A 396,026-nucleotide genomic window follows, 5' to 3' on the forward strand; every position below is an offset into this window, starting at 1 on the left:
CTGGAGCGTCAGCCGGGGATTGACTGGGACGTGATACTGGTTCGTGTCACCGACAGCCAGATCTCCGACAACACGCAACTGATGATTCAGATTATTCGCCAGTACGGCCGCACGTGCCGGCGCTATCAGTTTGAGGTGATCACCTCTGAAATCTTAGCCATCCGGGCTGGGTGGGATCAGGGGGAATATATCGTTTATCCGGCGAGGATCGCCGGCACGGAAACCAGCAGCGCGACATTCAGCGCACGCTTACAGGGAGAGTAGTTTTTATGTCACAGACAGCTATCACGCTGGTATTCGAGCGGTGGAAAACGCAGCAGGCTGCGACGGGAGAGCCTGTTCTGCTCGATGAGTTTGTTTTTGCGAATGTGCCGGGGCTTGACCCTGATTTACCGATTGATCGCAGTGAAACGCTGCCGCCCGACTCGCAGATAGTTCACCGACAGGCGGTAAGCCGTAAGGGTGTAGTGAATGAAAATGCGGTCGTGCATTCGGTTGTATTGGGTGCGGATGTGGGCGACTTTTCGTTTAACTGGGTCGGTCTGGTTAACAAAGCCAGCGGTACGCTGGCGATGATTGTACATGCCCCGGTACAGCAGAAGCTGAAAACGAAGGATGGCCAGCAGGGCAACGTCCTGACCCGCTCGTTCCTGATGGAATTCACTGGTGCACAGACTGAAACGGCCATTAACACGCCGGCAGAGACCTGGCAGATTGACTTTACCGCCCGTATGGGGGGGATAGATGAGCGTCAGCGCCTGGAAAATATTGATATTTATGGTGCCGGCGCGTTTTTCGGGGACGGGTATCTGGTTGGTAAAACCGGTAACCAGTATTTTGTCACTCAGGGCGTGGGATATGTTGCTGGCCTGCGTGCGCAGCTCTCAGCGAACCAAAACATCACGGTAACTACCAAACCGGTTAAGGTTTGGCTTGACGTGAGCTGGGCAGGGACTCTTACCAGTGTTTGGGGCGTGCAGAACAAGATCACAGTGGCAACAGCTCTTGCGGATTACGTGAAAGATGGTGTACAGCATTACGTTTTTGCTGTGGCCAGTATCGATGCAGACGGCAATATCACCGATTTGCGTCCGAAAGGCTCGCTGAACGACCAGTCGATAAAAGAGCATGAAAAATCGCGCAATCACCCGGATGCCACGACCACAAAGAAAGGATTTACGCAACTAAGTAACGAAACAGACAGCGACGACGAAAGCAAGGCAGCAACACCAAAAGCAGTCAAGACGTTAAAAGATAGTCTGGGAACGGCTGCCGGAGCAGATGTAACTGATGGTGCACGAGATACCACGGCAGGACGGGTTTTAAAAGTCGGTGATTATGGATTTGGTCTGACGAGGAGTCCGCTTACCACGGGCATTGATTTCAGCACATACAGATTCATTCTGGGCGAACATCTTTTCGTGAGAATGAGTACGTGTACAAATATTCCGGCAGAGTTGAAAGCCGACAGCCATTATTTCGTTTTCGTTCACGGTCTGCGTGATGCCAGCGGCTCGCCGGGACTCACGTTTATTAACTACGCAGACCCCTCAGAGCAATGGACAGCCTACGGGCGTGATTCCGTTAATGGTGGCCTGACCTGGACTCTCCACAGGACATACAACACAGGCTTTAAACCTACTGCAGGTGATGTAGGGGCTGTTCCGTCGAGTGGTGGAAGTGTTGAGTATTTAAATAATGCAAAATACTACGGCACAAAACCTGAATACTGGCAGGGGGGGGGCGGATTCGCAGGGCAATATACCGATGGTACTGCGCCGTTCTTTGCTCCCAGATTTCCTGCCCCTGCTGGTGTTTCGAATTATTTTCCTATTGTGAAGGGTTCAACGGCCATATCCGGACAAGGCTGGGGCTCTGCAGTTAGCTTTGGAATACTGCGAAACGGCGGAAACGATTTTGGATCGGCAGTTATTCATATTATTGGGGATAACGGCGTTGGAACCATATTTGGTTTTAATTCTGACGGAACTTTCAACGCCCCCAATGCGATTATTGCGGGCGGTGGTTTGTACGACACGCCAGGCGTTCGGGCTTACTCATCAAATAATCCGCCGCCTCAGCAGGATTTAAGCCCGTACGCAACTACAGCATGGGTCAACGGGAACTTTGCAACGTCAGCCTGGACTGTCGCTAACTTTATGCAAGCCGGAATAAGGCTGGCTTCACTTGGAACGGCAGATAACGGAAATAATGACGGGAATTATGCATATGCACCTGATGGCGCAGTGGTGACTGCCGTCATGCAAAAGACTAACTATACAGCGGTTCAATACCGTTATGTCCAATATAACATCGGCGGAAACTGGTACACAGCTTGGGTGGCTTAATGACAATACAATCAGGTGTGTTTAAAAAATATGACCCATTAGAGAAATGGGGGAAATATACCCCGGCGAAAGTGGCTAAACTTACGCCGGAGGAACTCGAATTATATTACATTGCCAAATCACCGGGGATGAATATTGTTTTTCTGAAAGATGATAATGGCAATGACTGGTATCAGTGGCTTAAGACGCTTTCACAGGAGACGTTAAAGATTTCATTTAGCCCAGACTCGAAAGAAATTATCCATTTCTCTTATGATGCAAGCGCGATTTTCCCGATTAATCAGATTGTCGTTGAAGTCGCGCCGGAGAATGTACCGGATGAATTTACCGCTGCGGGTGAGAAAGCATTAGGCGGCGCTTTTCTTTTTGATGGTGGGGAGATTATTGCCGCGCCTATTGATTATGAGGCAGAGGCAGAGCGTAAAAAGCTGGAGTTATTAAACCAGGCGAATAACGTGATTGCGACCCTCCAGGATGCCGTTGAGCTGGAGATGGCGACCGAGAAAGAAGCCAAAATCCTGCCGGAATGGAAGAAATACCGCGTGCTGCTGAACCGGGTTGATGTTACCAAACCGGCCTGGCCTGAGGTGCCGGTAAATGTGGCGTGAAGCACGACTGGCATTAACTGATTCCGTCACGGCGCTTAACTGTTCCGTCATTCCTGCACATCCGTGGGTATATGGTCTGGGGCAACAGACCGGGAACGGAGCATATCTCAGCCCGGTGAATGCAGTTTCATATCTGGCACAAAAGTTAGCTGATACGGGCGGCATCGCGGATGTGGTGATTATGATGGTCACCAGTCAGACACATGACGGTTTTATGGCTGGCCTGAATCAACTGGTGGATGTATTCCCGTCCCCGGCGTTTGTGCAGGTCAAACGTCTGGCGCAGTCAGCGGCAGAACTGGCAACTGAACGAATGCAGATACCTGCGAAATATAGCTCCGGCCTGAGTGCTGCAATCCCGCTTTCGGTTCCCACAAACCGCGCGGCTATTGCTGCTGCGGCAGTGAAAAAGGCGCAGGAGGAAGCGGCAGCGGTTATCGATCTCGACGGTCTCAAAAAGCAGCTGGACGAGTTTTCTCAGTTGCGTGATGGTCTGCTGGGAGACATTGCCAGCGGTCTGAGTGAGTTACAGGGGAAAAGCGCCAGGGCGTGGGTATTCACAGCCAGTGGTGATTTGCCGTCAACATTGCTGGAGCTGGTGAAGGGCATCCCACTGCAATCATCTGTATTTACAGCGGCCATGATGCTGGTTGGCGACAACCTCGACGGCATAAAAGGAATGATACATGACCTCGAACCCGACGCTGGCGCTTAACGGAGAAGCGATCCAGCTGAAAAACATGCGCGTAACCATTACGCAGCAGTTTCAGGATAAAGACCAGTCCGGACAGACCAGCTCTACAACCAAATCCGAACAGGGGGCTAAGGGAAAAGAGCTGCGTGTATCCGGTGAGGTTCCCTTTAAAGATAAGGCTATTTTGCGCCGCATCTTTGAGCTGGCCAGCGCCACCGATACCAGCGGAAAGCGCCAGAAATACCGCGTGGCGCATGAGCAGGCGCGTGCGGTTAATTTTCGTGAGGCCACCTTTACCGGCACGCTGGATGCCCCGCAGCAGGACGGGAAAATGTCCTGGCTGGTGACATTTACGCTGACCGAGCATATCAGCGTTCAGGAGAAGAAAGAGGCCAGGGCGAGCAGTAAAACGACGGCGAAAAAGCAGGGAAGCGCGGCCGGAAGTGCCGGCCAGTCTGCTGACGAAGATGATGAGAAAATGACGTGGTTTGAGCGCAAAGTCCTGAAACCCGTCAATGATGCACTGGGGTAAGGATGAAACCGATAAAACGCCTGTACCTGTCAACGGATGAGGTACATCTCGCTGATGCCAGTCTGGTGCTGGAGCTGAACAGCTGCGGCCGGGGATTTATTACGGCCGAAACTGACCAGGACTATACCGGTAAGCTGGTGCGTCTTAATGTGGGTTATACAGACCTGCTTTTACGGTGGTTTACCGGGTATGTGGAACGGTCGCAGCCGGCTGATAACGGCTTTCAGCGGCTTTTTGTTCGTGAGCTGGTCGGGGTGTTTGAACGCATGTGGCCATGTTCACTTCAGCACCCCACGCTGCGCATCGTTGCAGGCTGGCTGGAAGAGAACAGCGGCATTACGGTAATGGTACCTGATGCAGAATACGCCGATAAACCGATCCCCCACTTTACCCACAGCGGCAGCGGGTATCAGCTGCTGAATAATCTGGGTAAAGCCTTTGGCATAACGGATTACATCTGGTACCAGCTACCGGATGGCGGGCTGTATGTGGGAGGCGCGGAAAAGTCACTCTTTGCCGGTAAGCCGGTGGATATCCCGGCCGGGTTCAGCCAGGGGGCTGCTGGCGGTAACACCATGACGTTACCCGTTGTTCAGAGCCTGCGGCCGGGAGTTGAAATGAACGGCGAGCGCGTCACAAAGGTACATCTGACTAACGATACGATGGCCGTTACCTGGACACCGCGTAATCGCGCTACCGGCAAGCCATTGCAAAAATCACCGGTACAGCGACAGGTTGAAAGTCATTACCCTGAGCTGGCGTCCGGGCTACACCTGCCGAAGTTCGCCAGGGTCATCGCGCCGACAGAAGCAGTAAAGAGCGGCAACTTTTCGGATCCGTTCCGTCCGCGCTACGCCGTGGACGTGCAGCTGCTTGACGCAGACGGAAAACCCGACGCGCAAACGCCCGTTTATTCTGCTGTCCCACTACCGGTACCGATGGCCGGTAATGATTCCGGCATGTACCAGTTCCCGCCTGAAGGGACGCTGGTAGAAGTTGCCTTTACTGACGGCCGGCCGGATAAACCATTTATCCGCCAGACCGTGCCGGATGGTACCAGCCTGCCGGATATCAAACCCGGCGAGCAACTCCAGCAGCAGCGGGCGGAAGTCTCCCAGCGTGTTACACAGGCCGGCGACTGGGTGCGGCAGACTGACCAGACGATCAGCGAAACATCGATGGCCAGAACCGTTAAGGCAGACACCGAAAGCCGGGAGCTGGTAAGCAGGGAAACGACCATTAAGGCCACGGATAAGACCAGCGTTATCGGTACATCCACGCTGATGGCCGGAGCCATTCAGCAGGTCAGCACCGGTAAATTTAGCCAGGCGATTCAGGGTAGCCGGCTGGCCACGGTCGGCGGCAGTGATGAAATGGCCGTAGCCGAAAACGTCACCGTTACGATCGGCAAGAGCCTGACGGAGCAGATTGGCCAGATTCGGAAAAGCGTTGCGGCCGTACAGCAGCAGATTATCGCGCCAGTGGTATGGATAGGTTCCGGCAGCATTAACGTGGCGCAGCTGATGCTGGATACGCTTGATGTGGTCAAGCAGCTGGCAGAACTGACGGCCAGCCACACGCACAGCAATACCGGCACGCCGACGAACGCCGGCGACATTCGCAGTACCGGCACGAAAGTGGACACTCTGAACGATAAATACTCCCCCGTAATCGGCAAGTAATACTCATCCCACCCGCTCACCGTAGCGGGTTTTTTGTATCCCTCTCAGACGCTACAGAACGCTCTCAGCGCAGCGCATCATTACACCCAGGAAAACTCACCCCGCACTCAGCGCAGCGGCGTACGCCTGCGTCTGCGAATCCTGACGGCGACGAAATAACGACGGAAGTGACGAAAACGGCGCTACACCGCACCCGCCTGCGGTTTTCGTGTTGAAAATGATTTCAGTTTTTCCGGGGGTACAAAAACCCCCGCCAGACTGTGCCAGCGCTGGGGATTTGACGGCCGATCGCAAACTGAAATGTGTGAAACAGATTTCAAGGATTTCAGTTTTTGGGCGATGGCCGGTAGTGATGTAAAAATGCGAAAGCCAGTACAGGCGCGGGTTCGTCGTGGATTACGTGATTTTTTACGTAACGGTTACTGCGGGATCACGTATTCGGAGAAGTCTCGCAAGCCTTTTACTGGTGCGGTCTGGGGCAGGGCGTCGATTAAGTGCAGAACTGAAATCTGTTTCACAGGATCGTATGAGGCTTCCAGATGCCTCCTGAGGCTTAAATAAGCTAATGAAGTTTGCATCATCTGTTCCTGATGGGTACACTTGATCTCGTTAGTGGATGTGTGACGCGTTCTGGTTGAGGCTCATTACCTTGAACAGAGATTCATCACTTTAAGCACCCAAAGAAAAAAAAGCCTGACCTCACCAGTCGGGCTTTTTTCTTGCCCGTTATTTACTCCAGTCCTTTGATTATGCTTCTGATGCTTCTATAATCGCGGCGTTAGTAGGTGTCGCGTTCTGGCACTGCGCAGGCATGTAACAACGTGTTCAAGTCCTGGCTGGATTACGGGTGGTGCCGCTCCAGAGCTTCAATCAGAGCGCGTCACGCATCCGCTAACAATGCAACACCGTTAACCAGGCAGTGTAAGGGCTTTAACGGTGGTGCCGCGCTCCTGTAGTGGAGCAAACGGATGAAGGGATTTCTTCAAATCGCTGTCATCGCTCTTAAGGCGCTTGTCGCCTTTATTGAGCTGATTCTGGCCTGCTTACCGTAAGTAGTCAGGAAACGTAACTAAGGCCACCGGCTCACCCCCGGTGGCCTTTAACATTTCACAGGCAGGTAACTATTTTGTTGCGAATACCCAGCACTGCACTGGTTCGCCAGTTATTGCACTGTTGACTGCCTGATAACCCTGAAAGGGATAGCGAGAACGGTCGTGTAATTCTTCGCGTAACTGGTTAATGTCAGGGAAGTTTAGCTTTTGCCTTTCGCACAACTCACGGAAAGAAAACGGCTCAATAGCAATCTGGTTGCTGTCCGGGCTGTGATTGAGTTTCGGTCTGCGCGGGTTTTCCAGCATCTCGTACAAATCCCAGAACTCGTACATCGCATCACCATCGATACGTGGATCGCCAATTTTTGCCGTGATGTTCTCTGGAAAGTCAGGTACGGGAGCTTCAACGTTTAGCAGCATGGCCAGTTCCTCCAGCTCCGTATGCAGTAGCTTTTGAAGCGATGGCCGGCGTTGCCTGCAAAGTTGATCCGCAACAGTATGTAAACGTTCGAAAGCCGCCAGACGCTCTTTGATGTTCAGCCTGTGATTTATAGCGATACCTTTCGTCCAGTAGTCATACAGGGCATCATCGCACTCTTGCTGGTACTGCATAACCTTCTCACGGATTTCTGGCTTTACCTTGTTAGCGTTAATGCTCATAAGCCAGCCCGGGAGCTTACGAACGGCCATACAAACCATATTCTGCGGTACTCCATTCAGGGGGATCACCATTTGGGTGATCCCCCCTGCAAAGCGCTGCCTAAGCCGCATATGCTGGCGACTCCAGGCCAAACCCATTCCCTCGACAACATGCTTCATAGCGACATAGGGTTCGCCTTTGTACTCAACGATGTACAGCTTATCCCCATGAAAATTAAACGGAAAAATATCTTTCTGATTCATCGCTAACGTTCCATCCGGTGAATGTGGGTACAAAAACAGCCTCTGACAGCGACTATATCCCCGGCAGACCCGTTATGCCAAACCGTACATAAACACCACGTAGATATAACAAACTCACCCACAAATCAGGGTGATTTTTAGCCAATCCTGACATTTCCAAAATTTGAAGGGGGGTGTCGGAAAACCGTCACAAACGTCACAATATTTAAAATTATCATCTATCTATATGATATATAAATATAAATTATCATATCTATAACCATCACAAAAGCATCACATAAGCATCACAGTGTGACGGTCTTAAATCATCACAACTCTGTTTTATAACTAATTGAATTTATTGGGTGTGATGGTTTGTGTTGCGTTTTGTGATGGTTTTACCGTCACAACATATATTTAATATAATCAGAAGGTTACTTGCTGTTTTGAATGGCTGTGATGGTTGTGACGGTTTTCCGATGGCCGACTTAAATCCGGGGCAGGGTAAAGCCCATTTTATTAACATTCTGTACACCGATGGTTATTGATCGTTATGAGCGATCAATGGCGTGAAACTGATCGTTCTAAGTAATTGGAATTTAAGCGGAGTGGGGCATATGGTGAGCGCATTCCAATTACAGGATGATGATAACCAGATGAAACTGTTTGCACTTAAGTACTGCCAGGACTGCGGTCAGAAGCGTTCATTCATTGAACGTTTATTCTCGTTAGATGATGAGAGATGCGACAAATGCCACTTTCATTTTGTTCAGTCAGTGAGGGAACGGCGAGGATGAAAACAGGTTATATCAGCTACTTTGAAGGCTATAACAGCACTGGCCAGTTAATCTTTAACGGTAACGGAACGATTACTATTGAACACGAGCCAGATGCCTTTTTAGATCCAGAAGAGGTGAGAGCAGGCCATCTGGAACACTTGCTGAAGGTTTCGCAAGAGAAAAATAGTCAGGTAGTAAGAATTACGATAGTTGGCTTGTTTAAGCTGTGATTAAAGACTGCATAAGCCCCAAAGTTTCATCGGGGCTATTTTTTTACTGATCGTCTTGCCGGGACTTAACGACCACAGATGCCAGCTTGTCAATGAGGCGTTCGCACGCATCAACATCCTTCAGGCTGCGCAATTTAACCTTTGCAGTTTGTGGCACATCATCACGAGTGCAAAGGTTTAGCTCAATTTCAACATCCTTTCTGTCCAGCAATCCCATAATAGCTCCTGCTAATTTTTTGGTTTGAGTTGCAACTTCAAAAAACAGATTGAGTTTATCGGAAGAGTTGTTCGAAAAGCAAACAGAGCGCCCGGCATCTAGCCCCTTGTTTTTGAAATATTCCTCAAGGCTTGTCACTAGTTCGGCGGGACATTCAATACGAACCCCACCAATAATTGACTGATGCAGAGGTTTGCCGGTGAGTTCTTGCATATTTATCTCCAATGAAAAAACCCCGATAAACGGGGTTTTAGTATGTGATGTGGTCGATATGTGGACATTGTTTGAAATAATTCCTTTTATTTCAATGGCATGAGTTTAAAAAATAAGCCCGCGTAAGGGAGATTACGCAGGCTAAGGAGGTGGTTCCTGGTACAGCTAGCATTTATGGGTTATGTTTTTCAGCGGGGGGATAATACCCGTATTGAACGAAGCGGTATGTGATCCGATTCTAAGAATTATCCCAGCGCGAAAAAATTTCCCTGATTAACTATTTGCCGTGTGGGTTTCGGGTGCTTTCACCGTTGAAGTTACGCATCAGCAGCGCGAATTTCAGCTCCACCTCTTCCGGCACCGGCAGCCAGACGGTATGACCGTCACCCGGCGCCACGTCAATCGCTTCGCCTTTGCCGTTTTCCAGATGCTCCAGCGTGAAGTTCATGTTGCCCTGCGGGGTCATCAGTTCCAGGCTATCGCCTTTGGTGAACTTGTTTTTCACCGCGACGGCAGCCAGCACGCCTTTACGCTCGCCGGTGAAGTCGCCGACAAACTGCTGACGCTCGGAAACGGAGTAGCCGTGCTCGTAGTTCTGGTAGTCGTCATGGGTATGACGACGCAGGAAACCTTCGGTGTAGCCGCGGTGCGCGAGGCCTTCAAGGGTTTCCAGCAGGCTGGTATCGAAAGGTTTACCGGCGGCGGCATCGTCGATGGCTTTGCGGTACACCTGCGCGGTGCGCGCGCAGTAGTAATAGGATTTGGTGCGGCCTTCGATCTTCAGGGAGTGCACGCCCATCTGGGTCAGACGCTCGACGTGGGCGATGGCGCGCAGATCTTTCGAGTTCATGATGTAGGTGCCGTGCTCGTCTTCAAAGGCGGTCATATACTCGCCCGGACGTTTGGCTTCTTCAATCATAAACACGCTGTCGGTTGGCGCGCCGATGCCCAGCGTCGGCTCGACGTTGGTCACCGGAATAGGTTCATGCTTGTGGACGATGTTGCCGACGTCATCCTCTTTGCCTTCCTGGACGTTATATTCCCAGCGGCAGGCGTTGGTGCAGGTGCCCTGGTTCGGGTCGCGTTTGTTGATATAGCCGGAGAGCAGGCAGCGGCCGGAGTAGGCCATGCACAGCGCGCCGTGAACGAAGATTTCGATTTCCATATCCGGCACCTGGGTGCGGATCTCTTCGATCTCTTCCAGCGAAAGCTCACGGGACAAAATAACGCGGGTCAGCCCCATCTGCTTCCAGAACTTGACCGTCGCCCAGTTGACGGCGTTAGCCTGTACGGAGAGGTGAATATCCATCTCCGGGAAGTTCTCCCGAACCAGCATGATTAAACCCGGGTCCGACATGATCAGCGCGTCCGGGCCCATATCCACAACGGGCTTCAGGTCACGGATGAACGTTTTCAGCTTGGCGTTGTGCGGCGCGATGTTCACGACCACGTAGAATTTCTTGCCCAGGGCATGCGCTTCGTTGATGCCGAGCTGCAGGTTCTCGTGGTTGAATTCGTTGTTACGCACGCGCAGCGAGTAGCGCGGCTGGCCCGCGTAAACGGCGTCGGCACCATAGGCGAAAGCGTAACGCATATTTTGCAGCGTTCCCGCCGGGGAAAGGAGTTCCGGTTTAAACATGTTTGTTCTCGTTCTGATGACAGGTCAGATCCGCGTGCACCAGGTGCAGCGGTAAGGGGAGATCCCCCACTTTAAGGGCGGGCATTGTAGCGCTGCGGGGCAGGGAGGTAAAGCTTTGCCCCTCACCCTAACCCTCTCCTCAGAGGGGAGAGGGGACTTTTACACCTTCGCCCCTCTGGGGAGAGGGCCGGGGTGAGGGGGAAATTTTGTCACGCAATCCTGCACGCATCCGCTTCCCAGCGATACCCCACGCCGTACACCGCGCGGATAAACGACTGCTCGGCGTCCAGCGCCTCCAGCTTGCGGCGCAGGTTTTTGATATGGCTGTCGATGGTGCGGTCGGTCACCACGCGGTAATCGTCATACAGGTGGTTCAGCAGCTGTTCGCGGGAGAAGACTTTTCCCGGCTCGTGGGAGAGGGTTTTCAGCAGGCGGAACTCCGCAGGTGTCAGGTCCAGCAGCTTGCCGCGCCAGCTTGCCTGGAAGCGGCTTTCGTCGACTATCAGCGGGCTTTCGGCGTCGAGCACCTGCAGTTCGCGCTGCGGCCTGCAGCGGCGCAGAATGGTTTTCACGCGGGCGACCACTTCACGCGGGCTGTAGGGTTTGCAAATGTAATCGTCGGCACCAATTTCGAGCCCCAGCAGGCGGTCAATTTCTTCAATTTTGGCGGTGACCATGACGATCGGCACGTCGGAGAAGCGACGAATCTCCCGGCACAGGGTCAGGCCGTCGGTACCGGGGAGCATGAGATCCAGCAGGATCAGGTCCGGCGGGGTCTGGCGAACGTACGGCAGCACCTGGTCGCCGTGGCTTATCAGCGACGGGGCGTAGCTGGCTGCGCGTAAATAGTCGATCAGCAACTGCCCCAGCTTGGGTTCGTCTTCGACAATCAAAATGCGCGGCGTGTTTTCATCAATCGGTAACTCGATCATGCTTCCCTCGATAAATCCCGTTCCAGAGGTAACTCTACTGTAATGCTAACCCCGCCAAAAGGCGAATGGGCGGCGCGAATGGTGCCATTATGCGCCTCGACAATGTTAACGCAAATCGCCAGCCCCAGCCCGGAGCCGCCGCTGGCGCGATTACGTGAGCCTTCGGTACGGTAAAACCGTTCAAACAGTTTTTCCAGCTGCGCGTCCTGCACGCCGGGGGCGGAATCGGCGAAGGTGAGGGCAAAGCGCCCGTTTTCCTGTTTGCCGGAAATATGCAGCCCGCCGCCGCTGTCGGTGTAGCGCAGGCTGTTTTCCAGCAGGTTGTTGAACAGCTGCATCAGCCGGTCTTTGTCGCCAAACACCACCGCGCTGTCCGGCAGGGAGAGGTCGATTTTCAGGTTGCGGCTGGCAAAGCGCTCGCGGAACGCGCCGCTGATTACCTCCAGAATATTAATCACGTCCACCGGCGCTTTCTGGTAGGCCAGCGCGCCTTCGTCAGACATGGAGAGCTGATGAAGATCGTCCACCAGCTTGGTGAGCGTGCCCACTTCCGCCTGAAGAGAGGCCACCGACTCAGGTGTAAACTGGCGCACGCCGTCCTGAATCGCCTCCAGCTCGCCGCGCAGCACCGCCAGCGGGGTGCGCAGCTCGTGGGAAATATCGGCCATAAAGTCGCGGCGCATCTGCTGGTTTTTCTCCAGCGTGCTGGCGAGCTGGTTAAAGTCCTGCGCCAGCTTGCCCAGCTCGTCCTGGCTGCGGGTATCGACGCGGGTGGTGAAATCCCCGGCGGCCAGCTTGTGCGTGCCTTCCACCAGCCGTTTTACCGGCGCGAGCAGACCGCGCGCCAGCGGGAAGGTGGCGAGCGCGGCGAGCAGGGTAGAGAGGGCGACGATTAGCCAGCTGGTCCGGCGCTGCTGGCGGTCAAAGTTGATGTCGGTGTTACGCGTCAGGCGTTCTACCGGCGAGGCGATAACCCAGCCGACGGTCGCGTTATTGACTTTAATCGCCCGGCGGGTGCCGTCCGGCGGTATCGGCGCGCGCGGGCCCACCAGCGTACGCATGTCCTGGTCAATCACCCAGAACTGGGTGCGCCAGCCGTGCGGCGGCATGCCTGGCCCCGGACGATCGTCACCAGTGTCGTGCTCCAGCGAGCGCAGGATCTGGAAAATAAAGCGGTCGTTATTGCGCAGAAAACGCCAGTTGCCATGTTGGGCGTACTGTTCACTCAGCGCATCGCTTAAGCCCTGCAAGCGCTGTTCATTGCCATGCTTGATGTAATCAATAAAGCCGCGCTCGAAGCTGACCCGCACCGCCCAGTGCATGGTGATCAGCAGGACGATACAGGTAGCAAAAATCGCCACAAAGAGCTTGCCGGTAATGCCCGGACGCCAGAATTTCATGATCCACTCCTTTTGCCGCGCCTGATGACGACGTTCTTGCTGGTATCATCCGGCACTCTGGCGAAGATGAAAGCGGGCAGGGCGATAATGATCGCCATGCTGAGCCAGGTATACATAAAGACCTGATGCGCCACCGGCGTGTCGACGCTGAGGTGATGCTGGCCGTACATGCCGAGCAGTAACCCCGCAACGGTCACGCCCACGCTCATGGAGAGCTGCATGATCATCGACAGCAGACTGTTGCCGCTACTCGCCAGTTCGTCCGGCAGATCCTTCAGCGTCAGGGTGTTCATCGACGAGAAGCGCATGGAGTTGATGATCCCCTGACAGAACAGCACCAGCGGCAGAGCGTAGTACCAGCCCATCAACGCCACGGCCATAAACAGCAGACTCACCAGTGCCAGCCCCAGCGTGGCGGCCACCAGCACGTGACGGTAGCCAAAGCGGTTCACCACCTGCACCACGATGCGCTTCATCCCCATGCTGCCGAGCACCATCGGGATCATCATCAGGCCCGCGTGAAACGGCGAAAATCCCATGCCAATTTGCAGAAACACGGGCGTCATAAACGGCAGCATACCGCTGCCGACGCGCCCGGCGAAGCTGCCGAACAGGCCAAGGCGATAGGTAGGGTTTTTAAACAAGTTCAGACTGAACAGCGCTTTATCGTTACCTCTGGCGTGCCACAGGTACCACAGTATGGCGGTAACGCCGAGCGCGATCAGGAGCCCGAGCGTCAGAGGCGAAATGCCCAACCCTTTTTGCCCGTCGAGCGCCAGAGTGAGCGTGGCCATGCCTGCCGCCAGCAGAATAAAGCCAAAGAAATCAAAGCGCCGCGTCTGCATTTTGTAGTTTGGCATCAGCGTCAGGGTGGCGATAGCGCCGATGATGCCAACAGGAAGATTGATTAAGAAGATCCAGTGCCAGGAGGCGTACTCCACCAGCATGCCGCCGAGCGCCGGGCCCAGCAGCGGCCCCACCTGACCGGGCAGGGTGACGAAGGTCATCGCCGCCATGTACTGCTCGCGCGGCACAATCTTCATCACCGTTAGCCGCCCGACGGGTACCATCATCGCCCCGCCAACGCCCTGCAGCACGCGGGCCATCACCAGCTGGTCGAGGGTGTTGGCCTGGGCGCAAAACAGCGAGCCGGTGGTAAACAGCACGATGGCGGTAAAGAAGATATTCCGCACCCCCACTTTATCCGCCAGCCAGCCGCTGGCAGGCAGCATTACGGCCACCGTCAGCACGTAGGAGACAATCACCATATGCATATGTAGCGGACTCTCCCCCAGGCTTTTCGCCATCGAGGGGAGGGCGGTGTTGACGATGGTCGTATCCAGCGACTGCATAAAGAAGCCGAAGGCGACTATCCATAATTGCCAGCGAACGCTGCTGGGAAGCTCAGTCATTTACCCGGTCACCGTGGTTCTGTTTTTACGCGAAAAGCGCAGCCGCAGGCGGTCGAAGAACAGATAGACCACCGGCGTGGTGTACAGCGTCAGTAGCTGGCTCATCACCAGCCCGCCGACAATGGTGATCCCCAGCGGCTGGCGCAGCTCGGAACCGTCACCGCCCGATATCACCAGCGGCAGGGCACCGAACAGTGCCGCCAGGGTGGTCATCATGATCGGGCGGAAGCGCAGCAGGCAGGCCTGGAAAATCGCCTCCTCCGGCGTCAGGTTGCCGTTACGCTGGGCGTCCAGCGCGAAGTCGACCATCATAATGGCATTTTTCTTCACAATGCCGATTAACAGCATAATCCCGATAAGCGCGATCAGGCTGAACGGCGCGCCGAACAGCTCCAGCGCCAGCAGCGCCCCCACGCCCGCCGACGGCAGCGTCGAGAGAATGGTCAGCGGGTGAACGTAGCTCTCGTACAGCACGCCCAGCACAATATAGACCGTGGCAATGGCGGCCAGAATCAAAATCACCTGCGAGTTCATCGTCTCCTGGAACACCTGTGCGGTCCCGGCAAAGCTGCCGCGCACGGTGGACGGCACGCCAAGCTGCGTCATCGCGCGGTTGATCGCGTCGCTGGCCTCGGAAAGTGATGAACCGGCGGGCAGGTTAAAGGAGATGGTCGACGCCGCCGACAGCCCCTGATGGTTCACCGACAGCGGCGCGTTGGCCGGCCGCCAGCTGGCGAAGTAGGAGAGCGGTATCGCCTTGCCGTCGCTGTTAATGACAAACATTTTATCCAGCGCGCTGATGTCCTGGGTGTAGCGCGGGTCCACCTCCATCACCACCTTGTACTGGTTCATCGGCTGATAGATGGTGGAGATCTCGCGCTGGCCGAAGGCGTTGTTCAGCAGGCTGTTGGCGGCTTCAACGTTAATGCCCAGCCTCGACATGGTTTCGCGGTCGTAGGTCAGGGCCATCTCCGCGCCGTTATCCTGCTGATCGGAGTTGACGTCCGCCAGTTGGGGCAGGGCGGCCAGCGCCTTGCGGATCTTTGGCTCCCACTCGCGCAGGGCGGCTAAATCGTCCGAGAGCAACGTGTACTGATAGCTGGCGTTCGCCTGACGCCCGCCGACGCGGATATCCTGAACGGCCATCAAAAACAGGTTTGCACCCGGCTCTTTGGCGAGCTTCACTCTAAGACGATCAATTACCTGCTGGGCGGTTTCGTTGCGCTCGCCGCGCGGTTTCAGGGTAATAAACATCATCCCGCTGTTAACGCGTGACCCGCCGGTAAAGCCGGTCACGTTATCCACGGCGTTGTCTTCCCGGATGATCTTCATAAAGTCCTGCAGCTTGCCGCGCATCGCCTGGAACGAAATGCTCTGGTCCGCCTGAATACCGCCCATCAGCACGCCGGTATCCTGCTCCGGGAAGAAGGTTTTCGGGATGGTGATGTACATCCAGACGTTAAGTCCAATGGTGGCAATCAGCACCAGCCCGACCAGCCGTGTATGGTTCAGCACCCATTTCAGCGATTTGCCGTAGCCTTCCTGCATCGCCATCAGGAAGCGACCAAAGCCTTTGCGGCGCGGCTGCGAGCGCGGCTTGCTGCGCTTGAGCATCCAGCCGCACATCATCGGCGTCAGCGTCAGGGAAATCACCAGCGAAATCCCGATGGCGACCGAGAGCGTGACGGCAAACTCACGCAGCAGCCGGCCCGGCAGCCCGCCCATCAGCAGCAGCGGCAGGAATACCGCCACCAGCGACAGGCTCATGGAGAGCACAGTAAAGCCCACTTCACGCGTGCCCTGCAGCGCGGCCGGAAGCGGCTTCACGCCCGCTTCCAGGTGGCGGGAAATGTTTTCCAGCACCACGATGGCATCATCCACCACAAAGCCCGTGGCAATTGTCAGCGCCATCAGCGACAGATTGTTGAGGCTAAAGCCGCACAGGTACATGGCGGCAAAGGTGCCGATCAGCGACACCGGCACGGCCACCGCCGGGATCAGCGTCGCGCGGCCGGAGCGCAGGAACAGGAACACCACCAGGATCACCAGTGCGACGGAGATAATCAGCGTTTGCTCCACCTCTTCAAGCGAGGCGCGAATGGTCGGGGAGCGATCCTGCGCAATTTGCAGATCGATTGCCGCCGGGATGGTCTCCTGCAACTCCGGGAGGCGGGCGCGAATGCTGTTCACCGTCTCAATGATGTTCGCTTCCGGCAGCTTGCGGATCATCAGCAGAATGGCCGGTTTAGCGTTGGTCATCCCGGCGTTACGCACGTCCTGCACCGAGTCGGTGACGCTGGCAACGTCGCTCAGGCGTACCGCCGCGCCGTTGTTGTAGTGAATAATGAGCGGCTGATATTCCGCGGCGGTTTTTAGCTCGTCGTTAGTGTGGATCTGCCAGCGGTGGCTGCTGTCCTCAATCGCCCCCTGCGGTTTACGCACGTTGGCGTTGCTGATGGCGGAGCGCACGTCGTCCAGCGACACGCCCTGGTTAAAAAGCGCCTGCGGATTCAGGCCCACGCGCACGGCGGGTAGAGAACTACCGCCGACGCTCACGTCACCCACGCCGTTAATTTGTGAGATTGTCTGCGCCAGCTGGGTCGACGCAAAGTCGTAAAGCTGCCCTTGAGAATAGGTGTCCGAGGTCAGCGTCAGGATCATGATCGGCGCATCGGACGGGTTGGCCTTGCGATAGGTCGGACGGCTCGGCATCCCGCTCGGCAGCAGGCTTTGCGCGGCGTTGATGGCCGCCTGCACGTCGCGCGCCGCACCGTTAATATCCCGGTCGAAGCTGAACTCCAGAATGATGCGCGTGCTGCCCAGCGAGCTGCTGGAGGTCATCTCGTTGACCCCCGCAATCCGCCCAAGGGAACGCTCCAGCGGCGTGGCAACCGACGAGGCCATGGTCTCCGGTGACGCTCCTGGCAGCGAGGCGCTGACCATGATCACCGGGAAATCCACCTGCGGCAGCGGGGCGACAGGCAGCAGCCGGAAGCCCAGCACGCCGCAAAGGGTAATGGCGACAGAAAGTAAAATCGTCGCCACCGGACGGTAAATGAAGAGGGCGAAAAACTTCACTTACGCCTCCTCTTCACGTTTCGGGAAACGGCTTTTGGTCCACAGCGCCAGGCGGTCAAACAGCAGATAAATCACCGGCGTGGTAAACAGCGTCAGCACCTGGCTCACCAGCAGACCGCCGACCATACCAATACCCAGCGGGCGGCGCAGCTCCGCGCCGACGCCGGTGCTGAGCATTAACGGCAGCGCGCCCAGCAGGGCGGCCAGCGTGGTCATCAGGATCGGACGAAAACGCAGCAGGCAGGCCTGGAAGATGGCATCGCGCGGCGACATGCCCTGCTCGCGCTCGGCGGCCAGGGCGAAGTCAATCATCATGATGGCGTTTTTCTTCACGATGCCGATAAGCAGGATGATGCCGATAATGGCAATGACGTCCAGCTCGCTGCCCGCCAGCATCAGCGCCAGCAGCGCCCCCACGCCCGCCGTCGGCAGGGTAGAGAGGATGGTGATCGGGTGGATAAAGCTTTCATACAGCACGCCGAGGACGATATACATTGCGACCACCGCGGCCATGATTAGCCAGATGGTATTCCCCAGTGCGGCCTGGAACGCCAGCGTGCTGCCCTGGAACTGGGTCTGAATATCGGACGGGAAGCTGAGTTCTTTTTCAGCAGCCTGAATGGCCTCCACCGCTTCGCCCAGCGAGTAACCGTCCGGCACGTTAAATGAAATGGTGGTGGACGGGAACTGATCCAGATGGTTAATCGACAGCGGGGTATAGCGTTCTTCCACCGTGGCGATGGCACTCAGCGGCACAATACCGCCGTCTTTGCTGGTCAGGCGTACCGAATCCAGTGCGGCCAGGCCGGGCGTGTTTTCCGTGTTGTGCTCCAGCACCACGCGATACTGGTTCGCCTGGGTGTAGATGGTGGAGATCAGACGCTGACCAAAGGCGTTGTACAGAGCATTATCTACGTCCGCCATGGTAATGCCCAGACGGCTGGCGGTATCGCGGTTGACGTTCACGTAGGCCGCCAGGCCTTTGTCCTGCCAGTCGCTGCTGACGTCGGCGAGCTGCGGCAGGGTGTTAAGCTTATTCACCAGCTGCGGCACCCAGGTGCTGAGCGCGTCCAGCGAGGTGGCCTGCAGCGTGAACTGGTACTGCGTGCGGCTGACCTGGGTATCAATGGTCAAATCCTGAATCGGCTGCAGGTAAAGCTCAACGCCCGGCACGCGCGCGACGGCGTTTTGCAGACGCTCAATGACGGCGTTGACGCGATCGTCGCGTTCATCCAGCGGCTTGAGGTTGATCTGCAGACGCGCGCTGTTGAGCGACGGGTTGGTGCCATCCACCCCCACGTAGGAGGTCAGGCTCTCTACCGCCGGATCCTTCATCACGATCTCAGACACCTGCTGCTGGCGCTGGGCCATGTTCGCGAACGAGACCGACTGCGGGGCCTGAAGCGTGCCCTGAATAATGCCGTTGTCCTGAATCGGGAAGAAGCCTTTCGGGATAAAAATCCACAGCATCACGCTGAGCGCCAGGGTACCCAGCGCCACGCCGAGGGTTGCCCATGGATGGTTGAGCACTTTCGCCAGCACGCGACCATAGGCCGCAATAATCCGCTCGAACATGCGCCCGGAGGCGCGGGAGAAGCGGTTTTGCTTGCGCAGGGACTCGTGGCTCAGCATGCGGGCGCACATCATCGGCGTCAGGGTCAGCGACACCACGGCGGAGATCAAAATGGCCACCGCCAGCGTCACGGCAAACTCGCGGAACAGACGCCCGACGATATCGCCCATAAACAGCAGCGGGATCAGCACCGCAATCAGCGAGAAGGTGAGCGAGATAATGGTAAAGCCGATTTCCCCCGCGCCCTTCAGCGCGGCGGCCAGCGGCTTTTCGCCTTTCTCGATATAGCGCGAGATATTCTCAATAACGACGATGGCGTCATCCACCACAAAGCCGGTGGCGATGGTGAGCGCCATCAGCGTCAGGTTGTTAATCGAAAAATCGAGGAACACCATCACCGCAAAGGTGCCGACCAGCGAGAGCGGCACGGCGACGGCGGGAATGATGGTCGCCGGGACGTTACGCAGGAACAGGTAAATGATCATGACCACCAGCGCAATCGCCAGCATCAGCTCGAACTGGGTGTCGGTGACCGACGCGCGAATGTTAGTGGTGCGGTCGGAAAGCACCTTCACGCTGACCGATTTCGGCAGGCTTTCGATCAGCTGCGGCAGCATGGTGCGGATGCTGTCGGCGGTTTCGATGATGTTAGCACCCGGCTGACGCTGAACGTTCATCACGATCGCCTGCTGCTTGTTGGCCCACGCCCCCAGCCAGCTGTTTTCCGCGCCTTGTTCTACGGTGGCGATGTCGCCCAGGCGGATCGGCGCACCGTTCTGGTAGGCCACAATCAGCTGACGGTACTCGTCGGCGGACTGCATCTGATCGTTGGCAGAGAGCGTCACGGCGCGGGTTGGGCCGTCCAGCGAGCCTTTCGCCGAGTTGACGTTCGCGTTGCTGATGGCGCTGCGGATGGTTTCGCTGGTCAGACCCAGCGCGGCAATGGCCTGCGCGTTTAGCTTCACACGGACGGCGGGGCGCTGGCCGCCCGCCAGGGTGACGAGGCCGACGCCGGAGACCTGAGAAATCTTCTGCGCCACGCGGGTTTCAACCATATCTTCCACCTGCGTCATCGGCATGGCGGAGGAGGTGACGGCGAGGGTCATGATCGGCGGATCCGCCGGGTTCACCTTGCTGTAGACCGGTGGGTTAGGCAGGTCCGACGGTAGCAGGTTGGTGGCGGCGTTAATCGCGGCCTGCACCTCCTGCTCGGCGACGTCCAGCGACAGCGTCAGCTGGAACTGCAGCGTCACGACGGACGCCCCGCCGGAACTCTGGGAGGACATCTGTTTTAACCCGGACATCTGACCAAACTGGCGCTCCAGCGGTGCGGTAATGGCGGACGTCACCACGTCCGGGCTGGCGCCAGGGTAGAGCGTCACCACCTGAATGGTGGGGTAATCCACTTCCGGCAGCGCCGAAACGGGCAGGAAGCGGTAGCCGATAATCCCGGCGAGCAGGATCGCCACCATCAACAGCGTGGTGGCGACAGGACGGAGGATAAACAGGCGTGACGGCCCACCTGTAGAGCCTGGCGGCATCACCTGCATCAGGATTTCTCTCCCTGTTTAGCAGGTTCAACCACTTCCACTTTGGCCCCTTCGGTCAGACGGTCGATGCCGTCGGTGACCACGCGGTCGCCCGCGGAAAGACCGGCGGCAATCACCACCGTCTGGCTGTCCTGAATACCGGTTTTCACCAGATGCTTGCTGACCTTATTGTCGCTGTTAAGCACCCAGACGAAACTACCTTCGTTACCCATCTGCAGCGCAGCGGTGGGGATCACCACCGCATTCTCTTCAGTGGCGACCAGCATTCGCGCGTTAACGAACTGGTTCGGGAAGAGGGCGTCGTCCTGGTTGTTAAAGCGCGCCTTCAGCTTGATGGTGCCGGTGGTGGTATCGATCTGGTTGTCCAGGCTGAGCAGCGTACCTTCGCTCAGCTTCTGCTTGTTGGTGCGGTCCCAGGCTTCCACCACCAGGCCTTTGCCGGCTTTTTGCGCCTGCATGACGGTGGCGATATCGCTTTCCGGCAGGGTAAAGACTAAATCAATCGGGTGGGTCTGGGTGATCACCACGATGCCCGTGGTGTCGCCGCTGGAGATCTGGTTACCGATATCAACCTGCTTCAGGCCCACGCGCCCGTCAATCGGCGCGGTGATGCGGCTCCAGTCCAGTTGCAGCTGTGCGCTGGCGACGGCGGCCTCATCGGCTTTGATGGTGCCCTGCGTTTCGCTGACCAGCGACTGCTGGGTGTCCAGCTCCTGACGCGATACCAGGTTCGTTTTCACCAGCTGCTGGTAGCGCGCTAAATCTCGTCGGGCGTTGGCGAGGGTGGCTTTGTCTTTCGCGAGCTGCCCCTGCGCCTGAGCGAGGGCGACTTTAAACTGGCTCGGGTCGATTTCGGCCAGCAGATCGCCCGCTTTGACCTGCTGACCTTCCTGGAAGTGGATCGCGATGAGCTGACCGTCGACGCGGCTGCGCACCGTGGCGGTGTTCGCGGCGGTAATCGTGCCGAGACCGGTCAGATAACGCGGAACGGCTTTACTCACCGCCGTTGCCGCCTGCACTGGTGCCAGCGCGCCGCCACGCATGCCGTGACGGCCACCGCCTGCCGGGCGCTGCGGTGCGTTATTGGCACCGGCGGGGGCTGCGGAATTTACGGATTGGCTGTGCCAGTACCAGGCGGCGGCAACGGCCACCACAATGATGCCAGCGGCGATTGCCCAGCGGGATTTGTTACTGCCTTTCATCGTTATACGTTCTCATCCTGAAACACTTCGGGGAATGATACTAGTTTAGTCAGCTAACACAGCGGAAAAATGGAGGAAATATGGAAGACTGTCAGGAATGGTCTGAGTGTGGTGCTCTTTTTAGCCGGGTGAGGCGAAGCCGCCACCCGGCACAACAACACTAGCTAAACATCACCTGCGCCCAGCGCGCCAGCCCCGCGGTAACGGAGCCAAAGTCATCGCCGCCGGCAATTGGAATGCCCGGCAGCTGTTCCGCCAGCGCTTTTTTGATCAGCGGCGAACGGGCGCTACCGCCGGTCAAATAAATGACGTCCGGCTTCTCTTTGCCGTTCTCCAGCGCCAGCTGGACCTGCTCCAGAATGCGCTGCAGCGGCTGCGCGAGCGCCGTCTCCAGCCCTTCCTGAGAGATCGCCGTAGCCAGATCGTCGCTGATGAAGGGTAACGACACCGCATGCTCTGGACGATCCGAGAGGGCGATTTTGCTCTCTTCCGCCGTGCGCACCACGCGGTAGCTCAGGCGCTGACGCCACACTTTATAGAGCAGGGCGACCTTCTCCGCATCCTGCGCGTCGCGCACCAGGTCGTTGAGAAAGCGCCCGTTCGCGGTGCTGTAAAAATCACTCTGCGCAGGCACATCGTTGATGGCAATCGCGTTCCACCACGGCAGGATCGGCAGGGCGATCCCTTTTTCGGTTTGCCCGCCCATGCCGAGCAGCGGCATCAGGCTCTTGAATGCCAGGGCGATATCAAGATCGTTACCGCCGACGCGGCAGCCGCTGTGCCCAAGCAGGCTGTTTTCGCGGTCGCGACGGCTATGCCACTGCGGGCCCATCAGCAGCAGCGAGCAGTCGGTGGTACCGCCCCCGATGTCGACGACCAGAACCCGTTTCTCTTCCGTCAGCGTGGCTTCAAAATCCAGCCCCGCCGCAACCGGCTCATACTGAAACACCACGTCGCGGAAGCCTGCGCGGAGTGCCGCGCGTTCAAGGATCCCCTGCGCCTGCTGGTTGGCCTCGTCGCCGCCCAGCCCCTGGAAGTTGATCGGACGGCCAATCACCGCCTGGGTGATCGCATCCGGTACCTGCGACTGCGCCTGATTGCGGATATGCAGCATCATCGCGCACACCAGGTCTTCAAACATCGCCACCTGCTGCGGCTTCAGGCCGCTGGCGCCGAGGAAGGATTTTGGCGATTTAACGAAGTAGACCTCTTCCGGGTCTTCGATGTAATGCCCGAGCGAAGAGAGGCCAAACTGTACGCTGGACGGGGTAACGTCGATATCTTCCTCACGGTTAAAGCTGACCGCCCGACGCAGCAGCGCCTGGGTTTCCGCTGCGGTAGCAGGAACCTGATGGTGGCGGAACAGCCACTCGCTCACCGCTTCACGCGTCGGCGCGCAGAGCATTGACGGCAGCAGCGTGCTCTCTTTTTCCATTTTAAGAAGCTGCGGTTGTCCGTTTTGCATGATCGCAACCGAGCAGTTTGCCGTACCGTAGTCAAATCCGATAAACACAATGAATCCCCATGCCGGTGAGAAGGGGCGAGACTTTAACGAAATGTCTGCATGGCGACAACAGGAATATGAAAGCAAGGCGAAACACCGCTTTTCCGTTTATCCTGAGAGGAATAAAAAAGGAGCAATAATGTATACCCTGACCTGGCAACCTCCCTACGACTGGCAATGGATGTTTGGCTTTCTCGGCGCCCGTGCGGTGACGGGCATTGAAACCGTCACGAGCGATTATTACGAGCGCAGCTTTGCCTGCGAGGGCCATCAGGGGATCTTTCGCGTGACGCCGGATATCGCCACCCATACGCTGACTGTGACGCTCAGCCCGGGTTTAGTTCCGGTGGCTCAAACGTGTCTTGAACGCATCGCGCGCCTGTTCGATCTCGCCTGCAACCCGCAGCACGTCGCGGATACGCTGGGCGATCTCGGTGCTGCCCGGCCAGGCTTACGTTTGCCGGGGGCGATAGATGCGTACGAGCAGGGCGTCCGGGCGATCCTCGGACAGCTGGTGAGCGTGGCGATGGCGGCGAAACTGGCATCCCGCGTTGTCGCCCTGTGCGGTGAGCCGGTGAAAGATGCACCGGGTTATGTCTGCTTTCCCTCCCCGCAAGCGCTGGCGGCTGCCGATCCGCTGGCGCTCAAAGCGCTCGGGATGCCGGTAAAACGCGCGGAGTCGCTGATTCTTCTGGCGCAGTCGGTGGTTGACGGCACCTTTCCGCTGACGCCGCCTGAAGACGTTGAGGCGGGCATGAAGGCGTTACAGCAGCGGCCGGGGATCGGACGCTGGACGGCAAACTACCTGGCCCTGCGCGGCTGGCAGGCGAAAGATGTGTTTCTTCCGGATGATTATCTGATTAAGCAACGTTTCGCCGGGATGACCCCCGCGCAAATTCGTCGCTATGCCCAGCGCTGGCAGCCGTGGCGTTCTTACGCGCTGCTGCACATCTGGTATACCGACGGCTGGGCACCGTCAGTTGATGGCGAAATAGCTGGTGTTAAGCAGTAGATCAAGCGGCTGTGGCTCGGCGATGGTGTCACCATAGATAAAATCAATGCCGATGCCGGACAGCGTATCCATCATGATGGGCTGATTACACGGACCCGCGATGGTCTTCATCCCCAGACGCTGGGCGTGGCCCTGAACGATGGTCACCATCATCTCGTCCATCAGATTGCCATATACGTTGCTCACCACTTCTGCATCCAGCATCAGATAATCGGCCATGTTTGGGCTCAGGTGGGTGAAGACGTTCATGTCGCGTCCTGTCTGGCTGAAGATCACGCGGCAGCCCGCCTGACGAAGCTTTTGCAAACCCCGCTGCAGATTCTCATCCGGGTGACACACCACGTCGGCGGGGATAACCAGATGCAGCAGACGGCCCGGCATGGCGCTGTTATCAAGCAGGTCGAGGAGTTCATCCACCAGCGTCACGCTGGCTAAACCGGCCGCAGAAAGCGGCAGCGCCACGCCCATCCCCTTGCTGGCAACCTGGGCCGCATATGTACGGAAAAACTCACCGAAAATGCGTCTGTCGAGGGCATGCAGCAGCTCAGGCTCAGCCAGACCAGCGCGGAAGGCATGCTCCTCCTGCACCTCGCCCTGGCTGGTCCACAGGCGCAGCGAAATCAGCCAGAAGTTACAGCTCTCCGGTATGCGCGGTGAGGCGACGCTGCGGGCTATCATCATCAGATGATTGTCTTTGATCATGTGCCACTGCTCGTCCAGCGACAGCATGCTGCGCGTGCTGCGGTCCCGCTCCTGTTGGGGTTCATAAACCGTCACGATGCCGCGCCCGCTGTTTTTCGAGGCATAACAGGCAATATCCGCCTGCGACATCACTTCTGACGCCTGGTTGTTATTTTCATCAATCAGCGTGATCCCCGCGCTGGCGCCAATCCGGTGCAGGCGGCCTTCCCACATAAAGTGATAGTCATTAATGGTATGGATCAGGCGACCGGTGATATAGCGCGCGCTCTCAATATTGCAGTCCGGCAGCAGCAGCCCGAACTCGTCTCCACCCAGACGCGCCAGCACGTCGCTGGAGCGGAGCAGGGTTAACATCATGGAAGAGAGTTCCCGCAGCAGGGCATCCCCCGCCGCATGGCCTGCGCTATCGTTGACGGCTTTGAAGCGGTCCAGATCGATAAAGACCAGCGCATGACGCTGACGCGTCTCACGCACGGTTTGCAGAAGTCGTTTGAGATGGTTTTCAAAGCTGACGCGGTTTGCCAGGTGGGTCAGGGCATCGTGTGACGCGCTATAGCTCAGCTGGCGCAGCATTTTGCGCGATTCAGTGACATCCTGAATAACAATCACCGAGCCAATACTTTTCCCCTCGAGCGTGCTGAGCGGCGTAATGCTGTAATGGATATCGAACGATCCCCCGGTGCGGCAGTTCAGCACCACGTCCTGGTCGATATCTGAGCGAGACATATCGCCGCTGTGAATGTTTTCCATCAGCGGACCCTGCTCACCAAAGGTGATGTGTAACACCTTCAGGATCGGCTGGCCGATGGCCTCGGTTTGCAGCCAGCCGCTCATCTTCTCGGCGACCGGGTTCATAAAGGTGACGTTCATATCGATATCGGTACAGAGCACCGCTTCACCGATGGAGTCGAGGGTAATATGCAGACGCTCTTTTTCCTGGAACAGCGCCTCGTTAAGCTGTTTCACCTCGGTCATATCCATATTGATGCCGAGCAACCGTTCGACTTCACCCTCTTTATTCAGTACCCGGTTTGCCAGAGATCGAATATGGCGCACGCCTTCTTTCACGCGGATGCGGAATTCCAGCTTAAACGGCAGACGGGAAACCAGTGAATCCCGCAGCACTTTTTCAGCATGCGCGCGATCTTCCGGCAGCATGGCGTCGTGCCAGAGCTGCCAGGTAGGCTTGATGTGCGGCGGGATTTCATACAGCTCGAACATCCGCTTATCCCAGCTGATGATGTCAGGCTCCAGATCCCACTCCCAGATGCCGATGCCGCCCGCTTCGTTGGCCAGCGTAATGCGCTCCATCAGGCGTTTGTTCACCCACTCGGTCTGCTTCAGGTCGTTAATATCTTCAATCTGGGCGATAAAATAGAGCGGTGAGCCATCAGCATGGCGCACAACGGAAACGGCCAGAAGCGCCCAGACGACCTCACCGTTGCGCGTGTAGTAGCGCTTCTCAAGGGTGTAGGTGTTGATGTCGCCGTTAACCAGCTGCTCCAGCTGTTCCAGGTCGGTATGCAGATCTTCCGGCCAGGTGAGCTGCTGGAAGGTGAGAGACTGCAGTTCCGTCTGGCTGTAACCGAGGAAATTGCACAATGCCTTGTTGGCCTGAAGCCACTGCCCCTCAATGCTGACCAGCGCCATACCGATGGCGGAATACTCCATCGCATTGCGAAAACGCTCTTCGCTTTCGGTGATGTGTTTACGTTCGGCGCGGAAGGCATACATCACCATGGTCATCACGTTAGCAGGGAGAAGCAGCATCAGGAACGGCAGCCACGGCGCGTTCAGCATAGGGCCCGCATGTTGGGTGGTCAGCGCGGTCGGGTTCCGGGCAATCATCAGTGACACGACCATGACGGTGACCAGAAATACCATGAAGGCTTCCATTCGCGGCAAGCGCACGGCGCTCCACATCAGCAGAACGATCACGCAGGTAAAGGGCCACGGCAGCCAGGTAATGGAGGCCCAGCTGAGAGCCAGCGTGACGGCCATAGTGACCAGCGTTTCCAGCAGTAGTCTCGGGTCACGGTGGCGCAGCAGATAGTGAGGTTTAAACAGCAGTCCCAGCGGCACCAGAGCCAGCGCGCCGATGGATTCAGAGAGCACCCAGACGATAAAATTACGCAGCGGCTCGGGAGCGGGGACCAGCAAATAGACCAGAATGCCGCCTACCAGCGGCGGCACCAGCGCGCTGCCAATGGCCAGACGCACCCAGTCGTTTAAATTTTGCAGCGGGTTATACCACGGGAGCAGCTTACGCAGTAACACTGCGCCAATGAAGGCCTCAATAACGTTTATTGAGGTAAAGGCAAGGCTTATCTCCTCCCAGGAGAACAGCATCCACGAGGCCAGAATATTGCCGAACGAGCAGGCCAGGGCTATGCCGGGCCACATTTTCCCTGCATGGCGGTAAAACGCCACCATCATAATAGCAGTGGGAAACCAGAGCGGGGCCAGCAGGGTGCCGAAGCGGGTCAGCTCCAGCGAAAATAAGGTAAAGATAAAGGTGACCAGGCCCAGACAGACAAGTCGCAATAAAGGATGTGGGGTAGTAACCAAAACCCGCTGGTATTGTTTATTCATTACCGCTTTATCCAGAGACGCCATGCCGTCAGGAGAGAAGTCCGCACGAGTGAATTTGATAATTTGGTTTATGCTAGTACAAACAATTTACAATTCATATGGCGGCTGCTCATAATTTGACATCATAGACTTATTAAATAGTTACTCGCTAAAAAATCCATGTTTAGCGCTGAAAAAACGGTCATTAAAATTTCACTCAGGGAACAATGCGTCACTTTTCAGGCTGTCTCGCATAACCTGCGCATTCGACTGGTATCACGCCCGCGAAATCCCTATAATTGCCGCGTTTGACGCTCCGGCGTCGTCCTTCCTTCACATCCAGGTTAATCAGGTCGCTAAATTTATGACTGATAAGTCTCATCAGTGCGTCATTATAGGCATCGCCGGCGCATCGGCTTCAGGTAAAAGTCTAATTGCCAGTACGCTTTATCGCGAACTGCGTGAACAGGTAGGTGATGAGCATATCGGCGTCATTCCCGAAGACAGTTATTACAAAGATCAATCCCATCTGTCGATGGAAGAGCGTGTAAAAACCAACTATGACCACCCGAACGCAATGGATCACAGCCTGCTGTTCCAGCATTTAGAAGCGCTTAAGAGCGGTCAGGCAATTGAACTGCCCGTTTATAGTTATGTAGAACACACCCGCACTCAGGAAACGATCCGCATCGAGCCGAAGAAGGTGATTATCCTCGAAGGCATCCTGCTTCTGACCGACGCCCGCCTGCGTGAATCCATGAACTTCTCCATTTTCGTTGATACCCCGCTGGATATCTGCCTGATGCGCCGCATCAAGCGTGACGTTAACGAGCGCGGTCGTTCGATGGACTCGGTCATGGCGCAGTACCAGAAAACGGTCCGCCCGATGTTCCTGCAATTTATCGAACCTTCCAAACAATACGCCGATATCATCGTGCCGCGCGGGGGTAAAAACCGCATTGCTATTGATATCTTAAAAGCGAAAATCAGCCAGTTTTTTGAATAAGCCGCGCGAATTGTGTACCGTTCAGAGATAACCTGGTTTTACCCTGAGCGCTCAACGCTTCAGGGTACGATGCATGAAAGGAGAAAGTGCCATGCGTCTTTGCGATCGTGATATTGAAGCCTGGCTGGATGAAGGCCGCTTGTCTATTACCCCACGTCCTCCCGTGGAGCGTATCAATGGGGTGACCGTTGATGTACGGTTGGGGAATAAATTCCGTACCTTTAGCGGCCATACCGCGCCGTTCATCGACCTCAGCGGGCCGAAGGATGAAGTCAGCGCCGCGCTCGATCGCGTGATGAGTGACGAAATCGTCATTGACGAAGGCGAAGCGTTTTATTTGCATCCGGGTGAACTGGCGCTGGCGGTGACGTATGAATCCGTAACCCTGCCTGCAGACCTCGTCGGCTGGCTTGATGGCCGTTCTTCTCTGGCGCGTCTGGGGCTGATGGTTCACGTGACCGCGCACCGTATCGATCCTGGCTGGTCAGGCCGTATCGTGCTGGAGTTTTTCAATGCCGGTAAACTGCCCCTGGCGCTGCGTCCGGGAATGATGATCGGTGCGTTAAGTTTTGAACCACTTACCGGCCCGGCAGACAGGCCATATAACCGCCGCCAGGACGCAAAATACCGCGACCAGCAGGGTGCGGTTGCCAGCCGTATTGATAAAGACTGATCGTTAGTCCATTGAGGATGCCATGAGAAGAGTTCTGACAACGCTGATGATTTTGCTGGTGGTGCTGGTTGCTGGCCTTTCGGCGTTGGTTCTGCTGGTTAACCCGAATGATTTCCGCGCTTACATGGTGCGGCAGGTCGAGGCTCGCAGTGGTTACCAACTGAAGCTTGACGGGCCGCTGCGCTGGCACGTCTGGCCGCAGCTCAGCATTCTCTCTGGCCGCATGTCGTTAACCGCACCGGGTGCGGCTCAGCCGCTGGTCTCTGCGGACAACATGCGTCTCGATGTGGCGCTGATCCCGCTTATCTCTCATCAGCTGCAGGTTAATCAGGTGATGCTGAAAGGCGCGGTCATTCAGCTTACCCCGCAGACCGAAGCCGTGCGCGACGCGAATGCGCCTGTCGCGCCGCGCGAGAATACCTTACCGGATGAACCGTCCGATACGGGCTGGTCATTTGATATTGGCAAACTAAAAGTTGCTGATAGCGTGCTGGTGTTCCAGCATGAGGATGCAGAGCAGGTCACCGTTCGCAACATCAACCTGCAGATGGAGCAGGATGAACATCATCTTGCGTCGCTGGAATTTAGCGGACGGGTGAACCGCGACCAGCGCGATCTGACCCTCTCCTTGAATGCCAATGTGAATGCCTCGGACTACCCGCACCAGCTCACGGCCGACATCCAGCAGTTGAACTGGCAGCTGACGGGGGCGGATCTCCCTGCCCAGGGGATAACCGGGCAGGGAACGCTGCAGGCCGTCTGGCGCGAAGAACAAAAACAGCTGGCGCTGGATAACCTCAATCTGCAGGCCAACGACAGCAGCCTGAAAGGGCAGGCGAGCGTTACTCTCGAAGAGAAACCGAAGTGGGTTCTGAACCTGCAGTTTGACAAGCTCAACCTGGAAAACCTCCTGCCGCCGCTGCCGACCAGCGCAACGGACAGCGATGCGACCCAGACCGGGCAAAGCCAGTCTACGGTGTCGCGTCCGGTTATCTCGTCCAACCTTGAGCAGCCTGACTATAACGTTTTGCGCGGCTTCACGGCGGATATTGCGCTGAAAGCCAACAGCGTGCGCTGGCGCGGCATTGATTTTACCGACGTGAGCAGCACGCTTTTCAACCATAACGGGTTGCTGGCGATCTCCGAACTGAGCGGCAAAATGGGGGCAGGGCATCTTTCGCTGCCAGGAACGCTGGACGTGCGTAAGGACGTTGCCAGCGCTGAATTCCAGCCGCGTCTCGACAACGTTGAGATTGGCAGCATCCTGAAAGCCTTTAACTATCCGATATCCCTGACGGGGCAGTTGACGCTGGCGGGGGATTTCTCAGGTACCAAAATTGATGCCAACGCCTTCCGCCGGGAGTGGCAGGGCGAGGCGCATGTTGAACTGAAAGATTCGCGTATGGAAGGGCTCAACTTCCAGCAACTGGTGCAGCAGGCGGTGGAGCGCAGCAGCGATGTTAAAGCTCAGGAAAACTACGACAGCGCCACGCGCCTTGACAGTTTCACCACTGACCTGACCCTGGATAACGGGGTACTGACGCTGGCCGGGATGCAGGGAACCTCCTCCATGCTGTCGTTAACCGGAGAAGGCTCGCTGGATCTGGTCAAAGAGACGGCGGACACGCGCTTTAACGTCCGGGTACTTTCCGGCTGGCAGGGCGAAAGCAAGCTGATTGATTTCCTGAAAGAGACGCCCGTTCCGCTTAGCGTATATGGCAAATGGCAGGCGCTGAATTACAGCCTTCAGGTTGATCAGATCCTGCGTAAGCATTTGCAGGATGAGGCGAAACGTCGGCTTAACAGTTGGGCGGATCGTAATAAAGATTCCCAGAACGGGAAGGATATGAAGAAGCTGCTGGATAAGCTTTGAGGTTCGTGATGCCGGGTGGCGGCTACGCCTTACCCGGCCTACGTAGTCAGGCTTTTTTACACCTCAAAATCCAGCTCTTCCTCATCCCGCAGTGGAATGAGCTGCACCTTCTGCACCCGATGGTTTTCAATCTGCAGCGTTTTAAGCAGGTAGTCGCCCACCTGAACCTCTTCTCCCGGCTGCGGGATGCGCTGCAAATACTCCATCAGCAGACCGGCGATGGTATGGTACTCCCGCTTTTCATCCAGCGGCAGCGGCACGTACTGGACCAGGTCTTCCAGCGGCATGTGGCCATTGGCCGTCCATGAACCGTCTGCGTTTTTCTGGATGTCGTGGCGGGCATCAATCTCATCCACTTCGTTAGGCAAATTACCGGCGATGGTTTCCATCACGTCGCTGAGCGTGACCAGCCCTTCCACCGAACCAAACTCATCCACTACGAAGGCAAAGTGGGTGCGCGCATTGCGGAACTGCTCCAGCGCCGAGAGCAGCGGAAGCGCTTCCGGGAAGACCAGCGGCTGCCGCACCAGCGCGCGCAGGTTGAGCGGCTCGCCGTGCAGCTGCTGCTGGAGCAGGTCAATCACGTGCACCACCCCCAGCAGCTCCTCTTCCTCTTCACCGCCGGTGACCACTACGCGGGTGTGCTGGTTTTTATCCAGCAGGGCGCGGATGTGCTCTTCCGGTGCCGTGAGGTCAATATGCTCAATGTCATGCCGCGAGGTCATGATGCTGCTGACCGTGCGCTGGTTCAGGTTGAGCACGCGCTCGATCATCAGCCGCTCCTGCGGGTTGAAGATCTGCCCGTCGCTGTGATCGGCCAGCAGGGCAGAGGATTCGGCGTCCAGCTCGGCATCCTCTTTCCTGCCGCTCAGCAGGCGCATCACGGTGTCGGCCGTGCGCTGGCGCAGCGTCTGATTGGCGGAGAGAAACCGACGGCGGTTAAATATCGCCAGCTGGTTCAGCGCTTCAATCATGACGGAGAAGCCGATGGCAGCGTACAGATAGCCCTTCGGAATGTGGAAGCCGAAACCGTCGGCAACCAGGCTAAAGCCAATCATCAGCAGGAAGCTCAGGCACAGGATCACGATGGTCGGGTGACTGTTCACAAAGCGGGTCAGCGCCTTGCTTGCCATCACCATCAGCGTGATGGCGATAATCACCGCTGCCATCATCACCGCAAGGTGGTCCACCATCCCGACGGCGGTGATGACGGAATCAAGGGAGAAGACCGCATCCAGAACCACAATTTGCGCCACCACCGGCCAGAATTTCGCCCCGCGGCGCTGGGTCGGGTTTTCGCTGTCTTTACCTTCGAGCCGCTCGTTAAGTTCCACCGTGGCTTTGAACAGCAGGAACAACCCGCCGAAGAGCATGATCAGATCGCGGGCGCTGAAGCTGAGTCCGTGAACGGTGAACAGAGGCTGAGTCAGTGTGACCATCCACGAAATAGAGGCCAGCAGCAGTAACCGCATCACCATCGCCAGCAGCAGGCCCGTCACGCGCGCACGGTCGCGCTGGGAAGGGGGCAGTTTTTCAGCGAGGATGGCGATAAAGACCAGATTATCAATCCCGAGCACGAGCTCAATGACCACCAGCGTAACCAGCCCGGCCCAGATTGATGGATCGGCAATCCATTCCATAGTAATAGCAATACCTTCTGTTATATGACGAATGTCACACTTCGATCATGGATAAAACCGGGGGAAAATGCAATGTCGGGCTGAGATTTCTCTTAATAAGGCGCGTAAAAAAGAGTGCATTCTCAAAAGGGTGTAAATAAGCGAAATACGTATATTTAATTACAAAGCGGCCACTTTAGGATATATCGCAGATAATGGTTTTTACTCACCTTTTGTCAATATAAAGAAAATCCTAAAAGGTTAAAACTTTGCTCTTAATATTAATCTTAAAAACCGATATTAGGACGGTTGTCTCCTTGCCTGCTATTAGGTTAGCTGCAACAATTCTCCCAGCATCAAATGTTAAATCTTGTTGTTGCTATTATTGTTTTGGTCTTCGGGATGGTTATTCATTATCCGTTGGGTGTTGCAAACGGCTGATATATTTCCAGAAGACCTTGTTCAAGAGGGTGTCTATCCATAACACATTGTTTAGTCAGTGGATTGGTAACTGAAAGCCAAGGGCGGTAGCGTGCCTGAAAGCGTGTGAATCAGCCTCGATTATTCTGTCAATAGCCAATGGATGAATAAGCTTTTTTTAGGACTGATGCCAGTTATATTTCTATTTGGTTAACTGCATGCTGAAACCCCAATACGTCTCAAGCTTATTTAAATTGCACAGGATAATTACTCTGCCAAAGTGATAAATAATCAATGATGAAATCCAAAATGAAATTGATGCCATTATTGGTGTCTGTGACCTTGATGAGTGGTTGTACGGTCTTTCCCGGCAGCAATATGTCAACAATGGGTAAGGATGTGATCAAGCAACAGGATGCCGATTTTGATCTCGACAAAATGGTGAATGTTTATCCACTTACGCCACGTCTGGTCGAACAATTACGTCCACGTCCGAATGTTGCCCAGCCGAATATGTCTCTGGACCAGGAAATTGCCTCCTACCAGTATCGCGTGGGGCCGGGAGACGTGATTAACGTGACCGTCTGGGACCACCCTGAACTGACTACGCCAGCGGGCCAGTACCGTAGCTCAAGCGATACCGGGAACTGGGTACAGTCAGATGGCACCATGTTCTATCCGTACATTGGTAAAGTCCATGTTGCCGGGAAAACGCTTGCCGAGATCCGTAGTGATATTACCGGCCGCTTAGCGCAGTACATCGCCGACCCGCAGGTGGACGTTAATATCGCCGCATTCCGCTCGCAAAAAGCCTATATCTCCGGCCAGGTGAACAAATCCGGCCAGCAGGCCATTACCAACGTGCCGTTAACCGTTCTGGATGCCATCAACGCTGCAGGCGGCTTAACCGACGGTGCCGACTGGCGCAACGTCGTGTTGACCCACAACGGTAAAGAGCAGCGCATCTCGCTGCAGGCGCTGATGCAAAACGGCGACCTGACCCAGAACCGTCTGCTCTATCCGGGCGATATTCTCTACGTACCGCGCAACGACGATCTGAAAGTCTTCGTGATGGGTGAAGTGAAGAAACAGAGCACCCTCAAAATGGACTTCAGCGGTATGACGCTGACCGAAGCGCTGGGCAATGCTGAAGGTATCGATCTGACCACCTCCAACGCGACCGGTATCTTCGTTATCCGACCGCTGAAGGGTGAAGGCAGTGCGAAAGGCAAGATTGCCAACATCTACCAGCTGGATATGTCCGATGCGACGTCTCTGGTGATGGCGACGGAGTTCCGTCTCCAGCCTTACGATGTGGTGTATGTCACCACCGCGCCGGTTGCCCGCTGGAACCGTCTGATCAACCAGTTGCTGCCAACCATCAGTGGCGTTCGCTACATGACGGATACGGCGCGCGACATTCATACCTGGTAATTCGCGATGTTTAACAAAATTCTGGTGGTATGTGTGGGGAACATTTGCCGTTCCCCCACGGCTGAACGGCTGTTGAAACAGTACCAGCCCGAGTTAACGGTCGAGTCCGCAGGGCTGGGCGCGCTGGTGGGTAAAAGTGCCGATGAGCGCGCAACGAGCGTGGCCCGCGATCATAACCTCTCTCTTGACGGGCATATCGCCCGCCAGGTCACCGGCCGCATGTGCCGGGAGTATGACCTGATTCTGGCCATGGAAAAACGTCATATTCATGCGCTGTGCGATATCGCACCGGAGATGCGCGGCAAGGTGATGCTGTTTGGTCACTGGGACAATGAGCGCGAAATCCCCGATCCGTATCGCAAAAGCCATGAGGCCTTTGAGGCGGTTTACACCTTACTTGACCAGTCTGCCCAACAGTGGGCGCAGGCACTGAAAGCTCAGCAGGGATAACAATGACAGAAAAAACAAGACCTTCTGCCGCCCCGACTTCGGGCAGTGATGAAATTGATATTGGTCGCCTGGTCGGCACAGTTATCGAGGCAAAGTGGTGGGTAGTTGGCATTACCGCCGTGTTCGCCGCGGCGGCCGTCGTGTATACGCTGTTCGCCACGCCTATCTACAGCGCCGACGCGCTGGTGCAGATCGAGCAGAACACCGGTAACTCGCTGGTGCAGGATATCGGCTCCGCGCTGGCGAACAAGCCGCCGGCCTCCGACGCTGAAATTCAGCTGATCCAGTCGCGTCTGGTGCTGGGTAAAACGGTTCACGATCTCGGCCTCGACATCTCCGTTACCAAAAATACGTTCCCGATCTTCGGTGCGGGCTGGGACCGTCTGATGGGGCGCAGCAATGACACCGTAAAGGTTACTGACTTTGTGCTGCCGAAAGGGGCGGGGGATCAAACCTTTACCCTGACTGTTCTTGGTCCGAAACAGTATCAGCTGACCAGCGATGCGGGCTTTAGCGCGCGCGGTGAAGTGGGGCAGATGCTGACCAAAGACGGCGTCAGCATGATGGTCAGCGCGATCCACGCCCAGGAGGGCGGTGAGTTTACCGTGACCAAATTCTCCACGCTGGGGATGATCAATAATCTGCAGAACAACCTGACCGTCACCGAAAACGGTAAGGACACCGGCGTGCTGAGCATGACCTTTACCGGTGAAGATAAGGATCAAATCCGCGACATCCTGAACAGCATCACCCGCAACTACCTTGAGCAGAACGTCGAACGTAAGTCGGCGGAAGCGGCGAAAAGCCTGGCGTTCCTCGCCAAACAGCTCCCGGAAGTGCGCGCTCGTCTGGATGATGCCGAGAACAAGCTGAACGCCTACCGTCAGGATAAAGACTCCGTTGACCTGCCGCTGGAGGCCAAATCGGTCCTCGATTCGATGGTCAACATTGATGCGCAGCTTAACGAGCTGACCTTCAAAGAGGCGGAGATTTCCAAGCTTTATACCAAACGCCACCCGGCCTACCGCACGCTGCTGGAGAAACGCCGCACGCTGGAAGAGGAGAAGGCGAAGCTCAATGACCGCGTGACCGCGATGCCGAAAACGCAGCAGGAGATCGTGCGTCTGACCCGCGACGTGGAGTCCGGACAGCAGGTTTACATGCAACTGCTGAACAAACAGCAGGAGCTGAAAATCACCGAAGCGAGCACCGTGGGTGACGTGCGCATCGTCGACCCGGCGATTACCCAGCCCGGCGTGCTGAAGCCGAAGAAAGCGCTGATTATTCTCGGCAGCATTATTCTCGGCCTGATGCTCTCCATCGTCGGCGTGCTGCTGCGTTCGCTGTTCAACCGCGGCATCGAAAGCCCGCAGGTGCTGGAAGAGAGCGGTATCAACGTCTATGCCAGCATTCCGCTGTCTGAGTGGCAAAAATCACGTGACAGCGTCAAAACCATCAAGGGCGTTAAGCGTTACAAACAGAGCCAGCTGCTGGCCGTGGGTAACCCAACCGACCTGGCGATTGAAGCGATCCGCAGCCTGCGCACCAGCCTGCACTTCGCCATGATGCAGGCCAAAAACAACGTCTTGATGTTAACCGGCGTCAGCCCGTCAATCGGTAAGACCTTTGTCTGCGCCAACCTGGCGGCGGTAGTGAGCCAGACCAACAAGCGCGTGCTGCTGATCGACTGCGATATGCGTAAGGGCTATACCCACGAACTGCTGGGCACCAACAACGTGAACGGCCTGTCGGAAATCCTGCTGGGTAAAGGGGAAATCAGCGAGAGCGCCAAGCCGACCTCGATTCCGAAGTTTGACCTGATCCCGCGTGGTCAGGTGCCGCCGAACCCGTCTGAACTGCTGATGAGCGAGCGCTTCACTCAGCTGATCGAGTGGGCGAGCAAACACTATGACCTGGTGCTGATCGATACGCCGCCGATTCTGGCCGTCACCGATGCTGCCGTGGTTGGCCGCCATGCTGGCACCACGCTGATGGTGGCGCGCTATGCGGTGAACACGCTTAAAGAAGTAGAAACCAGCCTGAGCCGCTTCGAGCAGAACGGAATTGAGGTGAAAGGGGTGATCCTGAACTCCATCTTCCGTCGTGCGACCGGGTACCAGGATTACGGCTATTACGAGTACGAATATAAGTCTGACAGTAAATAACAAAATGCACCCCACACCCCTCACCCTAACCCTCTCCCCAAAAGGGAGAGGGGACTGTTCGGTGCGGCCTTTCACCCTCTCCCCTGTGGGGAGAGGGCCGGGGTGAGGGGTAGGAGGAAAATATGACCACACAACGCCCTTTGATTTCTATCTATATGCCGACATGGAACCGTCAGCAACTGGCGATCCGCGCGATTAAGTCGGTCTTACGTCAGGATTACGATAACTGGGAACTGATCATCGTGGATGACTGTTCTTCCTCGTATGAACAGCTGCAAAAATTTGTCACCGATCTCAATGACCCGCGCGTGATGTACACGCACAACGCCATCAACTCCGGGGCGTGTGCGGTACGTAATCAGGCAATTATGCAGGCCAAAGGGCAGTATCTGACCGGCATCGACGACGATGACGAATGGACGCCGAACCGCCTGTCCGTCTTCCTGTCGCATAAAGAGCAGCTGGTTACGCACGCGTTCCTGTATGCCAATGACTATGTCTGCCAGGGCGAGGTGTATTCGCAGCCTGCCAGCCTGCCGCTGTACCCGAAATCACCGTACTCCCGTCGCCTGTTCTACAAGCGCAACATTATTGGCAATCAGGTCTTTACCTGGGCGTGGCGCTTTAAGGAGTGCCTGTTCGATACCGAACTGAAGGCGGCGCAGGATTACGACATCTTCCTGCGGATGGTGGTGGAGTACGGCGAGCCGTGGAAGGTGGAAGAGGCCACGCAGATCCTGCACATCAACCATGGGGAGATGCAGATCACCTCCTCACCGAAGAAGTTCTCGGGCTACTTCCATTTTTACCGTAAGCACAAAGGCAAGTTTGACCGCGCCAGCCGGAAGTATCAGCTCTTTACCCTGTATCAGATCCGCAACAAGCGCATGAACTGGCGCACTCTGCTGACGTTGCTGTCCGTGCGTAACGGCAAACGTCTGGCTGACGGGCTTCGGGGGAAATAATGTTTCTGGAAGATTGCCGCGCAAACAGCTGGAGCCTGCGCCCGTGCTGCATGGTTCTGGCGTACCGCATCGCGCACTTTTGCTCGGTGTGGCGCAAGAAAAACGTACTGAACAATATCTGGGCGGCACCGGTGCTGGTGCTGTACCGCATCATCACCGAATGCTTTTTTGGTTATGAGATTCAGGCTGCGGCCACCATTGGCCGCCGCTTTACCATTCATCACGGCTATGCGGTGGTCATCAACAAGTTCGTGGTCGCGGGTGATGATTTCACCATCCGCCACGCGGTCACCATTGGCAACCGCGGGCCTGACAGCCTGGCCTGCCCGGTAATAGGCAATAACGTCGAGCTGGGTGCCAACGTGGTGATCATCGGTGACATCACGATCGGTAACAACGTCACGATTGGGGCAGGCAGTGTGGTGCTGGACAGCGTTCCCGATAACGCGCTGGTGGTGGGAGAGAAAGCCCGCGTGAAGGTGATTAAATGAACATTCTGCAATTTAACGTACGCCTCGCAGAAGGCGGAGCGGCAGGCGTAGCGCTGGATCTGCACCAGCGCGCGCTGCAAAAAGGACTTCAGTCTCGTTTTATTTACGGCTACGGCAAAGGCGGCAAGAAAAGCGTCAGCCACGATAACTACCCGCAGGTGCACAAACACACGCCGCGTCTGACCTCAATTGCCAATATTGCGCTGTTCCGCCTGTTTAACCGCGATCTGTTTGGCAACCTGAACAGTCTTTATCGCACCGTGACCCGCACGACCGGCCCGGTTGTGCTGCATTTCCACGTTCTGCATAGCTACTGGCTGAACCTGGAAGAGGTGGTGGCGTTTTGTCAGAAGGTGCAGGCCCACAAGCCCGACACCCGCTTCGTCTGGACGCTGCATGACCACTGGAGCGTGACCGGACGCTGCGCCTTTACCGACGGCTGCGAAGGCTGGAAAGATAACTGCCAGAAATGCCCGACGTTAAGCAACTACCCGCCGGTGAAGGTGGATCGGGCGCATCAGCTGGTGGCCGGAAAGCGTCAGCTGTTCCGCGACATGCTCTCGCTTGGCTGCACGTTTATCTCCCCGAGCCAGCACGTGGCCGATGCTTTCAACAGCCTGTATGGGGCAGGGGGCTGCCAGATTATCAACAACGGTATCGACGTGGCGACGGAAGCCATTCTGGCCGAACTGACGCCAGTGGCGGAAACCGCGGGCAAACCGAAAATCGCCATCGTTGCGCATGACCTGCGCTACGACGGTAAAACCAACCAGCAGCTGGTGCGCGACATGATGGCGCTGGGTGACAAGATTGAGCTTCACACCTTCGGCAAGTTTTCGCCATTCGAAGGGACCAATGTGGTGAACCACGGGTTTGAAACCGACAAGCGCAAGCTGATGAGCGCCCTGAACGGCATGGACGCGCTGGTGTTCAGCTCCCGCGTGGATAACTACCCGCTGATCCTCTGCGAAGCGCTCTCCATCGGCGTGCCGGTGATAGCCACCCACAGCGATGCGGCACGCGAAGTGCTGGAAAAATCCGGCGGGAAAACCTTTGCCGGGCAGGAGGTTCTGCCGCTGGTGCAGCTGCCGAAGGCGCAGATCGCCGAGGCCGTTTTTGGCACTGACCTGGAATCGTTCCGCAACCGCAGCCGCAAGGCCTACAGCGGACAACAGATGCTGGAGGAGTATGTCTCGTTCTATCAGAATCTGTAGTTATCTGCTGCTGCCGCTTATCTACCTGCTGGTCAACGTCAAAATTGCCCAGCTTGGCGAAAGCTTCCCGATAACCATCGTGACCTTCTTGCCCGTTCTGCTTCTGCTGTATGTCGATAAAATCAACCTGAAGAAGCTGATGATTGCCCTGGGGCTCGGCACGGGTCTGACGCTGTTTAACTACATCTTTGGCCAGTCGCTGGATGCGAGTAAATACGTCACCTCAACCATGCTGTTTGTTTATATTGTTATTATTATCGGAATGGTCTGGAGTATTCGTTTTAAAACGATATCTCCGCACAATTATCGGAAAATCCTCAGGTTCTTTTATATTGCCGTTGCGTTAATTGTTATGCTTGCCGCACTGGAGATGGCGCAAATTATTTTGACCGGTGGCAGTAGCCTGATGGAGATAATTTCGAAATATCTCATATACAGCAACAGCTATGTACTGAACTTCATTAAGTTTGGCGGGAAGCGTACCACGGCGCTCTATTTTGAACCGGCGTTTTTCGCTCTGGCGTTAATCTCAATTTGGCTCAGCATCAAACAGTTTGGTATCAAAACGCCTAAGACCGATGCTATGATTCTTGCAGGAATTGTTCTGTCCGGGTCGTTCTCAGGGGTAATGACATTTATCCTGTTTTACCTGCTGGAGTGGGCGTTCCAGTACCTGAACAAAGATGCGATTAAGAAAAAACTGCCGCTGGCGATTATCTCTCTGACGGTATTTTTGGTTGGCGTGATATTTGCTTTCCCGTACATCTCAGAACGTCTGGGAGATTTGGGAACGGAAGGGTCATCGTCCTATTATCGCATCATCGGTCCGCTGGTGATGGTGGGTTATTCCTTAACCCATATTGATGGTGTAGTAAGATTCGGCTCACTTTACGAATATGTTGCATCATTCGGAATCTTTAACGGTGCGGATGTCGGTAAAACCATAGACAATGGTCTGTATCTGTTAATTATTTATTTTTCATGGTTCGCCGTACTGTTGACGCTGTGGTATCTGTTTAAAGTATTCAAAATGATGATTAACGCGTTTGGTGATAACCAGAACTTTCGCGTGCAGCTTTATCTGTTTACACCGGTGTCGCTGTTTTTTACCGGGTCAATATTTAGCCCGGAATATGCTTTCTTGATTGTCTGTCCGTTTATTTTGCGCAAGGCGCTTAATATTACGAACGTATGACGAAATGAGGTGATTTATGTTTCTTAGCGTCATTACTGTCGCTTTTCGTAATTACGAAGGGGTGGTAAAAACCTGGCGCTCGCTGCGCAACCTGGCGCGCGATCCAAGCCTCACCTTTGAGTGGATTGTGGTCGACGGCGGCTCGAACGATGGCACGGCGGAGTTTCTGGAAAAACTCAACGGTGAGTTCAACTTACGCTACATCAGCGAGAAAGATAAAGGCATCTACGATGCGATGAATAAAGGCATTAATATGGCCCAGGGCCGTTATGCCATCTTCCTCAATTCCGGCGATATTTTTCATGACGACGTGGCGCTGTTTGCCCGTCAGCTGGCGCGCCAGAAAGAGGAAGCCATGTATATTGGCGATGCGCTGCTCGATTTTGGCGACGGACATAAAGTGTGCCGCAGCGCGAAGCCAGGCTGGTATATCTACCACAGCCTGCCGGCCAGCCATCAGGCTATTTTCTTCCCGGTAAATGGTCTGAAAAAACAGCCTTACGATTTGCAGTATAAAGTGTCTTCGGATTATGCGCTGGCCGCCAGCCTGTATAAGTCAGGCTACCCGTTCCGTCGAATTAAAGGACTGGTATCTGAATTCTCGATGGGCGGCGTGTCAACGTCGAATAATCTGGAATTGTGTCAGGATGCCAAAAACGTGCAGCGTAAAATATTACGCGTGCCGGGCTTTTGGGCGGAATTATCTTATTTATTACGCCTGCGTACTACAGGTAAAACGAAAACCTTATATAACAAAGCCTGAATATAAGGAAACGCAATGCAGGATCTGAACGGTTTCTCCGTGCCGAAAGGTTTTCGGGGCGGGAATGGTATTAAGGTGCAGTTATGGTGGGCGGTTCAGGCAACATTATTTGCCTGGTCGCCGCAAATACTGTACCGCTGGCGAGCATTTTTATTGCGCCTGTTTGGCGCAAAAATAGGAAAAAACGTAGTCATCCGTCCGTCGGTAAAAATTACCTACCCCTGGAAATTAACGCTTGGGGATTACGCCTGGGTAGGGGATGACGCGGTGTTATATACCCTGGGCGAGATTACGATAGGCGCAAATTCGGTGGTTTCACAGAAATGTTATTTGTGCACCGGCAGCCACGATTTTATGAGTCAGCATTTTGATATTACCGCTTCGTCTATTGTGATCGGCGAAAAATGCTGGCTGGCAACGGATGTTTTTGTTGCACCGGGTGTTTCTGTTGGCGATGGCACGGTAGTCGGTGCCCGCAGCAGCGTTTTTAAATCGCTACCGGCAAATAAAGTTTGCCGTGGCAACCCCGCAGTGGTGATACGCGAACGCGTTGAAACTGATTAAATTCATAAGTAGAGGAATATAAACATGTCTAAAGTCGCTCTCATCACCGGCGTTACCGGGCAGGATGGTTCTTACCTGGCAGAGTTACTGCTGGAAAAAGGGTATGAAGTACACGGTATTAAGCGTCGTGCGTCTTCTTTCAATACCGAACGTGTGGATCACATCTACCAGGATCCGCACGCGGCGAACCCGAAATTCCACCTGCACTACGGCGACCTGACCGATACCTCCAACCTGACTCGTATCCTGCAGGAAGTGCAGCCGGATGAAGTGTACAACCTGGGCGCGATGAGCCACGTAGCGGTCTCCTTCGAGTCCCCTGAATACACCGCTGACGTTGATGCCATGGGTACGCTGCGTCTGCTGGAAGCGATTCGCTTCCTCGGTCTTGAGAAGAAAACCCGCTTCTACCAGGCATCTACCTCCGAGCTGTACGGCCTGGTGCAGGAAATCCCGCAGAAAGAGACCACGCCGTTCTATCCGCGTTCTCCGTATGCGGTAGCGAAACTGTACGCTTACTGGATCACCGTAAACTACCGTGAATCCTACGGCATGTACGCCTGTAACGGCATTCTGTTCAACCACGAATCCCCGCGCCGCGGCGAAACCTTCGTGACCCGCAAAATCACCCGCGCTATCGCCAACATTGCTCAGGGTCTGGAATCTTGCCTGCACCTCGGCAACATGGACTCCCTGCGTGACTGGGGCCATGCCAAAGACTACGTGAAAATGCAGTGGATGATGCTGCAGCAGGAACAGCCAGAAGACTTCGTGATCGCAACCGGCGTGCAGTACTCCGTGCGTCAGTTCGTTGAGATGGCCGCTGCACAGCTGGGCATCAAACTGCGTTTCGAAGGCACCGGCGTGGAAGAGAAGGGGATTGTTGTTTCCGTGACCGGCCACGACGCACCGGGCGTCAAGCCAGGCGACGTAATTGTGCAGGTTGACCCGCGCTACTTCCGTCCTGCTGAAGTGGAAACCCTGCTGGGCGACCCAACCAAAGCGCACGAGAAGCTGGGCTGGAAACCAGAGACCACTCTGCAGGAGATGGTTTCCGAGATGGTGGCCAAAGATCTTGAAGCAGCGAAAAAACACTCCCTGCTCAAGTCTCATGGCTACGAGGTTGCCATCGCGCTGGAGTCCTGAGAATGACAAAACAACGTATTTTTGTCGCCGGTCATCGCGGAATGGTGGGTTCCGCGATTGTTCGCCAGCTGGAACAGCGCGGTGACGTTGAAGTGGTTGTCCGCACGCGCGACGAGCTGAACCTGCTCGACAGCCGTGCGGTACAGGACTTCTTTGCGAGCGAACGCATTGACCAGGTGTATCTGGCGGCGGCGAAGGTGGGCGGCATTGTTGCCAACAACACTTACCCGGCGGATTTCATCTACGAAAACATGATGATTGAGAGCAACATCATTCACGCGGCGCACCTGCACAACGTGAACAAGCTGCTGTTCCTCGGCTCATCCTGTATTTACCCGAAAATGGCGAAGCAGCCGATCGCCGAGAGCGAACTGCTGCAGGGCACGCTGGAAGCAACCAACGAGCCGTACGCGATTGCCAAAATTGCCGGGATCAAGCTGTGTGAGTCCTACAACCGTCAGTACAACCGCGACTATCGCTCGGTGATGCCGACCAACCTGTACGGACCACACGACAACTTCCACCCGAGCAACTCGCACGTGATCCCGGCGCTGCTGCGCCGCTTCCACGAGGCGACCGCCGAGAACGCACCGGACGTGGTGGTGTGGGGCAGCGGCACGCCGATGCGCGAGTTCCTGCACGTGGATGACATGGCTGCGGCCAGCATTCACGTGATGGAGCTGGATCGCGAGGTGTGGCAGGAGAACACCGAGCCGATGCTTTCGCACATCAACGTCGGTACCGGCGTGGACTGCACCATTCGCGAGCTGGCGCAGACCATCGCGCAGGTGGTGGGCTATAAAGGCCGCGTGGTGTTTGACGCCACGAAACCGGACGGCACGCCGCGCAAGCTGCTGGACGTGACCCGTCTGCATCAGCTGGGCTGGTATCACGAGGTCTCACTGGAGCAGGGGCTGGCCAGTACCTACCAGTGGTTCCTGGAAAACCAGCACCGCTTCCGGGGGTAATGATGTTTTTAAGTCAGGAAGATTTTGCCACGGTAGTGCGTTCCACTCCGCTGATCTCAATTGATTTGATCGTGGAGAACGAACGCGGCGAGTTCTTGCTGGGGAAACGAACCAACCGCCCTGCACAGGGCTTCTGGTTCGTGCCCGGCGGGCGCGTGCAGAAGGATGAGACGCTTCATGATGCGTTTGAGCGTCTCACTCTGGCGGAGCTGGGCCTGGAGTTGCCAATGGCAGCAGGTCAGTTTTACGGGGTCTGGCAGCACTTCTATGACGATAACTTTTCGGGCACCGGGTTCACCACGCACTACATCGTGCTGGGGTTCCGCCTGAAAGTGAGTGAGGCAGACCTGCGTCTGCCTGATTCTCAGCATGACGACTACCGCTGGTTAACGCCAGAGGCACTGCTGGCGAGCGACAACGTTCACGACAATAGTCGGGCGTACTTCCTCGCGGAACGTCAGGCCGAGGTGCCGGGCCTATGAAAATTTTGGTGTACGGAATCAACTACTCGCCGGAATTAACCGGTATCGGGAAATACACCGGCGAGATGGTCGAGTGGATGGCGAGCCAGGGACATGACGTGCGGGTCATTACCGCGCCGCCGTACTACCCGGAATGGAAAGTCGGGGAGCGCTACTCAAGCTGGCGCTACCGTCGCGAAGAGGGCGCAGCGACCGTCTGGCGCTGCCCGCTGTATGTGCCTAAGCAGCCCTCGACGCTGAAGCGGCTGATTCATCTCGGCAGCTTTGCCCTGAGCAGTTTTTTCCCGCTGATGGCGCAGCGTCGCTGGAAGCCGGATCGCATTATCGGCGTGGTGCCGACGCTGTTCTGCACGCCGGGCATGCGCCTGCTGGGCAAACTCTCCGGCGCGCGCACCCTGCTGCACATTCAGGATTACGAAGTGGACGCGATGCTCGGCCTGGGGATGGCAGGCAAAGGTAAGGGCGGCAAGGTGGCGAAGCTCGCCAGCGCCTTTGAGCGTAGCGGGCTGCATAACGTGGACTACGTTTCGACGATCTCGCGCTCGATGATGAACAAGGCGCAGGAAAAGGGCGTCCCGGCGGAAAAAGTGATCTTCTTCCCGAACTGGTCCGAAGTGGCGCGTTTTCGCGACGTGACAGAACAGGACGCTCAGGCGCTCCGTGCGCAGCTTGGGTTGCCTGAAGACCAAAAAATCATTCTTTACTCAGGCAACATCGGCGAAAAGCAGGGGCTGGAGAGCGTGATTGAAGCGGCCCAGCAGCTTAGCGAACATCCGTGGACGTTTGTGATTGTCGGGCAGGGCGGTGGGAAAGCGCGGCTGGAGAAAATGGCCAGCGAGCGCGGCCTGACCAACGTGAAATTTTTCCCGCTGCAGTCTTACGAGGCATTGCCTGCGCTGCTGAAGATGGGCGACTGCCATCTGGTCGTGCAAAAGCGCGGCGCGGCGGACGCGGTGCTGCCGTCCAAGCTGACCAACATTCTGGCAGTGGGTGGCAACGCGGTGATTACGGCAGAAGCCGAAACAGAATTAGGCCAGCTGTGCGACAGCTATCCGGGAATTGCCGTGTGCGTGGAGCCGGAATCGGTCCCGGCGCTGGTGACCGGAATTGAACAGGCACTTGCCATGCCAAAAGTAAACACGGTGGCACGTGAATATGCCGAACGCACGCTCGAGAAAGAGAACGTGCTGAGCCAATTTATTGCAGATATACGGGGATAAATCATGAGTCAAACCACTTTGTATCCGGTTGTGATGGCTGGTGGCTCTGGTAGCCGGTTGTGGCCGCTGTCCCGCGTGCTCTATCCAAAACAGTTCCTCTGCCTGAAAGGGGATCTCACCATGCTGCAGACGACGGTCAACCGTCTGCACGGCGTGGAGTGTGAAAGCCCGGTGGTGATTTGTAACGAACAGCACCGCTTTATCGTTGCCGAGCAGCTGCGCCAGCTGAACAAACTCACAGAAAACATCATCCTGGAGCCTGCCGGCCGTAATACCGCGCCTGCGATCGCCCTGGCGGCGCTGGCGGCAAAACGCAGCAGCCCTGACTGTGACCCGCTAATGCTGGTGCTGGCGGCTGACCACGTCATCCAGCAGGAAGACGCCTTCCGCGATGCGGTGCGTGCGGCCATTCCTTATGCGGAAAGCGGCAAGCTGGTGACCTTCGGCATCGTGCCGGATCTGCCGGAAACCGGCTATGGCTACATCCGTCGCGGCAGCGTGACGCCGGGTGAAGGCGACAGCGTGGCGTTTGACGTGGCGCAGTTTGTTGAAAAACCGAACCTGGAAACCGCGCAGGCGTATGTCGCCAGCGGGGAGTATTACTGGAACAGCGGAATGTTCCTGTTCCGCGCCGGACGCTATCTGGAAGAGCTGCGCAAATACCGTCCGGATATTCTGAACGCCTGCGAAAAAGCGATGGCGGTGGTGGACCCGGATCTCGACTTCATCCGCGTGGATGAAGAGGCGTTCCTCGCCTGCCCGGAAGAGTCTATCGACTATGCGGTAATGGAACGCACCGCAGACGCGGTGGTGGTACCGATGGATGCGGGCTGGAGCGATGTGGGCTCCTGGTCCTCCCTGTGGGAGATCAGCGCCCATACCCCGGAGGGTAACGTCCATCACGGTGATGTGATTAGCCACAAAACGGAAAACAGCTACGTCTACGCCGAGTCCGGCCTGGTCACCACCGTCGGGGTGAAAGATCTGGTGGTTGTCCAGACCAAAGACGCCGTGCTGATTGCCGACCGTAACGCCGTGCAGGACGTTAAAAAAGTGGTGGAAAAGATCAAGGCGGACGGCCGTCACGAGCACCATATTCACCGCGAAGTTTACCGCCCGTGGGGGAAATATGACTCCATCGACTCCGGCGAACGCTATCAGGTAAAACGCATTACCGTGAAGCCGGGTGAAGGGTTGTCGGTGCAGATGCACCATCACCGCGCCGAGCACTGGGTGGTGGTGGCGGGCACCGCTAAAGTGACTATCGACGGGGAAGTCAAACTGCTGGGCGAAAACGAGTCTATTTATATTCCGCTGGGTGCCACGCACTGTCTGGAAAACCCGGGGAAAATTCCGCTCGACTTAATTGAGGTGCGCTCCGGCTCGTATCTCGAAGAGGATGACATTATCCGCTTCCAGGACCGCTACGGTCGCGTGTAAACCTTCGCATCCTGCCCGGTGGCGCTGCGCTTACCGGGCCTACGAATGACAAAAATAAATTTGGCCATTAATTGGTCAGGGCCAACTGTTGCCTGAAAAAGGGGTCATCATGGAAAAGTTAACCTGTTTTAAAGCCTACGATATTCGCGGCAAGCTGGGCGAAGAGCTGAATGAAGACATCGCGTGGCGTATTGGCCGCGCGTACGGTGAATATCTGAAGCCAAAAACCATCGTGCTGGGCGGCGACGTGCGTCTGACCAGCGAGTCCCTGAAGCTGGCCCTGGCAAAAGGGCTGCAGGACGCGGGCGTGGACGTGTTGGATATCGGCCTGTCCGGGACCGAAGAGATTTACTTTGCCACCTTCCACCTCGGCGTGGACGGCGGTATCGAAGTGACCGCCAGCCATAACCCGATGGACTACAACGGCATGAAGCTGGTGCGCAAGGGCGCGCGTCCCATCAGCGGTGACACCGGCCTGCGCGACGTGCAGCGCCTCGCGGAAGCCAATGACTTCCCGCCGGTGAACGACGCGAAGCGCGGCACCTACAAGCAAATTAACCTGCAGAAAGAGTACATCGACCACCTGCTGGGCTACATCAATGTGGCGAACCTCAAGCCGCTGAAGCTGGTGATCAACTCCGGTAACGGTGCGGCCGGCCCGGTTGTCGATGCCCTTGAAGCGCGCTTTAAGGCGCTGAACGTGCCGGTCACCTTCGTCAAAGTGCACAACACCCCGGACGGCAACTTCCCGAACGGTATTCCTAACCCGCTGCTGCCGGAGTGCCGCGACGATACCCGCAACGCGGTGATTGAGCACGGTGCCGATATGGGCATCGCCTTTGACGGTGACTTCGACCGCTGCTTCCTGTTCGACGAGAAAGGGCAGTTCATCGAGGGCTACTACATTGTCGGCCTGCTGGCGGAAGCGTTCCTCGAGAAAAACCCGGGCGCGAAGATCATTCATGACCCGCGTCTTTCCTGGAACACGGTTGACGTGGTGTCCGCGGCAGGCGGCACGCCGGTGATGTCCAAAACCGGTCATGCCTTCATCAAAGAGCGCATGCGCGAAGAAGATGCCATCTACGGCGGCGAGATGAGCGCCCACCATTACTTCCGTGATTTTGCCTACTGCGACAGCGGAATGATCCCGTGGCTGCTTGTCACCGAACTGCTGTGCCTGAAGGGGCAGACCCTGGGCGAGCTGGTGCGCGATCGCATGGCGGCGTTCCCGGCGAGCGGGGAGATCAACAGCAAGCTGGCGCAGCCGGCCGAGGCGATTGCCCGCGTGGAGCAGCACTTTGCGATTCACGCGCTGGAAATTGACCGTACCGACGGTATCAGCATGGCGTTCCCGCAGTGGCGCTTCAACCTGCGTTCGTCCAACACCGAGCCGGTGGTACGCCTGAACGTGGAGTCCCGCGCTGACACAGCGCTGATGGAAGCCCGAACAAAGGACATTCTGGCGCTGTTGAATCAGTAAAAAGAAAACCTTATCCCTCACCCTAACCCTCTCCCCAAAGGGGAGAGGGAACTTGAACACCCTCTCCCCTTTGGGGAGAGGGCCGGGGTGAGGGGCGAGGGGTAAGGTTTAGAACTAAAGGAACAACGATGACGAATCTAAAAAAACGCGAACGAGCGAGAACGAATGCATCGTTAATCTCTATGGTGCAGCGTTTTTCTGATATCACCATCATGGTCGGTGGATTGTGGGCGGTGTGTCGGATCAGCGGGCTGCCGTTCTTATACATGCATCTGCTGATGGCACAGATTGCGCTGGTCGTGTTTCAGATGATCGGCGGGATGACCGATTTCTACCGCTCGTGGCGCGGCGTGAAAATGACCACCGAACTGATGCTGCTGCTGCAGAACTGGACCCTGAGCCTGATCTTCAGTGCCGGTCTGGTGGCATTCAGCCATGATTTTGACAACCGCTTCGTGACCTATCTCTGCTGGTATCTGTTAACCAGCGTCGGCATGGTAGTGTGCCGCTCCCTGATCCGCTTCGGCGCGGGCTGGCTGCGTAACCGCGGCTATAACCGTCGCTTTGTCGCCGTGGCGGGTGATTTACCGGTCGGGAGGGTGTTGCTCGACAGCTTCCGCAAAGAGCCGTGGCTGGGGTTTGAAGTGGTGGGGATTTATCACGACGCGAAGCCGGGCGGTGTGCCGTCGGACTGGGCGGGCAATTACGAACAGCTTATTGAAGACGCGAAAGCCGGCAAAATTCACAACGTCTACATCGCCATGCAGATGAAAGACGAATCCCGCATTAAGCAACTGATGCGCGAGCTGGCGGATACCACCTGTTCGGTGATCCTCATCCCGGACGTCTTTACCTTCAACATCCTCCATTCACGCATTGAAGAAGTAAACGGTGTGCCGGTGGTACCGCTGTACGACACGCCGCTGTCGGGCATTAACCGCGTGCTGAAGCGCGTGGAGGATATCGTGCTCTCTTCGCTGATTTTACTGCTTATTTCCCCGGTGCTGTGCTGCATTGCCCTGGCGGTGAAGCTGAGCTCTCCCGGCCCGGTTATCTTCCGCCAGACCCGCTACGGCATGGACGGTAAGCCGATTATGGTGTGGAAATTCCGCTCCATGAAGGTGATGGAGAACGACAAGGTGGTGACCCAGGCAACGCAGAACGATCCGCGTGTCACCCGCGTGGGGAACTTCCTGCGCCGCACTTCGCTTGACGAGCTGCCGCAGTTTATCAACGTCTTTACCGGCGGCATGTCGATTGTTGGCCCGCGTCCGCACGCGGTGGCGCACAACGAGCAGTACCGCTCGCTGATTGAGGGCTACATGCTGCGCCATAAGGTGAAGCCAGGCATTACCGGCTGGGCGCAGATCAACGGCTGGCGCGGTGAAACCGACACGCTGGAAAAAATGGAAAAACGTATCGAATTCGATCTGGAATACATCCGTGAATGGAGTATCTGGTTCGATATCAAGATTGTTTTTCTGACCATCTTCAAAGGTTTCGTGAACAAAGCGGCGTACTAAGATGAGCTTACGTGAAAAAACCATCAGCGGCGCCAAGTGGTCAGCGATGGCGACTATCGTCATCATTGGCCTCGGCCTGGTGCAGATGACGGTGCTGGCGCGCATTATTGATAATCACCAGTTCGGCCTGCTGACCGTCTCGCTGGTGATCATCGCGCTGGCCGACACGCTGTCTGACTTTGGTATCGCCAACTCCATTATCCAGCGTAAAGAGATTAGCCATCTCGAGCTGACCACGCTCTACTGGCTGAACGTGGGGCTGGGGATTGTCGTGTTCGTGCTGGTGTTCCTGCTGAGCGACACCATCGCCAGCGTGCTGCACAACCCGGATCTCGCCCCGCTGATGCGCACGCTGTCGTTTGCCTTTGTGGTGATCCCGCACGGGCAGCAGTTCCGCGCGCTGATGCAAAAAGAGCTGGAGTTCAACAAGATCGGCATGATCGAGACCAGCGCGGTGCTGGCGGGCTTTACCTTCACCGTGGTGAGCGCCCATTTCTGGCCGCTGGCGATGACCGCCATCCTCGGTTACCTGGTGAATTCTGCCGTGCGTACGCTGCTGTTCGGCTACTTTGGCCGCAAGATTTACCGTCCGGGGCTGCATTTCTCTCTCGCATCCGTTTCGTCCAACCTGCGCTTTGGCGCGTGGCTGACGGCGGACAGCATCATCAACTACGTGAACACCAATCTGTCGACGCTGGTGCTGGCTCGCATCCTGGGCGCGAGCGTGGCGGGGGGCTACAACCTGGCCTATAACGTCGCGGTTGTCCCGCCTATGAAGCTGAACCCCATTATCACCCGCGTGCTGTTCCCGGCGTTCGCCAAGATTCAGGACGACACCGAGAAGCTGCGCGTCAACTTCTACAAGCTGCTCTCCGTGGTGGGGATCATCAACTTCCCGGTGCTGCTGGGGCTAATGGTGGTTTCCAGCAACTTCGTGCCGCTGGTGTTTGGCGAGAAGTGGAACGGCATCATCCCGATCCTGCAGCTATTGTGCGTGGTGGGGCTGCTGCGCTCCGTGGGGAATCCGATTGGTTCCCTGCTGATGGCAAAAGCGCGCGTGGACATCAGCTTTAAGTTCAACGTGTTCAAGACCTTCCTGTTTATTCCGGCAATTATCGTTGGTGGGCATATGGCGGGCGCCATTGGCGTCACGCTGGGCTTCCTGCTGGTGCAGGTCGTCAACACCGTTCTGAGCTACTTCATCATGATTAAACCGGTGCTGGGCTCCAGCTACCGTCAGTACATCCTGAGCCTGTGGCTGCCGTTCTATCTCTCCTTACCGACTCTGGCGGTGAGCTACGCTCTGGGCATTATCCTCAGCGGGCATCTGCCACTGGCCGCGCTGCTGGCGGTGCAGGTTGCCGCGGGCGCGCTGGCGTTTGGCGTGATGATTGTGCTGTCGCGCAACGCGCTGGTGGTGGAGATGAAGCGCCAGTTTTGCCGTAACGAAAAAATGAAAACGCTGCTTCGCGCAGGCTAGTTATTTAAGAGGCCATTATGAAATTATTAATTCTTGGCAACCATACCTGCGGCAACCGTGGCGACAGCGCCATCCTGCGCGGTTTACTGGATGCAATTAACACCCTTAAGCCTGAGACTGAAGTGGACGTGATGAGCCGTTATCCGGTCAGCTCATCCTGGTTACTGAACCGCCCGGTGATGGGCGACCCGCTCTACAGCCAGATGAAGCAGCACAACAACGCCGCGGGCGTGATGGGCCGCGTGAAGAAAGTGCTGCGTCGTCGCTACCAGCATCAGGTGCTGCTTTCACGCGTGACCGATACCGGCAAGCTGCGCAACATCGCTATCGCGCAGGGCTTTACCGATTTCGTGCGTCTGCTGTCCGGCTATGATGCGATTATTCAGGTGGGCGGTTCGTTCTTCGTCGATCTCTACGGCGTGCCGCAGTTTGAGCATGCGCTTTGTACTTTCATGGCGAAAAAGCCGCTGTTTATGATTGGCCACAGCGTCGGGCCATTCCAGGATCCGCAGTTTAACCAGCTGGCGAACTATGTCTTCGGCCACTGCGATGCGCTGATCCTGCGTGAATCGGTCAGCCTTGACATGATGAAGCGCAGCGAAATTGATACTTCTAAAGTTGAGCATGGTGTGGACACCGCCTGGCTGGTGGATCACCAGGATGACAGCTTCCAGCCGAGCTACGCGGTGCAGCACTGGCTCGACGTGGCGGCGAAACAGAAAACCGTCGCGATTACCCTGCGTGAACTCGCTCCGTTCGATAAGCGTCTTGGCACCACCCAGGCAGCCTACGAGAAAGCCTTCGCCGACGTGGTGAACCGCGTGCTGGACAGCGGGTACCAGGTGCTGGCGCTCTCGACCTGTACCGGCATCGACAGCTACAACAAAGATGACCGCATGGTGGCGCTGAACCTGCGCAACCTTGTCAACGATCCGTCCCGCTATCACGTGGTAATGGACGAACTGAACGACCTGGAGATGGGCAAGCTGCTCGCAGCCTGCGACCTGACTGTGGGCACGCGCCTGCACTCCGCCATTATCTCCATGAACTTCGGTACGCCGGCCATTGCCATCAACTATGAGCACAAATCCGCCGGGATTATGCAGCAGCTGGGTATGCCTGAAATGGCCGTGGATATCCGTCATCTGCTGGATGGTTCGCTAGGAGCGATGGTGGGCGACACCCTGGGTCAGTTGCCTGCCATCAATGAACGCCTGGCGGTGGCGGTGAAAGCCGAGCGCGAGAAGGGCATCGGGATGGTGAAATCGGTACTGGATCGCGTACGGGAGGGGAAATGAAGGTTGGTTTCTTCTTACTGAAATTTCCGCTGTCGTCTGAGACCTTTGTACTGAACCAAATCACCGCGTTTATCGATATGGGATATGACGTGGAGATTATCGCCCTGCAAAAGGGCGATACCCAAAATACCCATGCGGCGTATACCCAGTATGGGCTGGAGGCGAAAACCCGCTGGCTGCAGGATGAGCCTTCCGGGAAGCTGAGTAAGCTGCGCCACCGGGCCAGCCAGACCTTACGCGGGATCCACCGCGCGTCGACCTGGCGGGCGCTGAATGTTTCCCGCTATGGATCCGAATCTCGCAATCTGATCCTGTCGGCCATCTGCGGACAAACGGCGCAGCCGTATCGTGCCGACGTGTTTATCGCCCACTTTGGCCCGGCGGGCGTCACCGCCGCGAAGCTGCGTGAACTGGGGGTGATTGACGGCAAGATCGCCACCATCTTCCATGGGATCGATATTTCCAGCCGCGAGGTGCTGAACCACTATACGCCGGAATACCAGCAGCTTTTCCGCCGTGGCGACATGATGCTGCCCATCAGCGAGCTGTGGGCCGGACGCCTGAAAAAAATGGGCTGCCCGGGGGAGAAAATTACCGTGTCGCGTATGGGCGTGGATTTAGCCCGCTTTACCCGTCGCCCGGTTAAGGTGCCGGGAAAACCGCTGCAAATCATCTCCGTAGCCCGTCTGACCGAAAAGAAAGGTCTGCATGTGGCCATCGAAGCCTGCCGCCAGCTGAAAGCGCGCGGGGTGGATTTCCACTATCGCATTCTCGGTATTGGGCCATGGGAGCGTCGCCTGCGTACGCTTATCGAGCAGTATCAGCTGGAGGATGTCGTGGAGATGCCAGGTTTCAAGCCGAGCCACGAGGTCAAAGCCATGCTCGATGAAGCGGACGTGTTCCTGCTGCCTTCGGTAACGGGCGCCGATGGCGATATGGAAGGTATACCGGTGGCGCTGATGGAGGCGATGGCCGTGGGGATCCCGGTGGTATCGACGCTGCACAGCGGCATCCCGGAGCTGATCAAATCCGATCACTCCGGCTGGCTGGTACCGGAGAACAACGCGATGGCCCTTGCGGACCGATTAGCTGCCTTCAGCGACATTGACCAGCAGGCGCTGGAGCCCGTGCTTCATAACGCGCGCCAAAAAGTTGAAACCGATTTTAACCAGCAGGTGATTAACCGCCAGTTAGCGAGCCTGCTGCAAACGCTGTAACGCCGAGGTTGTATGCTGAAAAAGATTACCCGACGCACTTTTGTCTCTTCTCTTTCCGTTCTGGCGGCCACGCCGCTGCTGTCGTCCCGCATCGCGCGGGCGGCAAGCGGAAAGACGGTCTCCATTAATCAGTACAATAACAACGACTGGATTGCCGCCTTTAAGAAGGCGTTTAAGGACGGCGATACCGTCGTGGTTCCGGCCGGACTCACCTGTGAAAATATCAATACGGGCATTTTCATTCCTGACGGCAAAACGCTGCTGATCCGCGGGGCGTTAACCGGCAACGGACGCGGGCGTTTTGTGCTGCAGGAAGGCAGCAAAGTGATTGGTGAAGGCGGCGGGCGCACGGAGAACATTACGCTCGACGTTCGCGGCTCTGACTGTGTCATTAAAGGCCTGGCGATGAGCGGGTTTGGCCCCGTAACGCAGATCTACATCGGCGGCAAGAAACCTCGCGTGATGCGCAATCTGCTGATTGATAACATCAGCGTAAGCCAGGCGAATTACGCCATTCTTCGCCAGGGCTTCCATAATCAGGTCGATGGCGCCCGCATCACCAACAGCAAATTCAGCCATCTGCAGGGCGATGCGATCGAGTGGAACGTCGCTATCAACGATCGCAATATCCTGATCTCCGATCATGTCATCGATAACATCAACTGCACCAACGGCAAGATTAACTGGGGTATCGGCATTGGCCTTGCCGGCAGCACCTACGACAACGACTACCCGGAAAAACAGACCGTTAAGAACTTCGTGGTGGCAAATATCACAGGCAGCAACTGCCGCCAGCTGGTGCATGTTGAGAACGGGAAACACTTTGTTATCCGCAATATAAAGGCCCAAAATATTACCCCCGATTTCAGTAAAAAGGCGGGTATAGACAATGCGACGGTCGCTATTTATGGCTGTGATAATTTCATTATTGATAATGTTGACATGGTTAATAGTGCCGGAATGTTAATCGGCTATGGGGTAATAAAAGGCGATTATTTATCCATCCCGCAGAATTTCAAGCTCAACAATATTCAACTGGATAATCGACAGCTTGCGTATAAGCTGCGCGGAATACAAATTTCATCAGGTAATGCGACCTCCTTTGTGGCGATCACCAACGTGGAGATGAAGCGGGCAACGCTTGAGCTGCACAATAAGCCGCAGCATCTGTTCTTACGTAATATCAACGTGATGCAGGAAGCGGCGATTGGCCCCGCGTTGAAGATCAACTTCGACCTGCGTAAAGATGTGCGAGGCAAATTTATGGCGAAAGACGAGACCTTGCTGTCGCTGGCGAACGTCAAAGCGGTAAATGAAAAGGGGCAGAGCTCAGTGGATATTGACCGGGTTGATCAGCAGGTTGTGAATGTGGAAAGGCTGAACTTTGCGCTTCCGCACAGATAATCGACAACTTTCTTTTTTAAGACTATTCCTGGCACAGAAGCGTGATCTATTCAGATTACAACTACAGAAATTTGTGGGGCCAGGGCGTAACATTACCTGAGGATTACGGCAAATCATGCTGGCGAAAACAGGTTTAAGAGCTATAATTCGTCAACCATTTTAAGGTGGAAGAAATAATGATTAATTTGAAAGCAGTCATTCCGGTAGCAGGCCTGGGCATGCATATGCTGCCAGCCACAAAAGCCATTCCTAAAGAGATGCTGCCGATTGTCGACAAACCGATGATTCAATACATTGTCGACGAGATTGTTGCTGCAGGGATCAAAGAAATCGTCCTGGTTACCCATTCATCCAAGAATGCGGTTGAGAACCACTTCGACACCTCTTACGAACTCGAAGCGCTGCTTGAGCAGCGCGTCAAACGCCAGTTGCTGGCGGAAGTACAGTCTATTTGTCCACCAGGCGTGACCATTATGAACGTGCGTCAGGCGCAGCCGCTGGGCCTGGGCCACTCTATTCTGTGTGCCCGTCCGGTTGTGGGTGATAACCCGTTTATCGTTGTGCTTCCTGACATTATTATCGATACCGCTTCTGCCGATCCGCTGCGCTACAACCTGGCGGCAATGGTGGCACGTTTCAATGAAACCGGCCGCAGCCAGGTGCTGGCAAAACGCATGAAGGGCGATCTCTCCGAGTACTCCGTTATTCAGACGAAAGAACCGCTGGAGACGGAAGGGCAGGTGAGCCGCATCGTTGAATTCATCGAAAAACCGGATCAGCCGCAGACGCTGGATTCTGACCTGATGGCAGTAGGTCGCTATGTTCTGAACGCGGATATCTGGGCCGAGCTGGAAAAAACAGAACCAGGCGCCTGGGACCGTATTCAGCTAACCGACGCGATTGCTGAACTGGCGAAAAAACAGTCTGTTGACGCGATGCTGATGACCGGTGACAGCTATGACTGCGGTAAGAAACTGGGGTATATGCAGGCGTTTGTGAACTACGGCCTGCGTAACCTGAAGGAAGGGGCGAAGTTCAGAAGCCGGATTGAGAAGCTGCTGGCTAACGACTGATATTTCTGCCACGGCCTGAACAAACGGCAGTTATCATTTTGGAATGTTAAGACATAACCAAAATGATAACTGCCGTTTTTTTGTTATTAATTTTAATGATTACATAGGGTTATCTGATTCAAATCTCAGCAGCTTTGTAGCGATTTGTGCTTGTTTCTGAGGTCGTTTAGGACGACAATTAACGCCAGTTTTGTCTGTAACCAGACAAGTAGAATCATTCAATCAAACATCACTCAGTGCACTGGTAGCTGTTAAGCCAGGGGCGGTAGCGTGCCTGGCATTTGCAATTGAAAATTGAACGAACAGTCGTGGCCTATATAGTTTCTCGCGATTCTGCACTCTTCGCGGGCAAAAAATATCAGATAGAGCAGATAGGGGATATCAATGAAAGTATTGGTGACGGGCGGAACCGGGTTTCTTGGTACTGCTTTAGTCCGGACGTTGAAATTATCAGGACACGAGGTGATATTAACAACGCGCAAGCAGGAGAACCCAGAACAGGGAATTTACAACCTGGGTAATATCTCAGCCGATACCAACTGGATAAATCTTCTTCAGGGATGCGACACTGTCATTCATACTGCGGGAAGAGCGCATATCCTTAATGATGATGCACAGGATGCCCTGGCAGAATTTCGCCGGGTTAATCACGACGCGACCATGAAATTAGCTACGGATGCCGCGACCAGTGGTGTTAAACATTTTATCTTCGTCAGCTCAATCGGCGTCAATGGTAATGCCACCTCGGGGCACCCTTTTACTGAAGCCTCTGAGCCACGGCCAACTTCTGATTACGCCATTTCCAAGCTAGAAGCTGAACAGAACCTGCTTAAAAATTTTGCAGAGAGTGATATGGCGATCACCATTGTCCGTCCTGCATTGATTTGTGGTGAAAATGCGCCGGGTAATATACAGCGTCTTTTAAAACTGGTGTCTAAGAACCTGCCGTTACCATTTAAAAATGTCAGGAACAAGCGGGCACTCGTGTCACTAGATAATGTCGTCAGTTTCATCAGCGAATGCGTGGTGAATGAAAAATCAAAAAATCAACTCTATTTACTTGCAGATGCGGAACGACCTTCTACAGAAGATATGATTAATGCTTTTGCTTCTGGAATGGGCATTAAAGCGAAACTGGTCTCTTTCCCAACGGGTTTCTTTAGGTTATTGCTTTCTTCTGTTGGTAAACGAGGTATTTACGATCAGCTGTTTGGCGATCTGGAAGTCGATGCCTCTAAATCCCGGGAACATTTAAACTGGACGCCCCCGATAACGCTTTATGAAACGATGAAAAAAACGGCGAAATATTATATCGAAGGTAATAAATAATGATGAATTTTGGGATTGTGATATTCGCTTTTTTAGCCTCCTGCGCACTGACTTGGGGATTGCGGGGGTATGCAATAAAGCATAATGTTATTGACCGCCCAAACCAGCGAAGTTCTCATTCTGTGCCCACCCCGCGAGGTGGTGGAGTAGCGATCGTCCTGACGCTCCTGGTCGCTTTGGTAGGATTTTATTTTAACCATACGCTTACGTTCGACAGTTTCCTGGGTTTATTTATTCCAGGTGTAATTGTCGCCATCATTGGCTTCCTTGATGATCATGGTCATATTGCGGCACGCTGGCGTCTATTGATGCATTTCATGGCAGCAGCAATTGGCATCTATTTCCTGGGTTCCTTCCCTGTAATTACGCTGTTTGGTTACGATCTTTCCTTATCATGGATTGGTATGATTCTCGGCTGTGTGTATCTGGTCTGGATGCTGAACTTATATAATTTTATGGATGGGATTAATGGCTTAGCCAGCGCTGAAGCAATAACATTTGCCGCATGTAGTGCTATATTAATTGTTGTAAACCAGTACACGGACGCGCCTGGAAGTATTTATCCGCTGACGCTTGCCCTTATCGGTGCCGCGGCCGGTTTTATTGTCTGGAATTTCCCGAGAGCAAAAATCTTCATGGGCGATGCCGGGAGTGGTTTCCTGGGGATAACTATCGGACTGATGATTCTCCATATTGCGAAAGCAGATACGCATTTCTTTATTGCAGAATTATGTTTGCTGGGCGTATTTATCGTCGATGCCACGACAACTTTATTGAGGAGGCTCGTAGCAGGTAAAAAGGTCTATGAAGCACATGCCAGCCATGGCTACCAAATTCTTGCAAGAAAATATGGCAGCCACGTTCCGGTGACATCATTGGCGATTGCCGTCAATCTTCTGTGGCTCTTCCCCATCGCCTTTTTTATTGCCTCAGGCAAAATTGATGGTGTTGTGGGGCTACTCATCGCCTGGTTCCCGCTTCTCGTTGTTGCGCTGAAATGTGGTGCAGGTGTTAAAGACAAAGAGAGCAATGTCAATGCATGACTTATTGATTTTGGGAGCGGGTGGTCATGGCCGTACGCTGTACGAGACAGCGAGACTGCTGGGATATGACGATATCGTTTTTCTCGACGATAATACATCCGCCTGCCAGGAAATTAACAAACTGATTGTTGGAAAAATTTCAGAACTACGGTTCCATATCGGTAAGGTAAGTCATGTTGCTATTGGCATCGGAAACAATAAAGTCAGAGAGCAACTCTATCAGCAACTGATCGGCTTAGGTATTCATCCTGTAACGCTCATACATCCCTTTGCATTTGTCAGTCCATCGGCGACAATTGCTGATGGTTCTGTTGTGTTAGCGGGAGCTGTAGTGGGCGCCAACGCAAAATTAGGTTTGGCGACGATTGTGAATAGCCACTCGACAATAGATCACGATTCCATTGTTGGTGATTTCGCTCACTTAGGTGTTGGTGTCCATCTTGCGGGCAGCGCTGTGATTGGGAAATCAGCGTTTCTCCAGGCGGGGACAGTGGGTGGTTATAATACTAAAGTAGACGATTACTCAGTGTGTCCTGCTGGTACTATTTTATAAACTGAATGCAAGCTTTAGTGAGGCGACTAGTTTTTAGTATGCTAAATTATTTAATATCTTTACCACGACCAATAAAACGTATTATCACACTCTCTATAGATGTTGTGCTTCTGTTGTGCGCATTTTGGTTTGCATTTTGGGTGCGCATTGATTCAATGACTCCAGTATATAGTACAGAGCATTGGCTTTTTATTCTTTCAATAATTTTAGTTACTTTGGCAATCTTTGTTAAATTAGGGCTGTATCGGGCCGTAATTCGTTATATTACTGCCAAAATATTACTGGTAGTAACGATGGGGATGATCATATCGTCCATTTTGCTTATTATCGCAGCGTTCTATACCAACGTCTATTTGCCGAGAACGATTCCTTTTATCTATTTCTCATTCGGTCTACTGCTTATTGCCGGATCACGGCTTGGGATGAGAATGTTGGTGAATCGTGGGTTGAATCTGGGCACCCGGGTAGTTATTTATGGTGCAGGTGCATCCGGTCGTCAATTACTGCCTGCGCTGAGCCAGATGGACGAATATTACCCCGTTGCTTTTGTCGATGATAACCGTGCCCTGCAAGGTCAGGTGATTCACGGGGTAAGCGTTTTTGCACCAGAAAAACTGCCCTGGCTGGTTGAGAAATACGAAGCGAAGAAAATTCTGCTGGCCATGCCAAGCGCAAGCCGGGCAAGAAAGAACGAAGTCATTAAAACACTGGAAGGTCTGCCGTGCGAAGTGCTCTCCATCCCGGGAATGGTCGATCTGGTGGAGGGGAAGGCAAGTATTGATTCCTTGCGGAAAGTCGTTATTACAGACCTGCTGGGCCGCGATCCTGTCTCACCCATTCCGGAACTGATATCCCGTAATATTAACGGGAAAACAGTGATGGTTACCGGGGCAGGGGGGTCAATAGGGTCTGAACTATGCCGACAGATACTTAAAAATAAGCCAAACCAGCTTATTCTGTTCGAATTGTCAGAGTTCTCACTCTATTCCATTGATTCCGAACTGCGTAACCTAAATCTTGGTCAGGATTTTAAAGTTAAAATCTATCCAATCCTCGGTAACGTTCAGGATAAAGAGCATCTCGAAAGGTTAATCAGAGCATTCAACGTCGACACAATTTATCATGCTGCGGCGTACAAGCATGTACCGCTTGTCGAGTTCAATGTTCTTGACGGTGTGCGCAATAATATCTTTGGTACATTGAGCTGCGCTCAGGCCGCGGCAAGTGGTGGTGTTGAAAACTTTGTCTTAATTTCGACCGATAAAGCCGTACGGCCCACCAACACAATGGGGGCGACCAAACGCATGGCGGAGCTGGTGCTGCAAGCGTTGGCGAAGGAATCCAATAATACCTGCTTTAGTATGGTTCGTTTCGGCAACGTGTTAGGCTCATCAGGCTCAGTTGTGCCGTTATTTGAAAAACAGATTGCTGCAGGTGGGCCGGTGACGCTGACACACGAAGATATCACGCGTTACTTTATGACCATTCCTGAAGCGGCTCAACTGGTGATCCAGGCGGGAGCCATGGGCACGGGCGGCGATGTTTTTGTTCTGGATATGGGGGAACCCGTCAGGATTATCGATCTTGCACACCGCATGATTACGCTGCAAGGGCTAACCGTTCGTGATGATAAAAACCCTTATGGTGATATTGCGATAAAAACGACGGGTCTGCGTCCAGGTGAGAAACTGTATGAAGAGTTGCTTATCGGCGACAATGTATCCGCTACGCAGCACCCGCGTATCAGAACAGCTAACGAAGTAATGTTGCCATGGAGTGAAATGAGCAACATTCTTCAGGATCTCGACAACGCCTGCCGTGAGTTCGACTACGAACGTGTGCGTGAGATACTCTTGCAGGCACCTGCCGCGTTCAATCCAACGGATGGTATCTGCGATTTACTATGGAATAAAAATGTGAGTTAAAAGCCTATCGTCGTCCTTCTCCTCCTTGTTTACTTATAATGAGTAAACAGGGTGGTAGGCATACCATCTTTTGTTTCAGAAAACTTTAAGAGCGAAATAAACGTGAAAATACTGGTCACGGGTGGAGCTGGTTTTATTGGGTCTGCTGTTGTACGACACATTATTAATCACACGCAGGACACTGTGATTAATGTCGATAAATTGACCTACGCCGGTAATCTCGAATCGCTAGCCACCGTCGCACAGAGCGATCGTTATTATTTTGAACATGCTGATATTTGCGATAACGCTGCTATGGAACGTATTTTGTCTTATCACCAACCTGATGCAGTGATGCATCTGGCGGCTGAAAGCCATGTCGATCGTTCGATAAGTGGTCCTGCAGCCTTTATCGAAACTAATATTATCGGCACTTATGTGCTATTAGAAGCTAGCCGTAAATACTGGTCCGAACTTAGCGCAGAGAAAAAAACCAGATTCCGTTTCCATCATATTTCTACAGATGAAGTGTATGGCGATCTTCCACATCCGGATGAAGTTGTAAAGGGCACTGAACTGCCGCTGTTTACTGAAAAAACCGCATATGCCCCAAGCAGCCCGTATTCTGCTTCAAAAGCCTCAAGTGATCATCTAGTCCGCGCATGGCTGCGAACCTATGGCTTCCCTACCATCGTAACCAATTGTTCAAACAACTACGGCCCGTATCACTTCCCAGAAAAATTAATCCCGTTAGTAATTCTCAATGCACTAGAAGGCAAACCTCTGCCAGTGTATGGCAACGGAGATCAAATACGTGACTGGCTGTATGTAGAAGATCACGCCCGTGCTTTATATATCGTAGTAACGCAAGGTAAAATCGGTGAGACCTATAATATAGGAGGCTATAATGAACAGAGAAACCTTAATGTTGTGCATACGATCTGTGATCTGTTAGATGAAATTGTACCAAAAATAGTTTCCTACCGAGAACAAATAACTTTCATACCAGATCGGCCCGGTCATGATCGTCGTTATGCAATTGATGCTAAAAAGATTAGCAAGGAACTGGGATGGAAACCTCTGGAGACTTTTGAAAGCGGAATTCGTAAAACGGTTGAGTGGTTTCTAGCGAATAGGGAGTGGATAGCAAATGTTAATAACGGAAGTTACCACTCCTGGATAAAGCAAAATTATGAGGGCGGTTAGTAATGAAGGGTATTATTTTAGCGGGGGGTTCAGGTACACGATTATATCCAATTACAATGGGCGTATCGAAACAGTTACTTCCTGTTTATGATAAACCCATGATCTATTACCCGCTTTCAGTATTAATGTTGGCTGGCATTAAAGATATTTTAATTATTACAACACCAGATGATCAGCCAGCTTTTATACGTTTACTCGGTGATGGCCGTCAGTTTGGCATAAACATAGAATATGCAATCCAACCCAGCCCTGATGGTTTAGCTCAAGCATTTATCATCGGTGACAACTTTATTGGTAATGATTCTGTTTGTTTGGTCCTTGGGGATAATATTTTCTTTGGTCAAGGATTTACACCAAAACTTAAAACGGCAGCAAATAGAAATAAAGGTGCTACTGTATTTGGTTATCAGGTTATGAATCCTGAGAGTTTTGGTGTCGTCGAATTTGATAAAAATTACACGGCATTGAATATAGAAGAAAAACCTGTAGCACCCAGATCAAATTGGGCAGTAACAGGTCTTTACTTTTACGATAATGAAGTTGTTGATATTGCTAAACATATAAAGCCATCACCCCGAGGTGAACTCGAAATTACAACTGTAAACCAAGTATACCTAGAAAATAATATGTTGACAGTCGAGTTGTTAGGTCGAGGATTTGCTTGGCTTGATACAGGTACTCATGACAGTTTAATTGAGGCAGGAAGCTTTGTTGAGACGGTTCAAAAACGTCAGGGGATGATGATTGCGTGCCTTGAGGAAATAGCGTGGAGAAATGGCTGGTTAAGCGATCAGGATTTATATTCAAGAGCGGGGCTATTTGCGAAAACTAACTACGGCGCATATTTACTAAAATTAATTAATAGATAACAAAACTTTATTAACATAATGTCGCCTGCATGGTTTGTGTTTATGAGCCTTATATAATATAAGAAACAGATAGGTTAGATGATGAAGAAAATTTTATTTGTAACTGCACGTTTCCCTTGGCCGATTATTACTGGAGATGCTCTGCGTGCTTATAATCAAATAAAAGAGCTTTCGAAAGAAAATTTAGTAGATGTTTTTTCGGTAGAAAAAGCAAACACCACAAGTGGTAATGTCAATAATTTTATAAATTCGTGTGCTTCTGGTAATTTATCAAAGATCGGTAAAATAAAAAACATAATTAAAAATAGGGGGCAAACTGCATTGCAATGTGCGATGTATAATGATAATGCCTCGTGGCAAAAATTAAAAAAAAATTTACTTGCTAATAATTATGACATAATAATTTTCCAACTGGTTAGGTTGGAATTCCTTATCTTTAAAACTATTTCTTTAAGAAAAAAACACAGTATCAAATCATTAATATATTGTGATTTTGTTGATGCTCTTTCATTAAATATGCAGAATAGAGCTGCAACAGAAAACTTTCTCATGAAGAAAATATGTGGCTTCGAAAGTAAAAAGCTGTCCGCAATTGAGAGGGAAATATACGAAGTAATCGATACGGGATTTATAATTTCAGAAAGAGATGCTAAACATATAGGTAAAGAAGGTTTTAAGATTATACCTAATGGCGTAAACATTCCCGGAGTAAAAAAAACCTTAAAAAAAGACGACGGCGTTATAAATTTAGCTTTTTGGGGGAATATGAGTTATTACCCCAATGTTAAAGCTGCAATCTTTTTAACTGATTTGTTTAATAGTCTACCAAAAGAAAAATATAAACTTCATATCATCGGTGCTCAGCCATGTAAACAAGTTTTGGCTTTGAATAAACCAAATGAAGTTATCGTTCATGGTTATGTTGATGATTTGAAGAATCTTCTGGCAAATATGGATATAGCGGTATTCCCTATTTTCGACGGTTCTGGGCTTCAGAATAAAGTATTAGAAGCGTTTGCATTAGGCCTGCCAGTCATAACTACAAATATAGTTCTGGATTCAATGCCAAAACTTAGTGAATACGCTATCGTTGCCAATAGTAAAAATGATTTTATCCGTTCTATCGAGCTTTTTGAGTCTAGAGAAGAGATTGCTAATAAAAATTCTCTTTGTGCGATAGAAGTATTGAAGAAACATTACAACTGGAATCTTATCAACTGTGTGACAGGAATGAAATGAAAAAAGTATTGTTGTTCAATTTCTATAAGGGAATATTGTACAGAGGTATTCCGATCTATTCATCCAACTTAATTACAGCACTTGAAAAGAAAGGATGTATAGTCAATGAGTGGAGTTGTCCAAAATTTGCACAGAAATTCCCTAGGGCAATTATAGACTTACTCTTTGTTCTTTGTGAGCAAGTTATTATTCCTATGATAAGTATTATGGGAAGATATGAAAAAGTTATATATCCTTATAACTCATGTTCTGTAATATCGGCTTTTTCCAAGAAATCCATATTAATAATTCATGATTTCATCCCAAATAAAAGAATTAAGGAAAGGCTAAGTCTTTCTGCGTTATATATTGTACTAACACAGCGATTTCATGCTTTTTTGAAAAGAGATGTAGCATTTGTCTCAGCAACAACAAAAAGAATTGGAATGAATGTTAAATGGTTAAAAGATAGTAATGTTTATCTTTTCCCTAACTCATTCTATCAACTAGAAGCTAAATTATCACAAGATAATATTCAAAAAAGTAATGCTGAATCCTATGCAGTATTAATTTCAGGTAATGGTTCTAATAAAGAATTTAATCACGCAATGCAGTTATGGAAAACATGTGCATACGCTGCTTCGCATAAGCTTAAGGTTATAGGATTAGGCTCTCACAAAGAATGGGCATTGAAAATACTTAGAGAATTAAAGATTGAGAATGTCCAGGTGCTGCCGGTTCTTACAGATGACGAATTATTATCGGAACTAAAGAACGCTTCAATGGTCTGGGCTCATTCGACTCATGAAGGATTCGGAAGACCAGTAATTGAAGGCAGAATATGTGGGAAAAGCGTTTTAGCGTCAAATATTTCTGCATTTAGAGAACATAGAGACGAAAGTGTTTATTTATATGACGATCATTCTTTTTGTGAGAAATATTATTTGGCTAATGTGACTAGTGATTCATCAGGTTATAAGATTAAGTATCATATTATTTTAGAGGAAGAAATTGAAAAATGGCTACTAGCAAATTGATACCTATTATAATGGCTGGCGGTACAGGTAGTCGTTTATGGCCACTATCCCGTGAACTTTATCCCAAACAGTTCATTCCAGTAAAGGGTGATTACACGATGTTGCAATCAACAATCAACCGTTTGGATGGGCTTGATTGTAATAATCCTATAGTAATCTGTAATGAAAAACACCGTTTTATCGTGGCAGAGCAGTTACTACAATTAAACAAGCTCACTAAAAATATTGTCCTTGAACCTGCAGGGCGAAATACTGCTCCAGCCGTCGCACTTGCTGCATTAGCCGCGAAAAAGAATAACGCCGAAAGCAATCCATTATTACTGGTACTTGCTGCCGACCATATTTTTGAGAAGGAAGAAGTTTTCAGAGATGCGATCAGACAAGCGATTCCTTGTGCAGAACAAGGCAAACTTGTAACTTTTGGGATTGTGCCTGATAGAGCTGAAACTGGTTATGGTTATATTCTCCGCGGCGATAGCATAAGTCAGAAAGGATGTAAGGAAGCATATAAAGTCTCAAGGTTTGTAGAAAAACCCGATCTGGATACTGCTAAATCTTATGTAGATAGCGGGGAATATTATTGGAATAGCGGTATGTTTCTTTTCCAGGTTGATAGCTATCTGGCCGAATTGAGAAAGTTCAGGCCTGATATTCTTGAGGCATGCGAAAAAGCAATGAGTGCTATCAATCCTGACCTTGATTTCACCAGAGTTGATGAGAAGTCATTCTTGGCTTGTCCGGATGAGTCGATTGATTATGCTGTGATGGAGAAAACTGAGGACGCCGTTGTAGTGCCAATGGATGCCGGCTGGAGCGATGTTGGATCATGGTCATCATTGTGGGATATTAGCCCACATGACACCGATGGTAATGTCCATCGTGGTGATGTCATTAGTTTCCGAACAAAAAATAGTTACTTACATTCAGAATCAGGTCTCGTTGCCACTGTGGGCGTGAAAGACCTTATCATTGTGCAGACCAAAGATGCAGTTCTCATTGCTGATAGGCATGCCGTACAGGATGTTAAAAAGATAGTGGAGAAAATAAAGGCTGAGGGGCGTTTAGAGCATCATAAACACCGCGAAGTTTTTCGTCCCTGGGGTAAATATGATTCGATTGACGCTGGAGAACGCTACCAGGTTAAGCGTATAAGCGTAAAACCTGGGGAGGGGCTATCAGAACAAATGCATCATCACCGTTCTGAACACTGGGTTATTGTATCTGGGACTGCGAAAGTAACAATTAACGGAGAAGAAAAAATTTTGACAGAAAATCAATCCGTTTATATCCCACTTGGCGTTATTCATTCTCTTGAGAACCCAGGGAAAATCATGCTTGAACTGATTGAAGTGCGTTCTGGTTCCTATTTGGAAGAAGATGACATTATTCGCCTTTCAGATCGTTATGGGCGAATTTAGAAATTGTCATAGCAAATACGTTATATCAAGATTTAAGGTAATAATTGCCAGAGATATATGAGGAAAATAATGGATAAATTGACTTGTTTCAAGGCGTATGACATTCGCGGCCGCTTAGGTGACGAACTTAATAATAATATAGCAAAGCGAATTGGTCGAGCCTATGGTGAATATCTGAAACCTCGGACCGTTGTATTAGGTGGTGATGTGCGCCTTACAAGTGAATCTCTAAAAATGTCACTAGCCGAAGGTTTGCAGGACGCAGGTGTTGACGTACTGGATATTGGAATGTCAGGGACCGAAGAAATCTATTTCTCTACATTCCATCTCGGTGTTGACGGAGGAATTGAAGTTACAGCAAGTCATAATCCCATGGATTACAATGGGATGAAGTTGGTTCGCGAGGGAGCCCGGCCTATCAGCGGTGATACAGGGCTGCGAGATATACAACGTTTAGCTGAAGAAAATAATTTTTCTCATGTAGATATTGCGAAACGTGGAAGTTATGAAAAAATAGATACCAAAAAAGCATATATTGATCATATTCTCAGCTATATCAAACCTGAAAATATTAAACCACTTAAACTTGTTATTAACTCAGGTAACGGAGCCGCAGGCCCTGTTATTGATGAGATTGAAAAACGTTTCAAGGAAATTCAGATTCCAGTTGAATTTGTGAAAATTCACAATTTACCTGATGGAAATTTCCCTAATGGGATTCCAAACCCTCTTCTTCAAGAATGCCGTGCCGATACAAGCGAAGCCGTTATTAATCACAAGGCAGATATGGGCATTGCATTCGATGGCGATTTTGACAGATGTTTCCTCTTCGATAATGAAGGTAATTTTATTGAAGGTTATTACATTGTCGGGTTGCTTGCAGAATCTTTCCTCGAAAAGCAACCAGGCGCGCGGATCATACATGATCCCCGCCTTTCATGGAATACTATAGATGTGGTTCAGCGAGCAAAGGGTATTCCTGTAATGTCCAAAACAGGCCATGCTTTCATCAAAGAACGCATGCGTTTGGAAGATGCTGTCTATGGTGGTGAAATGAGTGCTCATCATTATTTTCGTGACTTTGCCTACTGTGATAGCGGAATGATTCCGTGGCTACTTGTAGCCGAGTTAGTGAGTATTAAAAATAAAACGTTGGCAGAACTAGTCCATGATCGGATGAAATCTTTCCCGGCCAGCGGAGAGATTAATAGCATCGTTAATGATCAAGAAAAAGTGATTTCTGAAATACTTGAATACTATAAAAGTGATGCCTCGGTAGTAGACTATACCGATGGAATCAGTATTGAATTTTCTGACTGGCGTTTTAATCTCCGAAGCTCAAACACTGAGCCTGTTATCCGCTTGAATGTTGAGTCTCGTGGTAATACTGCGTTAATGGAAGCCAAAACAGCAGAGTTATTGAATAAAATTCGAGCATAGCTTGTCTTTTATATGGGTGCACATGTAGTAATTGTGCACCCATTAATATATGGATTAAATATTATTATTTTTAATATCTGATTCCTTAATAATCTTGTATGTTGGGAAGTATACAATTCCTATGAATGAGAAGAGTTTAAAAAATAATTACTTCAAAATAAGTGCGCATTTAGCGTTTATATATTTCCTGCTTACTTCTTCTTTATTATTGATTTTTTTAACGGAATCGGCAAGTGCTACACTTTATGGAACTGTAGAGGATATTTTTGCGGTTTTTTGTGCCATTATATTGTTTGGTGAGATGATTTACTTCTATATGCATAGAGTGAAGTTTATCTCGTTGCAATTAATGTTTGCTTTTGTGTTTTCTTTGATTATAGGTATTCCTTCTTTTTATTTGTATTTCTTTAAAAAAGCTTCTGATGGCTTTGAAATGACTTGTATATGGGGTATGTTAATAAATATCATACTCTATCTTACAGCTATCAAAAATGTTCATAGGCAACAAACAAAAAGTATAAATAATCTATTTAAGATTATATTTTCCATTGTTGGTGTTTGTCAGTTAATTAAAATTGTTTTTTATCTGAAATTTATTTTATCATCAGGCTTAGGGCATTTAGCTATTTATACTGATAGTGAAGAATTACTTTCAAGTATTCCTTTTGCTGTCCGTGCTATTAGTGGCTTTTCTTCTATAATGGCTTTGGCAGTCTTTTATTATAAATCATCGAAAAAATATAAGATGCTAGCATTTATTTTGCTCGCATCTGACCTTGTTATTGGGATAAGAAATAAATTCTTTTTTGCTTTTATATGTATTATTATTCTCTCGTTATATTCAAATAGAAAGAAAATAATAGCAATATTCGCTAGAATATCCAAAGTACACTATTTATTAATTGGCTTCGTCGGTTTTTCAATGATTTCATATCTTCGTGAAGGATATGAAATCAATTTTATTAATTATCTTGGCGTTGTACTTGACTCTCTGTCGTCTACGCTTGCAGGTTTACAAGATTTATACTCTTTGCCCCATGAAAATGGTTGGGCGTTACTAAACCCCCTTACGATATTATCGCAAGTGTTGCCGCTCAGTGGTTTTGGCTTTATAAGCGATGCACAAATTGCTCATGAATATTCAACAATAGTACTTGGCAGCGTGTCTAATGGGATAGCGTTGTCATCTTCTGGTCTTCTTGAAGCAAGTATAATAAGTTTGCATTTCAATTTATTTATTTATCTTGCCTATCTGTTAATTATGATCTCGATAATTCAAAAAGGTTTGAATAGTAATTATGTTATTTTTAACTTTTTTGCCCTGGCTATGATGACTGGTTTCTTCTATTCTGTTCGTGGAGAATTAATTTTGCCATTTGCTTATGTTTTAAAATCGTTTCCAATAATAATAATTGCAAATCTATTGACTCAACAAAAAAGTAGAAATTGAAATGCTAAAAGATATTCTTAGTGATGGTATCTATGCACTCTTTAATAAGGTAAGTTATTTTGGGGCTAAAACACTCGCTATTGTTTTAATTACTCGAGAACTTGGCATAGAATCAGGAGGCGTATTTATATTTTTAATTGGTACGCTAGAAATATTAAGAGTTGTATCTGATTTTGGTGTGGATATATTTGTAATCAAGAAGTACTCTGATGTTGAAAATCCCATTCGATTGTTGAAGAGGGTGTTCTATCAAAAAGTATTCGTCGGGGTAGTAGTATCAATATTGTTTTTTGTAATTTGTTATGCATTAGGATATAACAGAGATATTTATATTCCAATTTCACTGTCATTATTTTTTGCACTTCTCTTTAATTTATCTAATAGCTATTTCCAATCACAAAATTTGAATAAAGCTTTATCTCCTTCCATAGCGTTAGCCCTGTTTTTAACTTTTGTAATTTATGGTGTTCAGTTTATTTTAAGAATGCCTTTTACTGCCTGGAATTATTTGCTTGCAGAGAGTTTATTTGTTTCGGTAGTTACAATTCATTTATTTAGAAAAGTTGGTTGGAAAAAGATTCTTGCTGCAGGGAAGATTTCTCCTAAAGATGTATTCTTGTTGTATCAGCATACTGTCAGTATAGGCCTTAATGCTATGGTGGTAATTATTTACAGTAGACTGGATAATATATATATAAAAAATATAGTTCCTGAGGGTTTAGCTGCGTATGGACAAATTTTTCGTCTGGTTGATCCACTAGTAATGGTGTCATCATTATTTTCTACTGTGGCTTATGCAAAATTTAGTCGTTTGGATTTAAGAAGCCATAGGAACATAAATAAGGTTTATCCGTTTATCTACATGATCCTTGGGTATATAATCTTAAGTTCAGTGTGTTACTTTACTGTTCTATTTTTCTTTGGTCGGTACTTAATATTGGATAATGAAAGTAATAACATAATGATACTCGGGTTTCTATTAATTGCCGGAATCAAGTGTATGAATGGTGCACTAACATCAATCATTCAATCTCAGGGACTATATCGTTTTGGCTTATATATCGCAATAATCTGTATGTGCATAGCTATTCCACTAATGTATATACTAGTTCATCAATATGGTACGATTGGTGCTATTTTTACAATAGCTTCAGTAGAGTTAACAAGCATGATATTATTAGCTGTAAGTATTGGGCTGTTAACTAAGAGAAAAATTTGAATTGCTGAATGTTCACAATACTTTAAGTGAGTATATTTAACAAAACGAAATATAATCCATTGCTATATGCTCTATTCTATTGAATATATGGCTATTTTTTTTGTGGTTCATTCCCCCCTCCTGGCGACCAAATTTTTTATTTCGTAATTTCCAATTTGTGCTTTATTATAAAAATAATATCTCAAATGCTTTCTCTTCTCACAAACATAAGATAGTATTTATAAATTGTGCTTGCTCAATAATAATGTTACCTGACAGGAGTATGTAATGTCCAAGCAACAGATCGGCGTTGTCGGTATGGCAGTGATGGGGCGCAACCTGGCGCTCAACATCGAAAGCCGTGGTTATACCGTCTCCGTTTTCAACCGCTCCCGTGATAAAACCGAAGAAGTCATTGCCGAGAACCCAGGCAAGAAGCTGGTTCCTTTCTATACGGTGAAAGAGTTCGTTGAGTCTCTGGAAACGCCTCGTCGTATCCTGTTAATGGTGAAAGCAGGGGCGGGTACCGATGCAGCTATCGACTCCCTGAAGCCTTACCTCGAAAAAGGCGACATCATCATTGATGGCGGTAACACCTTCTTCCTGGACACCATTCGTCGTAACCGTGAGCTGTCTGCTGAAGGCTTCAACTTCATCGGTACCGGTGTTTCCGGTGGTGAAGAGGGCGCGCTGAAAGGCCCATCCATCATGCCTGGCGGCCAGAAAGATGCATACGAACTGGTTGCGCCAATCCTGACCAAAATCGCAGCCGTGGCTGAAGATGGTGAGCCTTGCGTAACCTATATCGGTGCGGACGGTGCAGGTCACTACGTGAAAATGGTGCACAACGGCATCGAATACGGTGACATGCAGCTGATTGCTGAAGCTTATTCCCTGCTGAAAGGCGGCCTGAATCTCACCAATGAAGAGTTGGCTGAAACCTTTACCGAGTGGAACAAAGGCGAGCTGAACAGCTACCTGATCGACATCACCAAAGATATCTTCACGAAAAAAGATGAAGAGGGTAAATACCTGGTTGATGTGATTCTGGATGAAGCAGCGAACAAAGGTACCGGTAAATGGACCAGCCAGAGCTCTCTGGATCTGGGCGAACCGCTGTCTCTGATCACCGAATCCGTCTTTGCGCGTTACATCTCTTCTCTGAAAGAGCAACGCGTCGCGGCATCTAAAGTGCTGTCTGGTCCACAGGCTAAACCAGCCGGCGACAAAGCTGAGTTCGTTGAGAAAGTGCGTCGTGCACTGTACCTGGGTAAAATCGTTTCTTACGCACAGGGCTTCTCTCAGCTGCGTGCGGCGTCAGACGAGAATAACTGGGATCTTAACTACGGCGAGATCGCGAAAATCTTCCGCGCGGGTTGCATCATTCGTGCACAGTTCCTTCAGAAAATCACCGATGCCTATGCTGAAAACGCCGGTATCGCCAACCTTCTGCTGGCACCGTACTTCAAGAAGATTGCGGACGAGTACCAGCAGGCGCTGCGTGACGTGGTTGCTTACGCAGTACAGAACGGTATTCCGGTTCCAACCTTCTCCGCTGCGGTGGCGTACTACGACAGCTATCGTGCTGCCGTGCTGCCTGCCAACCTGATTCAGGCGCAGCGTGACTACTTCGGTGCGCATACCTACAAGCGTACGGATAAAGAGGGCGTCTTCCATACCGAATGGATGGAATGAGTTAACTCTCTGCAATAACATCAACCCGGAGCTCGTCTCCGGGTTTTTTTATGCAAAAAATGCCGCGCAATATTCGAAGTAGTCTGAATCTCGTCCCGCTCGTAATGATTACTCCTGGTTTGCCTTGACAGTGTTGTTTGCCAGGAGGTACAAAGCCCAACAGTTATGTTTATCGCGATGGTCTGGCGGCCATCAGTACAGTTAACTAAAAGAAGTCATTAGCGAATGAAAATAACAATTTCCGGAACAGGGTATGTCGGTCTTTCTAACGGCATTCTGATTGCTCAGAATCATGAAGTGGTTGCACTGGATATCGTGCAGGCCAAAGTGGATATGCTCAATCAGAAGAAATCGCCGATTGTCGACAAAGAAATCCAGGATTATCTCAGCAATAAAACGCTGAATTTCCGCGCCACGACGGATAAAGAAGATGCATACCGCGATGCGGATTACGTCATTATTGCCACGCCTACTGACTACGATCCAAAAACCAACTATTTCAACACCTCAACCGTAGAAGCGGTTATCAGGGATGTTATCGCCATCAACCCTGATGCGGTAATGGTCATCAAGTCGACGATCCCGGTTGGTTTTACCAAATCCATTAAAGAAAAGTTTGGTATTGATAATATCTTCTTCTCGCCAGAGTTCCTGCGTGAGGGGAGAGCGCTTTACGATAACCTGCATCCTTCCCGTATCGTCATTGGCGAACGTTCTGAACGCGCTGAACGTTTCGCTGCGCTGCTTCAGGAAGGTGCAGTGAAGAAAGATATTCAGGTGCTGTTCACTGATTCAACCGAAGCCGAGGCGATTAAGCTTTTCGCGAATACCTATCTGGCGATGCGAGTGGCTTACTTCAATGAGCTCGACAGCTACGCAGAAAGCCTTGGACTGAATACTCGCCAGATTATTGAAGGGGTCTGTCTCGACCCGCGCATTGGCAACCACTACAACAACCCGTCATTTGGCTACGGTGGCTATTGCCTGCCGAAAGACACAAAGCAGCTGCTGGCAAACTATCAGGCGGTGCCGAATAACCTCATCTCTGCGATTGTTGATGCTAACCGTACGCGTAAAGACTTTATCTCCGATTCGATCCTTGCACGTCAACCGAAGGTGGTTGGTGTGTACCGTCTGATCATGAAGAGCGGTTCCGATAACTTCCGTGCCTCTTCCATTCAGGGGATCATGAAGCGTATTAAGGCGAAAGGCGTAGAGGTTATTATCTATGAACCGGCCATGCAGGAAGACCAGTTCTTCAATTCCCGCGTGATCCGCGATCTGGATGCTTTCAAGAAGGAAGCGGATGTCATCATCTCGAACCGCATGGCGGAAGAACTGGCTGACGTAGCGGACAAAGTCTATACCCGCGATCTGTTTGGTAGCGACTAATTCTCTTGCTTCATAAAAAACCCGGCTGATTTGCCGGGTTTTTTATTTTCAGACCTTGTAAAACTCGCGGTACCAGTCAACGAAGTTCTTCACTCCGTCTTTAACTGTGGTTTGCGGTTTAAAACCGATCACGTCATACAGCGCTTGAGTATCGGCACTGGTTTCCAGTACGTCCCCTGGCTGGAGTGGCAACATATTTTTCTCGGCTTTTTTACCCAGCGCGTCTTCCAGCGCGGTGATGTAGTCCATCAACTCTACTGGCGAGCTGTTACCGATGTTGTAAACCCGGTAAGGTGCTGAACTGGTTGCCGGTGAGCCGGTCTCAACGGTCCAGTTTGCGTCAGGCTGGGGGATAACATCCTGCAGGCGAATAATCGCTTCAGCAATATCATCAATGTAGGTGAAGTCGCGCTTCATCTTGCCGTAGTTATAGACATCGATGCTTTTGCCTTCAATCATCGCCTTAGTAAACTTAAACAGGGCCATGTCCGGGCGTCCCCATGGTCCGTAAACGGTAAAGAAGCGCAGGCCGGTAGTCGGCAAGTTGTACAGGTGCGAATAGGTGTGCGACATCAATTCATTGGCTTTTTTGGTCGCAGCATAGAGTGAAACGGGGTGATCCACTGAATCATCAGTAGAGAACGGCATTTTACGGTTGAGGCCATATACGGAGCTGGACGAGGCATACAGCAGATGCTGAACGTTGTTATGGCGACACCCTTCCAGCACGTTTAAATGGCCAATAAGGTTGGCATCCGCATAGGCATGTGGATTTTCCAGGGAGTAGCGTACGCCTGCCTGTGCAGCCAGATGAATGACGCGATCAAACTTCTCACGGGCGAAAAGCGCAGCCATGCCTTCACGGTCTGCTAACTCCAGCTTGTGAAAGGTGAAACGCTCTGATTGTAGCCGTTCCAGACGCGCCAGCTTCAGACTGACATCGTAATAGTCATTCAGGTTATCAATACCGACAACCTGATGTCCGGCTTCAATGAGGCGTTTACTGACATTCGAACCGATAAAACCTGCTGCACCGGTGACCAGAAATTTCATATTTTCCCTCTTAACCCTATTCTTACAGATGCTATAACGCATCACATGGTGTCTATGATAGCGCGAAGGGGGGTGAGTTACATAACGCATCTTTCCGATATAACTCATCGGATTCTTATAGAAAAATCCCCAGCAATAGATAAACTATGCAAACATAATTATGTTTCCCCTTTTTCATCTGTTAGGGATTGTATGACACAAAACAACAATAGCCAGGTCAGCCGAAGCAATGACCCTGAGCAAATTGATTTACTTGATTTAGTGGTACAGCTGTGGCGTGGAAAGGGGATGATAGCAACGTTTGTTGTTGTTTTTATTGCCCTTGCTGTGGGATATCTCACAGTTGCTAAGGAAAAGTGGACCTCAAGTGCGATCATTGCCCAACCTGATGCAGCGCAGATAGCGACCTACTCAAACGCATTGAACATCCTCTACGGCAGTGCAGCTCCCTCAATGCTGGATATTCAAACGCGCGCGATTGACCGTTTTAACGCCTCTTTCTCAGCGTTATCTCAGGCGCTGGACAACCAGGATGAGCCTGAAAAACTGACCATTGAGCCTGCTGTTAAAGGACAGCCGCTGCCGTTAAGCGTCTCCTATACCAGTACATCAGCTGAAGCGGCGCAAAAGCAGCTGGCGCAGTACATCCAGCAGGTTGATGAACAGACGGCAAAAGAACTTGCCCTTGACCTCAAGGATAATATCAAGGAACAGATTAAAACCCTGAACGATTCTCTGGTAAGCCAGGAGAAGGTCGCTCAGGAGCAGAAAGATCTGCGTATTAAACAGATTGCTGAAGCATTGAAGAATGCTGAAGCGGCAAAAATATCTTCGCCACAGATTCAGCAAACCCAGGATGTAACCCAGGAGACGATGTTCCTGCTGGGAAGTGAGGGGCTGAAATCGATGATAGACAATGAAGCGTCGCGCCCGCTGATCTTCTCTACCGCATATTATCAGACCAAACGAAACCTGCTGGACATCCAGAATCTGAACGTAAACCCGGACACTATCCACGTTTACCGTTACGTTATGAAGCCGGATCTGCCCGTTCGTCGCGATAGTCCTAAGAAAGCGGTTATTCTTGTTCTTGCCGTGCTGCTGGGCGGAATGATTGGCTGTGGTGTGGTTCTGGGGCGTAATGCATTGCGCAACTACAAACCAAAAGCTTGATTTCAGATTAAAAAAACCGGGGATTATCCCCGGTTTTTTTATTTGTGACGTTTGCGAAGATTTTCAATCACCGCCGTCAAATCCAGCTCCTGATCCTGCAGCAACACCAGCAGGTGATACATCAAATCAGATGCTTCATTCGTCAGTTCTTCCCGGTCATGCACGGTGGCGGCCAGCGCTGTTTCAACGCCTTCCTCACCCACTTTTTGTGCAATACGCTTCGTTCCGCTGGCGTACAGCTTCGCCGTATAAGAACTCTCAGGATCCGCCGATTTACGCTCTGCCAGCAGTTGTTCCAGCTGATACAGGAACAACCACTGGTGGCTCGTCTCGCCGAAGCAGCTGCTGGTGCCCTTATGGCAGGTAGGGCCGATTGGGTTTGCCAGTACCAATAGGGTATCGTTATCACAATCTGGCGTAATGCTGACCACGTTCAGGAAGTGACCCGAGGTTTCCCCTTTGGTCCACAGGCGCTGTTTTGTGCGTGAGAAAAACGTCACTTTGCCGCTGTCGATCGTTTTCGCCAGCGCATCCTGGTTCATATAACCCAGCATCAGCACTTCGCCTGAGACGGCATGCTGGACAACCACCGGCAGTAATCCGTCGGTTTTTTCCCAGTCCAGCTGCGCCTGTTGTTGCTCTGTTAACATACCCTGATCTCCACGCCCTGGTCAGCCAGGTACGTTTTTAACTCACCAATATTGATAATCTGTTTGTGGAACACGGAGGCTGCCAGCGCGCCGTCCACGTTCGCATCGCGGAAGGCTTCCAGGAAGTGCTCCTTGGTGCCCGCACCGCCGGAGGCAATCAGCGGAACGTGGCAGACCGCACGGACTTTTTTCAGCTGTTCGAGATCGTAACCGTTACGCACGCCGTCCTGGTTCATCATATTCAGCACTATCTCGCCTGCGCCGCGCTTCTGCACTTCCTGCACCCAGTCGAGCGTTTCCCACTGCGTCACGCGCGTGCGGCTCTCATCGCCGGTGTACTGGTTGACGTGGTACTTGCCCGTGGCGGCGTCGAACCAGGTATCAATGCCTACCACAATACACTGCACGCCAAAGCGATCGGCCAGGCGGGTGATGAGTTCCGGCTCGGCCAGGGCAGGGGAGTTGATAGAAATCTTGTCCGCGCCAAAGGAGAGAATTTTGGCGGCGTCTTCAGCAGACTTAATCCCGCCCGCCACGCAGAATGGAATATCAATCACTTCCGCCACGCGCGCGACCCAGCTTTTATCGACGACGCGCCCATCGCTGGAGGCGGTGATGTCGTAAAAGACCAGCTCGTCGGCGCCTTCATCGGCATAGCGTTTTGCCAGCGGAACGATGTCGCCAATGATCTCGTGGTTGCGGAACTGCACGCCTTTCACAACCTGACCATCGCGCACGTCAAGACAAGGAATTATCCGTTTTGCCAGCATTGAATCGCCTCCGTCACTGTAAATTTTCCCTCCAGCAGGGCACGGCCCACGATCACGCCCTGCACACCGGTACCGCGCAGTGCGGCCACGTCGTCTATATCACCAATGCCGCCCGAAGACTGGAACGCAACCTTCGGATAACGCGCGCAGACCTCTTCATATAACGAGACGTTGGAGCCCGCCAGCGTACCGTCGCGCGAGATATCCGTGCACAGCACGTGCTTCAGGCCAACGGGCAGATAGATATCGACCAGCGCTTCCAGCGTCACGCCGGAATTGTCCTGCCAGCCGCTGACGGCAACCTGTTTGTTACCCTGCTCGTCAATGCGAACGTCCAGCGCCAGCACCAGTGCATCCGCGCCAAAGCGGCGGAACCAGCCTTTCACCGTGTCAGGATCTTTCACGGCGGTTGACCCTACAACCACGCGCGCCACGCCCGCGTCAAGCAGAGCTGCCACGTCGTCTTCGGTACGCACGCCGCCGCCGACCTGGACGGGCACATCAACACCCGCAACCAGTTTTTTCAGCAACGGGATCTGGCGTTTCGCCGGATCTTTCGCACCGGTCAGATCGACCAGGTGCAGCACTTCAGCTCCCTGGGCGGCATAATCCTGCAGGCGCGGCAGCGGATCGTTTCCGTAGTCGCGCTGCTGGCCATAATCGCCCTGATGAAGACGGACAACCGTGCCGTCGATTAAATCTAAAGCGGGAATAATCATCACATCTCCAGGAAATTTTTCAGCAGCTGCGCGCCTGCGGCGCCAGAGCGCTCCGGGTGAAACTGTACGCCAAAGAAATTGTCTTTTTGTACGGCCGCAGTAAATGCCTCGCCGTAGGTGCACTGGGCGATCGTATTGACGTTCACCGGCATGGCGTAGCTGTGCACGAAGTAAAAGTACGCGCCGTCTTCGATGCCGCGAAACAGCCGGTCGCCCGCTTTGGCGTACACGCGGTTCCAGCCCATATGCGGCAGAGGCAGACCGTGGTCGGTCATTTTCGGTACGTCTTCGTCAATAATACCCAGCAGGTCAACGCCGTTGCTCTCTTCGCTGCGGCGGCCCAGGATCTGCATGCCAAGGCAAATGCCTAGCACCGGCTGGGTACAGGCTTTGATCAGATCGACCAGCTCGCGTTCGCGAATCTGATCCATCGCCGCCTGCGCCGTACCAACGCCCGGCAGGAAAAGCTTGTCGGCGCGCAGCACCACGTCCGGGTCACGGCTCACCACGGGCTCATAGCCGTGGCGCGCAATGGCCGATTTCACGGAGTTCAGGTTGGCGCATCCGGTATCCAGAATCACCACGTTCATCACAGCACTCCTTTCGACGAGGGAAGAGCGTCACCTTCCACGCGGATCGCCTGGCGCAGGGTGCGGCCAAAGGCTTTAAACAGGCTCTCCACGCGATGGTGATCGTTTTTGCCTTTGGTTTTCAGGTGCAGCGTCAGGCCCATGGTGTAGGACAATGAACGGAAGAAGTGCTCCACCATTTCGGTGCTGAGATCGCCCACGCGCTGGTAGGTGAAGTCGGCTTTATATTCCAGGTGCGGACGACCGGAGATGTCCATGGCACAGCGCGCCAGACACTCGTCCATCGGCAGAACGAAGCCGAAACGGTTGATGCCGCGCTTGTCGCCGAGCGCCAGCTTCAGGGCTTCACCGAGCGCGAGGCCGGTATCTTCCACGGTGTGGTGATCGTCAATATAAAGGTCGCCCTTCACCGCTATTTCCATGCGGAAACCGCCGTGGGTGGCAATCTGGTCCAGCATATGGTCAAAGAAACCGACGCCGGTGTGGATCTTACTGCCGCCTTCACGATCCAGCCAGACCTTCACATCAATCTGCGTCTCTTTGGTGTTGCGCTCAACGTGGGAATAGCGATCGCGTTTTGTCAGCTGCTCGCCAATCTTTGCCCAGTTAAGGTCGTTACGATCGTAGCGTAGCCCCGCGATGCCCATGTTTTCCGCCAGCGTAATATCGGTGATGCGATCGCCGATGACGTAGCTGTTGGTTTTATCCAGCGCATCTTCAGCCAGGTAATGCTCTACCAGCTTCACCTTTGGCTTACGGCAATCACACTCATCGGCCGGCATGTGCGGGCAAATCAGTACTTCATCGAATACCACGCCCTGAGAGGTCAGCACCTGCATCATCAGGTTATGCGGGCCGTCAAAGTCCGCCTGCGGGAAGCTGTCGGTACCCAGACCGTCCTGATTGGTGATCATCACCAGCTTATAGCCCGCTTTCTGAAGCTTAAGCAGCACCGGGATCACGTCCGGTTCAAAAGCCAGCTTGTCGAAACGATCGACCTGGAAATCGGCTGGTGGCTCCGAAATAAGGGTGCCGTCACGATCGATAAAAAGGATCTTCTGGGTCATACTTTCTCCGCTTTCAGGGCGTCAATCACGCGCTGGCTCTCTGCGCGGGTGCCTACGGTAATGCGCAGGCATCCACTCAGAGAAGGTTGTTTATTCTGGTCTCGTAAGATAATGCCCTGATCCCACAAAGATTTAAATACGGCACTGGAGGCGGTGAAGCGCACCAGGATGTAGTTGGTTTCTGAGTCGAACACCTGCTCGACGCAAGGGATATCTTTCAGGGCGGTCACCAGATACTGACGTTCCTCCAGGATCTGCGCCACGCGATCGCGCATCGCGTTGATACCCTGAGGCGTCAGCGCCTGTGCAGCGATATCGGCAACCGGCGTTGAGAGCGGGTACGGGGCGATCACTTTCAGCAGCAGGTCGATAACCTCTTTATTCGCCAGGGTGAATCCGCAGCGCAGACCCGCGAGAGCAAAGGCTTTTGACAGCGTACGCAGTACCACCAGGTGCGGGTACTCTTCCAGCCAGCCTGCCAGCGTCGCCTGCGGGCAGAACTCAATGTAGGCTTCGTCGGCTACCACCAGCGCTTTGCCGCGCGTCATCTCCAGCAGAGTGCGGATATCCTGCGGATTGATAATCTGTCCGGTTGGGTTGTTCGGGCTACAGACAAACACGACTTTTACGCCGTCGAGATTGTCGGCGATGCCCTGCAAATCCAGCTGCCAGTTGTCCAGCGCCTGCACGTTGCGGCATGCCACACCGAAGGTTTCCGCGCTGACGCTGTACATTCCGTACGTAGGCTGGCAGTACATCACCGCGTCTTTCCCCGGCTCGCAGAAGGCGCGGATCAGCAGTTCAATACCCTCATCCGCGCCGCGACTGACCAGCACCTGCTCTGGCTTCACACCCGCATACTGCGCGTAGTTTTCAATGACCGCTTTCGGCTGACATTCCGGATAGCGGTTTAGCGTTTGCTGCGACAGCTCAAACTGCACTGCGGTCGGGAATTCGTTGGCGTTCAGCCAGACGTCGCCGTTACCGCCCAGACGACGCGCAGACTGGTAAGGCGTCAGGCGGCGGACATTTTCACGGGCTAATTCTTCAATGTTCATGCTTGCTCCTTCAGGGCGGCAACGCGCAGCGTCACGGCGTTTTTGTGGGCGGTCAGACGCTCGGCGGCGGCCAGGGTTTCAATAGTAGAAGCCAGTGAAGCAAACCCCTCGCGGGACAGCTCCTGCACGGTCATGCGTTTCTGGAAATCCGCCAGGCCGAGGCTGGAACAGGTAGAGGTGTAGCCATACGTCGGCAGGACGTGGTTGGTGCCGGAGGCGTAATCCCCCGCGGACTCCGGTGACCAGTCGCCGAGGAACACCGAGCCCGCGCTGGTGATGCTGTCGACCAGATCGCGCGCGTTACGGGTCTGAATGATCAGGTGCTCCGGGCCGTACTGGTTAGAGATGGCGATGCACTGATCCAGGTCGCGCGCCACAATCAGGCGGCTGGCCGCTAACGCCTGACGTGCCGTGTCGGCGCGGGGCAGGTCGGCAAGCTGGCGTTCAACGGCTTCGCCCACGCGTTTCGCCATATCGGCATCCGGCGTCAGCAGGATGACCTGCGAGTCCGGGCCGTGTTCCGCCTGTGAAAGCAGGTCGGAGGCCACGAAGTCCGGCATTGCGCCGCTGTCGGCAATGACCAGCACTTCAGACGGACCGGCGGGCATATCGATGGCGGCACCGTCCAGACGCTGGCTGACCTGGCGCTTCGCTTCGGTGACATACGCATTGCCCGGCCCAAAGATTTTGTCGACCTTAGGAATGGATTGCGTGCCGAACGCCAGGGCTGAAATCGCCTGCGCACCACCCACTTTATAGACCGCCTGCACGCCGCACAGCTTCGCTGCATAAAGGATCTCGTCGGCAATCGGAGGCGGTGAGCAAAGCACCACTTTCTGACACCCGGCAATACGCGCCGGGGTCGCCAGCATCAATACGGTGGAGAAGAGCGGGGCAGAGCCGCCGGGAATATAGAGGCCGACGGATGCAACCGGGCGCGTCACCTGCTGGCAGCGCACGCCCGGCAGGGTTTCAACATCCACGGCCTGCAGCTGTTGCGCGGTGTGGAAAGTATCAATATTTTTTACCGCGACGGCCATCGCCTGCTTGATGTCATCACCCAGACGATTGCTGGCATCACTGATTTCCTGCTCGGTAACTTTCAGTGCGCCGACTTCGGTCTTATCAAATTTTGCACTGTATTCACGCAGGGCGTCATCGCCACGGGCTTTGACGTTGTCCAGGATCTCGGCCACGGTGCGTGAGATAGTCTCAGAGGCGGAAATCGCCGGGCGCATCAGCAGCTCGCGCTGCTGTACGTCGCTACAGTTATTCCAGTCGATGATTGTGTTAAAGCTCATGGCCATTACTCCATCATCTTCTCAATTGGTAGCACCAGGATAGAGCTTGCGCCCAGCGCCTTCAGTTTTTCCATGGTTTCCCAGAACAGGGTTTCGCTGCTGACCATGTGCATCGCCACGCGCTGCTGGTCGCCCGCCAGCGGCAGAATAGTAGGGCGCTCAGCACCCGGCAGCAGGGCAATCACTTCATCCAGACGCTCGGTTGGGGCGTGCATCATGATGTATTTGGATTCACGCGCCTGAATCACGCCCTGAATACGGGTCAGCAGTTTGTCGATGAGCTGCTGCCTGGCGTCGGCCATCTCGCCATCGCGCTGAATCAGGCACGCTTTAGAGCGGTAGATCACTTCCACTTCGCGCAGACCGTTGGCTTCCAGCGTCGCGCCGGTAGAGACGAGGTCACAGATGGCGTCCGCCAGACCCGCACGCGGCGCCACTTCAACAGAGCCGTTCAGCAGGCAGGATTTAAACTGCACGCCTTTCTGGTCCAGGTAACGCTTTAACAGGTGAGGGTAGGAGGTGGCGATACGTTTGCCGTTCAGCGCGGCCGGGCCGTCCCACGCTTCATCAACCGGCGTCGCCAGTGACAGGCGGCAGCCGCCAAAGTCCAGACGACGCAGGGTGAAGTAACGCGGGTCTTCGCCCTGAGCGCGGCGGGTCAGCAGCTCTTCTTCCAGCACATTTTCACCGATAATGCCGAGGTCAACGACGCCATCCATCACCAGGCCCGGGATATCGTCATCACGCACGCGCAGAATGTCGATCGGCATGTTTTCAGCCAGAGCAATCAGGCGCTGGGTGTGCAGGTTGATTTTGATCCCGCAGCGGGCCAGCAGTTCGCGTGAATCGTCACTTAAACGGCCTGATTTTTGAATAGCTATGCGTAAACGTGAGTTATCTAACATTCTTTATTCCTCGTTAACCTGTTTTAACCTGTCTGAATTTGGTCCAAAAAAAAGCCCCCGGAAGAAGATCTTCCGGGGGCTTTTTCATGCGTTCATGCACCACTGGAAGATCCAAACGTCTTCCAGCACACATCGCCTGAAAGACTAGTCAGGATGATGGTGATGATGGTGGTGTTTGAATTGAACGCGTGTCATATAAATTCTCGATGAATGCTTATTCATTTGATGTCTTTTAACCTAAACCAGTTGTACGACATATTGCAAGGGCTTTTTTTGATCATTAATTCATTTCATATTGATGCTATGAATTGTGTGTTCTGCCGGGCTGGCGTAGCCTTATGAATGACGAGTGAGAGTCAGGAGAATTCACATGAAAAAGGTCGCGATTGTCGGTTTAGGATGGCTGGGAATGCCGCTGGCGATGTCATTAGCCGCGAAGGGCTGGCAGGTGACCGGGAGCAAAACCACGGCGGATGGGGTAGAAGCGGCGCGCATGTGCGGTATTGATGGCGTTGAACTGCGTCTTGAACCGGAGCTGGTGTGTGATGCTGACGATCTGGACACGCTGATGAACGTGGATGCGTTGGTGATTACGCTACCCGCGCGGCGCAGCGGGCCGGGCGAGTCATTTTATCTGCAGGCGATGCAGGAGATTGTCGACAGCGCGCTGGCGCACCACGTGCCGCGCATTATTTTTACCAGCTCGACGTCAGTCTATGGCGATGCTGAGGGCGTAGTGAAAGAGAGTTCCGAGCGGCATCCCGTGACGGCGAGCGGTCAGGTTCTGAAAGAGCTGGAAGACTGGCTGCACAACCTTCCCGGCACGCAGGTGGATATCGTCCGTCTGGCGGGGCTGGTCGGCCCCGGACGCCATCCGGGACGCTTTTTTGCCGGAAAAACCGCGCCAGACGGTCAGCATGGCGTGAATCTTGTGCATCTTGAAGATGTGATTGGCGCGATTGGGCTACTCTTGCAGGCTCCAAAAGGCGGACACATCTATAATATATGTGCACCGTCTCATCCGGCGCGAAGCACGTTTTACCCGCTCATGGCACGCCAGCTTGGGTTAACTCCGCCAGTTTTTGGTGAAGCAAAGGACGAAAGCAAAGGCAAAATTGTTGATGGCAATCGCATTTGCCATGAGCTGGGGTTTGAGTATCTGTATCCCGATCCGCTGGTGATGCCCATGGAATAAGTCCCGCAGCGGAGACGATCGCACACCAGAAGGGGGCGAACATGAAACCGCTGCTGGATGTTCTTATTATTCTGGATGCACTGGAAAAAGAGGGGAGCTTTGCGGCTGCCTCGGCAAAGCTCTACAAAACCCCTTCGGCACTCAGCTATACCGTTCAGAAACTGGAAAGCGATCTTAATATTCAGATCCTCGATCGCACCGGGCATCGCGCGCGTTTTACCCGCACCGGGCAGATGCTGCTGGAAAAAGGGCGCGACGTTCTGCATACCGTTCGCGAGCTGGAAAAGCAGGCCGTCAAGCTCCATCAGGGGTGGGAGAATGAGCTGGTGATCGGTGTGGATGATACCTTTCCGTTTTCTCTTCTGACGCCCCTTATTGAAGCGTTTTATCAGCATCACAGCGTCACCCGGCTTATCTTCATCAACGGCGTGCTGGGCGGCTCCTGGGATGCGTTAACCCAGGGCAGGGCGGACATTTTTGTCGGTGCCCTGCATGAGCCTCCCCAGTTGAGTGAGTTTGGCTTCGCCCGCCTGGGCGTGCTGGAGCAGGTATTTGCCGTAGCGCCCCATCACCCGCTGGCTTTGGTGCCAGAGCCCCTTAACCGCCGCGTCATTAAGGGGTACCGCGCGATTGTGGTGGGGGACAGTTCACGCCCCGAATGTTCGGTTTCCTCGCAGCTGCTGGATGAGCAGGAAGCCATCACCGTTTTCGACTTCAAAACCAAGCTGGAACTGCAAATTAGCGGTCTGGGCTGCGGCTATTTGCCGCGGTATCTGGCGCAGCGCTTTATTGATAGCGGTGCGCTTGTTGAAAAACAGGTACTTGCTCAAAGCAGTAACGAATCGGTATGGGTGGGCTGGAATGAACAAACCGCCGGGCTTGCCAGCGCCTGGTGGCGGGACGAAATTTTAGCAAATAGTGCTATCGCCGCCGTTTACTCTCAGGGCAGCGTCGAGAAATCAGCCAGTTAGCAAAAAGAAAATTGCCCGGTGCGTTGCAAAGTATTGCCTTTTGTATCCGATGTGGGGCAAAATGCCGCCGCTGCAACCAAATGAATAATCGACGATATAAAAGGCGTCGGTTATTTTTTTTTGCATGTACGAAACGAAACTAAAAACCAAGAGGCCGGGCTTCGTACCGGATAGATATTTACTAAAATCCGACAGTTGTTGTCGCTGAGGAAGAAAGAAATGGGGCAATTTTTCGCTTACGTGGCGGTTATCACCGTAAAGGAGAATAACTATGTCGCATAATGCAACTCCAAACACCTCTCGCGTGGAATTACGTAAAACGCTTACGTTGATTCCGGTTGTTATGATGGGCCTTGCCTATATGCAACCGATGACGCTGTTCGATACATTTGGTATCGTATCGGGCCTCACTGACGGTCACGTTGCGACGGCGTACGCCTTTGCACTGGTCGCTATCCTCTTTACTGCGCTGAGCTACGGCAAGCTGGTTCGCCGTTTCCCGTCCGCAGGCTCTGCGTACACCTATGCCCAGAAATCCATCAGCCCGGCGGTTGGCTTTATGGTGGGCTGGTCATCGCTGCTGGACTATCTGTTCATGCCGATGATCAACATTCTGCTGGCAAAAATTTACTTTGAAGCGCTGGTGCCTTCCGTGCCGTCGTGGATCTTCGTTGTCGCGCTGGTGGCCTTTATGACCATCTCTAACCTGCGCAGCATCAAGACCGTGGCTAACTTCAACACCCTGATTGTGATCCTGCAGATGGGTATTGTTGCGGTTATCGTCGGCCTGATCATCTACGGCGTTTCTCACGGCGAAGGCGCAGGCACGCTGACCAGCACCCGTCCATTCTGGTCTGAAGGCGCACATGTTGTGCCGATGATCACCGGTGCGACCATCCTGTGCTTCTCGTTCCTGGGCTTCGACGGTATCTCTTCTCTGTCTGAAGAGACCAAAGACGCTGAGCGCGTGATCCCGCGAGCGATTTTCCTGACAGCGCTGATTGGCGGCCTGATCTTTATCTGTGCCTCCTACTTCCTGCAGTTGTACTTCCCGGATATCTCTCGCTTTAAAGATCCGGATGCGTCACAGCCTGAAATCATGCTGTACGTAGCAGGTAAAACCTTCCAGTGGGGCGTGCTGATCTTCTCCAGCGTGACCGTACTGGCGTCCGGCATGGCGGCACACGCGGGTGTTTCCCGTCTGATGTACGTTATGGGTCGTGACGGCGTGTTCCCAACTCGTTTCTTCGGCTACGTGCATCCGAAATGGCGTACTCCGGCGTGGAACGTGCTGCTGGTTGGTGCGATTGCTCTGCTGGCGATTAAATTTGACCTGGTGACGGCGACCGCGCTGATTAACTTCGGTGCGCTGGTGGCGTTTACCTTCGTTAACCTCTCCGTGATCTCGCAGTTCTGGATCCGTGAGAAGCGCAACAAGACGCTGAAAGACCACTTCAACTACCTGGTACTGCCAGTGTGTGGTGCCCTGACGGTAGGCGCGCTGTGGATTAATCTGGAAGAGAGCTCAATGGTTCTGGGTCTGATCTGGGGCGGTATTGGTCTGGTTTATCTGGCCTGCGTTACGAAGAGCTTCCGTAACCCGGTTCCTCAGTACGAAGACGCCGCGTAAGCGCAGCGCCAACGGGCGAAAAAAAACCGGAGTCCATCGCCTCCGGTTTTTTTACATCTGAATTTCACACTATCTCTTGTGCGTACTGGAACAGTGCTTTCAGCAACGTCTGCTTCTCTGCGTTCCCTTCGTACTGGCCATAAAGCATTTCCAGCTCCTGGGCATAACTATTAAGGAACTCCTGGGTAAAGACATTGCGACGATGCTGTAGCCAGCGTTCCTGTTCCGTTTCATCCAGCGTGCCGGGGTAGTTACGCGCCCGGTAGTTAAACATCAGCTTTTCGATGCGTTTATCAGCGAAGGTGATATCCAGCGCGGGCAGGTTACGCGGCTCGGTTTGCAGGACGATATTCATGGCCGCACGATCGGCATCGCTGAAGAAGCCGTTATACAGCTGCGCGTCTACATTTTCCGACGGAACAAACGGCTCTGCTTCGGCAAAGATGGCGACCACTTTCTCGCGCACCTGCGGATTTTCACGCAGAACCTTCAGATTATCCAGGCAGTGCTGGCGGTTAATACCCAGCCTGTCGGCATCTTCCGGGCGCAGCGTGTTGGCCTGCGCCAGCACCGGACATTTATTGATATGCACCAGTTTGACCGGCACCGCCGGCAGATCCCCGAGTTCATTTTTCGGGGTGTAAAGCCGTTCGCGCAGGGTATCGCTGTCAAGCTCCAGCAGTGGCGAAATGTCGCCCGCCAGGTCCACAATGATAACCGCATTGCGGTTATCCGGATGCCACGCCAGCGGCGCAACCCAGCTGGTATTACCGCGCCAGGCACCAAACATGCCGGAGATATGCACCAGCGGCTTCATCTGCGGGACGTCAATAAGGGTCATGAGCTTCTGCTTGCTGCGGTGGCTCAGCAGATATTCAAACAGCCGGGGCTGTGCGGTTTTCACCAGCTTCGCCATGGCAATGGTGGCATAAACGTCCGCCATCGCGTCATGGGCGTTGCTGTGCTCGATGCCGTTGGCGCGCGTCAGGTGTTCCAGCCGGAAGCTGGTCAGCCCTTCCTCATTCTCCGGCCAGTTGATCCCTTCCGGGCGCAGGGCATAACAGGCGCGCATGATGTCGAGTAAATCCCAGCGCGAGTTGCGGTTCTGCCAGCTCCAGGCGTACGGATCGTAGAAGTTGCGATAGAAGATATTGCGCGTCACTTCATCGTCAAAACGGATGTTGTTGTAACCGACCACACAGGTGTTGGGAACGGTAAACAGATCGTGAATGCGTCGGGCGAACTCTGCTTCGTTGACCCCTTTTTCCCGCGCTTCCTGTGGCGTAATCCCGGTGACCATGACCGCGCCAGGCTGCGGCAGGTAGTCATCCGCGGGCTTGCAGTAAAAGACCTCGGGCTCGCCAATGATATTGAATTCGTCGTCAGTGCGGATGGCGGCAAACTGCGCCGGTCGGTCCAGCGCCGGGTGCGTGCCAAAGGTTTCATAGTCGTGGAATAAAAAAGTCGGGCGTGCGGCAGAGTCAGACACCAGTAATACCATCCTGTTAAAAAAATGACGTCACTATGGTAAACGATCGTGCGGTTCAGACCGAATAAAAAGCGCCGCCGTGGTGCAAATTTGCGCGTCAGCTTCAGAGAAAAATCTGCGCTCTGTCACATTTTTTTTCAATTAAGCCAGGTAACGACATCAGAACTCCCGTAAAAAGGTCATCGATTTTTAATGACCTGAGGATATACCGTTGAAACGCCGTCTGTTTATTGCTGTTTCTTTACTCGCTTCGAGTGTCTCATCTGCTTTTGCGGCCGAACCACTGGATTTTTCGCCGCAGCCTCCGGCCATTCAGGCGGGCTCATGGGTGCTGATGGATTACACGACTGGTCAGATCTTAACGGCGGGCAACGAACATCAGCAACGCAATCCGGCGAGCCTGACTAAGCTGATGACGGGCTATGTGGTCGATCGGGCCATTGATAGCCACCGCATTACGCCGGACGACATTGTCACCGTAGGACGTGATGCCTGGGCAAAGGGGAATCCGGTTTTTGACGGATCGTCGCTGATGTTTCTGAAAGAGGGCGATCGCGTCTCCGTGCGAGACCTGAGCCGCGGGCTGATTGTCGATTCCGGCAACGACGCCTGCGTGGCGCTGGCCGATCACGTGGCGGGTGGACAGCCGCAGTTTGTGAAGATGATGAACGACTACGTGCAAAAGCTGAACCTGCGCGACACCCACTTTGAAACCGTTCATGGGCTGGATGCGCCGGGCCAGCACAGCTCAGCTTACGATCTGGCCGTGCTCTCCCGCGCCATCATCCACGGTGAGCCCGAGTTTTATCATATGTACAGCGAGAAGAGCCTGACCTGGAACGGGATCACCCAGCAGAACCGTAACGGTCTGCTGTGGGATAAGACCATGAACGTTGACGGGCTGAAAACGGGGCACACCTCGGGTGCGGGCTTTAACCTGATTGCTTCCGCGGTGGACGGCCAGCGTCGTTTGATCGCGGTGGTGATGGGGGCCGACAGTCCGAAAGGGCGCGAGGACCAGGCACGCAAGCTTCTGCACTGGGGACAGCAAAATTTTGATACGGTGCAGATCCTGCATAACGGTAAAAAAGTGGGGACAGAGCGTATCTGGTACGGTGATAAAGAACAGATAAGCCTGGGCACCGATCAGGACTTCTGGCTGGCCTTGCCGAAAGCGGAAGTGCCGAACATCAAAGCCAAATACGTGCTGGATAAAAAAGAGCTGGAAGCGCCGATTGCCGCCCATCAGCGGGTCGGGGAGATCCAGCTCTACGATCGCGACAAAGTTGTGGCGCACTGGCCGCTGGTCACTCTGGAAGCCGTTGATAAGGGCGGCGTATTCTCACGCCTGAGCGATTATCTTCACCACACGCTGTAACCCGCTGATGAGCAGACTGGCAGGGTTGCGAGTCTGCTCACATAATAAACACTCCTCGTTTGCCGATAATAGAAATCCTGCTTTATAGTGTATAAATATACAGTAATAATCGGAGGCAGCATGGACTACAGCATCGAGCAGCAACAGAAGCGTAAAATTGCGGGTTTTCATCTTGTTGGGCCGTGGGAAAAAACGGTCAAGCAGGGCTTTGAACAGCTGGTCATGTGGGTGGACGGGCGTCACATTGAGCCGCTGGAGTGGGTGGCGGTCTACTACGATAACCCCGATGAGGTCCCGGCAGAAAAACTGCGCTGCGATACGGCCGTTACGGTACCGGATGATTTCGTCATCCCGGAAAATAGCGAAGGGGTGATGATGACGGAAATCGCGGCCGGTGATTATGCCGTGGCAACGGCGCGCGTGGAAAACTACGACTTTGCGACCCCGTGGTATCAGTTCTTTAATTCCCTGCTGCAGGACAATAAATACCAGATGGCGCTCAAGCCCTGCTTTGAGCGCTATCTCAATGATGGCAACGCCGACGGCTACTGGGATATTGAAATGTTCATCGCAGTAGAGCACAAAACGGTTTAAGCCTGTTTAATGAAGGGTTTTTCAGCCGGGAGCGATCCGCCCGGCTGAAAACACAGTACAATTGTGGTTTGCCGTGTAGCTGGAGAGCGGGTGTGCGTCCCGACAAATCATTAACCCCTTTTGAAATTCGCTTATACAAACATTACCGCGTGGTGCACGGGTGCCGCATTGCGCTGGCATTTGTGCTGACGTTTGTACTGGTCCGGCTGCTGGATGTGCCTGAAGGGACATGGCCGCTGATCACGCTGGTAGTGGTGATGGGGCCTATCTCATTTTGGGGGAACGTTGTCCCGCGTGCCTTCGAGCGTATTGGCGGTACCGTTCTCGGCTCCGCCCTGGGGCTTATCGCTCTGAAGCTGGAGCTGATCTCTTTTCCGGTGATGCTGGCATGGTGCGGTGCCGCCATGTTCCTGTGCGGCTGGCTGGCGCTGGGCAAACGGCCCTATCAGGCGCTGCTGATTGGTATCACTCTCGCGGTCGTGGTCGGCGCGCCCGCCGGGGATATGACCACGGCGCTGTGGCGAAGCGGGGATGTTATTCTGGGATCGCTGCTCGCCATGTTGTTTACCGGCATCTGGCCGCAGCGGGCTTTTTTGCACTGGCGTATCCAGATGGCCAACTATGTCACAGCCTTTAACCGCGTCTATCAGGCCGGTTTTTCCCCTAATCTTGTTGAACGTCCGCGGCTGGAAAAGCATCTGCAAACCATACTCAACGACGTGGTCAAAATGCGCGGCCTGATCACACCTGCCAGCAAAGAGACTCATATTCAGAAAGCGATTTTCGAAGCTATCCAGACGGTCAGCCGCAATCTGGTGTGCATACTTGAACTGCAAATCAACGCGCACTGGGCCTCGCGTCCCAGCCACCTGTTGATGCTAAACGCGCAGACCCTCAAAGAGACGCAGATGATGACGCAACAAACTCTGCTGACCATCGCCCATGCACTCTATGAAGGCAACCCGCAGCCCGTTCTGGCGAACAGCGAGCGTCTGAATGAAATCGTGGCAGAGCTGAAACAGCTGATCAACGAGCGGCAGGGCGATAACGTGGCGGAAACGCCCATCCATGGTTATGTCTGGCTGAGCCTGGAACTGGCGCGCCAGCTTGAGCTGCTATCGCACCTGATTTGCCGGGCGCTGCGCAAATAAAACGCGGAAGTGACGCCTGCTGCTTCGATTCAGCAGCAATTGGGGTTATGATAGCTTTAAACGATATAGCCATTGTCATTCGCAGCCGCTGTCAGTAAGGTTATTGTTACAACGGTTGCTTTAACGAATCCGAATCTCACATTATCAGGGGTGTAAAAATGGAAACTACCAAGCCTTCGTTCCAGGATGTTCTGGAATTCGTCCGCCTGTTCCGCCGCAAAAACAAACTGCAGCGTGAAATCCAGGACGTTGAGAAGAAGATCCGTGACAACCAGAAGCGTGTTCTGCTGCTCGACAACCTGAGCGACTACATCAAGCCAGGCATGAGCGTTGAAGCTATTCAGGGCATCATTGCCAGCATGAAGAGCGACTATGAAGACCGCGTTGATGACTACATCATCAAAAATGCGGAGCTGTCCAAAGAGCGTCGCGACATCTCTAAGAAGCTGAAAGTGATGGGCGAAATCAAAAACGCCGAAGCAAAAAGCGAGTAATCGCAGCGAATTGTGAAAAAGGCTCTCTGGTGACAGAGAGCTTTTTTATTTGACGATCAACGGTCAGTTGGTTTTGTCGGTCAGGCGCAGCCGCCACCCGACACTTTTACCCGACGCAGAAAAGCAAAAAGCCTGCTTTAAAAGCAGGCTTTTTAAATTTGGCTCCTCTGACTGGACTCGAACCAGTGACATACGGATTAACAGTCCGCCGTTCTACCGACTGAACTACAGAGGAATCGTTGTGGAGGCTTATCTTAGCGGCGAAAAAAGTTTTGTCAAACCTGATCTTAGGGAAAATCGACTGATTGCCGATTCTGTCGTCAGTTTGTTGTAATTCCACACATCTTTTCAGGCAAAATACTTTGCAGGATTAGCATTTCTCCCCCATCATTTGAAATGAAGTTTCAACTTTTCTCGCTAAGGTCCATTTTGAACGTTACTGCCCCTCTGCGCCAGGCGATCATGCGCACGCCATGGTACGCAAAACGTAAAAGCTATCGTGTTCTGTTCTGGCGTGAAATCACCCCTCTTGCCGTGCCTATCTTCCTGGAGAATACCTGCGTTCTGCTGATGGGAGTGCTGAGCACGTTCCTGGTGAGCTGGCTGGGGAAAGAGGCAATGGCAGGGGTCGGGCTGGCGGACAGCTTCAACATGGTGGTGATGTCGTTCTTTGCTGCCATAGACCTCGGGACGACAGTTGTGGTGGCCTTTAGCCTCGGCAAGCTCGATCCCAAACGCGCGCGCGAGGCTGCACGCCAGTCGCTGATGATCATGACCCTCTTTTCGATCGTGCTGGCGGCGGTTATCCACTATTTGGGTAAAGAGATTATCGACTTTGTCGCCGGGGAAGCCACTAACGAGGTCAAAGACCTGGCGCTGACCTACCTCGAAATGACGGTCTTAAGCTATCCGGCGGCGGCCATCGCGCTGATTGGCAGCGGCGCGCTGCGTGGGGCGGGCAACACCAAAATACCGCTGCTGATTAACGGCGGGATGAATATCCTGAATATCATCATCAGTAGCGTGCTGATCTACGGCGCATTCTCGTGGGACGGGCTGGGATTCGTCGGGGCAGGGCTGGGGTTAACCATTTCACGCTATATCGGGGCGGCGGCCATCATCGGGGTGCTGATGACGGGCATTACGCCCTCGCTGCGTCTTACGCTCAAGAGCTATTTCCGGCCCTTTAACTTCGCCATTATCTGGGAAGTGATGGGCATCGGTATTCCTGCAAGCATTGAATCTGTGCTGTTTAACGGCGGCAAGCTGCTGACGCAGATGTTTGTTGCCGGGATGGGGACCGACGTCATCGCCGGTAACTTTATTGCCTTCTCCATCGCCTCGCTGATTAACCTGCCGGGTAACGCCCTGGGGTCGGCCTCGACCATCATCACCGGTAAACGGCTCGGGAAAGGGCAGATAGGTCAGGCGGAGCGGCAGCTGCGCCACGTGTTCTGGTTGTCGACGATAGGACTGACGCTGCTCGCCTGGGGCACCGCGCCGTTTGCCGGGCTGATGGCCGCGTTCTATACCCACGAAGAGGATGTAAAAGAGGTGGTGAAGATCCTCATCTGGCTCAATGCTGCCTTTATGCCCATCTGGGCGGCATCCTGGGTACTGCCCGCCGGGCTGAAAGGGGCGCGCGATGCCCGTTTCGCCATGTGGGTGTCCATGCTCGGCATGTGGGGGTGTCGCGTTGTGGCAGGCTATACGCTTGGCGTGGTGCTCGGCTGGGGCGTAGTTGGCGTCTGGCTGGGGATGTTCCTGGACTGGGCCGTGCGCGGGGCGCTGTTCTACTGGCGCATGGTTAGCGGGCGCTGGCTGTGGAAATATCCGCGGCAAAATGCCTGACAATTGCGCGAAGTGGAGAATAAATCGGCAAACGATCGGAAATATGCAATCTGCCTTTGACATCCCGGAGGAGCATCGATAATATGCGCCCCGTTCACACGATTCCTCTGTAGTTCAGTCGGTAGAACGGCGGACTGTTAATCCGTATGTCACTGGTTCGAGTCCAGTCAGAGGAGCCAAATTTGAAAAGCCTGCTTTTAAAGCAGGCTTTTTGCTTTTCTGCGCAAGGTAAACGAAAAACGGCAACCTGGTTGCCGTTTTTCGTGTTTGCTCCCTCTCCCGTGGGAGAGGGATGGAGTGAGGGCACCAGACCGCACGAAATTACACGCGAATCGGTGCCGTCGCCGCCTCCAGCCATGCGCGCGCCTCGCTATTCACCCGCGGTGACAGCGCCTCACGCACCTGCTGGTGATACTCATCCAGCCACTGCTTTTCCTGCTCGCTCAACAGATGCAATTCCACCTGGCTCAAATCAATCGGGATCAGCGTCAGTGAGGCAAACCTGCAGAACCCCGGTCGGCTCTCCACAATTTCCACCTGGTTTTCAATACGTATGCCGTGGCTATCGCCAAGATAGTAGCCCGGCTCGATAGTCATGATATTTCCTGCCGCCAGCGGCCACGGGTTAACCTTTTTAGCGATGCGATGCGGGTTTTCATGGATCAGCAGCTGGTGCCCCACGCCGTGCCCGGTACCGTGATCGTAATCCAGCCCCATTTCCCACAGCGGACGTCGCGCAAACGCATCCAGCTGATGCCCCTGCGTACCGGAAGGGAACTGCAAGGTAATCAGTGACAGAAAACCTCTCAGCACGGCGGTGTAGTGCAAACGCTGCTGCGGGGGTACATTGCCCCACGCCAGCGTGCGCGTAGCATCGGTAGTGCCGTTGTGATACTGGCCGCCGGAATCATTCAGGTAAAAACTACCGTGGCAAAGGGGCTTGTTGCTGGCCTCGCTTGAATGGTAATGACACATCGCCGCATTGCTCGACGCGGCGGAAATGGTCGCGAAACTCTGCTCAATAAATCCGGGCTGCTGCTGGCGGAACGCGAGCTGCTGCGCCTGCACTTCCAGCTCCGTCAGGGGTTGCCCGGTCGCCGCACGTCGCGGCACTTCCTGGCTCAGCCAGGCCAGAAAGTTGACCCACGCGGCGCCGTCCTGATGATGGCACTCGCGATACCCTGCCAGCTCGAGCGGGTTTTTGGTGGCCTTCATCAGGGTGATGGGATCGGTTCGCCAGACAATTTCTCCGCGCGGTTCAATGGCGAAGCGCAGGGCGACCGGCGCGGAATCAGCATCAACCATTACCCGCTTACCTTCAGCAAGGTGCTGGCAGCGTTCGATAAAGGCGTCCTGCGGCGCAACAGTAAAGGCGTTTAGAACAGCGTCAGGGAGTTCGGCGAGCTTATTGTCGTTAACAAACCACTCAACGCGCCCGTCACGGTCAAGCAGGGCAAAGGAGAGCGGCACCGGGCTGTAAGGAATATCGGAGCCACGCACGTTGAGCAGCCATGCAATGTTATCCGGCAGCGTAACGGCCAGGTAATCAGCATTGTTTGCGGCCAGCACGGCGGCAACCCGCTGACGCTTGTCCTCGCTGCTTTCACCGCTTATTTCAACCGGCATTTCACGGATACGCCCCGCCGGTGCGGCAGGGCGGTCTGTCCATAATGTATCAAACGGTGAGGCATTCAGCGGCACCAGCTCGCACGGCGTGGCGGACAGTTGTTCGAACTCGGCATTCGTCATCAGCAGCGCCTCAAAGCCGATGCGCGTTCCTGCCTCTGCGTTTACCGCCAGCCATTCGGCCAGCGGTTCATTGTGCAGATGGTGAATTGCAATCTCGTCCATATTGACCTGAACGCGGGCCTGCACCTGATAGCGCCCGTCGACGAACAGCAACGCTTTATCCTTCAGTACCAGCGCGACGCCAGCAGAGCCGTCAAAACCCGTCAGCCAGGCCAGCTTTTCGTCGTACGGCGCGCAGTATTCGCTCTGCCAGGCATCCGCGCGCGGGACGATCATCCCGTCGAGGTGATGGGCTTCTATCCACTGACGCAGGGCGGATAACGGTGATGTTGCGTGCATGGTTTTTCCTTACTGTTATTAGCGGAACGGCGGCTCGTTGAAGGTGCGCAGCTTGCGCGAATGCAGCCTGTCACCCTCAGCCCGCAGCAAATCAATGGCGCGAATGCCGATCTGAAGATGCTCAGATATGGCCCCTTCATAGAAGCGGTTGGCCTGGCCGGGCAGCTTAATTTCACCGTGCAGCGGTTTATCGGAGACGCACAGCAGCGTGCCGTAAGGGACGCGGAAGCGATATCCCTGCGCGGCGATGGTGGCGCTCTCCATGTCAATCGCCACCGCACGGCTCAGGTTGAAGCGCAGCGCGGAGGCGGAGTAACGCAGCTCCCAGTTGCGATCGTCGGTTGTGACGACCGTACCCGTACGCAGGCGCTGCTTCACCTCTTCACCCGGCATGCCGCTGACCTCCTTGGTGGCGTCGTAGAGCGCGCGCTGTACTTCGGCGATGCTCGGGATCGGGATGTCCGGCGGCAGTACCGCATCCAGCACGTGGTCGTCGCGCAGATAGGCGTGCGCCAGCACGTAGTCGCCAATCAGCTGGCTTTCACGCAGGCCGCCGCAGTGGCCAATCATCAGCCATACGTCCGGGCGCAGCACCGCCAGATGGTCGCAGATGGTCTTGGCATTTGACGGGCCCACGCCGATGTTGATCAGCGTGATCCCCTGACCGTCGGCGGTGATCAGGTGCCAGGCGGGCATCTGGTGTTTTTTCCACGCCAGGTCGGAGATAGCCTGCTCGGGCGCTTCGGTCTCTGCGGTGATCCAGATCCCGCCCGCGCAGGAGAGGGCGATGTACGGACTGTCTGGATCGAGGATCTGGCTACAGCCCCAGCGGACAAACTCATCCACGTAGCGGGTATAGTTGGTAAACAACACAAACGGCTGGAAATGCTCGGCGGGCGTACCGGTGTAGTGGCGCAGACGCGCCAGGGAAAAATCCACCCGGCGGGCATCAAAGTGCGACAGAGGCGAAAATTCTGCCGGGTGATAAATCCCGTCAGCCGTCTCATCGCCAATCTGTGAAAGCTCGGTCGTCGGGAAGTGGCGGGTTAGCCCCGCGCTCATGGAGCGGTCCAGGGTTAACGCCGAACCGTCAATCACGTACGGATACGGGATCTCATGCTGCGAAGGCTCCACGGCAATGTGCGCGCCGTAATCCTGATACAGCAGCGTAAGCTGCTCTTCAAGATAGGGGCGGAACAGTGCAGGGCGGGTGACGGTGGTGCTGTAGCAGCCGGAGTGGGTAAAGCGGGCATAGGCGCGGGTTTTCGGCGTTGTGCTTGCGCTGCCGTCCCAGGTCACGGAAAGCGATGGATAAACAAAAAGGCCCGCGTTTCTGGCCTTTTGATCGGGGAGTTTCCCTGTTTCGATGTATTCGCTAATGGCGCTGCGCAGCGCGTTGACGGACTGTTCATACAGCGCGTCGAGTTTTTCCAGCGCCTGAGCCGGGGTCAGGCTGGAGCCCTTATTATTCATCTCTGTCTCCTTGTTCCACAGGTGTGCGACTCTACCCGATAGTATGTCACACGCCTGTGAAACAAAAGGGAGATCAGGCGTGGCTCGTCTCTTTCATCAGCAGCGCCGTTGCCGCCGACAGCAGACAACCCGCCAGCAGATAAATCGCCACGCTGTGCCAGTTTCCGCCGGAGAAGGTGACCAGCGCGGCGGCGATAAACGGCGTAAACCCACCGCCGACCACGCTTGCCACCTGGTAGCCCACGCCCGCGCCGCTGTAGCGATAGCTTGCGCCAAACAGTTCGGTAAACATCGGCTGCTGCACGCAGACCACCATATCGTGGGCGATATTGGCGAGCATGATGGCGAAAAAGACGATCCAGAAGACCGACTGTGCCTCCAGCGCCATAAAGAACGGCCAGGCGCTGAGGGTGCCAATCAGCGCCCCGGTGATATAGACCCGGCGACGACCAAACCGGTCCGCCAGCCAGGCGAAGCAGGGGATAGTCAGGCAGCTGATTCCGCCCACCACCAGACCGATATTCAGGAACAGTTCGCGCGGCAGACCGAGGTTCTGCGTCGAGTAGTTCAGGGCAAACGCGGTAACGATATACATCGTCAGCAGTTCGCACAGGCGCAGGGCGATAATTTTCAGAAAAGCGCCAGGATGCCGGACGAGCGCTTCCATTACCGGAAGACGTTTTTTGACGGTCGGTTTTTCCTGCTGCTGTTCGAACTCTGCTGACTCCTCCATTCCGTTGCGGATCCACAGCGCGGCAATGACCAGCACAATGCTAAAGATGAACGGAATGCGCCAGCCCCAGCTCAGGAACTGCTCGTCGGTGGTGAGCTGGCTGATTAACGATACCAGCCCGGTGGAAAGGAGCAGGCCCACGCCGTACCCGACCTGCACGCCGCTGCTGTAAAACGCTTTCCTGTTTTTCGGTGCGCTCTCGACGGATAACAGCGCCGCGCCGCCCCATTCGCCGCCCACGGCGAAGCCCTGGATGGCGCGCAGCGTCACCAGCAATACCGGCGCCCACCAGCCAATGGTGGAAAACGAAGGGAGTATGCCAATCAGCGCGGTGGCGATCCCCATCATCCAGACGGTGAGCATCAGCATGCGCTTGCGGCCAAGTCGGTCACCGAAGTGGCCGAAGACCACCCCGCCCAGTGGGCGAAACAGGAAGCCGACGCCGAAGGTGGCAAACGCGGCAAGCGTGCCCATCGCGGGACTGATCTGGGGAAAGAATTCGCGGTTAAACACCAGCGCGGCGGTAATGCCGTAAAGCAGAAAATCGTACCAGTCGACGACGGCACCCGCGAAGCTGCCGAGGGCGGCGCGGCGGGCACGGTTGAGCGAAGGTGTCTCCTCGTTGGGATGTGTGGAGGTGAGAGTGGAGTCCATAGTTGTCCTGTCTGCACGTATTTTTTAATTATTGGTATAAGAAAATGTTACTCACATAGCTGCCGTCATATAAACGGAATCTATGAGACTACCGCGACAGGGGGCCTGTGCAAACTGATTTTATTTCCTGATGGGGCCGGGCAGGGCTGGCTGCCCTCAACGCGTCTGGCAAAACCGTAAAACGTTCGTTTACTAATGTGCAACAGACCGTTTAGTTTATTATTGTTCTCATTGTGAGGCGCTTTCGATAAATTCGTATTACCCCAATTTCTGGTTTATACGAATATGAATAAAACGCTATCTATGCCCCTCGTGGTATTAATTGCATGCCTGTCCGTGGGCGGATTAATATCCACCGATATCTTTTTGCCTGCGCTGAGTGAAATGCAATTATTTTATAAGGTCACGGAGGCGCAAATACAGGATGCTATCGCCCTGTTTTTATTTGGTGTTGCGTTTTCACAGCTGGTGTATGGGCCGTTAAGCGACAGTCTGGGGAGAAAGAAAACGCTTATTGCGGGGCTATTAATCTGGCTGGTTTCGACGGTCGGGGTTATTTACTCTACCCATATTAATGAGTTGCTTATTTTACGCTTATTACAGGGCATCGGCTCCTGCGCCGGTATCACCGTCAGCCGGGCGATTATTAATGACATGTTGGATAAGAAGTCTTCGGCCCAGCTTTATCTTGTCATATTTCCCTTTGTCGGGATGTCACCGGCTATTGCGCCCATGATCGGCGGCGTGTTAACCCAACATTTCGGCTGGAAATCCTGTTTTATCTTTTTAACCTTGTTTATTGTCATGACGCTGGGACTGTGTCTCACCGCGCTGCGCGAAACGTTACCGCCTGAAAAAAGGCAAAAGCTGAGCGTGATGGCGGCCATGGTTAATACCCTTGTGGTGTTAAGAAACAGGCAGTTTTTGTTTTATGCCGCCATTCCCTGTTTTGCTTACGCGGCCTATTTTTCCTATATCGTCGAGTCGCCCTTTTTGCTGGGCAAGCTCGGGCTTTCACCGCTGTATATCGGTTACACCTATATTTTGCTCTCCGTAAGCTACGTGGCGGGGAATCTTATCGCTAAAAAAAGATCTCGCCAGGTGGGTATTGAAGAGACCATTCGCCTTGGGTATCGCATTTTTGTCATCGGCGGCATCGTCTTTGCGCTTCAGATGTACTTAAGCCCGGCGCCTTTGTTCACGAGCATTATCTCTATCGGCATTCTGACCTTTGGCAATGGCTTCCTGCTGCCGTTGGGCACGGCGTCTGCCATCGCGGCGCACCCGCAGGCGTCAGGAACCGCTTCGGGAGTGATGGGAGCATTACAGCTTGGCAGCGCAGCGCTCGCAACTTTCCTGATTGGAAAACTCTCAGCTCATGCGCCCGTCATGACCGCGCTGATTATTGCCTGCGTCTGCGTTGTAGGTTTCCTGGTATATGTTTTTGGTCAATATGGTTTTATGGAATTTGTCTCCAGTAAAGAGAGTAATATCAATGATTAATAATATCGATGTCACATTAAGGGACGGCGGGTATCAAAACAATTTCAGCTTCCCCGTAGACTACGCAATTAAGCATGTGCGCGCACTGGTGGGCAGTGGCGTTGAATGGGTAGAAATAGGTTACCGAAACGGCTCGTTTAAACCCATTGCGGATATTGGTTTAACCGGAATGTCTCCTGATAATTATATTCAGGCGATTCATGATGCCGTTCCCGAAGCGAAATTAGTGGTCATTGCCCATCCTCATAATATTACCCGGCAGGATATTATTAGCCTGCGAAAAAGCGGCGTTGCGCTGCTGCGGATCTGTATCAAAACCGATAATCCCCAACCCGCGCTGGAAATGTGTGAGGTGGCGAAAGAAAACGGCCTGCGCGTGAGTATGAACTTTACGCGAGCCAGCCAAATTAACGCGAAGACGCTTGTTGACGTGGCCTTGCAGTGTGAGAAAGCCGGGGCCGATATTATTTGCATTGCGGACTCTAACGGCAGCTTGCGCCCTGAGCAGACGGCGCGTCTGGTCAACCTGCTTAAATGCACCACGCCGCTTGAGGTGGGATTCCACGCGCACGATAACCTGGGGCTGGCGATGGCCAACTCCATTGAAGCCGTAAAGGCCGGCGCGACCTTTATTGATAGCTCCCTGACCGGCATGGGAAAAGGGGCGGGAAATCTGGCGATGGAAACCTGGCTGTCGCTGTGTAATTTCAACGAAGGCAAAGAGCGTTATCACACGGAGTGGATATTTAATCAGGTACATCAGCTGGTCTCGAAGGAATTCTACAACGCCTCTTACCGCAGCGTCGTGGATATGATCCTTGGGGTGAAAAATCTCAGCGTCGAAAACCGGAAAATGGTTGAAGAGACGCTGACGACAGAAAGCCAGAGAACCTTCAGCGCGACGGATAACGTGATCACGGGAACGGCAGCATGAAATTACAGGATGCGGTGATACTGGCGCCGGTAATGCCTGCCTGGGACGGCGGGGCATTTTGCGCTCCGCTGGTGACCTTGCTTGAAGAGAAGGGATTTTCCGTCACGATCGTTGATACGTTGAGCCTGATTACGCACGACGACCCACAGAGCGCAATTGACGCGGTTTGCCAGAAGCTAAATGCCCAGGTCAAACGCCCCTGGCTGCTGGTGGGGTTTGCGATGGCGGGCACGCTGGTGCAGCTGCTGGCGCACCGTTTACGCGGCGTAGCGGGCGTCATGAGCGTGAGTGCCCCCGGTTTTGCCGATGAGAAATTAACGCAGCGACTGGTTCGTCTTATCGCACTGCTGGAAAAAGGCGAACTCGATTCGGCCATGGAGAATCTGCATCACTATGTCCTGCCGGAAGGTCAGCCTGCGCCGCAGGAGACATTTTCCCTTCCAGAAGCAGAGAAAATGGAGGCGATAAAGCGAATGCTCACCGGCTTCTCGCTGCTGTTAAAAATGGACGCCCGCGCGGATATTGCCGCTTATGACGGCAACTATCTGGCGATTGTGGGTGAAAAATCCCAGCTGGCCTCATGGGAAAACCAGACCCACAGCCCCCGAACCCAGCACTATTACAAACGTATTCCCGGCGCAGGGATGCGCCCGTGGAATGACAATCCCGCTGCGGTGAATGCGCTGCTCAACGAATGGATCGATACCTTATGAAAAAAAATGTTCTGGTTTTACCGGGAGACGGTATTGGTCAGGAAGTCTGCGACGCCGCGTTGCCCGTCATCGATGCGCTGGATCTCCCCATCAACCTGACCTTTGGGGAAATAGGCTGGTCCTGCTGGGAACGCGAGGGCAATCCTGTGCCGGCCCGTACCTGGGAACAGATTGCGGAGGCGGACGCGGTGCTGCTGGGGGCCATCACCAGCAAGGGGAAAGTGCAGGCTCAGCAGGCGTTGCCCGTCGCACTCCGGGAGAAAGGCATTGAATACGTTTCACCGGTGATCCAGCTCCGTCAGCGGCTTGGGCTCTTTGCCAACATCCGCCCGGTGAAATATGTGACGGGCGATCGACGTCCTTTCCGCTGCTGTGTGATCCGGGAAAACACCGAGGGGCTGTACGCCGGAATGGATTTTAAAGGTGTCGGTGCGAACGTTGCCAGCTGGCTTAAACACCCGAACCTCGAAAAATATGGCCCGGAAGAGGCGGCATGGTCAGTGCGTTTGCAAACGCGCTACGGACTGGAGCGCCTGTTTCAGACGGCCTTTGACTATGCCCGCCAGCACCACTTTTCACGCGTCACGTTTGCCGATAAACCCAACGTCATGCGCGAAAGCGGTCATTTTGCGGCAACAATTTTTCATGAAGTGGCCGCGCGCTTTCCAGACATTCGGGCGGATATTCACAACGTGGATGCGATCGCCCTCTGGCTGGTGCGTAAGCCTCACGAGTTTGGCGTGATTGTCGCAGAAAATATGTTTGGCGATATCTTGTCGGATCTGGCCGCCGGTGTGATGGGCGGGCTTGGCCTGGCCCCCAGCGCCAACATTGGCAGCGAGGTGGCCTATTTTGAACCCGTCCACGGCAGCGCGCCGGGGATGGCCGGGCAGGGAAAAGCCAATCCGTGTGCGATGTTCTACACGATTGCGCTCATGCTGGCGTACCTGGGCTTTGAGGCGCAGGCGGAAAAACTGCAGCAGACTGTCGATCGCGTTGTTCGTGACGGGAAGGTGGCCACCTACGATTTAGGCGGCCAGGCGACAACGGAGGAGATGGCAAAGGCGATTATCGACGCCCTGGTTCAGCCAGCCATCGCTAAAACGGCCAGCGTGATCGCGATTGGTGACGAGCTCCTGTCCGGGCAATGCCTTAATACGAACCAGCAGGCTATCAGCCAATGCCTTGAAAAGGCACATTATCAGGTCAGATTTCAGGTGACCTGTGCAGACAACATCCCGCAGATAAGCTCGGTGGTGACGGGGCGTATCGGGCAGGACGATCTCATTGTGGTGTGCGGCGGTCTTGGTCCAACCTCTGACGATAAAACCCGTGAGGCGATTGCTCTGATTCTGAATAAACCGCTGGTAGACGACGAAGAAACGTGGAAAACCATTGAGCGCCGTCTCGTGACGTTCGGAGTGAAGAACGATCCTTCAAACCGTCTTCAGGCACGCTTCCCCGAAGGCGCTTCCATTCTGGATAACGCTTCCGGTACCGCTCCTGGGTTCAGCGCATGCGTGGCGGGCAGCCAGCTGGTGGTTCTGCCGGGGCCGCCCTCCCAGGCGCTGCCGATGCTGGAAGAGACGCTGGCAAACAGCGTTGAAGCCGGGCCTGAAAGGAAAAAGCACAGCTGGACCCTGCTCGGCATCAGCGAGAGCGAGGTCGGTTCTATCGTCAGCGCGCTGGTCACCTCCACGGACTGGGACAGCCATTTCTTATGGAAAAGCCCTTACGTCATTGTTCAGATTGAGACGCCTGAACATCGGCCCCTGCCGCTTTCGGTGAGGCAAAGTCTGGACCGGGCGTTGTGTCCTTATCTTGTGAGTAAACGGAATAAAACGGCGGGAGAAATACTGCGGGGCGCATGCAGTATCCGCTGGCATACGTCGGATGCAGACCTCCCGGCGTATTTGCCCGCCGCAGCCCTCTCCCGAAAGGGAGAGCCGACGGTCAGGATGGATGTGACGGTCAGCCCTTCGCTTTCTGAGCTACTGAACAGCGAAGCTCATCTGGGGAAAATGACCCTCTCGGTTCGTCATCAGAATGGTCAGTCACATCAGATGACGTTTCCGATGAACAGAATACTGCTCGCGCAAACCCTGCCGGAATATGCCGCCTGGTGCGCCTTAAAAACCCTGACAACACAACATGGATAATTCGACAATGACGACTCACCCGACGCTTCAGTCGCGCCTGCTGGCGCTGGATACGGCAGCCATTTCGGATGCGCTGGACAGTTTATACATTGCGGGAGGCCTTGCGGGCATAAAGCTGCAGACCGGGGGCAGGAAGCTGGCAGGGCCTGCCTGGACCGTCAAATATGAAGCCTGCGTGGCGGAGAAAAATCAGTTTATGAATGCCGGAAACTATATCGATCAGGTTCCGGCAGGCGCAGTCATCGTTGTGGACAATGGCGGCCGTACGGACTGCACCAGCTGGGGCAATATTCTGACCACCAAAGCCGTGCTTAAAGGTATCGCCGGGTCCGTCATCTACGGCTCAGCCAGGGACATTGCAGACATTCGTCAGATGAATTACCCGCTGTACGCCAGCAATATCTATATGGTCTCCGGGAAGAACCGTGCGCGGGTCACCGCGGTACAGTGTGCGCTGCAAATTGAAGGGGTCACGATTTGCCCCGGCGACTGGATTTTCGGCGATGAGAATGGCGTCCTGGTGATCCCCGCTGAGCAGCTGGAGGAGGTGATACGTCGGGCAGAAAACGTTGAGAAGACGGAGCGTGAAATCATCAACGCTGTTCGTGAAGGCACCTCGCTCGACGTCGCCCGACAAACGCTGGGCTACCACGTTCCCTGGGAAGCAAAAGCATGACAAGCCCGTTTTTTGACTACTGGGCGTCCCGCTTGCGCTTTCTGGACGTGCACTATCACGCGCGCCCGGACAGCTATCAGCGGCGTTATTCTGCCATGGAGGCCGGAGAGCGTTACGCACAGCTTCAGGGGGGCGTGGTGCTTAAGAACCACCTGGGGAGTGTTAGCGCGCTGGCATCGGCAATGCAGGAGAGGGGACTGCCCGTCTTTGGCTCGGTCGTGCTGAATGCGGCCGCCGGGGGAATAAACCTGAACGTTGTCCGCCAGGCGCTGAGTCAGTACCAGTTTGACGGCGCGCCCAGGCTGCTCGTGCACTTGCCGACCGTGGTTCCAACGGCGCATAAAAGCGGGTTATCCCGGACGTTCAGTAACGAGTACGCCCGGCATTTCGCCGGGCAGCCGCTCTCGATTGCTGACGATGAGGGGGAATTACGTTCTGGCGTAAAAACGCTCATTCATTTTGCCCGGCATCATGACGTTGTGCTCTCCTCAGGACATGCCACGAAAGATCAAACGCTGCGTCTGATTGAGGCCGTTGAGCGCGTGGGCGGCTGCAGGCTGATGCTGAACCAGCCTGCGAATCCGATGACGGGATTTACCGCCCGGGAACTGCGCGCGCTCGGCGAACACGAGTGGCTCTTCGTTGAGCAGTGTGCCCTGACGGTCTATTTAGGCTATCAGCCCCTCGACGATCTCTATGAGGTGCTGACGGGAGTGCATAACCTGGTTTACAGCTCGGATCTGGGCCAGCCAGGCCAGCCCGACATCGACGAGTGGCTGGAGGACAGCCACCGCTGGTTCAGAGAGGCCGGACTGGATGCAGCGCGCATTGATGAGATCGCGCGTCTGAACCCGCTCAGGATGCTGGCGCCGGGGCCGTTGCCAGGTTAAGCGTGCGGAGGAAATCAATAAATGCCTGTTCCTTCGGTGAGGGGTGAGGATTGATATGCACCACATACATGGGAAGAGGGGCAGGCATAAAGGCGTCAAGGGCGGTGATGATGTCTCCTGATTCCATTCCCGCTCTTACGGTGAATTCCGGCAGGTAACAGATCCCCAGCCCATGATGCACCATATTGCACAGGTCGAGGCTGTTACTCACTCTGGAAACGTAATGAGGGCGGATCTCAACCAGTTCATCGTCGATGACAAACTTCCAGCTGCGTCGATGGTTATCGAAATGCAGGAGGCAGGTATGCTGGCGCAGCTCATCAGGATGTTGCGGAATGCCGTGCTGCTGCGCGTAGCTTCGCGAAAGACAGGTATATTTTCGCCAGTAGCCAATCAGGGTGTAATAAAGGTTACTGTCGGGGAGCGGCCCGCACTGAAGCGCCAGATCGAAGCCGTGGCTGAACAGTTCCATGCAGTGATTGCCGGTCACGATATCCAGCTTCAGATTTGGATAGCGTTCCAGGAAGGCGCTTAGGTGCGGAATAATGTGCTGGTTGCTGATTGAATGGGGTATACCCACCTTGAGATTACCGCCAATTTCGTTACTGAGGCTTTTGACATCCCTGAGGCAGGACTCATATTCATCAATAATGAGCAGGCAGCGCTGGTAAAATTGCTCACCGGCCGTCGTCAGAGAAATGCGACGCGAATTGCGTTTAATCAGTTGCGCATTCACCTCGCTTTCCAGCTTTTCAATTCTGCGGCTGATCATGGCCGGGGAGAGTTTCATGGCCATCGCGGCGGCGCGGAACCCCTGACACTCTACAACCATTCTGAAGGCTTTCATATTTTCCAGCATTGTGTCCTCCTGACCCGGTCTGGTATCGCTATTCTCGCATTATTTCATCAGCATATTGTGCTGGTTTTTATTGCAAACCATTATCGCAGCGTGACTATTCTGACAAATTTCGCAGCGGGCAGTTATAGTTAGCCTGTGACCATTCGGTTTATCGCAGGGAAACTATGATTCGCTTATTCTCGCTCGCGCTAATGCTTGCTGCCGTAACGCCCGGTGCGCTGGCCGTTACGTATCCACTTCCGCCTGAAGGCAGTCGTCTTGTCGGTGCCCCTGTTACGGTTGTGGTCCCTGAGGGAAATACCCGGCCACTGGAGTATTATGCCGCGCAGCACGGGCAGGGGCTGAGCAATCTGCTGGAAGCGAACCCGGGCGTGGATCCTTTTCTGCCAAAAGCCGGAACGATCTTAACCATCCCCCAACAGCTGATTTTGCCCGACACCGTCCGCGAGGGGATTGTCGTGAACGTGGCGGAAATGCGTCTCTACTATTATCCGCCGGGCAGCAATACCGTGGAAGTGTTGCCTATCGGCATCGGTCAAGCCGGTCGCGAAACCCCGCGTAACTGGGTGACGGCCGTTGAGCGCAAGCAGGAGGGGCCAACCTGGTCCCCGACGCCGAATACGCGGCGTGCCTATGCGGCAGAAGGGAAAACGCTTCCGGCATTCGTGCCCGCCGGGCCGGATAACCCGATGGGGTTGTATGCGATTTATATCGGCAGGCTGTATGCCATTCACGGCACAAACTCCAATTTCGGCATCGGGCTGCGGGTGAGCCAGGGCTGTATTCGTCTGCGTAACAACGACATCAAATATCTTTTCGATAACGTTCCCGTCGGCACCCGCGTGCAGCTTATCGATCGCCCCGTTAAAGTTACTACCGAGCCGGACGGTAGCCGCTGGGTGGAGGTTCACGAGCCGCTGTCGCGTAACCGCGCGGAGTTTGAATCGTCGAATAAGGTACCGCTGCCCGTATCGGGCGCGCAGCTGACGCAGCTGATAAACGAAGGCGCGGGGGCTGAACTGGAACGTCGGTCGGGGATGCCGGTTAAGATTGGTATGTGAGGGCACCAGCCCTCTCCCGTGGGAGAGGGAGCAAACACGAAAAACGGCAACCTGGTTGCCCTTTTGCGTTTACCTTGCGCAGAAAAGCAAAAAGCCTGCTTTAAAAGCAGGCTTTTCAAATTTGGCTCCTCTGACTGGACTCGAACCAGTGACATACGGATTAACAGTCCGCCGTTCTACCGACTGAACTACAGAGGAATCGTGTGAACGGGGCGCATATTATCGACCTGCGTTCGCCTTGTCAAAGGGTGGATCACCCCCTTTTGATCGTTTGCTGACAAAATCGGCAAAGTGATGTTTTTGACAGCGGAAATGCACCGTTATGGTGCGGATATACCTCTAATGGGGCAGATCGTAATCTGCTGTTTCAGTAATAAAACCACCCCTGTGATTAGGTTTCCTTATTTTCAGGCGCTTAGCGAACAAATCAGACCACCCGGTAAAAGTGGCATCCATATTGCAAAACCTGTTCAACAACGACAGCCGGTTCCGGCAAAGCATTTCGAACAGGGGGCAAAATGAACTTAAGACGACTGAAATACTTCGTAAAAATCGTCGATATCGGCAGCCTGACTCAAGCGGCAGAAGTGCTGCATATCGCGCAGCCCGCACTGAGCCAGCAGGTGGCTACTCTGGAAGGCGAGATGGATCAGCAATTACTGATCCGCACCAAACGCGGCGTTACGCCAACGGAAGCGGGTAAAATCCTCTATACCCATGCCCGCACTATTCTGCGCCAGTGCGAGCAGGCGCAGCTGGCGGTGAACAATGTGGGCCAGACCCTGAGCGGCCATGTTTCCATCGGCCTTGCGCCGGGAACGGCTGCGTCCTCTATCACCATGCCGCTGCTGCAGGCCGTGCGCGCCGAGCTGCCTGAAGTGCTGGTGTATCTGCACGAAAACAGCGGTTCTGTACTGAACGACAAACTGCTTAACGGCCAGCTGGACATGGCGGTCCTGTACGATCGCTCCCCGGTCGCCGGGATCACCAGCCAGCCGCTGCTGAAAGAAGATCTCTACCTTGTGGGCACCCGCGACTGTCCGGGCCAGAGCGTAGACCTCACCGCCGTGGCAGAGATGAACCTCTTCCTGCCGCGCGACTACAGCGCCGTGCGCGTGCGCGTGGATGAAGCATTCTCCCTGCGCCGCCTGACGGCCAAAATCATCGGTGAAATTGACTCGATCTCCACCCTGACCGCGGCCATCGCCAGCGGAATGGGTGTGACGGTTCTGCCGGAGTCCGCAGCGCGTTCGCTGTGCAGCGCGGCGAACGGCTGGATGGCGCGCATCACCACGCCTTCCATGAGCCTGCCGCTGTCGCTGAACATGTCCGCACGCGGCTCGCTGACGCCGCAGGCGCAGGCGGTAAAAGAGATTTTGATGTCGCTGGTCAGCAAGCCATCGCTTGAGAACCGTGAACTGCAGCTCGTGAGTTGATATTCCATAAAAGCATAAGATGCTGGTTTTTATTATTTGTTCTGCAGCACCGCTGACTCTAACAATAGCGTTATGTCAGATGCGCCGGAGTGAATCGTGAATTTCCAGCAACTTAAAATTATCCGTGAGGCGGCCAGGCGGGACTACAACCTGACCGAGGTCGCCAATATGCTTTATACCTCTCAGTCCGGGGTCAGCCGCCATATCCGCGAGCTGGAAGAGGAACTGGGCATCGAAATTTTTATCCGTCGCGGCAAGCGCCTGCTTGGCATGACGGAGCCCGGTAAAGCGTTGCTCACCATCGCTGAGCGGATCCTCAACGAGGCCAGCAACGTGCGTCGTCTGGCGGATCTCTTCACCAATGACGCCTCGGGCGTGCTCACCATCGCCACTACCCACACTCAGGCGCGCTACAGCCTGCCCCCGGTGATCAAGGCCTTCCGCGAAATTTTCCCCGACGTCCGTCTGGAGCTTATCCAGGGCACGCCTCAGGAAATCGAAGTGCTGCTGCAAAACGGCGGGGCAGATATCGGCATCGCCAGCGAGCGTCTGAGCAACGATCCGCTGCTGGTGGCCTTCCCGTGGTTCCGCTGGTACCACAGTTTATTACTCCCGGTCGATCATCCGCTGAATCAGGTCTCTCCCCTGACGCTGGAAGACATTGCGAAATGGCCGCTGATCACTTACCGCCAGGGCATTACCGGACGCTCGCGCATTGATGAAGCCTTCAACCGCAAAGGGCTCACGCCGGACGTGGTGCTGAGCGCGCAGGACTCCGATGTGATCAAAACTTACGTCGAGCTGGGTCTGGGTATAGGCCTGGTGGCGGAACAGTCCAGCGGGGAAAGCGAAGACGGGAACCTCGTGCGTCTTGATACCCGTCACCTGTTTGACGCCAATACCGTCTGGCTTGGGCTGAAGCGTGGACAGCTGCAGCGCAACTATGTCTGGCGCTTTATCGAGCTATGCAATGCCGGGCTGTCTGTGGACGAGATTAAACGTCAGGTAATGGAGCCGGAAGAAGTAGCGATTGATTACCAGATCTAGCTGCTGGCTTGCCCGTTAGCGCTGCGCTGGCCGGGCTTGTCGCTCAGTTGAAAGGATAGTTTTTAGAGAGGGAATAGCACGATGGGAAGAACCCTTGAGCAGCTTATAAAGAATGATGGACAACGTCGCTTGTTTATCCGCCCGATCTGGCACCTGTAAAGTGTCTTTGTGTTCACCGGACAGATTTCGCCCCATTACAAAGGTACAAACATGACAACACGCGAAGCCGTTTTCCCCTTCGGACGGCAGGCGCTCTATGATCGTAATCGGTACTCACCTGCCACCAAATCTAACGGCTTCCTACGGGTCTTGATATGACAGAGGAAAATTAATGAAAGCAGCGGTTTATGACGTGGAAGGCGCTCCCGACGTCCTGCAATACATTGATGTCCCGGATCCGGTCGCAGGGCCTGATGACGTCCTGATTTCTGTCGAGGCAATCTCGATTGAAGGGGGAGATCTGATCAACCGGCGCTCAACGCCGCCGCCTCTTCCTTCGTGGATCGTCGGCTACGCGGCCGCGGGCACAGTGGTTGCCGCCGGTTCGAAAGTCCGTAGCCGAAAGGTTGGGGACAAAGTGACTGCGTTTAGCATGCAGGGATCGCATGCGGAACGTTGGGCGGTGCCCGCGGAACGCACCTGGCTTATTCCGGATGGAGTGGATGCAACAGATGCTGCGGTGGTACCGATCTCTTTTGGAACCGCGCATCATTGCCTATTCACACGAGGCATGCTTCGGCACGGAGAAACCGTCCTGATTCAGGCAGCAGCAGGTGGCGTGGGGCTCGCGGCCGTTCAGCTTGCCTCACAAGCTGGCGCGACGGTTATCGCTGTGGCAAGCGGAACGCAGCGAAGAAGTCGGTTGCTTGAATTGGGTGCCGATTATGTCGTGGATCGTGTAGAGGACAACATCGTTGACAGTGTCCGAGAGTACACCCGTGGCGCCGGTGTTGACCTCGTCATCGATCCGGTAGGGACGACGTTGCCTGTTTCGCTTTCTGCACTCGCTCCGCAAGGACGTCTCGTCTTCGTCGGTAATGCGGGCGGTGGCAGTCTGACTGTCGACTTGTGGCCGCCAATGCAGTCTAACCAGACACTCATGGGGGTATTCATGGGGCCACTTTTTGAAAGGCCCGGCGTTCGGACAAGCGTGGACGACATGTTGCAGGCTGTGGCAGAAGGGCGCATCAGGGTTGTCATTGACCGCATCTTCCCCCTGGCTAACGCCGCTGCGGCCCATGAATACGCTGAGACAGCGAAACCGCTTGGCCGCATCGTTATGAAGCCGTGAGAGAGGGGGACCTCAACCTGGCCCCCACACAGCGCCGATCCGGAAGCCGCCTCGCATTTCGTCTATCCGATCCGCCATAATCCTTTGAACCGCAAAAACAGTTTTCTATTATCTACCTTCTTAGTGACGCACTTCGTTCCCACCTGCACTGCCCTCCGATGGATAACGGCTTTCTGCACACTTCATTACGAAAAGGAAATCACCATGAATCTGATGAATAATTGCGCACCTCCCGTCCTGAATGTTATATTAAAATATAATATTCGGAGGTGCGCTATGTATAAAACTCGCCTGAAAAAGGTTGGCGGATCCATCATGCTGGCGGTTCCTCCCGCCGTGCTGAAAACGCTGGAGCTGTCGACGGACAGCGAAGTCGGCATGACCATTAATAATGGCTGCCTGATTATTGAACCCCAGAAACGGCCACATTATTCGCTTGAGGAGCTGCTGGCGCAGTGCGATCCGCACGCTGAAGTGAGCGAAGGGGAACGGGAATGGATTGATGCGCCTGCGGTAGGCAAGGAGATCCTGTAAATGGACAGAGGGGAAATCTGGCTTGTTTCACTGGATCCGATTGCTGGCCACGAGCAAAGTGGAAAACGTCCTGTACTCATTGTATCGAAGGCATCGTTTAACAAGCTGACCCGGCTACCGGTAGTGGTTCCCGTCACCAGCGGCGGAAACTTTGCTCGCACTGCAGGTTTCACTGTTTCACTGGAAGGGGCGGGGACAAAAACAACGGGCGTTATTCGCTGCGACCAGCCCAGAACCATTGATATGGTTGCCCGGAACGGCATGCGGCTGGAACACATACCTGACGCCGTTGTAAATGAGGTGCTTGCCAGGCTGGATGCGATTCTGAATTAACATCAGAGACGCAGAAAAACAAAAAGCCTGCTTTTGAAGCAGGCTTTTTAAATTTGGCTCCTCTGACTGGACTCGAACCAGTGACATACGGATTAACAGTCCGCCGTTCTACCGACTGAACTACAGAGGAATCGTGTGAACGAGGCGCATAGTAGCGACCTCGGTACGCCTTGTCAAAGGGTGAAACCGCGCTTTTTGTTCGTTTGCCGACAATTTCAGCAAATCGCTGATTTTATAGCAAATTCGCATTGAAATTACACAGCAAAATGCGCCGCCCGCAGGCGGCGCGCAGCATCAGAACAGCACGGAGTAGTTCAGACCAAACGTACGTCCACGGCCTTTATACGTATAAAGACCCGGTGCACCGTAGGTTGGGCTATACAGTCCCGGCGCGCGCTGGCCCCAGGCGGTGGTGTAGTCTTTGTCCAGCAGGTTCTCCACGCTGAAGCTGACTTTCCCCACCGGCAGAGCGTAGCTGCCCAGGAAGTCGACGGTGTTATAACCATCGATCTTCTTGCCATCAGAGTCGGACACGTCAAAGGTCTGCGTGCTCTGCACGCGCAGGGTCCAGTCGCCCGGCGCCCAGTTTACCCATGCGCTGGCTTTTGACGGGCTGGCGCTGTCGACCGTCAGCTTTTCCCACTTCCCGTTTTCGCGGGTTTCAGACTTGATGGCGTTAAAGTTCGCGCCGGTGCTCCAGTCGCTGTCGGTGAAGAAATAGTCCACCTGGCCTTCAATCCCGTAGATACGACGCTTGTCGTCTTCCAGGTTGATGGTCATATCCGTCTTGTTAATGGTGATGGTTTTATCCGAGAGCGAGTAATACGCCGCGACCTGCGTGCGCAGGTTGTCACCGGTGTAGCGCCAGCCCAGCTCGTAAGCATTGACTTTAATGCCGTCCAGCGTTGAGTCGTTGACGTTCACGCTGTTCAGCAGGCGATAGTGGCCGTTGCTGAGCTGGTAGGTGCCGGAGCCGTAGTACTTCGCCAGATCAGGGATTTCAAAGCCCTGGGAGAAGTTAAACCACAGCTGCTGCTGTTCGGTCAGACGACCGAGGATCCCGGCGTTAAACAGGAAGTTGTTGTAATCGGTTTTCCCGCCCGGCACCGCGTCGGCGGAAGTGGCTTTCCCGGTGGCGATGGCCTGCTGCTGGGCGTAACCGACAAAATCATCCACCTTGTTTTCGGTGTACTGATAACGCACGCCGCCGCTCAGGGTGATGGCGTCAATGTCGTAGCTCGCCTGCAGGAACGGGGCGAGGTTGGTGATGCTGTAGCCCGGGTAACGACCCACGTTGTAGGCGTTGTCCAGCTCCATACCGCCGCTTGCCGCTGCCTTGCTCAGGTCGAAGAACTGCTGGTTAGCATCGAAGGTTTCGTGGTCGGCATCGACACCCCAGGTCAGCGTCAAATCGTCCACCGGCTTGCTGTTCAGCGTCAGTTTGCCGCCGTAGAAATCGGTTTTCTGCTGTGACGCGCCGATGCTGCTCACCACGCCTTTGGTCAGCGTCGGGAACGGGTAGTAGGTCAGGCTCTCGTCACGGTAGTAAATCTGCGCGACCAGATCCTGGCCCCAGAAATCGGTATTGGAGTACTGCAGGTTAATCAGATGGCGCTCGGTGCCCGGTATGCGGTCAGAGTCGAGATTATCTTTATTGTACGCGGTGGCATCGCCCGTTACCGCCGAGAAGTTCTTCCCGAGATACAACCCATGCTTGCCGTCGGACTCGCTCTTGTAGTACTGCGTAGTCAGCTGCAGCTGCTGGTGATCGTCAATGTTGAGGGTGCCTGTTCCCATCACATCAATACGGTCGGAATACTGTAAGCCTGTCTGGGTGTTATCAATGATCACCTCGTCGCCGTTGCCGTCATACCAGCCGCCGTAGCGCTGATACGACACTGACAGACGGCCGGAGGCATTGTCGTTGCCGCCGCTGACCGCTGCCGACACGTTCTCATCATGATCGTTATGGCTGTTAAAGCCGCTTTTTGCCCCGGTCTGGAACTCAACTTCGGTCTCCGGCTGGCCTTTTTTGGTGACGATGTTCACCAGGCCGCCGGTGCTGCCGCCGCCGTAGAGCGAGGTGGCGCCGGAGATCACTTCGATGCGGTCAATGTTGAACGGATCGATCGAGTCGAGCTGGCGGCTGTCGCTGCGGGACGAGTTAAGACGCACGCCGTCCACCATCACCATCATGGAGCGGCCGCGCAGGTTCATGCCGTAGTTGGTACGCCCCTGGCTGCTGACGTCCATGCCCGGGATCAGCTGCGCCAGCACGTCTTTAATCTCTTTTCCGCCCTGAACCTGCTGCTCGATCTCAGAGCGCTCAATGACCCAGGTGGTCTGCGCCATCTCGGCCACGCTGCGATGCGCACGGCTGGCGGAGACCACGATATTTTCTTCCTTTTGTTCTTCCGCCCACGCAGAGGTAGAAAGCATTGCAAGCAAGCAAGGATTTAAAACCCAAAGATGAGAACGTTTCATTGTTATGTTGATCCTGATTGTGTGTGTCAGTACTCAGTGGTTTTTGCTAATGATTTAAAAACCTGGCTGCTCTCCGGGCTGGTGGTGCTCCGCCAGTGGATAACGCCAGGGGTGGTGGCCAGTTCAAACGGCTCGTCGGCATGTGCGCGATTCAGAATTCGCGCCGCGCGCCAGGCCATCAGGCTGAGCTGGGGTTCGGCAATGCCGAGACGGTGCATCCCGGCATTCACGGCGAACAGGCGGTTGCTCTGCGGGCCGTCCCATTCGAGGGTGAAATCGTTGTTGATGCAGAAGGCTTCGTCCGCATCCAGATGCAGGCGGTGAGACAGCGGCGCGAGGAACGCGGGCTGCACGGCGCGGTAGCCGGTAGCGAAAATCACCACGTCGCTCTCCAGCTGTTCGCGCCCGCCGTCCAGGTGATGCTGAATGCTCAGGCGCTGCCCAGTTTCCTGGCGCGTCAGCGCCGTCACCGAGCGGGAGGGCATCAGGTGCGCCCAGGGTTTTTCACGCAGCACTTCAAAGCGGTGGTACATGGCGCGGTAAATCGCCAGCAGGGACTCGGTGGTGATACCGTCGGAGGTCATCTTCTGCTCGTGCAGCATCTGACGACGTGCTTCTTCGCCAAGCGTGGAGAAGCTGTCCACGTACTCCGGCGTGAAATACTCGTTCGCAAATGCGGCTTCATCCAGCGCGTTGTAGTTGTTGCGACGCGATACCCAGTTCAGGCTCAGCGGCTGGCCCCATTCGCCACGGAAGATATTTAAAAACAGATCGGCACCGCTCTGGCCACCGCCGACTACGGTGACGCGCTTGCCCGCGAGATCCGGCGTGCGCAGCATCATCTCGCTGGCGTGGAAGCAGGTATCGTCCTGCACGGTGACGCAGTCAGGCAGATTGATCTGCTTGCCAATCCCCACGCAGACATGGCGCGCCAGGAAGCGATCGCGCTGGGTCACCACCTCAAACAGGCCGCTTTTTTCATCAAAGCTCACCTGCTGCACCTGCTGGCTGAAGGCGAGGTTGGTGAGGTTGTCCGCCGCCCAGCACAGGTAGTCCGCAAACTCTTCGCGGGAAACCGTGCGCTGCTCGGTGGTCAGGAAGCGGTAGAACTTTTTGCGCTGCACCAGGTAGTTCAGAAAGCTGTGGCGGTTGGTCGGCTCCACGGCGCTGACCAGATCCTTCAGGAAGCTGGTCTGCATGTGGCAGTCCGGCACCATCATGCCCGGATGCCACGAGAAGTGCGGTTTACGCTCAAGGAACAGCGAGCTAAAGTCGTCCAGCCCTTCCGCCAGAGCGGCGATGCTGAGGTTAAACGGGCCAATACCAATGCCGATGAAATCATAGGTTTTCATTGCGCGGACTCCCGGGAGGCCAGAAAAAGTGGGTTATCAAGATCGGTAACGTAGTTCGGCAACATGCGGCTGCCGCCGTCGTGTTCGGAGAAGGTCAGTTTGACCGGGTTGAGGATCACGCGAATAATCTGCGGCTTAAACAGATCGAATTTGGCAAAGCGCTCCGCAAGCTCAGGGTGCGCGGCCATATAACCCCGTAAAACCTGCGCCAGAATCTGGTAGAAGCGCGTTTCGCTCACGCCGCTTTGCAGGGTCAGGCGCGAAACAAAGCGCAGCACCGTCACAAAGTTGCCGGTCTGCAGGTCGTGAATGATGTAATCCGCGCTCAGGCGCGCCGTCACCGCTTTTACCTGCTCCGGCAGGCTTTGCGCCTGCGGGAAATCCTCATCCACCAGGCGCATATCGCCCTGGAAATCCTTCAGCAGAATGCGCTGCGGGACATAATCCTTCATCACCAGCGTGACGTTCTGGCCGTGGGCGATAAGCGCCACGCCATAGCGGCAGAGCAGGTGGTAGAACGGGATCACCGTTGCCTCGAACAGCTTTTCCAGCCACGCTTCGGCGGTTAACCCCGAGCGTTTGATCCACGCGTCGATCAGCGGACGCCCTGCGTTATCGGTTTCCATCAGCGCCGCCATCAGCACCGCCTGCTCGTCGTCCTGCAGGTAACAGGACGGGTTCTCGCGCCAGATCACCCCCAGCATCTCCTGATAGCGGTAGGGCGCTTTCGGCAATGCGGCATACCCCGGATGCGACAGATACCCGGCGGCGGGTTCGCCCAATACCTGCGCGCCGGAGCGGACCAGCGTGGCATCAGCGGCGAACTGCTGCTGCAGCCAGCGCGAGGCCAGAGGACCGGCGGCGATATACTTGCCCGGAATACCGCGATAGCAGGAGGTGTTGTAGATGGTCAGCGGCAGCTTGATGTCATACGGCGCGCGACGGCTGGCGTTGGTGAGCGTGCGCAGGGACTGCTGCGCCAGATACTCGTCGCCAAACTCGCCCAGCTCAACCATCTCACCGCGCGCCAGCTGCGCCAGGAAATGAATGGCGATCTTCTGCTGCCACTGCCACGGGTGCAGCGGCACCGGCAGCCAGCTGTCGTTCAGATCCAGCGCCTGCCAGCGGGCGTTAAACCGGGCGCGCTCGGCATCGTCCATGGTGCTGGACAGCAGAGTGTGAATGTCACAATCGGCGTCGCTGCTCCAGACCAGATGCTCGCGCTGAACGGCGACCCAGTGCAGACGAAAACGTCCGCGATACTCCGGCGCGTACTGGCGCAGCGCGTCCAGCCCCCAGCCGCGGCGTCCTTTGTTGAAAATAAACTTCGGGTGACCGCGCATCAGACACTGTAGTTCGTCCGGGTCGAGGTGGATCAGCGCGTCTGCGTCCAGCCCTTCACGCGCCTGCAGCAGCTGCATGTCTCCGCGAAGCGTGGCGTAGAGATCTTCCATGTGCTCTGCCGTTTGCGCGTCGCTCATCTCCAGCACGGTTGCCAGCTGCAGCAGCGCGCGTTCCGCTTCCACGGCGGCGCCGCTGGCGGTGGTCAGCGTGTCCGGGTCGATATGCAGCCAGCCCCAGATCCCGCGCGTGGCGCGAAACTGCCAGGATTCGTTCCCCATGGTGATGCGCCAGGTATCTGACGACAGCGGCTCAGCGCGCAGGGTGCGTTCGTATTCCAGCTCGGCGAGGATCTTCGCCACCATCTCGCGGTTCACTTTCTGCCAGAGCGCGTTCACAGTTCCACCTCGCTGAAGAAGCGGTGACGCTCGCTCATGATGAGGCGCGAGCGCTTGTGCGGGAAGTCGAACTCTTTCATCGTGTTAAAACCAGCAGACGACAGATGGCGGAACAGGCGCTGGTTGTCGAAGCGCGGCTCGGCGACAATGCGCGTGGTGCGCGGCTCGTCGAGATACAGATAATGGCTCAGGCCGCGCAGCCAGCTGCGGATGTACTGCGCGCCGCGCCAGTTCTCTTCACCCACCAGCATGTGCAGCCCACGGTCAAACGGCTGCCAGCGGTAGTGACGGCCAATGCGGTCTTCTGCCGCCCAGTAGAGTTCAAAATAGCCGAACGGCTGGTCGTCGAAGCAGCCGATAACCGGGTAGCAGTAGGTCGAGTCAAGCTGGCGACGCAGGTAGTTCTCCTGCTCAGCCTGCGGGCCCGCCATCTCCCAGAAGGCGTTCACGCGCGGGTTATTCATCCATTGAGTGAGACGCTCGCCGTCCAGCGCCACGTCGGCCACGCGGAAGCTCAGCGTGCGCTTAATTTGCGGATCGTAACGGCGATACACCTCGCCCTGCGGGCGGCGAGGGCGCAGCGGGAAATACAGCTGACGGCTTTCATCAAACTGCATCCCGCCGCTGGCCTGAGGCCGTTCGCCTTTCAGCCACAGCGGCAGCTGCCAGAAGGTTTCACGCGGCAGATAATCCCCGTGGGCCTGGCGAAACAGCGCCTGCGCCTGGGGTTCATCCTGCCAGGCCGCCCACGGCAGGGTAATGCCGGTCAGCGCGGGAGCGGCAATAAACAGCTGATCGAGGGCGTCCATCAGCCAGCCGTCCGGGATCCCGGTCAGGCGCTCAAGGACCGCGCTGCCGTCAAGACCCAGCGTCAGCGGCAGGTTGTGCTCCGTGGCCGTGCAGCGAAAGCCGTAGCCGGAATGGACGATATTCGCGTTCGCCATCACGCCTTCTCCTTGTAAAACGGGTTGTTAAAGTCGAAATAGATCACCGCCGGGTCGACGATGGTGTTTTCGTTGCGATCGTGCAGGTAGCAGAAGAAGTTGCCTTTGCAGTTCCACGTCGGGCTGTCGAGCACGTAGTCGAGGCAGCGGGTCTGCTTCGCCGTCGTGCGCAGTTCGGCCAGCGCGTCACGCACGCGCGCCATCAGGCTCTCTTCGCTGTCGAAACCGGCGGCGGCGAGGGCGGCGGTCACGGCAAGGGTGGAGTTCAGCAGCAGGTAATAAGGGAAGTAGCGCAGCAGCTGGCTTTCACCGAAGCGGTTTTCCACTTCGGTTTCGCCCGCCTCTTTCAGCCACGCGTCGGCCCCTTCGGTCCAGGCGCTGCCCTGGCAGTCGCGGTAGATCAGCCCGACGGGGAAATCCTGCTGCATTTCAACAAGGATATTCTGCTGGTGCGCCAGCAGGACCAGACCGTAGTCCGCCTCGGCGCTGAACAGCGGAAGCAACACGCGGTCGCAGTAGGCGTCCAGCCAGCAGCGGGCGGCCTGGGCGAGGGGTAAATCCAGACGCTGGCTCAGACGACGCACCGCTGCGGCCAGCAGGCTGTCGCCGCCGTCCGGCGCGGCCTGGGTCAGGCTCACCAGCACGTTGGTTTGCGTTTCAGGGGTATCGAACAGCAGGTTAACGCGCAGGGCCATCAGGCTCTCTTCCTGAACGACGCCGCTTTCATCACGCAGTCCCGCCCAGCCGTCTTCCTGCATCACGCGCATGGTCGGGTAGCGCGCCTGTAAATCTTGCCAGCGTTCCGTTTTCGCCAGCCGCGCCAGGCGCATACCGCGCTTAACTTCTTTCACCGACAGCGTGCGCACGGAGTTGGTCAGGCGCACGCTGAGGGAGAACTTAATCATGTCGTTGTTGGTTTCGCTGTACAGCGAGCGAGACGAGCTGGTGGGCAGCCACTGTGCACCCGCTTCGCCCAGATCCTGTAATGAACCGTTTGCCGCCAGACGCTGGCACCAGTCCTGCTCCAGCAGATAGTCGGCCTGCCAGGGATGCATCGGCAGCAGCCAGCGGGTGTCGGTGAAGTGGCCGAGCAGCTCCGGTGCGCTCTGTGCGGCGAAGCGCAGCAGACGCTCGCGCAGGGAGACGTTCAGGCTGTCACCGGCAACCAGCGTGCTCTCAACGGCAAACCAGCGCAGCGGGAAGCGGGAGGCGAAATCCGGCAGATAGCGACGCGCCTCGGTTTCGTTGAACGGCTCGTGGGATTTTGGTGCAGGGTGAAACGCGTGGCCGACCAGCAGCGCCTGTTCCGCGTCGGCAAACGTCAGCGGCTTATCGCGCAGCGTGGCCCAGTTGTGGCGCAGATCGATTGCCTGCCAGGTGTGCGCGTGGCTTTCGAGCGCGCGCTGTTTAAACCGCGCCAGCGTATCGGCATCCAGTGAGCCTTTCACTGACGGTTTTTCAAGTATTAAATCAATAAGTTGAGTGAAAGTGACGGCGTCACCGTTGTCGCTATCGCTCTGAATAAGCGTTGCCGGGAAACGGTACTGATGGTGCTGGGTTGGGGAGAAATAGCGTACCGGAACCCGAAGGGCCTGGGAGGAAGAGAGTGGAATATGAATGTGCGCTAACTCATCCGCTGCGGCTGCAGGGAGATAGCGCCAGTCCTTCGTTTCGCGTAACAGGGCGTTTAAAAAACACTGGGCTGCAACGTCTGTACCGACAGAGCGGGGCAGAGCACGCATAGATGTACCTCATTCCATGACTGATAATAATTCTCGTTATGATATTCATTCTGTTTACAGTGGCAACTATTTTTGCAATATTTGTTTTCATTAACTTCATAATTTCCACACATTTATTGACACTATGTTCACATTCTCATGCGCGCTTATTCTGAAACATTGACGGAAAACATTACCCCTAAAGCAAACTGGCCCCTGGCGCTCTGCGCGGGTTTATTGGGCGTCGGGCAAAATGGCCTGCTGGTGATGCTTCCGCAGCTGGTGACCCTGACCGGGCTGTCACTCTCGGTCTGGGCCGGGCTGCTGATGTTCGGCTCCATGCTTTTTTTGCCCGCGTCACCCTGGTGGGGACGCCAGAGCGAGCGACTAGGATGTAAGGTCGTGATGGTGGCCTCGCTCAGCGGCTATCTCGCCAGCTTTGGCGTCATGGCGCTGGTGGTCTGGGCAATGGCCGCCGGGATGCTGGCGAGTTCCTTGGGGCTGGCGGGGCTGATCTTCTCGCGGCTGCTGTATGGTCTGACGGTATCGGGCATGGTGCCTGCCGCGCAGACGTGGGCCATTCAGCGCGCGGGGCTGGAGAAACGCATGGCGGCGCTGGCAACAATCAGTTCCGGCCTCAGCTGTGGCCGTCTGCTGGGCCCGCCGCTGGCGGCGCTGATGCTCAGCGTTAATCCTGTGGCACCGCTCTGGCTGATGGCGATTGCGCCTTTTATTGCTCTGCTGCTGGTGCTGCGTGAAGTAGCGGACCCACCTCTGCCGCCGGTGGCGCATCAGTCCACCCGTTTACAGGTCTCGATGCTGCCGTTTCTGCTGCTGGCGCTGCTGCTGGCGGCGCTGGTGAGCCTGATGCAGCTTGGCCTGTCACCGCACCTCAGCCCCCTGCTGGAGGGCAACGCCCGGGATATCAGCCACCATGTGGCGCTGTTGCTGAGCCTGGCCGCGCTGGCAACGCTCGCGGCGCAGTTTCTCGTCGTCCGTCCGCAGCATTTCAGCCCGCTGACGTTGCTTTGCATCGCGGCGGTACTGATGGTGACAGGGCTTGGCTTAATGTGTGTTGCCGAACTGGCGCTGTTCTACGTGGGGATTGCTATCACTTCACTCGGCGCGGCAATGGCAACGCCGGGCTATCAGCTGCTGCTGAACGATCGCCTGACGACGGGGAAAGGGGCGGGGGCTATCGCGACCAGCCACACGCTGGGCTACGGCGTCAGCGCACTGCTGGTGCCCGCTGTGACGCGTTTTTTTGGCGAGCAGTATTTAACGATGGCCGCCTGGGGAATGGCAGTACTATTTTTAGCGCTAAGCGTCGGGGTACGGTTTATTGCGCGTACCCCTGCTGAAAAGCATTAATGCACGTGGCGGGATGCAGGGCCACCGACGCCCTCATTTTGCCGCAGGCGCTGGAGTGGATCCTGCTGATAAAACTGGCAGAAACGCTGCCACAGCGCAGGGAAGCGGGGGGCGAAAAGCTCGGGTGCGCTGAAGAAGTACTCTGACAGCACCGCAAAGCACTCGGCAGGGTCGGTTGCCGCATAGGCATCAATGCTGGCGGCGCTTTCGCCCACCAGATCGATCTCATCCTGGATATTATCCATTGCCGCATGCAGGTCATGCTCCCATCCTGCCACTTCACGAAGCGGGATCAGCGGCACGCCGCTGGCGCGATCGCCGTTGCGGGTATCAAGCTTATGCGCCACCTCGTGAATAATCAGGTTAAAGCCTGAGGCGTCGAACGAATCCTGGATGTCGAGCCAGTTGAGGATAATCGGCCCCTGCTGCCAGCTTTGCCCGGACTGCACCACCCGCTGGTTGTGCACCAGACCAATATCGTCCTCCCACTCGTCATCGACAATGAACGGCGCGGGGTAGATCAACACTTCGTGGAAACCGTCCAGCCATTCAATGCCGAGCTCCAGCACCGGCAGGCAGAAAAGCAGGGCGATGCGGGCGTTTTTCAGCGGATCCAGTTCGAACCCCTGCAGCGGCACCAGGCGTTTTTGCTGCAAAAAACGATCCGCCAGCTGAACCAGTTTTGATTGCTCATCCGGCTTAAGATTCGCCAGAACAGGGATCGCCAGCGCGTCATCCCACGGCAGCGCCATATCCCGGCCAGTCTCATTCGTTTTCCAGGGCCACTTAATCATCGCTTTGCTCGCAAACTCGTCACTTGAACAAAAATGGGAAGGTGATGTGCTGTTAACATGCCAAAGAACCCGGCATAAAGGCAACAATAAAACGGAACAGGGGGAATGTTTCCCGCAGGTACAAAACCCCTCTCCCGGTCGCTATTCAAACACTTATTCCGTTTTCTTTCAGTGACAAAACTCCCATAGGCACGATCGCGTGACGTGCAGCCTCGCTCTTTTGGCATTATCAGAGAAAAATATTTCAGAAAATGCTCTATCCGCCGAAGTAACTCTAATGCAGTTGAGTGAAATACGTGGAGAATCAAAAGATGAATAAGCAAACATTTCTTGCAGCAGTGGTCACCCTGAGTATTCCTTTTTCAGCCCTGGCGGAGGAGGCATTAACGGGATGTGCGGCGAAACGGCAAAACATCGAGCAGCAAATTCGCCAGGCCGAAACGCACGAAAACAGTTATCGCGTTGAGGGCCTAAAAAAAGCTTACGCAGAAGTTGTCGCAACCTGTACGGATGCTTCACTCAGAAAAGAGCGTGAGGCTGACGTGCGTAAAAAACAGCAAAAGGTGAGCGAGCGGGAACAGGAGCTACAGCAAGCAAACGCGTCCGGGCGTACGGATAAGATTGCCAAAAAACGCGCTAAGCTTGAAGAGGCCCGAGCCGAGCTGCTCGCAGCGGAAGCTGAATTAACGAAATAAACGGCTATCCGCTGGTAACATTATCAGTAATAAGGCTGCAGGCTAGCCTTATTACTGGCGTTTAATTCGAACAAGGTAGTCAATCAACACGGTTTTTTCCCATTCGGAGATCTGCTTGCCGTCAAGCTGCTGGCGCAGCACTTCGGTTTGCTCGTTGCTAAAGCCGCCCCCTGCCAGCAGCTGCTGACTAATAAGGTCGAGAATGCGGTGGTCAAGCTTGAGGATTTTTTCTCTTACCGTCTGCAAGGATTCTGGCTGCCAGTGACTCTCAGGTTGTATGCGCCAGCGATCCAGGTAACGATATTGAATCGCCTTGCTGACCATCATCTGAGTATGAATAAAACCTTCAATGCTGAGCGGATCTAACCTGGCCTCGTCGGCAAAATGCTGGGTTTGCTTGAGCACTTTTTCTTCCCGGGGCAGATCTTCCACCGGCAGGCCGTTCGCCAGTTTGTATCCCGCCACATCTTTCATCACCTCAAAGCGCTGGTTGATGGCATCGGCGAGATCGGGAATGCTGGTCGCGGTGACGGAGGCAGCCAGTGAAGAGCCGCACATGAAAAATGAGGTGAACACAATAGCGAGATAACGCATGACTCTTCTCCTTAATGAATGAGTATTCTGTGCAACAGATGTTGCATTCTTTACGTTTTATATCTGCATTCCATCAATGTGTTGTCGGGAAAAAGTAAATCGTCATTCCTTACCCCGATAACTCACCGTAATCTGATTACTCAGCACGGTCAGCGGCGTCTCGAAACGTCCCCCCGCGACGGAATAATATTCGAAACGAAACGGTCCGCCAGCGGGCATGCCGCGAGGCAGCGACCGTTCACCAGCAACACCGGGAAGCGTTATGCAACGTGCGGTGCTGCACAGGCGAATGCGAAACCCGACGGGGGTCAGGCCGTCCGTCTGAATCGTCCAGTTTACGTGCGTGGCTACCGCGCCTGCGGGCAGGGGAGAGGCGCTTTGCACCGGTTTGCTTTTCAGCACCTGCTGACCGCGGGTCAGCGTGCCGCCAAAGCTCTGACTGCTCCAGGAACCGTCCGCTGCGACAGCCAGCGGCGAAACCAGAAGCAGTGCAAGCGCTGCTCTCCTCATCCTTTGCCCCCAATCAGATACGTCATCCGCACGTTGCGCTGGGTATTGATCTCCTGGCTGGAGAGCACCGCCAGCTGCGGGAAGATGCGGCGCAGGTAGCGCGACAGCATCAGGCGCAGGGCCGGGTTCACCAGCAGCACCGGCGGCGCGCCCAGGCCTTCCTGGTGCTGCAGCGCCTGTTCGGTCTGCTTCATCAGGTTTTCAGCGATTCCCGGCTCAATCGCGCTGCCGCTCTGGGTCGCCTGCACCAGCAGCTGCTCCAGGGAAAGATCCAGACCAATCAGCTGAATGTCATCCTCGCCCGGGAACCACTGTTGAGTGATGGCTCGGGAGAGACGTGCCCGCACGCGGGTGGTCAGCTCGTCGGCATCGCTCTGGGCGGTGGCAAACTCCGCCAGCGTGTCGATGATGGTGCGCATATCGCGGATCGGCACGCGCTCGGCAAGCAGGTTCTGCAGCACCTTGTGCAGGGTGGTCAGGCTGATGACCGCCGGGATCAAATCTTCCACCAGCTTCGGTGAGTGTTTGGTGATCTGATCGAGCAGCTGCTGCGCCTCCTGGCGGCCAAACAGCTCTTCGGTGTGGGTGCTCATCAGATGGTTAAGGTGCGTTGCCACGACTGAACTCGGATCGACCACCGTGTAGCCCAGCGTCTGCGCCAGCTCGCGATGGACTTCGTCAATCCACAGGGCAGGCAGACCAAAGGTTGGCTCGGTGCACGGTGTGCCAGGGACTTCCCCCTCAGCACAGCCGGGGTTGATCGCCATCCAGCGGTCCGGCTGAACGTCGCCAGAACCAATCGTGACCCCTTTCAGCAGGATGCGATAGTGCGTCGGGGCCAGATCCAGATTGTCACGAATGTGCACAGCAGGGGGAAGGAAGCCCATCTGCTGGGCGAACTTCTTGCGAATGCCGCGCACGCGGGTCAGCAGCTGACCCTGCTGCTCGTGATCCACCATCGGGATAAGGCGATAGCCCACTTCCAGACCCAGAGTATCTTCCATGTGTACGTCGGACCAGGTGGCCTCATGCACCTGCGCAACCTCGGCTTCCGCCGCTTCGGCATCGGCCTGCGCACCACTGCTTTTTGTCACTTCACCTTCGCGGCCGCGCAGCCACCAGGCGACGCCCAGCAGCGCGGCGGTAAACAGCAGAAAGACAAAGTTCGGCATTCCGGGGATCAGCCCCAGCAGGCCAATCACGCCCGCCGCCAGCACAATCACGCGCGGGGAGGTGAACAGCTGGCCCACCATCTGCTCGCCCACATCCTGATCGTTGGCAACGCGGGTCACGACCACACCGGCGGCGGTGGAGATCACCAGCCCCGGGATCTGCGCCACCAGACCATCACCGATGGTCAGCAGGGTATAGGTCTCCCCGGCCACGCCCACGGACATGTCGTGCTGCATCACGCCGATCACCAGGCCACCGATAATATTGATGGCCATAATCAGCAGCCCGGCGATGGCATCGCCGCGCACAAATTTACTCGCACCGTCCATCGAGCCGTAGAAATCCGCTTCCTGCGTCACCTCTTTACGGCGGCGCTTGGCCTCTTCTTCGCCGATCAGTCCGGCATTCAGATCCGCGTCTATCGCCATCTGCTTGCCCGGCATGCCGTCGAGGGAGAAACGCGCGCCCACTTCCGCAATACGTCCCGCACCCTTGGTGATAACCATAAAGTTAATGATGATCAGGATGACGAACACAATAATACCGATGGCGAAGTTCCCGCCCACCAGGAAGTGGCCGAAGGCTTCAACGACCTGACCGGCCGCTTCGGAGCCGGTATGACCGTTCATCAGGATCACCCGCGTTGAGGCCACGTTCAGCGCCAGACGCAGCAGGGTGGAGAACAGCAGCACCGTCGGGAACGCCGAAAACTCCAGCGTGTTCTGGGTAAACATGGCGACCAGCAGGATCATGATCGACAGCACGATGTTGAAGGTAAACAGCAGATCCAGCACAAAGGTCGGCAGCGGCAGGATCATCATCGCCAGGATGGTCATGATCAGCACCGGTCCGGCCAGCACCTGCCACTGGGTTTCCTTCATGTTGGGTAATCGTAATTTGGTGGCGATATTGGCCATCACTCTCTACTCTCTTGTGCAAAATCCATCCCCGCCGGAACGGGAAGATCTTTAGGTGTCAGCGGACGCAGGCCGTAGCCTTTACGCCAGCGCTTAAGGCCATAAACCCAGGCCAGCACTTCCGCCACCGCGCTGTACAGCTCGGCGGGAACCGGTGTGCCGGGGTCACAATGGCGATACAGGGCGCGCGCCAGCGGCGGTGCCTCAAGCATGGGGACCCGGTTCTCTTCGGCCAGTTCGCGGATACGCAGGGCAATTAAGCCGCTGCCGCTGGCAACGACCATCGGCGCGCCCATGGCGCCTTCCTGATACTTCAGGGCGACCGAATAGTGGGTCGGGTTATTCACCACCACGTCGGCGGTGGGGACGTCGCTCATCATTCGCTGCTGCGCCATCTGACGCTGCAGCTGGCGAACGCGGCTTTTAATCAGCGGGTCGCCTTCCTGATTTTTGAATTCGTCTTTAATTTCCTTCAGACTCATGCGCAGCTTTTTGAAGTTGCTCCAGAGCTGGTAAACCACGTCGAACGCCACCATCGGGATCAGCGATAAAATAATGGCCAGCATGCAGCCCAGCAGCAGGGCGCTGATATCACTAAGCGCCATGCCGAGCGGTTCAAACATCAGGCTGATAAACTTCGCTTTGTTGAACCACAGGAACAGCCCGCCGCCGACCGCTGCCAGCGTGACCTTCAGAATGCTTTTCACCATCTCCGACACCATCTGCCCGGAAAACAGGCGCTTAATGCCGCTCAGCGGATTGAGCTTCTTCAGGTTAAATTTCAGCGCTTTGGCGCTCATGTTCAGGCCGCCAATGAGCGACGGCGTGGCGACGGCGGTAAGAAATAGCCCGCCGACGAACGGCAGCAGCGCCAGGAAGGCGATCCCCAACAGCGATGCCGCGTGGTGCAGCATCTGCTGCGGGTCGCTGACTAACAGCCGGTCAAACGTCAAACCGTTGTGCAGCAGGTGCTGCAGCTGTTTTGCCAGCCAGCCCCCCGCAACCATGATTAACCCCCAGCCAGCCAGCAGCATCAGAAGGCTCGTCAGCTCGCGCGAACGCGGAACCTGCCCCTCCTCACGCGCTTTTTGCTTTCGGTGGGGTGTGGGGTCTTCTGTTTTTTCACTGTCGTTTTGTTCTGACATACCCTTCGCCCGGCGGGATTAGAAGCCGAGAGACTCCAGCAGATCGTCCACCTGCTCCTGAGAGGCGACGATCCCTTCGGCGCGGGCATCGATTTGCGGACCATTCTTCAGATGCGCGTCACCCGTTTCGGCAATCACATCGCGCTCGCTCATGTTTTCCACCAGTACGCTGATAAGCTCCTTCTCGACGGTCTCGATAACGTGCATCAGGCTTTGCAGCACCTGCCCGGTGAGATCCTGGAAATCCTGCGCCATCATGATTTCGGTCAGCTGGCGGTTGGTTTGCTGGGTCACATCCGGCACCTGATGAAGAAAGGTGCGAGTGGCTTTGACCAGCTCGCGGGCGTCGTCCAGCGGCTGCGGATTTTCAAACCAGGCATCCCAGCGCGTGCTCAGCGCGGTAGCGTTTTCGCTCAGCCCTTCCTGCAGAGGACGCGCCACTTCCACGCTGGTCAGCGCGCGGTCGGCCGCCTGCGAGGTCTTGCCGACCACGTAGTTCAGGCGATCGCGGGTGTTTGGAAAGGCGTCTGCCACCTCCATGATGGCCTGTTCAAGACCAAGGTTGGCCATGCTGTCGCGCAGCAGACGGGTCAGTTGCCCGATGCGAACGAAAATCTCTGTGGCGTTATCCGCCTGCATGTTTAACGGGGTGTTCATAGGGGTTACCCGAGTTTTTCAAAGATTTTGCCGAGCTTTTCTTCCAGCGTGGCAGCGGTGAACGGCTTAACGATGTAACCATTGGCGCCCGCCTGAGCAGCGGCGATGATGTTCTCTTTCTTCGCTTCAGCGGTCACCATCAGCACCGGCAGTTTTGCCAGGGTGGCATCGCAGCGGATGGTTTTCAGTAGCTCCAGCCCGTCGACGTTGGGCATATTCCAGTCGCTGACGACGAAATCGAAGCCGCCGGCACGCAGTTTGTTAAGCGCGTCCTGACCGTCTTCGGCCTCGTCAATGTGCTTGTAGCCCAGATCCTGCAGCAGGTTTCGTACGATGCGTCGCATGGTGGCGAAATCGTCCACCACCAGAAAACGCAAATTTTTATCCGACATGGGGGGTATCTCCTGAACGTCGTGAGTCGGTCTTAGAAAGATTATGTTTATGAAAACTATCCAGTAAGCACTGGCTGATGTCGTCGAGATCGACGACCTTCTTCGCCGCGCCCAGCGCAATGGCTTCGCGCGGCATACCGAATACCACGCAGGTGGCTTCACTCTGCGCGAGGGTAAACGCCCCGGTCTGACGCAGGTGCAGCAGGCCGCGCGCGCCGTCCGCGCCCATGCCGGTCAGCAGGGCGGCGCTGGCGTGTTTGCTGGCCTGACGCGCCACGGAGTCAAACAGCACGTCCACCGAAGGCCGATGGCGATTCACCGGTGGGGCATCGCTAAGCCTGACCCGGTAGCCGTTCTCCTGGCCGACGATCTCCATGTGGCTGTCACCCGGCGCTATCAGGGCGCATCCCGGTTGTACCGGCTCGCCATCCCGCGCTTCACGCACGGCAATCTGACACAGCGAGTCAAGACGCTGGGCGAAAGAGTGGGTAAAACCAGCAGGCATGTGCTGAGCGATGACAATCCCCGGCGTGCTGACCGGTAATGGCATCAAAACCCGACGCAGCGCCTCCGTGCCGCCCGTTGAAGAGCCAATGGCGATGATGCTCTGCTGACGCACGGGAATACCGGCGAGGATCGGTCGGGCGGCGGGGCTGTGCTGCGCCAGTCTGGCGCGAGCGGCGACGCGGATCTTCTCCACTACCTGCTGGCTCCAGCTGTCGATATTCTCTGCCCCGCGGTGTTCCGGCTTGGGCAAAAAATCCACCGCGCCGTGCTCCAGCGCGGCCATCGTGGCTTTTGAACCACGGGTGGTCAGGGAGGAGATCATGATGACCGGCATCGGGCGCAGGCGCATCAGGCGGGAGAGAAACTCCAGCCCGTCCATCCGCGGCATGTCGATATCCAGGGTCAGCACGTCCGGGTTGAGCTGTTTAATCAGCTCGCGGGCAATAAACGCGTCCGGCGCCGTGCCGACCATTTCCATATCAGGCTGCTGATTGACTACCGCACTGAGCATGTTACGCATCAGGGCCGAATCATCGACCGCCAGCACACGAATTGCCTTCACCGTGTGGCCTCCGTCAGTTCATACACCGACTGTCCGCGCAGGCGCAGCGGAATATGGGCGTGGTTAAAATGTTCCGAATGACCCACAAACAGCAGGCCGCCCGGCTTAAGCAGGCGCGCAAAGCGCTGCAGCAGGCGCTGCTGCGTCGGCGCGTCGAAATAAATCATCACGTTACGGCAGAAAATGGCGTCGAATGGCCCCGGCACGGACCACTTCTCATCCAGCAAATTAAGCTGCTGATAGTGAATGGCGGACAGCAGCTCCCGTCTGGCTTTCACCCACTCGCTGTTATCGCCCGTACCGCGCAGAAAGAAGTGACGCTTTTGCGCCAGCGTCAGCGCGTCCAGATCGCTCAGCCGGTAAACGCCTGCTTCCGCTTTAGCCAGCACCTCGGTGTCGATATCCGACGCCCAGATGCGCGGCCCGGCCAGCGAAGCGCCCAGCTGCTCGTGCAGCGTCATGGCGATAGAGCAGGGCTCTTCACCCGTTGAGGCGGCGGTACACCAGACGCGGTAGCCCGACGCGCGCTGGCGCGCATGTTCCGCGAGGATCGGGAAGTGATACGCCTCTCGGAAAAAGGAGGTCAGGTTGGTCGTCAGCGCGTTGATAAAGTTCTGCCATTCCGGGTGCTCGGCATGCGACTCAAGCAGGCCGATATACTCGCTGAACGTGGCAAGACCCAGCGTGCGCACGCGACGGGAAAGACGATTAAAAATCATCTCCCGCTTTTGCGCGTTGACGACAATTCCGGCGCGCTTATAGATTAATTTCCCGACACGCTGTAATTCGCCGTCAGTCAGAGAAAGCGTATTCAGGGATAAGCGTGCAGAAGTGCTGATAATTTCACTCATAGAATAGGGGCAAACCTTAAACCGGTGTATTCATTATTTCCTGATACGCGCCGATCATTTTATTTCGCGCCTGCATACCAAAGCTGAATGAAATAGAAGACTTCTGCATCGCCAGCATTACGTCATTCAGAGCAATATCGTGACTTCCGGACATCCACTGCTGTGTTTTGCTCTTCGCCTCGACCTGGGTTTTATTTATTTCGTTAATGCTGTTAAATAAAACGTCAGAAAAAGAGGGCGTGTCGCCGCGGGATGTCTGGAGGCGATTCGACGAACCGCTGACCTGCTGCGCCTGAGTCTGTATTTGATCGAGTACGCCACGCATTAATGTCGCTGACATGTTCAATTCCTGGTAAATGGGATAAAAACCGCTGTTTGTTGCATATCTTTTAAACGTCGACAGCTTAACACGCGAATAAAAAGCTCAGAAAATCCAATAAGCCGTCAGAACTTTGAGCTTATTTATCCTTAAAAAAAACGCCTTTCAGACGATAATGCCCGCCTGAAAAATTCTTATATTTTTGAAATCGTCGACATCACTCTCGCGAATTTCGTGAGCTGACGCGCATCGCGGATGCGTGCTATTTCATACAGGAATACGGCATGAGTGCCACACTAAATGAGTTAACCAACAACCCGGCAGAGCGAATTAAATCAATACTGTCCTCACTTCGCAGCAGTCCAAAGCTTTTGCTGGTGATTTGCGGCGCTGCGGCGCTTTCCGTCATCATTGCGTTAATGTTCTGGGCAAAAGAGCCGGACTATCGGGTGCTGTTCAGCAATATCAGTGATGAAGAGGGCGGCGCGATTGTTGCGCAGCTGTCGCAGCTCAACGTTCCTTACCGTATCGACACGCCGGGCGGCGTTATTATGGTACCGGCTTCGCAGGTGCACGAGGTGCGCATGAAGCTGGCCCAACAGGGGCTACCGAAAGGCGGTTCGGTGGGCTTTGAGCTGCTCGACCAGGAGAAATTTGGCGTCAGCCAGTTTACCGAGCAGGTGAACTATCAGCGTGCCCTGGAGGGCGAGCTGGCACGTACCATCGAAAATCTCGGGCCGATCCAGAGCGCGCGCGTGCATCTGGCTACGCCGAAACCCTCAATGTTCGTCCGCGAGCAGAAAAAACCAACCGCGTCCGTCACCGTAAACCTGCTGCAGGGGCGTACCCTTGATGACAGCCAGGTGGTGGCTATCACCCATCTTATTTCCAGCGCGGTAACCGGGCTGGCAGCCGAGAGCGTGACCATTGTCGATCAGCGCGGCAACCTGCTGACCCAGAGCGGCCTGCGCGGCCTGCAGACGGCGCACCTGAAATATACCAACGAAATTGAAACCGACTACCAGCAGCGCATTCAACGCATTCTAGCCCCGCTGGTGGGGGATGAAAACATCCGCGCCCAGGTGACGGCGCAGATTGATTTCACCGAGCAGGAGCAGACCCTGGAGCAGTATCAGCCGAACAGCGATCCTGAAAAAATGGCGATCCGCAGCCGTCAGGCGAGCCTCTCAGAGCAGGGCAATCGCCGTGGCGCGGGCGGCGTGCCGGGAGCATTGAGCAATACGCCACCCGCACCGGCCACCGCACCGCTGACCCAGCCGCTCAACACGCCGGCGGATGACAAAAAAGAGAAAACCACCGGCAACGGGGCGAATCGCGAACCCGCACAGCCGTACAACAACCGCAGTGACGAGACCACCAACTTTGAGGTGGATCGCACCCTGACCCATACCAAATCCAGTACCGGACGTATCCAGAAGCTGTCGGTGGCGGTGGTGATTAACCACCTGCCGCAGGGCGAAGAGGGGAAGCCGGGGCCGATTAGCGAGGCTGAACTGACCCGCATTAACGCGCTGGTCAAAGAGGCCATCGGCTATAACGCCGCGCGCGGTGACAGCGTCAATATCCTCAATTCCGCCTTTAACGGCGTGGTGGAAGAGCCGGTTCCGCCGTTCTGGGAGCAGGATCGTTTCTACGCCCTGCTGATGGCGATCGCCCGCTACCTGGTGATTGCAATTATTGCCTGGGTCATGTGGCGCAAGCTGGTGCAGCCGGCCTGGATCCGCCACCAGGAGACCACTATCCGTCGTCTGGAGATGGAAAAAGAGGCGCGGGAAGAAGAGCTTGCCGCCCGGAAACGTGCTGCGGAGAAAAACAACCGCGACCGTGCCCAGCAGCGGGTGGATACGGAACTCAATGGTCAACAGCTGCGTGAGCTGGCAGAGCAGGAGCCGCGGGTTATCGCCCTCGTGATCCGCCAGTGGATGAGTAAGGAGCCTAAATAATGAATGCCTCAGAAAAAAGCGCCATCGTCATGCTGACGCTGGGAGATGTCCTGGCGGCGGAGGTGTTCAAACACCTCAACGCCCACGAGGTGAAGCAGATCAGCGCCTCGATGGTCAACATGGCAGGCTTTACTCACGATCAGATGGCGATGGTGCTGGAAGAGTTTAAGAAAGATTCCAGCGAATACGCGGCGCTCAGTCTCAACACCAACGACTATCTGCGCAGCGTGCTGGTCAAGGCGCTGGGCGAGGAGCGCGCCTCGTCGCTGCTGGAAGACCTGCTGGATACTCATCAGGGTACCAACGGCATTGAGACGCTCAACTTTATGGATCCACAGGCGGTGTTCGATCTTATCCGCGAAGAGCATCCGCAGATCATCGCCACCATTCTGGTACACCTCAAGCGTAACCAGGCGGCGGACGTGCTCGGTAAATTCGACGACCGCGAACGTAACGACATCATGCTGCGTATCGCCACCTTTGGCGGTGTACAGCCTGCCGCGCTGCAGGAGCTGACGGAAGTGCTGAACAACCTGCTGCATGGTCAGAACCTCAAGCGCAGCAAGATGGGCGGCGTCCGCCCGGCGGCGGAGATCCTCAACCTGATGAAGTCTCACCAGGAAGAGGCGGCCATCGAGGCGGTGCGCGAGTTCGACGGCGAGCTGGCGCAGAAAATTATCGACGAGATGTTCCTGTTCGAAAATCTGGTGGAAGTGGAAGACAGAAGCATCCAGCGTCTGCTGCAGGAGATCGAGAGCGAGACGCTGATCGTCGCGCTGAAGGGTGCCGACGAGCCGCTGCGCATGAAGTTCTTCCGCAACATGTCGCGCCGTCAGGCCGAGCTGATGACCGACGATCTGGCCTCCCGTGGGCCGGTGCGTCTGTCGCAGGTCGAAGCCGAACAGAAGACCATCCTCAACGTGGTGCGTCGCCTGGCCGAATCTGGCGAGATCCTGATTGGAGGCAGCGACGATGCCTACGTTTGATGAACATAACGCTACCGGATGGCGCACCTGGCAGCCGGAAAACCTGTTGGGAGAACCGCTGGAAACTCCGCTGCCGACGATGGACAACAGCCAGTCTGAGGCACAGCTGAAAGCCGAACTGGCCCGCCTGCGCAAGCAGGCGGAGCAGCAGGGGTTTGCCCAGGGGCAGCAGCAGGGGCAGGAAGAGGGCCGCAAGCAGGGCTATGAGGCGGGGCTGAAAGAGGGCCGCGACGCGGGTTTTGCCCAGGGGGTTGAACAGGCGCGCGTTGAGCAGCAGGCGCTGCTGCGCGAGGCTGAACTGTGGGTCAGCAACTTTAAGCTGGCGCTGGAAAACCTCGAAGGGCTGATCCCCGCCCGTCTGGTGCAGCTGTCGCTGACGGCGGTACAGCAGCTCTACGGCACCTCCCGCGTGGCGGATAACCATGCCCTGGTAACCCGGATCCGCAGCCTGATGCAGCAGGACGCGCTGCTGCACGGCACCGTCCAGCTGCACGTCAGCCCGGACGCCTTTGCGGACGTGCAGGCGGCGCTGGGGGAAATCCTCACTGCGATGGGCTGGGAACTGCACCGTGATGCCAGCCTGGCTGCCGGTGGCTGCCGGGTGGTCTCCCCGGACGTGGAGGTGGACGCCAGCATGGAAACCCGCTGGCAGGCGCTGTGCCAGCTGGCGCGCGAGGAGCTCTCGCAATGAGCCAGCAGCTAAAGCAGTGGCTATCGGCCCTTGATCGGGTGGAGGAAAAACTCGCTCAGGTACCCGAGTTTCGCCAGTACGGCAAACTGACGCGCGCCACTGGCCTCGTGATGGAGGCCGTGGGGCTGAAGCTGCCGATCGGCGCGCTGTGCATCGTTGAACGCCAGACCGGGCACGGGATTATTCCTGTAGAAAGCGAGGTGGTGGGCTTCAACGGCCAGACGCTGTTTCTGATGCCGCTGGAGCATGTCGATGGCATTCTGCCGGGGGCGCGCATTTACGCCCTGCAAACCGACAGCCACGCCGGTAAACAGCTGCCCGTGGGCCCGCATTTGCTGGGCCGCGTGCTGGATGCGCAGGGCCGACCGCTGGATGGCCGTCCCGCACCGGGAAAACCGGCGGCGGGGCTTTTTACGCCGACGCTTAACCCGCTGCACCGCGACCCGATCAAAACCGTTCTCGACGTCGGCGTGCGCGCCATTAACGGCCTGCTGACGGTGGGGCGCGGCCAGCGTATGGGCCTGTTCGCCGGTTCCGGCGTCGGGAAAAGCGTGCTGCTCGGCATGATGGCGCGCTTCACCACCGCGGACGTCATCGTGGTGGGGCTGATCGGCGAGCGTGGCCGCGAGGTAAAAGATTTTATCGAGAATATCCTCGGCGAGCAGGGGCTGGCGCGGGCGGTGGTGGTTGCCGCCCCGGCTGACGTGTCGCCGATTTTACGCATGCAGGGGGCGGTCTACGCCACCCGCATCGCCGAAGACTTTCGCGAGCGCGGCCTCAACGTGCTGCTGATCATGGACTCCCTGACGCGTTACGCCATGGCGCAGCGTGAAGTGGCTCTGGCGATTGGTGAACCGCCCGCGACCAAAGGCTATCCGCCGTCGGTCTTTGCCCGCCTGCCTGCGCTGGTGGAGCGGACCGGTAACGGCGTGAAAGGGGGCGGCTCGATCACCGCCTTTTATACGGTACTGACGGAGGGAGACGATCAGCAGGATCCGATTGCCGACTCCGCGCGGGCGATCCTCGACGGCCACATCGTCCTGTCGCGTCGTCTTGCCGAAGCGGGGCACTATCCGGCGATTGATATTGAAGCCTCGATCAGCCGCGCCATGACCGAGCTTATCCCGCACGCCCAGTACCGCAAGGTGCAGCGTTTCAAACAGCTGCTTTCCGCTTATCAGCGTAACCGCGATCTGGTCAGCGTGGGCGCATACGTCAAAGGAAGCGACGCCATGCTGGATCAGGCTATCGACAAATACCCTGCGCTGGAGACCTTCCTCCATCAGGCGATACACGAGCGCAGCGGCTATGACGACGCTATTCGCGCCCTGTCCGGGCTCTTTCCGGACATTAAGGACTAATCCGGAGGCGCGATGAAAAATAACCCCATGACCCGACTGCGCGATATGGCGCAGGAGACGTTAACGCAGACCACCCGCGCGCTGGGCGGCGCGCAGCAGCAGCTTCAGCAGGCGCTGACCCAGCGCGAACAGCTGCAGCACTACGAACAGGAGTACCAGCAGTCCCTGCGTCAGGGAATGATGGGCGGCGGTATGTCAGTGGCGGATCTGGTGAATCACCAGTCGTTTATTTTGTCGCTGAAGCAGGTAGTGAAGCAGCAGGAAGGCCACGTCAGCGCCTGCGAGCAGGCGGTCGACAAAGTGAAACAGAACTGGGTGCAGAACAAGCAGCGCCTGAACGCGTTTGAAACGCTAATTGAACGCCGGGCGACGGCGCAGGCGTTGGTTGAGAGCCGACATGAACAAAAGCTGATGGATGAATTTGCTCAGCGTGCCGGACAAAAGAGAGAAAGGCTATGAACATTGATATTGCCGCCCTGCTACTGGGCGGCGGAGCGCAGGGCAAACCGAAAGCCGGGTTGTTGTCTGAAGAGGAATTCGGCCCGGCGCTGGAGGGAAAGCTGGCGCAGCTGTTTACCGGTCTGGATCCGCAGGCGCTGGTCGCATTACCCGAGACAACGTTGCCGACCGGCATGCTGCCGGGGCAATTCGCGGAGAGAATTGACGAGAGTGAGGGTGAGGATAACGACACGCTGCTGATGACCCCGCCGGGGCTGGCGGAGGCGCTCACGGGCGTTGCTATCACCGAAGGCGAAGGGGAAGAGAGCCCGCAGTGGCAGCTCCAGCAGCTGGTCACCCGCAGCGTAACGGGTGCGGAGACGGCGACTGGCAAGCCCGCCGTGCGCGAAAAGCCGCTGGCGCAGGACGGTAAAGTAACGTCACCGCTGAGCGCGACGGAGAAAACGCCGCCGGTAGCAACATCCTCTGTGCTGGCGCAGCCAGTGCCAGCAACGGGTGAACCCGTCGCCGCGCCGGAGATGTCCGTAACCACAACGGCAGGCGCCGTGGCGCTGCCCGCCGCCGTGCGCACCAGCGTCGCACACGCGCCGCAGCAGGTGGTAACCGTCAATCACCCGCCGGAAACGCCGGAGTGGAAGCAGTCGGTCAGCCAGCATATTGCTATCTTTAGCCGCAACGGGCTGCACAGCGCGGAGATCCGCCTGCATCCGGAAGAGCTGGGATCCCTGCAAATCTCCCTGCGCATGCAGCAGGATCAGGCGCAGATCCATATCGTCAGCGAGCATGCCCACATTCGTCATGCTATGGAACAGGCCATGCCGCAGCTGCGCGCCGCGATGGCGGAATCGGGTATTCAGCTCGGCCAGGCGAACGTCAGCGCCGACGGGCAGCCGTTTGCCGCCGGTGAGCAGGGCGAAAACGCATCAGGCCAGGAACAGGCCGAACAGGAGGGGGAAACGCGAAAGATGGAGGAAGAGAGTGTGCCGACATTATTAACCACCACGCCGGGAAATATATACGGAATTAATACCTTTGCCTGAAGTCCTGAATTAGCTTCAGGAATGAAATTTTATCGCCTGATTATCAGGATGATTAAATGGACTACAATGTCCGCCATATTGACACGAGGGTAGTACGCTGCCTTCTCTTATTTATCAGGTGTACGTTCAATGAGTAATAAAAATAAAAAGGTCGCCAGCGGCGGAGGGGCTCGCTCGCTTCTGATGACGTTCATGTTTTTGACTGCCGTTGCGGCGTGCGGATTTTCCGGCTACCTGTTCTGGGAAATGAAATTCGCGAAGCCGGCTGAGGAGGTCGTGGAAGGGGAAGCGAAAAAAGCATCTGAGCCTGCGCAAGTCGAGCCGCTTTACGCCTCGATGAATACCTTCACCGTCAGCCTGAAGCCGACGGCGAATGAATCGGATCGCGTATTGTATCTGGGCTTGTCTATTCGGGTGGCTGAGCAGAAATCGCTTGCCGTTCTGGAAAAATATTTACCGGAATATCGCAGCCGCTTATTTATGTTGCTCACCCATCAGACCTATGAAGAATTAGCCACCGATGAGGGGAAACGCCGTCTGATAACCAATATTCAGAACGAGCTGGATAAACCGCTGGCGTTTAACCAGTCCATTCGCGTCACCGACGTCCTTATTAACGAATTTATTCTGCGGTAATTATTATGGCTGACAGCTTTTTATCACAGGATGAGATCGACCGCTTGCTTAACGCTGACGCTGAGAGCAGCAGCGATCTGCATAACAGCCGACCCGATGCCGGGATAAAACCCTACGATCCGAACACGCAGCGCAGGGTGATCCGCGAACGTCTGCATTCGCTGGAAATTATTAACGAACGTTTTGCCCGTCAGTTCCGTATGGGGCTGTTTAACCTTCTGCGCCGTAGCCCGGATATAACGGCGGGGAATATTAAGATCCAGCCGTATCACGAGTTTGCGCGTAACCTGCCGGTGCCGACAAACCTGAACCTGCTGCACCTTAATCCGCTGCGCGGTACCTCGCTGATGGCCTTTTCGCCGGGGCTGGTGTTTATGGCCGTGGACAACCTGTTCGGCGGCGATGGTCGTTTCCCGACCAAGGCCGACGGTCGCGAATTTACGCCCACCGAGCAGCGCGTGATCCACCGCATGCTGTCGATGGCGCGCGAGGCGTACGAATTTGCCTGGAGCTCAATCTACAAAATCAAAACGGAGTACATCCGTTCGGAAATTCAGGTGAAGTTCACCAACATCACCTCATCGCCTAACGATGTGGTGGTCACCACGCCGTTTTCGGTGGAGATCGGTTCGCACCGCGGGGAGTTCAATATCTGTATTCCCTTCAGCACCATCGAACCGCTGCGCGAGCTGCTGAGTAACCCGCCGATGGACAACTCCCGGCAGGAAGATACCCAGTGGCGCGGCCTGCTGGCCAGCCAGATGCGGGAAACGGAGCTGGAGCTGACGGCTCGCTTTGCGGATATCGGCACCCGTCTCTCCCGCGTGATGCAGATGAAAAAAGGCGACATTATCGCGCTGGATAAACAGGAATTTATCGAGGCCAGCGTGGGTGGCGTGCCTGTCTTCACGGCCCGCTACGGCGCCGTTAACAATCAATATGCCCTGAAGGTCGAGCAGATGGTTCAGCCTTCATTACTATCATTAAACAAGGAGTAATTTCCCCATGAGCGATATGAACACCTCATCGGGTTCTGACGATCAGTCCATTGATAATCTCTGGGGTGATGCAATGAGCGAACAGCACGCGGCGGGAATTACCGACACTATGGCTGCACCGCAATTTTCTGACGAGATGAACCTGATCCTTGATATCCCGGTAAAAATGACCGTGGAGCTGGGGCGCACCAAGATGACCATCAAAGAGCTGCTGCGCCTGAGCCAGGGCTCGGTGGTGTCGCTGGACGGTCTGGCGGGGGAACCGCTGGATATCCTGATTAACGGTTATCTGATTGCGCAGGGTGAAGTGGTGGTGGTCTCCGATAAGTTCGGTATCCGCATTACGGACATCATTACGCCGTCTGAACGTATGCATCGCCTGAGCCGCTAATGAACGCCACTGACTCCCTCCCGGCCACCGGCTCGGTGCTGATGACGGTTACCGGCGCGCTGGCCCTGATTATCCTGCTGATGGTGGTGATGGCGTGGGCCGCCCGCCGCAGCGGGCTGGCGCGTCGGCTGAACGATGCCCACGGCAACATGACGCTGGTGGCGACCCAGTCGCTGGGCCCGCGCGAGCGCCTGGTGCTGGTTGACGTGGGCGAGCAGCGGCTGGTGCTGGGGGTGACTGCCTCGCAAATTACCTGTCTCGCGACGCAGGCGCGTCCGGCGGATGCCCCGCAGACCACCGCGCCTGTGGCGGCGTTCCCGCTGATGCTGGAAAAGCTGCGCCAGAAGTATCGTCCGGGAGGTGAGCAGTGAAACGTCGTCTGCTGCTGGCGCTCGTCCTGATGTTGCCCGCCGCCGGTGCGCTGGCGGCCAACGGTGATATCACCCTCGGTAAACCGGCGGGGGAAGAGGGCTGGACGCTGCCGGTGCAAACCCTGCTCCTGCTGAGCGGTTTTACCTTTATCCCTGCCGTACTGCTGATGATGACCGGCTTTACCCGCATCATTATCGTGCTGGGGCTGATGCGTAACGCCCTCGGCACGCCCACTGCGCCGCCAAACCAGGTGCTGGTGGGGCTGTCGCTGTTTTTGACCTTCTTTGTGATGTCTCCGGTGTTCAGCCAGATCTACGAAAAAGCGTGGCAGCCGCTGCAGGAGAACAAGATCACCATGGAGGTGGCACTGGCGGAAGGGGTGAAACCGTTGCGCGCGTTTATGCTCGATCAGACCCGCGAAAGCGATCTGGCCATGTTTGCCCGTATCGCCAAAACCCCGGCTATCGCCTCGCCGGAAGAGGTGCCGCTCAGCATTCTGGTGCCGGCGTTTATCACCAGCGAGCTGAAAACCGCCTTCCAGATTGGCTTTACCATCTTTATTCCGTTCCTGATTATCGATCTGGTGGTCGCCAGCATTCTGATGGCGCTGGGGATGATGATGGTGCCGCCCACCACCATTGCGCTGCCGTTCAAGCTGATGCTGTTTGTGCTGGTCGACGGCTGGCAGCTGCTGGTGGGATCGCTGGCCCAGAGCTTTTACAGTTAGGAGACGACCATGACCCCGGAAAGCGTAATGGTGATAGGCATGCAGGCGATCAAAGTGGGACTGATGGTGTCGGCCCCGCTGCTGGTGGCTGCTCTGGTCACCGGTCTGATCATCAGTATTTTGCAGGCCGCCACCCAGGTCAATGAAATGACCATGACCTTCATCCCGAAGATCCTGATCATCGTTGGCGTGGCGGTCGCGCTCGGCCCGTGGATGATGAAAATCTTTATTGAATACACCCGCGCAGTCTTTGCCAGCATTCCATTTGTGATCGGCTGATGGCCTTCGGACTTCCTCTCGACCAGCTCTACGGGCTGGTCAGCCACTATTTTTTTATTATGGTCCGCATCGGGGCGCTGCTGCACGTCGCGCCGGTATTCGGTGAGAAGGCCATTAACGCCCGCTTACGCGCCTGCCTGGCGCTGCTGACGGCTATCCTGATCGGCGGCACGCTGCCTGACGCGCAGATAAGTCTCTACTCCTGGGAGGGGGTATGGGTGCTGGCGAAACAGGTGATTATCGGCGCGGCAATGGGGCTGACGCTGCAGCTGCTGTTTTCCGCCGTGCGCATGTCCGGTGAAATCATCGGGATGCAGATGGGACTCTCATTCGCCACCTTCTTCGACCCCGGCGCCGGTAACAGCCCTGTGATCTCGCGTTTTCTCAACCTGCTGGTGACGCTGCTGTTCCTGGCGTTCAACGGCCATCTCTGGCTGCTGGCGCTGCTGGCGGAAACCTTCCAGACACTGCCGGTTGACGCAACGCCGCTGCACGCGGGCGGGTTTATGTATCTGGTCACCCATGCGGGGATGATCTTCAGTCAGGGGCTGATGCTGGGTCTGCCGGTCATTGCGCTGCTGCTGTGCATCAACTTTATCCTCGGGCTGTTAAACCGCCTGACGCCGCAGCTCTCCATCTTCGTGATTGGTTTCCCGCTGACGCTCACCTTCGGCATGCTGGCGCTGTTCCTGATTGCCGAAACGCTGGCACCGTTCTTTGAGCGCCTGATGTCCCTCGGGTTTGAAACCCTTGCCGGGCTGATTCAGGCGCTGGTCTGATTATTAATTCATGCAGGCAATACGGGCGACGGTCTCCGTGCCGGAGGCGAGCACTTTGTCGTCCAACAGATAGACGGTGCTGGTCGCCACTTCACCCGGTTTGATTTGCGGAAAGATATAGTCGGTCACGTCTTCATCCGAGCTCTGGCCGCCGAGCTTGCGGTGCTGGCTGGTAACGGTCAGATGGAGCCGCTTGCCCGACACGTCAACGTCGTAACGCACTTCGCGATTAACGGCTTTGGGAAGCCCGTCGCGTTTGCCATCTTTGAAATGGCTAATGCTGCCGATGTAGGTGGTATGCCCGTTAAACAGGCCGTCACGATACGAGCGGTAAATGCCGCGCGCCAGCGTCGCGTTGTTGTCGTCCTCGATAATGTAATACGAGGTCGGGGCAATACAGACCGCCTTGTAGGGTGAGGTGTATAGCCCGTACAGCATCATGGCGCCGGTCCCGATCGCCACGCCGCCTAAAAACAGCAGCGTAATCGGCGATTTAATAATGGCGAAAATAGAACGATTCGCAGTCATTCCCTGAATCCTTAAAGGGTTGTTGGCAGGCAATAAGCCCCTGGAATTTACTCATCTTTTCCGAGCCCGTCGTGACATACAGCACGGCTGCGGGCTTCTCGTCAGTACGGCGCGCCAGCACATGGCGGGTGTAGGTTTGCAGCGTGGACTCAATCAGGGCGGTCTGTGACTGCTTGTCCTGCTGAACCATCACTTCAGTGCCGGGCGGCACGCCGGGGCCATTCCAGCGCACAAAGTGCACCGGCTGCGGGCTAAAGTCGACAATGCCGCGCAGGAGGAGCGCAATCACCAGACCCACGAGCAGGCCGCTGAATGTGGCGCAGCTCTTTTGCATTAGCGTGCTGCGGGCACGGGGCGGGGGGGACATAACAGTTGGCGGGGCCTCTGGCACATCGGCCTGCACGGGGGGCTCCGGCTGCCCAATGGCTTCCGTCTGCGTCACAGGCGGCTGTTCGCTCGCGGTTTCCCGGACGATCAGGCGATAGCCGCTGCGCGTCACGGCGATGAGCGTGATGGCGTCCTGCAGGTTTAGCTGGGCGAACGCGCGGCGTAGCTTGGTGATCATCACCCGCACGCTGTTGTCGGTGACTTCCACTCCGGCGCTGCGCCAGCCGATCTCCATTAACTGTTCCTGGGACAATACCTCTCCCTGCGCTTCCACCAGTGCGGCCAGGCACAGACATGCGCTTTGGGGAAGCGTGACGGTTTCTTGCGTATCCGTACGGGCAAGCGTACGAGTCTGCATATCCAGCGTCACTGACGATCCAATCGCGATAATGTTTAGCATAGTTATTTGATTCTTCTGGTGTATTGGGTATCGCTTCTGGCTAATGTAATTAATAGTAATGAAAGCACGTTATTGCTAGCCGGGAGCCAGAGCGACATGCTTTTTATGTCTTACGTCGTCTTTTTGCAACCATTATGTCAAAACAGCCTTAACGCTTTTAAGGTTATTAATCGCGGTATTTTAACCACATCAAAAATGGTGTTTTTGGTGATTTAACTTTAATCATATTAAAACCAATTGCTTACAAATTCAGCGTGGTGTGCGAGAGTTTTACAGCGTTGATAATGAGACGCTGTTATTACTTTGGATTAATGATTTTTAATCTTTGTCACGTTATTAATTGTGCCGGAAATGAGGGCGCTGCGGTTGCGAACGAGGTCCGCGAATTTATACTGCGTAAAAGTCAGGTGATTGAATTTATTAAACAGTATTCATTTTCTTTACAAGGATGATCGATGTTCTCTCTCAAGCGTTTAATGCATACGTCCGATATGCCGGCGATGTTTCCCGTATTTATCTGCCGCCTGGTATTGGGCGTATTTTTCTTTACCGCCGGGTTTAATAAGTTATTTGTTCCCGAGAACCAGCTGCTGATGGTTGATACGATGCACGATGCGGGGATCCCTTTTCCGGTCATCATGGCTGTAGTCGTCGCGTTCCTGGAGTGCAGCATGGGGCTGCTGCTGACGCTGGGGCTGCTCAGCCGCGTCAGCGCGCTGGTTCTGATGATCATCAGCAGCGTGGCGCTGGTCACTATCGGCATTTACACCATTCCGCGCGGGCTGAATTTGATTTCCTGGCTGAGCTGGCTGTTTTATCTGCCCGAGACGCTCTATATCGTGCTCTGCCTGTTCCCGTTGACCTGGGGTGGCACGCTTTGCAGCCTTGACGGATGGCTGGTTAAACGCTGGCAGAAGGTGCGCAAAATTGTTTTTGTTGAGGGTTAACAGAAGTGCGCGGTTATCAACGCTTTGAAGAGCATATTTCCTGACCCCTGCATAATAAAATAGCCCTGTAGAGGCAGCGTTGTGCTGCCGTTAAAAGAACAGGCGCTGATGTCATGGTTTTTATTGTCATACTGGTCGTTATTTTCATTACCCTGGTGATTCTGGTGCAGGCGGGCGTCATGCCGTGGTTTATTCGCACGGAGGGGCAGCGCCTGCGCACGCAGGTGGATGCCCTGGCGACCCAGCTGCGTGAGCAGCTTGACCGCGTTGAAGCGCAGCAGCGCTCAATGACCGAAAGCGTAGTCACCCTCAAAAGCTTTGCGCTGGACAAAAGCGCCCCTGGCGATACGGATATTGCCGACGAGACGGGCAGCAGCCGTCAGTTCCTCAATTCGCTGGTCAAAGAGACGGGCGAACGGCTTGGCGGTCGCGCCTGGATCGTGGACGACACCGGACGCATCATCGGCGATGCCGCCGGTGCGCCGACGGTGCAATCCCTCAACGATACCGATCTGCCGATGGCGGTACCGCTGCGCGCGCTGCTGGCCCAGTCGGGTGGGGGGCTGCGCCACACCCAGTTTCGCAGCGCCAGCGGCGAGCATACGCTGGTGGTGATGCCCATTCCGGACAGGCCGTGGCTGCTCGCCCTTGACGTTCCCACCCGAAGAATGGGTGAACGTCCGGGTATTCTTCTGCACAAGCCGTGGCCGCTGGCGGCCTTGCTGCTGGTCTCCACGTTGACCCTGCTGCGCAGCCTGAACCTGCACCTTTCCCGCCTCAACGAAGAGCTCCCGTCGCAGTTGAAAACCGAGCAGGGGGCGCACTTGCCGCCGCTGATGAAGGAGATCGGCGAGCAGGTGATCGCCATCGCCCAGGCAGCCAACACGGTTGCTGAGGAAAACGAACGACTCCTGCGCGTACCTGAAGCGAACGCCAATATGCTGGCGGTGCTGAGTGAAAGCGCCACGAGCGTGATTCGGGCGCTGAACACCCTGCACGACGCCGCGCTGAACATTGCCGACAGCAGCGGCGCACTGGTGCAACTGGCCAGCCGCGCCTACAGCTATTCGCTGCATAACGAAGAGGGCGTTTTCGCCGTGGAGTCGCGCAACCTGGCGAGCCGCTGCGCGCGTTCGTCGAAAGAGCTTCGGGCGCTGGTTGACGATGCGATGATGCAGGCGCAGAACGGCGCAGCGTCGGTGGCGCAGAATAACAGCGTGCTGATTGAAGAAGTCTATACGGTGGCAAACACCTTAATTCACCGCAACAGCGGATAAACAACGAGAATTTCCTGTTATGTTTTCTTCCCTTCAAAGCAGGGCCATTGTGCTGGTCTCGGCTTTCTTTATCTTACTGACCCTCATTACCCTTTGGGTGGTTATGCATTTTATTGCGCCCGCGCTGTTGAAAGACGAGTACCGGCGCGTGCACTACCAAATTAACGAACACACTGCCGCCGTGACGCAGCTCATGTCACGCGTTGAGGCGCAACAGCGTGGGCTGACGGAGACCGTGGCGCAGCTCGACAGCGCGCAAATAGACCGTCTGCTTCCCGCCCTGGTTAACCAGAACGGTGACAGCACCCTGTTTGGCGGCGGCGTGTGGCCGCTGCCGGGGAAGCGCGAGCCGGGAGTGGAGAAACACAGCACCTTTTATGCCCGAGACAAGCAGAACCAGCTGCAGCTGAACACCACGTGGAATCAGCCTGATGCGCCCGCGTACTGGCAACAACCGTGGTTTAAGGCCGGGATGCGTGCGGCAAAGGGGCAGTGCGCGTGGGCCGACGCCTATATGGACGCCGCCAGCCCGCAGCCGCGAACCAACTGTGCGATGCCTCTCTGGCGTGACGGTCAGCTGTGGGGCGTGGCAACGCTGGACGTGACGCTGGGCTTCTTTAATCAGCTGGCGCGCAAGATTGCAGAGCCCCTGCAGGGCGGCGTGCTGATTGTCGAGGCCAACGGCAAAATTATTGGCTACAGCCGTGCCACCGACACCACGCCGAAGCTGACAAATATTAATGACCTGCCCGGACATGAGATCGCTATTCTGCAGGAGATGCTGGCGCAGTCCAGCGGCGGCTACAGCGAGCGGACCTACGACGCCGACGATGGCGAACACACCATTTTTGTCTCTCCCATTGCCGGCAGCCCGTGGTTTGTGGCAACCGACACCCGGAGCCATCTGCTGAGCCAACACTCCCGCACCCTCCTGCAGCGCCTGGGGATGGTACAGATCCCACTGCTGCTGTTGCTGGGCGTGGTATTGATTCTGACCGTGCGTTTCATGATGCGTAACCTCCAGACCGTGAGCGATCGTCTGGCCGCATTATCTGCTGGCGGGGCCGACCTGACCCTCCGTCTGCCGGAGAGCCGCACCCGGGAGCTGAACGCCATTGCCAATAATGTGAATACCTTTATGCACTATCTGCAGGGGTTGTTACAGCAGGTGGGGACGAGCACGCGCGCGATTGCGGCGGCCTCTCATCAGATTGCAGACGGCAACCTGGCGCTCTCGTCACGCACGGAAGAGCAGTCCGCCTCCCTGACGCAGACGGCGGCGTCGATGGAACAGATTGCCGGTATCGTGGGCAATAACGCGGACAACGCGGAACATGCCGACCGGCTGGCGACGCAGGCGGCCACGGTCGCGCAGCAGGGTGCCACGCTGATGAATGCCGCGGTGGAGAAGATGAATCATATCGAAGCGTCATCTCTACGCGTAACCGACATCGTCGGGGTGATCGACGGCATTGCGTATCAGACCAATATCCTGGCGCTGAATGCGGCGGTTGAAGCGGCACGCGCGGGCGAGCAGGGGCGCGGCTTCGCCGTGGTGGCATCCGAGGTGCGAAGCCTGGCCCTGCGCTCTGCCAGCTCGGCGAAGGAGATCCGCCAGCTGATTAACGACGCGGTCACGGGCGTGCAGGACGGCAGCCGTCTGGTGCAGCAGGCCGGGGAAACCATGAACACGCTGGTGGGCTCGGTTAATGAGGTTTCAGCCCTGATGGAGCAGGTCAAAACCGCCAGCCGTGAGCAGAGCGTCGGTATTGAGCAAGTTAACGTGGCGGTCTGTCAGCTTGAAGGCGCCACCCAGCAGAACGCCACGTTGGTGGCGGACGTGTCGACGACGGCGAGGGCGATGGAGGAGCAGGCCGCGGAGCTGGAAAGCGTGGTGAAGCGGTTTAAGGTGTGATGCGGTGCGCCCTGCCAGTATTGCCCGGCCGCGCTGCGCTTGCACGGGCCTACGATGACGGGGCGACAGGATTGATGCCCGATCAAATGGAGGTAGGGTAAGCGCAGCGTCACCCGACGAAAATCATCGATGTTTTACACTCTCAGCCCTCCCTGGTGGAGGGCTTTTTGTTACCTGCTACCTTAGTCAGGTAACGTTAAGGAAGAAGAAAGCTATGAATTGTAAAGCAATATATGGCCTGTGCACGGCCCTTGCGCTGGTCGGCTGTACCGAGCGTGTTACGGGAACCCCCACGGCTGGCGAGCCGGATCTCTACGCTCTGAACATGCAATGCAGCGATAAGAGCGGCGAAAATCGTCTTGTCAGAATGTATTCAAAAACCGAAACGGTGATGTTTGACGGCACAACGTACCACTTTGTTGAACCCACGGGGCCAAAGCACAATCCTTCGCAGATGGCCTTCAGCAGTGGAGAGGGAACCCTTGAGTTCGACATGGGCAAACAGGGGTATATCGCACTGGTGCAGAAGAAGGGCGGGAAGTCGCAGGCTTTTAAATGCCAGACCGTGAAATAAAAAAAGCCCTCCGCCAGGGAGGGCAACCGCGCGTGAGGCACGCGCGTAACGACAATGTAAGGTGGTTTTACAGATTAACGCAGCAGGGACAGCACGTTCTGCGGAACCTGGTTAGCCTGGGCCAGTACGGACACACCTGCCTGCTGCAGGATGTTTGCACGGCTCATGGCGGACACTTCCACGGAGAAGTCGGCGTCCTGAATACGGGAGCGCGCTTCGGTGGTGTTGATGATGTTGGTGTTCAGGTTCGCAATGATGGAGCTGAAGCGGTTCTGAACGGCACCCAGGTCGGCACGGAAGTCAGCAACCTGAGTAAGGGCTCCGTCAAGACGTTCCAGCAAGTCTTCAGACGCGATGCGGCTGGATTCACTGGCGATGAATTCTGCTTCAGCATAGCGGGCATCTGCATCTGAACCTGCAACCACGGCACCTGTATTATCCATTGTGAATGACTTAACATCGCCGTCTTTATTAATTGCGTAGAATTTTTCAGTACCCGTTGCGCTGTCTTTGACTGAGAACATGCGCATTTTAGAATCTGCAACGTCTCCACCGAATAACGTGTTCGAGATACCATCCAGCATAGCTGCATCAAGCACAACGTCATCAGTACCTACCTTGAAGGTATCTCCTGCTTTCAGACGCTTGGTATCGCTCAGAGTTGACGGGCCATTCAGCAGCATGTCAGTATCAGCATCGCTAAGTTTTTTTCCTACAGCTGCCGGCGTACCTAGGATTTTTGTTGCTGGCGGAGGACCTGCGACGAATTCGAATTCGACTTTGACTTCCTGTACAGCACCACTTGTACCTTCCGCGAAGAAACGCAGAGAACCGTCTTTTTCCTCGTAAGTATGGAGTTTAGCACCCGTCGTAGTACCAATATCGTCCGCAGCATCAGCAATAGTTTTAATGTCTGCTGTAGTTAATTTGTATTTTGGTGCCGCAGGGTCAGTTATACCGAGCTTGCTTGCGTCAAATTCATCAGCATCTTTGGCTTCTGCACCTTTACCTTCAAACTGGCTGGCCAGAGTGCCCGCACCATTAACAGTAATACCAATCCCTGCGAAGTCATCCAGGAACTCATCCAGCCCCAGCGTTTCCATGTCCAGCTTGTTCAGTTTGATATCGATGGTATCGGCGTCTTTATCACCAATCTGGATGGTGATGCTGTCTTTAGAGCCGTCGAACACTTTTACACCGTTGAAGTTGGTGACTTCAGCCACACGGCCAATTTCTTCCAGACGTGTACCGATTTCTTTTTTGATGGAGTCCAGATCGCTTGAGGAGTTGGTACCGTTTTTCGCCTGTACGGTCAGCTCACGGATACGCTGCATGTTTTCGGTCACTTCTTCCAGCGCGCCTTCGGTGGTCTGTGCCAGGGAGATACCGTCGTTGGCGTTACGTGCAGCCTGGGTCATCCCGCGAATAGAAGAGGTGAAGCGGTTAGAAATCGCCAGACCTGCTGCATCGTCTTTTGCGCTGTTAATACGCATACCGGAAGAGAGACGCTGAATAGCGGTACCCAGTTGACTCTGGGATTTGTTCAGATTGTTCTGAGCCATCAGACTCAGTGCGTTGGTATTAATGACCTGTGCCATTGTTATATCCTTCTAAGTAATAACGACTGTAAGTAATATGCGTTCGTTGATGCGCATACTTACTTCATCGGGAGGAAATAACATTGGCTAAATTATTTTTTTGATTTTTTTATCATTCACTGAATTGCGTGCAGTTATGAATGCATTTAAACAAATAGCCCATAGCAATCGGCTAATAAGCGCATAAAAATGATTTGCGCATGCCGCAACGTTGTTGCCGTATATATGAAAAATTAAACTTCCTTCTCTATTACCCGATAGAAAGAGTGTCTGGCTAACTTATTTCAACAGGAACAATGATTATGGCTGCAACTAACTTTTTAGGCGTCGGCTCCGGGCTGCCGTTTGACCAGTGGCTGGCGGACGAGCGCAAAGGCATTACCCAAAAACTAAACCCGTATTTGCAAAAGCAGAGCAACTATAAAGGACAGATTTCTGCCTGGGGCTCTATTTCCAGCTCGCTCAGCACGCTAAAAGATAATCTCGGCAAGCTGGAGGAAGAAGGGTTTAACGGTGTCAGCGTCAGCGACAACAAAACCTTTAAGGCGACGGCAGGGAATGGGGCAATTCCCAACAGCTATTCCATCGCTGTTAAACAACTGGCGAAAGCGCATCAGCTGGCGGTAGAGAATACTTCTCGCGATGGGCTGATTGGTACCAGTGATGCAAAAGTGAAAATCACCCTGCAAGAGGGCGAAAAACCACTGGAGTTGAACTTAAAGAGTGACGAAACCTCGCTCGATCAGATTGCCAAAAAGATCAATGAGCAGAAAGGCGATGTTGTTGCGGAAGTGATAACCATTGAGGACGGTAAGCACAAGCTGGTGCTGACGTCTAAAAAAACCGGTGACGCCGGTAAAATGGCCATCACAGTGGAAGGCAACAGTGAGTTAAAGACGAAGCTCGAAAGTGCGTCTGAAGAAATGGCACCCCAAAATGCGGAAATTGTTCTCAACGGTAACCTTGTTACCCGCAGCTCAAACACCATTAACGATCTGATCACCGGTGTGACGCTTGAATTGCGTGAAGTCTCGGAATTGAAAGATCCTACACTCGATCCAGACGAGCCGGACAGCTACAAAACCGAATCCCTCACCATCACCGAAGACACCTCAAACGTCAAAAAGCTGATTGAAGAGTTCGTCAAAAACTACAACAGCTACCTCAGCACCGTCGCCAGCGCCACCAAATACACGGCACCGGATCGAGACAGCAACACGGGCGACCTTGCCCAGCCGGATCCGTCCAACGGCGCGCTGTTCAGCGACGGCTCGCTGCGCCGCCTCACCAGCCAGCTCAAATCCACCGTTACCGGCAGCTACTCTGACGTCAACGACGTGATTCAGTCGCTGGGCAGCATCGGCATTACCGTGACGTTTGATGGCAAAATCGGCGATGAACGCACTGGCACACTCGGCACGCTTACGATCGATAACAAAAAGCTCGACGCCGCTCTGAAGGACAACCCGAAAGCGGTGGAGGCACTTTTCCTCGGTAAAGGGGGCAAAGAGGGGATTAAGGATCGCATGGAAGGGATCTTCAATACCTATCTTGGCGATAAAGACGCGGTCACGAAGGAAGACGGCGTGATCGAAACCGCGCTGGAATCCCTGCGTGAACAGGAAAAGCGCATCGGCAAGCAGATCACCGCCGTCGAAAGACGTATTGAAGAGACCATGCTGCGCCGGGAAAAAGAGTACCAGCGTCTCGATAAGGCGATGAGCGATATGAATAACATGAGTACCCGTCTGCAACAGTCGCTGGCGGGGCTGGTTTAACCCATAACACCGGGCAGTTCGCTGCCCGGCAGGATTTAATGATGTATACCAAAACGGGCAACAGTGCCTACACCGCGGTCTCTCTGGACAGCCAGATCAACGGCGCGACGCCGCACGAGCTGATCGTCCTGCTGTATGACGGGGCGATTAACGCCATGAAGCGGGCCGAGATCTACTTTCAGTCCGGGAATATCGCCCGTCGCGGCGAGATGATTTCCCGCGCCATTAACATTATCGACAACGGCCTGCGCGCCGGGCTGGATCATGAGAAGGGCGGGAAAATCGCCGAAGAGCTGGAGAGTTTATACGAATATATCTCCCGCACGCTGCTGGAGGCGAACCTGAATAAAACGGGTGAGAACTTACCGCACCTTATTTCGCTGATGACAGAGATGTCGGAAACCTGGCAGCTTATCAGCCCACAGCAAAAGCAGGTGAAACATGGATAACGACGTGATGATGCTCATTGAGGAGCTGCTGGCGAGCAATGCCAAACTGCGCCAGCAGGCCGAAGAGGGGGAGTGGGACGCGTTTCTTGACGAATCTGTGGCCTATTCCATGGGCATGAGAACCCTGAGTGAGATCGACCTGCCCCAGCTGGCACAGCGCAATAAATCACAGGTGAGCGCCCGTCTGGCCCATCTGCTGGAGAACGATGCGCTGATAACCCAGGCTATTCAGGCGCGTTTGTCTGAGATTAGCCGTGAATTGTCCACCCTTCGCAAATCCAGCTCCAGCGCAAAAGCCTACACGGCCGTTTAATTCATTTTCCCCCCTCACCCTGGCCCTCTCCCCAAAGGGGCGAGGGTAAAAAGCAGACCTGTGCCAAAATTAAAGACCGCACCGAACAGTCCCCTCGCCCCTCCGGGGAGAGGGTTAGGGTGAGGGGGCATTTTTTCACAAAAAAAAGCCCGCCAGAGGCGGGCAAAAGAGGACAACGCAGACAGGAACGATCAGATACTGATGTTGTACTTGCGGCCAGAGGGCAGCTGGCTTGACTCACCCGCCGGGCCGTACAGCGAATTTGTATGGCCCACGTGGTCGATGGCTTTCTGAATGTGCTGATTTTTCTTCATATGGCTTTGCAGCAGCGATTCCACCTGCTGGTTCAGCGCTTTCGAGTGGCGCACTTTTTCGCTGACCTGCTGCCAGCTGGCATACAGCTTGCCGAGCCCAGGGTAGGGGGCTTCTGTTGCGCACTGCTGCTCCTGCTGACGGCGCATATCGTCGTAATACTGGATAGTCGACAGCAGCTGACTTTTGTTATCCGCCAGCACCTGCAGCGAAACCGGGTTGATCTGCACGCGATTGAGCTGATTCACCTCTTCAATCATGATCGCCTCCAGTTCATCCAGAGACGTTTTCATCTGTGTGAGTATTGGGTAAAGCTTATCCATAACAATCCTGCTAACGATTAAAACTGAAACATGTCCTGCACCATCGCCTGAGCGATTTTCTCAGGCTCAATGTGCAGGGTACCTGTCGCGATAGCGGCACGGAGCTCGGCAACGCGAGCGTGATCCACGTCGCGGCTGTCATCGGTCTGGATCTTTTTCGTCAGGGCGCTCAGGGTGACGTCGGTTTTATCGCTCTTTTCCGGGCGTTTTTCTGCAACGCCGTTTTCCTGTGCCTGATTACGGTGACGTACCTCGTGCGTCGGGGCGATTTTCGCAATCGGAGCGGTGGTCTGGTTACTGTTAATGCTCATGGTTGTCCTCGCAGGGATTCGTTTTATGTGACCTATGTTTCTTTCATCGGTGGTTCACAGAAAACCTAAAATTTATTGTTGCGAAATAATCAGAACCTGGCCGTCGGCAGCCACTTTTCCGCTCACGGTGCGCCCGCCTGCCGTTTTGACCTTCAGCATGTCATCAATGGCGGCGTTGTTCAGCGCCTTTCCCTGACTGCGGATACGAAAGCCCTCGCCGGTAGTGACCAGGTCTACCGTCTGCCCGGCGCGCAGCCGCCACTGCTGACGGAGTTGGTTTTCTAACAGCGGTTTCCCGGCGTCTACCGCACGGGTCAGGCGCTGGCCGATAATCGCGTCCGCATTGAAGATTAAGCCGCCGGGCTGGTTGTCCAGCATCCCGGTCACCGGTTCGATGTCGCTGCGCTGCACTATCGCACCGCCGGGCAGGCTCTGGCTGGCCACCCACCAGGTGCCCTGGGCGCTGATACGCACCGGCAGGAAATGGCGGCGCGCGCCGCACTGCGCGAGCACCGTGCGTTTACCGGTGAGACGGCTGTCGCGTCCCACCAGGCTCAGCTCCGGGTTATCACACACCGAGGCAAGCTGGGACGGGGTGGCAAGCAGAGTAGCGGTACGTACGATGTCGTTGCCGTCTTCTGGTTGCTTAATCAACGCATCAAGCTTAAGCATCAAACGCTGCTTTGCCGTAGGGGTTGACGGTACGCTGGCGGCAGCCGTGGCCGAACAGAGTAATACGGCAACCGCCGCGCGGAATAACGGAAACTTCATCGTATTGCCTTAATGGAAAGAATGGATATGGCGAAATTATATACGCAGTGGCAGGGGTTTTATTGTCTTAAATAATGACACTTATGACAGCATTTAAATCCATCGTTTTTTTAACGAAATATTCTCGCTTTCTATTTCCCTAAATAGGCTTATTTGTGACGGGTCTTTGCAGTGTGATATTTCACCTGCGCTGACTACACTATCGCAGTTTAAAATTATGCAAGGCAGGAGCCTCACGTCATGAATAAACTCGATGACGCCTTTCGCTTTCAACAGCAAGCGTTAGGTTTACTTTCGCGCCGTCAGGATATTCTGGCTTCGAATATTGCGAATGCCGACACGCCTGGCTACCAGGCGCGAGATATCGATTTTCATCAGCAGTTAAAAAGTGCGATGGAAAATAATGCTCTGGCGAAATCTCCCGTATCCCTTTCATTAACGTCAAACCGACATATTGAAGGAAAAGCGATGCCGCTGGACGACAGTCAGCTGCTGTATCGCATACCGGATCAACCGAGTGCCGACGGCAATACCGTGGATATGGATCGTGAGCGCGTCAATTTTGCGGATAACGCCGTGAAATATCAGTCAGGACTGACGTTCCTGGGCGCGGATATTAAGAAAATGATGACTGTGCTCAGTCAGGGGTAATTAGCGATGTCGCTTTTTAGCGTATTTGATATTTCAGGGTCGGCGATGGCCGCCCAGTCCCGACGCCTTAACGTCAGCGCCAGCAATATGGCCAACGCCGACAGCGTGGCGGGGCCGGACGGCCAGCCGTATCGCGCCCGGCAGGTCGTCTTTCGCGTCGACAATACGGTCGGCCAGGAGATCGGTGGTGTGCAGGTGAGTGAGGTGGTGGAGAGCAGCGCGCCGGATCGTCTGGTCTATGAGCCGGGCAACCCGCTGGCCGACGAACAGGGCTACGTGCGGATGCCCAACGTCAACGTCATGAACGAGATGGTGAACACCATTTCGGCCTCTCGCAGCTACCAGGCCAACGTGGAGGTGATGAACTCCGCCAAAAGCCTGATGCTGAAAACATTAACCCTTGGTCAGTAAGGACGCGTATGGCGGTCTCTTCGATTAATAACAACAACGGCTCCGGCAGTAACGGCACGGGCAGCAGTGCAGCCGATCTGTCGAACCAGTTTATGACCCTGCTGGTGGCGCAGATGAAAAACCAGGACCCCACCAACCCGATGGACAACAACCAGCTTACCTCCCAGCTGGCGCAGTTCAACATGGCGGCCGGGGTCGAGAAACTGAATGAGTCCGTGGCGGGCGTGCAGGCGATGATGATTCAGCTCGGCAGCATGAGCGCCTCCTCCTGGGTAGGGCGCAGCGTGCTCATTGAGGGCGAGGCGAAGGTCTCATTTGGTGAACCGGGTATGGGCATCATGCAGGAAGGGGTGGAGATCCCAGGCAATTCGGATGATTTCCACTTCGCGATGACGGGCGATGCCGAGACGGTGACGGTCACGCTGGAAGACAGCGAAGGGAATGCCTATACCGCAGAGCTGAAGAACGTTAAGCAGGGGATGAATACCTTTAATCTTGACGATCTCAAAGAGTTCAAACCGGCTGCGCCGCCGCGCGACAGGGAATACACCATCAGCTTTGCAGCCTCGAATCCGGAAGGCGATAAGCCGGACGTGATTGGCCTGGTTCAGGAGCAGGTACAGGGCGTCACGATGGATCCGAGCGGGCCGATCCTGCATCTCTCGGAACACGATCCAATCCCGATGAGCAAAGTGTTCGTTATTCAAAAATAATCTTACTTCTGGAAATTAATTATGGGTTTTTCACAAGGTCTTAGCGGCCTCAGCGCCGCGGCAAAAGCACTGGATGTGGTGGGTAACAATATCGCCAACTCCCAGACCGTGGGCTTTAAAGCAGGCTCCGTCTCCTTCGCCGACATTTTTGCCGGTTCAACGGGGATGGGGGTACAGGTGGCGGGCGTTGACCAGAATTTTGGTGACGGCGGCTTAATGAACGGCAGTTCTGCTCTGGATATAGGCATCTCTGGACGCGGTTTCTTCCGCATGGTCGATGAAGCGGGCAGTGTCTTCTATGGCCGTAACGGCCAGTTCGAGCAGGACCAGAACGGGTTTATCGTCAACAAAACCAACGGCCTGTTTTTAACCGGCTATCAGGCGACGGACGGGGTGATTAACCCCGGTGCTCAGGTAGGGCCGATCCGCATCCCGAAAGACGATATGCCGCCAGCGGCATCGACGAAAGGGTCAGTGACCGGCAACCTGAAGTCAGATGATAAAATCATTCCGGCGACACCGGTCTTTGATCCTGACAACGCTGATACCTACAACTACGTCAGTGAAGTGACCGCCACTGACAGTCTGGGTAATACGCATGCCATCAAGATTTACTACGTGCATACCGCGGAAGGGAAGTGGAAAGCGCATGCGGAAGACTCCACCTCACCGGATGGCTTTGAGGAACTTGAACTCAATTTTGATACATCCGGTAATCTGACCGGCCCTGCGGAAATGGATATCAAAGGCAAGGGCTATAACGGCTCTGCGCCGCTGGCGCTGAAGCTGGATCTTTCAAAGTTGACCCAAAACGCCAGCGATACCCAGGTGATGCTGGGTGAAATCGACGGTCAGGCGCCGGGTAAATTCAACAACTACCAGGTCAGCGATACTGGCGAAGTGATCGCCATCTACAGCAACGGCAAACGTCAGACCGTGGCGCAGGTGGTGCTGGCGGATTTCGCCAATGCCGGCGGTCTTGAAGCCCAGGGCAACAACCTGTGGGCGGAAACCGCGCAGTCCGGTCAGCCGTTCCTCGGCACCTCCGGCACCGGCAGCTTCGGCGATATCAGCGGCGGGATGCTGGAGTCCTCCAACGTTAACCTCGGTGATGAGATGGTTAACATGATCGTCTACCAGCGTAACTACCAGTCCAACTCGCAAACCATTAAAACCCAGTCTGAAGTTCTGCAGACGCTGGTTAACCTGCGTTAAGGCTGAATGATGGATCGCGCTATTTATACCGCCATGAGTGCCGCCAACGCGGCGCTCAACCGCCAGGCGGTCACCTCAAACAATCTGGCGAACAGCTCCACGGCTGGTTTCCGCGCCCAGCTGGCGGCGTTTCGTTCGGTTCCCATCGAAGGGGAAAGCCTGCGTACCCGCGCCCTGGTGGCGGAGTCGACCCCGTTTCATGACACCACCATGGGCCCCATCACCCACACCGGCCGCAGCCTGGACGTGGCGCTGCCGCAGAACGGCTGGCTGGCGGTGGCGATGGACGACGGCAGCGAAGGCTATACCCGCAACGGCGCCATTGAGGTGGATCAGGACGGGGCGCTCAGCGTCAACGGCCGTCCGCTGATGGGCGACGGCGGGCCGCTGATGGGCGACGGCGGGCCGCTGGAAGTGCCGCCGCAGTCTCACGTCACCATCGGTAGCGACGGCACCGTGTCGGCGCTCGGCATGGGCGATGACCCGACGGCGCTGGTGCCCGTTGGCCGCCTGAAGCTGGTTAACGCAGAGATGAACGGCATGGTTCACGGCGACGACGGGCTATTCCGCACGGCAGGCGGCGAGATGCTGGCACAGGACGAAACCCTGCGCCTGACGCCGGAAGCCATCGAGGGCAGCAACGTCAGCCCGGTGCAGGCTATGACGGCGATGATCGCCAACTCCCGCGGCTTCGACATGAACATGAAGGTGATCCGCACCGCCGACGAGAACGCCCAGAAGGCTAACCAGCTATTAAGCGTGAGCTAAATTCGCGCAAGGAGTCACAACATGATTCGTTCTTTATGGATCGCAAAAACCGGGCTGGAAGCACAGCAGCTCAATATGGACGTCATCTCCAACAACCTGGCGAACGTCAACACCAACGGCTTTAAGCGTCAGCGCGCCGTGTTCCAGGATCTGCTGTATCAGAACATGCGCCAGCCTGGCGCACAGTCGACGGAGCAGAACACCCTGCCAAGCGGGTTGCAGCTCGGTACCGGCGTGCGTCCGGTTTCCACGCAGCGTGTCCACACGCAGGGCGGCATGAATCAGACCGGCGATGAGTATGACGTCGCCATCGAAGGGGAAGGCTTCTTCCAGGTGCAGATGCCGGACGGCAGCACGGCCTACACCCGTGACGGCCACTTTGGTAAAAGCCCGGACGGGCAGCTGGTGAATGCCGAAGGCTATCCTATTCAGCCGGGTATCGTGATCCCTCAGGATGCGCAGAAGCTGACGATTGGCAGCGACGGTATCGTTAGCGTGAAGATCCCGGGCCAGGCGGAAGAGCAGCAGATTGGTCAGCTGACGCTGACCACCTTCGTCAATAACGCCGGGCTCGAAAGCGTGGGCGGCAATCTTTACAAAGAGACGCAGTCCTCCGGGGCACCGAACGAGCTGAATCCGGGCATGGAGAGCGCCGGTACGCTCAAGCAGAGCTACGTGGAAATTTCCAACGTTAACGTGGCGGAAGAGCTGGTGACCATGATTCAGGTGCAGCGCGCCTACGAAATCAACAGTAAAGCGGTCTCGGCATCCGATCAGATGCTGCAGCGCCTTTCCCAGCTGTAATCCTCTCTGGCCGCTCGCGCGGCCAGACTTTTTATCGACACTGAAATGAAAATATTGTCTATGCACATTCCGGCGGCCGCGCTGCTGGCAAGCATGCTGCTGCTTGGCGGCTGCGCGCACATTATGCAAAAGCCCCTTGTTGAAGGTCCGACAACGGCAACACCATTACCGATGGCACCGGCAGCGACCGGCGGCTCACTGTTTCAGGCAGGGCAGGGGATGAACTACGGCTATCAGCCGATGTTCGAAGACCGTCGCCCGCGTAACGTGGGCGATACGCTGACGATCCTGCTGCAGGAGAACGTGAGCGCCAGCAAAAGTTCCTCCGCCAGTGCCAACCGTAATGGATCGGCCGGGATGGGGCTGATTGCGATGCCAACCAAACTCAACAGCTGGCTCGGCGACGGTAAGGCTGATTTTGAAGCCGAAGGGAAAAGTGATTTTACCGGAAAAGGCGGCGCGGCGGCGCGCAACACCTTCACCGGCACCATCACCGTGACTGTCAAAGAGCTGCTGCCGAACGGCAACCTCGGCGTGGTGGGCGAGAAGCAGATCGCCATCAACCAGGGCACCGAATTTATCCGCTTCTCCGGGGTGGTGAACCCGCGCACCATCAGCGGCAGCAATACCGTACCGTCCACCCAGGTGGCGGATGCCCGCATTGAGTACGTCGGTAACGGCTACATCAACGAAGCGCAGAACATGGGCTGGCTGCAGCGCCTGTTCCTGAACCTTTCTCCTTTCTGATATGACCATGAAAAAAGAATCTATCCTGTTTTTTCTCAGCATCCTGCTCTACGGCATGATGCTGGCGGTACCGAAAGCGGTACACGCGGAACGCATTCGCGATCTGGCAACCGTGCAGGGCGTGCGTTCGAACTCCCTGATGGGCTACGGCCTGATTGTTGGCCTTGACGGTACCGGCGACCAGACCATGCAGGCCCCGTTCACCGGCCAGAGCCTGAATAACATGCTCTCGCAGCTGGGGATCACCGTTCCGGCGGGCACTAACATGCAGCTGAAAAACATCGCGGCGGTGATGGTGACCGCTGAGCTGCCCGCGTTTGCCCGTCCTGGCGACAAGCTGGATATCGTCGTTTCCTCGGTGGGTAACGCCAAAAGCCTGCGTGGAGGTACGCTGCTGATGACCCCGCTGAAAGGGGCCGACAACCAGATCTATGCCATCGCCCAGGGCAATATCCTGATCTCCGGCGCAGGCGCGCAGGCGGGGGGCAGCCGCGTGCAGGTGAATCAGCTTAACGGCGGGCGGATCAGCGGCGGGGCGACCGTCGAGCGGGAAGTGCCTAACGATTTCGCCACCCAGAGCATCGTGCGGCTGCAGCTTAACGAGACCGATTTCTCGCTGGCGCAACAGATCAGCGACGCCATTAACCAGCGCTACAGCGGCGGCGGTGTGGCGATGCCAGAAGATGCCCGCACCGTGCGCCTGTTCGCGCCGCCGGACGGCCCGTCACGCGTGCGTTTTCTCGCCAACATTCAGGACATCCCGGTGAAGGTCAACGTGCAGGACGCGAAGGTGATCGTGAACTCCCGCACCGGCTCGGTGGTGATGAACCGCCACGTCTCGCTGGATTCCTGCGCCGTGGCCCACGGCTCGCTGACGGTGGAAGTGATGCAGAACAACGTCATCAGCCAGCCGGATACGCCTTTCGCGGGTGGCGAAACGGTAGTGGTGCCGCAAACCGATATTTCTGTTCGCGACAGCGGCGGCTCGCTGCAGCACGTGCGCAGCAGCACCGATCTCAACGCGGTGATCCGCGCCCTGAACGGTCTGGGCGCCACGCCGAACGAGCTGATGTCGGTTCTGCAGGCGATGAAAAACGCCGGCTGTCTGCGGGCGAAGCTGGAGGTGAACTGATGAACGCCTTCGATAAATTCGACCAGCCCGCGTTTGATGTCCGCTCGCTGGACACGCTGAAGCGGGAGGCCGGGCGGCAAACGCCCGGCGCGCTGAAGGCGGCGGCGAAGCAGATGGAGGGGATTTTCGTGCAGATGATGATGAAGAGCATGCGTGATGCCACCTTTAAGGATGATTTGCTGAGCAGCCAGTCGTCAGAGATGTACACCGCCATGCACGATCAGCAGATCGCGCAAAACATTGCCGGGAGTGGTCAGCTCGGCTTTGCCGATCTTATCGTCCGCCAGCTGGGCGGGGAGAGCGATGGGCCAGTGGTGAGCACGCCGGGGCGTGATTTTCTGCGGCCGGGGCTTTCCGCCGCACCGGCAACCGGCCCGCTGCGTCTGCCCGCTCCCGTTTCGTTCGGGAAACCCGCCGAAGGGGCGCATCCGTTTATTGCGCGCCTGCTGCGCCCGGCTCAGGAGGCTGCGCAGCAGAGCGGGCTTCATCCGCACCTGATCCTCGCCCAGGCGGCGCTGGAGTCCGGCTGGGGGAAACGTGAAATCCCCGCCGCTGACGGCAGCCCGAGCCATAACCTGTTTGGCATTAAGGCGACGGGTGACTGGCGCGGCAAAACCACCGAAATCACCACCACCGAATACGTCAACGGCGTGAAGCAGAAGGTTAAAGCCGCGTTCCGCGTCTACGACTCCTACGAGCACGCCCTTTCTGACTACGCGAAGCTGTTGACCAAAAATCCGCGCTATCGCGGCGTGGTGCAGTCAGATTCAGCAGAGCAGGGGGCAAAGGCGCTGCAGGCGGGCGGCTACGCGACCGACCCGGCCTACGCCAAAAAGCTCATCACCATTATTCAGAAGGTGAAAGGCGATATTCAGCAGGGTGTGAATGCATACAAACACGATCTCGACAAAATTTTTTAGAAAATTTTGCCATCACCGATGAAATAAGCAGAGACATGAACTTTCTGGCCCGGTTGCAAACAGCGGGCCTGCAAACAGGGAATAACCAGAACGTATGAATAACTTATTTAACTTAGCGCGAGGTGGGTTAAGCGTCGCGCAGGCCGCGTTAAAAGTGACCGGCGACAACATGACGAACTCAATGTCCGCCAGCTACAGCCGTCGCAATATTATTATTGGCGAGCTTGGCGGGATGTCGACGCCAAACGGTTTCTACGGCTACGGCGCACAGGTGAACGGCATTGAACGTGCCTATGACGCCTTTGCCAATAATCAGCTTCGCGGTGCGATTTCTCACTATTCAGCTCTGAACGGGCGAATGGAACAGCTGGCGGACATCGACAACATGCTGGCGGATGAGTCCGATAACGTCTCGGTCTCGCTTAACGACATGTTTAAAGCGATGGCGACGCTGAGCAGCGACCCGGAGTCAAGCGCGGCGCGTTCTGCGGTTTTTAACTCGCTGAAAACGTTGTCGGATCGCTTTAATGCCAGCGGCAAACGCCTGAGCGGGCTGGAAAAAAGCACCAACACGCAGATTGAGCAGAGTGCGAAGGACATCAATAGCTACACCAAACAGCTGGCCGAAATCAATAAACAGCTGGAACGCGCGCAGGGGCAGGGGACGCCGCCTGCCGATCTGCTCGACCGTCGTGATGCCCTGCTGGAGGCGCTGAGCGAGCAGATGGGGATTGAGGTCTCCGAAAACCCACAGAGCGGCCGTGTCGACGTGACCCTCGCCGATGGCCGTCCTCTTGTCTCCGGCGATAAAGCCTACGAGCTGAAAACCTCACCGTCCGCGACCGACCCGAATAAAACCATTGTTTCGTACGTTGATGCCAACGGCAACGCGACGCCGCTGGACGAAGAACGCATCACCAAAGGCCGTCTGGCAGGGCTGTTCAAGTTCCGTAATGACGATCTGGCGCTGGCGCGCAAAGAGCTGGATGAGATCGCCTTTATGATGGCGAGCCGGATGAACGAGCAGAACGCTGCCGGCCTCGACGCAAATGGTGATGCTGGTAAGCCTCTCTTTTCGCTGCCGGAGATTAAAGCCAGAGCTAACCCGAACAATGGTGGTGCTGGTCTGGGCCCGATTACGATTGTGGAACCGGACTATAAGCAGGTCAAAAACGAAGATTACACCGTGCGTTTTGAGGCGGGTAATTGGGTCGTGCAGGGGGCCGACGGTCGTGAGGTGGCGAGGGTTGCTGACGGTGCAGCAGACATCACCTTTGACGGCATCAATATCAAATTGCCTGCAGCCGGGACCGGGACCAATGGCGACAGTTTTACGCTTAACCCTATGGCCGGCGCAGCCGAAGGCATGAGCCGCAACATCACCAGCGCGCAGGAGTTTGCTGCCTCTGGCAACCCTTCCGAGGGTGCAAGCGACAACAAAAACCTCGAAGAGATGCTGAAGATCCAGACCGAGAAGCTGATTGGTGATAGCACGTTGACCGAAGCCTACGCCAGCCTGGTGGGCACCATTGGCGATCATGCGCGCGGGGTGAAATCGAATCTGGTCAGTGCGGAATCCGACATGCGCACCAAGTTTGATACCAAACAGGCGCTCTCCGGGGTAAACACGGACGAAGAGATCATCAACATGGATATGTTTATGCAGTATTACAACGCGAACGCGCAAATCCTTAAGACTGCGACCGCAATGTTTGATTCGCTGCTGGCGATTCGCTAAAGGAAAAGATTATGCGATTAAGTACGCTTTATATGTATAAACAGAGCGCGGAAACCATGACGGCGCGCATGAGCCAGAGTAACGACGTCTATTTGCGCATGTCAGCGGGCAAAACGCTGCTGAAGGCGTCGGACGATCCTGCCGCCGCCACCGACGCGGTGAAGTATCAGGACGCGCTGGCAAAGCTGGAACTTTACAGTAACGTGCGCTCCCGCGCGCGCGGTACGCTGGAGCATGAGGATAATATTCTGGCCGGGGTAGGGAATTTATTAACCACCACCCTGAAAGAGAAGCTCGTGGCGGCAGGCTCGGACGCCTACAACGATGACGATCGTGCGGCGTTGGGCAAAGAGATTGAAGGTATTCGTAAGAATATGCTGGATCTGGCGAATAACCGCGACGGTAACGGTCGCTATATTTTCGGTGGCTTTGCAACGGATGCACCGCCTTTTGATCCGAACGGTGATTATGTCGGCAGCGTTGAAACGCGCAAGCAGACCGTTGCGGATGGCGCGGAGATGCAGATGGGCCATATAGGGGACGAAGTCTTTGGTGACATTTTTGAGAAGCTTCAGAAGGCGGTGGATGAGTTAACTCGCGATCCTATTGATGAAACTGCGATGAAAGCGGCAGTGAGCGCCGCCAGCCAGGCCGTAGAAGCGAGTATCGACCGTCTGGGTAAAGCGCAGGCCGAGCTAGGGACGAATCTGCAGCAGCTGGACGCGCTGGATATGTCCGGTGACGTGATGATCAATGACATGATCGTTAAGGTACAGAACGCGATAGGTGCAGATACCGGCGTGCTGGTCTCACTGGTGGCGGAATCCCAGATGTCAGAGCTGGCGCTGAACGCCTCAATGTACGTCTATAAAAATATGCAAAAGATGAATCTGTTTAACCGCTAATTCGCCGACCCCCTTTTACTACTTCACAGGCACCTCTCGTGCATGGCGCAGGTCATGCACGGCAGGTGAAAATTTATGTTAACAAAACTGAAAATCTATAGCGCAATCAGCCTAATTATCGGCCTGTTTGCGGTGATTCTGTTCGGCGTGACGGCGTATTCTGTTTATGACGCCGTCTCCAATAACAACAATTTTAAACGTATCGTCGTGGCGTCTGAAAATAACGATCAGATGCGCGATGCGGCCTATAACATCAGCGCCGTGATGGCCAATACCAACGGCCTGATGCTGCAGGCGGCGCTGGGTAATCCGGTCTCTGAGAATGTGGCCAAACACACGCAGAACGTGGTGAAAATTGCGCGTCGTAATATGGATGCCTTTATGGCGTCGCCGTTTAATACCCCGGAAGAGAGCCGCCTGGCCGCCGAGGTGAATACGGCGTTCAACGAGGTGTATAAGGTTGCCGAAGTTAAACTGGGCTATCTGCAAAACCCGGCGGGGTATACCGGTTCGCTGGAACACGATATGCAGTTGCGTACCGCGCTGCGTAATAAGGTGGAACAGTACAGCGATGCCAGCGCTCGTTTGAGCCAGAGCTATATTGAGGACTCCGAGCGCGGCTACCAGATCATGCTGGGCGTCGGGATTGTGGTGATGATTCTGGCTGTCGGTCTGCTGTTCGCCATCCGTTTCTGGCTGCGCCACACCCTGGTGCGTCGTATGGAGACCACGGTGGAGATGCTGCGTCGCGTCGCGGCCGGCGATCTGAGTCAGCCCATTGATAGCGGCAGCCAGAATGAAATCGGCCATATGCTCACCGAGCTTGAGTCCATGCGTACCTCCCTGACCAGCACGATTCTGGGGATCCGCGACAGCGTACAGCGCATTCATACCAACGCCCAGGAGATTGCCCACGGCAATAACGATCTCTCTTCCCGTACCGAAGAGCAGGCGGCGGCGCTGCAGGAGACGGCGGCCAGCATGGAGCAGATCAAAACCACCGTGCGCCAGAACGCCGACAACGCCCACGCGGCGCGGGAACTGGCAGAAAGCGCCAGCCACAATGCGCATAACGGCGGCGAGGTGATGCAGAGCCTGGAGCAGATTATGGCGCAAATCACCACCAGTTCGCGTCAGATTGCCGACATCAACGGCGTAATCGACAGCATTGCCAACCAGACCAACATCCTGGCCCTCAACGCGGCGGTGGAAGCGGCGCGCGCCGGTGAGCAAGGGCGTGGCTTCGCGGTCGTGGCGGAAGAAGTACGCAACCTGGCAAAACGCAGCGCCGATGCGGCGAAAGAGATCAACCAGCTGATCAACACCAGCGTGAACAATATTGATATTGGTTCGCGTCAGGTGGGCCAGGCCAGCACCGTGATGCAGGAGATCGTGACGTCCGTGTCGCAGGTGACGCAGATCATGGGCGAAATCACGTCGGCTTCGGACGAGCAGAGCGCGGGCATTAACCAGATTTCGCAGGCGGTTAATGAGATGGATCTGGTGACCCAGCAGAATGCGGCCATGGTGGAAGAAGCTGCGATGGCGGCCGGCGATCTGGAGGCCCAGTCCGATGCGCTTGAGCGTCTGGTGGCGCAGTTCAGGCTGAACCAGGAGAGCACCGTGACGAACGTGGCCGTGGAACACAATAAGCCACGACGCCAAAAAGAACCAGACCTCGCCCAGTGGGAAACCTTTTAATCTTATTAATTGCCGTCATTAATAGCGCTGTTTTATAAAATAGCCTGTTAATAAAAACGAAGTAACAGAATGCGCATTTTTATAAAGGCTTATCGCACTATTTGAATGCGCCATTTCACCGGATAATTCTCACAGAGAATGTCAGGTGGAATGTAATCGTGGATGGTATTTATACGGCCGAAGGGCTGGAAGATAAATCGGTCGTCTGGTCGAAATATCATTATATTGTGCGGCAGGAAGCATTGCGTTTACATAAGCGGCTTCCTGCCAGCGTTGAGCTGGACGATTTAATTCAGGCGGGGTCGATCGGATTTTTAAGCGCCATCGAAAGTTTTGACCCGAAAAAAGGGGTGACGCTTACAGCGTGGATCACCCAGCGGGTGAAATGGGCATTATTAGATGAACTGAGAGAAAGCGACTGGGTTCCGAGACGGGTACGGACCCATACGCGTGAAATCGTCGCCATTATTCAGCAGATCGAGCAGGAAAAGGGCGGAGAAGCCACGGAAGCTGAAATTGCAGAGCGCATGGGCGTTTCATTGCCGGAATTTCAGCAAATGCTGGCGGATAATAATGCCAGTCAGATGTATTCGGTTGACGAGCTGCAGGAGAATTATGCCGACAGCTGGGAAACGAGCGGCGATGAGCATGAGCAGCTTAATCCGCTCATTGATACCATCAAGGAAAATTTGATGGAACGGATCGCTGAGCATATTCAGTACATTCCTGAAAGAGAGCAGCAGCTGCTGCAGCTTTATTATCTTCAGGATTTGAACATGAAAGAAATTGGGCTGATTCTGGGGATTACCGAAACCCGCGTGAGCCAGCTTCACAGCCTGGCAGTTAAAAGGTTAAGAAGTCGTATGGAATCAGCATAGGCATAATTACAGGTTGTTAACATTTATAATGTTAATTCGACGGTTAACGCAGGTTTAATCATTAAAATCAAGCTTTAATAAGGTTTAACAATGCTTTATTGGCTTTTAAAATCAGTGGGTTAACAGTAATTTGTTGATTTAGAGAAATTTCCGTCGCTTGTTCGGAAAATACTTAATGTTTATGATTTTGCCAGTTTTGAGATGCAGCCTCCTTTGGCATTGACATGATTGTTATTCATTTACCGAGGAAGATTGACTTACCCTGGTGAATATCAATGCCAAAAGACTCTCTGCATCAGTTCGGAAACGTTATCTAACTAAACTGACATGCCAGTTGATGGCTGAATAACATTGGGAGTTTTCGCCTGTGTCTAATTTCGACGAGTACCTGCAAAATATTCATGATATTAACCTGTCCTATCTTCTGCTGGCCCAGCAGCTGATCCGCCAGGATAAATTTGCGGCGGGTTTTCGCCTTGGATTGTCTGAAGGAACAATTGATAATCTTAAAGAGCTTTCGCTTCCGCAGTTAATGAAGCTGGCGGCGACCAATCAGCTTATTTGTCGTTTGCGCGTTGATGATGAAGTGGTAATTGAAAATCTGACAAAAGATTCACGTATTGAAGCACTGCAGCAAATACACACCGGCATTATTTTGTCGACCAATCTTCTGAACGCCTTAAGCGAAGAAGATGCTGTTACGGCAGAGGGGGCTTAATTATGTGCGGTGAAAAAAGTCTGCTGCAGGAAATTGATGAGGTTAACATTGCCATGGGCTTAATTTCCCTTGGCGCAAGAATGCAGGTACTGGAAACGGAAACGTCGCTAAGCCGCCGTCGTCTGCTTCGTTTATATAAAGAGTTACGCGGTTGCCCACCGCCTAAAGGAATGCTGCCGTTTTCTGAAGACTGGTTTATGTCGTGGGAGCAAAATATTCACTCTTCCATGTTCTACAACATTTACCTGTATTTGAAAAAGACGGAGCAGGGGCGCTCGATAGAAATGCTGATGAAGACCTATCGTCTTTATCTGGAGCAGTGCAGTACCTGTGCTGATGAGAAGCCGGTACTGGGGCTGACGCGTGCCTGGACATTATTACGGTTTATCGACTGCGGCATTATTTCGCGTAAAGCCTGCAACGTGTGTGGTGGAGGTTTTGTCGTCACCACCGAATTTATTAAAAACCCATTTACCTGCAGCTTGTGCAGTCCGCCGTCGCGCGCGCTTAAAAAATCCCAGGTGAGCAATTCCGGGCTTCTGGGCTCGTTCGCCGCGCCGGAAATCATGACGGCGTAACCCTGACGGGCGGCTGTGCGCAAGATGGCGTTTACCTGATGCCGGGGCAACCGGCATCGGTCATAAAGTAAAAGGAGAGAGTGTGTTAGTTATTGTTGGCTATCTTGTTGTCATCCTGACCGTTTTTGGTGGTTTTATTCTGTCCGGCGGTAATCTGATGGCGCTGTTTCAGCCGCTGGAGCTGCTGATTATCGGCGGTGCAGGCGTTGGGGCGTTCATTGTGGGCAACAACGTGAAATCCCTGAAGGCCACCGGGAAAGCGCTGGTTAAAGTCTTCGTGGGCAAGCGCTATAACAAAGCGGTCTATATGGACCTGATGGCGCTGATGTTTCTGCTGCTGTCGCAGAGCCGGGTGCACGGGCTGATGTCGCTGGAAAAGGACATCGAAGACCCGCAGAACAGCGATATTTTTAGCGCCTATCCCCGCCTGATGAACGACCCGATGCTCGCCAACTTTATCCTCGACTACTTCCGCCTGATGATCGGCGGCAGCATGAACGCTCATGAAATCGAAGCCCTGATGGACGAAGAGATCGAAACCTGCGAAGAAGAGCTGGAAGTGCCGGCCCACAGCCTGAATACCGTGGGCGATGCGTTTCCGGCTTTCGGCATTGTGGCGGCGGTGATGGGGGTGGTGAACGCCCTGGGCTCGGCGGATCGTCCGGCGGCGGAGCTGGGCATGCTGATTGGCCACGCGCTGGTGGGCACCTTCCTCGGCATTCTTATCGCCTATGGCTTCGTGCTGCCGCTGGCAACGCTGCTGCGTCAGAAGAGTTCCGATCAGGTCAAAATTTTGCAGTGCATCAAGGTGACGCTGCTCTCCAGCCTGAACGGTTATGCCCCGCAGATTGCGGTGGAGTTTGGTCGTAAAACCATCTTTACCAGCGAACGTCCGTCGTTTGAAGAGCTGGAAGAGCACGTGCGCGAGGTCAAATCTAACGCCACGCTGAAAACCAAAACCTCGGACAGCGCCGCATGAAGAACGTCACGCCTGTCATCATTTCACGTAAGCGAAAAAAGAAGAAACATGCCCATCACGGCGGGACATGGAAGATTGCCTATGCCGATTTTATGACCGCGATGATGGCGTTCTTCCTGGTGATGTGGCTGCTGTCGCAGTCCACGGACATGGAGAGAGAGCTGATTGCGGACTACTTCCGCATGCCGCTTAAGCCCTCAATGGCGAACGGTGATAAAACCAGCCTCAGCGACAGCGTCATCCCCGGCGGTGGGGATGACATCCTCAAGCGGCAGGGCGAAGTATTCAAAGGGCAAATCAGCGCGCTTGATAAGCACAAGCGCTTCGACAGCCTGAAGCAGGCGAAAGAGAAGCTGCAGAAGATGATCGAAACCGATCCGCGGCTGAACAACTTTAAATCCAATATCCTGCTGAACCTCACCAACGACGGCCTGCTGATCCAGATCACCGACTCGCAGGACCGCCCGATGTTCCGCGTCGGCAGCGAACTGCCGGAATCCTATATGAACGGCATTCTGCAGGCGCTGGTGCCCCTGCTTCAGGAACTGCCCAACGCGCTGAGCCTGACGGGGCATACCGACTCGCTGCCGTATGCCGGGGGCGACGGCGGCTACAGCAACTGGGAGCTCTCCGCCGGACGCGCCAACGCCGCGCGCCGGGTGCTGGTCCGTAGCGGGCTGAGCGATGAGCGCTTTTTACGCGTGATTGGCACCGCCAGCCGGATGCCGCTGGAAAATACGTCGCCCGAGAGCGCGGTCAACCGCCGCATCAGCATACTGGTGCTCAGCCGCGCGAAAGAGCAGGAGATCCGTCTGGAGGATACCCAGGCTCAGCGTGCAGACAGCGTGCTGAACGATATCAATCTGCAAAACGTGCAGGGTTATACCGATGGACATGAATGATTTTTCGCAGATCTTTTTTACCGAAGCGGAAGAGCTGCTGGCCGAAATGGAGCAGCTTCTGCTGCAGCTTGACGTCGCGGCGCCGGACCAGGAGCAGCTGAACGCCATTTTTCGTGCAGCGCACTCGCTGAAAGGCGGCGCGGCCACCTTTGGCTTTAGTGCGCTACAGGAGACAACTCACCTGCTGGAGAATCTCCTCGATCAGGCGCGGGCAGGGGAGAGGACGCTCAGTCGGTCAATCATTAACCTTTTTCTGGAATGTAAGGATATTATGCAAGCTCAGCTGGAAGCCTATCAGTCTTCGCAGGAGCCTGATGAAGCCCGTTATCGTTATATCTGTGAAGCTCTGCGGGAAATAGCGCTTGAGGGGCAACAGCCTGCGGCGACCCCTGAACCTGCACCGCCGCCCGTCAGCCTGGCTAAGGAGGAAACCACGCTGGTGGTGACCCTGCGTAACGTCGGAGAGGGCGAGCAGACGATGCTGCGCGACGAGCTGACCAATATGGGCGAGATTACCGGCGTTGAGACGACGCCGGACAGCATGACGGTCACGCTGGTGACCACCGCCTCGGGGGACGATATTACCGCGGTGCTCTGCTTCGTGCTCGACAGCAAGCAGATTGAGGTGAAGCCCGCACAGCCTGCGCCAGAGCCAGAACAAAAGCCGGTGGCCGCGCCTGAGACCGTCGCCAAAAAAGCGCCGCCAGCCTCGCGGGCAACCAGTCAGGAGTCCGGTAGCATTCGCGTCGCGGTGAGCAAAGTTGACCAGATCATCAACCAGGTCGGCGAGCTGATTATCACCCAGGCCATGCTGTCCCAGCTGTCGAAAACCCTCGATCCCGCCAGCTACGATCTGCTGTCCGGCTGCGTGGCGCAGATGGAGCGCAACACCCGCGAACTGCAGGAATCGGTCATGTCCATTCGCATGATGCCGATGGATTACGTCTTCAGCCGCTTCCCGCGGCTGGTGCACGACCTGGGCACCCGTCTCAATAAAGCGGTCGAGCTGACCCTCAAAGGCGGGTCCGCCGAGCTGGATAAGAGCCTGATCGAGCGCATTATCGACCCGCTGACTCACCTGGTACGTAACAGTCTCGACCACGGTATTGAAGAGAAAGAGGCGCGCGTCGCCAAAGGGAAGCCGGTGACGGGGAACCTGACGCTCTCCGCTGAACACCACGGCGGCAATATCGTGATTGAAGTTAGCGACGATGGGGCGGGCCTTAACCGGGAAAAAATCCTCGCCAAGGCCCGTTCGCAGGGGATGGCCATCAGCGACACCATGAGCGACGAGGACGTGTGGATGCTGATCTTTGCCGCTGGTTTCTCCACCGCCGAGAGCGTGACGGATGTCTCCGGGCGCGGCGTGGGCATGGACGTGGTCCGACGCAACATTCTGGCGATGGGCGGCCACGTGGACGTGCTCTCGACGCCGGGCGTCGGAACGACTATCCGCATTATCCTGCCGCTGACGCTGGCGATCCTTGACGGCATGCTGGTGAAGGTGGGAGACGAGATTTACGTCCTGCCGCTGGGCGCGGTGATGGAATCGCTGCGGCCAACCGACGAGATGCTGTGCCGCTTCGTGGGCGAGGAGCGGCTGCTGCAGGTGCGTGGAGAGTATCTGCCGCTGGTGCTGCTGCGCCAGCGCCTCTCGGTGGCGGGCGAAGCGCCTGCCGATGACGGCATTGTGGTTATCGTGCAAAGCGCGGGCTGCCGCTATGCGCTGTGGGTCGATCAGCTTATCGGTCAGCAGCAGGTGGTGGTCAAGAATCTTGAACATAACTACCGCAAAGTTCCTGGCGTCTCTGCAGCAACCATCCTTGGCGATGGCAGCGTGGCGCTGATCCTTGATGTGGTTGAGCTGTCGACGCTCAACGTTCCACAACCCCGGAGGGAGGGGGTAAAAGCATGACTGTAGCAATCGCCAGTAAACCCACCGCCGCTGACGCGACCGCGCAGGAGTACCTGGTATTCCGCCTGGGCGACGAAGAGTACGGCATTGATATTCTCAAAGTGCAGGAGATCCGCGGCTGCGATCGCCTGACGCGCATTCCGAACGCGCCAAACTTTATTACCGGCGTGACCAACCTGCGCGGCGTGATTGTGCCGATTGTGGACCTGCGCGTGCGCTTTGAGCAGCCCGACCCGTCGCAGGATGACAAAACGGTGGTCATTGTGCTCAATCTCAGTGACCGCGTGGTGGGCATTGTGGTTGACGGCGTGGCGGACGTGCTGTCGATTGACATGGATAACATCAAGCCGACCCCGGACGTGGCCTCGGTACTTTCTGGCCGTTACCTGCTGGGACTGGGGGTACTCGACAGCCGAATGATTATCCTGGTGAATATTGAGAAGCTGCTGAGCCGCGAGGAGATGGCGCAGGTGGAGTCGGCGGCCGAGTCATATATTGAAGAGCACTGTGGCGTATAGCGATTTCCGGAACCACATCAGCGGCGAAGGTTGCCGCTGATTCATAAGTCGCTATTATGAATATTCCAGTTTCCGGAAAGCGCTAAGGATTGCCAGAACGTATGCCCGTCAATTTCGACCTCAACGATCTTTATGCCTTCAGAGCCCTGGTGGAATACGGGAATTTCCGCATCGCGGCGGAATCTATCTGCATTTCTCAGTCTGCCTTAAGCCGCCGCATCGAAAAGCTGGAGGCGGCGGTGGGGGCAAAACTGTTCGACAGAACCACCCGCCGCGTGACGCTGACGCTCTTCGGGCACACCTTTGCCGAGCGCTGCGGGCAGCTTCTGGAAAACGTGGAATCGATGCTGGCCGATATCGACAGGGTGAGCGAGGAACGTACCGGCCTGATCACCGTCGCTACCGTGCCTTCGGCTGCCTGTCATTTTATGCCTGAGGTCATCCGCCAGTTTCAGAGCCGCTATCCGCGCGTGCGCATTAAGCTTATCGACAGCAGCGCGGGAAATGTCATTGAGGCAGTGGCCAGCGGTCAGGCGGATTTTGGGATCTGCTTCGCAAGAAGCCTGCAGCCGGATATCACGTTCATTCCGCTGGTGGAGGATGTGTACGTCGCCGCATGCCGTCGCGATCATCCGCTGGCGGGGCGTAAGAGTCTGACCTGGGAGGCGTTTTATCAGCAGGATTACATCAGCCTGGATATTACCTCGGGTAACCGCAACCTGCTCGACCAGATGCTCGGCCACATTAAGCCAGCGCGCCCGGGGATCTGCGAAACGCGCCACGTCACCACGATGCTGGGGATGGTAGAAGCGGGGATTGGCATTGCTGCCGTCCCCGCGATGTCAATGCCGCACGCTGAACATTCGATTCTGACCCATATCCCGCTGATCGAGCCCGAAGTGAAACGCACTGTCGGGCTGATTCGGCGCAGCGGGCGCATTCAGTCATGGATTGCCGCCGAGCTGGAAACGCTGATTACTGCGCGCTATCGCGCGGCGTAGGGACGGGGATCATCCCGGTGGCGGTGATGGTTTGCTGTGCGCTGGCTGACGCGAGGTAATCCAGCAGCGCTTTCGCCTCAGACGGGTGGTCCGCATGGGCCGTCACCGCACCGGCAAAACGGGTAATATACTGCAGATTATCCGGCAGTTTGCCGACAAAGGTTACGCCCGGAACGGGCAGCAGCTCGCTCACCTGCTGGAACCCGATGTCGTATTTCCCTTTTGCCACCTCCGACGCGACCGGGATCCGCTCCACCTTGTGCGCTTTGCCCGCCATCTGCTCTTCAATACCCAGTTTTTTGAACAGCTGGGTTTGCACATACCGCCCGCTGGCGCTGTCCGAGTAGGCGATGGAATGTGCCTTGAGCAAGGTCTGGCGCAGGGTGGCATCCGTGGCGATATCCGGTACTGGCGATCCTGCTTTGACCACCACGCCGACGGGTGAATCCGCCAGTTCAACGCGCGATCCGTCCTGGACCATCTGGTCCTTCGCCAGATGCGCCAGCGCATCCCCGACCATAATCACCACGTCCGCTTTTTCGCCGCGCGCCAGGCGGTTGGGGATCGCCTGCGGTGTTTTCCCCATCGACGGACCCGGGATTAACACGATGCGATCGCCGCTTTTGGTTTCATACTCCGGTGCGAGCTTTTCGAGGGCGGCTTTGAAACCACCCGAGATCATCACCGTCACCTCCTGGGCCAGCGCCGCAGCGCTGGTCGCCAGCAATACCAGCCCGGTCAGTCCGGAACGCATAACGTTGTGCATATTATCCTCTCTGAATTAACGGGCGGTTTGCAGACGCAGCGCGCTGCGACGGTAGAGATAGAGCGTTGCCAGCATGGCGCAGACCGCTGCGAAGCTCATCCAGTACCCCGGCGAGGCTTTATCTCCGGTGTACTCAATCAGGGCCGTCGAAATGACCGGCGTAAAGCCACCGAAGACAGCGGTAGCGAGGCTGTAGGCCAGCGAGAAACCGGCCACACGCACTTCAACGGGCATGATCTCCGTCAGGGCCGGGATCATTGCTCCGTTGTACAGGCCATAAAGGAAAGAGAGCCACAGCAGCACGCTCAGCATCATGGAGAAGCTGGGCGCATTTGCCAGCAGCGTCAGGGCCGGGTAGCTGGTCGCCAGCGCCAGCAGGGTCATGGCAATCAGCACCGGCTTGCGCCCGAAGCGATCCGACAGGGCGCCGCCCACCGGCAGCCAGATGAAGTTAGAAATCGCCACCAGCAGCGTGACCAGCAGGCTGTCAGAGGCGCTCAGCATCAGCACTTTTTTGCCGAAGGTCGGCGCATAGACGGTGATCAGATAGAACGCGGTGGTGGTCATCGCCACCATCAGCATGCCCGCAACCACAACCGGCCAGTTCGCCAGCAGGGTGGTAAATACCTGACGCATCGCCAGCGTGTGGCGGCGCGCGCGGAACTCTTCGGTCTCTTCAAGCTTGCGGCGCAGGAAAAAGATAAACGGCACGATTAAACAGCCAAACAGGAACGGTATGCGCCAGCCCCATTCGCGGATGGCGCTCTCTTCCATCAGCGCGTTCAGGGCAAAGCCCATCGCCGCGGCGACCATAATGGCAACCTGCTGGCTGCCGGACTGCCAGCTGGTATAAAAACCTTTGCGGCCCGGCGTGGCGATTTCAGCCAGATAGACCGATACCCCGCCAAGCTCCGCCCCGGCGGAAAAGCCCTGCAGCAAGCGTCCCACCAGCACCAGCAGCGGCGCCCAGAGGCCGATGCTCTCATAGGAGGGGATCAGCACGATCAGGAAAGTTCCCGCCGCCATAATTGACAGGGTGACGATCAGCCCTTTGCGGCGGCCAACCTTGTCGATATACGCCCCGAGAACAATCGCGCCGACTGGGCGCATCAGGAAACCTGCGCCGAAGACGGCGAAGGTCATCATCAGCGAGGCAAATTCACTGCTCGCCGGGAAGAAGGTATGCGCAATGTAGGTGGCATAAAACCCGAACAGGAAGAAGTCGAATTGCTCAAGGAAGTTGCCAGAGGTGACGCGAAGTATCGCGCCCGCTCTTGCGCGAACGGTTGCAGGTGAGGGTGAGGAAATCATCGTAGTCTCCAGTTTATTATTGACGTGTTGTCCGTCTGTTTCTGAAAACTGGATCAGAGAGGGGCATTTTATAAGCGCAATAAACACATCGTTTGATGCGTTTTACGCATCAATCTGGAAGGGCGCGGTGAGAGTTATATTATTAACAATGGGTTAACATTGTTTTGATGGTTTATTCACCTGCCGGCGCGGGCGCAGGGTGTTTTCTGTTTTGTGAACAGACGCAGCCAGTGAAAAAGCCCGGCAGCATTGCGCCTGCCGGGCGGGTGATACTCAGCGCTGCGAACAACCCGCGCACTGTTTGTTCTGGATCTGCTGGAAGAAATCATTGCCCTTGTCATCCACCAGGATAAACGCCGGGAAATTCTCCACTTCGATTTTCCAGATGGCTTCCATACCCAGCTCCGGATACGCCACGCACTCCAGGCTCTTAATGCTGTTTTGCGCCAGTACCGCCGCCGGGCCGCCAATGCTGCCGAGGTAGAAGCCGCCGTGTTTATGGCAGGCGTCGGTGACCTGCTGGCTGCGGTTGCCTTTTGCCAGCATGATCATGCTCGCGCCGTGGGATTGCAGCAGGTCGACATACGAGTCCATGCGTCCTGCGGTGGTCGGGCCGAGCGAACCGGACGCATAGCCTTCCGGCGTTTTGGCCGGACCCGCGTAGTAAATCGGATGATCTTTGACGTACTGCGGCAGTTCTTCCCCGTTATCCAGCAGCTCTTTCAGCTTCGCGTGGGCGATATCGCGCGCCACGATGATGGTGCCGTTCAGCGACAGGCGGGTGGAGACCGGGTGCGCGGAAAGCTGCGCCAGGATCTCGTTCATCGGCTTGTTCAGGTTAATGCTCACCACATCGCCTTCACCCTGCTGGCGCAGTGATTCAGGAATATACTGGCCCGGGTTGTGCTCCAGCTTCTCAATCCAGATCCCGTCGCGGTTGATTTTCGCCTTGATGTTGCGGTCTGCGGAGCAGGAGACGCCCATGCCGATCGGACAGGACGCGCCGTGGCGCGGCAGGCGGATCACGCGGATATCGTGGGCGAAGTATTTACCGCCGAACTGCGCGCCGAGGCCGAGGTTCTGCGCTTCCTGGAGCAGTTCCTGTTCGAGCTTAACGTCGCGGAACGCCTGGCCGTGCTCGTTGCCTTCGGTTGGCAGCGCGTCGTAGTAGCGGGTGGAAGCGAGCTTGACGGTTTTCAGCGTGGCTTCCGCTGAGGTTCCGCCAATCACAAACGCAATGTGGTACGGCGGGCAGGCCGCGGTACCCAGGGTGCGCATCTTTTCAACCAGATAATTTTTCAGCTTCGCCGGAGCGATCAGCGCTTTGGTTTCCTGATAGAGATAGGTTTTGTTGGCAGAGCCGCCGCCTTTCGCCATGCACAGGAATTTATACTCGTCACCGTCGACGCTGTAGAGGTCAATCTGCGCAGGCAGGTTGGTGCCGGTATTCACCTCTTTATACATATCCAGCGCCGCATTCTGCGAGTAGCGCAGGTTGTCTTCAATATAGGTGTTATACACGCCCTGGCTCAGGGCCGCTTCGTCTCCGCCGCCGGTCCAGACCCGCTGGCCTTTTTTACCCATGATGATCGCGGTGCCGGTATCCTGACAGGTTGGCAGCACGCCTTTTGCGGCAATTTCAGAGTTGCGCAGGAACTGCAGGGCAACGTACTTATCGTTCTCGCTGGCTTCCGGGTCGTTAAGAATGGCGGCGACCTGCTTCTGGTGGGAAGGGCGCAGCATAAACGCGGCATCGTGGAAGGCCTGCTGCGCCAGCAGAGTCAGGGCTTCCGGCTCCACTTTCAGCACTTCCTGACCGTCGAATTCGGCAACGGAAACGTGCTCTTTGGTCAGCAGATAATATTCGGTGTCATCGTGCGAAAGAGGGAAGGGGTTCTGGTAGAAAAACGGTTTGTTTGACATAGCTTGCTCCACAAAAATTTAACCGCCGGAGGAAATGTCCGGCGGTCAGGAATCAGAACATCATGGACATCCACGGATAGCCAATCAGCAGCAGGGCCGCCAGGAAGATGGCACCGAAGATGGTGCCGAGGCGCCAGTAGTCTTTGGTTGGCAGGTAGCCGCTACCGTAGTAAATCGGGCTTGGGCCAGTTCCGTACGGGGTGATGATCCCCATCACGCCCAGCGAGGTCACCATCAGCAGGACGAACACTTCCATATTCATGCCCGGAATGGTGGAGGCGATGGTCAGCATTGCAGGCAGCAGCGCCGTGGTGTGCGCGGTGGTGCTGGCGAACAGGTAGTGCAGCAGGTAGAACGCCAGCAGCAGCACGATGGTCGCCACGCCCGGGGAGATGCCGCTCATTAGCAGACCGCCTTCTTTACCCAGCCAGCTGATAAAGCCAGTAGAAGAGAGGCCATCCGCCAGCGCCACCAGGGTGGCGAACCAGACGAAGGTGTTCCATGCAGCTTTGTTACCGGTGATATCGTTCCACTCCAGCACGCCGGTCCACAGCATCAGGCCGACAATGAGCAGGGCCGCCATCGCAGGCTCAATCCACGCGGCGGCGAAGATCCACATCAGCAGCGCACAGCACACGAACACCAGCAGCAGGATTTCATTGCGCGACAGTTTGCCCAGTTTTTCCAGTTCACGTGTTGCCCACAGCGGTACTTCATTGTTCACTTTCACTTCTGGCGGGTAGAACCAGTAGGCCAGCAGCGGCATGGTCAGGATCAGCAGGATACCCAGCGGCAGGAAGGCGAGGAACCAGGTGCCCCAGGAGATATCAATCCCGACCGTGCTTTTCACCAGCGCCAGCGCCAGCAGGTTAGGTGCCAGAGCGGAAAGGAACATCGAGCTGGTGATACAGGCCGCAGTGATGGCCACCCACATCAGATACGAACCGATTTTGCGCGCGCTTGGGTCGTTGGGTTTTGAGCCGTACAGCGGCGGCAGGTTAGCGATGATCGGGTAGATGGTCCCGCCGCTGCGCGCGGTGTTGGACGGGGTGAACGGCGCCAGCAGCAGGTCTGCAAACGTAATGGCGTAACCGAGTGTCAGGCTGCGACGGCCAAGATATTTCACCAGAATCAGCGCCAGGCGGCGGCCGAAGCGGGTTTTATCGTAGCCTGCGGCGAACATGAAGGCACCGAAAATCAGCCAGACGGTGGAGTTACCAAACCCGCTCACCGCCCATTTAAAGGAGGCGCCCGCCAGCTTGAATTTCGGGTCGGCCAGCTGATCGGGGCTGAACAGCACCCACTGGCTACACAGGGCAATGGCGACGACGCCGGTCAGGCCAATCACCGCGCCCGGCAGCGGTTCGAAGATCAACCCGACGATCACGCCGACGAAGATGGCAAAGTAATGCCATGCGTAAGGCGGCAAACCTTCAGGAACGGGAACAAACAGCAGCAGGACGGCGACGATGACGGGCAATGCCATCATCAGCAGTCGTTTTGCGTTTCCATTTGATGCCTGGTTCGCCACCGGGGGCGTTACAGCAGTTTTTGTATTCATAGTTTCATGTCTTAAGTTGTCAAAAATTCGGTCGCACTGAAAAGCCAAAATTGCTTTCTTAAGTTTTTTTGCTTTTTTTAGTTATTAAAGATGCGTTTTTGTATTTTCAGTAATAGCGATTTAACGCTTTTTTGTTTGCGCTAAATTAAAAAATGATGATGTTTTTATATTGCGCTTTTGAATGCCGCAACTATTGATCGTGATCAAAAAAACAGAATTGCAGCGTTATTTTTATGCTTTTATTAATAACCACTCTGGCGTATGTGGTTATTATCTCTTTTTCGGGTTTATTTTATCATTTTTGCAACAAAGTAAATTTTACGCTGTGTTTATCTTCCTGATTTTTATAATTATTTATGTTTTCTGGTGAAGTGGTTTTACCATTTTTTATTTAACAGGTTTTAAAATATTGTGAATGTCAGAATTACATTCGCTAACACCAATGTATTATTCGTGTTATCGCAGGGATTAAATAGTTTTTTAACTAACGTAATAACTTTAGAAAGTAAAAAAATCATTATATTAATATCATGACATCGGCAAAAAACGACGAAATAAAAAATCAATCCGATAACGAATTCTCAGTTTTTAAAAGTTTGGAGTTTCTATTATGAGCACTAACGAACGCATTCTTAGCCCCTTCACATTACCGAATGGCACCGAACTGAAAAACCGTTTGTTAATGGCCCCGATGACAACCTGTACCGGCTACTATGACGGCACCGTTACCAGCGAGCTCGTGGAATACTATCGGGCACGTTCCGGCAGCATTGGTACCATCATCGTAGAGTGCTGCTTTGTCGACGATCTCGGTCTCGCCTTCCCGGGCGCAATCGGAATTGACAACGACGAGAAAATTGCCGGGCTGGCGAAAATCGCGGAGGCCATTAAATCTAAAGGCTCTAAAGCCCTGCTGCAGATCTACCACGGCGGCCGCATGGTCGACCCTAAACTGATCGGTGGCCGCACGCCGGTTGGCCCAAGCGCCATTGCCGCGCCGCGTGACGGTGCTGCGACGCCGGTCGCCCTGACCACGGAAGAAGTGGAAGGCATGGTTGGCAAGTTTGGCGAAGCCGTGCGCCGCGCGATCCAGGCCGGTTTCGACGGCGTGGAAATCCACGGGGCAAACACCTATCTGATTCAGCAGTTCTATTCCCCAAATTCAAACCAGCGCGACGACGAGTGGGGCGGCAGCCGCGATAATCGCGCGAAGTTCCCGCTGGCAGTGCTGGACATTACCCATAAAATGGTGCGCCAGTACGCCGATGATGCCTTCATCATTGGCTATCGCTTCTCCCCTGAAGAGATGGAAGTCCCCGGCATTCGCTTTGACGACACCATGTACCTGCTGGAGAAACTGGCGGCGCGCGGCGTGGACTATCTGCACTTCTCCGTGGGCGCCACCCTGCGTCCGTCCATTGTCGACACCCAGGACCCGACGCCGCTTATCGAAAAATATTGCGCGATGCGTTCTGAAACGCTGGCACAGGTTCCGGTGATGGGCGTGGGTGGCGTGGTGAATGCTTCAGACGTGAATGAAGCGCTGGAACGCGGTTACGACCTGATTGCCGTTGGCCGCGCCACCATTGCCTACCCGGACTGGACCGACCGCATCGCGGCTGGCGAAAGTCTGGAGCTGTTTATGGACAGCACCAAACGCGAAGAACTGAGCATCCCTGAGCCGCTGTGGCGCTTCTCGCTGGTGGAAGCGATGATCCGCGACATGAGCATGGGCGAATCCAAATTCAAACCCGGCACCTTCATTGAGAAAGTGCAGGACGACGTGAACGAACTGGTGATTAACGTCAGCCTCGAAACCGACCGCATTGCCGACATCGAGCTGGCCTCCGGCCCGAGTGAAGACGTCGAGTTTGTCACCAGCTTCGAAGAGATCCGTACCCGCATTCTGGATGCCAACACCCCGCATGTGGATGCCATCACCGGCGCAACCAGCCAGAGTGAAGCGGTGAAGAAAGCGGTCTCGAAAGCGATGCTGAAATCCAGCAAGGCGCTGGCGGCGGAAGAGGGCGCTGACCCGAACGAAACCCGCAGCGTGGACGTGGTGGTGGTCGGCAGCGGCGGTGCCGGTCTGGCGGCGGCGATTCAGGCCCACGACGAAGGCGCGAGCGTGCTGATTGTTGAGAAAATGCCAACCATCGGCGGGAACACCATTAAAGCCTCCGCCGGGATGAACGCGGCAGAAACCCGCTTCCAGCGCGTGAAGGGCATTCATGACAGCAAAGAGCTGTTCTACCAGGAAAGCCTGAAAGGCGGCGGCAACAAGAACAACCCGGAACTGCTGCGCCGCTTCGTTGAGAACGCACCGCAGGCCATTGAGTGGCTGGCAACGCGCGGCATTATGCTGAACGACATCACCACCACCGGCGGGATGAGCATTGACCGTACGCACCGTCCAAAAGACGGTTCTGCGGTGGGCGGCTATCTGATCAGCGGCCTGGTGCGTAACGTCAACAAACGCAACATTGAGGTGATGCTGGATACGTCCGTCAGCGACATCATCTTCGAAAACGGCGAAGTGACCGGCGTGCGTCTGACTACCGAAGAGAACGAAACCGTTACTGTGGTAACCAAAAGCGTGATTGTGGCAACCGGCGGCTTCAGCGCCAACAGTCAGATGGTGGTGAAATACCGCCCGGATCTGGCAGGGTTCGTCACCACCAACCACAAAGGGGCGACTGGGGGCGGTATCGCGCTGCTGGAGCGCATCGGGGCTGGCACTGTCGATATGGGTGAAATTCAGATCCACCCAACCGTTGAGCAGAAAACCTCGTACCTGATTTCCGAATCCATCCGCGGCGGCGGGGCGATTCTGGTCAATCAGCAGGGCAACCGCTTCTACAACGAAATGTCGACCCGCGACAAAGTCTCGGCGCAAATCATCGCGCTGCCGGAGAAATACGCGTACATCGTCTTTGACGAGCATGTCCGTGCCAAAAACAAAGCCGCAGATGAGTACATCGCGAAAGGCTTCGTGACCAGCGCGAGTTCGCCAAAAGCGCTGGCGGAAGCGCTGGGAATGGATCATCACCAGTTCCTGGCAACGCTGGAACGCTACAACGGCTTTGTGGAAAAACAGCACGACGATGATTTTGGCCGCACCACCGCGCTGCGTGCGCCAATCAACGAAGGGCCGTTCTACGCCATTCAGATTGCACCGGGCGTACACCACACCATGGGCGGCGTGACCATCAACACCGAAACCTGCGTGCTGGACAGCAACCACAACGTGCTGCCGGGGGCGTTTGCGGCGGGTGAAGTGGTCGGCGGGATCCACGGCGGTAACCGTATCGGCGGTAACGCGGTGGCAGACATCATTATTTTTGGTACCCTTGCAGGACATCAGGCGGCTATGCGTTCGAAAACACGGTAAGGCTCCTGTTTCCCCGGCGGCGCGGTGCCTGCCGGGGCTACATACGAGGACTCATGCTATGCCTGATAGCCATCGCGTTTACAGCTACTCCGCCGTTCTGATGGGCTCGCCCATTCTTCTGAAACTCTTCTCCCACGATGAAGCCCTCGCGTCCCGGGTGTTTCGCCTGATTAAACAGTACGAAGACCTGCTTACCGTTAACCGGGCGCATTCTCAGGTGATGGACATCAACCATGCGGCCGGTCAGCATCCGGTTGCCGTCAGTCGTCCGGTGTTTGAACTGATCCGCTGCGCGAAAGCGGCAAGCCTGCTTAAAGACAGCGCCTTTAACCTGGCGATCGGCCCGCTGGTGAAGCGCTGGAAAATTGGCTTTCGCGGAGACAGCGTTCCGCCTGCCGATGAAATCGCGTCGCTGCTGGCGATTACCCGTCCTGAAGATGTCCTCCTTGATGAGGCCAGCAGCAGCGTGTTTCTGACCAGAGCGGGGATGGAGATCGATCTGGGGGCCATCGCCAAAGGCTATATCGCCGACAGGGTGCGGGATTACCTGCGTAAAGAGGGCGCTGAGCTGGGGCTGATCAACCTCGGTGGAAACATCCAGACGTTAGGTTCGCCGGAAGGCGGCTGGAGCGTGGGGCTGAAAAAACCGTTCGCCGGTGACGCGCTGATCGGGGCGATGACGGTGGAGAACCTCTCCGTGGTGACCTCGGGCATCTACGAGCGTTACTTTGAGCAGAACGGCAGGCGTTATCACCATATTCTCGATCCGCGTACCGGGTATCCGCTGGACAACGAGCTGGAGAGCGTTACCATCATTTCAAAGGATTCCATCGACGGCGACATCTGGACCACGCTGATGTACGGCATGGGCGTGGAAAAGGGCAGCGCCGCGCTGCGGTCTCGTCCGGATATTGAAGCTATCTTTGTGACTAAAACAAAAGAAGTGGTGATCTCCTCGATGCACCACTTCCGTTTTACCCTTCTGGACAACGCCTATCGCGTTACTGGCAGTACTGTTTGAGCAATCCGATCTGTTCCGGCTGCAGGCGGTAGCGATACACCGGACGCCCGGTGGCACCGTAGTGAATGCTGGTGAACAGAATATTGATTTGCGCGAGCCAGATCAGGTATTTACGGCAGGAGACGCGGGAGATATTGACGGCGTTTGCCAGGTCATCGGTAGAAAACTCCGTCTCCGGGTGGGCGTCGATCCACTGGCAAATTGTGCGCAGCGTTTGCGGCGTTAACCCCTTCGGCAATTTTTTGCTGTCCGCCAGCTCCGGCGCGCCGCCGTGGATCAGCCGGTCGACGTCCGCCTGCTCGTAATACTGGTGCGAGCCCATCAGGCTGTGCTTTGCCTTCCAGCCGTTCAGCGCCTCTTCAAAGCGCGGGAACTGGAACGGCTTTATCAGATAATCCACCACGCCATAGTGGATGGAGGTCTGGATCGTGGCGGCATCGGCGGCCGAGGAGATCATAATCACATCAATCGGGCGGCCTGACGCGCGAATATCGGGCAGCAGATCCAGCCCGTTATCCTGCTGCATATAGACGTCCAGCAGCACCAGATCGACAGGCTGGCCGGGGTTATTAATGATGGCCCTGGCCTGGTTGAGCGTGGAGGCGACGCCGCAGCAGCTGAAGCCTTCAACACGGTTGACGTACAGACGGTTGAGGTCGGCCACCATGGCGTCATCATCGACAATTAATACATTTATCACGCGATATTCCTCTCGCTATCCCAGGGGATATGAACAAAAAATTGGGTAAATACGCCAGGCTCAGACTCGACGGTGATATCGCCGCCCAGGTTCTGGATTTGCTGGCGAGCAAGGAACAGCCCAACGCCACGGTTTTCACCTTTTGTTGAGAATCCCTTAGTAAAAATAGCCTCCAGCTGAGTGGGATCAATGCCGGGGCCGTCATCGCTGACCTCGCAACTGAGCCAGCCGTTCTGATAATGTAGCAGCAGGCCGATCTCGCCTTCCTGCTGTCCTTCCATCGCGTCGAGCGCGTTTTCAATTAAGTTACCCAGCGCGGTGATCAGCACCGCAACCTGCTCTTCACTGGCGGTATCCGGTATCTGGCACTCGTCGGCCAGCGTCAGATTGACGCCCACCTCTTTCGCCCGGTTGATTTTGCCCAGCAGGAACCCGGCGATGACCGGTGATTTTACCTTGCTCTGTATCGTGCCAATGTCCGTCTGGTAATTATGCGCCGTCTGGATAATGTACTCCTCCAGCTTGTCGTAGCGCTTCATGTGCAGCAGGCCGAGGATGACGTGCAGTTTGTTCATGAACTCGTGCGTGTGGCTGCGCAGGGCATCGACGTAGCTGACCATGCCGTCAATACGCTGCATCAGCTGGCTGATTTCCGTTTTATCGCGGAAGGTGACTATCGCGCCGATGACCCGCTCCTGGCTTTTGACGGGCACCATGTTGCACAGCAGCAGTCGGCCGTTACAGCTGATCTCCTGATCCTGGCGCGCTATGCCCGTCTTTGAGATTTCCCGCAGGCTGGCCAGCAGGGGCGCGCTGGCGTTTTCCGTCTGTTTGCCGGAAGGCAGGAGTAAAATTTCTCTGGCGGTATGGTTAATCATCGTCACGCGGCCGTGAATATCTACGGCCAGCACCCCTTCACGAAGCGACTGCAGCATCGCCTGGCGCTGCTCGAACAGGGCGGAAATTTCATAAGGTTCAAGGCCGAAAAGGATGCGTTTCAGTACCCGCACCAGCCCCCAAATCGCCATCGAACTCATAAAAATACTGAATAAAATAGTCCAGACGGCGTTAAGCCGTCCGCGGGCTATCTGGTCTTCCACCTTTTTGAGGGAGATACCGACGACGACGACCCCGATCTGATCGTGCTGGCTGTCATAGACGGGCGTGAAAACCCGAAGCGCTTCGGCGAGGGCGCCGCGGTTAACCGAGACATTCTCTTTGCCTTCCAGCGCGGGCTCCAGATCGTTGCCAATAAAATGCAGGCCGATGAGCGCTTCGTTCGGGTGGGAATAACGAATGCCCCGCATGTCGGTCACCACGGTGAGCAGCAGATCGTTACGCTGGGTGACGGCTTTGGCGGTGGGCTGAATGATGTCTGCCTGCGGGGACTGCATCAGGCCCCGCTGGATTTCCGGGCTATCGGCCAGCGTGCGGGCGATGCCCAGCGCGGTATCTTTTACGTCATCGCGGGTCGCGCGGGTGATTTGCACGGAGTAGAGCGCAAAGACCACCAGCAGCACAGAGGCGATAATTGCGCATACCATCAACGTGACCAGCGTATTCAGTTTCATGGGGCGCTTGCGCGTCTGTGGGAAAGGCTGCAAATCGCTCATCAACACTCCGCGATGATTAAGAAAGGGGTAATTATCGCTGATGACGGGCTTTTCTTAAAGCCATGTAAAAGCGTGGATTTGGTCTTCTTTTCGTGACCCCACTCGCAGGTCATCCATATAAAACACTTTATAGTGTGTGGGTACTCATAATAAGGAGGCTGTTTATGAGCATTACGCATACCGGTTCGGTCAAGGAAAGACGGCACGCCAGCACGATGAACATTGATAGATTGTCCACGCTGGACATGCTGAAGGTTATTCACCAGGAAGATGCCCGCATTTCTGATGCCATCACCCCCTGTCTAACAACGATCGCCCGCGTGGTGGATAACGCCGCCGCGACGCTTAACCGCGGCGGTCGTCTGGTGATTGTCGGCGCGGGCCCGTCAGGCTGCATCGCGCAGCAGGCTGCTGATGACTACGCGCCGGGTAAAAGCGCGGTGATTGCCGTGACGGCAGGAGAGGGAGAAGGGCGTTACGAGCGCGGGGTCGCGGACCTGCAGGCCATTAAATTTGGTGAACAGGATATGATGCTGGCCATGACCGTCAGCGGAAAAACGCCGTGGGTCTGGGGAGCGATGCGGCATGCCTGGTCGCTGGGGGCGCCGGTGGCCGTCATTACCAGTGATGCGCAAAGTGAAGCGGCACAGCTGGCCAGCATGGTGATTGCCCCGGAACTGGGGGCTGATGTGGTTGCTGGTTATAGCAATACCAAAGCGGGGATTGCGCAGAAGATGATCCTCACGACGATCACCACCGGGCTGGCCGTTCGCACCGGACGCGTTTACAGCAACCTGCGCGTGGATCTTGAGGCAAGCAATACTAAATGGGCCGAACGGCAAATCGCCATCGTGATGGAGGCGGGGGGATGCACCCGGGCGCAGGCGAAAGCCGCGCTGGAGAGCTGTAACCATAACTGTAAAACGGCGGTATTGATGGTGCTGACGGGCCTGGATGCGTGGAAAGCCCATGAGCTGCTGGCGCAAAATAACGGGTTTATTCGCGTGGCGCTGCAGGAAGCGCCGTAAACTCGGCCTTTAAATGAAAAAAGCCCGCGAATGCGGGCTTTAGTATTTATGGCGATTAGAACTGGTAGGTCATACCTACGCCAACGATGTCATCGGTTGCAATACCGTTGTCATTGTAGAAGGCGTCATCTTCGTCCAGCAGGTTGATTTTATAATCAACGTAGGTGGAGAAGTTCTTGTTGAAGCTGTAGGTCATGCCCAGGTCGATGTAGTTAACCAGATCCTGGTCTACATAGTCATAGCCATTGCGTTGGTGATAATCGTTACCGCCCAAATCAATGCCTTTGGAATAGACCCACGCCAGGGATGGACGCAGACCGAAGTCAAACTGGTATTGCGCTACGGCTTCAAAGTTCTGCGTTTTGTTGGCGATGCCGTCGCTGCCGTACGGCGTCATGTTGCGGGTTTCCGCGTACATCATCGCCAGGTAGACGCCTTGAGCATCATATTTTGCGCCAACGGTCCATGCGTCTGCACGGTCACCGCCTGCGTATTTGCTGAAGCGGTTATAGTTGCCCGCGCCATAAGCAACCTGATCGTTGGTACGGTCAGAGGAAGAATACGCCGCACCCAGCGTCAGGCCGAAGTCGAAGTCATAGGTGGTAGACATACCGAAGCCGTCGCCGTTCTGGAAACGCACGTCGTCATGACCGTTTTTGGTGCCTTCCTGATCTTCATTAGCGTTTGCACCTTCGTTAGCGCCCTGATACTGCAGCGCAAAGTTCAGGCCATCAACCAGACCAAAGAAATCATTATTACGATAGGTCGCAACACCGTTGGTACGGCCAACCATATAGTTGTCAGTCCAGGTGTAGGAATCGCCACCAAATACCGGCAGCATATCGGTCCAGGCTTCAACGTCGTACACGACGCCGTAATTACGGCCATAATCGAATGAACCGTATTCACCATATTTCAGGCCAGCGTATGCCAGACGGTTAAAGGATTTATCACCGGCGCCTTCGGTATCGTTAGCGTAGGTTTTATATTCCCACTGACCATAACCGGTCAGGTCGTTAGCGATCTGCGTTTCGCCTTTGAAACCAATCTGGACATAGGTTTCATCGCCGTCGTCGCCAGGGTTGTCAGAGAAGGTATGACGCGCGTCTACTTTGCCGTACAGGTCAACTTTGTTGCCGTTTTTGTTGTACATTTCAGCCGCATGCGCAGCGCCAGCCATTAATAAAGCGGGTACAAGAATTGCCAGAACTTTTCTTTTCATTATATATTCCCTTTAAAGATAATTAATATGAATATATGTAATCACCCTCCGTAATTACGTGTCTGATACTATTCTACGGAATGTTATTTTGGTTCCAAAATAAATGTAATTAAATTGGTAAAAATATTGCTAAATATTTCTATCAATCTCTTTATTTTTCTGGTGAATTAATTATTTGAAACTATTGCGGGTAATTATTGTTAAGTATTTCGAATTTCTATTAATGAATTTATTTAATATGGCTATGTTATAATTTTTCCCCCATTTTCGTTACAGGAAAATATGATGGATATCACACAGTGGCAACAGCGCTTTGAATCCTGGCTAAAAGAACATCACGCGACCGACGACACCGCGCACGATGTGTCACATTTCCGCCGCGTCTGGATGACGGCGCAGAAAATGATGGTTCATCATCAGGTCGATCCGCTAACGGTCCTCACCGCCTGCTACTTTCATGACATCGTCAGCCTGCCGAAAAACCATCCTGAACGCGGACAGTCATCCCGTCTGGCGGCGCGCAGGACGCGCGACATTCTGCACCGCGATTTCCCCGACTTCCCGTCAGAAAGCTATGCCGCCGTGGAACATGCTATTGAGGCGCACAGCTTTAGCGCCGGAATTACGCCGCAGAGCATGGAAGCCAAAATAGTGCAGGATGCAGACCGCCTGGAAGCGCTGGGCGCGATTGGCCTGGCGCGCGTTTTTGCCGTCTCAGGTGCGCTGGGAGTGCCGCTGTTTGACGCGGAAGATCCGTTTGCCGATGCGCGCCCGCTTGACGACAGGGCGTTCGCTCTCGACCATTTTCAGACTAAGCTGCTGCGCTTGCCTGATACAATGCAAACGGACGTCGGGCGAGAGCTCGCGCAGCACAACGCCGATTTTCTGATTCAGTTTATGGCGAAACTCAGTGCCGAATTACAGGGGGACTGCATCGGGCTGGATAGCCAGATTCAACACCGCTTCCGTCGCAGTTTGCATAAGTGAACTGTGGTAATCTGTTTCCAGTCTTTATAGCCCGGTTAAAAGAATGCAGGAAAATCGATCAGTGACAGAGCCCGCGCCTGAGCAGGCTGAGAAGTCAACGGCAACGGTGCAGGCATTGCTGCGCCAGCTGCTGGATATTTATGATGCTAAGACGCTGGCAAACCAGCTGGCGGCGCAGGGTGAGAGCCACTGGAGCCCGGCGATCCTTAAGCGACTGCTGACCAGCGAGCGGGCAGGGCGCCGCCTGAGCGAAGGCGAGTTTCGCTATCTGCAAAACCTGCTTCCGCGTCCGTCTGCCGCGCACCCGGACTATGCCTTCCGCTTTATCGATCTGTTTGCCGGTATCGGGGGTATCCGCCACGGTTTTGAAGCCATCGGCGGCCAGTGCGTGTTCACCAGCGAGTGGAACAAGCATGCGGTACGTACCTATAAAGCAAACTGGTACTGCGATCCGCACGCGCATCATTTCAACGCCGATATCCGCGACGTTACCCTGAGCCATAAAAGTGGCGTCACGGATGAACAGGCCGCAGAACACATACGCCAGACGATTCCGGCGCATGACGTGCTGCTGGCAGGCTTCCCGTGCCAGCCTTTCTCGCTGGCCGGCGTCTCCAAAAAGAATGCCCTTGGACGCGCCCACGGTTTCGCCTGCGATACGCAGGGAACGCTGTTTTTTGACGTTGCCCGTATCATTGACGCCCGCCGTCCGGCGATTTTTGTGCTGGAAAACGTCAAAAATTTAAAGAGCCACGACGGTGGAAAAACCTTCCGTATTATCATGCAAACGCTGGACGAGTTGGGCTATGACGTAGCCGATTCAGAGGCCATGGGGGCGGATGACCCCAAAATCATCGACGGGAAACATTTCCTGCCTCAGCATCGCGAGCGTATTGTGCTGGTTGGTTTCCGCCGCGATCTCAATCTGAAGGGGGATTTCACCCTGCGGGATATTCCCTCCTTATACCCCGAGCGCCGTCCCACGATTGCCGACCTGCTGGAGCCGGTGGTCGACGCGAAATTTATCCTTACCCCGATCCTGTGGAAATACCTCTACCGCTACGCCAAAAAGCATCAGGCGAAAGGCAACGGCTTCGGGTTTGGTATGGTGAACCCAAACGATCCGCACAGCGTGGCCCGTACATTGTCCGCTCGCTACTATAAGGACGGGGCAGAGATCCTGATCGACAGAGGCTGGGATAAAGCGCTGGGCGAGAAGGATTTTGACGACCCGCAAAACCAGCGTCACCGTCCGCGACGCCTGACGCCACGCGAGTGCGCCCGCCTGATGGGCTTTGAAACGCCGCAGGGCTATCGCTTCCGCATTCCGGTTTCAGACACCCAGGCCTATCGTCAGTTTGGTAACTCGGTGGTGGTGCCCGCATTTGCGGCGGTGGCAAAACTGCTGGCTCCGCGCATCAAACAGGCGGTGGCGTTACGCCAGAGTGAGGCCGTCAATGACGGACGTTCACGATAAGGCCACGCGCAGCAAAAACATGCGTGCCATCGGCACGCGTGATACCGCCATTGAAAAGCGTCTTGCCGGGCTTCTGACGCAGGCAGGCTTTGACTTTCGCGTGCAGGATCCCGCGCTTGCGGGCCGCCCGGATTTCGTCATCGACGCGTATCAGTGCATTATCTTCACCCACGGCTGTTTCTGGCATCATCACGACTGCTACCTGTTTAAAGTCCCGGCGACGCGCACCGATTTCTGGCTGGAGAAGATTGGCAAGAACGTTGAACGTGACAGCCGGGATCTCGCCGCGCTTGTCGCGCAGGGCTGGCGAGTGCTGATCGTCTGGGAGTGCGCCCTGAGAGGCAGATTAAAACTGAACGACGCCGATCTGAGCGAACGGCTGGAAGAGTGGATCTGCGGCGGCGGTGAAACCGCGCAGATCGACACCCGTGGAATTCACCCGCTTACGGTTTCTCCACCTCGCAAGGCGTAACAACAGGCTTTGCCGGCAGCAAATATTTGCCTAAGGTCACCAGTACGACGGCAAAAACAATCACGCCTAATGCCAGCCATTCAACAGAAGAGAGCGTTTCCCCGCCGAGCCCGGTGCCGAGCAGCACGGCCACGACCGGGTTAACGTAGGCATAGCTGGTGGCAACCGCCGGAGAGACGTTGCGGATCAGGAACATGTAGGCGTTAATGGCGATGATAGATCCAAACAGCGCCAGGTAGCCTACCGCCAGGAAGCCCGACAACGGCGGCAGGGTAGTCAGCTTTTCTCCCGTCAGGGCGGAGGCCAGCAGCAACACTATTCCCGCGGCAAGCATCTCTATTGCCCCCGCCATCATGCCGGTCGGCAGTTCGATGCGTGAACCGTATACGGAGCCAAACGCCCAGCTCATCGAGCCAATCAGGATGATGACTGCGCCCCACGGATTCCCGCTCAGGTTACCGCCGCTGTTGAGCAGGATAATGCCGGCAAGGCCAATGCCAATTCCCAGCCACTCCAGCTTGCGGGTACGGATGCCGAAAAGACGGCTGAAGCAGAGGGTGAACAGCGGCACGGTGGCAACAACCACGGCAGCGATCCCCGATGGCACGTTCTGGTGCTCAGCAATGGTCACAAAGCCATTCCCCACCGCCAGCAGCAGCAGGCCGATCAGGGCGGCATTCAGCATCGGGCGAAGGGGAGGAAGCTTATGTCCGCGCAGCAGCAGGAAGGCCAGCAGTAACACGCCCGCCGAGAGGAAACGAATGCCCGCCATCAGCAGCGGCGGCCAGCTTTCCACGCCGATGCGAATGACAAAGTAGGTTGAACCCCAGATGATATACAGCGAAAAAAGTGCCCCAATAAGCGGTAGCAATTGCCGGAAACGCATAATCCCTCACGACGAAATAAAAAGGTCGCTGATAGTAAACGCGAAAACTATCGCGCTGGCGAGCCCTTTAGTTGTGTCGGTGATGTGAAATTTTTGTTGACGCGAGGTGCCTGTTTCCGCGTTTGCGCTTTTGCTCCATACTATTCACTTAATTACCAAAAAAAGAAGGATCACGATTTTGGCAGGAAGTAGCTTATTAACATTGCTGGATGATATTGCCACCTTACTGGACGATATTTCCGTGATGGGGAAACTGGCGGCGAAGAAAACCGCAGGCGTGCTGGGGGACGATCTCTCGCTTAACGCGCAGCAGGTGAGTGGGGTCAGGGCTAACCGTGAACTGCCCGTGGTATGGGGTGTGGCGAAAGGCTCGTTCCTGAATAAGGTGATCCTGGTGCCGCTGGCGCTGCTGATCAGCGCATTTATTCCCTGGGCCATCACGCCGCTGCTGATGATTGGCGGAGCATTTTTATGCTTCGAAGGCGTTGAGAAGGTGCTGCACTCTTTGAGTTCGCGCAAGCAGAAGGACACGCCGGAGATGCGCCAGCAGCGCCTTGAAGCGCTTGCCGCGCAGGATCCGAAAGTTTTCGAGCGCGATAAAATCAAAGGCGCCATTCGCACCGACTTTATTTTGTCGGCTGAAATTGTCGCCATTACGCTGGGCATTGTCTCCGATGCGCCGCTTCTGAATCAGGTGCTGATCCTCTCCGGGATCGCCATTCTGGTCACGGTGGGCGTTTACGGCCTGGTCGGGCTGATCGTGAAGCTGGATGATATCGGCTACTGGCTGGAGGAGAAATCCAGCGCGGTGGCTAAAGGCATCGGCAAAGGCTTACTGACGCTGGCACCGTGGCTGATGAAGAGCTTGTCCGTGGTGGGTACCCTGGCGATGTTCCTCGTGGGCGGCGGCATTGTGGTCCACGGCATTGCTCCGCTGCATCATGCCATCGAACATTTCGCCTCGGCGCAGGGGAGCGTGGTGGCAGCTATTCTGCCCACGCTGCTTAATCTGGTGTTGGGCTTTATCGTTGGCGCTATCGTGGTGGCGGCGGTGAAACTGATCGAAAAAATGCGCGGCACAGCGCACTAATGTTACCCGTCGCAGGGTGCAAAAAGACCATTCCTCGTCTAAATTGAAACAGTTTCACCCTGATACAGGAGGCAGGTATGGTCTTTTTGGTCAGTGATGAAGTTAAGCCTAAGAAGGGCGGCCCGCGGATGATTGTCACCGGGTATTCCAGCGGAATGGTGGAATGTCGGTGGCATGACGGTTATAGCATTAAGCGGGAAGCCTTTCGTGAAGATGAGCTTCAGCCGGGAGACGGCCAGCGCAAGCACGATCAGGCTTAATCACATAACGCCCGGCTTTGCCGGGCGTTTTTACCTGAAGTACCGGGTGTAAGGCAGTAATCAGGGAGTGTGTGTGCAGCGCGATACCTTTGTTGTAAGACGATCTTTTCTGCAATGGCTGCATAAGCGTAGCAATCCGGGTTTGATTGTTAACCTCTGTTTTATCGTTGTTCTGGTATTTTCCACCCTCCTGACCTGGCGTGAGGTGGTAGTCCTCGAAGATGCGTATATCTCCAGCCAGCGTAACCATCTGGAAACCGTGGCCAGCTCGCTGGACAGGCAGCTGCAGTACAGCGTGGATAAGATGCTGTTATTTCTCCAGAGCATGCGCGATGCGCTACAGACGCCGCTGGCGTTTGATGTTATGCACGATGCGGTGTCGCACTTTAACGCGGTCCGCATGCGCCCCACCTGGCAGCTTTTCGTTGATAAAAAACGAACCCTTCCCATTAACGGTGTGTCGGATGCGTTTGTCGAAAAAACCTCGCTTCTGAACCGGGACCCTGAGCACATCAGCAATGAAATTTCGGCTGCGCTTGAGGTGGGCTATCTGCTCAGGCTGGCGACATCGAGCAGGCATAGCGAATCGCGGGTTATCTACGTTTCACGCGCCGGGTTTTATCTTTCAACGGACGCGCAGACAGAGGCGAATGATATTATTCCCCGCTATTATCACCTGGTCACGCAGTCCTGGTTTACCCAGCAGTCAGAACGTAACAATCGCGCCCGCGCGGTGCGCTGGTTTATCTCCACGCCGTCATCCTGGACCGGTGACGAGCGAATGATCACCGCCAGCGTTCCTATCTATTTCAATCGCTACTGGTATGGCGTAGTGGCGATGGATTTTTCGTTGAATACGATGCAACGCCTGCTGGCAGAGGCGACGGATGACCGGACGGAGGGCGAGTATCAGCTGTACGACTCCCGGCTCAATATGATTGCCACCTCTGAAAAGACAGATAACCAGGTGAACCATTTCGATGAACGCGAAATCGCGCAGATTGCGCAGGCGATCGAGAACGATACCGGCGGCGGCATCCGCCTCGGCAGCCGGTTTATCAGCTGGCAGCGGCTCGACCATTTTGATGGTCTGGTTTTGCGGGTCCATACTCTGCAGGAAGGGGTACAGGGCGACTTCGGCAGCATCAGTATCGTACTGGCGTTGCTGTGGGCGCTCTTTACCGCGATGCTGCTGATATCGTGGCTGGTGATCCGCCGGATGGTCAGCAACATGTACACGCTGCAGCACTCGCTCCAGTGGCAGGCCTGGCACGACCCGCTAACCCGCCTGAATAATCGCGGCGCGCTGTTTGAACGCGCGAAAATTCTGGCGGAGAAGTGCCATCAGCAGTCGCTGCCGTTCTCGGTCATTCAGTTGGACCTCGATCATTTTAAAAGCGTCAATGACCAGTACGGCCATCAGGCCGGTGATAAGGTGCTTTCCCACACGGCAGGGCTGATTGCCAGCGCGTTACGTAAAAACGACGTGGCCGGGCGCGTGGGGGGCGAAGAGTTTTGCGTCATCCTGCCGGGAATCGGTCTTGAGGAGGCAAGAGTGATTGCGGACCGTATTCGATGCCGAATAAACAGTAAGGAAATACTGGTGAAAAAGAGCACGACCCTGCGCATCAGCGCGTCACTCGGCGTCAGCAGCGCGCAGGAAAAAGAAAACTACGATTTTGAACAGCAGCAGTCGGTTGCGGACGCCCGGTTGTACAAAGCGAAGCAGGGCGGGCGTAACCGGGTTGTCTGGAACGATCAGGACAAAAAGTGATCCAGACCCTCCTGCCAGCCGACCGGTCCGGGGCGTTGGGTGTGATAGACCCGTTCGGGGTTATCGTCCCGTAACGTGATGCCCTGGCGGTTTAGCCCCTTAATCACCACCGCGAAGTCCACGCTGTCCAGCAGCGGCGCATCGTTCGGGCCATCGCCGAGTCCCAGGGTGGTCGGTTCGATATTTTCGTGCTCCCGGTATTGTTCCTTCAGCCAGTTAACCGCCACGTCCTTGCCACAGTAAGCATCGAGAATGTGCCAGAAGCGGGCACCCTGCAGGCATTTCAGACCGCTTTGCGCCAGCGCCTCCTCAAACCGGGCCATTGCTTCATCGGTATCGCGCCAGATGAGCGTGACGGAGGCCTCATGCTTTCGTGCAAGCGCCGCACGGTAGCGCGTCAGTCCCGTCCATTCGCTGATGACGCGTTCGTCCACGTCGTCAAAGGTAGTAAATTTGAAGCCCTCCTGCTGGCGGAGGCGCTCGATAAGCGGACGAATCTGCTCGTGCGTCATGCCTCTGATATGGCGTTTTTCCCTCTCCCAGCGCACGTCAGGCTGGATAACCGCGCCATTCTCAGCGATAAACGGCAACCCTTCCAGACCCAGATCCTGCTGAATATCCAGCATCTCCGCCGCGCTCTTGCTGCTGCAAAGAATAACCGGCACCTGGTTATCCTGCAGTTTGTCCAGCCACGGCATTGCTGGCTGCCAGTCATAGGTATGAATATCCAGCAACGAACCGTCCAGATCGGAAAAAATCAGCAGGGAACCCTGGAGTGAAAGCATAATGACTCCCGAAACGTATGTACGCCAGACTAAGATTATTCCTAAAAAATCACCGCAGGTAAAACCGCGTTTCAGAGACCCGATCCAGTCAAACCCGCATTCAGCGTGTGTTAATACTCATAACCAAAATGATTATGTTAAAAATATTATATTCGCCATGAGAATATATGCTTGTCATACAAAAACGTTGAGGATAGTGTTGTTTGTACATCAGATTTCCTGGTGTAACGAATTTTCAAGTGCTTCTTGCATAAGCAAGTTTTGATCCCGGCCATCCCCATGACCGGGATTTTTTTCGTGCTAACGATTTGCTTCAGACACGCTAAAGTCATGAATATCGAGCTCGAAGGCCTCCGCCAGTTCGCGATAGGTGTGATAGTCCCTTCCGTTGACAATGACGTGGTCTGAATTATCGTCCGAACGACGGACTTCTGACTCACTGATCTCATTGATAGCGGCCAGCAGGGCATCGACATCCACCTCGACCTCGCGTTTGATGGTGTCGCTGTACTCTTTATCGGTCTTCATTACGGGGTTCCTCATTCAACCGTGTCCAACGGTAAGTATAGACTGTGTATAAAAACGCCATTCACGCCGGGCGGCGATGTGTGTTTTTGCGTTTTGTTCTACACTGGCTCAAAACCAGAGGAGGAATGTATGAAGGTCAACGATCGGGTAACCGTTAAAACGGACGGCGGGCCGCGCCGCCCGGGTGTGGTACTGGCAATTGAAGAGTTTAGCGAAGGCACAATGTACCTGGTATCACTGGAAGACTACCCGCTCGGCATCTGGTTTTTTAACGAACTGGGGCATCCGGACGGTATTTTCGTCGAGAAAGCGGAATAGCACGGCGTCGGGTGGCGTTGCGCATGCCCGACTACGCAGCGAGAAGCAAAAATCTCTGGCCGGGCCAGAGATCAAAGGTAGGGTGCAGAGGGGTTTAAGCCACTAACGCATGTTGACGAAAATCCCGTTCGTCACATTATCGGTCAGACGTACCACGTGATAGATCACTTGCTTATTATGCGTTTTAATTTTCCTTTTAATATTTCCTTTGTGTGACGAAACGGTTTTCGCTTTAATATTCATCTGGTCAGAGATCTGAATAGTGCCTTGTCCCGCCATCCACATTCGCAGCATACTTGATTCAGTCCTGCTTAATGAAAGGGTGGGTAAGTTAACCGCTCCTACATTTTTAACTTCTTTATTCAAATAATCACCCAGGATGTCATCCAGTGACTCAGGTTTAATCGACTTAGAACTGATCAATAAATTTTTACGGACCAACAAATACTCATCGAAATGGATATTTGCGATCGCCATAAAAACAATAAACAGGGTTTTTGGATGCTGATTAATGATTTGCTTAATGTGCTGACTGTTGGCTGGATCGTGAATGAAACAGTCCTCATTAATAAACACCACGCCTGGTTTTAGTTCGTCACAAGCGGCTGCGAGTTCTTCAACGGTGTGTGCATCGTTGATGTCTCTCTTTCTTACCCCTCTGCTTGCCAGGTACCCGGTTAACCCTAGCCGGGTGTAGCTGCATAAATCCATAATGATCGTTGACATGGCATACCCTCACTCAATGCGTAACGATAATTCACCATCTGCCTGAGAGCTCAAAACAGCCATACGGGATGGAAAAAAATAATAAACCTGTGAGCATGACAAAGACTTTCAGGCGGACTCACTATCCCGTAAAGTTACGTATAATTTGCCAGGAATCTTCTTAAAGTAAAGTAAATATTAAGTATTGTGAGGTGGTTAGAAACATTTAAACCGCGTCAGATATATCCTGGAAGATGTTTTTCATGTTTTATTTTAGGAATATCCTCAGAAAGACAATATCAACCGTGAGGGCTATTATTTACGGGGTAACTCGCTGACAATATCCGCTAACAGATTGAATATCTCGCCGAATAAATGTTCACAGAAGGGGGCGATAAGGGGCATCAGTAATGACATTAATAAAATTCCGACCGTCAATGTCAGCGGAAAACCAATCACAAACACGGAGAGCTGCGGCGCCATTCTGTTCAGTAAACCTAATGCCAGGTTGACGGTGAGCAGCAGCGTGATGATCGGCAGAGCCAGCATCAGGCCGTTCAGGAAGATCAGCCCCGCCGCGCGGGTCAGCGCGAGGAAGGCATTGCTGTTGACCGGGTTCTCACCAATCGGCAGCGTATGGAAAGTGTCCACCAGCATGGAGATGAGCCACAGATGACCGTTAAGCGACAGAAACAGCAGCATGGCGAGCAGATCGATGATGCGCGCCAGCACCGGCATGTTGAGATGGCTGCCGGGATCGACAAACGTGGCGAACGATAGCCCCATCTGCAGGCCAATCAGCTCCCCGGCCGTACGCACGGCAGCGAAGGCGAGCTGCATGGTAAAGCCCACGGCAACGCCGATCAGCACCTGCTGCAATGCCACCCACACCGCAGTCGCCGAGAAGATCGGAATATCCACGGGAGGCAGGGAAGGAGCGACGATAATGGTGATGATAATGCCCAGCCCCACTTTGACACGCTTGGGGATCGATTTCTCGCTGAGAATGGGTGCGGTAGAGATCAGCGCCAGAATGCGCAGCATCGGCCAGAAATAGACGCCGAGCCACTGAACCCACTGGTCGCTGGTGAAGTGCAGCATCGTCAGGTCAGCCGATGATGTACGGCAGATTGGTAAACAGGTTGCGCATATAGTCCAGCAACAGGTTCAGCATCCACGGCCCGGCCACGATAATCGCCACGAAAACGGCGATGATTTTCGGGATAAACGACAACGTCATTTCGTTAATCTGCGTGGCGGCCTGCAAAATACTGATAATCAGGCCGGTGACCAGCGCAACAAGCAGGAGTGGAGCGGCAACGGCAATCGCGATTTTCATCGCTTCCGTGCCCATCATCATGACCGATTCGGGTGTCATTGCCGTTCCTTAACTGTAGAAACTCTGCGCCAAAGAACTGACCAGCAGCTGCCAGCCATCGACCAGCACAAAGAGCATGATCTTAAAGGGCAGGGCAATGGTGGCGGGCGGCACCATCATCATCCCGAGCGCCATCAGCACGCTGGCGATCACCAGGTCGATAATCAGGAACGGAATAAAGATGGTAAAGCCAATCTGAAACGCGGTTTTCAGCTCGCTGGTGACATAGGCGGGCAGCAGAATGCGCATCGGCACCGCTTCCGGCCCCTGCAGCTCGCCGGTATTGGACAGGCGGGCGAACAGCGCTAAATCCGCTTCGCGCGTCTGGCGCAGCATAAATTCCCGCAGCGGCTGAGCGCCTTTTTCCAGCGCCTCCTGCATGGAGATTTTATCTTCGCTGAACGGCTGGTAGGCGTCGGTATAAATCTTATCTATGACCGGCGACATGATGAAAAAGGTCAAAAACAGCGCCAGGCCCAGAAGAACCTGATTTGGCGGTGCGGACGGTGTGCCGAGCGCGTTTCGCAGCAGACCAAAAACAATGATGATGCGGGTGAAGCTGGTCATCATCAGCAGAATGGCCGGGATAAAGGTCAGCGAGGTGATAAAGACCAGCGTCTGAACCGGGAGCGACCAGCTTTGACCGCCGCCTGCGAGAGGGGTGGAGATCAGTCCGGGCAGCTGTGCATAAACCGCAGGAGCAAACAGGCCAACGCCCGCAAGCGTCAGGGATAACAAACGGCGCATCAGGATCTCCCGGAACGCTTAAGCAAACTCTTCATGACGGACTGAAAATCCGCAGGGGCTTGTGCGCGCTCGTCCACCGTGACGGGGGCGGGCGGCAGTTTATGTAATACGTTGATAGTTGAGGCGGTCACGCCCAGAACCAGACGTGCATCTTCTACATCGACGATGACCACGCGTTCGCGTGGCCCCAGCGTGGTGCTGGCGCTGACCTTCAGGCCGCGGGTGCTGGCGGTTTTACCCGCCACACCGAAACGCTTTGCCAGCCAGGCGGCGATAAGAATAAAGGCAATAATACCGAGCAACGCCCCGCTCACCTGGAGCAGCGGGGAGCCGGGAACGGCAGACGGTTGTGATATTGTTGCCTGGGTTTTCATGCTTAACGGCTCAGTCGACGCATGCGTTCAGACGGGGTAATGATGTCGGTGATACGCACGCCATATTTATCGGCAACCACCACCACTTCACCCTGAGCAATCAGATAACCGTTGATCAGAATATCAAGCGGCTCACCGGCCAGGCCGTCAAGGGCCACAACAGAACCCTGCGTCAGGCGCAGCAGCTCTTTAATGGTCATCCGGGTGCGTCCCAGTTCAACGGTCAGCTTAACCGGGATGTCCATAATCAGGTCGATGTCCTGCAGCGTGCCGCTGACGTCGCCGCCGCCTAACTGCTGGAATACCGCGTCCGCCGCGCTTTTCGTCGGAGTCGTTTTTTGCTCGTTTAACGCGTCAGCCCACAGATCGTCCAGTGCTCCGCTGTTTTCATCGGACGGATTGTTCATGTCACTCATTTGGGCTGTTCCTCATTCAGCGAATTCAAAATCGGGTTGATCAAGTGCTCAACGCGTAACGCATACTGACCGTTAATCGTGCCGTACTGGCTTGTAAGTACCGGGACACCATCCACGTGGGCAATAATGCGGTCGGGTTTGTCTATCGGCAAAACGTCGCCGGGTTGTAATTTCAGGATCTGGGATAACCGCATCGAGATGTCGGCAAAGTTTGCCACCAGCTCCAGCTGCGAGTGCTGCACCTGGCGCACCAGGTTTTCACGCCAGTTCTGATCTTCGTTGCGTGAGTTCTCCAGCGGCGGGTTAACCAGCAGCTCGCGCAGCGGTTCAATCATGCTGAACGGCAGGCAGATGTTGAACTCACCGGTCAGGTTACCGATCTCCACGTGGAACGGCGTGTTGACGACGATATCGTTCGGGGAGGTGGTGATATTGGTAAATTTCACCTGCATCTCAGAACGGACGTACTCCACTTCCAGCGGGTTAATCGCTTTCCACGCGTCGCTGTAGGATTCCAGCGCCAGCTTAAGCATACGGTTAATGACGCGCTGCTCGGTGTGGGTAAATTCGCGACCTTCCACTTTGGTCGGGAAACGCCCGTCGCCGCCGAACAGGTTATCCACCGCAATGAACACCAGGCTCGGCGAGAACACCACCAGACCGGTGCCGCGCAGCGGCTTCAGATGAATCAGGTTAAGGTTGGTTGGCACCGGCAGGTTGCGGGCAAACTCATGATACGGCTGAATGCGGATCGCTCCGACCGTGATATCCGGGCTACGACGCAGCAGGTTAAACAGTCCCATACGGAACTGACGTGCAAAACGTTCGTTGATGATCTCCAGCGCCTGCAGACGTTCACGTACCACGCGACGCTGGGTATTGGGATCGTAAGGACGAATATTATCGTCGCTGGTGAGACCCGGTTGCGGATCGTCATTCTTATCGCTGTCGCCATTAAGCAGCGCGTCGATTTCTGCCTGAGAAAGAATACTGTCGCCCATGTCGTTACCGCAGAATGAAGGCTGTATACAGAACGTCAGTGACTTCCTGCTTAGGTTGACCGTTTACCAGCGGAGTTGCCAGCGTCTGTTTGATGGCCTCGACCAGCTTTTGCTTGCCCACGTCGGTAGCCAGCGCCGAAGCGTCCTGACGAGAGAACAGCAGCAGAAGACGGCTGCGCACTTCCGGAAGATAATCGTTCAGGCGCGCGCGGGTCGCTTCGTCCTTCAGGCGCAGCGTAATACCGACATACAGCACACGATCCGCATCACCGAGGTTAACGGTGAAGGTGTCGAGAGGGAAAAAGACCGGCGCCGGCGGTGGGGCAGGTTCGGCTTTGGCCGCAGCGGTTGAAGGTTCCTGCTGCATACGCCAGTAACTATAGCCCGCGGTAGCGCAGGCGGCGAGCGTGATCAACACCAGCAGCGGGATCCAGATGGAACGCTTACTTTTTTTGGTGATAGCGGAGTCTGTCATCTGATACGAGCTTCCTGTTTCGGTACAGCTTAATAAGGTGATTATCCCGTGTCCTGCCGTCGTCAAAGCGTGGAAAAGACGGGGATAATCACGCTACCTCTGGCGTTTAGGCGAAGATGTCTACGGCACTGTTACCGCGCGCCGCGGATTGCAGGGCGGCAGGGGTTGGCAGGAGTTCATCGCTCTCTTCATTAAAACCGCCGTGCTGGCCCGGGCGTGAAGCATGATGCTGCTGGGATGACGACTGCTGCTGTCCGGCAAAGCTCTCGCTGCTGACGCTGCTCTGAGAAAGCTGAATGCCGTTCTCCGCCAGCGAGGTCCGCAGGACGGGCAGTGCCGCTTCCAGCGCCGCACGCACGTGGCTGTGCGCAGAGACCATCTGCAGCTGAGCCTGGTTATCATCCAGCTTGAGCGAGATTTGCACCTGGCCCAGATCTTCCGGGTGCAGGCGCAGCTCCGCCGTCTGCTGGCCCTGCTTAGTGAACAGGGTGATGTGCTGGCTCAGGGACTGCTGCCATTCGTGAGTACCCAGAGGCTGGCTTAACACCGGCGCGGTGGCAACGGTGGCGGCAGGCTGGCTGGTCGCATGGCTGGACATAATCGGCGCCAGGGTAGCCGTTGGGGATGCTGAGGAGGACGAACTGGCGAGCTCCTGCTTCTCTGCGGCTGCGGCCACGACCGGTGTGGCAGGCGCGTTGGCGGCGAGATCCTTCGCCTGGCTCTGACAGGATGCAGAAAGCTGCGCCTTATCATGGCTTCCCGCAGGCGCGTTCAGGGACGGTTGCCCTGCGCCATTTTGCGTAAGCGTTGCTGGACTCAGCGCCGGGGTGGCAGATACGCCATCGCTGCCCGCCGCACGAGATGCAGTAGTTTGCTGGTGCGGCAGCATCGCCATCAGCGCACTTAACCCTGCCAGCTCTTCTTCACTCAGCTCGGCTTTACCGTCATCTTTACCGTTGGCCGCATTGAGCGTTTTCAGCGCGTCACCCTTAGACAGCGGCACCAGCCCGGTAACCAGCGAATCAATCGACGTGACGGGCGACGTTTCATCGCCATTCAGCGCAGCCTGGCGCGAGAGCAGGTCGGCAATTTTGGCCTGCAGGGTGGTATCCCCTTTGGCGTCCTGAGCCACCTTTGACAGCTTGCTGCCGGCGGCTTTCAGGTCCGCCAGGGTGAGTGGCGCATCGTTGCCCTTGCCCGTTGCGTCCGTCAGGGCGCCCGCCAGCAGGGAGAGAAAGTCTTGCGCACCCTCGGTGCCTTTCCCTGATGGCATCCTGCCTGACAGATCGCTGTCGCTCATCAGCAGTTGTTGCAGTGTGATCATTCCGGTTTCCTCATTGATGCGCGCTGGGCAAACTCATCCATTTTCTTCTGATCCAGGCGGTTTTCCGCCAGGGTCGAGGCTGCAATCTGCCGGTCCTGTAAGGTTTGCCAGGCCTGCAGCCGCTGTTTTTTCTCGCGCCAGAAATTCAGCGCGGTATCGACTTTCTGGGTCCACTGGTTTAGCTGCTGGCGGTGCTGCTCTATCGCCTTCTCCAGCGTCTGGATAAACTGCTGATAGTTAATCCAGCGCTGGCTGCCAATGCCCTGTGTCATATCGGTATTGAGGTTGGTGCGATATTCATGCTGATAGTCGATTAACATCTTCAACTGCTCTTCAGCCTGCTGGCACCCGCGTCGCATTGCGCCAAGCTGCAATGCGGCATCATCAACTTCTTTTTCAGCCAGATCTTTCAGCGTTGATAACGCGCTGTTTTGCGCCATGACCTTCGCCCTCCACCTGTGTTACACCTGCGGGAAAATCAGCTCCAGTGCCTGGATTGAATCTTCCCAGTCGGCACGCTCAAAAATGCCCTGTTGTAAAAATGCCTCCAGCTGCGGCCAGAGGCTAATCGCCTTGTCGAGCATCGGGTCGCTGCCTTTGGCGTACGCCCCTACGCTGACCAGATCGCGGTTGCGCTGGAAGCTGGAAAGCAGTTGTTTGAAGTTACGCACGCGGGCGTAGTGCTGCTCGGTAATTAATGCCGTCATCGCACGGCTGATGGACGCTTCAATATCAATCGCCGGGTAGTGTCCGGCTTCAGCCAGACGACGCGACAGCACAATATGGCCGTCAAGTATCGCGCGCGCGGAGTCGGCAATCGGGTCCTGCTGATCGTCGCCTTCCGTCAGCACCGTATAGAACGCCGTAATAGAGCCACCGCCGCTGATGCCGTTCCCCGCACGCTCTACCAGCGCCGGAAGTTTGGCGAAGACCGAAGGCGGATAGCCTTTGGTCGCCGGTGGCTCACCGATGGCCAGCGCGATTTCACGCTGCGCCATCGCGTAGCGGGTCAGGGAGTCCATGATCAGCAGCACGTGCTTGCCGCGGTCACGAAAATCTTCGGCGATACGGGTGGCGTAGGCGGCACCCTGCATACGCAGCAGCGGCGACACGTCCGCCGGGGCGGCGATAACCACCGAACGGGCGCGGCCTTCCGCACCCAGAATATTTTCGATAAAGTCTTTTACTTCTCGACCACGCTCGCCGATCAGGCCCACAACGATCACGTCGGCCTGGGTATAGCGCGCCATCATGCCCAGCAGGACGGATTTCCCGACGCCGGAACCGGCGAACAGGCCCATACGCTGCCCGCGTCCTACGGTGAGCAGGGCGTTAATCGGACGCACGCCGGTATCCAGCACATGTTCAATAGGGGTACGCTGCAGAGGGTTGAACGGCTGGGTAATCAGCGCGCCGGTTTCGGTGGTGTCCGGTGCGGGCAGACCATCCAGCGGTTTCCCGCTGCCGTCCAGTACTCGGCCGAGCAGGGCAGGGCCAAGCGGCAGCTGTTTCCCGCTTTGCAGCCCGTCGCCGCTGATGTTTTTCGCGTAGACGCGCGCGCCGGGCAGAATGCCTTCCACCTCTTCAAGCGGCATCAGGAACAGGCGCTGGCCGTTAAACCCGACCACTTCGCTTTCGACTTCACGCGTTTCCTGACCATCCTGACGCTCAATGACGCAGGTCGCACCCAGCGGGAGCTGCAGGCCGGTCGCCTCCAGGACCAGACCGGTGGCGCGCGTCAGTCGCCCATAACGACGAACAGATGGCAGTTGCGCCATCTTCGTCTCAAAGTTGTCGAGCGTGGTGAGCCAGCGGGTGAGGCGTGCGGTCATCAGACGACTCCCGGTGCCGCCAGGCGGCACAGTTCCTGCCAGCGGGTGGCGACGCTGGCATCCAGGTCGCCTTCATCGGCAGAGACTTTGCATCCGCCGTGGTGCAAGGACGGGTCGCCGCGCAGACGCCAGCCGTGCAGGCTAAGCGTTGCGCCGAGGCTCTCTTCCACGCGCTGCAGATCGTCCGGGTGGACGCGCAGCTGCGGTTTGCCGCTGAACAGCGGCTCCTGCTGAAGTAGCCCCTGAATTTGTTTGATCAGCGCGGTGTTATCCACCACCGGCGTCTGGCCGATAACCTGACGCGCGGCTTCCAGCGCCATCTGCATCAGACGAGAGGCAATCACGCTGTCCAGCGCGTCCAGCGTGTGCTGGAACTCGCTGACGAGCTGCTGCATGCGGGCATGGATCGGAGCCTGCTGCTGGCGCGCCTGATCGATGCCGTGCTCTAACCCCTTCGCCAGACCTTCCTGGTACCCCAGATCGTGACCCTTCTGGCGACCTTCATTCAGGCCGGCATTGTAGCCCTGCTCGTGCGCCTGCATTTGCAGCTGCGCCAGCATCTGCGCTTGCTGCTCCTCTTCGCTCAGCTCGGGCTGCTCGACGTCCGCGTCGGGCTCTGCGGGCGAGACCACCGCGGGCGTGAATTCGGCAAGGGGAGGGGCCAGATCGTCCGGCGTCCAGCGCTTCCACGACAGCTCATTAGACATAGGTGTCGTCTCCGCTGCCAATTACCATCTCGCCGGTTTCGGCCAGGCGACGAACAATAAGCAGGATCGCTTTCTGTTCGTTTTCCACCTGAGACAGACGCACCGGGCCACGGTTGGCAAGGTCGTCGCGCAGGATATCTGCCGCACGCTGAGACATGTTGCGCAGGAACTTCTCGCGCAGCGGCTGCTCGGCACCTTTGAGGGCGATAAGCAGTGACTCGGAGTCCACTTCCTGGAGCAGGCGCTGGATGCTGCGATCGTCCACTTCGACCAGGTTTTCGAACAGGAACATCTCGTCGATAATTTTCTGTGCCAGCTCGCCGTCGAATTCGCGAACCGCCGTAATGACCGCCTCTTCCTGCTGCGTTTTCATCAGGTTGATGATTTCCGCCGCCGTTCTCACGCCGCCCATTTTGCTGCGCTTGAGGTTCTGGCCGTCGAGCAGGTTGTTCAGCACTTCGGTCAGCTCCGCCAGCGCGGCCGGCTGGACGCCGCCGAAGGTCGCGATACGCAGCATCACGTCGTGACGCAGACGCTCTTCGAACAGGGCCAGAATATCCGCCGCCTGGCCGCGTTTGAGGTGAACCAGGATAGTGGCGATAATTTGCGGGTGCTCGTCGCGAATAAGGTCGGCGGCACTCTGCGGCTCCATAAAGTTGAGCGTTTCGATCCCGCTGGCGGTATCGCGCGTTTCCAGAATATCTTCCAGCAGGCTGGCCGCACGCTCTTCGCCCAGCGCCTTAACCAGCACGGAGCGCAGGTAGTCGTTGGCATTGACGTTGAGCGCCGCAAACTGTTCGGCTTCCTGCTCAAATTCCGACAGCACATCGGTCAGCTGCTTGTTGGAGATCTGACGCACGTTGGCCATGGCCGCACTGAGAATTTGTACTTCGCGCTGGGAGAGGTGCTTAAACACCTCTGCCGCGCGGTCTTCGCCAATGGTCATCAGCAGGATGACGCTTTTATCGGTGCCCGTAAGCGTATTACTCATGTTCGTTACCCATCCACTGGCGGATGACCAGCGCCACGACGCGCGGATCGTTATCTGACATTTCGCGAATGCGCTGGCTCATCACCTCGGCACCCATGCGCTGGTTCGCGCGGCGCTGCTGCATCTGTTCATCTTTACTGAGGCGAACTTCAACCGCTTCTTCCACTTCCTGACGCGTATTGATCTGTTCGCGAGCCGCTTTTTCGGCTTCAGCACGACGCTGGAGCTGCGGACGAACGCCCTTACGCCACAGCAGCCACGCGACAATCAGCACCAGCAGCCAGCGTCCGGCGGACATCAGCTGATCGATAAACGCCTGCTGTTGCCAGAACGGCAGTTCACCGCCGGTCTCTTCAACCGAGTTGAACGGTGAGTTCACTACGTTGAGGGTATCGCCGCGCTTCTCGGAGTAGCCCATCGCTTCGCGGGTCAGGTTCTCAATCTGCTTCATCTGCTCGGCGGTCAACGGCAATGGTTTGCCATCCGGCAGGGTTTTGTAGTTCACCACTACCGCCACTGAGAGACGCTGAATATCACCCACGTTCAGCTTAGTGTGGCGAATGGTCCGGTCCACTTCGTAGTTCGTGGTTTCGTTACGGCTGCTGGTGCGCGGACCGGCGTTATTGGTCGTTGAAGTGGTCTGCTGATTATTTTGCTGACCGTTCTGCTGATTGGCCGGTGGCGTAGAAATCGGCGCCGCGTTAGCCGGAGCAGGTTGGTTAGAGAGCGCGCCCGGCACGCCGCCAGGGTATGCCCCGCCCACCTGCTCGCTGGAGTTGATCTGACGTGAACGCATCACCGCCTGAGCCGCATCGCCGTTCGGGCTGTATTGCTCTTCGGTTTGTTCTTTATTAGAGAAGTCAATCTGCGCGGTGACCTGCGCGTGCACGTTGCTGTTCCCCACCACCGGGCCGAGGATCGCCTCGATGCGGCGCTGGAGACGGTTTTCAACATCGGCGGCGTATTTCAGCTGCGCGTCGTTCAGGTCACGACCGGCGGTATTGGACTGGGTCAGCAGGTGTCCGCTTTGGTCCACCAGCGTGACGTTACCCGGCGGCAGGCCGGCGACGGCGCTGGAGACGAGATGCGTCACCGCGCTGATTTGCCCTTCGTCCAGCGCGCGGCCCGGTTCAAGGTTTACGGTAACGGAAGCCGAAGGAGATTTCTGTTCACGAACAAATAAAGAAGGTTTAGGCATCGCAAGGTGCACACGGGCACTCTTCACCGGGCCTAACGTTTCAATGGTGCGGGCCAGCTCACCTTCCAGCGCACGCTGGTAGTTAACCTGCTCGCTGAACTGGCTGATACCGAATTTTTCCTGGTCCAGCAGTTCAAAACCGACCGCGCCGCCCTTCGGCAGACCCTGCTGTGCCAGACGCAGACGCAGCTCGTGCACCTTATCTGCCGGTACCTCAAGCGCACCACCGTTATCGGCAAAGCGATAGGGGATGTTCATCTGGGTCAGTTGGGTGACGATGGCGCCGCCATCCTGATCGGAAAGGTTGCTGTAGAGCGTGCGGTAATCAGGGCTTTTCGCCCATAAAACCATCGCTACAAGGATCGCAATTGCGGCAGCGCCTGCCACGATCAACGGGATTTTAGGATTCGCGCGAAGGCGGTTCATCCACTCGAGTGATTTATTCTGTGGCGCTGTCGATGCTGTAGCACTCATTGCGCACCTCTTAAATCCTGGTGGTTTACGTTATTCGTGTAGAGAAACAAAACTGACTCCCGGGTCGGCAAACACGACAAAAGTTCCATATTGATGGCCCTGCCATTATTTGACGATTCCGGATTTTCTATGCGTCAAATAACCTGGTTTTTTAACGCTATTTACCGCCATTATCTTATTGACAAGCTGTTAGTCTTGACCGCGTAAAAAACCATCCAGGGGAGAGTCATGGCTATACAGGGCATTGAAGGGGTAATCAGTCAGTTGCAGGCAACGGCGATGACGGCCCGTAATCAGAATGTGGCAGACCAGCAGCCGAGCATCAGCTTTGCAGGGCAACTGCATGCCGCTCTTGACCGTATCAGTGATACCCAGACCGCTGCCCGCACGCAGGCGGAGAAGTTCACCCTCGGCGAGCCGGGCGTGGCGCTGAATGATGTGATGACCGATTTGCAAAAAGCCTCGGTTTCCTTGCAGATGGGGATCCAGGTGCGTAACAAGCTGGTGTCGGCGTATCAGGAAGTGATGGGGATGCAGGTTTAAGTAATCTAATTTTATTAAATTTACAGATAATTATTGATTTCATTCATGTTATGGGGCATGGGCGGGGCAAAGTTCATTACATTTCATTTTGGAAAGGCGTTTCCTACGGTCAATTTCGCCTTCAAGAACTGTTCTCCCTCAGGCATATCACCAGTTTTGTCGCCTCTTCATGATGCAAACATATGTTTCAACTGGACTGGCCTGATAAGATGTATCTCCTTTATTTTACAGGGATAGAAAAGTGAAAAGTTTGTTTGTGTTTTTTTCTGCAATTTTACTGGCAGGTTGTTCTGCTAAATACAGCACAAATAATATTCAGGAGCGTACAGAGCCCCTGTTGAAAGATGCCTCAGTTGCGATCTCTCAGCCAACTGACGGTGTATATGAAACACACACTTATTCGGGTTCTGGCAAAGCAACGGCAGACGCTGTAAAAGCGGCCTTTTTGCGACATTCAGATAATGTAACTGTTTTAACTGATTGTGATGATCTCGCCTGTCTGAAAAGCCGCCATACAATTAGTCGCGGATATTATGTGGTCCCACAAATACTGCACTGGGAAGATCGTGCAACTGAGTGGTCCGGCATTCCAGACAAGATTGAAGTGAAAATCACTATTTATAATGCTGAATCCAATAATCGTGTTGCATCAACAATTATCAACGGCAAAAGCAAGTGGGCTACCTTTGGTGGCGATCACCCACAGGATTTGTTGCCAGAACCTGTAAATGCATTTATCTCGAGTCTGTATTAATCCTCCATCAATCTTTCATACAAAACCCCGTATAAATGGGGTTTGGCAGGCTTTAGTAAAGCCCCCGTCGATCTTCGCTGGCAGCCACAGCGCTTTAATGCCACAATATTTTTTTCTTCGAATGCAGGAAAGATGATGAAAAAAATAGCAATTGCTGGCGCGCTGCTGGCACTGACCGGGTGCGTTCAGGTCGATAATTATAACGACGTGATTAAGCATCCCGTCCCGGCACACCTGGCGGGATACTGGCAGTCAAAAGGGCCGCAGAGCAGCCTGGTGAGTCCCGAAGCGATTGCCACGCTGGTGGTGACGGAAGAGGGCGATACGCTGGACTGCCGCCAGTGGCAGCGCGTGATTGCCGTGCCGGGTAAGATCATGCTGCGTTCAGACAGTTATTACAACGTCACGCGTAAGCTGGATATCTACCCGCTGGATCGCGACGGCTCAACGCTGGAGTATGACGGGATGGAGCTGCAAAAGGTCGACCGCCCAACGGTTGAGTGTGCCGATTACCTGAGCAAGAATCCGCTGGAGAGTAAGCTGCCCTAAGGGTAAACGCAAAGCGGCAACCTCGTTGCCGTTTTTGGTGTTTTTCATCCTCTCCCTTTGGGCTGAGGAATCCCCAGTAATTTCTCTACTCGAAGCGATGAACGTTGCTTCAGGAAAATGAATGGCTTGCAGCGACGCCCTGGTCCGGCTGTAAATCGCTGAGGCGTTTCCTGCAGGCCGGGGCGAGGCGCATGGATGCGCCGAGAGGGCGGGCTTTACAGGGATGTTACCTCTGCCCGTCCCCGATAAGCCGAAAGGAATAAGCCGAGGGTACCGCGAAGCGGCGATTTACCGCCGGGAGCCCGGGTCGCCAGGGTGGCGGCGACTGAGCCATCCTGGCACGTTCACTGGTCCTGTCGTAACAGAGTAGCAAGGAACGTAAAGTGAACGGAATGACCACTACCGCCGTATGTGCCCCTCACCCTAACCCTCTCCCCAAAGGGGCGAGGGGATTGTTCACGGCACGCATCAATTTGTGGGGATTCCTCAGCCCTTTGGGAGAGGGGCGGGGTGAGGGGACCAGGCCGCACCTTTTCCATTACTACAACGCATCTTCAATCACCCACACGCTGACGCTCCCCCCATTACAGGTAAACGTTCCTTCGCCATCCGCCGCTGTGGTGACTGTTTCTTCGCGATTGCCGAGAAAATCACGCCACGTTTTGTTGCCGTAGTTTTCCCCCAGGCAAATCACTTTCTCGCCGTCGTCGCCGTTCGACATGACCACCACGCAGCCAGGATCGTCCTCTGTGCCGCTGCGGCTGAAGGCGATGCAGTTTGGGTGGTCAAAAAACAGCGTCTGTACGCCGTGGGCAAAACGCTGGCGGGCGAGGATCAGCTCGTGAAGCTGCTCAATCACCGGCATATCAATGTGGTAGGTTTCGCCGTCTCCCCCCGTATCGTCATAGCTGGCACCGAAGAGATCCGGATAGAAGACGCTCGGCACACCGTTTTCCCGCAGCAGGATCAGCGCGTAGGCCAGCGGCTTAAACCAGGCTTCGACCGGGGCCTCCAGCGCCTGCAAAGGTTGGGTGTCGTGGTTAGCGACAAGGGTGACTGCATGGAACGGGTCGGCCTCCACCAGCGTACCGGTGAAGATTTGACTCATGTCGTAATCCCGCCCCTGACGCGATGCTTCGTGGAATTTCATCTGCAGGGGGGCATCAAACAGCATGGTTTTGCCCTCGACCTGGTCAATATAGGCCTGCAGTTTGTCCACCTCGTGAGACCAGTATTCCGCCACGATAAATAACGGCTGCTCGGCGACCTCCTGTACGTGCTCTATCCACTCTTTGTAAAACCAGGCGGGAATATGCTTGACGGCGTCCAGACGAAAACCGTCGCAGCGCGTCTGTTCCATGACCCAGCGGGCCCAGTATTTGATCTCCTCGGTGACGGCATGGTTGCGAAAGTCGATGTTTTCGCCCATCAGGTAATCGAAGTTACCCATCTCATCATCGACCTGGTCGTTCCAGCCTTCGCCGGTGTAGTCGTTGACGATTTTAAAGATCCCGTCTTCATCGGGGGTTTCAATATGATCGATACCGCTGAAGCATTTGTAATCCCAGATAAACTGCGAATATTGTCCGGCGCGGGCAGGGAAGGTGTAACGTGTCCACGCTTCACACTCGACGATCTCATCAGCGATTTGCGTGCGGTCCTGTTCATTCACGCGCTGAACGCGGACAGGCTCTTTCTCATCGGCGCCCATTTTGTGGTTGACCACCACGTCCAGCAGTACGGCAATGTCGTTGCTTTTGAGGGCGTCGATGGCCTCCAGCAGCTGCGCTTTATCGCCATATTTCGTGGCGACGCTGCCCTTCTGGTCAAACTCGCCGAGATCGAACAGATCGTAAGAGTCATAACCAACCGAATACCCGCCGGAAGCCCCTTTATACGCGGGCGGCAGCCAGATCATGTTGATGCCGATTTCATTCAGATTGGGGGCTAACGCCGTGACTTCTCGCCACAATTCACCGCCAGCGGGGTAATACCAGTGAAAGCATTGTAACAGGGTGGGGTTTTTCATCGTCCGTGCTCCAGAAGCCATTTGGCAGACTTCTGGAGTATGGATGAAGAAATCATAATTGTGTGTCGCGGGTAACACTTTCTGGATAAAGAATATTCCCTGACAGCTTTCCATAGGTAGAGGTAATGGATTGCTGTTTGCCGGTTTGATCGATGAGATTACGCAGTTCGTCCATCCGCACTTTCAGCAGCGCCTTTAACGTATTCTCATTGTCGAGGATCATTTCCAGCAGCGCACGCGCTTGATCAACCTGAGCCGGAGGGCATGACATGATGGGTGTTTGCGAAATCCTTTCCACCAGTTGAACGTAATGCATTTCCTGCTCGATAAGCGCATCCCATTGACCAGAATGTGCGAGATTTAGCATAGCAATGCTCTGAGCATGTAACGCCTGCCAGTGGCAAAGCGCTGCGCTGGGATTATTCATCAAAATTATCCTGAAATAGAGGACGCATTGGGGCCGATTTGCTTCCACGCATCCGCAATGTTGTTTAATAAACCCTCGACTTCAACAATTGCGTCTACGTCATTACTGACGTTCGCCAGTAATAAACGTCGAACCATATATTCGTACAAGGAGGCAAGATTACCGGACAACTCGCTCTCAACCTCCATGTTCAGTCCTGCTTTTAAACCGTTGTCGATGATGTTAATGGCTTTCGATAACGCTTCGCCTTTTTCGCGAATTTGTCCGGCTTCCATGAACAAACGCGCGCGGACAAGGGCGCTATGCGCCCCGTCGAACAACATGACAATCAGCTGGTGTGGACTGGCATTCATGACTGCGCTTTCTACTCCTATTTGCTGATAGGATTGAACACCAGAGGTCTTATACATTTCCACTCCTCAATGCGACGACTATTTTTGTGAGAACTGTTGGGTCAGGTAGTTGGCCGTATTGGTCATTTTGGTGACTAATACGTCCAGACTGGTGAACTGAGCTTTGTAACGCGCCATGGTGGCATCAATAGAGGCTTCCATAGAATCGTAACGTTCGCCCAGGGTTTTCAGCGTTTTGTTGATACCGTCTTTCGCATTCTGGATCACGCCCGCGCTGCCGGTACTGGTGCTGAGCATGGTCGTCAGCGTGTTGTTCATCTGGGTCGCCAGACCGGTTTTCTTTCCGTCACCGATAAAGTACTGCTGTACTGCGGTCGGGTTGTCGGTCAGCGCTTTTTTCAGCTTATCGGTATCCACTTTGAGGTTACCGACCGTACCGTCTGCGCCTTTGACCGGATCCTGGGTAATCCCCAGCTGAGCCATGATCTGAACGGAGCCGGCCTGCACTTCGGTCAGCAGACCGCGCAGCTGAGACTGGATCCCGCGCACGTTTGCATCACCAACCAGTGCGCCGTTGCTGGTGGACTGACCGCCAGCGCCTGCGTCGACCGCGACATATTTGGTCAGGCTGTTAATCGTGGACTGCAGTGAGTTATACGCGGTTACCCAGTCCGTTACGGCTTTCTGGTTCGCATCCGTGGCGCGCGTCACTTCCAGCATTTCATCCGCTTTACTTTCTGCCTTCACGGTGAAGGTCATCCCCGGCAGCGCATCGGAGATGGTGTTCGATTGGCGCTCAATCTTGATGTCGTTCACGACGACAATGGCATTCTGCGCAGCGGTGTTCACCGTCAGCGCGCCGGTTTTGGCGGTTGAATCGTAGCCGATGGCGCTTTGCAGCTTGTCGTCACCGGTGACGCTGATGGTCATCTCGCCATCCATACCGGTGGTTTTCGAGGAGAGCATCAGGCGGTAATCGCCGTCTTTTGCCTTAATTACGCTGGCGGTAACGTTGCCGTTCGCTTTGTTAATCGCACTGGCGATCCCGGCAAGCGACGTATCGCCATCGGCCAGATTCACCTCTAAAGGCGTTTTTGTCCCCGGCTGGGTAATCGTAATTTTACGCGTCGTGCCGGTCGTATCGCCCAGCAGCTCGGTGTTGGTGGTATAGGAGCCCGTCGTGAGCGCCTGTGCTTTTGCCACCTGGTTGACGTTAACCACATAAGAGCCGACGGATGCGTCTGCGGTCGTGGTTGCCGTAAAGGCCGTATTGGTGCTGCTTACGGCGGTTGAGTTCCATGTGGTCGCTTTACCCAGCGCAGCGGTCGCAGTCTGCAGCGAGGTCATGGCACTCTGCAGCTTGCCGTACGCGCTTAACTGTGCGTTATACGTTGATTGCTGGGAAGTAATCGTCTTCAGCTTGGTTCTTTCGGCTGCGTCCAACTGATTATATAAATCCCCGAGTCCTGCAGAACCTATCCCGAGGTTACTGATAGTAGCCATGCATATTTTCCTTAAATACGAAAGTAGTTCAGGACTCTTATCGGCCTCTAATAGCAAAAGTTTACGATCGTGAGAAAAAAATAATCCAAAGAATAGGCATGTCCTGGCGTGGTAAATGAAACGATTGCACTTTGGGATAATTTTTAGTGCGTCAATAACACAGGTAAGTGTGTGCCTTTTTTGTCGTATTCCGCGTAATAAAAAGGCGCAAATAATAACCTTATGATAAACCTTAATTGATTTTTTAAAAATAAAATCATTGATAATCATCGAGTTATAATTTTTTCGAAATTGATTCTAAAGTCTTTTCGGGACCCGTCGATAACCTTGTTGACGGTGAGAGACGCTGTGAGTGTTAGGCACCGGACCTAAAACCCAATTTTTGAAGGAAAGAAAATTATGGCAGTTATCAATACTAACCTGTTGTCCCTGACTACTCAGAACAACCTGAACAAATCTCAGTCTTCTCTGGGCACTGCTATTGAGCGTCTGTCTTCAGGTCTGCGTATCAACAGCGCGAAAGACGATGCCGCTGGCCAGGCGATTGCAAACCGCATGACCTCCCAGATCAAAGGTATGACTCAGGCAGCACGTAACGCCAACGACGGTATCTCCATGGCGCAGACTGCTGAAGGTTCCCTGAACGAAATCAACAACAACCTGCAGCGCGTTCGTGAACTGGCTGTTCAGGCAAGCAACGGCACCAACAGCACTTCTGACCTGGCCTCTCTGCAGGATGAAGTTACCGCTCGTCTGGCTGAAATCGACCGTGTTGCGGGCAAAACTGACTTCAACGGCATTAAACTGCTGACTGGCACTGCGGGCGCAGCTGGTGATGGTAAAGTTGCGATTCAGGTTGGTGTTAACGATGGCGACACTATTACTCTGGATCTGAGCGGTGCTAAAGCTGACTCCACTACTCTGGGCGTGAATGGTCTTGACCTGAAAGCAATCAAAGCAACCGATCTGGACACCATTGACAAAGCTATCGCTAAAGTTGATACCGCTCGTTCCGGTCTGGGTGCTGTGCAGAACCGCTTCACTTCTGCAATCAACAACCTGAACAACACCTCTAACAACCTGTCTGCTGCTCAGTCCCGTATCCAGGACGCTGACTACGCAACTGAAGTTTCCAACATGTCCCGCGCGCAGATCCTGCAGCAGGCTGGTACTTCTGTTCTGTCTCAGGCAAACCAGGTTCCACAGACTGTTCTGTCTCTGCTGCGTTAATTTTACGCATCAAACCCCGCTTCGGCGGGGTTTTTTTGTCTCTGAATTTTGAGGACCCGTCCGTGAAACAGATCGTTATTACCCAGCCTAAACTGGTCGCAGATTTTTCCTGTGTCGGTGGGGAATGCCGTGAACATTGTTGTCAGGGCTGGACCATCGCGTTCGATAAATCTTCCGTTAACCGTTATCTCAACAGTAAAAACGCGGCTATTCGCCAGACGGCGAAGACGGGAATTAAAATTACCAAAAAACAGTACGGCCACTGGGGTGAGGTGATTTTCCATACGGAAAGTAAAAACTGCCCGTTTATGGATACCGATAAGCTCTGCTCAATTCATGGCGCGATGGGCGCTCAGGCCTTAAGCCCGACCTGTTCGTCGTTTCCCCGGACAAACCGGGTTTATAAAACCGAAATCGAAAAATCCCTCAACCTCTCGTGTCCGGAAGTCACCCGACTGCTGTTGAACGATCGGGAGTCGATGGCGATGATGGAATCCATCAGCGTTCAGCAGGACGTTAATAATGCGCCAGCGATGGATTTGAAGGCTAAGGTCATCAATCTCTTCTGCCAGAACCTGTTCAGCGTTGAAAACGTCAGCGTTGAAGAACAAGTATATGCCGTGGTGAAATTCCTGATGGTGGCTGAAAAGCTTGAAAACCTGGAAGAGAATATCGGCACGCTAGAAACGGTTTATTTTTCGCTGGTGAACGAGCTGGTGAGCGGTAAAGTCAAGGCTGAATTGAGTGGCTTCAACCAGAACTATAGCCTTAAATTCGGATTAATTTCGCTTATTCAAAGCTTCTTTACGAAGAAAAAGGCCAGCCGCGGTGGGGCAGTCTTAAACCGTTATTTCTCCCAGCTGTACCAGCAGTTCGAAGCTGTCGGTGACAGCGTTCCGGCAGAAAAGGTGATGGAAAACATCGAGTCCGTCTGGCGCGATGTGGCGGGCAGTTACCTGGCGGAAAACGATCATCTGTTTAAGAACTTTTTTAAATACAAGCTCTGGCAGCAGGCCTTCCCGCAAAACAACGGCCGCAGCATGTTGAATAATCTTTATTTAATCGTTGCTGAGTTCTATTTCCTTAAATCGCTGCTTGCCGGTCAGGCCATCGTTGCGGGGAAAATTGAACAAGACAATATTATTGATGTTATTTACAGTTTCCACTCCCTGAGCCAGCATAATCAGGAAGCCGGAAAGCTCTTTCATCAACATATAGATAGCGTCAAATTGGGCGACGATCTTTCATTGTTACAACTGTTAATTTAGCCAGAAAAGTTGCCCCGGCTGTGGGCAACCTCAGAATAACCTCACTTTATCCCCCTTTTTCATCCAATTGAACGCCCTGCAGAATCGGATAATCATGCCGATAACTCAACTAACGCAGGGCTGTTTATCGTGAATTCACTCTATACCGCTGAAGGTGTAATGGATAAACACTCGCTGTGGCAGCGTTATGTCCCGCTGGTGCGTCACGAAGCATTGCGCCTCCAGGTGCGCTTGCCGGCGAGCGTGGAACTTGACGATCTGCTACAGGCGGGCGGTATCGGGTTATTGAATGCAGTTGACCGATACGACGCTCTGCAAGGAACGGCATTTACGACTTACGCAGTTCAGCGTATTCGTGGTGCGATGCTGGACGAGCTGCGCAGCCGGGACTGGGTGCCGCGCAGTGTTCGCCGCAACGCGCGCGAAGTGGCGCATGCGATGGGGCAGCTGGAACAGGAACTGGGACGCAACGCAACGGAAACTGAAGTGGCGGAACGTCTTGGCATTGCTGTTGAAGAGTATCGTCAGATGTTGCTCGATACCAATAATAGCCAACTCTTCTCTTATGACGAGTGGCGCGAAGAGCATGGCGATAGCATCGAGCTGGTGACGGATGAACACCAGCAGGAAAACCCGTTACACCATTTAATGGAAGGGAATTTACGCCAGCGCGTAATGGAAGCGATTGAGGCTCTGCCTGAACGCGAACAGCTGGTGTTGACCCTTTATTACCAGGAAGAGCTCAACCTCAAAGAGATTGGCGCTGTTCTGGAGGTGGGGGAGTCGCGGGTGAGCCAGCTGCACAGCCAGGCCATTAAACGCTTACGAACAAAGCTGGGTAAGTTATAGGTGATTCATTCACCCGAAAAATGCCGCACAACGTATTGACAACCAGGAGTTATCATGACGGTGCAGCAATCTAAAAGACGGCCTTTAAGCCGCTACCTGAAAGACTTTAAACACAGCCAGACGCATTGCGCCCACTGTAACAAATTACTCGATCGTATCACGCTGGTTCGCCGCGGCGAGATCGTGAATAAAATCGCGATCTCTCGTCTCGACACGTTGATGGATGAAGCCGCGTGGCTCGAAGAGCAAAAAGAGTGGGTGGCGCTTTGCCGTTTCTGTGGCGATCTCCACTGCAAAGAGCAAAGCGACTTCTTCGACATCATCGGCTTCAAGCAATTCCTGTTTGAACAAACGGAGATGAGCCACGGTACCGTTCGCGAATATGTCGTTCGCCTGCGCCGCCTTGGGCAGCATCTGACCGTTAACAATATCTCTCGCGATCTGCTGAAAACCGGTTATCTGGATGAGAATCTGGAACCGTGGCTGCCTGCTACCAGCACCAACAACTACCGCATTGCGCTGCGCAAGTATGCGCAATATAAGGTGCAAATGCCGGGTGTCGTGAAGCAGAAAGCGCTCGCCGGAACAACTTCTGATATATATTAAAAAAGAATAAGATGTAGCGCAGTCGCCTTTGACGTTGCAGGTGATTTCTCTACACTACGTAAAAATTCCACTATATCGGGGTATTTATGAAATTAGCACTTCTGGGTCGTCAGGCGCTGATGGGAGTTATGGCCGTCGCGCTGGTTGCGGGCATGAGCGTGAAAACGTTCGCTGCGGAAAACCTGCTGAATAAAGTAAAAGAGCGCGGTACGCTGCTGGTCGGGCTGGAAGGAACCTATCCTCCGTTCAGCTTCCAGGGTGATGACGGCAAGCTAACCGGTTTTGAAGTGGAATTTGCCGAAGAACTGGCGAAACACCTCGGCGTCAAAGCGTCCCTGAAGCCGACCAAATGGGACGGTATGCTGGCGTCGCTGGATTCAAAACGTATTGACGTGGTGATTAACCAGGTGACCATTTCTGACGAGCGTAAGAAGAAGTATGACTTCTCCACGCCGTACACCGTGTCCGGTATCCAGGCGCTGGTGAAGAAAGGTAACGAAGGCTCCATCAAATCCGCTGCCGATCTGAAAGGTAAAAAAGTCGGTGTCGGTCTGGGAACCAACTACGAAGAGTGGCTGCGTCAGAACGTTCAGGGCGTGGATATCCGCACCTACGATGATGACCCGACGAAATATCAGGATCTGCGCGTGGGCCGTATCGACGCCATCCTGGTTGACCGCCTGGCTGCACTGGATCTGGTGAAGAAGACCAACAATACCCTGGCGGTTGCGGGTGATGCGTTCTCTCGTCAGGAATCCGGCGTGGCCGTTCGTAAAGGTAACGAGGATCTGGTGAAAGCCATTGATGGTGCCATTGCCGATATGCAAAAAGACGGAAGCCTGAAGGCGCTGTCCGAGAAGTGGTTCGGGGCTGACGTCACCAAATAAGTCTTTGACGTGAAAAAAAGGCGCTTTTAAAAGCGCCTTTTTTATTTCTTACGCGTCTGCGTGCATAATGAAAAATATCACATTTTGTCTGAGTTACCGGAGAACCCATGCCACTACAGAATTTAACGCGCTTTCCCCGTCTGGAGTTTATCGGCGCGCCGACGCCTCTGGAGTATCTGCCGCGATTTTCTGATTATTTAGGACGCGATATTTTTATTAAGCGCGATGACGTGACGCCGATGGCGATGGGGGGCAATAAGCTGCGCAAGCTGGAGTTTCTGGCGGCTGACGCGCTGCGCGAAGGCGCGGATACGCTTATTACTGCCGGGGCAATTCAGTCCAACCACGTTCGTCAGACGGCGGCCGTGGCGGCAAAGCTCGGTCTTCACTGCGTGGCCCTGCTGGAAAACCCGATTGGTACGAAGGCAGAAAATTATCTGACCAACGGTAACCGTCTGCTGCTGGATCTGTTCAATGTGCAGGTTGAAATGGTCGATGCGTTGACTGACCCAACCGCGCAGCTTGACGATCTGGCCACGCGCCTGGAAGCGCAGGGCTTTCGCCCTTACGTTATTCCCGTCGGCGGCTCGAATGCGCTGGGTGCGCTGGGCTATGTGGAAAGTGCGCTGGAAATCGCCCAGCAGTGCGAAGGGGCGGTGAGCCTCTCGTCTGTGGTGGTTGCCTCCGGAAGCGCGGGTACCCATGCCGGGCTGGCGGTAGGGCTTGAGCAGCTGCTCCCGGAGGTCGAGTTGATTGGCGTGACGGTGTCTCGCAGCGTCGCGGATCAGAAACCGAAAGTGGTCACGTTGCAGCAGGCGGTCGCAGAACAGCTGGAGCTGAAGGCAAAGGCCGATATTCTGCTCTGGGATGACTATTTTGCACCGGGCTACGGCACGCCTAACGAAGAGGGGATGGAAGCGGTTAAGCTGCTGGCGCGCCTCGAGGGTATACTGCTTGATCCGGTCTATACGGGCAAAGCGATGGCCGGGCTGATCGATGGTATTGCGCAGAAACGCTTTAAGGATGAAGGGCCGATTTTATTTGTGCACACCGGCGGGGCGCCCGCGCTGTTTGCTTATCATCCTCATGTCTAAAAATCAGGTCGAAAAATAATAATGCAAGAAAGTATTCAACTGGTTATTGATTCGCTGCCGTTCCTGCTGAAAGGTGCGGTGTTTACATTACAGCTCAGTATTGGCGGGATGTTCTTCGGTCTTGTGCTGGGCTTTGTGCTGGCCCTGATGCGTATGTCACCCATCTTGCCGGTACGCTGGCTGGCGCGCTTCTATATCTCCGTGTTTCGCGGCACGCCGCTTATCGCCCAGCTTTTTATGATCTACTACGGTTTACCGCAGTTCGGTATCGAGCTCGATCCCATCCCTGCAGCGATGATTGGCCTGTCGCTTAATACGGCGGCTTACACTTCCGAAACCCTGCGAGCGGCAATCTCGTCAATCGATAAAGGGCAGTGGGAAGCGGCGGCCAGCATCGGGATGACGCCGTGGCAGACGCTGCGTCGCGCCATTCTGCCGCAGGCGGCACGCGTGGCGCTTCCACCGCTGAGCAACAGCTTCATCAGTCTGGTGAAAGATACCTCTCTGGCGGCGACCATTCAGGTGCCGGAGCTGTTCCGTCAGGCTCAGCTTATTACCTCCCGCACCCTGGAAGTTTTCACTATGTATCTGGCCGCCTCGCTGATCTACTGGGTGATGGCGACGGTGTTGTCTGCTCTGCAAAACTATTTTGAAAACCAGCTTAACCGCCAGGAGCGTGATCCAAAATGAGTGCTATCGACGTCAAAAACCTGGTGAAAAAATTCCATGGTCAAACGGTGCTCCACGGGATCGATCTTGAAGTCGAGCAGGGCGAAGTGGTGGCGATTATCGGGCCGAGCGGATCGGGAAAAACCACGCTGCTGCGCAGTATTAACCTGCTTGAGCAGCCGGAAGGGGGCACCATTCGGGTTGGGGAAATCACCATCGATACCGGTAAACCCATCAGTCAGCAGAAAGGATTGATTCGCCGCCTGCGTCAGCATGTTGGCTTTGTGTTTCAGAGCTTCAATCTTTTCCCGCACCGCACGGTACTGGAAAATATTATTGAAGGGCCGGTCATCGTGAAAGGTGAGCCGAAAGAGGAGGCGACGGCACGTGCCCGTGAACTGCTCGCCAAGGTTGGGCTGGCAGGGAAAGAGACCAGCTACCCGCGCCGTCTGTCGGGCGGGCAGCAGCAGCGCGTGGCCATCGCACGCGCGCTGGCGATGCGCCCTGACGTGATCCTGTTTGATGAACCGACCTCTGCGCTCGATCCCGAACTGGTGGGTGAAGTGCTGAATACCATCCGCCAGCTGGCGCAGGAAAAACGTACCATGGTTATCGTTACCCATGAGATGAGCTTTGCGCGCGACGTGGCGGACAGAGCCATCTTTATGGATCAGGGGCGGATTGTGGAGCAGGGACCGGCGAAAAGTCTGTTTGCCAATCCTCAGCAGCCGCGAACCCGTCAGTTCCTTGAAAAATTCCTTATGCAGTAGCATTTTTGCCCTCATTTGCTCCAGAAAGTTCTTCTGGAGCAAATTATTCTCGTTCTACGCCCGTAAGCGTGTTTTTTTATTCCACCCGGCTCGTTTAACCCTTAATCAATAGCGCAGTTAATTGTGCTATTGCCGATATTTTGTAGTTAGAAATAAGTTTTATGTGTTAGGTTATATTCACCATAATAATGATTATCTTTTCAGAGGCTTCTTTTAGTAAGTATGAAGGATTCAGACTTTTTCACCTGGCGACGGGATTGCTCCCTCCGGTTTCAGGAATTGACCTGTGCCGACGAGGTATATCAGGAACTTCAGCGACAAACTCAGGCGCTGGAATTCGATTATTACGCACTCTGTGTGCGCCATCCTGTGCCATTTACGCGACCTAAAATTTCTGTGCATACCACTTATCCGCAACAGTGGCAGGCGCAATATCAATCAGAGAACTATTTCGCCATCGATCCCGTGTTAAAGCCGGAGAATTTCATTCAGGGTCATTTGCCCTGGACGGACGCATTATTCGCCGATGCGCAGGATTTATGGAGCAGCGCACAGGACCACGGTTTACGCACGGGAATAACACAATGCCTGATGCTGCCTAATCATGCGCTTGGTTTCCTGTCGGTTTCCCGTACTAGCGCACAGGAAGGACCGTTTTCCAGTGAAGAAATAGAACTGAGGCTGCAAATGCTGGTGCAAATGGCATTACTCTCTCTGTTGCGTTTTGAAGATGAGATGGTCATGCCGCCAGAAATGAAATTCAGCAAACGTGAGCGTGAAATTCTGAAATGGACCGCAGAAGGGAAGACGTCGGCGGAAATAGCCATCATTCTCTCTATTTCAGAGAATACGGTTAACTTCCATCAGAAGAATATGCAGAAGAAATTTAATGCGCCGAACAAGACGCAGATTGCCTGTTACGCAGCGGCAACGGGGATGATCTGATTAGACAATACGTTCTGCGTGACAGACGAACGAACGGCTGAATGCACTGCATCCAGCCGTTTTTTTTACTGGCGGTAGGCTTGTTTGATTTGCTTGACGGTATTCGCAAATACGGCCGATTCCGCCTGGTCTTCCATCTGCGCGATTTGTTTTTCCATTTTAATGATCACACGACCAGCGTCAGCCTGGCCCATCGCCTGCAGCATCAGCGTTAGCAGCGCTTTCAGGCAGTTTACTTCCTGTGCCAGTTCCTGGTTATTCTCCGCAGTGGCAAAATCAGGTGTGCTCATTTATTTTCCTCATTATTAAACGGCGCTACAGCGCGACGACGAAAGTCAAGGCGGCGGAGTATACCACAAGCTGCAGCAAAAAATGCAGTGGTTGTTTTTCGTACTTTTCCACCGCTGTTTATTTGCGTAAACACAGCCTGTCGCTAAACTGTGGCGAGCCATGACTATTAATTGTTTAAGCCCGGTTCGCTTGCCGTTAATTATTGTTACAAAAATTTGAGAACTGTTTTTTAGCGCGGATTGCCTGAAAGCTTTTTGTAACTTTTTGAATACAGATACTTAAAAATAGCCGCAAAAGCCCTGCTTGTACGGGCCCGCTTTCCACGGACTGTACAGGCTAATTTCCAAAAACGAGAGCGAAATCGAATAGCCGGTTTTTTAACGTTTTAATCTTGTGAGGAAAACCGTTAATATAAACCAAATTATCACTCAGTAGCGTTATCCCTATTCTGGAGACATTTCCTTTGATCAACGTCCTTCTTGTTGATGACCACGAACTGGTGCGCGCAGGGATACGACGCATTCTTGAAGATATTAAAGGTATTAAAGTTGCCGGTGAGGCGTGCTGTGGGGAAGATGCCGTAAAATGGTGCCGCACGAACTCGGCCGATGTGGTGTTAATGGATATGAACATGCCCGGCATCGGTGGCCTTGAGGCAACACGCAAAATCGCGCGTACCTTTGTTGATACGAAAGTCATCATGCTGACCGTACACACGGAAAACCCGCTGCCCGCGAAGGTGATGCAGGCGGGCGCAGCCGGTTACCTGAGCAAAGGCGCCGCACCGCAGGAGGTCGTCAACGCTATCCGTTCCGTGTTTGCCGGACAGCGTTATATCGCCTCTGACATTGCCCAGCAGATGGCGCTGAGCCAGATCGAACCCGAGAAAACGGAATCGCCGTTTGCCAGTTTGTCTGAGCGTGAATTGCAGATTATGCTGATGATCACCAAGGGTCAGAAAGTGAATGAGATTTCCGAACAGTTGAATCTCAGCCCAAAAACGGTGAACAGCTATCGTTATCGCATGTTCAGTAAACTGAACATTCATGGTGATGTAGAACTGACTCATCTGGCCATCCGACATGGTTTGTGTAACGCGGAGACGTTGTTAAGTCAGTGAGTGATGTATTCGATTCAAAAGCATTTCTGAAAACCGTAACCAGCCAGCCAGGCGTCTATCGGATGTATGACGCTGGCGGTACGGTTATCTATGTGGGGAAGGCAAAAGATCTTAAAAAACGCCTTTCCAGCTATTTTCGCAGCAACCTTGCCTCCCGTAAGACCGAAGCGCTGGTCTCACTCATTCAGAATATTGATGTCACCGTCACGCATACCGAGACAGAAGCGCTGCTGCTTGAGCACAACTATATAAAGCTCTATCAGCCACGCTACAACGTGCTGCTGCGGGACGACAAATCCTATCCGTTTATCTTTCTGAGTGGCGACACGCATCCGCGCCTGGCGATGCATCGTGGTGCTAAACATGCGAAGGGTGAATATTTCGGCCCCTTCCCGAACGGCTATGCCGTGCGGGAGACGCTGGCGCTGCTGCAAAAAATCTTCCCGATTCGCCAGTGTGAAAACAGCGTCTACCGCAACCGCTCGCGCCCGTGTTTACAGTACCAGATTGGGCGCTGCCTGGGGCCTTGCGTCGCGGGGCTGGTCAGTGAAGACGAGTATGCGCAGCAGGTGGAGTATGTACGCCTGTTTTTAGCTGGTAAAGACGATCAGGTCTTAACCCAGCTGATTGCGCGCATGGAAAAAGCCAGCGCCGCACTCGAGTTCGAAGAGGCCGCGCGGATCCGCGACCAAATCCAGGCGGTGCGCAGAGTCACTGAGAAACAGTTTGTCTCCAATACTGGTGACGATCTCGACGTTATCGGTGTGGCCTTCGACGCCGGAATGGCCTGCGTGCATGTGCTGTTTATTCGCCAGGGCAAAGTGCTCGGCAGCCGCAGCTATTTCCCGAAAGTGCCTGGCGGTACCGAGCTGGGTGAAGTAGTGGAAACGTTTGTCGGCCAGTTTTATCTGCAGGGAAGCCAGATGCGCACGCTGCCCTCTGAGATCCTGCTCGATTTTAGCCTCGACGACAAAACGCTGCTGGCCGATTCGCTTTCCGAACTGGCAGGACGTCGGGTTAATGTTCAAACTAAACCGCGCGGCGACCGTGCACGCTATCTGAAGCTGGCGCGGACCAACGCGGCGACGGCGCTCACCACGAAACTGTCCCAGCAATCGACGGTCAGCCAGCGTTTAACCGCGCTGGCGACGCTCCTGAAGTTGCCGGAAGTCAAACGTATGGAATGTTTCGATATCAGCCATACGATGGGGGAACAGACGGTGGCGTCCTGCGTGGTGTTTGACGCCAACGGCCCGCTGCGCGCCGAGTATCGCCGCTATAACATCACCGGCATCACGCCGGGTGATGACTATGCTGCCATGAATCAGGTGCTGCGCCGTCGCTACGGTAAAGCGATTGAAGAGAGCAAGATCCCGGACGTCATTCTTATCGACGGCGGGAAAGGGCAGCTAGGTCAGGCGAAAGCGGTATTCGAGTCGCTCGACGTTGAGTGGGACAAAAACCATCCGCTGCTGTTAGGCGTGGCAAAAGGGGCCGATCGTAAGGCCGGTCTGGAAACGCTGTTTTTTGAGCCGGAAGGTGAGGGCTTCAGCCTGCCGCCGGACTCCCCGGCGCTGCACGTCATCCAGCATATTCGCGATGAGTCGCATGACCATGCCATCAGCGGCCACCGCAAAAAACGGGCGAAGGTCAAAAACACGAGCACGCTTGAGACTATTGAGGGCGTTGGGCCAAAACGCCGCCAGATGCTGCTGAAGTATATGGGCGGATTGCAAGGATTACTCAACGCCAGCATGGAGGAAATTGCAAAAGTGCCGGGTATTTCGCAAGGGCTGGCAGAAAAGATCTACTACTCGTTGAAACATTGAGGGCTCTGTAGCAACATAGAGCTAAATTTTACTGACAACAAATAGTTACCGTCACTATGCAATATAATATCCCTACGTTGCTCACTCTCTTTCGTGTTGTGCTCATTCCGTTCTTTGTGCTGGCGTTTTACCTGCCGGTCGTCTGGGCACCGTTTGCCTGCGCATTGATCTTCCTTATTGCCGCGGTAACGGACTGGTTTGATGGTTACCTGGCGCGCCGCTGGAACCAAAGTACCCGTTTCGGTGCGTTTCTCGATCCGGTGGCGGATAAAGTGATGGTGGCGATCGCGATGGTGCTGGTGGCTGAGCACTATCATACCTGGTGGGTAACGCTGCCAGCGGCAACCATGATCGGCCGCGAGATCATCATCTCTGCGCTGCGCGAGTGGATGGCGGAGCTGGGGAAACGCAGCAGCGTGGCGGTGTCCTGGATCGGTAAAGTGAAAACAACTGCACAGATGGCCTCGCTGGTCTGGATGCTCTGGCGCCCGAACGCCTGGGTCGAGTGGGCAGGGATTGGTCTCCTGTGGGTGGCGGCAGTGCTGACGTTGTGGTCAATGCTGCAATATTTGAACGCTGCGCGCGGGGATTTGCTTGATCAGTGATCGTTTCGCCGTAATTTTCAGCAAACGATCCAGACAAGCAAAAAATAACGTTGACTCATCACGTCATATCAGTAGAATGCAACGCATCGAACGGCGGCACAGCAAGCCGGACGATAATGAAATCAAGTGGTTAGCAGTTAACTTGATGACATGCGGGAATAGCTCAGTTGGTAGAGCACGACCTTGCCAAGGTCGGGGTCGCGAGTTCGAGTCTCGTTTCCCGCTCCAGATTAAAGACATGCGCAATAGCGGGTGTCAGTTTGAAAAGTTTTACGGCGCGTTAGCAAAGCGGTTATGTAGCGGATTGCAAATCCGTCTAGTCCGGTTCGACTCCGGAACGCGCCTCCACTTTCTTCCCGAGCCCGGATGGTGGAATCGGTAGACACAAGGGATTTAAAATCCCTCGGCGTTCGCGCTGTGTGGGTTCAAGTCCCACTCCGGGTACCATGGGAAAAATAGAATAAAATCAATGATAAGCAGTGTCGTATAAACCACCGAAAGGTGGTTTTTTATTGTCTTTTTTTCGCCATTCGCCATTGTTTCACCATTCAGCTTCGCCATAATAAGAGGGCATTACTGCCCCCCAACCACCGGCACAACAGAAATTTTTCGGTTATATCTCGCCGTTTGAGATGCGTTTTTATGACCAGAAATTTCCTGCTTCTCATGAAGAGTTCCTTCAAGATCAGATATCCCTTTGGCTTTTAGATCATGGAATGTGAAGTTGAATTCGAGCTCAGGAAACTTTTCCGCAGCAACCTTTTTTGCCTTCATCCACTGAGCATTGAAAGCATCACGCGTATAGCGAGATCCTGATTGCTGGTGGATTACATAAAGGCTAACCATCCCGATATTTAATGGAAGTGCATCTGCCAGGTTAATCGCTTTTGACAGTCGTTCTGTCCAGGCCTTTATCTGACTAACTGCTGTTTTACTCTGCTGAATTAGAATTCCTTCATCAAGGATCTGACTTTTCTTAAGGTCAAGAATGTCACCCTGGCGTGCGCAGCATAAATAAGCTAACTCCATAGCGATTTTAACTGGCACCGGAGAAACGCTTAATAGTGCATCATATTCTTTGTCCGTGACGTATCTGGTGCGCGCCTGCTCCTTAAATTGCTTTACACCCTGGCAAGGATTCATCTTCACTTTTCCGCGCTCATATGCCCACCTGAAAACCCTCGACATAAACGCCTTCTCCCGGTTCGCTTGAACCCTGCTTTTTATTCCTCTTTTGTCCATATACTTCCTGATATGCTCAGGCTTGATGTTGTCTGGCTTCATCTTCCCAAAAACAACATTTACCTTTGCGCCATATTTTCTGTAGTCCTTTCTGGTTTCGGTGGCCAGTTCATGGAAGTCACCAGAGTTAAAAAACTCTTCGCAAAGTGCGTGGAAGTTGGAACCTACCTTGATATCGTTAATGAAGTTTTCATAGGCTGCCCAGACCTGAGACTTAGTAAGATCGTGATTGCACAATCTCACCGTTCTGCCGTCTGGCGTTCTGAATTCATAGGCTGACTTGCCCCGACGAACGCGGGGCGGCATCCAATTATCTTCTGGATTTTTGCGGATTCTGGGCATTACATGTCCTTAAAGTTTGGTTCTTCTTCCTCTGGATTGTTCACTACCAACTTCAGGCCAGCAGGGTTCGTTACATGATCCCATGTAGTTCCTGGTCTGCCGTCTTTTCGTGGCACGAAAAATACACCGCTCTCTTTCAGCGCGCGGCACTGAAGGGAAGGGCGACGATAACCAGTAAGCTGATAGAGGTCATCAGGGGTAAGAAAACGTTGGCTTTGTCCGCTCATCGTATAGCTCTCCACTTAACCGGCTGCACCCGGCTATCTCTTATAGAAAATGCAAGATGAGCAACCACCACGGAGCCCATCATTGCAGGTACGACATCTTTTGGTTTCGGTGTAATAGAGCTGATTGACCATTTCCTTTGGCATCAGAACCGGCATCGGCACGCGGATAACCAGCTTTTTGAGCCTGTCGATTTCCCCGGCCAGTTCGAGAATGCGGCGATTACCGTATTCCGCCTCTTCGCGCCACCAGTCCACATCCGCTTTAAGGCGGCGCAAGCGCCGCTGTTTGAGTTTGCTGGTCATGGTTGTGCCCAGTTATCTTCGATCGCTACGCCCAGGCGATGAAGCCAGTCAGCAAGTTTTAGCATTGACTCACGGTCACTCAGCCCACCAGGGAAGTCTTTAAGAACCACTACTGGTTTAAATTTTCCAAACATGTCTCGCTCAATCGTTATTTCCTGCTCCAGCACCGTTCGCTGCACAACACTGTTATGACGCACAAGGTATACAGACTTCGAATTACGCTCTTTCCGGTCGTAGGTGTAGGAAGTAAGAATGACCTGATGCCGTTCAGTTTCTGAGCCTCGCCATGGAAGAAAGTGAGTTTTCATAACCCCTCCTGCTGCGGTGCTGCTTCGAGCATTGCATCTTCGAACGCACTCACCGAAATTGATAGCGCGCCCCCCTGAATGTTCACTGCTTTGCCGATTGCGTTGAAAAGTGTGTGGTAGCCGAAATGCCCTTTGGACCATCCAAACTGCACCGGAGCACCCGCACGGAGCATTGCGGCGTGATGCGCTTCCCACCCTGCCCGGAAGCACTCACGCTGAGTCATAACACCTCCTTCGTAGTCAGGCATGATGCCGCTCATTTTGGAAGGTTCGGCACCCTGAAGCATGGTGGCGAGGCAGGCTCTTTCCTCCTCCTCAAGCTCAGCAACGATTTGGTTATCAATATCACGAAGCATTGATCGCTGCTCCTCAGTCAGAGATACCGGCGCTGGCTGTAGCGCATACTGCCAGCGAAGTTCATGGTTTGAATCAAACAGACGGCCATCGGACATTTGGATTGCTATACCGGAATCCCGCGTATCTACTGCTGAACCGTAACCGACAAACCTACCCACCTCATCCCAGACAATGAGTTTTGCCCCAGGTAACGGACGAGAAACAGGATATTTTGTTGCTCCACATATCGGCTCTACAGGCTCCGCTTTGCTCGATGCCAGCGCGATACGCAGAGCAGCCAGAGTGTTGCTTTCGTCTTCGTCCAGGCCGAACGGGATTTCATCGCGGGTGGCTTCCATGTCGGCAATTTTCTGCTGCAGCCATTCTTTGGTAATAGTGCTCATGGGTTATCCTCTTAGCGCCACAGTGCGCACTTCCGGGTCATAGGAAGATGCGAACTCATCGGTAATATCGGCGACATGACCAACAAAATCGTTATATTCGCCCTCTGCTTGGTCATGGCCCTGCCAGACCACGACAGCCTCGGGAGGCATTTTTCTGAGCTTGCTGATTAACTGCCTCACTGTCAGTGACATGCTCACTCTCCTTTACCGGCTGCGGCCAGCACCAACTTAGACGCATCAATATTCCACTGCGCGTCACCACAACACAGAATCCCGTTTGATGCTTCGTGGCCAAACGCCTCTGTATGCTCGATAAAACCGTGCGCGCACTGGAGATGGTGTGATAACTCAGCAATCCGCCTCTCTGCTGCCTCGGCGCGGGCTTCCTGTTCATGCTCCTCCTTCCATCCAGCATTGGAGTGTACCGCTGTTGCTTTCAGATCGTCGATCTGCTTGTCTTTGGCTTCCAGCTCATCCAGCAGCTCCAGTACGGTGGCGGGATTGGCTGCGGCGATAAATCCTGCGCATTTGGCTGGAACATCACCGTCCGAACAATTAACGACTGTCGAACCTTTATCGTCCGTTATGTATGCTTTCGAATGTTGCGTCGCGCGCATGTATTGCCACTTCACGCCACCTGCGCGAACCGCCGCTTCACGTAATGCGCGTTTGTCGATGTTGCTCATTGTGCGGCCTCCAGTAATTTCTGAACATGTGCCTTGTGTTCTTCGCTTTGCGGTACGCCAGTGAAGTTAACCGCCATGAAATACGCGAGGCGGTCTTTGTACGTGACCTCATCAAGCACTATTGCCGGAAGCGGGCGACGTCCAAAAGCAAGTTGCTCCGCGCGAGTCATATCTCGCCAGTAAAGCGGTCCATCAGCCAGGATGATTGGGATCTCATTGGTGATGAATTTTTTCAGGGTGGTGAGCCGCTGCTTTCCGTCAACAACTTCAATGTAAGGCAGTTCGCGCGAGCACCAATCAGGCGCCTTTGCCAGCGCTACAGAACCGATGGGAAAACCAGAAATCACCACGTTTAAAAATGCCTGCTGTTCTTCGCGTCCCCAGACATAATCGCGCTGATAATCGGCCTCAAAATCCAGTTCACCGCCAGTAATCCAGCGGATGTACATATCAACTGGATACTCACCGGTACGAGCGTCAAATACCTGAGCGTTGCGGATTCTGTTGCTCATGACTGCACTCCTTTGCGAAGCTGGGCTGCGAACTCCGGAGCTTTATGGCATTTGATTCTTTCAATGGCATGCGTGTATCCATCTTGATAGCATTCCTCGCCACGCTCTAAATATGGGCTTCCAAGGCTGGCAGCAAACATCTCCACACCCTGCGCCCGCACTTCAGCCAGGAAAACGTCAGTCGCCGGGGTAATCATCGCTACCACTGCTTCGTCGATGTAACAATCATCAATACCGCAAAAATTCGCTTCTTCGCGGTTAACGTTAAGGTGCCGAATAATCTCTTTTGCAGCCTTAAGCCCCGCATTCTCCGCAGCCAGAGCAGCGCATCTGGCTTCAGACTTGGCCAGCTTATTACGAAGGCCAACAGCACAGTCATGTGCGCCGCTGTGACCTCTCAGGAAAGAAAATCCACAGTCGCAATAAAAGACATTATTTTTTTCGGTAATCACGATGTTTCTCCATGACGCTGAGCTGCGATAGCTTTGTGCTCGTCGATGATTCCTACAACTTCCGCATGGACCAATCCTTCGAGAGAGATAACACCTGTGTCGCTTATACCCGCCAGGCTGATCAGCTCTACAAGACGACGCGCTTTCTTCACGCTAATTTCCGGCGCTATAACGCTGCGGGTAACTTTCTTCTTACCCTTTGCGGCAGCGGAAGCTTTATCCTTCTGAAGAACCTCACCGGCCTTTTCGCCGAACTCTTTTACGCGGTTAACGGCCACATCTACGGACACGGTCCCGGACTTAACTTCTTTCTGAACGTCGTGGTTAGCAGTGCTAAGAAGCAGAAGCTTTTCGACAGTAGGAACAGACTTGTTGACCAGTTTTGCGATCTCGCTGGTGGTCTGGTTGAATGCGTTATGCAGCTCCTGAATAACCGCAGCCTGTTCCATGTCGGAGAGTGGCAGCTGGTTGTTACTGGTCATGATGCGAGCCAGGCGCTGCACATCGTTACCGTTGAACGGCATGATGTGAATGCGGTCCACTGGCTTACCAGCTTCAGCGCAGCGTGCATAGCAGCGGCGACGGCGATGACCTTCAACAACCCAAACTCCACCTTCATCACGGGCGATAACTTCCAGCGGTGGAACTGATCCGCCGTTCATCAGGTAGTTGAACAGGTCATCATCAGCCTGGCGGGTGCGTTCATCGTCTTCACGTTTGTTGAAACCTTCACGAACATGGATATCGGAAAGGGCGATAAACATCCCGGTATCGGTGCGCTTAATTACACCGGACTTGGTCATTTGCTTGAATGAGTTAGCCATCAGAGAGCAACCTCGTTCTTCATGGAAATCACCACAGGAGGCAGTTCGCGCAGTTCACGCTGAGCTTCCAGAAGATGCATATTGGTTCTGGTCTTAGTGTGGCGCTCAACAATGCGGTCGCACTCTTTGGCCCAACTCGCTACATCCTGGCGAAGGGTGGCATTCTGCTCGGCCAGCTCCTTCCGCTGCGCCATCGCTTCACAAAGCGCGACGCTGGTAACATCAAGGCGTGTAGCCAGTTCGTTAATCATCCAGCCGTAAGCTGCAGGAAGGAGAGGGGCGGCCTTACGAGCTGCGTCAATAAGCTGCTCTCTTGTCATGCGTGGTTGTAACTCGGTGACGTTCTGTGTGTTCGTCATGGATAGTTTCTCCGTGTTATAAGCGCTCTGCACAGCGCTGATTTTTGGTTGCACGAATCCCTCGCCGTTTGGCGACAAAAAATAAAGGGGTTTCGTTTTAGTAAGCACCCAACCAGGGCACTTAGTGAAACGGGCGGCTGCCACCGCAAGTTAGCTTCTCCACAATTGGGAGCGCGTTCTCCTGAGGTTGATTTAACGACTGAGGCCTCTCAAGGAACCGGCTGAACGCGCTTTCAGTTGTGAAAAGGGGCGGTCGACATTAAGGACATTCACAACTGCCGACCGCCAAGACTACACACAGCATCTGGTACAGCTACTACGGTTTACCACGGTCCTAACGTGATTCTTTTGTGGTGGCTGGTGCTGAACTCCAGCTCAGTGGCGCGGTGTTTCAATATCGTAACCGCCCGTTCCATCCGCGTTCGATCAGTCCGTATGCTCGCTTAGAACGTTTCGCCTGCTTATCTTTTCTCAACCGTTTTACGGTCAGCCCCGCCATTCACCACAACTGAAAAAGAGCGGTCCACCTTCACCATGCTTTGCCTGCCACCATTGGGATTGGTTACTACAGCAGTCGAAGGGTACAGTTTTTCACGCCCGCGCTCTTTCAGTTGCATCCTCGTCTCTTCCGAGGTGTCACACCTGATCGCCACGCTGGTGAAACGTCTCTGGCTGTCGTACACAACTGGCTTGCACATTCCGGCTACCCGCTGGATCTGGAAAAAGTAATGCAAGGAATCCCCGGACCGCTGCGGCACATGTGCCATATACCGTACTGCTAACCTACCGATGGTCTTAAACATCATCACCCCGGCGCATACTGAGTATCACCAATAGTAATTAAATGGTCAACACCTGTAGTGATAAAAATATCACGGTTAGTGTTAACTTTATGATTAGTAAGGTGAAAAAAGATGCAAAAAAAAGGAGCCGATTGGCTCCTTATTCGAAGATAGTTTCAGGCCATTGGGCCTTAACGACTTTGCCTATTATTCTGCAATTCTCATTACATTCAATGGCCTGATAGCGAGGGCTGGGGTTAAGAGGTTCGAGCCATGGCTTCCCGTCTTCACGAACAAATTTTTTAAAGGTAACTTCTGAATCGTTGAATATTCCAGCAACACAGAAATCACCAGGCTCAACATCCTGTTCTGGATCTATGAGTATGAGCATTCCCTCAGGAAAGCTTGGCTTAACTCCGGGAGGTGCAGTCATTGAATGACCTGATACCTCAAGCCAAAATGCAGAATCACTGGCTTTGACAGTGGTTGAAACCCATTCCTTCGCGTCGCGTTCTGTATAGGAACTAACGGGGCAAAATGATCCCGCCTGCACTTCGGTTAATAAGGGGTATTCATACACAGAGGATTGATTTCTTCCGTTCGCAATCGCCTCAAACATTGCTGATATCTCAGCTGCAAGGGATGGACTGAAATCATCGACTTTTACCCCGAGTATTTTAGCGAACTGTGCAGCATGAGTAGCATTGATAGCGTTTGTACCATTCAGTAACTGCGCTACACCACTTTGTCCCATCCCCATTTGTTCAGCCAAAGTCTCCTGTGAGAGCCCCAGCGCTTTTTTTTTGGACTCAAAAATAGCCTTAAGCCTGTTGGCGTCGGCAAGTTGTTCGGCGGTCAATGGTTTCTTTTTCATTCTCATAATTTATCACCGCACGGCATAATCACCAATCACCGCTAGTGTTGACATATTTATCACTAACAGTGATACTCCTTATGTGCAAACCACGAGGAAAACCAATGAAGATTATTCCGCTATCTGAATATGTTTTGGAAAACGGTCAGGCAAAAACAGCTGAGGCACTTGGGGTATACCAAAGCGCAATCAGCAAAGCTCTCAAGCGTAATCGCCGGGTAAATATCCTGGTTAACGAAGACGGGAAGATTGAAGCCGAGGAAGTACGACCATTCCCTAACAAAAACAAACCTGCTGATCCTGACGTTGCAGTAACACCGTAACCCAGCAACCAGCATTACGTAACTACCAAAGGAAAAACAACATGGTAGAGCCAAGCCTGAAAGAAGTAGTGAAAGCGATGTGCAAAGCGTACCCCGGTGGCCGTGAAGCTATGGCCGGAGCACTTGGCATGTCAGTAACGCAGTTCAACAACAACCTGTACGAGAAGAATGGCTGCCGCTTCTTCGAAGTGAACGAGCTGGAAGCGATGGAAGACATTTCAAACACGTCTCTCCTGGCTGATTACTTCGCGCAACGTCGCGGAGCTCTGCTGGTGGACGTTCCTCAGCTGGAAGACCTTGACCGCGTAGATCTCTTTACCCGCGCCATGAGAACTGCAGCAGCACGTGGACAGGTTGATCAGATTATCCAGAAGGCCCTGGAAGACGGAGTTATAGAGCCGCATGAAGCTGAAGAGATTAACGAACATCACCGCCGTCATCTGGCTGCGCGTGAAGAAGAAATCCGCGCGATTGTCGCGCTGTTTAGCCGTAAGAAAAGCCAAAAGAAGTGACGCCCGCGAGTGTGCAGCTCCGGGCGTCGTGGCGTGTCGTATTCAGTGGAGAAACTAACGCATGAACAGTTTAAACCGATTGAGACCAGCGAAGCAATTCAGATGCCTTCCACTGGTGGGAAAAGATTCCCCGTTCGGCTATGTGGAGAGATTAAACGACCAGCCTGGTGAGAACAACTACCAGCCTGAGAACGCGATGGTAGAGGCTTTTGCTCAGATGAACGAGAAGGGGCGTGAGGAATGGCTGAAGTTGACAGGCGATTCAGAGACCACAGAGGCATCCCTGTCCATGTCATCAGGTGGGAGCCCGAGACTCGACGCGTTATATACCTTCGCGAAGGGTACGATCATGAGTGCTTCAGCCCTCTTGAGCAATTCCAGCGTAAATTTACAGAGTTAAAGGACGACCATGAGCAGAATCTTTGACATCGTCCAGTCAATGTCAGGCCAGAAGAACGTCATTGTTCTTCCCAGGCCGTACCTGCTGTTCTTTAAAGAAGACCAGCAGGCTCATGCGCTGGCAGCAGTTCTTAACAACCTCGTTTTCTGGTCAGCTTTTGGGGGAGAAGACGGCTGGTTCTATAAAACTCACAAGGAGCTTGGAGCTGAGGCGGGCGAATTAACTGAAGACCAGACAGAGCGGCTGGTTAAAAAGCTAGTAAACAAGTATCTGCCTGGCGTGATCGAGACCTGTTCTCGAAAGGTCAATGGCACGCCAACCAAACATTATCGCATAGACGGCGATGCTCTAATCTCATTAATCTTTCCAGAAAATAACGATTCCGCAAAAGTACGGAATGGAAAACGTGAAGATGCGGAATCAAAACCGCGAAGCTGCGTTTCTCAATCCGCGAATAATAGGAATCTTGGGAGCCGCGAAAGTGCGGAATCCTATCTCTATACAGACTTTAATGCAGAGTTAAACAAGCAGACTAAAAAACCTATTTGTCCGGTTGCGCCGCAACCAGACGGTGATGTGTTGATCACCGATCAGGCTAAACAGGTTTTAACCCATCTTAACCAGGTGACCAGTTCGCGTTATCAGGTTTCAACAACATCGCTGCAAAACATTCGTGCCCGAATCGGGGAAGGTTACACCGTTGAAGAGTTATCGCTGGTGGTGGACTACTGCAACGCCAAGTGGAGCGAAGATCTGACGATGGCAGCCTACCTCCGCCCACAGACGCTTTTCCAGCCTACCAAGTTCCCTGGCTACCTGAAGTCCGCGAACAGCTGGGCCAAAGCTGGGCGTCCTCCTCGTGTCAACGGAGAGTGGGCCCGAGAAGATGGCGTTTTCCGTTCCAGCTTCCAGAACACTGACTACAGCAAAATTCCCAACGGTTTCAGAGGAGCGAACTCATGAGCTTTCTCAAAACAATTCAATTATTCGTGGCCACTAACCCTGGACTGACGAACAAAGAGATCGCTGCAGCACTCCCGCAGTATGCCTTGCACAGTGTTCAGCGTGCTGTATGCCGCCTTGTCATGCTTAATCGTGCTGAGCGCAAAGGCGTACGTCCTCATTTCCGTTACTACGCAAAAGCTCCGGTTGGTCCGATTGGACCGATCATCCCACGTATGCCGGTTGAGAAAGCAGAAGTAAATCTTGAGCCAAAGCAGGAAGCCGCACCAAACCCGGCTGTCATTGCAATGATGGAAAAGGCTAAAGAGTTATCTGACAAGGGGCTTTATCTGCGTGCTGCTACCGTTCTGATGGAAGCATTCAATCGATCAAAGAACGAAACTATGCGAGCCAAAATTCTCAAAGAACGTAAGCGCTGCCTGAGTATGGCGCCGAGGGTTAAAGCCACCGGCGATGGCTGGTGTCTGGCTGGCCGAGCGAGGAACGTCTGATGAAATACTCACTGATTTACGCTGACCCTGCCTGGGAATATGGCAACACCGCCAGCAACGGCGCGGCTACTAATCACTACGGCACGATGAAGCTTATCGACATGAAGCGTCTTCCTGTATGGGACCTTGCTGCAGATGATGCTGTTCTCGCGATGTGGTTCACCGGGACGCACACCCGTGAAGCCATTGAGCTGGCTGAAGCCTGGGGCTTTAAGGTTCGCACGATGAAGGGCTTTACCTGGGTGAAGTTCAACCCGCTGGCGGAGCAGCACATCAACAAAGCGCTTCAGGCTGGTGGAGTAGAGGATTTTTACGACTTCCTCGACCTGCTTAACGAGCAGACCCGCATGAACGGCGGCAACTACACCCGAGCCAATACGGAAGACCTGCTGATAGCCACCAGGGGGAATGGACTGGAGCGCCAGTGCGCCAGCATCAAGCAGGTTATCTACAGTCCACTCGGTAAGCACAGCCAGAAGCCAGCCGAGGCGCGTTTTCGTCTGGAGAAGCTTTACGGTGACGTTCCTCGCATCGAACTCTTCAGCCGCTGCGGTGCGCCAGGCTGGGACCACTGGGGAAATCAATCTAAATCACCAGCAGTGCAACTCTTGCCTGGTTATGTAAACACAATTTCTAAAGTGGAGGCCGCGTGAATGAGTTGGCTCTTTTCGCAGGCGCTGGTGGAGGAATACTCGGCGGCCACCTGCTCGGATGGAACACAGTATGCGCAGTTGAACGTGATGCCTACGCCGCACAAGTTCTCGCGCAACGACAAAATGATGGAATTCTCCGACCTTTTCCGATTTGGTCTGACGTGTGCAGTTTTGACGGAAAGCCATGGCGAGGAATTGTTGACGTCGTTTCTGGAGGATTTCCGTGCCAGGACATCAGTGCAGCAGGTCGAGGTGCTGGAATTGGCGGTGAAAAATCAGGGCTATGGTTCGAAATGGCAAGAATCATTGATGAAGTCAGACCATCCTTCGTGCTCGTGGAAAATTCTCCCAGGATTAGAAAGAAAGGACTTAACCACGTCATCAGTAACCTTGCCGAAATGGGGTATGACAGCGAATGGTTCTGTTTATCAGCATCATCTGTCGGAGCTCCGCACAAAAGAGATCGAGCATGGATTATTGCCTACACCAGTAGCGGACGACACTGGGCACAGAAAGAACAGGTATGCGCAAGGTGGAAGACCACTTTCATATGTGATTGGTGGAAAGCTGAACCCGGAATTTGTCGAGTGGATGATGGGTTGGCCAATCGGGTGGACCGAATTAAAGCCCTTGGCAATGGGCAGGTTCCACGAGTGGCTGCAGCAGCATTCTCCAGGCTTACAGAAAGTTGAGGTGGCAGCATGAAGAAGCTATCTGTCGAGGAAAATAATGCTGTTCGTGACGTTGCCCGTCAATGCTCCGATGCCATTAAGAAAGCCCTGAAGAAAAAGCCTAAGCCAAGCTGGAACGTCGTTGTTCCTCCGATCCTGAAGGAGTACCACGAGAAGGTGAAACCGATGGGCGTAAGTCTGGTGATGTTCAACAGCGTAATCGGACGCCTGAACGGGCGCTATGGAGTCGAGTCATGATGGAATTAACGCCGCGTCAGAGTGAAGTGTATGAAGCTATCAAGGTTCACATCGAGAAGGTTGGCTTCCCACCAACTTTAATAGAGCTTGCTGAACTGATTGGTTGCTCATCGCAGAACGCTGCTGCTGAGCATGTGAAGGCGCTAAAGAAAAAAGGTTACATCTCTATCGCTCCTGGCGCTGCCAGGGGCATTACAGTCGTCAAAACAGAATTGGATGCTGATCCGGTAGCGATCATTATAGGCCTGTTATCCGGTGGAGACATGGCCAGAGATAACGCGGTGAAATGGCTGAAAAAACAGGGAGTGACTTTATGAAACTGGTGCTCCCGTTTCCGCCGAGCGTAAACACCTACTGGCGAGCTCCAAACAAGGGGCCGTTAAAAGGCCGCCATCTTATCAGTGAGAAAGGCAGGGCATATCAGAGTGCGGCCTGCGCAGCGATTATTGAGCAGCTGCGTTGCCTTCCTAAACCATCATCGTCACCAGCTGCGGTGGAGATCCTTCTCTTTCCGCCAGATGCACGCCGCCGCGATATCGACAACTACAACAAAGCTCTGTTCGACGCGCTTACTCACGCTGGAATCTGGGAGGATGATAGTCAGGTTCAGCGAATGCTGGTGGAGTGGGGCCCGAAAGTACCCGGTGGACGAGTAGAGATATCGATCAAGAAACATGAACCTCTGGCTGGTGCAGCCGCCTGATAAGTGGAGAAGAGCATGAATCAGATGAATATCACCGTTATGTGTCCGACTCACCACGCCGCCGCGATGGGGCAGCAAATAACGATGTCGAGCCGTGAGATTGCCAAGCTAGTCGACTCACGCCACAGCAACGTCTGTGTGACCATCGAGCGCCTCATGAATTCTGGCGTAATTGGGGGGTATGCTGCAATGCAGTACACCCACCCTCAGAACCAGCAGGTTTACCATTACTACGAAGTTAACAAGCGAGATAGTTACATAATCGTCGCACAGCTTTGCCCGGAGTTTACTGCCCGTCTGGTTGACCGGTGGCAGGAACTGGAGAGCGGGGCCGGGATGTTGGTACCGCAAACACTACCTGAAGCACTTCGCCTCGCTGCCGACCTTGCCGAACAGAAGCAACGGCTGAGTGAAGAACTGGCCATAGCAGCGCCTAAGGCTGAATTTGTTGATCGTTATGTCAAAGCCACTGGCTCAATGACGTTCCGGCAGGTTGCCAAGCTCCTTAACGCCAAAGAACCCGAGTTCGCGATGTTCCTCATTGAGAACGGAATCATGTACCGCCTGAACCGCGTGCTTACTCCGAAGAGTAAACACATAGAAGCAGGTCGCTTTGAAGTTAAGACCGGGACCACCAATCAGACCAACTACGCATTCAACCAGTCTCGCTTCACCGCAAAGGGTGTTCGCTGGATTGGCGGCCTGTGGGCTGAACATATTGCTAAGGGGCAAATTGCGTGAGAGCCATACTGACACCTGAAGTTGCCCCAATGTCCGGGGTGGTACTGTTCCGCCCAGGTAACGAATTGCTGTGGCTGTTTCGTCGTGGCCGTGTTGTGATTGAAACGCCTTCCGAAGCAATTCAGCACCTGCCATCAGGTCTTATCCCGGAAGCGCACCAGCCACTGACAGATGATGTCAGCATGCAGACGATTTTCCAGAACGAGCGGGTTATTCAGCGCGCTGGTGGACTTAGTAGCCTTGATGCCTGGTTGGAACGTAAATTCGAATGTCAGTGGCCCCATAATGACTGGCATTCAAAGGACTTTACGGTGATGCGCCACGCTCCCGGAAGCATTCGCCTTTGCTGGGGCTGTGATAACCAGTTGCGTGAACAAACTACTGAAAGACTGGCAGGAATTGCCATGCAGAACCTGGTAAAATGGCTACTCGGAAGGGTGAATATTATGCTGGGCTTTGGCGCAGACCACACCCTGACGCTTCCGGAGTTCTGCTGGTGGATGGTACGTAACGATCTGGCTGACCTTATTCCTGAATCAGTGGCTAACCAGGCACTCAGGATTAAGCCTGAATCTCACAGCTCAGTGATGCGGGAAAGCGACATTGTGCCGTCATTACCGGCAACTGAAATCCTCCAGGAGAAAGTTAAGAAGATTGTCTCGGTGAAGGTAGACCCTGAATCACCGGAATCTTTCATGCTGAGGCCAAAGCGCCGCCGCTGGGAGAACGATAAGTACACCCGCTGGGTTAAGTCGCAGCAGTGCAGTTGCTGCAATAACCCGGCAGACGACCCCCACCACCTGATAGGCCACGGGCAGGGTGGAATGGGAACAAAGGCGCATGACCTGTTTGTGATACCGCTGTGCAGAGCGCATCACGACGAGTTACACGCTGATCACGTGGCATTTGAAGCGAAATACGGCGACCAGTTAACGCTGTTATTTCGGTTTTTAGATCGTGCGCTGGCAATCGGCGCACTGGCGTAAGTGGAGACGCTCATGGACCTCGATAACGTTGTTAAATTCTTTGCCCCAAAAGGAATGCATATTTCCGACAGTGTTCGCGCCACTGCCAGCGAGCAACTAACGGTAACTGATGTCATGGCTGCTCTAGGAATGACTCAGGCAGACGCGGGAATTGGCCTTGCTATGTATCTTGGTAAAGCCGGAGTCAGCAAGCAGGACAGAGAAGCTTCAATAAACTGGCTCGCTGAATATGCCAAGCAATCCGCGCCTTTTGCTGTACGCCGTCTCGCAGGAAAGAAATTCCCCCTCTGTATGCTCATCATGGCCAAGTTCGCCTATAACGACTATGCATCGTCAGCTGCTGATTTATCCGATTGTCCAAAATGCAACGGTAAAGGTCTCCTTGAAAAAGTCGGTACGGTCACTAAAAGCCATTACACAATGAGAATTCCACAGTGGGCAAAAGACCTCGGGCAGTCACCATCATCTTTCGAAAAGAAGCGGGAGGTGAAGAACGTTGAGCAATCACTTTGCACAAAATGCAACGGTGCCGGGAATATAAGTAAGCGCTGCCAGTGTGGAGGAACAGGTAAGACACTGGACCGTAAAGCAACTGAGCTGCAAGGCGTACCTGTTTATAAGGTATGCAAGCGCTGCGAAGGGCGCGGTTACAGCAGGCCAAAGTCATCTATTGCTTACCGGGGAATATTCTCTGAGCTGCCAAGTCTTCCTGATCGCACCTGGCGCTACAGCTGGAAGCCATTCTACGAAATGCTTGTTTCTCGCTGCTTTCAGGAAGAGAGCTATTCAAACACCCAACTGAAAAAAGTTACAAGAAACGATAATTTGACGGATATCGCGTAATTTAACGTCACGATGCTTGCAATGTTGCCGTTTTTGATGTAACTTGACACTAACGATGGGCTTTGTATGTCCACGGTTAGAAAGAAAATATAAAAAACCTCGCTACGGCGGGGTTTTGTTGTTTCTAAGGGCTGCCAAATGGCGGCCTTTTTTGTTTCCCCTCGTTCTGAGAGGACTCACGGCAATAAGAGGGGGCTAAATGTCCGCAGAACCGATATCTGCTACGGCAACTGCTGGTGTTGCAGCCGGTACGACCGGAATCACCTTTGCCACGATGTTTCCAGAAGCTACTCCCGCCGTAATGCTTTGCTCACTTGCTGGGGCCGCTCTTTACGTGCTGAGCAGTGAAGACCACAAGCTCTGGAAGCAGATACTGTTCGCACTCATCTCATTCATCGGTGGGGTCTACTGCGCCGGAACAGCATCTGAAATCATCGCTGCGCTTATCAATGCGGCATTAAGTCACCTTTCTCCGCCAGTTGCCGTGAAAGTATCTCCAGCCATTGGTGCGCTGGCGGCCTCAACGGTTTCTGTCACTGTCCTGCTTCGCGTTCTCAAGCGCTCGAAGACAGGAGACTTACCCGGATTGAAGGGGGAAGAATGACGTGGCAAACACTTATCCTGAACATTAACGCTGTGGCATGCATCCTTATCACCATACGTCTGATGTTCTTCAGGAAGCGGAGCTTACGCCGCCGCCGCCTGATGGAATTTCTCGCGTATGGGCTGATCCTCGCACCAGCGTTTACCGCTTTCCGCATATGGCATGGTGATTACGCGCAGGTCGACTACGGAGAGCTGGTCGTCAATCTTGTTGTCTGCATTGCCGTATGGCGTGCAAGGGGCAACATCGCAAGAATCGCAGGGGAAAGCACAACGTGAACCAATCACAATTTCAAAAGGCGGCTGGGCTAAGCGCCGAGTTAGCTGCGCGCTGGTTTCAGCCAGTGAAAGAGGCGATGAAAGAGTTCGGCATCACCAAACCGGTAGACCAGGCGATGTTCATCGCTCAGGCAGGGCATGAATCAGCAGGATTCACTTTGCTGGTGGAGAGCTTCAACTATCGGATTGCAGCACTGGCTAACTTCATTCGTGCAGGACGCCTCACAGCAGACCAGGCAAACATGCTTGGCCGCCGTCCTGAAGAACGCACTTTACCGATTGAGCGCCAACGCGCCATTGCTAACCTGGTATACAGCAAGCGCATGGGTAACAACGCTCCCGGAGACGGCTGGTTATACCGTGGGCGTGGACTTATCCAGATTACCGGACTCAACAACTACCGTGACTGCGGTAACGGCCTGAAGGTTGATCTTGTTAAGCAGCCTGAGCTATTGGCCGAAGATGTTTATGCAGCCAGAAGCGCGGCGTGGTTTTTCGACACTAAGGGGTGCCTGAAGTATTCCGGCGACCTGATGCAGGTGACGAAGATTATCAACGGCGGAACGAACGGACTTGAAGATCGCCGCGCTCGCTTCGGTCAGGCCAAAACGGTGCTTGTATGAAAAAGTGGCTACGCATCTTACTCCCACGATGGGAGACCGACACGGTTGTGCTGAAGGAAAAGGATGGTGTTCTCCACATCGTCTGCAGTTATGAAGACATCGAACCTGGAGAGATGTTTGACGGAATGTGTGAACTCCAGACATTCACCTGGCTCAACTGGTCTTTTCCATTTAGCGAAGCTTTAAACGTGCGCTATTTTGAACCGAAGGTGGAAGCATGAGCATTGTTGAAATCATCATCGGTGTTATTGGTGCAATCTGTGTGGCCGCTGCAAGCGGATTCGGATTGGGCCATATTCGAGGCACAAGCAAAGCGGAAGCGAAAGCCGACCAGCAGCGCACCGAAGAAAAGGCCGCAGCCACTGAAGCAGTAGCAGAACGCCGGGTAGAAGCAACGAAAGAGGCCAGCAATGTACAGCAGACTGTTAACCGCATGCCTGATGACGATGTTGATCGCGAGCTGCGTGACACGTGGAAGCGTCCCGGTGGTGGTTGATACCGCCTGTGACTGGGTAAAGCCAATCTACCTGACCGATCATGACATTGACGTTATGGACCGCCAGACGAAGAAAGACATACTGGCGCATAACAAAGCGTGGCAGGAGAACTGCCAGAAGGAGAAGCTCGAAATCAAGTAGCAAAGCGGTTAGACCGCAGTCGAAAGGCCATGCAGCAGTCATGATGCTGCGCCGAGTCTCCGCGTAGAGAGCCAGAAGCAGGTCCGAACTGCGACATACCGCTGGTGAGGGTTAATCGAGGAAAAGGGTATGCCGGTAAAGCAGCGCGATCGCCAGACGCGTACCGGTTATGAGCGGCGATGAGCGACAGAACCTCAAGGGCATGAGCGTGGCCACTCCGGGAAGTGGCAGTCGTTAAAAAGCTCACCTGCTGGCGAGCTAGATAATACTATACAGGTAGCAGGCCAATCAGATGTTTTACCGAAGGCCAAATAGCCAAAGTATTTGCACCTAATGAAACTAGCATCTCCATGTATTCCAAAGGAGACTTAGATTGGGTTCGAACCATGCTATCAAGTAGTTTAATAATTTCATTATGATTTTTATCACCAACTTTTTCGATTATCTCATTGCTGTATTCATAAACTAAATTCATGATTTCACGATGAGCATTTAATACTTGATCAGAAAAGTGTCTATTTTCGTTGGCTATTATTCCTCTGGAATCGGTGATTTCAAACCCAACATCTGAACCATACGACTTGTTTCCGATAAAAGTGCAATTTTCACAGTTGCTTACACGATACGAAACAGTTTTTTTGGAATCCATAACCCCCCCTTTGCGTTTAATGTCAATTTTACCAGTGTGCATTATACGGGGTTTGCAATGAGAACCTGACTGCTAATTTTTAAAGTTAAGGATATATCTCTTAAAGATTGTGTTTTTCATGCGCATCGCACGCGCACATCAAAGAAAGTCTTTCAGCTGTGAGCCTGGGCAAACCGTTAACTTTCGGCGGCTTTGCCGTGCGACAGGCTCACGTCTAAAAGGAAAATCAAATGCAGGTCACTATTGATGGTGTCCCGTATGCCCCCGCATGCTCAATTTCATCGCGGGTCGGCATTGCAATAACGACACACCAGCGCGCTGAAGTTCTGAAGCGAGCGCTCGAACAACACATGAAGCATCTTCCCGCCGGTGCGCTGGTGGTAGTTGTCGATGATGGTACAAAACCTTCCGCGTTAGTGCCCGAGGGCGTGCAGCTGCTTCGCCATGAAACATCACTCGGCATTGTTGCTTCGAAGAACGCCAGCCTGGCAGCCCTGATGGATGCCGGGTGTGAGCATCTTTTTCTTTGGGATGATGACGCCTGGCCTATTGCTTATAACTGGCATCTTCCCTACATCGAATCATCCGAGCCACACCTGGCTTACCAATTCCTCGATCTTGCTGGCCAGAATAAGCTCAATGACCTTTCGGTGCTTTACCGTGACGATCAGCATGTGGCGTATACCGGGCAGCGTGGCGTGATGCTTTATTACCGCCGCAGTGTCATCGAGAAGGTGGGCGGATTCGATCCGGTTTATGGTCGCGGCATGTACGAGCACAGCGACCTCGCCTTGCGCATCCATAACGCTGGACTGACTACGTGGGCTTACGCTGATGTCGTCGGTTCAGAAAAGCTGATTCATTCTCTTGATGAGCATGAGGCCGTAGAGCGCTCGGTACCGAAACCTGACCGGCAGGCGCTGGTGGAGCGTAACGTTAAAATCCACAACGAACGGCGTGATGCCGGGTTTACTGGTTACGTGGAGTACCGGCGGCAGCGCGACGTGGTTATCACTACGTTACTGACTAGCCAGCCTGACCCGCAGCGCGGCACCAGGCTTAAGCCAGAGCAGGCGCTCATTGGGAAATGGGTCGCATCTGTCAAAGGCGGCGAAGCGGTCATTCTCGCTGACGAGTTTGAATATTCTCCACCGGGCCAGCTGACGGTGCGTGTGCCTGCGGTCGATATGAATGTGTATTTCCGCCGCTGGCTGCATATCTGGCAATATCTGCGTGATAACCCCCAGTACCGCTTTGTCTGGTGTACGGATGGTACTGATGTCGAAATGCTCCGCGAACCATGGTCAGAAATGGAGCCCGGAAAAATTTACGTTGGCTCTGAGCCAAAGACGTATGCAGACACCTGGGCGAAACAGAATCATCCGGAGCGAATCTATCAGGAGTTCATTGAAGAGCACCGCAACGATGTGATGCTTAATGCTGGACTCCTTGGTGGTACCCGCGCTGATGTAATGGCGTTCGCTCACGGCATCATCCGTCTTTACTACAGGATTGAGAGTTATCGTTTCTGGAAGAAAGAACAGGCTGGCGCCGCAGTGGGTGACATGCTGGCGTTCGGAATTGTCGCGCAGTCATTCGCTGACAGGTTGGTCACCGGCCCTCTGGTACATACCGTTTTCAAAACTGATGGTATAGGTAAGGAGGTCGCATGGTGGAAGCACAAGTGAAATTCGTTGTTGTTGGTCACCACTCCCGGTCAGAACATGCACAACGTCTTGCTGCGCTGCTGGATGCTCATCTGCTTATTGATGACGGTAACCACGGAGCTAACTGGAATCATCGCCGTGCGCTTGAATGGGCAGCCAGTCAACTATGCCGGGTAGTGGTGCTGGAAGACGACGCGTTGCCGGTACCCGGATTCACCGAAAAGGTAACCGACTGGTTAGTGCGCTGCCCAGATGACCTACTGAGTTTTTACCTCGGAACTGGTCGGCCTCCTCAGTACCAGATGCAAATAGCGGAACGGCTAATCATTGCTGATAAAGCTCGATATGAATTCATTTCGTTTCCTCGCCTAATTCATGGTGTGTGCTACAGCATACCGCCTCATCGCATCAGCCGTGTGCTATCTCGATGGGACAGCAGCAAGCCTGCCGATTATGCCGTTGGTGATGCCTGGGGCGGTTCAGTGGTTTATCCATGTTTTTCGCTGGTGGACCATGCAGACTTTGAATCAGTCGAACGTCACCCTGACTCAGCGCCACGAACAGAGCGACGCAGAGCATGGAGGCTGGCGTGAATAAAGAACCGCGTATCTACGGCAGCAAATGGGACAGAGAGCGTCTTGTTTTCCTTCGTGCCCATCCACTCTGTGTGATGTGTCAGGAACAGGGAAGAGTGGCAGCAGCAACGGTAGTTGACCACATCACCCCTCACAAACTGAAAGAGGCGCTCCGTTCTGGTGATGCGGCTGCCATAAGCAAATCCCAGAAGCTCTTCTGGAGCCGTAGTAACTGGCAGGGACTGTGCAAGCAGCACCATGATTCAACTAAGCAGAGGATGGAGAAGAGAGGCTCTATCATCGGTTGCGACGAGAGCGGCATCCCCCTCGACCCGACGTCGCACTGGTTCAAACGATAGCGTTTCTCATCTGTGAAGGGCAGGGGAGGGGTGGGTCAAAAGTTCATGACCTTGCCCCTGAATGACCGCCGCCCATCCTTTTTGTGCACAACCGCGAAATGAAAAGTTTTTTTCCGGGAGGTTCCGATGGCAGGACGACGCCCGAAACCGACCCACCTGAAAGTGGTAACCGGCAACCCGGGCAAACGCAAACTCAACGACAAAGAGCCCACTCCGGCGCGAGAAATCCCAAGCCCACCTGAGCACCTCACTGACTGGGGGAAAGTGGCATGGGGAAAACTGACCGTGCTGCTCGACGGTATGGGTATTTTGACCATTGCCGATACGCTGGCGCTCGAACGTCTCTGTGATATTTACGCCGACATTCTGCAACTGCGCCTTACTATCGCCGACGAGGGGCGAACGTACACTGTGCAGACAGAAGGCGGATTTTTGATTAAAGCAAATCCGGCGGTTGCCATGCTTGCCGACGCTGATCGTCGATTCAAAAGCTACCTGGTTGAATTCGGTCTCACTCCGGCCGCCAGAACGAAGGTGAAAGTTGATGGTGGAGAAAAAGAAGAAGACCCGCTCAACCAGTTCTTCGGTTGACCCGGCGACTCAGTATGCATTGGATGTCTCCGAAGGAAAAGTTGTTGCAGGTCCTGACATTCGGAACGCATGTAACCGACATCTGCGCGACCTGAAAGATGGAAAAAATCGTGGCCTTGTCTGGGATATTGACTCAGTCAACCGGGCGATTAATTTCTTTGCCCAGGTACTGAAGCTAAATGGCGGTGAGCATGAAGGCGTACCGTTTAATCTTCTTCCTTGGCAATGTTTCATTGTTGGTTCAATTTTCGGATGGAAAAGGGCAAATGGAACCCGCCGTTTTCGTACCGTATATGTTGAGTCTGGTAAGGGCTCTGGTAAATCCCCGCTTGCTGCTGGCGTTGGCCTTTACTGTATGACGGCCGATAAGGAGCCACGAGCGGAGGTTTATGCCGCTGCGACCAAAAAAGACCAGGCTATGATCCTGTTTCGTGATGCGGTTGCGATGGTGGATCAGTCTCCTGCGTTACTGTCCAGAATCCAGAAATCAGGTGGTGCTGGTAAAGAGTGGAATCTGGCATTTTTGCAGAACGGTTCTTTCTTCCGCCCTATCAGTTCAGATGATGGACAATCCGGCCCTCGCCCGCATTGTGCACTGATTGATGAAATTCATGAACATAAAGACAACCGTGCTGTAGAAATGATGCGTGCCGGGACGAAAGGGCGTCGGCAGGCTCTGATTTTCATGATCACCAACAGCGGACATGACAAAACCAGTGTCTGTTATGACTATCACCAATATGGGCAGAAAGTCGCGTCGGGGCAAAGTGAGAATGATGCGTTCTTTGCCTTTATCTGTTCACTTGATGAAGGCGATGATCCATTTAAAGATGAATCATGCTGGGGGAAAGCTAATCCTTCTATGGGTCATACCTTTCAGCCAGACTATTTGCGCGAGCAGGTAGAAGATGCCCGAGGTATGCCTGCGAAAGAAAGCCTGGTTCGCCGACTGAACTTCTGTCAATGGGTGGATGCAGAGAACCCCTGGATCAGCGGCGATATCTGGATGGCCTGTGAAAAGGACATCAGTATTGAGCAGTTGCAGGGTAAAACCTGCTATGGCGGGCTGGATTTATCTGGCAAGCGGGACCTTACATCACTTTCTCTTTATTTTCCTGACATCAGCGTACTGCTGACAGAATTCTGGACCCCGAAAGATACTTTATATGATCGCGCTCGCGTTGACCGTGTTCCTTATGATGTCTGGGAGCGTGATGGTCATATCCATGCTCCTCCCGGTACAGCCATTGACTACGGCTTTGTCGCTAAGCGCATGGCTGAACTCGCTGCGATGTTTGATATACGAAAAGTCGCTTTCGACCGCTATCACATTGACTACCTGACTCCTGAACTGGATGACGAAGGTGTCACGGTTCCTCTCGTACCGCACGGGCAGGGGTTTGGTAAATCGGCTGAATCAGGTTTGTGGATGCCGCATTCCATTGAGCTGTTCGAGCAAATGATTATGGAGAAGCAGATCAGCATTGCTCTTAATCCCTGCCTGCGCTGGTGCGCGGCGAACGCCGTTATTGAAGAGGATAAAAACGGTAATCGGGTATTCAGCAAGCGCAGAAGTAATGGCCGTATTGATGGCGTTGTTTCTGGCGCCATGGCGGTTGGCGCAGCTGAAGGGGATGAAGAGGATGAAGAGGATATTGAGGGCTTTTTTGACGAACCGATCATAGTGGGTATCTGATGGCTAAGAACAAGCAACCCGGGCGCGTAAAAAGCGCCCTGTTAAATTGGCTGGGCGTGCCAATCAGTCTTACGACAGGTGAATTCTGGCGCGAATGGTATGGCACCAGCAGCAGTGGCAAGGTGGTAACCGCTGATAAAGCGATAAAGCTCTCTGCTGTCTGGGCGTGTGTCAGGCTGTTAAGCGAGTCGATTTCAACACTACCATTGAAAATTTACGTGCGACAGCCTGATGGCTCGCGAAAGGCAGCGACAGACCATCCTGCTTATTCGGTGCTGTGCCGTCGTCCTAATTCCGAAATGACGCCATCCCGCTTTATGTTGATGGTTGTTGCCAGTATTTGTCTGCGCGGGAACGCCTTCATAGAGAAGAAGTTCATCGCAAACCGCCTGATATCATTGGTGCCCTTGCTGCCACAAAATATGGTGGTGAAGCGACTCCCCAGTGGTGCACTGCAGTACAAGTACACCGAAGACGGAACGGAACGCATTATTCCCGTCAAAAATATGATGCACATCCGCGGATTTGGTCTTGACGGTGTATGCGGCATGATGCCGACGATGGCAGGTGTTGATGTATTTGGTGCGGCTATGTCGGTGGATGAAGCGGCGGCGAAAATATTTGAGAATGGACTCCAGAGCACCGGATTTTTGTCCTCTGAGAATGCGCTAACGAAAGAACAGCGTGACCGTCTGCGTCAGAACCTTCAGTCATTTATCGGCTCAAAAAATGCCGGAAAACTGATGGTGCTGGAAAACAAACTGACGTACCAGAATGTCACTATGAATCCAGAGGCAGCGCAGCTGCTTGAAAGTCGATCTTTCAGCATTGAAGAGATTTGCCGCTGGTTCAGGGTGCCGCCTTATATGGTTGGACATACAACAAAGCAAAGTAGTTGGGCATCCAGCCTGGAAGGAATGAACCTCCTTTTCCTGACCCACACACTTCGACCGCTGCTGGTGAATATTGAGCAGGAAATTGGCCGGTGCTTACTCGACAGCGATGATGACGTGTTCGCGGAATTCTCCGTTGAAGGACTGCTGCGCGCCGACAGTGCGGGTCGTGCTGCTTACTATACCAGCGCGCTTCAGAATGGCTGGATGTCCCGTAATGATGTTCGCCGTCTGGAGAACATGCCGCCGATTGAAGGGGGCGATATTTACACAGTTCAGCTCAACCTGACGCAACTGAAAAATCTCGAAAGCAGCAACCCTGCTGTTCAGGCACTGGCCCTGCGAGAGCTGCATAACCACGTATTCCCCGATATTTCCTTTGAACAATCTCCGCTGAAACAGGCCGCTTAGGAGCACTTTCCTGATGAGCAAAAAACAACTTCCGGTAGCACCGGCGGGTCGCCCCTGCGCGCGCGTTACCTGTGAAACATTACCGTCCGCACTGGACCGCTGGGACGGCGGGATCAAAGCGGCTGCCACCGACGATAACAGCATTTCTGTTTTTGATGTTATCGGGCAGGACTACTGGGGCGAAGGGGTAACAGCTAAACGTATTGCCGGTGCGCTTCGGGCGATGAACGGTGTCGACGTCACGGTGAATATCAACTCACCGGGCGGCGACATGTTCGAAGGTCTGGCTATTTATAACCTGCTCCGCGAATACGAAGGCCGTGTAACGGTGAAGGTGCTGGGCATTGCCGCCAGCGCCGCCTCGATAATTGCGATGGCCGGGGATGATATTCAGATTGGCCGCGGTGCCTTCCTGATGATCCACAACTGCTGGGTATACGCGATGGGAAACCGCCATGATTTTGCAGAACTGGCGCAGTCACTGGAACCCTTCGATACCGCTATGGCTGACATCTACGCGGCGCGCTCCGGCCTTGATATGGCCGCTGTGCAGAAGCTGATGGACGCGGAAAGCTATATCGGTGGCAGTGATGCTGTGGCGAAGGGACTGGCAGACAGCTTGCTTTCTGCAGATGCGGTCAGCGACGGCGACGAATCGCCTGCAGCCGCGCTTCGCAAACTTGATGCATTGCTGGCCAAGACCAACACCCCGCGCTCTGAGCGCAGAAAACTCATTAAAGCCTTATCCGGTGGCATGCCTGGCGCTGTCACCACCAACGACGGTACGCCGGGCGCTGCCGAAGACATCAAACCTGAAACCATCAATTCACTTGAAAACGCCCTGGCGGCGCTAGTCAAATAAGGACCCTTTATGTCTGAAGTAAACGATATTCTGAAAAAAGTCACTGCCAGCATTGAAGAGGCAACCGGCAAGTTCAACGCGAAAGCAGAAGACGCACTCAAAGAGGCGCAGAAGTCAGGCAGGCTGTCAGAAGAAACAAAGGCTGCCGTTGATAAAATGGCTTCTGAGTTCAACGCACTGCGTGAGGCAGAAAAAACGCTGAAGGCAGCTATGGGCGAACTGGAGCAACATGTTGCCCAGATGCCGCTGGCAAACGCGAAGCATGTTGTGGAGTCAATCGGCCAGCAGGTGATCTCTGCTGAAGCGCTGAAAACCTTTGCCTTCGGGGTGGAAGGTGGCAAACGTATCAGTATCCCGGTTAAGGCGGCACTGACTTCTGCTGATGTGCCTGATGGCGTTATCGAACCCCAGCGAATTCCGGGCATCGATACGGCACCGAAGCAGCGCCTGTTCATCCGCGATCTGATTGCGCCTGGTCGCACTTCCTCCCCTGCTATTTTCTGGGTGCAACAGACTGGCTTTACCAACAACGCGAAAGTGGTTCCTGAAAATACACAGAAACCATACAGCGAAATTGAGTTTACGCCGAAAATCACTGGCGTAAGCACCATCGCTCACCTGTTCAAAGCCTCAAAGCAGATCCTGGATGACTTCGCACAGCTGCAGTCGACCGTTGATGCAGAAATGCGCTACGGACTGAAGTACGCGGAAGAGCAGGAAATTCTCTTCGGTGATGGTACCGGCGTGCATCTGCACGGCATTGTTCCTCAGGCGTCAGCATTTAACCCGGCGTTTACTGTAGAACAGCAGAGCGGTATTGACGATCTGCGTCTGGCAATGCTGCAGGCGCAACTGGCGCGCTTCCCGGCATCCGGCCACGTTCTTCACTTCATTGACTGGGCGCGGATCGAACTGACCAAAGACAGCCTGGGCCGATACATTCTGGCTAACCCTGCGGCGCTGACTGGACCGACGCTTTGGGGCCTGCCGGTTGTAGCCACGGAAGCGGCGGCCTTCCAGGGTAAATTCCTGACTGGTGCTTTCAACGCTGGGGCGCAAATCTTCGACCGCGAAGATGCGAATGTGGTTATCTCCACGGAGAACGCCGACGACTTCGAGAAAAACATGATCACCATCCGTTGCGAAGAACGACTGGCGCTGGCTGTGAAACGCCCTGAGGCGTTCGTATACGGTTCATTCAGCACCGGCGCGGGTAGCTGATAACTATTGCGGCCTTCGGGCCGCTTTTTTCGGGGCAAACAAATGCTTGATCAAAATGTGGTGAAACAGCACTGCCGCATTGATACCGATTTTACCGGCGATGATGCTCTGCTGAAGATATACACGGGAGCGGCGGCGCGATACGTCCAGACATGGACAAGGCGAACGCTGTATGAGAATGAAAGCAGCCCTGGCTATTCAGACGACCCGGACCCGATTCTACTGAATGATGATGTTAAAGCGGCCATGTTACTGCTGATAGGTCACTGGTATGCAAACCGGGAATCTGTGGCCATCGGGCAAACCGTTGCAGAGGTCCCGCTTGCAGTTGAATCCCTGCTTCAGCCATACCGAATTTACGGGGTATAGGAGGATTTTATGCAGGCCGGAAGACTGAGAGACAGGGTGGTAATTCAGAACATCACAACATCGCGTGATCCTTCAGGTCAGCCTGTTGAAGCGTGGCACGACGGCGCAGAAACCTGGGCAGAAGTAAAAGGTATCAGTGGGCGAGAGCTGGTAGCCGCTGGTGCTGAAACCGCAGTCGCCACCATCAGGGTATGGACACGATTTCGTAGCGATATCACTGCAGCCTCCAGACTCAGGGTTGAAACCGGACCGTTCAAAGGCGCTATTTTGAATATCATTGGCCCACCGATTCCAGATTCTCGCGGTGTTCAGCTCGAAATTTTATGCAAGCAGGGGGCCGAAAAATGATTGAAACGAGCCTCGATTTTTCCGGGTTGAATGACATAGCAAAAGACCTGGAGGCGCTTAGCCGCGCGGAAAATAACAAAGTTCTTCGTGATGCCACGCGCGCCGGCGCCGAAGTGCTTAAGGAAGAAGTGATCGCCCGTGCACCGGTGCGCACCGGGAAACTGAAAAAAAACGTGGTGGTGGTGACCCAAAAAAGCCGCCGCCGCGGGGAAATATCTTCCGGTATTCACATCCGTGGCCGCAACATGCGAACCGGCAATAGCGACAACACCATGAAAGCCAGCGACCCGCGTAATGCCTTTTACTGGCGTTTCGTTGAAATGGGAACCGTTAACATGCCGCCGCACCCTTTCATTCGTCCCGCGTTTGATGTTCGCCAGGAGCAGGCGACAGAGGTTGCAATCAGGCGAATGAACCAGGCCATCGACGAGGCATTAAGCAAATGACGGAAAACGATCTCTATCCTCTGCTGGAGTCGCTGGCCGGAGGGCAGGTTTATCCCTACGTTGCGCCGCTCGGCAGTGACGGAAAGCCTTCAGTCTCTCCGCCATGGGTAATTTTCTCGATTATTACCGACGTGGCCGCAGACGTTCTTTGCGGTCAGGCTGAATCTGCCGTTTCTGTGCAGGTTGATGTCTATTCCAGCACCATCGCTGAAGCGCGCACGATCAGGAATATGGCGCTCGATGCACTGCAGGTGCTGAAGCCGGAAAGCATTGTGAAAACGCCGGGCTATGAGCCTGATCTGCGCTATCACCGGGCAACGCTCGAATTTCAGGTAACCGTTTAACTTTACCCACCATAACAGACCGCTCCGGCGGTCTTTTTTTTAACTGGAGAAACCATGACCAGTAAGTATGAAGTCACAAAGGGGATGACCTTTGCCGTCTCCGACGCACCCGTAACCGCCGAAGATTTTAACGCCTCAGGTTTCCCGGGGGCTGGTGTTACCTGGCTGGAAGCAGCCTGTGCAACAAAGGAGATCACCTTCACCGGCGGACAGAAAGGGGATATCGACGTAACCACGCTGTGCTCAACTGAACAGGAGCAAACCAACGGCCTCGCCGCGCCTGCTGAAATGAGCATTACCCGTAACTGGGTTGGCGATGAAGCAGCGCAGGAGGCACTGCAGACCGCTTACGAAAATGACGAACTGCGCGCGCTGCGCGTGGTATTCCCGTCTGGCAACGGTTTCTACGTGCTGGTGGAGGTACGCCAGAGCTCATGGTCTGCTGCAACCTCTTCCGTTGTTGGCGCTACCTATTCTCTGCGTGTACGCGGCAAACCTAAACGCATCTACGCGTCTGGTTCCTGAGCGGCTTCGGCCGCTTTTTTTATCCCTCCGATCATGTAACAAGAGAAAAATGAAATGCCGCAAAAAACATCACAGAATTCATTACGCAACGTGGCGCTTACAGCATCGAAAGCCTACCGCACCAAAGAAGGTATCACGGTCCCTGAATGGGATGGCGCAAAGGTAACGCTGCGTGAACCCTCTGGCGATGCCTGGGTGAAATTCCGGGAGATCGTTAATCCCCAGCTCGCCGAGGGCGAAGAGGCACCGACGCTGACGGAGGCGGAAAAGTTTCTGCGTAACAAAGAGGCTGATGTGGTTCTGTTTATTGACGTTCTGCTGGATGAAAACGGCGAGCGAGTATTCAGTGATGAGGATCAGGAGCAGGTATCTAAAATTTATGGTCCTGTGCACTCCCGCCTGCTGGCTCAGGCCCTCAACCTCGGAATGAGCCAGAAAGAAGCGGGAAAGCCGTAAAGCAGCCGCTGACCTTTTTCCTGATGTCATTGGCGCTCCGGTTGGGGCGCACTCTCCACGAACTGCGCCAGACCATGACCGCCAGCGAGCTCAAAATGTGGATCGAGTTCGACCGCATCAGTCCGATTGGTGACTGGCGCGCCGATGCTCAGGCGGCGCAGATCTCCGTTGCAATGCTGAACTCTCAGGGCGGGAAATTCACCATTCCTGACGTGATGCTTAAATGGGGAGAACAGGAAGAAGAAAGGGAGATCAGCGAGCTGGAGGAATGGATGTCTGGATTGTAAGGTTGGTTACTGATCTCTATATCCACCAATGTTAGAATGTTACGACATGATTAAGGGGAGGATATGGATGTGAAACAATTTTTAATCCCGGGCAGCCCAACAGATTATTACGTCGTTCTCAAAAATGAAAACGGCGTAACTGAGCATAGCGCTCTTAGAGGTAAAATAAGGCAATTAGTTGATGTTTACTATGAGTGTATTAACGATGTAATTCAATCTGGCGGAAATCCACATATAGCTTCATTAGATTATTTAGATGTTATGAAAGAATTTTTATCTAATGAGCCTGCTGAAGCGCAAGCAGCAATCCTAGAGGTATATTCTCAAGAAGTAAATGCTGCAGCTTCAACAGTGATGGATAAAACCATTGAATTAAATGAAGACGCTGATAAAAGGAATAGTGGAGCGGTTGTTGTTGGGCAATTTATCGGAGTAATATTATTGCTGATAATAGTCGCAGCTTTCTTTTTGCGCTGATTAAAATTCAATGTAAGAACCCCGCCTAAGCGGGGTTTTTTTATGGGTGAAATATGGCAACGCTGCGCGAGCTAATCATCAAAATTTCTGCGAATTCTTCTTCTTTCCAGTCTGAGATCGCCAGAGCGTCCCGCATGGGAACCGATTACTACCGCACTATGGAACAGGGCGGGAAAAAAGCTGCAGCGGCCACGCGTGAAACTCAGCGTTCTTTGGCTGACCTGAATTCTCAGCTTGCAACCGTGCGATCTTCTGCTGCCGGATTAGCTGGAGCGTGGGCAGGTGCATTTGCCACGCATCAGTTGATCGCATTTGCCGACACGTGGAACCAGTTGAATGGACGTCTTCGCCTTGCGTCCTCTTCCAGCGAAGATTACGTGGAATCACAGCGTGTGCTGATGGAGATCAGCCAGCGTACCGGAACATCCCTTGAGGCAAACAGCAACCTATACAGCAGAATTGCGCAGTCCCTGCGTGATGCCGGTTACGCTTCTGCTGATGTAGCAAAAGTGACGGAAACCGTTGCAACCTCGCTGAAGCTGTCTGGCGCCAGTACGGAGGAGGCGAGTTCTGTTATCACACAGCTGAGTCAGGCGCTGGGCTCCGGCGTTCTGCGAGGAGAAGAATTCAACTCCATTATGGAGAACGGCGGCCGCCTGGCGAAACTGCTGGCTGATGGGCTGGGTACCACTGTAGGTGGCCTGCGTAATATGGCCAACAACGGCGAGCTGACGACTGACAAAATTGTCCCACTGCTGACGAACGTTGAGATCCTGCGCAAAGAGTTCGATACTCTCCCGGCTTCCGTCAGCGGATCTGCACAGAAAGTGCAAAACGCCTTCCTCGCTTGGGTAGGCGGGGCGAACGATGCCGTCGGCGCTTCATCAACGCTTTCCGGCGTGCTGGATGGTCTGGCGAATAACATCGATGATGTGGCTAACACTGCAGGCATTCTGGTTGGTGTTGGGCTGGCCCGTTATTTTGGGAATATGGTTGGCAGTGTAGGCCAGTCAACCCGGGCAGTGCTCGCTAATACGGCCGCTGAAGTCGCACTGGCGCAGGCGCAGGTTAGGGGGGCACAGGTTAGCGTTGCTGCTGGCCGCCAGGCTGTTTACCGGGCTCAACAGGCGCGCGCAGCGGCGACGAGTATTGAGGCTCAGATTGTCGCTGAGCGTAATCTTGTTGCAGCTCAGGCATCACTGAATACGGCGCTTGCTGGCAGGGCCTCTGCGGTTAACAATCTCACCAATACAGCCTCGGTGATGTCCAGGCTGGGTAGTGGCGTACTTGGCATCCTCGGAGGATGGCCGGGTGTGATAATTGGCGCCGGTGCGGCGATGTACGGTTTGTATCAGCATACCCAGCAGGTGCACAAAGAGGCGGTCGGATTTGCCAATAATCTGGATGAAATAAACGGTAAGCTGCAGCAGATGTCGGTGCTGGGGCTACGCTCTACGGCAGCCGATGCCCGTACATCATTACAGGCACAAAAGCAGGACCTGGCCGATCTTGACTCACAAATTGCGAAGGTTAAGGAAAGCCAGGCAGGACTGGCATTAATTCAGGAAAAATATAATAAATCCCCACGCTTAACCTACCTGAATACCTTCATGGATCAGGCTGATATAACCGAAAAAAATATTTCTTTAACTGATCGGTTGTCTCAACTTGAGTTTGAAAGAGAGAAGGTCGCCGCAAGAATAGCGGCCACTCAAAAGCTCGTAAATGAGGCTAGCGATCTCGCCACTCAGAGGGCTATACAGCAGGCTGGTGCAATTTCCATTTTAAATGGTGCATACAGACTCCTGAATCAAACAATGGCAGTGATCCCAACGGTTGAGCCTAAGTTTGTCAGCCCCGTCGTGCCTGTTTCTAATGCTACGCCACAACAGCAAACGGCCCTTGAACGAGCACGCCGCGATAACGAGCTGGCCAGCCTCAGCGGCTTAGAAAAACTCCATCAGCAGCACGTCTATGAAGCAGAAGATCTGAAGCTGACGGGGGCGCTTTACACCCAGTACATCTACAACAAGGATCAGGCAGCCAAAAAGGACGCGGCAGCAGCAGAGGCCAAAAAGACCTCCACGGCTGCTTCGAATGCGCAGAGTAAAGCCGAGCGCGAAGCGGCCAGCACCGCCGAACAGTATTCGCGGAAAATGGCCGATCTGAGCGTGGCTATCGACGTGCAGCGCGTGCGGGCAACGGAAGGAGAAAAAGCCTCCGATCTTTATGCGGCTTCCCACCAGGCAGGCACTAAATGGACGGATGAGCAGCGCAGGGCTATTCAGGCATCGTCTACAGAACTGGCTAAGTGGACTCAAAAAGCTGATGAGAACGTGCGCAAGCAGCGCGAACAGGCTGATGCCCTGAAGGATTTAACTGAAGCGGCCCGAAAGTTCAGGGATGAGGCTACGCTGACAACTGAAACCAGAGGAATGAGCGATCGCCAGCGCAGCCGGTTCGATGAAACGCAGCAGATTGACCGTGTTTTTGCCAAAACTGACGGCGGTACCGAAGCAATCGCACAGCGTGCGGCGGCTCTCGATGCGCTGGACAAAAAATATAAAGCAATCGCTGCTTCTGAGGCTGACTGGACTGCAGGCGCCGAGAAGGGATTTAAAAACTGGTTTGATACCGCTTCTGATTATTCCTCGCAGACAGCAGACCTTGTGAACAACTCAATGACAGGTCTTATCGGAAATATTTCCGATGCTTTATCAGGCAATAAAGTTGACTGGGAGGATTGGTCGAAATCGGTACTGGCTTCTATGCAAAAAATTATCCTCAACGCAATGTTGGTCAATTCGTTGAAGTCTGCAGGAGGCGGGGGACTGTTCGGTTCTCTTGGTGGTCTTTTTGGTGGGGGTGATGCAACCTCTGCAGGAAGTACACCATCAGGCGCATATTCCGGCGCGGCCAGCGGACTAAAATTTGCCAAAGGCGGCGTCTTTGATTCCCCAAATCTTAGCCATTTCAGCAATTCGATCATTTCCAGCCCGACGATGTTCAAATTTGCCAAAGGCGATGGATTGATGGGGGAAGCTGGCCCCGAGGCTGTGATGCCACTAACCAGGACACCGAATGGCACTCTTGGCGTCAGGATGGTCGGCACTACAACTGCTGGTGGTGGAGGTGGAGAAATCCATATCACCCAGCATATCAATGTTTCTGGTAACGGTGACGCCGCGCTTAATCGTGCCATGCAGGAGGCTGCGCGTCAGGGCGCTGCCGATGGCGCTAAAAAAGCGCGTCAGGACATGCTGAGTGATTTTCAGACCAACGGTCAGGCCAGGAGGATGCTTGGCGTTTAACTAAGGAGTGACTATGGCTGTGCTTGAATGGCCTGAAGATGTATGTCCGGCGTCGCTGACGTGGCGGCCGGAAAGTAACACTAAAACATTTCGCTCTCCCTTTAACGGTGCCTCACAAACCGTTCGTTTCCCCGGCACCCGCTGGATCTGCTCCCTGGCGTTTAACAACCTCACCGATGATAAATCCCGGCGTATCGATGCGCTGGTGGCCGATCTCGATGGTGAATACGGCAGGGTAAAAATTCGCGACTGGGGGCGCGAGGGGAGAACGCCAGCCGGAAACCCGGTAGTTTCTGACGCGAACCAGACCGGTACGCAGCTCGGCAGTAAGGGCTGGACACCCGGAACGCTGGTACTGCGCACCGGTGATTATTTTACCGTTAATGACGAGCTGAAGATGGTCACCGCCGATGTGACCAGCACTGCTGCAGGAACTGCCGTTATTCCCTTTGCGCCTATGCTGCGTGCCTCTCCCCCTGCCAACGGAAAAATCGAAGTCGCTAAGCCATACGGCATTTTCAAGCTGAAGGATAACCAGCAGGGGGCAGGTAACCGCGTGCCGGGCGTTTTTACCAGCTATACGCTGGAGTTTGAGGAGGCTTTCTGATGCTGTATTCACCGTTTTCTGATTCGATGGTGGACTGGCTATCCCGCGACAGGGTTACCGCCGTGCTGGCGGCGAATGTCCAGTTTGAGTCCGGTACTGCCTACGTGCATTCCGGTACCGGCACGCTGGTACTGGGCGGTTATGTCTATTACGGCATGGGTACGATGGGCGCCATCGACGATGTGGGCGAAACCAATACGACAAGCCCGACGCAGCTCAGGATGACGCTGTCCGGTCTGGATATGTCGCTGTTTGCTAAAACCCTCAATGAGCGATGCGTGGGAAGGCCAGCGGAGCTGTATCTGGTGGCGATGGATGATAACGGCGTCGTTCAGGTTGCGGATTTGATTTTTAAGGGGAAGGTTTCCGGCACCGGGGCAACGGCGGGTGAAACGAATGCCCTGCAGTACACCGTCAGTAATATTTTTGAGGACTGGCAGCGACCGTTCCCGGACCGTTATACCGACGAGTCACATCAGGCCACCCAGCCAGGCGACCGCATATTTCGTTACGTCGCGCAGATGGCAGAACGTTCAATTTACTGGGGCAGCAAAAAAGATGCGCCAGGGTTTACCTATTCGTGAGGAAGCATGAAGCATCCAGACTGGCATAACAGATTAATCGCCGTGATAAGGGCCGCTGAAAAGCGGCCTTTTTTATGGGGCGAACATGACTGCTGCCTGTTTGCGGCAGATTGTGCGGAAGCGATGACCGGGGATAATTTCGCCGACGGCTGGCGCGGGACCTACGACAGCGAAACAGGCGCAAAAAAGGCGCTGCTGCGCGGCGGCGGCTCACTCGAAAAGGTGCTGGCTAAATACCTCGATGAAGTGCCGGTAAAAATGGCTCAGCGCGGAGATATCGCAGTAGTGGAAAACGCGGGTACCCGATGCGCCGGGGTAATTTACGGTGGTGCAGTGTGGGTGCCGGGAGAAACGGGGCTGGTTTGCCTTCGGATTAAGCCCCTTAGTGCGTGGAGGGTTCGCTGATGCCTGCTGCAATTCCTATCATCGCGACGGTAGCCGCCGGCGCCGCGGCAGCCAATGGAGCCTATGCTATCGCAATGGCAATCACCATTGCCGCTCAGGTCGCCACACAGATGATGACGAAGAAGCCATCGCTGGGGTCTTATCGTGATACTGCAGAACGGAAGCAGGTGCTGCGCGCGGCTGCCAGCCCTAAAACGGTTGTCTACGGCAGGACGGTGTCTGCCGGCACTCTGTTTTTCGCAGAAGAACAGTCTGGCGATCAGACTGATGGCGAATGGGTTCACCTTGCCATTACCCTGGCGGGGCACCCCATTTCAGGCACGGGCACCATTTACCTGGGCGATGATGATATCGGCTCGTATGGCGAGAGCGCCACGTATGAAGTGCATATTGACCGCCAGACAGCAGATCCGTTTATGCTGGAAAATTGTCCGTCGTGGAAAGATGACATGATCGGCAAGGGGATTTCCTGGCTGCGTGTATCTCTGAAATACAACGCAGAGAAATTCCCGTCCGGCATCCCGAACGTGAAAGTCGAGAAGACGGGACGGAAAGTATACGACCCGCGCACCGGCCGCACGGAGTACAGCAACAATTTGGCGTTGTGTGTGCTGGACTATTACAGGAGTTACCTGAAAGTCGCTGATGCTGATATTAACTGGGATCAGTTTCAGGAGGCGGCCAACATCTGCGACGAGCTGGTGACTAACGGCGACGGCACGACGGAAAAGCGTTACACGCTGAACGGGGAATTTGACCTCAGCGAAAATAAAGCGAGCATTCTTGAGGCTATGCTGACAGCGGGCGCAGCAGAGCCAACCTACATCGCCGGTAAACATGGCATCCTCGTTGGCGCGTATTATGGCCCCGCAACCGAAGTTATTACCGAGAGTCAGCTGGCCGGTGATATCGAGATCATGCCTGAGGTGTCACAGTCAGAGCGAGTGAACACCATCAGCGGTACGTTTGTCGATCCTAAACAGACCTACTCTGAAGCCGATTTTCCCTCAGTATCTGTCAGCGAGTGGGTAACCGAAGACGGCGTGGAGATATCGCAGGATCTTAAGCTGCGTTTCGTTACGTCTGAATTTCAGGCTCAGCGCCTGGCGGACATCAAGCTCAAGCGGACCCGCATTTCCCGCACAATGAATCTCACGTTGAACCTCAGTGGGTACCGGTACCGCCCCGGTATGTACGTAAAAGTTAATTTCCCCTCGCTTGGGATCGTTAACGTTGAGATGCGCGTGACCGACTGGAAATTTGGCGTGCAGAACGGCGTGCAGATTACGCTGAAGCAGGAAACCGCTGACGTGTGGGGGGATGCCATCGGTAAGCCCATCGAACGCCCCGATTTTACCAATCTCCCGCCTGGTGGGGTGGCTCAGCCTCAGAATCTGAAGTACACGGTGGAGGAGATCGGTCAGGTCGTCCAGGGCGTTCTTTCCTGGCAGAACATCGGGCAGTTTGTCTATAACCAGGTTGTCATTCGCAGGAATGGTCAGCCGGTGCTCACAGCTCAGGTTCCCGGCTCATTCACGCGATTAACTGGCCTGTTGCAGGACACCTACACTGCGCACGTCACTGCTGTTAATCAGATGGGGGCAGCTTCGCCAGAGGCATATCTTGAATTCAGCATTGAGGCACCGCCACCGCCGACTGGAGTCACTGTTGAGCAGGCATTTTTTGCCGTGATGCTTATTCCCCGCCTGGCAGCCGTCACGAATGTTTCTACCCAGTTCGATTTCTGGACGTCCGGCGAGCAGCCGCTTGCCAACACAGATACGGCGACCGTGGAGGCCGGAGCCACGCGCGCGGGTATTGGCTCGACGTGGACAAGCCACAACCTGAAAAATGGACATACCTATTACTGGTACATCAGGACTATCAATGCATTCGGTACATCAGCTTTCATCCAGGTGGCTGCGCTGTGCCAGACGGAAACCGGGGAGCTGATCGACATTATTGATGATGCCGTGCGTGACTCTGATGCTTTCAAAAATGTTTCTGAAGGCGTGGACACCAACCTCGAAGCAGCCATGCAGAATGCCCTGGCTAATCACGGAACGGTTGAACACCAGTATCAGCAGTACGGGGAGGTGCGCGCCGATATTCTGGTAGTAAAAACGACTATCGCTGAAGTGGATAAAGGGCTTGCTGACCTGTCAACCTACGTGCAGGCGTCTATCGGTGATATTAATAACGATATGAATTCGCTGACTTCAGCTGTTAATCAGAAAATGACGGCTGAAGTAAACAGTGACGGAACGGCGAAAGCCTCTTACACCCTGAATCTGGGGATTATCCGTAATGGCGTGAAGTACAACACCGGTTTCGGAATGTCGATTGAGCCATCCGGCGGTACCTATAAATCTACTGTGGTCTTTGCTGCAGATCAGTTTGGTATTTATTCCGGAAGTGACCCTGGAAATTACCAGGCTGCGTTTTTTGTCTATAACGGCCAGGTGTTCATCCGTGATGCCTTTATCCAGGACGGCAGCATTACTAACGCGAAGATAGGTAATTACATCCGTTCATCAAACTATGTGGCTGGTCCTGGTGGTGACGGGTGGAATATTGACAAATCAGGGAACTGTGAGCTGCACGGCGCGCTGTATGCCTCCAGCGGTAATTTTGCGTTTACCGGAAACGGTAATGGCGTCACCATTGACGGGAAGGGCGTGAAAATTGACCTTGGCGGCGGGAACCTGATTGTTCTTGGAGAGTGGTAACTATGCCAAAAGGATTACGAATTACCTATGATGATGGCGGACCTGCAATGGAGATTACTGCCGGTCTGCGTTGCCCTTCATTTTGCCAGAACGTCAGCGAAGCATGGGATGTTAACCAGTACACGATTAATCAGCGCGTGGATGGCAGCCAGATTGTCGTTATCCCACGCAATACGGTTTACAAACTTAACAGGGGTACAAACCTCATTCCCACCATCGGAATGCTGGATGGATTTACCGTATCAGGTAACACCATCACCATGAATACCTGGTGGAGTGATAACTGGAATCAGAAAAAGACCTTTGATGCCTCGATCTGGCAAATTCTTCCGGCTTCGTCTGGCAGAGGGCTGCTCATTAAGGACAGCACTGATTTCCTCTCAATCACTGATGCCACGATGTCGGGCTACTGCGTCTGGCGGGGCACAGTAACTTTCACCGGAAGCTGGGCGACGCCGACGACAAATATCTCACGTGATCGCTACATGGTATTCGCCAAATGGAGTGCCGATAACGTCACCATCGAGTTTGACGGCTTAAACATTCTTGCGACGATAGATCATGCTGGCCTCGATCAGGCCGCGACCGTCACCATGCAGATCGCGATTTTTGCCAGTGGCGTAAGCCCGACACCGGGAAGGGGACTGAATATCATTAAAGGTGGTGTTTGTGTGTTCTCTACCACCCGCAGGCCATTCGTCTACCGAAACCAGACCTACGCGCCATCATGGTCAAATACTGATATAGGTGAGGGCATGATACTGCTCGGGCGATATGGCTATAACAGCGAGGTCTACACAGGCTGGGACTATCTGAAATGGGCGGGTCTTATCCGTAACGGAAATCTGGTGCGTGCCGGGAGGGGAAGAAATGCTGCTTCATGGACATCGCAGTACAGCGTAGTGGGGCGAAGACTGACAAGCCTCACCATCCCCGTCATTGATGCAATTTACTGAAAACCCGCTTCGGCGGGTTTTTTATTATCTGAATTCAGGAGTCTTTTATGTCGGCAGGTACCATCACCCTGACAAACGGTTCCGCTATTGTAGGCGGTTCCGGAACCTCATTCGCAACCGAACTCGATGCAGGTGACTTTATTGTCTCTACTGTGGGCGGTGTGCCGTACACGTTGCCAGTGAAAACGGTAGACAGTAATACCCAACTTACTCTGGTCAGCAACTTTACCGGCCCCACACAATCAGGGGCTGCCTGGTCGGCAATTCCACGCGTAGCGCTCAACATGGTGACGGCCGCGCTGGTGGCGCAAAGTGCTGAAGCACTGCGCGGACTGAATTATGACAAGCAGAACTGGCAAAGCATATTCAGCGGGACTGGCAACGTTACAGTTAAGCTTCCGGACGGTAGTGAGTGGAACGGACCAGCATGGAATAGTTTTATCACTGAGTTGAACAAAAAAGCCGACAAGAGCAGTTTAGGAACTGCCGCAACAAAAAACACAGGAACAGCGAGCGACGAAGTCATGCAGCCCGGCATGTTTGGGCTTGGTCGTCCGGATGGAGCATTAATATTCAACACAACGAGCCAGGATGATCTTCTTGTTGGATTGACAGGGTATGGGCTTACGGTTCTTCGAAATAATGCACAAATACCAGAGCCATGGAATATATGGAACTATTCACCGACAATATTTGCCCGTACAGGTGATACGTATAGCCTTTTTTCAATGCCTTTTCAGTCATCTGGAAAAGTACGTATTTTTGGTGGCGCTGCAGGATCAGGCTGGACTCACAGCAGGATATTATACGATGATAAAAATACTGTTGTAGATAGCAATGGTTTCATAAAGCAGGCATCCCCTGTTGTTAAAATTTTCAGTGATGGTAAATACGAAACTAACGACGAATCCGAAGGTGTCACCGTCACTCGTCTGGATGTCGGACAATATCTTATTGAAGGCTGCAAAGCACTCAACTCAGACGCCGCATGGGGAGGTATAGACGGAGGTTTTGAGATTCCTTCAGACCGAAATAAGCAACCGTTGATCTGGCTGGATTATGAGGTTAAGGGCGACGGAGCCGTGCTGGTAAAAACCTATCACAGGACTCATCCTTTAGCACCTGCTTTTGCCAGAAATGAACGTGATGGGATTATTGACGGGGAGCCTATTGATATCCCTTCGCATCAGTTCGTCAGCGTTCGTGTGGAAATGCCAGCGAGCAGCATCTGGAATCAGAAACAGAGCCAACAAGAAGAATCTGTAAAGCAGGAACAAGGTTCATAAGAAAACCGCCGCCCATCGTATGCAAGAATGGGCGGCGGCTGATTGCTCAGTGTTCATGCCCGAGCAAGCGTCGGGAATATTACCCGACCAATATTTACAGGCCAACCTGTCGAACGGTCGGGAACTCAGAAACCAGCCACATATCGGACTCTTCAAACATTTCCTCCAGCATGCGGTTCAATTTTTCCCGATCGCTTTTGCTGGCATCGCTATTCAGGCCGTTTGCCTGCATCGGCTTCACGTTCACTTCGGCATCAGGGAAAATCCTGTGCACTCGCTTCGTCAGCTCGGCCAGAATGATCTCTCTGGCCCCTTCGAGTCCCGCAACATTACGCTTGTCATATACCAGTTCAACAAACATCACTATCCCTCTCGCCTAACTTGATCTGTAATTACAAAAATACTACTGTATATGCATACAGTCAATAATCCAGTGAGGGCGCTCTTATGCCTCGTAAACCTGATATCCATGCAGCTTTTTTGGCAGCAATTCAACAGAATCCGAAGGGCTATCTGTGCCTCAATACAGATACATTTATCAGTGAATTACGTGCTAGAAACTGGCATTTCACCCAAGCTGATGCCAATGCATGGATTGAAAGATATCAGCCAGACTTCGCTGATAAGACGACGGACGGCAGTGATAACCGTTACTGGATCTTGCGTAATATGGGGAGGATTTTCTGATGGGCTTTCCTTCACCGGCTATGGATTATCAGGAACAGCGGTTAACCATAGATCTGCTATGCGGAATTGACGGGAACTGCAGGGTGATAGAAACGTCATGCGGCTGGGCTGTCATTAACGTTGCCATGAGACCAGAGCAGGGAGATACGCTACTGGTAAGAACTGATGGAAGGAACGAGTTTGCGAAGCTTTATGGTGCGGCATTAATCACTGAGGATGGTGAAGCTATAGAGGGGGATGCTCTGGATGAGGTGGAAGTATATGGCGTGTTAACCCATAGTCTGAATCGTGTTGGGAATGATGATTGCCCGGCGATTTAATACGGTGTTTAAACATCATTTCACAATTGAGATTTAACGCCAATAAAAAACCATCCATAAGAGGCTGGTTTTCAATGTGATTTTGGTCGGCACAAGAGGATTTGAACCTCCGACCACCGACACCCCATGTCGGTGAGCGGCATGAAAAAGTTTCGCCATTGTGCCTTTTCGATACCCGTAAGTCGTTGATCCATCTAATGTAAAAATTATGAATTATTGGCGAAAAATAAACGTATGTTCATGATAATTATAGATAACACGCGTGATTTAAAATCCCTCGGCGTTCGCGCTGTGTGGGTTCAAGTCCCACTCCGGGTACCATGGGAAACAAAGAATAATCAAAGCAATAAGCAGTGTCGTGAAACCACCGAAAGGTGGTTTTTTTGTGCGCTCTAGCTTAGCGCGAAGTGATCGTATCTCATCATCACGATCGTGCTGTGCCCGGGAATTTGCTGCCATACCAGAACGTTAAGCCTAACTCTCTAATATCAAGCCCGGAAAGCAGGGCGATTTTCAGCTAACCTGCAACCAATTTTAAACAAACATTTCACTCGCCAGACACAGGTTGCCGCCGCTGATAAACTGGTTGGTATCCACCCTGGAGAGCGGAAGGTTATTGTCATGCAATATGAAGAACAGCAGCTTATCAACGGCCTTTTCGAGCGTCTTAAACAGGCCGGACAACAAAACAGCCAACGGGATGCAGATGCAGAGCGTCATATCGCTGAATTTGTCAGACAGCAGCCTGCGGCCCCCTACTATATGGCGCAGTCGATTTTGATTCAGGAAGCGGCGCTGAAACGCCTGCAGGCCCGGGTTCAGGAGCTTGAAAGCGAATTAGCCGCGCAAAAAAGCAAACCCTCGACGGGCGGCAGTTTCCTCGGCGGCCTGTTTGGTGGCGGGAATAGTAACCCGCAGCCTGACAACAGCTGGAATGCCCAGCCGCAACAGCCGTCGGCGCAGGATTACTCTCGGGCGCCAGCGCCGGCTACTCGCGGCGGCGGTTTTATGGCTGGCGCGCTCCAGACAGCCGCTGGTGTGGCCGGTGGCATCGCGCTTGCTGAGATGCTTACCAGCATGTTCCATCAGTCGCGGCCGGAAGAGATCGTGAACATCATCGAAGAACCGACAATGCCCGTCGGTGGTGAACCGTTTGTCGGTAATCAATACGGCGATGTTAATAACGTCTCTGACACCCGTTTCTTCAACCAGAACGATCCGTTCGGCAGTAATAACGACGTCTGGCAGAACGACGATGTAGATGACGACTACAGCAATGACGACGATAGTTTTATTTAACGACGTTATCGTGAAACTACCGAAATGAAGTGAACCCCGAAAGTTGGGTATCCAACGATTAGGGGTTTTGCGTTTCTGAATCAAAAAATACCTTGAGGCTAAGCCTGAAGGCTCATAAATCACATTCTTTTTACTATTTTTCTTACTAACAAACCTGTAAGAATTGCCGGAAGCAATCCAAACAAAGAGGCGATATCGACTAACGTATCCTCCAGTTCTTCTATCCCGTATGTGCCGAAATGATCCATCACGGCATAAGCCCATTCGGCAGGTATCAAAATAAAAAGCCAGCGCGTGTATAGAAGAAAACTGATAAGACCGATTGCAAGGCTGAAGGTGATTTCTATAAAAGTCCTCATGTTACTGTTATTGTCCCGTAAGCTTTAAAGCTCGTGCAAGGTACTGGCATCATAGTTGTTTTCATAATAGCTTCGTACAAGTAATCAAAGTCACTCAGATGAAGAAGGGTTATACAGCCTTCGCTTAACCCTCTTGGTCCTATCGGATGGAGGCGGAAATGGCCACGCCGGACACCTTCAACAAATACTTGATCATCTATCTGCCAGTCATCTTTGTATAAGGCAAACCATTTTGAGCGATCGGTGCCATAAATATTTTTCAGGGCAAAATCACTAAGTCCTCCGAGCCTGCCTCCGCTCTGTCGGTTCACGATGAAGTAACGTCCAGGCGGGATCGGCCCGATTTCTGGTTTGCTTGCCATAGTCGGATTGTTTCTGCCATAGAGTTGGCCTGAGAATGCCGGAAAGTTTCCTACCCCCGGAACGGTAAGAATAGATGACGGTAAGCCATTCAATGCATAGCGCGCAATAATCATGCTGTAACCCGAATATTCCAGCCGTCAGTAAACTGGATATTCCCGTCACAGTGCTTCCATGTGATTCTCTCATAACGCAGTTCTATCGCCTCAAGGTGATTGTGTTTTTCCATTGAGGGATTTTTTACGTTATGCATTACAGGCGTGATCCCTACGATTTTCACATTTTCTAAAAGCATATTGAAATACTCAACTTCCTGCCCTGCATCGTTGATACGGTACCATTTGATTTCAGCTGACTTTAGGGTCTGGCCAGTTGCTACAGCCCGGTAAAGGTAAGGAGAGGATGAATCGAACTCTTTTTCGATTGTTAGTGGGGAGTGGACGCGGGTACCGGTTAGTTTCCCCGTATTGCCATCGGTTGGAATGTGTAAACCATGGCCAAACGATAAAACCTCAATGCTACCTTCACGGTGCTGAACATCTACAGAACCTGTAATATTCGCACCTCCGTCATCTTTGAGCCATAAATATGCGGGTATAGCCATTCTGAACGCTCCCTTTCAGTGAGTTTGACGTTATTGTCAGAGACTAATAAATCAACAAATTCAGGCCCTTTCAAGGCATTGCGTGCTATACTTTTCGTGAATATCTCATTGTTATTTATATGAAAATATTTCTAATGGTTCCTTAGGTATCAAATCACACCCCACCCAAATACGCCTTCCTCACCTCCTGATTTCCCAGCAGCTCCTCACCGCTGCCGCTCAACCGGATCTGCCCGTTAACCATCACATACCCGCGGTCGGAAAGCTTCAGCGCGTGGTGCGCGTTCTGCTCTACCAGAAAGATGGTCATGCCGTTGCGGGCCAGCTCGCGCAGCGTCTGGAAGATCTGCTTCACCACAATCGGCGCTAAGCCCAGGCTCGGTTCATCCAGCAACAGCAGCTTCGGACGGCTCATCAGCGCCCGGGCGATTGCCAGCATCTGCTGTTCCCCGCCGGACATGGTCATTGCGCGCTGCTTGCGTCGCTCCTTGAGGCGAGGGAACAGGTCGAACATGGTTTGCATATCTTCAGCCGCAAACTGGTTGCCGATCGGGATGGTCCCCATCAGCAGGTTCTCTTCAACGGTCATATCCGGGAAGATCCGTCTGCCTTCCGGCGCCTGCGCAATGCCGCCGGAGGCGACGTAGTGGGTGGATTTGTGGCTGATATCTTCACCACCGAAAAGGATCTGCCCGCTGCGGATGCGCGGTTGTCCAAAGATAGACATCAGCAGCGTCGATTTGCCCGCGCCGTTTGCGCCAATCAGCGCCACGGTTTCACCTTTATTAACCTCAAGGGAGACCTGCTTCAGCGCCTGGATGACGCCGTAGAACACATCCACCTCGCGAAAGGCCAGCAGCGGTTCGTTCATAGGGGCACCTCGCTTTCGTCCGTGCCCAGGTAGGCGGCAATCACCTTTTCATCATGCTGGATCTGTGCGGGCGTTCCCCTGGCAATGACGTCCCCGTGGTCGAGCACGATAATGTCGTCCGAAATCTCCATCACCATCCCCATATCGTGCTCAATCAGTAATACCGTTATGTCATGGCGATCCCGCAGAAAGCGAATAATGCTGCTCAGCTTATGCGTTTCAACCGGGTTAAGCCCGGCGGCGGGTTCATCCAGGCAGATCATCTCTGGCCCGGTACACATTGCGCGCGCGATCTCCAGACGCCGCTGCTGGCCATACGACATCTCTCCCGCCAGACGATTTGCGCACTCCACAAGGTCCACCACCTCCAGCCAGTAGAAGGCTCTGTCCAGGGCGTCGCTTTCCGCCCGCCGATATGCCGGCGTGTTTAAGATCCCGGCGAGCAGATTGCGGTTAACGCGCATATGCTGCGCAACCAGCAGGTTTTCCACGACAGACATCTCGCGAAAAAGGCGGATGTTCTGGAAGGTGCGCGCCAGCCCGGCGCGGTTGACCAGATGCGTTCCGCCAAACATTTTGTAGAACAGACGTTGCCCGAACCGGGCAGGGTTAATCCAGTCACCCGGCTGAAATTTTTGCCCAAGCACCTGAATGACGTTGGTGGTCTTATTGCGGGTAGCAAATAAAATGCTGCCGCCCGAGGCCTTATAGAAGCCGGTCAGGCAGTTGAATACCGTAGTTTTTCCCGCCCCGTTTGGCCCGATAAGGGCGGTAATGGAGCCGCGCTGCACGTCCAGGTTGACGTCGTTTAGCGCCTTAATCCCGCCGAAGTGCATCATCAGATGTTCAACGCGCAATATCGTTTCGTTCATGGCGCCACGCCCTTACGCACGGCAAACCCGCTGCGGTTAATGCGGATCAAACCGCGCGGACGCCAGATCATCATCACCACCATCAGCATGCCAAACAGCAGGACGCGGTACTCCGCAAAACTGCGCAGCAGCTCCGGCGTTACCGTAAGCACGAAGGCGGCCAGCACCACGCCAAGGGTAGAGCCCATGCCGCCCAGCACCACGATGGCGAGGATCAGCGCGGATTCAAAGAAGGTAAAGGAGGTAGGATTCACAAACCCCTGATAGGTTGCGAAGAACACCCCGGCAATCCCCGCGGTGGATGCGCCCAGCGTAAAGGCGGAGAGCTTCACCAGGACGTGATTCAACCCCATCGAGCGGCAGGCAATTTCGTCTTCTCGCAGGGCTTCCCACGCCCGGCCAATCGGCATCCGCGTCAGGCGGTGTTTGACGTAAAGTACCAGCATCACCACCAGGAACAGCACCGTGTAGATAAAAATAAACTTCATGTTCGGGTTGTAGGTCAGGTGGAAAAACTCGTGAAAAGGCACGCCGCCTTCTTTCGCGCGTCGTCCAAATTCCAGGCCGAAAAAGGTGGGTGGAGGGGCTGACACGCCGTTTGGCCCCCCCGTGAAGGTCAGCCAGTTGTTCAGGATCAGGCGAATGATCTCCCCGAATCCGAGGGTGACGATCGCCAGATAGTCGCCGTGCATGCGCAGTACCGGGAAACCGAGCAGGGCACCGGCGGCGGCGGCCATGATTGCCGCCAGCGGCAGCATGCTCCAGAAGCCTAACCCCAGATACTGATACCCCAGCGCCAGACCGTACGCGCCAATCGCGTAGAAGGCGACGTACCCCAGGTCCAGCAGGCCGGCCAGCCCCACGACGATGTTCAGCCCCAGACCGAGAAGCACGTAGATCAGCCCGAGAATGGCGACGGTCAGTACATACTTGGTGGCGACAAACGGGAAGCAAACCGCAAGCGCAATCACCAGAGGAATAATCCAGCGCATGCGGCTTTTGTAGTCCGGTGGCCTAACATAGACGCCCGCGTTATCGGTTTCGAAGCGCGCCTGGAAACGAGCGCCCGCGGCGGTACCCAAAAAAGCGCTCAAGAGAAAACGCCCCAGCATTACAATGCCGACCATCCAGGCCAGCCGTTGTCCGGCAAAGTTAAAGCTGTACCCGTCCAGCACCACGCCAGCAATCGGACCGAAGATAATCAGCGCAATCAGCCCGGAAAAAATCGCGTCCAGAACGCAGCGCTTAAGCGAAAAACCGTGCGATGTCATCATTCTCTTCCTCACACTTTGGCCACAACCGGGCGCCCGAGCAGACCCTGGGGTCGGAAAATCAGTATCATGACCAACAGGCCGAACGAGAAGACGTCTTTATAGTCCGAGTTCACCATGCCCGAGAACTGTGCTTCCGCGACGCCAAGAATAAGGCCACCGAGCATGGCGCCGGGGAGGGAACCGATGCCGCCTAGCACTGCCGCAGTAAAGGCTTTAATGCCGATCACAAACCCGACGTAGAAATCAAAGGTGCCGTAATTCATGGTGATGAGCACGCCGGCCAGGCCGGCCATCGCCGCGCCGATGACAAAGACCAGCGAAATAATCCGGTCGGTGTTGATGCCCAGAATCGAGGCCATTTTGCGATCCTGCTGGACCGCGCGGCACATCCGCCCCAGCCGGGTATGGTTGATTATCCACGTAAGCACCAGCATGCCGGCAAACGAGGCGAGCAGAATAAACACTTTGGTGTAGGTTATCTGAACAAAGCCTTCACCCAGATGCAGGCGAATCACGCCGTCCAGCATGGTCGGCACCCCTTGCTGGCGCGGACCCTGGCTCAGCTGGGCGTAGTTTTGCAGGATAAGCGACATCCCGATGGCGGAGATAAGCGGCGCCAGGCGCGTGGAGTTGCGCAGCGGCCTGTAGGCGATACGCTCGATAGTCCAGCCGTACACGCCAGTTACCGCGATGGTGAACACCAGCGTACCCAGAATCAGCAGGGGGAAGGACTCAAGCCCGAAGAAAGAGAGAAGCGCCAGACCAATGGCGCAGAGATAGGCGGAAATCATATACACTTCGCCGTGGGCGAAATTGATCATCCCGATAATGCCGTACACCATGGTGTAGCCGATGGCGATCAGGCCATAGACGGAGCCCAGCGTTAAGCCATTAATTAACTGTTGCAGGAAGAATGTACTCATCTTAGCGCGCTCGTTTTATAGGCTGCGCGAGCCGCGCAGCCTGATGTTTATTACGCGCCGACGGGCAAGCCCGCCGACGTTGAGCGTGACTCCGTCCCGTTACTGCACTTCCTTATATTTTCCTTTGTCGTCCCATTGGTAAACCACGTAGTCCGAGACTTTCAGGTCACCCTTGCTGTCCCAGGCTTTTTTGCCCATCACCGTGTCGACGGAATTGGCTTTCAGCCACTCGCTGGCTTTAGCGGAGTCCTTGCCGCCGGTGGCCTTGAAGGCAGCGGCAATGGCCTGCACGGACGCATAGGAGTAAAGGGTGTAACCTTCCGGCTCAAATTTACCGGCGCGGAATTTCTCGATAACCGCTTTACCGTCCGGGATCAGGCGCGGATCTTTACCGAAGGTCATGTAAATGCCGTTGGTGTATTGCGGACCGCCCGCCGCCGTCACCATCTCTTCATTGACAATGCAATCGCCGGAGAAGAATTTCGCCTGTACACCCTGTTCACGCATCTGGCGAACCAGCGGACCGGCTTCCGGGTGACAGCCGCCGAAGAACACCACGTCCGGTTTTTGTGCGCCGATCTTGGTGACCAGCGCGTTAAAGTCTTTTTCACCGCGGGATAAGCCTTCATACATCACATCCTTGACCCCGCGTTTCGCCAGCGCCGCTTTGGTGGCGTCTGCCAGCCCTTGTCCATAGGTGTCTTTATCGTGAATGATCGCCACGCGCCTGGCTTTCAGCTTGTCGATGATGAAGTCGCTGGCGACCTGACCCTGCTGGTCGTCGCGGCCGCACATGCGGAACATGTCGCTCATGCCGCGCTCGGTGATCAGCGGGTTAGTTGAGCCGGGGGTAATCGCGATGATGCCCGCATCGCTGTAAACCTCGGAGGCGGGCATCGTGGAGGAGGAGCAGAAATGGCCGACCACGGCGTTGACTTTATCCTGGTCGACTAAGCGGTTGGCGACGGCCACTGCCTGCTTAGGCTCGCAGGCGTCATCCCCCTGAACCAGTTTGATCTTCTCACCGTTAATACCGCCTGCAGCGTTAATATCTTCGGCGGCCTGCGTTGCGCCATGCCAGTACTGATCGCCGTAAGTGGCATTGGGGCCCGTGAACGGTCCGGCGACACCAATCACGATATCTGCCCGGGCCGAAAATGCAGTCACCAGACAACTGGCCAGCACAAGAGAAACAGGCGTTTTGATAAATTTCAGCGACATTATTATGTTCCTTAGCAAAGAGGTTTTTGCACCCCGGCGTAAACCGGAACGCCCAGGGCGCAGCCAATCCAAAACACGAGCAAGAACAAAATGCACTAAACAAACGGCATCCTGCGTGATACGGCGAGGTTTCCATGCGCAGCGTCGCGCGAAGAACAGCAAGCAAAAATGTTGCCAGAATGGTTAACCCCTTGACGGGGTTATGACATGTTTGAGTATAGAGCGCCGCGTTATCACGCCCGGCGGCAGGAGAAGAAATTACAGCGGAGATCACACATCGTTAACAATAAAGCCCATAAGTTGTGCAAGGGTCACGATTTGCACACTTTTGCAGCAATAAAGACCTAAACTTCAGCCAGGGCAGACGTGCGATATGTGTTAGGATCGTTTCCTTTTTTATCAGGAGTGTCAGCGATGACGGAAGGTCCATTAAATGAAAGCGAAATGGCGTGGCTGGAAGAGACGTTAATGTCTTACGGTCATGACGATGCGTCCGTGATTGACGTGTCCGAACTGGACGGCATGCTTACCGCAGTGCTTTCCGGCCCTGTTGTCGTTGAGCCAGATGCCTGGCTGGTGGCGGTGTGGGGCGGGGAGAAGTACATTCCGCGCTGGAAAAACGATCGCGAGATGAACCGTTTTATCGATCTCTGCTTTAAGCATATGAACGACATTGCCGAGCGCCTGAGCGAATACCCCGATCAGTTTGAGCCGATGTTCGGCTATAACGACGTTGACGGTGAGAGTTACACCGTGGTGGAAGAGTGGTGCTATGGCTACATACGCGGCGTGGCGCTGACGGACTGGTCGGCCCTGCCGGAAACCCTGAAGGCCGATCTTGACGTGATTGCCCTGCACGGAACGGAAGAGAACAGCGAGAAGCTGGATGAACTGTCCGAAGAGGAGTATATCGCCAGCATTGAGAGCATCCAGCCTGCGGCCCTGCGTTTATATAACTACTGGGTGGAGAATCCGCAGCAGCCGGAAGCGAAGAAGCCTGTCGTTAACGGCACGAAGGTGGGGCGTAACGATCCGTGTCCTTGCGGCAGCGGGAAGAAGTTCAAGAGCTGCTGCCTGCACTGATAAAAAAGGGGCTGATGATAGCCCCTTTTTTATTTAACCCACTTCCGGCAGCATCCCGGCTGCAATCAATACCTGCACCAGAATAATCACCACCCCACAGCCAAACACAACGCACAGCAGCGGTTTTCCACCTGCCACGCGGTATCCTAGCTGAGGATGCTGCTGACGGCTTTTCCACGCCAGCAGGGAAGGGAGCAGCAGGGCCAGGATGGAGAGCGCCACTCCCGCGTAGCCCAGCGCCATCACAAACCCGCGTGGGTAAAACAGCGCAAAGGCCAGTGGCGGCAGGAAGGTAATGGCCCCGGTCTGTAACCGTCCGGCGGCGGTATTGCGACGCTGGAACAGATCGGCCAGGTAATCAAACAGGCCGAGCGCCACGCCCAGGAACGAGGTCGCGAGCGCCAGGTCTGCAAACAGGTGAACCGCCAGCTCCACGTGCGGCGAGGTGACCACTTCGCGCAGAGACATCAGGAAACCGTTCAGGCCAGCGTGCTGCGCCATCAGCCCGACGAAGGTTGAAGAGTCAATGCTGCCCAGCGTCACCAGCTGCCAGAAAATATAGGCGATCAGCGGAATAGCGCTGCCGATAACAAACACACGACGCAGCTTGCGAATATCGCCGTTCATATAGCTGACGATGCTCGGCACGCTGCCGTGAAAACCAAACGAGGTGAAAATGACCGGGATGGCGGAAAGCGCCAGACCTTGTTCCAGCGGCAGCGTCAGCAGGTTCACCTTGTGCACGTGCGGCGCCAGCAGCGCCAGCATGACAACAAGAAACAGAATTTTGGCGCTGAACAGAAAGCGGTTAAAGAGATCGACCAGCGATGTTCCCACGCAGACCACGCCGCCGCCGATGAGCGCAAAGAAGATAGCCCCCGTCGCAGGGGTAATATCAGAGCCGAACCAGTCATTAACGCTGGAGGCGATCAATTCCCCGGCGCCGCTGATGTAGGCGGCGGTCAGGGCATACATCAGGAACATCATGCTAAAGCCGGTGATCCACTGGCCGTAGCGTCCCAGGTAGCGCGCCGCAAGCGAACCCAGACCGGTATCGGCGGGCACATGCTGGTACACCTCAAGCAGCAGCAGTGCGGTATAGCACATTAATGCCCAGAGCGTGCCAAGCAGCAGCAAGGTCATCCCAAATCCCACGCCTGCGGCAGCCAGAGGCATTGCCAGCATTCCTGCGCCAATCGTCGTTCCGGCGACGATAAAAATACTTCCCAGGGTTCTGTTTTTCACGCTTTCCTCTACAACGATGGTGAACCGCGACAAATTCTGCGGCGCAGAGTAAGGCAAAAGCGATTATTCGTCAAACCACCGTTACAAGCAGCGTAATGAAAGGTTTACGCATTGCGCTGCCGCCAATCCGAAGTAGGGCGACGGCCAGGCGTGGCGTAAACAAGACGTACGGGGAATAAAAGGCGTGTTTTGATGCGGGGGAAAGGTAAATAAATGCGGCGCCGGAAACCGGCACCGCAATGATATTAATTCTGCGTATCGAGAGTCGACAGTTCTTTATCAATAAAGTAAAGACCTTCACCGGATTTACCCACCAGCGATAATTTATCCAGCACGGATTTAAACAATTTCTCTTCTTCGTGTTGTTCCGCGACGTACCACTGCAGGAAATTAAAGGTTGGATAATCCTGGCCGATCATGGCCGCATGAACCAGTTCATTAATTTTCTGGGTGATCAATTGTTCGTGCTCATAGGTGGCGCGGAACAGTTCATCAAGAGAATTGTACTCGGCGAAAGGAGATGCCACGTTCTCGATGCGCGGCAGGCTGCCTGTATCGGTCAGATAATCGAACAGGCGCTGCATGTGGGTCATCTCTTCCTGAGCGTGACGACGCAGAAATGCGGCCGCACCTTCAAAGCTATGGTAGCTGCACCAGGCGCTCATCTGCTGGTAGAGAAGGGATGAATAGAGCTCAAGGTTCATTTGCGCATTGAGCTTGTCGATCATTTCAGTTTTCAGCATGGTGACGCTCCGGTTTATTATTTCTGGTTCACAATGAGCGACACTATAATTTGTTATTTAATTATTTGCAAAACGTAAAATTAAATATTTATCAGTTCAAAATACGAATGGGAATAAAACGCATTGGCGATTTTTTATTTCTATTAATGCGAATTGTTTTTGTTCTTAATTAAATAAAGTGCCAGCAATCGCTGGCAGCTTTGATTAATACCAGGGATTATTTGCCTTAGGGTTAACGGCATACCCCATGCACTTATACTGGATAGTTACGCTCTCGTTCAGGCACAAAGAGCCGCTTGTCAGGGTACAGGTTTTGACCGGCTGCCCGTAGGCAGAGGCGGTGGCATAGCCCATGTTTTGACAGGCTTTTACCGCGGTACCGTTATTAACATATTCGTCGGACCAGGCGTTTTGCAGCACTGCCTGGCCATAGTCGAGGCGGACAATGCCGTTCGGCGCGTCGAGGCTGCTGATTTCCGCCTGGCGGTTAACGCTGCATCCCGCGAGCAGCAGGACTGTACCGGCTACGATGGCTGTTTTCATGGTTCGCTCTGGGTAGATGGAAATACGTTATCGTACCCGCAGATGCCCGCTGCAATGCCAGGAATAGCCGGACAATCTACCCTCACTCTTTGCAACGGACGGCGTGAATCCTTCTCGCCATAAAATTGTGAGCGCGCATTCGATTTTTAAAACCATATTTCATTTACTTTGAAAGTCTGTTTGTTTGATGCCAGGATGAACGGGAACAGGTATCCATAGCGGGAGCGACCGCAGCGCATTCTGGAGAGACAAGATGAAAATTGCACTGATGATGGAAAACAGCCAGGCGGCTAAAAACCCAGTGATATTAAAAGAGCTGAAAACGGTAGCCGATGAAAAAGGCTTCCCGGTTTATAACGTCGGGATGAGCGACGAAAACGATCATCACCTTACCTACATCCATCTGGGGATTATGGCGAGTATTCTGCTGAATGCGAAAGCGGTAGATTTCGTGGTCACCGGATGCGGCACCGGCCAGGGCGCGATGATGTCGTTGAATATTCACCCCGGCGTCATTTGCGGCTACTGCATCGATCCCGCCGACGCGTTTCTCTTCGCGCAGATCAACAACGGCAATGCGCTTTCGCTGCCTTTTGCCAAAGGTTTTGGCTGGGGAGCGGAGTTGAACGTGCGCTTTATCTTTGAAAAGGCCTTCACTGGCCGGAAGGGTGAAGGCTACCCGCCAGAGCGTAAAGAGCCCCAGGTGCGTAACGCGGGGATTCTGAACCAGGTTAAAGCGGCCGTGGTGAAAGAAAACTATCTGGACACGCTGCGCGCCATCGATCCTGAGCTGGTAAAGACCGCTGTTTCCGGCCAACGTTTCCAGCAGTGCTTCTTTGAAAATTGCCAGGATAAGGCGATCGAGGATTTTGTTCGCGGTATGGTGGGTTAATGCGTATTGCGCAGATTAAATTGTGATGCGCGTCACAAAAATATTGATTTTTGTGACGATGGTCATATTATAGGCACATTGACGATAAAGTTGTATAACAAGTTGATGGAGCATCACAATGAAACTGCGCAAAATCCTGAAAAGCATGTGGGCCAATTACTGCCGCACCTTCAAAGACGTGCCGCCGGGCGCCATGTTCTGATAAAAAACCTGCTTCGGCAGGTTTTTTTGTCTCTGCAGGCGAGGAAGGGAAGATGTCAGAGGCCGCGTTTTGATACTATGGCGGCCTTTGAATAAGGAGAAAGCCCCATGTCACAAAACCTGAGCGCCGATCAGGAGCTGGTCTCTGATGTTGTCGCCTGCCAGCTGGTTATTAAGCAAATTCTGGATGTCCTGGACGTTATTGCACCGGTTGAAGTGCGCGAGAAGATGTCTACCCAGCTGAAAAACATCGATTTTGCCAGCCACCCCGCGGCCGCCGACCCGGTTACGCTTCGCGCGATCCAGAAAGCCATCGCGCTGATTGAACTGCGCTTCACGCCGCAGGGCGAATCGCATTAAAAAATGGCGAACGGGCGACACATGCTGTCGCCCGTTGATAACGTTAAAAGAAGGTCTGGACCAGCAGATAGCTCGCCGCGCAGGCGCAGCTCACGCCAATTAACCCCGGCAAAATAAAGCTGTGGTTAATGATGAATTTGCCGATGCGGGTCGTTCCTGAACGGTCAAAGCCGATGCAGGCTAAATCACTCGGGTAGGTCGGCAGAACAAAATAGCCGTAGGATGCCGGGAAGAAGGCAATCAGCATTTTCGGATCGATACCCAGCATCAGGCCCATCGGCGCCACGGCTGTCAGGGCCGCCGCCTGGCTGTTCACCAGCTTCGACACCAGGAAAAGCACAATGGCATACGTCCACGGATGGCTTTTCACAACGCCTTCCAGCGCCAGCTTTAACTCGTCGAGATGCGCCTGGAAAAAGGTATCGCTCATCCACGCCACCCCGAACACCGAGAAGATCGCCACCATACCTGCCTTGAATACCGCGCCGTTAGAAATGGCAGCGGCATTGACCTTACAGGCCATCAGCATTACGGCACCGGCAATGAGCATCATCATCTGAATGACGAGGTTCATCGACAACGCCGTCATTTTGCCTTTTAGCTCGAAGGCAGGACGCAGTTCCGGAAACGCCCCGAGCAGGACCACCACCGCAATTCCGGCAAAGAAAATCCATGTCGACCAGTAGGCCTGCTTCGGAAAACGCTGGTTCATCAACGTCTCCGTGCCGCCATAGATAAACTCGCGCTGTTTAGGATCTTTCAGTTTTTCCTGGAATTCCTTGTCGTCAGCCAAATCTTTCCCGCGGCGTAAACTCCACAGAGCCGCAATCGCCACCCCGAAAAGTGAAGCGGGAACCGACACGGCGAGGATTTCCAGGATCCCCCACGCGTGCCCTAACCCATGTTGCGCGGCCAGGATGGAGACCAGCGACACGACGGCGACGGAAACCGGCGATGCGGTGATCGCCATCTGCGATGCCACCGAGGCCACCGCCATTGGGCGTTCCGGTCGGATCCCTTTTTTGAGAGCGATATCCGCAATGATGGGAAACATGGTGTAGACCACGTGCCCCGTACCGCAGAGAAAGGTCAGCATCCAGGTAGTAAAAGGGGCAAGTAGCGTGATGTGCTGCGGGTGTTTGCGCAGCAGGCGTTCAGCAAACTGCATCATGACGTTGAGGCCACCCGCAGTCTGCAGGGTGGCGGCACAACCAATCACCGCGAGAATGGTCAACATGACGTCAACCGGTGGCTTGCCGGGCTGTAGCCCGAAGACAAAACACAGAATAAAAAGGCCAATACCGCTGATTAACCCAAGCCCCATGCCGCCGAAACGTGTACCCGTCAGCAGGCAGAGGAGAATGACAACAAACTCAATGGTGATCATGCTGCTCCCTCGTCAATGATTATGTAATTAAACAAATCATTACATGTTGTAAGGTTAATCATTGGGAGCGAGATCTGATTTGTTAAATTTCAGCAAAAGCAGAGGGTTGGGGAGATAAGAAGGAACCTGCCCCCCTGAACCAGGGCAAGGGCAGGTTAAAACACTTAGTGGTGCTGCACCGTCACAAGGTCGAGCAGGTGGCGGTCGGCTTGCTCCGGGCGTAAACCGGCCTGGCGCGCATTGTGGATCTCATCCGCCAGCGTTTTCAGCAGCATGCCGTCCTGCTGCTGTTCTTTGTCCATATCGCGTAAAAATTTGAGGGTGGTGATGTCATGCTGCGCTTTGGCTTCATCGGCCAGCTTGTTGAGCGTCGTGCAGCGCTGTTCATGTTCTTTTAGCGTTTTCTGGAACAGTTCTTCCAGAGAAGAGTAATTTTCATTAATCCCATCAAGGGCTTTGACAACCGGGTTCGCCCCCGCAGCTTTGAGGAAGTTAAAGACGCGCATCATATGGGTGACGTTGCTTTGCGCCTGCGAACGAAAGAACGTAGCAGAGCCCGTAAGGCTTTTTTCGGAACACCAGGCACTTAAGTGAAGGTGCAGATTCGAGGCGTAGAACTCAAGGTTCATCTGCGCGTTAAGTTTTTGCATCATCGTTTGGGTAGCCATACTCATATCCTTATAGACTGTGGGACGTAATGTCCGCTGCTTAACCTGACAGCCAGGCAAATGCGAAGAAATACATAAATGCAGATTCTTCAGTTACGGAGTCGATCGAAAATTCACTTCCTGTGTTCGATATAAATAAGCATACCTTGGTCTTAAGGCTAAGAAAACTCTTAATTGGGCTGTGTTTACCATACATTACAAAGTTTAATATAGTACAAAAATACAAATAGATTGCCATGAATTGAAACTTAATTAACTGGTTGAAAATAAATAATTATTTTACTTCGTTGGCTGTTATTTTACTTTCGTGAATATTAAGCCGGAATAATGCTCTGTGAAAAAGCTAAATACAGATTATTCATTTCAAATATATGATGCGTTATTAAATTTGCGCTAAATCAATTTTACGGAATAGCGTATATTCTTCATCATATTGGTTTTTTGACGAACCGCACGATGCCCCTGAACCTGTGAGCCCCAACCTGACCGGCCGACAGCATCAGGGATTTCTTAGCTAATCTTATGGATAATTCTGCTCATCCCTCTTTCATTTGTCTGACAATTCCTGCCATTTTTATGTCATTTTTCGCTGAATTTATGTACGCAATTACTGTAATTCTGCGGTGTGATGGGGCTCTCTTATGGATGATTAATTTCCCGCTAAAACTATCACCAGCAATAACGCTTATGACGAGGTGAGCGCTAATACCTTGTTTTAAGTCCGATTAAATAAGAAGCACGCAAATCTTCCCTACAGAAAAGAATGCTAAAGCTGGAGTTTACCATGCACAAATTTACTAAAGCGCTGGCGGCCATCGGACTGGCTGCCGTTATGTCACAATCCGCTATCGCTGAGAATTTAAAACTCGGTTTTTTGGTAAAACAGCCGGAAGAACCCTGGTTCCAGACTGAGTGGAAATTCGCTGATAAAGCCGGAAAAGATTTAGGTTTTGAGGTGATTAAAATCGCCGTGCCGGACGGTGAAAAAACCCTGAACGCCATCGACAGCCTGGCGGCCAGCGGCGCGAAAGGTTTCGTTATCTGTACTCCGGACCCGAAACTGGGATCGGCCATTGCGGCGAAAGCCCGCGGTTACGACATGAAGGTTATTGCGGTTGACGATCAGTTCGTCAACGCCAAAGGCAAACCGATGGACAGCGTCCCGCTGGTGATGATGGCGGCGACCAAAATCGGTGAACGCCAGGGCCAGGAACTTTATAAAGAGATGCAGAAACGTGGCTGGGATGTCAAAGAGACCGCCGTTATGGCCATCACGGCTGACGAACTGGACACCGCACGTCGTCGTACAACCGGTTCAATGGACGCGCTGAAAGCGGCTGGCTTCCCGGAAAAACAGATCTACAAAGTCCCAACCAAATCTAACGACATCCCCGGTGCCTTTGACGCCGCGAACTCCATGCTGGTCCAGCACCCGGAAGTGAAACACTGGCTGGTGGTCGGCATGAACGACAACACCGTGCTGGGCGGCGTGCGCGCGACGGAAGGCCAGGGCTTCAAGGCACCTGACGTTATCGGTATCGGCATCAACGGCGTGGATGCGGTGAGCGAACTGTCCAAAGCGCAGGCTACCGGTTTCTACGGCTCTCTGCTGCCAAGCCCGGACGTTCACGGCTACAAATCCAGCGAAATGCTCTACAACTGGGTAACCAAAGGGGCTGAACCGCCGAAATTTACTGAAGTCACCGACGTGGTGCTGATCACCCGCGACAACTTCAAAGAGGAACTGGCGAAAAAAGGACTGGGCGGTAAGTAATACGCTGTGATTGTGCCCCTCACACATCGTGAGGGGCCAGACGTACACACTACAGGAATCACGGAGTCGTTATGCAACAGTCTAATCCGTATCTCTCTTTTCGCGGCATCGGTAAAACGTTTCCCGGTGTTAACGCACTGACCGATATCAGCTTCGACTGCTATGCCGGCCAGGTTCATGCCCTGATGGGGGAAAACGGTGCCGGAAAATCCACGCTGTTGAAAATCCTCAGCGGCAACTATACGCCGACGACCGGCACGCTGGCGCTGCGCGGCGAAGAGGTGGCTTTTGCCGATACCACGGCGGCGCTCAATGCCGGGGTGGCGATTATCTATCAGGAGTTACATCTCATCCCTGAGATGACCGTGGCGGAAAATATCTACTTAGGCCAGCTTCCGCATAAAGGCGGCGTGGTGAATCGTTCGCTACTTAATTATGAAGCGGGGCTGCAGCTTAAGCATCTTGGTCTGGACGTTGATCCACAGACGCCGCTGAAATACCTCTCCATCGGCCAGTGGCAGATGGTTGAAATTGCCAAGGTGCTGGCGCGTAACGCCAGGGTAATTGCCTTCGATGAACCGACCAGTTCGCTCTCCGCGCGTGAAATCGAAAACCTGTTCCGCGTGATCCGCGAGCTGCGGCAGGAAGGCCGCACCATTTTGTATGTCTCGCACCGCATGGAGGAGATATTTGCTCTGAGCGATGCCATTACCGTCTTTAAAGATGGGCGCTATGTGCGCACCTTCACCGATATGCAGCAGGTTAGCCATGACCAGCTTGTTCAGGCGATGGTCGGGCGCGACCTGGGCGATATTTATCACTGGAAACCGCGCGAGTACGGTCCTGAGCGCCTGCGTCTGGACAACGTCAAAGCGCCGGGCGTGCGAACGCCGGTTTCGCTATCCGTACGTAGCGGTGAGATCGTCGGGCTGTTTGGCCTGGTGGGGGCGGGGCGCAGCGAGCTGATGAAAGGGCTGTTCGGCGGTACACGCATTACCGCAGGGCAGGTCTCCATTGACGGCGAGCAGGTCGATATCCAGAAACCCGCCCACGCGATCAAGGCCGGGATGATGCTCTGCCCGGAAGACCGCAAAGCGGAGGGGATCATTCCGGTGCATTCGGTGCGCGACAATATCAACATTTCCGCCCGCCGTAAGTTTATTCGCGCGGGTTGCCTGATAAACGACGGCTGGGAGTCGAGCAACGCCGACCATCATATTCGCTCGCTGAATATCAAAACGCCGGGACCGGAACAGCTAATTATGAATCTTTCCGGCGGTAACCAGCAGAAGGCCATTTTAGGCCGCTGGCTGTCGGAGGATATGAAGGTCATTTTGCTGGACGAGCCGACGCGCGGTATCGATGTGGGCGCAAAACATGAGATCTACAACGTGATCTATGAACTGGCAAAACGCGGCGTGGCGGTGCTTTTCGCCTCCAGCGATCTGCCTGAGGTGCTTGGCGTGGCCGACCGCATTGTGGTGATGCGGGAAGGCGAAATCGCCGGTGAATTACTTCATGAACAGGCGAATGAACAACAGGCGTTGAACCTCGCCATGCCTAAAGTCAGCCAGGCTGTCGCCTGAGTAAGGAGTTAATGATGTCCTCTGTTACTACATCCGGAGCGCCGAAGTCGGCTTTTAGTTTTGGACGTATCTGGGATCAGTACGGCATGCTGGTGGTCTTTGCCGCACTCTTCATCGCCTGTGCGATCTTCGTCCCCAATTTTGCCACCTTCATTAATATGAAAGGGCTGGGGCTGGCGATTTCCATGTCCGGCATGGTGGCCTGCGGCATGCTCTTCTGTCTGGCCTCCGGTGATTTCGACCTGTCGGTGGCCTCGGTTATCGCCTGCGCGGGCGTCACCACGGCGGTGGTGATCAACATGACGGAAAGCCTGTGGATTGGCGTTTTTGCCGGTCTGTTGCTCGGCGTCATCAGCGGTCTGGTGAACGGTTTTGTTATCGCGCGCCTGAAGATTAATGCCCTGATTACCACGCTGGCAACGATGCAGATAGTGCGTGGTCTGGCCTATATCATCTCCGACGGTAAAGCGGTGGGGATTGAAGACGAGCGCTTCTTTACGCTGGGTTATGCCAACTGGCTGGGCCTGCCTGCGCCTATCTGGCTCACCGTGGCCTGCCTGATCCTGTTCGGCTTCCTGCTTAACCGGACCACTTTTGGCCGTAACACGCTGGCGATCGGCGGTAATGAAGAAGCGGCCCGTCTGGCAGGGGTGCCGGTCGTACGCACCAAGATTATTATCTTTGTGCTCTCCGGGCTGGTTTCTGCCGCGGCGGGGATTATTCTGGCGTCGCGTATGACCAGCGGCCAGCCAATGACCTCCATCGGTTATGAGCTGATCGTCATCTCGGCGTGCGTTTTAGGGGGCGTTTCCCTCAAAGGCGGCATCGGAAAAATCTCATATGTGGTGGCCGGTATCCTGATTTTAGGGACGGTGGAGAACGCCATGAACCTGTTGAATATTTCGCCGTTCTCTCAGTACGTCGTGCGTGGTCTGATCCTGCTCGCAGCCGTGATTTTCGACCGTTACAAGCAAAAAGCGAAGCGTACCGTGTAACCCCAGCGCTGACTTTTTATTGCTCAACTAATAACCATAGTTGACCCCTGAACCGCCTCGCCAGTTTTGCTGGCGGGGCGGTTGTCAAATGGCGAGGCCCATCACACTGTCTATACTTACATGGCTATGAAAGAGGTAAAGGCGTTTACCTCTCGTAAACCGTAAGGAGGATTAGGGTGGCTGACTTGTTAACCGCACCGCCTGTACTGCCCGGAAAATATGCTTTCTTTTTTGACCTCGACGGGACGCTCGCCGGGATCCAGCCGCATCCTGACGACGTGGTCGTACCGGATATGGTGCTAGAGAATTTGCAGCAGCTCTCCAGACTAAACGAGGGCGCATTGGCATTGATTTCAGGGCGCTCAATGGCCGAGCTGGATGTGCTCGCCAGTCCTTACCACTTTCCGCTGGCCGGTGTACACGGAGCGGAGCGCCGCGATATCCATGATCAACTGCATGTTGTATCCCTCCCCGATACTTTAATTCAGGCGTTACACGCTGAACTCTCCTCGGCGCTGGCATCGCTTCCGGGCACGGAACTGGAAGCGAAAGGCATGGCGTTCGCCTTGCACTATCGGCAGGCTCCGCATCACGAAGCGGCAATCTTCGCGATTGCCCGCAGCGTGGCCGTTGCACACCCGCAGCTCGCGCTGCAGCCGGGGAAGTGCGTCGTCGAGATAAAACCTGAGGGTATTAATAAAGGTGCCGCTATTGCGGCGTTTATGGCGGAACCGCCGTTTAAGGGACGTACACCGGTATTTTTTGGCGATGACCTGACCGACGAGGCCGGGTTTCGCGTGGTAAATCAGGCCGGAGGGATCGCCGTCAAGGTGGGGCCTGGTGACACTGTCGCTGAATGGCGTCTGGCGAATGTCGCCAGCGTCTGGCAGTGGATTTCTGATATCGCTAACCAGCAACAACAACAAATAGCGCAAAACAAAGGGGGAAACCATTATGGGTCGCTTAGTCGTCGTCTCTAACCGAATCGCACCGCCTGATGATAAAAAAGCCAGTGCAGGTGGCCTGGCGGTAGGGGTGTTAGGTGCCTTAAAAGCTGCTGGCGGGCTGTGGTTTGGCTGGAGTGGTGAAATCAATGAAGAAGAGAAACCGCTTAAAAAGGTTACGCGCGGGAACATTACGTGGGCATCCTTTGCGCTAAAGGAGAAAGACTATGACGAGTATTACTCGCAGTTCTCCAACGCAGTGCTGTGGCCTGCGTTTCACTATCGCCTTGACCTGGTGAAATTCCAGCGGGAATCCTTCGAGGGCTACTCGCGGGTGAATGCGCTGCTGGCGGATAAACTGCTGCCTTTAATTGAGGAAGACGATATTTTATGGATCCACGATTATCATCTGCTTCCCTTCGCCAGAGAGCTGCGTAGAAGAGGTGTCAACAACCGGATTGGCTTCTTCCTGCACATTCCGTTCCCGACGCCGGAAATTTTCACCGCGCTGCCGCCGCATGAAGAACTGCTGGAGGCGCTGTGTGATTACGACCTGTTGGGCTTCCAGACCGAAAATGACCGCCTCGCGTTCCTTGACGCCGTGTCAGGTAAAGCGCGCCTGGTAACCAGGGGCGGCAAAACCCATACGGCGTGGGGGAAAACCTTCCATACCGAGGTCTACCCGATTGGTATTGAACCCGACGAAATTGCGGAGCAGGCCTCCGGTCCGCTGCCGCCGAAGCTGGCCCAGCTTAAGAATGAACTCAAGCACGTGAAAAATATCTTCTCGGTAGAGCGTCTGGATTATTCCAAAGGGCTGCCGGAACGCTTCCTGGCGTATGAAACACTGCTGGATAAATACCCTCAGCACCACGGTAAAATCCGCTATACCCAGATCGCGCCAACGTCACGCGGGGAGGTGCAGGCGTACCAGGATATTCGTCATCAGCTTGAGACAGAAGCGGGGCGCATCAACGGGCGCTACGGTCAGCTTGGGTGGACGCCGCTCTTTTACCTGAATCAGCATTTTGACCGTAAAATCCTGATGAAGGTCTTCCGCTATGCGGATGTGGGGCTGGTTACGCCGCTGCGTGACGGGATGAACCTGGTTGCAAAAGAGTATGTGGCGGCGCAGGACCCGGCGGATCCGGGGGTGCTGGTGCTTTCTCAGTTTGCCGGGGCCGCGAACGAACTGACCTCAGCGCTTCTCGTTAACCCTTACGATCGGGATGATGTGGCAAATGCCCTCAACCGCGCCCTGACCATGCCGCTGACGGAGCGTATTTCTCGCCATGCCGAAATGATGGAGACGATCCGCAAAAACGATATTAATCACTGGCAGGCGCAGTTTATTCAGGATCTCCGTGATATAACCCCGCAAAGTCATGAAGGCGATCTGCAAAAAAAGATCGCGACGTTCCCTAAACTCGCCTGATTTTCCTCTGGGGGGTTAGCTCCCCCCAAGAGGCACCAGCAGCACATCCACCTGGCTCGAGGCGATAATAGATTTTGCCGCGCAGGTAGCCCGCGATATAAAGCTGTGGTTATGGTTTCCGCAAATCACTAAATCAATATTCTGTTTGCGACACATATCAAGAATATGCGCATTGAGTTCCCCCGTCGCTATAACGGTTTCATGAATGGGGTACTCTGCTTTTTCGACAAGCTCTCGCAGAAACTGCTGCGTTTCTTCCTGCAAAACCTCACGAATATCTTCCAGCATCGGGGCCGCCAGCTGATTGTACATCTCGGGCTCGGCCGCGAGGGTAATGAGGCTGATACGCGCGTTATGCGGCCGGGCGATGGATACGGCTCGGGCGACAAGCTGGTGGCTTTCGGGGGAAACAGCAACTGAAACAAGAAGATGGGAGTAACTCATGGCGCACTCCTTAGATGTCTGACAGACAGCGTTTCATCACCATTACCGCGAATTTCCCTGTTTCGCAAGACTTGAATACGACATTAGTGTGAAGCTTATCATAATTATTCATTAATTATTCTTATAAGAAGAATAACGGATAAATGCGCCTAAATGAAAAAAATTAACAACTTAACCTAAGTCACACAAATCTACGCTTTCGCCCTTAAACCATTCTAACGCGTTATAAACGCATTTCGAATGGTCACGGAGTGAAACAATTTTTTTGTCGAAAATGCATAACTCTATGTTTTGTCGAGGTAATCAAAATGTGTCCGTGACGCATGCGCGATGTAAACGATCGCGGAGACCGCACGTACTGATAAAAGCACGTTGCGTGCCACTTTTACTCACGCTTCTGCATGAGTATTCGTCGATTAAGAATACAAAACAGTGCTGATTGCTCAAAATGTGAGCAAATTAGAAGTCATACTGATGGATTTATGGGTAACATTCACTTAAATTGTGTGACGTAGATCACATTTTTTTTAAATTTGAGGGTGGCTGCATTGTATGTGTCAAATCTGACGAGTAGAGTTTGCGTCGAATTAGGAAAAATCTTAGTTATTTGTAAGAAATGATAAAACATGTAAGAGATGTAACCACGTTTCATCTCCGTCACGTTTTGATGAATACAAACCTAGATTCAACTATGCATTTAGCCTTTTCTTTTTTATACCGGGTGATTTCCCGGCGACATCACGGGGTGCGGTCTTTCCGCATAAAAATAATAGTTGGTTATTCGGGATGGGAACAATGCATACATCCGAGTTGCTAAAACATATCTATGACATCAATTTGTCGTATTTACTGCTCGCGCAGCGTTTAATTAGTCAGGACAAGGCGTCCGCGATGTTTCGTCTGGGTATTAACGAAGAAATGGCAACCATGCTGGGTGGGTTAACCCTCCCGCAGATGGTAAAACTGGCGGAAACAAATCAACTGGTGTGCCAGTTCCGTTTTGATAATCCGCAGACGATAACGCGTCTGACGCAGGAATCCCGTGTTGACGATCTGCAGCAGATCCATACCGGTATTCTGCTCTCCACTCGTTTGCTTCACGAAATCAGCCAGCCTGATGACGCAGCCCGTAAGAAAAGGGCCTAGCAATGAGCGAGAAAAGCATTGTTCAGGAAGCGCGTGACATACAGTTGGCCATGGAGCTGATTACGCTGGGTGCTCGTTTACAAATGCTGGAAAGCGAGACTCAGCTGAGTCGTGGTCGTCTTATCAAACTGTACAAAGAGTTACGTGGTAGTCCCCCACCGAAAGGCATGCTGCCGTTCTCGACGGACTGGTTTATGACATGGGAGCAGAATATTCATGCCTCCATGTTCTGTAATGCCTGGCAGTATCTCCTCAAAACCGGTTTATGTAGCGGCGTTGACGCCGTGATTAAAGCCTACAAACTTTACCTTGAACAATGTCCACAGCAGGAAGAGGGGCCACTGCTGGCGCTGACTCGCGCATGGACGCTGGTGCGTTTTGTCGAAAGCGGAATGCTTGAACTATCGCGCTGCAACTGCTGCGACGGCAATTTTATTACCCATGCTCATCAGCCTGCAGGCAGCTTCGCCTGTAGTTTATGTCAGCCTCCATCCCGCGCAGTAAAAAGACGTAAACTTTCCCGGGATGCTGCCGATATTATTCCACAACTGCTGGATGAACAGATCGAACAAGCTGTTTAACCCGAACGTGTGGGCAAGATTCCAGCAGCGGTAAGCAATTACCGCTGCTTTTTTTTACCCCGCAAACGGTAAACGCTGCGAACTGAACGTCCTTGCCATAGTCACTAGCGGAAGGATGATGTCGTGCTTATCTTATTAGGTTACCTGGTAGTTCTCGGTACAGTTTTCGGCGGTTACATGATGACCGGCGGGCACCTTGGAGCACTCTATCAACCGGCTGAACTTATTATCATCGGCGGCGCAGGGGTAGGGGCTTTTATCGTTGGTAATAACGGTAAATCGATCAAGGGCACGTTGAAGGCAATTCCATTGCTGTTCCGTCGCTCGAAATACACCAAAAGCATGTATATGGATCTGCTGGCGCTGCTCTATCGCCTGATGGCGAAGTCGCGTCAGCAGGGGATGTTCTCGCTTGAACGGGATATCGAAAACCCGAAAGAGAGCGAAATTTTTGCCAGCTATCCACGTATTCTGGCGGACGCCATGATGCTGGATTTCATCGTCGATTACCTGCGTCTCATCATCAGCGGCAATATGAATACCTTCGAAATCGAAGCGCTGATGGACGAAGAGATCGAAACCCACGAAAGCGAATCTGAAGTGCCGGCTAACAGCCTGGCGCTGGTGGGCGACTCGCTTCCCGCGTTCGGTATCGTGGCGGCGGTTATGGGCGTAGTACACGCCCTGGCCTCGGCGGACCGCCCGGCGGCTGAACTCGGCGCGCTGATTGCCCATGCGATGGTGGGTACTTTCCTCGGTATTTTGCTGGCTTACGGTTTTATCTCTCCGCTGGCAAGCGTCCTGCGCCAGAAGAGCGCGGAAACCACCAAAATGATGCAGTGCGTGAAGATCACGCTGCTTTCAAACCTCAATGGTTATGCACCGCCGATCGCGGTTGAATTTGGCCGTAAAACGCTTTACTCCAGCGAGCGTCCGTCGTTTATCGAGCTTGAAGAACACGTGCGCGCGGTGAAAAACCCAAACCAACAGACGACAACTGAGGACGCATGAAAAACCAGTCCCATCCGATCGTCATCGTCAAAAAACGCAAGCACAAGGGCGGCGGACACGGTGCCCACGGCTCCTGGAAAATCGCGTACGCCGATTTTATGACCGCAATGATGGCGTTCTTCCTGGTGATGTGGCTGATCTCCATCTCCAGCCCGAAAGAGCTTATCCAGATTGCCGAATATTTCCGTACCCCGCTGGCGACGGCGGTGACCGGTGGGCCGCGTATCTCTAACAGCGAAAGCCCGATTCCTGGCGGCGGCGATGATTACACCCAACAGAAGGGTGAGGTGAAAAAAGAGCCGAACATCGACGAGCTGAAACGCAAGATGGAGCAGGCGCGGCTGAAAAAACTGCGTGGCGATCTCGATCAGCTGATTGAAGCCGACCCCAAGCTGCGCGCGCTGCGTCCGCACCTGAAAATCGATCTGGTTCAGGAAGGGCTGCGTATTCAGATTATTGACAGCCAGAACCGCCCGATGTTTAAGACCGGGAGTGCGGAAGTTGAACCGTACATGCGCGATATTTTACGCGCCATTGCCCCGGTGCTGAACGGCATTCCTAACCGAATCAGCCTGTCGGGCCACACGGATGATTTCCCGTACGCCAGTGGAGAGAAGGGATACAGCAACTGGGAGCTTTCTGCCGATCGTGCCAACGCCTCGCGTCGCGAGCTGGTGGCAGGTGGGCTTGATGATGGCAAGGTACTGCGCGTGGTCGGCATGGCAGCAACCATGCGCGTCTCCGACCGCGGGCCGGATGACGCCATCAACCGTCGTATCAGTCTTTTAGTGCTGAACCAGCAGGCGGAGCAGGCCATCCTGCACGAAAACGCCGAAAGTCAGAATGAGTCACTGGACGATTTAAAACAGCCTGGGGCCGTCCCTGCGGCTGCCGTTCCAACATCGCCACCAGCCAATCCGAGGTGATAGCGTGAGCATGGATATTAGCGATTTTTACCAGACATTCTTTGATGAAGCCGACGAACTGTTGGCCGATATGGAGCAACATTTGCTCGATCTGGTGCCCGAAGCACCGGATTCCGAGCAGCTCAATGCCATCTTCCGTGCGGCGCACTCCATTAAAGGCGGAGCCGGAACGTTTGGATTTACCATTCTGCAGGAAACAACCCACTTAATGGAAAACCTGCTTGATGAAGCACGACGCGGTGAGATGCAGCTCAATACCGACATTATCAACCTGTTTTTGGAAACCAAAGATATTATGCAGGAACAGCTCGACGCCTATAAAAGTTCGGCAGAGCCTGATGCCGCCAGCTTTGAATACATCTGCAATGCGCTGCGCCAGCTCGCCCTGGAAGCGAAAGGTGAAGTCGCTGCAGCCGTTGTCCCTGCGGCGAAGCTGAGCGTTGTCGATGCATCCGCTGCCGAAGAGGCCGCGCCAGCCGCTGCACAAGCGGGCAAACTGCGCGTTGTGCTGTCACGCCTGAAAGAGAACGAAGTTAACCTGCTGGAAGAAGAGCTGGGTAACCTGGCGAAATTAACTAACGTGGTGAAAGGCAAGGACAGTCTCGCCGCGACCCTGGATGACGGAATCGATCAGGACGATATCGTGGCGGTGCTGTGCTTTGTAATTGAAGCTGACCAGATTGCCTTCGAAACCGAAACCGCCCCGGCAGAAGCGCCTGCTGCGCAAGAAGAGGTGGCCGTCGTCGCGCAGGCTGCGGCACCGGCTGTTGCGCCTGCTGCTCCGGCGCTGAAGGCAGTGCCAAAAGAGGCCGCGGCACCAGGCCGCGCTGAAAAACCGGCCGCGCGCTCCAGCGAGTCCACCAGCATTCGCGTTGCCGTTGAGAAGGTCGACCAGCTGATTAACCTGGTGGGCGAACTGGTGATCACCCAGTCCATGCTGGCGCAACGTTCAAACGAACTGGACCCGGTCACCCATGGCGATCTGATTACCAGCATGGGACAGCTGCAGCGTAACGCCCGCGATCTGCAGGAATCGGTGATGTCGATCCGTATGATGCCGATGGAATATGTCTTCAGCCGTTTCCCGCGCCTGGTGCGCGACCTCGCCAGCAAGCTGAATAAGCAGATTGAACTGACCCTGATGGGCAGTTCAACGGAGCTGGATAAGAGCCTGATCGAGCGCATCATCGATCCGTTAACGCACCTGGTGCGTAACAGCCTCGACCACGGTATTGAACTGCCGGAAAACCGCATTGCCGCCGGGAAATCTCCGGTCGGGAACCTGATCCTCTCTGCAGAACATCAGGGCGGGAACATCTGCATTGAAGTGACCGATGACGGCGCAGGTCTGAACCGCGAACGCATCCTGGCGAAGGCCATTTCGCAGGGGATGGCGGTAAATGAAAACATGACCGACGAAGAAGTGGGCATGCTGATCTTCGCGCCGGGCTTCTCGACCGCCGAGCAGGTGACGGACGTTTCCGGGCGCGGCGTCGGCATGGACGTGGTGAAACGTAACATCCAGGAGATGGGCGGCCACGTTGAGATCCAGTCTAAACAGGGTTCCGGCACCACTATTCGCATCCTGCTGCCGCTGACGCTGGCGATCCTCGACGGCATGTCAGTCAAAGTCGCGGACGAAGTCTTTATTCTGCCGCTGAACGCGGTGATGGAATCCCTCCAGCCGCGTGAAGAAGATCTGCATCCGCTGGCGGGCGGTGAGCGCGTGCTTGAAGTGCGCGGCGAATACCTGCCGCTGGTCGAACTGTGGAAAGTGTTTGAAGTGGACGGGGCGAAGACCGAGGCCACGCAGGGTATTGTGGTGATCCTGCAAAGTGCGGGCCGTCGCTACGCGCTGCTGGTCGATCAGTTGATTGGTCAGCACCAGGTGGTGGTGAAGAACCTCGAAAGTAACTACCGCAAGGTGCCGGGTATTTCCGCTGCCACCATTCTCGGGGATGGCAGCGTGGCGCTGATCGTCGATGTGTCGGCGCTTCAGGGATTAAATCGTGAACAACGTGTGGCGTACACAGCCGCCTGATTAAGTAGAAGGTAATAACATGACCGGTATGAGTAATGTAACGAAACTGGCGGGCGAGCCATCAGGGCAGGAGTTCCTGGTATTCACTTTGGGCGATGAGGAGTACGGCATCGATATCCTGAAAGTGCAGGAAATTCGTGGTTACGACCAGGTTACCCGCATCGCTAACACGCCTGCGTTTATTAAAGGCGTCACCAACCTGCGTGGCGTTATTGTGCCAATCGTGGATTTGCGCGTGAAGTTCAGCCAGGGTGACGTTGACTACAACGACAACACCGTGGTGATCGTCCTGAATCTGGGGCAGCGCGTGGTGGGTATCGTGGTGGATGGCGTATCTGACGTGCTCTCTCTGACCTCCGATCAGATTCGTCCTGCGCCGGAGTTTGCGGTCACGCTGTCGACCGAATACCTGACCGGTCTGGGCGCGCTCGGCGAGCGTATGCTGATTCTGGTGAACATCGAGAAGCTGCTGAACAGCGATGAGATGGCGCTGCTGGATATCGCCGCGAGTCATGTAGCGTAGGTAAATGCAAAACGGCGACCAGGGGTTGCCGTTTATTGTGTTTGCTCCCCCTCCCACGGGGCTGAGGGATCCCCGATAAGCCGGAAGGAATAAGCCGAGGGCACCGCGAAGCGGCGATTTACCGCCGGGAGCCTGGGTTGCCAGGGTGGTGGCGACTGAGCCACCCTGGCATGTTCACCGGTCATGTCGTTACAGAGTAGCAAGGAACATAAAGTGAACGGAATGACCACCAGAGCTGTATGTTCTCCTCACCCTAACCCTCTCCCCAAAGGGGCGATGGGACTGTTCCATGCAGACATTATTTTGTGGGGATCCCTCAGCCCTAAGGGAGAGGGACGGGGTGAGGGCATCAGGCCTCACCCTTTTTTGTACCCTTACGCTTCCTGCTCTACCAGCTCAGCTTCCGCTTCCCGCGCGCCTTCATTCTGCGAGAGCATCGCCGTCGCAATCCCGTTCCCCAGCACGTTAATCGCGGAACGGCCCATATCCAGGAAATGGTCAATTCCCATCAGCAGCAGAATGCCTGCCACCGGAATGTTAAAGCTCGGGATCGTCGCGGCCAGCACCACCAGGGATGAACGCGGTACGCCCGCAATCCCTTTTGAAGCCAGCATCAGGGTCAGCATCAGCACCGTCACTTCAGAGAAACTCAGGTGAATGTTGTACGCCTGAGCGATAAACATTGAGGCGAACGAGCAGTACACCATCGACCCCACCAGGTTGAAGGAGTAGCCAATCGGCAGGACGAAAGAGGCGATATTGCGCGAGCAGCCAAAGCGCTCCAGCTGTTCCAGCGTTTTAGGATAGGCCGCTTCAGAACTGCTGGTGGTGAACGCGACCGGCACTGGATCTTTCAGCATGCTGACCAGGCGAAACACCTCTTTTTTCAACACCATGTAGCCTACGGCCAGCAGCACCATGCAGGTGAGCAGGATGGCAACATAATAGCCGCCTATAAAGGAGGCGTAGTTCAGCAGAATACCCAGGCCCTGCGTGGCAATGACGGAGGAGATCGCCGCGAAGATGGCCAGCGGCGCAACGTACATCACGTAACCCGTTACCTTCAGCATGATATGGGAAACCACATCCAGCGCGGCAACCAGCGGCGCGTTGAATTTCTGCCCCAGCGATGCGCCGCCGATGCCAAAGAACATTGAGAACACCACAATCTGCAGGATCTCATTGTTCGACATCGCCCCTGCGATGCTGGTTGGAATGGTGTGAGACAGGAACGCTTTCAGCGTCATCCCGCCCACGGCCAGACCGGTATCCACTGCCTCGGTTGGAATAGACAGGTTCAGACCGCTGCCGGGATGCTCCAGCGTGACGATAAACAGGCCGACCAGAATAGAAAGCACGGATGAACTGATAAACCACACCATCGCTTTGCCGCCCACACGACCAATGGTGGAGGTTTCACCCAGCTTCATAATGCCTACGGTCAGCGTGCTGAAGACCAGCGGCGCAATGACCATTTTGATCAGACGGAGGAAAATATCGGTCAGAAGGGTAATATTATCCGACCAGGATTTGATGGCATCCGCAGATGCGTACTCGTGAATTGCCGCCCCTGAAAGAATACCCGCCAGCATGAATATCACGATGAAGAGTGTGAGTTTGTTTGCACTTGCCACGAAAAAAGACCCTCTATGCGCTTCAGATGGAGTCCGCGCCGATACATATAAATTTTTTATTACTGCGCGGGAAAATATTCGGCACATAAATTGACGCAAAGCGTAGGGGGATACAACTCCTTTTTAATTTTTATTAGTTTTGTTGTGATTAGCGTGACGATATATTGTGACGCTTATCACACTTCAGCGGATATATCCTCAGTTTACGTAACGGATTTTTTCTTTCTTCCTCTTTAACCTTATGTTTTTTAATAAAAATACCTGTCAATAAGACATTGGTTTGTCTCAGCGCGCCCCGGGTGGTCGAAGCGATATCCGTAAACTAAATTCTCAGTAACCCCCTCAGAGGAACGTTAAGCGGGGCTAACATCTTGAGCGGAAAAAATAAAATGTCGCAAGGGAACGGAGACGTCTTCTGGAGGGTGGTAAATGAAAAGAAAACTTCTTTTGATCTGCGCAGGCGCGTTGCTGACTGCGACAACAGCCCATCAGGCGCTGGCGGTCACCAGCAACGGCACTATTGGTGCAACGCTGACGCTGACAAACGGCTGCCTGATTAACGGATCGCCCGCGCAAAGCGGCATTAACTTCGGTACGCTCGATTTCGGTACCCATCCGGCTACCTTTTCCACTCTTACGACGCAACTGAGCGGTGCCAGCGGCGGAAACACCTTCACCATTCAATGTACGACCGCCAGCTATACGGTGGCGATTACCGGGAATACCCACTCCACCGCGCCCGGATCCGTGGTCGGCTCGCCCGGTACGCCAGAGCGCTATCTGGTGAATACGGCCAACGCGGCGCAGGGCGTGGCATACAGCCTGTACAGCGACAGCGGGTTTAATACCGTGATTGCCAATAACGCTGCGCTGCCGATAGCCTCCACGGCGGGCGGGGTGGACAGCTACACCCTGTACGGACGCATTACCGGCGGTGGTAATAGCGTGACGGTGGTTCCGGGTACCTACACCGACACGATTAACGTCAGCGTGACCTACTAGACCAGCACTGCCATGAGGGCATCTTTTATATCTCTGCGCAACTGCGCAGAGGGATCCGTGCAGCCTTTTATCGCGCTGGTGCTCGGGCTGCTGATGGTATCCCCGGCAGAAGCGGTGACCTCGCAGTCGTTTAAGGTCAGCGCGACCATCGTACCGGGCTGCGCGGTCGCCACCGGCAGCGGGGGGCTTCTCGGTACGCTGGATTTTGGCACCCATAACGGTGTGGAAAGCGCGCCGGTGAGCACCAGCTTTGTACCAAACGGGGCCTTGTCGATCGCCTGCACGCCAGGCGTGGCGCTGAGCATGAGTATTAATGGCGGTCAGAATTATTCATCCGTTCGCCGAATGAAACGCGCGAACGGGACGGAAATGGTCCCCTACCGGCTCTACAGCAGCAGTTCGCTGGCGGCGAACAGCGAAATTGGTGTCAACCAGGCGATACCGGTGACCTATACCAACAGCAATAACATCGCGCTGCCGCTTTTTGGCGTGGCGCTACTGACCGGATTTAGCCCGGCAGGAACGTATTCCGATCAGCTCACCGTGACCTTGTCATGGTAATAAAGGGAGAGAGGCGATGAAGCCATTTATCAGGCGTCTGTGTCTGGCGGGTGTTCTGGCAGGCATTGCAGCGTCCGGACAGGCGCAGGCGGCAGCCACCATTCTGCTCTGGCCCATCGATCCATGGCTTGCCGCCGACGCCAGAGCCACGGAGCTATGGATCCAGAACCAGGGAAACAGCGCGACGACCATGCAGGTGCGCATTGTACGCTGGAAGCAGGAAGGCGGTTACGAACGCTATAGCGCGCAGCAGGATGTGGTCGCCAGCCCGCCGATTGTCACCATCCAGAAGGGCAATAAGCAGCTGATTCGCCTGATTAAACAGGGCGCAGTGCCAGCAGGCGTCGAGCAAGCCTACCGCATCATCGTGGACGAAATTCCCCAGCCTGACGCGAAGGCGGAACCGTCCATTGGCCTCAAGTTACAGATGCGTTACTCCATCCCGCTGTTTGTCTACGGACAGGGGATCCCGGCAATAAAAGAAGGGGCGCATCATGCGCTGGTGGAGACCCAAAACCTGAGCTGGCGGGTGACGAAATCGGAGGGACAGCCTGCACTTGAAGTCCGGAATCGGGGGGATGTCCATGTCAAACTGAGCCAGGTGTCACTGGAGCAGGGGGGACAGAAACGCACCGTCGCGGAAGGGTTACTGGGTTACGTCCTTCCGGGCAGCACCCGCAGCTGGCCGATACCCGCTGGCGTACGTCAGCCAGACAGGATGAGTGCGCAGATTAATGCCAGGGACGAACAATGGCAGTCGCCCCCCGTCAACTGAAGCCGGCAATAATGATACTGCTTTGCGTCAGCGCCACGACCTGGGCCGATCCCGGTGACGACAGTTTGCCGCCGCCTCCGCAGGCACAGGCGCTAAACGATGAGGCGGTGTTTCAGCTTGCCCTTGTGCTTAACCACTACGACACCGGCCTGGTGGTGCCCGTGACGCAGCGTCAGGGCGCTTTCTTTATCTCCAGCGCCGATTTGCTGCGCGCAGGACTCCCCCCGGAGCATGTGCCCGCCGGAGAGGTGGATCTCAGTACGCTTAATCAGGTTCGGGTGGAGTACGACAGCGCGGCGCAGCGCCTGCTGCTGACCGTTCCGCGCGACTGGGTCACCGCCCGCGTAACCCCTTTTGGCGCGCAAGCGGCGCAGTCCAAACCGCACTACGGCCGCGGGGCGCTGCTGAATTATGATTTCTATACCAACCACACGGAACATATCGGCGGTCAGGCGTCGCTCTGGCACGAGTTCCGCTACTTCAATGAGAGCGGCTCGTTCTCCTCCACCGGCTATGCCCGAAAAAATTTCACCGCCAATGACGGGCAACAGGAAGGCTATGTCCGCTATGACACCACGCTGTTGATCACCAATGAAGATGACGCGACCACCTGGAGCGCCGGGGATGTGATCAGCGATGCCCTGAGCTGGAGCTCCAGCGTGCGGATGGGCGGCATTAGCTACGGACGCGATTTCTCCCTGCGCCCGGACCTGGTGACATGGCCGCTGCCGGAGTTCTCGGGAGAGGCGGCAGTGCCCACCTCGGTGGATCTCTTCATCAACGGCTATCGCTCCGGCTCAACGCAGCTCCAGCCGGGCCCCTTCACCCTGACCAATTTGCCCTATATCAACGGGGCGGGGGATGCGGTACTGGTCACCACCGATGCGCTGGGGCGTCAGGTGAGTACCACGCTGCCGTTTTACGTCACCAGCGATTTGCTTAAACAAGGGCTGAGCGACGGCGCCGTGACGCTTGGCAGCCTGCGGCGGAATTACGGCATCAGAAATTTTGACTATGGTCCTGCGGCAGGCAGCGGTTCGTATCGCTACGGGCTAACCGACTGGCTGACGCTGGAGGGCCACGCCGAAGGAGCAGAAGAACTGGCGCAGGGCGGGGCGGGGACGGTGATAAAACTCGGGCGGTTTGGTGTGGTGAATACCTCTTACTCACAAAGCCGCATGCGCGGGGACGACGGCGGGCAAATTAACTGGGGTTATCAGTACAGCACCAGCGAATTTAGCCTCGCCACCCAGCATACCCGTCGCGATCGTGGCTTCGGCAACCTGGCGCTCTACGATCAGCCGACGGTGTATGACGAAAATAACCGGCCCATCGCCAGCTTTAGCCGCAATACGGACCAGTATTCTCTGACCTTCAATCTGGGGCAGTACGGCAATATCGGCGCGGCCTGGATTGGCGTGGAGAGTTTTGACAGCCAAAAAACGGAGCTGCTCAATCTCTCCTGGAGCCGTAATCTGTGGGGGGCGAGCAGCATTTACCTGGCCGGCAGCCGGGACCAGCAGCGTGGGGACTGGACGGTCGCGCTGTCGCTGCAGGTTCCGTTGGGGGTACGGGACAGCGTTGCCGTCACCGTTGAAAACACCCCGGATGCAGGCAGCACGCAGCGCATTAACTACAACCACTCTATGCCTTCTGACGGCGGGTTTAGCTGGAACATGGCCTGGGCCAACCAGTCGCGCTCGCGTGATTATCAACAGGGAACCCTGGGCTGGCGCAACAACAACATCGAACTGCAGGGCGGCGGCTATGGTGAAAGAGAGTCCATGACCTGGTGGGGCGAAGCGATGGGCGCCGTTGTGCTGATGGACGGCGAGCTGTTTGCGGCGAACAAAATCAACGATGCGTTTGTCGTGATCAGTACCGACGGGCACCCGGACGTGCCTGTCAGCTACGAGAACCAGCCCGTCGGCAAAACGAATAACAACGGCTACCTGCTGGTCAGCGGGGTGTCGGCCTATTATCCGGCGAGCTACCGGATCGACACGCTGAATCTGCCGGCGGATACCCGGCTGAAAGAGACGGAGCGGCGGATCGCCATTCGGCGTCACAGCGGCTATCTGGTGGACTTCCCGATGGAGCAGGAACGGGTGGCGAGCGTCATCCTGCACGATTCGCAGGGCCAGGCGATCCCGGTGGGAAGCCAGGTCCGACGCGCGTCGCGCAGCAACGCGGTGGTGGGGTACGACGGCATCGCCTGGCTGGAAAACCTCAGCGACGTGAACCCGCTTGAGGTGGTTACCCCAGGCGGGAAGCGCTGCACGGCGACCCTGACGGTGGGGGCAAATCCGGAACACAAGCTGCAAACCTACGGCCCGCTGGTTTGTCGGGAGGAACCATGACGCGCCTGCTGCTGTTGATGTTGCTGCTGTTCTCCGGCGGCGGCTGGGCGGCGTGCACCGTCAGTACGGTCGATGCGTCGTTTGGCAGCGTCACCTCGTTCGCGCTGAGCGGAAACGGGGAGGTGGAAACTACCGGTACGCTGGTGGTGGCGTGTGATGCCGTGCTCAACGTCCTGACCAGCGACTCAGTGACGCTGAACTACACCTCGGCATCGGTTTCGGGCAACAGCCGCGCCACCATGAAGCGTACGGATAACGCGGCCATCACGGACGTGATCCCCACCCGGCTGTGCGGATTATCCGGGTGCGCGAGCAGCAGCGAGGTGCAGATAAGCAAAGCGTATACCTGGAGCGGGAACACACTGCTGGGATTGCTCGGGTCAAAGCGGTACAACATACCGCTCTATTTTCGCACCGTCGCCGGGCAAAACGTCACCGCCGGGCCTTACCAGGTGCAGCTGACCTTCAGCATCAACTACAACGTCTGCGCCGTCGGTCTTGGAAGCCTGTGTACATCTCCCCAGTCGGGCACTGCAACGACCAGCATTCTGCTTAACATGAACGTCACCAATGACTGCAGCGCCATGACCACGCCGGACGTGAACTTTACCAGCGCGCCGCTGGTGCAAAGTTTCCCCACTGTTTCCCAGGCCATTGCCGTCACCTGCACCAAAGGCAGCACCTATACCATCGGCATTAATAACGGTGCCAATGCTCTCAATAATGTCCGCCGGATGGTAAGCGGCAGTAACACCCTGAGTTATGACATCTATAAAGAAGCCACAACCAACCGCTGGGGCGGCAGCGGCACCGAGCGCTGGACCAGCGCGACGTCCTCGCAGGTCAGCTCTGACGGTTTACTGCGTACCTACAACTACACCGCTAAAGTCCTGACCAGTCAGGCCACGCCGCCCGCCGGTACGTACACCGATACGCTGATCGTTGACGTCGCGTTTTAACCCCGCGCTTTTCCCTTTCGCAAATGTAAAGTTCCTGTGGCCTGTGCCGATAACACCGTTAATAAATATATGAGAAGGTGTTGTATGTTGAACCGTATCCGCGTTGTCACAATGCTCATGATGGTGCTGGTCATTTTCGCACTACTTCAGCTTATCTCCGGCGGGCTTTTTTTCTCGTCGTTAAAACAGAATCAGGACAGCTTTGCGGCCTCGAACGATCTCCGCCTGCAGCAGAGTGAGCTCACATCGACGTGGGATCTGATGCTGCAAACGCGTATCAACCTGAGCCGTTCCTCCGCGCGCATGATGATGGATCCGAACAATCAGCAGAGCAGCGCGAAAACCGATCTGCTGAAAAACGCGCGCGGCACCCTGGCCGACGCGGCAAAACACTACGACGCCTTTAAAAAAATCACCCCGCAGCCCGTGATGGCGCAGGTGAGCCAGAACATTGACGAAAAATACAACGCCTACTATGCCGGGCTGACGGAGCTGATCCAGTTCCTGGAGAGCGGCAACATGGACGCCTACTTCGCACAGCCGACGCAGGGGATGCAAAACGCACTCGGCGCGGCGCTGGGGGAGTACGCGAAGGCCAGCGGCGATCTGTACCACTCGGCCTTTACGGAAAGCCAGAATGACTACCGCTTTGCGAAATGGCAGATGGCCGTGATGGCGCTGGCGCTGGTCATTGTGCTGGTGGCGGTCTGGTATGGCATTCGCCATATCCTTCTCAACCCGCTTGGCCGCGTGATTGCGCATATCCGCGAGATTGCCGCTGGCGATCTGACCAAAACGCTGACCGTGTCCGGGCGCAACGAGATCACCGAACTGGCGAACAGCGTTGACCACATGCAGCGGTCGTTAATCGAGACCGTCGCCAACGTGCGTAACGGATCCGAGGCAATCTATACCGGCACCAGCGAAATTGCGATGGGGAATAACGACCTCTCTTCCCGTACGGAACAGCAGGCGTCTGCGCTGGAAGAGACCGCAGCCAGCATGGAAGAACTGACGGCCACCGTGAAGCAGAACGCCGATAACGCCCGTCAGGCGTCTCAGCTGGCGGAAAGCGCCTCCGAGACGGCGCAGCGCGGCGGTCGCGTGGTGGATGGCGTGGTGAAGACCATGCACGAAATCGCCGACAGCTCGAAGAAAATCGCCGACATCATCAGCGTCATCGACGGTATTGCCTTCCAGACCAACATCCTGGCGCTGAACGCCGCCGTTGAGGCCGCTCGTGCCGGTGAGCAGGGCCGCGGGTTTGCGGTGGTGGCCGGGGAAGTGCGTAACCTCGCCAGCCGCAGCGCCAATGCGGCGAAAGAGATCAAAGCCCTGATTGAAGATTCCGTCTCCCGCGTGGATACCGGCTCCGTGCTGGTAGAAAGCGCAGGGGAGACCATGAATGACATCGTGAATGCCGTTACCCGCGTGACGGACATCATGGGTGAAATCGCCTCTGCGTCTGATGAGCAGAGTCGTGGTATCGACCAGGTTGCTCTGGCGGTATCGGAAATGGACCGCGTGACACAACAAAACGCTGCGCTGGTGCAGGAGTCCGCTGCGGCGGCCGCTGCGCTGGAAGACCAGGCGAGCCGTCTGAAGATGGCCGTCTCGACGTTTCGTCTCGCTTCACTCGCTGGAAACACGGTCACCCCGCAGGCGACGTATCGCGCGCCAGCCGCTGAATCGGCTGCAAACCGTACCCGCACCGCGACGACCGGACAAGATGAAAACTGGGAAACATTTTGACTGACAATTAAACCGCGGCTGCTTGCCGCTTGATGGGAGCGTGGATGTTAAATCGTATTCGTATCTCGACCACACTGTTTTTGATTCTGATCCTTTGCGGTGTGTTGCAGGTTGGCAGTAACGGGTTGTCTTTTTGGGCGTTTCGCGATGGCTATCAGAATTTGCAGGACGTTGAGGCGAGTAATCAGCAGCGCTCCGCACTGGCACAAACGCGTGCCGTGCTGTTGCAGGCAAGCACTGCGCTGAACAAGGCGGGAACCTTAACCGCGCTGAGTTATCCGCCGGATGACATTAAAGCGCTGATGGCAACCGCCCGCGCGAGCCTGAAACAGGCTGACGCGCAGTTTAAGGCCTTCACGGCGCAGGCCGCTGACAGCGAGAAAGAGAAAGCGCTGAAAGCCGCCATGAAGACGAACTTTGAGCAGTGGTACGGCGATCTGGACCACCAGGCGACCTGGCTTGAGAACAACCAGCTTTCGGACTTTATGACCGCACCGGTTCAGGCGTCTCAGGCGGCGTTTGATGGCAGCTTTGACGCGTGGCAGCAGGACATTAATCAGTCGGTTCTGCGCGCCGGTGAAGCGAGCCGCACCAGCTATCACATGTCGGGCGTTATCTTTGCCGTCGTCGTGATTCTGGCGGGGTTACTGACCGGCGGGGCGCTGCTCTGGGCGCGCAGAATGATTGTGCAGCCGCTGGCGATTATCAGCAGCCACTTCGACAGTATTGCGAAGGGTGACCTGGCGCGTCCGGTGGCGGTGTTTGGCAGAAACGAAATTTCAGCGATCTTTGCCAGCCTGAAGGCCATGCAGGGATCGCTGCGGGAAACGGTGAGCGACGTGCGTCAGGGCAGTTACGCCATGCACACCGGGATCTCCGAGATTGCGGCAGGGAATAACGATCTTTCGTCACGCACCGAGCAACAGGCAGCCTCGCTGGCGCAGACGGCGGCCAGCATGGAACAGCTGACCGCGACGGTAAGCCAGAACGCCGATAACGCGCGCCAGGCGTCTGACCTGTCAAAACAGGCGGCGATGACGGCGAAGAAGGGCGGCGACCAGGCGTCCCACGTTGCCAGCACCATGCAGGAGATCGCCGCCAGCTCGCAGAAGATTGGTGACATCATCAGCGTGATTGACGGTATTGCGTTCCAGACCAACATTCTGGCGCTGAATGCCGCCGTTGAAGCGGCGCGTGCCGGTGAGCAAGGGCGCGGATTTGCGGTGGTGGCGGGGGAAGTGCGTAACCTGGCGAGCCGCAGCGCCAACGCGGCGAAAGAGATTAAGGTGCTGATTGAAGAGTCGGTCTCACGCGTTCAGCAGGGCTCAATGCTGGTGGACACGGCGGCGAAAACCATGCACGAGATTGTCACCTCCGTTACGCGGGTGAACGACATCATGGGCGAAATTGCCTCGGCGTCGGACGAACAGCGTCGCGGCATTGAGCAGGTTGCCCAGGCCGTCAGCCAGATGGATCAGGTGACGCAACAGAACGCCTCGTTAGTTGAGGAAGCGGCAGCGGCAACCGATCAGCTGGCCAGCCAGGCAGATCGTCTGACCGGACTGGTCGCGGTATTTAATGTGAAAGAGCACGTTGAAGCAGTAACAGAAGTCGGGCGGTCGCAGGCCGTGCCAGTTGTATCCTGAATGTAATTAAGAAGGCGCTATGACATCACCAATGCCCCCTGGGCAAACGTCATTATTGTTGCAGATGACACAGCGCCTCGCGCTGTCCGACGCGCATTTTCGTCGGATATGTCAGTTAATCTACCAGCGTGCGGGGATCGTGCTTGCGGATCATAAGCGGGACATGGTCTACAACCGACTGGTGCGGCGCTTGCGTACGCTGGGGCTGGATGATTTTGGCCGCTATCTGAGCATGCTCGAAGCGAACCAGAACAGTGCGGAGTGGCAGGCTTTTATTAACTCGTTAACCACCAACCTGACGGCGTTTTTCCGTGAAGCTCACCACTTTCCGGTCCTGGCCGAGCACGCGCGCCGGCGCACCGGGGAGTATCGCGTCTGGAGTGCGGCCGCTTCGACGGGTGAAGAGCCGTACTCACTGGCGATCACCCTTGCCGACACGCTGGGGATGGCGCCGGGACGCTGGAAAGTCTACGCCAGCGATATTGATACCGAGGTGCTGGAGAAGGCGCGTAACGGCGTTTATCGCCAGGACGAGCTGAAAACACTGTCGCCGCAGCAGCTGCAGCGTTATTTCATGCGCGGGACAGGCCCGCATGAAGGCCTGGTACGCGTACGCCAGGAGCTGGCGAACTGCGTCGAATTCGCGCCCGTAAACCTGCTGGATAAGCAGTACAACGTGCCGGGGCCGTTCGACGCCATTTTTTGCCGTAACGTCATGATCTATTTTGATAAAACGACGCAACAGGACATTCTGCGTCGGTTTGTTCCGTTGCTCAAGCCTGACGGTTTACTGTTTGCCGGGCACTCGGAAAACTTCAGCAACCTCGCGCGTGAGTTTAGCCTGCGTGGGCAAACGGTATATGCGCTGAGTAAGGAAAAAGCATGAGTAAAATCAGGGTATTGTCTGTCGATGATTCAGCGCTGATGCGTCAGATCATGACTGAAATCATCAATAGCCACAGCGACATGGAGATGGTGGCCACTGCGCCAGATCCGCTGGTAGCGCGGGATTTAATTAAAAAATATAACCCCGACGTGCTAACGCTGGATGTCGAAATGCCGCGCATGGATGGCATTGATTTCCTTGAGAAATTGATGCGACTGCGTCCCATGCCGGTGGTGATGGTCTCCTCCCTGACCGGGAAAGGTTCGGAAATCACCCTGCGCGCGCTGGAGCTGGGGGCGGTGGATTTTGTCACCAAACCGCAGCTTGGTATTCGCGAGGGGATGCTGGCGTACAGCGAGATGATCGCTGAGAAAATCCGTACCGCATCGCGCGCAAAGCTCGCGGCCCACAAGCCGATGGCCGCGCCGGCAACCCTGAAGGCCGGACCGTTACTCAGCTCGGAAAAACTGCTGGTCATTGGGGCGTCAACCGGAGGAACAGAGGCAATTCGTCATGTACTCCAGCCATTGCCGCTTTCAAGTCCGGGTATTCTGATCACTCAGCATATGCCGCCTGGCTTTACCCGTTCCTTCGCCGAACGCCTGAACAAGCTGTGCCAGATCAGCGTGAAAGAGGCGGAAGACGGCGAGCGTGTGCTCCCGGGTCATGCGTATATCGCGCCGGGGGACAAGCATATGGAACTGGCGCGCAGCGGCGCTAACTATCAAATCAAAATTCATGACGGACCGCCGGTTAACCGGCACCGTCCGTCGGTGGATGTGCTGTTTCATTCGGTGGCGAAACATGCGGGGCGCAACGCTGTTGGGGTGATCCTGACGGGGATGGGCAACGACGGTGCCGCCGGAATGCTTGCAATGCACCAGGCTGGCGCCTGGACGATTGCGCAGAATGAAGCAAGTTGTGTGGTGTTCGGCATGCCGCGCGAGGCCATCAATATGGGTGGCGTGAGCGAAGTGGTCGATCTTAGCCAGGTAAGCCAGCAGATGCTGGCGAAAATCAGTGCCGGACAGGCAATACGTATTTGACTCAGGAGTATTATTTTATGGCGGATAAAGAGCTTAAGTTTTTGGTTGTGGATGACTTTTCCACCATGCGTCGCATTGTGCGCAACCTGCTGAAAGAGCTGGGCTTCAACAACGTTGAAGAGGCAGAAGATGGCGTTGATGCGCTGAACAAACTGCAGGCAGGCGGGTTTGGTTTCGTGATCTCCGACTGGAACATGCCAAACATGGACGGTCTGGAACTGCTGAAAACCATTCGTGCAGACGCGGGTATGGCCTCGATGCCGGTGCTCATGGTCACGGCAGAAGCGAAAAAAGAGAACATCATTGCTGCTGCACAGGCAGGCGCAAGCGGCTATGTGGTGAAGCCATTCACCGCAGCAACCCTGGAAGAGAAGCTCGGCAAGATCTTCGAGAAACTCGGCATGTGAGGTGATGGAAATGTTGCAACCTGCTATGAAACCCGTTGAAGAACACTCGCCGAGCGATATCATCGTCCGCATCGGCAGCCTGACGCGCATGCTGCGTGACAGCCTGCGCGAGCTGGGACTGGATCAGGCCATTGCCGAAGCGGCGGAAGCTATTCCAGACGCACGCGATCGTCTGGACTACGTGGTGCAGATGACCGCGCAAGCGGCGGAACGTGCGCTGAACAGCGTTGAAGCGTCACAGCCGCACCAGGATGCGATGGAAAAGGGTGCGAAAGCGCTGAGCAAACGCTGGGATGAGTGGTTTGAGAACCCTATCGAGCTGGCGGATGCCCGCGAGCTGGTGACGGACACCCGTCAGTACCTGGGTGATGTGCCGGGCCACACCAGCTTCACCAACGCCCAGTTGCTGGACATCATGATGGCGCAGGATTTCCAGGACCTGACCGGTCAGGTGATTAAGCGCATGATGGATGTTATCCAGGAGATTGAGCGCCAGCTGCTGATGGTTCTGCTGGAGAACATCCCGGAACCGGCTGCCCGTCCAAAACGCGAGAACGAAAGCCTGCTCAATGGTCCACAGCTCGACGCCAGCAAAGCGGGCGTGGTGGCAAGCCAGGACCAGGTGGACGATCTGCTGGACAGCCTCGGTTTCTGATAACTGTGATTACCCTCAGGTTGTGGTGTCAACCTGAGGGTGTTTCGGTTAGCGCAGATCCATTTTCACGGTCACGTTACCTTCAAAGCGGCCCGGTGAGGGGCTGGCGTCTGTTGTGCTTACCGGCACGGCCTTAATTTTGACAACCCCATTTCCCTGCTCGTCCATGATGACAGGAAATTCGTAGGACCCATCCAGCGCGACATTCTGGCTATTATCATCGTACACCCGAATACCCAGATCGTTTCTTTCGAGTAGCTTAGCGATGTAAGGTGTGCTGCTATCCACCACACCCTGGTCGGCAGACAGTGTGAGCTTTATCCGATCGTTGTTGCCCACCGCGTTATCGTCGCAGTGATAGGCAATATCAACGTCTTTAATAGTATATCCCTGCGGAGGTTGCCCTTTGCTGGTGAATTGCTTGCTGACAATGCTGCCAAACTCTACCTCAATGGTGCTGCCCGCATTAATTGTGCAGCTTAGCGGTGCGGAGAGGGTACCGCCGAACCAGATATCTGACACCTGCTCTGCCTCAACCGCGTCGCAGCTTCCACCGGTGCCAATATAGAGGCAGGCAAAGTTCTGCGCGATAAGCGTCTGCGGGATAATTTCTTCGCCAAGGATCGGTTTTTTGACGTGCAGCATGACTGCAACAACGTTCCAGCGGAATTTACGCTTTATTGTTGCAGCGCCTGAAGGCTGAGTCTCACTGCTGCAGACGGTACTCTCGCCTTCTGTTTTCGATAAATTCGATTCCAGAACGAAGGACATATTCCCCCTTGAGGTAGGGTACTCATTGATGGGTATGGCAGTTAAAGAGGTACCGTCTGGTGAATTGATCGCGTCAGCATAGCCGGTGATATCCGCATCTATTTTATCGGTAAGACGGCCATAACCATTCGTACCCGGGTTGAGTGGGCTGCCAGCGTAGCTTTTTTCGTAGATCATACTCGATGAAAACACATTACCTGGACATGTACAGCTTGCATCCATCTCGGAACCCGCGCCTACCAGATGGCCGGGGACATCGTAATCCTGATTTGCAATATTCTCGGTCGATGTGAATTCATGATCGTATGAGATCGTGTACGTTTGTGGTGCGCCGAAACAATTTTTGAGTACCGTGACGGCCAGACATGAATCCGTGAACACCAGGCTCATAGCCGTTGCCAGTGAAGCCGTCGTGGCGAGTTTCTTTATATTATTTAGCATGTGATGATTCCTGCTGACATAGCACGCTAAGCGAGCGAATTCCGTTAGGCGTTTCAGTGTGTCCATCGGTCTGTGGCGAAATACTGGAGACACACTGTTGGTCCTGGCCGTTGCCCCATTTCACCGTAAGCTGCGTTGCCTCGCCGACACCCGTAAGGTATACGGTACCGGTATCGTCAGCGATGCCGCTCATAGGGGGGAGTGTGCTGGTGACTATGGCGCCAAAAGGTACGCGCTGGCCGTCTGGACGCATCAGTGTGACCAGCATCCTGTAGCCGACGTGTGCATCGAAGTTTGCTACGACAGCCGCGTTACGTGAAGGGATCACGGTGGCAGCCGTATCGCTGCTGTCCACGTTTTCAGGCAGGCTGGCCGTGTCGATACGAATGTAGTTTTCCTGATAAGGCGTCAGGGACGGAATAACGGCATTCCCCAGCCAGTCGGTCTGGATACCGCGCTGGTTCTGGAAACGAACACCGGCGGCGTCGTTGGCATTAACAATGGCAAACTGGCTACCCAGCGGTTGCGCCAGCGTCACGCCGTGCGGGTGCGCAACAATCCCCCCGCTGATGCCGTAGTTAAGCTGCTCAGAACTGTCAGAAGAGGCGTAATATCCCGCGTTCAGGTTGGCGTATCGTGAACGGTAGGTGCCATATACACTGCTGGTGTCTTCTCCATCGTGATTTGAATGGCTCTGCTGCAGTGAATAGTTCAGCCTCTCGTCATCCAGCAATGTCCCGTTGACGCCGATATTTTGTCGTGTATAGCCATTTTTAGTATTGCTGATGTTATAGCTGCTCCAGGCGCGGGGTAGCCACCGCGAGAGCGGTATGCTAAAGCCGAAGGAGACCATACGGTCGGAATCCTCGCCGTTGGTTTTACTGTAGGTGTAAGCCATGTGATAGCTCACTCCAGCGAGAACGGTGTTAAGACCTAACGATACGCTGCGCTCTTTTTTGGACGTTCCCCAGTAATCCTGTTGATAACCGTTCAGATACACGCTTACGGCGGAAATGTTCTGGCTGATGCTGGCCTGGATACGGTTGCGCTTGTTGTAGTTAAACATCAAATCGTCTTCGTGACCGTCAAGCTTCTGGTTAGCGTCGGCAAAACTGTAATATCCGCGGCTGGAGTAGCGATAGCTGCCAAGGGTGAAGTTGGTATCGGTAGAGTCAATTTTACCGGAGTAGAGCACACGCCATGACTGACCGGTATGCTCGCTACCGTCGTCAAGTTGCGCATCTGCCACGGTGACGTCTGCAGACAGCGCGCCCAACGGCCCGAGCGCTACGCCTACACCCGTGTTGGCAGCGTTATAGTCTTTCGAAAGCGTCAGCCCGCCAAACCAGGTAAGCAGGTTATTTAAGCCGTAGATCATACTTCCCTGAACAAAGTCGGGTTCCTTTTGATCGGTGCCACTGTCTGAACGATAACGTCCTGCCGTAAGTTCATACTTCAGGTGGTCCGGGCGCTGCATGACGGCGATGCTGGAGTAGGGCTGGGTAAAGTGATGCTCGGTTCCATCGGCCTCTTTCACCGTCACTTCCAGATCGCCGCTGTTGGTGGTGGAGTAGAGGTCGTTGATCTCAAACGCGCCGGGTGCGACGTTCTGTTGATAGATGAGGTAGCCGTTCTGGCGTACGGAGACCTCGGCATTTGAGCTGGCGATACCGCGAATCACCGGCGCATAGCCGCGCTGGCTATAGGGGAGCATCTCTTCGTCCGTCGCCAGGTTTACCCCCCGGTACTGCAGGCTATCGAACACTTCGCCGCGGGTACTGCTCTCACCTGCTGTGAACTGAGCCTTTAAAATATCAACGTCATGCTGAATGAACGTGTTAATGGTATCCCAATGGCGATCGTCATCCGATTTGCTCCACGTGGAGTAGTTGCGCACGCGCCATCCGCCAAGATTCGCCCCGGTTCGCAAATTCAGATACTGGTTTGTGCTGCTGTTGTCGTTGCTGTCTTTATTTTGTGATCCTGAAAAGGAATAGTCGCTGAACAAAACTGGCACCCCGTCGTCCCAACGCGAAGGATCGACATAATCGCGGCCATTACCTTTTAACGCTGCCTGAGGAATACTCAGCTTCAGCGTCATCGTCGAGAAATCAAGCTGTGCAGATGCCAGCGGAATATAGCTGCCCAGTGTGTTTGGCAGCGCCTCGTCGGCCGAAAGCTTAACCAGTTCTGGATAGCGATCGATATTAATCCCCCACGCACGCAGCATATTGGGGGTCAGCTGTGGCACCAGAGGTCCTTCAGGTGAACTGACGTAGGTGATATTTGCGTCGGTAAGCCTGCGTTCGTTCATCATCACACTTGAGGGATAGGTACCGGGCAGCTGGGCATTCGATTTCGAAAAGAGTGAGAGATCGATATCCTGTTGCGTCAACATATCCCCTTCCAGAGAGGAGGGGGAAAAGCGGTACTCCCGGGCATTCGTGGAGCAGCTCATAATGATCATAATGCTGCCCAGGTAGCGGGAGAGTGGGCTTAGCCGAAAGAACCGCTGACCGGACAAAGAATTACGTCCTGTAATCATTGTGATTGTTTAATCCTGCACCAGGTTGGAAGTGTATTTTTGGGAAGCGTTGCCGTAATCGGTGATGCAACGCCAGCTGACATTCGTTCCTTGTGTGTTGTCAGAGATCGGGATGGTGACGCTGGATTTCGGTCCCACCATGTCGGCTTTTTCTACCTTTATCGCACCCAGCGATAGAGAATCAAAAATGCTGTAAAATGCGCCGTCGTTGATGACGGTAAGCTGCTGACCATGGCGAACGAAGCGCAGGTTCTTGCATGATTCGGATGGCGAACCGCTAAGCCCGACAGGGCGCCAGAAGAGTTTCAGGCGCGTTTTATAAATCAGGCGCAGAACATTTTTACCCGCATCATCTGCAGGGGTGGCGGGTACGGTACGCACGTTAAGGTAGAACAATGTTTCTTTATCATCAGGCAGCGGGCTACCGCTCCAGGTTATTCGCAGACTTTGCTCTTTTTGCGGATCGAGACGAAAGAGTGGTGGCGTCACGATAAACGGGCCGCGTGTTTTTCCATCCCCGGTATCCGTCCAGGACTGAATTAACCATGGCAGCTCTTTTTCACTATTTTGTAAGGGCAGGGCAATTTCCTTTTTCGCGGCATCGTAAATTATGCGAGTACGGCCGATTTGTACACCCGTGGCGTGACAGAAAGTGCTTGCAATAACGGGAAGGCATAATAAGAGTTTTATTGATGTGCGCATGGGAACCCCTAAATAAAGCAGGTTGAATGAACGATAATAGTCCGAATTCGGACTATTATCTGAACATGACGCCTTAAATGTCATGGCGTAAAAACATATGTGTGCTGAATGGTAAACGGTGGTTTATTAGCGATATAAAATATTCACCGTCATATCAGCATCCGCTGGACCGGCGGTTACCTTAGCATCAAATGATTTATAGCGGGCGTTAAAATCCGCCTGGATGGTATCAGTCGATTTGGTGGGCAGTTCAATGTAGACCTGCTCTTCAGCACCATCCATGGTGATCAATTGAGTATCCTTACCTACCGGGCTGACAGCAACGCCAATACCTGTCGCGGCGGTTTCGCCTGAGGAGGTGATCTTGCTTACATCAAGCAATGTATTCGTCTTGGTCAAGGTGGTTGGACCGTTAAAGGTCAGTTGAACTGCTGGCAATCCGTCGCTTTTTAATGGACAGTTGGCCAAAATAATAGAAAATGGAGTCAGCGTTGTTTCTTTTCCGACTGTTGTAAAAAGTGATACCGGATAGGTGCCAAGCGGAATTGTACTGTCTGTGCCGCTGTCCCCTTGGATCGTGCAGCTAGGTTCAATAATTTCCCCCGTGAAGTGGATCGTCCCTGCATTCATTTCGGCAGCGAAGCTGCCCATTGAAATGGCAGCCAGCGTCACGCCCGCAAAAATGTTTTTTTTGAAATCCATCTACAAAAACTCCTTAAATTGAAAACAAATTGGCATGCAACTTGATATATTTCTCGATTAACGCCGTGCAGGAGTATAGCGGGAAATTTTCATTAGGTAAGCGATGGGCAAGAATAATATTGTATATTGTAAATTATTAATAATGACATTTGAATTAATTGAATTTAATGTTTGATATGCTGCGATTATCTAATTTACATATTTTTATCATTTATGAAACCAAGCGAGCGAAAAAATAAGCATATTTTGATGATGTTTTTACCAAAAACTCTGGGGGTGAATATGTACTTAAATTTTGCTAAATGCATTTTTAATAATTTTTCATCTCTGAAACTGACTGTCAAATCCCATCTGAGTATTATTTATACCCTTTTCTCAGCGCTCATCTGTGCTGGCTGTTCTCAAAGTGTGTAAAAAGACCCGCTTATAGGGTCTTATCTGCCCATTGACGACTTGCCAACATGGCATGATACCCCAGACGTAATGGGCTGAGCATGCACTGTGGCAGAAGAGAACGACGACAAAACGGAAGCCCCCACACCCCACCGACTTGAAAAAGCGCGTGAGGAAGGGCAGATCCCCCGATCCCGAGAACTGACCTCCCTGCTGATCCTTATCGTAGGCGTGTGCATTATCTGGTGGGGTGGGGAGTCGCTCGCCCGTAAACTGGCGGGAATGTTGTCCACCGGCTTACGTTTTGACCACAGCATGGTCAACGACCCTAATCTTATCCTCAGCCAGATTATTCAGCTGATAAAAGGGGCAATGGTTGCGCTGTTGCCCCTGATCACTGGCGTGGTGCTGGTGGCGCTCGTCTCTCCGGTGATGCTGGGCGGCCTGGTTTTTAGCGGGAAATCGCTGCAACCCAAATTTTCGAAACTGAACCCGCTGCCTGGCATTGCAAAAATGTTCTCTGCGCAAACCGGAGCCGAGTTGCTCAAGGCCATTCTCAAATCGGTGCTGATGGGCAGTTCCGCAGGTTTTTTCCTCTGGTACCACTGGCCGGAAATGATGCGCCTTATCAGCGAGTCGCCCCTTACCGCGATGAGCAATGCGCTGAACCTGGTCGGGCTCTGCGCGCTGCTGGTGGTGCTCAGTATTATCCCGATGGTGGGTTTTGATGTGATCTTCCAGCTCTATTCCCACTTCAAGAAACTGCGGATGTCGCGTCAGGATATCCGTGATGAATATAAACAGATGGAAGGCGACCCGCACGTGAAGGGGCGCATCCGGCAGATGCAACGTGCCGCCGCCCGTCGCCGCATGATGGAAGATGTGCCGAAGGCCGACGTCATCGTTACCAACCCGACACACTATTCCGTGGCGCTACGCTACGACGAAAACAAAATGAGTGCGCCGAAAGTAGTGGCGAAAGGGGCGGGGCTGATTGCGCTGCGCATCCGGGAAATTGGCACCGAAAACCGCGTGCCGATCCTGGAAGCCCCGCCGCTGGCGCGAGCCCTGTACCGCCATGCGGATATCGGACAACAGATCCCGGGACAGCTCTACGCCGCGGTAGCGGAAGTGCTGGCCTGGGTATGGCAATTGAAGCGCTGGCGTCTGGCTGGCGGTCAACGGCCTGTGAAACCTGAAAACCTTCCGGTGCCTGCCGCGCTGGATTTTATGAACGAGAAGGACACTGATGGCTAATCTGGTGGCAATGTTGCGCCTCCCCGGCAACCTGAAATCGACCCAATGGCAGATCCTTGCCGGGCCGATTCTCATCCTGTTAATTCTGTCGATGATGGTACTGCCGCTTCCGGCGTTCATCCTCGATCTGCTTTTCACCTTCAATATTGCGCTGTCCATTATGGTGCTGCTGGTGGCGATGTTCACCCAGCGCACCCTGGAGTTCGCCGCGTTCCCGACCATTCTGCTGTTTACCACCTTGCTGCGCCTGGCGCTAAACGTGGCCTCCACGCGTATCATCCTGATGGAAGGCCACACCGGTGCGGCAGCGGCGGGTAAGGTGGTCGAGGCCTTCGGCCACTTCCTGGTGGGCGGGAATTTCGCTATCGGTATCGTGGTGTTCGTTATCCTCGTTATCATCAACTTTATGGTTATCACCAAAGGTGCGGGACGTATCGCGGAAGTGGGCGCGCGTTTTGTGCTGGACGGGATGCCGGGCAAGCAGATGGCGATCGACGCCGACCTGAACGCCGGGCTTATTGCCGAAGATGAGGCGAAAAAGCGCCGTGCGGAAGTGACCCAGGAAGCGGACTTCTACGGCTCCATGGACGGTGCGAGTAAGTTTGTGCGCGGTGATGCCATCGCGGGCATTCTGATCATGGTGATTAACGTGGTCGGCGGCCTGCTGGTAGGTGTGCTGCAGCACGGTATGGACATGGGCCGCGCGGCGGAAAGCTATACGCTGCTGACCATTGGTGACGGTCTGGTCGCGCAGATCCCGGCGCTGGTGATCTCCACGGCGGCGGGTGTGATTGTGACCCGCGTGAGTACCGATCAGGACGTTGGCGAGCAGATGGTTGGCCAGCTCTTCAGTAACCCGCGCGTGATGCTGCTGGCTGCTGCGGTTCTGGGCCTGCTCGGCCTGGTGCCGGGGATGCCAAACCTTGTGTTCCTGCTGTTCACGGCAGGGCTGCTGGGCCTGGCCTGGTGGATGCGTGGCCGTGAGACCAAACCAGCAGCGGATCCGGTTCCGGTGAAAATGCCGGAGAACAACCAGGCCGTAGAGGCGACGTGGAACGACGTTCAGCTGGAAGATTCCCTGGGAATGGAAGTGGGGTATCGCCTGATCCCGATGGTGGATTTCCAGCAGGATGGCGAGCTGCTAGGCCGTATCCGCAGTATCCGTAAAAAATTCGCCCAGGACATGGGCTTCCTGCCGCCGGTGGTTCACATCCGCGACAATATGGATCTGCCGCCCGCGCGCTACCGCATTCTGATGAAGGGTGTTGAAATTGGCAGCGGCGATGCTTACCCGGGCCGCTGGCTGGCGATTAACCCTGGCACCGCAGCAGGCACGCTGCCGGGCGAGCAAACCGTCGATCCGGCCTTTGGTCTGGCGGCAATCTGGATTGAAAGCGCGCTGAAAGAGCAGGCGCAAATTCAGGGGTATACGGTTGTCGAAGCCAGTACCGTGGTGGCGACCCACCTTAATCACCTGATTGGGCAATTCTCGGCAGAGCTGTTTGGCCGTCAGGAAGCGCAGCAGCTTCTCGACCGCGTGACGCAGGAGATGCCGAAGCTGACGGAAGACCTGGTGCCCGGCGTGCTGACGTTAACCACGCTGCACAAAGTGCTGCAAAACCTGCTCGAGGAAAAAGTGCCGATCCGTGATATGCGCACCATTCTGGAAACCCTTGCCGAGCACGCGCCGCTGCAAAGCGATCCGCACGAGCTCACGGCGGTGGTCCGCGTGGCGCTGGGGCGGGCAATTACCCAGCAGTGGTTCCCGGGCACTGGCGAAGTACAGGTTATTGGCCTCGATACGCCGCTTGAACGCCTGCTGCTGCAGGCGCTGCAGGGCGGCGGTGGCCTTGAGCCAGGCCTGGCGGATCGTCTGCTGGAGCAAACTCAGGAGGCGCTGGCGCGTCAGGAGATGCTGGGCGCGCCGCCGGTGCTGCTGGTTAACCACGCGCTGCGTCCACTGCTGTCGCGCTTCCTGCGCCGCAGCCTGAACCAGCTGGTTGTGCTGTCGAATCTGGAGCTGTCGGATAACCGTCATATCCGCATGACCGCGACGATTGGAGGAAAATAATGGGTAAATGGCTATGGATTCTGCTCTTCCCGCTGGCGGCTCAGGCTGCCGGGGAAGGGAGCTGGCAGGCCAGCAGCATGGGCGTGACCCTCAGCAACCGTGGTGTCGCCATGTCTTCTAATCCGCTGTCGCCTTCTGAAGGGGTTTCCGGTCAGATGGGTCTCGTGGTGTGGAATTACAAGCTGATTGGCCCAACGCCAGCCGGACTGCGGGTGCGCCTCTGCTCACAGAGCCGCTGCACGGAAATCGACGGTGAAAATGGTACAACGCAGGCGTTCAACGGTGTTCCTGCCATTGAGCCTTTGCGTTTTATCTGGGAAGTGCCGGGCGGAGGACGTTTGATCCCGGCGCTGAAGGTGCAGAGTAATTCTGTCATCGTCAACTACCGCTAGCTGCCTGCCTTTTTCACCAGCCATCAGTCAATTCTGATGGCTGTCTCGCAAAATTGACCTCGCCTTTTGATGCAAAAGAAACGCTGTTTTATAAATTAGTGACACGCGTGACGCGCCTCTTTGCATTTTTGCCATTCACCCTCCTCGTGATGGCAGAAACAGAAAGGTATCAGGACGTCGTTGCATTTACTGTAGCCGTGTAAAAACTCCCCGATGAGTCTTACTTGCAGGGAGTCTCCCAAATTTGATTAGGGTTGACGGCAATGAAAACACGTAAAATTGGACTCGCAAATTATCTTGCTTACGGGGCAGGCGATTTTCTCGGGGCGGGTACTACCGCCCTGACGGCGGCCTGGCTTTTGTATTTTTATACCACCTTCTGTGGACTCACACCGATTGAAGCAACCTTCATCTTTGCCGCTGCGAGGGTGCTGGATGCTGTTGTCAGCCCGTTAATGGGCTTTTTGACGGATAACTTCGGTACGACCTGGCCTGGGAAGCGCTTTGGTCGCCGTAAGTTCTTTATCCTGCTGGGTATTCCCTGCGTGTTCAGCTACTCGTTGATGTGGGTGGGGGACATGAATTTCTGGTACTACCTGCTGACCTATCTGGTGTTTGATATTGTCTACACCATGATTCTGGTGCCGTACGAAACGCTGGTACCGGAAATGACCGACGACTTCAAACAGAAAACCAAGTTCTCCGGGGCGCGTATCTCTATGGCGCAGATGTCCGCCATTCTGGCCTCCTTCCTGCCGGGGATCCTGCTGACCCATTTCGGGAAAGACAATGCGGTTTCCTTCTTCTACGCAAGCCTGGTTTTCTCCGTGCTCTGCGCGCTGATGCTGACCTTCGTTTGGTTCTTTACCTGGGAGCGCCCGCGTGAGGAGTGGTCTGAAGCGGCGCTGCGTGCCGAAGAGGAGAAGAAGAAGCTGACGCTGGGGCAGAGCCTGAACCGTCTGTTCGTGGAGTTAAGCTCGACGCTGCGTATCAAGATTTTCCGCCAGCATCTGGGTATGTACCTCGGTGGGTACATCGCGCAGGACGTCTTTAACGCGGTGTTCACCTACTACGTGGTGTTCGTACTGATGCAGGAAGCCTCTATGGCGTCCAACCTGCTGGGCACGATGGCCATCTTCCAGTTCCTGGCCGTAATCGGGATGATCCCGCTGTGCATTCGCTTCGGGCCTGCGCCGTCTTACCGCATGGTGGTGGTGCTGTTTGGTCTGGCATCCATTTCTTACGCCGTGCTCTACTACGCGGGTCTGAGCGACGTTTACTCTCTGCTGTTGCTGATCTCTGCGGTGGCGGGCCTCGGTCGCGGCGGTATCAACTACGTACCGTGGAATACCTATACCTACATTGCAGATGTGGATGAAGTGATCACCGGCCAGCGCCGGGAAGGGATCTTCGCGGGCATCATGACCCTGACCCGTAAGGCGTCACAGGCCGGTGCGGTGATGCTGGTGGGCATCGTGATGCAAATGTCCGGCTTTGTCAGCGGTCAGAAAGTGCAGCCTGCGGAAGTGAGCCATACCATTTTGATGATCCTGAGCGTGGGCACCATCCTGGTGCTGTTCTGCGGTTTTCTCGTTTCCCTGCGCTTCAGGCTTAATTTGCAGACCCACAGCACGCTGCGCGAGGAGACCGCGAAAATGCGTGCGTGTGGACATGCGATGCCTGAATCTGCGACGCCACACGCCCGCGCCACCGTCGAGATGCTGGCCGGTATGCCTTATGAGTCACTGTGGGGCAATAACAACATCGGTTATCTGAATCGCAATAAGCCTGCTGCACCTTCGCTTAAAGATCGCGCGGTACTGAATTCGACATACAACAGAGGTTAAGATCATGAAAGTTTGGCCTGTCAAACATAGCCCGTTATTACGTCAACCAGAGCGTTTTATCGCCCGGGACGAGCTGAAATCGCTGATTCAAAAAGTGACGCACAACCTGGTCAATATCCACGACAAAACGGGTGAATTTTTGCTGCGGCTGGACGACGGGCGCGTGATCGACACCAAAGGCTGGGCCGGATGGGAGTGGACGCACGGCGTCGGTTTGTATGGCATCTGGCAGTACTACTGCCAGACAGGCGACGAAGGGATGCGCAACATTATCGACAGCTGGTTTGCCGACCGCTTTGCGGAAGGCGCGACTACTAAAAACGTGAATACCATGTCGCCGTTTTTGACGCTGGCTTATCGCTACGAAGAGACCAAAAATCAGGCCTGGCTACCGTGGCTTGAGAACTGGGCGGAATGGGCGATGAATGCGATGCCGCGTACGAACCACGGTGGTATGCAGCACATCACACTGGCGGAAGAGAATCATCAGCAGATGTGGGACGACACGCTGATGATGACGGTGCTGCCGCTGGCGAAAATCGGCAAGCTGCTTAACAAACCGGAGTACGTTGAAGAGGCGGTGTATCAGTTCCTGCTGCACGTGCAGAACCTGATGGACCGGGAGACCGGGCTGTGGTTCCACGGCTGGAATTACGACGGCAACCATAACTTTGCCCGTGCCCGCTGGGCGCGCGGCAACAGCTGGATCACCATCGTGATCCCCGACTTCCTCGAAATGGTGGATCTGCCTGAAAATAACGCCGTGCGCCGTTATCTGGTGCAGGTGCTGAATACGCAGGTTGCAGCGCTGGCACAATGTCAGGACGAAAGCGGTTTGTGGCATACATTGCTGGACGATCCGAGCTCGTACCTGGAGGCATCCGCCACGGCCGGGTTTGCCTACGGGATCCTGAAAGCGGTGCGTAAGCGCTATGTTGAGCCTGAATATGCGGACGTTGCTGAAAAAGCGATTCGCGGTATCGTCAAAAATATTTCACCGGAAGGCGAGCTGTTGCAAACGTCGTTCGGTACGGGCATGGGCAGCGATCTTGAGTTTTATCGCCAGATCCCGCTGACCTCAATGCCGTACGGACAGGCGATGGCGATTCTCTGTTTAACGGAATATTTGCGGAAATACTTTTGATAAGAAAAAACCCGGCGCCTGCCGGGTTTTTTGTATTACATGCGTTCTACGGTTTCGATACCCAGGGTATCCAGACCCAGCTTCAGGGTCTTCGCCGTCAGCTGAGCCAGCTTCAGGCGGCTGTTACGCACCGATTCGTTTTCCGCAGACAGAATAGGGCAGTGCTCGTAGAAGCCGGAGAACAGACCCGCCAGATCGTACAGATAAGCACACATTACATGCGGCGTACCGTCACGCGCGACAACCGTCAGCGTCTCTTCGAACTGCAGCAGACGCGCCGCCAGCTGCGCTTCGCGATCTTCGGTGATGGTCACCGCGGCATTCGCCAGCACGCTTTCATCAATGTTCGCTTTACGGAATACCGAGAGCACGCGGGTATAGGCGTACTGCATGTATGGTGCGGTGTTGCCTTCGAACGCCAGCATGTTGTCCCAGTCGAAGATATAGTCGGTGGTACGGTTCTTGGAAAGATCCGCGTATTTCACCGCGCCGATACCCACGGCGTTGGCCAGTTTTTCCAGCTCGTCTGCTGGCATATCCGGATTCTTCTCGGCCACCAGGCGACGGGCGCGCTCCAGCGCTTCGTCCAGCAGATCGGAAAGCTTCACGGTACCCCCCGCGCGGGTTTTGAACGGCTTGCCGTCTTTACCCAGCATCATGCCGAACATGTGGTGTTCCAGCGGCACGCAATCCGGTACATAACCCGCTTTACGCACGATAGTCCACGCCTGCATCAGGTGCTGATGCTGACGGGAGTCGATGTAGTACAGCACGCGGTCGGCGTGCAGAGTTTCGTAACGGTATTTCGCACACGCGATGTCCGTGGTGGTGTACAGATAGCCGCCATCCTTTTTCTGGATAATCACGCCCATCGGTTCGCCTTCCTTGTTTTTGTACTCATCAAGGAACACCACCGTTGCGCCTTCGCTCTCCACCGCCAGGTTTTTGGCTTTCAGGTCCGCCACAATGCCTGGCAGCATCGGGTTATACAGGCTTTCACCCATCACGTCGTCGCGGGTCAGGGTCACGTTCAGACGGTTATAGGTAAGCTGGTTCTGGGACATGGTGATGTCAACCAGCTTGCGCCACATCTCGAGGAAGTATTGATCGCCGCCCTGCAGCTTCACTACGTAGCTGCGTGCGCGCTCGGCAAAGGCCTCGTCTTCGTCGTAGTGTTTTTTGGCTTCGCGGTAGAACCCTTCCAGGTCCGCCAGCGCCATCTCGCCCGCGTTTTCCTGCTGCTGTTTTTCCAGGTAAGCAATCAGCATGCCGAACTGGGTGCCCCAGTCGCCTACGTGGTTCGCGCGGATCACCTTGTGACCGAGGAATTCGAGCGTGCGCACTGCGGCATCACCGATGATGGTGGAGCGCAGGTGGCCAACGTGCATCTCTTTCGCCACGTTCGGGGCAGAGTAGTCGATCACCACGGTCTGCGCTTCCGGCTGGGAAACACCCAGGCGGTCTGACTTCAGTGCCGCGTCAACGTGGCTTGCCAGGAACGCAGGTTCGAGGAAGATATTGATAAAGCCCGGACCAGCGATTTCGGTTTTGCTGGCAATGCCGGTGAGATCCAGATGCGTCAGTACCTGCTCAGCGAGCTGTCGCGGCGGCATGCCCAGTTTTTTAGCCACTGCCATCACGCCATTAGCCTGATAGTCGCCAAACTGTACTTTTGCTGACTGACGAACCTGTGGTTCGCAATCCGCAGGCGCGCCTGCGGCAATCAGTGCCTGACTGACTTTTTCGGAGAGAAGAGCCTGAATATTCACCTGGATACCTTACTTTTTTGATGCGGGCTCACAGCCACCCGCGCCAGTTATAGAATTTAGGGCGGGAGTATACTGCAAATGCCCTCTGGCGTCAGCATCGCGGGGCCTGAAGATTGCTCAGAATCCAGGCTAAGAAAGCGTGCATAATCATGCAGTCATAAAAAGCGGGATTCTACGGTTGGTCAAAACAGGGCAACAGAGTAAATTAGCGGCTTTGCGACATGAAAAGAGAGTGACTTATGGCGAACTGGCAATCCATTGACGAACTGCATGATATTTCCGCAGATGTACCGCGCTTCACCCAGGCGTTCACAGAACTTGCCACCCGTCTTGGTCTGGATATCGCGCCGCTTGAGGCCGATCACATCTCTTTGCGTTGTCACCAGAATGCGACGGCTGAGCGCTGGCGTCGCGGGTTTGAGCAGTGCGGCGAGTTGCTCTCCGAGAACATCATCAATGGACGCCCCATTTGCCTGTTCAAACTGTATGAACCGGTGAGCGTGGCGCACTGGCAGTTCACCGTGGTTGAACTGCCGTGGCCGGGCGAGAAACGCTATCCGCACGAAGGCTGGGAGCATATCGAAATCGTTCTGCCGGGTGAGCCGGAGACGTTGAACGCGCGCGCGCTGGCCCTGCTTTCTGACGAAGGTTTAAGCAAGCCAGGAATTTTTGTGAAGACGAGTTCACCCAAAGGCGAGCGCGAGCGGTTACCCAACCCGACGCTGGCCGTCACTGACGGACAGGTCACGGTGAAATTTCATCCGTGGACCATTGAACAGATCGTTGCCAGCGAAGCCTGAGAGTTGTGACTCGTCGCTGAGACCCGAACCGAGAGGCGTGCCATGATGGCGCGTTAAGCTGATTTTAAGGAGAAGCAGATGGCGCTGCTGGAGATTTGTTGTTACAGCGTGGAGTGTGCCGTAACGGCACAACAGAAGGGAGCTGACCGCATTGAGCTGTGCGCCGCACCGAAAGAAGGGGGGTTAACGCCTTCATACGGCGTGTTGAGGTTGGCCCGCCAGGTGGTCACCATTCCGGTACATCCCATCATTCGTCCTCGCGGCGGCGATTTTTGTTACACGGCGGGCGAGTTCAGTGCCATGCTTGAAGATATCGCCCTGGTTCGCGACCTGGGGTTCCCCGGGCTGGTGACCGGCCTGCTTGATGAAGACGGTCATGTCGATCTGCCGCGCATGCGTCAGGTAATGGACGCCGCAAAAGGGATGGCCGTTACGTTTCACCGCGCGTTTGATATGTGCAAAGATCCTCTGCAAACGTTTGATACCCTTGCCGAACTTGGCGTGGCGCGCGTGTTAACGTCGGGACAGCAGTCTTCGGCCGAAAAAGGTCTGCAATTAATTACGGAACTAAAAGCACATTCCGGTGTTCCAATAATAATGGCGGGTGCGGGAGTCCGTGCCAGCAATCTGGAACGGTTTTTAAACGCCGGGGTGGAAGAGCTTCACAGCTCAGCGGGTCAATGGATACCTTCACCCATGCGTTATCGCAATACAGGGCTGTCAATGTCGACGGATGCCGAAGCGGATGAGTATTCACGCTACGGTGTAGAGGGAGAGTCGGTTGCGGAAATGAAGTCGCTGATTGAGCGTCATCACGTGTAGCAACGTACCGATTTTTACCGCGCATCATGTCGCCCAATATGATGCTTGCTTGTACCAGGCCCCTGCAAATTACACAGGGGCCTTTTTTTCTCCTTCATATTTCAAGCCGCAGCCGCGTTGGCCGCCTCGCTCACCCCGGTCACTTACTGATGTAAGCTCCCGGGGATTCGCTGCGTTGCCGCCTTGCTGCAACTTGAACTATTTCGGAGAAAACGTGCTACGAGTAGGCCGGGTAAGGCGCAGCCGCCACCCGGCTAAAAGGCTACGGCTTGGTTGCAATCAACACCGCACGCATCGGGGCCGGATAGCCTTCGATGGTTTTGCTGTGGTCGGCCGGATCGAGGAACTGCTCCAGCGATTCGGTGATCATCCAGTCGGTGCGGCGCTGCTCTTCGACAGACGTCACGCAGACATCGGCAATGCGCACATCCACAAATCCGCACTTCTCCAGCCAGTTTTTCAGCGCCAGAGCTGACGGGATGAAGTAAACGTTGCGCATCTGCGCGTAGCGATCGCCCGGTACCAGCACGGCATGTTCATCACCTTCAATCACCAGCGTTTCCAGCACCAGCTCGCCGCCGCTGACCAGCTGATCTTTCAACTGCCAGAGATGCTCCAGCGGGGAACGACGGTGATACAGCACCCCCATGGAGAAGACGGTATCAAACGCTTTCAGGGCAGGGAGCTGCTCAATGCCCAGCGGCAGCAGGTGCGCGCGTTGGTCGTTGCCGAGCAGTTTACGCACCGCCTCAAACTGGCACAGGAACAGCTGCATCGGGTCGATACCGACAGCCAGATGCGCGCCCGCGCCAATCATACGCCACATGTGGTAACCGCTCCCGCAGCCCACATCGAGGATGGTGCGCCCCGTCAGGTCTGAAAGGTGCGGCAGAACGCGATCCCACTTCCAGTCCGAGCGCCATTCGGTGTTGATGTTCACGCCGTAGAGCGAGAACGGCCCTTTGCGCCAGGGCATTAAATTACGCATCAGCGTTTCGATACGGTTGATCTGCCCGGCGGGGAGCGGCTCTTCGCTTTCCGCAGTTACGCTGTGCAGAAGATCCAGGCGATGCGGGGTCAGTTCCGGCAGATACTCCACGGCATTTGACCACTGCTTTAACAGGCCGTGCTGCTGATCGCGCTGCCAGGCGGCAATCTGCGCCGGCAGGGTTTCCAGCCAATGGGAGAGGTGATTTTTGGCAATCAGCTGATAGAAGTTGCTGAATTCAATCATGCCGCATCTCCCGCTTTCAGCGCCACCAGTGAACCAAAGTTAAAACACTGGAACCACAGTTCACTGTGCTCAAACCCGGCTTTCTGCAGGCGGGCTTTGTGGGTTTCTACGGAGTCCGTCAGCATCACGTTTTCGAGCATGCTGCGCTTCTGGCTGATCTCCAGCTCGCTGTAGCCGTTCGCCCGTTTGAAATCGTGGTGCATATTGAACAGCAGCTCGCCTACTTTGGCATCTTCGAAGCTGAATTTCTCCGAAAGCACCAGCGCGCCACCGGGATTCAGCCCTTTATAAATTTTGTCCAGCAGCAACTGGCGGTCTTCAGGCACCAGGAACTGAAGGGTGAAATTCAGCACCACCATCGAGGCGTTTTTGATCTCGATCTCGCGGATATCACCTTCCACCACGTCCACCGGTACGGGCGCTTTATACGCATCAATATGGCGACGGCAGCGTTCAACCATGGCCGGGGAGTTATCGACGGCAATGATCCGGCAGCCTTCGTGGTGAATGTTACGACGAACCGACAGCGTTGCCGCGCCGAGCGAGCAGCCCAGGTCATAGACCTGCGTGCCGGGTTGAACGAAGCGCTCAGCCAGCATGCCGATCATGGAGATAATATTGGAATAACCGGGAACAGAGCGCTGGATCATATCCGGGAAGACTTCGGCTACCCGTTCATCAAAGGTCCAGTCGCCCAGGCTGGCGATAGGCGCGGAAAAAAGCGTGTCGCGATCTGACATAACGTAAAAATCCGGGAAAAATAAAGTGGCGTATTGTGCGCTAATGGAGGGAGAAAACCAACTCCCACGGCATATACCACAGGTTAGCCAGCACCATCAGCAAAAGCGCACACCAGGTCGCGCTCATGCCGGAACGACGCCAGCGGAATAAGCGGTGGTGAAAGCCGTAATAGTGCATTAACCGGCCGGCAATCAGCAGTAGCCCGCAAATATGCACCATCCAGGTTTCCGCGCCATTCATCTCCATAAACAGCAGCAGGATCAGGGCCACGGGAATATATTCAACCGCATTACCGTGAATGCGGATAGCGCTTTGCAGTTCGGAGAAACCGCCGTCGCCATAAGAGACGCGGTACTGCATTCTCAGGCGCACAACATCAAATGAAAATTTAATCAGCAGTAATGCACCTAACACCGCATACAGCGCGCTGACCATACTAACTCCCTGTTTTTGGCAGATGGCACTTCACTATGATAGGGGGTGATTTCAGAAAAGAGAAGATTGTTGTGGGATGGACGGCGCGGGGCCAACCGACGGAACCGCCTGCTGCAAGGCTTGCCAGAGAGTATCAACCAGTTCAGGCGCCTGAGCGATATCCGGCGTATGTAAAAAGAGGTAAGGCGTGGTGGTGTGTTCCCATTTCGCTAATGTTTGCAGCCAGACGGCGAACATCTCTTCATTTTGCAGCATATTATCGCTGCCGATAAACCGGACCATGGGGTTCTGCGCGGTCACGATGGCGTGGACCGGCACTTTTGGTTTTTTACGCTGCGCATCAACAATGGCTTCGTTATGGGGTACCGCGCTGTGCACCGGACGGCTGTCGAGGATCACACGGTTAACGGAACGATCGAGCAGGCCGCGGTTGAGTGCTTTTTCGGCTTCGCCTTTCGCGAAAAAGTCCTGGTGTCGGACTTCCACGCCGTAGGTGAATTCGCGGGGCAGGGCATCGAGGAACTGCCACAGCGCGGGCATATCGCGCGGGCCAAACGTGGCGGGAAGCTGGATCCAGTACTGACCAATGCGGTTTGCCAGCGGCGACATGCGCGTAAAAAACTCTTCGGTTAGATCCCCGCAGTTGCGCAGCGCGGCCTGGTGGGAAATGGTCGCCGGAAACTTAAAGCAGAAACGGAAATCGTCCGTTGTTTGCTCCCGCCAGCGTTCGACTATCTCGGCTTTGGGCAGCGCATACAGCGTGGTGTTACCCTCGACGCAATTAAAGTGTCGGGCATACTCTTCAAGGCTGGTAATGCCCAGGCGCACCCATTTCGGGTGCGACCACTGGGGCAGGCCCACGTACATCATAGCGCGCTTAAAATCTCATCCGTGCTGCGCACGCGTCCGATGCGCGGGAAGATGTGGGTCATGCTGCCCTGATGCTGCTCCGCGGAAGCCGCACTGCAGGCATCTTCGGCAATTACCAGGTTAAAGCCCAGCTCCCAGGCGTTACGGGCGGTAGATTCCACGCCGATGTTGGTGGAAATGCCGCACAGAATAATGGTGTCGATGCCGCGGCGGCGAAGCTGCAGCTCAAGGTCGGTCCCGTAGAACGCACCCCACTGGCGTTTGGTTACTTCGATGTCGCCGTCACGCTTACCGAGCGATACCGGATACGTCCACCAGTTTTCCGGCAGAGCATGCGCGGGTGCCTGGGCGTCAACGGGCTGTTTTAACGCTTCGGCGAAATCGGCGGACCAGCCGACGCGCACCATGACAACAGGGGCACCGCTGGCACGGCATTTTTCCGCCAGGCGAGCGGCGCGGCTGACGACGTCATCTGCTGCGTGTGGGCCACCGGCGAAGGGCAGGATCCCTTCCTGTAAATCAATCACCACAAGCGCGGTTTTGCGGGCATCAAGTGTTAACATCGTCACTCCAGGTAAATTAATCACTTCCGTAACACCTTACGACGTGATGGCCTGTTATCGGTCGGATAATTTTGTTAATTTTTGTGAGAATGCGCAATAAGAGTGCAGCAAACGACCGTCTGGCCGTGGTTCGCTCTTATCGTCCGGCGGAAATTCCAGTATAATAGCCGCCTTTTTTCATCCAGTTGTGACATACAGAAAGCTGCGACATAGTAGCCTGCATACCAGGCGACATTTAGCCTGCGGCTAATTAAGGGATATCTCATGCGTACAGAATATTGCGGGCAGCTGCGTCAGTCCCACGTCGGACAGCAGGTCACCCTGTGTGGTTGGGTCAACCGTCGTCGTGATCTTGGTAGCCTTATCTTCATCGATATGCGCGACCGTGAAGGTATCGTTCAGGTTTTCTTTGACCCGGATCGCGCAGATGCGCTGAAGCTGGCCTCTGAACTGCGTAATGAGTTCTGCATTCAGGTCACCGGCACCGTGCGTGCGCGTGACGAGAAAAACGTTAACGCAGACATGGCGACGGGCGCTATCGAAGTGCTGGCCTCCGATCTGGTGATCATCAACCGTGCTGAAGCGCTGCCGCTGGACTCCAACCACGTCAACACTGAAGAAGCACGTCTGAAATACCGCTACCTGGATCTGCGTCGCCCGGAAATGGCTCAGCGCCTGAAAACCCGTGCGAAAATCACCAGCCTGGTGCGTCGCTTTATGGATGACCACGGTTTCCTCGACATCGAAACCCCGATGCTGACCAAAGCCACGCCGGAAGGCGCGCGCGATTACCTGGTCCCATCCCGCGTTCATAAAGGCAAATTCTACGCGCTGCCGCAGTCTCCACAGCTGTTCAAACAGCTGCTGATGATGTCGGGCTTCGACCGCTACTATCAGATTGTAAAATGCTTCCGCGACGAAGATCTGCGTGCTGACCGTCAGCCAGAATTTACCCAGATCGATGTGGAAACCTCCTTCATGACCGCCGAACAGGTGCGTGAAGTGATGGAAGCGCTGGTGCGCGGCCTGTGGAACGACATTAAAGGCGTTGAGCTGGGAGACTTCCCAATCATGACCTTCGCCGAAGCCGAGCGCCGTTACGGCTCTGACAAACCGGACCTGCGTAACCCGATGGAACTGGTGGACGTAGCAGACCTGGTGAAAGCCGTTGAGTTTGCAGTATTCGCCGGCCCGGCTAACGATCCGAAAGGTCGTGTCGCGGCGCTGCGTGTTCCGGGCGGTGCTGCCCTGAGCCGTAAGCAGATTGACGACTACGGCAACTTTATTAAGATCTACGGCGCGAAAGGTCTGGCCTATATTAAAGTGACCGAGCGTGCGAAAGGTCTGGAAGGGATCACCAGCCCGGTGGCGAAATTCCTGAATGCTGACATCGTGGAAGCGATCCTTGAGCGCACCGGCGCGCAGGACGGCGACATGATCTTCTTCGGCGCAGACAACAAGAAAGTCGTTGCGGATGCAATGGGCGCGCTGCGTCTGAAGCTCGGCAAAGACCTGAACCTGACCGACGAAAACAAATGGGCACCGCTGTGGGTTATCGACTTCCCAATGTTTGAAGACGACGGTGAAGGCGGCCTGACGGCGATGCACCACCCGTTCACCTCGCCAAAAGACATGACGGCGGCAGAGCTGAAAGCAGCACCGGAAGAGGCTGTGGCAAACGCCTACGATATGGTTATCAACGGCTACGAAGTGGGCGGCGGTTCCGTGCGTATTCACAGCGGTGAAATGCAGCAGACCGTGTTCGGCATCCTGGGCATTAACGAGCAGGAGCAGCGTGAGAAGTTTGGCTTCCTGCTGGACGCGCTGAAATACGGTACGCCGCCGCACGCGGGTCTGGCCTTCGGTCTTGACCGTCTGACCATGCTGCTGACCGGTACCGATAATATTCGTGATGTGATTGCCTTCCCGAAAACCACTGCCGCAGCGTGTCTGATGACCGAAGCGCCAAGCTTTGCCAACCCGGCCTCTCTGGCCGAGCTGGGCATTGAAGTGGTGAAGAAGGAAGAGAAAAACTGATATGGCATATAAGCTTCCCGTTTCGGTTCTGGTGGTCATTTATGCAGAAGACACGAAGCGGGTGCTGATGTTGCAGCGGCGCGACGATCCTGATTTCTGGCAGTCGGTTACCGGCAGCCTGGAAGAGGGGGAGACCGCGCCGCAGGCCGCCGCGCGTGAAGTAAAGGAAGAGGTCACCATTGACGTTGCCCGCGAGCAACTGACCCTGAAGGACTGTCAGCGCACGGTGGAGTTCGAAATTTTTAGCCATTTACGTCATCGCTATGCGCCGGGTATTGAGCGCAATACGGAATACTGGTTCTGTCTTGCGCTCCCTCACGAACGGGAGATCGTGTTCACTGAACACCTGACCTACCGCTGGGTGAACGCGGCGGATGCCGCCGCGCTGACCAAGTCGTGGAGCAACCGGCAGGCGATTGAAGAATTTGTAATTAACGCGGCCTGAGAAGGCGCGATTTTTGGAGAACTTTTTATGGCAGGTCATAGTAAGTGGGCCAACACCAAACACCGCAAAGCGGCACAGGATGCCAAGCGCGGTAAAATCTTTACCAAAATCATTCGCGAGCTGGTGACAGCGGCGCGTCTGGGCGGCGGCGACCCGGCTTCTAACCCGCGTCTGCGCGCGGCGGTGGATAAAGCCCTGTCTAACAACATGACGCGTGACACCCTGAACCGTGCAATCGCACGTGGCGTGGGCGGTGACGAAGACGCGAACATGGAAACCATCATTTATGAAGGTTACGGCCCAGGCGGTACAGCGGTAATGGTTGAGTGTCTGTCTGACAACCGTAACCGTACCGTTGCAGAAGTGCGCCACGCGTTCACCAAAACCGGTGGCAACCTGGGCACTGACGGTTCCGTAGCTTACCTGTTCAGCAAAAAAGGCGTCATCTCTTTCGAGAAAGGCGACGAAGATGCGATCATGGAAGCGGCGCTGGAAGCGGGTGCGGAAGACGTGGTGACCTACGATGATGGCGCTATCGACGTTTACACCGCGTGGGAAGAGATGGGTGCCGTGCGTGATGCGCTGGAAGCGGCGGGCCTGAAAGCGGACAACGCTGAAGTCTCCATGATCCCGTCCACCAAAGCGGATATGGATGCAGAAACCGCACCGAAACTGCTGCGTCTGATCGACATGCTCGAAGACTGCGACGACGTGCAGGAAGTGTACCACAACGGTGAAATCTCTGATGAGGTTGCAGCGACTCTCTGATGAGAGCCTGTAAACCGTTTACGGGAGACGCGTGATGTCGATTATCCTCGGGATTGACCCCGGCTCACGCGTCACCGGCTATGGCGTTATCCGTCAGGTTGGACGCCAGCTAACTTACCTCGGTAGTGGATGCATTCGCACCAAAGTTGACGATCTGCCGTCGCGCCTGAAGCTGATTTATGCGGGCGTGTCGGAAATCATCACCCAGTTTCAGCCGGACTATTTCGCCATCGAGCAGGTCTTTATGGCGAAAAACGCCGATTCAGCGCTAAAGCTCGGTCAGGCGCGCGGCGTTGCCATCGTCGCTGCCGTGAACCAGGATTTGCCAGTATTCGAATACGCGGCACGTCAGGTCAAGCAGACGGTGGTAGGCATTGGTAGCGCGGAGAAAAGCCAGGTGCAGCACATGGTGCGTACCTTGCTGAAGCTTCCCGCGAACCCGCAGGCCGACGCCGCCGATGCGCTGGCGATTGCGATTACCCACTGTCACGTCAGCCAGAACGCGATGCAAATGAGCGAGTCGCGGCTCAATCTGGCGCGAGGCAGGTTACGATAATGAGAAATCAGGCTGGATAAACATCCAGCCTTTTTTTATTATGTCGGCAGTTAATTTCTTCCAGAACGCAGGAGCGTCACGTGATAGGCAGACTCAGAGGCATCATCATTGAAAAACAACCCCCGTTAGTGCTGCTGGAAGTGGGTGGCGTGGGCTATGAAGTCCATATGCCAATGACCTGCTTCTACGAGCTGCCGGACGCGGGCAAAGAGGCGATTGTCTTTACTCAGTTTGTGGTGCGTGAAGATGCTCAGCTGCTGTACGGCTTCAACAACAAGCAGGAACGCACCCTGTTCCGCGAGTTGATTAAAACCAACGGCGTGGGGCCGAAGCTGGCGCTGGCGATTTTGTCCGGCATGTCCGCTCCGCAGTTTGTAAATGCCGTTGAGCGCGAAGATCCTGCGGCGCTGATTAAGCTTCCGGGCATCGGCAAGAAAACCGCTGAACGTCTGATCGTCGAAATGAAAGACCGCTTTAAAGGTCTGCATGGCGATCTGTTCACGCCGGCTGCCGATTTGGTTCTGACCTCGCCAGGCACCCCGGCGACCGATGATGACGCCGAGCAGGAAGCGGTTGCCGCGCTGGTGGCGCTGGGCTATAAACCTCAGGAGGCCAGCCGTATGGTGAGCAAAATTGCCAAACCGGACGCCAGCAGTGAAACCCTGATTCGTGAAGCGCTGCGCGCTGCATTGTGAGGTAAAGGATGATTGAAGCAGACCGCCTGGTATCGGCAGGCACCCTTCAGGCAGAGGACGTGGTGGATCGTGCTATCCGCCCAAAACTGCTTGATGAGTATATCGGCCAGCCGCAGGTTCGTTCCCAGATGGAGATTTTCATCCAGGCGGCAAAGCTGCGCGGCGATGCGCTCGATCACCTGCTGATTTTTGGCCCGCCGGGGTTAGGTAAAACCACGCTGGCGAATATCGTCGCCAATGAAATGGGCGTCAACCTGCGTACCACCTCCGGTCCGGTACTGGAGAAAGCGGGCGATCTGGCGGCGATGCTGACCAACCTTGAACCGCACGACGTGCTGTTTATCGATGAGATCCACCGCCTGTCACCGGTGGTGGAGGAAGTGCTCTATCCGGCGATGGAAGATTACCAGCTGGATATCATGATTGGTGAAGGCCCGGCCGCGCGCTCCATCAAAATCGATCTGCCGCCGTTTACCCTGATTGGCGCTACCACCCGCGCCGGGTCGTTGACCTCTCCGCTGCGCGACCGTTTCGGCATCGTACAGCGCCTTGAGTTTTACCAGGTGGCGGACCTCCAGCATATTGTTGGCCGTAGCGCCCGCTATATGGGGCTGGAGATGAGCGAAGAGGGCGCGTTTGAAGTGGCGAAGCGTTCCCGCGGTACGCCGCGTATCGCAAACCGCCTGCTGCGCCGCGTGCGTGACTTTGCCGAAGTGAAGCACGATGGTTCGATTTCCGCCGAGATCGCCGCGCAGGCGCTGGATATGCTGAACGTCGATGCCGAAGGCTTTGACTACATGGACCGTAAGCTGCTGCTGGCGGTGCTGGATAAGTTCTTTGGCGGACCGGTCGGGCTGGATAACCTGGCGGCGGCTATTGGCGAAGAGCGTGAGACTATCGAGGACGTGCTGGAACCGTATCTGATCCAGCAGGGCTTCCTGCAGCGCACCCCGCGTGGACGTATGGCAACGGTGCGGGCGTGGAACCATTTCGGCATTACGCCACCGGCAATGCCGTAATGCATTGTTCCCTCTCCCTGTGGGAGAGGGCCAGGGTGAGGGTATCAGCGCCCTCGATGTTAATTTGCGGTCTTCTTCATCATACTGAAAATAAACAGCACCGCCGCGCTCAATACCACGGACGGCCCCGCAGGCGTGTCATAAAACGCCGAGAAGGTTAACCCGCCCGTTACGGCAATCATCCCGATAATCACGGCCACGCCGGCCATCTGCTCCGGCGTGCGGGCAAACCGACGCGCCGTGGCGGCAGGGATGATCAGCAGCGATGTAATAATCAGCGCGCCGACAAACTTCATTGCGACACCAATCGTTAACGCCGTCACCAGCATCAGCAGCAGCTTGACGCGCTGCAGCTTCACGCCGTCGACGAAGGCTAAATCCGGGCTGACGGTCATTGCCAGTAAATTCCGCCACTGCCACAGCAGAATACCCAGTACCACCACCACGCCAATGGCGATAGCGATGAGATCGTCAGGCGTCACGGCCAGCAGATCGCCAAACAGGTAGGCCATCAGGTCCACGCGGATATTTGACATCAGGCTAACAACGACCAGACCCAGCGACAGGGCGCTGTGCGCCATGATGCCAAGCAGCGTATCAATCGCGAGGTGAGGGCGCTTCTCCAGCCAGACCAGACCGGCCGCCAGCAGCAGCGTGACCACAATCACCGCATAAAAGGGATTTACGTCCAGCAGCAGACCGAAGGCCACGCCCAGAAGAGAAGCGTGCGCGAGGGTATCGCCAAAGTAGGACATTCTGCGCCACACCACAAACGAGCCGAGTGGGCCCGCGGCGCAGGCAAGCATAACCCCGGCCAGCCAGCCGGGCAGTAAAAGTTCAATCATGAGTGTCCATTTCCCCGACGCAGAACGATTCGTCCCTGCAAATCATGGCGGTGATTATGATGATGGCGATAGATACCCAGCTGTTCAGCACCACGAGGGCCAAACATGGAGATAAATTCCGGGTGCATTGAGACCACTTCAGGCGTACCGGAACAGCAAATGTGATGGTTAAGACACAGCACTTCGTCAGTTTTCGCCATCACCAGATGCAGGTCATGGGAGACCATCAGCACGGCGCAGTTCAGTTCGCGGCGCAGTTGGTCGATCAAATCATAAAGCGCGACCTGACCATTGACGTCAACGCCCTGGGTGGGCTCATCCAGCACCAGCAACTGCGGGCTGCTCAGCAGCGCACGGGCCAGCAAAACGCGCTGCGTCTCACCGCCGGACAGCTTCTGCAACGGCGCGTCGATAAGATGACCCGCCTGCACGCGTTTCAGTGCCGGGAGAATATCGGCTTTTCGCGTGCCGGGACGCAGGCGCAGAAAGCGGCTCACCGTGAGCGGCAGGGTGGCGTCCAGATGTAATTTTTGCGGCACATAGCCGATCCGCAATTTTTCCTCGCGCGTAATCACACCTTCGTCCGGTGTTACCAGACCCAGCACCACGCGTACCAGAGTGGATTTACCTGCCCCATTGGGGCCGAGCAGCGTTAAAATTTTACCGGGCTTCAAATCCAGCGACACGTCAGAGAGGACGCGGCGCTGGCCAAAGGAGACCGAAATATTGTCAAGAGAAACCAGAGTCGTCATGTCAATTTAAGCTTGAAGAAGTCAACGAATGTTATAATATCACATTCCACGCATTCACTACGATGATCAGTCGCATTATGTTACATAAAAATACGCTTCTTTTCGCAGCATTATCCACCGCCCTTTGGGGAACAACCGCACAAGATGTTAACGCTGCCGTTGTCGCTTCGCTTAAACCGCTTGGATTCATCGCGTCGGCGATTGCCGACGGGGTAACACAAACTCAGGTTCTGCTCCCGGATGGGGCTTCAGAGCATGACTATTCCCTGCGCCCGTCTGATGTAAAACGCTTACAAAACGCAGACTTAGTTGTCTGGATTGGTCCAGAGATGGAAGCGTTCATGCAGAAATCCGCCAAACAGATTGCCGGTGAAAAACAGGTCGCGATTGCCGGGCTTCCCGGCGTGAAACCGCTGCTGATGAAAGGGGCGGATGATGACGGTGACGAACATGACCATCACGCAGCAGAGGATGAAAAAGGTGATGGGGATCACCATCACGGGGAGTACAACATGCATCTCTGGCTATCCCCAGAGATAGCGCGGCTTTCAGCGGTTGCAATCCATGACAAATTAGTGGAACTTATGCCGCAAAGTCGAGCCAAGCTAGACGCCAACCTGAAGGATTTTGAGGCACAATTAGCCGCAACCGATAAGCAGGTAGGTAATGAGCTCGCACCGTTGAAAGGAAAAGGGTATTTCGTTTTTCATGACGCCTATGGCTATTACGAAAAACACTACGGCATGACCCCGCTGGGTCACTTCACCGTCAACCCTGAAATTCAACCTGGTGCGCAGCGTTTACATGAAATCAGAACACAGTTGGTTGAGCAGAAAGCGACATGCGTTTTTGCTGAGCCACAGTTCAGGCCAGCGGTCGTAGAAGCCGTGGCCAGGGGAACATCCGTGCGCATGGGAACCCTTGACCCGCTAGGTACGAATATCCAGTTGAGCAAAGCGAGCTATTCGCAGTTCCTCAGCCAACTGGCGAACCAGTATGCGAGCTGCCTGAAAGGAGATTAACGAGGAAGTGAATACGTGCAACAGATAGCCCGCTCTGTCGCCCTGGCATTTAACAATCTGCCTCGACCCCACCGCGTTATGCTGGGGTCGCTTACAGTTCTCACCTTAGCGGTCGCCGTCTGGCGGCCCTATGTTTACCACCCGAGTTCTGCCCCTATCATTAAAACCATTGAGCTTGAAAAGAGCGAGATCCGTTCTTTGCTGCCTGAAGCCAGTGAGCCAATCGACCAGGCAGCCCAGGAAGATGAAGCTATCCCGCAGGATGAGCTGGACGATAAAACCGAGAACGAAGCAGGGATCCACGAATACGTTGTCTCTACCGGTGACACGCTGAGCAGCGTGCTGAACCAGTACGGTATCGACATGGGTAATATCAGCCAGCTGGCGGCGGCGGATAAAGACCTGCGTAACCTGAAAATAGGGCAGCAGCTCTCCTGGACATTAACGGCGGATGGCGATCTCCAGCGTTTGACCTGGGAAATGTCCCGTCGCGAAACCCGCACCTACGACCGCACTGCAAACGGTTTCAAAATGACCAGTGAAATGCAGAAGGGGGACTGGGTTAACAGCGTGTTGAAAGGCACCGTGGGTGGAAGCTTTGTTTCCAGCGCCCGTGATGCGGGCCTGACCAGCGGTGAAATCAGCGCGGTAATCAAAGCCATGCAGTGGCAGATGGACTTCCGTAAGCTGAAGAAAGGCGACGAGTTTTCCGTGCTGATGTCCCGTGAAATGCTGGACGGCAAGCGCGAGCAGAGCCAACTGCTGGGCGTGCGTCTGCGCTCCGAGGGCAAAGACTACTATGCCATTCGCGCTGAAGACGGCAAGTTCTATGACCGCAGTGGTACAGGCCTTGCGAAAGGCTTCCTGCGTTTCCCGACGGCTAAACAGTTCCGTGTGTCCTCTAACTTCAACCCGCGTCGTCTGAACCCGGTTACCGGGCGCGTAGCTCCCCACCGTGGTGTAGACTTCGCGATGCCGCAGGGCACGCCGGTGCTGTCGGTTGGCGACGGCGAAGTGGTGATGGCAAAACGCAGCGGCGCAGCGGGTTATTACGTTGCTATCCGTCACGGCCGCACCTACACCACGCGCTATATGCACCTGCGTAAGCTGCTGGTCAAACCGGGGCAGAAAGTGAAACGTGGCGACCGTATCGCGCTCTCCGGTAATACCGGACGCTCTACTGGCCCGCACCTGCACTATGAAGTGTGGATCAACCAGCAAGCCGTGAACCCGCTGACGGCGAAACTGCCTCGCACCGAAGGTCTGACAGGTAAAGATCGTTCTGATTACCTGGCGCAGGCGAAAGAGGTGATACCGCAGCTGAGCTTAAACTAAGCCTTCTGTTTTGTGAAAAAAGCCGGTGTCAGTATGCGCCGGCTTTTTCTTTTGTGCGTGGACGGCTGCCTCGCTACACTATTGAATAAATTTTTGCGTCACCAGACCCTGGAACCAGCATGGAAACAAAAAAAAATAATATTGAATACATTCCCGAGTTTGAAAAATCCTTCCGACATCCGCGCAACTGGGGCGCCTGGCTGGGCGTTTATACCTTCGCAGGGGTCGCCATGCTGCCTGCCGCCCTGCGCGATCCTGTACTGGGTAAAATAGGCCGTCTGGCCGGGCGGTTAGGTAAAAGCGCGCGTCGTCGTGCGCAGATCAACCTCTATTATTGTTTTCCTGAAAAAAGCGATGCCGAACGCGAGGCGATCATCGATGCGATGTATACCACTGCCCCGCAGGCGATGGCGATGATGGCGGAGCTGGCGCTGAAAGGGCCGGAAAAAATCATCGACCGCGTTGACTGGAAAGGGCTGGACATCATCGACGAAATGCGTCGAAATGACGAGAAGGTTATTTTCCTCGTGCCACACGGCTGGGGCGTAGATATCCCGGCGATGCTGATGGCTTCCCAGGGGCAGAAAATGGCGGCGATGTTCCATAACCAGGGCAACAAAATCTACGATTTTGTCTGGAATACGGTACGTCGTCGTTTTGGCGGACGTTTGCATGCGCGTAATGATGGTATAAAGCCGTTTATCCAGTCCGTACGTCAGGGGTACTGGGGCTACTATCTGCCGGACCAGGACCATGGCCCCGAACACAGCGAGTTTGTTGACTTCTTTGCGACCTATAAAGCCACGCTCCCGGCAATTGGTCGCCTGATGAAAGTCTGTCGTGCCCGCGTGATCCCACTCTTCCCGGTTTATGACGGTAAAACGCATCGCCTGAGTATTGAAGTGCGTCCGCCGATGGATGATCTGCTCACCGCGGACGACCACACCATCGCGCGTCGCATGAATGAAGAGGTGGAACTGCTGGTGGGGCCGCATACTGAACAGTACACGTGGATCCTGAAGCTGCTGAAAACACGTAAGCCGGGTGAAACAGAGCCCTATAAACGCAAAGAACTTTATCCGAGGAAATAAAAAAACACCCCCCACCCTGTCCCTCTCCCCATAGGGGAGAGGGGATCGCACATTTACCGTTATTATTCGACCGTGAGTACGCGGGTGGTGTTGGTTGAGCCGATGGTGCTCATCACATCGCCCTGGGTCACGATGACGATATCACCGGACACCAGATAGCCTTTGTCGCGCAGCAGGTTTACGGCATCGTGCGCCGCAGCTACGCCGTCATTGGTGCTGTCGAAGTGAACCGGCGTCACGCCGCGGTACAGCGCCGTCAGGTTCAGCGTGCGCTCGTGACGGGACATCGCGAAGATTGGCAGGCCAGAACTGATACGGGAAGTCATCAGCGCGGTACGGCCGGATTCGGTCATGGTAATGATCGCCGTAACGCCTTTCAGGTGGTTGGCAGCATACATGGCGGACATCGCAATGGCTTCTTCCACGTTGTCGAACTGCACGTCCAGACGGTGTTTAGAAACGTTAATGCTTGGGATCTTTTCAGCGCCCAGGCAGACGCGCGCCATCGCGGCCACGGTTTCTGCCGGATACTGTCCTGCCGCGGTTTCCGCAGAGAGCATCACCGCATCGGTACCGTCCAGCACGGCGTTAGCCACGTCCATCACTTCCGCACGGGTTGGCATTGGGTTGGTGATCATGGATTCCATCATCTGGGTGGCGGTGATCACCGCGCGGTTCAGCTGACGCGCGCGACGGATCAGCGCCTTCTGAATACCCACCAGCTCCGGGTCGCCAATTTCGACGCCCAGATCGCCACGGGCAACCATCACCACGTCAGACGCGAGGATCACATCGTCCATCGCATCCTGATCGCACACGGCTTCCGCACGTTCAACTTTCGCGACGATTTTGGCATCGCAGCCTGCGTCACGTGCCAGACGGCGCGCATAGTTCAGATCTTCGCCGCAGCGCGGGAAGGAGACGGCAAGGTAGTCAACGCCGATCAGCGCAGCCGTTACGATGTCCGCTTTGTCTTTATCGGTCAGCGCTTCCGCAGAGAGGCCGCCGCCCAGTTTGTTAATGCCTTTATTGTTGGAGAGCGGGCCGCCGACGGTGACTTCGGTGAACACTTTCATCCCCTGAACTTCCAGCACCTTCAGCTGTACGCGACCGTCATCGAGCAGCAGGATGTCGCCAGGCACCACGTCAGCCGGCAGGCCTTTATAGTCGATCCCGACTTTCTCTTTATCGCCTTCACCTTTGCCCAGGTTGGCATCCAGCAGGAATTTGTCGCCGATATTGAGGAAAACTTTCCCCTCTTTGAAGGTCGATACGCGAATTTTAGGACCCTGCAGGTCACCAAGGATGGCAACGTGGCGGCCTAGCTTTGCTGCGATCTCACGCACTTTATCGGCACGTAATTTATGGTCTTCTGGCGTACCGTGTGAGAAGTTCATACGCACCACGTTGGCGCCAGCGGCGATAATCTTTTCGAGGTTATTATCGCGATCGGTGGCCGGGCCTAAGGTGGTGACGATCTTGGTTCTGCGAAGCCTTCTGGACATGTAATACTCCGTTGACTGAAACAACTTTGGTGTTGCGTGAACATTGAATCGGCCTTCATCTGCTGCAAGGCAGCAAAGAGGGGGCCGAATGCCGGAAATCGTTACATCTAATTATGGGTTACGTCTTCGTTATCTACTTTCAGGGAACATCGCTCTTTATAAGCAATTCTTTATCAAAACGCGATTCCTTCAGCGCTTCCTTGACTCGCTTCAAGTTATCTCTGAATTTTGCGCCCCGGCGAAGGGTAAAGCCGGTTGCCAGCACGTCGATTACCGTAAGCTGTGCCAGACGGGAAACCATCGGCATATACATGTCGGTATCCTCAGGCACGTCCAGGGTGATAGCGAGAGTCGCTTCCCGCGCCAGGGGCGTGCCCGCCGTGGTGAGGGCGATTACCATGGCATCGTTTTCACGGGCCAACTGCGCCAGCTCAACCTGGCTTTTGGTGCGGCCAGTGTGCGAAATCAGTACCACGACATCATCTTCACTGCAATTCATACAGCTCATGCGTTGCAGCACAATGTCATCGGAATAAATAACCGGCACGTTAAAGCGGAAAAATTTGTTCATGGCGTCGTGCGCTACGGCGGCTGACGAGCCAAGACCGAAGAATGCAATGCGTTTGGCCTGGGTGAGCAAATCCACCGCGCGATTCACGGAACTCATATCCAGAGACTGGCGAACGTGGTCAAGCGTGGCCATGGCTGACTCAAATATTTTTGCCGTATAGGCATCTACGCTGTCGTCTTCATCCACATTGCGATTAACATAAGGGGTGCCGTTTGCCAGACTTTGTGCCAGATGCAGTTTAAAATCAGGAAAGCCGCGCGTTTCCAGGCTGCGGCAGAAGCGGTTGACCGTCGGTTCACTGACGCCCGCTTCCTGAGCCAGAGCGGCGATGCTTGAATGAATCGCCTGAGCGGGAGAGGCCAGAATGACTTCAGCCACTTTTCGCTCGGATTTGCTAAGGTGTTCCAGTTGATACTGGATTTTTTCAAGCATGTTCATTGTTAGCAGGGCGCTCATGGGGTGGAAACGATTTCATTTATAGATGAAATCTTGATTCGATTTAGCCGATATTACCCCTGTGGCTTCCATAAAGGGTAACAGTCGACAAGATAATGTTGTTGTTTTTTTTCATTACTTGATCGATGTCGGGTTTTGCTATGACCCTGTTGCGCAAATTATCGACGGCTGTTGCGTCATCAGGCCGCCGTAATCAGCTAAAGCGCGAAAATTCGCCGTATCGCACGAGACGATAAGCGCTAATGGTTTCGGGAATGACGTAAAAGCAGTACAGTGCATTGTAATAAAATTACAACGATACCTGGCAGAAGTACCAGGTGATCCAACTGAGGAGAATGACATGGCGGTAACGCAAACAGCCCAGGCATGTGACCTGGTCATTTTCGGCGCGAAAGGCGATCTTGCACGCCGGAAATTGCTGCCTTCCCTGTATCAACTGGAGAAAGCGGGCCAAATTCATCCGGATACCCGTATCCTGGGTGTTGGGCGCGCCGACTGGGATAAGGACGCTTATACCAAAGTCGTCCGCGAGGCGCTCGAAACTTTCATGAAGGAAAAAATTGATGAAAGTTTGTGGGATACCCTGAGCGGACGTCTCGATTTCTGCAACCTGGACGTCAATGACGTCAGCGCGTTTGCCCGTCTGGGTGCCATGCTGGATCAGAAAAATCGTGTCACCATCAACTATTTCGCCATGCCGCCAAGCACCTTTGGCGCTATCTGCAAAGGTTTGGGCGAAGCCAAACTGAACGCCAAGCCGGCGCGCGTGGTGATGGAGAAGCCGCTGGGTACGTCGCTGGCAACCTCGCGTGAAATCAACGACCAGGTGGGCGAGTTCTTTGAAGAGTGCCAAGTTTACCGTATCGACCACTATCTGGGTAAAGAGACGGTACTGAACCTGCTGGCGCTGCGTTTCGCTAACTCCCTGTTTGTGAATAACTGGGACAACCGTACTATCGACCACGTGGAAATTACCGTGGCGGAAGAGGTGGGGATTGAAGGTCGCTGGGGTTACTTTGACCAGGCCGGTCAGATGCGCGACATGATCCAGAACCACCTGCTGCAAATTCTGTGCATGATTGCCATGTCTCCACCGTCTGACCTGACGGCTGACAGCATCCGCGACGCCAAAGTTAAAGTGCTGAAGTCGCTGCGCCGCATTGACCGCTCCAACGTGCGCGAGAAGACCGTTCGCGGTCAGTACACCGCCGGGTTTGCACAAGGCAAAAAAGTGCCGGGCTACCTGGAAGAAGAGGGTGCAAACAAGTCCAGCAACACCGAGACCTTTGTGGCGATCCGCGTGGATATCGACGACTGGCGCTGGGCCGGCGTGCCGTTCTACCTGCGTACCGGTAAACGTCTGCCGACAAAATGTTCCGAAGTGGTTGTCTACTTCAAAAACCCGGAACTGAACCTGTTCAAAGAGTCCTGGCAGGAGCTGCCGCAGAACAAACTGACCATTCGTCTGCAGCCGGACGAAGGGGTCGATATCCAGATCCTGAACAAAGTGCCGGGCCTGGATCACAAGCATAACCTGCAGACCACCAAGCTGGATCTGAGCTACTCCGAAACATTCAACCAGACGCACCTGGCCGATGCCTACGAGCGTCTGCTGCTGGAAACCATGCGCGGTATCCAGGCGCTGTTCGTGCGTCGCGATGAAGTGGAAGAGGCGTGGAAATGGGTCGACTCCATCACCGAAGCCTGGGCTGCCGATCAGGATGCGCCAAAACCGTATCAGGCGGGTACCTGGGGGCCGGTCGCATCGGTGGCAATGATCACCCGCGATGGACGCTCCTGGAACGAGTTTGAGTAGGATAATCCGCTAGCCCAAAAGTGTTATTTTACCGGTAACATGATCTAACACAGTTTGTGGCACAATTTTTATACTTTTAAGCTCCGTGTGGATTCACCCGCGGAGCTTTTTTTATTACACTGCCGGAAGTGATTTTGCCCCTGAGCTCCGGACAGCAAGCGTTTCAGCGTTGTTAACAATCGCCAGCGACTTTGTAAACTCCCGAGCCCGGACAGATAAATTAAAGGAGCTTTTATGAATCCTGTATTGTTACGCGTAACACAACGCATTATCGAGCGCTCGAAAGAGACCCGTTCGGCCTACCTCGCCCGCATCGAACAGGCGAAGAGCATCACCGTCCACCGTTCTCAGCTGGCCTGCGGTAACCTGGCCCACGGCTTCGCCGCCTGCCAGCCTGATGATAAAGCCTCGCTGAAAAGCATGTTGCGTAACAATATCGCTATCATTACCTCCTATAACGATATGCTTTCCGCTCACCAGCCGTATGAGGTTTATCCCAACATCATTCGTAAAGCGCTGCACAGCGTGAATGCCGTGGGGCAGGTGGCGGGCGGCGTCCCGGCCATGTGCGACGGCGTGACGCAGGGGCAGGACGGTATGGAGCTGTCCTTGCTGAGCCGTGAAGTGATTGCAATGTCTGCTGCGGTGGGTCTCTCACACAACATGTTTGATGGCGCGCTGTATCTCGGCGTATGCGACAAGATCGTCCCGGGCCTGGTGATGGCCGCGCTGTCGTTTGGTCACCTGCCTGCGATCTTCGTGCCGTCCGGCCCGATGGCCAGCGGCCTGCCGAACAAAGAAAAAGTGCGTATCCGCCAGCTGTATGCGGAAGGCAAAGCCGATCGTCAGGCGCTGCTGGAGGCGGAAGCCGCGTCCTACCATGCGCCGGGGACCTGTACGTTCTACGGTACGGCCAACACCAACCAGATGGTGGTGGAGTTTATGGGGATGCAGCTTCCGGGCTCATCCTTCATCCAGCCGGATGCGCCGCTGCGCCAGGCGCTGACCGAAGCTGCGGCTCGTCAGGTGACGCGTCTGACCGGAAACGGCAACGAATGGATGCCGATGGGCAAAATGGTCGATGAAAAAGTCATCGTCAACGGTATCGTTGCGCTGCTGGCGACCGGCGGTTCAACCAATCACACCATGCACCTTGTGGCGATGGCGCGTGCGGCGGGCATTCAGATCAACTGGGATGATTTCTCCGATATCTCCTCCGTGGTGCCGCTGATGGCGCGCCTGTACCCGAACGGCCCGGCTGACATTAACCACTTCCAGGCCGCGGGCGGCGTTCCGGTGCTGATGCGCGAGCTGCTGAAAGGCGGTCTGCTGCATGAAGATGTCAACACCGTGGCGGGCTTTGGCCTGCAGCGCTACACCCAGGAGCCATGGCTGAACAACGGCGAACTGGACTGGCGCGACGGGGCAAGCGCGTCTCTTGATCCGCAGGTGATTGCCACTATCGACAAACCGTTCTCCCATCACGGCGGTACCAAAGTGCTGAGCGGTAATCTTGGCCGCGCGGTGATGAAAACCTCTGCCGTGCCGGAAGAGAACCAGGTTATCGAGGCCCCGGCGGTAGTGTTTGAAAGCCAGCACGACGTGTTGCCTGCCTTTGACGCCGGTCTGCTGGATAAAGACTGCGTAGTAGTGGTCCGTCATCAGGGGCCAAAAGCGAACGGCATGCCAGAATTACATAAACTTATGCCACCACTTGGTGTATTATTGGACCGCCGTTTCAAAATTGCGTTAGTGACCGATGGCCGCCTGTCAGGCGCATCCGGAAAAGTGCCTTCCGCCATCCACGTGACGCCTGAAGCCTACGACGGCGGCCTGCTGGCGAAAGTGCGCGACGGTGACATGATCCGCGTGAACGGCCAGACAGGTGAGTTAACCCTGCTGGTGGACGACGCCGAACTGGCGGCACGTCAGCCTCATATTCCTGACCTGAGCGCATCGCGCGTGGGGACCGGACGCGAAATGTTCAGCGCGCTGCGTGAGAAACTCTCCGGTGCGGAGCAGGGCGCAACCTGTATTACGTTTTAAGACGACTTGATTTTAACGATCTGGCGAGAGAAAACTCTGATGAAAAACTGGAAAACAAGTGCAGAAGCAATCCTGACCACTGGCCCTGTCGTGCCGGTTATCGTGGTAAACAAGCTGGAGCACGCGGTGCCAATGGCGAAAGCGCTGGTTGCGGGTGGCGTTCGCGTTCTGGAAGTGACCCTGCGTACCGCCTGCGCGATGGATGCTATCCGCGCCATCGCTAAAGAAGTGCCGGACGCCATCATCGGTGCGGGTACCGTTCTCAATGCGCAGCAGCTGGCAGATGTGACCGAAGCGGGCGCGCAGTTCGCCATCAGCCCCGGCCTGACCGAGCCGCTGCTGAAAGCCGCGACCGAAGGCACTATTCCTCTCATCCCGGGTATCAGCACCGTTTCTGAGCTGATGCTGGGCATGGACTACGGCCTGAAAGAGTTCAAATTCTTCCCGGCAGAAGCGAACGGCGGCACCAAAGCGCTGCAGGCAATTGCGGGTCCCTTCTCACAGGTACGCTTCTGCCCAACGGGCGGTATCTCCCCGGCTAACTACCGTGACTACCTGGCACTGAAAAGCGTGCTGTGCATCGGTGGTTCATGGCTGGTTCCGGCGGATGCGCTGGAAGCGGGCGACTGGGATCGCATCACGAAACTGGCTCGTGAAGCAGTTGAAGGCGCGAAGCAGTAAGTCATTCTCAGCATGAAAAACGGGCCTTTAGGCCCGTTTTTTTTATCCTGCTACCTTAACGTTCGCAGCCGCCGCTTTTGCTCTTGCTACGGCTTCGTCAACGCTATCGCCGGTGGCTAACGCCACGCCCAGACGACGGGTGCCGTCGATTTCCGGCTTGCCGAACAGACGGACCTGCAGGCCAGCGCCAACCGCGCCTTCGACGTTATCAAACGTTACATTCTGGCTGGTCAGCTGCGGCAGGATCACCGCAGACGCCGCCGGGCCGTACTGGCGGATGCCGCCAACCGGCAGCCCAAGGAAAGCACGCACGTGCAGGGCGAACTCGGAGAGATCCTGCGAAATCAGCGTGACCATCCCGGTATCGTGCGGGCGCGGGGAGACTTCGCTGAAAATCACCTCGTCACCGCAGACGAACAGCTCCACGCCGAACAGGCCGTAACCACCCAGGGCCAGAACGGTTTTACGGGCGATCTCCCGGGCACGCTCCAGCGCCAGAGGGCTCATCTGCTGCGGCTGCCAGGATTCCCGATAATCGCCATCCTCCTGACGGTGACCAATCGGGTCGCAGAAATGGACGCCGTCCACGGCGCTGACGGTGAGCAGAGTGATTTCGAAATCAAACTTCACCACGCCTTCGACAATGACGCGACCGGCACCGGCACGGCCACCCTGTTGTGCATAATCCCACGCGCTGTCCAGCGTGCTGTTGTCGCGGATAAAACTTTGCCCTTTGCCGGAAGAGCTCATCACCGGCTTAATGATGCACGGGTAGCCAATCTCTTCAACGGCCTGCAGGAATGCGGCTTTATCGCCCGCAAAACGGTAGCCTGAGGTGGGCAGTCCCAGCTCTTCTGCCGCCAGGCGGCGAATGCCTTCACGGTTCATGGTCAGCTTTGCCGCTTTGGCGCAGGGCACCACGCGCTGGCCTTCCTGCTCAAGGGCGATCAGCGTATCGGTTGCGATAGCTTCAATTTCCGGCACGACAAAATCCGGTTTCTCCTGCGTAATGAGCGTGCGCAGAGCATCACCGTCCAGCATGTTAATCACATAAGAACGATGGGCGACGTGCATGGCGGGCGCGTCGGCGTAGCGGTCTACGGCAATCACTTCCACACCTAAACGCTGGCACTCAATGGCGACTTCTTTACCCAGCTCGCCCGATCCCAACAGCATCACGCGCGTCGCCGCAGGGCGCAGCGCGGTTCCTAAACGAGTCATAACATTCCCCCTGAAAAAGATGCGTGCAGTATAAACGAAAACGTTTGCGTGTGTCTTGCGCAGGGCAAATGGGCAAATAAGAAATTTGCGCTTCTTTAGGCTTGATGGACATTTCCTGACGCCTGCTCGCTTACGCTGGGGATCATGTTAACCGTTAAGTGAGGGAAACCATGTCAGGCTGGTTAAATCAACTGCAATCCATGTTAGGGCAGAAAACGTCAGGTTCCGGCGACCAGGGGCTCAGCAAGCTGCTGGTACCGGGGGCGCTCGGTGGGCTGGCAGGGTTGCTGGTTGCCAATAAATCCTCACGCAAGCTGCTGGCGAAGTACGGTACCGGCGCGTTGCTGGCCGGGGGCGGCGCTATCGCCGGCACCGTGCTGTGGAACAAATATAAGGACAGAGTGCGGGCGGCGCACCGCGATGACCCCCACTTTGGAGAGCAGACTTCGCCGCTGGACTTGCGCACTGAGCGGCTCATCCTGGCGCTGGTGTTTGCCGCGAAAAGCGACGGACACATTGATGATAATGAAAGAGCGGCTATCGAACAGCAGCTACGCGAGGCGGGTGTTGAAGAGCAGGGCAGAACACTGGTGGCGCAGGCCATTGAGCAGCCGCTCGATCCGCAGCGTCTGGCGCTGAGCGTGAAAAATGAGGAAGAGGCGCTGGAACTTTATTTCCTCAGCTGTGCCGCCATAGATATCGATCACTTTATGGAGCGCAGCTATCTTAACGCCCTCGGTGACGCGCTGAAGATCCCTCAGGATGTGCGCGAGGGAATAGAAAAAGATATCCGGGAGCAAAAACAGGCGCTACAGGGCTAACTCGCGTCCCCGTGGTCATGTTTCGCTTGCATCATGCGTGGGTTTTGCCAACCTTATAGGGTGTAAAACTCAAAAGAATGATGACATGCCACCGAAAGCCCGACGTACTCCTTATGCGATCACCACGCATGGCGATACGCGTATAGACAATTATTACTGGCTGCGGGACGATTCGCGTTCCCGGCCAGAGGTGCTCGACTATCTGCACGAGGAAAACGACTATGGCCGCAGGGTCATGGCCAGCCAGCAGGCGCTTCAGGACCAGCTGCTCAATGAAATGGTGCAGCGTATTCCACAGCGCGACATCTCCGCGCCCTGGACCAAAAACGGCTATCGCTATCGCCATATTTACGAGCCCGGCAATGAGTATCCGATCTATCAACGACAGTCGGTATTAAGCGCCGAGTGGGATGAATGGGATATTCTGCTGGATGCTAACCAGCGTGCTGCCCACAGCGAGTTTTATACCCTGGGCGGCATGTCCATCTCTCCGGACAACATTATTATGGCGCTGGCGGAGGATTATCTCTCCCGTCGCCAGTACGGCCTGCGTTTTCGCAATCTGGAAACCGGCAACTGGTATCCGGAAATGCTGGAAAATGTCTCTCCGGATTTCGTCTGGGCGAACGATTCCGAGACGGTCTACTACGTTAAAAAACACGCCTCGACGCTGCTGCCTTATCAGGTGTGGCGTCATACCGTAGGCACCGACTCTGCCGATGACGAGCTGGTTTATGAAGAGAAGGACGAAACGTTTTATGTTAGCCTGCATAAAACCTCCTCACGCCACTATGTGATTATTTTCCTGGCCAGCGCCACCACCTCTGAAGTCTTGCTGCTGGATGCCGAACTGCCTGATGCTCAGCCGCTCTGCTTCCTGCCGCGTCGCAAAGATCACGAGTACAGTCTGGATCACTTCCAGCACAGCTTTTATCTGCGCTCGAATCGCGAGGGCAAAAACTTCGGCCTCTACAAAACCAAAGTGCGCGATGAGCGCAAGTGGGAGGTGCTCATTCCCGCGCGGGATCAGGTAATGCTGGAAGGGTTTACACTGTTTACCGACTGGCTGGTCGTGGAGGAGCGCCAGCGGGGGCTGACCAGTATCCGGCAGATCAACCGTAAAACGCGCGAGGTGATAGGGATAGCGTTCGACGATCCGGCCTACGTTACGTGGATCGGTTTCAATCCTGAACCTGAATCGTCCCGACTGCGCTACGGTTACTCTTCGATGACCACGCCGGATACGCTCTTCGAGCTGGATATGGACACCGGACAACGCCAGGTGCTTAAGCAAACCGAAGTGAAGGGCTTTGATTCCGACAATTATCGCAGCGAACACCTGTGGGTCACCGCGCGCGATGGCGTGGAGGTGCCGGTTTCGCTCGTTTATCACAAGGCGCATTTCCAGAAGGGTAAAAATCCGATCCTGGTCTACGGCTACGGCTCCTATGGCTCCAGTATGGATGCCGACTTCAGCAGCAGCAGATTAAGCCTGCTTGACCGCGGTTTTGTTTTCGCCATTGCCCATATTCGCGGCGGCGGCGAGCTGGGGCAGCACTGGTATGAAGACGGTAAATTCCTGAAAAAGAAAAATACCTTCAACGATTATCTCGACGTCTGCGATGCGCTGATTGAACAAGGCTATGGCGATCCGCAACTCTGCTTTGGCATGGGCGGCAGCGCAGGCGGAATGCTGATGGGTGCCGTCATCAATCAGCGGCCGGATCGCTTTAAGGGTATTGTTGCGCAGGTTCCGTTTGTCGATGTCGTTACCACGATGCTCGATGAGTCTATTCCGCTGACGACCGGGGAGTTTGAAGAGTGGGGCAACCCGCAGGACGAAACCTATTATCGCTACATGAAAGAGTACAGCCCGTATGACAACGTGGAAGCGAAAGCGTACCCGCACATGCTGGTCACCACCGGATTGCACGATTCACAGGTGCAATACTGGGAACCGGCAAAGTGGGTGGCAAAGCTGCGGGAACTGAAGACCGATGATAACCTGTTGCTGCTCTGTACCGATATGGACTCCGGACACGGGGGGAAATCGGGGCGATTTAAATCCTACGAAGGGGTGGCGCTGGAGTATGCCTTTTTGATCGGCCTGGCGCAGGGCACATTGCCAGGCCGTACTGAGCGCTAAGCTTCGCCCAGATAATGTTTCAGGGTTAAGCGCAGCTCCGGGCTCATCTTGTCGAGGTTGTTGTACAGCCAGCGCAGATAGCCCGGATCTTTATCCGCAATATCCGATACCGCTCTCCCACGGTATTTGCCGAAGGTGAACGTCGTCAGCAGCGCAGGGCGGCCGGTGATTGTTGCCATATCATCTGGCGTCCAGCCGGAGGTGTTCATAATGTCTATGAGCAGCGCGGCGGTAATATAGCAGTCATACAGGGCGCGGTGATGGTGCAGGCCTTCCGGCGTTCTGACGCTGAGCTTGCGGGATTTATACAGCGCCATATTGCTGTATTTGATCCCCGGCCAGAGGCGGCGCGCCAGCTTCATGGTGCAAATCCACTCCCCAGGCATTTCAGGAAGTACCCGACGGTCAAAGCTGGCGTTGTGGGCGACGTACCATGGGCTGCCATAGTAGTGCGGGATGACGTCTTCAATCCAGGGTTTATCCGCCACCATTGATTCTGTGATGCGATGGATAGCCATGGCCTGTGGGCTAATCGGGCGATCGGGACGCACCAGATGGCTCATCGGGTTGACGATTTTACCATCAACCACGTCGACCGAGGCCACTTCCACAATTCCGCCCTGAAGATCGCAAGTTTCGGTATCAATGACGCGCAGCATTAAAATCTCCTGAGCTTAAAACGCTTAGCCTAAAGGAATGATATCGCCTTGCCAACCCTGTCTGTTGCGCGTGCCCGTTAACAGAAGCTCACCTTTATCCGCCCGAACGATCAGCTGGCCCTTTTCGTCCCATAATGCGCTGCCCGCGCTGGCATTCGCCATTAACACCGCGATGGCATACCTGTGCGCAAAGCGCTGCAGGGTGTTGATGGACTGCCGCCAGCGATAATCCTTCACCGACTGACTGCTGGTGAACAGCGTAGCCTGAGGATCAAGATTCGGGGAATCGCTGTGCGCATCCACGATCGTGAGCTGTTTCTCCCCTGGCACCAGGCTGGCGCCGCTCCCCTGAGGGTAGCGCAAAATGCAGTGACGAGAGGGGGTAAACAGCGCAAGGCCTTTCTGGCGTTGGCCGCTTCGTTCAACGGGCAGGCCTGCAATAAGGGTAATGCGGTAAAAATGCGCGGCCTTTAGCAATGGCAGGAGCAGAGCGTCATCGGGCGGAGGCGGCAATGCCGTCGCGCCCGGGCCGATTAATGAGAGTTCAGGAAAGACCAGTAAATCGCACGCCTGCTGTGCCGCTTCGGCAATGAAGTGGAGATGGTGCGCAACATGGTCTTCAACGCTGGGGTGTTGCCCGCCGTACTGGGCTGCCGCAATATTCCAATGTGACATCGTGACTTCCTTATACACTGAGTCGCAGGATTAAGAATACACCTAATTAAATCAGGGTTTTCTTATCCTGCCAGATTCCACGTAAGGAAGTGTAACGGCTCGTTAAGCTTATTTAACTTTTGGCTCGTACGGCAAGCGGGAGAGGTTGACCGAGGCGAGACGGTGGGCGATTAACCTTTCGCGAAACCAGTCGCGCAGATGGGCGGGTTGTTCACGCTCCACAACTTCAGCCACGATGGGCATGTTGTAGCGCTCTTTGAAAGCGACGCCAGCGGCAGCGAGATCGACATTCACTTTATCCATCTCGTCCTGAGGAAGGGCGGCCAGATTGATCTTCATTACCTTCTCCTTATTATGCGGCGGCAACGTTACCGCGATTGCGCGACGATGACAAGCGGAGGCGGGATGATCCTCGACTCGTTTATTATACAGCGTTATTCTTTAGCATACAGACATAACAAAAAGGAATGATTGCGATGGGTTTATCCGCTTCCCGCGCGGTATGCGCACTGGTTTTTCTGGCCTCAACGGTAATCTCACCCTCCGTGCTGGCGCATGCGCATCTTAAACAGCAGAGCCCGGCAGCAGACAGTCAGGTGGCGGCTCCGCAGGTGCTGACGCTGAATTTCTCCGAAGGCATTGAACCTGGATTCAGCGGGGTCGTGGTGACGGACGCACATAAGCAGGTCATCAAAACGGGTACCGCTTCGCGCGATGAAAAGAACAAGGCGCAGCTGACCGTTCCGCTGGAACAGACGCTGGTGCCCGGCACCTACCGGGTGGACTGGCATGTGGTTTCCGTGGATGGCCACAAAACCAGGGGCAGCTATCACTTTAGCGTGAAATAGCATGCTGGCACTGTTATATGTGGGGTTGCGCTTCATCCATTTTGCGGCGCTGATGCTCATTTTTGGCAATGCCCTTTACAGCGTCTGGTTTGCGCCCTCCGGGCTGCACCGCCTGATGGCACGCCGTTTTCAGTCACAGCAGAGAGCGGCGTCCTGCATCAGCCTGGCAGCTGCGCTTCTGATGTTTATGCTTCAGGGCGGGTTAATGGGCAACGGCTGGGGCGATGTGGTTAACCCGCAGGTCTGGCAAAGCGTGCTGGGGACGCGGTTTGGCGGCGTCTGGCTGTGGCAAATGATCCTCGCCGTTATCACCGTTGCCGCCGCGTGGCTCGCGCCGCAGAAAGGCTCGAGGCTGCTGCTGCTCGCCATGGGCCAGCTTATCCTGCTGGCTGGGGTAGGGCACGCGGCGATGAGCGACGGTCCGATGGGGGCGATGCAGCGTCTCAATCATGCTGTTCACCTGCTGTGCGCCGCGACCTGGGTTGGCGGATTGCTGCCGCTGCTGTTCTGCATGCGCCTTGCGAAAGGGCGCTGGCAGAACGCCGCTATTTACACCATGATGCGTTTCTCACGCGTGGGCCATTACGCCGTCGCCGGCGTGCTGCTCACCGGCGTTGTTAATGCACTCATGATACTGGGCGTCAGGATCCCCTGGCAGGCTGGCTACGTGCAGTTTTTATTGTTCAAATGTGCGCTGGTGGCGTTGATGGTGGCAATTGCGCTGGCAAATCGGTATTTTCTGGTGCCACGGTTTCGTTCGGATTCCGGTCGGGCGCAACGGTTTTTTATCAGGATGACACAGGCAGAAGTGGTGCTGGGCGCGCTGGTTCTGGCAACGGTTAGTCTGTTCGCTACCTGGGAACCCTTCTGACAAGGTTAACTATCAAATGAAAAAAACAGTACTTTCTCTCTTATTGCTGACCTGCGCGGGAAGCGCTCTGGCGGCTCCGCAGGTGATCACCGTCAGTCGTTTTGAGGTGGGCAAAGACAAATGGGCGTTCAATCGTGAAGAGGTGATGCTTACCTGCCGTCCGGGCCATGCGCTGTATGCAATCAACCCGAGCACGCTGGTGCAGTACCCGCTAAACGACACCGCTGAGCAGCAGGTCGCCAGCGGCAAGAGCAGCGGTCAGCCAGTCAGCGTGATTCAGATTGATGATCCGGCCAAACCGGGGCAGAAGATGAGCCTGGCACCGTTTATCGAGCGCGCTGACAAGCTCTGCTAACGTTCAGGTTTCCAATAAAAAACCGCAGATGCTCGCGAAAGCACTGCGGTTTTTTACTTTTAATGATGCTCTGACGCTTTTTTTCAGGCCACTTTTGCTGTGGACTGGAAAACCTGGCGTCGTCATCTATTCTTAAAAGGCAAGGCGACTTAGCCTGCATTAATGCCAACTTTTAGCGCACGGCTCTCTCCCAAGAGCCATTTCCCTGGACCGAATACAGGAATCGTATTCGGTCTCTTTTTATCTGTATAAAAGTGAATAACTTAACTCCGTTATTTTATTTATACAGCGGATGTATCCTGTGCGACTTCATAAAACATAACACAACACAGCATGCGGAAGTCCAGCCCTTTTTGCCTGTTTTGTTAAATTTTTGTGAGTAGTCAGCAAAAGTCAGGGCTGTTTTTGAAAGCGGGATTTGACGGACGCCTCAATTTCATCAAGCAGTTCAAAGCGACGACGGTATTCAGCGCGTTTTTTACTGGCTATCTCGTCGAGGGATTTGCGCTCCATCTGCAGCGGCAGCTGCCAGCAGAAGGCGGAAAGTTTTTTTCCACCCAAAGAATCCCAGAATTCGTCATAGCTGGCGTGGAAATGACGGCCTTTGCTGAGGCGATAGCGCAGCGCGCGGAAAACGTGTCCCTCATCGCTGACGGCAAAAATGGCCCTGACAGAGGACCGGGCGGCCAGCTGGAAAACGACTTCCATCAACACGCGCTTGGGGAATAAACCGTGGCAGGCACGGGTCGCCTGTTTAATGGCGTCCCGTGTTACGCAGCGACGAGGTCCCTGCAGTCCGCCAATGACCAGCACCTGCTGACCGTGGCTGCGGGCAACGCTGAAGGTCAGGCTGGCCAGCAGCGTCTCCTCATTGTCGCGCAGCCAGAGCGTACTCTCACCTTCACGCTCGGCTTTGCCTGCAGAGGAGGCATTGACCGTGTAGGTTGCACCGTCTTTTGCATGGAACTGAACAATGGAGCGTTCCTGCGCGCTGGTCAACGCCTGGGCAAGACCGCTCTCCTTCAGGCTGTCAATCCAGTAGTAATGGTTAACGATAGCGTCAGCGCGGTCGTTAGCCGTCAGACCGCGCATCAGGTATTGCCGGTGGGTTTTGCTGGGCAACGTAATTTGCGAGGCAAGCAGTTTGTCGAAATCGTCGCGACCAGAAAGGGCTTCCAGCATGCGATGGGTGGAAGACCAGAATAGCAGGGAACGTAAAAGGAACTTCAGTCGGTAATCGCGTTTGCGCCAGATTGGCCCCGGGACGCGTTTGCCGTTCACCAGCTCGGAAATAATATTCGTGCGATGCGGATAGAAAACATCGTTATGTAGCTGTGTATTAGACACGTGAAGACCTCTCGTTTTTATTTCCCCTTATTCTAAGGAGCCAGTAAAAAGGGATTAATAGCGCGCGGATCTTTATTTCTCTTTGGTTTACCGTTTGTTTTACTTTGTAAGGGCTGCGCCGGTCTTCTTGTGTTTTTGACGAGGGCTATACTGTTACAGGGAGGGCTTATGTATCAGCGAATAGAAGGTAGAGAGTGGCGTCACGTCTGGGTTGTCAGCGACATACACGGCTGTTACCAGAGGCTCATGGAGGAACTCAAATGCCGTCATTTTAATCCCTATGAGGATTTACTTATTTCCGTTGGCGATCTAATCGATCGCGGTCCGGACAGCGTGAAATCGTTGCAGCTCATCAATGAGAAATGGTTTCGTGCCGTGCGGGGTAACCATGAACAAATGGCGATCGACAGTCTGGATAATAATGATTTTGCCCTCTGGACGATGAATGGTGGAATGTGGTTTTCGCGTCTTGAGCACAAGGAGCAGCAGCAGGCGCGCGTGTTACTTAACGCCTGTCGCACGTTACCGCATATTATTGAAATTACCTGCGCGAACGGGCTGAACGTTATTGCTCACGCTGATTATCCGGCGGAAGAATACCGCTGGGAAAAGCCAGTCAGCGCCCGGCGGGTGCTATGGGATCGCGACCGTCTGATGGGGTTTATGGTGGGCAAAGGGCAGGGAATTCGCGGGGCGGATCACTTCTGGTTCGGCCATACGCCCGTCGACAGACGGTATGATTTTTCTAACCTGCACTATATTGATACCGGTGCGGTTTTTGACGGGTACTTTACGCTGGCACAACTGCAGTAATAAATAACCCGCCTTCGGGCGGGTTCTCTTTAGGTCAGGCAAGGCGCAAGACCCAGGAATCGGTTTTACTATCGTAATGCTCACGGTAAAGAACAGAGTGTTCGCCATCAAGTATTGCCGGGACGCTGGTGTCCGCATCCCATGCATCGAGCTGCATGCACAAATCCGGGTCGGATTTGCAGGGGATACTTAACGTTCGATCGCCTTGTGCTTCGCCGCGCAGTTCTGCGTCGTCGATCTCAAAAGCGCCAATACGCACGCTGGTTTTCGTCATAGTGCTCTCCGGGTCGGTTGTCAAAATCTGGTATGACCAGTATGGGCATCCATTTTTGATCGTAGACAAGGAGAGCGAAATCGCCAGTAAAAAAATGCGGTTTTTTCAGGCGGTGCGATCGTTACCGGTAAACAGACGGCCATCGCGGACCAGCTCGCGTGGATAGCTGTTTTTGAGCCTTGAACCTACCTTTTTGGCCAGCCCCAGTGGGTATCCCTGATAGGTCACCACCACTTCATCTGCGGAAGGCGAGCTGTCAGGATAAACATCGCGGCCACGGTACCACTCTTCGGCTTCCTGGTGCGTCAGGGCGAACGTATTCTTATGCCCGGCAAGCGCGATGACCGCCTCGTGCTGCCAGCGATAACCCTTATTATGCACCTCCGCCAGGCGGATCCCGATGCGGGAAAAACGCACTTTGCCAATCAGCGGCTCAATATTCGCCGGGAAAAGCCAAATCTCTTTGTCACGCGTCCAGGGGCGCAGGCTCTCATCCCACTCCAGCCCAACCTTGCTGGCTGCGGCTTCAAGTTGCGCGGCATCGCGGCCTTTAAGCGGTGCAAACGGGAAATGACCTACCTTGAATTTAGGGGCGGGCAGGGGAACCACTGCCTGCGTTTTACGCAGACGCGCCACGAAGAACCCTTCGCAGTCGTAAATTTGCGGGAAAACATGGAGGAAACCTTCCGGCGTGACCGCCTCCTGTGCCGAGGAAAACAGATCGTTGAGCGGCAGGAACTCGACGGCATCCGGGTATTGCGCTTTCAGCCACAGGCAGACGTCTTCGTTTTCATCCCGGTTTAAGGTGCACGTTGAATACACCAGCGTACCGCCGGGGCGCAGGGCGTGGAACGCGCTGTCGATCAGCTCGCGCTGCGTGGCGGCGATCTCATGATTACTCTCCACGGACCAGTTCTTTAACGCATCGGGATCTTTACGCACCACCCCTTCACCGGAGCACGGGGCGTCCAGCAGGATGGCATCAAACATTTCCGGCAGAGCGGCGCCAAAGACGCGACCGTCGAAGTGCGTCAGGGCGACATTGTGAATACCGCAGCGGCTGATATTGGCATGCAATACCTTCACGCGGCTGGCGGAAAACTCGTTGGCGAGGATCGCTCCGCGGTTGCCCATGCGCGCGGCAATCTGCGTGGTTTTCGAGCCGGGCGCGGCGGCGACATCCATCACGCGTTCAGGCGCGTTGCCGTCGGCGAACAGGGCGGCAACCGGCAGCATTGAGCTCGCTTCCTGAATATAAAACAGACCGCTCAGATGTTCCGCAGTACTTCCCAGCGGTACGGCGTCTTCGTCATCGCGCTCGATCCAGAATCCCTCTTCGCACCACGGAACCGGCGTCAGCTGCCAGCCGTAGGGAGAGACCAGGGCCAGAAAATCATCGACGCTGATTTTCAGCGTGTTGACGCGGATACTCCGGCGTAACGGTCGCTGGCAGGCGGCGATAAAATCGTCTAACGACAGGTGAGAAGGAAGCGCCTCGCGCATCTGCGCCAGGAATTGTTCAGGAAGAAATACGGAGTTTTGAGCCACGGGCACACCACAGGGAAAAGTTCAGGTGCGCAGTGTAACATAAAGGCTCCGGCGCGTTGACACCGGAGCCTGTCAGATTAACGCGGCAGGGCAGTGCCCCATTCGCGCCACTCTTTCGGTTCACTTTCAAGCAGCAGGAAGTGTTTACCCGGCTGCGCTTTCGGTGCCAGCGGCGTTCCCGGTGGGGTGGCAAACGCAATACCGCCACGGATGAACTGGTTGAAGGTACCGGTTTTCACCACGCCACCCGTCAGGCCGAAGTCCAGCGAATAGCCGGATGCCAGCCAGAACACCGAGTTATTACGCACCAGGTGCTGATAACGCTCGCTGATGCGTAGCGCCACCATTACGCGGTCGGAAAGCGTGCCAAGCGTGAGACCCGTTACCGTACCCACCTCAATGCCGCGGAACAGCACCGGCGTACCGATGCCAAGCGAGCCTGCTTCCGGCACTTCCACCACAATGCTTAAGCCCCCAAGGTAGCGCGAGTCGGTGATGGTGGCTTCCTGCAGTTCGAAATCACGGCGGGCATTGCCCTGGCCGGGCTCGACGTTGATATACGGCTGCAGAATGGTGTCGAGATGCTCAACGCCTGCGGCCGAAATCTGCGGCGTCACCACCGAGAAACGGGAACCCGAGCGGGCGAAGGTCTGCACATATTCCGGGTAGAGCACCGCAGTGGCCTGCACCTCGTTACGCGAGGTGATCAGCGTCAGCTTCTGGATCTGCCCGATATCAATGCCCAGATAGCGAATCGGCATGCCTTCCGCCAGCTTGCCGGCATCAAACGCATGCAGGGTAATCTGCCCACCCACGGCACGCGCGGCGGTTTCAGACGGGAAGAGAATTCGCTTGTCGCCTTTGCGCAGGTTCGCGCCCGCACCGCTGAGGTTATCGAAGCTAATCGCGCCGCGCAGCGCGCGAGATAGCGGGGAGGCCTGAACCGTCAACCCGTTGCCATTCAGCTGAACCTTCGCGCCGCCTTCAGCCCAGAAGACGCTGTTTGGCGTCAGCAGCTTGCGGTACTCGGGCTTGATATGCAGTTCGATATCAAATGCGTCGGCACGCGGGCGAACGGTGATCACCTCCCCAACCTCAAACTTGCGGTAGAGCACTACGGAGCCCGCCTGTACGTCCGGCAGCGTCTCGGCGCTCAGCGTCAGCGTGGTGGTAGGCAGATCGCTCAGGCTGTTTTCAATGGCTTTGTCCAGGTTTGCGTACAGCGGGTAGCTGTCGCGTACGGGGCCCTTATCACCCGGCAAAATGCGGATGCCGCCGTTGACCCATTCGCTGGCGCTGGCACCGAGGAACTCTACGCCGTCCAGGCCAACCTTCACATCGACACGGCTGTTCACCACGAACTTACTGTCACCATGGACGAGATTGCTATATTGCGGATCGATAGCAACCGAGAAGCTCACGCCATTTTCGGAGAGCGTGCGCTCCAGCACCTGGCCTACCTGCACGCCATGGAGAATCAACGGCTGGCCGGCCTCAATGCCATAACTTTCAGGCGCTTTGAGCGTAACCGTCACAACGCCCGGTTTTTGCAGCAGCGCTTTGTCTGCTGGGGCAATCACGAAGCTATTGCTGGGCTGGCCTTCACCTGGGATCAGCTCGAAAGTATTTCCGGTCAGCAGCGTGCTGAGGCTGGCATCGTTCAGAGAGAGCTTGGGGCTGCGCATCTCAATGCGCGTTTTCTCGCGCAGGAGATCGACAACGCTTGGATCAACCGTCATTTCGCCGGTGACCGAGCCGCCCGGGTTGAGCGTCATTTTGGTGAGCTGGCCGACCTGTAACCCCTGGTACATCAGCGGCGTTGACCCCGCTTTCAGCCCTTTGGCATCAGGCAGAACAAGTTTAACGATCACGCCACGTTGGCTGTGCGCCAGATCGGGATATAAACCGAACGTGTCATCGGCCGTGGCAGGGCTCGAATTTTCCGGGGAGTCAAAGGCAATGGCACCGTTTACCAGCGCGGCCAGACTCTCCAGCTTCACCTTCGCGCCGCTCAGGCTGAGGTCGGCATCCACGCCGGAGACATTCCAGAAGCGGCTGCCTTTTTTCACCAGATTGGTGAACCGACGTTCGATCAGCACGTCGATGGTCACGCCCTGTTTGTTCGGGTTGATCGCGTAATCATACACGCGGCCAACGGGAATTTTACGGAAGTAGACCAGCGAGCCGCTGTTCAGCGAGCCTAAATCCGGTGCCTGCAGGTGGATCATCAGATCCCCGTTATTCAGGCGGTATTTCGGCTGCGTATCCAGCGCGACGAAGTGATCCTGCGGTTCACCTTTGCCCGGCATCATACCGATGTAGTTACCGCCAACCAGTGCATCCAGCCCGGACACGCCGGCCAGAGAGGCTTTCGGCGTCACCAGCCAGAACTGTGTTTCGCTGCGCAGGGCATCCTGCATGTCAGATTTTATGCTGACACGCACCTGAATCTTGTTCAGTCCTTTTCCAAGGGAGATGTCCTGAACCGTACCTACCTCGACCCCCTGGAAGCGAACGGGCGTTCGCCCGGCGACAATGCCGTCGGCGGTCTGGAAGTCAATGGTGACGGTACTTCCGCGATCTTCATAGCTCGTCCAGATAAGCCAGCCTGCAATCATCAGGGCGATGACAGGCAGCAACCAGAATGGCGAAATGCGGCGTTTTGTTTTAATTCTCGCTTCAGTCGGCGAAGCGGGGGTTTCCTGACTCATGTGCATCCCAAAGTAAGCGGCTATCCAGCCATTCCACAGCAAGAATAGTCAATATCACCGCAGAGCCGAAATAAAAAGCTGCGGGTCCCATAGTAAAAGCAAGTAGCTGGTCGCGATTAATCAGCGACATCATCAGCGAAATCACAAACAGATCCAGCATTGACCAGCGGCCAATCCAGGTGACGAATCGCAGAAGCAGAATACGGGTCCGTAAACCTTGTTCACACTTAAAGTGGATGCTGACCAGCAGGGTAAACATCACCACCACTTTGGTAAAGGGAACCAGGATACTGGCGATAAAGACGATGGCCGCCACCCCAACGTTGCTGTGTGCAAGGGAGATTATCCCGGAGAGAATAGTATCCTCCTGGCGGCCACCGTTCACGTAAATGATGGAGATCGGTAAGGTGTTGGCCGGAATCAGAAACACCAATGAGGCAATCAGCGCCGCCCAGCATTTTTGCAGGCTGTTGTTACGTCGTAGTCTCAACGGTATGTGACAGCGCGGACAGCGACCGCGCGCGTCCGGCAGGCCGGTGTAGTGGCATCCCAGACAGACGCGGAGATTCTCATCCGGGCGGGTAGCCGGGCGCTGAGGATAAAAACGCTCCCAGAGCTGCTCCACGTTGAGATGGATCAGGGTCAGGATGCTGAGTAGCACCAGACAGATGAAGGCAAAAAGCCCCACGCCGGGCTGGAGAAACGCATAGTCCTGCACTTTTATTGACGCCACGCCAACGCCCACCAGATAAATATCCAGCATGACCCACTCTTTGAGTTTATCCAGCATCAGCAGAACCGGGCGCAGGTTCATCCCCAGAATGTTACCAAACCACAGGTAGGCGATTGCCGCAACCAGCACCAGGGGCGCGCCAACGACGCAGAACAGCACCATGGCGGCGGTGAGGGGATCGCCCTGGCGCGTCATCTGCCAGATCCCCTGCAGCACGTTGGCATCAATGCGCACGCCCAGCAGGTAAAGTTTCAGCAGCGGTTCGCTCCAGGCGAAGGGCATCAGCAGCAGCATGGTAACAGCCATGGCGGCAAGGCGGGTTAACGACCAGTCGCGGCCATCGCGAATTTTAGCGTCGCAGCGGGGACAAAAGGCGCTTTGGTGCGATTTCATCTTCGGCAACATAAAAAGCGTATCGCACTGGGGGCAACGCTGATAATGTGCACGAGGCAAAGCTTCGCTTACCGCGTGGACCGTTATCTTTTTTGCCGGCGTAATTTTGGTTGTTTTTAAGGCCATTAGCTGCGCACAAATAAGTATTGTTGAACGTTATATTAACTCATGAACGGATTCATCTTGAGCATGAGCGCATTTATTGCTTATTTTAATAGGCTATGCGGTAAATTTGTAAGACAACTAAGTGATTGAATAATGAACAAAACAGAATTCTACGCGGACCTGAACCGCGATTTTAAGGCATTGATGGCGGGTGAAACCAGCTTCTTAGCCACTCTGGCAAATACTAGCGCATTGCTGTTTGAACGTCTCTCTGATGTGAACTGGGCTGGCTTCTACCTCCTGGAAGGTGAAACGCTGGTGCTGGGGCCTTTTCAGGGCAAACTGGCCTGCGTGCGTATTCCGGTAGGGCGCGGCGTGTGCGGTACTGCGGTGGCGGAGAATCAGGTTCAGCGCGTGGAAGATGTGCATGCATTTGACGGGCATATCGCCTGTGATGCCGCCAGCAATTCTGAAATCGTACTGCCGCTGGTGGTAAAAAATCAGATTATTGGCGTTCTGGATATCGACAGTACAGTCTTCAGCCGCTTTACAACCGAGGACGAACAGGGGCTGCGCGAGCTGGTGGCAAACCTTGAAAACGTCCTCGCAGCAACCGATTATCAAAAATTCTTTGCGAGCGTCGCAGGATAATCAACGGATAACGTAGCATTTACTGATAGCGTCATTATAATGACGCCTGTTCATGCCTGCGCTTGTTGGCAACGTCCGTTGTAATCAGGAAATTTCATGGAAAATCAACCTAAGTTGAATAGCAGTAAAGAAGTTATCGCATTTCTGGCCGAGCGTTTCCCGCATTGCTTCAGTGCGGAAGGTGAAGCTCGTCCCCTGAAAGTCGGTATTTTTCAGGATCTGGTGGCGCGTGTTGAAGGGGAAATGAACCTCAGCAAAACTCAGCTGCGTTCCGCCTTACGTCTTTATACTTCGAGCTGGCGTTACCTGTACGGTATCAAACCGGGCGCGACCCGCGTAGATCTCGACGGCAACCCTTGCGGTGAGCTGGACGAGCAGCACGTTGAGCACGCGCGCAAGCAGCTGGAAGAAGCCAAAGCACGCGTTCAGGCACAACGTGCCGAACAGCAGGCGAAAAAACGCGAAGCCGCCGCGGCAAACGGCCAGGAAGAAGCGCCGCGTCGCGAACGTAAACCACGTCCTGCGCCGCGTCGTCACGACAACAACGATCGCAAACCGCGTGCAGACAAACCAGCAGCTAAAGCCCCGCGCGCGCCTCGTGAAGAGCCGCGTCATACTCCGGTTTCTGACATCAACGCCCTGAGCGTGGGTCAGGCGCTGAAGGTAAAAGCGGGTAATAATGCTATGGACGCCACGGTACTGGAAATCACCAAAGATGGCGTTCGTGTACAGCTGACTTCTGGTATGTCAATGATTGTACGCGCAGAACACTTGTTGTTCTGAAACGGAGGCCAAGCCTGGCATGAACACTTTTTTTAAGCTCACCGCGCTGGCGGGTCTGTTTGCCATAACAGGTCACGCTTTCGCAGTGGACGATATCACGCGTGTTGATCAAATTCCGGTACTCAAGGAAGAGACGCAGCACGCGACGGTGAGCGAGCGCGTGACCTCACGTTTTACCCGCTCGCACTATCGTCAGTTCGATCTCGATCAGGCCTTTTCGGCCAAAATCTTTGACCGCTATCTGAACTTGCTGGATTACAGCCATAACGTTTTGCTCGCCAGCGATGTCGAGCAGTTCGCTAAGCGCAAATCCGAGGTGGGTGATGAGCTGCGGTCAGGCAAGCTGGATCTGTTCTACGATCTTTATAACCTGTCGCAAAAACGTCGCTTTGAACGCTATCAGTACGCGCTGAAAGTGCTGGAACGTCCGATGGACTTCACCGGCAACGATACCTTTAACCTCGATCGCAGCAAAGCGCCCTGGCCGAAAGATGAAGCCGAGCTGAACACGCTGTGGGACGGAAAGGTTAAATACGACGAGCTTAGCCTCAAGCTGACCGGCAAAGATGAAAAAGAGATCCGCGACACGCTGACGCGTCGCTATAAATTTGCCATTCGTCGTCTGGCGCAGACCAACAGTGAAGATGTCTTCTCGCTGGCGATGACTGCCTTTGCGCACGAAATCGATCCGCACACTAACTACCTCTCTCCTCGCAACACCGAACAGTTCAATACCGAAATGAGCCTGTCCCTGGAAGGTATCGGCGCGGTGCTGCAGATGGACGACGATTACACGGTGATTAACTCCATGGTCGCGGGCGGCCCGGCATCCAAAAGCAAAGCGATTAGCGTAGGCGACCGCATTGTGGGGGTAGGACAAACCGGCCAGAACATGGTGGATGTCATTGGCTGGCGTCTGGACGATGTGGTTGCGCTGATCAAAGGGCCAAAAGGCAGCAAAGTTCGTCTCGAAATTCTGCCTGCCGGTAAAGGCACCAAAACCCGTATCGTTACCCTGACCCGTGAGCGTATCCGTCTGGAAGACCGCGCGGTGAAAATGTCGGTGAAAACCGTGGGTAAAGAGAAGGTGGGGGTTCTGGATATCCCTGGCTTCTACGTGGGCCTGACTGACGATGTGAAAGTTCAGCTGCAGAAACTTGAGAAGCAGAACGTGAGCAGCGTCATCATCGACCTGCGTACTAACGGCGGCGGTGCGCTGACGGAAGCAGTGTCGCTCTCTGGCCTGTTTATCCCGTCTGGTCCGGTGGTTCAGGTTCGTGATAACAACGGTAAAGTTCGTGAAGATGCTGACAACGACGGTGTGGTCTATTACAAAGGTCCGCTGGTGGTTCTGGTCGACCGCTTCAGTGCATCCGCATCTGAAATCTTTGCCGCTGCAATGCAGGACTACGGCCGTGCGCTGATCGTGGGGGAACCCACCTTCGGTAAAGGTACCGTTCAGCAGTATCGCTCGCTGAACCGTATTTACGATCAGATGCTGCGTCCGGAATGGCCTGCGCTGGGCTCCGTTCAGTACACCATTCAGAAGTTCTACCGTGTTAACGGCGGCAGTACGCAGCGTAAGGGCGTAACGCCGGATATCATGATGCCGACAGGCACGGAAGAGACCGAAACCGGCGAGAAGTTTGAAGATAACGCATTGCCGTGGGACAGCATCAATGCCGCGACCTACGTGAAAGCGGGTGATATGACGCAATTTGGCCCTGAACTGCTGAAAGCGCATAATGACCGCATCGCGAAAGATCCGGAATTCCAGTACATCATGAAGGATATTGCTCGTTTCAATGCCCTGAAAGATAAGCGGAATATCGTTTCTCTTAATTACGCTCAGCGTGAAAAAGAGAACAACGAAGATGATGCAACGCGTCTGGCGCGTATCAACGATCGCTTCAAGCGTGAAGGTAAGCCTCTGCTCAAGAAACTGGACGATCTGCCAAAAGATTACCAGGAGCCGGATCCGTACCTGGACGAGACGGTTCATATCGCGCTCGACCTGGCGAATCTGGAAAAAGACAAGCCTGCCGTACAGCCCGCTCCGGCAAAATAATCTCCCAACAGGCACAAGAAATTGTGCCTGTTTCTTTTTGTTCTTCATCCTTCCGTCAGGCTGATTTCCAATTGTGTAAAGTTGTGTCTTTCTGGTGACTTACGGCTACCGGATGCTTGAAAATAGCCGCAATACCCATACGATGTGGGTAATCGCATAGTGCGTTTTGTTAAACTGAGGTTAAAAGAAAATTATGATGCGAATCGCGCTCTTCCTGCTCACCAACCTGGCGGTAATGGTGGTTTTCGGGCTGGTGCTAAGCCTGACGGGAATTCAGTCGAGCAGCGTTCAGGGTCTGTTGATTATGGCGCTGCTGTTTGGTTTTGGTGGCTCATTCATTTCCCTGCTGATGTCAAAGTGGATGGCCCTGAAATCAGTCGGTGGTGAAGTGATCGAACAGCCACGTAACGATATGGAACAGTGGCTGATGAATACGGTGGCTCAGCAATCCCGTCAGGCCGGGATCGCCATGCCGCAGGTTGCCATTTACCATGCCCCGGATATTAACGCATTTGCTACGGGTGCCCGTCGCGATGCGTCACTGGTTGCCGTCAGCACCGGGTTGTTACAGAACATGAGCCGTGACGAAGCCGAAGCGGTCATCGCGCACGAAATTAGCCATATCGCCAACGGTGACATGGTGACCATGACCCTGATTCAGGGCGTAGTGAACACCTTCGTTATCTTTATCTCCCGTATTCTGGCGCAGATTGCGGCAGGCTTTATGGGCGGTAACCGTGACGAAGGTGAAGAGAGCAACGGTAACCCGCTGATCTACTTCGCTGTATCGATGGTGCTGGAACTGGTATTCGGTATTCTGGCAAGCATCATCACTATGTGGTTCTCCCGTCACCGCGAATTCCACGCGGATGCCGGTTCAGCGAAACTGGTGGGCCGTGAGAAGATGATTGCTGCCCTGCAGCGTCTGAAAACCAGCTACGAGCCGCAGGAAGCGAACAGCATGATGGCCTTCTGCATCAACGGCAAATCAAAGTCGCTGAGCGAGCTCTTTATGTCACACCCGCCGCTGGATAAGCGTATTGAAGCGCTGCGCAGCGGGGAATACCTGAAGTAACGCGAAGCGCAGAAATAAGCCGGGCAGGAGAAGACTCCGCCCGGCTTTTTTTATGCCTGAATGCCGGGTTGGGTCACGCGCAGCCCGCTGACCACGGCTGCAAGGGTGGCAAGCGCACCTGCGGTGAGAAGCGCAACATGGTTACCGTTTTGCCCGGCAAGGTTAAACATCAGGGCAACCAGCGCCGCACCGGTGCTTTGGCCCAGCAGACGCGCGGTCCCCAGCATGCCGCTGGCCCCGCCACTGCGGTTATGTGGTGCAGAGGTAATAATAGTGTGGTTGTTGGGCGACTGAAACAGACCAAACCCGGCTCCGCACAGGATCATGCGCCAGATGATGTCCAGATCGGTTGGTGAAGACGGAAGCAGAGCCAGCGCGAAAAGGCCTGTTGCCATCACCGCCAGCCCCACCGCGCCCAACAAACCGGCATGAACGCGTTCAATCAAATAACCTGCCAGCGGAGCCATCACCATCGTCGCCAGCGGCCAAGGGGTTAACAGCAGCCCTGTCTCCACTTCGGAACGTCCTATCACGCTTTGCAGGAAGAAGGGCAGAGAAACCAGGGCCAGCATCTGGGCGCAGAATGAGCAGACAGACGTGCAGATGGAGAGCGAAAAGAGGGGAATCCGCAGCAGATCGACCGGCAGTAAGGGCACCGGCAGGGCAAGCTGGCGGCGAACAAAGAAGAAGCCGATCACCAGCAGGGCGACAAGCTCCACGGCGGTAAGCATCAGGGATTGGCCCTGCGCAAAACCGCTGAGGGCGGTAATCAGCAGGCCAAAGGTGAGCGCATTCATCACTGCGCTTGCCACGTCAAAACGCGGCATCGTGCTTTTCGGTCCGTTAGCGGGGAGAAACCGCAGGGCAAAGAAGATGGCCACGATACCCAGCGGCACGTTTATGGCGAACAGCCACTGCCACGAGGCGACAGAAAGTATGGCCGCCGCAATCGTTGGCCCGGCGGCCGAAGAGACGGCGACAATAAACGAGTTTATCCCCATGCCGCGCCCCAGATGGCGGTGCGGGTAGATTAAGCGGATTAACGCCGTGTTGACGCTCATAAGCGCCGCGCCGCCAAAACCTTGCGCGATGCGCGCCAGCGTCAGCGTATGCAAAGAGTCCGAAAGGGCGCACAGCAGAGATGTAAGGGTAAACACGACCAGACCGCACTGATAGACCCGACGGTAGCCAAACATATCGCCCAGGAAAGAGAAGGAGAGCAGGGAAACCACAATCGCAATCTGATAGGCGTTAACAATCCATATCGAGCTGGCGGGTGAAGCATGCAGGTCGCTGGCGATGGTGGGAAGGGCAACGTTTGCAATGGCGCCATCAAGGACGGCCATGGAGATACCAATAATAATTGTGGCAATTGCGCCATACCGCTGGGGTAAAGGCAGGCCATCGGAAAGGTTTTTTTCCATCGGGGATAAATAGCTCGAAGTGAAATTATTCTCAGGGTAACTATTTTAGCACCGTTAACGCCGTTTTATGTCGCAGATTTGTAACGAAGTAAACGCGGATTGATTGCAGGTAACATGACGGGAATTTATAATAAAAACCGGTTCTGATTTTTATAAAACACTCTCTATGAGGTGGTAAATGGCAATTGCGGATTTGGATAAACAGCCAGATTCTGTTTCTTCCGTGCTGAAGGTGTTTGGCATATTACAGGCGCTCGGAGAAGAGCGTGAAATTGGTATCACAGAGTTGTCGCAGCGCGTGATGATGTCGAAAAGCACCGTTTATCGCTTTTTGCAAACCATGAAGTCGCTGGGCTATGTTGCGCAGGAAGGCGAATCTGAAAAATATTCTCTGACGCTAAAACTGTTCGAACTGGGTGCCAGGGCATTGCAAAACGTTGACCTGATCCGTAGCGCGGATATCCAGATGCGTGAGATCTCCCGCCTGACCAAAGAGACCATCCACCTGGGCGCACTGGATGAGGACAGCATTGTTTACATCCATAAAATTGACTCCATGTATAACCTGCGCATGTATTCGCGCATCGGTCGTCGCAACCCGCTTTACAGCACGGCTATTGGTAAGGTTCTGCTGGCGTGGCGCGATCGTGAAGAGGTGAAACAGATCCTCGATGGCGTGGAGTATAAACGCAGCACGGAACGTACTATTACTGACACCAATGAGCTGTTAACGGTGCTCGACAAGGTACGTGAACAAGGGTACGGCGAAGATAACGAAGAGCAGGAAGAAGGGCTGCGCTGCATCGGCGTTCCGGTGTTTGACCGCTTTGGCGTGGTGATCGCGGGTTTGAGCATCTCTTTCCCAACCCTGCGTTTCTCGGAAGAGCGCCTGCACGAATATGTGGCTATCCTGCATACTGCCGCGCGTAAGATTTCTGAGCAGATGGGTTATCACGACTATCCGTTTTAATCCCGGAAGCATAAAAAAAACGCCGCATTCGTTGCGGCGTTTTTTGTCGACGTTATCCCTGTAGATTAACCATTATCAATCACCACGGAGGTCTTACGCAGTACCGGGCAGTTGGTCAACCCTATGATCCCGCTATCCGAATGGAGATACTGCGCCGTGCTGACGCCTTGTGCGGTTAAATACTTACACTGAATGCCTAACCCGGCGGCGTTTTCAGTGCTTCCCACAAGCACGCCGTAGCCCGTTAACAGCAGCCCAATCCAGAGAATTGCCAGTACAATAATTGTTCGAATAATTACGCGCATCATGACCTCTTTATCATTGTTATCATAACGCTAGCGTAAACGGTTCACGTAATGAAACAAGTGCAGGATTCTGAAAAGGGCGCGATGGCGGTACAGTTAGTCCTTGTTTAAGATAACCGTGATAATCTGATTGCATCGGGTATGTAGACGGAGTGTGGAGTGAAAAAAATACGCTGGGTGATTCTGATTATCGTGCTGATAGCGTGTGTGGTGTTATGGACGCAGACTATCAACGTGATGTGCGATCAGGATGTACAGTTTTTTAGCGGCGTTTGCGCAATCAATAAGTTTATTCCGTGGTAACACGCATTTTTTCTTCAGATGATTTCCTTCCTTCGCGCCAGTGGTAAAATAGACGTTTTTATTGAGGTGGTGAAATGGGTGAGTTACTGAATTCAGGTCTGCTAAATGTGGCATCCCTGATGATCTCTTTGGTTGTTCTGCTGGTGGGCCTGGTCATTTGGTTTTTCGTAAACCGTGCCAGTTCACGTACGAACGAGCAGATCGAACTGCTGGAAGCGCTGCTTGAGCAGCAAAAGCGGCAGAATGCGCTGCTGCGTCGTCTGTGCGAAGCGAACGAGCCGGAAGAGAAAGAAGCGCCAAAAGAGGCTGTCGCGGAGGATAACAACGATCAAGACGATTTTATCCGCCTGGTGGCTGAGCGCTAATCGTATTGTCACTGGAGGGGAGGTGGTTGTGATCTTTCCCGGCACGCCTCTCCCTGTTCCGTCATACCTCCAGGGTTTTTGTCATCTCCAGATGATGCCCCCCAGCCGCCTTCTCAAACGCATCTGGATAAGATGTACCATGACGCACAGAATACTGTAGCAGCAGTTAATAATAGTTTCAGTATACTGAAAACAGGCGAATATTTATCCGTATAAACGAAGCGAGTAATTGTTGCATATATTTTGTATGTAAACGCGCAAGGGCTTGTTTTATTTTTATCGAAACGTTTTGCTTGCCTTATTTTGATGCAGAGTCATAAAAATTTCATTATTTTAGTGCATAACGCTGTTTATTCAGCGCTGCATTTTAATACATTCGGGCGATGCTAATAACGCTGAATTCGTTCTGAAACAATACAGTTCCGTTACAATGATTTAAGCATAAGTTTTCACAATTTGTTCTAACTCAATCAATACTGAAAATTTCTTTTCCCGCCTGCTGGACGCATTGTAATGATTGAGCTATGTTAAAAAAGTCTTAGATTACAGCGCTTGCGCGAGCAGCGTTGAGTCTGTGTAAGGGAGTAAAGCCGTCTGTATGCTGCGCGCATAATTGTGCAAATCCTTACAGACAGTGTTCGAATTTGTGCGGCGGATCGAGACATGTTTAAAAATGGCTTGCCATATTAAACATAGTGTGTGATAACACGTTTTGGGTCAAACGAGGTACAGTTCTGTTTATGTGTGGCATTTTCAGTAAAGAAGTCCTGAGTAAACACGTTGTCGTTGAATACCGCTTCTCTGCCGAACCTTATATTAGTGCCTCATGCAGTAATGTCTCAGTTTTATCTCAGTTAATGCCTGCGGGCTAAGAAAACACTCTAAGGAATTTTGCAAAATGGCAAAGATTAAAGGTCAAGTTAAGTGGTTCAACGAGTCTAAAGGTTTTGGTTTCATTACTCCTGCTGATGGCAGCAAAGACGTGTTCGTACACTTCTCTGCAATCCAGGGTAACGGCTTCAAAACTCTGGCTGAAGGCCAGAACGTTGAGTTCGAAATTCAGGACGGCCAGAAAGGCCCAGCTGCAGTTAACGTAACTGCTATCTGATCGAACCGCTGCTGACTGAAGCGCATAGCACTTCACACTCAGACATAAAGCCTCGCACAATGCGGGGCTTTTTTATTCCCTATCTTTCTAAATATTACTATCTCCGGTCTTGTTAGCAACTTGTTGCAAAGCTGCGAGGTTAGTAGCACAGTTTCGCCTCCCTCAGCGCATCTTTTCCCGTTAAATCAGGGCGTTGTTTAACTGTCCTGGGGTTCAGGTGAAGAAGAAATTGATAATGACCGCGGGTAATTTCACGCCGGCGCGTTTTGCACTGCTCTGTTTCGCTATTTTCTGCAGTCTGGCCTTTTTACTGGGTCGTGTTGCCTGGCTACAAATCATCAAACCCGACAATCTGGTGAAGCAGGAGGATATGCGCTCCCTCCGCCAGCTGGCGATTGATGCGCCACGCGGGATGATTATGGATCGTGAAGGCCGGCCGCTGGCGGTCAGCGTGCCCGTCCGGGCCGTATGGGCCGATCCAAAAACGGTGCTGGCAAAAGGAGGTGTTGGGTTTGATGAACGCTGGCAGGCGCTGGCGAGCGCGCTGCATCTCTCGTTGAGCACCCTTTCATCACGGATTAACGCTAACCCCCAGGGCCGCTTCATCTACCTGGCGCGTCAGGTCGATCCTGCGCAGGCAAAGTGGATTGATAAGCTCAATTTACCCGGTATTAATCTGCGCGATGAATCCCGCCGTTTTTACCCGGCTGGCCACGTGGCGGCGAACCTGATTGGCTTCACCAATATTGACGGGCAGGGTATTGAAGGGGTGGAGAAAAGCTTCAATACTCAGCTGACGGGCAAAGCGGGTGTCCGACAGGTCAGGGAGGATCGCTACGGACGCGTGGTTGAAAACCTGACTGAAGTGGCGCCTACGCCCGCGCATAACATTCAGTTGAGTATTGACGAGCGTCTGCAAACCATTACCGAGGACGCGCTCGATAATGCCGTGGCCTGGAACAAGGCCGAGTCAGGGGCATCGGTGCTCATTAATATCCCCACCGGGGAAATTCTCGCCATGGCGAGTTACCCCGATTTCAATCCTAATAACCGGGAAGGCGCGACGATAAATGATTTCCGCAACCGGGCGATCAGCGATACGTTCGAGCCCGGTTCGACCGTCAAACCGTTGGTGCTGATGACGGCTCTGCAGCAGGGGCTGGTACAGCCGGACAGCGTGATTGATACCCATCCGTATACCCTTGACGGGCATCGTATCCGCGACGTGGGTTATTACCCTGAACTGACCATGACCGGGATCCTGCAAAAATCGAGCGACACCGGTGTCTCCCGGCTCTCGCTGGCGATGCCTGTCCAGCATCTGATTGATACCTATCGAAACTTCGGGTTTGGCACAAATACGGGGCTGGGCTTGACGGGCGAGAGCGCAGGGTTGTTGCCACAGCGTAAATACTGGAGTCAGCTTGACCGCGCAACCTTTGCTTTTGGCTACGGCCTGATGGTCACACCGCTCCAGCTGGCCCACGTTTACGCGACGATTGGCGGCTTCGGGCTTGAGCGTCCCCTCTCGATCACCCGCATCGATCCGCCCGTTATCGGGCACCGCGTTATGCCGGAGGAGATCGCGCATGAAGTGGAGCACATGATGGAGAGCGTCGCGCTTCCCGGTGGAGGCGGCGTTAAGGCTGCCGTGCGCGACTATCGCGTGGCGGTGAAGACCGGGACGGCGAAGAAAATTGATGATAGCGGCAAATATGTCGATAAATACGTCGCCTACACTGCGGGCGTTGCACCTGCCAGCGATCCGCGTTTCGCGCTGGTGGTGGTGATCAACGATCCTCAAAACGGGGCCTACTATGGTGGGGCTGTTTCAGCGCCGGTCTTCAGCGAAATCATGGGCAACGTGCTGCGCCTGGAGAATATTAAACCCGATGGCCTGCCGGCCGGTTCTGACCACCTTATCGTCATGCGGTGATCGAGTCGTTTTATAGCGGGGCGAATAGCGGTACACTTCGCCCTTTGGTTTATGTCCCGGAGTTGCCATGTCCTTCAGTTGTCCCCTTTGCCACGCGCCCCTGACGCGCTCAGATAAAAGTTATGCCTGTCCACAGGGACATCAGTTTGATATGGCGAAAGAAGGGTACGTGAATCTTCTTCCGGTGCAGCACAAGCGCTCCCGCGATCCGGGCGACAGCGCAGAGATGATGCAGGCGCGTCGTGCGTTTCTTGATGCCGGGCACTATCTGCCGCTGCGGGAGACGGTTGCGCAGATACTTGATGAGAGGGTATCTGACCCGGCGTCCGCAATGCTTGATATTGGCTGTGGGGAAGGGTACTACACCGCGCGGTTTGCGGAGGTGATGCGCCAGAAGGGGGCCGGGACTTTTGGCCTCGACGTGTCAAAAGTGGCGATTCGCGCGGCGGCCAAACGTTACGCTGACGTGACGTTCTGCGTGGCTTCCAGCCACCGGCTGCCGTTTGAGAATGCCAGCATGGACGCCGTTATCCGCATCTATGCGCCGTGTAAAGCAGAAGAGCTGGCACGCGTGGTGAAGCCCGGAGGCTGGGTGATAACCGTCACGCCGGGCCCGCGTCACCTGATGGAGCTGAAAGGGCTCATTTACGATGAGGTGCGTCTGCATGCCCCACACTCTGAACAGCTGACGGGCTTTACTCTGAAGCAGGAGCATTCAGTGGCGTATGAAATGAATCTGAACGGGGAAGAAGCCGTAGCCCTGCTGCAGATGACGCCGTTCGCGTGGCGAGCAAAGCCGGAAGTATGGGAATCGTTAGCGGGGCGGGAGACGTTTGGCTGCCAGACCGATTTCAGTATCCACGTCTGGCAGCGCGACGCTTAAGGCGCGAAATGTGCCCAGAGGATCTGGGCGCCGATGCCGATCAGCACGATACCGCCTAAGATCTCGGCGCGTTTTCCCAACAGCGGGCCGATAAACCGCCCGACCATCATTCCCAGCGTAGACATAATCAGCGTTGCACAGCCAATGGCCAGCGCGGTGGCGATAATGTTCACCTGCAGAAACGCCAGACCTACCCCGACGGCCATCGCGTCCAGACTGGTGGCAATGGCCGTGGTGACCAGCAGCCAGAAACCGTGGCGATGCAGCGGCTCTTCATCTTCATCGCTGTTACCGCGAAAACCTTCAATGACCATTCGGCCACCGAGAAACACCAGCAGGACGAACGCAATCCAGTGATTCCACTCGAGTACGAACTGGCTGGCAAGCATGCCCAGGCCCCAGCCGATAAGCGGCGTCAGCGTTTCGATGGCACCAAAGATCAGACCGGTGCGCACTGCTTCTGAGAATTTAGGTTTGTGGAGCGTGGCACCTTTGCCAATGGAGGCCGCAAAAGCGTCCATGGACATGCCAAAAGCGAGAAGGATCGTAGCGGAGATATTCATAACAGCGTCCAGACCGGGGATATCCATATGACACATCACTGCCCCCAGTAAACAGCAGTTGATGTATCTATGGTCTCGCCTGATCCCTCTGGCACAGTAAATGTGCTGAAAGCGATCCGTACGCGCCACGTTTTTCAACGAGTATGTTGACACGTACATTTCCTGCGTGCAGGAAATCGGCTACTCCCCAACGACGGGCGCAACCTTAACATATTTTGAGAATATAAAACAACATCGAAAAAGGCTTAATTTAGCTGATTTCCTGATAACGATTTTCATTTAGATTTATGCGTGAAAATAACGTTAATTAATATAAGTTGATAAGAAAGAGAGATATAGCAAGGGCTATATTGCGTGCAATGAAATATCGCAATATATAGCCATTGCTATAATTATAACTTATTGAGTTTTAAGGAGTAGATTGTAGATTTTTTCGAGGTCATCAATATTCTTGACCCGAATGAGCAGTCGGCGCTGTTCTAATTGCATCACTAACACGCCATCTTCGGATAAATTCATCTCTTTAATGCGGTTATATTCTATCCAGACATTGGCGAAGAAGAATCCATGTTTTTTAAAAATGAGTTTTGGCGAGCGGATCCAGAACAGGTAAATCGCCATTAATGCCAGCGCACATAATAACCATGTGGTTAATATTGCACCGTGGCTGGTCACGTTATTGTAAATCAGGATGACCACCAGACCGGCGAAGATAAACGCATCAATGCGTCCACGGCGTAAGAGGGGGAGGGTCAGCAGCGTCTCGCCGTGGCGGCGAGGCATAATGAACTCGTCATAGATAGCGTAAGCCAGCAGGGCAACAATAAACAGCACCAGTACGATGTCCGTAACAGTCATTCATCCTCCAGATAAAAAAACCGGGAGCAACGCCCCCGGTCGATAACGCAATGTCTTACAGGCCCAGCAGACCGACAGCGTAGCCCGCGATACCGATGACGAAGAAGCCAACGATGATCCAAAGCGGGTTCACTTTCTTACGCAGCAGCCACATACAGGCGAAGGTCAACAGCAGCGGGACCAGGCCCGGCATCAGCTGGTCCAGAATCGTCTGCACGGTGGTGACGCGCGTCTGACCATCCTGCCCGGTGATGGTTGAAACCACCAGCGGGATGTTCACGTGTGTCCACTTGTTAACCAGTGCCCCCATTACAAACAGGCCGAGAATTGACGCCCCCTCGGTCAGTTTCTGCAGGAAGCCGCCGCCCATATCCTTAACGATATCCACGCCTTTACGGTAGCCGTAGGCTACGCCGTAGTAACGGGTCAGCAGACGCACCGCGTTGAACAGGATGAAGAACAGCAGGGGACCGAGCAGGCTGCCGCTCATCGCAATACCTGCGCCCAGTGCCGCGAAGACCGGACGAACCGTACCCCAGAAGATCGGGTCGCCCACGCCTGCCAGCGGACCCATCAGACCGACTTTGATACCGTTGATAGCACCATCGTCAATCTCCGCACCGTTCGCACGCTGCTCTTCCATCGCCAGCGTGACGCCCAGAACCGGCGCCGCGACGTAAGGATGGGTGTTGAAGAACTCCAGGTGACGCTTAATCGCCTGACGGCGTGCTTCATTGTTCTCCGGATACAGACGTTTTATCGCCGGCACCATAGAGAAGCAGAAGCCCAGCGCCTGCATACGTTCGAAGTTCCATGAACCCTGAAACAGGTTAGAACGGATGAACACGCCACGAATATCACCCGGAGTGAGTTTTTTCTCGGTGGTAGTTTTTGTCATATCAACCATTTCGCTCACCTGTTAGTCCAGTTCGTTATCGAGATCGTTGTTACCAGCAGCCTGCGCTGGGGCACCCGCAACGCGGTTGTATTTCGGGCTGAGCTGGATATAAAGAATCGCCATTACCGCACCAATCACGCCCAGAGCAACCAGGTTGAAGTTGGTGAAGGCTGCAGTGACGAAGCCGAGATAGAAGAACGGCATCAGGTAGCCCGCGCGCATCATGTTGATGACCATTGCGTAACCCACGACGACGATCATACCGCCCGCGATGTTCAGACCGCTGGTGACTACCTCAGGGATCGCGTTCAGCATGCCCTGAACTTCGCTGGTACCGACAGAAATCGCCACGATTACCGCCGGGATCGCGATACGCATCGCCTGCAGGAACAGGGACGACACGTGGATCCAGGAGAGCGCCGTGAGGTTGCCGTTTTCGGCCGCCTTATCCGCCGCGTGCTGGAAGGCCACGGTGATGGTACGCACGATAATGGTCAACACCTGGCCTGCTGCGGCCAGTGGAATGGCCAGCGCGATACCTGCGCCAATACTCTGGTGACCGGCAATAACCAGAACGGTCGAAATGATTGAGGCCAGTGCGGCATCTGGCGCAACGGCTGCACCGATGTTCATCCAGCCCAGGGCGATCATCTCAAGGGTACCCCCGATGATGATACCGGTTTTCATATCACCCAGAACGGCACCAATCAACGTACAGGCCACCAGAGGGCGGTGGAACTGAAATTCATCAAGTACGGATTCCATACCCGCAATACACGCGACGATGAACACCAGCACAATCTGAAGAGTGGTAATCTCCATTGTACTTCTCCTATGACATAAGCTTTATGTGAAAAACTGGCGCGGGCTTATTTCCCAACTTTACCGATCAAATCCATCATTTTCAGTTTCTGGTCTGTGGAAACCTTACGGGCTTCCAGTTCAATACCGCGGGCATTCAGCTTGTTGAATGCTTCGATATCTTTCGCATCGACTGAAATCGCGTTGTTGACCTGCGTTTTGCCCTGACGGAAAGCCATCCCACCGATGTTAACCGAGGTGATTTTCACGCCGCCTTCAACAATACGCTCGACGTCTGTTGGGTTAGTAAACAGGAGCATCACGCGCTCACCCGCATATTTCGGGTTGTTATAAACGCGGATCATCTTGGCGACATCCACAACGTGCGCGGTTACGCCTGGCGGTGCAACCTGAGTCAGAAGGGTTTTACGGACAGTGTCGGCGGCCACTTCGTCACTGACCACGATGATACGTTGTACGTTGGTCTCTTTGGTCCAGCGCGTCGCAACCTGTCCGTGGATCAGACGGTCATCGATACGCGCCAGGCCGATTACCATGTAATCGTTCGGCCCCATTGGTTTCGCCGGTGCCGCCGCTTTTGGCGCTGCCGCAACAGGCGCTGGCTTCTCAACCGGCTGCGCTTTCAGTGCTTTCACACCTTCGCGACCGGTTTCAACAGCCAGTGCTACCAGCTCATCGAAGCTCGGGTTATCGTCGCGCGCCATAAAGGTTTCCACCAGCATAGGGATATTGACCCCGGCGACGACTTCATAATGCTCTTTATCGACGACAATACGGCTGGCAGCATTGAACGGACTGCCGCCCCATGTATCAACGAGAAACAGCACGCCTTTGCTGGTATCCAGCTTCGCGAGTTGAGCGTTGTACTTCTCAATCAGCGTTTCGGCGTTTTCACCGGGAACGAAATCGATCCAGCCGACGTTTTCCTGCTCGCCCAACAGCATCTCTGCCGTTTTGAGTAGCTGCTCAGCAGCCCAACCATGTGTGCCTATGACAATAGCAATGGTCACTTGCTACCTCCTTTTATTATCATTAATACGCCTGCCGGGCAGACGTACTGAGAATCGTATTGGCGAACCGAATCGATTCAGATAAGGGTTAGAGTTCAAAAAAATAAGACTTCCGCGAATTATTTTAGACAGTGAAAAAATAATTTATGTGATGAAGATCCGTAATTTAGCTTTCCCGATCGAGAAAATTCTCAACACAAATTTAGTCTTATTGCGTTTTTGCAAAAGAACGTAAATCTTTGCGTAAAAGCTATTGTCTCTGATATGTTTAGCCTCCGTTTACTTGTTCAGGAGTATAGGGCTACAGCCCACTATATGGACCGTCACCGACGTCAGTCATCTAACAGGCCATTCTGCGCCTTTTTCACCGGCGAACCACGCCACGTATCGACTCTTTATGCCTCTTATTTGCCCACGTTGAGTGGGGCACCGTTTTGTCATTCCTTTAGCAGGAGCTTGTCATGGAATTCTTAATGGACCCGTCAATCTGGGTGGGATTGCTCACGCTGGTGGTATTGGAGATCGTTCTCGGCATTGATAACCTGGTGTTTATCGCCATCCTTGCCGATAAGCTGCCGCCAAAACAGCGTGATAAAGCGCGTCTGATTGGTCTGTCGCTGGCGTTGATCATGCGACTGGGCTTGCTGTCTGTGATCTCATGGATGGTCACGCTGACCAAACCGCTCTTCTCCGTCATGGACTACACCTTCTCCGGCCGTGATTTGATCATGCTGATCGGGGGAATATTCCTGCTGTTCAAAGCGACAACAGAGCTGCATGAACGGCTGGAGAACCGGCAGCATGATGATGGTCACGGTAAGGGCTACGCCAGCTTCTGGGTCGTGGTATTGCAAATTGTGGTGCTGGATGCCGTCTTCTCGCTGGATGCGGTGATTACCGCGGTCGGTATGGTGAACCACCTGCCGGTGATGATGGCGGCTGTCGTCATTGCGATGGCGGTGATGCTGTTGGCCTCAAAACCGCTGACGCGCTTCGTCAACCAACATCCGACGGTGGTCGTGCTCTGTCTGAGCTTCCTGCTGATGATTGGTCTGAGCCTGGTGGCGGAAGGCTTCGGCTTCCATATTCCGAAAGGTTACCTGTACGCCGCGATTGGCTTCTCGATCGTTATCGAGCTGTTTAACCAGATTGCGCGCCGTAACTTCATTAAGCAGCAGTCAAATCTGCCGCTGCGCGCCCGTACGGCGGATGCCATTCTGCGTCTGATGGGTGGACGCCGCCAGGTGAACGTCCAGTCAGATACTGAAAACCGTAACCCGGTGCCGGTCCCGGAAGGGGCGTTTGTGGAAGAAGAGCGCTACATGATTAACGGTGTGCTCTCCCTGGCCTCCCGTTCGCTGCGTGGGATCATGACGCCGCGCGGGGAAATCAGCTGGGTCGATGCGAATCTGAGCGTTGACGAAATTCGTCAACAGCTGCTTTCTTCACCGCACAGTCTGTTCCCGGTATGCCGTGGCGAACTGGATGAGATCATCGGCGTGGTTCGGGCGAAAGAGATGCTGGTGGCCCTGGAAGAGGGCGTTAATGTCGAGGCTATCGCCGCCACGTCACCGGCGATTGTGGTGCCGGAAACGTTAGATCCGATCAACCTGCTGGGCGTCTTGCGCCGCGCGCGCGGGAGCTTTGTTATCGTTACCAACGAGTTTGGGGTGGTACAGGGGCTGGTGACGCCGCTGGACGTGCTGGAAGCGATTGCCGGTGAATTCCCGGATGAGGACGAAACGCCTGAGATTGTGGCCGACGGCGAAGGCTGGCTGGTTAAAGGTGCGACCGACCTGCACGCGCTCTCACATACGCTGGGACTGGAAAACGTAATTAACGACGAAGAAGATATCGCGACCGTAGCGGGTCTGGTTATCGCCGTTAACGGTCAGATCCCGCGCGTGGGGGATGTGATCGATCTCCCGCCGCTGCACATCACCATCGTTGAAGCTAACGATTACCGCGTTGATCTGGTCCGCATTGTTAAAGAACAGTCTGTCCACGACGAAGATGAATAAGTCTGCTTAACGCAGCGGCATTAAGGGCACGATGTGCCCGTTATGACGTGCTGGCGGGGGAGTACTCTCCGCCAGCCATTGTGGAAAATCCCTCAGCGGCATCGGTCGCGCATAGAAAAATCCCTGCAGAACCGGCACGCCGTGACGGCGTAAATATCGTGCCTGCTCCTCCGTCTCGACCCCTTCCGCCACCAGTTCGATATTCAGCCGCTGACCCAAAGCTATAATGATATCCGTCACCGTTGAGTTCACGGCGTCGGTGCCAATTGCGGTGGTAAATGACCGATCGATTTTTAGTACGTCCGGATGGAGCTTTTCAAGCCAGGAGAGCGAGCTGTTCCCGGTGCCAAAATCGTCAATGGCGAGCTTCACCCCTTTGCGATGCAGTTCGCGCACGATGCGATAGTCCACATCCAGCAGCGCGTCCCGCTCCGTTAATTCAATCACCAGCTGCTGACGCGGGTTTGCGCTAAACCAGTAGCGGTTGAGATCCTGTAATAAGACCGCGCGCCGGAAATGGCTGGCGGCGATATTAATGCCGATGTGAAAACCGGCGCTGGAGGGAAAATAGCCTATCTGGCGTACCGTTTCGGAGATGACATACCGGGTAAGGGGAACAATCAGGTTATGTTCTTCGGCCAGAGGGATAAACACGTCCGGAGAGATCCATCCCTGGCGCGGGTTATTCCAGCGCAGCAGAATTTCGACCCCGATGCACGCCTGAGTACGGGCATTCACCAGCGGCTGACAGAAAAGCTCAAATTCCCGTGCCGCAATGCCCATATCGATTTCCCAGGTGAAGCTCATGCGGTTCGCGGTGGCCAGCCAGGCGAGATAGCCCAGCAGCAGGCTCAGCATCAGCCCCAGCGGCAGCTGCGTCGGCAGACTCTTTAAGGCGACGTCGCCGGGACCTGGCCCGCTGACCGTGATGGAGAAGGGATGGCGGGTTGATGACTGCCGGACGAGCGAGCCATCTTCAGCAAAAGTCAGGCTGTCGGTGACGCGTTGACCGTAGCGCAGAAAGCGATCGCCCACGGACAGCGCCACGTCATGAATAAGCGGACGCTCGGGCTCCAGTATCATTCTGGTAATCAAATCAATATTAACGATCTCGATCACGCCATCTGCACCGCTCGGGGAGGCAGGGTTCCACTGGACCAGAATTGGGCTCCCCTTCACCAGCCACCGATCGGTCGATAAAATCAGCTTCGGCGTGCTGGCGGGTAATTCCTGAAGGAGATCATGAACACGAACATTACGGCTGCCAAAAATACTGGAACAATACAGGACACCGTCTTTAACCAGGGCAACAGAGCGTACCGTCTGCAAAACGGCGGCCTGCTTTCGCAGGGTCAGATGCGCCTGAGAACAGGGCTGTCCAACCAGTTGCTGCAACGCGTTGCGGTTTTTTTCTAAAGAGAGCAGCAGGTTATCGAGAGAGCGAACGGCATGGCTGGTGAAGTCGAGAACCCGCTGCTGGTTGACATTGCGCTGCGAAACAAAGCGAGCGCCTAACGTCAGGATGAGCGTGAGGAGCGCAACCGTCACGCAGACGATAACGCGTTTTCGGCGATATTTTTTAATGATCGCTTGTGCAGTTTGCATGAACGGTCGCCTGCTAAGCCACCAGCCCCAAAAGCCGGACGCAACAGTGAAAGTGTAGTGGGGAAAGCAGAAGGAGACGAGAAAGAAGAGGGAAATTCGCCCATCCGTTGCAGATGGGCGAAAGAGAGTATTAGTCGCACTGCACCTTAATGGCCAGACCGCCGCGCGAGGTTTCACGGTACTTCGCGTTCATGTCTTTGCCGGTCTCATACATGGTTTCGATAACCTTATCCAGCGACACGCGAGGTTCGCTGGTACGGCGCATCGCCATGCGCGAGGCGTTGATCGCTTTGACGGAGGCAATCGCGTTACGCTCAATGCACGGCACCTGAACCTGACCGGCAACCGGGTCACAGGTCAGACCGAGGTTATGCTCCATACCGATTTCCGCCGCCACGCAGACCTGCTCAGGGCTTGCGCCCAGCAGTTCCGCCAGGCCGGCCGCCGCCATGGAGCAGGCCACGCCCACTTCACCCTGGCAGCCCACTTCAGCACCGGAGATGGACGCGTTCATCTTGTACAGCGCACCGATGGCACCTGCCGCGAGGAAATAACGGATATAGATGTCCGGCGTCACAGGCTCAATAAAGTGATCGTAGTAGGCCAGCACCGCCGGAACGATGCCGCAGGCGCCGTTAGTTGGTGCCGTCACAACGCGACCACCCGCAGCGTTCTCTTCGTTAACCGCGAGGGCAAACATGTTGACCCAGTCAACCACGTTCATCGGGTCGTTGGAGAACTTGTCGGTGGTCACCAGCATACGGCGCAGGGCAGAGGCACGACGCGGTACGCGGAGCGGACCAGGCAGAACGCCTTCGGTGTTCATCCCGCGGTCAATACAGGCGCGCATGGTTTGCCACACGTTAGCAAAATAGTCTTCGATCTCTTTCTTGCTGTGCAGCGCCAGTTCGTTCTGCATCACCATGCCGGACAGCGACAGACCGGTCTCTTTGCAGTAGCCCAGCATCTCGGTAGCCGATTTGAACGGATAGGGCACATTGACGTCGCCCGCGCTCTCTTTACCAAAATGCTCTTCATCAACGATGAAGCCACCGCCGATGGAGTAGTAGGTTTTGCTGTAGATCTCTTTTTCACCGCTCCAGGCGTGAATGGTCATGCCGTTTTCATGCAGCGGCAGGTTGTCGCTGCGAAAACGCATCCCGTCATCCTGCGGGAAATCTACTTCCTGCTGGCCGTTAGCCAGCAGCAGGCGTCCGCGCGTTTCCACGTCGCGGATAAATGCCGGAATGGCATCAATATCCACAGTGTCCGGCATGTTGCCTGCCAGACCCATAATAATGGCGATATCGGTGTGGTGGCCTTTACCCGTTAATGACAGCGAGCCGTAGACGTCCACGGCAATGCGGGTAACGCTTTCCAGTAATCCTTTTTCGACCAGATCATCGACGAACTGTTTACCGGCCTTCATCGGCCCTACAGTGTGGGAAGAAGATGGACCAATCCCCACTTTGAACATGTCGAATATACTAATCACTTTCACACTCCTGACAGGGTTACCGGGGTTCCAGTAACGATGTTATAACTGCGCATAGTGTAAGAGGGAACACCGACCTCGGCTTAACTATTCACATGAATTAAACTAATGGTTAACGATGGGTTTTGCTAATAGCGCGACGCGGATCGCAAACCTGCAAAAAAGGACGGAATGTAAAGTATAGTCAAGGTTTCAGGCCGATTTGCAGCGCCAGTTCACGAATGATGCCCGCCGTCATGCCCCAGACAAAATAATGCTGATACCAGGAGAGCCAGACGCGATGATCGTGCCCCCGGCGATGGATATCCAGCGGATGATAGCGGCTTAGCCGGAGCGCCTCTTCGAGCGGCATCTCAAACACCGCTGAGACTTCATCGACGCTGGCGTGATACTGAAGATCGGGCGGAATAATACCGACCACGGGCGTGACCTGAAAACCGGTTACGCTGTCGACGGGCGGCAGCACGCCGATGACTTCCACCGCATCAGGCGGGATCGCCACCTCTTCCTGTGCTTCCCGCAGCGCGGCGGCAATCAGCGACGCATCGGTGCTGTCCACCGCGCCCCCGGGAAAGGCAACCTGACCGGCGTGTTTGCGCATATGCGGCGAGCGCTGAGTAAGCAGCAGGCCCGGCTGATCCCGGCGCACTACCGGGATCAGCACCGCCGCCTGACGCTGATTCAGCGTGGCGCGGTTGACCTGCGGCCGTAGCAGCTGAAAGCGCGACAGAAAATCATCCAGCGTCAGGTTCTCTTTCTCCACCGTTAGTTCTCCAGTTGTTTCAGGATGCGGTTCACCTTATCAAAGGTTTCCTGATATTCCGCCTCGACCTGGCTGTCCGCCACAATGCCGCCGCCCGCGGAGCAGTACAGGTTTCCATTGCAGGCCGTCAGCGTGCGAATGGTGATGCTGGTATCCATGGTGCCGCACAGGCTGATATAGCCGATGCTGCCGCACCAGGCGTTGCGGCGGTGCGGTTCCAGCTCGTCGATGATTTCCATAGCGCGAATTTTTGGCGCGCCGGTGATGGAGCCGCCCGGAAACGCGGCGCGCAGCAGATCGCAGGCGGTGCGTGAGGCGGGCAAACGTGCGGTGATGGTGCTGACAAGGTGGTGCACTGCCGGGAACGGTTCGACGACGAACAGTTCCGGCACGCGCACGCTGCCGGGTTCGGCGACGCGGCCAATATCGTTACGCATCAGGTCGACGATCATCAGATTTTCGGCGCGATCTTTCGGTGAGGCGGCGAGTTTCTCCGCCTGCTGGCGATCGGCGTCCGGCTCGGCAAGGCGCGGCAGCGTGCCTTTAATCGGGCGGGTCTGAATCGTACCTTCCGCCAGATGGATAAAACGCTCCGGCGACAGGCTGAGGACAGCCCCGTGGTCCAGACGTACGAATGCGCTGAACGGTGCCTTATTGCTGGCATTAAGGCGGGTAAACGCCTGCCACTCGTCCCCCTGATAAGCTGCCTGGAAACGCTGGGCAAGGTTAACCTGATAGCAGTCGCCGCTTTGCAGATACGCCTGAACGCGCGCGAATTTTTCGGCGTATTCCATCGCACGCATATTCGAGCGCCAGCCGGAGGTGAGGGTAAACGTCTCAGTTGGGGCAGGCTGTTGCGCCTCAAGCCAGGCCAGACGTGCCTGCACGTCATCATGGCTCAGCAGGGAGACCGTTTTTTTCTGGTGGTCCACAATCAATGCCCAGTCATACAGACCCACCGCCATATCCGGCAGGGAAATATCTGCCTGCGCATGCTCAGGAAGCGTCTCGAACCGGCGACCCAAATCGTAGCCAAACAGGCCCAGCGCGCCGCCCTGGAAAGGCAGGTCCGGGTTAGGGGTTGCGGATAAGCTCAGCGCGTTGATTTCCTGCTGCAGTTGCATCAGCGGATCGTCCGTTAACGCCAGGTCATCGGTTGTCAGCGTTTTAACCGGATCGGCCACCAGAATATCAAAGCGGCTGTAGGGGTGATCCGCATGGCCGGAATGCAGCAGCATCGCAAAGGGAAGATGGCTCAGGCGGGCAAACCAGAACTCAGCGGCGTCAGCGCGCCAGGGTAAGGTAATAACAGTGGGGAAGCGCATGTTCATGTATGGCATACTACCGGGCAGCGTGAAATAATTAGCGCGAATAATTTAGCAGGAGTTGACGATGTTTGCAGGTTTACCTTCTCTCAGCCATGACCAACAGCAGAAAGCCGTTGAACGTATCCAGGAGCTGATGTCCCAGGGGATGAGCAGCGGACAGGCGATTTCTCAGGTGGCGGAGGAATTGCGCGCCACCCATACCGGCGAGCGGATCGTGGCGCGTTTTGAGGATGAAGATGAAGAGTAACGGGCTTACACTGCCGCGATAATCTTGATCTCGACCTTATATTCCGGTTTCATCAGCGTGGCCTGTACGGTGCAGCGTACAGGCGCGTGACCCGCCACCACCCACGCATCCCAGGCTTTGTTCATCGCCGCGAAATCATCTTTGTTTGCCAGAAAAATGGTCGCATCCAGGATGCGGGATTTATCGCTGCCCTGTTTTTCCAGCACGTCATCAATTTGCGCCAGGGTATTCGCCGTCTGTTCGAACGCATCCGCATCCAGATTTGACGGTACACCGGTGTAGTACAGCGTCTGGTTATGGATCACCACATCAGACCAGCGGGCTTCGGCATCAATGCGCACAATTGTCATAAACGTATCCTCGTTATATTTCGTCGTCAGGCGGCAAGACTGCCATATTGTTCCGCCGTCGTCACTATTTGGGGTGGCACAGGAGAGGATGGGCTGACATAATCCCTGTGCAAAAATACAGTGAGAGAACACCGTGGCAGACGATTTTTCCCCTGAAGGTCAGTTAGCACAGGCTATTCCCGGTTTTAAACCGCGCGAACCCCAACGTCAGATGGCGCATGCTGTCGCGCACGCTATCGACAAGGCGCAACCGCTGGTGGTGGAGGCCGGAACCGGAACGGGGAAAACCTACGCTTACCTTGCGCCCGCGCTGAGGGCGAAAAAGAAGGTTATTATCTCCACGGGGTCAAAGGCGCTTCAGGACCAGCTCTACAGCCGGGACTTGCCGACGGTGGCGAAAGCGTTGAAATACAAAGGACGCCTGGCGTTGCTGAAAGGGCGTTCTAACTACCTTTGCCTGGAGCGACTCGAACAGCAGGCGCTGGCGGGCGGCGACCTGCCGGTACAAACCCTGAGCGACGTCATCATTCTTCGCGCCTGGGCCAACCAGACGGAAGAGGGGGACATCAGCACCTGCGCGAGCGTGCCGGAAGACTCCCCGGCCTGGCCGCTGGTGACCAGCACCAATGACAACTGCCTCGGCAGCGACTGTCCGTTGTATAAAGATTGTTTTGTGGTGAAAGCGCGTAAAACCGCGATGGACGCAGACGTGGTGGTGGTGAACCACCATCTGTTCCTCGCGGACATGGTGGTTAAGGACAGCGGTTTTGGCGAGTTGATCCCCGAAGCGGAGGTGATGATCTTCGATGAAGCCCATCAGCTTCCGGATATCGCCAGCCAGTATTTCGGCCAGTCGCTCTCCAGCCGTCAGCTTCAGGATCTGGCGAAAGATTTCACTATTGCCTACCGTACTGAACTCAAAGATACCCAACAGCTGCAGAAATGCGCTGACCGGCTGGCGCAAAGCGCGCAGGATTTCCGCTTACAGCTCGGCGAGCCGGGCTATCGCGGCAACCTGCGTGAACTGCTGGCGGACAAAAATATCCAGCGCGCGCTGCTGCTGCTCGACGATGCGCTTGAGCTCTGTTACGACGTGGCGAAGCTGTCCCTCGGACGTTCCGCTCTGCTGGATGCCGCCTTCGAGCGCGCCACGCTCTATCGCGGGCGTCTGAAACGGCTAAAAGAGATCAATCAGCCGGGGTACAGCTACTGGTATGAATGTACCTCGCGCCACTTCACTCTGGCGCTCACGCCGCTGACGGTGGCCGATAAATTCAAAGAAGTCATGGCGCAGAAGCCCGGGAGCTGGATTTTCACCTCGGCAACCCTGTCGGTGAATGACAATCTGCATCACTTTACCGAGCGCCTCGGCATTGAGCAGGCGGAATCACTGCTCCTGCCGAGCCCGTTTGATTACGAAAAGCAGGCGCTGCTCTGCGTGCCGCGTAATCTACCGCTGCCAAATCAGCCGGGCGCGGCACGGCATCTCGCCGCGATGTTAAAGCCGATGATTGAGGCCAACAACGGCCGCTGCTTTATGCTTTGCACCTCACACGCCATGATGCGCGATCTGGCCGAGCAGTTCCGCGCCACCATGACCCTGCCGGTGCTGCTGCAGGGTGAAACCAGCAAAGGGCAGTTGCTCCAGCAGTTTGTCAGCGCCGGTAATGCCCTGCTGGTGGCGACCAGCAGCTTCTGGGAAGGGGTTGACGTGCGCGGCGATACGCTCTCGCTGGTCATCATCGACAAGCTGCCGTTTACCTCCCCGGACGACCCGCTGCTCAAGGCGCGGATGGAGGACTGCCGTCTGCGCGGAGGCGATCCGTTTGACGAGGTTCAACTGCCGGACGCGGTGATTACGCTTAAGCAAGGGGTAGGGCGCCTGATCCGTGACGTCACCGATCGCGGCGTGCTGGTGATCTGCGATAACCGGCTGGTCATGCGCCCTTACGGTGCGACCTTCCTGGCCAGCCTGCCGCCTGCGCCTCGCACGCGGGACATTAAACGCGCGGTGCGTTTCCTGGCGAACCCAACGGCGGAGTAATTTGCCCCGGAGTGTGCTAAGATGCGCGCCATTTTGTGACTGACCCTTGCGAGAGCGCGACGACTGATGCGAATTCTGGCTATTGATACCGCGACAGAGGCTTGCTCTGTTGCTTTGTTAAACGACGGTGCTGTTTCTGCTCATTTCGAAGAGTGCCCACGGGAACACACCCAGCGTATTCTGCCCCTGGTGAAAGCCATTTTAGCTCAGGGCAACACCTCCTTGACCGACCTCGACGCGCTGGCCTTTGGCCGCGGCCCCGGGAGCTTTACGGGCGTACGTATCGGGATTGGCATTGCGCAGGGGCTGGCGCTGGGCGCTGACCTGCCGATGATTGGCGTCTCGACGCTTGCCACGATGGCCCAGGGAGCCTGGCGTATGACCGGTGCCACCCGCGTGCTGGCCGCCATTGATGCCCGCATGGGGGAAGTGTACTGGGCGGAATATACCCGTGACGAAAACGGCGTCTGGCACGGTGAAGAGACGGAAGCGGTGCTTAAGCCTGAAGCCGTTACTGAACGCCTGAAGCAGCTGTCCGGCGAGTGGGCGACGGTCGGCACGGGCTGGGCGGCGTGGCCAGAGATGGCGAGCGGCACCGGCGTGACGCTGGTGGACGGCAACATGCTCCTGCCTGCGGCGGAAGATATGCTCCCGATTGCCCGCCAGCTGCTTGCAGCAGGAAAAACCGTTGCCGTAGAACAGGCGGAGCCGGTTTATTTGCGAAACACCGTCGCGTGGAAGAAACTTCCGGGCCGCGAGTGAATCTCAGTAACAGGAACTGAGAAAAAGGAGTCGCATCATGGCGGTTCAGACTAAAGTAGTACGCCTTTTTATGGCAGGCGCGGTGGCCATAGCACTGAGCGGTTGCGTAACCGTACCTGATGCGATTAAGGGCAGCAGCCCGACGCCACAGCAGGATCTGGTTCGGGTAATGAATGCGCCTGAGCTTTACGTCGGCCAGGAAGCGCGCTTCGGTGGGAAAGTGATCGAAGTGCAAAACCAGCAGGGGAAAACCCGTCTGGAAATCGCCACCGTTCCGCTCGACAGCGGTGCGCGGCCCGTACTCGGTGAAGCCTCTCGCGGGCGTATCTATGCCGACGTGAATGGCTTCCTCGACCCGGTGGATTTTCGCGGGCAGTTGGTCACCGTCGTCGGGCCGATTACCGGTTCGGTGCAGGGCAAAATCGGCAACACGCCGTACAAATTTATGACCATGCAGGTGAACGGCTATAAGCGCTGGCGTATCGCCCAGCAGGTCGTTATGCCGCCTCAGCCAATCGACCCGTGGATGTGGGGTCCGCATCCTTACCGTTATGGTTACCCGGGATGGGGCTGGTATAACCCGGGTCCTGCACAGGTTCAAACGATTGTAACTGAGTAACTTACTGTTATTAATAGGAAAGAGACAGCGGCTTAGCCGCTGTCTCTGTTTTTTTACGGATAATACGAAAAAAAAGAGTGACGCGCTTCGCAACCTTAAATGTGAACAATTAATAAACTGGTACGCTGAGTTAATATAATGTTAACAAACTGTTTATTATCGGGGTTGTGATGACGACGAACACTCATTTCAGAGGTGATGCATTGAAAAAGGTTTGGCTTAACCGTTATCCCGCAGATGTGCCTGCGGAGATCAATCCTGACCGTTATCAATCCCTGGTGGAATTATTTGAACACTCGGTACGGCGTTACGCTGACCAGCCCGCGTTTGTGAACATGGGCGAGGTGATGACGTTCCGTAAGCTTGAGGAGCGTAGCCGGGCATTTGCCGCTTATCTTCAGGAAGGGCTGGGGCTGCAAAAAGGGGACCGCGTTGCGCTGATGATGCCGAACCTGCTGCAATACCCGGTGGCGCTGTTCGGCATCCTGCGTGCCGGAATGATTGTTGTTAACGTCAACCCACTGTATACGCCGCGCGAGCTGGAGCACCAGTTGAACGACAGCGGCGCGGTGGCAATTGTCATTGTTTCCAACTTTGCCCACACGCTGGAAAAAGTGGTAGAGAAGACCCAGGTGAAACACGTCATCCTGACGCGGATGGGCGATCAGCTTTCCACCGCCAAAGGGACGCTGGTTAACTTTGTCGTTAAATACGTCAAACGTCTGGTACCTAAATACCATCTTCCGGATGCCATCTCCTTCCGCAGCGCGCTGCACGCGGGCTATCGCATGCAGTACGTCAAGCCGGAAGTGGTCTCAGAAGACCTGGCCTTCCTGCAATACACGGGCGGCACCACCGGCGTGGCGAAAGGGGCGATGCTGACCCACCGCAACATGCTGGCGAACCTCGAACAGGTAAATGCGACCTACGGGCCGCTGCTGCATCCGGGTAAAGAGCTGGTGATCACTGCGCTGCCGCTGTATCACATTTTCGCGCTGACCATGAACTGCCTGCTGTTTATCGAGCTGGGTGGTCAAAACGTACTGATCACAAACCCGCGAGATATTCCGGGGCTGGTGAAAGAGCTGGCAAAATACCCGTTCACCGCCATGACCGGGGTGAATACTCTGTTTAACGCCCTGCTCAACAACAAAGAGTTCCAGCAACTGGATTTCTCCACGCTGCACCTGTCCGCGGGCGGCGGTATGCCGGTCCAGCAGGCGGTGGCCGAGCGCTGGGTGAAGCTTACCGGGCAATATCTGCTGGAAGGCTATGGCCTGACGGAATGTGCCCCACTGGTCAGCGTCAACCCGCATGACATCGACTACCACAGCGGTAGCATTGGTCTGCCGGTCCCGTCGACGGAAGCAAAACTGGTGGATGATGAGGATAACGAAGTGCCTCATGGCGAGCCGGGCGAGCTGTGCGTCAGAGGGCCGCAGGTGATGCTGGGTTACTGGCAGCGGCCTGATGCGACCGATGAAATCATCAAAGACGGCTGGCTGCATACCGGCGATATTGCGACGATGGATGACGAAGGCTTCCTGCGCATCGTCGATCGCAAAAAAGATATGATCCTGGTGTCCGGCTTCAACGTCTATCCGAACGAAATCGAAGACGTGGTGATGCAGCACAGCGGCGTACTCGAAGTCGCGGCGGTGGGGGTTCCTTCCGGCAGCAGCGGTGAAGCGGTGAAGATATTTGTGGTCAAGAAAGATCCTTCTCTCACCGAGGAAGCGCTGATAACGTTTTGTCGCCGTCAGCTGACGGGCTATAAAGTGCCGAAGCTGGTGGAATTCCGCGATGAGCTGCCGAAATCCAACGTCGGGAAGATATTACGACGAGAATTACGTGACGAAGCCCGTGCCAAAGTAGACAATAAGGCCTGAGCTACACGTTAATCGCCCAGACGCCGGTTAAGCCGGCGTTTTTTATGGGCGCAAACAAAAGAGAATCCGATTTGAATTACCAGATGATCACCACCAACGACGAGCTGGCTTCGCTGTGCGAAGTGACGCGCGACTTTCCCGCCATTGCCCTGGATACCGAGTTTGTCCGTACCCGGACGTACTATCCGCAGCTGGGTTTGATACAGATGTACGACGGTAAGCACGTCTCGCTGATCGACCCGCTCGGCATTACCGACTGGACGCCGATGCGTGACCTGCTGCTCGATACTGCGGTAACGAAATACCTGCACGCGGGCAGTGAAGATCTGGAAGTCTTTCTGAATACCTTTGGCATTATGCCTCAGCCGCTGATTGATACGCAGATCCTCGCGGCATTCAGCGGCCGTCCGCTGTCGTGGGGCTTTGCCGCCATGGTGGAGGAGTATACGGGTCTGACGCTGGACAAAAGCGAATCCCGTACCGACTGGCTGGCGCGCCCGCTTACCGAGCGTCAGCTGGAATACGCGGCGGCAGACGTGTTTTACCTGCTGCCGATTGCCGGACAGCTGATGAAAGAGGCGGAAGCCTCCGGCTGGCTGTCTGCCGCGCTGGACGAGTGTCGCATGACGCAGCAGCGTCGTCAGGAAGTGGTCGACCCGAAAGACGCCTGGCGTGATATCACCAACGCCTGGCAGCTGCGTACCCGTCAGCTGGCCTGCCTGCAACTGCTGGCGGACTGGCGCCTGCGCAAAGCGCGTGAGCGCGATCTGGCCGTTAACTTTGTGGTGCGTGAAGAGCATCTCTGGGCGGTCGCGCGCTATATGCCGGGTAGCCTGGGCGAACTGGACAGCATCGGGCTTTCCGGCAGCGAGATCCGTTTCCACGGTAAAACCCTGCTGGCGCTGGTCGCTAAAGCGCAGGCGCTGCCGGAGGATGCGCTGCCTGAGCCGCTGCTGAACCTGATGGATATGCCGGGCTATCGCAAAGCGTTTAAGGATATCAAAGCGCTGGTGCAGGATGTCGCCACGGAAAGCAAGCTGAGCGCTGAGCTGCTGGCGTCACGCAGGCAGATTAACCAGCTGCTGAACTGGCACTGGAAGCTGAAACCGCAGAATGGCGTGCCGGAACTGATGGCGGGCTGGCGCGGGGTATTGATGGCCGATCGCCTGAATACGCTGCTGGAAGGTTATCCGCGATAAAAAATATGCCGGGCGATATACCCGGCATATTCCCCCGGCGGCGCTGCGCTTACCGGGGCTACGACACCACGAATCTACGGACGCGACTCTTCCGCTTCCGGGAGCGTTACGTTCAGCTCCAGAATCGAAATATCCCCGTCCTTTTGCTCCAGCTGTACGGTGACCATCTCCGGGTCAATCTGCACGTACTTACAGATCACTTCCAGAATGTCCTTGCGCAGCTGCGGCAGGTAGTGAGGCTCGGCGTCGCTACGACGACGCTCCGCAACGATGATTTGCAGGCGTTCTTTTGCGATGTTGGCGGTGCTTTTTTTCCGCGAGAGAAAAAAGTCCAGTAATGCCATAACTTATCCTCCGAACAGGCGTTTGAGGAAACCTTTCTTCTCTTCTTCAATGAAGCGGAAAGGACGTTCTTCTCCCAGCAGACGGTCAACGGTATCGGCGTAAGCTTTACCTGCATCTGCCGTTGTATCAAGGATCACGGGCTCGCCCTGGTTAGAGGCGCGTAACACGGACTGATCTTCCGGGATAACGCCAACCAGTTTAATGCGCAGGATCTCCAGCACGTCTTCCATGCTCAGCATGTCACCTTTGTTTACGCGACCCGGGTTATAGCGGGTCAGCAGCAGGTGCTCTTTGATCGGATCCTGACCATTTTCCGCACGGCGGGATTTCGAGGCCAGAATACCGAGAATACGGTCGGAGTCACGCACGGACGAGACTTCCGGGTTGGTGGTGATGATCGCTTCATCAGCAAAGTAGAGCGCCATCAGGGCACCGGTTTCGATGCCTGCAGGGGAGTCACAGACGATGAAGTCGAACTCCATTTTTTTCAGCTCGTCGAGCACCTTTTCCACGCCTTCACGGGTCAGGGCGTCTTTATCACGCGTCTGCGAAGCCGGAAGAATGAAGAGGTTCTCGGTGCGCTTGTCTTTAATCAGCGCCTGGTTCAGCGTGGCATCGCCCTGAATGACGTTCACAAAGTCATATACGACGCGACGCTCACATCCCATGATGAGGTCGAGGTTACGCAGACCGATATCGAAGTCGATAACGACGGTTTTCTTTCCCTTCTGGGCCAAACCAGTAGCGATGGCCGCGCTGGAGGTGGTCTTGCCAACGCCTCCTTTACCCGAAGTAACAACAATAATGCGTGCCATAGAAATTCCTTGTTAAAAAGGGATCAATTCAACGGTTGAACGGTCAACGCGTCGTCTGCCAGAAGCAGGCGAGCCGCTTTGCCATAAAATTCAGCTGGGATCTTGTCGCTCAGCCAATATTCACCTGCGATGGACACCAGCTCCGCCGTCAGGTGAGTACAAAATATTTGCGCGTCCCGATCGCCACTTGCGCCCGCAAGCGCACGTCCACGCATCATACCGTAAACGTGAATATTGCCATCTGCAATAAGCTCTGCGCCAGCGCTGACGTGGCTTGTAACAATCAGATCACAGTTTGGTGCATAAATGCGCTGACCGGAACGAACCGGCACATCAATCATTCGCGTTTTTGTGATAGCGGTAACGTTTTGCGCCGCAGGAGGGGGCGTTGGCACGGCCGCGGGTGTTACACGTGGGGCTTTTTCTTTGCCTTCATTAAGCAGCGGCAGCCCCGCACGGTCGATTTCTGCTTTTAGCCCGGTATCTTTGCAGCCGCTGATGCCGACAATACGCAGCCCGGTGGAAGAGACCGCCTGCTGGAGAAGTTTCCAGTTAACCGGCGCCTCGAGACCGCTGACGTTGATGACAACAGGGGCGTGTTTCAAAAAGGCGGGAGCCTGGGCGATTTTGTCTTCTAACGCCTGACGAATAACCTCGGGTTTTGCATCATGCAAATGTACCACTGATAAGGTGAAGCTACTGCCTTTAAGCTCGATGGGCGTGTTTGACATCCTGGCCTTACTCAATTTGCTATTAACCGCAACCATTCGCTGCGATATTCCGAAGAGTATCAGGCATGTTATAGTCAGGAGTATATTGAGGCAAGCAACCACCCATTAATTCAGAGTAAAAACATGTTTTGTGTGATCTACAGAAGTACAAGCCGTGACCAGACCTATCTTTATGTCGAAAAGAAAGACGATTTTTCACGCGTGCCGGAAGAATTAATGAAAAACTTTGGCCGACCACAGCTGGCAATGCTGCTGCCGCTGGATGGCCGTAAGAAACTGGTGAACGCCGATCTGGAAAAAGTGAAAACGGCGTTAGCCGAGCAGGGCTATTATTTACAGCTTCCACCGCCGCCTGAGAATTTATTAAAACAGCATCTTGAGGCGACCGGGAAAAAATAGTCTCAGCTGTTTTCGGGCGTAACACATCAACCGATTAGGGGTCGAGCATGTATCAACATCATAACTGGCAAGGTGCATTACTGGATTATCCCGTCAGCAAAGTGGTCTGCGTGGGCAGCAACTATGCGAAGCATATTCAGGAGATGGGCAGCGCAACGCCAGAAGAGCCGGTCCTGTTTATTAAACCCGAGACGGCGCTATGCGACATTCGCCAGCCGCTGGCGCTGCCGCAGGGGCTGGGATCGGTGCATCACGAAGTAGAGCTTGCCGTGCTGATTGGCGCCACGCTGCGCCAGGCTTCCGAAGAGCATGTCGAGAAAGCGATTGCCGGCTACGGCGTGGCGCTGGATCTGACCCTGCGTGACGTGCAGGGCAAAATGAAGAAAGCGGGACAGCCGTGGGAAAAAGCCAAAGGCTTTGATAACGCGTGTCCGATTTCTGGCTTCGTTCCGGTAAGTGAATTTACTAACGATCCGCAGAACACGCCGCTCAGTCTGAAGGTTAACGGCGAGATCCGCCAGCAGGGGACTACCGCTGATATGATACACAAGATCGTCCCGCTGATCGCCTACATGAGCCGTTTCTTCACCCTGAAACCGGGCGATGTGATCCTCACCGGCACGCCGGAAGGTGTGGGCCCGCTCGCCAGCGGCGATGAACTGGAGGTCGGTTTTAACGGCCTGTCGCTAAAAACCCGCGTGCTGTAACCGCATCTTGCCGCCTGAAGAGGGCGGCAAAACTTGCAACAACGTGCCAGACTCGTTATAAGGTGCGCTTTCTTTTGACGTGTGGACATCCTGATGAACGACATCCCTTTCTGGCAAAGCAAAACTCTCGACGACATGACCGACGCGGAATGGGAATCCTTGTGCGATGGCTGCGGCCAGTGCTGCCTGCACAAGCTGATGGATGAAGAGACGGACGAAATCTATTTCACCAACGTCGCCTGCAAGCAGCTGAACATCAAAACCTGCCAGTGCCGCAACTATGAGCGCCGGTTTGAATATGAACCGGACTGCATCAAATTAACCCGTGAAAACCTGCCGACCTTTGAATGGCTGCCGCACACCTGCGCGTATCGTCTTCTGGCGGAAGGGAAAGATCTGCCGAAGTGGCATCCGCTGCTGACGGGCTCAAAGGCGGCGATGCACGGCGAGCGTATCTCGGTGCGCCACATTGCGGTGAAAGAGTCCGAGGTGCGGGACTGGGAAGACCACATTATGAATCACCCGAATCGGTGACAATAA

The 396,026-nt window shown here is 54.8% G+C and carries 398 protein-coding genes, 7 tRNA genes, 3 pseudogenes and 1 other annotated feature (1 of these 409 only partly in view); of the genes and pseudogenes, 258 read left to right on the top strand and 150 right to left on the bottom strand.

Going from position 1 to position 396,026, the window contains the following annotated elements:
- The 6 genes in view from ACWKXT_RS09495 to ACWKXT_RS09520 are tightly spaced (at most 5 nt apart) and all read left to right on the top strand, a layout consistent with a single transcriptional unit that may run on beyond the window.
- A protein-coding gene (locus ACWKXT_RS09495; protein WP_454532296.1) for a hypothetical protein crosses the window boundary here: on the top strand, positions 1-264 show its end. The gene continues 333 nt to the left of window position 1, outside the view; only the last 264 of its 597 coding nucleotides appear in the window; its start codon lies beyond the left edge, outside the window; its stop codon occupies positions 262-264.
- A 5-nt stretch (positions 265-269) separates the two neighbouring features.
- Positions 270-2,348, top strand: a complete 2,079-nt coding sequence (locus tag ACWKXT_RS09500; protein ID WP_454532297.1) for a phage tail-collar fiber domain-containing protein — start codon at positions 270-272, stop codon at positions 2,346-2,348.
- Positions 2,336-2,956, top strand: coding sequence for a tail fiber assembly protein (locus tag ACWKXT_RS09505; protein WP_454532298.1), 621 nt, complete (start codon positions 2,336-2,338; stop codon positions 2,954-2,956). Before ACWKXT_RS09500 ends, ACWKXT_RS09505 begins: the two co-directional genes overlap by 13 nt.
- A complete protein-coding gene (locus tag ACWKXT_RS09510) occupies positions 2,946-3,671 on the top strand; it encodes a hypothetical protein (protein WP_454532299.1) in 726 nt (241 codons plus the stop codon). The genes ACWKXT_RS09505 and ACWKXT_RS09510 overlap by 11 nt, the downstream gene beginning before the upstream one ends.
- Entirely contained in the window at positions 3,643-4,182 is a 540-nt protein-coding gene (locus ACWKXT_RS09515; RefSeq protein ID WP_454532300.1) for a baseplate complex protein, read from the top strand. Before ACWKXT_RS09510 ends, ACWKXT_RS09515 begins: the two co-directional genes overlap by 29 nt.
- 2 nt (positions 4,183-4,184) lie before the next feature.
- On the top strand, positions 4,185-5,864 hold the full coding sequence (locus tag ACWKXT_RS09520; protein WP_454532301.1) for a hypothetical protein: 1,680 nt from the start codon (positions 4,185-4,187) through the stop codon (positions 5,862-5,864).
- A gap of 419 nt (positions 5,865-6,283) precedes the next feature.
- On the opposite strand, the gene ACWKXT_RS09525 is transcribed toward ACWKXT_RS09520, so the two are convergent.
- Both ACWKXT_RS09525 and ACWKXT_RS09530 read right to left on the bottom strand, forming a co-directional pair.
- Positions 6,284-6,442 carry a hypothetical protein gene (locus ACWKXT_RS09525; protein ID WP_454532302.1) on the bottom strand — a complete coding sequence of 53 codons (159 nt, stop codon included), beginning with the start codon at positions 6,440-6,442 and terminating at the stop codon, positions 6,284-6,286.
- Positions 6,443-6,985: 543 nt separating this feature from the next.
- A complete protein-coding gene (locus tag ACWKXT_RS09530) occupies positions 6,986-7,819 on the bottom strand; it encodes a phage antirepressor N-terminal domain-containing protein (RefSeq protein WP_454532303.1) in 834 nt (277 codons plus the stop codon).
- Between the two features lie 772 nt (positions 7,820-8,591).
- Between ACWKXT_RS09530 and ACWKXT_RS09535 the strand changes: the two genes are divergently transcribed.
- Positions 8,592-8,807 (top strand): hypothetical protein, encoded by a 216-nt coding sequence (locus ACWKXT_RS09535; protein ID WP_454532304.1) that lies wholly within the window; start codon positions 8,592-8,594, stop codon positions 8,805-8,807.
- Positions 8,808-8,850: 43 nt separating this feature from the next.
- On the opposite strand, the gene ACWKXT_RS09540 is transcribed toward ACWKXT_RS09535, so the two are convergent.
- The 9 genes from ACWKXT_RS09540 to yegD form a co-directional block, all read right to left on the bottom strand.
- Entirely contained in the window at positions 8,851-9,237 is a 387-nt protein-coding gene (locus tag ACWKXT_RS09540; protein ID WP_454532305.1) for a hypothetical protein, read from the bottom strand.
- A 277-nt stretch (positions 9,238-9,514) separates the two neighbouring features.
- Entirely contained in the window at positions 9,515-10,876 is a 1,362-nt protein-coding gene (gene trhP / locus ACWKXT_RS09545) for a prephenate-dependent tRNA uridine(34) hydroxylase TrhP (RefSeq protein ID WP_454532306.1), read from the bottom strand.
- 209 nt (positions 10,877-11,085) lie between these two features.
- Positions 11,086-11,808, bottom strand: coding sequence for an envelope stress response regulator BaeR (gene baeR / locus ACWKXT_RS09550; protein WP_454528546.1), 723 nt, complete (start codon positions 11,806-11,808; stop codon positions 11,086-11,088).
- Positions 11,805-13,208 (bottom strand): envelope stress sensor histidine kinase BaeS, encoded by a 1,404-nt coding sequence (gene baeS, locus ACWKXT_RS09555; RefSeq protein WP_454528547.1) that lies wholly within the window; start codon positions 13,206-13,208, stop codon positions 11,805-11,807. Before baeS ends, baeR begins: the two co-directional genes overlap by 4 nt.
- Positions 13,205-14,620 carry a multidrug transporter subunit MdtD gene (mdtD, locus tag ACWKXT_RS09560; protein WP_454532307.1) on the bottom strand — a complete coding sequence of 472 codons (1,416 nt, stop codon included), beginning with the start codon at positions 14,618-14,620 and terminating at the stop codon, positions 13,205-13,207. Before mdtD ends, baeS begins: the two co-directional genes overlap by 4 nt.
- Positions 14,621-17,698 carry a multidrug efflux RND transporter permease subunit MdtC gene (gene mdtC / locus ACWKXT_RS09565; protein ID WP_454532308.1) on the bottom strand — a complete coding sequence of 1,026 codons (3,078 nt, stop codon included), beginning with the start codon at positions 17,696-17,698 and terminating at the stop codon, positions 14,621-14,623.
- Positions 17,699-20,821, bottom strand: coding sequence for an MdtB/MuxB family multidrug efflux RND transporter permease subunit (locus tag ACWKXT_RS09570; RefSeq protein WP_454532309.1), 3,123 nt, complete (start codon positions 20,819-20,821; stop codon positions 17,699-17,701).
- The gene (locus ACWKXT_RS09575; protein ID WP_454532310.1) at positions 20,821-22,023 is read right to left on the bottom strand and encodes an MdtA/MuxA family multidrug efflux RND transporter periplasmic adaptor subunit; all 1,203 of its coding nucleotides are present in this window, start codon (positions 22,021-22,023) and stop codon (positions 20,821-20,823) included. The genes ACWKXT_RS09570 and ACWKXT_RS09575 overlap by 1 nt, the downstream gene beginning before the upstream one ends.
- A gap of 160 nt (positions 22,024-22,183) precedes the next feature.
- Entirely contained in the window at positions 22,184-23,536 is a 1,353-nt protein-coding gene (gene yegD, locus ACWKXT_RS09580; protein ID WP_454528552.1) for a molecular chaperone, read from the bottom strand.
- A gap of 130 nt (positions 23,537-23,666) precedes the next feature.
- Here yegD and alkA point away from each other — a divergent pair, with 130 nt between their 5' ends.
- Positions 23,667-24,539: a DNA-3-methyladenine glycosylase 2 gene (gene alkA, locus ACWKXT_RS09585; RefSeq protein WP_454532311.1), complete on the top strand. Its 873-nt coding sequence runs from the start codon at positions 23,667-23,669 to the stop codon at positions 24,537-24,539.
- On the opposite strand, the gene ACWKXT_RS09590 is transcribed toward alkA, so the two are convergent.
- Entirely contained in the window at positions 24,504-27,833 is a 3,330-nt protein-coding gene (locus ACWKXT_RS09590; RefSeq protein WP_454532312.1) for a diguanylate cyclase, read from the bottom strand. The two genes, alkA and ACWKXT_RS09590, sit on opposite strands and share 36 nt — an antisense overlap.
- Positions 27,834-28,176: 343 nt before the next feature.
- On the opposite strand from ACWKXT_RS09590, the gene udk reads away from it, so the two are divergent.
- The 3 genes from udk to asmA all read left to right on the top strand — a co-directional run bounded on the left by udk (position 28,177) and on the right by asmA (position 31,364).
- Entirely contained in the window at positions 28,177-28,818 is a 642-nt protein-coding gene (gene udk / locus ACWKXT_RS09595; RefSeq protein WP_008500855.1) for a uridine kinase, read from the top strand.
- Positions 28,819-28,909: 91 nt separating this feature from the next.
- Positions 28,910-29,491, top strand: coding sequence for a dCTP deaminase (gene dcd, locus ACWKXT_RS09600; RefSeq protein ID WP_020883257.1), 582 nt, complete (start codon positions 28,910-28,912; stop codon positions 29,489-29,491).
- A 22-nt stretch (positions 29,492-29,513) separates the two neighbouring features.
- Positions 29,514-31,364, top strand: coding sequence for an outer membrane assembly protein AsmA (gene asmA, locus ACWKXT_RS09605; RefSeq protein WP_454532313.1), 1,851 nt, complete (start codon positions 29,514-29,516; stop codon positions 31,362-31,364).
- 56 nt (positions 31,365-31,420) lie between these two features.
- Here asmA and ACWKXT_RS09610 read toward each other — a convergent pair whose 3' ends face one another.
- Positions 31,421-33,004 carry a TerC family protein gene (locus ACWKXT_RS09610; protein ID WP_454528556.1) on the bottom strand — a complete coding sequence of 528 codons (1,584 nt, stop codon included), beginning with the start codon at positions 33,002-33,004 and terminating at the stop codon, positions 31,421-31,423.
- Between the two features lie 693 nt (positions 33,005-33,697).
- On the opposite strand from ACWKXT_RS09610, the gene ACWKXT_RS09615 reads away from it, so the two are divergent.
- The 35 genes from ACWKXT_RS09615 to ugd all read left to right on the top strand — a co-directional run bounded on the left by ACWKXT_RS09615 (position 33,698) and on the right by ugd (position 75,127).
- Positions 33,698-34,837 carry a polysaccharide export protein gene (locus ACWKXT_RS09615; RefSeq protein WP_014170829.1) on the top strand — a complete coding sequence of 380 codons (1,140 nt, stop codon included), beginning with the start codon at positions 33,698-33,700 and terminating at the stop codon, positions 34,835-34,837.
- 6 nt (positions 34,838-34,843) lie between these two features.
- The gene (wzb, locus tag ACWKXT_RS09620) at positions 34,844-35,287 is read left to right on the top strand and encodes a low molecular weight protein-tyrosine-phosphatase Wzb (RefSeq protein ID WP_061097666.1); all 444 of its coding nucleotides are present in this window, start codon (positions 34,844-34,846) and stop codon (positions 35,285-35,287) included.
- A gap of 2 nt (positions 35,288-35,289) precedes the next feature.
- Positions 35,290-37,452 (top strand): tyrosine-protein kinase Wzc, encoded by a 2,163-nt coding sequence (gene wzc / locus ACWKXT_RS09625; RefSeq protein WP_454528557.1) that lies wholly within the window; start codon positions 35,290-35,292, stop codon positions 37,450-37,452.
- Between the two features lie 122 nt (positions 37,453-37,574).
- Positions 37,575-38,417 (top strand): colanic acid biosynthesis glycosyltransferase WcaA, encoded by an 843-nt coding sequence (gene wcaA, locus ACWKXT_RS09630; RefSeq protein ID WP_454528558.1) that lies wholly within the window; start codon positions 37,575-37,577, stop codon positions 38,415-38,417.
- Positions 38,417-38,908, top strand: coding sequence for a colanic acid biosynthesis acetyltransferase WcaB (wcaB, locus tag ACWKXT_RS09635; RefSeq protein ID WP_454532314.1), 492 nt, complete (start codon positions 38,417-38,419; stop codon positions 38,906-38,908). The genes wcaA and wcaB overlap by 1 nt, the downstream gene beginning before the upstream one ends.
- Positions 38,905-40,122, top strand: coding sequence for a colanic acid biosynthesis glycosyltransferase WcaC (gene wcaC, locus ACWKXT_RS09640; protein WP_454532315.1), 1,218 nt, complete (start codon positions 38,905-38,907; stop codon positions 40,120-40,122). The genes wcaB and wcaC overlap by 4 nt, the downstream gene beginning before the upstream one ends.
- Positions 40,097-41,317 carry a colanic acid polymerase WcaD gene (gene wcaD, locus ACWKXT_RS09645; protein ID WP_014884505.1) on the top strand — a complete coding sequence of 407 codons (1,221 nt, stop codon included), beginning with the start codon at positions 40,097-40,099 and terminating at the stop codon, positions 41,315-41,317. Before wcaC ends, wcaD begins: the two co-directional genes overlap by 26 nt.
- Before the next feature lie 16 nt (positions 41,318-41,333).
- The gene (wcaE, locus tag ACWKXT_RS09650) at positions 41,334-42,080 is read left to right on the top strand and encodes a colanic acid biosynthesis glycosyltransferase WcaE (protein ID WP_454528560.1); all 747 of its coding nucleotides are present in this window, start codon (positions 41,334-41,336) and stop codon (positions 42,078-42,080) included.
- A gap of 15 nt (positions 42,081-42,095) precedes the next feature.
- Positions 42,096-42,644 (top strand): colanic acid biosynthesis acetyltransferase WcaF, encoded by a 549-nt coding sequence (gene wcaF, locus ACWKXT_RS09655; protein ID WP_454532316.1) that lies wholly within the window; start codon positions 42,096-42,098, stop codon positions 42,642-42,644.
- A 24-nt stretch (positions 42,645-42,668) separates the two neighbouring features.
- On the top strand, positions 42,669-43,790 hold the full coding sequence (gene gmd / locus ACWKXT_RS09660) for a GDP-mannose 4,6-dehydratase (RefSeq protein ID WP_003863514.1): 1,122 nt from the start codon (positions 42,669-42,671) through the stop codon (positions 43,788-43,790).
- A 2-nt stretch (positions 43,791-43,792) separates the two neighbouring features.
- Entirely contained in the window at positions 43,793-44,758 is a 966-nt protein-coding gene (gene fcl / locus ACWKXT_RS09665) for a GDP-L-fucose synthase (RefSeq protein WP_094934040.1), read from the top strand.
- Positions 44,759-44,760: 2 nt separating this feature from the next.
- Positions 44,761-45,240: a GDP-mannose mannosyl hydrolase gene (locus ACWKXT_RS09670; protein ID WP_454528601.1), complete on the top strand. Its 480-nt coding sequence runs from the start codon at positions 44,761-44,763 to the stop codon at positions 45,238-45,240.
- Complete coding sequence (gene wcaI / locus ACWKXT_RS09675; RefSeq protein ID WP_454532317.1) at positions 45,237-46,460, top strand: colanic acid biosynthesis fucosyltransferase WcaI; 1,224 nt, start codon at positions 45,237-45,239, stop codon at positions 46,458-46,460. Before ACWKXT_RS09670 ends, wcaI begins: the two co-directional genes overlap by 4 nt.
- A 3-nt stretch (positions 46,461-46,463) precedes the next feature.
- Positions 46,464-47,900, top strand: coding sequence for a mannose-1-phosphate guanyltransferase (gene cpsB / locus ACWKXT_RS09680; RefSeq protein WP_454528563.1), 1,437 nt, complete (start codon positions 46,464-46,466; stop codon positions 47,898-47,900).
- Positions 47,901-48,009: 109 nt separating this feature from the next.
- Entirely contained in the window at positions 48,010-49,380 is a 1,371-nt protein-coding gene (cpsG, locus tag ACWKXT_RS09685) for a colanic acid biosynthesis phosphomannomutase CpsG (protein ID WP_454528564.1), read from the top strand.
- 128 nt (positions 49,381-49,508) lie between these two features.
- Entirely contained in the window at positions 49,509-50,903 is a 1,395-nt protein-coding gene (wcaJ, locus tag ACWKXT_RS09690; RefSeq protein ID WP_454532318.1) for an undecaprenyl-phosphate glucose phosphotransferase, read from the top strand.
- A 1-nt stretch (position 50,904) separates the two neighbouring features.
- Positions 50,905-52,383 (top strand): colanic acid undecaprenyl disphosphate flippase WzxC, encoded by a 1,479-nt coding sequence (wzxC, locus tag ACWKXT_RS09695; protein WP_454532319.1) that lies wholly within the window; start codon positions 50,905-50,907, stop codon positions 52,381-52,383.
- A gap of 17 nt (positions 52,384-52,400) precedes the next feature.
- Positions 52,401-53,681: a colanic acid biosynthesis pyruvyl transferase WcaK gene (wcaK, locus tag ACWKXT_RS09700; RefSeq protein ID WP_454528567.1), complete on the top strand. Its 1,281-nt coding sequence runs from the start codon at positions 52,401-52,403 to the stop codon at positions 53,679-53,681.
- A complete protein-coding gene (gene wcaL, locus ACWKXT_RS09705; protein WP_454528568.1) occupies positions 53,678-54,898 on the top strand; it encodes a colanic acid biosynthesis glycosyltransferase WcaL in 1,221 nt (406 codons plus the stop codon). The genes wcaK and wcaL overlap by 4 nt, the downstream gene beginning before the upstream one ends.
- A gap of 12 nt (positions 54,899-54,910) precedes the next feature.
- Positions 54,911-56,302: a colanic acid biosynthesis protein WcaM gene (wcaM, locus tag ACWKXT_RS09710; protein ID WP_454532320.1), complete on the top strand. Its 1,392-nt coding sequence runs from the start codon at positions 54,911-54,913 to the stop codon at positions 56,300-56,302.
- Between the two features lie 176 nt (positions 56,303-56,478).
- Positions 56,479-57,375, top strand: a complete 897-nt coding sequence (gene galF, locus ACWKXT_RS09715; RefSeq protein ID WP_454528570.1) for a GalU regulator GalF — start codon at positions 56,479-56,481, stop codon at positions 57,373-57,375.
- Between the two features lie 384 nt (positions 57,376-57,759).
- Entirely contained in the window at positions 57,760-58,704 is a 945-nt protein-coding gene (locus tag ACWKXT_RS09720) for an NAD-dependent epimerase/dehydratase family protein (RefSeq protein ID WP_454532321.1), read from the top strand.
- On the top strand, positions 58,704-59,747 hold the full coding sequence (locus ACWKXT_RS09725; RefSeq protein ID WP_454532322.1) for an MraY family glycosyltransferase: 1,044 nt from the start codon (positions 58,704-58,706) through the stop codon (positions 59,745-59,747). The genes ACWKXT_RS09720 and ACWKXT_RS09725 overlap by 1 nt, the downstream gene beginning before the upstream one ends.
- Positions 59,734-60,300: a PglD-related sugar-binding protein gene (locus ACWKXT_RS09730; RefSeq protein ID WP_454542696.1), complete on the top strand. Its 567-nt coding sequence runs from the start codon at positions 59,734-59,736 to the stop codon at positions 60,298-60,300. Before ACWKXT_RS09725 ends, ACWKXT_RS09730 begins: the two co-directional genes overlap by 14 nt.
- A gap of 155 nt (positions 60,301-60,455) precedes the next feature.
- Positions 60,456-62,225 (top strand): polysaccharide biosynthesis protein, encoded by a 1,770-nt coding sequence (locus tag ACWKXT_RS09735; RefSeq protein WP_454532324.1) that lies wholly within the window; start codon positions 60,456-60,458, stop codon positions 62,223-62,225.
- A 102-nt stretch (positions 62,226-62,327) separates the two neighbouring features.
- Positions 62,328-63,410 carry a dTDP-glucose 4,6-dehydratase gene (gene rfbB, locus ACWKXT_RS09740; protein ID WP_454532325.1) on the top strand — a complete coding sequence of 361 codons (1,083 nt, stop codon included), beginning with the start codon at positions 62,328-62,330 and terminating at the stop codon, positions 63,408-63,410.
- A gap of 2 nt (positions 63,411-63,412) precedes the next feature.
- The gene (gene rfbA, locus ACWKXT_RS09745) at positions 63,413-64,279 is read left to right on the top strand and encodes a glucose-1-phosphate thymidylyltransferase RfbA (protein WP_454532326.1); all 867 of its coding nucleotides are present in this window, start codon (positions 63,413-63,415) and stop codon (positions 64,277-64,279) included.
- 78 nt (positions 64,280-64,357) lie between these two features.
- Positions 64,358-65,518, top strand: a complete 1,161-nt coding sequence (locus ACWKXT_RS09750) for a glycosyltransferase (RefSeq protein ID WP_454532327.1) — start codon at positions 64,358-64,360, stop codon at positions 65,516-65,518.
- Positions 65,515-66,534 (top strand): glycosyltransferase, encoded by a 1,020-nt coding sequence (locus tag ACWKXT_RS09755; protein ID WP_454532328.1) that lies wholly within the window; start codon positions 65,515-65,517, stop codon positions 66,532-66,534. Before ACWKXT_RS09750 ends, ACWKXT_RS09755 begins: the two co-directional genes overlap by 4 nt.
- Positions 66,516-67,952, top strand: coding sequence for a mannose-1-phosphate guanyltransferase (cpsB, locus tag ACWKXT_RS09760; RefSeq protein ID WP_454532329.1), 1,437 nt, complete (start codon positions 66,516-66,518; stop codon positions 67,950-67,952). Before ACWKXT_RS09755 ends, cpsB (ACWKXT_RS09760) begins: the two co-directional genes overlap by 19 nt.
- A 69-nt stretch (positions 67,953-68,021) precedes the next feature.
- The gene (gene cpsG / locus ACWKXT_RS09765) at positions 68,022-69,392 is read left to right on the top strand and encodes a phosphomannomutase CpsG (protein ID WP_023306561.1); all 1,371 of its coding nucleotides are present in this window, start codon (positions 68,022-68,024) and stop codon (positions 69,390-69,392) included.
- 121 nt (positions 69,393-69,513) lie between these two features.
- Complete coding sequence (locus ACWKXT_RS09770) at positions 69,514-70,842, top strand: oligosaccharide repeat unit polymerase (protein ID WP_454532330.1); 1,329 nt, start codon at positions 69,514-69,516, stop codon at positions 70,840-70,842.
- Position 70,843: 1 nt separating this feature from the next.
- Positions 70,844-72,061, top strand: coding sequence for a lipopolysaccharide biosynthesis protein (locus ACWKXT_RS09775; RefSeq protein WP_454532331.1), 1,218 nt, complete (start codon positions 70,844-70,846; stop codon positions 72,059-72,061).
- A gap of 267 nt (positions 72,062-72,328) precedes the next feature.
- Positions 72,329-73,735, top strand: coding sequence for an NADP-dependent phosphogluconate dehydrogenase (gene gndA, locus ACWKXT_RS09780; RefSeq protein ID WP_454532332.1), 1,407 nt, complete (start codon positions 72,329-72,331; stop codon positions 73,733-73,735).
- A gap of 225 nt (positions 73,736-73,960) precedes the next feature.
- Positions 73,961-75,127: a UDP-glucose 6-dehydrogenase gene (ugd, locus tag ACWKXT_RS09785; RefSeq protein ID WP_080329650.1), complete on the top strand. Its 1,167-nt coding sequence runs from the start codon at positions 73,961-73,963 to the stop codon at positions 75,125-75,127.
- A gap of 48 nt (positions 75,128-75,175) precedes the next feature.
- Here the strand turns inward: ugd and ACWKXT_RS09790 are convergent, their stop codons facing one another.
- The gene (locus ACWKXT_RS09790) at positions 75,176-76,180 is read right to left on the bottom strand and encodes an NAD-dependent epimerase (RefSeq protein WP_454532333.1); all 1,005 of its coding nucleotides are present in this window, start codon (positions 76,178-76,180) and stop codon (positions 75,176-75,178) included.
- 192 nt (positions 76,181-76,372) lie between these two features.
- Here ACWKXT_RS09790 and wzzB point away from each other — a divergent pair, with 192 nt between their 5' ends.
- A complete protein-coding gene (wzzB, locus tag ACWKXT_RS09795) occupies positions 76,373-77,353 on the top strand; it encodes an LPS O-antigen chain length determinant protein WzzB (RefSeq protein ID WP_454532487.1) in 981 nt (326 codons plus the stop codon).
- Between the two features lie 38 nt (positions 77,354-77,391).
- Here wzzB and hisIE read toward each other — a convergent pair whose 3' ends face one another.
- From hisIE to hisL, 9 genes are all read right to left on the bottom strand, one after another.
- Positions 77,392-78,003, bottom strand: coding sequence for a bifunctional phosphoribosyl-AMP cyclohydrolase/phosphoribosyl-ATP diphosphatase HisIE (gene hisIE, locus ACWKXT_RS09800; protein ID WP_454528587.1), 612 nt, complete (start codon positions 78,001-78,003; stop codon positions 77,392-77,394).
- Positions 77,997-78,773 (bottom strand): imidazole glycerol phosphate synthase subunit HisF, encoded by a 777-nt coding sequence (gene hisF, locus ACWKXT_RS09805; RefSeq protein ID WP_454532334.1) that lies wholly within the window; start codon positions 78,771-78,773, stop codon positions 77,997-77,999. The genes hisIE and hisF overlap by 7 nt, the downstream gene beginning before the upstream one ends.
- Complete coding sequence (gene hisA / locus ACWKXT_RS09810; protein ID WP_454532335.1) at positions 78,755-79,492, bottom strand: 1-(5-phosphoribosyl)-5-[(5-phosphoribosylamino)methylideneamino]imidazole-4-carboxamide isomerase; 738 nt, start codon at positions 79,490-79,492, stop codon at positions 78,755-78,757. Before hisA ends, hisF begins: the two co-directional genes overlap by 19 nt.
- Positions 79,492-80,082, bottom strand: coding sequence for an imidazole glycerol phosphate synthase subunit HisH (hisH, locus tag ACWKXT_RS09815; protein ID WP_032646447.1), 591 nt, complete (start codon positions 80,080-80,082; stop codon positions 79,492-79,494). Before hisH ends, hisA begins: the two co-directional genes overlap by 1 nt.
- The gene (gene hisB / locus ACWKXT_RS09820; RefSeq protein WP_454532336.1) at positions 80,082-81,149 is read right to left on the bottom strand and encodes a bifunctional histidinol-phosphatase/imidazoleglycerol-phosphate dehydratase HisB; all 1,068 of its coding nucleotides are present in this window, start codon (positions 81,147-81,149) and stop codon (positions 80,082-80,084) included. The genes hisH and hisB overlap by 1 nt, the downstream gene beginning before the upstream one ends.
- Positions 81,146-82,207, bottom strand: coding sequence for a histidinol-phosphate transaminase (gene hisC / locus ACWKXT_RS09825; RefSeq protein ID WP_454528589.1), 1,062 nt, complete (start codon positions 82,205-82,207; stop codon positions 81,146-81,148). Before hisC ends, hisB begins: the two co-directional genes overlap by 4 nt.
- Complete coding sequence (hisD, locus tag ACWKXT_RS09830; protein ID WP_454532337.1) at positions 82,204-83,508, bottom strand: histidinol dehydrogenase; 1,305 nt, start codon at positions 83,506-83,508, stop codon at positions 82,204-82,206. Before hisD ends, hisC begins: the two co-directional genes overlap by 4 nt.
- A gap of 5 nt (positions 83,509-83,513) precedes the next feature.
- The gene (gene hisG, locus ACWKXT_RS09835) at positions 83,514-84,413 is read right to left on the bottom strand and encodes an ATP phosphoribosyltransferase (RefSeq protein WP_454528591.1); all 900 of its coding nucleotides are present in this window, start codon (positions 84,411-84,413) and stop codon (positions 83,514-83,516) included.
- A gap of 45 nt (positions 84,414-84,458) precedes the next feature.
- Positions 84,459-84,582 (bottom strand) — a sequence feature (His leader region).
- On the bottom strand, positions 84,558-84,608 hold the full coding sequence (hisL, locus tag ACWKXT_RS09840; RefSeq protein WP_001364200.1) for a his operon leader peptide: 51 nt from the start codon (positions 84,606-84,608) through the stop codon (positions 84,558-84,560). Its footprint overlaps the feature before it by 25 nt.
- Before the next feature lie 175 nt (positions 84,609-84,783).
- On the opposite strand from hisL, the gene ACWKXT_RS09845 reads away from it, so the two are divergent.
- From ACWKXT_RS09845 to ACWKXT_RS09860, 4 genes are all read left to right on the top strand, one after another.
- The gene (locus tag ACWKXT_RS09845; RefSeq protein ID WP_454528592.1) at positions 84,784-85,608 is read left to right on the top strand and encodes an SDR family oxidoreductase; all 825 of its coding nucleotides are present in this window, start codon (positions 84,784-84,786) and stop codon (positions 85,606-85,608) included.
- A gap of 41 nt (positions 85,609-85,649) precedes the next feature.
- A complete protein-coding gene (locus ACWKXT_RS09850; RefSeq protein ID WP_454528593.1) occupies positions 85,650-86,579 on the top strand; it encodes a LysR substrate-binding domain-containing protein in 930 nt (309 codons plus the stop codon).
- Between the two features lie 219 nt (positions 86,580-86,798).
- Positions 86,799-86,861, top strand: a complete 63-nt coding sequence (yoeI, locus tag ACWKXT_RS09855; RefSeq protein WP_099458931.1) for a membrane protein YoeI — start codon at positions 86,799-86,801, stop codon at positions 86,859-86,861.
- The gene (locus ACWKXT_RS09860) at positions 86,851-88,209 is read left to right on the top strand and encodes an APC family permease (protein ID WP_454528594.1); all 1,359 of its coding nucleotides are present in this window, start codon (positions 86,851-86,853) and stop codon (positions 88,207-88,209) included. Before yoeI ends, ACWKXT_RS09860 begins: the two co-directional genes overlap by 11 nt.
- A gap of 64 nt (positions 88,210-88,273) precedes the next feature.
- Here the strand turns inward: ACWKXT_RS09860 and sbcB are convergent, their stop codons facing one another.
- A complete protein-coding gene (gene sbcB / locus ACWKXT_RS09865; protein ID WP_454532338.1) occupies positions 88,274-89,710 on the bottom strand; it encodes an exodeoxyribonuclease I in 1,437 nt (478 codons plus the stop codon).
- Positions 89,711-89,909: 199 nt separating this feature from the next.
- Here sbcB and dacD point away from each other — a divergent pair, with 199 nt between their 5' ends.
- From dacD to ACWKXT_RS09885, 4 genes are all read left to right on the top strand, one after another.
- Entirely contained in the window at positions 89,910-91,076 is a 1,167-nt protein-coding gene (gene dacD, locus ACWKXT_RS09870) for a serine-type D-Ala-D-Ala carboxypeptidase DacD (RefSeq protein ID WP_454528596.1), read from the top strand.
- Positions 91,077-91,196: 120 nt separating this feature from the next.
- Positions 91,197-91,670 (top strand): DNA gyrase inhibitor SbmC, encoded by a 474-nt coding sequence (gene sbmC, locus ACWKXT_RS09875; protein ID WP_454532339.1) that lies wholly within the window; start codon positions 91,197-91,199, stop codon positions 91,668-91,670.
- 92 nt (positions 91,671-91,762) lie between these two features.
- Positions 91,763-92,821, top strand: coding sequence for an FUSC family protein (locus ACWKXT_RS09880; RefSeq protein WP_454528597.1), 1,059 nt, complete (start codon positions 91,763-91,765; stop codon positions 92,819-92,821).
- A gap of 158 nt (positions 92,822-92,979) precedes the next feature.
- Positions 92,980-93,315, top strand: a complete 336-nt coding sequence (locus tag ACWKXT_RS09885; protein ID WP_010432067.1) for a DUF496 family protein — start codon at positions 92,980-92,982, stop codon at positions 93,313-93,315.
- Positions 93,316-93,474: 159 nt separating this feature from the next.
- Here ACWKXT_RS09885 and ACWKXT_RS09890 read toward each other — a convergent pair.
- Positions 93,475-93,550 (bottom strand) — tRNA-Asn (locus ACWKXT_RS09890).
- A 161-nt stretch (positions 93,551-93,711) separates the two neighbouring features.
- Here ACWKXT_RS09890 and emmdR point away from each other — a divergent pair.
- On the top strand, positions 93,712-95,166 hold the full coding sequence (gene emmdR, locus ACWKXT_RS09895) for a multidrug efflux MATE transporter EmmdR (RefSeq protein ID WP_454532340.1): 1,455 nt from the start codon (positions 93,712-93,714) through the stop codon (positions 95,164-95,166).
- Between the two features lie 103 nt (positions 95,167-95,269).
- Positions 95,270-95,345: transfer RNA gene (locus ACWKXT_RS09900), tRNA-Asn, on the top strand.
- 142 nt (positions 95,346-95,487) lie between these two features.
- On the opposite strand, the gene ACWKXT_RS09905 is transcribed toward ACWKXT_RS09900, so the two are convergent.
- The 3 genes from ACWKXT_RS09905 to shiA form a co-directional block, all read right to left on the bottom strand.
- Entirely contained in the window at positions 95,488-97,254 is a 1,767-nt protein-coding gene (locus ACWKXT_RS09905; RefSeq protein WP_454532341.1) for an aminopeptidase P family protein, read from the bottom strand.
- 18 nt (positions 97,255-97,272) lie between these two features.
- Positions 97,273-98,727, bottom strand: a complete 1,455-nt coding sequence (locus ACWKXT_RS09910; protein ID WP_080329634.1) for an AMP nucleosidase — start codon at positions 98,725-98,727, stop codon at positions 97,273-97,275.
- 73 nt (positions 98,728-98,800) lie between these two features.
- Positions 98,801-100,114 (bottom strand): shikimate transporter, encoded by a 1,314-nt coding sequence (shiA, locus tag ACWKXT_RS09915; protein WP_454532342.1) that lies wholly within the window; start codon positions 100,112-100,114, stop codon positions 98,801-98,803.
- Positions 100,115-100,417: 303 nt separating this feature from the next.
- Here shiA and ACWKXT_RS09920 point away from each other — a divergent pair, with 303 nt between their 5' ends.
- The 6 genes from ACWKXT_RS09920 to ACWKXT_RS09945 are packed head-to-tail and all read left to right on the top strand — an operon-like array spanning position 100,418 to position 106,989.
- Positions 100,418-101,617, top strand: coding sequence for a multidrug effflux MFS transporter (locus ACWKXT_RS09920; RefSeq protein WP_454532488.1), 1,200 nt, complete (start codon positions 100,418-100,420; stop codon positions 101,615-101,617).
- Positions 101,610-102,551: a 3-hydroxy-3-methylglutaryl-CoA lyase gene (locus ACWKXT_RS09925; protein ID WP_454527908.1), complete on the top strand. Its 942-nt coding sequence runs from the start codon at positions 101,610-101,612 to the stop codon at positions 102,549-102,551. The genes ACWKXT_RS09920 and ACWKXT_RS09925 overlap by 8 nt, the downstream gene beginning before the upstream one ends.
- A complete protein-coding gene (locus tag ACWKXT_RS09930) occupies positions 102,548-103,264 on the top strand; it encodes a hypothetical protein (RefSeq protein WP_454532343.1) in 717 nt (238 codons plus the stop codon). Before ACWKXT_RS09925 ends, ACWKXT_RS09930 begins: the two co-directional genes overlap by 4 nt.
- On the top strand, positions 103,261-105,423 hold the full coding sequence (locus ACWKXT_RS09935) for an isocitrate/isopropylmalate family dehydrogenase (protein WP_454532344.1): 2,163 nt from the start codon (positions 103,261-103,263) through the stop codon (positions 105,421-105,423). The genes ACWKXT_RS09930 and ACWKXT_RS09935 overlap by 4 nt, the downstream gene beginning before the upstream one ends.
- The gene (locus ACWKXT_RS09940; RefSeq protein WP_454532345.1) at positions 105,416-106,099 is read left to right on the top strand and encodes an RraA family protein; all 684 of its coding nucleotides are present in this window, start codon (positions 105,416-105,418) and stop codon (positions 106,097-106,099) included. Before ACWKXT_RS09935 ends, ACWKXT_RS09940 begins: the two co-directional genes overlap by 8 nt.
- On the top strand, positions 106,096-106,989 hold the full coding sequence (locus tag ACWKXT_RS09945) for a DUF6282 family protein (protein WP_454527904.1): 894 nt from the start codon (positions 106,096-106,098) through the stop codon (positions 106,987-106,989). The genes ACWKXT_RS09940 and ACWKXT_RS09945 overlap by 4 nt, the downstream gene beginning before the upstream one ends.
- Here the strand turns inward: ACWKXT_RS09945 and ACWKXT_RS09950 are convergent.
- Positions 106,955-107,848, bottom strand: a complete 894-nt coding sequence (locus ACWKXT_RS09950) for a LysR family transcriptional regulator (RefSeq protein WP_454527903.1) — start codon at positions 107,846-107,848, stop codon at positions 106,955-106,957. The two genes, ACWKXT_RS09945 and ACWKXT_RS09950, sit on opposite strands and share 35 nt — an antisense overlap.
- 164 nt (positions 107,849-108,012) lie before the next feature.
- Here ACWKXT_RS09950 and ldtA point away from each other — a divergent pair, with 164 nt between their 5' ends.
- Positions 108,013-108,909, top strand: coding sequence for a L,D-transpeptidase (gene ldtA / locus ACWKXT_RS09955; protein WP_454527902.1), 897 nt, complete (start codon positions 108,013-108,015; stop codon positions 108,907-108,909).
- 122 nt (positions 108,910-109,031) lie between these two features.
- Here the strand turns inward: ldtA and ACWKXT_RS09960 are convergent.
- Positions 109,032-109,107, bottom strand: a tRNA-Asn gene (locus ACWKXT_RS09960).
- Positions 109,108-109,427: 320 nt separating this feature from the next.
- On the opposite strand from ACWKXT_RS09960, the gene nac reads away from it, so the two are divergent.
- The 6 genes and pseudogenes from nac to ACWKXT_RS09990 all read left to right on the top strand — a co-directional run bounded on the left by nac (position 109,428) and on the right by ACWKXT_RS09990 (position 113,550).
- Positions 109,428-110,345 (top strand): nitrogen assimilation transcriptional regulator NAC, encoded by a 918-nt coding sequence (gene nac, locus ACWKXT_RS09965; RefSeq protein ID WP_454527901.1) that lies wholly within the window; start codon positions 109,428-109,430, stop codon positions 110,343-110,345.
- A 96-nt stretch (positions 110,346-110,441) separates the two neighbouring features.
- A complete protein-coding gene (cbl, locus tag ACWKXT_RS09970; RefSeq protein WP_454532346.1) occupies positions 110,442-111,392 on the top strand; it encodes an HTH-type transcriptional regulator Cbl in 951 nt (316 codons plus the stop codon).
- 210 nt (positions 111,393-111,602) lie between these two features.
- Positions 111,603-111,701: pseudogene (locus ACWKXT_RS09975) on the top strand (RidA family protein); the annotation flags it as partial.
- A 22-nt stretch (positions 111,702-111,723) separates the two neighbouring features.
- Complete coding sequence (locus tag ACWKXT_RS09980) at positions 111,724-112,683, top strand: quinone oxidoreductase family protein (RefSeq protein ID WP_454532347.1); 960 nt, start codon at positions 111,724-111,726, stop codon at positions 112,681-112,683.
- A 276-nt stretch (positions 112,684-112,959) separates the two neighbouring features.
- Positions 112,960-113,217, top strand: a complete 258-nt coding sequence (locus ACWKXT_RS09985; protein ID WP_454527898.1) for an AbrB/MazE/SpoVT family DNA-binding domain-containing protein — start codon at positions 112,960-112,962, stop codon at positions 113,215-113,217.
- Positions 113,218-113,550: a type II toxin-antitoxin system PemK/MazF family toxin gene (locus tag ACWKXT_RS09990; RefSeq protein ID WP_454527897.1), complete on the top strand. Its 333-nt coding sequence runs from the start codon at positions 113,218-113,220 to the stop codon at positions 113,548-113,550.
- A gap of 54 nt (positions 113,551-113,604) precedes the next feature.
- On the opposite strand, the gene ACWKXT_RS09995 is transcribed toward ACWKXT_RS09990, so the two are convergent.
- From ACWKXT_RS09995 to ACWKXT_RS10020, 6 genes are all read right to left on the bottom strand, one after another.
- Positions 113,605-113,680: transfer RNA gene (locus ACWKXT_RS09995), tRNA-Asn, on the bottom strand.
- A gap of 164 nt (positions 113,681-113,844) precedes the next feature.
- Entirely contained in the window at positions 113,845-116,034 is a 2,190-nt protein-coding gene (locus ACWKXT_RS10000) for a TonB-dependent siderophore receptor (RefSeq protein ID WP_454527896.1), read from the bottom strand.
- 26 nt (positions 116,035-116,060) lie between these two features.
- Positions 116,061-117,386 (bottom strand): lysine N(6)-hydroxylase/L-ornithine N(5)-oxygenase family protein, encoded by a 1,326-nt coding sequence (locus tag ACWKXT_RS10005; RefSeq protein ID WP_454532348.1) that lies wholly within the window; start codon positions 117,384-117,386, stop codon positions 116,061-116,063.
- On the bottom strand, positions 117,383-119,125 hold the full coding sequence (gene iucC / locus ACWKXT_RS10010; protein ID WP_454532349.1) for an aerobactin synthase IucC: 1,743 nt from the start codon (positions 119,123-119,125) through the stop codon (positions 117,383-117,385). The genes ACWKXT_RS10005 and iucC overlap by 4 nt, the downstream gene beginning before the upstream one ends.
- Positions 119,122-120,069 carry a GNAT family N-acetyltransferase gene (locus tag ACWKXT_RS10015; protein WP_454532350.1) on the bottom strand — a complete coding sequence of 316 codons (948 nt, stop codon included), beginning with the start codon at positions 120,067-120,069 and terminating at the stop codon, positions 119,122-119,124. The genes iucC and ACWKXT_RS10015 overlap by 4 nt, the downstream gene beginning before the upstream one ends.
- Positions 120,069-121,811, bottom strand: a complete 1,743-nt coding sequence (locus ACWKXT_RS10020; protein ID WP_454532351.1) for an IucA/IucC family protein — start codon at positions 121,809-121,811, stop codon at positions 120,069-120,071. Before ACWKXT_RS10020 ends, ACWKXT_RS10015 begins: the two co-directional genes overlap by 1 nt.
- A gap of 138 nt (positions 121,812-121,949) precedes the next feature.
- Here ACWKXT_RS10020 and ACWKXT_RS10025 point away from each other — a divergent pair, with 138 nt between their 5' ends.
- Entirely contained in the window at positions 121,950-123,161 is a 1,212-nt protein-coding gene (locus ACWKXT_RS10025; RefSeq protein ID WP_454532352.1) for an MFS transporter, read from the top strand.
- On the opposite strand, the gene mtfA is transcribed toward ACWKXT_RS10025, so the two are convergent.
- Positions 123,158-123,955 carry a DgsA anti-repressor MtfA gene (gene mtfA, locus ACWKXT_RS10030; protein WP_454532353.1) on the bottom strand — a complete coding sequence of 266 codons (798 nt, stop codon included), beginning with the start codon at positions 123,953-123,955 and terminating at the stop codon, positions 123,158-123,160. The genes ACWKXT_RS10025 and mtfA overlap by 4 nt on opposite strands.
- A gap of 287 nt (positions 123,956-124,242) precedes the next feature.
- Between mtfA and ACWKXT_RS10035 the strand changes: the two genes are divergently transcribed.
- Positions 124,243-124,650, top strand: a complete 408-nt coding sequence (locus ACWKXT_RS10035) for a DUF1090 domain-containing protein (protein WP_454532354.1) — start codon at positions 124,243-124,245, stop codon at positions 124,648-124,650.
- A gap of 51 nt (positions 124,651-124,701) precedes the next feature.
- On the opposite strand, the gene ACWKXT_RS10040 is transcribed toward ACWKXT_RS10035, so the two are convergent.
- The 9 genes from ACWKXT_RS10040 to fliE (ACWKXT_RS10080) form a co-directional block, all read right to left on the bottom strand.
- Complete coding sequence (locus ACWKXT_RS10040; RefSeq protein ID WP_454527888.1) at positions 124,702-125,244, bottom strand: chorismate mutase; 543 nt, start codon at positions 125,242-125,244, stop codon at positions 124,702-124,704.
- A gap of 102 nt (positions 125,245-125,346) precedes the next feature.
- Positions 125,347-125,754 carry a flagellar protein FlhE gene (locus ACWKXT_RS10045; RefSeq protein ID WP_454532355.1) on the bottom strand — a complete coding sequence of 136 codons (408 nt, stop codon included), beginning with the start codon at positions 125,752-125,754 and terminating at the stop codon, positions 125,347-125,349.
- The gene (gene flhA, locus ACWKXT_RS10050; protein WP_454527886.1) at positions 125,751-127,844 is read right to left on the bottom strand and encodes a flagellar biosynthesis protein FlhA; all 2,094 of its coding nucleotides are present in this window, start codon (positions 127,842-127,844) and stop codon (positions 125,751-125,753) included. The genes ACWKXT_RS10045 and flhA (ACWKXT_RS10050) overlap by 4 nt, the downstream gene beginning before the upstream one ends.
- Positions 127,844-128,989 (bottom strand): flagellar biosynthesis protein FlhB, encoded by a 1,146-nt coding sequence (gene flhB, locus ACWKXT_RS10055; protein WP_454527885.1) that lies wholly within the window; start codon positions 128,987-128,989, stop codon positions 127,844-127,846. The genes flhA (ACWKXT_RS10050) and flhB (ACWKXT_RS10055) overlap by 1 nt, the downstream gene beginning before the upstream one ends.
- Before the next feature lie 18 nt (positions 128,990-129,007).
- The gene (cheZ, locus tag ACWKXT_RS10060) at positions 129,008-129,646 is read right to left on the bottom strand and encodes a protein phosphatase CheZ (protein ID WP_454527884.1); all 639 of its coding nucleotides are present in this window, start codon (positions 129,644-129,646) and stop codon (positions 129,008-129,010) included.
- 5 nt (positions 129,647-129,651) lie between these two features.
- Positions 129,652-130,038 carry a chemotaxis response regulator CheY gene (gene cheY / locus ACWKXT_RS10065; RefSeq protein WP_080329603.1) on the bottom strand — a complete coding sequence of 129 codons (387 nt, stop codon included), beginning with the start codon at positions 130,036-130,038 and terminating at the stop codon, positions 129,652-129,654.
- Entirely contained in the window at positions 130,028-131,107 is a 1,080-nt protein-coding gene (locus ACWKXT_RS10070; RefSeq protein WP_454532356.1) for a protein-glutamate methylesterase/protein-glutamine glutaminase, read from the bottom strand. Before ACWKXT_RS10070 ends, cheY (ACWKXT_RS10065) begins: the two co-directional genes overlap by 11 nt.
- Complete coding sequence (locus tag ACWKXT_RS10075; RefSeq protein ID WP_454527882.1) at positions 131,104-131,958, bottom strand: CheR family methyltransferase; 855 nt, start codon at positions 131,956-131,958, stop codon at positions 131,104-131,106. Before ACWKXT_RS10075 ends, ACWKXT_RS10070 begins: the two co-directional genes overlap by 4 nt.
- 16 nt (positions 131,959-131,974) lie before the next feature.
- Positions 131,975-132,298, bottom strand: a complete 324-nt coding sequence (fliE, locus tag ACWKXT_RS10080; protein WP_454527881.1) for a flagellar hook-basal body complex protein FliE — start codon at positions 132,296-132,298, stop codon at positions 131,975-131,977.
- A gap of 263 nt (positions 132,299-132,561) precedes the next feature.
- On the opposite strand from fliE (ACWKXT_RS10080), the gene fliF (ACWKXT_RS10085) reads away from it, so the two are divergent.
- The 13 genes from fliF (ACWKXT_RS10085) (at position 132,562) to fliR (ACWKXT_RS10145) (ending at position 142,960) form a co-directional block, all read left to right on the top strand.
- Positions 132,562-134,241: a flagellar basal-body MS-ring/collar protein FliF gene (fliF, locus tag ACWKXT_RS10085; protein WP_454532357.1), complete on the top strand. Its 1,680-nt coding sequence runs from the start codon at positions 132,562-132,564 to the stop codon at positions 134,239-134,241.
- Positions 134,241-135,227, top strand: coding sequence for a flagellar motor switch protein FliG (gene fliG / locus ACWKXT_RS10090; protein WP_252002116.1), 987 nt, complete (start codon positions 134,241-134,243; stop codon positions 135,225-135,227). Before fliF (ACWKXT_RS10085) ends, fliG (ACWKXT_RS10090) begins: the two co-directional genes overlap by 1 nt.
- The gene (locus tag ACWKXT_RS10095) at positions 135,214-135,918 is read left to right on the top strand and encodes a flagellar assembly protein FliH (RefSeq protein ID WP_454532358.1); all 705 of its coding nucleotides are present in this window, start codon (positions 135,214-135,216) and stop codon (positions 135,916-135,918) included. The genes fliG (ACWKXT_RS10090) and ACWKXT_RS10095 overlap by 14 nt, the downstream gene beginning before the upstream one ends.
- Positions 135,915-137,279: a flagellar protein export ATPase FliI gene (fliI, locus tag ACWKXT_RS10100; RefSeq protein ID WP_454527878.1), complete on the top strand. Its 1,365-nt coding sequence runs from the start codon at positions 135,915-135,917 to the stop codon at positions 137,277-137,279. Before ACWKXT_RS10095 ends, fliI (ACWKXT_RS10100) begins: the two co-directional genes overlap by 4 nt.
- Positions 137,280-137,306: 27 nt before the next feature.
- Positions 137,307-137,738 (top strand): flagellar export protein FliJ, encoded by a 432-nt coding sequence (gene fliJ / locus ACWKXT_RS10105; protein WP_454527924.1) that lies wholly within the window; start codon positions 137,307-137,309, stop codon positions 137,736-137,738.
- On the top strand, positions 137,735-138,778 hold the full coding sequence (locus ACWKXT_RS10110; RefSeq protein ID WP_454532359.1) for a flagellar hook-length control protein FliK: 1,044 nt from the start codon (positions 137,735-137,737) through the stop codon (positions 138,776-138,778). The genes fliJ (ACWKXT_RS10105) and ACWKXT_RS10110 overlap by 4 nt, the downstream gene beginning before the upstream one ends.
- 129 nt (positions 138,779-138,907) lie before the next feature.
- A complete protein-coding gene (locus ACWKXT_RS10115; protein ID WP_454527876.1) occupies positions 138,908-139,414 on the top strand; it encodes a flagellar basal body-associated FliL family protein in 507 nt (168 codons plus the stop codon).
- Between the two features lie 5 nt (positions 139,415-139,419).
- Complete coding sequence (gene fliM / locus ACWKXT_RS10120) at positions 139,420-140,412, top strand: flagellar motor switch protein FliM (RefSeq protein ID WP_454527875.1); 993 nt, start codon at positions 139,420-139,422, stop codon at positions 140,410-140,412.
- Between the two features lie 7 nt (positions 140,413-140,419).
- Entirely contained in the window at positions 140,420-140,803 is a 384-nt protein-coding gene (gene fliN, locus ACWKXT_RS10125) for a flagellar motor switch protein FliN (RefSeq protein ID WP_041909256.1), read from the top strand.
- Complete coding sequence (gene fliO, locus ACWKXT_RS10130; protein ID WP_454527874.1) at positions 140,803-141,174, top strand: flagellar biosynthetic protein FliO; 372 nt, start codon at positions 140,803-140,805, stop codon at positions 141,172-141,174. The genes fliN (ACWKXT_RS10125) and fliO (ACWKXT_RS10130) overlap by 1 nt, the downstream gene beginning before the upstream one ends.
- Positions 141,175-141,203: 29 nt before the next feature.
- Positions 141,204-141,902: a flagellar type III secretion system pore protein FliP gene (gene fliP / locus ACWKXT_RS10135; RefSeq protein ID WP_454527923.1), complete on the top strand. Its 699-nt coding sequence runs from the start codon at positions 141,204-141,206 to the stop codon at positions 141,900-141,902.
- A gap of 9 nt (positions 141,903-141,911) precedes the next feature.
- On the top strand, positions 141,912-142,181 hold the full coding sequence (gene fliQ, locus ACWKXT_RS10140; RefSeq protein ID WP_041909262.1) for a flagellar biosynthesis protein FliQ: 270 nt from the start codon (positions 141,912-141,914) through the stop codon (positions 142,179-142,181).
- Positions 142,181-142,960: a flagellar biosynthetic protein FliR gene (gene fliR / locus ACWKXT_RS10145; protein ID WP_454527873.1), complete on the top strand. Its 780-nt coding sequence runs from the start codon at positions 142,181-142,183 to the stop codon at positions 142,958-142,960. The genes fliQ (ACWKXT_RS10140) and fliR (ACWKXT_RS10145) overlap by 1 nt, the downstream gene beginning before the upstream one ends.
- Before the next feature lie 3 nt (positions 142,961-142,963).
- Here the strand turns inward: fliR (ACWKXT_RS10145) and ACWKXT_RS10150 are convergent, their stop codons facing one another.
- Together ACWKXT_RS10150 and ACWKXT_RS10155 are read right to left on the bottom strand one after the other, a co-directional pair.
- A complete protein-coding gene (locus ACWKXT_RS10150) occupies positions 142,964-143,488 on the bottom strand; it encodes a hypothetical protein (protein WP_454527872.1) in 525 nt (174 codons plus the stop codon).
- Positions 143,454-144,275, bottom strand: coding sequence for a winged helix-turn-helix domain-containing protein (locus tag ACWKXT_RS10155; protein WP_454527871.1), 822 nt, complete (start codon positions 144,273-144,275; stop codon positions 143,454-143,456). Before ACWKXT_RS10155 ends, ACWKXT_RS10150 begins: the two co-directional genes overlap by 35 nt.
- A gap of 455 nt (positions 144,276-144,730) precedes the next feature.
- Between ACWKXT_RS10155 and ACWKXT_RS10160 the strand changes: the two genes are divergently transcribed.
- The 4 genes from ACWKXT_RS10160 to ACWKXT_RS10175 all read left to right on the top strand — a co-directional run bounded on the left by ACWKXT_RS10160 (position 144,731) and on the right by ACWKXT_RS10175 (position 148,988).
- The gene (locus ACWKXT_RS10160) at positions 144,731-145,222 is read left to right on the top strand and encodes a DoxX family protein (RefSeq protein ID WP_454527870.1); all 492 of its coding nucleotides are present in this window, start codon (positions 144,731-144,733) and stop codon (positions 145,220-145,222) included.
- Between the two features lie 113 nt (positions 145,223-145,335).
- Complete coding sequence (locus ACWKXT_RS10165; protein WP_454532360.1) at positions 145,336-146,499, top strand: methyl-accepting chemotaxis protein; 1,164 nt, start codon at positions 145,336-145,338, stop codon at positions 146,497-146,499.
- 19 nt (positions 146,500-146,518) lie between these two features.
- Entirely contained in the window at positions 146,519-148,414 is a 1,896-nt protein-coding gene (locus ACWKXT_RS10170) for a methyl-accepting chemotaxis protein (RefSeq protein WP_454532361.1), read from the top strand.
- A 214-nt stretch (positions 148,415-148,628) separates the two neighbouring features.
- Positions 148,629-148,988, top strand: a complete 360-nt coding sequence (locus tag ACWKXT_RS10175; protein ID WP_454532362.1) for a hypothetical protein — start codon at positions 148,629-148,631, stop codon at positions 148,986-148,988.
- Between the two features lie 74 nt (positions 148,989-149,062).
- Here ACWKXT_RS10175 and ACWKXT_RS10180 read toward each other — a convergent pair whose 3' ends face one another.
- Positions 149,063-150,586 carry a flagellin N-terminal helical domain-containing protein gene (locus tag ACWKXT_RS10180; RefSeq protein ID WP_454532363.1) on the bottom strand — a complete coding sequence of 508 codons (1,524 nt, stop codon included), beginning with the start codon at positions 150,584-150,586 and terminating at the stop codon, positions 149,063-149,065.
- 302 nt (positions 150,587-150,888) lie between these two features.
- Here ACWKXT_RS10180 and fliD (ACWKXT_RS10185) point away from each other — a divergent pair, with 302 nt between their 5' ends.
- Genes fliD (ACWKXT_RS10185) through ACWKXT_RS10195 form a run of 3 tightly spaced genes read left to right on the top strand, consistent with a single transcriptional unit; the run spans position 150,889 to position 153,126 of the window.
- Complete coding sequence (gene fliD, locus ACWKXT_RS10185; protein WP_454532364.1) at positions 150,889-152,364, top strand: flagellar filament capping protein FliD; 1,476 nt, start codon at positions 150,889-150,891, stop codon at positions 152,362-152,364.
- A 41-nt stretch (positions 152,365-152,405) separates the two neighbouring features.
- Positions 152,406-152,813: a flagellar export chaperone FliS gene (gene fliS, locus ACWKXT_RS10190; RefSeq protein ID WP_454532489.1), complete on the top strand. Its 408-nt coding sequence runs from the start codon at positions 152,406-152,408 to the stop codon at positions 152,811-152,813.
- A complete protein-coding gene (locus ACWKXT_RS10195; RefSeq protein WP_454532365.1) occupies positions 152,806-153,126 on the top strand; it encodes a flagellar protein FliT in 321 nt (106 codons plus the stop codon). Before fliS (ACWKXT_RS10190) ends, ACWKXT_RS10195 begins: the two co-directional genes overlap by 8 nt.
- A gap of 191 nt (positions 153,127-153,317) precedes the next feature.
- Here the strand turns inward: ACWKXT_RS10195 and ACWKXT_RS10200 are convergent, their stop codons facing one another.
- From ACWKXT_RS10200 to flgA, 3 genes are all read right to left on the bottom strand, one after another.
- Positions 153,318-153,761: a flagella synthesis protein FlgN gene (locus tag ACWKXT_RS10200; RefSeq protein ID WP_454527862.1), complete on the bottom strand. Its 444-nt coding sequence runs from the start codon at positions 153,759-153,761 to the stop codon at positions 153,318-153,320.
- 17 nt (positions 153,762-153,778) lie between these two features.
- Positions 153,779-154,072, bottom strand: coding sequence for a flagellar biosynthesis anti-sigma factor FlgM (gene flgM, locus ACWKXT_RS10205; RefSeq protein WP_454532366.1), 294 nt, complete (start codon positions 154,070-154,072; stop codon positions 153,779-153,781).
- Positions 154,073-154,144: 72 nt separating this feature from the next.
- Positions 154,145-154,843, bottom strand: coding sequence for a flagellar basal body P-ring formation chaperone FlgA (gene flgA, locus ACWKXT_RS10210; protein ID WP_454527860.1), 699 nt, complete (start codon positions 154,841-154,843; stop codon positions 154,145-154,147).
- A 240-nt stretch (positions 154,844-155,083) separates the two neighbouring features.
- Here flgA and flgB point away from each other — a divergent pair, with 240 nt between their 5' ends.
- The 20 genes from flgB to ACWKXT_RS10310 all read left to right on the top strand — a co-directional run bounded on the left by flgB (position 155,084) and on the right by ACWKXT_RS10310 (position 174,037).
- Positions 155,084-155,494, top strand: coding sequence for a flagellar basal body rod protein FlgB (flgB, locus tag ACWKXT_RS10215; RefSeq protein ID WP_454532367.1), 411 nt, complete (start codon positions 155,084-155,086; stop codon positions 155,492-155,494).
- A 6-nt stretch (positions 155,495-155,500) separates the two neighbouring features.
- Positions 155,501-155,905, top strand: a complete 405-nt coding sequence (flgC, locus tag ACWKXT_RS10220; RefSeq protein ID WP_454527858.1) for a flagellar basal body rod protein FlgC — start codon at positions 155,501-155,503, stop codon at positions 155,903-155,905.
- A gap of 8 nt (positions 155,906-155,913) precedes the next feature.
- Positions 155,914-156,618, top strand: a complete 705-nt coding sequence (locus ACWKXT_RS10225) for a flagellar hook assembly protein FlgD (protein WP_454532368.1) — start codon at positions 155,914-155,916, stop codon at positions 156,616-156,618.
- A gap of 21 nt (positions 156,619-156,639) precedes the next feature.
- On the top strand, positions 156,640-157,833 hold the full coding sequence (gene flgE, locus ACWKXT_RS10230; RefSeq protein ID WP_454532369.1) for a flagellar hook protein FlgE: 1,194 nt from the start codon (positions 156,640-156,642) through the stop codon (positions 157,831-157,833).
- A 9-nt stretch (positions 157,834-157,842) separates the two neighbouring features.
- Positions 157,843-158,601: a flagellar basal body rod protein FlgF gene (locus ACWKXT_RS10235; protein WP_454532370.1), complete on the top strand. Its 759-nt coding sequence runs from the start codon at positions 157,843-157,845 to the stop codon at positions 158,599-158,601.
- Between the two features lie 21 nt (positions 158,602-158,622).
- Positions 158,623-159,405 carry a flagellar basal-body rod protein FlgG gene (gene flgG, locus ACWKXT_RS10240; RefSeq protein ID WP_454532371.1) on the top strand — a complete coding sequence of 261 codons (783 nt, stop codon included), beginning with the start codon at positions 158,623-158,625 and terminating at the stop codon, positions 159,403-159,405.
- Positions 159,406-159,465: 60 nt separating this feature from the next.
- The gene (locus tag ACWKXT_RS10245) at positions 159,466-160,152 is read left to right on the top strand and encodes a flagellar basal body L-ring protein FlgH (protein ID WP_454532490.1); all 687 of its coding nucleotides are present in this window, start codon (positions 159,466-159,468) and stop codon (positions 160,150-160,152) included.
- Position 160,153: 1 nt separating this feature from the next.
- Positions 160,154-161,284 (top strand): flagellar basal body P-ring protein FlgI, encoded by a 1,131-nt coding sequence (locus ACWKXT_RS10250; protein ID WP_454532372.1) that lies wholly within the window; start codon positions 160,154-160,156, stop codon positions 161,282-161,284.
- Positions 161,284-162,204, top strand: a complete 921-nt coding sequence (gene flgJ, locus ACWKXT_RS10255) for a flagellar assembly peptidoglycan hydrolase FlgJ (RefSeq protein ID WP_454532373.1) — start codon at positions 161,284-161,286, stop codon at positions 162,202-162,204. Before ACWKXT_RS10250 ends, flgJ begins: the two co-directional genes overlap by 1 nt.
- 94 nt (positions 162,205-162,298) lie before the next feature.
- Positions 162,299-163,942, top strand: coding sequence for a flagellar hook-associated protein FlgK (gene flgK, locus ACWKXT_RS10260; RefSeq protein WP_454532374.1), 1,644 nt, complete (start codon positions 162,299-162,301; stop codon positions 163,940-163,942).
- Between the two features lie 11 nt (positions 163,943-163,953).
- Positions 163,954-164,847 (top strand): flagellar hook-associated protein FlgL, encoded by an 894-nt coding sequence (gene flgL / locus ACWKXT_RS10265; RefSeq protein WP_454532375.1) that lies wholly within the window; start codon positions 163,954-163,956, stop codon positions 164,845-164,847.
- A 75-nt stretch (positions 164,848-164,922) separates the two neighbouring features.
- Positions 164,923-166,548, top strand: coding sequence for a methyl-accepting chemotaxis protein (locus ACWKXT_RS10270; protein WP_454532376.1), 1,626 nt, complete (start codon positions 164,923-164,925; stop codon positions 166,546-166,548).
- Positions 166,549-166,706: 158 nt separating this feature from the next.
- Positions 166,707-167,426, top strand: coding sequence for an RNA polymerase sigma factor FliA (fliA, locus tag ACWKXT_RS10275; protein ID WP_454532377.1), 720 nt, complete (start codon positions 166,707-166,709; stop codon positions 167,424-167,426).
- 367 nt (positions 167,427-167,793) lie between these two features.
- Complete coding sequence (gene flhD / locus ACWKXT_RS10280; RefSeq protein WP_454532378.1) at positions 167,794-168,144, top strand: flagellar transcriptional regulator FlhD; 351 nt, start codon at positions 167,794-167,796, stop codon at positions 168,142-168,144.
- Positions 168,145-168,146: 2 nt separating this feature from the next.
- Positions 168,147-168,722, top strand: coding sequence for a flagellar transcriptional regulator FlhC (flhC, locus tag ACWKXT_RS10285; protein WP_454527846.1), 576 nt, complete (start codon positions 168,147-168,149; stop codon positions 168,720-168,722).
- Between the two features lie 82 nt (positions 168,723-168,804).
- The gene (gene motA, locus ACWKXT_RS10290; protein ID WP_454527845.1) at positions 168,805-169,701 is read left to right on the top strand and encodes a flagellar motor stator protein MotA; all 897 of its coding nucleotides are present in this window, start codon (positions 168,805-168,807) and stop codon (positions 169,699-169,701) included.
- On the top strand, positions 169,698-170,603 hold the full coding sequence (gene motB / locus ACWKXT_RS10295; protein WP_454532379.1) for a flagellar motor protein MotB: 906 nt from the start codon (positions 169,698-169,700) through the stop codon (positions 170,601-170,603). The genes motA (ACWKXT_RS10290) and motB (ACWKXT_RS10295) overlap by 4 nt, the downstream gene beginning before the upstream one ends.
- Positions 170,590-172,518 carry a chemotaxis protein CheA gene (gene cheA, locus ACWKXT_RS10300; protein WP_454527843.1) on the top strand — a complete coding sequence of 643 codons (1,929 nt, stop codon included), beginning with the start codon at positions 170,590-170,592 and terminating at the stop codon, positions 172,516-172,518. Before motB (ACWKXT_RS10295) ends, cheA (ACWKXT_RS10300) begins: the two co-directional genes overlap by 14 nt.
- On the top strand, positions 172,515-173,036 hold the full coding sequence (locus ACWKXT_RS10305; RefSeq protein WP_454532380.1) for a chemotaxis protein CheW: 522 nt from the start codon (positions 172,515-172,517) through the stop codon (positions 173,034-173,036). The genes cheA (ACWKXT_RS10300) and ACWKXT_RS10305 overlap by 4 nt, the downstream gene beginning before the upstream one ends.
- A gap of 101 nt (positions 173,037-173,137) precedes the next feature.
- Positions 173,138-174,037, top strand: a complete 900-nt coding sequence (locus ACWKXT_RS10310) for a LysR family transcriptional regulator (RefSeq protein WP_454527841.1) — start codon at positions 173,138-173,140, stop codon at positions 174,035-174,037.
- Here the strand turns inward: ACWKXT_RS10310 and ACWKXT_RS10315 are convergent.
- From ACWKXT_RS10315 to ACWKXT_RS10330, 4 genes are all read right to left on the bottom strand, one after another.
- Entirely contained in the window at positions 174,012-174,803 is a 792-nt protein-coding gene (locus tag ACWKXT_RS10315) for a substrate-binding domain-containing protein (RefSeq protein ID WP_454532381.1), read from the bottom strand. The two genes, ACWKXT_RS10310 and ACWKXT_RS10315, sit on opposite strands and share 26 nt — an antisense overlap.
- A gap of 15 nt (positions 174,804-174,818) precedes the next feature.
- Positions 174,819-176,114 carry a tricarballylate/proton symporter TcuC gene (gene tcuC / locus ACWKXT_RS10320; RefSeq protein WP_454527839.1) on the bottom strand — a complete coding sequence of 432 codons (1,296 nt, stop codon included), beginning with the start codon at positions 176,112-176,114 and terminating at the stop codon, positions 174,819-174,821.
- 273 nt (positions 176,115-176,387) lie between these two features.
- On the bottom strand, positions 176,388-178,037 hold the full coding sequence (fumA, locus tag ACWKXT_RS10325; RefSeq protein ID WP_454532382.1) for a class I fumarate hydratase FumA: 1,650 nt from the start codon (positions 178,035-178,037) through the stop codon (positions 176,388-176,390).
- A gap of 52 nt (positions 178,038-178,089) precedes the next feature.
- On the bottom strand, positions 178,090-179,598 hold the full coding sequence (locus ACWKXT_RS10330) for an anion permease (RefSeq protein ID WP_023312327.1): 1,509 nt from the start codon (positions 179,596-179,598) through the stop codon (positions 178,090-178,092).
- Positions 179,599-180,208: 610 nt separating this feature from the next.
- Here ACWKXT_RS10330 and ACWKXT_RS10335 point away from each other — a divergent pair.
- Both ACWKXT_RS10335 and ACWKXT_RS10340 read left to right on the top strand, forming a co-directional pair.
- The gene (locus ACWKXT_RS10335; protein WP_454532383.1) at positions 180,209-182,989 is read left to right on the top strand and encodes a flavocytochrome c; all 2,781 of its coding nucleotides are present in this window, start codon (positions 180,209-180,211) and stop codon (positions 182,987-182,989) included.
- Positions 182,990-183,047: 58 nt separating this feature from the next.
- Positions 183,048-184,010: an FAD:protein FMN transferase gene (locus tag ACWKXT_RS10340; protein ID WP_454532384.1), complete on the top strand. Its 963-nt coding sequence runs from the start codon at positions 183,048-183,050 to the stop codon at positions 184,008-184,010.
- Here ACWKXT_RS10340 and dcuR read toward each other — a convergent pair.
- Both dcuR and ACWKXT_RS10350 read right to left on the bottom strand, forming a co-directional pair.
- Positions 183,991-184,710 carry a two-component system response regulator DcuR gene (dcuR, locus tag ACWKXT_RS10345; RefSeq protein ID WP_454527835.1) on the bottom strand — a complete coding sequence of 240 codons (720 nt, stop codon included), beginning with the start codon at positions 184,708-184,710 and terminating at the stop codon, positions 183,991-183,993. The two genes, ACWKXT_RS10340 and dcuR, sit on opposite strands and share 20 nt — an antisense overlap.
- Positions 184,707-186,323: a sensor histidine kinase gene (locus ACWKXT_RS10350; protein ID WP_454532385.1), complete on the bottom strand. Its 1,617-nt coding sequence runs from the start codon at positions 186,321-186,323 to the stop codon at positions 184,707-184,709. Before ACWKXT_RS10350 ends, dcuR begins: the two co-directional genes overlap by 4 nt.
- A 164-nt stretch (positions 186,324-186,487) precedes the next feature.
- Between ACWKXT_RS10350 and ACWKXT_RS10355 the strand changes: the two genes are divergently transcribed.
- Positions 186,488-187,351, top strand: coding sequence for an N-acetylmuramic acid 6-phosphate etherase (locus tag ACWKXT_RS10355; protein ID WP_454532386.1), 864 nt, complete (start codon positions 186,488-186,490; stop codon positions 187,349-187,351).
- A 55-nt stretch (positions 187,352-187,406) separates the two neighbouring features.
- Here the strand turns inward: ACWKXT_RS10355 and ompC are convergent, their stop codons facing one another.
- The gene (ompC, locus tag ACWKXT_RS10360; RefSeq protein ID WP_454532387.1) at positions 187,407-188,573 is read right to left on the bottom strand and encodes a porin OmpC; all 1,167 of its coding nucleotides are present in this window, start codon (positions 188,571-188,573) and stop codon (positions 187,407-187,409) included.
- 285 nt (positions 188,574-188,858) lie between these two features.
- Between ompC and ACWKXT_RS10365 the strand changes: the two genes are divergently transcribed.
- From ACWKXT_RS10365 to ACWKXT_RS10375, 3 genes are all read left to right on the top strand, one after another.
- Positions 188,859-189,560, top strand: coding sequence for a phosphohydrolase (locus tag ACWKXT_RS10365; RefSeq protein WP_454532491.1), 702 nt, complete (start codon positions 188,859-188,861; stop codon positions 189,558-189,560).
- A gap of 61 nt (positions 189,561-189,621) precedes the next feature.
- Positions 189,622-191,037 carry a DNA cytosine methyltransferase gene (locus tag ACWKXT_RS10370; RefSeq protein WP_454527831.1) on the top strand — a complete coding sequence of 472 codons (1,416 nt, stop codon included), beginning with the start codon at positions 189,622-189,624 and terminating at the stop codon, positions 191,035-191,037.
- Positions 191,018-191,509: a very short patch repair endonuclease gene (locus ACWKXT_RS10375; RefSeq protein WP_454527830.1), complete on the top strand. Its 492-nt coding sequence runs from the start codon at positions 191,018-191,020 to the stop codon at positions 191,507-191,509. The genes ACWKXT_RS10370 and ACWKXT_RS10375 overlap by 20 nt, the downstream gene beginning before the upstream one ends.
- On the opposite strand, the gene yedA is transcribed toward ACWKXT_RS10375, so the two are convergent.
- Positions 191,481-192,395, bottom strand: coding sequence for a drug/metabolite exporter YedA (gene yedA / locus ACWKXT_RS10380; RefSeq protein ID WP_454527829.1), 915 nt, complete (start codon positions 192,393-192,395; stop codon positions 191,481-191,483). The genes ACWKXT_RS10375 and yedA overlap by 29 nt on opposite strands.
- Before the next feature lie 175 nt (positions 192,396-192,570).
- Between yedA and ACWKXT_RS10385 the strand changes: the two genes are divergently transcribed.
- The 3 genes from ACWKXT_RS10385 to dgcQ all read left to right on the top strand — a co-directional run bounded on the left by ACWKXT_RS10385 (position 192,571) and on the right by dgcQ (position 195,519).
- Positions 192,571-193,485 carry a DUF808 domain-containing protein gene (locus ACWKXT_RS10385; RefSeq protein ID WP_454527920.1) on the top strand — a complete coding sequence of 305 codons (915 nt, stop codon included), beginning with the start codon at positions 192,571-192,573 and terminating at the stop codon, positions 193,483-193,485.
- A gap of 77 nt (positions 193,486-193,562) precedes the next feature.
- Positions 193,563-193,745: a YodC family protein gene (locus tag ACWKXT_RS10390; RefSeq protein WP_061097751.1), complete on the top strand. Its 183-nt coding sequence runs from the start codon at positions 193,563-193,565 to the stop codon at positions 193,743-193,745.
- A gap of 73 nt (positions 193,746-193,818) precedes the next feature.
- Entirely contained in the window at positions 193,819-195,519 is a 1,701-nt protein-coding gene (gene dgcQ, locus ACWKXT_RS10395) for a cellulose biosynthesis regulator diguanylate cyclase DgcQ (protein ID WP_454527828.1), read from the top strand.
- Here the strand turns inward: dgcQ and ACWKXT_RS10400 are convergent.
- Complete coding sequence (locus ACWKXT_RS10400) at positions 195,504-196,304, bottom strand: mannosyl-3-phosphoglycerate phosphatase-related protein (RefSeq protein ID WP_454527827.1); 801 nt, start codon at positions 196,302-196,304, stop codon at positions 195,504-195,506. The genes dgcQ and ACWKXT_RS10400 overlap by 16 nt on opposite strands.
- 300 nt (positions 196,305-196,604) lie before the next feature.
- Positions 196,605-196,832, bottom strand: a complete 228-nt coding sequence (yodD, locus tag ACWKXT_RS10405) for a YodD family peroxide/acid resistance protein (RefSeq protein WP_080329534.1) — start codon at positions 196,830-196,832, stop codon at positions 196,605-196,607.
- 129 nt (positions 196,833-196,961) lie between these two features.
- Between yodD and dsrB the strand changes: the two genes are divergently transcribed.
- Entirely contained in the window at positions 196,962-197,150 is a 189-nt protein-coding gene (gene dsrB, locus ACWKXT_RS10410) for a protein DsrB (protein ID WP_013097741.1), read from the top strand.
- Positions 197,151-197,252: 102 nt separating this feature from the next.
- Here the strand turns inward: dsrB and rcsA are convergent, their stop codons facing one another.
- The 14 genes and pseudogenes from rcsA to fliF (ACWKXT_RS10480) form a co-directional block, all read right to left on the bottom strand.
- Complete coding sequence (gene rcsA, locus ACWKXT_RS10415) at positions 197,253-197,876, bottom strand: transcriptional regulator RcsA (protein WP_013097740.1); 624 nt, start codon at positions 197,874-197,876, stop codon at positions 197,253-197,255.
- A 278-nt stretch (positions 197,877-198,154) separates the two neighbouring features.
- Positions 198,155-198,956: pseudogene (gene fliR / locus ACWKXT_RS10420) on the bottom strand (flagellar biosynthetic protein FliR).
- Between the two features lie 7 nt (positions 198,957-198,963).
- The gene (fliQ, locus tag ACWKXT_RS10425) at positions 198,964-199,233 is read right to left on the bottom strand and encodes a flagellar biosynthesis protein FliQ (protein WP_008500315.1); all 270 of its coding nucleotides are present in this window, start codon (positions 199,231-199,233) and stop codon (positions 198,964-198,966) included.
- A 9-nt stretch (positions 199,234-199,242) separates the two neighbouring features.
- The gene (fliP, locus tag ACWKXT_RS10430; RefSeq protein ID WP_139936775.1) at positions 199,243-199,980 is read right to left on the bottom strand and encodes a flagellar type III secretion system pore protein FliP; all 738 of its coding nucleotides are present in this window, start codon (positions 199,978-199,980) and stop codon (positions 199,243-199,245) included.
- Entirely contained in the window at positions 199,980-200,354 is a 375-nt protein-coding gene (fliO, locus tag ACWKXT_RS10435) for a flagellar biosynthetic protein FliO (protein WP_217478873.1), read from the bottom strand. Before fliO (ACWKXT_RS10435) ends, fliP (ACWKXT_RS10430) begins: the two co-directional genes overlap by 1 nt.
- A 2-nt stretch (positions 200,355-200,356) precedes the next feature.
- Entirely contained in the window at positions 200,357-200,770 is a 414-nt protein-coding gene (gene fliN, locus ACWKXT_RS10440) for a flagellar motor switch protein FliN (protein WP_003859592.1), read from the bottom strand.
- Positions 200,767-201,771, bottom strand: coding sequence for a flagellar motor switch protein FliM (gene fliM / locus ACWKXT_RS10445; protein WP_256043555.1), 1,005 nt, complete (start codon positions 201,769-201,771; stop codon positions 200,767-200,769). Before fliM (ACWKXT_RS10445) ends, fliN (ACWKXT_RS10440) begins: the two co-directional genes overlap by 4 nt.
- 4 nt (positions 201,772-201,775) lie before the next feature.
- Positions 201,776-202,246, bottom strand: coding sequence for a flagellar basal body-associated protein FliL (fliL, locus tag ACWKXT_RS10450; protein ID WP_454527826.1), 471 nt, complete (start codon positions 202,244-202,246; stop codon positions 201,776-201,778).
- 106 nt (positions 202,247-202,352) lie between these two features.
- Positions 202,353-203,570, bottom strand: coding sequence for a flagellar hook length control protein FliK (fliK, locus tag ACWKXT_RS10455; protein WP_454532388.1), 1,218 nt, complete (start codon positions 203,568-203,570; stop codon positions 202,353-202,355).
- The gene (fliJ, locus tag ACWKXT_RS10460) at positions 203,567-204,010 is read right to left on the bottom strand and encodes a flagellar export protein FliJ (protein ID WP_006811155.1); all 444 of its coding nucleotides are present in this window, start codon (positions 204,008-204,010) and stop codon (positions 203,567-203,569) included. The genes fliK and fliJ (ACWKXT_RS10460) overlap by 4 nt, the downstream gene beginning before the upstream one ends.
- A gap of 21 nt (positions 204,011-204,031) precedes the next feature.
- Positions 204,032-205,402 (bottom strand): flagellar protein export ATPase FliI, encoded by a 1,371-nt coding sequence (gene fliI / locus ACWKXT_RS10465; protein WP_454527824.1) that lies wholly within the window; start codon positions 205,400-205,402, stop codon positions 204,032-204,034.
- Entirely contained in the window at positions 205,402-206,109 is a 708-nt protein-coding gene (gene fliH, locus ACWKXT_RS10470; protein ID WP_045260350.1) for a flagellar assembly protein FliH, read from the bottom strand. The genes fliI (ACWKXT_RS10465) and fliH overlap by 1 nt, the downstream gene beginning before the upstream one ends.
- Positions 206,102-207,100, bottom strand: coding sequence for a flagellar motor switch protein FliG (gene fliG / locus ACWKXT_RS10475; protein WP_080329526.1), 999 nt, complete (start codon positions 207,098-207,100; stop codon positions 206,102-206,104). The genes fliH and fliG (ACWKXT_RS10475) overlap by 8 nt, the downstream gene beginning before the upstream one ends.
- A complete protein-coding gene (gene fliF, locus ACWKXT_RS10480) occupies positions 207,093-208,772 on the bottom strand; it encodes a flagellar basal-body MS-ring/collar protein FliF (protein WP_454527822.1) in 1,680 nt (559 codons plus the stop codon). The genes fliG (ACWKXT_RS10475) and fliF (ACWKXT_RS10480) overlap by 8 nt, the downstream gene beginning before the upstream one ends.
- Before the next feature lie 228 nt (positions 208,773-209,000).
- On the opposite strand from fliF (ACWKXT_RS10480), the gene fliE (ACWKXT_RS10485) reads away from it, so the two are divergent.
- The 3 genes from fliE (ACWKXT_RS10485) to yedD all read left to right on the top strand — a co-directional run bounded on the left by fliE (ACWKXT_RS10485) (position 209,001) and on the right by yedD (position 210,618).
- On the top strand, positions 209,001-209,315 hold the full coding sequence (fliE, locus tag ACWKXT_RS10485) for a flagellar hook-basal body complex protein FliE (RefSeq protein ID WP_008500329.1): 315 nt from the start codon (positions 209,001-209,003) through the stop codon (positions 209,313-209,315).
- 241 nt (positions 209,316-209,556) lie between these two features.
- A complete protein-coding gene (locus ACWKXT_RS10490) occupies positions 209,557-210,069 on the top strand; it encodes a DUF4823 domain-containing protein (RefSeq protein WP_454532389.1) in 513 nt (170 codons plus the stop codon).
- Between the two features lie 135 nt (positions 210,070-210,204).
- Complete coding sequence (gene yedD / locus ACWKXT_RS10495; RefSeq protein WP_454527820.1) at positions 210,205-210,618, top strand: lipoprotein YedD; 414 nt, start codon at positions 210,205-210,207, stop codon at positions 210,616-210,618.
- Positions 210,619-211,159: 541 nt separating this feature from the next.
- Here yedD and amyA read toward each other — a convergent pair.
- From amyA to fliD (ACWKXT_RS10515), 4 genes are read right to left on the bottom strand one after another with little or no spacing between them, the layout of a single operon-like run.
- Positions 211,160-212,647, bottom strand: coding sequence for an alpha-amylase (gene amyA / locus ACWKXT_RS10500; protein WP_454532390.1), 1,488 nt, complete (start codon positions 212,645-212,647; stop codon positions 211,160-211,162).
- 52 nt (positions 212,648-212,699) lie between these two features.
- Complete coding sequence (fliT, locus tag ACWKXT_RS10505; RefSeq protein WP_454532391.1) at positions 212,700-213,074, bottom strand: flagella biosynthesis regulatory protein FliT; 375 nt, start codon at positions 213,072-213,074, stop codon at positions 212,700-212,702.
- Between the two features lie 5 nt (positions 213,075-213,079).
- A complete protein-coding gene (gene fliS, locus ACWKXT_RS10510) occupies positions 213,080-213,484 on the bottom strand; it encodes a flagellar export chaperone FliS (protein WP_023312296.1) in 405 nt (134 codons plus the stop codon).
- A gap of 21 nt (positions 213,485-213,505) precedes the next feature.
- Entirely contained in the window at positions 213,506-214,930 is a 1,425-nt protein-coding gene (gene fliD, locus ACWKXT_RS10515; RefSeq protein WP_454527818.1) for a flagellar filament capping protein FliD, read from the bottom strand.
- A gap of 399 nt (positions 214,931-215,329) precedes the next feature.
- On the opposite strand from fliD (ACWKXT_RS10515), the gene ACWKXT_RS10520 reads away from it, so the two are divergent.
- From ACWKXT_RS10520 to sdiA, 9 genes are all read left to right on the top strand, one after another.
- A complete protein-coding gene (locus ACWKXT_RS10520; protein WP_126818452.1) occupies positions 215,330-216,160 on the top strand; it encodes a flagellin N-terminal helical domain-containing protein in 831 nt (276 codons plus the stop codon).
- Between the two features lie 62 nt (positions 216,161-216,222).
- Positions 216,223-217,428: a flagellin lysine-N-methylase gene (gene fliB / locus ACWKXT_RS10525; protein ID WP_454527817.1), complete on the top strand. Its 1,206-nt coding sequence runs from the start codon at positions 216,223-216,225 to the stop codon at positions 217,426-217,428.
- A gap of 129 nt (positions 217,429-217,557) precedes the next feature.
- On the top strand, positions 217,558-218,277 hold the full coding sequence (locus ACWKXT_RS10530) for an RNA polymerase sigma factor FliA (RefSeq protein ID WP_014170714.1): 720 nt from the start codon (positions 217,558-217,560) through the stop codon (positions 218,275-218,277).
- A gap of 54 nt (positions 218,278-218,331) precedes the next feature.
- Positions 218,332-218,883 carry a flagella biosynthesis regulatory protein FliZ gene (fliZ, locus tag ACWKXT_RS10535; protein WP_042714100.1) on the top strand — a complete coding sequence of 184 codons (552 nt, stop codon included), beginning with the start codon at positions 218,332-218,334 and terminating at the stop codon, positions 218,881-218,883.
- An 86-nt stretch (positions 218,884-218,969) separates the two neighbouring features.
- Positions 218,970-219,770, top strand: coding sequence for a cystine ABC transporter substrate-binding protein (gene tcyJ / locus ACWKXT_RS10540; protein WP_454527816.1), 801 nt, complete (start codon positions 218,970-218,972; stop codon positions 219,768-219,770).
- A 107-nt stretch (positions 219,771-219,877) separates the two neighbouring features.
- A complete protein-coding gene (gene dcyD / locus ACWKXT_RS10545) occupies positions 219,878-220,864 on the top strand; it encodes a D-cysteine desulfhydrase (RefSeq protein ID WP_454532392.1) in 987 nt (328 codons plus the stop codon).
- A 21-nt stretch (positions 220,865-220,885) separates the two neighbouring features.
- Positions 220,886-221,554, top strand: coding sequence for a cystine ABC transporter permease (gene tcyL / locus ACWKXT_RS10550; RefSeq protein WP_028013677.1), 669 nt, complete (start codon positions 220,886-220,888; stop codon positions 221,552-221,554).
- Complete coding sequence (tcyN, locus tag ACWKXT_RS10555) at positions 221,551-222,303, top strand: L-cystine ABC transporter ATP-binding protein TcyN (protein ID WP_454527814.1); 753 nt, start codon at positions 221,551-221,553, stop codon at positions 222,301-222,303. The genes tcyL and tcyN overlap by 4 nt, the downstream gene beginning before the upstream one ends.
- Before the next feature lie 222 nt (positions 222,304-222,525).
- Positions 222,526-223,248, top strand: a complete 723-nt coding sequence (gene sdiA / locus ACWKXT_RS10560) for a transcriptional regulator SdiA (RefSeq protein ID WP_080329514.1) — start codon at positions 222,526-222,528, stop codon at positions 223,246-223,248.
- Between the two features lie 65 nt (positions 223,249-223,313).
- Here the strand turns inward: sdiA and ACWKXT_RS10565 are convergent, their stop codons facing one another.
- Together ACWKXT_RS10565 and ACWKXT_RS10570 are read right to left on the bottom strand one after the other, a co-directional pair.
- Positions 223,314-223,538: a DUF2594 family protein gene (locus ACWKXT_RS10565; protein WP_080329513.1), complete on the bottom strand. Its 225-nt coding sequence runs from the start codon at positions 223,536-223,538 to the stop codon at positions 223,314-223,316.
- A gap of 25 nt (positions 223,539-223,563) precedes the next feature.
- On the bottom strand, positions 223,564-223,650 hold the full coding sequence (locus ACWKXT_RS10570) for a hypothetical protein (protein WP_454527919.1): 87 nt from the start codon (positions 223,648-223,650) through the stop codon (positions 223,564-223,566).
- Between the two features lie 352 nt (positions 223,651-224,002).
- Between ACWKXT_RS10570 and uvrY the strand changes: the two genes are divergently transcribed.
- From uvrY to ACWKXT_RS10600, 6 genes are all read left to right on the top strand, one after another.
- On the top strand, positions 224,003-224,659 hold the full coding sequence (gene uvrY / locus ACWKXT_RS10575; protein WP_013096026.1) for a UvrY/SirA/GacA family response regulator transcription factor: 657 nt from the start codon (positions 224,003-224,005) through the stop codon (positions 224,657-224,659).
- Positions 224,656-226,488 carry an excinuclease ABC subunit UvrC gene (uvrC, locus tag ACWKXT_RS10580; RefSeq protein ID WP_041909391.1) on the top strand — a complete coding sequence of 611 codons (1,833 nt, stop codon included), beginning with the start codon at positions 224,656-224,658 and terminating at the stop codon, positions 226,486-226,488. Before uvrY ends, uvrC begins: the two co-directional genes overlap by 4 nt.
- Positions 226,489-226,544: 56 nt before the next feature.
- Complete coding sequence (gene pgsA, locus ACWKXT_RS10585) at positions 226,545-227,093, top strand: CDP-diacylglycerol--glycerol-3-phosphate 3-phosphatidyltransferase (RefSeq protein WP_041909393.1); 549 nt, start codon at positions 226,545-226,547, stop codon at positions 227,091-227,093.
- 152 nt (positions 227,094-227,245) lie between these two features.
- Positions 227,246-227,321 (top strand) — tRNA-Gly (locus tag ACWKXT_RS10590).
- Between the two features lie 46 nt (positions 227,322-227,367).
- Positions 227,368-227,441: transfer RNA gene (locus tag ACWKXT_RS10595), tRNA-Cys, on the top strand.
- Positions 227,442-227,453: 12 nt separating this feature from the next.
- Positions 227,454-227,540, top strand: a tRNA-Leu gene (locus ACWKXT_RS10600).
- A gap of 126 nt (positions 227,541-227,666) precedes the next feature.
- Here the strand turns inward: ACWKXT_RS10600 and ACWKXT_RS10605 are convergent.
- The 13 genes from ACWKXT_RS10605 to ACWKXT_RS10665 all read right to left on the bottom strand — a co-directional run bounded on the left by ACWKXT_RS10605 (position 227,667) and on the right by ACWKXT_RS10665 (position 234,750).
- Complete coding sequence (locus tag ACWKXT_RS10605) at positions 227,667-228,677, bottom strand: tyrosine-type recombinase/integrase (protein WP_454532393.1); 1,011 nt, start codon at positions 228,675-228,677, stop codon at positions 227,667-227,669.
- Entirely contained in the window at positions 228,677-228,904 is a 228-nt protein-coding gene (locus ACWKXT_RS10610) for a DUF4224 domain-containing protein (protein ID WP_016063584.1), read from the bottom strand. Before ACWKXT_RS10610 ends, ACWKXT_RS10605 begins: the two co-directional genes overlap by 1 nt.
- Before the next feature lie 33 nt (positions 228,905-228,937).
- On the bottom strand, positions 228,938-229,207 hold the full coding sequence (locus ACWKXT_RS10615; protein ID WP_454532394.1) for a hypothetical protein: 270 nt from the start codon (positions 229,205-229,207) through the stop codon (positions 228,938-228,940).
- On the bottom strand, positions 229,204-229,515 hold the full coding sequence (locus tag ACWKXT_RS10620) for a hypothetical protein (RefSeq protein WP_454532395.1): 312 nt from the start codon (positions 229,513-229,515) through the stop codon (positions 229,204-229,206). Before ACWKXT_RS10620 ends, ACWKXT_RS10615 begins: the two co-directional genes overlap by 4 nt.
- Positions 229,512-230,255 (bottom strand): hypothetical protein, encoded by a 744-nt coding sequence (locus ACWKXT_RS10625; protein WP_454532396.1) that lies wholly within the window; start codon positions 230,253-230,255, stop codon positions 229,512-229,514. Before ACWKXT_RS10625 ends, ACWKXT_RS10620 begins: the two co-directional genes overlap by 4 nt.
- Before the next feature lie 3 nt (positions 230,256-230,258).
- Positions 230,259-230,447 (bottom strand): hypothetical protein, encoded by a 189-nt coding sequence (locus ACWKXT_RS10630; RefSeq protein WP_454532397.1) that lies wholly within the window; start codon positions 230,445-230,447, stop codon positions 230,259-230,261.
- Positions 230,448-230,449: 2 nt separating this feature from the next.
- The gene (locus ACWKXT_RS10635; protein WP_454532398.1) at positions 230,450-230,941 is read right to left on the bottom strand and encodes an ead/Ea22-like family protein; all 492 of its coding nucleotides are present in this window, start codon (positions 230,939-230,941) and stop codon (positions 230,450-230,452) included.
- Positions 230,938-231,453: a DUF262 domain-containing protein gene (locus tag ACWKXT_RS10640; RefSeq protein ID WP_454532399.1), complete on the bottom strand. Its 516-nt coding sequence runs from the start codon at positions 231,451-231,453 to the stop codon at positions 230,938-230,940. Before ACWKXT_RS10640 ends, ACWKXT_RS10635 begins: the two co-directional genes overlap by 4 nt.
- Positions 231,450-231,905, bottom strand: coding sequence for a hypothetical protein (locus ACWKXT_RS10645; protein ID WP_454532400.1), 456 nt, complete (start codon positions 231,903-231,905; stop codon positions 231,450-231,452). Before ACWKXT_RS10645 ends, ACWKXT_RS10640 begins: the two co-directional genes overlap by 4 nt.
- Complete coding sequence (locus ACWKXT_RS10650) at positions 231,902-232,729, bottom strand: chromosome partitioning protein ParB (RefSeq protein WP_454532401.1); 828 nt, start codon at positions 232,727-232,729, stop codon at positions 231,902-231,904. The genes ACWKXT_RS10645 and ACWKXT_RS10650 overlap by 4 nt, the downstream gene beginning before the upstream one ends.
- Positions 232,729-233,088: a hypothetical protein gene (locus tag ACWKXT_RS10655; RefSeq protein ID WP_454532402.1), complete on the bottom strand. Its 360-nt coding sequence runs from the start codon at positions 233,086-233,088 to the stop codon at positions 232,729-232,731. Before ACWKXT_RS10655 ends, ACWKXT_RS10650 begins: the two co-directional genes overlap by 1 nt.
- Before the next feature lie 461 nt (positions 233,089-233,549).
- Positions 233,550-233,891, bottom strand: coding sequence for a hypothetical protein (locus tag ACWKXT_RS10660; RefSeq protein ID WP_454532403.1), 342 nt, complete (start codon positions 233,889-233,891; stop codon positions 233,550-233,552).
- A 139-nt stretch (positions 233,892-234,030) separates the two neighbouring features.
- On the bottom strand, positions 234,031-234,750 hold the full coding sequence (locus tag ACWKXT_RS10665; RefSeq protein WP_032622319.1) for a LexA family protein: 720 nt from the start codon (positions 234,748-234,750) through the stop codon (positions 234,031-234,033).
- A 98-nt stretch (positions 234,751-234,848) separates the two neighbouring features.
- Here ACWKXT_RS10665 and ACWKXT_RS10670 point away from each other — a divergent pair, with 98 nt between their 5' ends.
- From ACWKXT_RS10670 to ACWKXT_RS10760, 19 genes are all read left to right on the top strand, one after another.
- A complete protein-coding gene (locus ACWKXT_RS10670) occupies positions 234,849-235,067 on the top strand; it encodes a Cro/CI family transcriptional regulator (RefSeq protein ID WP_023305900.1) in 219 nt (72 codons plus the stop codon).
- A gap of 41 nt (positions 235,068-235,108) precedes the next feature.
- Positions 235,109-235,579, top strand: a complete 471-nt coding sequence (locus ACWKXT_RS10675) for a YmfL family putative regulatory protein (protein ID WP_023337115.1) — start codon at positions 235,109-235,111, stop codon at positions 235,577-235,579.
- Between the two features lie 240 nt (positions 235,580-235,819).
- Positions 235,820-236,005, top strand: a complete 186-nt coding sequence (locus tag ACWKXT_RS10680) for a DUF4222 domain-containing protein (protein ID WP_454532404.1) — start codon at positions 235,820-235,822, stop codon at positions 236,003-236,005.
- Positions 235,989-236,942, top strand: a complete 954-nt coding sequence (locus ACWKXT_RS10685; protein ID WP_454532405.1) for a conserved phage C-terminal domain-containing protein — start codon at positions 235,989-235,991, stop codon at positions 236,940-236,942. The genes ACWKXT_RS10680 and ACWKXT_RS10685 overlap by 17 nt, the downstream gene beginning before the upstream one ends.
- Positions 236,939-237,433 carry a hypothetical protein gene (locus ACWKXT_RS10690; RefSeq protein WP_454532406.1) on the top strand — a complete coding sequence of 165 codons (495 nt, stop codon included), beginning with the start codon at positions 236,939-236,941 and terminating at the stop codon, positions 237,431-237,433. Before ACWKXT_RS10685 ends, ACWKXT_RS10690 begins: the two co-directional genes overlap by 4 nt.
- Entirely contained in the window at positions 237,433-238,086 is a 654-nt protein-coding gene (locus tag ACWKXT_RS10695) for an MT-A70 family methyltransferase (protein WP_454532407.1), read from the top strand. The genes ACWKXT_RS10690 and ACWKXT_RS10695 overlap by 1 nt, the downstream gene beginning before the upstream one ends.
- Positions 238,083-238,778, top strand: a complete 696-nt coding sequence (locus ACWKXT_RS10700) for a DNA cytosine methyltransferase (RefSeq protein WP_454532408.1) — start codon at positions 238,083-238,085, stop codon at positions 238,776-238,778. The genes ACWKXT_RS10695 and ACWKXT_RS10700 overlap by 4 nt, the downstream gene beginning before the upstream one ends.
- A 9-nt stretch (positions 238,779-238,787) precedes the next feature.
- On the top strand, positions 238,788-239,015 hold the full coding sequence (locus tag ACWKXT_RS10705) for a hypothetical protein (RefSeq protein WP_058672037.1): 228 nt from the start codon (positions 238,788-238,790) through the stop codon (positions 239,013-239,015).
- Positions 239,012-239,332 carry a LexA family protein gene (locus tag ACWKXT_RS10710; protein ID WP_454532409.1) on the top strand — a complete coding sequence of 107 codons (321 nt, stop codon included), beginning with the start codon at positions 239,012-239,014 and terminating at the stop codon, positions 239,330-239,332. Before ACWKXT_RS10705 ends, ACWKXT_RS10710 begins: the two co-directional genes overlap by 4 nt.
- On the top strand, positions 239,329-239,718 hold the full coding sequence (locus ACWKXT_RS10715; protein ID WP_023293909.1) for a RusA family crossover junction endodeoxyribonuclease: 390 nt from the start codon (positions 239,329-239,331) through the stop codon (positions 239,716-239,718). Before ACWKXT_RS10710 ends, ACWKXT_RS10715 begins: the two co-directional genes overlap by 4 nt.
- Before the next feature lie 24 nt (positions 239,719-239,742).
- Positions 239,743-240,459, top strand: coding sequence for a phage antirepressor KilAC domain-containing protein (locus ACWKXT_RS10720; protein WP_454532492.1), 717 nt, complete (start codon positions 239,743-239,745; stop codon positions 240,457-240,459).
- Complete coding sequence (locus ACWKXT_RS10725) at positions 240,456-241,445, top strand: DUF968 domain-containing protein (RefSeq protein ID WP_454532410.1); 990 nt, start codon at positions 240,456-240,458, stop codon at positions 241,443-241,445. The genes ACWKXT_RS10720 and ACWKXT_RS10725 overlap by 4 nt, the downstream gene beginning before the upstream one ends.
- A gap of 12 nt (positions 241,446-241,457) precedes the next feature.
- Positions 241,458-242,288, top strand: a complete 831-nt coding sequence (locus tag ACWKXT_RS10730; RefSeq protein WP_454532411.1) for an antitermination protein Q — start codon at positions 241,458-241,460, stop codon at positions 242,286-242,288.
- A gap of 199 nt (positions 242,289-242,487) precedes the next feature.
- Positions 242,488-242,892 (top strand): putative holin, encoded by a 405-nt coding sequence (locus tag ACWKXT_RS10735; protein WP_006809173.1) that lies wholly within the window; start codon positions 242,488-242,490, stop codon positions 242,890-242,892.
- On the top strand, positions 242,889-243,170 hold the full coding sequence (locus ACWKXT_RS10740) for a phage holin family protein (RefSeq protein ID WP_332971799.1): 282 nt from the start codon (positions 242,889-242,891) through the stop codon (positions 243,168-243,170). The genes ACWKXT_RS10735 and ACWKXT_RS10740 overlap by 4 nt, the downstream gene beginning before the upstream one ends.
- Positions 243,167-243,793, top strand: coding sequence for a glycoside hydrolase family 19 protein (locus ACWKXT_RS10745; protein ID WP_454532412.1), 627 nt, complete (start codon positions 243,167-243,169; stop codon positions 243,791-243,793). Before ACWKXT_RS10740 ends, ACWKXT_RS10745 begins: the two co-directional genes overlap by 4 nt.
- Entirely contained in the window at positions 243,790-244,014 is a 225-nt protein-coding gene (locus tag ACWKXT_RS10750; RefSeq protein WP_454532413.1) for a hypothetical protein, read from the top strand. The genes ACWKXT_RS10745 and ACWKXT_RS10750 overlap by 4 nt, the downstream gene beginning before the upstream one ends.
- Positions 244,011-244,289: a hypothetical protein gene (locus ACWKXT_RS10755; RefSeq protein ID WP_221703646.1), complete on the top strand. Its 279-nt coding sequence runs from the start codon at positions 244,011-244,013 to the stop codon at positions 244,287-244,289. The genes ACWKXT_RS10750 and ACWKXT_RS10755 overlap by 4 nt, the downstream gene beginning before the upstream one ends.
- Positions 244,279-244,431 carry a hypothetical protein gene (locus ACWKXT_RS10760; protein ID WP_454532414.1) on the top strand — a complete coding sequence of 51 codons (153 nt, stop codon included), beginning with the start codon at positions 244,279-244,281 and terminating at the stop codon, positions 244,429-244,431. Before ACWKXT_RS10755 ends, ACWKXT_RS10760 begins: the two co-directional genes overlap by 11 nt.
- Before the next feature lie 268 nt (positions 244,432-244,699).
- On the opposite strand, the gene ACWKXT_RS10765 is transcribed toward ACWKXT_RS10760, so the two are convergent.
- On the bottom strand, positions 244,700-245,080 hold the full coding sequence (locus ACWKXT_RS10765; RefSeq protein WP_454532415.1) for a hypothetical protein: 381 nt from the start codon (positions 245,078-245,080) through the stop codon (positions 244,700-244,702).
- 230 nt (positions 245,081-245,310) lie between these two features.
- On the opposite strand from ACWKXT_RS10765, the gene ACWKXT_RS10770 reads away from it, so the two are divergent.
- The 23 genes from ACWKXT_RS10770 (at position 245,311) to ACWKXT_RS10880 (ending at position 266,485) form a co-directional block, all read left to right on the top strand.
- Positions 245,311-246,768, top strand: a complete 1,458-nt coding sequence (locus ACWKXT_RS10770; RefSeq protein ID WP_454532416.1) for a glycosyltransferase family 2 protein — start codon at positions 245,311-245,313, stop codon at positions 246,766-246,768.
- Positions 246,750-247,340 (top strand): hypothetical protein, encoded by a 591-nt coding sequence (locus ACWKXT_RS10775; protein WP_454532417.1) that lies wholly within the window; start codon positions 246,750-246,752, stop codon positions 247,338-247,340. The genes ACWKXT_RS10770 and ACWKXT_RS10775 overlap by 19 nt, the downstream gene beginning before the upstream one ends.
- Complete coding sequence (locus tag ACWKXT_RS10780) at positions 247,337-247,681, top strand: HNH endonuclease signature motif containing protein (protein ID WP_454532418.1); 345 nt, start codon at positions 247,337-247,339, stop codon at positions 247,679-247,681. Before ACWKXT_RS10775 ends, ACWKXT_RS10780 begins: the two co-directional genes overlap by 4 nt.
- Before the next feature lie 126 nt (positions 247,682-247,807).
- Complete coding sequence (locus tag ACWKXT_RS10785) at positions 247,808-248,272, top strand: phage terminase small subunit P27 family (protein ID WP_047174718.1); 465 nt, start codon at positions 247,808-247,810, stop codon at positions 248,270-248,272.
- Positions 248,226-249,968 carry a terminase large subunit gene (locus ACWKXT_RS10790; RefSeq protein WP_454532419.1) on the top strand — a complete coding sequence of 581 codons (1,743 nt, stop codon included), beginning with the start codon at positions 248,226-248,228 and terminating at the stop codon, positions 249,966-249,968. The genes ACWKXT_RS10785 and ACWKXT_RS10790 overlap by 47 nt, the downstream gene beginning before the upstream one ends.
- Positions 249,968-251,272 carry a phage portal protein gene (locus ACWKXT_RS10795; RefSeq protein ID WP_454532420.1) on the top strand — a complete coding sequence of 435 codons (1,305 nt, stop codon included), beginning with the start codon at positions 249,968-249,970 and terminating at the stop codon, positions 251,270-251,272. Before ACWKXT_RS10790 ends, ACWKXT_RS10795 begins: the two co-directional genes overlap by 1 nt.
- 13 nt (positions 251,273-251,285) lie before the next feature.
- Positions 251,286-252,134, top strand: coding sequence for a head maturation protease, ClpP-related (locus tag ACWKXT_RS10800; RefSeq protein WP_454532421.1), 849 nt, complete (start codon positions 251,286-251,288; stop codon positions 252,132-252,134).
- A 9-nt stretch (positions 252,135-252,143) separates the two neighbouring features.
- Positions 252,144-253,355 carry a phage major capsid protein gene (locus ACWKXT_RS10805; protein ID WP_454532422.1) on the top strand — a complete coding sequence of 404 codons (1,212 nt, stop codon included), beginning with the start codon at positions 252,144-252,146 and terminating at the stop codon, positions 253,353-253,355.
- A 42-nt stretch (positions 253,356-253,397) separates the two neighbouring features.
- Positions 253,398-253,724: a head-tail connector protein gene (locus tag ACWKXT_RS10810; protein ID WP_083020802.1), complete on the top strand. Its 327-nt coding sequence runs from the start codon at positions 253,398-253,400 to the stop codon at positions 253,722-253,724.
- Positions 253,725-253,733: 9 nt separating this feature from the next.
- Complete coding sequence (locus ACWKXT_RS10815; protein ID WP_063930617.1) at positions 253,734-254,072, top strand: phage head closure protein; 339 nt, start codon at positions 253,734-253,736, stop codon at positions 254,070-254,072.
- Positions 254,069-254,518, top strand: a complete 450-nt coding sequence (locus ACWKXT_RS10820) for an HK97-gp10 family putative phage morphogenesis protein (RefSeq protein ID WP_061382654.1) — start codon at positions 254,069-254,071, stop codon at positions 254,516-254,518. The genes ACWKXT_RS10815 and ACWKXT_RS10820 overlap by 4 nt, the downstream gene beginning before the upstream one ends.
- On the top strand, positions 254,515-254,862 hold the full coding sequence (gene gp17 / locus ACWKXT_RS10825) for a tail completion protein gp17 (RefSeq protein WP_454532423.1): 348 nt from the start codon (positions 254,515-254,517) through the stop codon (positions 254,860-254,862). Before ACWKXT_RS10820 ends, gp17 begins: the two co-directional genes overlap by 4 nt.
- A 54-nt stretch (positions 254,863-254,916) precedes the next feature.
- Complete coding sequence (locus tag ACWKXT_RS10830) at positions 254,917-255,387, top strand: phage tail tube protein (protein WP_000202242.1); 471 nt, start codon at positions 254,917-254,919, stop codon at positions 255,385-255,387.
- Between the two features lie 54 nt (positions 255,388-255,441).
- Complete coding sequence (locus ACWKXT_RS10835; RefSeq protein ID WP_454532424.1) at positions 255,442-255,843, top strand: phage tail assembly chaperone; 402 nt, start codon at positions 255,442-255,444, stop codon at positions 255,841-255,843.
- Between the two features lie 23 nt (positions 255,844-255,866).
- Positions 255,867-256,130: a phage tail assembly protein T gene (locus ACWKXT_RS10840; protein WP_454532425.1), complete on the top strand. Its 264-nt coding sequence runs from the start codon at positions 255,867-255,869 to the stop codon at positions 256,128-256,130.
- Between the two features lie 63 nt (positions 256,131-256,193).
- Positions 256,194-256,607, top strand: a complete 414-nt coding sequence (locus ACWKXT_RS10845; protein ID WP_454532426.1) for a hypothetical protein — start codon at positions 256,194-256,196, stop codon at positions 256,605-256,607.
- Between the two features lie 53 nt (positions 256,608-256,660).
- Positions 256,661-259,918: a phage tail tape measure protein gene (locus ACWKXT_RS10850; protein ID WP_454532427.1), complete on the top strand. Its 3,258-nt coding sequence runs from the start codon at positions 256,661-256,663 to the stop codon at positions 259,916-259,918.
- A gap of 13 nt (positions 259,919-259,931) precedes the next feature.
- Positions 259,932-260,525 (top strand): hypothetical protein, encoded by a 594-nt coding sequence (locus ACWKXT_RS10855; protein ID WP_454532428.1) that lies wholly within the window; start codon positions 259,932-259,934, stop codon positions 260,523-260,525.
- Entirely contained in the window at positions 260,525-261,109 is a 585-nt protein-coding gene (locus ACWKXT_RS10860; RefSeq protein ID WP_063144001.1) for a hypothetical protein, read from the top strand. Before ACWKXT_RS10855 ends, ACWKXT_RS10860 begins: the two co-directional genes overlap by 1 nt.
- A gap of 6 nt (positions 261,110-261,115) precedes the next feature.
- A complete protein-coding gene (locus ACWKXT_RS10865; protein WP_063144000.1) occupies positions 261,116-261,514 on the top strand; it encodes a DUF6950 family protein in 399 nt (132 codons plus the stop codon).
- Positions 261,514-264,243: a phage tail tip fiber protein gene (locus ACWKXT_RS10870; protein WP_454532429.1), complete on the top strand. Its 2,730-nt coding sequence runs from the start codon at positions 261,514-261,516 to the stop codon at positions 264,241-264,243. The genes ACWKXT_RS10865 and ACWKXT_RS10870 overlap by 1 nt, the downstream gene beginning before the upstream one ends.
- 2 nt (positions 264,244-264,245) lie before the next feature.
- Positions 264,246-265,199 carry a DUF6453 family protein gene (locus ACWKXT_RS10875; RefSeq protein WP_454532430.1) on the top strand — a complete coding sequence of 318 codons (954 nt, stop codon included), beginning with the start codon at positions 264,246-264,248 and terminating at the stop codon, positions 265,197-265,199.
- A 47-nt stretch (positions 265,200-265,246) separates the two neighbouring features.
- A complete protein-coding gene (locus ACWKXT_RS10880) occupies positions 265,247-266,485 on the top strand; it encodes a phage tail fiber protein (protein ID WP_454532431.1) in 1,239 nt (412 codons plus the stop codon).
- A 94-nt stretch (positions 266,486-266,579) separates the two neighbouring features.
- On the opposite strand, the gene ACWKXT_RS10885 is transcribed toward ACWKXT_RS10880, so the two are convergent.
- Positions 266,580-266,846 (bottom strand): DinI family protein, encoded by a 267-nt coding sequence (locus tag ACWKXT_RS10885; RefSeq protein WP_454532432.1) that lies wholly within the window; start codon positions 266,844-266,846, stop codon positions 266,580-266,582.
- An 86-nt stretch (positions 266,847-266,932) separates the two neighbouring features.
- Between ACWKXT_RS10885 and ACWKXT_RS10890 the strand changes: the two genes are divergently transcribed.
- The 3 genes from ACWKXT_RS10890 (at position 266,933) to ACWKXT_RS10900 (ending at position 268,791) form a co-directional block, all read left to right on the top strand.
- Positions 266,933-267,172, top strand: a complete 240-nt coding sequence (locus ACWKXT_RS10890; RefSeq protein ID WP_454532433.1) for a hypothetical protein — start codon at positions 266,933-266,935, stop codon at positions 267,170-267,172.
- Positions 267,172-267,492, top strand: a complete 321-nt coding sequence (locus ACWKXT_RS10895; protein ID WP_454532434.1) for a hypothetical protein — start codon at positions 267,172-267,174, stop codon at positions 267,490-267,492. The genes ACWKXT_RS10890 and ACWKXT_RS10895 overlap by 1 nt, the downstream gene beginning before the upstream one ends.
- A gap of 621 nt (positions 267,493-268,113) precedes the next feature.
- Positions 268,114-268,791, top strand: coding sequence for a DUF2076 domain-containing protein (locus tag ACWKXT_RS10900; protein ID WP_454532435.1), 678 nt, complete (start codon positions 268,114-268,116; stop codon positions 268,789-268,791).
- A 119-nt stretch (positions 268,792-268,910) separates the two neighbouring features.
- On the opposite strand, the gene ACWKXT_RS10905 is transcribed toward ACWKXT_RS10900, so the two are convergent.
- The 8 genes from ACWKXT_RS10905 to ACWKXT_RS10940 form a co-directional block, all read right to left on the bottom strand.
- Positions 268,911-269,150: a hypothetical protein gene (locus ACWKXT_RS10905; protein ID WP_232928100.1), complete on the bottom strand. Its 240-nt coding sequence runs from the start codon at positions 269,148-269,150 to the stop codon at positions 268,911-268,913.
- Complete coding sequence (locus tag ACWKXT_RS10910; RefSeq protein ID WP_047367833.1) at positions 269,147-269,626, bottom strand: DUF2778 domain-containing protein; 480 nt, start codon at positions 269,624-269,626, stop codon at positions 269,147-269,149. Before ACWKXT_RS10910 ends, ACWKXT_RS10905 begins: the two co-directional genes overlap by 4 nt.
- Positions 269,623-270,114: an Hcp family type VI secretion system effector gene (locus tag ACWKXT_RS10915; RefSeq protein WP_008500392.1), complete on the bottom strand. Its 492-nt coding sequence runs from the start codon at positions 270,112-270,114 to the stop codon at positions 269,623-269,625. The genes ACWKXT_RS10910 and ACWKXT_RS10915 overlap by 4 nt, the downstream gene beginning before the upstream one ends.
- 154 nt (positions 270,115-270,268) lie before the next feature.
- Complete coding sequence (locus ACWKXT_RS10920; RefSeq protein ID WP_454532436.1) at positions 270,269-270,985, bottom strand: ABC transporter ATP-binding protein; 717 nt, start codon at positions 270,983-270,985, stop codon at positions 270,269-270,271.
- A complete protein-coding gene (locus ACWKXT_RS10925; protein WP_454532437.1) occupies positions 270,982-271,857 on the bottom strand; it encodes an ABC transporter ATP-binding protein in 876 nt (291 codons plus the stop codon). The genes ACWKXT_RS10920 and ACWKXT_RS10925 overlap by 4 nt, the downstream gene beginning before the upstream one ends.
- Complete coding sequence (livM, locus tag ACWKXT_RS10930; RefSeq protein ID WP_136343662.1) at positions 271,854-273,128, bottom strand: high-affinity branched-chain amino acid ABC transporter permease LivM; 1,275 nt, start codon at positions 273,126-273,128, stop codon at positions 271,854-271,856. The genes ACWKXT_RS10925 and livM overlap by 4 nt, the downstream gene beginning before the upstream one ends.
- A gap of 11 nt (positions 273,129-273,139) precedes the next feature.
- The gene (locus tag ACWKXT_RS10935) at positions 273,140-274,054 is read right to left on the bottom strand and encodes an ABC transporter permease subunit (protein WP_454532438.1); all 915 of its coding nucleotides are present in this window, start codon (positions 274,052-274,054) and stop codon (positions 273,140-273,142) included.
- A 99-nt stretch (positions 274,055-274,153) separates the two neighbouring features.
- On the bottom strand, positions 274,154-275,275 hold the full coding sequence (locus ACWKXT_RS10940; RefSeq protein WP_454532439.1) for a branched-chain amino acid ABC transporter substrate-binding protein: 1,122 nt from the start codon (positions 275,273-275,275) through the stop codon (positions 274,154-274,156).
- 414 nt (positions 275,276-275,689) lie between these two features.
- On the opposite strand from ACWKXT_RS10940, the gene ACWKXT_RS10945 reads away from it, so the two are divergent.
- A complete protein-coding gene (locus ACWKXT_RS10945; protein ID WP_454532440.1) occupies positions 275,690-276,358 on the top strand; it encodes a YecA/YgfB family protein in 669 nt (222 codons plus the stop codon).
- A gap of 33 nt (positions 276,359-276,391) precedes the next feature.
- On the opposite strand, the gene tyrP is transcribed toward ACWKXT_RS10945, so the two are convergent.
- The 3 genes from tyrP to yecR form a co-directional block, all read right to left on the bottom strand.
- A complete protein-coding gene (tyrP, locus tag ACWKXT_RS10950; protein ID WP_454532441.1) occupies positions 276,392-277,603 on the bottom strand; it encodes a tyrosine transporter TyrP in 1,212 nt (403 codons plus the stop codon).
- 245 nt (positions 277,604-277,848) lie between these two features.
- Positions 277,849-278,346, bottom strand: coding sequence for a non-heme ferritin (gene ftnA, locus ACWKXT_RS10955; protein ID WP_028013664.1), 498 nt, complete (start codon positions 278,344-278,346; stop codon positions 277,849-277,851).
- A gap of 204 nt (positions 278,347-278,550) precedes the next feature.
- Positions 278,551-278,889, bottom strand: coding sequence for a YecR family lipoprotein (gene yecR / locus ACWKXT_RS10960; protein WP_080329502.1), 339 nt, complete (start codon positions 278,887-278,889; stop codon positions 278,551-278,553).
- 253 nt (positions 278,890-279,142) lie between these two features.
- On the opposite strand from yecR, the gene ACWKXT_RS10965 reads away from it, so the two are divergent.
- The 3 genes from ACWKXT_RS10965 (at position 279,143) to ACWKXT_RS10975 (ending at position 280,342) form a co-directional block, all read left to right on the top strand.
- Positions 279,143-279,781: an RpiB/LacA/LacB family sugar-phosphate isomerase gene (locus tag ACWKXT_RS10965; RefSeq protein WP_080329501.1), complete on the top strand. Its 639-nt coding sequence runs from the start codon at positions 279,143-279,145 to the stop codon at positions 279,779-279,781.
- Positions 279,782-279,899: 118 nt separating this feature from the next.
- A complete protein-coding gene (gene azuC, locus ACWKXT_RS10970; RefSeq protein ID WP_014884364.1) occupies positions 279,900-279,983 on the top strand; it encodes a stress response protein AzuC in 84 nt (27 codons plus the stop codon).
- Between the two features lie 107 nt (positions 279,984-280,090).
- Positions 280,091-280,342 carry a DUF2766 family protein gene (locus ACWKXT_RS10975; protein ID WP_008500405.1) on the top strand — a complete coding sequence of 84 codons (252 nt, stop codon included), beginning with the start codon at positions 280,091-280,093 and terminating at the stop codon, positions 280,340-280,342.
- 43 nt (positions 280,343-280,385) lie between these two features.
- On the opposite strand, the gene ACWKXT_RS10980 is transcribed toward ACWKXT_RS10975, so the two are convergent.
- Both ACWKXT_RS10980 and ACWKXT_RS10985 read right to left on the bottom strand, forming a co-directional pair.
- Positions 280,386-281,729, bottom strand: coding sequence for an anaerobic C4-dicarboxylate transporter (locus ACWKXT_RS10980; protein WP_454532442.1), 1,344 nt, complete (start codon positions 281,727-281,729; stop codon positions 280,386-280,388).
- A gap of 164 nt (positions 281,730-281,893) precedes the next feature.
- Positions 281,894-282,397 carry a non-heme ferritin-like protein gene (locus tag ACWKXT_RS10985; protein ID WP_080329499.1) on the bottom strand — a complete coding sequence of 168 codons (504 nt, stop codon included), beginning with the start codon at positions 282,395-282,397 and terminating at the stop codon, positions 281,894-281,896.
- A gap of 784 nt (positions 282,398-283,181) precedes the next feature.
- Here ACWKXT_RS10985 and araF point away from each other — a divergent pair.
- The 5 genes from araF to otsA all read left to right on the top strand — a co-directional run bounded on the left by araF (position 283,182) and on the right by otsA (position 289,131).
- Positions 283,182-284,171, top strand: a complete 990-nt coding sequence (gene araF / locus ACWKXT_RS10990; RefSeq protein ID WP_008500409.1) for an arabinose ABC transporter substrate-binding protein AraF — start codon at positions 283,182-283,184, stop codon at positions 284,169-284,171.
- A gap of 71 nt (positions 284,172-284,242) precedes the next feature.
- The gene (araG, locus tag ACWKXT_RS10995; RefSeq protein WP_454532443.1) at positions 284,243-285,757 is read left to right on the top strand and encodes an L-arabinose ABC transporter ATP-binding protein AraG; all 1,515 of its coding nucleotides are present in this window, start codon (positions 284,243-284,245) and stop codon (positions 285,755-285,757) included.
- A 14-nt stretch (positions 285,758-285,771) separates the two neighbouring features.
- A complete protein-coding gene (gene araH / locus ACWKXT_RS11000) occupies positions 285,772-286,752 on the top strand; it encodes an arabinose ABC transporter permease AraH (protein ID WP_032644894.1) in 981 nt (326 codons plus the stop codon).
- Between the two features lie 176 nt (positions 286,753-286,928).
- Positions 286,929-287,732 (top strand): trehalose-phosphatase, encoded by an 804-nt coding sequence (gene otsB / locus ACWKXT_RS11005; protein WP_454532444.1) that lies wholly within the window; start codon positions 286,929-286,931, stop codon positions 287,730-287,732.
- A complete protein-coding gene (otsA, locus tag ACWKXT_RS11010) occupies positions 287,707-289,131 on the top strand; it encodes an alpha,alpha-trehalose-phosphate synthase (RefSeq protein ID WP_454532445.1) in 1,425 nt (474 codons plus the stop codon). The genes otsB and otsA overlap by 26 nt, the downstream gene beginning before the upstream one ends.
- Positions 289,132-289,146: 15 nt before the next feature.
- Here otsA and uspC read toward each other — a convergent pair whose 3' ends face one another.
- Positions 289,147-289,575 (bottom strand): universal stress protein UspC, encoded by a 429-nt coding sequence (uspC, locus tag ACWKXT_RS11015; RefSeq protein WP_080329494.1) that lies wholly within the window; start codon positions 289,573-289,575, stop codon positions 289,147-289,149.
- Between the two features lie 795 nt (positions 289,576-290,370).
- Between uspC and flhD (ACWKXT_RS11020) the strand changes: the two genes are divergently transcribed.
- The 6 genes from flhD (ACWKXT_RS11020) (at position 290,371) to cheW (ending at position 295,803) form a co-directional block, all read left to right on the top strand.
- Positions 290,371-290,721: a flagellar transcriptional regulator FlhD gene (gene flhD / locus ACWKXT_RS11020; RefSeq protein WP_208861682.1), complete on the top strand. Its 351-nt coding sequence runs from the start codon at positions 290,371-290,373 to the stop codon at positions 290,719-290,721.
- 2 nt (positions 290,722-290,723) lie between these two features.
- Positions 290,724-291,302: a flagellar transcriptional regulator FlhC gene (gene flhC / locus ACWKXT_RS11025; RefSeq protein ID WP_013096051.1), complete on the top strand. Its 579-nt coding sequence runs from the start codon at positions 290,724-290,726 to the stop codon at positions 291,300-291,302.
- 123 nt (positions 291,303-291,425) lie between these two features.
- Complete coding sequence (motA, locus tag ACWKXT_RS11030; RefSeq protein ID WP_008500417.1) at positions 291,426-292,313, top strand: flagellar motor stator protein MotA; 888 nt, start codon at positions 291,426-291,428, stop codon at positions 292,311-292,313.
- Positions 292,310-293,239 carry a flagellar motor protein MotB gene (gene motB, locus ACWKXT_RS11035; RefSeq protein WP_217478859.1) on the top strand — a complete coding sequence of 310 codons (930 nt, stop codon included), beginning with the start codon at positions 292,310-292,312 and terminating at the stop codon, positions 293,237-293,239. Before motA (ACWKXT_RS11030) ends, motB (ACWKXT_RS11035) begins: the two co-directional genes overlap by 4 nt.
- A 4-nt stretch (positions 293,240-293,243) precedes the next feature.
- Positions 293,244-295,280 carry a chemotaxis protein CheA gene (gene cheA, locus ACWKXT_RS11040; protein ID WP_454527800.1) on the top strand — a complete coding sequence of 679 codons (2,037 nt, stop codon included), beginning with the start codon at positions 293,244-293,246 and terminating at the stop codon, positions 295,278-295,280.
- 19 nt (positions 295,281-295,299) lie between these two features.
- Entirely contained in the window at positions 295,300-295,803 is a 504-nt protein-coding gene (gene cheW / locus ACWKXT_RS11045; protein ID WP_008500420.1) for a chemotaxis protein CheW, read from the top strand.
- Between the two features lie 374 nt (positions 295,804-296,177).
- Here cheW and ACWKXT_RS11050 read toward each other — a convergent pair whose 3' ends face one another.
- Positions 296,178-297,437 (bottom strand): dicarboxylate/amino acid:cation symporter, encoded by a 1,260-nt coding sequence (locus tag ACWKXT_RS11050; RefSeq protein ID WP_454532446.1) that lies wholly within the window; start codon positions 297,435-297,437, stop codon positions 296,178-296,180.
- Positions 297,438-297,866: 429 nt separating this feature from the next.
- On the opposite strand from ACWKXT_RS11050, the gene ACWKXT_RS11055 reads away from it, so the two are divergent.
- From ACWKXT_RS11055 to cheZ (ACWKXT_RS11105), 11 genes are all read left to right on the top strand, one after another.
- Entirely contained in the window at positions 297,867-298,439 is a 573-nt protein-coding gene (locus ACWKXT_RS11055; RefSeq protein ID WP_454527798.1) for a Csu type fimbrial protein, read from the top strand.
- Positions 298,440-298,451: 12 nt separating this feature from the next.
- Positions 298,452-299,000 (top strand): Csu type fimbrial protein, encoded by a 549-nt coding sequence (locus ACWKXT_RS11060; RefSeq protein ID WP_454527797.1) that lies wholly within the window; start codon positions 298,452-298,454, stop codon positions 298,998-299,000.
- A gap of 16 nt (positions 299,001-299,016) precedes the next feature.
- The gene (locus tag ACWKXT_RS11065) at positions 299,017-299,775 is read left to right on the top strand and encodes a fimbrial biogenesis chaperone (protein WP_454532447.1); all 759 of its coding nucleotides are present in this window, start codon (positions 299,017-299,019) and stop codon (positions 299,773-299,775) included.
- Positions 299,751-302,135, top strand: a complete 2,385-nt coding sequence (locus tag ACWKXT_RS11070; RefSeq protein ID WP_454532448.1) for a fimbria/pilus outer membrane usher protein — start codon at positions 299,751-299,753, stop codon at positions 302,133-302,135. The genes ACWKXT_RS11065 and ACWKXT_RS11070 overlap by 25 nt, the downstream gene beginning before the upstream one ends.
- A complete protein-coding gene (locus ACWKXT_RS11075) occupies positions 302,132-303,094 on the top strand; it encodes a Csu type fimbrial protein (protein WP_454532449.1) in 963 nt (320 codons plus the stop codon). The genes ACWKXT_RS11070 and ACWKXT_RS11075 overlap by 4 nt, the downstream gene beginning before the upstream one ends.
- Before the next feature lie 84 nt (positions 303,095-303,178).
- Positions 303,179-304,846: a methyl-accepting chemotaxis protein II gene (gene tar, locus ACWKXT_RS11080; RefSeq protein WP_454532450.1), complete on the top strand. Its 1,668-nt coding sequence runs from the start codon at positions 303,179-303,181 to the stop codon at positions 304,844-304,846.
- Between the two features lie 44 nt (positions 304,847-304,890).
- Positions 304,891-306,492, top strand: a complete 1,602-nt coding sequence (gene tap / locus ACWKXT_RS11085) for a methyl-accepting chemotaxis protein IV (protein WP_454532451.1) — start codon at positions 304,891-304,893, stop codon at positions 306,490-306,492.
- Positions 306,493-306,511: 19 nt separating this feature from the next.
- Positions 306,512-307,378 (top strand): protein-glutamate O-methyltransferase CheR, encoded by an 867-nt coding sequence (gene cheR / locus ACWKXT_RS11090; RefSeq protein WP_014884342.1) that lies wholly within the window; start codon positions 306,512-306,514, stop codon positions 307,376-307,378.
- Positions 307,375-308,424, top strand: coding sequence for a protein-glutamate methylesterase/protein-glutamine glutaminase (locus ACWKXT_RS11095; RefSeq protein WP_014884341.1), 1,050 nt, complete (start codon positions 307,375-307,377; stop codon positions 308,422-308,424). Before cheR ends, ACWKXT_RS11095 begins: the two co-directional genes overlap by 4 nt.
- A gap of 17 nt (positions 308,425-308,441) precedes the next feature.
- Positions 308,442-308,831 carry a chemotaxis response regulator CheY gene (gene cheY / locus ACWKXT_RS11100; RefSeq protein WP_008500431.1) on the top strand — a complete coding sequence of 130 codons (390 nt, stop codon included), beginning with the start codon at positions 308,442-308,444 and terminating at the stop codon, positions 308,829-308,831.
- Positions 308,832-308,841: 10 nt separating this feature from the next.
- A complete protein-coding gene (gene cheZ, locus ACWKXT_RS11105; protein WP_023312251.1) occupies positions 308,842-309,486 on the top strand; it encodes a protein phosphatase CheZ in 645 nt (214 codons plus the stop codon).
- A gap of 48 nt (positions 309,487-309,534) precedes the next feature.
- Here the strand turns inward: cheZ (ACWKXT_RS11105) and ACWKXT_RS11110 are convergent, their stop codons facing one another.
- From ACWKXT_RS11110 to ACWKXT_RS11125, 4 genes are read right to left on the bottom strand one after another with little or no spacing between them, the layout of a single operon-like run.
- Entirely contained in the window at positions 309,535-310,698 is a 1,164-nt protein-coding gene (locus ACWKXT_RS11110) for a fimbrial protein (protein ID WP_454532452.1), read from the bottom strand.
- Entirely contained in the window at positions 310,688-313,243 is a 2,556-nt protein-coding gene (locus ACWKXT_RS11115; protein ID WP_454532453.1) for a fimbria/pilus outer membrane usher protein, read from the bottom strand. Before ACWKXT_RS11115 ends, ACWKXT_RS11110 begins: the two co-directional genes overlap by 11 nt.
- Before the next feature lie 9 nt (positions 313,244-313,252).
- On the bottom strand, positions 313,253-314,029 hold the full coding sequence (locus tag ACWKXT_RS11120; RefSeq protein ID WP_454532454.1) for a fimbrial biogenesis chaperone: 777 nt from the start codon (positions 314,027-314,029) through the stop codon (positions 313,253-313,255).
- A gap of 42 nt (positions 314,030-314,071) precedes the next feature.
- Positions 314,072-314,647 (bottom strand): fimbrial protein, encoded by a 576-nt coding sequence (locus tag ACWKXT_RS11125; protein ID WP_454532455.1) that lies wholly within the window; start codon positions 314,645-314,647, stop codon positions 314,072-314,074.
- A 501-nt stretch (positions 314,648-315,148) separates the two neighbouring features.
- Here ACWKXT_RS11125 and flhB (ACWKXT_RS11130) point away from each other — a divergent pair.
- From flhB (ACWKXT_RS11130) to bglB, 5 genes are all read left to right on the top strand, one after another.
- A complete protein-coding gene (flhB, locus tag ACWKXT_RS11130) occupies positions 315,149-316,297 on the top strand; it encodes a flagellar biosynthesis protein FlhB (RefSeq protein ID WP_041909432.1) in 1,149 nt (382 codons plus the stop codon).
- A complete protein-coding gene (gene flhA / locus ACWKXT_RS11135; RefSeq protein WP_454527788.1) occupies positions 316,290-318,368 on the top strand; it encodes a flagellar biosynthesis protein FlhA in 2,079 nt (692 codons plus the stop codon). The genes flhB (ACWKXT_RS11130) and flhA (ACWKXT_RS11135) overlap by 8 nt, the downstream gene beginning before the upstream one ends.
- The gene (gene flhE, locus ACWKXT_RS11140) at positions 318,368-318,760 is read left to right on the top strand and encodes a flagellar protein FlhE (protein WP_454527787.1); all 393 of its coding nucleotides are present in this window, start codon (positions 318,368-318,370) and stop codon (positions 318,758-318,760) included. The genes flhA (ACWKXT_RS11135) and flhE overlap by 1 nt, the downstream gene beginning before the upstream one ends.
- A gap of 263 nt (positions 318,761-319,023) precedes the next feature.
- Positions 319,024-320,607: an MFS transporter gene (locus ACWKXT_RS11145; protein WP_454532456.1), complete on the top strand. Its 1,584-nt coding sequence runs from the start codon at positions 319,024-319,026 to the stop codon at positions 320,605-320,607.
- A 4-nt stretch (positions 320,608-320,611) separates the two neighbouring features.
- Positions 320,612-321,751 (top strand): beta-galactosidase BglB, encoded by a 1,140-nt coding sequence (gene bglB, locus ACWKXT_RS11150; RefSeq protein WP_454532457.1) that lies wholly within the window; start codon positions 320,612-320,614, stop codon positions 321,749-321,751.
- 35 nt (positions 321,752-321,786) lie between these two features.
- Here bglB and argS read toward each other — a convergent pair whose 3' ends face one another.
- Positions 321,787-323,520, bottom strand: coding sequence for an arginine--tRNA ligase (argS, locus tag ACWKXT_RS11155; RefSeq protein WP_454532458.1), 1,734 nt, complete (start codon positions 323,518-323,520; stop codon positions 321,787-321,789).
- Positions 323,521-323,759: 239 nt separating this feature from the next.
- Here argS and ACWKXT_RS11160 point away from each other — a divergent pair, with 239 nt between their 5' ends.
- The gene (locus ACWKXT_RS11160) at positions 323,760-324,320 is read left to right on the top strand and encodes a VOC family protein (RefSeq protein WP_454532459.1); all 561 of its coding nucleotides are present in this window, start codon (positions 323,760-323,762) and stop codon (positions 324,318-324,320) included.
- A 78-nt stretch (positions 324,321-324,398) separates the two neighbouring features.
- Positions 324,399-325,142 (top strand): copper homeostasis protein CutC, encoded by a 744-nt coding sequence (gene cutC, locus ACWKXT_RS11165; RefSeq protein WP_454527782.1) that lies wholly within the window; start codon positions 324,399-324,401, stop codon positions 325,140-325,142.
- Positions 325,143-325,404: 262 nt separating this feature from the next.
- Here the strand turns inward: cutC and cmoB are convergent, their stop codons facing one another.
- From cmoB to ACWKXT_RS11190, 5 genes are read right to left on the bottom strand one after another with little or no spacing between them, the layout of a single operon-like run.
- Positions 325,405-326,376, bottom strand: coding sequence for a tRNA 5-methoxyuridine(34)/uridine 5-oxyacetic acid(34) synthase CmoB (gene cmoB / locus ACWKXT_RS11170; protein ID WP_454527781.1), 972 nt, complete (start codon positions 326,374-326,376; stop codon positions 325,405-325,407).
- Entirely contained in the window at positions 326,373-327,116 is a 744-nt protein-coding gene (gene cmoA / locus ACWKXT_RS11175) for a carboxy-S-adenosyl-L-methionine synthase CmoA (RefSeq protein WP_454527780.1), read from the bottom strand. Before cmoA ends, cmoB begins: the two co-directional genes overlap by 4 nt.
- Positions 327,117-327,156: 40 nt before the next feature.
- Positions 327,157-327,552, bottom strand: coding sequence for an MAPEG family protein (locus tag ACWKXT_RS11180; protein ID WP_080329471.1), 396 nt, complete (start codon positions 327,550-327,552; stop codon positions 327,157-327,159).
- Positions 327,553-327,603: 51 nt separating this feature from the next.
- Positions 327,604-328,422: a DUF72 domain-containing protein gene (locus ACWKXT_RS11185; protein WP_454532460.1), complete on the bottom strand. Its 819-nt coding sequence runs from the start codon at positions 328,420-328,422 to the stop codon at positions 327,604-327,606.
- Positions 328,419-328,985, bottom strand: a complete 567-nt coding sequence (locus ACWKXT_RS11190; RefSeq protein WP_454532461.1) for a hydrolase — start codon at positions 328,983-328,985, stop codon at positions 328,419-328,421. The genes ACWKXT_RS11185 and ACWKXT_RS11190 overlap by 4 nt, the downstream gene beginning before the upstream one ends.
- 264 nt (positions 328,986-329,249) lie before the next feature.
- Here ACWKXT_RS11190 and aspS point away from each other — a divergent pair, with 264 nt between their 5' ends.
- The 6 genes from aspS (at position 329,250) to ruvB (ending at position 334,505) form a co-directional block, all read left to right on the top strand.
- Positions 329,250-331,022, top strand: a complete 1,773-nt coding sequence (gene aspS, locus ACWKXT_RS11195; RefSeq protein WP_454532462.1) for an aspartate--tRNA ligase — start codon at positions 329,250-329,252, stop codon at positions 331,020-331,022.
- A gap of 1 nt (position 331,023) precedes the next feature.
- Entirely contained in the window at positions 331,024-331,467 is a 444-nt protein-coding gene (gene nudB / locus ACWKXT_RS11200; RefSeq protein ID WP_080329467.1) for a dihydroneopterin triphosphate diphosphatase, read from the top strand.
- Between the two features lie 27 nt (positions 331,468-331,494).
- Positions 331,495-332,235, top strand: a complete 741-nt coding sequence (locus tag ACWKXT_RS11205) for a YebC/PmpR family DNA-binding transcriptional regulator (RefSeq protein ID WP_003859747.1) — start codon at positions 331,495-331,497, stop codon at positions 332,233-332,235.
- Between the two features lie 34 nt (positions 332,236-332,269).
- A complete protein-coding gene (ruvC, locus tag ACWKXT_RS11210; protein ID WP_003859749.1) occupies positions 332,270-332,791 on the top strand; it encodes a crossover junction endodeoxyribonuclease RuvC in 522 nt (173 codons plus the stop codon).
- Positions 332,792-332,871: 80 nt separating this feature from the next.
- Positions 332,872-333,486 carry a Holliday junction branch migration protein RuvA gene (ruvA, locus tag ACWKXT_RS11215; RefSeq protein WP_454527775.1) on the top strand — a complete coding sequence of 205 codons (615 nt, stop codon included), beginning with the start codon at positions 332,872-332,874 and terminating at the stop codon, positions 333,484-333,486.
- 8 nt (positions 333,487-333,494) lie between these two features.
- Positions 333,495-334,505 (top strand): Holliday junction branch migration DNA helicase RuvB, encoded by a 1,011-nt coding sequence (gene ruvB / locus ACWKXT_RS11220; protein WP_311392206.1) that lies wholly within the window; start codon positions 333,495-333,497, stop codon positions 334,503-334,505.
- 59 nt (positions 334,506-334,564) lie between these two features.
- Here the strand turns inward: ruvB and znuB are convergent, their stop codons facing one another.
- Positions 334,565-335,350: a zinc ABC transporter permease subunit ZnuB gene (gene znuB / locus ACWKXT_RS11225; protein WP_454527774.1), complete on the bottom strand. Its 786-nt coding sequence runs from the start codon at positions 335,348-335,350 to the stop codon at positions 334,565-334,567.
- Entirely contained in the window at positions 335,347-336,102 is a 756-nt protein-coding gene (gene znuC, locus ACWKXT_RS11230; protein WP_014884314.1) for a zinc ABC transporter ATP-binding protein ZnuC, read from the bottom strand. The genes znuB and znuC overlap by 4 nt, the downstream gene beginning before the upstream one ends.
- A gap of 77 nt (positions 336,103-336,179) precedes the next feature.
- Between znuC and znuA the strand changes: the two genes are divergently transcribed.
- The 3 genes from znuA (at position 336,180) to lpxM (ending at position 339,550) form a co-directional block, all read left to right on the top strand.
- The gene (gene znuA, locus ACWKXT_RS11235) at positions 336,180-337,124 is read left to right on the top strand and encodes a zinc ABC transporter substrate-binding protein ZnuA (protein WP_454532463.1); all 945 of its coding nucleotides are present in this window, start codon (positions 336,180-336,182) and stop codon (positions 337,122-337,124) included.
- 15 nt (positions 337,125-337,139) lie between these two features.
- Positions 337,140-338,459 carry a murein DD-endopeptidase MepM gene (mepM, locus tag ACWKXT_RS11240; RefSeq protein WP_454527773.1) on the top strand — a complete coding sequence of 440 codons (1,320 nt, stop codon included), beginning with the start codon at positions 337,140-337,142 and terminating at the stop codon, positions 338,457-338,459.
- 119 nt (positions 338,460-338,578) lie between these two features.
- A complete protein-coding gene (gene lpxM / locus ACWKXT_RS11245) occupies positions 338,579-339,550 on the top strand; it encodes a lauroyl-Kdo(2)-lipid IV(A) myristoyltransferase (protein WP_454532464.1) in 972 nt (323 codons plus the stop codon).
- A gap of 62 nt (positions 339,551-339,612) precedes the next feature.
- Here the strand turns inward: lpxM and pyk are convergent, their stop codons facing one another.
- Together pyk and ACWKXT_RS11255 are read right to left on the bottom strand one after the other, a co-directional pair.
- Positions 339,613-341,055 (bottom strand): pyruvate kinase, encoded by a 1,443-nt coding sequence (pyk, locus tag ACWKXT_RS11250; protein ID WP_020883399.1) that lies wholly within the window; start codon positions 341,053-341,055, stop codon positions 339,613-339,615.
- A 139-nt stretch (positions 341,056-341,194) separates the two neighbouring features.
- Complete coding sequence (locus ACWKXT_RS11255; RefSeq protein ID WP_454527771.1) at positions 341,195-342,064, bottom strand: MurR/RpiR family transcriptional regulator; 870 nt, start codon at positions 342,062-342,064, stop codon at positions 341,195-341,197.
- A 358-nt stretch (positions 342,065-342,422) separates the two neighbouring features.
- Here ACWKXT_RS11255 and zwf point away from each other — a divergent pair, with 358 nt between their 5' ends.
- The 3 genes from zwf to kdgA all read left to right on the top strand — a co-directional run bounded on the left by zwf (position 342,423) and on the right by kdgA (position 346,625).
- Positions 342,423-343,898 (top strand): glucose-6-phosphate dehydrogenase, encoded by a 1,476-nt coding sequence (zwf, locus tag ACWKXT_RS11260; protein WP_271369308.1) that lies wholly within the window; start codon positions 342,423-342,425, stop codon positions 343,896-343,898.
- 234 nt (positions 343,899-344,132) lie between these two features.
- A complete protein-coding gene (edd, locus tag ACWKXT_RS11265) occupies positions 344,133-345,944 on the top strand; it encodes a phosphogluconate dehydratase (RefSeq protein WP_454532465.1) in 1,812 nt (603 codons plus the stop codon).
- A 39-nt stretch (positions 345,945-345,983) separates the two neighbouring features.
- Positions 345,984-346,625, top strand: a complete 642-nt coding sequence (kdgA, locus tag ACWKXT_RS11270) for a bifunctional 4-hydroxy-2-oxoglutarate aldolase/2-dehydro-3-deoxy-phosphogluconate aldolase (protein ID WP_006176036.1) — start codon at positions 345,984-345,986, stop codon at positions 346,623-346,625.
- Between the two features lie 42 nt (positions 346,626-346,667).
- Here kdgA and purT read toward each other — a convergent pair whose 3' ends face one another.
- Entirely contained in the window at positions 346,668-347,846 is a 1,179-nt protein-coding gene (purT, locus tag ACWKXT_RS11275) for a formate-dependent phosphoribosylglycinamide formyltransferase (RefSeq protein ID WP_454532466.1), read from the bottom strand.
- A gap of 170 nt (positions 347,847-348,016) precedes the next feature.
- Between purT and ACWKXT_RS11280 the strand changes: the two genes are divergently transcribed.
- Both ACWKXT_RS11280 and ptrB read left to right on the top strand, forming a co-directional pair.
- Positions 348,017-348,667: a tellurite resistance TerB family protein gene (locus tag ACWKXT_RS11280; RefSeq protein ID WP_454532467.1), complete on the top strand. Its 651-nt coding sequence runs from the start codon at positions 348,017-348,019 to the stop codon at positions 348,665-348,667.
- Positions 348,668-348,752: 85 nt separating this feature from the next.
- A complete protein-coding gene (gene ptrB / locus ACWKXT_RS11285; RefSeq protein WP_454532468.1) occupies positions 348,753-350,813 on the top strand; it encodes an oligopeptidase B in 2,061 nt (686 codons plus the stop codon).
- Here ptrB and exoX read toward each other — a convergent pair.
- From exoX to ACWKXT_RS11300, 3 genes are all read right to left on the bottom strand, one after another.
- Entirely contained in the window at positions 350,810-351,472 is a 663-nt protein-coding gene (gene exoX, locus ACWKXT_RS11290) for an exodeoxyribonuclease X (RefSeq protein WP_025756911.1), read from the bottom strand. The genes ptrB and exoX overlap by 4 nt on opposite strands.
- Before the next feature lie 24 nt (positions 351,473-351,496).
- The gene (locus ACWKXT_RS11295) at positions 351,497-352,147 is read right to left on the bottom strand and encodes a nitrilase-related carbon-nitrogen hydrolase (protein ID WP_454532469.1); all 651 of its coding nucleotides are present in this window, start codon (positions 352,145-352,147) and stop codon (positions 351,497-351,499) included.
- A gap of 108 nt (positions 352,148-352,255) precedes the next feature.
- Positions 352,256-352,486 (bottom strand): DNA polymerase III subunit theta, encoded by a 231-nt coding sequence (locus tag ACWKXT_RS11300; protein ID WP_013096102.1) that lies wholly within the window; start codon positions 352,484-352,486, stop codon positions 352,256-352,258.
- A 137-nt stretch (positions 352,487-352,623) separates the two neighbouring features.
- Here ACWKXT_RS11300 and yobA point away from each other — a divergent pair, with 137 nt between their 5' ends.
- The 3 genes from yobA to ACWKXT_RS11315 are packed head-to-tail and all read left to right on the top strand — an operon-like array spanning position 352,624 to position 354,221.
- Entirely contained in the window at positions 352,624-352,995 is a 372-nt protein-coding gene (gene yobA / locus ACWKXT_RS11305) for a CopC domain-containing protein YobA (protein ID WP_454532470.1), read from the top strand.
- A 1-nt stretch (position 352,996) separates the two neighbouring features.
- Positions 352,997-353,866: a copper homeostasis membrane protein CopD gene (gene copD, locus ACWKXT_RS11310; protein WP_454532471.1), complete on the top strand. Its 870-nt coding sequence runs from the start codon at positions 352,997-352,999 to the stop codon at positions 353,864-353,866.
- A gap of 16 nt (positions 353,867-353,882) precedes the next feature.
- Positions 353,883-354,221 (top strand): YebY family protein, encoded by a 339-nt coding sequence (locus ACWKXT_RS11315; protein WP_454527762.1) that lies wholly within the window; start codon positions 353,883-353,885, stop codon positions 354,219-354,221.
- 393 nt (positions 354,222-354,614) lie between these two features.
- On the opposite strand, the gene ACWKXT_RS11320 is transcribed toward ACWKXT_RS11315, so the two are convergent.
- The gene (locus tag ACWKXT_RS11320; protein WP_454532472.1) at positions 354,615-355,568 is read right to left on the bottom strand and encodes a VirK/YbjX family protein; all 954 of its coding nucleotides are present in this window, start codon (positions 355,566-355,568) and stop codon (positions 354,615-354,617) included.
- A gap of 168 nt (positions 355,569-355,736) precedes the next feature.
- Between ACWKXT_RS11320 and pphA the strand changes: the two genes are divergently transcribed.
- Positions 355,737-356,381: a protein-serine/threonine phosphatase gene (gene pphA / locus ACWKXT_RS11325; RefSeq protein WP_454532473.1), complete on the top strand. Its 645-nt coding sequence runs from the start codon at positions 355,737-355,739 to the stop codon at positions 356,379-356,381.
- Positions 356,382-356,415: 34 nt separating this feature from the next.
- Here pphA and ACWKXT_RS11330 read toward each other — a convergent pair whose 3' ends face one another.
- The 4 genes from ACWKXT_RS11330 to yebS form a co-directional block, all read right to left on the bottom strand.
- Complete coding sequence (locus ACWKXT_RS11330; protein ID WP_454527759.1) at positions 356,416-356,655, bottom strand: YebV family protein; 240 nt, start codon at positions 356,653-356,655, stop codon at positions 356,416-356,418.
- A 105-nt stretch (positions 356,656-356,760) separates the two neighbouring features.
- Positions 356,761-358,203 (bottom strand): 16S rRNA (cytosine(1407)-C(5))-methyltransferase RsmF, encoded by a 1,443-nt coding sequence (rsmF, locus tag ACWKXT_RS11335; RefSeq protein ID WP_454532474.1) that lies wholly within the window; start codon positions 358,201-358,203, stop codon positions 356,761-356,763.
- Between the two features lie 77 nt (positions 358,204-358,280).
- Positions 358,281-360,914, bottom strand: coding sequence for an MlaD family protein (locus ACWKXT_RS11340; RefSeq protein ID WP_454527757.1), 2,634 nt, complete (start codon positions 360,912-360,914; stop codon positions 358,281-358,283).
- Positions 360,883-362,166 (bottom strand): membrane integrity lipid transport subunit YebS, encoded by a 1,284-nt coding sequence (gene yebS / locus ACWKXT_RS11345; RefSeq protein WP_454527756.1) that lies wholly within the window; start codon positions 362,164-362,166, stop codon positions 360,883-360,885. The genes ACWKXT_RS11340 and yebS overlap by 32 nt, the downstream gene beginning before the upstream one ends.
- 132 nt (positions 362,167-362,298) lie before the next feature.
- Here yebS and ACWKXT_RS11350 point away from each other — a divergent pair, with 132 nt between their 5' ends.
- The 4 genes from ACWKXT_RS11350 (at position 362,299) to htpX (ending at position 366,722) form a co-directional block, all read left to right on the top strand.
- A complete protein-coding gene (locus ACWKXT_RS11350; RefSeq protein ID WP_008500476.1) occupies positions 362,299-362,796 on the top strand; it encodes a GAF domain-containing protein in 498 nt (165 codons plus the stop codon).
- Positions 362,797-362,892: 96 nt separating this feature from the next.
- Entirely contained in the window at positions 362,893-363,579 is a 687-nt protein-coding gene (proQ, locus tag ACWKXT_RS11355) for an RNA chaperone ProQ (RefSeq protein ID WP_454527755.1), read from the top strand.
- Between the two features lie 19 nt (positions 363,580-363,598).
- Positions 363,599-365,647 (top strand): carboxy terminal-processing peptidase, encoded by a 2,049-nt coding sequence (prc, locus tag ACWKXT_RS11360; protein ID WP_454527754.1) that lies wholly within the window; start codon positions 363,599-363,601, stop codon positions 365,645-365,647.
- Positions 365,648-365,840: 193 nt separating this feature from the next.
- Positions 365,841-366,722: a protease HtpX gene (gene htpX / locus ACWKXT_RS11365; RefSeq protein ID WP_014884290.1), complete on the top strand. Its 882-nt coding sequence runs from the start codon at positions 365,841-365,843 to the stop codon at positions 366,720-366,722.
- Between the two features lie 50 nt (positions 366,723-366,772).
- Here the strand turns inward: htpX and ACWKXT_RS11370 are convergent, their stop codons facing one another.
- On the bottom strand, positions 366,773-368,146 hold the full coding sequence (locus tag ACWKXT_RS11370) for an MFS transporter (protein ID WP_454532475.1): 1,374 nt from the start codon (positions 368,144-368,146) through the stop codon (positions 366,773-366,775).
- 178 nt (positions 368,147-368,324) lie between these two features.
- Here ACWKXT_RS11370 and kdgR point away from each other — a divergent pair, with 178 nt between their 5' ends.
- A complete protein-coding gene (kdgR, locus tag ACWKXT_RS11375; protein ID WP_454527751.1) occupies positions 368,325-369,116 on the top strand; it encodes a DNA-binding transcriptional regulator KdgR in 792 nt (263 codons plus the stop codon).
- Positions 369,117-369,181: 65 nt separating this feature from the next.
- Here kdgR and ACWKXT_RS11380 read toward each other — a convergent pair whose 3' ends face one another.
- A complete protein-coding gene (locus ACWKXT_RS11380) occupies positions 369,182-369,421 on the bottom strand; it encodes a YobH family protein (RefSeq protein WP_454527915.1) in 240 nt (79 codons plus the stop codon).
- A 159-nt stretch (positions 369,422-369,580) separates the two neighbouring features.
- Here ACWKXT_RS11380 and mgrB point away from each other — a divergent pair, with 159 nt between their 5' ends.
- The 6 genes and pseudogenes from mgrB to rlmA all read left to right on the top strand — a co-directional run bounded on the left by mgrB (position 369,581) and on the right by rlmA (position 374,016).
- Positions 369,581-369,724, top strand: a complete 144-nt coding sequence (gene mgrB, locus ACWKXT_RS11385; RefSeq protein WP_006175995.1) for a PhoP/PhoQ regulator MgrB — start codon at positions 369,581-369,583, stop codon at positions 369,722-369,724.
- Positions 369,725-369,798: 74 nt separating this feature from the next.
- Positions 369,799-370,089: a YebO family protein gene (locus tag ACWKXT_RS11390; RefSeq protein WP_454527750.1), complete on the top strand. Its 291-nt coding sequence runs from the start codon at positions 369,799-369,801 to the stop codon at positions 370,087-370,089.
- Positions 370,090-370,829: 740 nt separating this feature from the next.
- Positions 370,830-370,974 (top strand): annotated as a pseudogene (locus tag ACWKXT_RS11395) (DUF2627 domain-containing protein).
- A gap of 13 nt (positions 370,975-370,987) precedes the next feature.
- Positions 370,988-371,197 carry a transcription antiterminator/RNA stability regulator CspE gene (gene cspE, locus ACWKXT_RS11400; RefSeq protein WP_001062678.1) on the top strand — a complete coding sequence of 70 codons (210 nt, stop codon included), beginning with the start codon at positions 370,988-370,990 and terminating at the stop codon, positions 371,195-371,197.
- Between the two features lie 235 nt (positions 371,198-371,432).
- Positions 371,433-373,133: a peptidoglycan glycosyltransferase FtsI gene (ftsI, locus tag ACWKXT_RS11405; protein ID WP_139784194.1), complete on the top strand. Its 1,701-nt coding sequence runs from the start codon at positions 371,433-371,435 to the stop codon at positions 373,131-373,133.
- A gap of 67 nt (positions 373,134-373,200) precedes the next feature.
- The gene (rlmA, locus tag ACWKXT_RS11410; RefSeq protein ID WP_454532476.1) at positions 373,201-374,016 is read left to right on the top strand and encodes a 23S rRNA (guanine(745)-N(1))-methyltransferase; all 816 of its coding nucleotides are present in this window, start codon (positions 373,201-373,203) and stop codon (positions 374,014-374,016) included.
- Here rlmA and mntP read toward each other — a convergent pair.
- The 5 genes from mntP to manX all read right to left on the bottom strand — a co-directional run bounded on the left by mntP (position 374,013) and on the right by manX (position 378,167).
- On the bottom strand, positions 374,013-374,579 hold the full coding sequence (mntP, locus tag ACWKXT_RS11415; protein WP_454527748.1) for a manganese efflux pump MntP: 567 nt from the start codon (positions 374,577-374,579) through the stop codon (positions 374,013-374,015). The genes rlmA and mntP overlap by 4 nt on opposite strands.
- A 399-nt stretch (positions 374,580-374,978) precedes the next feature.
- Complete coding sequence (locus ACWKXT_RS11420) at positions 374,979-375,437, bottom strand: DUF986 family protein (RefSeq protein ID WP_454532477.1); 459 nt, start codon at positions 375,435-375,437, stop codon at positions 374,979-374,981.
- A 55-nt stretch (positions 375,438-375,492) separates the two neighbouring features.
- Positions 375,493-376,344, bottom strand: coding sequence for a PTS mannose transporter subunit IID (locus ACWKXT_RS11425; RefSeq protein WP_006810994.1), 852 nt, complete (start codon positions 376,342-376,344; stop codon positions 375,493-375,495).
- A 12-nt stretch (positions 376,345-376,356) separates the two neighbouring features.
- Positions 376,357-377,157, bottom strand: a complete 801-nt coding sequence (gene manY, locus ACWKXT_RS11430; RefSeq protein ID WP_003859914.1) for a PTS mannose transporter subunit IIC — start codon at positions 377,155-377,157, stop codon at positions 376,357-376,359.
- A gap of 47 nt (positions 377,158-377,204) precedes the next feature.
- Positions 377,205-378,167, bottom strand: coding sequence for a PTS mannose transporter subunit IIAB (gene manX, locus ACWKXT_RS11435; RefSeq protein WP_080329438.1), 963 nt, complete (start codon positions 378,165-378,167; stop codon positions 377,205-377,207).
- Between the two features lie 315 nt (positions 378,168-378,482).
- On the opposite strand from manX, the gene ACWKXT_RS11440 reads away from it, so the two are divergent.
- Positions 378,483-378,641 (top strand): protein YoaL, encoded by a 159-nt coding sequence (locus ACWKXT_RS11440; RefSeq protein ID WP_454532478.1) that lies wholly within the window; start codon positions 378,483-378,485, stop codon positions 378,639-378,641.
- Entirely contained in the window at positions 378,629-380,188 is a 1,560-nt protein-coding gene (gene yoaE / locus ACWKXT_RS11445) for a CNNM family cation transport protein YoaE (protein WP_454532479.1), read from the top strand. Before ACWKXT_RS11440 ends, yoaE begins: the two co-directional genes overlap by 13 nt.
- A gap of 6 nt (positions 380,189-380,194) precedes the next feature.
- Here yoaE and ACWKXT_RS11450 read toward each other — a convergent pair whose 3' ends face one another.
- The 4 genes from ACWKXT_RS11450 to pabB form a co-directional block, all read right to left on the bottom strand.
- Entirely contained in the window at positions 380,195-381,793 is a 1,599-nt protein-coding gene (locus tag ACWKXT_RS11450; protein WP_454532480.1) for an EAL domain-containing protein, read from the bottom strand.
- 130 nt (positions 381,794-381,923) lie between these two features.
- Positions 381,924-383,288, bottom strand: coding sequence for an L-serine ammonia-lyase (gene sdaA, locus ACWKXT_RS11455; protein WP_196348130.1), 1,365 nt, complete (start codon positions 383,286-383,288; stop codon positions 381,924-381,926).
- A gap of 184 nt (positions 383,289-383,472) precedes the next feature.
- Positions 383,473-384,051 (bottom strand): CoA pyrophosphatase, encoded by a 579-nt coding sequence (locus tag ACWKXT_RS11460; protein ID WP_454527744.1) that lies wholly within the window; start codon positions 384,049-384,051, stop codon positions 383,473-383,475.
- A 2-nt stretch (positions 384,052-384,053) separates the two neighbouring features.
- On the bottom strand, positions 384,054-385,382 hold the full coding sequence (gene pabB / locus ACWKXT_RS11465; protein ID WP_454532493.1) for an aminodeoxychorismate synthase component 1: 1,329 nt from the start codon (positions 385,380-385,382) through the stop codon (positions 384,054-384,056).
- Between the two features lie 61 nt (positions 385,383-385,443).
- On the opposite strand from pabB, the gene ACWKXT_RS11470 reads away from it, so the two are divergent.
- Positions 385,444-385,626, top strand: a complete 183-nt coding sequence (locus tag ACWKXT_RS11470) for a YoaH family protein (RefSeq protein ID WP_003859925.1) — start codon at positions 385,444-385,446, stop codon at positions 385,624-385,626.
- A 5-nt stretch (positions 385,627-385,631) separates the two neighbouring features.
- On the opposite strand, the gene ACWKXT_RS11475 is transcribed toward ACWKXT_RS11470, so the two are convergent.
- The gene (locus ACWKXT_RS11475; protein WP_454527743.1) at positions 385,632-385,976 is read right to left on the bottom strand and encodes a RidA family protein; all 345 of its coding nucleotides are present in this window, start codon (positions 385,974-385,976) and stop codon (positions 385,632-385,634) included.
- Between the two features lie 133 nt (positions 385,977-386,109).
- Between ACWKXT_RS11475 and ACWKXT_RS11480 the strand changes: the two genes are divergently transcribed.
- The 5 genes from ACWKXT_RS11480 to rnd all read left to right on the top strand — a co-directional run bounded on the left by ACWKXT_RS11480 (position 386,110) and on the right by rnd (position 392,489).
- Positions 386,110-388,020 (top strand): ATP-dependent DNA helicase, encoded by a 1,911-nt coding sequence (locus ACWKXT_RS11480; RefSeq protein ID WP_454532481.1) that lies wholly within the window; start codon positions 386,110-386,112, stop codon positions 388,018-388,020.
- A 66-nt stretch (positions 388,021-388,086) separates the two neighbouring features.
- Positions 388,087-388,782: a tRNA (adenosine(37)-N6)-threonylcarbamoyltransferase complex dimerization subunit type 1 TsaB gene (gene tsaB, locus ACWKXT_RS11485; RefSeq protein ID WP_454532482.1), complete on the top strand. Its 696-nt coding sequence runs from the start codon at positions 388,087-388,089 to the stop codon at positions 388,780-388,782.
- Between the two features lie 37 nt (positions 388,783-388,819).
- A complete protein-coding gene (locus ACWKXT_RS11490) occupies positions 388,820-389,401 on the top strand; it encodes a Slp family lipoprotein (protein WP_454527740.1) in 582 nt (193 codons plus the stop codon).
- A gap of 203 nt (positions 389,402-389,604) precedes the next feature.
- On the top strand, positions 389,605-391,290 hold the full coding sequence (gene fadD / locus ACWKXT_RS11495; RefSeq protein ID WP_454532483.1) for a long-chain-fatty-acid--CoA ligase FadD: 1,686 nt from the start codon (positions 389,605-389,607) through the stop codon (positions 391,288-391,290).
- A gap of 71 nt (positions 391,291-391,361) precedes the next feature.
- Positions 391,362-392,489: a ribonuclease D gene (rnd, locus tag ACWKXT_RS11500; protein WP_454527912.1), complete on the top strand. Its 1,128-nt coding sequence runs from the start codon at positions 391,362-391,364 to the stop codon at positions 392,487-392,489.
- 74 nt (positions 392,490-392,563) lie between these two features.
- Here rnd and minE read toward each other — a convergent pair whose 3' ends face one another.
- From minE to minC, 3 genes are read right to left on the bottom strand one after another with little or no spacing between them, the layout of a single operon-like run.
- The gene (gene minE, locus ACWKXT_RS11505; protein ID WP_010432714.1) at positions 392,564-392,833 is read right to left on the bottom strand and encodes a cell division topological specificity factor MinE; all 270 of its coding nucleotides are present in this window, start codon (positions 392,831-392,833) and stop codon (positions 392,564-392,566) included.
- A 3-nt stretch (positions 392,834-392,836) separates the two neighbouring features.
- Complete coding sequence (minD, locus tag ACWKXT_RS11510; RefSeq protein WP_028013522.1) at positions 392,837-393,649, bottom strand: septum site-determining protein MinD; 813 nt, start codon at positions 393,647-393,649, stop codon at positions 392,837-392,839.
- Between the two features lie 23 nt (positions 393,650-393,672).
- Positions 393,673-394,380, bottom strand: coding sequence for a septum site-determining protein MinC (gene minC, locus ACWKXT_RS11515; RefSeq protein WP_454527738.1), 708 nt, complete (start codon positions 394,378-394,380; stop codon positions 393,673-393,675).
- Between the two features lie 123 nt (positions 394,381-394,503).
- Between minC and ACWKXT_RS11520 the strand changes: the two genes are divergently transcribed.
- From ACWKXT_RS11520 to ACWKXT_RS11530, 3 genes are all read left to right on the top strand, one after another.
- On the top strand, positions 394,504-394,779 hold the full coding sequence (locus ACWKXT_RS11520; protein ID WP_023336061.1) for a YcgL domain-containing protein: 276 nt from the start codon (positions 394,504-394,506) through the stop codon (positions 394,777-394,779).
- A gap of 47 nt (positions 394,780-394,826) precedes the next feature.
- Positions 394,827-395,486, top strand: a complete 660-nt coding sequence (locus ACWKXT_RS11525; protein ID WP_454527737.1) for a fumarylacetoacetate hydrolase family protein — start codon at positions 394,827-394,829, stop codon at positions 395,484-395,486.
- 93 nt (positions 395,487-395,579) lie between these two features.
- Positions 395,580-396,020 carry a YcgN family cysteine cluster protein gene (locus ACWKXT_RS11530; RefSeq protein ID WP_454527736.1) on the top strand — a complete coding sequence of 147 codons (441 nt, stop codon included), beginning with the start codon at positions 395,580-395,582 and terminating at the stop codon, positions 396,018-396,020.
- Positions 396,021-396,026: the final 6 nt, after the last annotated feature.

The organism is Enterobacter sp. UPMP701, from assembly GCF_053709515.1.

Excerpts from the sequence above, each read along its gene's own strand:
- ACWKXT_RS09790 (WP_454532333.1), bottom strand. The coding sequence starts at position 76,180 with ATGAAATTTCTGGTCACCGGTGCAGCAGGTTTTATCGGTTCGAATGTC.
- wcaA (WP_454528558.1), top strand. The coding sequence starts at position 37,575 with ATGACCACACAACGCCCTTTGATTTCTATCTATATGCCGACATGGAAC.
- ACWKXT_RS09750 (WP_454532327.1), top strand. The coding sequence starts at position 64,358 with ATGATGAAGAAAATTTTATTTGTAACTGCACGTTTCCCTTGGCCGATT.
- wzc (WP_454528557.1), top strand. The coding sequence starts at position 35,290 with ATGACAGAAAAAACAAGACCTTCTGCCGCCCCGACTTCGGGCAGTGAT.
- ACWKXT_RS10935 (WP_454532438.1), bottom strand. The coding sequence starts at position 274,054 with ATGAGTACATTCTTCCTGCAACAGTTAATTAATGGCTTAACGCTGGGC.
- prc (WP_454527754.1), top strand. The coding sequence starts at position 363,599 with ATGAACACTTTTTTTAAGCTCACCGCGCTGGCGGGTCTGTTTGCCATA.
- ACWKXT_RS11075 (WP_454532449.1), top strand. The coding sequence starts at position 302,132 with ATGACGCGCCTGCTGCTGTTGATGTTGCTGCTGTTCTCCGGCGGCGGC.
- ACWKXT_RS10925 (WP_454532437.1), bottom strand. The coding sequence starts at position 271,857 with ATGAACGAAACGATATTGCGCGTTGAACATCTGATGATGCACTTCGGC.
- aspS (WP_454532462.1), top strand. The coding sequence starts at position 329,250 with ATGCGTACAGAATATTGCGGGCAGCTGCGTCAGTCCCACGTCGGACAG.
- ACWKXT_RS10830 (WP_000202242.1), top strand. The coding sequence starts at position 254,917 with ATGACCAGTAAGTATGAAGTCACAAAGGGGATGACCTTTGCCGTCTCC.
- baeR (WP_454528546.1), bottom strand. The coding sequence starts at position 11,808 with ATGATCGAGTTACCGATTGATGAAAACACGCCGCGCATTTTGATTGTC.
- wzxC (WP_454532319.1), top strand. The coding sequence starts at position 50,905 with ATGAGCTTACGTGAAAAAACCATCAGCGGCGCCAAGTGGTCAGCGATG.
- ACWKXT_RS10865 (WP_063144000.1), top strand. The coding sequence starts at position 261,116 with ATGAAGCATCCAGACTGGCATAACAGATTAATCGCCGTGATAAGGGCC.
- ACWKXT_RS10795 (WP_454532420.1), top strand. The coding sequence starts at position 249,968 with ATGGCTAAGAACAAGCAACCCGGGCGCGTAAAAAGCGCCCTGTTAAAT.
- rfbA (WP_454532326.1), top strand. The coding sequence starts at position 63,413 with ATGAAGGGTATTATTTTAGCGGGGGGTTCAGGTACACGATTATATCCA.
- ACWKXT_RS10310 (WP_454527841.1), top strand. The coding sequence starts at position 173,138 with ATGCCCGTCAATTTCGACCTCAACGATCTTTATGCCTTCAGAGCCCTG.
- ACWKXT_RS11475 (WP_454527743.1), bottom strand. The coding sequence starts at position 385,976 with ATGACAATTGTGCGCATTGATGCCGAAGCCCGCTGGTCTGATGTGGTG.
- ACWKXT_RS10860 (WP_063144001.1), top strand. The coding sequence starts at position 260,525 with ATGCTGTATTCACCGTTTTCTGATTCGATGGTGGACTGGCTATCCCGC.
- ACWKXT_RS09910 (WP_080329634.1), bottom strand. The coding sequence starts at position 98,727 with ATGAATAATAAGGGCTCCAGCCTGACCCCGGCTCAGGCGCTGGAAAAA.
- fliZ (WP_042714100.1), top strand. The coding sequence starts at position 218,332 with ATGACGGTGCAGCAATCTAAAAGACGGCCTTTAAGCCGCTACCTGAAA.
- hisIE (WP_454528587.1), bottom strand. The coding sequence starts at position 78,003 with ATGTTAACAGAGCAACAACAGGCGCAGCTGGACTGGGAAAAAACCGAC.
- ACWKXT_RS11490 (WP_454527740.1), top strand. The coding sequence starts at position 388,820 with ATGGCGGTTCAGACTAAAGTAGTACGCCTTTTTATGGCAGGCGCGGTG.
- hisB (WP_454532336.1), bottom strand. The coding sequence starts at position 81,149 with ATGACCCAGAAGATCCTTTTTATCGATCGTGACGGCACCCTTATTTCG.
- ACWKXT_RS10040 (WP_454527888.1), bottom strand. The coding sequence starts at position 125,244 with ATGCGTTATCTCGCTATTGTGTTCACCTCATTTTTCATGTGCGGCTCT.
- asmA (WP_454532313.1), top strand. The coding sequence starts at position 29,514 with ATGAGAAGAGTTCTGACAACGCTGATGATTTTGCTGGTGGTGCTGGTT.
- ACWKXT_RS09515 (WP_454532300.1), top strand. The coding sequence starts at position 3,643 with ATGACCTCGAACCCGACGCTGGCGCTTAACGGAGAAGCGATCCAGCTG.
- ugd (WP_080329650.1), top strand. The coding sequence starts at position 73,961 with ATGAAAATAACAATTTCCGGAACAGGGTATGTCGGTCTTTCTAACGGC.
- wcaL (WP_454528568.1), top strand. The coding sequence starts at position 53,678 with ATGAAGGTTGGTTTCTTCTTACTGAAATTTCCGCTGTCGTCTGAGACC.
- galF (WP_454528570.1), top strand. The coding sequence starts at position 56,479 with ATGATTAATTTGAAAGCAGTCATTCCGGTAGCAGGCCTGGGCATGCAT.
- ACWKXT_RS10390 (WP_061097751.1), top strand. The coding sequence starts at position 193,563 with ATGGTCTTTTTGGTCAGTGATGAAGTTAAGCCTAAGAAGGGCGGCCCG.
- ACWKXT_RS09990 (WP_454527897.1), top strand. The coding sequence starts at position 113,218 with ATGGACAGAGGGGAAATCTGGCTTGTTTCACTGGATCCGATTGCTGGC.
- cheY (WP_080329603.1), bottom strand. The coding sequence starts at position 130,038 with ATGTCGGATAAAAATTTGCGTTTTCTGGTGGTGGACGATTTCGCCACC.
- ompC (WP_454532387.1), bottom strand. The coding sequence starts at position 188,573 with ATGAAAAGAAAAGTTCTGGCAATTCTTGTACCCGCTTTATTAATGGCT.
- mntP (WP_454527748.1), bottom strand. The coding sequence starts at position 374,579 with ATGAATATCTCCGCTACGATCCTTCTCGCTTTTGGCATGTCCATGGAC.
- ACWKXT_RS10335 (WP_454532383.1), top strand. The coding sequence starts at position 180,209 with ATGAGCACTAACGAACGCATTCTTAGCCCCTTCACATTACCGAATGGC.
- fliR (WP_454527873.1), top strand. The coding sequence starts at position 142,181 with ATGGCCTTCGGACTTCCTCTCGACCAGCTCTACGGGCTGGTCAGCCAC.
- ACWKXT_RS10835 (WP_454532424.1), top strand. The coding sequence starts at position 255,442 with ATGCCGCAAAAAACATCACAGAATTCATTACGCAACGTGGCGCTTACA.
- ACWKXT_RS10680 (WP_454532404.1), top strand. The coding sequence starts at position 235,820 with ATGGCTGAAGTTGACAGGCGATTCAGAGACCACAGAGGCATCCCTGTC.
- ACWKXT_RS11255 (WP_454527771.1), bottom strand. The coding sequence starts at position 342,064 with ATGAACATGCTTGAAAAAATCCAGTATCAACTGGAACACCTTAGCAAA.
- ACWKXT_RS11450 (WP_454532480.1), bottom strand. The coding sequence starts at position 381,793 with ATGCAAACTGCACAAGCGATCATTAAAAAATATCGCCGAAAACGCGTT.
- ACWKXT_RS10160 (WP_454527870.1), top strand. The coding sequence starts at position 144,731 with ATGTTCTCTCTCAAGCGTTTAATGCATACGTCCGATATGCCGGCGATG.
- ACWKXT_RS10305 (WP_454532380.1), top strand. The coding sequence starts at position 172,515 with ATGACTGTAGCAATCGCCAGTAAACCCACCGCCGCTGACGCGACCGCG.
- flgG (WP_454532371.1), top strand. The coding sequence starts at position 158,623 with ATGATTCGTTCTTTATGGATCGCAAAAACCGGGCTGGAAGCACAGCAG.
- tar (WP_454532450.1), top strand. The coding sequence starts at position 303,179 with ATGTTGAACCGTATCCGCGTTGTCACAATGCTCATGATGGTGCTGGTC.
- ACWKXT_RS09520 (WP_454532301.1), top strand. The coding sequence starts at position 4,185 with ATGAAACCGATAAAACGCCTGTACCTGTCAACGGATGAGGTACATCTC.
- gndA (WP_454532332.1), top strand. The coding sequence starts at position 72,329 with ATGTCCAAGCAACAGATCGGCGTTGTCGGTATGGCAGTGATGGGGCGC.
- ACWKXT_RS11065 (WP_454532447.1), top strand. The coding sequence starts at position 299,017 with ATGAAGCCATTTATCAGGCGTCTGTGTCTGGCGGGTGTTCTGGCAGGC.
- ACWKXT_RS10620 (WP_454532395.1), bottom strand. The coding sequence starts at position 229,515 with ATGAAAACTCACTTTCTTCCATGGCGAGGCTCAGAAACTGAACGGCAT.
- fliD (WP_454527818.1), bottom strand. The coding sequence starts at position 214,930 with ATGGCTACTATCAGTAACCTCGGGATAGGTTCTGCAGGACTCGGGGAT.
- ACWKXT_RS10025 (WP_454532352.1), top strand. The coding sequence starts at position 121,950 with ATGCGCGCTTATTCTGAAACATTGACGGAAAACATTACCCCTAAAGCA.
- emmdR (WP_454532340.1), top strand. The coding sequence starts at position 93,712 with ATGAAGTTTCAACTTTTCTCGCTAAGGTCCATTTTGAACGTTACTGCC.
- dsrB (WP_013097741.1), top strand. The coding sequence starts at position 196,962 with ATGAAGGTCAACGATCGGGTAACCGTTAAAACGGACGGCGGGCCGCGC.
- flgM (WP_454532366.1), bottom strand. The coding sequence starts at position 154,072 with ATGAGCATTAACAGTAACCAGACCACCGCTCCGATTGCGAAAATCGCC.
- minC (WP_454527738.1), bottom strand. The coding sequence starts at position 394,380 with ATGTCAAACACGCCCATCGAGCTTAAAGGCAGTAGCTTCACCTTATCA.
- ACWKXT_RS11110 (WP_454532452.1), bottom strand. The coding sequence starts at position 310,698 with ATGCTAAATAATATAAAGAAACTCGCCACGACGGCTTCACTGGCAACG.
- flhB (WP_454527885.1), bottom strand. The coding sequence starts at position 128,989 with ATGTCAGAACAAAACGACAGTGAAAAAACAGAAGACCCCACACCCCAC.
- ACWKXT_RS10200 (WP_454527862.1), bottom strand. The coding sequence starts at position 153,761 with ATGGATAAGCTTTACCCAATACTCACACAGATGAAAACGTCTCTGGAT.
- wzb (WP_061097666.1), top strand. The coding sequence starts at position 34,844 with ATGTTTAACAAAATTCTGGTGGTATGTGTGGGGAACATTTGCCGTTCC.
- ACWKXT_RS10675 (WP_023337115.1), top strand. The coding sequence starts at position 235,109 with ATGGTAGAGCCAAGCCTGAAAGAAGTAGTGAAAGCGATGTGCAAAGCG.
- ACWKXT_RS10880 (WP_454532431.1), top strand. The coding sequence starts at position 265,247 with ATGTCGGCAGGTACCATCACCCTGACAAACGGTTCCGCTATTGTAGGC.
- ACWKXT_RS10625 (WP_454532396.1), bottom strand. The coding sequence starts at position 230,255 with ATGAGCACTATTACCAAAGAATGGCTGCAGCAGAAAATTGCCGACATG.
- alkA (WP_454532311.1), top strand. The coding sequence starts at position 23,667 with ATGTATACCCTGACCTGGCAACCTCCCTACGACTGGCAATGGATGTTT.
- ACWKXT_RS10155 (WP_454527871.1), bottom strand. The coding sequence starts at position 144,275 with ATGCTAAACATTATCGCGATTGGATCGTCAGTGACGCTGGATATGCAG.
- ACWKXT_RS09905 (WP_454532341.1), bottom strand. The coding sequence starts at position 97,254 with ATGCACGCAACATCACCGTTATCCGCCCTGCGTCAGTGGATAGAAGCC.
- ACWKXT_RS10735 (WP_006809173.1), top strand. The coding sequence starts at position 242,488 with ATGTCCGCAGAACCGATATCTGCTACGGCAACTGCTGGTGTTGCAGCC.
- ruvC (WP_003859749.1), top strand. The coding sequence starts at position 332,270 with ATGTCGATTATCCTCGGGATTGACCCCGGCTCACGCGTCACCGGCTAT.
- flhA (WP_454527886.1), bottom strand. The coding sequence starts at position 127,844 with ATGGCCAATATCGCCACCAAATTACGATTACCCAACATGAAGGAAACC.
- ACWKXT_RS11115 (WP_454532453.1), bottom strand. The coding sequence starts at position 313,243 with ATGATTACAGGACGTAATTCTTTGTCCGGTCAGCGGTTCTTTCGGCTA.
- uspC (WP_080329494.1), bottom strand. The coding sequence starts at position 289,575 with ATGAGTTACTCCCATCTTCTTGTTTCAGTTGCTGTTTCCCCCGAAAGC.
- ACWKXT_RS10520 (WP_126818452.1), top strand. The coding sequence starts at position 215,330 with ATGGCAGTTATCAATACTAACCTGTTGTCCCTGACTACTCAGAACAAC.
- hisC (WP_454528589.1), bottom strand. The coding sequence starts at position 82,207 with ATGAACATTGAAGAATTAGCCCGTGAAAATGTCCGCCGCCTGACGCCT.
- fliF (WP_454532357.1), top strand. The coding sequence starts at position 132,562 with ATGAGTGCCACACTAAATGAGTTAACCAACAACCCGGCAGAGCGAATT.
- flgJ (WP_454532373.1), top strand. The coding sequence starts at position 161,284 with ATGAACGCCTTCGATAAATTCGACCAGCCCGCGTTTGATGTCCGCTCG.
- ACWKXT_RS11350 (WP_008500476.1), top strand. The coding sequence starts at position 362,299 with ATGAACAAAACAGAATTCTACGCGGACCTGAACCGCGATTTTAAGGCA.
- cheZ (WP_454527884.1), bottom strand. The coding sequence starts at position 129,646 with ATGAACACCCCGTTAAACATGCAGGCGGATAACGCCACAGAGATTTTC.
- flhC (WP_013096051.1), top strand. The coding sequence starts at position 290,724 with ATGAGCGAGAAAAGCATTGTTCAGGAAGCGCGTGACATACAGTTGGCC.
- fliK (WP_454532388.1), bottom strand. The coding sequence starts at position 203,570 with ATGATCACACTGCAACAACTGCTGATGAGCGACAGCGATCTGTCAGGC.
- cheR (WP_014884342.1), top strand. The coding sequence starts at position 306,512 with ATGACATCACCAATGCCCCCTGGGCAAACGTCATTATTGTTGCAGATG.
- ACWKXT_RS09945 (WP_454527904.1), top strand. The coding sequence starts at position 106,096 with ATGACAAGCCCGTTTTTTGACTACTGGGCGTCCCGCTTGCGCTTTCTG.
- fliQ (WP_041909262.1), top strand. The coding sequence starts at position 141,912 with ATGACCCCGGAAAGCGTAATGGTGATAGGCATGCAGGCGATCAAAGTG.
- ACWKXT_RS10755 (WP_221703646.1), top strand. The coding sequence starts at position 244,011 with ATGAGCATTGTTGAAATCATCATCGGTGTTATTGGTGCAATCTGTGTG.
- ftnA (WP_028013664.1), bottom strand. The coding sequence starts at position 278,346 with ATGCTGAAAACTGAAATGATCGACAAGCTCAATGCGCAAATGAACCTT.
- cheY (WP_008500431.1), top strand. The coding sequence starts at position 308,442 with ATGGCGGATAAAGAGCTTAAGTTTTTGGTTGTGGATGACTTTTCCACC.
- ACWKXT_RS11205 (WP_003859747.1), top strand. The coding sequence starts at position 331,495 with ATGGCAGGTCATAGTAAGTGGGCCAACACCAAACACCGCAAAGCGGCA.
- cspE (WP_001062678.1), top strand. The coding sequence starts at position 370,988 with ATGGCAAAGATTAAAGGTCAAGTTAAGTGGTTCAACGAGTCTAAAGGT.
- ACWKXT_RS10095 (WP_454532358.1), top strand. The coding sequence starts at position 135,214 with ATGCCTACGTTTGATGAACATAACGCTACCGGATGGCGCACCTGGCAG.
- ACWKXT_RS10365 (WP_454532491.1), top strand. The coding sequence starts at position 188,859 with ATGGATATCACACAGTGGCAACAGCGCTTTGAATCCTGGCTAAAAGAA.
- flhD (WP_208861682.1), top strand. The coding sequence starts at position 290,371 with ATGCATACATCCGAGTTGCTAAAACATATCTATGACATCAATTTGTCG.
- otsA (WP_454532445.1), top strand. The coding sequence starts at position 287,707 with ATGGGTCGCTTAGTCGTCGTCTCTAACCGAATCGCACCGCCTGATGAT.
- ACWKXT_RS10635 (WP_454532398.1), bottom strand. The coding sequence starts at position 230,941 with ATGAGCAACATCGACAAACGCGCATTACGTGAAGCGGCGGTTCGCGCA.
- ACWKXT_RS10750 (WP_454532413.1), top strand. The coding sequence starts at position 243,790 with ATGAAAAAGTGGCTACGCATCTTACTCCCACGATGGGAGACCGACACG.
- znuC (WP_014884314.1), bottom strand. The coding sequence starts at position 336,102 with ATGACGACTCTGGTTTCTCTTGACAATATTTCGGTCTCCTTTGGCCAG.
- ACWKXT_RS09755 (WP_454532328.1), top strand. The coding sequence starts at position 65,515 with ATGAAAAAAGTATTGTTGTTCAATTTCTATAAGGGAATATTGTACAGA.
- flgB (WP_454532367.1), top strand. The coding sequence starts at position 155,084 with ATGAATAAACTCGATGACGCCTTTCGCTTTCAACAGCAAGCGTTAGGT.
- minE (WP_010432714.1), bottom strand. The coding sequence starts at position 392,833 with ATGGCATTACTGGACTTTTTTCTCTCGCGGAAAAAAAGCACCGCCAAC.
- bglB (WP_454532457.1), top strand. The coding sequence starts at position 320,612 with ATGAAAGTTTGGCCTGTCAAACATAGCCCGTTATTACGTCAACCAGAG.
- fliE (WP_008500329.1), top strand. The coding sequence starts at position 209,001 with ATGGCTATACAGGGCATTGAAGGGGTAATCAGTCAGTTGCAGGCAACG.
- ACWKXT_RS10165 (WP_454532360.1), top strand. The coding sequence starts at position 145,336 with ATGGTTTTTATTGTCATACTGGTCGTTATTTTCATTACCCTGGTGATT.
- fliL (WP_454527826.1), bottom strand. The coding sequence starts at position 202,246 with ATGACAGACTCCGCTATCACCAAAAAAAGTAAGCGTTCCATCTGGATC.
- ACWKXT_RS09950 (WP_454527903.1), bottom strand. The coding sequence starts at position 107,848 with ATGCTGGAAAATATGAAAGCCTTCAGAATGGTTGTAGAGTGTCAGGGG.
- fliM (WP_256043555.1), bottom strand. The coding sequence starts at position 201,771 with ATGGGCGACAGTATTCTTTCTCAGGCAGAAATCGACGCGCTGCTTAAT.
- ACWKXT_RS10005 (WP_454532348.1), bottom strand. The coding sequence starts at position 117,386 with ATGAAAACCTATGATTTCATCGGCATTGGTATTGGCCCGTTTAACCTC.
- cpsB (WP_454532329.1), top strand. The coding sequence starts at position 66,516 with ATGGCTACTAGCAAATTGATACCTATTATAATGGCTGGCGGTACAGGT.
- ACWKXT_RS10765 (WP_454532415.1), bottom strand. The coding sequence starts at position 245,080 with ATGGATTCCAAAAAAACTGTTTCGTATCGTGTAAGCAACTGTGAAAAT.
- mtfA (WP_454532353.1), bottom strand. The coding sequence starts at position 123,955 with ATGATTAAGTGGCCCTGGAAAACGAATGAGACTGGCCGGGATATGGCG.
- znuA (WP_454532463.1), top strand. The coding sequence starts at position 336,180 with ATGTTACATAAAAATACGCTTCTTTTCGCAGCATTATCCACCGCCCTT.
- ACWKXT_RS11530 (WP_454527736.1), top strand. The coding sequence starts at position 395,580 with ATGAACGACATCCCTTTCTGGCAAAGCAAAACTCTCGACGACATGACC.
- hisA (WP_454532335.1), bottom strand. The coding sequence starts at position 79,492 with ATGATTATTCCCGCTTTAGATTTAATCGACGGCACGGTTGTCCGTCTT.
- fliM (WP_454527875.1), top strand. The coding sequence starts at position 139,420 with ATGGCTGACAGCTTTTTATCACAGGATGAGATCGACCGCTTGCTTAAC.
- tcyJ (WP_454527816.1), top strand. The coding sequence starts at position 218,970 with ATGAAATTAGCACTTCTGGGTCGTCAGGCGCTGATGGGAGTTATGGCC.
- ACWKXT_RS11425 (WP_006810994.1), bottom strand. The coding sequence starts at position 376,344 with ATGGTTGATATGACAAAAACTACCACCGAGAAAAAACTCACTCCGGGT.
- kdgR (WP_454527751.1), top strand. The coding sequence starts at position 368,325 with ATGGCAATTGCGGATTTGGATAAACAGCCAGATTCTGTTTCTTCCGTG.
- cmoB (WP_454527781.1), bottom strand. The coding sequence starts at position 326,376 with ATGATTGAATTCAGCAACTTCTATCAGCTGATTGCCAAAAATCACCTC.
- ACWKXT_RS09735 (WP_454532324.1), top strand. The coding sequence starts at position 60,456 with ATGACTCCAGTATATAGTACAGAGCATTGGCTTTTTATTCTTTCAATA.
- gmd (WP_003863514.1), top strand. The coding sequence starts at position 42,669 with ATGTCTAAAGTCGCTCTCATCACCGGCGTTACCGGGCAGGATGGTTCT.
- ACWKXT_RS10150 (WP_454527872.1), bottom strand. The coding sequence starts at position 143,488 with ATGACTGCGAATCGTTCTATTTTCGCCATTATTAAATCGCCGATTACG.
- ACWKXT_RS10615 (WP_454532394.1), bottom strand. The coding sequence starts at position 229,207 with ATGACCAGCAAACTCAAACAGCGGCGCTTGCGCCGCCTTAAAGCGGAT.
- mdtD (WP_454532307.1), bottom strand. The coding sequence starts at position 14,620 with ATGACTGAGCTTCCCAGCAGCGTTCGCTGGCAATTATGGATAGTCGCC.
- flgL (WP_454532375.1), top strand. The coding sequence starts at position 163,954 with ATGCGATTAAGTACGCTTTATATGTATAAACAGAGCGCGGAAACCATG.
- ACWKXT_RS10810 (WP_083020802.1), top strand. The coding sequence starts at position 253,398 with ATGCTTGATCAAAATGTGGTGAAACAGCACTGCCGCATTGATACCGAT.
- udk (WP_008500855.1), top strand. The coding sequence starts at position 28,177 with ATGACTGATAAGTCTCATCAGTGCGTCATTATAGGCATCGCCGGCGCA.
- ACWKXT_RS09930 (WP_454532343.1), top strand. The coding sequence starts at position 102,548 with ATGAAATTACAGGATGCGGTGATACTGGCGCCGGTAATGCCTGCCTGG.
- ruvB (WP_311392206.1), top strand. The coding sequence starts at position 333,495 with ATGATTGAAGCAGACCGCCTGGTATCGGCAGGCACCCTTCAGGCAGAG.
- ACWKXT_RS09510 (WP_454532299.1), top strand. The coding sequence starts at position 2,946 with ATGTGGCGTGAAGCACGACTGGCATTAACTGATTCCGTCACGGCGCTT.
- baeS (WP_454528547.1), bottom strand. The coding sequence starts at position 13,208 with ATGAAATTCTGGCGTCCGGGCATTACCGGCAAGCTCTTTGTGGCGATT.
- ACWKXT_RS10175 (WP_454532362.1), top strand. The coding sequence starts at position 148,629 with ATGAATTGTAAAGCAATATATGGCCTGTGCACGGCCCTTGCGCTGGTC.
- fliO (WP_217478873.1), bottom strand. The coding sequence starts at position 200,354 with ATGAAAACCCAGGCAACAATATCACAACCGTCTGCCGTTCCCGGCTCC.
- ACWKXT_RS11315 (WP_454527762.1), top strand. The coding sequence starts at position 353,883 with ATGAAAAAAACAGTACTTTCTCTCTTATTGCTGACCTGCGCGGGAAGC.
- pphA (WP_454532473.1), top strand. The coding sequence starts at position 355,737 with ATGTATCAGCGAATAGAAGGTAGAGAGTGGCGTCACGTCTGGGTTGTC.
- ACWKXT_RS11300 (WP_013096102.1), bottom strand. The coding sequence starts at position 352,486 with ATGAAGATCAATCTGGCCGCCCTTCCTCAGGACGAGATGGATAAAGTG.
- ACWKXT_RS10605 (WP_454532393.1), bottom strand. The coding sequence starts at position 228,677 with ATGCCCAGAATCCGCAAAAATCCAGAAGATAATTGGATGCCGCCCCGC.
- kdgA (WP_006176036.1), top strand. The coding sequence starts at position 345,984 with ATGAAAAACTGGAAAACAAGTGCAGAAGCAATCCTGACCACTGGCCCT.
- ACWKXT_RS10670 (WP_023305900.1), top strand. The coding sequence starts at position 234,849 with ATGAAGATTATTCCGCTATCTGAATATGTTTTGGAAAACGGTCAGGCA.
- cutC (WP_454527782.1), top strand. The coding sequence starts at position 324,399 with ATGGCGCTGCTGGAGATTTGTTGTTACAGCGTGGAGTGTGCCGTAACG.
- ACWKXT_RS11420 (WP_454532477.1), bottom strand. The coding sequence starts at position 375,437 with ATGACTGTTACGGACATCGTACTGGTGCTGTTTATTGTTGCCCTGCTG.
- ACWKXT_RS10965 (WP_080329501.1), top strand. The coding sequence starts at position 279,143 with ATGAAAATTGCACTGATGATGGAAAACAGCCAGGCGGCTAAAAACCCA.
- fliH (WP_045260350.1), bottom strand. The coding sequence starts at position 206,109 with ATGTCTAATGAGCTGTCGTGGAAGCGCTGGACGCCGGACGATCTGGCC.
- ACWKXT_RS10115 (WP_454527876.1), top strand. The coding sequence starts at position 138,908 with ATGAGTAATAAAAATAAAAAGGTCGCCAGCGGCGGAGGGGCTCGCTCG.
- copD (WP_454532471.1), top strand. The coding sequence starts at position 352,997 with ATGCTGGCACTGTTATATGTGGGGTTGCGCTTCATCCATTTTGCGGCG.
- rlmA (WP_454532476.1), top strand. The coding sequence starts at position 373,201 with ATGTCCTTCAGTTGTCCCCTTTGCCACGCGCCCCTGACGCGCTCAGAT.
- exoX (WP_025756911.1), bottom strand. The coding sequence starts at position 351,472 with ATGCTGCGCGTCATTGATACCGAAACTTGCGATCTTCAGGGCGGAATT.
- ACWKXT_RS10015 (WP_454532350.1), bottom strand. The coding sequence starts at position 120,069 with ATGGCGAACGCGAATATCGTCCATTCCGGCTACGGCTTTCGCTGCACG.
- ACWKXT_RS10710 (WP_454532409.1), top strand. The coding sequence starts at position 239,012 with ATGATGGAATTAACGCCGCGTCAGAGTGAAGTGTATGAAGCTATCAAG.
- ACWKXT_RS10225 (WP_454532368.1), top strand. The coding sequence starts at position 155,914 with ATGGCGGTCTCTTCGATTAATAACAACAACGGCTCCGGCAGTAACGGC.
- ACWKXT_RS10815 (WP_063930617.1), top strand. The coding sequence starts at position 253,734 with ATGCAGGCCGGAAGACTGAGAGACAGGGTGGTAATTCAGAACATCACA.
- edd (WP_454532465.1), top strand. The coding sequence starts at position 344,133 with ATGAATCCTGTATTGTTACGCGTAACACAACGCATTATCGAGCGCTCG.
- ACWKXT_RS10020 (WP_454532351.1), bottom strand. The coding sequence starts at position 121,811 with ATGCGTGCTCTGCCCCGCTCTGTCGGTACAGACGTTGCAGCCCAGTGT.
- araH (WP_032644894.1), top strand. The coding sequence starts at position 285,772 with ATGTCCTCTGTTACTACATCCGGAGCGCCGAAGTCGGCTTTTAGTTTT.
- ACWKXT_RS10075 (WP_454527882.1), bottom strand. The coding sequence starts at position 131,958 with ATGAGTGAAATTATCAGCACTTCTGCACGCTTATCCCTGAATACGCTT.
- flhE (WP_454527787.1), top strand. The coding sequence starts at position 318,368 with ATGGGTAAATGGCTATGGATTCTGCTCTTCCCGCTGGCGGCTCAGGCT.
- ACWKXT_RS10110 (WP_454532359.1), top strand. The coding sequence starts at position 137,735 with ATGAACATTGATATTGCCGCCCTGCTACTGGGCGGCGGAGCGCAGGGC.
- sbcB (WP_454532338.1), bottom strand. The coding sequence starts at position 89,710 with ATGGTATTACTGGTGTCTGACTCTGCCGCACGCCCGACTTTTTTATTC.
- ACWKXT_RS10920 (WP_454532436.1), bottom strand. The coding sequence starts at position 270,985 with ATGAACGAACCGCTGCTGGCCTTTCGCGAGGTGGATGTGTTCTACGGC.
- sbmC (WP_454532339.1), top strand. The coding sequence starts at position 91,197 with ATGGACTACAGCATCGAGCAGCAACAGAAGCGTAAAATTGCGGGTTTT.
- yoaE (WP_454532479.1), top strand. The coding sequence starts at position 378,629 with ATGGAATTCTTAATGGACCCGTCAATCTGGGTGGGATTGCTCACGCTG.
- ACWKXT_RS09920 (WP_454532488.1), top strand. The coding sequence starts at position 100,418 with ATGCCCCTCGTGGTATTAATTGCATGCCTGTCCGTGGGCGGATTAATA.
- ACWKXT_RS10375 (WP_454527830.1), top strand. The coding sequence starts at position 191,018 with ATGACGGACGTTCACGATAAGGCCACGCGCAGCAAAAACATGCGTGCC.
- ACWKXT_RS09575 (WP_454532310.1), bottom strand. The coding sequence starts at position 22,023 with ATGAAAGGCAGTAACAAATCCCGCTGGGCAATCGCCGCTGGCATCATT.
- ACWKXT_RS11520 (WP_023336061.1), top strand. The coding sequence starts at position 394,504 with ATGTTTTGTGTGATCTACAGAAGTACAAGCCGTGACCAGACCTATCTT.
- fliP (WP_454527923.1), top strand. The coding sequence starts at position 141,204 with ATGTTGCCCGCCGCCGGTGCGCTGGCGGCCAACGGTGATATCACCCTC.
- ACWKXT_RS09535 (WP_454532304.1), top strand. The coding sequence starts at position 8,592 with ATGAAAACAGGTTATATCAGCTACTTTGAAGGCTATAACAGCACTGGC.
- ACWKXT_RS10660 (WP_454532403.1), bottom strand. The coding sequence starts at position 233,891 with ATGTTTAAGACCATCGGTAGGTTAGCAGTACGGTATATGGCACATGTG.
- ACWKXT_RS10915 (WP_008500392.1), bottom strand. The coding sequence starts at position 270,114 with ATGGCTATACCCGCATATTTATGGCTCAAAGATGACGGAGGTGCGAAT.
- ACWKXT_RS11160 (WP_454532459.1), top strand. The coding sequence starts at position 323,760 with ATGGCGAACTGGCAATCCATTGACGAACTGCATGATATTTCCGCAGAT.
- ACWKXT_RS09940 (WP_454532345.1), top strand. The coding sequence starts at position 105,416 with ATGGATAATTCGACAATGACGACTCACCCGACGCTTCAGTCGCGCCTG.
- nac (WP_454527901.1), top strand. The coding sequence starts at position 109,428 with ATGAACTTAAGACGACTGAAATACTTCGTAAAAATCGTCGATATCGGC.
- amyA (WP_454532390.1), bottom strand. The coding sequence starts at position 212,647 with ATGAAAAACCCCACCCTGTTACAATGCTTTCACTGGTATTACCCCGCT.
- fliF (WP_454527822.1), bottom strand. The coding sequence starts at position 208,772 with ATGAGTGCTACAGCATCGACAGCGCCACAGAATAAATCACTCGAGTGG.
- ACWKXT_RS09530 (WP_454532303.1), bottom strand. The coding sequence starts at position 7,819 with ATGAATCAGAAAGATATTTTTCCGTTTAATTTTCATGGGGATAAGCTG.
- ACWKXT_RS10610 (WP_016063584.1), bottom strand. The coding sequence starts at position 228,904 with ATGAGCGGACAAAGCCAACGTTTTCTTACCCCTGATGACCTCTATCAG.
- ACWKXT_RS10355 (WP_454532386.1), top strand. The coding sequence starts at position 186,488 with ATGAGCATTACGCATACCGGTTCGGTCAAGGAAAGACGGCACGCCAGC.
- zwf (WP_271369308.1), top strand. The coding sequence starts at position 342,423 with ATGGCGGTAACGCAAACAGCCCAGGCATGTGACCTGGTCATTTTCGGC.
- sdiA (WP_080329514.1), top strand. The coding sequence starts at position 222,526 with ATGAAGGATTCAGACTTTTTCACCTGGCGACGGGATTGCTCCCTCCGG.
- yecR (WP_080329502.1), bottom strand. The coding sequence starts at position 278,889 with ATGAAAACAGCCATCGTAGCCGGTACAGTCCTGCTGCTCGCGGGATGC.
- ACWKXT_RS11145 (WP_454532456.1), top strand. The coding sequence starts at position 319,024 with ATGAAAACACGTAAAATTGGACTCGCAAATTATCTTGCTTACGGGGCA.
- rcsA (WP_013097740.1), bottom strand. The coding sequence starts at position 197,876 with ATGTCAACGATCATTATGGATTTATGCAGCTACACCCGGCTAGGGTTA.
- fliE (WP_454527881.1), bottom strand. The coding sequence starts at position 132,298 with ATGTCAGCGACATTAATGCGTGGCGTACTCGATCAAATACAGACTCAG.
- wcaK (WP_454528567.1), top strand. The coding sequence starts at position 52,401 with ATGAAATTATTAATTCTTGGCAACCATACCTGCGGCAACCGTGGCGAC.
- flhA (WP_454527788.1), top strand. The coding sequence starts at position 316,290 with ATGGCTAATCTGGTGGCAATGTTGCGCCTCCCCGGCAACCTGAAATCG.
- wcaF (WP_454532316.1), top strand. The coding sequence starts at position 42,096 with ATGCAGGATCTGAACGGTTTCTCCGTGCCGAAAGGTTTTCGGGGCGGG.
- ACWKXT_RS10330 (WP_023312327.1), bottom strand. The coding sequence starts at position 179,598 with ATGAATACAAAAACTGCTGTAACGCCCCCGGTGGCGAACCAGGCATCA.
- flhC (WP_454527846.1), top strand. The coding sequence starts at position 168,147 with ATGTGCGGTGAAAAAAGTCTGCTGCAGGAAATTGATGAGGTTAACATT.
- ACWKXT_RS10900 (WP_454532435.1), top strand. The coding sequence starts at position 268,114 with ATGCAATATGAAGAACAGCAGCTTATCAACGGCCTTTTCGAGCGTCTT.
- ACWKXT_RS10695 (WP_454532407.1), top strand. The coding sequence starts at position 237,433 with ATGAAATACTCACTGATTTACGCTGACCCTGCCTGGGAATATGGCAAC.
- pgsA (WP_041909393.1), top strand. The coding sequence starts at position 226,545 with ATGCAATATAATATCCCTACGTTGCTCACTCTCTTTCGTGTTGTGCTC.
- fliI (WP_454527824.1), bottom strand. The coding sequence starts at position 205,402 with ATGACCGCACGCCTCACCCGCTGGCTCACCACGCTCGACAACTTTGAG.
- fliN (WP_003859592.1), bottom strand. The coding sequence starts at position 200,770 with ATGAGTGACATGAACAATCCGTCCGATGAAAACAGCGGAGCACTGGAC.
- ACWKXT_RS09860 (WP_454528594.1), top strand. The coding sequence starts at position 86,851 with ATGTCGCATAATGCAACTCCAAACACCTCTCGCGTGGAATTACGTAAA.
- ACWKXT_RS11330 (WP_454527759.1), bottom strand. The coding sequence starts at position 356,655 with ATGACGAAAACCAGCGTGCGTATTGGCGCTTTTGAGATCGACGACGCA.
- ACWKXT_RS10340 (WP_454532384.1), top strand. The coding sequence starts at position 183,048 with ATGCCTGATAGCCATCGCGTTTACAGCTACTCCGCCGTTCTGATGGGC.
- cpsG (WP_454528564.1), top strand. The coding sequence starts at position 48,010 with ATGGAAAAGTTAACCTGTTTTAAAGCCTACGATATTCGCGGCAAGCTG.
- purT (WP_454532466.1), bottom strand. The coding sequence starts at position 347,846 with ATGACTCGTTTAGGAACCGCGCTGCGCCCTGCGGCGACGCGCGTGATG.
- fcl (WP_094934040.1), top strand. The coding sequence starts at position 43,793 with ATGACAAAACAACGTATTTTTGTCGCCGGTCATCGCGGAATGGTGGGT.
- wcaJ (WP_454532318.1), top strand. The coding sequence starts at position 49,509 with ATGACGAATCTAAAAAAACGCGAACGAGCGAGAACGAATGCATCGTTA.
- motB (WP_454532379.1), top strand. The coding sequence starts at position 169,698 with ATGAAGAACGTCACGCCTGTCATCATTTCACGTAAGCGAAAAAAGAAG.
- wcaM (WP_454532320.1), top strand. The coding sequence starts at position 54,911 with ATGCTGAAAAAGATTACCCGACGCACTTTTGTCTCTTCTCTTTCCGTT.
- ACWKXT_RS10885 (WP_454532432.1), bottom strand. The coding sequence starts at position 266,846 with ATGTTTGTTGAACTGGTATATGACAAGCGTAATGTTGCGGGACTCGAA.
- motB (WP_217478859.1), top strand. The coding sequence starts at position 292,310 with ATGAAAAACCAGTCCCATCCGATCGTCATCGTCAAAAAACGCAAGCAC.
- ACWKXT_RS10850 (WP_454532427.1), top strand. The coding sequence starts at position 256,661 with ATGGCAACGCTGCGCGAGCTAATCATCAAAATTTCTGCGAATTCTTCT.
- tsaB (WP_454532482.1), top strand. The coding sequence starts at position 388,087 with ATGCGAATTCTGGCTATTGATACCGCGACAGAGGCTTGCTCTGTTGCT.
- lpxM (WP_454532464.1), top strand. The coding sequence starts at position 338,579 with ATGGAAACAAAAAAAAATAATATTGAATACATTCCCGAGTTTGAAAAA.
- ACWKXT_RS10775 (WP_454532417.1), top strand. The coding sequence starts at position 246,750 with ATGGTGGAAGCACAAGTGAAATTCGTTGTTGTTGGTCACCACTCCCGG.
- gp17 (WP_454532423.1), top strand. The coding sequence starts at position 254,515 with ATGACGGAAAACGATCTCTATCCTCTGCTGGAGTCGCTGGCCGGAGGG.
- ACWKXT_RS10740 (WP_332971799.1), top strand. The coding sequence starts at position 242,889 with ATGACGTGGCAAACACTTATCCTGAACATTAACGCTGTGGCATGCATC.
- fliS (WP_454532489.1), top strand. The coding sequence starts at position 152,406 with ATGTATACCAAAACGGGCAACAGTGCCTACACCGCGGTCTCTCTGGAC.
- fliP (WP_139936775.1), bottom strand. The coding sequence starts at position 199,980 with ATGCGCCGTTTGTTATCCCTGACGCTTGCGGGCGTTGGCCTGTTTGCT.
- ACWKXT_RS10845 (WP_454532426.1), top strand. The coding sequence starts at position 256,194 with ATGGATGTGAAACAATTTTTAATCCCGGGCAGCCCAACAGATTATTAC.
- ACWKXT_RS10890 (WP_454532433.1), top strand. The coding sequence starts at position 266,933 with ATGCCTCGTAAACCTGATATCCATGCAGCTTTTTTGGCAGCAATTCAA.
- yobA (WP_454532470.1), top strand. The coding sequence starts at position 352,624 with ATGGGTTTATCCGCTTCCCGCGCGGTATGCGCACTGGTTTTTCTGGCC.
- pabB (WP_454532493.1), bottom strand. The coding sequence starts at position 385,382 with ATGAACATGCGCTTCCCCACTGTTATTACCTTACCCTGGCGCGCTGAC.
- tcyN (WP_454527814.1), top strand. The coding sequence starts at position 221,551 with ATGAGTGCTATCGACGTCAAAAACCTGGTGAAAAAATTCCATGGTCAA.
- ACWKXT_RS10905 (WP_232928100.1), bottom strand. The coding sequence starts at position 269,150 with ATGAGGACTTTTATAGAAATCACCTTCAGCCTTGCAATCGGTCTTATC.
- ACWKXT_RS10910 (WP_047367833.1), bottom strand. The coding sequence starts at position 269,626 with ATGATTATTGCGCGCTATGCATTGAATGGCTTACCGTCATCTATTCTT.
- ACWKXT_RS10820 (WP_061382654.1), top strand. The coding sequence starts at position 254,069 with ATGATTGAAACGAGCCTCGATTTTTCCGGGTTGAATGACATAGCAAAA.
- ACWKXT_RS09570 (WP_454532309.1), bottom strand. The coding sequence starts at position 20,821 with ATGCAGGTGATGCCGCCAGGCTCTACAGGTGGGCCGTCACGCCTGTTT.
- ACWKXT_RS11525 (WP_454527737.1), top strand. The coding sequence starts at position 394,827 with ATGTATCAACATCATAACTGGCAAGGTGCATTACTGGATTATCCCGTC.
- ACWKXT_RS09590 (WP_454532312.1), bottom strand. The coding sequence starts at position 27,833 with ATGAATAAACAATACCAGCGGGTTTTGGTTACTACCCCACATCCTTTA.
- ACWKXT_RS10840 (WP_454532425.1), top strand. The coding sequence starts at position 255,867 with ATGTCATTGGCGCTCCGGTTGGGGCGCACTCTCCACGAACTGCGCCAG.
- wcaI (WP_454532317.1), top strand. The coding sequence starts at position 45,237 with ATGAAAATTTTGGTGTACGGAATCAACTACTCGCCGGAATTAACCGGT.
- araG (WP_454532443.1), top strand. The coding sequence starts at position 284,243 with ATGCAACAGTCTAATCCGTATCTCTCTTTTCGCGGCATCGGTAAAACG.
- fumA (WP_454532382.1), bottom strand. The coding sequence starts at position 178,037 with ATGTCAAACAAACCGTTTTTCTACCAGAACCCCTTCCCTCTTTCGCAC.
- ACWKXT_RS11440 (WP_454532478.1), top strand. The coding sequence starts at position 378,483 with ATGGACCGTCACCGACGTCAGTCATCTAACAGGCCATTCTGCGCCTTT.
- ACWKXT_RS10640 (WP_454532399.1), bottom strand. The coding sequence starts at position 231,453 with ATGAGCAACAGAATCCGCAACGCTCAGGTATTTGACGCTCGTACCGGT.
- flgK (WP_454532374.1), top strand. The coding sequence starts at position 162,299 with ATGAATAACTTATTTAACTTAGCGCGAGGTGGGTTAAGCGTCGCGCAG.
- tap (WP_454532451.1), top strand. The coding sequence starts at position 304,891 with ATGTTAAATCGTATTCGTATCTCGACCACACTGTTTTTGATTCTGATC.
- ACWKXT_RS09540 (WP_454532305.1), bottom strand. The coding sequence starts at position 9,237 with ATGCAAGAACTCACCGGCAAACCTCTGCATCAGTCAATTATTGGTGGG.
- azuC (WP_014884364.1), top strand. The coding sequence starts at position 279,900 with ATGAAACTGCGCAAAATCCTGAAAAGCATGTGGGCCAATTACTGCCGC.
- ACWKXT_RS09670 (WP_454528601.1), top strand. The coding sequence starts at position 44,761 with ATGTTTTTAAGTCAGGAAGATTTTGCCACGGTAGTGCGTTCCACTCCG.
- ptrB (WP_454532468.1), top strand. The coding sequence starts at position 348,753 with ATGCCACCGAAAGCCCGACGTACTCCTTATGCGATCACCACGCATGGC.
- fliG (WP_080329526.1), bottom strand. The coding sequence starts at position 207,100 with ATGAGTAATACGCTTACGGGCACCGATAAAAGCGTCATCCTGCTGATG.
- fliI (WP_454527878.1), top strand. The coding sequence starts at position 135,915 with ATGAGCCAGCAGCTAAAGCAGTGGCTATCGGCCCTTGATCGGGTGGAG.
- hisH (WP_032646447.1), bottom strand. The coding sequence starts at position 80,082 with ATGAACGTGGTGATTCTGGATACCGGATGCGCCAACCTGAACTCCGTG.
- ACWKXT_RS09935 (WP_454532344.1), top strand. The coding sequence starts at position 103,261 with ATGAAAAAAAATGTTCTGGTTTTACCGGGAGACGGTATTGGTCAGGAA.
- ACWKXT_RS11280 (WP_454532467.1), top strand. The coding sequence starts at position 348,017 with ATGTCAGGCTGGTTAAATCAACTGCAATCCATGTTAGGGCAGAAAACG.
- proQ (WP_454527755.1), top strand. The coding sequence starts at position 362,893 with ATGGAAAATCAACCTAAGTTGAATAGCAGTAAAGAAGTTATCGCATTT.
- dcyD (WP_454532392.1), top strand. The coding sequence starts at position 219,878 with ATGCCACTACAGAATTTAACGCGCTTTCCCCGTCTGGAGTTTATCGGC.
- yebS (WP_454527756.1), bottom strand. The coding sequence starts at position 362,166 with ATGGCCTTAAAAACAACCAAAATTACGCCGGCAAAAAAGATAACGGTC.
- ACWKXT_RS09775 (WP_454532331.1), top strand. The coding sequence starts at position 70,844 with ATGCTAAAAGATATTCTTAGTGATGGTATCTATGCACTCTTTAATAAG.
- ACWKXT_RS10980 (WP_454532442.1), bottom strand. The coding sequence starts at position 281,729 with ATGATCACCATTGAGTTTGTTGTCATTCTCCTCTGCCTGCTGACGGGT.
- ACWKXT_RS10685 (WP_454532405.1), top strand. The coding sequence starts at position 235,989 with ATGAGCAGAATCTTTGACATCGTCCAGTCAATGTCAGGCCAGAAGAAC.
- ACWKXT_RS09885 (WP_010432067.1), top strand. The coding sequence starts at position 92,980 with ATGGAAACTACCAAGCCTTCGTTCCAGGATGTTCTGGAATTCGTCCGC.
- cmoA (WP_454527780.1), bottom strand. The coding sequence starts at position 327,116 with ATGTCAGATCGCGACACGCTTTTTTCCGCGCCTATCGCCAGCCTGGGC.
- ACWKXT_RS10045 (WP_454532355.1), bottom strand. The coding sequence starts at position 125,754 with ATGAGGAGAGCAGCGCTTGCACTGCTTCTGGTTTCGCCGCTGGCTGTC.
- ACWKXT_RS09845 (WP_454528592.1), top strand. The coding sequence starts at position 84,784 with ATGAAAAAGGTCGCGATTGTCGGTTTAGGATGGCTGGGAATGCCGCTG.
- ACWKXT_RS10690 (WP_454532406.1), top strand. The coding sequence starts at position 236,939 with ATGAGCTTTCTCAAAACAATTCAATTATTCGTGGCCACTAACCCTGGA.
- ACWKXT_RS11055 (WP_454527798.1), top strand. The coding sequence starts at position 297,867 with ATGAAAAGAAAACTTCTTTTGATCTGCGCAGGCGCGTTGCTGACTGCG.
- ACWKXT_RS10975 (WP_008500405.1), top strand. The coding sequence starts at position 280,091 with ATGTCACAAAACCTGAGCGCCGATCAGGAGCTGGTCTCTGATGTTGTC.
- ACWKXT_RS11295 (WP_454532469.1), bottom strand. The coding sequence starts at position 352,147 with ATGTCACATTGGAATATTGCGGCAGCCCAGTACGGCGGGCAACACCCC.
- cheA (WP_454527843.1), top strand. The coding sequence starts at position 170,590 with ATGGACATGAATGATTTTTCGCAGATCTTTTTTACCGAAGCGGAAGAG.
- ACWKXT_RS11470 (WP_003859925.1), top strand. The coding sequence starts at position 385,444 with ATGTTTGCAGGTTTACCTTCTCTCAGCCATGACCAACAGCAGAAAGCC.
- ACWKXT_RS10665 (WP_032622319.1), bottom strand. The coding sequence starts at position 234,750 with ATGAGAATGAAAAAGAAACCATTGACCGCCGAACAACTTGCCGACGCC.
- fliJ (WP_006811155.1), bottom strand. The coding sequence starts at position 204,010 with ATGGCGCAAAACAGCGCGTTATCAACGCTGAAAGATCTGGCTGAAAAA.
- ACWKXT_RS10730 (WP_454532411.1), top strand. The coding sequence starts at position 241,458 with ATGGACCTCGATAACGTTGTTAAATTCTTTGCCCCAAAAGGAATGCAT.
- ACWKXT_RS10790 (WP_454532419.1), top strand. The coding sequence starts at position 248,226 with ATGGTGGAGAAAAAGAAGAAGACCCGCTCAACCAGTTCTTCGGTTGAC.
- ACWKXT_RS09615 (WP_014170829.1), top strand. The coding sequence starts at position 33,698 with ATGATGAAATCCAAAATGAAATTGATGCCATTATTGGTGTCTGTGACC.
- wcaE (WP_454528560.1), top strand. The coding sequence starts at position 41,334 with ATGTTTCTTAGCGTCATTACTGTCGCTTTTCGTAATTACGAAGGGGTG.
- htpX (WP_014884290.1), top strand. The coding sequence starts at position 365,841 with ATGATGCGAATCGCGCTCTTCCTGCTCACCAACCTGGCGGTAATGGTG.
- ACWKXT_RS10715 (WP_023293909.1), top strand. The coding sequence starts at position 239,329 with ATGAAACTGGTGCTCCCGTTTCCGCCGAGCGTAAACACCTACTGGCGA.
- cpsG (WP_023306561.1), top strand. The coding sequence starts at position 68,022 with ATGGATAAATTGACTTGTTTCAAGGCGTATGACATTCGCGGCCGCTTA.
- fliS (WP_023312296.1), bottom strand. The coding sequence starts at position 213,484 with ATGTATAAGACCTCTGGTGTTCAATCCTATCAGCAAATAGGAGTAGAA.
- araF (WP_008500409.1), top strand. The coding sequence starts at position 283,182 with ATGCACAAATTTACTAAAGCGCTGGCGGCCATCGGACTGGCTGCCGTT.
- ACWKXT_RS10945 (WP_454532440.1), top strand. The coding sequence starts at position 275,690 with ATGACGGAAGGTCCATTAAATGAAAGCGAAATGGCGTGGCTGGAAGAG.
- ACWKXT_RS10170 (WP_454532361.1), top strand. The coding sequence starts at position 146,519 with ATGTTTTCTTCCCTTCAAAGCAGGGCCATTGTGCTGGTCTCGGCTTTC.
- ACWKXT_RS10565 (WP_080329513.1), bottom strand. The coding sequence starts at position 223,538 with ATGAGCACACCTGATTTTGCCACTGCGGAGAATAACCAGGAACTGGCA.
- ACWKXT_RS10315 (WP_454532381.1), bottom strand. The coding sequence starts at position 174,803 with ATGCACAACGTTATGCGTTCCGGACTGACCGGGCTGGTATTGCTGGCG.
- nudB (WP_080329467.1), top strand. The coding sequence starts at position 331,024 with ATGGCATATAAGCTTCCCGTTTCGGTTCTGGTGGTCATTTATGCAGAA.
- livM (WP_136343662.1), bottom strand. The coding sequence starts at position 273,128 with ATGACATCGCACGGTTTTTCGCTTAAGCGCTGCGTTCTGGACGCGATT.
- flgC (WP_454527858.1), top strand. The coding sequence starts at position 155,501 with ATGTCGCTTTTTAGCGTATTTGATATTTCAGGGTCGGCGATGGCCGCC.
- ACWKXT_RS10350 (WP_454532385.1), bottom strand. The coding sequence starts at position 186,323 with ATGAGCGATTTGCAGCCTTTCCCACAGACGCGCAAGCGCCCCATGAAA.
- ACWKXT_RS09500 (WP_454532297.1), top strand. The coding sequence starts at position 270 with ATGTCACAGACAGCTATCACGCTGGTATTCGAGCGGTGGAAAACGCAG.
- ACWKXT_RS11180 (WP_080329471.1), bottom strand. The coding sequence starts at position 327,552 with ATGGTCAGCGCGCTGTATGCGGTGTTAGGTGCATTACTGCTGATTAAA.
- ACWKXT_RS10985 (WP_080329499.1), bottom strand. The coding sequence starts at position 282,397 with ATGGCTACCCAAACGATGATGCAAAAACTTAACGCGCAGATGAACCTT.
- ACWKXT_RS10870 (WP_454532429.1), top strand. The coding sequence starts at position 261,514 with ATGCCTGCTGCAATTCCTATCATCGCGACGGTAGCCGCCGGCGCCGCG.
- ACWKXT_RS09985 (WP_454527898.1), top strand. The coding sequence starts at position 112,960 with ATGTATAAAACTCGCCTGAAAAAGGTTGGCGGATCCATCATGCTGGCG.
- ACWKXT_RS10245 (WP_454532490.1), top strand. The coding sequence starts at position 159,466 with ATGCACATTCCGGCGGCCGCGCTGCTGGCAAGCATGCTGCTGCTTGGC.
- ACWKXT_RS11380 (WP_454527915.1), bottom strand. The coding sequence starts at position 369,421 with ATGCGCGTAATTATTCGAACAATTATTGTACTGGCAATTCTCTGGATT.
- flgE (WP_454532369.1), top strand. The coding sequence starts at position 156,640 with ATGGGTTTTTCACAAGGTCTTAGCGGCCTCAGCGCCGCGGCAAAAGCA.
- ACWKXT_RS09525 (WP_454532302.1), bottom strand. The coding sequence starts at position 6,442 with ATGCAAACTTCATTAGCTTATTTAAGCCTCAGGAGGCATCTGGAAGCC.
- ACWKXT_RS09770 (WP_454532330.1), top strand. The coding sequence starts at position 69,514 with ATGAATGAGAAGAGTTTAAAAAATAATTACTTCAAAATAAGTGCGCAT.
- ACWKXT_RS10180 (WP_454532363.1), bottom strand. The coding sequence starts at position 150,586 with ATGGCACAGGTCATTAATACCAACGCACTGAGTCTGATGGCTCAGAAC.
- ACWKXT_RS10195 (WP_454532365.1), top strand. The coding sequence starts at position 152,806 with ATGGATAACGACGTGATGATGCTCATTGAGGAGCTGCTGGCGAGCAAT.
- ACWKXT_RS11125 (WP_454532455.1), bottom strand. The coding sequence starts at position 314,647 with ATGGATTTCAAAAAAAACATTTTTGCGGGCGTGACGCTGGCTGCCATT.
- ACWKXT_RS10650 (WP_454532401.1), bottom strand. The coding sequence starts at position 232,729 with ATGGCTAACTCATTCAAGCAAATGACCAAGTCCGGTGTAATTAAGCGC.
- ACWKXT_RS09980 (WP_454532347.1), top strand. The coding sequence starts at position 111,724 with ATGAAAGCAGCGGTTTATGACGTGGAAGGCGCTCCCGACGTCCTGCAA.
- yodD (WP_080329534.1), bottom strand. The coding sequence starts at position 196,832 with ATGAAGACCGATAAAGAGTACAGCGACACCATCAAACGCGAGGTCGAG.
- ACWKXT_RS09925 (WP_454527908.1), top strand. The coding sequence starts at position 101,610 with ATGATTAATAATATCGATGTCACATTAAGGGACGGCGGGTATCAAAAC.
- wcaD (WP_014884505.1), top strand. The coding sequence starts at position 40,097 with ATGTCTCGTTCTATCAGAATCTGTAGTTATCTGCTGCTGCCGCTTATC.
- dcd (WP_020883257.1), top strand. The coding sequence starts at position 28,910 with ATGCGTCTTTGCGATCGTGATATTGAAGCCTGGCTGGATGAAGGCCGC.
- shiA (WP_454532342.1), bottom strand. The coding sequence starts at position 100,114 with ATGGACTCCACTCTCACCTCCACACATCCCAACGAGGAGACACCTTCG.
- ACWKXT_RS10705 (WP_058672037.1), top strand. The coding sequence starts at position 238,788 with ATGAAGAAGCTATCTGTCGAGGAAAATAATGCTGTTCGTGACGTTGCC.
- flgA (WP_454527860.1), bottom strand. The coding sequence starts at position 154,843 with ATGAAGTTTCCGTTATTCCGCGCGGCGGTTGCCGTATTACTCTGTTCG.
- ACWKXT_RS10800 (WP_454532421.1), top strand. The coding sequence starts at position 251,286 with ATGAGCAAAAAACAACTTCCGGTAGCACCGGCGGGTCGCCCCTGCGCG.
- fliQ (WP_008500315.1), bottom strand. The coding sequence starts at position 199,233 with ATGACACCCGAATCGGTCATGATGATGGGCACGGAAGCGATGAAAATC.
- pyk (WP_020883399.1), bottom strand. The coding sequence starts at position 341,055 with ATGTCCAGAAGGCTTCGCAGAACCAAGATCGTCACCACCTTAGGCCCG.
- fliD (WP_454532364.1), top strand. The coding sequence starts at position 150,889 with ATGGCTGCAACTAACTTTTTAGGCGTCGGCTCCGGGCTGCCGTTTGAC.
- wcaC (WP_454532315.1), top strand. The coding sequence starts at position 38,905 with ATGAACATTCTGCAATTTAACGTACGCCTCGCAGAAGGCGGAGCGGCA.
- tcyL (WP_028013677.1), top strand. The coding sequence starts at position 220,886 with ATGCAAGAAAGTATTCAACTGGTTATTGATTCGCTGCCGTTCCTGCTG.
- ACWKXT_RS11120 (WP_454532454.1), bottom strand. The coding sequence starts at position 314,029 with ATGACATTTAAGGCGTCATGTTCAGATAATAGTCCGAATTCGGACTAT.
- ACWKXT_RS11060 (WP_454527797.1), top strand. The coding sequence starts at position 298,452 with ATGAGGGCATCTTTTATATCTCTGCGCAACTGCGCAGAGGGATCCGTG.
- wcaB (WP_454532314.1), top strand. The coding sequence starts at position 38,417 with ATGTTTCTGGAAGATTGCCGCGCAAACAGCTGGAGCCTGCGCCCGTGC.
- ACWKXT_RS10720 (WP_454532492.1), top strand. The coding sequence starts at position 239,743 with ATGAATATCACCGTTATGTGTCCGACTCACCACGCCGCCGCGATGGGG.
- ACWKXT_RS10630 (WP_454532397.1), bottom strand. The coding sequence starts at position 230,447 with ATGTCACTGACAGTGAGGCAGTTAATCAGCAAGCTCAGAAAAATGCCT.
- cheW (WP_008500420.1), top strand. The coding sequence starts at position 295,300 with ATGACCGGTATGAGTAATGTAACGAAACTGGCGGGCGAGCCATCAGGG.
- manY (WP_003859914.1), bottom strand. The coding sequence starts at position 377,157 with ATGGAGATTACCACTCTTCAGATTGTGCTGGTGTTCATCGTCGCGTGT.
- ACWKXT_RS10270 (WP_454532376.1), top strand. The coding sequence starts at position 164,923 with ATGTTAACAAAACTGAAAATCTATAGCGCAATCAGCCTAATTATCGGC.
- fliG (WP_252002116.1), top strand. The coding sequence starts at position 134,241 with ATGAATGCCTCAGAAAAAAGCGCCATCGTCATGCTGACGCTGGGAGAT.
- ACWKXT_RS10940 (WP_454532439.1), bottom strand. The coding sequence starts at position 275,275 with ATGTCGCTGAAATTTATCAAAACGCCTGTTTCTCTTGTGCTGGCCAGT.
- ACWKXT_RS11185 (WP_454532460.1), bottom strand. The coding sequence starts at position 328,422 with ATGATGTACGTGGGCCTGCCCCAGTGGTCGCACCCGAAATGGGTGCGC.
- ACWKXT_RS11370 (WP_454532475.1), bottom strand. The coding sequence starts at position 368,146 with ATGGAAAAAAACCTTTCCGATGGCCTGCCTTTACCCCAGCGGTATGGC.
- ACWKXT_RS11095 (WP_014884341.1), top strand. The coding sequence starts at position 307,375 with ATGAGTAAAATCAGGGTATTGTCTGTCGATGATTCAGCGCTGATGCGT.
- ACWKXT_RS11390 (WP_454527750.1), top strand. The coding sequence starts at position 369,799 with ATGGGTGAGTTACTGAATTCAGGTCTGCTAAATGTGGCATCCCTGATG.
- ACWKXT_RS10855 (WP_454532428.1), top strand. The coding sequence starts at position 259,932 with ATGGCTGTGCTTGAATGGCCTGAAGATGTATGTCCGGCGTCGCTGACG.
- ACWKXT_RS10770 (WP_454532416.1), top strand. The coding sequence starts at position 245,311 with ATGCAGGTCACTATTGATGGTGTCCCGTATGCCCCCGCATGCTCAATT.
- tcuC (WP_454527839.1), bottom strand. The coding sequence starts at position 176,114 with ATGATTTCCTCACCCTCACCTGCAACCGTTCGCGCAAGAGCGGGCGCG.
- fliJ (WP_454527924.1), top strand. The coding sequence starts at position 137,307 with ATGACCCGACTGCGCGATATGGCGCAGGAGACGTTAACGCAGACCACC.
- ACWKXT_RS10875 (WP_454532430.1), top strand. The coding sequence starts at position 264,246 with ATGCCAAAAGGATTACGAATTACCTATGATGATGGCGGACCTGCAATG.
- fliO (WP_454527874.1), top strand. The coding sequence starts at position 140,803 with ATGAACGCCACTGACTCCCTCCCGGCCACCGGCTCGGTGCTGATGACG.
- ACWKXT_RS10400 (WP_454527827.1), bottom strand. The coding sequence starts at position 196,304 with ATGCTTTCACTCCAGGGTTCCCTGCTGATTTTTTCCGATCTGGACGGT.
- ACWKXT_RS09725 (WP_454532322.1), top strand. The coding sequence starts at position 58,704 with ATGATGAATTTTGGGATTGTGATATTCGCTTTTTTAGCCTCCTGCGCA.
- ACWKXT_RS10785 (WP_047174718.1), top strand. The coding sequence starts at position 247,808 with ATGGCAGGACGACGCCCGAAACCGACCCACCTGAAAGTGGTAACCGGC.
- cheZ (WP_023312251.1), top strand. The coding sequence starts at position 308,842 with ATGTTGCAACCTGCTATGAAACCCGTTGAAGAACACTCGCCGAGCGAT.
- ACWKXT_RS11340 (WP_454527757.1), bottom strand. The coding sequence starts at position 360,914 with ATGAGTCAGGAAACCCCCGCTTCGCCGACTGAAGCGAGAATTAAAACA.
- ACWKXT_RS10250 (WP_454532372.1), top strand. The coding sequence starts at position 160,154 with ATGACCATGAAAAAAGAATCTATCCTGTTTTTTCTCAGCATCCTGCTC.
- cpsB (WP_454528563.1), top strand. The coding sequence starts at position 46,464 with ATGAGTCAAACCACTTTGTATCCGGTTGTGATGGCTGGTGGCTCTGGT.
- ACWKXT_RS10000 (WP_454527896.1), bottom strand. The coding sequence starts at position 116,034 with ATGAAACGTTCTCATCTTTGGGTTTTAAATCCTTGCTTGCTTGCAATG.
- ACWKXT_RS11190 (WP_454532461.1), bottom strand. The coding sequence starts at position 328,985 with ATGTTAACACTTGATGCCCGCAAAACCGCGCTTGTGGTGATTGATTTA.
- ACWKXT_RS10655 (WP_454532402.1), bottom strand. The coding sequence starts at position 233,088 with ATGACGAACACACAGAACGTCACCGAGTTACAACCACGCATGACAAGA.
- yedD (WP_454527820.1), top strand. The coding sequence starts at position 210,205 with ATGAAAAAAATAGCAATTGCTGGCGCGCTGCTGGCACTGACCGGGTGC.
- minD (WP_028013522.1), bottom strand. The coding sequence starts at position 393,649 with ATGGCACGCATTATTGTTGTTACTTCGGGTAAAGGAGGCGTTGGCAAG.
- fliN (WP_041909256.1), top strand. The coding sequence starts at position 140,420 with ATGAGCGATATGAACACCTCATCGGGTTCTGACGATCAGTCCATTGAT.
- ACWKXT_RS10235 (WP_454532370.1), top strand. The coding sequence starts at position 157,843 with ATGGATCGCGCTATTTATACCGCCATGAGTGCCGCCAACGCGGCGCTC.
- yedA (WP_454527829.1), bottom strand. The coding sequence starts at position 192,395 with ATGCGTTTCCGGCAATTGCTACCGCTTATTGGGGCACTTTTTTCGCTG.
- hisF (WP_454532334.1), bottom strand. The coding sequence starts at position 78,773 with ATGCTGGCAAAACGGATAATTCCTTGTCTTGACGTGCGCGATGGTCAG.
- hisG (WP_454528591.1), bottom strand. The coding sequence starts at position 84,413 with ATGTTAGATAACTCACGTTTACGCATAGCTATTCAAAAATCAGGCCGT.
- fliT (WP_454532391.1), bottom strand. The coding sequence starts at position 213,074 with ATGAATAATCCCAGCGCAGCGCTTTGCCACTGGCAGGCGTTACATGCT.
- ACWKXT_RS10805 (WP_454532422.1), top strand. The coding sequence starts at position 252,144 with ATGTCTGAAGTAAACGATATTCTGAAAAAAGTCACTGCCAGCATTGAA.
- ACWKXT_RS09850 (WP_454528593.1), top strand. The coding sequence starts at position 85,650 with ATGAAACCGCTGCTGGATGTTCTTATTATTCTGGATGCACTGGAAAAA.
- hisD (WP_454532337.1), bottom strand. The coding sequence starts at position 83,508 with ATGAGCTTTAACACAATCATCGACTGGAATAACTGTAGCGACGTACAG.
- ACWKXT_RS11070 (WP_454532448.1), top strand. The coding sequence starts at position 299,751 with ATGGCAGTCGCCCCCCGTCAACTGAAGCCGGCAATAATGATACTGCTT.
- ACWKXT_RS10895 (WP_454532434.1), top strand. The coding sequence starts at position 267,172 with ATGGGCTTTCCTTCACCGGCTATGGATTATCAGGAACAGCGGTTAACC.
- ACWKXT_RS09730 (WP_454542696.1), top strand. The coding sequence starts at position 59,734 with ATGTCAATGCATGACTTATTGATTTTGGGAGCGGGTGGTCATGGCCGT.
- ACWKXT_RS09720 (WP_454532321.1), top strand. The coding sequence starts at position 57,760 with ATGAAAGTATTGGTGACGGGCGGAACCGGGTTTCTTGGTACTGCTTTA.
- wzzB (WP_454532487.1), top strand. The coding sequence starts at position 76,373 with ATGACACAAAACAACAATAGCCAGGTCAGCCGAAGCAATGACCCTGAG.
- trhP (WP_454532306.1), bottom strand. The coding sequence starts at position 10,876 with ATGTTTAAACCGGAACTCCTTTCCCCGGCGGGAACGCTGCAAAATATG.
- ldtA (WP_454527902.1), top strand. The coding sequence starts at position 108,013 with ATGATTCGCTTATTCTCGCTCGCGCTAATGCTTGCTGCCGTAACGCCC.
- ftsI (WP_139784194.1), top strand. The coding sequence starts at position 371,433 with ATGACCGCGGGTAATTTCACGCCGGCGCGTTTTGCACTGCTCTGTTTC.
- znuB (WP_454527774.1), bottom strand. The coding sequence starts at position 335,350 with ATGATTGAACTTTTACTGCCCGGCTGGCTGGCCGGGGTTATGCTTGCC.
- ACWKXT_RS09610 (WP_454528556.1), bottom strand. The coding sequence starts at position 33,004 with ATGGAATGGATTGCCGATCCATCAATCTGGGCCGGGCTGGTTACGCTG.